This window comes from Nonomuraea sp. NPDC050663 (genome assembly GCF_044456985.1).
Classification (GTDB): domain Bacteria; phylum Actinomycetota; class Actinomycetes; order Streptosporangiales; family Streptosporangiaceae; genus Nonomuraea.
This window is the reverse complement of the sequence record NZ_JBITGL010000010.1, coordinates 1-331,625: the sequence shown is the minus strand read 5'-3', so window position 1 is coordinate 331,625 and position 331,625 is coordinate 1. Positions and strand designations below refer to the sequence as shown.

The window sequence follows — 331,625 nt, the reverse complement described above, 5'->3', positions numbered from 1 at the left end:
GTGCCTGTCCCGGGTGGGGTTGGTTGGGGGCGTTGTGTGTGGGGTCGTCCGGGTGGTGGGGGGGTTGGTTGTTGTGTGTCTGTTTTTTTGTTTGTTGGGCGCCGGGGGGGGCGGGGCCGGCCACGGCCGTCTTGGTGATCTCCACGTCCGTCTGGGTCTGCGTCTGGCTGATCAGCTGCGTGCTCTGGGAGGGCACGCCCGGCGTGGTCGAGCTGACCTGCGCGCTGTTGACGATGTTGGTGCCGTCGGAGAGCGACGGGTCGACCGTCACCGGGATCTGCCAGGTCTGTTCCTCGCCGGGACCGAGGGTGAGGCCCGCGCCGCCGCAGGTGATGGTCTGCCCGGCAGCCGAGCAGCCGCTGGGCAGGGCTCCGGCGGTCAGGCCGGCGGGCAGCGTGTCGGTCATCGTGATCCCGTCCGCGGGCTGGTCGCCGGTGTTGCTCACGGTGATCGTGTACACGGACTCCGCGCCGATGATCATCGGGTTGTTGTTCACCGCCTTGGTGATGGCCAGCTGCGCGGCGCGTGCCGAACCGGCGTCCGGCTGGACCAGACTCGCCAGAACCGACAGCAGGATGCCTATCCATGTGGCACGCATCAAACCTCCCCAGAACCGCTCCGATCCTGCTGGAAGACGCGACACGGGAGCCCTGCGACACCGGGTTCTTAACCATGGCCGGGCGAAAACGTCGGGGAAACCTGGTAACAAGGAGCACATGTTTGAAGCCCCCGACGAGACCATGTTGCGCGAGGAGGCCGAGGAGCGGCTGCGGGCCCTCGCCGGCGAACACGCCACGCTGCGCGAAGACCAGTGGTCGGCCATCCGTGCGCTGGTCGTCGAGCGCAGCCGGGTCCTGGTCGTGCAACGCACCGGCTGGGGCAAGTCCGCCGTCTACTTCATCGCCACCGGGCTGCTGCGCGACCTGGGCGAGGGGCCGACCGTCATCGTCTCGCCGCTGCTGGCGCTCATGCGCAACCAGATCGCCGCCGCCGAGCGCGCCGGCATCCGCGCCGTCACCATCAACTCCGCCAATCCCGAGGAGTGGGGGCGCGTCTACGAGCAGGTCGCCGAAGGCCTCGTCGACGTGCTGCTGGTCAGCCCCGAGCGGCTCAACAACCCCGACTTCCGCGACAACGTCCTGCCCGAGCTGGCCGAGAGCGCCGGGCTGGTCGTCGTCGACGAGGCCCACTGCATCTCCGACTGGGGCCACGACTTCCGCCCCGACTACCGGCGCCTGGCCCAGCTGTTCGAGGAGCTGCCGCCCGGCATCCCGGTGCTGGCCACCACCGCCACCGCCAACGCCCGCGTCACCCGCGACGTGGCCGAGCAGATGGGTCCCGAGACCCTCGTGCTGCGCGGCCCCCTGGAGCGCGACAGCCTCCACCTGTCCGTCACGCGGCTCGCCGGCGCCGAACAACGCCTGGCCTGGCTCGCCCAGACGCTGAACGAGCTCGAAGGCTCCGGCATCGTCTACACCCTGACGGTCAGCGCCGCCCAGGAGATCGCCGCCTACCTGCGCGAGCAGGGCCACGAGGTGCGCGCCTACTCCGGCCAGACCGAGCCGGCCGAACGGCTGGAGGCCGAGGAGGCCCTGCTCGCCAACAAGATCAAGGCCCTGGTCGCCACCAGCGCGCTCGGCATGGGCTTCGACAAGCCCGACCTGGGCTTCGTCATCCACATGGGCGCCCCGCAGTCGCCCGTCGCCTACTACCAGCAGGTCGGCCGCGCCGGCCGCGGCGTCGACCGGGCCGAGGTCATCCTGCTGCCCGGCAGCGAGGACAAGGAGATCTGGCAGTATTTCTCCTCCCTCGCCTTCCCACCCGAGTCCCAGGTGCGCGCGACCCTGTCGGCCCTGGCCGAGAGCGGCGGCGTGCTGTCCACCGCGGCCCTCGAAACACGCGTCGACCTCAGCCGCAACCGCATGGAGATGATGCTCAAGGTCCTCGACGTCGACGGCGCCGTCCGCCGCGTCAAGGGCGGCTGGGAGGCCACCGGCGAGGAGTGGAGCTACGACTCCGAGCGCTACTCCCGCGTCGCCGCCGCCCGCGCCGCCGAGCAGGAGGCCATGCTCGGGTACCTGACCACCACCGGCTGCCGCGAGGAGTATCTCCGCAAGCTCCTCGACGACGAGGCCGCGACGCCGTGCGGGCGCTGCGACAACTGCACCGGCGCCCACCGCTCCACCGAGGTCCAGGCGGCCGTCCTCGACCAGGCCCGCGAGCGGCTCACCCGGCCGGGCGTCGACATCGACGCCCGCCGCCAGTGGCCCACGGGCCTGTCCGACCTGTCGGGCCGCATCAAGCCCGAGCTCGGCGCCGAGCCGGGGCGCGCACTCGGGCGCCTCACCGACATCGGCTGGGGCAACCGGCTGCGCGAGCTGTTCGCCGCCCCCGACGCGCCCATCACCGACGAGCTCTTCAAGGGCGTCGTCCAGGTGCTGGCCTCGTGGGGATGGGAGTCACGTCCGGTCGCCGTCGTCGCGATGCCCTCCACCTCCCGCCCCCAGCTGATCGCCAGCCTCGCCGAGCGGTTGTCGCAGGTGGGCAGGCTCGAATATCTGGGAGAGCTCGGCTATCGGGCGGGGTCGCCGGGCAGCCAGTTCAACAGCGCCAAGCGGGTGCAGGCGATCAGGGGCACCCTGGCGATGCCGCGCGAGCTCGGGGCGAAGATCGCCGCCTGCGGCGGGCCGGTGCTGCTGGTCGACGACCGGGTCGACACGGGATGGACGATGACCCTCGGCGCGGCGCTCATCCGCCACGCCGGCGCCCCTGCCGTGCTGCCGCTGGCGCTGGCGACGACCACCTGACGGGCGGCGCCCGACGCCTATCCGGCGACCCCCATGGTCAGCAGGTCATAGAGCTGAAGATGGGGGTTGACGTGCACGTTCGTCGCCTTGACCCCTCGCAGGAGCACCGCCCGGCGCCATCCCGTGGGCAGGATGAGCGCCTGCTCCATCACCACCCGGTCCACCTCACCCCACAACTGCGCCCTTCTGGCCGGGTCGAGCTCCCGGTTGGCCTGGTCGATCAGGGAGTCGACCTCGTCGGAGTCCACGTTGAGGTTGAACCCGCTGGCCACCCTCCCATCCACCAGCGGCGCCAGGAACGCCTCGGCGTCGGCGTAGTCGGGCACCCAGGGCCTCGACACCAGGCCGATCCCGTCGGTGGTGAGCGCGTCGGGCTTGCCCGAATACTTGTCGTAGAAGTCGACCGTGCTCACCTCCTTCACCGTGATCTTGATGCCGAAGGGGGAGAGCGACTGCTCGACGACCTCGGCCGCGGCCAGCTCCGCGGGTCGATCGGAGCGGGCCAGGAGGGTGAGCGGGAAGCCGTCGGCCTTGTCGCAGGCCGACAGGTGGGCGCGGGTCTTGGCGGGGTCAGCCGCGCCCGCCGGATACAGGCCGAGCTCGCGGTGGCCGGGGATGATCGGGGGCAGCAACGTCGAGGCGGGGTCGGCGTCGCCGTACGCGCGCAGGAGCATGGTCCGGTCGACGGCGGTGAAGATCGCCTTGCGGCAGTCGGCGTCGTCGAGCGGCTTGATGCGAGGGTTGAGGTAGAGCGCGTTGAGCAGGGTGGTCGCGCCCTCGTCGCTGCGGGCACGCAGGTCGGGCGAGGAGGTGATCCTCGCGGGCTCGAAGGGTGACGGGCCGTACTCCAGCTCGCCCCCCTCCAGCTTCGGCTGCGCGTCCGCGCTCGAGTCCAGGAAGCTGACCTCGTAGCGGTCGGGCAGCGCCTTGCGCACGGGGTCGGTGGCCGGGTCCCAGTGCGGGTTGCGGACCAGCGTCAGGCGGTCGTCCGTGGCCTCGTCCGAGAACATGTAAGGACCGGACGAGACGACCTGCTCGCGATACTGCGCGCCCCGGTCGGCCGCCTTCGGGACCGGGACGGTCACCGGCAGGGTCATGACCTTGTCGAAGCCCGAGAAGGGCGCCTTGAGCTTGAAGACGATGGTGTGGTCGTCGGGCGTCTGGACGGCGCGGTCGCCGTCGACGCCGGACTTGGCCGGGCCCGAATAGTCGCCGGGCAGGTCGAGCAGGAACTGCAGGGTCGAAGGGCCGGTCTGCAGGACGCTGCGGTCCATGCTGCGGAGCACCGCGTACTTGACGTCGGCGGCCGTGATAGGGGTGCCGTCCTGGAACTTCAGGCCCTGGCGGATCTTGTAGGTCCACGTCTTCGCGTCGGCGCTCGTGGTGCCCAGCCCTTCGGCCAGGTCGGGGACGACCTCGGTGCCGCGGGCCCCCGGCTCCGGGCGGAACATGGTCAGCGAGCGGCCGTAGAGGCGGACCAGGTTCCAGACATGGGAGTCATAGGTGTTGCCCGGGTCCAGGGAGTCGGGCTTGGGGAAGGCGGCGCGCAGCGTGCCGCCCTTGGTGGTCGACGGGTTGACGACCGTGGCGAAGGCGGAGGCCTTGCCGGTGGTCGCCGTGGTGCTGGGGGTCGACTGGCCCGCCGGGGTCGTGGAAGGGTCCTGCCCGCCTCCGGCGAGCAGCTGGCGCTGGATGCCGGGCCAGAGCCAGACGGCGACGCCGATCACCGCCACGAGGAGCACGACCCCGACGGCGACGGCCGCGCGCACGCCGTTGCCCGCGGGCCGGGTGACGGGCGTGTGCGGGGAGGGCGCCGGGTACCGGCCCACGCCGGGGGAGGACGCCGGATGGTGCGGCCCGCCCGGGCCACCCGGCGTCGCGCCCGGAGAAGGCGCGCCCAAGGCATGCGGCGCCGAGGCCGGAGAGGGCGGTCCCGCGCCGAAGGCGTGCGTGGAAGGGGCCGAGGGAGGCGGTCCCGCGCCCGGTGTGGCCGGTGGTGGGCCGATGCGGAGCAGTTCCTGCACGAGCTGCTCCGCCGTGGGCCGCATCCCCGGATCCTTGTGGAGCGCAGCCCGCAGCAACCCGGCGAGCTCCCCGGGCACCCCGCCCAGATCCGGCTCGTAGGCGAGGATGCGGTGCATCACCACCGGCAGCGCACCCGTCCCGAAGGCGGGTCGCCCGGTGGCGGCGAAGACGATCGTCCCCGCCCACGCGAAGACGTCGCCCGGCGGCCCGCTCTCGCCGTGGAACTGCTCGGGCGACATGTACGCGGTCGTGCCGATCACGCTGGAGGTGAGCGAGTGGCTGACGTCGAGCGCGCGGGCGATGCCGAAGTCGATGACCCTCGGGCCCTCGGCCGCCAGCAGCACGTTCGACGGCTTGAAGTCGCGGTGCACCACCCCGGCCCGGTGGATGGCGACGAGCGCCTGGGCGGTGGTCACGGCCAGCCTCATGAGCGCCGTGCCGGTCAGGGGTCCGTGGGCCTGCAGCGAGGGCCCGTCGACGAACTCGCTGACGATGTACGGCCGCTGCTCCCAGTCGCCGATCTCGAGCACGCGTGCCGTACAGAACTCGCCCACTCGCCGCGTGGCCTCGGCCTCGCGGCGGAACCGGCGCAGCGCCTGGGGGTCGTCCGCGAAGCGGGCGTGCAGGATCTTGATGGCGACCCGCTGCCCGCCCGAGGCGACCCCGGCGTACACGCTGCCCTGACCACCCTCGCCGAGAAACCCGGTCAGAGGGTAGTCGTTGACCGCGACGGGGTCGCCGCTGCGTAAGGGACGCACCTACAGGCGCGGCCTGGCGCCGAGGTGGCTGATGGCCTTGGACGCCAGGTGGCAGCCGGCCGCCAGCGACTCGGCGGGCGGCTTGCCCTCCAGCCACAGCGGCAGCATGCCCGCCACGAAGGCGTCACCGGCTCCGGTGCCGTCGACCACGCGCTCGACCGGCTCGGCCGGCACCCGCACGGGCTCGGGCCGCCCGTTGGTGAACCAGAGCGCGCCTTCCTTGTTGAGCTTGATGACGACCTGCGGGAACCAGGCGGTGAGCACCTTCGCCGCCGCGGCGGGGTCGTCGCGGCCGGTGAGCACCTTGGCCTGGTCGGCGTTGGCGAACAGCAGCTTGGCGCCGTTGGTCCACTCGAGGAACGGCTCGGCGCCGGTGCGCTCCAGCGGAGCGGTGGAGGCGCAGTCGACCGAGATCGACATGCCGGTGCGGCGGGCCATCTCGAGCGCCGTCAGCCCGGCCTCGCGCGAACCTTCGTTCATCAGCGTGTAGCCGGACAGGTGAAGGTGCGAGCCCTGGGAGAACAGGTCGCGCGGCAGATCCTCCGGCGACAGGGCGGCGTTGGCGCCCGGGTCGGAGAGCTGGGTGCGCTCGCCCTTGTGGGTGACCAGCACGACGCAGGTGCCGGTCGGGCGTTCGGGATCCATGACGAGCCGGGCGTCGACGCCGTAGCCCATGAGTTCCATGTCACGATTTCGCCCAGTGATGTCGGCGCCCCGGCGGCCGATGAAGGCTACTTCAGAGCCTTCGACCGCCAGCCACGAGGCGATGTTGGCCCCGGAGCCGCCACCGTGCATCGTGACCGTAGCCGGCGTGTCACTGGCCCGGGCTAGCGCATAACGGGCGCGTGCGACCGCGTCGGTCATGAGATCGCCCACCACGACGACCCGCGTCATGATGCCACCACCTTGGTTCAAGAACGAGCCTGGCCAGGGAAAAACTAACAGCTTCCGGCCTGCTCGTGGGCTGGAGAACCAGTTCGGCGATGGAGTCGATGCACAAGCGTTGCCCACCGGCGCCCCTGGTGAGGCTCGGAAGTACGCTCGGGACTGTGGAGACGCAATATCCGGCTCATTGGGAGGCCGACGTCGTCCTGGCCGACGGCGGCACCGCTCACGTGCGCCCGATCCGGCCGCACGACGCCGACCTGCTCAGGTCCTTCTACTCCCGGCTGTCGGACGAGTCGATCTACTTCAGGTTCTTCGGCCCGCGCCCCAAGCTCACCGACCGCGAGGTGACCTGGTTCACCAACGTCGACTACACCGACCGCGTCGCGCTGATCGCCACGATCGGCGAGGAGATGGTGGCGGTCATCCGCTACGACCGCATCGAGGCGGGCGAGGCGGAGGTGGCCTTCCTGGTCGAGGACGCCCACCAGGGCCGCGGCGTGGCGAGCGTGCTGCTGGAGCACCTGGCGGCCACCGCCCGCGAGAACGACATCGAACGGTTCGTCGCCGACGTCCTGCCGGCGAACATGAAGATGATGGCTGTGCTGCGCCAGGCGGGGTACACCGCGCAGAGCCGCTTCGCCGACGGCGTGGTCCGCATGATCCTCGACCTGACGCCGACCGAGACCTCCACCGAGGTGACCACCGCGCGCGAGCACCGGGCCGAGGCCCGGTCGATCGCGCGGCTGCTGACGCCAGGAAGCGTCGCGGTGATCGGCGCCTCGCGCGAGCCGGGCGGCGTCGGCCAGGCCGTGCTGCGCAACCTGCTGGGCGCCGACTTCACCGGACCCGTCTACCCGGTCCACCGCGAGGTGCGGGCGGTGGCGGGCGTGCGGGCCTATCCGAGCATCACCGCGATCGAGGACCAGGTGGACCTGGCCGTCGTCGCCGTTCCCGCCGACAGCGTGATCGACGTCGTCAAGGAGTGCGCCGAGAAGGGCGTGCACGGCCTGGTCGTCGTCTCCTCCGGATTCGGCGAGACCGGCACTGTGGGCAAGGAGCGCCAGGACGAGCTGGCCTCCCTGGCCAGGGCGTACGGCCTGCGCGTGGTGGGGCCCAACTGCCTGGGCATCGCCAACACCGACCCCGCCGTACGGCTGAACGCCACGCTGGCGGCCACCGTGCCCGGCCGGGGGAGGGTGGGCTTCTTCAGCCAGTCGGGCGCCCTGGGCACCGCCCTGCTGCAGCGGGTGGCGCAGCGCGGCATGGGCATCTCCAGCTTCGTGAGCGCCGGCAACCGCGCCGACGTCTCCGGCAACGACCTGCTGCAGTACTGGGAGGAGGACCCGGCCACCGAGGTGATCCTGCTCTACCTCGAGTCGCTGGGCAATCCGCGCAAGTTCACCCGCCTGGCCAGGCGCATCTCCAAGCGCAAGCCGATCGTGGTGGTCAAGAGCCTGGGCATGCCGACCGCGCACTCCGCCGTGGAGCTGGGCCTGCCCGACTCGGCCGTCAGCTCGCTGTTCGAGCAGGCCGGGGTGATCAGGGTCGACGACCTCATCCAGCTCTTCGACGTCGGACAGCTGCTGGCCCACCAGCCGCTGCCGAAGGGGCCCAGGGTGGGGCTCGTGACCAACTCCGACGCGCTGGGGCTGCTCGCGGTCGACGCGTGCAGGGGCGCGGGGCTGGAGCCGCGCGACCCGGTCAACCTGGGGGCCGCGGCGGGCGCGGAGGAGTTCGCCACGGCACTGGCGGGCGTGCTGCCCGAGGTCGACTCGGCGGTGGTGATCTACATGCCGCCGCTTCCCGGCTGCTCGGACGAGGTGGCCGCGGCGCTGGCCGAGGTGGCGGCGGGCTCGGGCAAGCCGGTGGTGGCGACCTTCGAGGGTCACCTGGGGATGCGCGAGAAGCTGGCGCCGATCCCGTCCTACGCGGCGCCGGAGGAGGCGGTGCGGGCCCTGGCCAGGGCGGTGGGGTACGCCGCGTGGCGCGAGCGGCCGGCCGAGATCCCGCCGGAGCTGGAGGGCACCGACGCCGAACGTGCCCGCGCCCTGGTCGAATCGGCCCTCGCCGCCCACGACACAAGGCCCGCGCCGGACGCCGGTTCGGAAGGCGCCGGTTCGGAGGGTGCCGGTTCGGAGGGTGCCGGTTCGGAGGGTGCCGGCGAGCCCGATGGCGGGGTCGTGCACGGCACGGTGGTGGAGGTCGACGCCGCCGAGCTGCTCGCCTGCTACGGCCTGACCGTGTGGCCCGCCGAGCTGGTCGGCTCCGCCGAGGAGGCCGCCTTCGAGGGCGAGCGCCTGGGCTGGCCGGTGGTGCTCAAGCTCGCCGACCCCGGCGCCTCGCGCATGGCGGGCACCGTACGGCTGGGCCTGGCCGGAGCCGAGAGCGTCCGGCACGCCTACACCGACCTGGTCGCCCGTTTCGGCGCCGAGGTGCCGCTGGCCGTCCAGAAGATGGCGCCGCAGCCCGGCGTGCCCACGGTGGTGAGCGTGGTGGAGGACCCGGCCTTCGGCCCGGTGCTCTCCTTCGGCCTCGGCGAGGTGACCGCGCGGCTGCTGGCCGACGAGGGTTTCCGCCTGGCGCCCCTGACCAGGAGGGACGCGGCCGAGCTGGTCCGCTCCGTGCGAGCCGCCCCGCTGCTGTTCGGGCAGTACGGCTACCCGCCCGTCGCGGTGGACGCGCTGGAGGACCTGCTGGTGCGGGTGGGCAGGCTCGCCCACGACCTGCCGGAGATCGCCCGCCTGGACCTGGACCAGGTGCTCGTGGGGGAGTCTGAGGTGATCGTGCTGGGCGCCCGCGCGGTGATCCGTACACCCGAAGGGCCGAGGCTCGACGGCGGCCCGCGGCGTCTGCTGTGAGGGCGCTCACCAGCGTAAATAGCCATAACGCGGCATATCTGGTGATATGTCAGGATTTTAGCTCGGCAGTGTGAGCCAGCGCCCTCTCCCTGGCAGGATGGACCCATGAGGGAAACCCGAGTCTCAGCCGCGGGCCTGCGTGAAGCGATCGAGCGCAGCGGCTACTACCCCGACCTCGTCACCGATGCGGTCGAGTCCGCGCTGGGCAAGGAGGCCGTGACGGCCTTCGTCGTCCACCACGAAGCCACCTTCGACCCGGCCATGGAAGTGCGCAGGCACGTCACCGTGCTGGTCCTGACCGCCGGGCGGCTGCTGGTGTGCCACACCGACGAGCATCCCGCCGTCGAGGGCGTCTCCGCCTCCCACGCCTCCACGACGACCGAGGCCGTGCGGCTCAGCCGCATCCAGTCCGTCGCCGTCACCCGCGTGGTGCCCGACCCGGCCTCCTACGCCCCCGGCGTCGCGCCGACGGAGGTCACCCTGACGATCGGCTGGGGCGCCATCGCCCACGTCGACCTCGAGCCCGCCACCTGCGGCGACGAGAACTGCGAGGCCGACCACGGCTACACCGGGGCGATCACCGCCGACGACCTGTCGCTGCGGGTGAGCGAAGCCGCCGACGGTCCCGAGGCCGTCCAGCACGTCCTGGCCTTCGCCAAGTCGCTGTCCGAGGCCACCGCCCGCGCGGCCACCTGACGCCTGCCGTACCCCCTGCTCGTGACCCGCCTGGAGGCTCCATGAGCGACCCCGCGTCCCCCGCCGCGGGCAGCACGTCCGCGCCGTCTCCCGCGTCCGCCGGTGCGGAAGGTCCGCCCGCGCCGTCTCCCGCGTCCGCCGGTGCGGAAGGTCCGTCCGCGCAGGCTCCCGTGCTGCCCGGTTACGGCGGCTCGGCGTTGTCCGACCTGCCGGGTTCGCTGCTGGCCGCGCTCGGCCTGCCAGGGCCCAACTCCCTCGGCCTGGAGCCCGCAGACCGGGTCTGCCTGTTCGTCGTCGACGGCCTGGGCGCCGACCTGCTGCTGGCCCACGCCGACCGCGCCCCCTTCCTGGCGAGTACGGCACGGCGCACGCTGAGCGCGGGCTTCCCCGCGACGACGGTGACGAGCCTGTGCTCCCTCGGCACCGGCCTGTCCCCGGGCGAGCACGGCATGGTCGGCATGGTCCTGGCCGTCCCCGGCGCCGGCCACCTGTTCAACTGCCTGCGCTGGACCCTGCCCGGCGGCATGCGCATGGACCCGCTGCAGTGGCAGCCCGCCCCGACCGTCTACCAGCGCGCCACCGCCGCGGGAGTGCCCGCCTCCTACGTCGGCCCCGGCCAGTTCGAGGGCAGCGGCCTGACGGACGCGGTCTACCGAGGGGCCCGCTACCTGCCCGCCGACACCGTCGACGAGCGTGTCGCCGCGGTGGCCGGCGCCCTGGCCGAGCCGCGCGCCCACGTCACCGTCTACTACGGCGACCTCGACTCCACCGGCCACCTGTGCGGCTGGGGCAGCCCCGAATGGCTCGACCAGCTGGCGATCGTCGACAGCATGGCCGAGCGCCTGGCCGCGGCGCTGCCGCCCGGCTCGGCCCTGTACATCACCGCCGACCACGGCATGGTCAACGCCACCGAGAAGATCGACGCCGAGACCGACCCGGTGCTGACGCCTGGCGTGGCCATGGTGGGCGGCGACGCACGCGCCCGCCACGTCTACACCGCGCCCGGGGCGGCCGGCGAGGTGCTGGCCGCCTGGCGGGCCCGTCTCGACGGCCTGGCCTGGGTGGTCTCCAGGCAGGAGGCCGTCGACTCCGGGTGGTTCGGTCCCCGCGTGCGCTCCTCGTGGCTGGGCCGCATCGGCGACGTGATCGCCGTGCCGTACGCCGATGTGGCCGTGATCGCCTCGCGCAGTGGCAAGCTGGAGGCGATCTTCACCGGTTACCACGGCTCCATGACCGCCTTGGAGCAGAACGTCCCGCTCTTGGAAGTGAGTACGACATGAACGCCCTGATCACCGCGGACGAGCTGGCCGCGCTCGAGCACGTCACCCTGCTCGACGTGCGCTCGCGGCTGGGCGGACCGCCCGGCGTGCAGTTCTACCGCGAAGGGCACCTGCCGGGAGCACGATACTGCGACCTGGAGAACGACCTGTCGTCGGCCGCCGGTCCTGCCGGACGCCACCCGCTGCCCGACACCGCCGCCTTCCAGGAGAGCATGCGGCGCCTGGGCGTGTGCCAGGGCACGCCCGTGGTCGCCTACGACGACGCGGGCTCCACGATCGCCGCGCGCATCTGGTGGACGCTGCGCTACTTCGGCTTCGACGACGTCCGGGTGCTCGACGGCGGGCTGCAGGCGTGGGCCGACAGCGGGCGGCCGATCACCAAGGAGGAGCCGGGCCCCGCCGAGCCGGGCGACTTCGTGGCCTCGCCCGGCCGGCTGCCGATCCTCGACGCCGACGAGGCGGCGGCGCTGGCCCGGCGCGGCGTGCTCCTCGACGCCCGCGCGGGCGAGCGTTACCGGGGAGAGGTCGAGCCGGTCGACCCGCGCGCGGGCCACGTGCCCGGCGCGGTCAGCGCCCCCACCACCGAGAACCTCACCCCGCGGGGCACGTTCCTGCCCGCCGACGAGCTGCGCGCCCGCTTCGAGGCGCTGGGCGTGACCGACGGCGTGGAGACGGGCGCCTACTGCGGCTCCGGCGTGACCGCCGCGCACGAACTGCTCGCCCTGCACCTGGCCGGGCTGCCCGGCGCCCTCTACGTCGGCTCGTGGTCCAACTGGTCGGCCGACCCCGACCGCCCGGTCGAGACCGGCTGATCGCCCGCGCCGAAGCAGACGAACCCGCGGGCCCCGGTCGCGGCCACCGCCGCCGTCAGGGCCCGCTCGGGCGGGTCGCCGCCGGCGAGCAGGCGGTGGAAGAGGACCATCAGCGCGGCCGTCTCGGCGTCGGGCACTGGCACCAGCCCCGCCACCACGCAGGTCGCGCCCCTGGCCAGGAACATCCCGGCCAGCCCGAGCGGCGCTCCCTCCGCGGGCACGTGCGCCATGCCCGACTCGCACGCCGACAACACCACCAGGCTCGGCGGGCGCCGGACGCGCAGCAGGTCGTAGGCCATCAGCGGGCCGTCGTCCAGGAGCAGGCTCGACAGCAGCGGGCTGCGCGCCTGGAAGGTGCCGTGCGCGGCCAGGTGCAGCACGTCGGCCCGGTCCAGGGCCGCGAGCAGGCTCGCGCCGCGCGCCGGCACCCGCTCGGCCCGCGCGTGGCAGGCCAGGACGGCCCGCACCTCGTCCTCGGCGTGCTCCAGCCCGGGGCCCGCCGCCGCGACTACCAGGGGCGTGCTCCCGGCCGGACCCGCGGCGGCTGCCTCATGCGGCGTGCCCTTTCCCGAGGCCGCCTCGCGGGCCGGGGCGGCGGCCCAGGCGCGGGCGCTCGGGGTGACGCTGACCGGCCGTCCCTTCAGGTACGGCAGAGCGGCCCACGGCACGTTGTGCAGCGGACCGGAGGGCACCACCACCAGCGGACGATCGCCGAGCTCGCCGGCGAGAGGCAGCAGGACGAGGCTCTCCAGCTCCGCCGGGTCCAACCCGGCCGAGGCGTCCATGAGGTGGGCGCGCCGCAGGGAGTACCGCAGCCGGGTGACCGCCTCGGCCGCCTGCCGTACGGCACCCAGGTGGTGCAGCGCGGCGGCGTGGCCGGTGACGGTCACGGCCAGCAGGTCGTCGCCGTCGACCACGTACTCGACCAGCGCCCTGCCCTCCAGCCGGGCCCGGAGCCGCTCCAGGGACAGCAGGTGCGGACGGCCCGAGGTGACCACCGAGCGCCAGCGTTCGGCCCAGCCGTACACCTGCTCAGCGCACCCCCGCAGCACGGCCAGGCGCAGCCCGAACGCGGCCAGCCGCTCGCCCGCCCGCGCGGTGTTGACGCGGACGGATGGATCCTGGAACTGCGCGGCACGCTCGCCCACGCTGGTCAGTCCGTCGATGACCGCCTGGTGGGCCAGGGCATGGTCGCCGTCGATGAGCGCGTCGATGGCGAGAGCGTGATGGTGGACGACCGCGGGATCGCCGGTGCGCGGCCGGTGCTCGGTCAGGCGGGCGAGCTGGCGGTTCACGGTCGCGTCGTCGCCCGTCTCCAGGGCCGTCTCCACCGCCAGGAGCCGCAGCGACTGGGCGCAGGCCGTCACGGAGGCGTCGCGCTCGCAGGCGTCGGCGGCGTCGATCAGCTCGGCGACCATCGCCGCGCTCGCCTCGCCCCTGGCCAGGCGGGCGCGTAACCGGATCTCGGCGATCACCGGAGCCCAGCCCGCGCGGTCCTGCTCCGACAGGTCGGCCGCGGCGCGCTCCGCCGCCTCCAGCGCCGGCGCGTGGTCGCCCATCAGCAGCTGCACCCTGGCCAGTTTCAGCCGCGCCTCGGCCAGCGCCGCCCTGGCGCCCGCCGCCTCCAGCTCGGGCACGGCCAGGGTGAGCACCTGGGCGGCCTCGCCCGGCAGGTGGGAGGCGAGCAGGGCGTCGGCGAAGTCGGTGCGCATCGTGGCCAGGCGCTCGGTGAAGCCGAACAGGGTGTCTTCCGACTGCTTGTAGTGGGCGAACGCCGCGGCGATGTCGCCCTGCCGTACGGCCAGGAAGGGCAGGTTCGCGGCGGCCAGGCGGACCAGGTGGTCGAGCCCGGCATTGCGCGCCATGTCCAGACATGTCATGACGTCGTGCATCGCGCCCGCCCACTCGGCGCGATAGGCCCTGATCAGGCCCCTGTTCAGCAGGCCTCCGGCCAGGAAGCGCAGGTCGTCGACGCTGCCCTGGGCGGCGGCCAGCACCTCGATCGCCCGCTCGCACGCCGCGCCCGCCTCGTGGAAACGGCCCAGCCTGGCCAGGGCGACCGCGCGCTGCGTCTCCAGCTTGGCCCGGTCGACGGGGCCGAGGTAGGCGTAGGCCTGGGCGGCGATGCGCAGAGCCTGGAGGGGATGGCCACGCTCGGTGCGGACCGTGACGAGGGAGAGCCTGGCCTGGGCGATCCTGGCCCGGGGGGCGCCGGGGGTGGCGATGGCGCGGCGCAGGCAGTGCTCGGCCATCGGCAGGTCGCCCAGCTCGCGAGCGGCCAGGGCCATCGCCCGCAACGCCACCGCGGACGCCTCGGCGGCGACGTCGCGGTGGTCGGCGGCCGCGTCTCGGGGCCCGACAGCGGCGTGGTGGTCGGCGGCCGCGTCTCGGGGCTCGGCAGCGGCGTGGTGGTCGGCGGCCGTGCCTCGGGGCCCGGTTCCGGGGCGGTCATGCGCGCCGTCGTGAGGGGTGAACGGGGGTGCGGGGGAGAATCCGGCGGGCAGCTGCCCCGGGCGCGGGCGGGCGAACACGTTGCGCCGGGGCGTCCCGGCCAGGTGCTCGGCGGCGGCCAGGACCTTGCGCCCGGCGGCCAGCGCCCGGCCGGGGTTGACCGCGCATTGCAGCACCGCCTCCTCCGCGGCGCCGACCAGGGACTCCGCAGGACCGGCGTCGTCGACCGTCCACCCGTCCTCGACCAGCCAGCTGTCCTCGACCCCATCGGCGAGCTCATCGGCGGCGTCGGCGGCGCCCTCCGCGACCGCCTCGTCGTCTTCGAGCACCATCCGCCCGTCCCTCCGCGCCCGAGTGTTCGCTCCGGAGCCCTCGAAGCCCCCGGAGGGGAGCCGGGCGGGGCGAGGCCCGCCCGGCTCGTGACCGCCTAGGACCTGATCCTCAGCCATCGCGTGACAATCGGGCGGCACCCGGGCCGATGACAGACGAGGCTGAACCACCCGGGCGGCAGCCCGGTGGCGGCGAACTGGCCGGTGCGCCCCACCTCGCGGCGCACGATCAGCTGGAGGGTGCGGATGTCGATGAAGGAGCCCTCCCCAGGACACGGCGTGACCTGGCCGGCCAGGTCGATGAGTCCGTCGCCGACCGTGACCTCCACGTCGAAGGCCAGTTCGGCGGTGGCGAAGCGGACCAGGCGAGGTCCGCTGGAGCCGTCGCGCACGCCGCGGGTTGCGACGCACTCGACGGGCGAGGCGGTGATCGCGCCGGCCATCCTCAGCGAGTAAGCCTCACGTGCCGCGGCCGAGACGTGAGGGGGGATGGGGTCCTGTCCGGACCCCAGCCGGAGGGCGGCCAGCAGGTATTCGTCGTTGATCATTGCACCATTTCCTCGTGAGAGATCAGGGTGCGCAGTTTCCTGAGGCACCGGCCCCGGGTTGGGCCGATGCTGCCGAGCGGCATGCCCATGCGCACGGCGACCTGCTGGTATCCCACCTCGGACGAGATGAGGACCAGCAACGTGCGGCATGGCTCGGGCAGCCTGGTGACCAGCTGCCAGAGCAGACGAACCGAATCGGCCTCGAGGAAGGCCGACTCCGGGTCGGATTCGAATGGCGGGTGGAGTTCGGGGACCGCGATGGGTTCCCGCCTGATGATCTGGAGGGCCTCACGCCTGGCTGTCGTGGCCAGCCATGCACCCAGGGCTTGTGGCTCCCTGATGTGCTCGAGGTTCTCCAGGAGTCGGAGCCAGGCGCCTTGAACCGCGTCAGCGGCGTCACTGTCGCCCAGTCCGCATGAGCGCGCGGCAGCCCACATGCGCGGCCCGTACAGGGCCGTGAGCTCGCACCACGCGGAATCCTCGCCATCCGCCGCGGCTTTGAGCAGCAGGGCCGCATCGCTCATGTTGCCTCCTCGTGGTTGGACGAGGACTGAGCGTAAACTCTACAGCCGCGCCGGGACCAGGGCGCCCAGATCGGGAATTTGCCGGTCGCCGAGGACGGCCGCGGCCGCTTCGTGGACGGGCGCGTCGGCGGCGGCCGCGGCGATCGCGCCGCTGACCAGGGCGGCGGCGAAGGAGGTGCCGCTCCAGGTGGCATATCCGGAGAAGTCGCCGGTCGACAGGAAGCTGGAGGCCAGCCATTCGCCGCGGGCCCAGGCGTCGACCCAGGGCCCGTGTCCCGAGAAGGCGGCGCGGTGCTGCTCCGTGGCGTCGAGCGCGCCGACGCCGACCACGCCGGGGAGCGCGGCGGGCCAGAACGGCCGGTCGGAGGCGGTGTTGCCGGCGCAGGCGACGACGACGGTGTCGGGCAGCGCGCCCACGGCGTCGGAGAGCAGGGGCGAGGGCTTGTCGTCGAAGGTGTGGCCGCCCAGGGAGAGGTTGACCACCTGCGGGGCACGTTCGCCGCGCAGCCGGTGGAGGGCGCGCAGCAGGCGCGCCTCGTCGCCGCTGCCGTCGCCGTCGAGCACGCGGATGACCTGCAGCCCGGCCTCGGGCGCGCGGCGCAGCAGCAGCCCGGCGACGAAGGTGCCGTGGCCGGCCTGCTCGCCTTCGACGGCGTCGGCGGCGGCCTCGCCCAGCGTGCCGTACCAGTGGCTCTTGGCCCACCAGGGGTGGGCGGCCACGCCGGTGTCGAGCAGGGCGACGCGCACGCCGGAGCGTTCCTTGCCCAGCGACGCCCTGATCTCCCCGGTGGGGAAGGGGCGCGAGGCCGGGCCGCCGAAGAAGAGCGGCTGGCCGGTCAGGACGTGGTTGGGCGAGGCGCGGTAGCCCTGGTCGCGCAGTTCCAGCGTCAGCTCGCAGGGGTCGACCCCCGGGCTCAGGCGTACGACACAGATGCCGTCGGCCTCGGCGATGGCCTGGGTCCATCGGGAGACCGCGGATACGGCACTGCGATCGAGAAGAATCTGGCCTGACCGGATCAGGGCCGAGCCCACTGCTTGCACGTCCATGGAGCTGTATCTTTCCGCCACAGGCGTCGTGTCACGTGCCACATCCGCAACAACTCGGTATGGCCCCCCTCTGGTGCGCGATAGCGACCGACGGTAGTCTCTCCCTAGTCACTTGTGATCATCCCAGGACGAGGCCGTTGGGGAAGGCGCACCTCGTACCGAAACGGGAGGTCCGGTGTCTGCTCGTGGCGTGCTGTACGTCCACTCGGCTCAGCCCGCGCTGTGCCCTCATATCGAATGGGCGGTCGCGGGTGTTCTCGGCGTGCCTGTCGATCTGACTTGGACTCCCCAGCCTGCCGCGCCCAACGTGGTGCGGGCGCAGGCCGAATGGGAGGGACGGCCCGGCATCGCCGCCGCCATCGTCTCCTCCCTCATGGGGTGGCAGCGCATCCGCTTCGAGGTGACCGAGGACGCCTCTCCCGGCGTCGACGGGTCCCGCTACGCCTACACGCCCACCCTCGGTGCCTTCCACGCGGTGGTGGGCGCCACCGGCGACTTCCTCATCCCCGAGGACCGGCTGCGCACGGCCATGATGCTGGCCGCCCAGGGCCGCTGCGTCCTGGAGGAGGAGCTCGACAAGCTGCTGGGCCGCGCCTGGGACGAGGAGCTGGAGCCGTTCCGCTACGCGGGCGACGGCGCCCCGGTGCGCTGGCTGCACGCCGCCGTCTAGCCCGCCGTACGGCACGCGGGACCATCCCCTGACATGACGAAAGCCCCGCTCCCGGAGATCCGGGGCGGGGCTCTGTCGTACGGGCGTCAGGCGTTCTGGAAGACGAGCGACACGTTGTGCCCGCCGAAGCCGAACGAGTTGTTGATCGCCGCGAGGTCGCCCTCGGGCAGCGCCCGGTTCTCGCCGTAGACGAGGTCGACGTCGATGCCGTCGTCGGGCGTGCGGAGGTTGAGCGTCGCGGGCACGATGCGGTCGCGCAGCGTCAGGACGGTGAAGACCGACTCGATGCCGCCCGCGCCGCCGAGCAGGTGGCCGGTCATCGACTTGGTCGAGGTGACGAGCGGGTGCGAGCCCATGGCCTTGTTCACCGACTGCACCTCGATCACGTCACCGGCCGGGGTGGAGGTGCCGTGCGCGTTGACGTGCTTGATGTCGGCGCCGGTCAGACCGGCGTCGCTGATCGCGTGGGTCATCGCCATGGTGATGCCGCGGCCGTCGGGCTCGGGCTGGGTGATGTGGTGGGCGTCGGCGGAGTAGCCGACGCCGGAGACGTAGGCGTAGATGCGCGCGCCGCGGGCGCGTGCGTGCTCCTCCGACTCCAGCACGATGATGCCCGCGCCCTCGCCCAGGACGAAGCCGTCGCGGTCGGGCTGCCACGGGCGGGAGGCGCCCTGCGGGTCGTCGTTGCGGGTGGACATCGCCCGCGCGGCGGCGAAGGCCGCCATGTTCAGCGGGTGGATGGCCGCCTCGGTGCCGCCGGCCACGACCACGTCGGCGCGGCCCAGGCGGATCATGTCCATGGCGTAGCCGATGGCCTCGGCGCCGGAGGCGCAGGCCGAGACGGTGGCGTGCACGCCGGCCATGGCGTTGAGCTCGATGCCGATCCAGGCAGCGGGGCCGTTGGGCATGAGCATCGGCACGGTGAACGGGGACAGGCGGTTCCAGCCCCGCTCCTTGAACGTGTCGTAGGCGGCCAGGGTGGTGCCGATGCCGCCGATGCCGCTGGAGACCACGACGCCCATGCGCTCGGGCGCGACCTCGGGCGCACCCGCGTCGGCCCAGGCCTCGCGGGCGGCCACCAGGGCGAACTGCTCGCTGCGGTCGAGGCGGCGGGCTTCGGGGCGGGGCAGCACCTCGGCCGGGTCGACGGCGGCGATGCCCGCGAACTTCACGGGGACGCTGTCGACCCAGTCCTCGGTGATGGCCTCGACCCCGGACCGACCGGCGAGGAGCGCCGACCAGGTCGAGGTCACGTCTCCACCCACAGGCGTCGTCGCGCCCAGCCCGGTGACGACGACTCGTGCCCGGTTCGCACTCACGTGTAACGCTCCTTGCTGATCAGGTGACGGGGATCGGTCAGGCGTTGATGAAGTTGATGACGTCCTTGACCGTCTTCAGGTTCTTCAGCTGGTCGTCGGGGATCTCGACGCCGAACTCGTCCTGGGCGGCCACGGCGATCTCGACCATGGACAGGGAGTCGATGTCGAGGTCGTCCACGAAGCTCTTCTCCGGGGTGACCTCGTTGGCCGGGATCCCGGTGATCTCGTTGACGATCTTGCCGAGGCCCTCGAGGATCTCCTGCTCGCTGACTGCCATGTCGGTGTTTCTCCTTGTGATGGGTTTATTGAATACGGCGGAGCCGTACACGTCACGGAATCTCGATGACCTGACCCGCGTAGGTCAGGCCGGCTCCAAAGCCTAGGAGCAGCGCCAGACCGCCGGACTGCACCTCGCCGCGCTCGATCATGCGGGAGAGCGCGAGCGGGACGGAGGCGGCGGAGGTGTTGCCCGCCAGAACGATATCGCGGGCGATGACGGCGTTGTGGGCGCCCAGCTTGCGGGCGATCGCCTCGATGATGCGCAGGTTGGCCTGGTGCGGCACGAACGCGGCCAGTTCGCTCGGGTCGACCCCGGCGCGCTCGCACGCCTCGAGGGCCACCGGCGCGAGCGCGGTGGTGGCCCAGCGGAAGACCGTCTGGCCCTCCTGGTGCAGGAAGGAGTTGCGGTCCTTGACGATGATGGCGTCGAACTTGTCGCCCGCGCTGCCCCACACGACCGGGCCGATGCCGGGCTCGTCGGCGGGGCCCACGACCGCGGCGCCCGCGCCGTCGGCGAAGATCACCGCGGTGGCGCGGTCGGTCCAGTCGGTCCACTGCGACAACTTCTCGGCGCCGACGACCAGCACGTGCTTGGCCGAGCCGCCGCGGATGGCGGCGGAGGCGGTGGCCAGCGCGTAGCAGAAGCCCGCGCAGGCGGCGTTGACGTCGAACGCGCCCGGCGCCTCGATGCCCAGCCGGTGCGCGACGGTCGCCGCGACGTTCGGGATCATGGACTCGGGCGTGCAGGTGGCCACGATCACCAGGTCGATGTCGGAGGCGGCCAGGCCGCTGGCGGCCAGGGCCTTGCCTCCGGCCTGGGTGGCCATGTCGGCCAGCGACTCCTCGGGTCCGGCGACGCGGCGCTCCTTGATGCCGACGCGCGACTGGATCCACTCGTCGTTGGTCTCCATGGTCTTGGCCAGGTCGTCGTTGGTGACGACGGTCGAGGGCTGGTAGCCGCCGAAGGCCAGCACCTTGGCTCCGGGCGCGACGTTGGGGATCCTCACTTGACCAGCTCCTTAGCCGCATCCAGGTCGTCGGGGGTCTTCAGTGCCACTGTCTGGACCCCGCGCAGGCCACGCTTGGCCAGGCCGGTCAGGGTGCCTCCGGGCAGCAGCTCGATCATGCGGTCGACCCCGAGCGAGGCCATGGTCTCCATGCACAGGTCCCAGCGGACCGGGTTGCTGACCTGGTTGATCATGCGCTCGACGAACTCGGCGCCGCCCGCGACGGCCTGGCCGTCGCTGTTGGACAGCAGGGTGACGGCGGGGTCGCCGGGCTGGGTCTCGGCGGCGGCCGCGCGCAGGCGCTCGACCGCGGGCGCCATGTGGACGGTGTGGAAGGCTCCGGCGACCGACAGCGGGATGAGCCTGGCGCGGGTCGGCGGCTCCTCCTTCAGGGCGGCGAGCTGGTCGAGCGTGCCGCCGGCGACGACCTGGCCGGCGCCGTTGTTGTTGGCGGGGGTCAGGCCGTGTTTGTCGAGGGTCTCCAGCACGTCGGTGCCGCCGAGCACGGCGGTCATGCCGGTCTCGGTGACGGCGGCGGCCTCGGCCATGGCCCGGCCGCGCTCGCGCACCAGGGCCAGCGCCTGCTCGGGGGTCAGCACCCCGGCCAGGGCGGCGGCGGCGAACTCGCCGACGCTGTGCCCGGCCAGGATGTCAGGAGCGGCGCCGAGCGCCTGGGCGGCGGCGAGAGAGGCGGCCACGAGGAGCGGCTGCGCGACGGCGGTGTCGCGGATCTCGTCGGCGTCCGCGTCGGTGCCGAAGTGGATCAGGTCGAGCTCGACGATCTCCGACCACGCGGAAAGCCGCTCCGTCACGCCCGGAAGTTCGAGCCACGGAGCGAGGAAGCCTGGAGTTTGGGCGCCCTGTCCGGGCGCGACGATGACGAGCACGAAATCCACGATGCCCTGTAGAAGTCCAACACGCGGATAATGATCCGTACGAACTTTGTCCCGTAAATTTTGTAGGAAACCTACAGCCCACGTTTCGGGCATATTACGTGAGAGCCCGCCAGGTCACCGCGCTCTCCGCGAGCCTGCCCAGGATCAGTCCCACCTGGAGGGTGAAGGCGGAGCGGCCCTCGGTGGGCTGGTACCCCGTCAGTTCGGTGATTTTCTTGAGCCGGTACCTGACCGTGTTCGGGTGCACGAACAGCAGGCGCGCCGTGGCCTCCAGCGAGGTGCCCTGCTCCAGGTAGGTGGCCAGCGTGTCGAGCAGCGGCGTGCCCGCCAGGGGCTCGTAGACGTTCTCCACGAGCTGGTGCCGGGCGTCGGAGTCGCCGTCGAGGGCCCGCTCGGCCAGCAGGTCCTCCGCGTGCACCGGGCGAGGGGCGTCGGGCCAGCCGCTGGAGGCCTTCAGCCCGGCGATCGCCGCCCTGGCGCTGCGCGTGGCGGCGTGCAGGTCGGGCACCTCGGGACCGATGACGATGGGCCCCGGCCCGAACTGGCGCACCACGTGCTTGGCCGCCTCTCGCTCGCCGCTCGCGCCGCCGACGATCACGATCAGCCGGTCGGCCTGCACGCCCGCCAGCAGGTCGAGGCCGATGCGGCGGCCGCGCTCGCGCAGCGCGTCGATCACCGCGCGAGGGTCGTCGTCGGGCGCCTGCCCGGCGATCACCACGACGGGCGAGGAGGTCCAGCCCAGCGCCGCCGCCCACGAGTGCAGCCCGTCGTCGACCTCGCCGCGCACCAGCGCGTCGACGATCAACGCTTCGAGCCGGGCGTCCCACGCACCGCGCACCTCCGCCTCGCGCGCGTAGACGTGCGCGGCGGCGAAGGCGACGTCGCGGGTGTAGCGGAGCATCGCCTGCTCCAGCTGCACCCGGCCGTCGGGGGCGGCCAGCTCCTCGACCTGGGCCTCGACGACCTCCACGATCATGCGGATGATGTCGACGGTCTGCTGCAGCGATATGGAGCGCTTCAGCTCGCGCGGAGCCGTGCCGAAGAAGCCGATGCTGGGCTTGGGCCTGCCGCCGTCGTTGTCGGGACCCGCGTGCTGGAACCATTCCACGAAGGCGGCGATGCCCGCCTGGGCGACCAGGCCCACCCAGGAGCGGTCCTCCGCGCTGAGCGCGCGGAACCACGCCAGCTGCTCCTCCATGCGGGACATGGCGGCCGTGCCGAGCGTCCCCATGGAACGCTCGAGACGGCGGGTGGTCTCCTCGCGGATCCGGTCCATCACACCTCTAAGCCTGTCAGATGACCGCTACGGCGGTGATGAGGCCGATGGCCAGGTGCGTCGTGGCCAGCAGCCGGCTGCCCGGCTGCAGGTCGGGCTCGGTGACCAGGTCCTTGATCGAGATGCCGATCACCTTGTCGAAGACCAGCATGCCGACGGTCTGCACGGCGATGCCGACGAGGCCCCAGACCGCCGTGGCGGTCAGGCCCTCGACGAGACGGCCGCCCGAGGCCCAGATGGAGGCGGCCACGATCAGGCCCACGGCGGCCAGGCCGCTGGTGGTGAGCAGGGTGGCGTTGGGATTGCGCTCGACCTTGATGATCTGGCTGAGCTTGCCGGGAATGGCCCAGTCGATCACGTAGAAGCCGATGATGAGCAGGATGACGCCGACGGCGGCGTAGGCGGCGATGGCTCCCGCGCCGCGCAGGAGGGTCTCAACGAGGGTCATTGTTGCTCGATTCGGTGTGGCACGAAGGAAGAGGTGTCGTCGGTGATCAAACCACTGGTCTCGCGGATGCCCAAGCCCGCCGACTCGTCGGCCACCATCCAGGCTCCCAGCACCGGCCGCTGACCCCCGAAGTCGGGCAGGGCTTCGAATGCCTGGAACACGTGGCCTTCCGCGCCGTAGGACCCGCCGGTCTCCTGGCTGCCGTGGGGGGTCACGATGCGCATCGAGGCGCCCTCCCGGCCGAGCAGTGGTTTGCTGATGTAGGAGGACATGTCGCGCGGCCCGTCGAGGTAGGCGGGCAGCAGGTTCGGGTGCCCCGGATAGAGCTCCCACAGCAGCGCCAGGAGTGCCTTGTTCGACAGCAGCGTCTTCCACAGCGGCTCGATCCACGTGGTCGAGGCCGCGTGCCGTACGGCATGGCCGCCGAAGGCGTCGTTCAGCATCCACTCCCAGGGGTAGAGCTTGAACGCCGACCTGATGATCCGGCCCTCCAGGTCGATGAAACGCCGGTTGCCCGCGTCCCAGCCGATGTCCTCCATGGCGATCTCCATCGTGTAGAGACCGGCCTGGGAGGCGGTGTCCTGAAGGTAGGCGATGGTCATCGCCTCCTCGCCCGTGCGGTCCATGGAGGTCCAGGCGAAGTGGGTGGGCCCCGTGGGCAGAACCAGTTCGCCCCACCGGGCGATCAGCCGCTCGTGGATGGAGTTCCACTGGTCGTCGCCGGGGAAGACGTCCTGCAGCCAGAACCACTGCACCACCGACGCCTCCAGCAGGCTCGTCGGGGTGTCGGCGTTGTACTCCAGCAGCTTGGCCGGACCCGTGCCGTCGTAGCGCAGGTCGAAGCGGCCGTAGACGTGCGGGTCACGCCGTTGCCAGCTCATGGCGATCTCGGGCCAGGCCCACTCGGGGATGGCGAAGTCTCTGAAGCGGTTGTGCTTGACGACGTGTTCGACCGTCTCCAGGCACATCCGGTGGAGTTCCTCCGCCTGCGCCTCGAGTGCTTCCACCTCGTCGAGCGAGAAGCCGTAGTGCACCGACTCGTCCCAGTACGGCCTGGTCATGCCGGCCGGGTGCGCCGCGCGATGGTAGGCCAGGCCCTGGCTCTCGATGATCTCTTCCCAGCCGTCACGCGGCCGGGAGTCGTGCCTTCTCAACTCCCGCTGCTCCCGCGCCCGCCGAAACCGCCGCGCTGGATCGACTTGGCGCCGCTGCGGCTGGTGATGTTGACGTTGGACGGGCGGATCGTGCTCCCCTTGTGGACGCGCGCGCCGATGCGGGTGCCGGCGTAGTACCAGAGGAACGCGCTGCCGCCGCCCGAGCGGTAGGTCGTGTTGTCGCAGTAGTCGTCGTCGACCACGGCGTACGAGCCGTCGGGCAGCTGGGTGGTGTTGTCGACGCAGTCGGCGACGACGTCGTCGTCATCGACCTGCGCGGCGCAATAGCCGATCATGAGGACGCCCACCGCGCCCACGATGGTCAGCGTGATCGCCTTGGACGCCTTGCTTTTCGGCTGTTTCGCCGGAGTGGCTGGTTTCATCGAGCTCCAATTCGCACTTGTCACCTTATCAACGCTTTAGGCCCCTGCTTGGTGCCCGGTTTCTGAGGGCAGTATTGGCTCAATGGAGCCTGTTCAAGCGCTGAACGACATCGCTTTCCTGCTGGAGCGCGCGGGGGAGCCGACCTTCCGCGTGCGCGCCTTCCGCCGCGCCGCCGCCGTGGTCGCCGACCTCGACCACGACGAGCTCGTACGGCTGGCGTCGACGGGAGAGCTCGCCTCGCTGCCCGGCATCGGCAAGGTGACGGCTCTCGCGGTCACCGAGGCGCTCGCCGGGCAGGTCCCGACGTACCTGCGGCGGCTGCAGGCCACCGAGGGCACCGACCTGCCCGCCGCCGCGGCGGAGCTGCGCGCCGCGCTGAAGGGCGACCTGCACAGCCACTCCGACTGGTCCGACGGCGGCTCACCCATCGCGGAGATGGCGCAGGCGGCCAGGGCGCTCGGCCACTCCTACCTGGCGCTGACCGACCACTCGCCCCGGCTGACCGTGGCCAACGGGCTGTCGGCCGCCCGGCTGCGCCGCCAGCTCGACGAGGTGGCGGCGCTCAACGACAAGCTGGCGCCGTTCCGCATCCTCACCGGGATCGAGGTCGACATCATGCCCGACGGCACCCTCGACCAGGATCCCGAGCTGCTCGCCTCGCTGGACGTCGTCGTCGCGAGCGTGCACTCCAAGCTGCGGATGAACCGCTACGAGATGACCCGGCGCATGGTCACCGCCGTCGCCAACCCGCTGGTCGACGTGCTCGGCCACTGCACGGGTCGCATCGTCAAGGCGGGCGGGCGCAGGGGAGGGATCAGGCCGGAGTCCGAGTTCGACGCGGAGCTGGTCTTCGAGGCGTGCCGGCGGTTCGGGGTGGCCGTGGAGATCAACTCGCGGCCGGACCGGCAGGATCCCCCGAAGCGGCTGATGCGGCTGGCCTACGAGATGGAGTGCGTCTTCTCCATCGACTCCGACGCGCACGCGCCGGGGCAGCTCGACTGGCAGCGGTTCGGGTGCGAGCGGGCGGCGCTGGCCGGCGTCGAGGCGGAGCGGGTGATCAACACCTGGCCGCTGGAGCGGCTTCTGGAGTGGCGCACGACCTAACCATCGCGCTGCATCTCCCTATTTGTCGGGATACCTGGCTTTCCGGATCGGCGAGATTGTCGGTGGCGCCACGTACCGTCACGGATGTGAACCGTACCGACCGGCTCTACGCGCTCGTCGAAGACCTGCGCGCGATCGCCCCGCGCCGCCGCTCCGCCCGCGAGCTGGCCGAGCGCTACGAGGTGAGCGTCCGGACCATCGAGCGCGACATCATCGCGCTGCAGGAGTCCGGCGTGCCGATCTACGCCGAGCCAGGACGCAGGGGCGGTTACACCCTCGACAAGGCCATGTCGCTGCCGCCGCTCAACTTCACCCCCGCCGAGGCCGTGGCCATCGCGTTGGCACTCAGCCGCGCCGGCGACCAGCCGTTCGGCAAGCAGGCGCGCACCGCGCTGCGCAAGGTGGTGGCCGCGATGCCGGGCCGCGAGGGCGAGCTGGCCCGCGAGCTCGCGCGCCGGGTGCAGGTGATGGCGCCGGTCGAGCAGCCCGAGGAGATCCGCCCGCTGGGTCCCGCCGGGGTCTCCCGATCGATCGAGGACGCCCTGCTGCGGCGCAAGGTGCTGAAGCTCGAATACGCCGACCGCAAGGGCATGCTGACCGTCCGCGACGTGGAGCCCGGCGTCTTCCTCGGCGGGCGCGGAGGGTTCTGGTATTTAGTGGCCTGGTGCCGCCTGCGCGACGACGTGCGCGTCTTCCGCCTCGATCGCATCCTGAGCGCCCTGGTCACCGCCGAGCGGGCGCCCGACCGGCCCCTGGAAGGCTACGTCGCCGACGTCCCCGAGATGATCGTCCAAGGGGCAATTCTCGACTAGTCAATCGAAAACACCGACATAGTGTTGTCGCCATCCCGCCATATCGTTCTTTTGTTCGATAAGGAGGAGGATGCAGGTGGACAACACTGTCACGTGGTTCGAGGTCGCGACCGACGACCCCGAGGGCGCCGAGCGGTTCTACGGTGGCCTGTTCGGATGGCGCTTCGGGGCTCGCTTCGAGGGAGAGCAGCTCGACTACCGCCGGATCGCCTACGCCGGCTCCGACGACGAGGTCGGCGGGCTGTACAACACCAACGGCGACTTCCCCTCGCACGCGGTGTTCCACGTCCAGGTCGCCGATGTGACCCGGTCCTGCGAGCAGGCCGAGTCACTGGGCGGGAAGGTCGTCTTCTCCAGCGTCGGAGAGGGCACCACCGACTTCGCCTACATCCGTGACACGTCGGGCAGCCTTTTCGGGATCTTCCACGGCAAGGCGGTCTGACGTCATGGCGGGGGCTCCCCCTCGGCCGCAGCCTTCCCCTGCGGCCTCCACCCGGGGATGAATCCGCCGCTACGCCCGGGGCTCGCCGCCGACCGCCGAGCGGCGGCGCGCCCGGGGTTTCACAGGGCCGTCGTGGTGATCCAGCGCTCCAGCAGCTCACGGTCTCCGAAGACGGCGAGCGTGTCGGGCGAGCGCCTGCCGTACACCACCAGGAGCAGGTCCGACACGGGCCCGCGCAGGGCCGCGTCGCCCTTGCCGTGCCCGCGCGACCACGCGTAGCCCGCCGGGGGCAGGGTGACGAGCCATTCGCCCTCCACGTCGGTGGCGTGCAGGTGCACCACCTCGCCCGAGGCGGTCAGCCGCTCCAGCCGGGGCGCGATGCTGCGTGCGTGGGGCAGGTTGGCGAGAAACTCGTCGATCCCGTCGACGGCGTGCTCGGGGTCGATCCGCGGCGACAGCCCGAGCGCGATCTCCAGGTCGGCCCGGTGGACGATCGTCTCGTGCAGCATGCGGCGCGGCCAGAACCGCTGGTGCCGGTCCTCGCCCCAGGTCCACACCGGGGCGTCGGGGTCGGCCGCCCTGAGAGCGGCGAGCAGGTCCTCGGCGCCCGACCTCAGCCATGCCACCAGGTCGTCGGAGGGCGACGGGTCCGTGACGACCTGCCTGTACGGCACGCGCTCGGCGGCCCTGGTGGCGACGATGTGCGTGGCCCAGCGGTGGGTGCCCCCGAGGTGCACGACCAGGTCGCGGATCGTCCAGCCCGGACAGGTCGGCACCGGGGTTTCGACGTCGGCCCGCTCCAGGAGCCGCGCGACCGCGCCCACCTCTGTTTCGACCGCCATGGGGTAGTTCGTCACGCCGCCGAGCCTAGCGAGGCGCGGTGCTGGCGCGGACGACCAGTTCGGTGGGGAGCGACATCCGCTCCCGCGGGGGCGCGAGCAGGCAGGCCAGGGCGGCGGCGCCCAGCGCGCTCCACGGCTGGCGCACGGTGGTCAGCTGCGGCGTGACCGACGTGGCCAGCACGGAGTCGTCGAAGCCGACCACGCTCGCATCGTCGGGCACCCGCAGCCCGTGGGCCGACAGCGCCTGGAACACCCCGAGCGCCATGGCGTCGGAGCAGGCGAAGAAGGCCGTCGGGGCGGGTGATGTCGAGGCCAGCAGCCCGGCGACGGCCCGGCGGGCCGGTTCGGTCTGGAAGCAGCCGCCCACCTCGACGGTCGAGAGCCCGGCCGCGGCCATGGCCGACCGGTGGCCCGCGAGCCGCTCGTCGGCGCACGGCACGCCCTCCCGCCCGGTGACGACGGCGATTCGGCGGTGACCGAGGCCGATCAGGTGCTCGGTGGCGGCCACGGCGCCGCCCACGTTGTCGGAGGCGACCGACGGCACCCCCTCGGGCGGCGGGCGGCGCGGGTCCACGATGACGACCGGGACGCCGTGGTCGGCCAGCCAGGCCCGCTGCGGCGCGGTGATCGAGGTGCGCACCAGCAGCACCCCGGCGCTGTCGCGGGCGGAGACGCGCTCCAGCCAGGCCGTGGGCGGCTGGCCGTGGCGGGTGCGGTCGAGCACGGCGGAGACGACCAGGTCGAGGCCGGCGTCCCAGGCGGCCGACTCGACGCCGCCGAAGATCGCCAGGGCGTAGGGCGAGTCGAGGCCCTGCAGCACGATGTCGACCAGGCCGCCGCGCGGGCGCCGCGCCGGTGGCGACGGGTAGCCGCGGCGCCTCAGGACCTCGGCGACCAGGCGGCGGGTGCGGGGGGAGACGTCGGCGCGGCCGTTGATCGCCTTCGACACGGTGGCCACCGACACCCCGGCCTCGCGGGCGATCACGGCGAGTTTGGGCAGCTGGGGCGATGGCATGGCCCCTACTCTCCAGCGAAATTTTCGAAATGTCACCTGCCGATTGACGGAAGGGACGCGCGGACGGAAGGGTGCGTGCAACCGCTTGCAGAACCCCGAGGAAGACACGCGTGTATCGCAACCCGGTGCTGAACGCCGACTGGTCCGACCCCGACGTGATCAGGGTGGGCCGAGACTTCTACCTGACCGCCTCCAGCTTCACCAAGGTGCCGGGCCTGCCCATCCTGCACTCCAGAGACCTCGTCAACTGGACCGTCATCGCCCACGCGCTGCCCGAACTGGAGGGCCTGACCAGGCCGGAGCCCGGCTGCCGCGTCTGGGCGCCATCGCTGCGCCACCACGACGGCAGGTTCTGGATCTTCTGGGGCGACCCCGACCGCGGCGTCATGCAGGTCAACGCCACCGGCCCCCGCGGCCCGTGGAGCGCGCCGCACCTGGTCAAGCCCGGCCTCGGGCTCATCGACGCCTGCCCGTTCTGGGACGAGGACGGCACCGCCTGGCTGGTCCACGGCTGGGCCAGGAGCCGCGCGGGGATCAACAACCGCCTCACGCTGAACCGCATGACGCCCGACGCCACCGGCGTCCTGGACGACGGCCGGGTGATCATCGACGGCGACGCGCTGCCCGGCTACCGCACGCTGGAGGGCCCCAAGGTCTACAAGCGCGACGGTGCCTACTGGATCTTCGCACCCGCCGGGGGAGTGGCCGAGGGCTGGCAGTCCGCCTTCCGCGCCGAGCACCTCGCCGGGCCGTACGAAGACCGGATCGTGCTGGAGCAGGGCGGCACCGGCGTCAACGGGCCGCACCAGGGCGCCTGGGTCGACGCGCCCGACGGCTCCCACTGGTTCCTGCACTTCCAGGACCGCGGACCGTTCGGCCGGGTGGTGCACCTGCAGCCGATGAGCTGGGGCGACGACGGCTGGCCGGTCATGGGCGACGGCGGCGAGCCGGTCGCCGGCCACCGGATGCCGGTGGAGGGCCAGCCGGCCGCTGAGCCGCCCACCGGCGACACCTTCCAGGCCACCCGCCTGGGACCCCAGTGGCACTGGCCGGTCAACCCCAGCCCCACCTGGTACCGGGCGGGCGGCGGCAGCCTCATGCTGGCCTGCCTGCCCGGCCCCGGCGACCTGCGCGAACGCGGGCCCGTCGTCGCCCAGCGCCTGCCCGCCGCCCCCTTCACCGCCAGGACCAGGCTGACCCTGGACGCCGCCCCCGGCTCACGCGCCGGGCTGGTGATCCTCGGCGCCACCTACGCCTGGCTGGGCGTCGAGCTCACCGGCGACGGCCCCGCCCTGGTCTGCCGTACGGCCGAGCCCGGCGCCCCCGAGCGCGACCTGCTCCCGCCGGTCCCGCTGGAGCGCCCCAAGGCCGAGCTCACCGTCGCCGTCGACGAGCACGGCCGGTGCGTGTTCGGCGACGGCGAGAGCTTCCAGGCCACGCCCGGCCGGTGGGTCGGCGCGGTGCTCGGCCTGTTCGCCGCGGGAGACGCCGGCTGGGCCGGCTTCCAGCGCTTCGACGTCACGCGGGACAGCTGGTGCCCGCCGCCGGGACCTTGCCCTCCAGCAGGTAGGCGTTGACCGCTGAGCGCACGCACGCGTCGCCCGACACGTACGCCCCGTGACCCTCGCCCTCGTACGTCAGCAGCACCCCGGTCTTGAGCTGGGCGGTCAGCTTGGGACCCCACTCGTACGGCGTGGCGGGGTCGCCCTTGCCCGCCACCACGAGGATCGGCCCCGACCCGGTCGCGTCCACCTGCCTGGCCTGGTCACTGCCCGGAACCGGCCACACGGAGCAGATCGCCCCCGCACCCGCCCCGCCGAACAGCGGGGAGATCTCCAGCGCCGCCTCCTCCGTCCGCAGCAGCGTGGCCGCGTCGGGACGCTCGGCGCTGTCGACGCAGGTGATCGCCGGGAAGCTCGACATCTGGGTGGTGTAGGAGCCGTCCGGCTGCCGCCCGATGTAGCTGTCGGCCAGGTACATCAGCGCGGAACCGTCGCCGTCCATCCCCATCTTCAGCGCCTCCTCCAGCAGCGGCCAGCTGAACTCGGAGTAGAGCGCGGCGGCGACGCCGGTGGCGGCCAGGCCCTGCGTCAGGTTCCTGCCGTCCACGGCCAGCGGCTTGGTGATCAGCGTCTCCATCAGGGCCTCGACCTTGCGGTCCGCGGCCTTGGCGGTGGCGCCGAGCTCGCACCCCTGCTTGACGCAGTCGGCCAGGAAGCTCTCGTAGGCCTTCTGGAACCCGGCGGTCTGGACGAGGGTGCGCTGCTCGAAGGAGACGGAGGGGTCCAGCGGGGCGTCGAGGACCAGGCGCCCCGACAACTGCGGGAAGAGCGTGGCGTACACGGCGCCGAGCTGCGTGCCGTACGACATGCCGAAGTAGTTGAGCTTGGCGTCACCCAGCGCGTCGCGCAGCCGGTCCATGTCGCGGGCGGCGTTCACGGTGCCGACGTACGGCAGGACCTTGCCGGAGTCCTGCTGGCACAACGCCGCGAATTTCTTGTTGGCCGCCTCCGTCCTGGCCCTGGTCGCCGCGTCGGCGGGCAGGGTGTCGAGCGAGGTGTAGGCGTCCATGTCGGCGCCCGTGCCGCACCTGACGCCCGCGCTGCGCTCCACGCCGCGCGGGTCGAAGCTGACCAGGTCGTAGCGGGCGGTCAGCTCGCCGAAGCTCTTGGCCGCCTGGGCGAGCGTGTCGACGCCCGAGGCGCCGGGGCCGCCGAAGTTGAACACCAGCGAGCCGAGCCGCTGCTTGCCCGTGGCGCGCACCCGGATGATCGCCAGGTCCAGCTTCTCGCCGTCGGGCTTCTCGTAGTCGAGCGGCACCGGCAACGTCGCGCACTGCTGGCCGGGGTCGGCGCTGGCGGGCGGCTGGCCGTCGGGACGGACCAGGTCCTTGCACGCCCCCCACGAGATCGGGTCTGCGGCCTGCTGGGCTTGCGAACCACCCCCGCCGCAGGCCGGGACGGTCACGATCAGCACACAGGCCGCCAGGATTCGGCGCATGGTCTCCCCCTCTGCCAAGGGGGAAGCACTACCCACAATACGAGTGAGGCGGCGAGCACCCCTCCAGAACTCGCCGCCTCACCATTCCAAGACGAGGTGCCCACCGATCTATGACGCGATTCAGCGACCAGAATTCTGGTGCGGGTTGTAGGGCAGCTGCTGCGGGGGGTGATGGGGGTGCGAGGGCGGCTGCGGCTGCTGGGGGGCGTAGGGCAGCGGCCGCACGTACTGCGTGTTGTCCCACGGCCCCTGCTGCCAGCCCTGGTGCACCACCACCTGGGGCTTCCTGCGGCGCTTGAGCAGCACGACCAGCAGCACCGTGAGGCCCACGACCAGCAGCGCTCCGCCGCCCATCGCGGCCCAGACCCACATCGGCCACGGCGTCTCGTCCTTGCCGGAGGAGATGGCCATCTGGGCCTCCTGCACGTACTTGCCGACGTACGGGTGGGCGGGGTGCAGGGCTTGGACCTCACGGAACTTCGGCAGGGCGGCCTGGTAGTGGCGGTTGAAGTAGTCGTTGAGCGCCTCGCCGTACTTGGTGGTGGTGATCGACGCGGACGGCCTGACGTTCTTCTCGTTGAGCTTCTCCTTGATCACGCTGACCGGCAGGACGAAGCTCTCGCTCTCGGAGGCGGCGCCGGTGGCGTCGACCGTCCCGGCGATCAGCATGCCGATGACCTTGCCGCTCGCCGAGAAGACCGGCCCGCCCGAGTTGCCGTGGTAGGAGGGCGCCTGCGTCTGGATGTACGGCACGCCGGACTTGGTGCTGCGCAGCGCGTTGTAGGGGCCCTCGGTCAGCGCCGGCTCCAGGCGCGACTCCAGGCTGAGGAAGTCCAGGTTGGTGACCAGCCCGGGGAAGCCGCTGATGTACAGGGTGTCGCCGGTGCGCACGTCCGAGTCCTCGCCCAGCGGCACGGTCGGCAGGTTCTGCAGCCCGTTGACCTTCAGCAGCGCGAAGTCCTTGCCCGGGTAGTTCTCGCCCACCGAGACCAGCTCGGCGGGGACCAGCTTGGCGCTCTTGTCGACGCCGCCGCCGGGCAGCGTCTGCACCACGTTCAGGCTCTGCTGCAGCCCGGTGATCTCCAGGTGGTTGCTGTTGAAGGTGGCGAACAGCTGCTGCGCCAGCGCCAGGGTCTCGGCGTCGCCGCTCTTGCCGAGCGCGCCGATGACCTCCTTGGCGTCCTCCTCGTTGAACTTCCTGAGGGCCTGCGTGGAGAAGGCCGCCGCCAGGTCATGCTCGCTCAGCTGCACGCAGTGCGCGCCGGTGACCATGTAGCCGTCGGGCGTCACCCACCAGCCCGTGCACGCGCCGCCGGCCTCGCCGTCCACGCTGCGGTACGGCAGGACGGCCTCGAGGTAGGTCTCGGGGTCGGCGGCCATGCGCTCGAACATCCACTTCAGGATGGTGCGCTCGTCGGTGGCGATCTTGCCCGCGATCGCCTCGGCGGAGGCCTGCTCGGCCAGGCTGGTGAGGGCGGCCTGCTTGATCTGCGCCGAGGGGATGGTCACCTTGGCGGTGTAGTCGAGCATGGTCAGCAGGACCGCGGGATGCGTCTGGGCGGCGATGCGGGTGCCGACCGGGACCGCCGGCTGATCGTCGGCGAGCGCGGCAGGGCCGGTGACCAGCAGTCCGGCCACGATGAGGGGGAGAAATCGCTTCACGTCGACCACCATCCCGAATGTCACTTGGCGATGGCTTGTGACGGTCTTGTGAAGGCGAAAGGGGCGGTCCGACCTGCGGACCGCCCCTTTCGCGGAAGATCAGACGCCCATGGACTCGGCGTCGTTGCTCTCGGCGCCACCGGCCTCGGTGACACCGTTCTTCAGGTGGTACTTGGCGATGGCCTCCTGGAGCACCTTCGCGTCGAGCTCGCCCTGCTTGACCAGCTGGGTGAGCACCGCGAGCGTGATCGACGCGGCGTCGACGTGGAAGTGGCGGCGCAGCGCCGAGCGGGTGTCGGACAGGCCGAACCCGTCGGTGCCCAGCGCGCTCCAGTCACCCGGCACCCACTGCGCGATCTGGTCTTGCACGGCCCGCATGTAGTCGCTGACGCCCACGAACGGCCCGCTGGCCTCCGAGAGAGCCTGCGTGACGTACGGCACGCGCTTCTCGGACTCGGGGTTGAGCAGGTTGTGCTCCTCGCACGCGAGGGCTTCACGACGCAGCTCTGACCACGAGGTGGCCGACCACAGGTCCGCCGACACGCCCCAGTCCTCGGCGAGCAGGCGCTGGGCCTCGACGGCCCAGGGACCGGCCACGCCGGAGGACAGGATGTTGGCCTTGGGGCCCGGCTTGTCGTTCTTGCTGAACAGGTAGAGACCCTTCAGCAGGCCGTCGACGTCGATCCCGGCGGGCTCGGCCGGCTGGACGTACGGCTCGTTGTAGACGGTCAGGTAGTAGAAGACGTTCTCCGGCTGCTCGCCGTACATCCTCCGCAGGCCGTCCTTGACGATGTAGGCCGTCTCCCACGCCCAGCTCGGGTCGTAGCTGACCGCGGCGGGGTTGGTGGAGGCGATGAGCGGCGTGTGGCCGTCTTCGTGCTGCAGGCCCTCGCCGTTCAGGGTGGTACGGCCGGCGGTGGCGCCCAGCAGGAAGCCGCGCGTCATCTGGTCGGCGGCCTGCCACATCTGGTCGCCGGTGCGCTGCCAGCCGAACATCGAGTAGAAGATGTAGATCGGGATCATGTGCTCGCCGTGTGTCGCGTACGACGAGCCCACGGCGGTGTACGACGCCATCGAACCGGCCTCGTTGATGCCCTCGTGCAGGATCTGACCCTGCTCGCTCTCCTTGTAGGACAGCAGCAGCTCCCGGTCGACGGCCTCGTAGGTCTGGCCGTGCGGGTTGTAGATCTTGGCGCTCGGGAACATCGCGTCCATGCCGAACGTGCGCGCCTCGTCGGGGATGATCGGCACGATGCGGTGGCCGATCTCCTTGTCGCGCATGAGGTCCTTGAGCAGGCGGACGAAGGCCATCGTGGTGGCCACCGACTGCTTGCCCGAGCCCTTGGAGAACTGCTTGTAGACGTCGTCGCCGGGGAGCTTGAGCGCCTTGGCGCGCACCACGCGCTTGGGCAGCACGCCGCCCAGGGCCGCGCGGCGCTCCTTCATGTAGGCGATCTCCTCGTCGTTCTCACCGGGGTGGAAGTACGGGGGCAGGTCGCCTTCGAGCGCCGAGTCGGGGATCGGCAGGTAGAGCCGGTCGCGGAACTCCTTGAGCTCGGCCTTCGACATCTTCTTCATCTGGTGCGTGGCGTTACGCGCCTCGAAGTCCTTGCCGAGGGTCCAGCCCTTGATGGTCTGGGCCAGGATGACGGTCGGCTGGCCGACGTGCTCGCGGGCCGCCTTGAAGGCCGCGAACACCTTGCGGTAGTCGTGGCCGCCGCGGCTGAGCTTGCGGATGTCGTCGTCGGTCAGGTGCTCGGCCATCTTGCGCAGGCGAGGGTCGGAGCCGAAGAAGTTTTCGCGGATGTAGCCGCCGGACTCGACGCTGTAGGTCTGGAACTGGCCGTCGGGCGTGGTGTTCATCTGGTTGACGAGCACGCCGTCGACGTCGGCCGCCAGCAGCGGGTCCCACTCGCGGCCCCAGACGACCTTGATGACGTTCCAGCCGGCGCCGCGGAAGTACGACTCCAGCTCCTGGATGATCTTGCCGTTGCCTCGCACCGGGCCGTCGAGCCGCTGCAGGTTGCAGTTGATGACGAAGGTGAGGTTGTCGAGCTCCTCGCGGGCGGCGATGCCGATCGCGCCGAGCGACTCGGGCTCGTCCATCTCGCCGTCGCCCAGGAACGCCCAGACGTGGCTGCGGCTGGTGTCCTTGATCTTGCGGTTGAGCAGGTAGCGGTTGAACCGCGCCTGGTAGATCGCGCCGATCGGGCCCAGGCCCATGGAGACGGTCGGGAACTCCCAGAAGTCGGGCATGAGCCGCGGGTGGGGGTAGCTGGGCAGGCCGTGGAAGCCGTGGCTCAGCTCCTGGCGGAAGGCGTCGAGCTGGGCCTCGTTGAGGCGGCCCTCCAGGAAGGCGCGGGCGTAGATGCCGGGGGCGGCGTGGCCCTGGAAGAAGACCTGGTCGCCCGACTCGCCGTGGTCCTTGCCGCGGAAGAAGTGGTTGAAGCCCACTTCGTACAGCGAGGCGGCGGAGGCGTAGGTGGCGATGTGGCCGCCCACGTTGGTGCGGGCGTTGGCCCGGGAGACCATGACGGCGGCGTTCCACCGGATGTAGGCGCGGATGCGCCGTTCGACGTGCTCGTCGCCGGGGAACCAGGGTTCGCGCTCCGGCGGGATCGTGTTGATGTAGTCGGTGCTGCGCAGTCCGGGCACGCCGACCTGGTGCTCGCGGGCCCTCTCCAGGAGGCGGAGCATGAGATAGCGGGCGCGGGTGCGGCCTTCCGTCTTCACGACGTTGTCGAGCGACTCGAGCCACTCGTTGGTCTCGCTGGGGTCGACATCAGGCAGCTGGCTGGGTAGGCCGTCGCTGATGATCGAGAAACGCTGGCGTCCGGAAGCCACTGGGTCTCGCCTTCCGAGGTGGACTGATGTCTGTCGTGTGGGTCGTCTTCCATCCTTACCGCTGGCTGCGGAAAGTGCATCTCTACCGGCGAGTAACCGCTGGTGATGCGCCTGAGGTGGCCTAGACCACCGATGGTAGGACGAATCCCCGCAAAGGTTACACGCAGGGCGTCATTTAACAAGACCGGAAAACGAACGAAATTTCTGTCATACCGCTTACCTTCCCCTGGCGGGGAGTGGGAGAACACCCCTGCGGCGCGAATGTGACCCAGCCTAGGGGTAGGACGCCCCCAGGTTTCTGTCAGGTGGGTCTTTCCGCGCGGCGCGTGCCGTACCAATGTGGTGTCTATGAACGCGACGGTGGGAGACCGGCTCCTGGTCCACGGACACGTCGTAGGACAGAGGAACCGGTCGGGAGAGATCATCGAGATCCGCGGGCCCGACGGCGGCCCGCCGTACGTGGTCAAGTTCGACGACGGGCATACCGGCCTGGTCTATCCCGGTCCGGACGCGGTCGTCGAGCCCCGGTAAGCTAGTCCAGGTGAGATCTGAGGTCATCAGCGTGACCACGGGGTCGCGCGAGACCGTGCACGACATCACGCACCAGTGCGAACAGTTCGTGCGCGACCAGGGCGACGGCCTGCTGCACGTCTTCGTGCCGCATGCCACCGCCGGCGTGGCGCTGATCGAACTCGGGGCCGGCAGCGACGACGACCTGCTGTCCGCCCTCGACCACCTGCTGCCCGTCGACTTCGACTGGCGTCACCGCCACGGTTCACCCGGGCACGGCAGGTCACACGTCATGCCCGGGCTGATTCCGCCCTACGCCACCGTTCCCGTACTTCGCGGGCGGCTCGCACTGGGCACCTGGCAGTCCATCGCCCTCGTCGACCTGAACGTCGACAACCAGACACGTCAGGTCAGGTTGTCGTTCATCGGCGGTTGACCGTTGACGACTGAGGGTCACAGCGTGTGGACTGTCCCGAAGCGATAACCGCATACCAGGAGGGATACAAGTGAGCGCGACCGCGGGTCAGGCGCAGGGCGAGCGCGGCCTGGCCGAACGACTCGGACTCAAGCCGGGTCAGGTGGTGCAGGAGATCGGTTGGGACGATGACGTCGACGAGAACCTTCGGGCGGCCATCGAGAACCTGACCGGCAACGAGCTGCTCGACGAGGACACCGACGACGTCGTAGACGTGGTGCTGCTGTGGTGGCGCGACGGGGACGGCGATCTGTTCGACGTACTCAGCGGCGATGCCATGCGCGGCCTCGCAGAGGGCGGCCAGATCTGGCTGCTGACTCCCAAGGCCGGACGCGACGGACACGTGGAGCCGAGCGACATCGGGGAGGACGCCGCCACCGCGGGTCTCTCCCAGACCAGCAGCATCTCGGCCGCACCCGACTGGTCGGGAACCAGACTGGCACCGCCCAAGGGGCGACGCTGACTCTCTCGCCGGGAGACCTCGCTCCGGACTTCGAGCTGAAGGACCAGCACGGCACGCCCACCAGGCTGTCGCACCACCGAGGCACGCGCGTCGTGCTGGTCTTCTTCCCGCTCGCGTTCAGCGGCATCTGTTTCAGCGAGCTGTCCACGCTCGCCTCGACCGCCTTCCCTGACGACGTCAGGATCCTGGGCGTCTCAGTGGACTCGATGTTCACCTTGCGTGCCTGGTCGGACCAAGAGGATTTTGCCTTCCCTCTTCTCTCCGATTTCTGGCCACATGGACAGGTCGCACAGGCGTACGGTGTGTTCGATGAGGAGAGGGGGGTTGCCCGTCGGGGCACCTTCATCATCGACGGCGGCGGCGCCATCGTGTGGTCGATCGACAACCCGGTCTCCACGCCGCGTGACGTCGCCGACTATCTCAAAGCCCTGTCGTAACCGTCGTGGGGGCGCCGGCGACCGGTCCACGTGATCACCCGCCCGGCGCCGCCGCACTCCCGATCCAACGATCCAACGTCAGTCGATCCGTCGTTTGTTGTTCGGAGGGACCCATGCCCTGCTACCGCTGCGGGGCCCGGCAGACCGACCCCGTTCGCGGAGCCTCACCCTGGCGCCGCGGGGTCTCGCACGAGGTCCTCGTGCTCATCTGCCCGGACTGCCAACGGTCGCACGACCTCGAGCTCGACACCTGCTCCTCGTGCGCCTCGTTCGAACTGACCTGCCGGCTCGGCGAGGTCGAATGCCGTTCCTGCGGGGCCGTACGGCAGGCGCGGGAGACGCGCGACCTGGTCACCACGGTCCCCGGGCTGTCCGACGAGGTGGAAGCCGCATTGAATCGGGTGCTCGGTCGCATTTCGTGACATGCGCTATCTTCTGGTGTCGTGAGTTCGTTCGTTGTCGCCCTCGATGTCGGCGGTACGTCCATGAAGGGCGGACTGGTCGATGACGCCGGCGTCGTCCTGCTGACCGAGCGCCGCCCCACACCCCGTGAAAACGGGCCAGAGGCCGTGGTCGAGGCCATCCGCACCTTCGTCGGCGACCTCGCCGCGTCGGGCGACGGCAGCCCCGCCGGCGTCGGCATCGCCGTCCCCGGCCTCGTCGACCCCGGCATGGCGCTCTACTCGGCCAACATCGGCTGGCGCGACGTCCCGGCGTCCGCCTTCTGCGGGCTCGACATCCCCGTCGTCCTCGGCCACGACGTCCAGACCGGCGGCCTGGCGGAAAGCGTCATCGGCGCCGGGCGAGGAGTCGACGACTTCCTCTTCCTCCCCATCGGGACCGGCATCGCCGGCGCCATGATCCTGCGCGGCGCCCCGTACGGCGGAGCCTCCGGCTGGGGCGGCGAAATCGGCCACATCCCCGTCTTCCCCGACGGCGAACAGTGCGCCTGCGGCCAGTTCGGCTGCCTGGAGACCTACGCCTCGGCCGCGTCCGTCGGCCGTCGCTACTCCCTGCGCTCGGGCCAGGAAGGCATCCGCGCCGAGCAGGTCGTCGCCTCCGACGACCCGCTGGCCATCGAAGTGTGGGACGAAGCCGTCGAGGCGCTGTCGCTGGCGCTCGCGACCTACACGCTGCTGCTGGACCCGTCGCTCATCGTCCTCGGCGGCGGCCTCGCCGAAGCGGGACCCGCGCTCTTCGACCCGGTCCGCACCCGGCTCGTCAAACGCCTCACCTTCCGCGACGCACCACCCCTGGCACCGGCGGCCCTCGGCGTCGACGCCGGGATGCTCGGAGCCGCCCTGCTGGGCTGGCGGGCCGCCGGGCGGGGGTCCATCGGGGGGTCGTGGCGATTGGATGTGCGGTCGGGGCCGTTGGTGTCGTAAGGTGTAGTGCCGATCGGGGACGGTTAGCTCAGCGGTAGAGCATCCGCCTTACAAGCGGAGGGTCACTGGTTCGAACCCAGTACCGTCCACCCAGGTCACATGCCCTCTCCTGAGATCATCTGGAGGGGGCTTTCTGATCGTCTGGGAGACGTTTGGGATGTGGGCTTTTTGGTGCCCTCTCTGAACGCTTCTAGGAGCGGGTCCAAAGCTGGCACGGGAGAGGCCGGTTGAAATCGCCGCCCGCTCCGCCAGTGAACGCTCCCAGCGCGCCTCCAACGCTGCCCGAAGCTGCCGACGCATCTCATCGGTGATCTTCGTGTAATGCGTCCTCATCCCCGACGACACGTGCCCCATCCGCACATCCCGGAGCTTCTCGTCGATCCGATCCTCGGCGAGCCATGTCGCATGTCCATGACGAAGCCCGTGCGGAGTCAACCCCTCGACCAGCGGAAGCCAGCAAGCCACCTGATCGCGGTCCTCGTCGTACACCTGGATGCCGCGCCCGGACGGCGGGTCGAACGGCTTACCCCTCTCTGGGTCCGGCCACGGATACTACTGGGAAGCGGCACTGAAGCCCGGCCGGCGCAGATTTGTGAAGCAGCAACTGAGGGCGGCCATCCGCAACGACACCGAGACTGCTGTCGACTTCCTGGCTGAGCAGGACTATGACGTCAAGCCGAAGAGTGTCACAAGGACCGCGCCGGACAAGCTCCGAAAGCGGCGCAAGGGCTGCTCCTAGAGCGAACTCCGCGACCGCGTGCCAGCTGGTGGATGGCACGGACACCGGCAAGCGTACGAGTCTCGCTCGCCAATGGTCCTGCGGCACTCGATGGTCGCGCCGATACCGGCGCTGGTCGCCGCATAGGACATGCCTGGCAGCGGCGTCTCGTAGATGCCGGGGTTTGCCCCTACCGTCCGTCACAAACGCTGGGTCGGGGACGCAAACGGCGGCCGAAACGGCCTTGTCCCGCACGTTAGAACTTCGTGGTCTCGTCGACTATCGCTTGGCTGCGGATCTGCTGCTCGGTAGCGCCCACGATCCCTTGGAGGTTTGCGCCGCGCAGGTCTGCGCCTCGCAGGTCTGCGGTGGACAGGTTGGCGCCGCGCAGGTCGGCGCCGTGCAGGTTTGCGCCGCCCAGATTTGCGCCGTTCAGGTTTGCGTCACTCAGATCCGTGTTCCTCAGATTCACGCCTGTGAGGTCAGCGAGGGGGAACCGCACTCGGGTCAAGTCCGCGGAGGGTGATGACGGGCCTAGCACTATCACCCCCGGAATGGTGTCGTGCGACAGGTCAGCGGCGAGCGTCATGGCGGCTCGCACGTCAGCCATCGGCCGAACCAGCGGGAGGGTGGCGGCCTCCATGATGTCGGTGGAGGTGCACTGCTTTGGCAGGTCAGCCGATTTGGGTAGAGGGGTACACAGGTCATGGCCACGGACGAAGGAGGCGAGAACTTCGCGGATGGTGTCGCGGTCGCGCGGGGAGTCCGTGGCGAGCCGTTGAAGGGCGTAGATGCCGCCCAGCCGGACATCGGCTTGGGCGGAGCCGAGTTGTTCGACGGCTTTGGTGTAGCGGTCGGTGATCTGCTGCTGCTGGGTGGCCTTCAGGGTGTCCTGGCCGGTCTCCCAGGTGCGGGCGGTGTAGATCAGACCGCCGCCGGTGAACAGCAGGCCAGCCAGCACTCCGGCGGTGGTGAGATGCTGCCAGGGCCACTGACGCGCTGCCGTGGCCAGCTCGTAGCGGTCTTTGGCCGGTAAGGCGTCGAACTCCTGCTGGGTCGGCATCGTCACCCGTGGCCGCTTCTGCCGCGCGGGTGGGGGCGGGGTAGGAGTTGCTGGCGTGGGGATGGGGTGTTGAAGGTTGCGGTAGACCCGGCGAACCTGCGGAACCGGGCGGGTCGGAGCGGACGCAGGGCTGCCGTTGACGCTGGGCGGTGTCTTGGCCGTGGGCGGGCGTCCGCTGGGAACCTGGGGGGCCGCGGGAGGCTCGTGGGTCACATCTGAAGGACGTGTAGCGGGCCGCTGAGGTTTCGCTCTCCGACCGAAGCAAGAGGGTTGTTGCCTGGCGGGGACGTAGACGGCGGCTCCAGCCGCCTTGCTCGGCATGGCCGCAGGGCCTATGACCTGGAGATCGACGCCAGAATTCACTAGGCCTGGTCATCATCCTCTACGACGAGACCTCGACCGGCGCCGAGCGTTCTTGGGGAGGCCTGGCCGAGGATGCGCTCCTGCGCTGGGACACCCCGCAGTCAGGCCCAAGACTGCCGCTCAGCCGAGATGCGAGACATGGCAGCCTTCCCTCGCTACATGTAAGACGCACCAGGTGTCGCACTGGTTTACAGGCAAGGGACGCGAATCTGCGCAGGAAGTTGGCGCCTACTTCCGGACGATCGACCAGGCGTCGTCTGCCGTCACGACCGCGTACCGGGTGCCGGCCGGGAGCGGCACCGTCCCCTTGTAGGCGCCCGCCTTGTTCGCGAGCAAATCGACACGGCGTCCGCTCGAGTTGAGCGCCCACACCGAGAAGTAGCCGTCGCCGGTGTAGCGGATGGCCAGCTTGCGGAAGCCAGCGCTGGCCTTCGACAGGCGCAGCACGTCATTGTCCGTCCCTCGAGTGGTGATCGACCAGGACCGCGCCTTCGACAGTGGCAGCAGCCGGATCGTCCACGGCCCGTCGGCTGACACCTTCAACGCGGCCAGCTTGTCGCCGCGGTCGATGTTGAATGCCTCCGTCCCGTCGTAGGCGCCTGCCCGGTTGGCGAGCAGCTGCGTCTCCTTGCCCTTGGCGTCCAAGCCCCAGACGGAGAAGTAGCCGTCGCCGTCGTAGACGATCTGGGCGATGCCCGGCTTGGTGGTGTTGGGGACGTCGACTACGTCGTCTCCGTCGCCGCGGTAGGTGGCTGCCGCCTGGGCGGGTGACGAGACAAGGAAGGAGCTGGCGAGCAGGGCGGCAAAGACGAGCATGCGGGTACGCATTGATGTGCTCCGTAGGGATCGAGTGGGTTAGTCGCCCAGGCTGAGCGACAGAGGGCTGGCCATGTCGGAGGCCGAGTACTGGAGACGTCCGCGGTGACTCACCTCGATGCCGTAGAAGGCTTCGCCGCTCTTCACCTCCACAGAGAACGGGAACTCGCACTTGCCGGAGTCCGAGTAGTAGCCCATCGCTAGCTGGCCGACCGCGAGAGTCGTCTCCTTCGCGTCGGTGATGACGACTTGAGCACCCTCGCGGATGTCCGAGTAGCCGCCGTCCGTAGAGCAGCTTCGGCCCTTGGTGCCGGGGCGGCTGGCTTCGACGGTGATCGTGCCCTGAGCCGTGAACGCCGAAGGTACGCTCTGCGTCGGTTCCGCCGAAGCGGTGGGCTTCGGGAGTGCTTGAAGGGCAAGGACCGATCCAGCGCCGAGGCCGCCACCCAAGATGAGTGCAGGCAGGCCGATCGCCAGGAGGTAGAACCCCGCTCCACGCGGGGGAGGGCGGCGGCGGGAGTGCTGGCGCGGGTCGAGCGGCGGGCCGAAGCTGGCACCGGGGCCGGCAGGCTGCGCGAAGGTCGGCATCTGCTGTGGACCCGAGTAGGGGTAGCCATTGCCAGGGTGAGACGCCTGGCCCGGCTGGTAGGGGGTGGACATGAGGATGCTCCAGGGGCTGATGGGTCACCGGTGATTCAGGAGACGCAGGATCTTGCCGAGCGGTGTACCTAGCAGCGCGTCCGGATCCGGACACGCGCTGCAATGTCGCCTTGCCGGGTAGGGAGCAAGGCGGGCTATCAGTCGTAGCGTCGAAGTCGTCCGCTGACCTGGTGCCGAGAGGCGCACCCCTCCCGGAGAGGCGGCTACATGATCGTAGTGCGCGCGAATTCGCGAGCTCTTCCCGTTCGGTGGACGTTACCGCAGCTCAATCATGGAACCACCTGGGACCACCCAGGTTTACCTGGGACGTTCCCGGATCACTAGCGTCGCCCTATGAGCAGGTGGGAGCCTGAGTTCCGGTGGCACGCGGTCATGGAAGACCTCCGCCAACAGATCCTGGACGGCGAATCCTGATCTTCTCGGGCAGAGATCCGTCGTGGCCTTGGCTTGTGACTTGTCTAGTGGCGACCTTGGTCGGTCTGGGTCTACGCATGGAGGCAGCGGTCCGGAGCCGCTCGCGAACGTGACGTTCGATCTTCATTGCCGTGCCACGGTTGTGCCGGTAAGGGCGGTCACTTGCGGGGAGCGTCGCGGCCTATCAGGGACATGCGAATCCCGCTGTGACTAGCGCCGCAGCCCTCAGGCGATCAAGGTGGGCGTCTTCCGAACCGGTGATGAACCTCGTGTGCCATTAGCCTGCCGGCAGACAGGCAGACCCGGAGCAGGGGAGTCCCGCTGACAGCTCCCGCAGGTCGGGTCGAAGCCATTGCCGATCTTGGCTACTTACAAGCGGAGGGTCACTGGTTCGAACCCAGTACCGTCCAACTGCATCGAGAAGCCCGGTAGCCATGGTGCTACCGGGCTTTCGTGCCATCAGCGAGGCGAGTCCCGAATATCATCACGGGAATGGAGGTGCGATGAGCTTCGCCCACTGGCTCTATTTGCTCATGGTGCTCGCGATGCCCATCGGCGGTGTCGTTCTGTTCGCCGTGATCCTTTTCAATCTATGGAAACTGTTCTGCCGAACGCCCAGGCCGGAGGTGGGGGCGGGCAATGAGTCGTGAGGCGATCAGGCCCGCGGATCTCAGCGACGGATCTGGCGCATGATCGACGGATCGGTGATCGCGCTGTCATCGGCCAGGAGGAAAGCCTTGCTGAGGATCAGCGACAACCGCCCGTCCTCCTCGAACGGCAGGAAGAGCCCCCGCTGGACGGCTCCGGCGGACACGATGCACAGATACGCGTCGTTGGGCTCCATGAGGATGTTGGCCGACCCCAGGTGAATCTTGTACGTCCGGAGGTCGCCGCGCACGACCAGGAACCGGTCGGTGACCGTGCATCGGTCGGCGATGGCCGTGCGGACGATCAGGCGGGACAGCGCGTCGCGGCGGACCTCGGCGGAGGGCGGGAGCGGGGCGGAAGCGCCGGCTTGCCAGTAGTCGTGGAACTGGCCGGGCCAGTCGTCGGCCGCGGCGGGGTCGCTGGTGATCGAGGTGAGTGCCACGAAGAGGTCGATGTCCCGCATGGCCTCGCTGAAGACGAGCGGCGGCACCTCGGGCAGCGGTGACAGGGTCCAGGTGCCGGCGTCGAGGCGGTGGAAGAGGACGCCGCCGGTGTACGCGTATCCCTCGGAGTGGAGGCTGTGTTCGAGGGTCGCGCGCCAGCGGCCGCCGGCGAGCAGGCGCTGGGCGTCGCCGCCGTCGAAGCCGCCGTCCCACTGGCCCAGGTAGTTCGAGCGCCAGCCGCGTGACTTGAAGAGCGCGCGGATCTTGCGGTAGTCGACGACGTGTCCCGCGAAACGTTGGGAACGGGTGCGGCTCTCCTCCTCCGCCGGGGTGAGCAGGTAGACCTCGCGGAAGGCCTGCTTGTACGGCTGGCGCAGCTCTTTGCTCTGCACCTCGTCGCGCCAGGCGCGTACCTCGTCGACGGAGGCGCGGGCCGGGTGCCACAGCCTCACCGGCACGTCGGGAACGGTCAGGCCCAGCTGGGCGCGCCAGATGCCGGGTGAGACCTCGAACTCCCAGATCAGCCGGTCGGTGACGGGATTGCCTTCGAGCTGCCGGTAGGGCGGGGCGGTCTCGCCGGCGTAGCCCGTTTCCAGTGCCCTGACCAGGGTCGCCTGTCGCTGCTTGGTCAGGGTGGCGAGCTCGCGCAGGCGCTTGACCTCGTCGGGGTGCTCTTTCCTGACGGCCGCGGGCACGGAGCGGAGCTTCTTGTCGCCCTTCCACCAGGACAGCTCGACGTCGCCGTCGATCGAGATGATCGCGGTGTGCTCGCCGACGGCCTGCCGTACCCTTCCGTCGGGCAGGCGGAAGGCCACCTCGAGCCGGTCGGCGAGGCGGGGCTCGATGCGTTTGAACGCGCGGTCCAGTTCCTTGGGGACGCCGCCGTGCCGGGTGACGTGGCGGGCGGCGCGCAGGGCGGCGACGGCTTCGGGGGTGGGGTGCGCCTGCGCGGAGCGGGCGATCTCGAAGAGCAGGCGCTGGGAGGGCAGGGTTTTGGCCTTGGTGGGTGCGACCGCGACGCCGCGCGCCAGGCGGTCGAGGAGGTCGGGCAGCCATGGCTCGTCGCGGAGGAGCGCCAGCCGGAGGGCGCGGCCGAGGGCCGAGACCTCGCCGGGGCAGAAGGCTTTCTCCGCCTGGAAGGCGATCTCGCCGGAGTGGATCGCGGCGACCCGGGCGTCGGCCGCGTCGAGGGCGGCCCGGGCGAAGCCGTGGTAGCCGGGCAGGTCGCCGAGCCATTCGGTCACGCCTTCGAGCTGGGGTAGGTGCTCCGGGCATCGGCGCAGGGCCTCGTTGTAGAGGGCGCGCACCTCCACGTCCCAGCCGAGCACGACGTCGATCTCCGTGAGCGCGATGGGGCCGCTCCGCCCGGCGATCGCGGCGCGCGCCTCGGCGTCCATGCCGGCCAGCGCCGCGGCCGTCAGCAGGACGCCGTCTCCGGGGGCGTGGTTCTGCGCCAGCAGGTAGGTGACCAGCTCGCGGGCGGGGTCGGTCATGCGCTGCCTGGTCGGCGCGGTGATCCGGTAGCGCTCCGCCATCGGCAGGTCGGAATCGACGCGGATCTCCGAGAACAGGCCGACGGCCAGCTGGGCCGCGTGCGGCCAGTACGAGGCGTCCTTCGCGTTGCCTTCGAGCAGGGACAGAAGGCGGTGGGCCGTGGGGGACAGCTGGGTCCAGGGGTAGGCCACGTCAGCCTCCGACCAGAGCGATGAGCCGGACGAAGGAGATCACCGGGTCCGCGGTCAGGTCGATCTCGGTGTCGAGGTCCTCGATCTGCCGGTCGCCGACCAGCAGCAGGAAGCCGTTGCGGGCGAACGCGGCCTCGGCGGCGGCTGCCTGCTTCTCCCAGTCGAGCTTGCGGGCGGCGCGCAGTCGGTGGCCGTTGAGGTCGCGCTCGGCATCGGTCGGTGTGACCAGGCCGCGGAAGTGCCGGGAGGGGGCGGCGTTGTGGCGGGCCACCTCCTCGCGCACGCGCAGCCGTACGAGCTCGCGGGCGGAGATCCGCTCGGGCAGGCCGGGGAGGGAGAACTCGGCTAAGGCCCGGCCGGTCGCCGTCTCGTCGCGGAAGGTCACGGATGTCATCGATGGTCCTGTTTCTGCGTGGGCTCGAGGTACGGCACCATCTCTAGCAGGTGGCCACGACAAAGATCGGCTAGCCGGGTGCGTGGGTCTCCCACAGGGCGCTCACCGGAACGGCCAGGAGCCGGTCTCCGAAGGAGAACGTCTGGGTGCCGGTGTGCAGGACGACCCCGGCCACGAAGTCGGAGCCCACGCGCTCGGCCAGGTGCCGCAGCCCTCTGAAGTCGTCCGCGCGCACCGTGGAAGCGGCCTTCACCTCGATGCCCACGACCCGGCCCTGGCGGGTCTCCAGGACGGCGTCCACCTCCACCTTGTCCTTGGTCCGGTAGTGGAACAGCTCCACCAGGGTGTCCGACCACGTCGTCTGCCTGGCCAGTTCCATGAGGACGAAGCCCTCCAGCAGCGGCCCGAAGGCGGAGCCAGGGCGGAGCAGGCCGTGCGCGTCGGCGCCCAGGAGGCTCGCGGCCACCCCTGAGTCGACGAAGGCGATCTTCGGGGTGTGGACGGCCCGGTTGTTGATGTTCTTCGACCAGGCGGGGACCCGTTTGACCAGGAAGACCTCTTCGAGGAGCGCGAGGAATCTCGTCGTGGTGGTGCCCGGGAGGCCGAGTTCGCGGCTCAGGGCCTGGATCACGAGCAGCTGGCCCGATCGGGTCGCCAGCAGCTTGATCAGGGCGCGCAGTTCCGCGGTGCGCTCGATCTCCGACAGCTGCATCACCTCGCGGTTGATCAGGTCGCCCACGTAGGAGTCGAAGAAGCGCTGCCGGCGGCGGGCGTTGGGGCGGGCGACCGCCTCGGGGTAGCCGCCGCGGACGAGGCGCTCGGCGTAGTCCGCGCGGGTGACCGTGGAGGAGTGGCGCAGCTCGGGGCCGCGCGTGAAGATCGCGTCGATGAAGCCGTCCGGCCGGCCGTCGATCTCGCCCTGCGAGAAGGGCCACAGCTCGATGGTCTCCATGCGTCCTGGGAGGGTGTCGGGCAGTCCGCGCAGCGCCATGAGGCGGGATGAACCGGTGAGGAGGTATCTGCCGGGGCTGGGGCGGGCGTCCACCTGCGACTTGATGGCGAGGAGGAGTTCCGGGGCTCGCTGGATCTCGTCGATGACCATCCTCGTGGGGAAGTCCACGAATCCGCTGGGGTCGCTGAGGGCCGCCTGGCGGGTGAGCGGGTCGTCGAGGTCGCGCCATTCGGTGTTGTCCGTTTTGGCCACCTGCCTGACGAGGGTGCTCTTGCCGGACTGCCGGGCGCCGTTGACGAGGACGACTCGGGTGTCGGTCAGGGCGTCGGCGACCGCCTGTTCGGCGTGACGCCGGATGAGCCGGCCTAGAGGTGTGGCCATGTGTTCATGATGGCAGGTGGCGGTGAATTCGTCGCCATGATCACGGTGAAATGGTCGCAATGTTCATGGGGAGATGGACGCCGAGAACCGGTACATATGCCGGTTTCTTGTAGGATCCGCTCACCCTCGGCCTTGATGGGAGCGCTCAGTGGAGAGCACCACGAAGTACCGCCAGCCTCCGGCGACGCTCCGCGGCATGATCGAGCGAGCGTACGGCCCCGCCCGGGTGCCCGACGGCGACGACTTCGCCGAGGAGATCACCCACGGCTGGTTCAACGTCATCTACCGGATCCGCCTCCGCGACGGCGAGGACGTGGTGCTGAAGATCGCCCCGCCTCCCCACGTGCCGGTCCTGACCCGCGAGCACGACATGATGCGCAACGAGCTCACGGCCATGGCCCTGGTCCGGGAGCGCACCGGGGTGCCGGTGCCGCGCGTCGATCACGCCGACCTGTCACGCGAGCTGATCGACGCGGACTACTTCTTCATGGAGTACATCGACGCCGACAACTTCGGCATCGCGGCCGCGGAGGGGCGGCTGGCGCCCGACGTGGTTCGTGCGGCAGGGCAGCAGTTGGGTGCGCTGAACCGTGAGCTGAACTCGATCGTCGGGCCGCATTTCGGCCCGTTGGCGGGCCCGGGTGCGGCTACCTGGCGCGAGGCGTTCACGAAGATGATCGAGGACACGCTCGACGACGGCGCGAAGGCCCGCGTCGACATCGGATGGGACTACGACGAGATCCGGGCCGTGCTGGCCGAGCACGGGGACGCGCTCGATGAGGTGACCGTTCCGCGCTTCGTCGAGATGGACCTCTGGACGAAGAACTCGATGATCCGCGACGGCAAGATCGTCTCGATCCTCGACCACGAGCGCGCCGTCTACGGCGATCCCCTCATGGAGGCCGGTTTCACCGGCATCGACCTGCCGGACTTCGGGGATCCGGGCGACTTCACGGAGGGGTACGGGCTCGGCGAGCTGTCGGGTTCCGAGCGGGTACGGCGGAGCCTGTACTCCTTGTACCTGGCCGTCATCATGATCGTCGAGACCGAGTATCGCGGACACACCGACACCCTGGTCTACGACTTCGGGCGTAAGCAGCTCGACCTGCTGATGGCCCGCTTCGGCCGGACCCGATGACACGCTGATGGGGGCCAGTCCCGGACCGGCGGCACTGGCGCTGGGCACCCGCCCGATCGGGCGGCTGCTGTGGTGGACGTGCTCGCAGACGACGCTCGCGGTGGGCGTGTACGGGATCTACGCGCTGACCAACGCCTGGTTCGTGGGGCGCGGAGTCGGCGAGACGGCGCTGGCGGCGGTCAATCTCGTCGCGCCGCTCATCCTGCTGCAGGGGGCGATCTCCACCACGGTGGGCGCCGGCGGGGCGTCGATCGTGTCGCGCGAGCTCGGCGCCGGCAGGCCCGACCGGGCGGCCCGAGCCGCCGGGAACGCGATGGTGGTGTTCTGGGCCGTGGCGGTGTTCGCCACGGTGGCGGGACTTGTCGCGCTCGATCCGCTGCTCGGGCTGCTGGGGGGATCGGGGGCGATGGCAGGGTACGCCCGGCCGTACGCGATCGTGATCATCGCCGGGTCGATCTTCTCGACCGGGTTCTCCGCCATCGTCAGGGCTGAGGGGCGGTTGCGGTTCTCGACGATGTTGTGGCTCGTGCCTGTGGTGGTGCAGATCGTCCTCGATCCGCTCCTCATCTTCTGGTGCGGTCTGGGGGTCGTGGGCGCCGCGTTGGGGACGGTCGGCGGGCAGGCCGTGTCGGCCGGGATGGCGGTCTGGTTCTTCTTCGTGCAGCGTGATCGGCCCTACCGGATCCGGCTGGCGGATCTGCGGCCTCGGCCGGCGACGGTCGGGGCCGTGCTGGCGGTGGGGGCGCCCTCGTTTCTCGCGGGGTTCGGCGCCACGTTGCTCGCGGGCCTGATGAATGCGCGCCTGGCGACGGCCGGGGTCGTGGTGCTGGCGGCTTACGCGGTGTGCGCGCGCCTGCAGACTTTCGTCTTCATGCCGCAGCTCGGCATCACTCAGGGGATTCAGCCGATCGTCGGCTACAACGTCGGGCGGGGATTGACGGACCGGGTCAGTAGGACCCTTGTGCTGGCCGTGAGTGCCACCGTCGTTTACGGGGCCGTCGTCGCGGTGCTCGTCGCTCTGCTGGCGAGGCCGTTGGTGGGGTTCTTCGTCGATGATCCGGACACGGTCGCCGTTGCGGTCGACGCGCTTCGCATTATCGCGATCGGCTTCGTCTTCTCGGGGGTGCCGCCGCTGATCTCCGCCTACTTCCAGGCCATCGGAAAGGCCGCGCCGTCCTATGCGATCTCGATCGGGACCCTGGTGCTCATCAAGGTGCCGCTGGTCCTGGCACTCGGCGTGATCGGGCCCGCGGGCATCTGGATCAGCGTGCCGGCCGGCGAAGCGCTCGCGGTCGTGGCCGCCGCCGGGTTGTTGTGGCGGTACGGCAGGCAGCGCGACTAGGGCACCTCGACCTGGAGCATCGCGTTCAGCCTGACCCGGAGGCGGGCGCCGATGGCCTCGGCTTGTGGGGAAATGGCGGGCCACGGTGACCGTCGCTCATCGGAGGAGAGCTTCGACGAGCGGCCTGATGGCCTGTTCCATCTGCCGCCGGGCCGGCTCCGGCTCCTGGGCGGCCCCGACGTACAGGGCGGCCTCGTCCGCGACGGCCAGCAGGATGTGCGCAAGCGGCTTGACCGGCAGCGCCTTCAGCGTGCCGTCCTGCACGCCCAACGCCAGGACGCCCTCGATCAATCCGAGGATGTGGGGCTGGCAGATCTCGCGCCACCGCGCCCATCCCAGCACCGCGGGTCCGTCGATCAGGACGATCCGCTGCACCTCCGGATGCTGGCAGGCGTCGAGCCATGCTTGCACGCTGCGCATCATCAGCGTGACGAAGTCGGCGTCGGCGTCGATCGCGGCGGCGAGCCGCTGGGTGACCTCGCCCTCCACGTCGGCGAGCACGGCGGCGAAGAGCTCGGTCTTGTCGCCGAAGTGGTGATACAGGGCGCCGCGGCTGACGTCGGCGTCGCGGACGATCGTCTCTGTGCCGACTCCGGCGAAGCCGTGCTCGGCGAACAGTCTCCTCCCTGCCGCGATCAGGGCGGTGCGTGTCGCGGCGGTGCGGTCGGCTTGCGTGCGGCGGGATATTTGCATACAGTCTGTCCGTAAGTTACATGCAGGTTGTATCTTTCTAGGGATTCTCGCATGCTTACAGTCGACCTGCCACAAGGCGCGCTCCAGTACCGGAGCGCCGGACCCGACCGGTCGGACGCGCCTCCCGTGGTCTTCGTCCACGCGTTCTTAACCGACGGCTCGATCTGGTCCGCCGTCGCCGACCGCCTCGCCGACCAGGGGGTGCGCTCCTACGCCCCCGACTGGCCCCTCGGGGCCCACCGCACGCCCCTGCGGGCCGACGCCGACCAGTCGCCGCGCGGGGTGGCCGGGCAGATCCTGGCCTTCCTCGAAGCCCTCGACCTGCGCGACGTCACGCTCGTGGGCAACGACACCGGGGGAGCGCTCATCCAGTTCCTGCTCACCGTCGACGCCTCCAGGATCGGCCGCGTCGTGCTGACGAACTGCGACGCGTTCGACACCTTCCCGCCGTTCCCGTTCAACGTGATCTTCCAGCTCCTCAAGGGCGAGCGGCTGATGAAGGTCAACCTGCTGCCCATGCGCTGGCAGGCCTTCCGTCACTCGCCGCTCGGGTTCGGGCTGCTGGCCAACCGGCTCGACGCCGCGCAGACACGGTCCTGGATCGAGCCGTCCCTGACGAACGCGGGGGTCCGCAGGGACGCGGTGCGCTTCCTCAAGGCCGTCGACCCGAAGGAACTGCTCGACGTCTCGGCCCGGCTCAAGGACTTCGACGGGCCGGTGAAGGTCGTCTGGGGCGGGGCCGACCGGGCCTTCAAGCCCGCGCTCGGGCGGCGGCTGCAGGGGGCCTTCCGTCACGCGACCTTCGTCGAGGTGCCGGGCGCGCGCACGTTCGTGCACCTCGACGCGCCGGACGCGCTGGTGGAGCAGATCGTCGACTGGTCGCGCGTCGCCTGATCGGGGCCCCGGGTACGGCAGGGCGTGTTCGCGGCGCTGAGGCGGGCATGCTTGGCTGTGCCGTACAAGATCGTCGAAGGGGCGTGACATGGACCAGCTCGATCTGCTCAGCGATGCGGAGCAGCAGGCGGTGGTCCGCCACGTGGCCCGCTGCCGTGCCTGCAAGCGCAAGCTCCGTGATCCGGAGTCGCTCGGCTTCGTCATCGGTCCCACCTGCCGCAGGCGGCTGGGGATCGAGCCGGGGAGGCGGTTGAGGATCTCGGGCCTGCCGCGCGGGTGGGAGATCGACGGGCAGGCCGACCTGTTCGAGGAGGGGGATGGGTGATCCCGTGGCCCGCGGGGGGCGGGCCGGGCGGGGTCAGCTCGTCAGGTCCTCGATCGGTGCCTGGGGGGCGTTGGTCCTGATGGACTCGATGCCCTTCAGGGCGTTGGCCTTGGTGGTGTAGGACTCGCTGGTCGCGATGATCTTTCCGTTGGTGGCGACCAGGTTGAAGCGGAAGCCGTTGCTGGCCTTCTTGATCACGAACCGCGCGGACACGATTGGTCTCCTTTGTCCGTAATGGCATCGGGTGTGATCCTGCTGCCCCTTCCGGCCGGAGGTATGCGGGAGACCGGCTCCGCGAGCGGTAGCCGTACTTTTACGTGGAACGCCCGGCGACCCTCCCGCGATCATCTGGTGTGCTTCTCAGCAGCCGGCCGGTGTTCGCCGGCACCGACCTCGACGAGATCCGCGACCAGGTCGCCAGGGTGTTCTGCCCGCACCGGCTGGACCTGATAGGAGAGGCCGGGTTGCTGTCGGCCCGGTTCAACTCGGTCCAGCTCGGATCGGTCCGCGTCAACTACCTCGACTACGGGGCCGACGTGCGCATCGAGCCGGGCGACCTCGACACCTTCTTCCTGGTGATGATCCCGCTCGCCGGGCGGAGCCTGATCAGAGGCGGGAACACGGAGATCGTCTCGACGCCGTCCCTGGCGTCGGTGCCGTCGCCGACCCGCCACCTCGACATGCGCTGGGCCGCCGGCTGCCCCCAGCTGATCGTCAAGTTCGAGCGCACCGCGATCGAGAACGCGGCCCAGCAGCTGCTCGGCGAGCGGCTCGACCAGCCCGTCGTCTTCGACCTCGGCATCGACATGACCGCGGGCTGGGCCAGGGCCTGGCGCGGCATGCTCGACCTCATCGTGCGCGAGGCCGAGCACGAGGACGGGCTGACCGCCCAGCCGCTGGCTGTCGCGCATCTCGAGAACGCCCTGATCACCTCGCTGCTGACCAGCCAGCCGTCCAACTACCTCGAACGGCTGACCGCGCCGCGGCCACCCGCGCTGCCGAAGACCGTACGGCGCGCGGTCGAGTTCATCGAAGGGCACGCCCACCTCCCGCTCACCACCGACGACGTGGCCAGAGCGGTGGCGGTCAGCGGACGCTCCCTGCAGGAGGGCTTCCGCGCGCACCTGGGACTGACCCCGATGGCCCACCTCCGGCAGGTACGGCTGGCACGCGTGCACCAGGAGCTCGCGGCGGGCGACCCGGCCAGGGAGACGGTCACCACAGTGGCCGCACGCTGGGGTTTCCTGCACCAGGGACGCTTCGCCGCCCAGTATCGCGAGAAGTACGGCCGATCCCCGTCGGAGACGTTACGCAGGGGCGCCGCGCCAGGTGGATGACATCCGCGCTCAGCGGATGGCTCGCCGGGCCCGCCCCGACCTACCTTTCTGTCAGGCGCCGATCACCCCTTCAGCTACAGACGGAAAAGGAACACACCTCATGCGCAACATCCTCGTCGTCGGTGCCGGTCAGGCCGGACTGCACCTGGCCATCGGCCTGCTCCAGAACGGCTACGACGTCACCGTGGTCTCCAACCGCACCCCCGAATCCATCCGCGACGGCCGGGTCATGTCCGGCCAGGCCATGTTCGGCACCGCCCAGGCCCACGAGCGGGCCCTCGGGCTCGACCTGTGGGCGGCCTCCTGCCCGCCGATCGAGGGCATCGAGCTGTCGGTGCCGGCACCCGGCGGCGGCAAGGCCATCGGCTGGGCCGCCCGGCTCGACACCCCGGCCCGCTCGGTCGACCAGCGCATGAAGATGCCCGCCTGGCTCGCGGAGTTCGAACGGCTCGGCGGCAAGCTCGTCCTGCACGACGCCACCGCCGCGGACCTGGAGGACTACGCCGCCCAGTACGACCTGGTGCTCGTCGCCGCGGGCAAGGGACAGATCGCCTCGCTGTTCGAGCGCGACCCGGCACGCTCGCCGTACGCCACCCCGCAGCGGGCCCTGGCGGTCACCTACGTGCACGGCCTCGCCCCGCGGCCCGATCACTCCGCGGTCTGTTTCAACCTCCTGCCGGGAGTGGGCGAGTACTTCGTCTTCCCGGCGCTCACGCACAGCGGCCCCTGCGAGATCATGGTGTTCGAGGGCGCTCCCGGCGGGCCGATGGACTGCTGGGACGACGTGCGCGGCCCCGCCGAGCACCTGGAGCGCAGCCGCCGGATCCTGGAGACCTTCTTCCCGTGGGAGGCCGAGCGCTGCGCCGGGATCGAGCTCACCGACGCCAACGCCGTGCTGACCGGCCGCTTCGCCCCCACCGTCCGTCACCCGGTCGCGATCCTGCCCTCGGGCGCGCCCGTCCTCGGCGTCGCCGACGTCGTCGTGCTCAACGACCCGATCACCGGGCAGGGCAGCAACAACGCCGCCAAGTGCGCCGCCACCTACCTGGAGGCCATCCTGGAGCGCGGCGGGCAACCGTTCGACGCGGCCTGGATGCGCCGCACCTTCGACCGGTTCTGGGCGCAGGCCCAGCACGTCACCGCCTGGACCAACGCCCTGCTCGCGCCCGCCGAGCCCCACCACCTGGCGCTCCTGGGCACCGCGGGCCAGGTGCCGGCCATCGCCTCCCGCTTCGTCAATGGGTTCGACGACCCCGCCGACTTCTCCGAGTGGTTCATGGACGCCGACCGGGCCGCCGCCTACCTGGAGCGGGTGGCGGCATGAGGTCGTTACGTGAGGCCTTCGGGCAGTTCGCGACCGGGGTGGCCGTGGTCACCACCGTCACCGCGCAGGGGGAGCGGGCCGGGGTGACGGTCAACTCGTTCACCTCGCTCTCGCTGGACCCGCCGCTGGTGTTGTGGTGCCTGTCGGACCGGGCGCCCAGCGTGCCGCTCTTCCTGCGGGCCGAGCGGTTCGCGGTCAATGTCCTGGCCGCCGACCAGGACCATCTGTCGCAGCGCTTCGCCACGCCGGCGGTGGACAAGTTCGCCGGGGTGGAGCTGGTCGAGGGGGCGTTGCCGGTGCTGGCGGGGACGCTGGCGAGTTTCGTCTGCCGGAGGGTGCGGACGCATGACGGGGGCGACCATCACATCTTCGTGGGGGAGGTGGAGCGGTTCCAGCGGTCGGAGGGGGAGCCGTTGATCTTCCACTCGGGTCGTTATCGAGAACTGGAGTCGGCGCGGGTGCGGGCCGGAGGCTAGCATCGGCCTCGCATGGACACCGTCAGATCGCGACTCTTGGCCTCCCTCGCCGCCTCACCCGCCCCCCAGCCGCCCTCCGCCGACGGCCGGTGGCCGGACATCGACTACGAAGGCCAGGACGTCGCCGACTGGCCGCCGTTCGAGCACCTCGTCCGCCTCCGCGCCCTGGCCGCCTCGGCCCCCGGCCAGGCCGCGACCGCCCTCCAGGCCTGGCTCGACCTCGACCCCGTCTGCCCCAACTGGTGGTACAACCAGCTCGGCGCCCCCAGGTTGCTGGGTGACGTGGCGCTGATCTTGAACACTCCGGGCGACGCCGTTACCTCCATCCTCGCCAGGGCCACCTGGGAGAACATGACGGGGCAGAACCTGATCTGGGCCGCCCAGGTCGCGATCCGCCGCTGCCTGCTGACCGGCGACGAGGAGGGCCTCGCCGACGCCTTCGCGCGCGTGGAGGCCCTCCTGACCACCGGCGAGGCCGAGGGCGTCCAGCCCGACCTCAGCTTCCACCAGCACGGCCCCCAGCTGTACAACGGCGGGTACGGCCACGCCTTCGCCGTGGACACGGCGGCCTTCGCCGACCTGGCCGCGGGCACGCCGTACGCCTTCTCGCCGCACGCGCTGGGCGTCCTGGCCGGCTTCCTCCTCGACGGCCAGCGCTGGATGGTCCACGGCGGCCGCTACGACATCGCCTGCATGGGCAGGGAGAGCTCGCGGGAGGGCAACGCGGGGCAGGCGCGCGAGCTCTCGGGGGCGACCGAGGCGCTGGTGCGCGCGGGCGCGCCGAGGGCGGGCGAGCTGGATCGCTTCGAGCGGCCCAGCGGCGCCCGCGCGTTCTGGCGCTCCGACTACCTGGCCGTCTTCCGCCCGAGGTGGTCGGCGGCGGTCAAGCTGTCGTCGACGCGCACGGTCCTGTCGGAGTCGATGAACGGCGAGGGCCTGGGCGGGCGGCACCTGTGCGACGGCGCGCTCCACCTGTGGCGCGAGGGCGAGGATCATCCCGACCTCTGCCCGGTCCTGGACTGGCGGCACGTGCCGGGCACGACGGCCGTCCAGGGCCCCGGCCTGCCGGCGCCCAACCGTCTCGATCGCGACAGGGGCGGCTCGCCGTTCGCGGGGGTGCTGTCCGACGGCTGGTACGGCATGGCGGCGATGCATCTGGAGCGCGACGGTATGACGGCGCGCAAGGCGTGGTTCTTCCTCGACGACGGATATGTCGCCCTCGGCGCGGGCATCACGGGCGCGGACGTCCACACCACGATCGACCAGACGGCCCTGCCCACGGCCCGCGCCTACCGCCTGCTCGAACCGGGCGAGCTCACCGTCAGGACCGGGACGAGGACGGGCCGCTGGTCCGACATCAACCGCTCCCAGCCGGATCGCGAGATCACGGCCGAGGTCATGGAGCTCTGGCTCGACCACGCCCGCACCGGCACCTACGCCTACCAGGCGGGCGACGACGAGGTGACCGTCCTGGCCAACAACCCTCAGGTCCAGGCCGTACGGCACGGCGGCCGGATCCAGGCGGTCTTCCACGAGCCCGGCGCCGTGGAGGGGATCACGGTGGACCGCCCCGTGCTCCTGCAGATCGACGGCACCACGGGCCACGCCGCCTGCCCGCTGCACCGGGGCGGGCACGTCACGGTCAACGGCACGCCGGTGACACTCCCGGGCTCAGGCGCGACCCGCCGATTTGACCTAGAGCGCACTCTAGAACGCACGATGAGGAGATGAGAAAGCGTCATCTGGGCAGGACCGGCCCCGAGGTGTCCGCCATCGGGCTCGGCTGCATGGGCATGTCCGAGTTCTACGGCGCCGCCGACGACGCCGAGTCCATCACCGTCATCCATCGTGCCCTCGACCTGGGCATGAACTTCCTGGACACGGCCGACATGTACGGCAGGGGCCGCAACGAGGAGCTCGTCGGCAGGGCCGTCAGGGACCGCAGGGACGAGGTCGTGCTGGCCACCAAGTTCGGCATCGTCAGGACCGACGACCCGGCCTACCGGGCGGTCGACGGGCGGCCGGAGTACGTGCGCCAGTCCATCGACGGCTCCCTGCGCCGTCTCGGCGTCGACCACGTCGACCTGTACTACATGCACCGCCGCAACTCCGGCATCCCGATCGAGGAGACCGTCGGCGCCATGGCCGAGCTCGTCGAGCAGGGCAAGGTCGGGCACCTGGGCCTCTCGGAGGTGGGCGCCGAGACATTGCGCCGGGCCCACGCCGTGCATCCGATCGCCGCCCTGCAGAGTGAGTACTCCCTGTTCACCCGCGGCCTGGAACGGGAGATCCTGCCGGTGGCGAGGGAGCTGGGCATCGCCCTGGTCGCCTACTCGCCGATCAGCCGCGGCCTGCTGGGCGGCGTGGCCGCAGGCGAGCTGCCGGCGGACGACTTCCGCCGCCACCTGCCGAGGTTCGCGGGGGAGAACGCCGAGCACAACGAGAAGCTGGTCGGCGAGGTGCGGAAGATCGCGGCGGAGGCCGGAGTGACGGTGGCGCAGGTGGCGCTGGCGTGGCTGCTGGCCCGCGGCGAGGACGTCATCCCGATCCCCGGCACCAAGCGCCTGCGCTATCTGGAGGAGAACGCGGCGGCGGCCGACGTCGTCCTGACGGGGGAGCAGCTGGCCGCGCTGGAGGCGGCCGTGCCCGCGGACGCGGTCAGGGGCGACCGCTACGGCGCGGGAGCCGCGAACCTGGAGAACTGAGCGCGAATGGTATGCGCCGGGTATGTCGGCCGCGCAGCCCGTTGACGGGTGATCACGTGGCTCACTTGGATGGGTCTGCTTCCCCCGAAGGAGACCCATGCGCCCGATCCGTCCGCTCCTCGTCGCCGCGATGATCGTGGCGAGCTGCCTGGCCGTCCCGGCGCCCGCCGGGGCGGCGGCGTTCACGCACCCGGGCGTGCTGGTCAGTCGCGCCCAGCTCGACTTCGTCAGGGCCAACCTCGGCAGGGAGCCGTGGAAGTCGGCCTGGGCGGCCCTGCAGAACAGCTCGTACGCGTCGTTGACGTACACCCCGCACCCGCGCGCCGAGGTGAACTGCGGCCCCTCGTCGAAGCCCGACAACGGGTGCTCCGACGAGCGCAAGGACGCCAACGCCGCCTACACGCTGGCCCTGCGCTGGTACCTGTCCAAGGACCCGCGCTACGCCGTCAAGGCGATCCAGATCATGGACGCCTGGTCCGCCGTGATCACCAAGCACACCGGCGCCAACGCGCCGCTCCAGACCGGCTGGGCGGGCGCCAACTTCTCGCGTGCCGCCGAGCTCGTCAAGCACACCTATCCGGGCTGGTCCCAGGCGGCCAGGTTCGCCGGCAAGCTGCGCACCGTCTACCTGCCGACCGTGATCAAGGGCGCGCCGAACAACAACGGCAACTGGGAACTGATCATGACGGACGCCGCCATCGGCATCGCCGTCCACCTCGACGACCGCGCCTCCTTCGACAGGGCCGTCAGGACCTGGCACGGCAGGCTGCCCGCCTACATCTACCTCTCGACGGACGGCTCCCTGCCCAAGGCGCCTCCCGGCAGCACCTACGACACCAAAGCGGAGATCATCGACTACTGGCACGACCAGAGCACGTTCGTCGACGGCCTGACCCAGGAGACCTGCCGCGACTTCTGGTACGCAGGCTGGGGCATCGCGGCGATCTCCCACGTCGCCGAGACGGCCGCGATCCAGGGACTCGACCTGTACGGCAAGGCCAAGCACCGCCTGCGACGCGCCATGGACCTGCACGCCAAGGTGGAGCTGACGAGGAAGGTGCCGTCGTGGTTGTGCGGCGGCGACGTCGAGCTCGACCGGCTGGACGCGCACCTGGAGGTGGGCTTCAACGCCCTCAGCACCCGCCTGGGCTACGGCGACTTCCCGTACGCCGAGCAGTTCGTCCAGCGGGAGCGGCCCGCGGGCGTCTCGCACTTCCTGGGCTGGGAGACCCTCACCCACGCGGAGAACCCCGAGGTCGCGGGCGTCGGGGCGGCGGCGGAGCCCGACTTCGACGGCGACGGCACGGGCGACCTGTTCTCGACCGCCACCGGCACGCTGACCATCTGGAACGGCACCGGATCCAACGGCTTCGGCGCGCCCGTCCCGGCCGGGGGCGGCTGGGACGCCTACACGCGGCCGGTCGCGGGCGACTTCGACGGCGACGGCGTGGCCGACCTGCTCGCCGCCAGGAAGGACGGCTACCACCTGCATGTGTGGAAGGGCCTCGGGGGCAACGCCTTCGCCGAGCCCGCGCGGCTGGGGCCGGGCTGGGAGCCGTACGCCGAGACGCTGACGTCGCTGGGCGACGTCGACGACGACGGGCGGCCCGACATCGGCGCCGTCCACCGCGACACCGGCGTCCTGCAGGTGTGGCACGGCCAGGGCGGCAACCAGTTCGCCAGTGCCGTCCCCGCGACCCTCACCGCGTGGCTGGGTCAGGGGCTGACCGGCTACCACCGGCCGGTCGCGGGCGACTTCGACGGCGACGGCATCGGCGACCTGATCCTGGTGAGGAAGGACGACCCGTCACGCCTGTCGATGCGCAAGGGGACGGGGAACGACACCTACGGTCCCGGCTCCAGCTCGGGCCCCGGCTGGGGGCCGTACGCGCAGAGCCTGGTGTCGGCGGGCGACCTCAACGGCGACGGGCGCGACGACCTGGTCGCGGTGCACGCCGAGACCGGGACGCTGCACGTGTGGAACGGCACCGGCGGCCTCGGGTTCGGGGCGGCCGTCCCGGTCAGCTCCGGGTGGAGAGCGGCCTGGTGACCTGCTCGGCCCGGGCGAACGGCTCGACCAGGGTGTAGCCCTCCGGCTTGCCGCACACGCGGGCGCCCAGGGCGCGGTGGCGCTCGACGATCGAGTGCTCGGCACGCATGAGCATCCAGCCCCGCCGTACGAGGAAGAACGGCGACTTGCGTCCCTCGCGCAGGTCGCGCCAGAGCCGGCGGCGGAAGGTCTGCATCGGCTTGCCGCGCAGGCACAGCGCCTCGGCCAGGACGCCGTGCTCGCGGCACCGGGCGATCAGCTCGGCGGCGAAGATGCCCTCGGCGACGAACGCGGGCGCCTCACCCAGGTCGACGTGGTCGACGCCGACGCGGGAGCTGGTGGAGATGTCGTAGCGCGGCGGCTCGGCCCGGCCGGTCGTCGCCAGGGCGAGCACCGCCTGCATCGCGGCGTCGGCGTCCCAGGAGAGCGGGGAGTCCCAGTCGACGGCGCTGCCGTCGGGCAGCAGCGGGAGGGTCGGGTCGTGCCCCTCCTTGTAGAAGTCGTCCAGCCGGAGCACCGGCAGGCCGGTCCGCTGAGCGAACAGGGATTTCCCGACCCCGGAGGGGCCGGTCACGAGTACCACCGGACGCAGGCTCACGGACAACCAGTTTATCGGACAGGTGCGAACAAACCGACATTCACCGAGTTCGGCGCCGCTTTCCGCTTCCCTGCGCGGGTTTCCTCCCCGGCGGCGGGGGCTTGCGCGTACGGCGCGGCGGATCGTCGGCCTGGGCGCGGCCCCGCGAGCTGTTGACCGTGCGCCCGCGCACGATGCCGATGAAGTCCTCCACCAGATCCGTCGTCGCCTCGGTCGGCCAGGCCAGCGCGACCTGCGACTGCGGCGTCTCCACGACCGTGCGGTAGGTGAGGTCCTTGCGGTGGTGCAGGCGCGCCAGCGACTGCGGCACGACCAGCAGCCCCGCACCCGCCGCCACCAGTTCGACCGCCTCGGCGGTCGTCTCCGGGCGCGTGAAGGCGGGCTGCCCCGGCCGCTCGGCCCACTCCAAAGTGTCGTCGAGCGGGTGGAAGACGTCGTCGTCGGCCAGGTCGGCGACGGTCACCTCGTCGGCGGCGGCCACCGCGTGGTCCTTGGGCACGATGACCACGGTGGTCTCGAGATAGAGCGGGATGGCGCTGAGCACCTCGCGGTCGACGGGCAGCCGCACGAACGCGGCGTCGGCGCCGCCGTCGCGCAGCAGCGCCGCGACCTCGCCCGGAGGGGCCTGGATCAGGGTGAGCGGGACGTCGGGCACCCGCTCGGCCCAGACCCTGACCCACTTCGCGGGTGTCACACCGGGCACGTAGGCCAGCCGGAACTCCTTGCCGTCACTCACTCGCTCAGGGTACCGATGTCCGGACGAGCGTGGCCGACTGACTACCCTTGACCCATGACCTCAGCCAAGCAGAAGAGCACCCAGACGATGAAGCCCGCGACCGCGGCCAAGAAGCTGGGTGTACTCCTGTCGGCCACTCCCGCCGAGTTCCAGGAGGGCGTCGTCTCCCGCGAGGAGCTGAACTCTCTGCAGGCCCAGCCGCCGGCATGGCTGGCCGACCTTCGCCGCAACGGCCCCCACCCCAAGCAGGTCGTGGCGGCCAAGCTGGGCGTCTCGATCTCCGGCCTGGCCAGGGCGGGCATCGACGGGCCGCTCACCACCGAGGAGATCGACGAGCTCAAGGACGAGAACCCGGCGTGGCTGGAGCACGAGCGCTCGATCCAGGCCGAGGTGCGCAAGGAAGCCCGGCGGCTCAAGGATCAGTAGTTGTCACGGCGGCCGGCCGTGCTCACACTGAGGGCATGGCAGGGGATCTGCTGTTCCCCTCAGAGCGCGTGTTGTGGACGGGGGAGTCCAGGCGGCGCTTACGGGGTTTCAACGCATCGACCGTGATCACTGTGCTGTTCATGGTCATCTGGCTGACCGGCACCGGCTGGTTCACCCTGACCGCGATTGTCGCCGCGGATGTGATGGGCATCCTGATCGGGGCGGCGTTCGTCGTCACCGGCCTGACCATCGCCGGCCGTCCGCTGCTCGCCGGCCTCGCCCGCGCGTCCTACACCGTCACCGACCAGCGGGTCATCGTCCAGTCGGGGGGCCGGGTGGGCTCGGCCTACCTGCACCAGCTGCCGCCGCCGGTGCCGTCAGGCGTCAGGGGCGACGGTTCCGGGTCGGTCGTGTTCGGGGCCGCGCGAGACGACGGTGCGGGCATCGAGCTGCACGACGTGCCCGACGCCCACGGCCTGTGCCACCTGATCGCCCGCGCCCAGAGCCGGGGGCCGGCGGGGGAGTGACATCCCGAGCCGCAGGCGCCCGAGGCAAGATCGTCATCGAGTTCGGCGGGAAGCGCGGCGGGCCTCTCGCGGCCTGTTCTGCGGCCTATACGGGGGCATATAGAACCTCTTGCCACAGCCGCGCCCGACTGGCAGCATCGCTGCGACACAGCGCACCGCCGGGGGCACCATGAGGTTCGGAGTGTTGGGGCCGGTCTCGGCGTACACGGGCGAGGAGGCGGTGCCGCTGGGGCCGCCCAAGCGGCGGCTGCTGCTGGCTGTCCTGCTCTGCTCGCCCGGCCGGGCCGTCGACGTCGACAGGCTGGTCGAGGCCCTGTGGGCCGACGCCGCCCCCGCCTCGGCGATCGAGAACGTCTACCAGCACGTCTCGCAGCTGCGCCGGGTGCTCGGCCCCGAGACCATCACCGGCAGGGGCCGGCCCGGCTACGCCCTGGCCGCGGACCCGTCGGCGCTCGACGCGCACAGGTTCGCCGAGCAGGCGCAGGCCGGAGCGCAGGCGCTGGCGGCGGGCGACGCGGCGATGGCGAGCCGGGTCCTGCGCGAGGCCCTGGCGTTGTGGCGCGGACCGGCCTTCGGCGACCTGGCCGACGAGCTGTGCCTGCGCGAGGAGGCCGTGCGGCTGGAGGAGCTGAGGCTGGCGGCCCTGGAGGACCGCGCCGAGGCCGACCTGGCGCTCGGGCTGCACGACGACGTCATCGGCGAGCTGACCGCGCTGACCCAGGCCCATCCCTACCGCGAGCGCTACACCGGCCAGCTCATGCTCGCGCTCTACCGGGCGCAGCGGCAGAGCGAGGCCCTGGAGGCGTACACCCGGGCCAGGCAGCGCCTGACGGGAGAGCTCGGGCTGGAGCCGGGCACCGGCCTGGCGGAGTTGCACCGGCGCATCCTGGCCAGGGATCCCGCGCTGGAGCTGAACCCGGGACCGAGCAGGCGCAGGCCCGCGCAGCTTCCGCGCTCGGTGCCGGACTTCACCGGACGCCAGGCGGAGATCACCCAGATCCTCGCCAGGCTCGACGAGGAAGACCCCGCCGACGGGGTCGTGGTCATCACCGCCATCGACGGCATGGCGGGCGTGGGCAAGACGGCGCTGGCCGTACGGGTCGCCCACCGGCTCACCGAGTGGTATCCCGACGGCCAGCTCTTCGTCGACCTGCACGCGCACACGGCAGGGCACCAGGAGGCCCACCCCGCCGAGGCGCTCGCCGTCCTGCTGCGCGCGATCGGCGTCGGCGACGACCGCATCCCGTCCGGGCTCGACGCCCGCTCGGCGTTGTGGCGCAGCGAGCTGGCCGGGCGGCGCATGCTGATCGTGCTCGACAACGCGGTCAGCGCCGAGCAGGTACGGCCGCTGCTGCCCGGATCCTCCGGCTGTCTCGTGCTGGTGACCTCGCGGCGCAGGCTGGCCGACCTCGACGGGATCCGGCCGTTGGTGCTCGGCGTGCTGCCGCCCGCGCAGGCCGCGTCGTTGTTCGCCGCGATCGTGGGGGAGCGGGCGCTGGCCGAACCGGAGGCGGTGGCCGAGGCGGTGGAGTTGTGCGGACGGCTGCCGCTCGCGATCCGCCTGGCCGCCGCCAGGCTCGGCAACCGGCCGCAGTGGACGGTCGAGAGCCTGGTCGGCCGCCTGCGCGACGAGCGCAGGAGGCTGGCGGAGTTATCGAGCCACGACCGCAGCGTGGAGGCGGCCTTCACGCTGTCGTACCAGCAGCTCGACACCGACCAGCAGCGGCTGTTCCGGCTGCTCGGCCTGACGCCGGGCGTCGAGACCGACGCCTACGCGGTCGCGGCGCTGGCCGATGTGCCCCTGGAGAAGGCCGACCTGCTCCTGGAGGCGCTGCTCGACGCGCAGATGCTGCAGCAGCCCGCTCTGGGCCGCTACACCTTCCACGACCTGATCAGGCAGTTCGCCGCGGAGCGCGCGCTGGCGGAGGAGCCGGAGCCCGAGCGGCTGGCGGCCGTGAACCGTGTGCTCGACTTCTTCTCCCACACCGCCAGGATCGGCGCCGACCTCCTCCAGCCCGGCCGCATGCCCCTCCACCTCGGACTGCGGCGCACGCCTGGCGAGGTCCCGGCCCTGACGAGCGCCGAGGAGGCCGCGGCCTGGTTCGCCGAGGAGAACGTGTCTCTGGTGGCGGCCGTGCGCGGAGCCGGCGCGCTCGGGCTGGAGCTGCCCGCCTGGCACCTCACCCGCGACCTGGGCGTCTTCGCGATGAAGGTGGGCAATCCGGCCGATGTCCTGGAGCTGGAGGAGGCGGCGGTGTCGCTCGCGGGCCGGCTGCCCGACCGGCGCCTGCTCGCGCTGAGCCTGCTCAACCTGGCCTCCAGCCTTTCGCACACCGGCGACCTGTCGCGGGCCGTCGAGCTGACCGAGCGGGCGGGCACTGTCGCGCACGAGCTCGGCGACGAGCGCCTCACCTGGTCGTCGAGGCGATTCCTGGCCTCGCTCCAGCAGCGGACAGGCCGGTTCGCCGAGGCGGCGGAGGGCTTCGCGCGAAGCGTCGAGTGGGCGCGCACCGCAGGGGAGCGGCACACCGAGGCCGTCGTCATGGCCTTCCACGGCGACGTGCTCACGCTCCTCGGACGTGAGCGGGAGGCATTGGAGGTGCTGGAGCGGGCGATCGCGCTGGCCACGGAACTGGACCACACCGACGCCGTGATCCAGGCCGCCACCAGCGCGGCCCGCGCCGCCATCGCCCTCGGGGACCACTCGCGGGCGCTCGCCCACGCGGAGCTCGCCATCGCGGGCGCGCGCGAGGCGGGGATGCGGGCCAGGGAGGCGACCGCGCTGCAGGCCCGCGCCGAGCTGCTGCGGGTGTCGGGCCGCCAGGAGGAGGCGCTGGCCTGCGTACGGCAGGCGTACGACATCGCGGTCGAGCTCGAATACGCCAAGCTGGAGTGCGAGGTCAGGGTCGACTACGGCGACATCCTGCGGCACGGCGGCCGGCTGCGGGAGGCCCGTGCCCACTACGAGGTGGCGCTGGCCCTGGCCGAGCCGCGAGGCGACAGGTACGAGCAGGCCAGGGCGCTGAACGGGCTGGCGCTCATCCACCACGCCCTCGGCGAGCACGTGCAGGCGGACCTGCGCTGGGCGCGTGCGCTGCCCCTGGCCGAGGACATGGGTCTCCCGCTCGCCGGGCAGATCAGGTCGTATCGCTCCGTATAGGGCGCGTATAGCCCGTCGGGGGATCGTTGGCCACAACAGATCCCCCGATTGGAGACGTATGAGTCGACTGGCTCGTATGGCGGTCGCCGTCACGATGACGGCGTTCGCCTTCACCGCAGCGCCGAGCGCCGCTCACGCCGACACGCTTGCCCCGATCTTCATCGGAGCGAAGCAGTCGTGGACATATGTGTCGCTGGCCAAGCCGCGGCAGTCGTTCTGGAACAGCACGGAGGACGCCAGGGTCGGCAGGTTCGACCGGGCCTTCTTCCAGCTCGACACCTCAGGGGTGACGGGAGCGCGCATCCTGGACGCCGTCCTGTACGCGCGGCCGAACACCGGCGCCTGCGCCCCGCCGGTGGAGCTGTGGCTCACCGGTGAGATCTCCCCGGAGACGACCTGGCTGCGCCAGCCGCAGTGGATCAAGAAGATCGGCGCTCCGGCCTGCCACTACTCCACCAGCGCCAGGTGGCCGCTCACCGAAGCGGTCACCGAGGCGGCGGCCCGCGGGGTGAAGCACCTCACCTTCGGCCTGCGCGCGGGCGCAGGGGCCGGCGTGCGCGATATGTTCGAGTTCGAGATGCACAGCTACGTGAGCCCGCAGCTGAGCGTGAGCTTCAACAGCGCGCCAGGCAAGCCCGCGGGGATGCGCATCGAGCCCGGCGACAACTGCTACGCGTGGCCCGAGCCGTGCGTGCCCACGGACTACGTCCCCACCGCGACGCCCACGCTGGCCGCGGACGTCTCCGACGTCGACACCGCGGGCACCGGGCCGCAGGAGATCTGGGGCCGCTTCCAGTGGCGGCCGGTCGGCGGCGAGCTCCTGGGCGAGGCGACCAGCGAGCCGTCCGGCCTGCACTACTTCCCGGCGCGCCTGACCGTCCCCGAGGGCAACCTCACGAACGGCGGCCGGTACGAGTGGCGCGTCAGGACGGAGGACGGCTTCGACACGAGCGAGTGGAGCGGGTGGAAGAGCTTCGGCGTCGACACCACCGGGCCGGACAAGGAGCCCTCGGTGACCTCCGCCACCTACCCGGAGGAGGAGTGGAGCGGCGGCGTCGGGGTCCAGGGCGATTTCGTGCTCGGCCCCAACGGGGTGGACGAGGTCGCCGGATACTTCTACTCCGGCGAGACGTCCTGGGCTTACCTGCCCGCCGCGGCCGACGGCAGCGCGGTCATCCCCTTCACCCCGACCGCCTCCGGGCTGTACCGGCTCGAGGTGAAGAGCGTCGACCGGGCGGGAACGCCCGGCCCCGAGCGCACCTACCTGTTCTTCGTCCGGTGACCAGGAGGACCCGCCACCACCGCAGGGGCGTGGTGGCGGGTCTTCCTCCCCTAGGCACTTAACGTACTAGTCCGTACATTAGAGCCGTGAACAAGTCGTTCCTGATCGGACTGATCGGCTCCGGCATCGGCTCCTCGCTGAGCCCCACCCTGCACGAGGACGAGGCCGCCCACCACGGCCTGCACTACGTCTACCGGCTGCTCGACACCGACGTGCTGGGCCAGGACGTCGGCGCGCTCGTCCGTACGGCCCGGCGCATGGGATACGACGGGCTGAACATCACCCACCCGCACAAGCAGGCCGTCATCCCGTACCTGGACGAGCTGTCGCCCGACGCCGCGACGCTGGGAGCGGTCAACACCGTCGTGTTCACGGGCGAGCACGCCGTCGGCCACAACACCGACTGGACGGGCTTCGCCGAATCCTTCGCCCGCGGCCTGCCCGACGTGCCCACCCGCAGAGTCGTCCAGCTCGGCGCGGGCGGGGCCGGCGCCGCGATCGCCCACGCGCTGCTGACGCTCGGCGCCGACCGGCTGACCGTCGTCGACGCCGACCCCGGGCCGGCCGTACGGCTCGCGGGCGAGCTGGCGCACCGGTTCGGTTCCGCGCGGGTGCGATACGCGAACCAGCAGGAGCTTCCGGGGCTGCTGGGCGAGGCCGACGGCCTGGTCAACACCTCGCCGGTCGGCATGGCGCACCACCCCGGCCTCCCCGTCCCTGCCGAACTGCTGCGCTCCCGGTTGTGGGTGGCCGACATCGTCTACCGCCCGCTCGACACCGAACTGCTCGGCCAGGCCCGAGCGCACGGCTGCAGGACCCTGGACGGCGGCGGCATGGCCGTCTTCCAGGCCGTCCACGCCTTCCGGCTGTTCACCGGCCGCGAGCCCGACAGCGAGCGCATGCTCGCCCACTTCAAGGAGATCTGCCGGGCCTCCGGAGCCCTAGGATGAAGCCCGTGACCTCGCAACCCGCGGCCAGACAGCGTGACGCTGAACGCACCAGGGCGGAGATCCTCGAGGTCGCCCAGCGCGAGTTCGCCCGCAACGGCTACGCGGGCGCGCGGGTCGACGAGATCGCCGCGCTCATGCGCACCACCAAGCGCATGATCTACTACTACTTCGGCAGCAAGGAACAGCTCTACATCGCGGTCCTGGAGAAGGCCTACGCCGAGGTCCGCGAGGTGGAGCGCACCGCCGACGTCGAGCACCTGGCTCCGGTCGAGGCCATCCGCACCCTGGCCGAGCTGACCTTCGACCACCACGACGCGCACCGCGAGTTCATCAAGCTGGTCGCGATCGAGAACATCCACCAGGCCGAGCACATCCGCAAGTCCGAGGTGCTGGCCAACCTCGGCACCCCCGTGCTCGACCTGATCGAGCGCATCCTCGACTCCGGCACGGCCTCGGGCGAGTTCGTCACCGAGGCCGACGCCATCGACGTGCACATGATGATCAGCGCGTTCTGCTTCTTCCGCGTCGCCAACCAGCACACCTTCGGGGCCCTGTTCGGGCGCGACATGACCGCGCCGGAACACCGCGCCCGCCTGCGCCGCATGGTGGGCGAGATGGTCGTGTCCTACCTCAAAGGCCCAGATAGATCCGCCTGACCTGGGGGTCGTGACGCAGGTCGGCCGAGGTGCCGGTGGCGGCGATCTCGCCGTTCTCCATCACCAGGCAGGTGGTGGTGACCTCGAAGGTGAGCTTGGCGTTCTGCTCCACCAGCACGATGGCCAGGCCGTCGTCGTTGAGGCGCTTGAGCACGGCGGCGATCTCGGCCACCAGGATCGGCGACAGGCCCATCGACGGCTCGTCCAGCAGCATCACCTTGGGCCGGCACATCAGCGCCCTGCCCACGGCGAGCATCTGCTGCTGGCCGCCCGACAGGGCCCCGGCCAGGCGGTGCCGCATCTCCTTGAGCACCGGGAAGAGCTCGTAGACCTCGTCGATGGGGGTCCGCTTCCACGACGAGGTGTAGGCGCCGAGCAGCAGGTTCTTCTCCACGGGCAGCCCGGGGAAGACGTGCCTGCCCTCGGGCACGTAGCCCAGGCCGTGCCGTACGAGCGTGTGCGGGGCGGCCTTGAGCAGGTCGACCTCGCCGAAGCGCAGGCTGCGCGCCTGGCGGGGGGCCAGGCCCATGACCGCCTTCAGCGTCGAGGTCTTTCCCGCGCCGTTGGCGCCGATGATGCCCAGCGACTGGCCGGGGACGACCTCGAAGCTCACGTCGTGGGCGGCGCGGACCCCGCCGTAGTGCACGCTCAGGCCCTCAACGCTCAGCATGCTCGACCTCGCCTTCCGTGGGTGCGGCCATGGAGTCGCCCAGGTAGGCGGCGACCACGTCGGGGTCGACCGCGACCTCGTCGGGCGGGCCGTCGGCGATCACGCGCCCGCTGGAGAGCACCGTCACGTGGTCGCAGAGCGACATGACCAGGCCCATGTTGTGCTCGATCACCACGACCGTGACCCCGGAGCCGCGGATGGAGCGCACGATCCCGGCCAGCTGGCGCACCTCCTCGCCGTTGAGCCCGGCGGCGGGCTCGTCGAGCAGGAGCAGGGAGGGCGACATGGCCATGGCCCGCGCGATCTCCACGCGCCGCTGGATCCCGTACGGCAAGGCGCGCGGGACGGCGTCGGCCACCTCCTCCAGGCCGAACCTGGTGATGATCTCCTCCGCCGACCGGTTCAGCCCGCGCGAGTAGCGGGCCACGGCCCAGGGCGTCGCCAGGTAGCGCCAGATCCACGCGGTGCGGGTGCGGTCGAGGCCGAGCAGGACGTTCTCCCGCACGGTCAGGTCCTCGAACAGCCGCAGGTTCTGGAAGGTGCGGGCCACGCCGCGCAGCGACAGCCGGTAGGGCGCCAGGTTCGTCACGTCGCTCCCGTGCAGCCGCACCCGGCCCCTGGTGGGGGAGTAGAAGCCGCTGACCACGTTGAACAGGGTGGTCTTGCCCGAGCCGTTGGGCCCGACGATGCCGCGGATCTGCCCGGCGGGCACCGACAGCGTGATGTCCTCCAGGGCGACCAGGCCCTTGAACCGCTTGGTGACGCCCTCGATCTCGAGCACGGTGCCTTCTTCCGCGTCGGCGGTGCCGTACTCCTGGAAGGGGCCGAGCCGGGCCCGGCCGCCGGCCTTGCGCCGGGAGACCAGCCCGGCCAGGCCCTTGGGGAAGAAGACGACCACGAGCACGACGATGACGCCGTAGCCGAGCTGGGCGAAGGCCGACACGTCGAGCAGCGCCTCGCGGACGAAGGCCAGCGCCAGCGCGCCGACCACGCATCCGACGATGCTGGCCCGGCCGCCGATGATGACCATGGCCAGCAGCAGGAACATGTTGCCGATGCTGAAGGTCTCGGGCGCCACGAAGCGGATGAGCCCGGCGTACAGCACGCCCGCCACGCCGCCGTAGAGGCCGGACAGCACGAACGCGGTCATGCGCAGGAGCGGGATCTCCGCCCCGAGCGCGCCGGCGGCCAGGTCGTCGTCGCGCATCGCGCGCAGCCGGCGGCCGAGCGGCGAGTGGGTGACGAACAGCGCCAGGGCCAGGAAGACCACGAAGACGATCAGCTCGACGTAGTAGAAGAGGTAGGCGCTGGACAGGTCGATGCCGAACATGGGCGGCACCGGGATGTCGCTGATGCCCTCGGCGCGCCCGGCGACGTGCGCGTTGGTGACCCAGTTGATGAAGGCCAGCGCCAGGCCGAGGGTGACGATGCCGAGGTAGTGCGACTGCATGCGCAGCGCGGGGATGCCCGCCAGCAGCCCGGCGACCACCGCGGCGACCAGGGCCAGCGCAGATGCGGTCCAGAAGCCGAATCCGGCCTGGGTGGTCAGGATGGCCACGGCGTAGGCGCCGACGCCGAAGAAGGCGACCTGCGCCAGGTTGATCTGCCCGGCCACGCCCATGGTCAGGCCCAGCCCGATGGCGAGGACGGCGAAGATGATCGCGACGTCGACGACGTGCATGGAGTAGCCGCCCAGGGCGTAGGGCAGCAGCCAGGCCGCGGCGAACGCGGCGATGCCAAGGACCCATCTCATGCCCGGTTCACCGTCGCCTCCCCGAAGATGCCCATCGGCCGGATCATCACGACCACGGCGAAGACCACGAACGTCACCAGCTCGGAGTACTCCTGGAAGTTGCCCGCCGCGAAGGCGTCGAGCAGCCCGAAGGCCATGCCGCCCACGATGGCTCCCGGCATGCTGCCGAAGCCGCCCAGCATGGCCGCGGCGAAGCCCTTGATGCCGAGCGTGCCGCCCATGGTCGGGTTGACGTAGAGCATGGGCCCGATGAGGCTGCCGGCCACGGCCGCCAGGCACGCGCCGATGGCGAAGGCCGTGGCGTTGCTGCGGCCGACGTGGATGCCGCAGGCGGTGGCCGCCTCGTGGTCCATGGCGACGGCCTGCATGGCCGCGCCCGTCTTGGTGCGCTGCAGGAAGAAGGCCAGCAGCGCGGTCGCCAGGGCCGCCACCCCGATCACCAGCAGGCTGTAGGTGGGGATGCGCACCCCGCCGAGGTCGATCGGCTCGGTGGCGACCGGGTTGGGCACGGCGTGTCCCGTGGCTCCCCAGATGAGGATGGCGAGGGCCTCCAGCACGGCGCCGAAGCCGATCGTGCCGATCAGCATCAGCGTGAAGTCCTTGTTCTCCAGCGGGCGCAGGAACCTCTCGATGATCAGGCCGATGAGGCCGGTCACCACGATCGCCACCACCATGGCCACCGCGAAGGGCAGCCTGGTGGCCATGTAGAACGTCGAGGCGGCGTACGCGCCGATCATCACCACGCTGCCGTGGGCGAAGTTGACCAGGCCCATGGTGCGGTAGACGATCGAGAAGCCCATGGCGACCAGCGCGTACACCGCACCGAACGTGATGCCGCCGATCAGTGTCTGAAGGAAGACCTGCACGTCAGCTCGCGGCCTCGGGAACGACCTTGCCGTCCTTGACCAGGCCGATCTTGGTTTCGTGGATGCCCACGCCGAACTCGTCGTAGGCGTAGGCGCCCAGCAGGCCGTCGCGCTTGACGGCGCGGATGGCGTCGGCGAGCTTCTGGCCGCCCTCGCCGCCCGTGGCCTTGAGCGCCTCGACCATGATCATCGCGCCGTCGTAGGCCTTGGCCACGTGCATGCGCGCGTCCTCGTTGTACTCGGTCTTGTACTTGGCGGCGAAGGCCTTGATCGCTTCGCTGGCCTCGTTGCTCAGGTAGGGCGAGCTGACGATCGAGCCCTCGGCGTTCGGGAGCCCGGCGGTGGTGGCGTAGACGTCGGTGCCGATCGGCGCGCCGCCCGCGATGACGGCCTTGAGCCCGAGCTCGCGCGCCTGCTTGGCGATGAGGCCGGACTGGACCTCCTCGGCGCCGATGAAGAGCACCTCGGGGTCCTGCTCGCGGATCTTGGCGAGGTTGGCGTTGAAGTCCTTCTGGTCGGGGGTGACGACCTCGTCGGCGACGGGGGTGACGCTCCTGGACTGGAGGGCCTTGAGGAAGGCGTCGTGCTCGCCGCTGCCGTACGCGCCGTTGTTGCTGATCAGCGCGATCTTCTTGTGGCCCTTCTCGTCGACCAGGTACTTGGCGAGCGTCTCGTCGAAGGTGACGCTGGTCGGGGCGTTGAGGAAGAGGAAGGGGCTCTTCAGCTCGGCCAGCTTGGGCGACTGGCCCGAGGTGATGTTGGGGATCTTGGCGTCCTTGAGGATGGGCGCCATGGCCAGGGTCACGGCGCTCTCGGCGGTGCCGAGCATCGCGATGTAACCCTCGGCGGCGATCTTCCTGGCCAGGTTGGTGCCGACCGTCGGGTCGCCCTGGTCGTCGAAGAGGTCGAGCTGGATCTGGCGGCCGTTGACGCCTCCGGCGGCGTTGACCTCCTTGATGGCGAGCTTGACGCCCTTGTTCTCCCACTGGCCGAGGGAGCTGAGCTGGCCGCTCTGGGCGTTGATGTTGGCGATCTTGATAGGTCCTGAGGCCTGGGTGCCCGTGTTCTCGGACTGGCCGGGAGGGGCGCAGGCGGTCAAGGCTGCTAAGAGGGCGGTGGCGACGAGCGTGATTCTCACGGTTCACCTCTGAGTGCCGTAACTCACGAACTAGTACGTTAGTTATAACGTGCTGGATAGGCGGGTGAAATATCTGTCAGGCAACGGTTAGAAGATGCCTTGGTAGATGTCCTTGATGTTCCAGTGGCCCGGGGTGGGGACCGGCTCGTTCACCATCGGGACATCGATGACGGCGGGCCTTCTTTTGGTGACGGCCTGCCGCAGGGCCGTACCCAGCTCTCGTGGAGCGCGTACGGCATGGCCCTCGGCCCCGCACGCAACGCCGAGCGCGGCGAAGTCGGGGCCGGAGGCGAAGTCGCAGCCGAACCCGCTGCCGAAGAACGTCGACTGCAGGTCCGAGATCGTGCCGTGCGACTGGTTGTTCATCACGACGAACAGCACGGGGGCGTCCTGCTCGACCGCCATGGACAGGGCCGGCAGCTGGGCGCTCATGCCGCCGTCGCCGATCAGCGCCACGACGGTCCGCTCCGGCAGGGCGAGCTGCGCGCCCACCGCCGCCGCCGGGCCGAAGCCCATCGTGGAGGCGCCTCCCGGGGTGATGAAGCGCCCGCCCTCCGGCAGCTCGTAGCACTGGGCGACGCCGTTCTTGTTCCACCCCACGTCGGTCACCAGGATCGTGTCGGGCGGCAGCGCCTCGCGCAGGTCGGTGAGGATGCGCTGGGGCCGCAGCGGGAACTCCTCGCTCCGGTCGTGGACGAAGACCTGCGAGGCGGCGATCCGCCGCCTGAGGTCGGCCCGCTCGACCGGCGGATGGGACAGGGCGGCCTCGGCGACGGCCCTGATCGCGAGACCCGCGTCGGCGACCGCGCCGATCGAGACCGGGTAGCTGCGGCCCAGCTCGGCCGGGTCGAGGTCGATCTGGATCAGCGTGCTCCGCGAGAAGTCCCAGGTGAAGCGGGGATCCCACGAGCTGGCGTCGGTCTCGGCGAAGCGGGTGGCCACGGCGAGGACCACGTCGGCCTCGCGGGCGTAGGCGTTGGTGAGCTCCCGGCCCCAGAATCCGGTCATGCCCAGCTGCAGGGGGTGGGTGTCGGGCACCGTGCCCTTGGCCATCAGGGAGTGCGCGATCGGGATGTCGAGGTGCTCGGCCAAGGCGATCAGCGCGGCGGACGCCTCCCGCAGGCCGCCGCCCACGTAGATCAGCGGGCGCTCGGCCCCGGCCAGCTCGGCGGCGATCCGCTCCGCCGTACCCGCGGAAAGGCCGGGCGGGCCGGCCACGCTGCGGCGAGGGTAGGGCGAGGCGGGACGCGAGAAGACGTCCATCGGCACGTTGACCAGCACCGCTCCCGGACGTCCCGTGGTCGCGGTCCAGAACGCCCGCTCGACCGCGCGGCCCAGGTCCTCAGGGCGGTGCACGTCCCACACCCGCTTGGCGAACGGGCGGAAGAGCGCGGCCTGGTCGGCGTCGGCGTGCAGGTTGATCTCCTGGTGCGGGTGGCGGCCCCGGTAGTAGGAGGGGATGTCGCCGGAGATCACCACGAGCGGCACCGAGTCGAGCGCCGCGGTCATCGCGCCGGTGATCGTGTTGGTGAGCCCCGGGCCGACGTGCACCAGGACCACGCCCGGCCGGCCGGAAGCCCGCGCGTAGCCGTCGGCGGCGTGCGCGGCGGCCTGCTCGTGGCGGGCGATGACGAAGCGGACGGAACTGCGGCTCAGCGCGTCGAGCACGGCGATGTTGGTGTGCCCGCAGGTGCCGAAGACCACCTCGACCCCGAGCTCCTCCAGCTGGCTGACGAGCGCTTCGGCTGCCGTGGTCACTGTTCTCCCCAGATGGACGTCCCGCGCAGCAGGAGGGTCTTGGTCACGGTGAAGTCCTCGATCATCCAGCGCGGCGACTCGCGGCCGATGCCCGAGTCCTTCACGCCGCCGAAGGGAACGTGGTCGAGGCGGAAGTTGGACGAGCCGTTCACGACCAGCCCGCCGACCTCCAGGTCGCGCCAGGCGGCCATGATGCGGCGCACGTCGTGGGTGAACAGCCCGGCCTGCAGGCCGTACCTGCTCCTGTTGCAGGTCTCCACGACCTCCTCGAAGGAGTCGTACGGCAGGACGGCCACGCACGCGCCGAAGACCTCCTCCCTGACCAGCGTCGAGTCGGGCGAGGGCCCGGCCACCACGGTCGGGGACATGACGGCTCCGCTGCGGCCGCCGCCCACGGTGATCGTGCCGCCCGCCTCGGCGCTCCAGCGCACCACCCGCTCGGCCGCCTCGTCGTCGACCATCGAGCCGACGTCGGTCGACGGATCGAGGGGGTCGCCCACCTGGAGCGCCTTGACCTGGTCGGTGAAGGCGGCGACGAACTCCTCGAAGCGGTCGCGCTGCACGTGGACACGCTGCACCGAGATGCAGCTCTGGCCGGAGTTGCTGTAGCCGGTCCGGGCGCAGACCGCCGCCGCCTGCTCGACGTCGGCGTCCTCGCAGACGATCGTCGCGGCGTTGCCGCCCAGCTCCAGCAGCACCCGTTTGGGCCCGGCGGCGTGGGCGACCGCGGCGCCCGCCGCCGCGCTGCCGGTGAAGCTCACCACGGCCACCTCGGGCGCCGCGCACAGGGCCGCGCCGACCTCGGCGCCGCCGTGCAGCACCTGCACGGCCTCCACCGGCATGCCCGCGTCGAGCAGGAGCCTGACCAGCTCGGTCGAGACCGCGGGGGCCTGCGGCGGCGGCTTGACGATCGTGGTGTTGCCCGCCGCGAACGAGGCGGCCAGCTTGTGGGCCAGGAGGTTGGCCGGGGCGTTGAAGGGGGTGACGGCCAGCACGGGACCGGCGGGCGCCCGATGGGTGAAGGCGGTGTTGCCGACGCCGCGCGCCCAGCCCGCCACGGGTAAGGTCTCGCCGCCGATCGCCCGCGCCTCCGCCGCGGCCACGGCCAGGGTGTCGGCGACCCTGACCATCTCGCCGCCGCCGTCCTTGAGCGGTTTGCCCAGCTCCAGGGCGAGCAGGCGGGCCAGCTCGCCGGTGCGCTCGCCTGCCAGTCGCGCGGCGCGTTCCAGGATCTCCGCCCTGGTGGCGGGGGCCAGGCGGGCCACGGCTCGCTGTCCCTCGCGGGCGTAGGCCCTGGCCGCCGCGATGTCGTCGGGCTGCGCCGTGCGGGCGGTGCTGACCGTGCGCCGCACGTAGGGCCCGGCGCGTTCCTCGCGGTGACCCTGGTCCAGCCACGTGCCCGCGACGAGGCATCCGGCTTCATAGATCATGTCCATCAGATGGTCCTTAGAGTCCACAGCATGGATTAGCTCACCGTATGAGCCGCTCCGGCTCCTGACAAGAGTCCGCGTGACGGAACGTGTGGACCACTGAGTGGACTGGATGTTAGTGTCACCCCCATGTCGGCCGAAACCGGTGTCCGCAGTGTGCAGCGGGCTTTCGAGATTCTCTCCCTGCTCACAGAGGAACGCCGGACGCTGACCATCCGCGAGGTGGTCGACGAGACCGGCCTGGCCAAGACGACCGCCCTGCGACTGCTGCAGACCCTGGAGCAGATGGGCCTGCTGTGGGCCACCTCCAAGGGCTACACGGCCGGCCCGGCGTTGTGGCGCTGGGCGCACCTGGCCAGGTCCGCCTGGGAACTGCCGCCGGAGACCATGCAGCTCATGCGGGAACTGGGCGCCAGGCAGCGCGAGACCGTCAACCTCTACGTGGCCAAGGGTGTCCACCGGGTCTGCATCGCCCAGCAGGAGAGCCCGCAGTCGCTGCGCCACGTGGTCCGGGTCGGCGACGAGCTGCCGCTGTGGGGCGGGGCCTCGGCCAAGATCCTGCTGCGCGACGCGGAGGAGCCGCTGCTGGCCCGCGTGGTCCGCAGCTCGCCGCACGGCAAGGAGCACCTGGAGACGCTGCGGCGCTGGATCGCCCAGGCCGCGGCCGACGGTTACGCCGTCAGCCACGGCGAGCGCGAACCCGGCACCTCGGCGGTCGCCGTGCCCGTGGTCAGCGGCGGCGGGGCGATCGTGGCCGCGCTGACGCTGAGCGGTCCGAGCGTGCGCTTCACCGCCGACAAGGTCGAGGGGTTCGTGGCGGACCTGCGCGACGCGGCCAAGCGGATGGCGGAGCGAGGGTTCGATCATCCACTGCGATGACGTGATGGAGACTTCATGCTGAAGGGGATCAAGGTCCTCGACCTGACCAACGTCCTGGCCGGGCCGTACTGCAGTTACCAGCTCGCCCTGTTCGGAGCGGAGGTCACCAAGGTCGAGCTGCCCGGCGTGGGCGATCTCGCCCGCCGGCTCGGACCGGAACCGTCGCTCAACGCCGCCGGGATCGGCGCCTCCTTCCTGGCCCAGAACGCCGGCAAGAAGTCGGTGGAGCTCGACCTGAAGTCCGCCGCCGGCAGGGAGCGGTTCGAGGAGCTCGCGGGCTCGGCCGACGTGCTGCTGGAGAACTTCCGCGCGGGGGTGCTGGGCAGGCTGGGCTACCCGTGGGAGGTCTTGCAGGCGCTCAATCCCGGGTTGATCTACTGCGCCATCTCGGGATTCGGGCAGACGGGGCCGATGGCGCAGGCGCCCGCCTACGACCAGATCATCCAGGGCCTGTCCGGCATGATGGCGATCACCGGCACCCCCTCGACCGCGCCGCTGCGGGTGGGATTCCCCGTGTGCGACACCGTGGGCGGGCTGATGTCCGCGCTGGCCGTCTGCGCCGCGCTCGCCGGACGGGCCTCCTCCGGGCGCGGGTGTTTCCTCGACGTCTCGATGCTGGAGGCCTCGATCTCCGCGATGGGCTGGGCGGTCTCCAACTACCTGGTCAGCGGCGTCGCGCCGGAGCCGATGGGCGACCAGAACGCCACGGCCGCGCCCTCCGGGACCTTCGACACCCTCGACGGGCCGCTGAACATCGCCGCCAACCAGCAGCAGCAGTTCGAGACCCTGTGCGGGCTCGTCGAGCGGCCCTCGCTCGTCGCCGACCCGCGCTTCTCCACGGGGGAGGCGCGCAAACGCAACAGACAGGAACTGAACGCCGAGCTCACCGCGGCGCTGCGGGCGCGGCCCGCCGTCGAGTGGGAACGGGTGCTGTCGGCGGCGGGCGTCCCCGCGGCGCGCATCCTGACCGTGCCGCAGGCGCTCGAGCTCGACCAGCTCCGGCACCGGGGATTCCTGACCGACCTGACGTTCCCCGACGGCTCGGACCGGGCGCTGCGGGTGATGGGCAACGGCGTGCTCGTCGACTCCGCGCCGTTGCGGCCGGGCGACCCGCCTCCCCTGCTGGGGCAGCACAATGAGCACTGAGGCGGCCGACTGGTGGGGGAGCGCGGTCTCCAGGATCGAACCCGGCCGCATCGAACTGCGCGGCCGTCCCGTGCAGGAACTGATCGGCCAGGTCTCCTTCACCCAGATGATCTGGCTCATGCTCAGGGGCGAGCTGCCGACGGCACGGCAGGCGGCCCTGCTGGAGGCCGCCCTGGTGGCGGGCGTCGACCACGGGCCGCACGCCCCGTCGATCGCCGTGGCCAGGATGGCGATCACCTGCGGGGTGGGGCTGAACAACGCCGTGGCCACCGGGGTGAACCTCCTGGGCGACGTGCACGGCGGGGCGGGGGAGCAGTGCGTGCGGCTCCTGGAGGAGGTCGTGGAGGAGGGCGACGGGGCGGTCGCGCGGTGGCGGGCCCGTGACCGCTATCTTCCCGGCTTCGGCCACCGCTTCCACTCCTACGACCCCCGCCGCGATCCCCTCCTGAACCTGGTGGCCGAGGCACGCGCCGACGGCCTCGTGTCCGGGCATTTCCTGGAAGCGGCACTGCGGGTCGAGCGGATCATCCACCCGGTCCCCATGAACATCGACGGCGCCACCGCCGTCGTCTACGCCGAGCTCGGCTTCCCGGCGCCCCTGGCCAGGGGGCTGTTCGTGCTCAGCCGCAGCGTCGGCATCCTGGCCCACGCCTGGGAGGAGTCGGGGCAGGGGCGCCGCAACAAGGGTCCCCTGCCGCCGTCGATCCAGCCCACCTACCTCGGATAGACCTCGACCTTCCCGGCCGGGCGGCCGCCGTTGTAGAAGTACTCGCCCGGCTCGGTGAAGGTGAACGTGGCGCTCTCCCCGGGCTTGAGCGTGAAGTCGAAGAGGCCCTCGAAGAACTGGGTGGCCTTGCGCGTCTTGACGTTGCCGGCCGGGTTGACGAAGGTCACCGTCGTCCCGGCGGGCACCCGCAGGTGGGTGGGGGTGAAGGCGTTGACCGCGTCCGATTCGACGGAGCCGCCGTTGACGCGCCCCATGACGATCGTGTCGCCCTCCACGGGCGGGCCGGAGACGGGCCGCCGCACGACCGGGGGCGCCGGCGCGGCGGCGGGTGGCTGCGTGCCGTCCAGCTTGAAGGCCCACAGGTGGTCGCCGCGCGGCGCCGAGTCGCCGTACGGGATGCCGGTGCCGCCCGCGTAGACGGCGAGGTACTGCTCGCCGTCGACCTCGTAGGCGATCGGGCTGCTGCTCACCGAGGCCCCGGTCTGCCACCGCCACAGCTCCCGGCCGTTGCGGGCGTCCAGGCAGAGCAGATTGCCGTCGGGCTGGCCGACGAACAGCAGGTCGGAACCGGTGGTGAGGATGCCGTTGCCGTGGGCCATGGAGTACGGCAGGCGCTTCTTCCACCGCACCCGGTTCGTCGACGGATCGACGGCCACGATGCCGCCCGTCATGTACTCACCTGGCGGGCGCAGCCCGTTGGACGACTCGGTGAGGGAGTGCGCGGCGGCGACGTAGCCGAAGCCCGTGTACACCAGCCCGGTGCGGCGGCTGAAGGACTGGTGGTTCCAGTCGGCGCCGCCGCCGTGGCCGGGGATGGTGAGGATCGGCTCGTCCCAGTGCGGGGTGTAGAGCGGGCCGATGGTGAAGTTCGGCACCGCCCGGTTGGGGTCGCCGGGGATCGCCGTGCCGAGCGGCTGCAGCACCGGGATCTGCTCGGTCCAGCCGCCCTGGCGGGGGAAGGGCTGGGTGGGCCAGGTCTTCTGCCGGGGCTCCTGAGGCACGGGACGCTCGTCGATGCCGAGCGGAGCCGTGCCGTCGACCCGGTTCAGGATGTAGTACATGCCGGTCTTGCTGCCATAGATCACGAGCTTGCGGCGCCCGATGTCGCACAACACCGGGGCCATGACGTTGTCCATGTCCCAGATGTCGTGGTGGATCGACTGGAAGTGCCAGCGGTAGGCCCCGGTCGCCAGGTCGAGCGCCACGATCGAGTTGGCGAACAGGTTCATGCCGCCGCGCTCCGACCCGTCCTGGGACGACCTGCTGCCCCGGGCGTTGCCGAAGGTCCAGTAGACGAGCCCGAGTTTCGGGTCGATGGCGCAGTGCATCCACGGGGTGGCGCCGCCCTGCAGCGCCGACTGGCCCTCCCAGGTGTCGCCCCCGAACTCGCCGGGACCCGCGGCGCCCCAGAAGTGCCAGAGCTTGTCGCCGGTCTCGGCGTCGAAGCAGAGCGCCGCGCCGCGCGGCCCGTCGTTGGTGCCGACGTGCAGGCGGCCGTCGTGGTAGACGACGGCCACCTTCTCCAGGTTGCCGTGGCCGAGGTGCTGACGCTCCCACACGACCTGGCCCGTCGCCTGGTCCAGGGCGATCAGCCAGTTGTCGTTGCCGCAGGTGTAGACCTTGCCCGCGCCGACGGCCACCCCGCGGCGGGTGACCGGTCCACGGGTCTGGAGGTACTTCCACTTCGTCTGGCCCGTGCGGCCGTCGACGGCGGTGACGTTGCCCAGCGCCGACTCGATGTAGAGCACGCCGCCGACGGCCACGGTCGTGCTCTGGCTGTTGCCCGCCATCGCGCCGCCCTCGATGTGGTTGACCCAGGCGCCCTTGAGCCGCCTGACGTTGCCGCGGTGGATGTCGCGCAGCGTGCTGTGGTTCTGGTTGGCCAGGTCGCCGCCGACCTTGGGGAAGTCGCGGCCGGGCAGGTCGGGTGACGCGTCGAGGTGGGCGAGGACGGGAGCCGCTGCCGCGGCCATGAGTAATTCCCTGCGACGGAGCATGCGAGATCCTTTCACTGGTCCGCTAGGTGGACTCAAAGATCCGAAGGCTGGTCTTGTGTATATCGCGCCACCCGGCTACGTTCAATCCACTGTTCGGATCATTCGGTCCATCTAGTGGAGGCGGTTCATGCGTATCACCCTCGCCGCTCTGCTCTTAGGCCTGGTCGTCTCGCCGGTGGGCGCCACCGAGCTGGGCGAGCCCGACTACGGCGTCTGCCGTGGCACCGATTCGCGCTGCTACCACGACTGGGGCAACTTCGACCCGGCCGACGGCTACCGGCTGCTGGTCTACTCCCGCACGGCAGGCCCGCGCCACGCGCACCTGGGCACCCCGCTCGGCCCCGGGCTCAACCCGCCGCTCAACGACGACAACGTCGCGGTGAAGGCGGTCGTCAGGCTCGGCCGGGACAACGGCTTCGCCGTCGACTACACCGAGGACGTCGCCCAGCTCAACTCGGCGGGACGGCTGCTGCGCTACAACGCGGTGATGTTCCTCAGCACCACCCGCGACACCCTCGACGACCCCGCCCAGACCGCGCTGCGCCAGTACGTCAGGGCAGGGGGCGGCTTCGTGGGCGTGCACAACGCCTTCGGCACGGAGTACAACTGGCCCTGGTACGAGGGCCTGCTGGGCAATGCCAACTTCTACGACCACAGCGCTCACCAGCCCGGCGTCGTCGAGACCGTCGGCAGGCGCGACGTCTCGGTGCAGGGGCTGCCGCACCGCTGGAACTTCAGCGACGAGTGGTACAACCTCGTGCCCTACCCGACGCGGGTGCGGGTGCTGGCCAAGGTCGACGAGAGCACGCTCGCCCGCGGGGTGCGCGGCAGCCTCGGGCATCCCGGACACGGCCGCGAGCACCCGGTCAGCTGGTGTCAGTACTACGACGGCGGCCGGGCCTGGCTGACCACGCTGGGACACGACGTCAAGGCCTGGACCGACGAGCCGCTCGAAGGCGACCAGTACTTCACCCAGCACCTGCTCGGCGGCGTCAAGTCGGCGATGGGCATGGCGCCCTTCTGCCGCTAGGCGTATAAGTAATTATCTAGTTCGTTCATTAAGAGGGTGAACGGCATGGCCCCTCGCCTGGTCATCTCGACGGCGTGCCTGTCCGGCACGCTGGAGGACAAACTGACCGCCGCCGCGGCGGCAGGCTTCGGCGGGATCGAGATCTTCGAGGACGACCTCGTCATGAGCACGTGGTCACCGCGCCGGGTGCGCCAGGAATGCGAGGAACTGGGCCTGACGATCGACGCCTACCAGCCCTTCCGCGACTTCGAGTCGATGCCGGAGCCCGACCTGCGCCGCGCCGAGCGCAAGTTCGACGTGCTGGAACAGCTCGGCGCCGGCACGCTGCTGGTCTGCTCCGCCGAATCGGCCCTGGCCGTGGACGACGACGACCTGGCCGCGGAACACCTGCACACCCTGGCCGCCCGCGCGGAGCTCCGCGGCCTGCGCGTCGCCTACGAGGCGCAGGCCTGGGGCAGATTCGTCACCGGCTACCTGCACGCGTGGAACATCGTGCGGCGGGCCGCGCACCCCGCGCTCGGACTGTGCCTCGACAGCTTCCACATGCTCGCCGGAGGCGGGGGAGCGTTGTCCGGGCTGCGGGCCGTACCCGGCGAGAAGATCTTCCACGTGCAGCTCGCCGACGCGCCGCGCCTGGCCATGGCACCGCTCCAGCTCGGCAGCCACCACCGGCTCTTTCCCGGCCAGGGCGCCTTCGACCTGACCGGCTTCGTCGGCCAGGTGCTGGAGACCGGCTACCGGGGGCCGCTCTCGCTGGAGGTCGTCAACGACGTCTACCGGCAGTCGGACCCGCGCCAGGCCGCCGTCGACGCGATGCGCTCGATGCTGGCGCTGCAGGAGAGCGCCCACGGCCTGCCGCCCGCGCCCCGCCTGGCCGGGCACGCCTTCACCGAACTGGCCGTCGACGACGTCTCAGGACCCGCCGTGGCCGCCATCCTCGGCGCGCTCGGATTCGCCCGCACCGGACGGCACCGCTCCAAGCCGGTCGAGCTGTGGGAGCAGGGCGGCGCCAGGATCCTGCTCAACCACGCAGCGCAGCGCAGCGGTCACGCGGGCGGGGCGGCGTTGTGCGCGCTGGCCGTGGAGAGCGCCGACCCCGACGGCTCCGCACGGCGGGCCGAACGGCTCCTGGCGCCCGTGCTGCCCCGCGCCCGCCGCCCCGAGGAGGCGGAGCTGCGCTCGGTCGCCGCCCCCGACGGGACCGCCGTCTTCTTCTGCGGCGGCGACTGGCTCGGCGACTTCCTGCCCACCGGCGAGCGCCCCCGCGACGACGGCCTGGTGACCGGCACCGACCACGTCGCGCTCACCGAATCGGTCGACGACTTCGACCACGCCGTGCTCTTCTACCGGGCCGTCCTGGGCATGCGCCCCGACCAGACCACCGAACTGCCCGCACCCTTCGGCCTGATCCACACCAGGGCCGCGACCGACCCTGACCACACCGTGCGGATCACGCTCAACACCGCGCCCCTGCGGCGCGGCGACTGGGCCCCGACCGTCCACAGCCCGCAGCACATCGCCTTCTCCACCACCGACGTGTTCGCCTGCGCGAAGGCCATGGGCGCGCACCTGCTGAAGATCCCCGGCAACTACTACGACGACCTCGACGCCCGCCTGGCCCCGCCGATGCTGGCCACGATGCGGGAACACTCGGTGCTCTACGACCGCGACGCCCGCGGCGAGTACCTGCACGTCTACAGCGAGCTGCTGGGATCGCGGATCTTCTTCGAGGTGGTCCAGCGCACCGGCGGCTACGCCGGATACGGCGCCCCCAACAGCACCGCCGTCCGCATGGCCGCCCACCGCCGCCGCAGGCTCGCCGCCCTGCGGCACACCCCGGAACCCTCCCGGCACGACTACAGCCTGGCCCACCTGACCGCGCTCAGCCTCTCGCCGCCCGAACTGGTCGAGGCGGCCGCCGAAGCCGGATACCGCTACGTGGGGCTGCGCCTGACCCCGGTCACGCCCCAGGAGCCGCACCACCCGCTCGCCACCGACCCGGCCCTCATGCGCACCACCAAGGTACGGCTCGCCGCCACCGGCATCGAGGTCCTCGACATCGAGCTGGCCAGGATCGGCCCCGACGGCAACCCCCGCGACTACCTGCGCTTCCTGGAAGCCGGAGCCGAGCTCGGCGCCCGCCACGTCATCACTCAGCTGCCCGACCCCGACTTCGCGCGCAAGGCCGAGCGGTTCGCGCGCCTGTGCGAGCTGGCCAGACCCCTCGGCCTCACCGTCGACCTCGAGTTCCCCTCGTGGACCGAGACGCCCGACCTGGCCGAGGCCACCCGCGTGCTGCGCGCCGCCGACCAGCCCAACGCCGGCATGCTCATCGACCTGCTGCACTTCGCCCGCTCGGGCTCCAGCATCGAGGAGCTGCGCGCGCTGCCACGCGAGTGGTTCCACTTCGCCCACGTCTGCGACGCGCCCGCCACGGTGCCCGCCACCCAGGAGGGGCTGATCCACACCGCCCGCTTCGAGCGGCTGTTCCCCGGCGAGGGCGGCATCGACGTGCGGGGCATCCTCGACGCCCTGCCCGGCGGGATCCCCTACGCGCTGGAGATCCCGCACGCCCAGCTGGTGGCCCAGGTGGGCGCCAAGGAGCACGCCCGCCTGGCGATCAGCGCGACCCGCGGCCACCTCGACCGGGCGCGCACCGACGCGGCCTAGAGGCCGTAACGGCTCTTGAGATGCCTCCACCAGTCACGGAACATCCAGGCGTCGAACTCGGTGATCGAGCTCGCCGACCCCGCCTTCATGAGGAAGCAGCACTGGCCCGACGGCGTCCAGTCGTAGAAGTCGTCCAGGCCGAAGCTGTGACCGATCTCGTGCAGCAGGATGTGGATGTTGTCGGTGCCGAGGTTCGACAGGTAGTACTCACTGCCGACCCGCTGACCCCAGTCGCCGCCCGCGCCCCCGCCGAATCCCGAGGTCAGCCAGAGTGACATGTCGTAGTGGTGGCTCGCCCCGCCGGGACAGTTGGGATAGGAGCCGTTCTGGTTGAAGAAGCGGCCGCACGGCTCGGCGCACTGGGGCGCGTTCTCCCTGATGTTCCCGACGTAGATGTCGACCGAGGTGTCGCTCCACTGCAGCTGCGCCCGGTCGCGCACGGCCCAGCCGACGACCTTCACCGGCACGCTCTGGTACGGCCAGGCGTTGTGGCCGGTCATCAGGTCCGTCCACTTCTTGAACGACCTGGCCAGGGCGGTGTGGATCTGGTCGCGCTGCGCGGCGGTGACGGTGGCGGCCGAGTCCCAGCGCACGCAGTAGTTGATGCTGCCGCCGTTGGCCATGACCTGGTCCCAGCCGTAGTTGCGGAAGCCGTACAGGTTGGGGTAGGTCGACTCCTGGTGCTGCCACACCTCGTTGAGCGGGGTGACCAGGTGGCCGGGCGGGTTCCATCCGGGGGTCTGGGTCGCCTCGCCGTACGCCTTGACCTCCAGCAGGCCGACGGAGGCCGGGCCGCTCTGGAGCACGACGCGCAGCCGGGTGGTGCTCACCTCGGAGAAGGTGACGGTGTTGTAGGCGTTGAGCGCGCGGGCGTAGGTGCCGGGGATGTCGGTGTAGGCGCCGCCGTTCCACCACTGCAGCTTCCACGAGGCGGGCAGGCGCACGCCGCCGCCGTCGTCGAGGAAGTAGACCTGGGCGGAGGTGAGCCGCTGGGCCGAGCCCCAGGTGAGCTGCACCCACTGCTCGCCGGTGTTGGGCCAGGTGCCCCAGCGGGTGCCCTGGTTGGGTCCCGGGATGTTCGAGTTCGCCGGGTCGCCGCCGGTGTTGATCGCGGTGACCGCCTCCCAGGGGGAGGTGTAGGAGGCCGTCGGCGTCGCGGAGGGGGCGAGGTTGACGGCGGCTTCGGCCGGCAGGGGGATCAGGACCGTGGCGGCCATGAGCACGAGCAGGACGGCGATGCGTCTCACGGGGAGGTGCCTCCTTGTTAGCGTTAACAATTCGCGCCGGGAGGGAGCGGGTGGCATGTGATATTTCCGGTGCCACCGAGTTTTCAGCGGGAGTCAAACGCCGTCAAGACCCAATTCCACGAGGGCGGCAGGCCGCTCGCGCGGCCCGCCGCTCAGCTCAGCGCGCCCACCACCCCGACCCGGTGGGCGTACACCGCGATCTGCAGCCGATCACGCAGACCCAGCTTGACCAGCAGGTTCGACACGTGGAACTTCACCGTCGCCTTGCTGACGTACAGCTTGGCCGCGATCTCGGCGTTGTCCATGCCCTCGGCGACCAGCCCCAGCACCTCGCGCTCCCGCTCGGTCAGCGTGTCGGCCACCGCGGTCGCCGGCTGGCGCAGCCCGCTCTCGAACCGCTGCAGGAACCTGCTGGCCACCTGCGGCGCGAAGAACGCCTCGCCCCTGGCGGTCGCCCGCACCGCTCCCAGCAGCTCGTCCTGGCCGCTGGAGTGCAGCAGGAAGCCGCGGGCGCCGGCCTTGACCGCCTCGAACATGGTGTCCGGGTGTTCGATGAGGATGATGCACCGCACACCGTCGGCCAGCCGCTCGGTGACCTCGACCCCGGGCAGCCCCACCAGCCGCTCCTCGATGAGCGCCACGTCCGGCCGCAGACCCCGCGCCTTCGACAGCGCGTCGAAGCCGTCGGCCGCCTCGCCCACCACGCGCACGCCCGGCTCCGAGTTCAGCAGCGCCTTGATCCCGGAGCGCAGCAGCTGCTCGGGATGGCAGACCAGCACCCGGATCTCGCTCATGTCAGCGAGACCCGCCGCGTGACCGTGTCCAGCCCGCCGTACGTCACGCGATCCGCCCCGCCGTACCTCGCGCGATCCGCCCCGCCGTCGGTTTCCTCAGCCGTGCCGTCGGTTTCCGCGGCGATCAGCACGCCGGTGAAGCCCAGCCGGAGCAGCGGCGCGACATCGTCACCCGCGCGCACCCCGTCCACCACGAGCAGGCAGCGACGGCCGCCCAACGCCCGCTCCAGCTGGGCCCGGCGGGCCTGCTCGCACAACGACCCGACGTCGCGCACCTCGCGGCCGAGGTCCACGTAGAGCACGTCCAGGTCCAGCCTGACCCTCACCACGTGGGCACACTGCACGGCGAACGTGCCGCGACCGGGTCCCGCGATCGCCACCACCGCCGGATGGCCGCCGCCCGCCCCGGTGCAGACCGCGTCCTCGACCTCCCTCAGCAGCGGCACCCAGCGCAGGGCGATGCTGGCGCTCGCCGGGGGCGGCTCCCACGCGGCACGCGCGGGACCGCCGGCCGAGCGCGGCGGCGTCGACTCGAACGCCACCCGCTCCTCGCCGGTCAGCTCAAGAGCCGCCGCCAGGCGGTGCACGGACGTGCGGTGGGGATAACGGGTACGGCCCCGCTCCAGGTCGCGCAGGGCGCGCACGCTCATGCGGGCACGCTCGGCGAGCTCCTCCTGGGTCAGCCGCGCCCTGTCACGATGCGTGCGCAGCAGCTGGGCGAATCTCTGGCCGTCAGGCAGCAACGCGGTCTGCACAGAAACCCTCCTCGATCGGATGACCTCACCGTAGGAAGGGGGTGTTATCGGTCGATATCGCGGCGGCTACCCGGCCGATATCGCCGGTGATTCCGCCTGGTGAGGCCATGAGGCCGCTGTCACCGTGAAGAACATGATTCCGACAGGACGGATCAGGCAAGCTCCCGCCGAGCTGCTGGACCAGGAGGTCCTGGGCCGCCGCTTCGAATGGGAGATGCACCACCTGCTGCGCCACTACCAGTGGATCGAACTGGCCCACCTCGACGAGTACCTCAGGATGGAGCTGCTCGACCACGACACCGCCGCGACCATCCGGCGCAGGCTGCTTGATCTGACGGCCGACCGGGTCACCGCGGAACGGTCCTCCGCCATGTCGGACGCCCTGTTCGCCCTGGAACGCTGCGTCCACGACGGGCTCACCGAGAAGGCCGCGGCCTGGCACGTCGACCGCAGCCGCAACGACGTGCAGGCCTGCGCCCAGCTCATGCTGGGACGCGAGCGCCTGCTGGGCGTCGCCGCCGCCGTGCGCGGCCTGGCCAGGGCGGCCCGCAAGGTCGCCACCCGCCACGACCGCTCGGTCATGCCGGGCTACACCCAGCACCAGACCGCCCAGGCGATCACCTTCGGCTTCTACTTGGCCGCGCTCGCCGAAGCGGCCACCACCTCGGCCGAGTCGCTGCACGCCCTCTACGACTCCATCAACCTCTCCCCGCTGGGCGCGGGCGCGTTCGCCGGGCTGGAGCTGCCCTGGGACCGGGCCGTGCTCGCCGAGGCGCTCGGCTTCGCCGGGCCGCAGCCGCACGCGCTGACCGCGGTCGCCTCGCGCGCCTGGGTGTCGCGGATCGCCGCCGAGCTGTCGGTGCTCGGCACCACGCTCAGCCGCTTCCTCACCGACCTCATCTGGTGGAGCGGATCGAGCTGCCGCTTCCTCGACCTGCCAGACGAGCTGGCCGGCATCTCCTCCGTCATGCCTCACAAACGCAACTTCCCCGTGCTGGAGCGCGCCAGGGGCATGAGCGGGCACCTCGTGGGCCTCTCGGTCGACCTCATGATCGGCCAGCGCAACACCGGCTACACCAACCTCGTCGAGGTCTCCAAGGAGAGCACTCGCTTCCTGGAGGACCTGTTCTCGCTCTGCGGCACCATGCTCGCCCTGACCGAGCAGGTCGTGCGCCGGCTGCGCTTCCAGCACGCGCGCGCCGCCCGCGCGGTGCGCGGCGAACTGCTCGCCGCCTCCACCGTGGCCAACCGGCTGACCCTGGAGCACGGCATCCCGGCCCGCACCGCCCAGGTCGTGGTGGGCGCGTGGATCCTGGCCGCCACGCAGGAGCTCGGCTCCGGCGACGACCTGACCCCCGACCTGCTGACCGCCGACGGCCTGGCCAAGGCCGCCGCCGACCAGGGCCACCCGCTCCCGGTCAACGAGGTGTGGCTGCGCACGCTGCTCGACGCCGAGGCGAGCGTCGCCCGCCGGCGCACCAGCGGGTCGACCAGGCCGGAGGAGATCCACCGCCTCCTGGAGGGCGTCGACCTCCGGCTGGCCGCCGTCGCCCGGCAGGCCACCGCCCAGACGGTACGGCTGAGCACGGCCTGGCACCGCACCTCCGGACTGAAAGCGGGCGACGCGGCATGACCATCAGTTTGCTGACCAGCGAGGTCACCGGCTCGTCCGGCGCCGGAGGCGTGGGCAGGGGCAGGGCGCCCGGCACCTTCGGCGAACTGCTGCAGGGCATCCTGCGGCCGGGCACCGACTTCCTGGTGACCTTCCCCGTCGACCTCTACGTCGAGGCCGTCTTCGAGCCCGACCCGCAGCTCGACCAGGTCATCGTCTCCCCGCCGCACAAGGGCAAGTCCCAGCGCCTGGCCACCCGCATCCTGGCCGCCCACGGCAGGCACACCGGCGGCTGGCTGATGATCAACAGCTCGCTGCCCGAGGGGAAGGGCATGGCCAGCTCCACCGCCGACCTGGTCGCCACCGCGCGAGCCGTCGACTCGGCCTTCCGGCTGAAGCTGCCGAACCGGCGGCTCAAGCAGCTGATGGCCGAGATCGAACCGTCCGACGGCGTGATGCATCCCGGCATCACCGCCTTCTTCCACCGGGAGGTGCGCCTGCACCGGCGGCTGGGCGTGCTGCCGCAGCTGACCATCGCCGGGATCGACGACGGCGACAGCGTCGACACGATCACCTTCAACAAGACCAGGAAACCGATCCCGCCCCACTGGGCCGACAGGTACGGGGAACTGCTCGACCAGCTCACCGCCGCCGTCCGCACGCGCGACCTGGCCGCCGTGGGCGCCGTCTCGACGGCCAGCGCCCGGCTGTTCCAGACCTTCAACCCCAAGCCCCACCTGGCGGAGGTCGAGGAGATCTGCCGCGAGGTCGGCGGCCTCGGCACCGTCGTCGGCCACAGCGGCACCTGCCTCGGCATCCTGCTGTCGCGCCACGACCCCGACCACGGCCCCCGCCTGGCCAGGGCGCTCAAGGAACTGGAACGCCTGGGACAGCCGCTCATCGTCTGTAGGAGCACGAGCAGGACATGACACTGAGAGCAGACGCCATCGACGCCATCGGCCGTACCCCGCTGTTGCGCCTGCGGGCGGGCGGCTCCGTCTACGCCAAACTCGAGCTGGCCAACCCCTACGGCATGAAGGACCGCGTCGCCAAGCAGGCGATCCTGACCGCCAGGGCCGACGGCACGCTGCGTGAGGGCGGCCTGATCGTCGAGAGTTCCTCCGGCACCCTGGCCCTGGGTGTGGCGCTGGTCGGCGGTTATCTGGGCCATCCGGTCCACATCGTGACCGATCCGCGCATCGACCCGCTCACGATGGCCAAGCTCGACGCGCTGGGCGCGACGCTCGACGTCGTGCCCGCGATGACGGGCAACGGCTGGCAGAGCGCCAGGCTGGAACGGTTGCGGGCGGTGATGGCCGCCAGCCCGGGGGCGTTCTGGCCGCGGCAGTACGACAACCCGGCCAATCCGGCGGCCTACGCGCAGCTGGCCGATGAGCTGCTGGCGGAGCTGGATTCGGTGGACGTACTGGTCGGCCCGGTCGGCAGCGGGGGCTCGCTCTGCGGCACCGCGCGGGCGCTGCGCCGTGCCAACCCGCGCCTGCGGGTCGTCGCCGTGGACGCGGTGGGCAGCGCCATCTTCGGCCAGCCCGACCATCCCCAGCGGCTGCAGAGCGGCCTGGGCAACAGCCTGATCCCCGCCAACGTCGACTTCTCCGTGATCGACGAGGTGCACTGGCTGTCGGACCGCGAGGCCTTCGCCGGGACCCTGGAGCTGGCCTCGCACGAGAAGGTGTTCGCGGGCAACAGCTCGGGTTCGGCCTACCTGGTGGCGCGCTGGCTGGGCGCCCGGCTCGGGCCGGGCGCCACGGTGGTGGCGATCTTCCCCGATCGCGGCGACCGCTACGTCAACACGATCTACAGCGCGGAGTACCGCGCCGCCCACCGGCTCACCGATCTGAGCGTGCCGGGCGAGCCGCGCCGCATCGAGATCTCCGACACCGCGGCGTGCTGGTCGTACGCCGGGCTGGGCCGCGCGCTGGAGTACGCATGAACCTGGTCTTCGTCGAGTCGAACACCACGGGCTCCGGCATGCTCGCCTTCGCCGGGGCGCGCGCCCTCGGCAGCACGCCCGTCCTGGCCACCGCCGACCCCTCCCGGTACGCGGGCCTGGCCGGGACCGGCGTGTGCGTGCTGGCCTGCGACACCAACGAGGGCGACCTGGCCAAGGTGCTGCGCGACGAGCTCGGCGCGATCGCGGGCGTCACCACGACGAGCGAGTTCTACGTCACCACGGTCGCCAGGACCGCCGACGAGCTGGGCCTGCCCGGCAACCCGCCCGACGCGGTGGCCGCCTGCCGCGACAAGGGCCGCATGCGGCGGGTGCTGGCGGCCGAGCGGCTGCCCTCGCCCGCCTTCGAGGTCATCACGCCGGACGGCGACCTCGAACGGCAGGTCCAGGCCACGCTGGCCAGGATCGCCCTGCCGTGCGTGGTCAAGCCCGTCGACGACACCGGCTCCCTCGACGTCGTCCTCTGCACGACCTCGCAGGAGGTGCTGGCGCACTGCCGCAAGCTGCTGGGCAGCACGGTCAACGTCCGCGGTCAGCGCAGCTCGGGCACCGCGCTCGTCGAGGGCTACCTGAACGGGCCGGAGTTCAGCGTCGAGATGCTCAGCCACGGCGGCGTCCACCGGTGCGTGGGCATCGTCGCCAAGCAGGTCACGCCGCCGCCGTCCTTCGTCGAGTGCCGCCACGTCTTCCCCGCGCCGCTCGACGACGACGCGGCCAGGACGTTGTCGCAGACCGCCTGCCGCGCGTTGTCGGCCCTCGGCGTCACCGACGGCGTCACCCACGTCGAGATGAAGCTCATCGACCGGCGCGGCTACGTGGTGGAGGTCAACGCGCGGCCGGCCGGCGGCATGATCCCGCAGGTCATCAGCACCTCCTGCGGCTTCGACCTCGTCGACGCCCACCTGCGCGGCGCTCTCGGGCTGCCTCCGCCCGCGCTGCCGGAGCTCTTCCGTCCGGCCGGGATCGCCTTCCTGCTCGCCCACGACCCGCCGCCGGACGCGGTGCTGGCCGGGATCGGCGGGGTGGAGAGCGCCCTGGCCCTGGAGCACGTCGACGCGGTGACCGTCACCGCCGCTCCTGGCTCCGCCGTACGGCACGCGCGCAGCAGCTACGACCGGCTGGGCCACGTGATCGCCCACGCCCCCGACCACGCGCGGCTCCACGGGACCCTCGACGCCGCGCTCGACCTGCTCCGCCCCGTACTGCGCCAACCGATGGGAGTGCGATGACCACCCTGCTCGACACCCGCGAGCCGGTGCCCGCCGAGCTCGACGACAGCGTGGAGTTACGCAGCGACACCTTCACGCTGCCCACGCCCGAGATGCTGGAGGCGGCGGCGAACGCGCCGCTCGGCGACGACGTGTACGGCGAGGACCCGACCGTCATCAAGCTGGAGCGCCTGGCCGCCAACCTGCTGGGCAAGGCGGCCGCGTGCCTCATGCCGAGCGGCACCATGGGCAACCTGGCCGCCCTCCTGGCGCACTGTCAGCGCGGCAGCAAGGCGATCGTCGGCCACGAGTCCGACCTGTACGTCTACGAGGCCGGAGGGGCCTCGATGTGCGGCGGCATCGTCTACGACCCGCTGCCCAACCTGCCCGACGGCACGATCAGCCTGGAGGCGCTGGAGGAGTCGCTGGTCGTCGACCGCACCGACCCGCAGATCGCGCCGCCCGCGGTGGTGAGCCTGGAGACGCCGCAGAACCGGTGCGGCGGCATCCCGCTGCAGCTCGACTACCTGGCCGAGGTGGCCCAGCTGACGCGGGCCCACGGGGTCGCGCTCCACCTCGACGGCGCGCGGATCTTCAATGCCTCGGTGGCGCTGGGCGTGATGCCCGCCGAGATCGCCTTCTACGCCGACACGGTGCAGATCTGCCTGTCGAAGGGGCTGTGCGCGCCGATCGGGTCGGTGCTCGCCGGCGACCGGGCGACGATCGCGCAGGCGCGGCGCATCCGCAAGATGCTCGGCGGCGGCATGCGGCAGGCGGGGATGATCGCCGCGTGCGGCATCGTCGCGCTCAGCGAGATGACCGGGCGCCTGGCGGAGGACCACGAGCGGGCCGCGCGGCTGGCGCGCGGGTTGTCGCGGATCCCCGGCATCCGGCTGGATCCCGGGCCGCCGATCACCAACATGGTGTTCTTCCGGGTGCGGGACGAGCGCTACACGACGCGGTCGTTCATCACGGCCGCGCACCGGCGCGGGGTGCGGGTGGAGGAGCTGGGGCACGGCCGCATTCGCGCGGTCACGCACGCCAACGTCACCGACGTGGCGATCGACCGTGCCATCGGGGTCTTCGCCGACCTGCTCGCGCCGGCGGGCCGTCCGCGGTGAGGAGGACGACGGTGACCACTGACCCGACCGCTGAACCGACCGCTGAAAGGGTCGCCGGGCTGGGCCGGGCCTTCCACGTTCTGTGGGCCTCGACCAGCCTGACCAATCTCGCCGACGGGGTCCTGCTCGTCGGCGTTCCGCTGCTGGCCGTCTCGCTGTCGGCCGACCCGATGCCGGTCGCGCTGGTCAGCGTCGCCACGACGCTGCCGTGGCTGCTGCTGTCCCTGCACGCGGGGGCGATCGCCGACCGGGCCGACCGGCGGCGCATCGTCGCCGCGGCCGGGTGGACGCGGGCGGCGGTGCTGGCCGCCGCCGCGAGCGCCGCCTGGCTCGGCTGGCTGTCCCTGCCGCTGCTGATCGCCGCCGTGCTGCTGGCGGGGATCGCCGAGGTGTTCGCCGACACCGCGGCCCAGTCGGTGCTGCCCATGACGGTCGCGGCCGACCGGCTGCCGGCGGCGAACGGCAGGCTCACCGCCACGCAGACGCTCGGCAACCACTTCGCCGGCGCTCCGCTGGCGGGCCTGCTGGTGGGGCTGTCGGCCTCGGCCGTCTTCGGCGCCGCCTCGCTGCTCTACCTGCTCGGCGCGCTGGTGCTGATCGGCATGAGCGGCCGGTTCCGCGTCGAGCCCGGCGCGGCCAGGACCACGTTGACCGGCGACATCAAGGCGGGCCTGCGTTTCCTGTGGGGGCACCGGGCGCTGCGCTCGCTGACCGCCTTCACCGGCCTGGTCAACCTGGCCAACGGCGGCTATTTCGCGGTGTTCGTGCTCTGGGTGGCGGGTCCTGGCTCCGTCGTCGGCCTGACCCCCCAGGCGTACGGCCTGCTGGCGGCGACGCTCGCCGTGGGCGCCGTGGCCGGTTCGGTGCTCGCTTCCGCCCTGGGCGGGCTGCTCGGCCAGATCAGGACCCTGGTGCTGATCACCCTGGTCAACGGTGTCCTGCTGCTGGTGCCGCTGCCGGCGCCGGTCCCGTGGGCGGTCTTCGCGGCCGCCGCCGGGCTCGGGCTGGCCAACGCGGTCACCAATGTGATCGCGGTGTCGCGCCGCCAGAGCCTGATCCCCGGGGAACTGCTGGGCCGGGTGAACGCCGCCTGCCGGCTGGTCGGCTCGGGCGCGATGCCGGTGGGCGCGGCCCTGGCCGGGGTGGTGGGCACGATGGCCGGGGTTCCTGCCGTGTTCTGGGTCGCCGCCGCGTTGTGCCTGGCGGGTGCGGCGGTCGTGACGCGCGGCGGCTGAGCCGCCGGGAGGTGGCGGAGGGGCGGGCCGGGGATCTCGGCCCGCCCCTTCCGCGTGTTCACGTCAGCCACGGGATGATGCGGTCGACGTGGGTGGGGCGGAGCAGTTCGTGGTGCTCGCCCTCGACGATGCGGACGGTCAGGTCGGTGGCGGCGGATCGCCATCCGGAGATCTGGGCGGTGCGGACCCAGGCGGGGTTGCGCTCGCTCACGAGCAGGGTGACGGGCCCGTCGTAGCGGGCGGGGCGGTAGCCGGCCAGGCCTTCGAGGCCGTCGCGCCACAGCCGCAGCAGGCCGGGGCCGTACGCCTCGTAATAGGCGCCGACCTGCTCGGAGGTCAGGCCGAGACCGGCGAAGAAGCCGACCTCCCGCTCCAGCAGGGCCGCGCGGGCGGCGCGCGGGCCGAGGGGTTCCAGGCGCTCGATCAGCTCCTCCAGCTCCAGCAGGTCGTCCAGGAGCTCGGGGAGCATCTCGCGCGGGGGGACCGAGTCGACGAGCAGCACACGCTCGGTCTTGTGGCCTCGTTCGCGCAGGTGCCGGGCGGTCTCGAAGGCGAGCACGCCGCCCGCCGACCAGCCCACGAGGGTTCCGGGGGTGTTCTGGGACAGCTCGTCGGCGTAGCGGGCGGCCAGGGCGGTGAGGGAGCGGGTGTCCTGGCCGGAGTCGAGCGCCTGCAGGCCGTGGACGGGCCGGTCGGGGGCGAGCCTGGCGGCCAGGGCGGCGTAGCAGTGGGCGGAGCCGCCGAGGGGGTGCACGCAGTAGACCGGGGGAGCGGACGAGGAGGGTGCGGGCGCGAGCGGGACGAGGACCGGCCGCGTGCGCTCGGGGGCGCGGGACGGGCCGGAGAAGATCAGCTCACCGAGGCCGCCCAGGGTGGGGTCGGTGAGGAAGGCGCGCAGTTTGACCGTGGCGCCGAGGCGGTCCTTGACGGCGGCCAGGAGCCTGACCGCGCCGAGCGAGTCGAGGCCCCGGGTGAACAGGTCCTCCTCGGGGCGCAGGTCGACGGCCCCGACGACCTCGGCCACCAGCCCGGCCACCAGCGTGGCCAGGGGCGAGGGGTCGTCGTGGCGGGGCTGCTCGGCGGGCCGGGTCACCACCCCTGGCAGCGCGGATCTGTCGACCTTGCCGTTGCGGTTGAGCGGGATCGCGGGCAGCGGCACGAAGAGCGCGGGCACCATGTACTCGGGCAGGACGTCGGCGAGCCCCGCGCGCAGCCGCGCCGGCGGGGCGGCGCCGACGACGTAGGCGACGAGCCGTCGTCCTCCTGCTCCGTCGGGTGCGGCCACCACGACCGAACGCTCGACTCCCGGCAGTTCGTCCAGCGCTGCCTCGATCTCTCCGAGCTCGACACGGTACCCCCTGATCTTGACCTGGTCGTCCAGCCGCCCGAGGAACTCGAACTCGCCGTCGGCGCGCAGGCGGCCCAGGTCGCCGGTGCGATACAGCCGCGCTCCCGGCGCGCCGTACGGGTCGGGCACGAACCGCTCCGCGGTCAGCGCCGGCCTGCCGTGGTAGCCGCGCACCACGCACTCGCCGCCGATGTAGAGCTCGCCCGGCACCCCGAAGGGCAGCGGCCGCATCTCGGCGTCCAGCACGTACATGGTGGTGCCGGGGATCGGCCGGCCGATGGGGACCAGCTCGCCGCCGACGGGCCCGGTGACGGTGTGCACGCAGTTGGCCACCGACGCCTCCGTCGGCCCGTACTCGTTGAGCAGCACGGGCGCCGGGTCCAGCGCCTGCCAGAAGGCCAGCGCCCGGCCGGGGAAGGCGTCGGCCCCCACGACCAGCACCCCGGCCAGCCGCGCCGCCTCGGCAGGCGGCAGCTGCCCGGCCAGCACCTCCAGGTGCCCCGGGGTGAGCTTCACGAAGCCGTACGGCCGGCCTGACAGTCCTTCGCGCAGCTCGTCGAGGCTGGTGTCCTCGTCGAGCAGGTGCACGCACTGCCCGGTGACGAGCGGCGTGTAGATGTTGGGCACGACCATGTCGTAGGCGACGGAGGAGAACAGCGGCGCCCCGCCGACGCCGCCGACCGCGTAGGCCGACACGCACCAGTGCAGGAAGTTCACCAGCCCCCTGTGCGGCACCATGACGCCCTTGGGACGTCCGGTCGAGCCCGAGGTGTAGATCACGTAGGCCAGGTCGGCGGGCGTGGAGGGCACGAGGGGATCGGTGGCGGGGCACGAGGCGACGGCCGCCTCCAGGTCCGGCGCGGAGCGCAGCACGAAGCTCGCGCCCGAGTCGCCCACCATGAAGCCGATGCGCTCGGCGGGCAGGCCCGGATCGAGCGGGAGGTAGGCGGCGCCGGCCTTCCAGACGCCGAGGAAGGCCGCGACGAGCCAGTCGGAGCGCTCCAGGCACACGCCCACGACGCTGCCCCGGCCCACGCCCCGGCCGCGCAGCCAGTGCGCGATCCGGTTGGCGCGCTCGTCGAGGTCGCGGTAGCTGAGGCGGGTGCTCCCGTACGACAGGGCGGTGGCCTGCGGGGTGCGCCGCGCCTGCCGTACGAACAGGTCGTGGAGGCGCTGGTCGAGGGGGCCGAGGGGCGGCGCTGCGCCGCAGGCGGCCAGCACCTCGGCGCGCCGGCCGGGCGGCAGCAGCTCCAGCGCGCCGATCCGGGTGTCCGGCGCGGCGGCGAGCTGCTCCAGCAGGTGGAGGAAGGAGTCGGCGATGCGCTGCGCGGTGCCGGGCTCGAACAGCTCCCTGCGGTAGGTCAGGCGGCCGACCAGCGTGCCGCCCGACGGCATCAGCGACAGCGCCAGGTCGTACTTGGCGGCGGTGTCGGGGAACTCGAACGCCTCGGCCTGCAGGTCGCCGAGCCGCAGCCCGGCGGGGACGCCCGCGTGCATCTCGTACAGCACGCGGAACAGCGGGGCGCGCCCGTCGGCGAGCATCGGGTACGGCAGGCGCTGGTGGGTCAGCGCGCCCAGGCAGGCGTCCCTCGTACGGCCGAGCAGGTCGGTGAAGCCGGGGTCGCCGGAGACGTCGCCGCGGATGACCACGGTGTTGAAGAAGGCGCCGATCAGGTGCTCGGAGTGCGGCAGCGCCCGGTTGGCGACGGTGGTGCCGATCGCGATGTCGTCCTGCCCGCAGTAGCGGGACAGGAAGGCGGTGAAGGCCGCCAGCCCCGTCATGTACGGCGTGGCCCTGGCGCGCCTGGCCACCGCGCCGAGGGCGGCGGCCACGGGCGCGGGCACGGTGAAGGTGATCACCGCGCCCTCGGAGGAGGGCTCTGCGGCCGGGGCGCGGTCGGTGGGCAGGTCGAGCCCGGCCAGCCCGTCGAGCGCCGCCCGCCAGTGGCCGAGCGCGGCGTCCAGGTCGGCCTCGCGCTCCGCGGCCACCACCTCGGCGTGCGCCGCGGGCAGCGGCGCCAGCTCCCCGCCCTGGTAGAGGGCGTCCAGTTCTGCCAGGAGGATGCCCATGGACCACTCGTCGAAGGCGATGTGGTGCACGGTCAGGATCAGCACGTGGTCGTCGGCGCCCAGCACGGCCAGGCACGCCCGCAGCACCGGGCCCGTGGCCAGGTCGAAGGGTGTGCGCGCACGCGACTCGGCCAGGCGCCGCGCGCCCTCCTCGCCGTCGACCCGGTGCAGGTCCAGGCCGACGGGACCGGGAGGGAGCACGGTGGCCACGGGGCGGCCGTCGCGGCTGGTGTACACCGTGCGCAGCGGCTCGTGACGGGCGGCGAGCGCGGTCAGCGCCGCGCCCAGCGCCCGCGTGTCGAGCCGGCCCTGCAGGCGCAGGGCCAGGCACACGTTGTAGTCCGCGCCCGAGGGATCCAGCAGGTGGTTGACCCACAGGCGCTCCTGGGCGTGGCTCAGCGCGCTCTCAGACGCTTCCAGCCGCATTCTCGACCTCCAACACCTGGCTGATCACCGTGGCCAGCTCGGTCACGGTCGGGTAGGTGAACACGTCCGCGACGGGGAGCTCGATGCCGTGGCGCGCCCGGATCCGGGCGACGAGCTGGACGGCGATCAGCGAGTGGCCGCCCAGCTCGAAGAAGTCGTCGTCGGGCCCGACCTCGTCCAGCCCGAGCAGGACCGCCCAGTCGCCGGCCAGGGCCTCCTGCACGGCGGCGCCCATCACCACGGCCTCGCCGCGGCGTGCGCGGGCACGAGCTGGTCGGGCGCCCCCGGCACCGGGCGGGCGGGGTCGGCGTCGACGTCCACGATGCGGTTGGCGTGGTCGACGTGCACGACGCGGGGCCGGTAGCGGTCCAGCTCCTCCTCCGCGTACTGCGCATAGGAGATCATGATGACCAGGTCGCCGGGGCTGACCAGGTGGGCGGCGGCGCCGTTGATGCCGACCACGCGGCTGCCCCGCTCCCCGGTGATCACATAGGTCTCGAGCCTGGCGCCGTTGGTGATGTCGACGATCGTCACCTGCTCGCCTTCCAGCAGGCCGGCCGCCTCCATCAGCTCCTCGTCGACGGTCACCGATCCCACGTAGTGCAGGTCGGCATGGGTAACCGTGGCGCGGTGGATCTTGGATTTGAACATGGTGAGCAACATGGGCTGTCCTTTCTCTCAGGCCTGCGGGACCGGTGAGAGCGGCGTGTGCGGGTCACGCGTCGCCGCTCTCACCAGGTGCAACCAGACGTCCACCAGGCCTTCGACGGTCGTGGCGTCGAACAGGTCGGTGTTGTAGGTGACCTCGCCGATGATCGAGTCAGGGGTTTCCGCGACCGAGCAGACGAGGTCGGCGACGGTGGTACGGGTCGCCAGGTCGATGGGGGTGACGGTCAGCTGCGGCAGCCGTACGGCTTCCGCGCTGGTCAGGGCGCTGAGGGGGACGCCGTTGAAGATGACGTCGAAGTACGGCATCCGGCCCGGGTCGCGCCGCGGGCGCAGGGCCTGGACCAGCCGCTCGAACGGCACGTCCTGGTGGGCGTAGGCGGCGTGCACGACCTCCCGCACCCGGCCGACCAGCTCGGCGAAGGTGGGGGAGCCGGCCAGCGAGGTGCGCAGCACCAGCGTGTTGGCGAAGAAGCCGATCATGTGCTCGGTCTCGGGCCGGGTACGGCCCGGCACCGGGGAGCCGACGGCCACGTCGTCGCTGCCGCTCACCCTGGCCAGGGCGGCCTGGAAGCCGGCGAGCATCGTGACGAACAACGTCGTGCCCGCCTCGCGGCTGAGCTTGCGCAGCTGTTCCGTCACCTGCTCGTCGAGCATGAAGGAGGTGCGGGCGCCGTCGAAGGTCTGCACGGGCGGGCGCGGCCGGTCGGCCGGCAGCGGCACCGGGCGCAGGCCCGCGAGCTGGTCACGCCAGTACTCGATCTGCGCGCCGTCGCCGCCCTGGCGGCGCTGCCAGGCCGCGTGGTCGGCGTACTGCACGCCCAGCCCCGGCAGGACGGCCGGGCGGCCCGACAGTGCCGCCTCGTAGACAATGCCCAGCTCCTGCCAGAAGACCGGCTCGGAGCCCGCGTCGTAGGCGATGTGGTGCACGACCATCGAGAAGACGTGCTCGTAGTCGTCGAGCTTGGTCAGCCTGGCCCGCACCGGAGCCTCGCGGGCCAGGTCGAACGGGGTGTCCCAGTCGGTCTGCAGGGCGCGGGAGGCGGCCGCCTCCCGCGAGACCCGGTCGCGTCCGGCCGCGATCCCCGTCGCCAGGCGCGGCCCGCGCTCGTCGATGCGCACCTCGGGGACGCCGTCGGCGTTCTCCACGTAGCGGGTGCGCAGGATCTCGTGCCTGGACACCAGCTCGTCGAAGGCGCGGACGAACGCGCCCTGGTCCAGGCGCCCGACGAACCGGCAGGCGATCGGCACGTTGTAGGCGGTCGAGCGGGGTGCCAGCCGGTGCAGGAACCACAGCCGCTCCTGGCTGAATGACAACGCCAGGACGCCGTCCCTGGCGACCGCGGGCAGCGGCGGGATCTGCGCGGCCCGGCTCTCGTCCACCTCCTCGGCCAGCTCCTCCAGAGTCTCGGCGGAGAAGAGCAGGTAGAGCGGGAAGTCGATGCGCAGGTGGTCCTGGATCCTGAACATCACCTGGGTGGCCAGCAGCGAGTTGCCGCCCAGCTCGAAGAAGTTGTCCTCCAGGCTGACCTGGTCGACGTCGAGCACGTCGGCCCAGATCGCGGCCAGGGCCTTCTGCGTGGACGTGACGGGAGCCCGCACGTCCAGGCGTTCGGCCGGCGAGGCGACCTCGGGGAGCGCGGCCCGGTCGACCTTGCCGTTGGCGTTGAGCGGGATGCGCTCCAGGGGCACGATCTGCGCCGGGATCAGGTACGACGGCAGCCGCTCGACCAGGTGCGAGCGGAGCTCGGCCGGGTCGGGATCGGCGCCCGCGACGTAGGCGATCAGCCGCTCGCCGGAGACGAGGGCGACGACCTGGCGCACGCTCGGATGCGTCTCCAGGGCGGCCTCGATCTCGCCGAGCTCGATCCGCACCCCGCGGATCTTGACCTGGTGGTCGGTGCGGCCCAGGAAGTCCAGGGCGCCGTCGGGGCGGCGGCGGCCGAGGTCGCCCGTGCGGTACAGGCGCGATCCCGGCGGGCCGAACGGGTCGGGCACGAACCGGGAGGCGGTCAGGGCGGGCTGCAGGTGGTAGCCGCGGGCCAGGCCGACGCCGCCGATGAACAGCTCCCCGGTCTCGCCGTCGGGCACCGGGTGCATGCCCTGGTCGAGCACGTGCACGGTGTTGCCGGTGAAGGCCGAGCCGATGGAGACGACCGGTCCCGCGTACGGGTCGTGCGGGTCGTAGGTGTAGAGCGTGGAGTCGATGGAGACCTCGGTGGCGCCCCACTGGTTGTGCAGGCGGCAGCCGTACACGCCGAGCTGCTCGTGGAAGGCCAGCGCGAGCGGCGCGGTCAGCGCCTCGCCGCTGGAGATCACGTGGCGCAGGTGCGCCAGGCGCGGCAGCCCGGCCCGCCGGTGCGCCTCCAGGAACAGGCTGAGCATGCTCGGCACGAACTGCACCACCGCCGCCTGGTGGCGGCGCGCGGCCTCCAGCAGGGCCACCGGGTCCTTGTGCTCCTCGGGCGGCAGCACGGCGACGATCCCGCCCATCGACAGCGGCCAGAAGATCTCCACGGCCGAGTCGTCGAAGCTCAGCGTCGTCTTGTGCAGCACGCTCTCGCCCGGCATCAGGCGGTGCTCCTCCTGCATCCACCGCATCCGGTTGAGCCAGCCCTCGTGCGTGCTGGCCACGCCCTTGGGCGTGCCGGTCGAGCCCGAGGTGAAGTAGATCGACACCAGGTGGCCCGGCCGCGCACCGGAGCCGACCGGGCCCGCCTCGTGCCGGTCGATCAGGTGGCGGTCGCGATCGAGCAGCACCACCCGCGCGATGTCGCCCGGCAGGCGGTCGGCCAGGGCCTGCTCGCCCACGCAGACCGGCGCCCGCGCCTGCTCGACCATGAGACGGACCCGCGCTGCGGGCGAGTCCGGATCGATGGGCAGGTAGGCGCCGCCGGCCTTGAGGATCCCGAGCAGGGCGATGACCAGGTCCAGCCCGCGGTGCACGGCCAGGGCCACCGGCGTGTCGGCGACCACGCCCAGCTCCCGCAGGTGGCGGGCGATCTGGTTGGCGCGCTCGTCGAGCTCCTGGTAGGTGAGGGTGAAGTCGTCGGCGTCGACCACCGCGACCGCCTCGGGGGTGCGCCGCACCTGGGCCTCGACCAGTTCGTGCAGGCACGTCGTCGTGGTGACCTCGGCATGCTCGGTCATGGCTGCTCCCATCCGGTAGCCGACGCCACCAGCGCGACGCGGTCGATCTTCTTCGTGACGGTGAGGGGGAAGGCCGCGCGGACCTCGATGCGCGGCGGGATCATGGAGATGGGCAGGTGCGCCGCCAGGTGCTTGCGCAGGGCGCGGGCGGTGACCGGCCCCTGCGCGAACAGCAGCAGCTCGCCCGCCACGACCTGGGCCGCGGCCAGCTCCACCAGCGGATGTTCCTGGGCGACGCACTCGATCTCGCCCAGCTCGATCCGGTAGCCGCTCAGCTGGACCTGGCGGTCGCGCCGGCCCGCGAAGTGCAGCCGGCCGTCGGGCAGCAGGCGGCCGACGTCGCCCGTGCGGTAGAGCCGGCCCAGACTCGGATGCTCCACGAACCGCTCGGCCGTCAGGTCGGGCGCGCCCCGGTAGCCGACGGCCACGCCGGGCCCGCCCACGTGGATCTCGCCCTCCCGGCCGTCGGCGACCGGGTCGCCGCCCGCGTCGAGGATCTCGACGCGGTAGCCGGGCAGCGGGCGCCCCACCGGAAGCGGGTCGCCCTCGCCCGGCTCGACCAGGCCCGCCGTGCACCAGACGGTGACCTCGGTGGGCCCGTAGAAGTTCCACACCTGTCCCGCCCTGCCGGCCAGCTCGGCGGCCAGCCTCGCCGTGAGCACCTCGCCGCCGCAGACCGCCCGCAGGCGGGTGCGTCCTGGCGTCAGGTACGGCAGGAGCGAACGCCAGGCGGTCGGGGTGGCGTGGACGACGCTGACCTCATGCTTCTCCAGCCAGGCGACCAGCCTCCCCGGATCGGCCTGCAGGTGCTCGGAGGTGACCAGGCAGGCCCCGCCGTGGGTGAGCGGCAGCAGGATCTCCAGCAGGGAGATGTCGAAGGCGAAGGTCTGGTTGGCGGCGTAACGATCCTCGGGGCCAGGGCGCAGGAGCTCGGCGACCGCGCGCACGCAGTGCAGCAGCGAGGCGTGGGTGACCTGGACGGCCTTCGGCCTGCCCGTCGAGCCGGAGGTGAACATGATGTACGCGCACTGCTCGGCAGCCACCTCGCCGGTCGCCAGGACGGTGGTGGAGCCGCGCGGCGGCGGGACGGAGTCGAGCAGGTGCGTCACCTGCGCCTGCTCGCGCTGGAACCTGGTGCGCTCGGGCGGCGAGGTGGGGTCCAGAGGGACTGCGACCCCGCCCGCCTGCCACACGCCCAGGAGCGCGGCCACGTGGTCACCGGTTCTGGGCAGGGCGACGGCGATCGTGTCGCCGGGCCGTACACCCCGGGCCCGCAGCTCCCCGGCGACGGCCGCCGCCTGCGCGGCCAGCTCGCCGTAGGTGCGCGTGCCAACGGCGTCGACGACGGCGGGGGCGTGCGGGGTGCTCGCCACCTGGCGGGCGACCTCGTGCAGGACGGTGTTCACGCCGGCCTCCGTGACCAGGGCAGCAGGGGGATCGAGACGACCGGGGGAGCGGGGACGGACTGGGTCAGGTCGTGGCCCAGCTCGTAGAGGCGGATCAGCGCGCCGGGCACGTCGGCGTCCGTGGCGCACCGGACCACGGCGGCGGTTCGCGCGCGGAGCAGCGGGGCCGCCAGGCCGGGGCCGAGCTCCACGAACGTGCGCACACCCTGGGCGATCGCGTGGTCGAGGGCCTTGCCGAGCCGGCTGGGCTCGCACAGCTGCCTGGACCAGTGCGCCGCGCCCATCGCCCTGCCGTCGAGCGGGGCGCCGGTGAGCGAGGAGACCAGGGGCAGGTCGCCGACGTTGGCGGGCAGGCCATGCAGGGAGCGGCGCAGCTCGTCGCCGATCCGGGCGGGCAGGCCGCCGTGGTCGGGCGTCGCGCGGCCGAGGTCGTCGTGCAGGACGCTGCTCCCGGCCAGGGCGGCGGTGAGCTTGGCCAGCTCGGCGGGCGGACCTGTCAGGACGCAGGTCTGGGCGTCCTCGTGCAGGGAGACGGCCGCCTCGGCGCCCAGGCGCTCGCACAGGGCGGCGGCCAGGCGCGGCGCCAGCCGTACGCGCAAGGCCGAGACGGGCGGGAGGGTCGCCAGCAGGCGGGCGCGCTGCGCGGCGACGAGGGCGGCGTCGGCGGGGGACAGGACCCCGGTGAACGCGGCGGCGGCCGCCTCGCCGGGTCCGTGTCCGATCACCATGGCCACCGCGACCCCGCCCTCGACGAGCCTCCGCGCCCGATCGTGGGCCGCGTCGAGGGTGGGGGCGCCGGTGAAGACCAGGGCGACGGGGCCGCCTGCGGCCGGGGGAGGCGGGCTGACGACGAGCGCGGTGAGGGCGCGCTCCAGCCCCGCCGTGAGCTGGGAGGCGTCGGCGCCCGACACGGCCAGGCGGTAGGCGTGATGGTCACGCCGCTCGGCGGCGGTGTGGCAGGCGGCGGCCAGGTCGAGGCCGGGGCCGGCCAGGGCCTCCAGCCACCGCTCGGTGAGAGTGCGCAGGCCCGCCGGGGTGTGCGCGGACAGCGGCAGCCGCAAGACCCCGGCGCCATCGGTGACGACGGCGGGGTCCCGTCGTGTCGGCGGCGCCTGGAGGATCAGGTGCGCGTTGGTCCCTCCGAAGCCGAACGAGCTGACCCCCGCCACCCGCCCCGCCCACGGCTCCGTCCTGGTCTGGACGGCCAGCCCGCTCGCCCCCCAGTCGAAGTCGTCCGCGGCCTCGTCGGCGTGCAGGCTCGCGGGCAGCACCCCGCGATGCAGCGCGAGCGCGAGCTTGGCCAGCCCCGCCGCCCCCGCCGCCGCCTCCAGGTGGGCGATGTTGCTCTTCACCGACCCCACCCGCACCGGAGCGCCGCCCGAACCGCCGAGCACCTCCGACAGCGCGCGCAGCTCCATCAGATCGCCGAGCTTGGTGCCCGACCCGTGTGCCTCCACGTAGCCGATCTCGCCCGGCTCCACCCCGGCGGCCCCGCACGCGGCGCGCAGGAGCCTGGCCTGGGCGGGCGCGCTCGGCGACATCAGCCCGTTGGTGCGCCCGTCGCTGTTGACGGCGCCGCCCAGGACGAGCGCGTACACGCGGTCGCCCGCGGCCTCGGCGTCCGAGAGCCGCCTGAGCGCCAGCACCACGGCGCCCTCCGACCGGCCCATGCCGTCGGCCTTGGCGCCGAACGACTTGCAGCGGCCGTCGGGCGCGAGCACGCCGGCGGTGCGGAAGCACAGCCCGAAGTCGGGCGACAGGATGGCGTTGACCCCTCCGGCCAGGGCGGTGTCGCACTGGCCTGTCTGCAGGGCGATGACCGCCTGGTGGACGGCGACCAGCGACGAGGAGCAGGCCGTGTCGACCGCCATCGACGGGCCGTGCAGGTCGAAGACGTAGGAGATGCGGTTGGCCGCCACGCTGTGCGCCGCGCCGGTGGGGGTGTAGCCGTCGCGCTCGCTGCCCGGCGAGAAGCTCTCCACCAGGAAGTCGCCGCTGCTGATGCCGACGAACACGCCCGTCTGGCTGCCCGCCAGGTCGCTCGCGCGGATGCCGGCGTCCTGCAGCGACTCGTGGGCGACCTCCAGCAGCATGCGCTGCTGCGGGTCCATGGCCGCGGCCTCCCTGGCGTTGATCGAGAAGAACGCCCGGTCGAAGGCCTGCACGTCGGGCAGGAAGCCGCCCACGCCGACGCCCGGCTCGCTCCAGCCCGGGTGCCGCTCGGCCCGTTCGCGGGGCACCGGCACGACCGCGTCGACCCCTTCGGACAGCAGCCGCCAGAACGCCTCGGGACCGGCCGCGCCGGGAACCCGGCAGCCGATGCCGACGATCGCCACCGGCTCCGGGCGGCCCGGCCTGTCCTGCCGTGGATCGTGCCGTACGGCCAGGCCGGACAGGTGGCGGTCGAGCGCGCGGGCGGTCGGGTGGTCGTAGAACACGGTGGTGGGCAGCTCCACCCCGAGGCCCCCGCCGAGCTCGGCGGCCAGGGCCACCGCGTCCGCCGACCCGATCCCGTAGTCGATGAACAGCCGGTCGGGGTCGACGGGCGACAGGCCCGTTTGCCCGGCGACGAGATCGAGGATCAGCTCCAGCCGGTTCATCTGGCCGCCGCCGCGGGTTCGAGGTCGGGCAGCGCGGGCGAGACCCAGCCGGCCAGCACCGGGAAGCGCCCCGACAGGAGCATGTCGCGGCTGGCGCGGCGCTGGATCTTGCCGCTCGTGGTCTTGGGCACCGAGCGGGGCTCGACCAGGAAGACGCCGTCGAGCACCAGGTCGTGCTCCTTGGCCACGGCCAGCCGGATCTCGGTGATCAGGTCGGCGAGCTCGCTCGCGGTGCCGCCCGCCTCGGCGACCACCACGGCCGCCTCGGCCTGCGGCACGTCGCCGGTCGGCTCGGTGGAGAAGGCGGCCGTGCAGCCGCCGCGCAGGCCGGAGTGCACCTGCTCGACCGTGTACTCCACGTCCTGCGGATAGTGGTTGACGCCGTTGACGACGATCAGGTCCTTGTGCCGCCCGACGATCACCACCTCGCCGTCTGGGCTGATCACCCCGAGGTCGCCGGTGCGCAGGAACGACTCCTCGCGGCCGGGGACGCGGGCGTGGAAGATCTCCTCGGTGAGGTCGGGGCGCTGCCAGTAGCCCGCGGTCACCGAAGGGCCGTGCACCCAGATCTCGCCGACCTCGCCCTGCGCGCATTCGCGGCCGGTCTGTGGATCGGCGATGATCACCGTCATGCCCTCCAGCGCCGGGCCGCAGCGCACGTACGAGCGCTCGCCGACCCGCAGCGTCGGATCGCCGCCGCCCCACGCCCTGGTGGTGACGACCAGCGTCGTCTCGGCCATGCCCCACGCGAAGCGCATGTCGCCGGGGGTGAACCCGGTGGAGGCGAACCTCTCGGCGAAGCGCCTGATCGTGGCCTCCCTGATCGGCTCCGCGCCGTTGACGGCCACCCGCCAGCTCGACAGGTCCAGCTCGGCCAGCTCCGCCTCGGTGACCTTGCGGCTGCACAGCTCGTAGGCGAAGTTGGGCGCGTAGGACAGCACGCCCTGGTGCTCGCTGATCGCCTTCAGCCAGGAGAGCGGGCGGGAGGCGAAGCTCTGCGGGGTCATCTTGACGACGTGCGCGCCCCAGTACAGAGGCGAGATGAGCGAGCCGATGATGCCCATGTCGTGGTAGAGCGGCAGCCAGGAGACCGTCGTGGTGGTGTGGTCGGCGCCCACCGCCCTGGCCACGGCCGTGGCGTTGTGGGCCAGCCGGTCGTGGGTGACCATGACGCCCTTGGGGTGACCGGTCGAGCCCGAGGTGTACTGCAGGAAGGCCAGGTCGTCGTGGCCGGGCAGCACGATGGTCCGCTCCGCCGTACCCGCCAGCAGGTCGGCGAAGTGCAGCCAGCCGCGGAATCCGGGCAGCGCGGCCAGGATCTCGCCGTCGGGCGGCGGCGTCGGCGCGATGGCGAACGCGGCTCCCGAGTCGCGGGCGATGGCCGAGATCTTCGACCACGCCGATCGGAAGTGCGCCACCGACGGCAGATAGACCGGCACGGGTACGGCTCCCGCCAGCAGGCAGCCGTAGAAGACGGCGGCGTACTCCGGCGAGGTCGGGCAGATCATCAGCACCCGCTCGCCGCGTGCCCCGCGCTCGCCCAGCCGGGCGGCCACCCGCAGGGCGTTGTCCGCCAGCCCGGCGAAGCTCTGGACCTGCGTGCCCTCGCGGCCGATGAAGGTCAGGGCCGGCCGGTCCCCGTGCGCTCCGGCGTCGTCGAGGAGCCGGTCGAGGATGGATGGGTAGGTCATGATGCCTCCTTCGGCGCGCTCAGTCACGCGACGCCTCCGATGGGGTTGTTGAGCAGCTCGTCCAGGAGCGCGTCCACCTGGGCGTCGGACAGGGCTTCGAGCCGGGCCACCATGGGGTCGCCCTGGTTGTCACCGTCGTCGTGGCCGGGCCCTTCGCCCAGGCGGGCCAGCACCCGCCCCGTCAGGTCGGCCACGGAGGGACCGTCGAGGAAGGCGGGGGTGGGCAGGCGCACGCCGAGCCGCGACTCCACGAGGTTGCGCAGCTCGACGGCCATCAGCGAGTCGAGGCCCAGCCTGGTCAGGGAGAGTTGCGGGTCGATGGCGGCGGGCGAGGTGCGCAGGACACCGGCGACCCAGGCGGTCATGGCCTCCTGCAATTCCTGCGGCGTCGAGAACTCCAGGCGGCCGGTCATCGCGGACTCGCCGCGCAGCCCCGCGAAGATCGACCAGCGGTCCTGGCCGGGGTTGTGCGCGAACCACGTCGGCGCGTCCAGCGGCACGATCGCCACGTGCGCGGGACGCTCGGCCAGGGCCGCGGCGAACAGGTCCAGGCCGTGGGCGACGTCGATGCCGCCCATGCCGCGCAGCGCCAGCCGTCCGGCGCGCTCCTGCGTCGCGGCCAGGCCGGTCTGCGACCAGGGGCCCCAGCCGATGCTGGTGGCGGGCAGGCCCTGGGAGCGGCGCCAGTGGGCGAAGCCGTCCAGGAAGGCGTTGCCCGCCGCGTACCCGGTCTGCGCGGCCGAGCCGAGCAGGCCGGCGGCGGAGGAGAACAGGACGAAGAAGTCGAGGGGGTCGCCGGCGGTGAGCCGGTGCAGGTTCAGGGTGCCGTCGACCTTGGGCCGCAGCACCTCGCGGAGCGAGGCGGCGTCCATGGCGGTCATGACCCGGTCGCGCAGGACACCGGCGGCGTGCACGACCCCCCGGAGCGGCGGCCACGCCCCGGCGCCCACGAGAGACGCGCCAGTGACTCCGGACCCGGCACCTCGGAGGCTGTCGAGAGCCGCTGCCAGGGCGTCGGCGTCGGCCACGTCGGCGGCCAGCACCGTCACCTCGACCCCCGCCTCCCGCAGGGCGTCGATCCTGGCGGCGTTCTCCGGGCGCGGCGCCCCCCGACCCAGCAGCGCCAGATGCCGGGCGCCGTCGCGGGCCAGCCGCTCGGCGGCGGCCAGACCCAGCCCGCTGAGGCCACCGGTGACCAGATACGTCCCGTCGGCACGCGGGGCCGCGTCGTCGAAGGTCAGCACGATCTTGCCGATGTGCCTGGCCGCCGCCATGTGACGGAACGCGTCACCCGCCTCGGCCGCCGGGAGCACGGTCACCGGCAGCGGCGGCAACTCCCCGGCCGCCACCGCCGCGACGATCTCACGCAGAAGCCCGCCCACGAGCGCGGGCCGCAACCGGGTGAGCGAGAACGCCTCGACAGCGTGGAAGGTCAGGCTCCTGGCGAACGGCCCCAGCGCCAGCGGCCGGTTCTCGGCGATGTCGCGCTTGCCGAGCTCCACGAAGCGCCCGAACGGCGCCAGGACCGACAACCCGGCCTCGATGGCCTCGCCGCTCAGGCAGTTGACCACCATGTCGACGCCCTGGCCGTCCGTCGCCTCCATGACCTGCCCGGCGAAGGCGGTCGAGCGGGAGTCGAACACGTGACGCACGCCCTGCTCCCGGAGCCAGGCGCGCTTACGTTCCGAACCCGCGGTGGCCATGACCTCGGCCCCGGCCCGGCGGGCCAGGTGGAGCGCCGCCTGGCCGACGCCGCCCGCCCCGGCGTGCACGAGCACCCGCTCGCCCTCGCGCAGGCCGGCCATGCCGTGGACGGCGGTGAGGTAGGCGGCCGGCAGCGTGGCGGCCTGCGGGAACCCGAGGCTGTCGGGGATGCGCGCCACCAGGCGGGCGTCGACGGTGAGGTGCGTGGCCATCGCCCCGATCTCGGAGACGAGGCACACGACGCGGTCCCCGACGGCGAACCCCGTGGCGTCGGAGCCTGGGGCGCCGACGTCCGGGGCACCACCCGCGGCCGGGCCGACGGCGTCCGGGGCGCCACCCGCGGGCGGGCCGACGGCGACGACCTCGCCCGCGCACTCGAGCCCGAAGGCCAGCGGCCGCTCGTCCTCGGCCAGCATGCCGTTGGCGCGCAGCACGTCGTTGAAGTTGAGCCCGGCCGCCCGCACCCGCACCTTGAGCTGCCCGACCCCGGGCTCGGCGTCCGGCGTGGCCTCCAGTCGCAGCCCGCCCAGGTCTCCCTGCTCGGACAGGACCACCCGGTACGGCTCCGCCTCGCGGCGTGGGGCGGGGCGCGGGACGAGGCGCAGGGCGAAGGGCTGCCCGTCCCGGTAGGCGACCTCGTTCTCCTCGCCCAGCTCCCAGAGCTCGGGCAGCGCGCCGCCGTCCAGGTCGATGAGCGTGCAGCCCAGCTCCGGGTGCTCGTGGCGGATCGCGCGCACCAGGCCCCACACTGCGGTGGCGTCGGGCCGGACGGCGTCGCCCGTCTCGACGGCCTGGGCCAGCTCGGTGACCACCCACAACCGGGGCGGCTCGGCCTGCCCGGCGAGTTCCTGGGCCAGCTCCAGCACTTCGGCGACGGCGCGTTCCGCGGGCAGGCCCGTCGGGACCCGGTGGAGGTGGCCCCCGAACGGCACCCCCTCGCCAGGTGCCGTTCGGGTCCACCGCGCCGCGTGACTCCACCCGCGGTCGCGGGTGATGCGGCGCACCGTCACGCGACGCAGGGCCAGCACCACGCGGCCGCCGTCGTCGCAGACGTCGATGTCGAACTCGGTGTCGCGGATGCGCCTGGCGTGCGCCCACCGCGCGCCCGCCACCTCGCCGAGGACCGCGATCCGGCCGATGCGGTGGGGGAGGATGAGGCCGTCGAGTTCGTCGAGCAGGGGTGCGAGGGATTGGAGGGCCGCGTCGATCGAGGGGGCGTCGAGCGTGTACGGCCCGGCGAGCCGTACGAGGGTCTCGCCCGTCCCTGCGGCGATCGTCTCGACGCGGCGGAAGGCGGGGCCGTACTCCATGCCGCGCCCGGCCAGTGAGGCGTAGAGGTCGGCCGGGTCGAGGTCGGCGGTGCACCGGGTGCGGACGATCGGGAGGTCGACGGCGGCGACGGGCGGCGCGCCTCCCGCGGCTCGCGCGGTGGCGTGCACGACGCCTTCGCAGGTCAGCGTGAGGTCGTCGCCGGTGCGCGTGGTGCGCAGGCGTCGCGGCGAGCCGAGGATGAGGGGGACGTGGAAGGCCACGTCGTCCAGCGCCGTGGCCTCGGTCAGGGCGGCCGCGACGTAGGCGGCGCCAGGGACGATGATCTCGCCCTCGACGCGGTGGTCGCCCAGCACCCCCTCCGGCTCCAGTTCCACCGCCCGCAGTTCGGCGAGCGTGGCGTCGAGCGTCTCCGGGTCCTCCTGGTGGAGTGAGGCCAGCAGCCGGGCGGGCGTCTCCCGCAGCCCCGACAGCAGGGTCGGATGCGGGCTGAGTTCCAGGAACGTGTCGTGTCCCGCCTCGACCAGCTCCCTGATGACCGGCCAGAACAGCACCGGCTCGCGCAGGTTCCTGCACCAGTAGGCGGCGTCGAGGCGCGCGCCGGTCCGTGCGGTGACGGTCGACCACAGCGGGAGGTGGGCGCCGGCCGGTTCCAGGCCGGCCAGCTCGTGGCGCAGCTCGGGCAGCAGCGGGTCGACGTGGTGGCTGTGGCCGGCGACGTCGGCGCCGATGAGGCGGCAGAAGACGTCGTCCCAGCGCAGCCGCTGGACGAGGGCGTGGACGGCGTCGTGGTCTCCGGCGACCACGGTGGAGCCGGGGGCGTTGGTGGCGGCCAGGCAGACGCGTCCGCCCTGTTCCTCGATGACGGCGGTGGCCTGCGCCCAGCCGAGTCCGACGAGCGCCATCGCGCCCGAGCCGCTGAGCCGCCGGTAGAGGCGGCTGCGGGCGACGACCACGGTGGCCGCCTGTTCCAGGGTGAGCGCGCCGGCGACGTGGGCGGCGGCGACCTCGCCGAGGCTGTGTCCCACGAGGGCGGAGGGCCGCACGCCCTTGGACTGCCAGAGTCTGGCCAGGCCCACCTGGAGGGCGAACAGGGCGGGCTGGATGGCGTCGATGTCGAGGATGTCGCGGGCGCCCGACAGCGCGTCGGTCACCGACCAGCCCAGCAGGGGCGCCAGGGCCTTGTCGCAGTCCGCGACCGCTGCTGCGAAGACGGGTTCCCGCTCCAGCAGGGCGGCGCCCATGCCGTGCCACTGGGTGCCCTGTCCGGGGAAGACGAATACGACACGCTTCATGCCCTGAAGCATGGTCAGCGGGCCGCGCGGCGTCGCCCGCCTCAGGACGCGAGCCGTACCTAGCCGGAGGGCCAGACCTGGGCGCCAAGCCTAGTCGGCGGACGAATACCGATATTTCGGGCAATTGGGGATCGTCCTCGGGTGTGGACCAAGAATTCGGCTTCCTCGGCTCGTCGTTCTACGAGCACGTGCGGCGGCGGCCCGACGCCGTCGCCGTCACCGACGGGCCCGCCCACGTCACCTACGCGGAGCTGGCCGCCGCCGCGGCCGAGATCCGGGGCTCGCTGACCGCGCTGGGCCTGGAGCCCGGCGACCGCGTCGGCATCTTCATGCGGCGCTCCTGGAAGGTCGTGGCCGCCATCGTCGCGGTGATCGGCCAGGGCTGCACCTACGTCCCGCTGGATCCCGACTACCCCGCCGACCGGGTGCGTTTCATGGCCGGCGACAGCCGGCTCGGCGCGATCTGCGCCGACCCCGGCGGCCCGTGGCCCTTCCGGGGCGTGCCGAGGATCGAGGTCACCGGCGACGGGGCGCCGATCCTGCCCCCGGCCGGGCGCTCGCCCGACATTCCCACCCACATCATCTACACCTCCGGCTCGACCGGCAGGCCCAAGGGGGTGGCCACGCCCGAGCACGCCGTCAGCGAGCTGTTCGCCTCGGCGGCCGAGCGGTTCGCCTTCGACTCGCGTGACGTGTGGACCTGGTTCCACAGCCACTGCTTCGACTTCTCCGTCTGGGAGATCTGGGGCCCGCTGGTGCACGGCGGCCGCCTGGTGGTGATCCCGCCCGACGTCGGCCGCGACCCACGCCGGCTGCTGCGCACCCTCACCGACGAGCGCGTCACCGTGCTGTGCCAGGTGCCCAGCATGTTCAAGTACCTGGCCTGGGCGATGGAGCAGGACCCGCGCCCGCTCGGCCTGCGTTACCTGATCTTCGGCGGGGAGGCTATCGACCGCGACACCATCCGCGCCTGGATGGACCTGACCGGCGGGCGCGAGGAGATCGTCAACATCTACGGCCCGACGGAGACCACCGTCTTCGCCACCTGCACCGTCGTCGACCGCGCCGCCGTCACCGACCCGACCGGCCCGACGAACATCGGCAGGCCCCTGCGCCACGTCCGGACCGCCGTCGTGGACCCGGAAGGTACGGCGTGCGCCGAGGGCGAGCTGTGGATCGGCGGCACCGCCCTGGCCGCCGGCTACGTGGGCAGGCCCGAGCTCAACGCCGAGCGGTTCCCCGTGGTCGACCTGGGGGACGGCGAACGCCGCTGGTATCGCACGGGCGACCTGGTCAGGCGGCTCGACGACGGCTCCTTCGAGTATCTCGGCCGCATCGACTCCCAGGTCAAGATTCGCGGCTTCCGCATCGAGCTGGGCGAGATCGAGGCCGTCCTGCGCGGCCTGGACGGCGTGGACGACGCGGCGGTGCTCGTCAAGACGCCGCCGGGCGGCGAGCCGCTGATCGTCGCCTACCTGGTGGGCCGGCCCGCCCCGGCCCGCGAGCTGCGCGAGCGGTGCGGCCACCGGCTGCCCGCGCACATGATCCCCGCCAGGTTCCACACCGTGGCGGAGTTTCCACTCAACCCCAACGGCAAGCTCGACCGGCTCGCCCTGGAGGGAACCCGATGAGCACCAGTGCCATCCGCGACGCCGTACTGGCCGGAGACGGCGACCTCGGGACGATGCCCGTCCCCGAGTCCTACACGGCCCTGACCGTCCACGCCGACGAGGTCGGCATGTTCGAGGGCGTGAGCTCGGAGTACAAGGACCCGCGCAAGTCGCTGCACGTGGAGGAGGTGCCCACGCCCGAGCCGGGGCCCGGCGAGGCGCTGGTCGCCGTCATGGCCAGCTCGGTCAACTACAACACCGTCTGGTCGGCGATCTTCGAGCCGCTGCCCACCTTCGCCTTCCTGCGCAGGTACGGCAGGCGCAGCGAGCTGGCCCGCCGCCACGACCTGCCCTACCACGTGCTGGGCTCCGACCTGTCGGGCGTCGTGCTGCGCGTCGGCCCGGGTGTCAGCAAGTGGAAGCCCGGCGACCGGGTCGTCGCCCACTGCCTGTCGGTCGAGCTGGAGGACCCGGAGGGCCACGACGACAGCATGCTCGACCCCGAGCAGCGCATCTGGGGCTTCGAGACCAACTTCGGCGGCCTGGCCGAGCTGGCGCTGGTCAAGGCCAACCAGCTCATGCCGATGCCCGCCCACCTGACCTGGGAGGAGGCGGCCTGCTCCGGCCTGGTCAACTCCACCGCCTACCGGCAGCTGGTCTCGCGCAACGGCGCCCAGATGAAGCAGGGCGACACGGTCCTGATCTGGGGCGCCTCGGGAGGCCTCGGCTCCTACGCCACCCAGTTCGCGCTCAACGGCGGCGCCGTCCCGGTGTGCGTGGTCTCCTCGCCGGAGAAGGCGGAGCTGGCCAGGCGGGCGGGCGCCGAGCTGGTCATCGACCGCGCGGCGGAGGGCTTCTCGTTCTGGAGCGACGAGCACACGCCGAACGTCGCCGAGTGGCGCAGATTCGGCCAGTGCATCCGCGACCTGACCGGTGGTGAGGACCCCGACATCGTCTTCGAGCACCCGGGACGCGACACCTTCGGCGCCAGCGTCTACGTGGCACGTCGCGGCGGCACCATCGTCACCTGCGCCTCGACGACCGGCTTCCAGCACTCCTTCGACAACCGCTACCTGTGGATGAACCTCAAGCGGGTCATCGGCACCCACTTCGCCAACTACCACGAGGCCTGGCAGGCCAACCGGCTGATCGCCAAGGGCATGATCCATCCCACCCTGTCGCGCGCCTACCCGCTCACCAGCGCCGCCGACGCGGTGCACGACGTGCGCAGGAACGTGCACCAGGGCAAGGTCGGCGTGCTGTGCCTGGCGCCAGAGGAGGGGCTGGGCGTGCGCGACCAGGAGCTGCGGCAGCGGCTGCTGCCCTCCATCACCCGTTTCAAGGAGACGTCGTGACCACCTCCATCCTCGAGTCCGATCTGTCGGCGCCCAGCGAGAGGCGCCTGGAGATCTGCGTGTTCTGCGGCGCCGGCCGGTGCACCTCGCAGGCCGTGATCGACATGGCCAGGGCGACCGGCCGGCTCATCGGGGAGCGCGGGCACCGGCTGCTGTACGGCGGCGGGGGCTCCGGCCTGATGGGCGAGGTGGCCTGGGCCGCCTCCGAGCACGGAGCGCCGATCCGCGGCATCATCCCCCGCTTCCTGTACGAGCGCGAGCGCGCCATCGCCGCCCCCGCGCAGGAGACGCAGCTGACCGACACCCTCTACAAGCGCAAGGAGCACATGCTGCGCAGCGCCGACGCGTTCGTGGCGCTGCCGGGCGGCTTCGGCACCCTGGACGAGATCCTCGAGGTCATCTCCGCCACCTACCTGGGCGTCTCCGCCAAGCCGATGATCATCGTCAACACGGAGGGCGTCTGGGACGACCTGGTCAGCCTGATCGCCACGCTGGGCCGTTTCGGCTTCATCTCCCCGGGCGAGCAGCCGATGTTCCACACGGCGTCGTCGCCCCTGGAGGCGATGGAGATCATCGAGCGGCTGGTCCCCGTCGGAGGGGCACGATGAGCGTGCCCGCTTCGTTGTCGCGCGAGGACAAGCGCGCCCTGCTGGCCGAGCTGATCAGCGCGGGCGCGGCGCCCTTCCCGCTCTCGCACGGCCAGCAGTCGTTGTGGTTCATGGACCGCGTGCGGCGGGAGGCGAGCGTCGCCTACAACATGCCCTTCGCCTGGACGATCCGCGGCGCGGTGGACCCTGACGCGCTGCGCCGCGCCTTCGCCTGGCTGATGGCCCGCCATCCCATCCTGCGCACCACCTACGCGTACGTGCGCGGCACCCCGGTCCAGCGGGTGAACCGGCCGGCCGAGCCCGATCTCGTGATCGCCGACCCCGGCTCGCCGCAGGAGCTGGCCGACCTGCTCGCCGAAGCGGCCGGCCGCCCCTTCGACCTGGCCACCGGCCCGGTCTTCCGCGTCGTGCTCGCCCGGCGGCCCGGCGCGCCCCCCGTGCTGCTGTGGGTCACCCACCACATCGCCATCGACGGCTGGTCGCTCTTCCTCATGCTCGAGGAGCTCGGCCAGGCCTACACGGCCTACCTGCACGGACGCGAGCCCGACCGGCCCGCGCCCGAGGCGGGTTACGCCGACTTCGTCGCCTGGCAGGCGGCCATGCTGGCGGGCCCGTGGGGCGACCGGCTGGCCGACCACTGGAGCGAGGTGCTGCACGACCCGCCGCCCCCGCTCGCCCTGCCACTGGACCGGCCCAGGCCCGCCGACCAGGGCTTCCGCGGGGCCTGCCACGCCTTCCGCCTCGACGCGGAGCTGACCGCGAAGGTCGAGGAGCTGGCCGCCCGGCACGACACCACGGTGTACACCACCCTGCTCGCCGCCTTCCAGTTCCTGCTGGGCAGGGCGGCGGGGCAGCGGGAGTTCCTGCTCGGCACGTGGACCTCGGGCCGCAGCCGCCCGGAGTTCGCGGGCGTGGCCGGCTATTTCGTCAACCCGGTCGTCCTCAGGACCGACCTGTCGGGCGAGCCCGGCTTCTCCCAGCTGCTCTCGCGGACCAGGAGCGCGGTGCTCGACGCGCTGGAGCACCAGGACTACCCCTTCCCGCTCCTGGTGGAGCGCCTGGGCACGCAGCGGGACCCGAGCCGCTCGCCGCTGTTCGACGTGGCGTTCACGCTGCGTGCCTCGCAGCGCGGCGAGATCACCCGCTCGGAGTCGGGCGAGACCGCCTCGCCGCTGGGAGCCCCTTCCGAGGGCGAGCGCGGCATGCTGCTCCACCTGGGCGAGCTGGTCCTGGCCACCTATCCGCTGGATCAGCAGACCGTCAGGTTCGACGTGGAGATGGAGCTCATCTCCTCCGACGGCGAGTTGTCGGGCCTGCTGCGCTACCGCACCGACCTGTTCGACGCCGAGACGATCGTCTGGCTCGCGCAGGGATATCGCAGCGTCCTGGAGGAGGTGACGGCCGAGCCGGACCGGCCCCTCGACACGCTGTCGTGGCGCCCGCGCGACAACGCGCCGCGTGCCGTACCCCCGGCCCCGGCCGCCGGGATCGCGCCGGTGACGGCCCCCGCAGAGCTCGTCGACACCGTGATCGGCATCTGGAGCGGCGTCCTGGGCCTGGAGCCGGGCGAGATCGCGCCCGGCGACGACTTCTTCTCGCTCGGCGGCCACTCGCTGGCCGCCGTCCAGGTGGCGATGGAGCTGCAGACGGCCATGGGCGTGGAGGTGTCGATCTCCGACGTCTTCCACCACCTGACCCCCGCCGAACTGGCCGGCATGCTCGCCACTCCCGCCGACGCGGGCCCGGCGCCGCTGCCGAGGACGCCCGGCCAGGACCACCCGCTCTCCTACGCCCAGGAGAGCCTGTGGATCCTGCAGCAGCTCGCCCCGGACAGCCTGGCCTACAGCGCCCCGCACGCCTTCCACCTGAAGGGCGGCCTCGACGTGCCGGCGCTGGAGTGGGCGCTGGGCCAGGTCGTGGCCAGGCACGAGCCGCTGCGCACCACCTACGCCGCCACCCGGCGGGGGCCGGTGCAGCGCATCGCCGAGCCCGCGCCGCTGCGCCTGCCCGTCGTGGACACCGCCGACCCGGTGCGCGCGGTCCTGGAGGAGTACGGCAGGCCGTTCGACCTGTCGAAGCCCCCGATCCGGCCGGTCCTGTTCAGGGTCGCCCCCGACGACCACGTGCTGCTCTTCCTGGTCCACCACATCGCCTTCGACGGCTGGTCCACGGCGGTGTTCTGGCGCGAGTTGTGCGCCTTCTACCGTTCCAGGACCACGGGTGACCCGGTACCCCCGGCGCCGGCCGTGCAGTACGTCGACCACGTGGTCTGGGAGCGCGAACGGCTGTCGGGCGAGCGCCTGAGGACGCTGGCCGCGCACTGGCGCGAGCGCCTCGACGGCGCGGACAGGACGCCGTTCCCCGCCGACCTGCCGCGCCCGCGCAGGCCCCTCTTCCAGGGCGCCCAGCACGTGTTCGACCTGCCCGTGGACGTGCGGGCGTTGTGCGAGGCGACGGGCGCGACCGCCCACATGGTCCACCTCGCCGCCTTCCAGATCTGGCAGGCACGGCGCACGGGCGCCTGGGACCTGGTCACCGGCTCGGTCGTCTCGGGACGGACCATGCCGGAGACGGCCGGCCTGGTCGGCCACTTCGTCAACGCCCTGCCGGTGCGCACCGACCTGACCGCGGCGGCCACGTTCGCCGACGCCGTCGCGGTCGTCAGGCACAGCCTGCTCGACGCCTACGAGCACCAGGAACTGCCGCTCACCCTGCTCTCGGCCGAGTTGGGACTGGGCAGGGGCAAGCCGTTCGGCCTGCTGTTCACGCTGCACGACCAGCGGCTGCTCGAATCGGCCGACGACGTGCTCCGCGGGGTGTCCATGCGCCGGATCGAAGTGCCCCTCGGCACCGCCCAGTTCGACCTGGCGCTGGAGGTCACCAACCTGGGCGACGGCGCCCGCGCGGTGCTGGAGTACGACACCGCCCTGTTCCTGCCGCGGACGGTCGCCGCCATGGCCGACGAGCTGCGGCAGCTGGTCATCGAGCTGGTGACCGGCCCCGACCAGCCGCTGCGGAGGTGACGAGGATGACCGTGCTGGACCGGGTGGCGGCGTGGGTGAGCGTGCCCGCGCCGCGCCCAGGCGCCGCGATCAGGCTGCTGTGCCTGCCGTACGCGGGAGGCGGGTCCGTCGAGTACAACCAGTGGGCCGACCTGCTGCCCGGCACCGTCGAAGTGAGGCCCGTGCACCTGCCGGGGCGCGAGCGCAGGATCAGGGAGCGGGCCCGCACCCGCATGGCCGAGCTGGTCCCCGAACTGGCCGACGCGCTGGAGGGCGAGACCGCCTCGCCGTACGCGCTGTTCGGCTACAGCATGGGCGCCTGGGTGGCTTTCGAGCTGGCCAGGGAGCTGCGCAGGCGCGGCGCGCCCGCTCCGCGCGCCCTGCTGGCGGCCGCCGCCGCGCCGCCGCACGGGCCGCGCTCCGCGGCCATGTTCGACGCGCCCGAGGCCGAGCTCGTCGGCTGGATGCGCCGACTGGACGGCAGCGCGGGCATGCCGCTCGACGACCCGCGGCTGCTGGCGGTCGTGCTGCCGCGCGTCAGGGCCGACCTGGAGATCACCGACACCTACCTGCCGGAGCCCGAGCCGCCACTCGACCTGCCGCTGCGGGTCTACACCGGCACCGACGACGAGGTCGTCCCCGTGGAGCACGCCGGGTTATGGGCGGCGCAGGCGACGGGCGACTTCGGGCTGCGCGTGCTCACCGGCGGCCACTTCTTCCTGCACGAGCGGCGTACCGAGCTGCTCCACCACATCGCCCGAGACCTGGAGGTCTGACGTGAGCACCTACGCCGTGGTGATCAACGACGAGGAGCAGTACTCCCTGTGGCCGCAGAGCCAGGACCCGCCGCCGGGCTGGAGCCCGACCGGGTTCGCCGGCGAGCGCGAGGCCTGCCTGGAGCACATCGGCCAGGTCTGGACCGACATGCGCCCCAAGTCGCTGCGCACGCCATGACGGTCGTGCAGGGGACCCGGCCCCGCGTCAACGCCGGACGGCTCAACGCGCACATCGCCGCCCTGGGCGACATCGGCCGCGGCCCCGGCGGCGGCGTGACCCGCCTGGCCTTCACCGCCGAGGACGTCCAGGGACGCGCCTACGTGGCCGGGCTGATGCTGGACGCGGGGCTGGCCGTCGAGGTCGACGCGGCGGGCAACCTCATCGGCAGGCGGCGGGGCGACGACGGCACGGCGCCCGCCCTCGTGCTCGGCTCCCACATCGACACCGTCGTCAACGGCGGCGCCTACGACGGGGCCTACGGCGTGCTCGCCGCCGTCGAGGTCGCCCGCGTCCTGCACGAGGAGGGCGTACGGCTGCGCCACCCGCTGGTCGTGGTGGCCTTCTGCGACGAGGAGGGCGCCCACGGCACGATGGGCATGCTGGGCGCGCACGGCTTCACCGGCGCGCTGCCGCCCGGCTTCGGCGACGAGCGCGACAGCCGGGGCATCACGATCGCCGACCTGCTGGCGGCCGTCGGCGGCGACCACCGGCGGCTCGACGAGGCGGCCTGGACCTCCGACGAGATCGCCGCCTACCTGGAGCTGCACATCGAGCAGGGCAGCGTGCTGGAGCGGCTGGGCGTGCCGATCGGCGTGGTGGAATCGATCACGGGGAGGCTGAACCTCACCGTGACGGTCGAGGGCGTCGCCGGTCACGCCGGGACCACGCCCATGGAACACCGGGTCGACGCGCTCGACGCCGCCGCCCGCGTGCTGCTGGCCGTACGCTCCATCGCGGCCGACGAGCAGATCGTGCTGCGCGCCACCACCGGCACCTGCTCGGTGGAGCCCGGCATGTGGAACGTCATCCCCGGCCTGGTACGGCTCGGCGTGGAGTTCCGCGACGTGACGGCCTCGGCCCTCGACGACGCGGTCGCCCGCCTGGGTGAGCTGGCCCAGGAGATCGCCAAGGCCACCGGCACCCAGATCGAGATCGGCCTCGGGGCGCGCACCACGCCCGTCGACTGCCACCCCGCCCTGCGCGACCTGATCGCCCGCTGCGCCGCCGAGCTCGGGCTGGGCTCGCACCGGCTCCCGAGCGGGGCCGGGCACGACGCCCAGATCGTCGCCCGCATCGCCCCGATCGGCATGATCTTCGTGCCGAGCACGGGCGGCGTCAGCCACGCGCCCGACGAGCACACCCCGCCCGACCAGCTCGCCCAGGGCGCCGACGTGCTGCTCAGCGCCGTCCTACAACTCGACGGGGGCTGGTAGCCGGCCGGTAGCCGACGCGATATCGACGGGTATCCGGCGCTCCATACCGTCCTTCTCAGACGACAAGAGAGGGAATCAGATGTCGAAGCGGATGGCGTGGAGCGCAATGATCCTCCTGGTAGCGGGCCTGTTCGCCGCCCCCGTCCTGAGCACCACCGTCACCGCCGTCTCGGCCGCGACCACCCCCGGCGTCATCGTCACGCCGGACGACAGCACCTGGACCTGATCTCCTCGATGAGCTCCCTGACCGGCGCGGCCGATTCCGGATCGGCGCAGTGGGTCAGGGAGCTTTCCCATGCGGCCAGCGCCTCCTGATCCTTGCCCTGCCGGGCCAGCACCTCGCCCAGCGCCACGAGCGACCGGAAACGCCACAGCCGGATCTCCAGCTCGGCGAAGATCGCGCAGGCGGCGTCGATCCACCTCGCGGCCTCGGCCGGCCGGCCGGTGCCCGACTCGAGGGCCCCGAGGGCCAGGCAGACCTTGGCCTCCACGAACCGCTCCCGCACCTGGCGGGCGATGATCAGGGCCTCGTTGAGGATCTCGGCGGCCGCCTCGGGCCGATCCTGCATGAGCCTGATCTCGCCCAGGCCGCACAGGATGTAGGCCTGGCCGATCACGTCGCGGCGCTCGCGCACCAGCACCAGGGCGGCCTCGCAGGCCGACTCGGCCTCCACCAGCCGCCCCTTGCGCAGCAGGATCTCGCCCAGCCGGTTGAGGATCTGCGCCTGGCCTCGCTCGCTGCGCAACTCGCGGAAGACCTCCAGCGCCTGCCTGAGCATCGGCTCGGCCAGCTCCAGCCGCCCCTGATCCACGTGGACCTGGGCGATGCCGCCGAGCACGTGGGCCTCGGCGTAGCGGTCGCCGACCCGCGCGAAGATCTCCTTGGCCCGGCCGAAGCCGTCGAGCGCCTCCCCGAAACGCCCCGCCAGCCGGTCGAGCAGCGACAGGTTGCGCAGCGCCAGCGCCAGCCCGTACGGCTCGCCGATCTCCTCGCACAACGCCACCGCCTTGGCCAGCGGCTCACCCGCCTTGTCCAGCAGTTGCTGGAACAGGTACATGCTGGCCATCGAGCACAGGATGGCGGCCTCGCCCCGCCGGTCGCCCGCCGCCCTGGCCGCCGACAGGGCCACCTCGTGGGTCTGGCGCCAGTCGTCGAAGTAGCTGCGCGCCTCGAACAGGGTCGTGGAGGTGACCGCCAGGTCCCAGCACAACTCGTGCAGCCCGAGCGCCGCCGCCTGCGAGACCGCCGCGACCAGGGCGCTGCGCTCGGCGTCGAGCCAGTCGAGCGGCTGGTCCACCAGCGCCTCGGGCACGCAGGGCCGCCACCGCTCGACCGGGCTGTGCAGCTGGGTGAAGGCGCCGCCGTACTCCCGCTCGTGGGCCTCCTCGGCCAGCCCCAGCCACGCGCTCAACGTACGGCTCAGCGCCAGGGGATACTCCTGCGGGTCCTCCTCGGCCTGGGCCCGTTCCCTGGCGTAGAGCCTGACCAGGTCGTGGAAGCGGTAGCGGATCTGCCCGGAGAAGTCGCGGCCGACGACCTCCAGGATCTGGGCGTCGACCAACTGCTCGATGAGGTCCTCCGCCTCGCTCTCGCCGATGTCGAGCAGGGCGGCGCCCGCCCAGGCGGCGAAGTCGGGCGCGCTGAGCAGGCCGAGCCGGCGGAACATGCGCGCCGCCTCCGGACTCAGGTCGCGGTAGCTGAGGGCGAAGCTGGCGCGCACGGTCATCTGGCCGTAGCTGAGCTCGTCGAGCCTGCGGCGCTCGTCGGTCAGGCGTTTGACCAGGCGGGCGGGGGTCCAGTAGGAGCGGCCCGTGAGCTTGGCGCCCACGATGCGCAGGGCCAGGGGCAGTCCGTCGCACAACGCGCCGAGCGCTCCCGTGGCGTTCGGGTCGTCGCCGACCAGCGCCGCGTCGGCGATGCCGGTGAGCAGGGCGGCCGAGTCGTCGGCGCCGAGCACGTCGAGACGCACCTCGGTGGCGCCCTCCTGGGCGATCAGGTCGCCGAGGGGGTCGCGGCTGGTCACGATCACGCAGCACTGGCCGGAACCGGGCAGCAGCGGCTTGACCTGGTCGATCATGCGGACGTTGTCGAGGAGCACGAGCACCCGGCGCTTGCCGATCACGGTGCGGAACTGGGCGGCGCGCTCGTCGAGGTCCTCCGGGATGCGCTCGCCGCGCACGCCGAACGCACGCAGGAACCGGTCCATCGCAGCGCCGGCGCTCAGCGGGTCTGCGTTGAGGTCGTAGCCGCGCATGTCGGCGAACAGCTGGCCGTCGGGGAAACGGTGGGCCACGCGGTGCGCCCAGTGGACCGCGAGCCCCGACTTGCCCACCCCGCCGATGCCGGTGATCAGCACGATGGTCAGCAATCCCTGGCGGGAGCGTTCCTCCAGCAGGGTGTCGAGCTGCTCGACCTCGGCGGCGCGCCCGGTGAAGTGCGGCACGTCCGCCAGCAGCTGCGCGGGCGCCGGATCCTGCGCGGCCGGCGCCTGCGCCTCCTCCGCGGAAGGCGGCGGCGGCTTCCGGACGGGGTCGGCGAGCGTCAGCTCCGGGCTGTCGTTCAGGATCGCCTCGTGCAGCTCGCGCAGCTCCGTGCCGGGTTCGATGCCGAGCTCGGCGATCAGGTGCTCCCGGCCGGCCCGGTAGGTGTCGAGGGCCGCGGCCCTCCGGCCCGAGCGGTACTGCGCCAGCATGAGCTGGGCGCGCAGCAGCTCGCGCAGCGGGTTGGCCTCCACGAAGGCCGCCAGGTCGTCGGCGAGCTCGCGGTGGCGGCCCAGGGCCAGCTCCACCCGCAGCCGCTCCTCGGTCAGCGTGAGCAGCCGGTCCTCCAGCCTGCGGGCCTCGCCCTCCACGAAGGCGCTCTCCATGCCGGCCAGGATCGGTCCACGCCACAACCCGCACGCGCGGGCGAACAGCCGGGCGGCCTCCTCCAGGTCGCCGGCGGCCTGCGCGATGCGCGCCCTGGCCGCCAGCCGGTCGGCGTGCAGGGAGTCGACCTGGTCGGGGGAGGCGTTGAGCACGTAGCCGGGCGCGTTGGTGCCCAGCAGGTCGGCGGGGGCGCCCGCGTCGGCCAGGGCCTTGCGCAGGCTGGAAACGCAGATGACGACCTGGTTCCTGGCCGTCGGCGGCAGGTGGTCGCCCCAGATGGCCTCGGCCAGCCGGTCGATGGAGACCACCTGGCCCGCCCGCAGGATGAGCGTCGCCATGATGATCTGCTGGCGGGTTCCGCGGACGGCGACCCGGTTCGCGCCAATGATGATTTCGAGCGAGCCGAGCACTCGAAACGATTGGTCTTGATCCATACCCCATCCCCGGCGAAGCCATCACCCTGCAGGCTAAGTGGATCATGCGTTTTCGCGACCAGCAATATTCAATTCAAAAGAGTAAACGAGTGGCGTCGAATTAGAGACGCACTGAAATGGATTTGTTCACGTTCACGAAAGCGCTCGGTGATTTCGCGGTTACTCGATATTTCACCCTAGACCCAGCCGCGCTCCGGAGCGTAACGACCCAGCTGCAGCCGCGTGGTGGCGCCCGACAGATCCATCAAGTGGCGTACCCGGCGCTGCACCGTGCGTGGCGACAGCTGCAACTGCTTGGCCACCGCCTCGTCGGTCAGCCCGGCGAACAGCAGCGCGAGGATCTTGCGGTCCATCGCCGTGATGTCCTCGTCGCCCTCCTCCGCGCCCAGGTGCAGCTTGGCGGCCCGGTCCCAGGTCCACTCGAACAGCCGGATGAGGCCGTCGAGCAGGCCGCGCGCGTGCACCACCAGCGCCCCGGGCTCCTCGCCGGGAGAGCTCAGCGGCACCAGCGCCACGGAGCGGTCGGCGACGATCATCTTCATCGGCAGGGTGTCGATGACCGCGACCTCCTCGCCCTGACGGGTCGCCTGCTCGGCCTGGACCAGGCCGCCGGGACCGTCCAGCACGTCGCGTTCGAGGATCACCCGGTAGCGCACGCCCCGCCGTACGGCGGCGTCCTCCGCGGGGTTGTCCTCGGCCGACTGCACCACGGTCGGCGCGGTCACGAACGCCATCACCTCGCGCTCGGCGCCCAGCTGCAGCTGCTCGAAACGCTGGCGGGTGGCGTCGGAGCCGATCACGACCTCGATCAGGTCGCCGGGCGCGCGGCTGCCCGCCGTACGCCGGTAGAGCTCGGTCAGCTCGTTGATCGCCAGCTCGCTGCGGCGCAGCTCGTCGCGGCGGGCGACCAGCATCGCCCGCAACGCCAGGTCGGGAGCGGCGGCCACGTGCCGTTCCTGGTCGCCGCCCGAGCGGCTGGCCAGGCCCAGGCTCTCCAGGCGCCGCAGCAGGCTGCGGGCGTCGGTGGCGGGCAGCCGTAACCGGTCGGCCAGAACCGCGGGGGAGGCGGCGGCCAGATCGACCAGGGCCCGGTAGGCGCGCTCCTCCGCAGGTTCCAGGCCCAGGATGTTCAGATCCACGTCGTCGGGAACATCACTTTCGATCACGATGGCCGAGTATGTCGGCCAAAGATGTGCGAAACGCCCCGCGACCGTAACGAAACGGACGCGGGGCGCTGTGGGTTGTCTATCGCACGCCGTACAAACGGTTGACCACCTGAGTGATCGCGTTGCCGTGCGAGTCGACCGCGCTCACCTTGATGGACACGTGCTTTCCGGTCGCGGCGGCGTTGTCCACGCTCGCCACCCAGGCGCCGTCGCGGAAGGCGACGGGCACCTCGCTCCAGGCACTCTCGTCCTCGGCCCAGACCTTCTGGTCGTCCGTCGACACCCAGGCCTTGACCGAGGTCATCGCGCCGGCGTCGTAGTCGGACTGGCCGGCGACCGAGATCCGCACCGGGAAGCCCGCCTCGGGCGCCGCGGTGTTGCGCGAGTCCACCTCGGCGTCGTAACCGACCACCAGGAACGGCAGCGCCACGACCTCCTCGCCCTCGGGACGGGTGGTGGTGAAGCGGTAGGTCGTGGTGGTCATCGCGCCCTGGTCGCCGCCGTCGTAGGAGCCGAAGCGCAGCTGGCGGCTGGTCAGCTCGTAGGTGCCGTCGGTGATCAGGAACTGGCCGAAGGGCCAGGCGCTGGTCTCCAGGACCTGACCGTCCTTGCTGAGGGTCAGGTTGCCCGCGTCGCCGAAGTAGGCGCCCGCGCCGTAGTGGTCGGGGTCGGAGTCCTTCCACCTGGAGGTCGAGTACCCGATCAGGTCGCCCTGCCGCTCGGCGATGTGGTAGCCGGGGAAGACGCCGGTCATGGAGGGCAAGCGCAGCCACGTGGCGCTGCGCTTCTGGCCGGGCCGGTAGGTGCGGGGGATGTCGTACCAGGTCTCCCGCCACAGCGGGTGGCTGCCGCGGAAGGCGATCTGCTCGAAGGTCACGTCAGGGCTGTAGAGCGACAGCCGCTTGCCCGGCACCGTGAACTCCACGTCCCAGCCGCCGAACGAGTTGCCGGACCAGGGGCGGTGGATGGCCAGGAAGTCGCCCGCCGCCTCGTCGGCCTGCTCGCCGTACCAGGTCTCCTCGACGGCGGCCAGCCCGCTGTCGCGCACGACGTGCGACTGGTCGCGGCCGACCCTGCCCTCGTCGATGAAGGCCAGGTTGTACACGCCGCCGTCGAAGGTGGCGCGCAGGTAGGCGCCCAGCTCGAAGCCGCCCAGCCGGGCCCTGGAGGAGGGCGCGGCGTAGAACTCGGTGATCGGCCCGGTCACGCCTCCGCCGGTCTGCCAGCGGTCCCACCAGCGGCCGTACTGCAGGAAGCCGGAGGAGATCGTGGAGGGACGGTCGGTCTTGACCTGGATCGGCAGCGCCTGCCGGGCGTCGTAGACCAGCGTGGTGTCGCGGTGCAGGTCGAGCTCGGGATCGCCGAGGTAGGCGAGCGCGGGCGCGGTGTGCAGCAGGGCGCTGACCGCGTAACGGCCGACCGGCAGCTCGTAGACGGTCTCGGGGGAGCCGTCCACGTAGGTGCGGGTGGCGCGCTCCTCGTCCAGGCCGACGACGTCGACGAAGCTGATGCCCGCGGGGGCGTTGCCGTCGCGGCCGATCGTCTTGACGGTGAGCTTCACGATCTTCGGGGCGACCCAGAAGCCGACCGCCGTGGTGACGCTCACGCCCCCACGGCCCGTGGCGACGACGCGGGCGCCGATCTCGCCGTAGGCCTCGTCGGCGAAGTGGCCGTCGGGGTCGGCGGTGACCGGGACCGTGGCGCTTCCGCCCGCCGGAACGGTCACCGTGTGGCGGCCGAGCTTGAGCGAGTCGCGCGGGATCCTGGCGCCGTTCTTCCCGGCCAGGTCCTCGATCCTCAGCTGCAGCCTGACCTCGCGGTCGCCGAGGTTGGTGTAGACGAGTTCCTTGGTGGCGCGCTCGCGGCCGTCGTGCGGCCAGGCGAAGCTGCCCAGGTCGACGGTGCCGGGACCCTGCACGCTCGCCGCGATGGCGCCCGGCACGGACAGCTCGCCCGCGCCCTGCGCGTAGACGTGATCCTTGGCGTTCGCCTTCACCCCGGAGACCAGGGCGGCCTTCACCTGCTGCGCCGTCCAGCCGGGGTGGGCCTGGCGCACCAGCGCCGCGGCGCCCGCGACGTGCGGCGACGCCATCGAGGTGCCCGACATCTTGATGTAGTGGATGCCGCCGACGCTGCCGTTGGCCGCGCCGACCGTCTCCACGCCGGGAGCGGCGATCTCCGGCTTGAGCCGGTGGTCGCCCAGGACCGGCCCGCGGCTGGAGAAGGCGGCGGTCTCGCCCTTCACGTCGACGGCGCCGACGGTCAGCACCCCGGCCGCGCAGCCGGGGGAGCTGACGGTCTCGCGGGCGGCAGAGTTGCCCGCCGCGATGACGAACAGGCTCTTGCTCTGCTCACTGAGCCGCTGCGCCGCGGCGCTCATCGGGTCCGTGCAGTCGGTGGGCTCCTGGCTGCCCAGGCTCATGTTGATCACGTCGGCGCCCTGGGCGACGGCCCATTCCATGCCCGCGATGATCCACGACTCCTGGCCGCCGCCCCAGCTGTCGAGCACCCGGCCGACCAGCAGCTTCGCACCGGGCGCCATGCCCTTGCGCGAGGCGTCGGCCGCGCCGGAGCCCAGAGCGGTCGAGGCCACGTGCGTGCCGTGACCGTCCCCGTCGGCGGCGGTGCCGCTTCCGGTGAAGTCCTCGGCCGCGGCTAGCTGGCCCTTCAGGTCCGGATGGTTCGGGTCGTAGCCGCTGTCCAGCACGGCGATCTTGGTGCCGGTGCCGTCGAACCCCGCCTTCCACACCTGCTCGGCGCCGGTCTGGCCGACACCCGTACCCGGGTCCAGATCGACGCCGGAGACCCGGCCGTCGAGCCAGATCTTGGCCATCGACCTGGCTGCCGTCAGACCGTCGAACAGGGCGCCGGCCGCCGTCTTCTTGACCTGCACCGCCGTGGCGCCGGAAGCGCCCAGGGCCCGCGTCGTCACGTCGGCGGAACGCGGCAGCGCCGCCGCCCCGTCCACGATCAGCGGCAGGGTGTCCCTGCGGGCGTCGTCGTAGCCCTGGCGGATCAGGCCCGAGACGTTGAACAGGCGCTCGTCGAGCCGGCCCGCCGCGATCATCGCGGCGGCGCTCTGGGGCACCACGTAGAGGTCGTCGCCGACCTGGCGGGTGGCATAGGGCTCGTCGGTGGCGAGGGTGACCGAGGTCTTGCCGCCGGCGCCGACGCTGACCAGCGCGCGGTCGCCGGTGACCAGGGTGACGCTGGTCACCGTGGCCGCCGCGCCGGCTGGCCCGCCGTCCGCGACGGAACCCGCCGCACCGGCCGGGCCCGCCGTCGTGGACAGGACGGCGAGAGCCAGCGCTGACACGCCTAGGCGCGTCCGCAGGGACATGGGGTGCCTCCTGGGGGGAAGATCAGTGAACGCCCATACGCTCCCAGAAGGGGCCGGTGTCGCAGATAGGCAGGCGCTGTCGAGAACCTGTCATGGCGGGATCTCGACAAGGGGCACGACACGCAGTGGGGGCACGAGGTCACCAGGGCGCGGGCTCACCCGGGCCGCGGGGTCGCCGGGGCCGCGGGGTCGTCCGGTGTGCGGGGTCGCCTGGCCTGCGGGGCCGCCCGGCCTGCGGGCTCACCCCTGGGCCTCACCAGGCGCGGGCCCACTCCGGGGACTCGGCGGGGTCGGGCTCCAGCCCGTTGAGATCGTGCGACCACGTCCGTGCCCAGCCGCCGCGGCGCTCCAGGATCGCCACCTCCCCCTGCCTGGTCGCGACGAGCAGCCTTCCCCGCCCGTCCCAGTCCGCCCACCCGACGTCGTCCAGCTCCACCCCGTCGAGCTCGTAGCGCACCAGCACGCCCTCGATGCTGTGGCTGGCGAAGTCGACGCCCCCGTGCTCCAGCACGAGCCGCTCCCCGCCCGGCCCCCGCCGCTCCACGGCCCGCCCGCCCTCGGGTACGGCCCGCCATCCCCGCCGGTACTCGCTGTACAGGTCGGCGTCACTCCACCGCGTGTCGACCGGCTCGATCTCCACCCGGTGCGGATAGGCGCCGTGGAAGGGGCGGCTGTCGACCGAGCCCGTGATGGTCAGCGTCCCGTCACGCCCGAAGTGGCAACCGGTCGTCCAGGTGCCGAACGTGTGCCAGGCGGCCAGCGCGGTCAGCCACGGCGCCCGCGAGACGGCGAAGTAGGTGTGCCACGGATCCTCGCCGTGCGCCAGCGCGAAGTACCCCAGCAGCCGCCCGTCGGCGGACAGCCCGCAGCGGCGCGGATACAGCAACCCGCGAAACCAGGCCCCGGCTTCGACCGCCGGACGCTCCAGATCCCAGCGCAGCAGGTGCCACCAGCCGCTCGGGCCCCGCCTCATGATCAACGCGACCGGCGCCTCCGCTGCTGGCAGCACGTACAGCCGGGGCGCCGGAAAAGCCGAAGGCGGCGGTGGCGACATGCGGTGCGGTGAAGGCATGCGGGCGCTCCGTGGCGCGTCGGATCGATGACCTCGAGGCTACGCACCACTATCGCGACCCGGCAACGCCGTTATTTCCCGTAGGCCGCTGTAGACGTTTTCTCCTTGCCGGACCCTCGGTAAATCCGCTGGTCGGAGCCATTCTTCAGAAGGTGAATTCCGGGCCCTTCAGAACGCGCGAAGAGAAAAGGAAATCCGGTTCGCCGCCCGGCGGGAGACCGGACGACGGCGGGGGCGCGCGCGACTATCCTGGCCCGATGCCGAAGTACGCCGTCCTGGTGCGCGGGGTCAACCTCAAGCAGCGCAACCGCCTGGTCATGGCGGAGTTCCGCGAACTGCTGCAGGGCCTTGGCCACACGGCGGTGACCACCTACCTCAACAGCGGCAACGCGATCATCGAGGCCCCCGAGGCCCGCACCGACCACCTCGCCGCCGCCATCCGCGCGGCACTGCGGGAGCAGCTCGGCCTCGACGTCGGCGTCGTCGTGCGCACCGGCCCGGAACTGGCCGCCGTGGTCGAGGCCAACCCCTTCCCGGTGGCCGATCCGGCCCTGCTGCGAGTGGCGTTCCTGTCGGACCAGCCGAGCATCGAGGTGGATCGGGACGCCGTGGCTCCCGAGGAGTTCCACCTGGGTGACCGGGTGCTCTACCTGAAGTACGGCGGGAATCCCCGGGGCAGCAAGCTCGGCCTCGTCACGCGAGCGTGCCTGCGGGCCACGCCCGAGCTCGTGATCACCGAGCGGAACTGGAACACCACGCTGGCCCTGGCCGACCGCACCGGCGTGAACAGCTGACGAGTCCGCGGTCCCCTGTCACGAGCTGGCCATCGCCACCGTGATCACCTCGCCGGCCGTCAGCCGCCATCGGCCAGATCGGCGGCGAGGTCGACCGGCTATGCGCCGAGTCCGGCCCGCCGCGACCAGTGGTCCCACAGGCGGGCGGCGACCACGGGATCGGCGGCGGCGGGGGAGGGCGGGACGTCCCGCCCTCCTTCCAGGTAGCGCCCGGTCCCGCCGGAGCGCGCCAGCTCCACGGCGACCAGCGCCGAATCGCGCGGGCTCGCGGCCGTTCCGTTGCCGGGCACCCCGCGGAACTCGTCGAGCAGCCGGGTGGCCATCACCCCCGGGCAGAAGGCGCTGGCCAGGACCGGTGAGCGCCTGGCCAGCTCCAGCGTCAGGCTGACCAGCACGGCCTTGGTGTGCCGGTAGGACTCCCGCCTGCCCTCGGGGACGGGCGCCTCCAGGTCGGAGACCTGCCGGTGGTTGGCCGCGGCCACGTTGACGACCACGCTGGCGGGCACCAGGCGCGACATCAGGAACGGCGCCAGCAGGTTGACCGTCACCGTGTGCTCGGGCGAGTCGGACACGACGGCGGCGTTGTTGACCAGGATGTCGGCCTTCAGCCCGCGCAGGGAGCCGAGCCGGGTCAGGTCCACCGTCGCCTCTTCGAGGCTCGCGCCGGGAACCCGCGACCGCACGGCCGCCGCCGCGTCCGCCGGCGTACGGCAGGCGAGGATCACGTGGGCTCCGGCGCGGGCGAACTCGGTGGCCATGGCCAGCCCGAGACCGCGGTTGGCGCCGGTGATGAGGCAGGTCCGGCCGCTCAGCTCCATGGACGACATTCTCCCATTTTGCAAACCCCTAGGGGGTATGTTACGTTCCTCCGCGTCACCCTGACATACCCCCTGGAGGTATAGAAATGTCAGCGAATCCCCGCCGCTGGTGGGCACTCGTGGTGCTCGCCATGGCCCAGTTCATGGTCATCATGGACACGTCGATCATCGGCGTGGCCCTGCCCGACATGCAGCGCGAGCTCGGCTTCACCCCCGAGGGCCTGCAGTGGGTCTTCAACGCCTACGTCGTCGCGTTCGGCGGCCTGCTGCTCCTGGGCGGGCGGCTGTCCGACCTGTTCGGCGCCCGCAAGGTCTTCTCGACCGGCTGGCTGATCCTCATCGCCGGCTCGGTCGTCGCCGCCGCTGCCACCACCGCCTGGGTGGAGGTGCTGGGCAGGGGTATCCAGGGCGTCGGCGGCGCTCTCATCGCCCCGGCCGCCATGACCCTGCTCATGATGCTCTTCGGACACAACCCCCGCGAGCTCGGCAAGGCCATGTCCCTCTACGGCGCCGCGGCTCCCGCAGGCGGCACCGCGGGCGTCTTCCTGGGCGGCGTCATCACCGAATACCTGAGCTGGCCGTGGGTGTTCATCGTGTACATCCCCATTGGCGTCATCACACTGCTGGCCGTACCCGCCCTGCTTCCCGCCACCCGGCGCGGCAGCGGCTCGGTCGACCTGCTCGGCGGCCTGTCGGCGACGGCCGGCATCACCCTCGTCGTCTACGCGATCGTGGCGGAGAACTGGATCGCGGCGCTCGGCGGCGCGGCCCTGCTGGCGCTCTTCCTGCTGGTCCAGCGCACCGCCAAGTCCCCGATCATGCCGCTGGGCATCTGGCGCACTCCCGGCCTGGCCCCCGCGAACCTGGCGATGGCGCTGCTGGGCGCGGCCTGGATCCCGATGTGGTACTTCCTCAACCTCTACCTGCAGCAGACGCTGCACCTGGGCCAGTTCGCCAGCGGCGCGGCGCTGCTGCCGATGACCGTGGCCATCATGATCTTCATGGTCGGCATCACCGCCAAGCTGCTCGCCCGCCTCGGCGCCAAGCCGCTGATCGCCGGCGGCCTGCTCGTGCTCGCCGCGGGTGTGGCCTGGTTGTCGCTGGCCGGTCCGGGCGGGAGCTTCGCCGCCGACGTGCTGCCCGCCAGCCTGGTGGCGGCGGTGGGCATGTCGCTGGCCTACATCCCGGCGATGATGTCGGCGATGAGCGGGGTGCGCCCCGAGGAGGCGGGCCTGGCCTCCGGCATCGTCAACACCACCTACAACGTCGGCTCGGCGCTCGGCCTGGCCGTCATGACGGCACTGGCCACCGGCGGCACCTCACCCTTCGTGGGGGCGGCCGTGGTGGCGCTGGCCGGCGCGGTCCTGGCGGGCGTCACGCTCACCGGGAAGAAGCCGGCCGCCGAAATACTCTAGGGGGGTAGGGTGTTGAACGGGATATGAAAGCCAAGCAGGACCACCACCGCAGGCTGCGCCGGATCGAAGGACAGGTGCGCGGCCTGCAGCGGATGGTCGAAGAGGACAAATACTGTATCGACATCCTCACCCAGGTCTCGGCCGCCAACAGCGCCCTGCAGTCCTTCGCCCTGGCGCTGCTGGAGGAGCACCTGGCCCACTGCGTCGCCGAGGCGACGGCCAAGGGCGGCCCCGAGGCCGACGCGAAGGTCAAGGAAGCCACCGCGGCCATCGCCCGGCTCGTCCGCTCCTAGTCCTCCAGCTCGCCCAGCACCCGCTGGGCCACCGCGAAGGCCGCGTTGGCGGCGGGCACCCCGCAGTAGATCGCGCACTGCAGCAGCACCTCGCCGATCTCCTCGGGGGACAGCCCGTTCCGCCGCGCGGCCTTCACGTGCATCGCCAGCTCCTCCAGCCGGCCTCCGGCGACCAGCGCGGTCAGCGTGATCATGCTCCGTGAACGCCGGTCGAGCCCGGGCCGCGTCCAGATCTCGCCCCACGCGTAGCGGGTGATCAGGTCCTGGAAGTCCGCGGTGAAGGCGGTGGTGCCGGCGACCGCCCGGTCCACGTGCGCCTCGCCCAGGACGGCACGGCGCACGGCCATCCCCGCCCGCGCCCCCAGATGCGTCAGCAACGCGCCGGTCACGACCTCCGGCCTGTCGATGTTGGCCAGGTGCGCGGCGTCGCGCACCTCCACCAGCGTCGCGGCCGCGATGCCGTCGGCCAGCTCCCTGCCGTGCGGCGGGGGAGTGGCCGGGTCGTCCCGCCCCGCCACCACCAGCGTCGGCGCGGCGATCCTGCCCAGCTCCTCCCGGACGTCGTAGCCCGCCAGCGCCTCGCAGCAGGAGGCGTAGGAGCCGGGATCGGCGCCCGCCAGGTCGTCGAGCAGATCCGGCACCGGCGCACCGGCGAACCAGCGGGCACGCGAAGCCTCCAGCAGCACGGCCGTGCCGCGCTCGCGCACCAGCGCCGCGCGCTCGTGCCAGGCCGCGGGCTCCCCGAAGCGCGCCGAGGAGCAGATCATCGCGAGTGACCTGACCCGCCCGGGATGGTCCAACGCCAGCCGCGCGCCGATCGCGCCGCCGATGGAGACGCCCGCGTAGTGGAAGCTCTCCCAGCCCAGCGCGTCGGCCAGCTCCAGCACCCGCCCGGCCAGCCCGGCCATGCCCCCGGCCTGGCCGGGAGCGGAGCCGCCGTGCCCCGGCAGGTCGAAGCGCGCCACCCGGTGCCGCCTGGCCAGCTCGCGGATCTGCGGCTCCCAGACTCGCAGCGAGGTGCCGATCGACGGCCCCAGCATCAGCGGTTCCGCCTCGGGCGGGCCGTCGAGGCGATGGTTGAGCAGGTTCACGATCTCTCCAGGGCCCGGTCCACCAGGCTTCGCGCCGCGCCGAGATAGTCACCGGGATCGGCCAGCTCCGCGGGGAAGGGCTCGCCGCGCGTGATCAGTTCTTCCGTTCTCGTACGGCCCAGCACCGCGGAGACCCGCTCCGAGACGATCAGGCCGCCGGTCAGCTCCAGGTTCTCCCGCATCCGCTCCGGGTGCACCCGCAACCCTCCCGCCAGCTCGGCGGCGTCGGCGGCGGCGCCCTCGACCAGGCCGAGCGCCAGGGCCAGGGTCTGCCACTCGGCGTGCCAGGCCCCCGCCGGCCGTTCGTCCTCGGCGGCCATCGAGGCGTGGAGGGTCGCCGCCAGGTTCGGCACCTGCCTGGCTGCGGAGACGATCCAGGTCGCCAGGACCGGGTTGGTCTTGTGGGGCATCGCCGAGGAGCCGCCGGTCGTGCCCTCGCCCAGCTCGCCGATCTCGGTGCGGGAGAGCACCAGCACGTCGGCGGCCTGCTTGCCCAGCGCGCCCGCCGTGAAGGCCAGCGCCGAGGCCAGGTCGGCGACGGGGGCGCGCAACACGTGCCACGGCAGCGCGGGCGCCGCCAGCCCCAGCTCCCGCGCGAACGCCTCGACGAGCCGCCCTTCGACGCAACCACCGCCCGTGTCGCCGCCTGCCCCGCCGCCTGCCCCGCCGCCCGTGTCGCCGCCCGCCCCGCCGCCCGCCCCGCCGCCCGCCCCGCCGCCCGCCCCGCCGCCCGTGCCGCTGCCGTCGCCGCTGTCCCCACCCGTGCCGCCGCTCTCGCGCCCGGCCTGCTCCGCGTGGGCGCCGAAGGCCGCCAGCGTCCCGGCCGCCCCGCCGAGCTGGGCGGGCAACGCCTGCCGTACGGCACGCAGCCGGTCACGGGCGTCCAGCACGAGCGAACGCCACCCGGCCGCCTTCAGCCCGAAGGTCGTGGGCACGGCGTGCTGCGTCAGCGTGCGCCCCGCCATGACGGTGTCGCGATGGGCCGCCGCCAGCCGCCGCAACGCGCCCGCCGTACGCTCGAGGTCGTCCAGCACCGCGCCGGTGACCCGGTGTGCCACCAGCATCAGCGCGCTGTCCAGGATGTCCTGGCTCGTCGCCCCCCGGTGCGCCCACGGGCCCGCCGCCGCCTTCAGGGCGGCGGCCAGCGGGATGACCGGATTGCCGCTCGCCCTGGCCCGCTCGGCCAGATCGGGCACGGACAGTTCCCGCGCGGCGTTCTCCACGGCCCGCACCGCCTCGGCGGGCGCCAGCCCGAGCGCCGCCCAGGCCCGCACCAGCGCGATCTCGGCGTCGAGCATCGCCCGCAGCACCACCGCGTCGCCGACGGGCCGCGCGTGCGACAACAGCTCACCCGAACTCAAGGAACACCGTCTCCCTTTCGCCCTGCAGCCGGATGTCGAACCGGTACACCCCCGGCCGCTCCTCGGCGGCCAGCAACGTCGCCCGCCGCTCAGGCGGAACCCTGGCGTCGACCTCGTCACGCAGGTAGGCCCTGGTGTAGAGGTGATGCCCCAGCCCGCGGGCGAAGACACAGATCGAGACGTACGGCAGCTCGGTGGCCGCGGTGCGCAGCACCCAGCGGCCGGAGGCGTCGGTCGAGACGCGCCCCCAGCCGGTGAAGTCGACCCCGTGCCGCCCGATGATCGCCCCGGTGACGGGGTCGCGCCGCATCGAACCGGGCAACGGCCCGCCCGGCGAGGGCTGCCAGGTCTCCAGCAGCGCGTCGGGAACGGGCTGCGCCGCGCCGTCGTAGACGTGACCGTGCAGCACGATCCCGCCCAGCGCCACGTCGCCGCCGCCCTGGAACGGCAGCGCGTAGCCGTAGAAGGGGCCGACGGTCTGCGAGGGGGTCGGATTCACTCGTCCTCCTCCTGCTCGAACAGGCTGGCGGACGGTCCGTCGAGCACGATGTCCCAGCGGTAGCCGAGCGACCACTCCGGCACCGACAGGTCGTGGTCGTAGGAGGCGATCAGCCGCTCGCGGGCCTTCGGGTCGAGCACCGCGTTGTAGATCGGGTCGAACGGGAAGAGCGGGTCGTTCGGGAAGTACATCTGGGTGACCAGCCGCTGGGCGAAGGCCGTGCCGAACAGCGAGAAGTGGATGTGCGCCGGCCGCCAGGCGTTGCGGTGGTTGCGCCACGGATAGGCGCCCGGCTTGATCGTGGTGAAGGTGTAGCGGCCCTCGTCGCCGGTCAGGCAGCGGCCCAGGCCGGTGAAGTTGGGGTCGAGCGGGGCGGGGTGGTCGTCGCGCTGGTGCGCGTAGCGGCCGGAGGCGTTGGCCTGCCAGACCTCGACGAGCTGGCCGCGCACCGGGCGCCCGGCGCGGTCGAGCACCCGCCCCGTGACGGTGATCCGCTCGCCCAGGGGCTCGCCGACGTGCTGGCGGGTCAGGTCGTTGTCGAGGGCGGTGACGTCGCTGACGCCGAAGACGGGCCCCGTCAGCTCGGCCGCCTCGGGGTCGTCGAGCGTCACCAAGGGCTGTTTGGGGTGGCGGAGGGCGCTGCTGCGGTAGGGGGCGAAGTCGCGGGCGGAGTGGTGGCGGGTGAGGCCCTCCCGCAGGTAGGCCTCGTGCAGCTCCGCGATCTGCGCGGAGATGCGTTCCTGCGTCATGGGGGGCTTCCTTACCTTTCCAGGACGATGGCCAGGCCCTGGCCGACGCCGATGCACAGCGTCGCCAGGCCGGTGCCGGATCCGGCGGCGGCCAGCTGGTGGGCGACCGCGCCGGTCACGCGGGCGCCGGAGGCGCCCAGGGGGTGGCCGAGGGCGATGGCGCCGCCGCGCGGGTTGACGATGGAGGGATCCAGGTCGGGCAGCTCGGCCAGGCAGCCGAGCACCTGGGCGGCGAAGGCTTCGTTGAGCTCGACGACGGACAGGTCGGAGAAGGTGCGCGAGGCCCTGGCCAGGACACGCTTGACGGCCTCGACCGGGGCCAGGCCGAAGTACTGCGGTTCGATCTGGCTGACCGCGCTCGCGCGGACGCGGGCGAGGGGCTCGCGGCCGAGCCTGCGCACGCCCTCCTCGGAGGCGAGCAGCAGCGCCGCGGCGCCGTCGTTGAGAGGGGAGGAGTTGCCCGCGGTGACCGTGCCGCCCTGCTTGCGGAAGGCGGGCTTGAGCTTGGCGAGCGCCTCCAGCGAGGTGTCCGGCCTGATCGACTCGTCCCTGGTGACGCCGTCGACGGCCACGATCTCCGCGCCGAAGTCGGCCTTGGCGGCCTTGTGGTGGCTGGCCAGCGCGTAGGCGTCCTGGTCGGCGCGGGAGATGAGGTGCCTGTCGGCGATCAGCTCGGCGCCTTCGCCGAGCGGCACCGTCCACTCGGGGGCCATCCTGGGGTTGACCAGGCGCCAGCCGAGCGTGGTGGAGACGAGCTCCTGGGGTCCGGCGGGGAAGGCCCGGTCCGGTTTGGGCAGCACCCAGGGAGCCCGGGTCATCGATTCGACCCCGCCCGCGACCACCGTGTCGGCCTCGCCCAGGGCGATCGCGCGGTAGGCCTGGATGACCGCTTCCAGGCCCGAGCCGCACAGCCGGTTGACCGTCGCGCCGGGCACCGGCAGCCCGGCCAGCAGGGCGGCCATGCGGGCGACGTTGCGGTTGTCCTCGCCGGCGCCGTTGGCGTTGCCGAAGACGACGTCCTCGACCTCGGCGCCGGGGGAGCGCTGCAGGAGCCCGGTGATGACGTGCGCGGCCAGGTCGTCGGGCCGGATCGCGGCCAGCGCCCCGCCGTACTTGCCGATGGGGGTGCGGACCGCGTCGACGACGTAGACATCTGCCATGTCTCCGACGCTAGGGGCCCCGATCGGGACGAAGCACGCAAGGGCTTCCGCTGGGCGGAAGCGGCAGCCCGGGCCGGCGGAAGGGCTGAAGCCGGCGGCTCAGGCCGCCAGCGGGAGAGCGGCCAGGGAACGCCCGGCCTCGTGGGCGGCGCGGCGGGCTTCGGCGTGCGCGCCGGCGGCCACGTCACGCAGCCCGTCGAGCGCCGGGTTGACGCCGACCAGGGTGAGCTCCCGCTCCACCACGGTCAGGTCGGCCTCCCAGAGGTCGCCGAGGATGCGGCGCAGGTAGGGCGTGGAGTGGTCCCAGCCCTCCTTGGGCGTGCCGGGGCCGTACCCTCCGCCGCGCACGGTGGCCAGGACGGTCGGCTTGCCCTTGAGCACCGGGACGCCGGTGCCAGCGCCGGTGATGACCAGGTCGATCCAGGACTTGAAGTTCTGCGCGACCCCGTAGTTGTACAGAGGTACGGCCAGCAGCACCGCGTCGGCCTCGGCCAGTTCGGAGGCGAGTCCGGCGGCCAGGGCGAGGGCCTCGCGCTGGGCGGCGGTGCGGTCGGGTTCGGGGACGAATCCCGCGGTCGTGGCCGACGCCCACGCGTCGGAGGGCAGCGGGTGGGTGCCGAGGTGGCGGCGGACGACCGGGTCGCCGGGACGCGCTGCGCTCCACTCCGCCTCCACGAGGTCGGCGAGCTCGGAGCTGGCCGAGCTGCCGGGAAGGATGCTGGCGTCCACGCGGAACAGGGTCATCGAAGGGTCTCCTCTGGGCGATGGTTCTCTTGGTAAACGGACTTTACCCCGCTTGAGCGAAACGGACTTTACCCCGTTTCTGTTCCTGGCGGTAGTCTGGGCGGGTGGATCAAGCGGTCATTCCCCTCGGTGAGCCCCAGCCCGAACGGGCCGACGCGGCGCGCAATCGCCGGCATCTGCTGGCCACGGCCCGGGAGATGGTGGCCGAGCTGGGCGTCGAGAAGGTCACCATGGACCGCCTCGCGGAGCGGGCGTGCCTGGGCAAGGGCACGGTGTTCCGCCGGTTCGGCACCCGCGCGGGCATCTTCCGCGCGCTGCTCGACGACGACGAGACGGCCTTCCAGCAGAGCGTGCTGTCAGGGCTGCCGCCGCTGGGGCCGGGCGCCGAGCCGGTCGAGCGGCTGATCGCCTACGGGCGCGCCAGGATCTGCTTCCTGTACGAACACCATGCGCTGGCGCGCGCCGCGCTCGACGGCAACGAGCCGATCCCGGTCGGCGCCCGCAACACCTCGCAGCTGCACATCCGCATGCTCCTCGGCTGCGCCGCCCACGGCGCGGGGCGGGCCGGGCTGCGGGGTGCCGATCTCGACACCCTCGCGGTGCAGCTCACCGCCGCCCTCGAGGCCCCCATGCTGCTCTTCCTCAACGCCCCCCGGCAGCGCGAGACACCCGAGCTGATCAGGCGGATGGCCGACGGCTGGCAGGACCTCGTCGAGCGTGTCTGCGGGTAATCTCGTTGCTGTGTGCGGTATCACATTTGACTTCGGGATGTGTTAGCGCTAACAATACCTCGACATCCAGATCGGGGAGGTTTCGGATGGGTAAAACGCCGGTGATGGCCGACGTGGCCAGGGAAGCGGGCGTCTCCCACCAGACCGTGTCGCGTGTTCTCAACGGTCATCCGAACGTGCGGGGCGAGACCCGCACCAGGGTGATGACCGCGATCGACAAGCTCGGGTACCGCCGCAACCTCACCGCGAGGGCGCTGGCCACCCGCCGCACGCGCACGCTGGGCGTGGTCAGCTTCGACACCACCTTGTACGGCCCCGCCAGCACGGTCTACGGCATCTCGCAGGCCGCCAGGCAGGCGGGCTACTTCGTCAGCATCGTCAGCCTCAAGTCCATCGACCGCGAGCACGTCCGCGACGCCATGGCCTACCTGGGTGACCAGGGCGTGGACGGGATCGTGGTGGTCGCGCCGCAGCGCGCCGCGTCCGGGGTGCTGGCTGACCTGCCCCGCGGCGTGCCCATCGTGGCCGTCCAGGGCGGGGGAGCCGACGGCGTGCCGCTGGTGCGCGTCGACCACTTCGAGGGCGGCCGGGCCGCCACCCGCCACCTGCTGGAGCTGGGGCACGAGACCGTCTGGCACGTGCGCGGCCCGGCCGGCTGGATCGAGGCCGAGGCCCGGGAGGAGGGCTGGCGCGCGGCGTTGTCCATGGCCGGCCGCCCCATCCCGGAACCGCTGCAGGGCGACTGGAGCCCGGCCGCCGGTTATCGGGCCGGCCGGATCCTGGCCGCCGAGGGGGCGAGCGCCGTGTTCGTCTCCAACGACCAGATGGCCCTTGGCCTGCTCAGAGCCTTCACCGAACTCGGTGTCGACGTGCCCGGCCGGGTGAGCATCGTCGGCTTCGACGACATCCCGGAGTCGGAGTACTTCTCGCCCCCGCTCACCACCATCAGGCAGGACTTCGCCGAGGTGGGCCGGGGCAGCATCGAGCAGCTGCTGCGCAGGATCGAGGGCGTCGAGACGCTGCCGCCTCTCGTCGTGCCGCCGGTCTTGGTGATCCGGGGAAGCACATCAGGGCTGTAGCTCGGAAGATCTACCCGAGATTTCAACGAAGTTTCGGAAATATGTTGACTTCTGTCCGTGTTAGCGCAAACAATCCCAAAACGGAGTTTTCTTCCGTTTTGTGTGTCGCCGAGAGGATCAACCCAATGAGACTAGGACGTATCGGCGGACTCGTGTCCGTCCTTACGCTGGCCGCCACCCTGGCAGCCTGCGGGTCCAGCACCAAGACCGTCGACGCCCAGCCTTCGCAGGCTGCCGGCGGCGACACCGCGGCAGGCGCGCTGATCGGCGTGACCATGCCCACCAAGTCGTCCGAGCGGTGGATCCACGACGGCGACAACGTCAAGGCCGCCCTGGAGAAGCTCGGCTACAAGGTCGACCTCCAGTACGCCGAGAATGACATCCCGACGCAGGCCAACCAGATCGAGAACCAGATCACCAAGGGCGCCAAGCTCCTGATCATCGCCTCGATCGACGGCACCGCGATCACCTCGCAGCTGCAGCAGGCCGCCGACGCGAAGATCCCGGTCATCGCCTACGACCGCCTGATCCGCAACAGCCCGAACGTCGACTACTACGCCACCTTCGACAACTTCAAGGTCGGTGTGCAGCAGGCCACCTCGCTGCTGCAGGGCCTGGGCGTCGACAAGGGCGAGAAGGGCCCGTTCAACGTCGAGCTGTTCGGCGGCTCGCCCGACGACAACAACGCCACGTTCTTCTGGAACGGCGCCATGTCGGTGCTCCAGCCGAAGATCGACGACGGCACCCTGAAGGTCGCCTCCGGCCAGACCGACTTCAAGACCGCCGCGACCCTCCGCTGGGACCCGGCCACCGCGCAGAAGCGCATGGAGGACATCCTCACCAAGACCTACAGCGGCGGCGCCAAGGTCGACGGCGTGCTCTCGCCGTACGACGGCCTGTCCATCGGCATCCTCTCGGCGCTGAAGTCGAACGGCTACGGCACCAGCGGCCAGCCGTACCCGGTCGTGACCGGCCAGGACGCCGAGCTCGCCTCGGTCAAGTCGATCGTCGCCGGTGAGCAGTACTCCACGATCTTCAAGGACACCCGCAAGCTCGCCGAGGCCACCGTCACGATGGCCGACGCCGTGCTCAAGGGCGGCAAGCCCGAGGTGAACAACACCACCGACTACGACAACGGCAACAAGGTCGTCCCCTCCTACCTGCTGGAGTCGGTCGTCGTCGACAAGACCAACTACGAGGACGTCATCGTCGGTGGTGGCTACTACACCGCCGACCAGCTCAAGTAAGGGTCTTGGCCCCGGAGGTGCACGAACCTCCGGGGCCTTCACTGGCGAGGGCGAGAACATGAGCGATCACATCCTGCGGATGAGCGGGATCACCAAGACCTTCCCCGGGGTCAAGGCTCTGCGTGACGTGACCCTGTCGGTACGGCGGGGCGAGATCCACGCCATCTGCGGCGAGAACGGCGCCGGCAAGTCGACGCTGATGAAGGTGCTGTCGGGCGTCTACCCGCACGGCGACTTCGAGGGCTCGATCGAGTTCGACGGGCAGCCGGGGGAGTTCCGCGGCATCCGCGACAGCGAGCACGCCGGCATCGTCATCATCCACCAGGAGCTGGCGCTGAGCCCCCAGCTGTCGGTGGCCGAGAACATCTTCCTCGGCAACGAGCGGGCCAAGCGCGGCCTCATCGACTGGAACCGGACCAACTACGAGGCCGGCGAGCTGATGAAGCGCGTGGGCCTGCGCGACAACCCCACCCGCCAGGTCAGCGACCTGGGCGTGGGCAAGCAGCAGCTGGTCGAGATCGCCAAGGCGCTGTCGAAGAACGTCAAGCTGCTGATCCTCGACGAGCCGACCGCCGCGCTCAACGACGACGACTCCGCCCACCTGCTCGACCTGCTGCGCGGGCTGCGTGACGAGGGCATCACCTGCGTGATCATCTCCCACAAGCTCAACGAGGTCATCTCGATCGCCGACAACGTCACGATCATCCGCGACGGCCAGACGATCGAGACCCTGGACCGGCAGGAGCTGACCGAGGACCGCATCATCGCGGGCATGGTCGGCCGGGCGCTGGACAACCGCTTCCCGCCGCACGAGCCGACGATCGGCGAAGAGGTGCTGCGGATCGAGGACTGGACCGTCCACAGCCCTGCCCAGCCGGAACGCAAGGTCGTCGACGGCGCCTCGCTCACCCTGCGCAGGGGAGAGATCGTGGGCCTGGCCGGCCTCATGGGCGCCGGCCGTACCGAACTGGCCATGAGCGTCTTCGGCCGCGCCTACGGCGTGAACATCTCCGGCTCGATCTACAAGGACGGCGTCCGCATCGAGCCCAAGAGCGTCGGCGAGGCCATCGAGCACGGCTTGGCCTATGCCACCGAGGACCGCAAGAGGTACGGGCTCAACCTCATCGAGGACATCAAGACCAACATCAGCGCCGCCTCGCTCAAGGGCCTCTGGGTCGACGAGGCGGAGGAGTTCAGGGTCGCCGAGGGTTTCCGCAAGAGCATGAACATCAAGGCCCCCGGAGTCTCCAGCGTGGTGGGCAAGCTCAGCGGCGGCAACCAGCAGAAGGTGGTGCTGTCGAAGTGGATCCTCACCGAGCCTGACGTGCTCATCCTCGACGAACCCACGCGCGGCATCGACGTCGGCGCCAAGTACGAGATCTACACGATCATCAACCAGCTCGCCGACCAGGGCAAGGCCGTCCTGGTGATCTCTTCGGAGCTCCCCGAGCTGCTGGGCCTGTGCGACCGCATCTACACCCTCGCCGAAGGGCGCATCACAGGTGAGCTCTCCGGCCGCGAGGCCACCCAGGAGAGCCTCATGCACCTCATGACCAAGGGAAACCCTCGATGACCACCACGACCGCCACCGCCAAGCAGGAGGCCGCCGCCCCCGGCAAGCGCAAGTTCTCGCTGAACCTGCGCTCCAGCGGCATCTACATCGCGTTCGCGCTGATCGTCCTGCTGTTCTCGGTGCTGACCGACGGCGCCCTGCTGCAGCCGCAGAACATCTCCAACATCATCGTCCAGAACAGCTACGTGCTGATCCTGGCGATCGGCATGATCCTGATCATCATCGCCGGGCACATCGACCTGTCGGTCGGCTCGGTGGTCGCCGTGACGGGCGCGCTGGCCGCGGTGCTCATGGTCAACATGGGCCTGGCCTGGCCGCTCGCCCTGGGCGTCACCCTCATCGCCGGCGGTCTCATCGGCGCCTGGCAGGGCTTCTGGGTCGCCTACTTCGGCATCCCGGCCTTCATCGTGACTCTCGCCGGCATGCTGCTGTTCCGCGCGCTCACCATGACCGTCCTGGGCAACCAGGGCATCGGCCCCTTCCCCGACGAGGTCCGCACCCTGGCCAACGGCTTCACCGACGGCTACCTGGGCAACATCGGCCTCGGGCCGCTCGGCGGCGCCGACCTGTTCAGCCTCATCGTCGGCCTGCTCGCGATCGCCGGCATGGCCGCCTCCCAGTGGAAGGCGCGCAAGGGCCGCCTCGGCTACGGCCAGGCGGTCGAGCCGATCGCCCTGTTCGTCGGCAAGCTGGCCGTCGGAGCGGTGCTCATCCTCTTCCTCGTCGTGCAGCTGGCCCGCTTCAAGAACCTGCCGTGGGTGCTGGTGCTGCTGGCCGCCCTGGTGCTCGGCTACTCCGTGCTGGCCGGCCGTACCGTCTTCGGCCGCCGCATCTACGCCATCGGCGGCAACATGCAGGCCGCGGTGCTCTCCGGCGTCAAGGTCAAGAGCGTCGTGTTCTGGCTGTTCGTCAACATGGGCGTGCTGTCGGCCATCGCCGGCATCATCTTCGCCGGCCGCCTCAACCAGGCGGGCCCGACCGCGGGCAACAGCTTCGAGCTCGACGCCATCGCCGCGGCCTTCATCGGCGGCGCGGCCGTCCAGGGCGGTGTCGGCAAGGTCGTGGGCGCCATCACCGGCGGCCTGATCATGGCGGTCATCAACAACGGCATGTCGCTGATCGGTTCGCCGAGCGAGCGCGTGATGCTCGTCAAGGGCGCCGTGCTGCTCGCGGCCGTCGCCTTCGACGTCTGGACCAAGCGTCGCTCCGGCGCGGGACGGTGACCCCGATGCACGTCGTAGGAGTCGACTACGGGACGCTGTCCGGCCGCGCCGTCGTGGTGCGCGTCTCGGACGGCGCGGAACTGGGCAGCGCGGTGCACCCCTACTCCCAGGGAGTGATCGAGGAGGGTCTGCCTCCCGACTGGGCGTTGCAGTCGCCGCGGGACTGGATCGAGGTGCTCAAAGTCGCCGTGCCCGAAGCGGTGCGGGCGGCCGGGATCGATCCGGGCACCGTGATCGGGATCGGCACCGACTTCACCGCCTGCACGATCCTGCCGGCCACCGCCGAGGGTGAGCCGTTGTGTTACGCCGAGCCGGACCGGCCGCACGCGTGGCCGAAGTTGTGGAAGCATCACGCCGCTCAGGCGCAGGCCGACCGGATCAACGTGCTGGCCGCCTCCCGTGGGGAGGCGTGGCTGGCGCGCTATGGCGGGAAGATCTCGGCGGAGTGGGCGTTCGCCAAGGGCTTGCAGCTGCTGGAGGAGGATCCTGAGCTGTACGGCAGGGCCGAGCGGTGGATCGAGGCGGCCGACTGGATCGTGTGGCAGCTGACCGGGGTGGAGTCCCGCAATGTGTGCACCGCCGGGTACAAGGAGATCTTCCAGGACGGCGCCTACCCCTCGCCGGAGTTCCTGGCCGCGCTCCATCCAGGCTTCGCCGGGTTCGTCGGCAAGCTGAACACCGCGCCGATCGCGCCGCTGGGCGGCCTGGCCGGGCGGCTGTCGGCGCAGGCCGCCGCCTGGACCGGGTTGCCGGAAGGGATCGCGGTGGCGGTCGGGAACGTGGATGCGCATGTCACCTCGGCGGCCGCGGACGCGGTGCGGCCGGGGCAGATGGTGGCGATCATGGGCACCTCCACCTGTCACGTGATGCCCTCCGATCGGCTGGCGCAGGTGCCGGGCATGTGCGGGGTGGTCGCCGACGGGGTCGTGCCTGGGTTGTGGGGGTATGAGGCGGGCCAGTCCGGGGTGGGTGACATCTTCGGCTGGTGGGTCGAGCAGGTCGGCCGCAGCCATGAGGAGTTGACCGAGCTGGCCGCCGCGCAGCGGGTGGGGGAGCACGGGCTGGTGGCGTTGGATTGGCACAACGGCAACCGGTCGGTGCTGGTCGATCACCACCTGTCGGGGGTGGTCGTCGGTCAGACGCTGGCCACCCAGCCGCAGGACGTCTATCGGGCGTTGATCGAGGCGACCGCGTTCGGGGCTCGGGTGATCGTGGAGACGTTCGAGGCGGCCGGGGTGCCGGTGGAGGAGTTCATCGTGGCGGGCGGGCTGCTGAAGAACGCGTTTTTGATGCAGATCTACGCTGATGTGCTGCGTCGTCCGTTGTCGGTGATCGGTTCGGATCAGGGTCCGGCGCTCGGTTCGGCGATTCATGCGGCGGTCGCGGCGGGCGCGTATGCCGATGTTCAGGCGGCGTCGAAGGTGATGGGCAAGCGGATCGAGAGGGCGTATGAGCCGGATCCGGAACGCGCTGATGCCTACGACGAGCTGTATGCCGTCTACCGGGAGCTGCATGACGCCTTCGCCGACGGCCGGGTGCTGCACACGCTGCGGGCGTTGAGGAACCGGGCATGAGGAAGATCGTCTGTGACCTGCATGCCGAGCTGGTCAGGAACAACCTGGTGGCGTGGACGGCGGGCAATGTGTCGGGCCGGGTCCCGGGCGAGGACCTGTTCGTGATCAAACCGTCGGGGGTGTCGTATGACGAGCTGACCCCTGAGGCGATGGTGGTGTGTGACCTGGAGGGCAATCTGGTGGAGGGCGAGCATGCCCCGTCCAGTGACACCGCGGCGCACGCCTACGTCTACCGGCACATGCCGCAGGTGGGTGGGGTGGTGCACACGCATTCGACCTACGCCAGTGCGTGGGCGGCCCGGCATGAGCCGATTCCGTGTGTGCTGACGGCGATGGCCGATGAGTTCGGTGGGCCGATTCCTGTCGGGCCGTTCGCGTTGATCGGGGACGACTCGATCGGGCAGGGCATCGTGGCCACGCTCGAGGGCCATCGCTCGCCGGCGGTGCTGATGAAGAACCACGGCGTGTTCACCATCGGCAGGGATGCGCGGGCGGCGGTCAAGGCGGCTGTCATGTGTGAGGACGTGGCCCGCACCGTGCACATCTCCCGGCAGTTGGGTGAGCCGCTGCCGATCGCGCAGGCCGACATCGACCGGCTGTATGACCGCTACCAGAACGTGTATGGACAAAGGAGTGCGCGATGAGCATCTGGTTTTTGACCGGCAGCCAGCACTTGTATGGCGAGGAGACGCTCGCGCAGGTGGCCGAGCAGTCGCAGGCGATCGCGGCGGCGTTGCCGGTGGCGGTGGAGTGGAAGCCGGTGCTGACTGATGCGGCGGCGATCCGGCGGGTGATGTTGGAGGCCAACGCCGACGACGCCTGTACCGGGGTGATCGCATGGATGCACACCTTCTCGCCGGCCAAGATGTGGATCGCCGGGTTGGATGCGTTGCGCAAGCCGTTGCTGCATCTGCATACTCAGGCCAATGTCGAGCTGCCGTGGGCGAGTATCGACATGGATTTCATGAATCTCAATCAGGCCGCGCACGGTGATCGTGAGTTCGGGTTCATTCAGACGCGGTTGGGGGTGCCGCGCAAGACCGTCGCCGGACACGTCAGCGATCCGGCGGTCGACACCCGCATCGCCGCCTGGGCCCGCGCCGCGACCGGCCTGGCCGAGCTGCGCTCGCTCAAGGTCGCCCGCTTCGGCGACAACATGCGCGACGTGGCCGTCACCGAGGGCGACAAGGTCGAGGCGCAGCTGCGCTTCGGCGTCTCGGTCAACACCTACGGCGTCAACGACCTCGTCGAAGCCGTCGACGGTGTCCTCGACAGCGAGATCGACGCCCTCGTGAAGGTCTACGCCGACCAGTACCGCGTCGCTCCTGAGCTGCTCGGCGACCGGCGCGAGTCGCTGCGCTACGCCGCCCGCATCGAGATCGGCCTGCGCGGCTTCCTGGAATCAGGCGGCTTCAAGGCCTTCACCACCAACTTCGAGGACCTCGGCGGGCTGCGCCAGCTGCCCGGCCTGGCCGTGCAGCGGCTGATGGCCGACGGCTACGGCTTCGGCGGCGAGGGCGACTGGAAGACCTCCGTGCTGGTCCGCACGCTCAAGGCGATGGCGCCGGGCGGGGCGACCAGCTTCATGGAGGACTACACCTACCACCTGGTCCCCGGCGAGCAGCTGATCCTCGGCGCGCACATGCTGGAGGTCTGCCCGACGATCGCCGCCGGCACCCCCTCATGCGAGATCCACCCGCTGGGCATCGGCGGCCGCGAGGACCCGGTCCGTCTGGTCTTCGACGCCGCCCAGGGTCCTGGCGTGGTGGTCGGCCTGGCCGATCTGGGCGACCGGTTCCGCCTGGTCGCCAACGAGATCGACCTGGTCGCTCCGCTGAAGCCGCTGCCGAACCTGCCCGTCGCCCGCGCCGTGTGGAAGCCGCGCCCGTCGCTGCCCGTCTCCACCGAGTCGTGGCTGACCGCCGGCGGCCCGCACCACACGGTCCTGTCCAGGTCCGTGGGCGTCGAGGAGCTGAACGACCTGGCCGACATGCTGGGTGTCGAGCTGGTCGTCATCGACCGCGACACCACGCCGCGCCAGTTCGCCAAGGAGCTGCGCTGGAACCAGGCCTACTACCGCCTGGCCGGAGGCTTCTAAGAATTTGCATCATACACATGGCGTGTATGATGCAAATATGGAGGACAGGCCCACGCATCTGATCGAGTTCGAGACGATGCTCTACGAGCGCTTCCGTCACCTGGCCAATCCCTCGGCCAGGCGGCGGGGCGGTCTCGACCGCAGCGCCTACCTCCTGCTCAGCCGCCTCCAGGCGGAGGGGCCGATGTCGATCGGCGAGCTCAGCGACGCCTTCCGTCTCGACGTCTCCACGCTCAACCGCCAGACGGCGGCCATGCTCAAGTCCGACCTGGTCGAGCGCATCCCCGACCCCGACGGCGGCATCGCGCGCAAGTTCCGCATCACCGCCGAAGGGCACGACCGCCTGGAGGAGGAGCGTGCCGCCGGGGTGGCGAGCCTCGACAGGGTCCTGGCCGGGTGGTCCGCCGACGACGTGGCCGCCTTCGCCGGCTACCTGCGGCGCTTCAACACCGACATCGAACGCCTGGCCGGAAGGCCCTGGCCGCGCGGCTGACCGCCCCCAGCTCCGACGAGCTGGGGCTTTTCTTCTCCTGTCCATTTGTATGTAACACACACTGTGCATGATGCATGCACGAGGAGTCCCCCATGGTTCATGCCGCACCACGCTCCGGAAGCACCGGAGGCATCATCGGCGTGCTGGCCGTCGCCGGCATCGTCGCGGCGCTCTCCCAGACCCTGGTCACGCCGCTCATCAGCACCCTGCCGCAGATCCTGCACACCAACGCCGCCGACGCCTCCTGGGTGATCACCATCACCCTCCTGGTGGGCGCGATCGCCACGCCAGTCAACGGCAAGCTCGGAGACCTGTACGGCAAGCGCCGCATGATGCTGATCTCCACGATCCCCCTGGTGGCCGGCTCGATCATCTGCGCCATGGCCACCACCCTCACCCCGATGATCATCGGCCGCGGGCTGCAGGGGCTGGGCATGGGCGTCGTCCCGCTCGGCATCAGCGCCATGCGCGACGTGGTGCCGCCCCAGCGGCTCGGCGCCGCCATCGCCCTGATGAGCTCCTCCCTGGGGATCGGCGGCGCGCTCGGCCTCCCGATCGCCTCCGCCGTCGCCCAGTACGCCAGCTGGCGGGTGCTGTTCTGGGTCGTCGCCGCGCTCACCGCCGCGGTCGCCGCGCTGATCTGGCTGGTCGTCCCCGCCGTCCCCGGCAGGGCGCACGGCCGCCTGGACCTCCCCGGAACGATCGGCCTGGCCGTCGCGCTCGTCTGCCTGCTCCTGGGCATCTCCAAGGGCGCCGACTGGGGCTGGGGCAGCGCCACCACGCTCGGCCTGCTGGGCGCCTCCGCCGTCATCCTGCTCGTCTGGGGCTGGTGGGAGCTGCGCGCCGCCGACCCGCTCGTCGACCTGCGCACCACCGCGCGCAGGCAGGTGCTGCTGACCAACGTTTCGTCGATCTTCGTCGGCGTGGCCATGTACGCCCAGACGCTCGTCTTCATGCAGATCCTGCAACTGCCCGAGGCCACCGGCTACGGCCTGGGCCAGACGATGCTCGCCGCCGGGCTCTGGCTGGCGCCCTCCGGCCTGATGATGATGGCCGTCTCGCCCCTCGGCGCCAAGCTGTCGGACCGCCGCGGCCCCAAGACCACGCTGGCCGCCGGATCGCTGGTGCTGGCCCTCGGGTACGGCACGGCGTTCCTGCTCATGGACCACGCCTGGGGCGTCATGATCGCGGCCTGCGTCGGCACCATCGGCGTCGGCCTCGCCTACGGAGCCATGCCCGCCCTCATCATGGGCGCCGTCCCGCTGTCGGAGACCGCCTCCGCCAACGGGTTCAACACCCTGATGCGCTCCATCGGCACCACCACCTCCGCAGCCGTCATCGGCGTGGTGCTCTCCCACCTGACCATCGACCTGGGCGGCCACACGCTGCCCTCGGAGAGCGGCTTCCAGGTCAGCCTGATGATCGGCGGAGGCGTCGCCCTCGTGGCGGCCATGATCGCGATCGCCCTGCCCAGGGCCCGCACCCGCCGCGAGGCGCCCGCCCTCCTGGCTGGCGACCTGGTGCCCGAGACCGCCTAGCGCACGGCGTAACCGGGGACGGACGGCCAGCGCACGGTCATCACCACCGACTCCTCCTCCGCCTCCCACGAATGATCCTCGCCCACCCCCCACACCACGTAGTCGCCCTGCTCGGCCAGCACCACGTCGCGATCGCGGAACTCCAGCCGGAACCGCCCGCTCACCAGCAGGAGCAGCGCGGTCCTGCGCTCGCCGACCACCCATTCGGCGCGGCGCTCACCCTTGGTGTGCACCCCCCACTTGATCTCCACGTCAGCGCTGTGCCGTACGTCGCCGTCGGGCTGGAAGTGGCCCAGCAGCCAGCCACGCTCGGCAGGGGCGTCGTCGGTGGCGTTCCCGGTATAGATCACGCAGCGTGACGTTAGCGCATCCGCACGAGCAGCCTGCGCACGCGCCGCAGATCCCGCACGCGATGCTCGTACGCCGCCCCCGCGATCAGCACCGCCCCGCCGATGACGTGACCGCCAGGCCGACGTGCCCCTCCGCCCAGGACACAGGCCCACCACCACGGCCGTCACCCCGGTCAGGGCCGGTAGCAGGTCCGTGAGCAGGCGTCGCCTGAAAAGCTTTGCCATTCCCGGTGCTGGAGTGCCGCGTGTTGCTGGGTAGAACGCCGCCATGGTCTTTCTACGACGTGCGGTGCTCGCCGCCGCTGTCCTCGTCGTCGGCATGGCGGGGCCTGCTGTGGCCGAGGTGGACATCTCCCCGTACAAGGCGGAGCCGGGTGACTCGGTGCGGATCACGACCGACGACGGGGGCGACTGCGGTGACGCCGACCTCGTCGCCGAGTCCGACGCCTTCGACGAGGAGGTGGTCCTGGAGCAGCGCGGCGATCTGGCGGTCGGAGTGGCCGACGTCGCTTGGGATGCCGATCCCGGGCGTCACGACGTCGTGGTGGAGTGCGACCGGGCGACGTTCGTCGACGACGGGTCGTTCATCGTGGTCGGCGGGTGGGGGCCCGACACCGGCGGTGGTGGTCTGGCCCTGAACACCGAGCCGGCCGCCGGCAAGGCTCAGGCCGGGGGCAACAGCGAGGTCGCGGGCAAGAGCGAGGTCGGCGGCAAGAGCGACGTCGCCGCCGCTCAGCCCGGGACCGATGGTGTCAAGCTGGTGATGGCCTGCGCGGTGATGGTGATGATCGCAGCCTCGGTCGTCGGCGTCTCGGTGCTCGCGGGCCGTCGCCGCGCCCGGATGCGTGGCTGACGCCGAGGCCCGGGCACCGCGGACCCGGGCGCCGCAGTCCCGGGCGCCGCAGTCCCGGGCCGCGTTGACCCGGGCCGCGTTGGCCCTGGCCGGGCTGGCGTTGCTCCTCGTCGCGACCACCGCGTGCAAGGCGCAGGACCGTGCCACCGTGGGCCCCTTGACGCTGCCCGCCACCGTCAAGGCCGGGCACTGGCCCCGGCAGGTCGGCGAGACCTCCCGCTGGGCCAGGCCGGTGCGCGTCATGGTGCCGCGCCTGAAGATCGACGCCCCCGTCACCGGCATCGGCAGCGGCGAGAAGGGCCGCCTGGAGGCTCCGCCACTGGGCGAGACGAACCTGGTCGGCTGGGACCGCCAATCGCCCGTCCCCGGCAACCCGGGCGCGGCGGTGCTGGTCGGCCATCTCGACACCAAGACGGGCCCCGCCGTGTTCGCCCGCCTCCGTGAGGTGAAGCCGGGCGACACCCTGGCCGTGGTGCGATCCGACGACCAGGTGGTCGTCTATCGCGCCACCGCCACGCAGGAGGTCGGCAAGGCCGACTTCCCTGTCCGCAAGGTGTTCACCTCGTCGGGCGCGCCCGCCATCCGCCTGGTCACGTGCGGCGGCCGCTACGACCACGACCGGGGTTCCTACGACGACAACCTCATCGTGTACGGCGAGCACGCCGGCACCTATCGTGCCGTCGACCTCAGGAAGGGCGTCACCCGCGCCTGACCTCGGCCAGCCGGTCTGCGAGCTCGGTGATCGTCTGCCTGCCTTCGAGCGGCGACAGCCAGGGGGCGGGCAGCGCTTCCTGGCCGAGGGCGGCGCCGAGGAGGTTGCCGGTGAGCGAGCCGGTGGAGTCGCTGTCGCCGGAGTGGTTGACCGACAGCAGCAGCGCCGCCGTCACGGCCCCGCCGGTGACCAGGGCGCAGTAGACCGAGATGGCCAGGGCCTCCTCCGCCACCCACGCCCCGCCGAGCGACTCGACCGCCTCCGGTGAGCGGATCCCGGCGGCGGCGAGCTCGACGGCGTGCTCCAGCGCGGCGGTCGTCTCCTCGTGGGCCGGGTACGAGCGGGTCAGTTCCAGCGCCCCCTCCACGGCCGAAAACAGGGGTTCGCCGCCCGTCACGAGGGTGATGATCGCGGCGAAGGCTCCGGCGGCCAGGTAGCCGGTGGGATGCCCGTGGGTGATCTGGGCGCACGCGGCCGACAACTCGAAGGCGGCCCGTGGGTCGGCGGTGACCAGCCCGAACGGTGCCGATCTCATCACCGTGCCGCAGCCCTTGGACGCGGGGTTCACGTCGCCCGCCGCTCCGGCGCGAAGGGTGTCGTACGGGTCGTGGGTGAGCGTGCGCCGCAGGCCTGACAGGCACGCGTTGCCGGGTGCGCGCCGGGAGTAGAGCCATCCCTGCTCGCGCAGCGCCCCCGTCCGCCACGGCTCGACGGGAGGCGGGGGAGTGCGGTGCTGCTGGGTGTCGAGCCATCGCAGGTACGCCTGCCGTACCTCGTGCACCGGGTCGCCGCCGGCCAGCAGCCCCTCCACGGTGAAGAGCGTCATCTGGGTGTCGTCGGTGATGAGCCCGAGCTGACCGCGCCAATCGGGGACATAGCTCTCTATCCCTGATATGCCATGATTTTTCCGGATCTCGCGCAGTGACTCGAACTCGATCGGCGCCCCCAGAGCGTCGCCGATGGCTCCGCCCAGCAGGCAACCGCGTACGCGGTCGGGAAAATCCATGCTGGCCACGATAAATCATGGCAAATGGGGAAGCGGCCACTCATGCTGCGCCGCTTAGCCGTCCCCCTGACCCTCTGCCTGGTGATGGCGGGGTGCGCCGGGGACAGCAGGGTGACGCTGGATTTCTTCCAGTTCAAACCGGAGGCGACCGAGACCTTCGACAAGCTCATCGCCGCCTTCGAGCAGCAGCACCCGAACATCCGCGTGGTGCAGAACCACGTCCCCAACGCCGAGACCGCCATCAGGGCCCGCCTGGTGCGCGGCGACGTGCCCGACGTGCTCGCCCTGAGCGGCAACAGCGTGTTCGGCGAGCTCGCCGAGGCCGGCGTCTTCCGCGACTTCTCCGGCTACGCCGGGCGCCAGGCGATCAACCCGGCCGTGCAGAAGGTCCTCGACGACCTCGGCACCTACCGGCAGGGCGAGGTCAACGGCCTGCCGATGTGCACCGCAGCCAACCCGATCCTCTACAACAAGGCCATCTTCGACCAGCACGGCGTGCAGCCGCCCAAGACGTGGGACGAGCTGATCGCCGCAGCCAAACGGTTCCAGGCCGCCGGAGTCACCCCGTTCTACCTGACGCTCAAGGACGCCTGGACGGCGCTGCCCACCTTCAACTCCCTGGCCGCCAACCTGGCGCCACCCGACTTCTTCGCCGGCCGTACGGCGGACCGCACGACCTTCGCCCAGGCCTACCCCGACGTGGCGCGCAAGCTCGCCGAGCTCTTCCAGTACGGCCAGCCCGACCGTTTCTCGCGCGGCTACGACGAGGGCAACAGGGAGTTCGCCCAGGGCAAGTCGGCCATGTACCTCCAGGGGACCTTCGCCATCCCGGCGATCCGCGAGGCCGAGCCGGACTTCGAGATCGGCGCCTTCACCCCGATGGAGCGCCTCGTCACCGGCGTCGACGTGGTGATCACGATGCCGCGCGAGCCGCGACGCCCGCGCGAGTCGCAGCTGTTCGTCGACTACCTGATGAGCCCCGAGGTGATCCGCGCCTACACGCGCGAGCAGGTCTCCATCCCGTCGCTGAAGGACGCGGAGTCGGACGACCCGACCCTCCAGCCGCTCGTGCCGTACTACACCGCCGGGAAGGTCACCGGCTACCCCGACCACCACATCCCGCTGGCGGTCGGCCTGGAGCGGCTCGTGCAGCAGTTCCTCATCGACGGCGACCAGCGGGAACTGCTGGCCGAGCTCGACAGCGAATGGGACAAGGTCATGGAGCGCCGCTCATGAGCCGGGCCTACTACTGGATGGTCGTGCCCGCCTTCGTGCTGTTCTTCCTGCTGCACACCGTGCCGGTGCTGCAGGGCTTCTACTACAGCCTGACCGACTATCCCGGGTACGGCGAGCACGCCTTCGTCGGCATCCGCAACTACGTCAACCTGTTCAAGGACGACCGTGTCCTGGAGGCCTACCTCTTCACCTTCCAGTTCGCGATCGTCGCCACCATCCTGACGAACGTGATCGCGCTGGCGGTGGCGGTGGGCCTCAACGCACGCATCCGCTTCCAGACGGCGCTGCGCGGCATCTACTTCATCCCGAACGTGCTGGCCATCCTCATCGTCGGCTACATCTTCAACTACCTGTTCGCCAACTCGGTCCCGGCCATCTTCGGCGGGACCAACATCCTGGCCGATCCCGACCTGGCCTGGATCGGCATCGTGATCGTGGCCGTGTGGCAGGCGGTCGCCTTCAACATCGTCATCTACCTGGCGGGCCTGCAGACGATCCCCGAGGACCTGCACGAGGCGGCCATGATCGACGGCGCGGGCAGGTGGCGGCGGTTCTGGTCGGTGGTCTTCCCGCTGATCGCGCCGTTCTTCACGGTGAACATGGTGCTCTCGGCCAAGAACTTCCTGCAGGTCTTCGACCACATCGTGGCGCTGACCAACGGCGGTCCCGGCAGCGCGACGACCTCGGTGTCGCTGCTCATCTACACCGGCGGCTTCCAGGGCGGGGAGTACGCCTACCAGACGGCCAACGCGATCGTCTACTTCGTGATCATCGTGCTGGTCTCGATCTTCCAGCTGCGCATCCTGCAGCGGCGGGAGGTGACGATGTGAGGCGCAACTGGTGGCTGACCGCGCTCTTGGCGGCCGGATCGCTGACGGTGCTCGTGCCGCTCTACTTCACCGTGGTGACCGCGCTGAAGACCCCGGAGGAGCTGGCCGGAGCCGGGTTCGACCTGCCGAGGAATCCGGCGTGGGGCAACTTCGCCGAGGCCTGGGAGCTGACGGACTACCCGCAGGCGGCGCTGAACAGCGCGCTCATCACGGTCGGGGCGGTGGCGCTGACGTTGCTGACCAACTCGCTGGTCGCCTACGCCATCGCCCGCAACTTCCACCGCAAGCTCTTCAAGGGCCTGTACTTCTACTTCGTCTCCGCGCTCTTCGTGCCCTTCCCGATCATCATGCTTCCCGTGGTGAAGCAGACCTCGCTGCTCGGGCTCGACAACCAGGCCGGGCTGATCCTGCTCTACGTCGTGTACGGCCTGGCCTTCAACATCTTCCTCTACGTCGGTTACATCCGGTCGATCCCGAGTTCGCTGGAGGAGGCGGCCAGGGTCGACGGCGCGGGCACCTGGACGGTGTTCTGGCGCGTGATCTTCCCGCTGCTCGCCCCGATGAACGCCACCGTCGGCATCCTGACCTTCCTGTGGGCGTGGAACGACTTCCTGCTGCCGCTGGTGGTGTTGTCGAGCCCGGACGCCCAGACCCTGCCGCTGGTGCAGTACGTCTTCCAGTCGCAGTTCAACACCAACCACACCGTCGCCTTCGCCTCCTATCTGATGGCGCTGGCTCCCGTGCTGCTGGTTTACGTCTTCGCGCAACGCTGGGTCATCTCAGGTGTGTTGCGGGGCTCCGTCAAGGGTTGATGGCCCCGAGCCCCTCTGAGAGATTGCGGGTGATATTTCACCACTTGTCCCGGAGGTCACGCGGTGCCACCCTTACGCCCTGCCCTCGCATTCGCCCTCGTCCTGACCCTGGCCACCCCCGCCCAGGCCGCGCTCGCCCAGGGCACCCCGCCCTTCATCTCGGGCGGCCGCACCCAGCCGGTGCACTCCTACACCGACGCCATCCGCGAGCACGTCTACGTCGAGTCCACCATCGACAGCGACGCCGACGGCCGCCTCGACCGCGTCCGCGTCGACATCATCCGGCCGCGCACCGACGCCAGGGTGCCCGTCATCATCGACGAGAGCCCGTACTACGACAACTCCGGCCGCGGCCCCGAGCGGGAACGCAAGGCCTACGACGCCAACGGCGACCCGATCAAGTTCCCCCTCTTCTACGACAACTACTTCGTCCCGCGCGGCTACGCCGTCCTCAACGTCGACATGCTCGGGACCACCAAGTCCGACGGCTGCCCCGACGTGGGCGGACCCGCCGACGTCCTGGGCGGCAAGGCCGTCATCGACTGGCTCAACGGCCGCGCCACCGCCTACCGCGCCGACGGCGGCACCGCCGTCGCCTCCTGGAGCAGCGGCAAGGCCGCCATGATCGGCAAGTCCTACGACGGCACCCTCGCCAACGCCGTCGCCGCCACCGGCGTCCAGGGCCTGACCACGATCGTCCCCATCTCCGCGATCAGCTCCTGGTACGAATACCAGCGCTCGTACGGCGTGCTCTACAACAGCCTCAACTACCCGGGCTTCCTGGCCGGAGCCGTCGACACCGACGGCGCCGTCAAGTGCGCCCCCGTCCGCGACCGCCTCAACGCCGAGGACGGCGACGAAAGCGGCAATTACACCCCGTTCTGGCAGGCTCGCGACCACCGCGCCGACCTGTCGAAGATGCGCGCCAGCGTCTTCGCCGTGCACACCGTCAACGACCTCAACGTCAAGCCCGACACCTGGTCACGCTGGTGGGACGCGCTGGCCAAGCGCGGCATCCCCCGCAAGGTCTGGGTCGGGCAGTACGAGCACGTCGACCCCTTCGACTTCGAGGGCAGGCGCGAGCTCTGGGTCGACACCCTGCACCGGTGGTTCGACTACTGGCTGCACGGCGTGCGCAACGACATCATGCGCGAGCCCCGCGCCGACGTGCAGCTGTCGCCCACCAAGTGGATCACCCAGCGCGACTGGCCCGCACCGCACACCATCCCGGTGGCGCTGCGCCCCTCGGCGGACGGCTCGCTCGGCCTGCTGCCCGCCCGCCCCGGCTCCACGGCGTCGTTCACCGACGTCAAGCTGACAGAACCCCAGATGGTCGCCGACGTCGGAGTGCCCAACCCGGGCAGGGCGGCCTTCACCACCGCCCCGCTCCCGCTGGACCTGCGCCTGTCGGGCACCCCCGAGGTCGACCTGCGCCTCACCCTCGACAAGCCCGCCGCCAACCTCACCGCCCTGCTCGTCGACTTCGGCGAGACCCCGCGCGTCGACTGGCGCGTCGGCCAGGGCATCGTCCAGCAGCCGACCGAATCGTGCCACGGCGAGAGCTCGCCCGACGACGACGCCTGCTACCGCACCTTCGGCACCGCCGTCGCCACCCGGCCCTACGAGATCGTCGCACGCGGCTGGATCGACACCCAGAACCGCTCGTCGCTGTCGACCTCCACGCCGATCGAGCCCGGCGTCTCCACCCGGATCCGGTGGAGCACCCTGCCGCAGGACTACGTCTTCCGCAAGGGCAACCGCATGGCCCTCATCGTGGCGGGCACCGACAACTCCTACAACCGCGCCGACATCGCCACCGGGTCGCTGGTGACGCTCGACCTCACCCGCAGCTCGATCCGGGTGCCGCTCGTCATCACGGCGCCCCTCACCACCGACGAGGTCCCGCAGAGCCGTACGCTCTGGCAGGGCCCGACGCTGGTCGACCTGCCGGAACCCACGTCCGAGTTCTTCTAGGAGGCCACCCGCCCAAGGCATGGCGGCCGCTTCGCGCCAGGGGAGCCGGGCCCGCAAGGCATGGTCCCTCCAACCGGACGCTTCGCGTCAAGGGGGTCGGGGCTGCGCTGTGCGGGGCTCCGCCCCGCGCCCCGCACGGGGGGCCTGCCGGCCCCCCGGCACCCCCGGTCCTCGCCCGTGGCGACGGCGACGATGGTCACCCAGCTCCGCAGTCGCCTTCTGGCGGGGAAGGCAGCTGCGGGGAGCTGCTGCCCCAGGCCGTGGCTACCTCGTGGTGGTCGGCTTCAACGGGTAGGCAGGCTGGAAATGGCAGGACTCGATCGACGTCATCGGCCGACCTGGATGTGCCGCTCAGGACCGATCCCACCAGGCACGGGCTTCGCGGCCCACGCATCCCTTGTTCGCCGCCCGACCAGTGCCGGATGATCCGACGGTGGTGAACCGTCGCCCGCAAACGCAGGAGCGTGATCATGAATGAGCACCGAAGCGGCCCGTTCTGGGATGTCATGGCAGGCAAGATCCCCCCACCCCCGCGGCGGAACTGCTCGGCTGGGAGCTGATCGCGGTCGATCCCGACGAGGGCACGATCGAGGTGGCGTTCAAGGCGACCGAGCAGTTCGTCAACCCCGTCGGCGTGATCCAGGGCGGCTTCCTGGCCGCGATGCTCGACGACACGCTGGGCCCGGCGCTGGTGGCCGGGCTGGGGGTGGGGCAGTTCGCCCCGACGCTCGACCTGCACGTGCAGTTCCTGCGCCCCGCCCGCCCCGGCCGGCTCGTGGGACGCGGGCGGGTCGTGCAGCGGGGGAGCGAGGTGTGCTTCCTGGCGGGCGAGCTGGCGGGCCCCGACGGGCGGCTGGTCGCGGTGGCGACGGCGACGGCGAGGATCCAGGCCGTCAGGGGGAGCGACTAGCGCCGGGGCCGCAGGTGCTGGACGGTGATGCCGCACTCGAACAGCCGCGACTCCACCATCGTGAGCGGGGTGTAGGCGCCCGCGGGGAAGACCGGGATGCCCGCCCCGATCGCGGTCGGGTTGACGAACAGGTGCAGGTCGTCGACCAGGCCGGCGGCGATCAGGCTGGTGACGAGCGTGCTCCCGCCGTAGGCGATCAGGTCGCCGCCCGGCTGGGCCTTGAGGCCGTTGATGGTCTCGGCGAGGTCGCCGCCGGCCACGACGGCGTTCTTCCACGGCGACTCGGTCAGCGAGTCGGTGATCACGACCTTGGGCGTGTTGTTCATCCAGTCGATCGATTCCTGGGTCTCGCCCTCGGGGCCCGACTCCCACACGGGGATGAACCCCTCGGCGAGCTTGCGGCCCAGCACGATGGTGTCGACGGACTTGCCGAGCTCGTCGGTGTAGGCGCTCAGCGCGTCGTCCCACGGGAAGGTCAGGAAGTCCATCTGGCCCTCGGGGCCGCCCATGTATCCGTCGACGCTGACCTGGGTCTGGAGCTTGAGCTTGCGCATGGCCGGGTTCCCTTCATCGGTTCGTTCGTTGTGGCTTCAGCATCGCGGCCGGCTCTTACCGGATCCTTACGGCGGCCTTCAGTCCCACCAGAAGGACCACGAGTGGCCGCCGACCAGCTGCTCGGCGTAGCCGCGCAGGTCTCCGGCCCCCTGGATCACGTTGTCGGGGCAGAAGGTCCAGTGCTCGGCGGCGACGTGCAGGGCGTGCTCCAGGTCGGCGGGCGGGGCGGCCACGCTCAGGTCGATCGTGTTGAAGCCCAGGCAGACCACGCGGGCCCCGAACCGGTCCTCCCACGAGCGCACCACGGCCGCCATCGGCACCTGCCACTCGTTGTGGTGGATGGCGCCCTGCCACCCGGTGGCGACCAGCGCGTCGGCGCCTCGTCCCGCCGCCGCCAGCCCCAGCGGCATGCCGCGGTCCTCGAGGGACTTGGCGAACCAGTCGGCGACCACGTCGGGATCGGCGACGGGCACGCCGGGTTCGGCCAGGCCGGGGCAGAGCGCGCCGAACGGCTCCAGCTCCGCCAGGGCTTGGGGCGCCGCCTGGGCGACCCACTCCTGCCACACCTCGGCCATGAAGCCCTCGGCGGTGAAATGATCGATCATGGCGGGATCGTCGGGCACCACGCGGGCGGCCGACCACGGCTGGTGGGTTTCCTCCAGCAGCAGGGGCCAGAGCCCGCTGCGCCGGTGCGCGGCGCGCATCGCCGACCACAGCCCCGGCGGCGACGGGTCGAAGCTGATCCAGAACGCCGGCCGTTCGTCTTCGGTGCGGAGCAGCTCGCCCTCGGGCAGCACGGCAGGGAGCGTGCGCCCCTTACCGCCGTCGGCGAACAGCTGGCGCAGCTCGGGAGTGAGCTGATGATCCTCCATGCCGGGCACTATCGTAGTGGCCCGATCTTTACGGAGGCTGGAAGTGACGTTTGCCCATGGCGCGGTGCTCTGCGACTTCGACGGGGTGCTGCGGCATTTCGACGACCAGGCGCGGGCCGACATCGAGACCAGGCACGGCCTGGCACCGGGGGAGCTGCTGAAGGCGGCCTTCGACCCCGCCATCATGACCCCCGCGTGCCTGGGGCGGATCACCGCCGAGGAGTGGGTGGAGCGCCTGGCGAGCGTGGTCGGGGAGCCGGCGGCCGAGGAGTTCTCGCGCGTGCCGTCGTGGATCGACGAGGAGGTCAAGGCGATCCTCACGGGGCTCCAGCAGCACGTGCCGGTGATCCTCGTGACCAATGCGATGACCTCGCTGGAGCGCCAGCTCGACGAGCTGGGCCTGACCTACTTCGCCGACGACGTGGTCAGCAGCGCCCGCGTCGGCGTGGCCAAGCCGGATCCACGCATCTACCTGATCGCGGCCGAGCGGGCGGGCGTGCCCGTTGAACGCTGCCTGTTCGTCGACGACCGGCTGGAGAACGTGGAGGCGGCCATGGCGCTGGGCATGACCGCCGTCCACTTCACCTCGCCCGCCGACCTACAGCGCCATGTCGAAGAAGCGACGTTCCAGGGTGACCGCGCGGCGGAAGACGTCTAGCACGTCCTCGCGGTGGGCGGGGCCGACCCGGTCCAGCTCACCGCGCAGGAAGGCGACCCAGGCGCGGAACTCCCGTCCTTCGTGCAGCTCGATCCATTCGCGGTGGATCCAGCTGTCCGGGTACGGCTGCGCGGCGCGCGAGGCCCAGCCGAGGTAGCTCCACTCGGCCACGCACAGCACCGCCACGATGAGCTCGTAGCGCTGGCCGTGCCGTACCTCGTCCATCAGGGCCTGGAAGTCGGCGGTCACCGGCTCCGGTGGCGCGCTCGCGGCGCCCAGGGCCTCGATCGCCCGGTGGAAGTAGGTCTTCTCCGAGGTGGTGGCCACGTGCCCGAGGAACTGCCCGTACGGCACGCGCGCCTCGAACGAGTCTGCACTGGCCACCGCCGCGCCGAGCAGTGCGGTGAAGGAGTCGACGAACTGGAAGTCCTGGACGAGGTAGCGGCGCATGTCCGCCTCGCCGGAGTTGATCGCCATCGCGAACGGGTGGCCGACCACCGCGTCCCACTCCTCGCGACACTGCTCGCGCAACCATTCACTGAAGCTCACCCGGGCACTCTAGTAGCCGCCGGAGGAACTGCTCGTGGGCGAGGGGACGGGGTTCTGCTGCTGCTGCGACTGCTGGGCGGGGTCGCCGGATCCGGCGGGGCGCAGCAGGCCGATGAGCCCGTGCTGGGCGCCGTCGATGCCCGCGCTGAACCAGATCGCGTTGGTGCCGCCGTTCTCGGCCGTGCCCGGCTCCAGGTCCCACAGGCCGGGCAGGACGACGGTCCGTCCGCCGGCGTCGCGCAGGGCGCCCAGGTGGCGGCCGCGCTTGAAGACGTGGACGGTGCCGTCGCCGAAGTTGCCGACGAGCAGCGCGCCCGCGTAGGCGCCGAAGCCGCGGGGCGCCACGGTGACCGCCCAGGGCGCGTTGAGCGCGCCTCGGCTGATGCGGCCGGTCAGGCGGCCGTCTGAGCTGAAGCGGCTGACGAAGCCCTTGCCGCGTCCGGCGACGGACTTGCCGGTGGCCGGGTCGCGCAGGGCCCACGAGACCCAGACGCCGTCACCGGCGACCGAGACGTTGAACGGGTGGTAGGTGCGCGGGACGGCCGGGTCGCGGAACTGCCAGCGCGCGAGCCGTACCCTGCTGAAGTCGTCGTCGAAGGCGTGGATCCTGCCCCCGGCGAAGTCGGCGGCCAGCAGGAACGGGCCGTCGTCGGTCTCCATCAGGGCCAGGCCCTTGTAGTCGGCGCCGCGAGTGAACGCGCCGATGATCGCGTTGGCCGGGTCGGCCTCGGCGTTCCATCCGGTGATCGCCCCGCTGGGGCTGGAGAAGATGAACGTGGCGGGCTTGCCCTTGACGGTGAATCCGTCGGTGGGGTTGACGACCTGGCCGGTCGGGGCGCCCCCGGGGATGGCGACCTCGGTCGGCTCCTTCTTGCCCTGGCCCGAGTAGACGGTGGCCGAGCCGGTGCCGGTGTTCGACACCCACAACGTCTTGCCCATCGCCAGGCCCCACGGGTTGACGACCTTCGGATCATGGACCGCGGCCCTGCCCTTGACGTCGGAGACGAGGTTGACGACGTCGAAGCGCTGACGCGGGGTCGTGGTCGCGGCTTCGGCGGGTGCTCCGGTGAGCACGACGAGCGTCGCAGCGCAGAGTGTCATGATGCGGTGCTGCATCTGGGCCTCCTAGGTTTGCGCTTGTGACGCGAGGTACGCGGGGGACGGAAGGGGGGTTCATTTTTGGGTATGGGGACCTCATGAACGTTCTGGGCATCGACATCGGCGGATCCGGGATCAAGGGAGCGCCGGTGGACCTGGAGAAGGGCGAGCTGGCCGACGAGCGGCTGCGCATCCCGACTCCGCAGCCGGCCAAGCCGGAGGCCGTGGCCGAGGTGGTCGGCGAGATCGTCAAGCACTTCGACGCCACCGGGCCGATCGGCGTGACCTTCCCCGGGGTGGTGGTCGACGGCGTCGTGCGCACGGCGGCGAACGTGCACCACTCGTGGGTCGGCGTCGACGCGGGCGAGCTGTTCGGCGGGGCGGTCGTGCTCAACGACGCCGACGCGGCCGGCGTGGCCGAGATGACCTTCGGCGAGGGCAGGGACCGCAAGGGCGTCGTGCTGATGCTGACCTTCGGCACCGGCATCGGCAGCGCCCTGTTCGTCGACGGCACGCTGGTCCCCAACACCGAGCTGGGCCACCTGGAGCTGCACGGCAAGGACGCCGAGCACCGCGCGTCCGACCGGGTGCGCGAGGAGCACGACATGAGCTGGGACAAGTGGGCCGAGCGGGTCGAGGAGTATCTCCTTCACGTGGAGATGCTCTTCTCGCCCTCGGTCATCATCATCGGCGGCGGCGTCTCCAAGAAGGCCGACAAGTTCCTGCCGCACGTGAAGCTCTCGACCCCGGTGGTGCCCGCCTCGCTGCAGAACCAGGCGGGCATCGTGGGGGCGGCGATGGCCGCCGCCGCCCGCCGATGAGTTTTCGCCGCGCCGCCGGTCTGTAGTGGTGAAGGCATTCACCACGAAGAGGGAGACAGCCATGCAGAAGATCACGCCGTTCCTGTGGTTCGACAACCAGGCCGAGGAGGCCGCGGCCTTCTACTGCTCGGTCTTCAAGAACTCGCGCATCGTGCGGGTCGAGAAGTACGCGAACGCCTCGCCGGACGGCAGCGACGTCACCCAGGTCGTCTTCGAGCTCGACGGCCAGCCGTACTACGCGCTCGACGGCGGTCCCGAGTTCAAGTTCAACGAGGCCGTCTCGCTGTACGTCGACTGCGCCGACCAGGAGGAGGTCGACGAGCTGTGGGCCGCGCTCACCGCCGGCGGCGGCGAGCCGGGACCGTGCGGCTGGCTCAAGGACAAGTACGGCCTGTCGTGGCAGATCGTGCCGCGGTTCCTGACCGATCTCGGCACCGACCCGAACAAGGAGGCGGCGGGCCGGGCCCTGCAGGCGATGCTGAAGATGTCGAAGATCGACGTCCAGGCCCTGCGGGACGCCTACAACGGCTGATCGGGTGCGATGGGCCGGCCGAAGGTCACGGCCTGCAGCACCGCGGGCGGGGCGCTGTCGCGCAGGGCCGCGTCGGGCAGGGCGCCGAGCGCGTCGTTGACCGTGGAGAAGCTGATGCGCAGCGCGAGGTAGAGGGTGAGGGCGAAGATCTCGCTGTCGCCGAACCCGGCCTCGCGCAGCGCCCGCACGTCGGCCTCGGTCGTGGAGTTCGGGTCGCGGGCGAGCTTGCGCGCCCAGGCGGCCATCACCCGCTCGCGCTCGTCGAGCCCCTCGTCGTCGCCGCGGATCGCCGCGGCGTCCTCGATCTTGGCGCCCCAGGCCAGCGAGCAGTAGGAGTCGCCCAGCGCGGCGGCGCAGGCGGTGACCAGCACGCCCCGGTCGCGCACGCTCAGCCCGAGCTTGTCGGCGGTCAGGCCGAGCAGCCCCATGAGCCCCGCGTGCGCGTCGGGCAGGTGCGCCCAGAGCCGGGTGAGGTTCATGACGTAGCCGCGGTCGGCCAGGTCTTCTTCGAACATCCCTGCGTCCTCGGCGGGAACGAGGAAACTCATCGCTTGACCTCCACGGGGTCGGATCGGCTGCGGCGGCACCAGCAGTGATCCTCACCCGCTGGATCGATCCCGTCCAGCGTGCCGCCCGATATTCGGATGCGGGCGGCCGCACCGTCAGGCACCATTGGCGGTTGGCTTCGCAGTCCCGAATATCCTTGAAAGCAACATGGGAACATCCGACCTTCACGCACGCCTGTCCGATCTGATGCCGCGCGACCAGCGGCGGATTCGGCGCAGGCTCGACGGCACACGCAGGGTCAAGAGCCGCGAGGCCCGCGAGAAGATCACGGCGGAGATCCTCGCCGACGTCGAGCGGGCCGAGCAGCGGGTGGTGCGGCGCCGCGAGGCCGTGCCGGTCGTCAGCTACCCGGAGAACCTGCCGGTCTCCCAGCGCCGTGACGACATCCTCGCGGCGATCCGCGACAACCAGGTCGTGATCATCGCCGGTGAGACGGGCTCCGGCAAGACCACCCAGATCCCGAAGATCTGCCTGGAGCTCGGCCGCGGCGTGCGCGGCCTCATCGGCCACACCCAGCCGCGCCGCATCGCCGCCCGCACGGTCGCCGAGCGCGTCGCCGAGGAGCTCGGCACCACCCTGGGCGAGGTCGTCGGCTACAAGGTGCGCTTCACCGACCAGGGCAGCGACCGCACCCTGGTCAAGCTGATGACCGACGGCATCCTGCTGGCCGAGCTGCAGCACGACCGGCTGCTGGAGCAGTACGACACGATCATCGTCGACGAGGCCCACGAGCGCAGCCTCAACATCGACTTCATCCTGGGCTACCTCAAGCAGCTGCTGCCAAGGCGGCCCGACCTCAAGGTCATCATCACCAGCGCCACGATCGACCCCGAGCGCTTCTCCCGCCACTTCGGCGACGCGCCGATCATCGAGGTCTCCGGCCGCACCTACCCCGTCGAGGTGCGCTACCGGCCGCTCGACGAGGACGACGACCAGACGCAGGGCATCATCGACGCCTGCAAGGAGTTGTCGCTGGAGGGCCAGGGCGACATCCTGGTGTTCCTTTCGGGCGAGCGCGAGATCCGCGACACCGCCGACGCGCTGGGCAAGGCGCAGCTGCGCAACACCGAGATCCTGCCGCTGTACGCCCGGCTGAGCGCCGCCGAGCAGCACAAGGTGTTCCAGTCGCACACCGGCCGCCGCATCGTGCTGGCCACCAACGTCGCCGAGACGTCGCTGACCGTGCCCGGCATCAAGTACGTGGTCGACCCCGGCTTCGCCCGCATCTCGCGCTACAGCCACCGCACCAAGGTCCAGCGCCTGCCCATCGAGGCGATCTCGCAGGCCAGCGCCAACCAGCGCAAGGGCCGCTGCGGCCGCACCAGCGACGGCATCTGCATCCGGCTCTACGAAGAGGAAGACTTCGTCGGCAGGCCGGAGTTCACCGACCCCGAGATCCTGCGCACCAACCTGGCCAGCGTCATCCTCCAGATGACCTCCATCGGCCTGGGCGACATCGAGGCCTTCCCGTTCGTCGAGCCGCCCGACAAGCGCCAGGTCAAGGACGGCGTGAACCTCCTGCACGAGCTGGGCGCCTTCGACGCTGAAGGGTCGATCACCGGGGTCGGGCGCAAGCTCGCCCAGCTCCCGGTCGACCCCAGGCTCGCCCGCATGGTGCTCGAGGCCGACAAGAACGGCTGCCTGCGCGAGGTCATGGTCATCGTGGCCGCCCTCTCGATCCAGGACCCTCGCGAGCGCCCGGCCGACAAGCAGCAGCAGGCCGACGAGAAGCACCGCCGCTTCGCCGACCCCGAATCCGACTTCCTGACCTACCTGAACCTGTGGAACTACGTCAGGGAGAAGCAGAAGGAGCTGTCGTCGAGCGCGTTCAGGCGGCTGTGCAAGGCCGAGTTCCTGAACTACCTGCGGGTGCGCGAGTGGCAAGACATCTACAGCCAGATCCGCCAGTCGCTCGGCGCCCAGCCCAACAGCACCGACGCCGAGCCGTACACCGTGCACGTCTCGCTCCTGGCCGGCCTGCTGTCGCACCTGGGCGTCAAGGACGTCGTCGACAAGAACGTCCAGGAGAAGGGCCGCCGCCCGCTCACCGAGTACGTCGGCGCGCGTAACGCCCGCTTCGCGATCTGGCCGGGGTCCGCGCTGGCCAAGAAGCAGCCCGCGTGGGTGATGTCGGCCGAACTGGTCGAGACCTCCAGGCTCTGGGCGCGGGTCAACGCCAAGATCGAGCCCGACTGGGTCGAGCCGCTGGCCGCGCACCTCCTCAAGCGCACCTACTCCGAGCCCCACTGGGAGAAGGACCAGGGCGCGGTCATCGCCCTGGAGAAGGTCACGCTGTACGGCATGCCGCTGGTCGTGGGGCGCAAGGTCAACTACGGCCGCATCGATCCCGAGATCTCGCGCGACCTGTTCATCCGCCATGCCCTGGTGCAGGGCGAGTGGGACAGCCACCACAAGTTCCTCAAGGAGAACCGCAAGCTGCTCGAAGAGGTCGAGGAGCTGGAGAACCGCGCCCGGCGCCGCGACATCATGGTCGACGACGAGGCGCTGTTCGACTTCTACGACCAGCGTGTCCCGGCCGACGTGGTCTCGGTGCGCCACTTCGACAACTGGTGGAAGCGCGAACCGGACAAGGACCTGCTCACCTTCACGCCGGAGATGCTGGTCAACCAGAACGCCGACGTCAGCGTGCAGGACTACCCCGACACCTGGCGCCATCTCAACCAGCGCATGCGGCTGACCTACCAGTTCGAGCCGGGCGCCGACGCCGACGGCGTCACCGTGCACGTGCCGCTGCAGATGCTCAACCAGTTCAGCTCCGACGGCTTCGACTGGCAGATCCCCGGCCTTCGCGAGGAGCTGGTCACCGAGCTGATCCGCTCGCTGCCCAAGCACATCCGCCGCAACTTCGTGCCCGCGCCCAACTACGCCAAGCAGGTCCTGGCCGCCGTCGAGCCCGGCAAGGAGCCGCTGCTGGAGGTGATGGAGCGCGAGCTGCTGCGGCTGACGGGCGTGCGGGTGCCGCGCGAGGCCTGGCAGCTCGACCACCTCCCCGACCACCTGCGCGTCACCTACCGCGTCGTCGACGAGCGCAAGAAGAAGATCGCCGAGGACAAGGACCTCGACGCTCTCAAGAAGCGCCTGGCGCCCAAGCTGCGCCAGCGGTTGTCGGCCGCCGCCGACGACCTGGAGCGCACCGGGCTGCACACCTGGAGCTTCGGCACCCTGCCCAAGCTCTTCGAGCAGGGCCGCATGAAGGGTTACCCGGCCCTGGTCGACAACCAGGAGTCCGTGGCCATCAAGATCTTCGACACCGAGGCGCAGCAGCGCCGCTCCATGTGGACCGGCACCCGCCGCCTGCTGCTGCTCAACGTGGTCAACCCGGCCAGGCAGCTGCTCGGCGGCCTGTCGAACCAGGCCAAGCTCGCCCTGTCGCGCTCGCCGCACGGCGGCGCGGTGGCGTTGTTCGACGACGTGGTCACCGCCGCGGTCGACAAGCTCATGCACGACCTGGGCGGACCGGCCTGGGAGCCGGTCGCCTTCGACCGGCTCTACCAGCACGTGCGGGCCGAGCTGTACGACACCGCCAGGGACGTCCTGGCCAAGACCGAGCAGATCCTGGCCACCTGGCACTCGATCGGCACCATGCTCGACGCGGCCAGGCCGAGCGACTCCGTCGACGACATCAGGCACCAGCTGTCGACCCTCGTCTACGCCGGATTCATCACCTCCACCGGGGCCCGCCGCCTGCCCGACGTCTCCCGCTACCTGCGGGCCATCGAGCGGCGCCTGACCAAGCTGCCCGAGGAGCCGTGGCGCGACGTGGAGTGGATGGACCGGGTGCACAAGGTCGAGGACGACTACGCCGCGCTGCTCGACAAGCTGCCTCCCGTACGGCGGGGCGACCCCGACGTGCGCGAGATCCGCTGGATGATCGAGGAGCTGCGGGTCAGCTTCTTCGCCCAGACTCTCGGCACGCCCACGCCGATCTCGGAGAAGCGCATCGCCAAGGCGATGGACAGGCTCAGGGAGCCCGCGGCGGGTGCCCTAAACTGACCCGCGTGATCAAGGCACTGGTTTTCGACGTCGGCGAGACCCTGATCGACGAGACCCGGATCTGGTCGCGCTGGGCCGATCGCCTGGGTGTCACCCGCCTGACCTTCCTGGGCGTGATCGGCGGGGTGGCGGCGCTGAAGCGTTCCCACCGCGAGGCCTTCCAGATCGTGCGGCCGGGCCTCGACGTCGAGGCCGAGATCGAGGCGTGGGCCGAGGACGAGCCCGACAGCCTGCGCAACCACTTCGACGCCGACGATCTCTACCCCGACGTGCGCGAGGCGCTGCGGGGTCTGCGCGAGGCGGGTTACCAGGTGATCATCGCCGGCAACCAGCCGGAGCGGGCCTACGACGCCCTGGTGGCGATGGACCTGCCCGCCGACTCCATCCACACCTCCGACGGCTGGGGCGTGGCCAAGCCGCAGCCGGAGTTCTTCGCCAAGGTCGCGCAGGTCGCCGGGCGCGCGCCCGGCGAGATCCTCTACGTGGGCGACCGGCTCGACAACGACGTCCTGGCGGCCAAGCGGGCCGGCATGCACGTCGCGCTGCTGCGCCGCGGCCCGTGGGGATTCCTGCACGCCGCGCAGCCCGAGGCCGCGGAGGCCGACGTGGTCATCGACAGCCTCCACGACCTGCTGCCCTACCTGCGCGGGTGATCGCCGGGCCTCACGGCTCGTCGTCCACGCGCATCGCGCGCTCCTCGGCCGGCAGATCCTCGTCGGTCTCGACGAGGGCGTCGTCGGTGAGCTGGAACTTCTCCCTCGGCTCGCGCTCGGGCCCGTCGGGCAGTTCCTCGCGCAGCCGCTCGTCCATGCTCTCGCGCTCGGCCGGGTCGTCGGGCAGTATCTCGTGCCGCTCCCCGAGATCGGTGGTCCACTCCTCGACCTCGATCTCCTGCTCGTCGCTGAGTCCGTAGCGGTCCGGTGGCAATTCGGTCATGCCGGTACTCGTACCCACGAGCTGGCTAAATACCGAGAGCCGCTCCGATGAGCGAGCGCGGATCGGCCGCGCCTGCCAGCACCCCGTTGTCCTGCACGTCGATGAGGTGCGCGTGCCCGAACGACGAGCCGTACGGCACGGCCGCCACCGGATGCCCGAGCGACTCCAGCCCGCCCGTCCAGGGCGCGCCCTCCTCCAGCTGGAGCACGATCGCGTCGGGGTCGGTCCACGTGTCGAAGCCGGTGGTCGAGCCCAGCCGCCACCGGGGCGCCGCGAGCGCCTGTCCGGGCTGCCTGCCGTACTTCAGCAGAGACGTGATGACCTGCAGCAGGATCTGCGGCTGGGCGTCGCCGCCCATGGTGCCCACGACGGAGCGCAGCGAGCCGTCGGGCCGGGTGATGAGCGCGGGAGCCAGCGTGTGCGGCGGGCGCCTGCCTGGCGCGTACTCGGCCGGGTGGCCGGGCTCCAAGGAGAAGCCGATGCCGCGGTTGTGCAGGTTGATCCCGGTGTTCGGCTCGATGAGCAGGCTGCCGAAGCCCGAGGCGTTGGACTGGATCAGCGAGACGCCCATGCCCTCGCCGTCCACGGCGCACAGGTAGGTCGTGTCGCCGTCGGCGGTGGGCGCCGCGAGCCTGGAGCGGGCGGCCGGGTCGACGAGCGCGCGGCGCCTGGCGATCTCCTCCGGGCCGACCAGGCCGGTGGCGTTCTCGTACAGGAGGGCGAGCCGGTCGTGTCCGGCCGCCCGCGACGCCTCGGCCAGCAGGTGTGCGAAGGCTGGGTGCTCGGGGGAGTCGGGCAGGTCGAGGCCGTCGACGATGCCCAGCGACAGCAGCAGCAGGTACCCCTGGGAGACGGGCGGCATCGACCAGATCCGGTGGCCGAACGCCTCCACCGACAGCGGGCGCACCCACTCGCCGGTGGCCTTGGCCAGATCCTCTGAGGTGTATTCGCCCGCGCCGAGCTCCAGCAGGCCGCCGCCGAACTCGCCGAGGTAGAAGCCGTCGCGGCCGTCCTCGACGATGGACAGCAGGGCACGCGCCACGCCGGGACGGGTCATCAGGTCGCCCGCCGCGCGCACCGGAGCGTAGTCGGTGCCGCCCGGCTGCTCGGCCATGAGCGGAGCGCCCGGGGCCATCAGCGGCGAGGCGGGGAAGCCCGATTCCGCCAGCCGGATCGCGGGGGCCAGCAACTGCTCCAGCGGCAGCCTGCCGTACCTGTCGTGCAGGGCGAGCCAGCCGTCGACGCAGCCGGGCACGGTGACCGAGCGGATGTCCTTCAGGTGCGGCATGCGCTCGTGACCCTCGGAGCGCAGCTGGGCGGCGTCGGCTCCCGAGCCGGCCCTGCCGGAGGCGTCCAGCGCGGTCACCTCGCCGTCGGCGTGCACCAGCGCGAACAGGTCGCCGCCCATGCCGCACAGGTGGGGGGCGGTGACGGCCAGGACGGCGTTGGTGGCGATGGCCGCGTCGGCCGCGGAACCGCCGCGTTCGAGAGCGTTCACCCCGGCGGCGGAAGCGAGGTGATCGACACTGCAAACCATCCCGTAGCGGGCATATCTGGTGTTGTGCACGTAAAAGAGCGTAAAGGGAGAAGTGACACCGCTGTTACCCGGCGCGTGTGGTCTGTGTGACGTGGGTAGGGGGTGCATTATGTCGCGGATGTGGAGGAGGGCCACCAAGCCCGTGGGGGACCTGCCGTCACCGGCCGAGGTACGTGCGGCGATGCGTGCCTTTCCCAGTGAAGGGCTGATCACCAGAAAACAGTTCGATCTCGCTCTCGGCGTGCCGCTGTCCACCGCGGTCGTGCAGACGCTGGCCCTGCTGGCCTGCCGCCCGCACGAATGCGTGACGGCCGCGCGCGAGGTGGCGGCCGGAGGGCCGACGCCGTACCTGCGCGCCTGCGTGCTGGAAGGACTCAGGCTGACCAGCGGGAGCAGACGCTTCGCGCCGGAGGAATGGCTCGACGGCGCCCCGAGCCCGATCGCCGAGCGGCTGCTGGAGCTGGCCCAGGCCGCGCTCGCCGAACTCATCAGAGAACGCGGTTACGAACTGCTCGGGCAACACCTGGGCGAGCCGCTACCGCCCAGGATCGATCCCGCCCGCTTCCGCTTCGCCGTACATCCGGTCGGCGCCGCGGCGGTCAGGCGTCCGGTGCCCGTGGTCCCGCGCCAGCGCGTCGACCGCTCGCTCCGCCCGGCGCTCGACCCGGCCGGCGACCACCCGGGCCAGGCACGGCGCGTGGTCGAGCAGAGCGGAGTAGGGATGGCGGCCGCGCGTGTCGCGGACCTGGAAGACGGCGAGGTCCGCGCGGCTACCAGGGCCGAGTGAGCCGATACGGCCCGGCCCCCGGTCGCGGCCCAGAGCCGCGGCGCCGCCCAGCGTCGCCGCCCGCACCAGGCGCTCGGCCCGGGTGGGACGGCGGCGTGCCAGCGCCGCCGCCTGGCCGAGCGGGTCACCGGCGAGCGCGAACGGCTCCCCCTCGTCGAGCAGGGCCAGCGCGTCACCGCCAGGACTGAAGGCGATCACCGACTGCCGCAGGAGCAGCAGCTTGCGCTCGCCCGGATCCAGCCGGCCCGAGCACGCCACGTGGCACAGCGGGCCCAGCACGCCCGCCTCGTCGAGCGGGCCGGGAGCCGTCACGGCCAGATCGGCGACGAGCCGAAGATCGAAGGTCCTGGCCAGGACCGCCAGATCCTCCAGCACCTCGGGATCGGGGGAGTGGGCCGCCACGCCCACCGGCCGGTCCGCCTCGCGGATGGCGGTGATCAGGGAGTCGCGCTCGTGCTCCTCCCACGCCTGCGCGTCCGCGCAGCGCACCTCCACGTAGATGACGTCGCACGACTCGCCCAGGCCCGCGCGCGTGGTCACGCCAGGAGCCTCGCCCGTCGCGAACGGGTCGACCAGGCCGGCGACGATCGTGCCCGGCCAGCGCATCTCCTGGCAGCCGGGATAGGCGGCCCGCACCGCCGACCTCCTGCCCACCTGCAGGACCCTGTCGCCCCTGACGGCGACCGCGCCGTCGCCGATCGGCTCGGCGACGACCGGCAGGACCATGGGAGCGCTGTGGAGGACGACCGGCGTGGGCTCGCGGCGCCGGAGCAGCTCTCCGGTGCGCGCGGCAGACGGCATCGGCACTCCTCGCCTCGGTGGTGTCAGCAGGCAGCGGCCGCGGAGTTCTCCCGGCGGTCACCGGCGGTTCTCCGGGCGTTGGGTTAAGGGCTTTCCGGCATTTAACCCGCGCACCCCCACGTGACGCAACGAGCCGCGCTCGGCCGGGCGGCGACCAGCCCTCCGGAGACGTCGAGCGGCCCGGGCCGGGATCGTTTCGGTGAGCCCGGCCCGGGCCGCTCGATGGCCTCATCGGTGGGGCTAGAACTCGTCCTTGGCCCTCCTGGCCTGGTCGCCGGTGGCCTGGGCGGCCTGGGTGGCGCTCTCCTTGACGTGGCCGGCGGCCTCCTGGGCGGTCTGCTTGGCCTCCTGGCCGAGATTCTGGGCGGCCTCCTTCAGAGACTCGGCCATCGGCTCGACGTACTCACCCGCCTGCGCGACGGCACGCTTCTCCGCCTCCGTCGAGGGGATCAGCGCCGCCGCCAGCAGCCCCGCGCCGAAGGCGATGAGCCCGGCGGCGAGAGGATTGCCCTGCGTCTGCCGCATGGCCTGGTCGGGGGCGGAACGCACCGCATCGGCCGCCTGGCCGACCCCGTGCTTGACGGTGTCGGCCGCCTCGCCGACGCCGTGCCGTACGGACCGTCCCGTGTCGTAGGCCGTGCTCGACACCGTGTCGGACGTGCCCATGACCCGGTCGGTGAAGCGCCGGGCGGCCGAGCGGATCCGGTAGGTGCGGCGTCGGACGATCCGCTTGGGGCTGGTGCGGTCGGCGATCCTGTCGACGTCCTGGCCGAGTTCGGCCCTGGTCTGGGCGATCTCCTGCCTCAGCTCTTCAGATCTCGTGCCCATCGAGCGTCCTCCTTGAGGGTCTCTACGGTCTTCTCCGGCACGGGGGAGACCTCGCGCATGCGCTTGCGTCCGTTGGTGTAGGCGATCGCGCCGACGGCCGCCCAGATGACGGCGACGATGAGCGCCGCCCAGCCCGCGTCGATGACGCTGTCGAGGCCGAAGACGACGGCCAGGCTGACCAGGAAGGCCGCCATCAGGCCCGCCACCCCGGCCACGCTGAGCAGGCTCGCGGCCTTCCCAGCCTTGACCGCCTCCTCGCGCAGCTCGGTCCTGGCCAGCTCCACCTCCTGGCGGAACAGCTTGGACAGGTCGGCCCCCAGATCCGAGACGAGCTGCCCGATGGTGGGCTGCTCAGGAGTGGGGGCAGTCATCGCGGCTCACCGCCGGGACGCTGTCCGGGCTCGTCGTCGCCCGGCCGGCCGGTCGAAGGACCGCCCGCCGGATACGTCGTGCTCGGCGCGGGGCCCGTGGACGGAGTGCCGCCGGCGGGGCGCGGGGTGGACGGGCTCGTGGGCGCGGAAGGGCTCGACGGTCCCGCCGGGCGCGTGGTCGTCGTCGGGCTCGGACTCCCGGCCGGGCCGGTGCCGCCGTACGGCTCGCCTGTGCTGCCGTACGGCTCGCCGGTCGTCGAGGTGCTCTGGCGGCCGTAGTCGATCGTGTCGGCCTGACCGTAGCCCTGGCCGTAACCCTGGTAGCCGCGCTCCTCTTCCCGCTCGTCGCGCCGCTCCTCGGCGGCGGCCTTGGCGGCACGTCCCGCCAGGAACCCCGCGGCCAGCGCGCCCGCGAGGAACAGCCCAGGACGGCGGCGGGCGAACCGCTGCACGTCCGTGAGCATCCCGCTGACGCCCCGCTCCTCCAGGTAGTCGGCCGCCCGCCGCCCTCCGGTGGCCACCTGGTGGACCGCGTCGTAGGTGGGGGAGTCCGGCTTGGCGTTGTCTCTCATCGTCGTCAGGTCGTCGGCCCACTGACGGATGTTGCGCGCGGCCCGGCGGCTCTGGGCGTCGCCCTGCTCGCGAGCGCGGTCGCGCAACTGCCGCACGACCCTCGTGGTCTGCGTGCGGACCTCGCCGCCGACCTGACGTGCCTGTTCTCTGGCGGTGCCGGCGGTCTGCGCGGCGGCGCCCTTGGCACGCTCCACCGTGCCACTCTCCTGCTGATCCCGGGTTGGGTATTCGCTCACCGGAGCCTCCTTTGAAGCCGGATGTCGAAGTTCGGTGCGGCTACCCCCGGGAGACGGGGAGTAGTCGCATCAGGAAACATCAGCTTTCGGAAGCACGTTCGACCAGGGGTGGAGCGGAAAGTGGTTGATCTCCCCTATTTCGATCTATAGCGTCGAAAGGCGTGAAGAAGCCTGTTAAGGCGTTAGCGGCGCTCCTCATCCTGGTTCCGCTGAGCCTGACCACCACCCCCGCTTCCGCGAATCCGGGCGACCCCGACCCGGAACACCCCTGGCGCCGCGACCACTGGCCCCAGACCCAGCCCTGGCAGCAGGACGAGTCCCAGGCGCTGCGCGGCCGCCCGACCCCGCAGCTGACCCCCATCGACCCGCAGAACTGGAAGAACCCCGACCACATGACGTGGGCGGACTACAAGGCCATCCCGGGCACCAACTGGGCCGACCCCGCCGTCAAGGGCTCGACCAGGCAGTTCAAGGGCGCCCTCGTCCTGCTGGACTACCCCAACCAGGCGTTCGTGGTGACCCAGCCCAAGGGCTCGACGATCTACGGCAACCCCAGCGCCGAGGCCCACGACATCCCGCGCGACCAGGTCGCCGCCTTCTACCGCGACTTCCTCAACACCCCGAACGCCCTCAACCGGGGCCACACCATCCATGAGTACTGGATGGAGGACTCCGGCGGCCGCATCGGCGTCGACCTCACCGGCTTCGGCCCGTACACGATGCCGGGCAAGGACCACGAGTACGCGATGGAGTACCAGCGCACCGCGTGCCCCGCGGGCGACACGTGCACCCGCAACCTGCGCACCGACGGCAACGCCGCGTGGATCGACGCGGTCGGTCCCGAGGAGGCGGCCAAGTACGACTTCATCTTCTACGTCAGCGCCGGCCAGGACGAATCGAGCACCTGGCAGGAGTTCGGCATGATGAAGTTCCCCACCAAGGAGGCCGTGACCGACGAGTGGGGCCCGCCCGATCCCGCCCTGCCCAACTGGTCGCCCACCCGCTACGTGGAGTGGACCTCCTGGCAGGCGGGCTCCAACTTCTGGCCCAACGCCCGCTTCGGCGTCGACTCCGTGCAGGCGGAAAGCTCCGGCATGTCCGTCTACGCCCACGAGCTGAGCCACATCCTGGGCATCGCCGACAACTACAACAATCCCTACGGCGTGCCCGTGCGCAGGGCCTACAGCGGCATCTGGGAGATGCTCAGCCGAGGCACCTTCAACGGGCCCGGCGGGCCGCACAGCCGCTGGCTGATCCCGCCCACGGCGGGCGCCTCCATGGGCGCGCAGCACATGCTGCGCAACAAGATCAAGCTGGGCATGGTGGACGAGCAGAACGTCCTGCGGCTCAGCAGGGAGGCGCTCGACGAATCCGGAGTCGTCACCGCCCGGGTCACCGCGCGTGCCGTACAGCCGGGAACGAGCGGGCTGTCGGGTGTCAACGTCGCCTTCGACGGCCTCGACAACGCGCCCGCCTGCGACTGGCGCACCGACCCGCTGTGCGACGGCGGCGGCTACAACAACTACACGGTCGAGGTCGTCGACCGCATGGGCACCGACTCCTTCACCCCCGACTCCGGCGTGCTGCTGGCCAAGACCAAGAACGCCGACGCCGCGCCGTTCGAGTGGGTGATCGACGCCAACCCGCAGGACATCGGGATGACCGACTACGTCCTGCCCGACGGCACCGCCGTGCCGATCACGATCGGCGACTACCGGCAGCTGTCGGACGCCCTCTTCCACGCCGGCACCGACTCGGGCAGCGAGTACGAGTACGTCGACGCGGCCAACCGGCTGCACTTCTACGTCACCGACGTGCACCGCGACCGCCAGGGCGTGCTGTCCTACACCGTCGCGGTGCGCTCGCTCGACGGCTCGGGGCCGCACACCCGCGGGCTGCGGCTGCTGCCCGCGGCGGGCGTCCCGACCGGCAAGGGCGTCAGCTCCTGCCGCTTCCCGCTGTTCAACACCGGTCGCGCGGCGGCCACCCAGGCGCAGCACCCCGAGGACGTCACCGCCTACCTGGGCGGCGACGTCTACCGGCTGTCGGCCACGGTCGACGGCCGCGGCTGGACGGTCCGGCTGCCCAACGCCCTCGCGGCGGTGGACAACGGGCGGCACGAACTGGTGACCGTCGACGCGCTGCGCGCCGACGGAGGCAGCAGGCTCGCCAAGGTGACCCTGACGGCCACCTCGGAGAGCGACCCCACCAAGAAGATGACCGCTGTCTGCCACACCATCGGCCTGTAAATCGGATGAAAGGGGTACGGCAAGGGCAGCCGTACCCCTTTTGCCCGCCGTACTATGAACCGTGCGTTCGCGTAGCGGAAACCTCCCGGCCGAGGTGACCAGTTTCGTCGGCCGGTTACGCGAGAGCGCCGAACTGGTACGGGTCGTGCGCAAGGTCCCGCTGGTGACCCTGACCGGCGTGGGCGGCGTGGGCAAGACCCGGCTGGCGCTGCGCGTGGCGAAGCTCACCCGGGGCCTGTTCCCCGACGGCGTCTGGCTCGTGGAGCTGTCGCACCTGCATGACCCCCACCTGCTCCCGCACACCGTGACCGCCGCTCTCGGCGTGGGGACGGTCTCCACCAGCCCGCCTCTCGAGGTCCTGGCCGACTTCCTGCGCCACCGACAGCTGCTGCTCGTCCTCGACACCTGCGAGCACCTGATCGACGCGTGTGCCGAACTGGTCAAGCACCTGCACCACGCGGCGCCCGGCCTGGTCGTGCTGGCCACCAGCCGCCGCCCCCTGGGCCTGCCTGAGGAACTGCAGTACCCCATCCAGCCGCTCCCCGCCGACGACGCCCTGGCCCTGCTCACCGCGCGCGCCCCCGAGAACGCTCACACCCCCGACGCCCCGCTGCTGTGCCGGCGGCTGGAAGGCATCCCGCTGGCGATCGAGCTCGCCGCGGTACGGCTGCGCACCCTGTCGCCCGCCCAGATCGTGGAACGCCTGGACGACCGCTTCCACCTGCTGCTGGGCGGCCAGGGCAGCCCGGAGCGCCACCAGACGCTGCTGACCGCCATCGGCTGGAGTCACGAGCTGTGCGAGCCGCTGGAACGCCTGCTGTGGGCGCGCCTGTCGGTCTTCGCCGGCGAGTTCGACCTGGATGCCGCCCAGACCGTGTGCGCCGACCACAGCCTCGACCGGGCCCGCGTGGAGGGGCTGCTGCGCGAGCTGGTCGCCAAGTCCATCCTCACCGCGCTGCCGGGAGGGCGGTTCGTCCAGCTCGACACGCTGCGGGAGTACGGCGCGGGCTGGCTGCGCCGCCTGGGCGAGAACGGCCTGATGCGCCTGGCGCACCGCGACTACTTCCTGGGCCTGGCCAGGCAGTTCAACGCCGAGTGGTTCGGTCCCGACCAGCCCGCCTGGTGCGCGCGCATGCGCCGGGAGCTGCCCAACCTGCGGGCGGCGATCGAGCTGTGCCTGTCGGACACCGCCGAGCAGGACCTGGGCCTGGACCTGGTCGCCAACCTCGGCTACCTGTGGATGGCAGGCGGCCACAACGCCGAGGGCCGCCACCACCTGGCCAGGGCGCTGGCCCTGGCCGACAACCCGCCGGCCTCGGTGCGGCACGCGTTGTGGGTGGGCGCGTGGCTGGCCAACTTCCAGGGCGACCTGGACGACGCCGACGAACTGGCCACCGAGTGCGTCACCCGCGCCATTCCCGCCGGCGACCACCTCGCGGCCGGATGGGGAGTCGCCTGCAGCGCGATCACCGCCATCTACCTCGGGCGCATCAACGAGTCGCTGGAGCTGTACCGAAGGGCCGAGGAGCTGCACGCGCAGGCGACGCCACGTGAGGCGGGACTGAGCTACGCGCTCCTCGGCCAGGCCTTCACGCTGCTGCAACTGGGCAGGTCCAAGGAGGCCCAGGAGATCCTGGCCCGCCAGCGCAGGCTCAGCGTCGCCCGCGGCGAGGTCTGGCTCGACTCCTACGGCGACTGGATCCGCAGCCTCATCGAGCTCGACCACGGCCACCCGGCCGAGGCCGACAAGTACGCCCGCGACGCCCTGTGGGTCAAGCAGCGGCTGTTCGACGCGCTCGGCATGGGCACCAGCCTGACCAACCTGGCCGCCAGCGCCGCCCAGCTCGGCGACAACCAGCGGGCCGCCCGCCTGCTGGGCATCCTGGCCCTGGTCGAGCACACCTACGGGCTGCGGCTGAACGTGTCGCAGCTGCAGGTGCTGCGCAAGCGCACCGAGCGCGACATCACCGCGCTGATCGGGCACGGCGCCTTCGCCACCGCCTACATGGACGGATTCTCGATGACCATGGACGAGGCCATCCGCTACGCGCTCGGGGCAAAATAATCAGTATGACGGGGCCCTTACCTTCGCTGCCCGACGAGCGGCCGCCCGCGCGCAGGCGCAGACGCGTCGCACTCGCCGCGCCGGTCGCCGCGGGGGCGGCGGCGGCAGCCGCCAGCATCCTGGCCGCCTCACTGGAATGGGACATACCGGTCGGCGCCAAGATCGGCGTCACGCTGGCCGCCGCCCTCCTGGTGGGCCTGGCCACGTGGGCGACGACCGCCACGCCGAAGGACCGCCGGAAGCAGGCCGAGCCCTCCTCGATGGCGCCCGAGCAGTGGCCGCCCGCCCCCGAGCACTTCACGGGCCGCCGCGAGGCCCTGGGAGAGCTGCGCAAGGTCTTCTCCGACCGGCGCCGCTCCGAGGAGGTCTCGCCGCTGGTGGTCTCGGTGTACGGCAGGGGCGGCGTCGGCAAGTCGGCGCTCATGGCCCGCTTCGGCCAGGAGGTGGCCGACTGGTTCCCCGACGGCCGCCTCTACGCCGACCTGCGCGGCGTCGTCGACTCCCCGATCCCTCCCGAGGAGGTGCTCGTCGGCTTCCTGCGCGCCCTGGGCGTGCGCCAGACCACCGACCCCGGCGGCCTCGACGACCTGCGCAAGCTCTGGCTCACCTGGACCAAGGGGCGGCGCATCCTCATCGGCCTCGACAACGCCCACGACGGCGACCAGGTGCGCAAGCTCATCCCGGCCGACCCCGGCTGCGCCGTCATCGTCACCTCTCGCCAGCCGCTGTTCCTCATGAACGCCTTCGACACCCAGCTGTCGGTCTTCAGTGAGGCCCAGGGCGTGGAACTCCTGGCCCGCCTGGCCGGCGGCGCGCGCGTCGCCGACGACCTGAGCGCGGCCAAGGAGATCGTCCGGCTGTGCGACCACCTGCCGCTGGCCATCGGCATCTGCGGCGCGCGCCTGGCCACCCGCTCCACCTGGACGCTGCGGCTGCTGGCCGACCGCCTGCGCGACGAGCGCCAGCTGCTCGACCAGCTGCAGGTGCCCGGCTCCGTCGACCGCAGCGTGCGCGCCTCGGTGCAGCTCAGCTACGACGACTGCACCGGCATCCAGCGCCGCCTGCTGCGCCTGCTGTCGGGGCTGACCGCGCCCGACGTGCCGGGCTGGGTGGCGGGCGAGCTGCTCGACGTCTCCGAGCTCGACGGCGGCGACCAGCTGGAGGCGCTCATCGACGCCCAGCTGGCCGAGTGCTCCGGCACCGACCAGACCGGCGCCATGCGCTACCGCCTGCACGACCTGGTGCGCGTCTACGCCGCGGAGATGCCGGCGGAGGAGGACGAGCGCCGCCGCGCCGCCGTCGAGCGGGTCCTGTCCGGATACCGCCGCAGGGCCGAGGACGCGGCCCAGCGCCGCTGGCCCCAGGACTGGGGGCGCACCGGCCGGCGCGGCGACTTCGAGGGTCAGGGCCTGGCGGTCGGCTGGCTCAACGCCGAGCGGCTCGCCGTGGTGGCCATGGTGCAGCTCGCCCGCGACCTGAAGTTGTGGGACCTGTGCTGGGGGCTCGGGCGCGCCTTCAGCTCGCTGTGCCACTCCCTGCGCGCCTACTGGTCCGACTGGCTGCTGGTGGCCGAGATCGCCTGCGAGGCGGCCGAGCGTATGGGCGACCGGCGGGCGCTGGCCATCTCGCTGCTGGACCGTGCGCCCGCTCTGGGCGGCTTCGGCGGCCACGAGGCGGCGGGCGCCAACGCCGAGGAGGCACTGGCGATCTTCACCGAGCTGGGCGAGTCGTGGTGGGCGGCCCGCGCCAGCCGTACGGTCGGCATGGCGCTGTTCAACGACGGCCACCTCGACCGGGCCCAGGACTTCCTGGTCGCGGCCATCGCCGGATTCGAGGCCGAGGACGACGGATGGTGGGCGGCGCGCTCGCGGCGCAACCTGGCCGAGCTGCGGCTGGCGCAGCGGCGCGCAGACGAGGCCAGAGACCTGCTGGAAGAGGCGCTGGAGGTCTTCAAGCAGGAGGGCAACCGCTACTCCGAGGCGCAGACCCTGCGGGCGTACGGCGAGGCGCTGGCGGCCCAGGCGCGGACGCTGCGGCGCGAGGGCGAGCACCGGGCGGCCGAGGACGGCTTCCTCAAGGCGGAGCTCAACCTCGACAGGGCCGCCGAGATCTTCCGCCAGCGAGGCGAGTTGTGGGAGGAGGCCCGCTGCCTGCGCGCCGCGGGCGAGGTCGGCAACCCGGTCAACGGCCTGCGCGAGCTGGGCTACGTGCGCAGGGCCGAGGAGATGCTGATGGCGCTGGGCGACTCGTGGGGCGTGGCGCGCACGCTGCTGTCGGTCGGCAGGGCCCTGGCCCGGCTGGGCCGTACGGCGGAGGCCGACGCCGAACTGCGCCGCGCCGTCGACGCCTTCGAGGAGCTCGACGACCAGTGGTGGCGGGCGCGCAGCCTCAGATACCTGGGCGAGGCGCACGTCGAGGCGGGCGACCCGGCGACCGGCGTGCCGCACCTGCGGCAGGCCCGCGAGCTCTACCGCAGCCTCGGCAACGAGGCCGGCATGCGGCGCACCCTGGAACTGCTCAGGAGAGCTGAGGCTTCATGAGGTGACCGGCGGCCTCCTTGGCCTGGTCGATGCTCTCCTCGAACATGCGGCGGGCGTTGGCGGCCTGCTCCGACAGCTCCCTGATGTGGTTGCGGGCGATCTCGTCCTGCACGGTGTCGGCCACCAGCGCCTGGTAGTCGTGGGTGCGCGCGGCCAGGGCCTCCAGCCGGCGGTGCACGCGGAAGACCTCGTCGGCCTTCTTGACCTGGACCGCGTAGGCCTCCAGGTTCTTGACCCGCTTCGAAAGGGAGGTCCAGGCGGCGTCGAGGGCGCTGGCGTAGGGCTTGAACGCCTCGTCCAAGCCGGGCGGCAGCTCCTTGGGCACGATCTTGCCGTGCTCCGAGTGCATCGCCGACAACCGCTGCAGGCGGGTGGCGATCTGCCAGACCTCCTCGGGGAGGGTGACCCGGTTGTCGATCGTGTCGATGTAGCCGGCCCTGTTCACCTCGGAGGCCAGCACCCGGTCGGCGGCGTCCTGGGCGCGCTTGAGCAGCTGCTGGCAGGGATAGTCGAGGTCGGAGGCGAGCACGTAGTGCTCGGCGTGCTCGTGCGCCAGGCGCAGCCTGCTGCGCGCGCTGCGCCCGTTGAGGTCGGTGGCCATCCATTTGAGCAGCATCGCGACGGTCATCCCCGCGCCCGCCACGACCATGCCCGCGGGGCCGACCATGACGAGGATCAGCAGGAGGAGCCCCGGCAGCACGAACAGCAGCCCCAGGTTCCCGCCCGTGTCGGAGCGGCGCCCCTGGCGGGCGAGCTGCAAGTAGTGGGGGCTCTCTCTGAGCACGACGGAGACCTGAGGATGCACAGTCGGATCGATGACCAATCGCGGCGGCAACCTACGCGGATCCACCTGACCTCCCTTCGCCGCTGTTTCTTCATACTGCGTTATAAATCGCGTGGTTAGGGTGGGAGTGATGAAGAACTTGAAGAGATGGATCGATCTCCAAGGTGCCGTCAATGTGCGCGACCTGGGCGGACTGCCCACGACCGACGGTGGCGAGATCCGTTCCGGACGTTTGTTCCGTTCCGACAACCTTCAGGGACTGACCCCCTCCGACGTCTCCGTGCTGGTCGACACGCTCAAGGTCAGGCATGTCGTCGACCTCCGATCCGGAGCCGAGGTGGCACTCGAAGGCCCGGGACCGCTGGCAGCGGTGCCCGAGGTCACGATCCACCACCACACCCTGTTCGCCGAGGGCGGGCAGCACACCGACGTCGCCATGGACAAGGTGCTGCCCTGGCAGAAACGACTGCCCGAGGAGGACGCCGCCGAACTCCGGGTGACGGGTTTCTACTACGGCTATCTGCGCGACCGCCCCGACTCGGTCCTGCGGGCGCTGCGCACGATGGCCCGCGGCGACGGCGCCTCGATCGTGCACTGCGCCGCCGGCAAGGACCGCACCGGCGTGCTGTGCGCCCTGGCGCTGACGGTGGCGGGCGCCACCCGCGAGTCGATCGTCGAGGACTACGTGGCCACGGGGGAGCGCATCGAGGGCATCCTGGCCCGCCTGCGCTCCAGCGAGACCTACCGCACCGACCTCGACACCCGCACGGCCGACGACCACATGCCGCGCGCGGAGTACCTCACCCAATTCCTCGGCGTCCTCGACACCCGCTTCGGCGGGCCGCTGGGCTGGCTGGAGGCGCACGGGTGGACGGCCCAGGACGCGCAGACCCTGCGGGGCAGGCTGCGCGACTGAGCGCTGGACCAGGGCCGCGTCAGAACCCGTCGCGGCCCTGCCACGTCGCCACGTCGACCTCGTTGCCCTCGGGGTCGGCCAGGGTCCAATGGGTGGGGGCCGTCGTGTCGTTGAGCACCCGCCCGCCCGCGGCGACGGCCGCCGCCACGCGCGCCTCGGCCTGGTCGTGCGGGACGAACACGTCGATGTGGATGCGGTTGCGCTGGGTACGCGGCTTGTCCATCTCCTGGAACCAGATCGACGGCATGCGCAGGCGCGGGTCGATCACGTCCTCCTCGCCCCACTCCTCGTAGCCCAGGACCGCCGCCCAGAAGGGGCGCACCTTGGCCACGTCCATCACGTCGATGGCGAACTGCACGTCGCTGACGGCCGACGGGTCGGCGCTCACGCCCAGCTCGCGAGCGGCCAGCGAGATCCGCACGGCCAGCTCGCGGTCGGCCTCGGTCAGGCCCGACTGCTCCAGGGTCAGCAGCCGCACGGTCACGTGACCGGGACGCAGGTCGACGTCGGGATCCTTGCCCACCTGCCCGGCCAGGGCGCCGATCGCCCCGATCAGGGCGACGCCCGTCGAGAGGGATCCGGTGAGGAAGTGCGCGCAGGCGCCGAACGCCAGCACCCGCCAGTCGTCGACACCCTCGGATTCATGGAACTGCAGTGCCGTGATCCGCATTTTCCGGAACCTACCAGAACGGCCAGACCGCCCGGAAGGACAACGCCAGACCCGGCGCTGTGAACGCGGGCCCGCGCACAGAACGGCGAAGGCCCTGCCGGAGAACCCGGCAGGGCCCAGATCGCCGCGCCCGCCAGTAGCTGTCGACCGGGGCATCTCATCACGTGGCGGTCATGCCTGCTTGCCGTACCGCTGGTTGAAGCGCTCGACGCGGCCCGCGGTGTCGAGCAGGCGGCTGCGGCCGGTGTAGAACGGGTGGCTCGCCGACGAGACGTCCACGTCCACGACGGGGTAGACGTTGCCGTCGCTCCACTCGATCGTCTTGGCGCTGGTCATGGTCGAGCGCGTGAGGATGGCGAAGTCGGCGCCCGGGTCGCGGAAGACGACCGGCTGGTAAGTGGGGTGCGTGCTCTTCTTCATCGGTCCTCCCGGAACTCGACGTGCTGGCGGATGGTCGGGTCGTACTTGCGAAGCACCAGCCGGTCGGGGTCGTTGCGGCGGTTCTTCGTCGTCACGTAGGTGAAGCCGGTGCCGGCGGTCGAGCGCAGCTTGAGCACCGGGCGCAGTTCGTTCCTGGCCATGACATCTCCTCTCGAAGCTGTGCAATGATAACGACAACGGTTTTCATTTTAATCCCAGGGAGGCCCTGTGTCCGCTCCTGTCATCCCCGTCGTCCTTGTCACGGGCCTGCACGGAACCGCTAGAACCGCCGCCGTCGCCCGATTGTTCCTTCGCCACCCCGGCGCCGTCGCCGTCCACCACGACCTGGGCGACAGCGCCGGCGGCAGGGTGACGCGCACCGTGCGTTTCGACGACCCGTTCGCCTCCGTGATCGAGCCGGGGATGCCCTGAGGGGATTGACCGGCATTTCAGGACCTCGCAGAATCTTAGAACGATGTTCGGTTCTCGTGGAGGGACAGGCGCATGGGCACTCCGATCGCTGCTGAACTGGCCAGGATCGCGGCGGAAGGACCCGACCTGCCCGCTCTGACCTGCGGCGGGGTCACCCTGAGCAGACAACGGCTGGAACGCAGAGCCAACGCCTTCGCCTGGCGGCTCCTGGAGCACGGCGTCGGGCAGGGCGAGCGGGTCGCGCTGGTGCTGCCCAACAGCGTCGAGTTCGTCGTCGCCCTCCTGGCCGTCTGGAAGGCGGGCGGGACGCCGGTGCCGGTCGCGGCGCGGCTGCCGGAGTCGGAGCGCGCCGCGATCCTCGAACTGGCCGAGCCCCGCGTCATCGTCAGTGAGGGCGGCCTGCTGCCCGGCGACGAGGAGAGCGGCGACGCGCCGCCTGCCGTACTGCCGACGCCGTGGAAGATCCTCGCCTCAGGAGGCAGCACCGGACGGCCCAAGCTCATCGCCACCGCGCACGAGGGCGTGCCCGAGAAGGTCGGCGTGCTGGGCCTGGCCGGGGCGATGCAGGTCGGCGGCGCCGCCCTGGTGCCCGCGCCGCTGTCGCACAACGGGCCGTTCATGGCGCTGGCGGCCGCCCTGACCTTCGGCAAGCACGTGGTGCTCATGCAGCGCTTCGACGCCGCCGAGGCGCTGCGGCTCATCGAGGGGCACCGGGTCGACTGGATCTACTTCGTGCCCACGATGATGCACCGCATCTGGCGGCTGCCCGAGGAGGTGCGCTCCGCGGCCGACATCTCCTCGGTCAAGTCGATCCTCCACCTGGCCGCGCCGATCGCGCCCTGGCTCAAGCAGGCGTGGATCGACTGGTTCGGCCCCGAGCGCATCTGGGAGCTGTACGCGGGCACCGAGGCGCAGACCGCCACCGTCATCAGCGGCCACGAGTGGCTGGCCCACCGCGGCTCGGTCGGGCGCGTCCCCGAGGGCGCCATCGAGATCCGCGACCCCTCGGGCGCGGTCCTCGGGCCGGGGGAGAGCGGCGAGGTGTGGATGCGGGTGCGCTCCGACGCGCCCACCTACCACTACATCGGCGCCAGCGCCCGGCGCGAGGGCGAGTGGGAGTCGCTCGGCGACCTCGGCCACCTCGACGCCGACGGCTACCTGTACCTGGGCGACAGGCAGACCGACATGATCCTCGTGGGCGGCTCCAACGTCTACCCGGCCGAGATCGAGGGCGCGCTGGAGGAGCACCCCATGGTCCGCTCGGTCGCCGTGATCGGCTTGCCCGACGACGACCTCGGCTCGGTGCCGCACGCCATCGTCCAGGCCGCGGGGCCGGTCACCGACGACGAGCTGCGGGCCCACCTGTCCGTACGGCTGGCGGGCTACAAATTGCCGCGCACCTTCGAGTACGTCACCGAGCCGCTGCGCGACGAGGCGGGCAAGGTGCGGCGATCGGCTCTTCGCAAGGAACGTGTCAGCTGAGCCGTACGGTCTGGCCGGTCTCGGCCGAGCGGCGGGCTGCTTCCAGGACGGCCAGCGCCTCGGCCACGCCCGACGGGTCGACCGGTGTGCGGCCGTCCGCGACGGCGCGGTAGAAGGCCGCGTAGTCGCCGCGCTCGGTCGGCACCGGCTTGAGCTCGTCGCCCGCGCCCGTGAGGCCCCAGCGCTCCTCCGGGTCGTCGCCGAAGCCCGGCGAATCGGGCGTGAGGCCCGCCCTGAGCTGCTCCTCCTGCACGTCCATGCCGGTTTTCACGTAGGCGCCGCGGGAGCCGAGCACGCGGAAGCGGGGGCCGAGGTCGGCGGCCACGGAGCTGACCCACAGGTGCGAGCGGGTGCCGCTCGCGTGGGTGAGGGCGACGAAGGTGTCGTCGTCGGCGTTGACCCCCGCGCGGCGCGTCAGCACCTCGGCGTAGACCGACTCGACCGGGCCGAACAGCTGCAGCGCCTGATCGACGAGGTGACTGCCAAGGTCGTAGAGCAGGCCGGCGAGGTCGTCGGCGCCGCCGGTCTCGCGCCAGCCGCCCTTCGGGTGCGGGCGCCAGCGCTCGAAGCGCGACTCGAAGCGGTGGACGTCGCCCAGGTCCGGCGCGAGCCGCCGGAGGGTGAGGAAGTCGCCGTCCCAGCGCCTGTTCTGGAAGACGGTGAGCATCACGCCGCGCTCGTGTGCCAGCCGTACGAGCTCCTCTGCCTGGGCGGCGCCGGCGGCCAGCGGCTTGTCGACCACGACCGGCAGCCCGGCCTCGAGGGCCGCCGTGGCGAACGGCACGTGGGTGCGGTTGGGCGAGGCGATCACGACGAGGTCGGATCGGCCGAGGACGTCGTCGAGCGCCGGCACGGCCGCGGCGCCGTACCGCTCGGCGACCTCGGCGGCGCGCTCGGGGGAGCGGGTGACGACGGACGTCAGCCGCAGCCCCGGCGTGGCGGCGATGAGCGGGGCGTGGAAGACCTGCCCGGCGGTGCCGTAGCCGACCAGCCCGACGCGCAGGTCACTCACGGTCGTCCCGCTCGGCCAGGAACCGCTCGAACTGCGCGGCCAGCTCGTCGCCCGTCGGCATCGGCGTGGACTCGGCCAGCAGGCTCTCGCGCTCCGCGCCCTCGGCGAAGGCGTCGTACTGCTGCTCGAGGCCGCTGATGGCGCTCGACAGCTCGCTCGAGGCGCGGATCTGCTCCTCGATCTCCTCGGTGGTGCGGTCGGCCGCCTCGCGCAGGGAGTCCATCGGGAAGACGAGCCCGGTGGACTTGGTCACCGCCTCCAGCGCCGTCACCGCCGCCTGGGGGTACTCGGCCTGCGACAGGTAGTGGGGCACGTGGACGGCGTAACCGACCGCGTCCTTGCCGGCGGCGCCGAGGCGCAGCTCGATCAGCGCGGCGGCGCTGCCCGGCACCTGGACCCGGCCGAAGTTGCTGGTCTGCGCGTTGATCAGGTCGGGCCGGCTGGCATGCGCGGTGATGCCGAGCGGGCGGGTGTGCGGCACCGCCATCGGGATGCCGTGCACGGTGATCAGCTTGCTCACGCCCAGCTTGTCGACGAGGTCGCCCACCGCGGTGACGAAGCGTTCCCATTCGCGGTCGGGCTCGGGCCCGCTGAGCACCAGGAAAGGCGTGCCCGTGGCGTCGTGGGCGACGTGCACGGCGAGCTCGGGCGTGTCGACCTCGACCCAGCGGTCGGTGTCGAACGTCATGATCGGCCGCCGGGAGCGGTAGTCGAGCAACCGGTCCACGTCGAAGGTCGCCACGGTGCGGTGCTCGAGCTCGGCGAGCAGGTGGCCGATGGCCAGCCTGCCCGCTCCACCCGCGTCGACGAAACCCTCGAAGTGGTAGAGCAGCACGGGGCCGTCAAGTTCGGGTGCGTCCTCGGCGAGCGTGTAGAGATCCATTTCAGCCTTTCCTCGTCCTCCCTAGTCGAACCTATGACGAGGAGCAGGCATTCCGCACATCGGGTCCTTCCCGGTGGGCGCCTTGGGGCGGAGACTGGTTCATGTAGCCCTCGAGGGGACAAAATTCGCTATCGCCGCTATCTGGTCTCACTGAGACATGGTTGCGATCATCTGGTATGGCTATCATTCCTGCGCAAGCCACGCCCCTCCGAATTCCGGCGCTCCGGTGCCCCTTCGAGAGCGAGGTGAATCCCCATGTCGTCGAGGCGAGCGAGGACAGCTTCGCCTGGCTGCTGGAGTCGGGCATGCTCGCCGACCCCGGCATCTTGGAACGATACAAGAGCGCCAGGTTCGGCTGGCTGACCGCGCGCGCCTACCCGCTCGTCGACCGCGACATGCTCAAACTGCTCATGGACTGGTGCATCTGGCTGTTCGCCTTCGACGACGGCTTCTGCGAGTCGGAGAACCTCAGCCGGCACACCGCGCTCATCGCCCGCGCCTTGCCCGAGATGTTCAGGGTGCTGCACGACATCGACTCGGGGGAGCCGGTCGACAACGTCTTCGCCCGATCGCTGCAGGGGCTCAAGCACCGCATCGCCGAGCACGCCGAGCGCGACCAGCTCGACCGGTGGGCGACGGCCACCAAGGAATACATCTTCGCCCAAGTGTGGGAAGCGGCCAACCGCGAGTCCGACGTCGTGCCCACACCCGAGGACTACATCTTCATGCGCCGTCGCACCGGCGCCATGTACCCGGTCTACGCCCTCATCGACATCGCCGCGCGCCAGCGCCTCACGCCCGACGAATGGCACCACCCCAACATCAGGGCCCTCACCGAGCACGCCAACGACCTGGTCGTCTGGGACAACGACCTTTTCTCCTACGCCAAGGAGCGCAAGCACGACCAAGCCCGCCACAACCTCGTCAACGTCCTGGCCACCCACCGCGGCTACTCCTTACAGGAGGCACTCGACGAGGTGGCCCAGATGCACGACATAGCGGTACTGGAAATGGTGCGGCTGCGCCAGTCGGTGCAGGACTGGGGCTCGCGCGCCGTCCACACCTACGTCCAGGGCCTCGAACACTGGGTACGAGGCCATATCGAATACTCGCTCGGCAGCGCCAGATACGTCCGCGCCTGGCCCGCCGGAACCGAATGGGCCAGGGTGAACTGACCTCAGGACGAGGCGTCCAGTTCGCCCAGCGCGAGCGCGGACGCCTCGTCGAGGTCGAAGCGCTTGCCCGTGTCGAAGGCCCGGCGGTAACCGTCGTCGCCCAGCGCGCGCTGGCACTCCTTGACGCACTTCTCGTGATCCACCGTCAGGAACGGCGCTCCCAGCTGCGGCAGACCGGCGGAAATCCAGTTCTGCTGGAGCGCGCCCAGCAGCGTGGCCGCCATTCCGGGCTCGTCGAGCGCGGTGTAGATGCGCGCCATGGTCTCCAGGGCGATCAGCGTGCCGAGGGTGTCGTGGAAGTGGCGCTTGATCCGCAGGCTCTCCTGAGCGCTCGACAGCGCCTCCAGAGCCCGGCCGCTGACCAGGCGCGGCACGGACAGCGCCCAGTGCGCGTAACTGCTGACGAAGAGCTCACCGCGTTCCTGGCAGACCTGCAGGCAGTCGCTGAGCAGGGACTCGGCCTCGTAGAACTCGCCCTGAGCGGTCAGCACGATCGACAGCTCCACGATGGCGGGCAGCAGGCCCGGGTTGAGCTCCTTGTTGTCGGTGTTGAACTCGATCGCCACACCGAGCAGCGCGCTGGCCTTCTGCAGGTCGCCCTGCAGCAGGGCGGCGGTGCCCTGCATCTTCGACGCCAGGATGACCGCCTTGGAGTCGCCCACCCGCACCGCCTCGGTGCTGCACTGCTCGGCCGCCTGCTGCGCGGCGACACTGTCGCCCTGGGCGCTGCGCACGTACGACAGCACCCACAACGCCTTGCAGCGTTCCTTGCTGGGCAGCGGGTTGGCGGTGAGCGCCCGCTCCAGGTAGGTGCGGCCCTCGCGGACGAATCCGCAGCAGACCCACATGAACCACAGCGAGCTCAGCAGCTTCAGCGCCAGCAGGGTCTCGCCGGGCGTGCGCAGGGCGTGTTCGAGCGCGATGCGCACGTTGTCGTGCTCCTGGCGCATGCGGACGAACCAGTAGATCTGCCGCGGCCCCGACCAGGCGTCCTCGCTGCGCTCGGCCAGGCTCAGGTAGTACTCCAGGTGCCGGTGGCGCATGTGCTCGGTCTCGCCCAGCTTGTCGAGCCACTCCTCGCCGTACTCCGCCAGCGTGTCGATCAGCTTGTAGCGCACGCCCGCGTGGTTGCTGCGGATCAGCAGGATCGACTTCTCGACCAGCCCGGTGACCAGATCGGTGATGTCCTCCGAGGCCAGGCGCTGGTCGGAGCAGACGAAACGTGCCGCGTCGAGCTCGAAGTCGCCGGCGAACACGCTCAGCCGCGCCCACAGCAGCCGCTCCTCGGGAGCGCACAGCTCGTGGCTCCAGCCGATGGCGGCGCGCAGGGTCTGATGCCGTGGCAGTGCCGTACGGCTGGCGCCCGCGAGCAGGCTGAAGCGGTCGGCGAGCAGGGCCAGGATCTGGTCGACCGACAGGGCGCGCAGGCGCACCGCGGCCAGCTCGATCGCGAGCGGGATGCCGTCGAGGCGGCGGCACAGCTCGGCCACCGAGCCGATGTTGGTCTCGTCGAGCACGAAGTCGGGCACCACGCCGCCCGCGCGGGCCGCGAACAGCTGCACCGACTCGTTGGTGAACAGGCTCTCGGTCGGGTCGTCGCCGGGCACCTGCAGCGGCGGGACCGGGACCACGCGCTCGTAGGTCAGGTGCAGCGACTGGCGGCTGGTGGCCACGATGCGCAGGTTGGGGTTGGCCTCCAGCAGCTCCTCGACGAGCTCGGCGCAGCCCTGGATGAGGTGCTCGCACGTGTCGAGGATGAGCAGCATCTCGCGGTCGGCGACCCACTCCGACAGGGTCTCGCCGGCAGCACGGGACGACTGGTCGGCGATGCCGAGCGCCGAGGCGATGGTCTGCTTGACCATCCCGGCGTCCTGAAGCCGGGCCAGGTCGGCGAACCAGACGCCGTCGGCGTAGTGAGCGCGCATCTGGTGGGCCAGCCGCAGCACCGTGCGCGACTTGCCCACTCCGCCGATGCCGGTGACGGTCACCAGGCGGGAATCGTTGAGATGCCGCTTCAACGTGGCGAGGAGGCGGGTGCGTCCCACGAAGCTCGTCAGCTCCGCGGGCAGATTGCCTTCTCGCCGCCAGCCGGACGGGGTGGCCATGGGCAGCCTCACGGGGGTAGGCGACACCTGCCAGGGCATCGTACCTCGCAGCGGATGTCCTCTTCTTGATCTCAGGTACGGATTTGTTCCACCGGATAGCATGAATGCGTGAGTGAACTTCTACCCGAGCAGACCTCGGACGACCGCGATCTCGGCTGGGGCGACTGGCGTTCGTCGCTCGACGACGCCGACGCCTTCTATCTGGAGAACAAGCCGCCGCACTGGGGCTGAACCCTGTGGACGTCACCCATCACCTGACGATCGCGCTCGACGCCGCCATCGCCCTGGCCAACACCTTCGGCACCGCCCAGCGGCAGGGACGCGCGTCCGCCGCCGTCTCCCCGATGGAGGTCGACGCCGCGCTGCGGCTGGCCACCAGGCGCGTGCCCGAGATCACCGCGCAGGTCCTCGAGGCCTACCGCGACGGCGGCACCCGCCTCTACCTCGCCCTCCAGCACGTGGTGGACGGCGACGAGGACGCCGCGGCCGCCCAGATCAACGAGCTGTTCGAGCGCACCCACGCCGCGCCCCGGCTGGTGCGACACGACGACGACCCCTGGCACCTGCACTTCGCCGTGCCGGGACCGGCGGCGATGCTGGCCGACATGGCCACCGCGGCGGGCATGCTGATCGGCAGCGCCGAGGCCGGACGGCTGCACGTCTGCGGCGCCGAACGCTGCGACAACCTCTTCCTCGACTCCACCCGGAGCCGGACCAGGCGCTTCTGCTCCACGTCGTGCCAGAACCGGATGAAGGTGGCGGCCTTCCGCAGTCGCGCGTAACTGTCTTAAGCGCTAGAGTCGGTTACATGACTCGGCGCTTCCTCCTGCTCTGGCTCGGCAACACCGCGGGCACCTTCAGCATGGTCCTCTTCCCGGTGCTGCTGGCCATCGCCGTGCTCGACGCGGGAGCCGACGCCGCCGTGCTGGGGGCCGCCCTGGCCGCCAAGACCGTCGGGTTCCTGCTCGGCACACCCGTCGGCGGGGTGCTGGCCGACGGGCGGGCGCCGGGGCGCACCCTCGGCGTCGCCGGGCTGATCGCCGCCGTGGGCACCGCCGGGGTGGCGGCGCTGCTGGAGGGCGAGTTGTGGGCGGTCGTCGCGGCCGCGCTGGTCGCCGGGGCCGGGCAGGGGCTCTACCGGCCCGCCTTCCAGTCCGCCGTGGCCGCCGCCGTCGCCGACGAGGCGCGGCAGCGGGCCAACGCGCTGTCGTCGATGAGCGGGCGCATCGTCTCGATGGCCGCGCCGGGGCTGGCCGCCACGATCAGCGTCGTGGCGGGGGCGCGCACGGTGCTGGCCATCTCGGGGGCGTTGTGGCTGCTGACGGCGCTCGGCAGCGGCCTCCTGCGCCGGGCCGCCGGCCCGTCGCTCGTCACGCCCGAGGGCGGCACCGCAAGCAGCCCCTCGCTTCTCACGCCCGAGGGCGGCCCCGCAAGCGGCTCCTCGCTTCTCACGCCCGCGAGCCCCGCCACAGCTCCCGGCGCCCGGCGGGGTGCGTCCTTCTGGGAAGGCGTGCGCGAGGCCAGAAGGCACCGCTGGTTCTTCCCCGGCCTCATCGCCCTCGCCGTCCAGGCCGCCGCCGGGTTCTCCGCGACCCAGGTGCTCCTGCCCACGATCTCCCGCTCCGGCTTCGGCGGCGACGCCCTGCTCGCCTCCGCCCTGACCGCTGCCACCGTCGGCGCCCTGGCCGGAGCGCTGCTGATGATGCGATGGAAACCGCCGGCCCCGGGCTGGACCGCCCTGCTCGGCCTGTCCGCCTACGGCCTGGCCCCGCTCTCGCTCGTCCTGCCGCCCAGCGTGCCCACGGTGATCGCCGCCTACGCGGTGGCCGGATTCGGCTCCTCGCTGTTCAACATCACCTGGTTCACCGCCACTCAGCGCGAGGTGCCGCCGCACCTGCTGGCGCGGGTGTCGGCGGTCGACTTCCTCGTGTCGTACGGCCTGGCGCCGCTGGGCCTGCTGGCCGTCTCCCCGCTGACGGAGCTCGCCGGAGCGCCCGCCGTACTTTTCGGGTGCGGCCTGCTGTGCCTGCTGTCACCCCTGGCCGTCATGCTGGTGCCCACGACCAGGGGCTTCACGGGCCCGGCCCGCTACGACACCACGTCCTTGCGGCGGAAGCGCCGGAAGGACAGCGCGATGAGCAGCGCCGCGTAGGTGACCGAGATCGCCACCCCCTTGGCCATGCCGCTGTAGTCCGGCTCGGGCGCGATCGCGTCCAGCCAGGCGTTGTTCCAGAACGTCGGGAGGAACTCCCTGATCACCCCCAGCGCCTCGACGGCCTGCAGGATCTGGCAGACGATCCACAACCCGACCGCGCCGCCCACCGCGCCCAGCGGCGAGTCGGTCATGGTCGACAGCAGGAACGCCAGCGCGCCCGTCACCAGCTGGCACACCAGCGCGTAGCCGATGACGATGGCGAAACGCGGCAGCGCATCCATGGCCGGGATCGTCTCGCCCGTGCCGGGCACCTGGATGTCGTCCCAGCCGAACGCCAGCGTCCCGGCCAGCAGCGCCATCAACGGCATGCTGATCACCGCCGCCGCCGCGTAGCCCATCGCCACGATCAGCTTCTGCCGCAGCAGCCGGTCACGCGGCACCGGCGCAGCCAGCAGATATCGGAGCGACGACCAGTTCGCCTCGCTGGCCACGGTGTCGCCGCAGAACAGCGCCACCGCGACCACCAGCAGGAACACCGAGACCGACAGCGAGAACGCGGCGAAGTTCAGCGCGCCCGCCGAGGCCAGGTCGGAGATGCGCAGGGCGTTGCCCGGGTTGTTCGACTGCGGGCCCACCTTGAACGCGATCACCAGGATCCACGGCAGGGCCAGCATCAGCCCGAACATGACCATCGTGCGGCGGCGCTTGAACTGCCGCACGATCTCCACCCTCAGCGGCAGCGTCTTGTTCGCCGCATACGTGGTGTTCATTTCTCCCCGATCAGGTCCAGGAACACGTCCTCCAGGCGAGGCCCGTGCCCGTTGGAGGTGGCCAGCAGGCGGGCCACCGGGCCCTCGCTGACCAGCTTGCCGCGGTGCATCACCACGACGTGGGAGCAGGTCTGCTCCACCTCGGCCAGCAGGTGACTGGAGACGATCACCGTGCGGCCGTCCTGCGCGTAGCGCTTGAGCACCTCGCGCATCTCCCTGATCTGGGGCGGGTCGAGCCCGTTCGTCGGCTCGTCGAGCACCAGCAGGTCCGGCAGGCCGAGCATCGCCTGGGCGATGGCCAGCCGCTGGCGCATGCCCTGCGAATACGTGCGCACCGCCCGGTTGATCGCGTTGCCGAGCCCGGCGATCTCCAGCGCCTCGTCGAAGTACGCCTCGCTCGCCGGACGGCCCGTCGCCGCCCAGTACAGGTCCAGGTTCTCCCGCCCCGACAGATGCGGCAGGAAACCGGGGCCCTCCACGAAGCTGCCCAGCCTCGACAACACCGGCGCGCCCGGAGTGACCTCCTCGCCGAAGATCCTGATCGATCCGCCGTCGGGATGGATCAGGCCCATCATCATGCGCATCGTCGTCGTCTTGCCCGCGCCGTTCGGCCCCAGCAGGCCCAGCACCTGGCCCTGCTCCACGCGGAACGACAGGTCGTCGACGGCCTTCTCGCCGTTGCGGTAGGCCTTGGTCAGGCCGGTGATCTCCAGCGGCACGTCGCTGGCCGCACCCTCCCTGGCCCTGCGCGGCCGGCCGGTGGCCAGCACGGCCGCCGCCACCACGATCGCGGCCAGCGGCATCGCCCACACCCACCACGCCAGGCCGGGCGGAGGCTCCGACAGACCCTTCACACTCGGTACGGCAAGCGCCGGGTCCGCCAGCGCCACCCGGTAGGAGGCGGGCTCGGCGGGAGTCGAGAAGCCCATGTCCGTGGTCGTCAGCGCCAGCCTCATCCGGTGCCCGGCGGGGAAGAGGTAGTCGACGACGGGCAGGGTGACCGTCGCCTCGACGCTTTCCGCGCCCTCGGGGATCGTCACCTTGATCGGGGAGATCTGCCCGGACGGCAAATTCGGGGGCTGCAACGAGTCGGAGACGTCGTACAGCTTGGCGAACAATGTCACCTCGCCCTTGCCGTACACCCTGATCTTCGCGCTCGCCCCGCCGGTCAGCTGCAGCGGCCGGGACAGCGGCGCCGACTCGAACACCGCGCTCTGGCCCGGCATGTCGAGCGACACGCTCAGATTGCTCTGGCCACCGCCGCCGCCCGCGCCTCCGCCCCCGCCGAGCAGGCCGCCCACGCCGGGAACGGTCGAGATCGACGGCGGCGTGCCGCCCGGCGGATTGACGATGTTCTGCTCAGGACCCCGCAACTCGACCGGCGTCGTCATCGTGCCGCCCAGGCCCGGGTACTGGGTCGTCTCCGGGTGCAGCCTGATCCGCTGGCGCGTGCCCGGGTCGCGGCCGCCGTCACGCGTCACGCTGAACGCCGGGCCGTCCGCCAGCGGCTGCTGCTTCAGCCAGCGGTCCAGCCAACCCAGCGTCTTCTCGTAGAGGTAGTCGACCTCGCCGTTGCCGCCGTCGTGACCGCCGTCGAACCACATCACCTGCACGGGACCCGCGACCGCGCGGGCGTTGCCGTCGGCCTGCGCCAGCGTGAACAGCGAGTCACGCTGGCCCTGGATGAGCAGCGTCGGCGCCTTGATCCGGCCCTGCACGCTCACCGGGCTCGACTTGCGCAGCAGCGCCACCGCCTCCGGCGTCGCCTTGCCCGTGCTCGCGATCTGCTGGTACACGTCGCAGATCTCCGGCAGGAACCGGCCGCACCTGGCCTCCTCCGGGCTCAGCGGCTGCACCTGACGGTTCAGCGCCTCCAGCCCGCCCTGCAGACCGCTGCCCTGCGCGATGCCGCCCCTGCCGAAGAAGAAGCCCGCCCAGGCCTTCTTGAACACCCCCGACTCCGGGCCCTGGCCGGTGCCGTTCGGGAACAGCGCGTCGGCCAGGTCGTACCAGGTGATCTGGGGGACGATCGCGTCCACCCGGTCGTCGTAGGCCGCCGTCATCAGCGAGATCGCCCCGCCGTACGAACCGCCCGCCATGCCGACCCTCGGGTCGCCCTCCTTGTCGAGCAGCACCTCCGGCCGCTTGGCCAGCCAGTCGATGAGCTGCTTGACGTCCTTGACCTCGTAGTCGGGGGAGTTCAGGGCGATCTGCCCCGTCGACTTGCCGAAGCCCCTCGCGGACCAGGTCAGCACGGCGTAGCCCGCCTCGGCCAGCTGCCTGGCCTGGTTCCTCATGCTCTCCTTCGCCGAGCCGAACCCATGGGCCAGCAGGACGGCGGGCGCCTTACCTCCCTGAGCGGGCGGGAAGAAGGTGGTGTCCAGATCGACCTTCTGGTCGTCGTTCGGGCCGTCGACGACGGTGATCCGTTGCTCCTGGCCCTGGACGCCCGGTCCAGACGGCCACACCAGCCACACCGTGACACCGAGCACGGCAAGTGCCACGACCAGCGCGGCCATGCGTTTCATGCGGAGACTCTATGAGGAGTTGCTGAGAAAACCCTGAGACGGGAGATCTTGGTGCCCTTCCCCTCCCTCCGCCCCCCGCCAGCCCGGGGTCCTGGCTCCGGCCGGGGGCCTCTGGCAGTGCCCGTCCGTTCGCGGCATGTGACAGGGTGTCTCATGGCGAGTTCACCCTCCTGGGCCCCGGAGGTCACCATGGCTGTCGAAGACGTCCGATGGTTCGGCGAGGACGCGTACTCGGACTACTGGATCAACGGCTTCTGCCTCACTTTCGTCCAGGGAAGGTCGGCCGCAGAGGTCCAGGCCGTCTTTGCGAAATCGGCAAGGGCCGCGTGGAGACGGAGGACACGGGACAGCGGTTCAGTTCCACGATCATCGACTGCGACCAGGGCGCGATCATGCTCGAACTGGCCGGTCTCGCCGGATGGAGGAAGGATCTGGCAGAGGCCTTCTCCCAAGGCACCCGGATCGCGGTCGTGACCGACCCCTTCGTGGGCAGCCCGGCATTCGCCTATGTCGAAGACGGAAAGCTCCTCTGCGAGTTCCAAATCCGTGATCCCTACAACCGGCTGGGCGCGTCACCGGATGCCTTGATGGCAGAAATGGAGGAGGCCGGAATGCTCGACGGGGAGGAGTACTACGACGAAGACGAAGACGCGGACCTCTCGGTGAGCGCTGAGACCCCGAACCTTCCCGTGCTCCAGGCGATTGCTGTCGCCTCGAAGAAGATCGGAGTGCCGTTCAGCAGGGAGGGTCTTCTCCAGGCCCGCCATTTCGTATCCCTCGACGAGACGCATGACATCGAGGCAGCCGCCACCGAGCGTCCCGGCACGGTCATTCAGCTTCTCTGAGCGGCCTCCAGCACGACCCGCAGCACCGTGCCCGTGCTGTCGAAGTCCGGCCGCAGCCGGTTCTTGGTGATCGCGAACGCCACCCCGCTCCCCACATCCCCGCACGCGTAGCTCCCCCCGACGCCGCCCACCCCGAACAGGGTCGGCGACGGGAAGCCCGGCATGCCCACCGAGAAGCCCAGCCCCCACGTGGTCGGGAAGCCGAACACCTCGTCCACGCCCGTGGCCGAGGTCTCGGCGGCCAGGCGCAGGCTCTCGGGCGACAGCAGCCGCACCCCGTCGACCTCCCCGAGCAGCGACGCGTAGAGCCTGGCCGCCGCGCGGGCGGTGGCCTTCCCACCCGCCGGGATGTCGGCCGACAGGATGTCGGCCCTGCGGTCCCATTCCGCGGTGGGGAACAGCGCCGCCGGCGCCGCCTTGAACATGGGCAGGTCGGGCGGCAGCATCGTCATCTGCTCGGTGGTTCCCGGCAGGTCCTCCAGGCGGGCGAGGCGGTGGTGCTCGGAGGCGGGCATGCCGAAGTACAGCTCGTCGGCGACGCCCAGGGGCTCGGCCACCTCCTCCCGCAGGACCTGGGAGATGCGCTTGCCGGTGGCGAGGCGGACGACCTCGCCGAGGATGTAGCCGAAGGTGATCGCGTGGTAGCCGATCTTGGTGCCGGGCTCCCACCACGGCTGCGCATCGGCGACGGCCGCGCACATCTTGTCCCAGTCGCACAGGTCGGCCAGAGTCGTGTCCTGGGGCACGCCCGGCACCCCGGCCGTGTGGTTGAGCACCTGCCGTACGGTGACCCGCTCCTTGCCGTGCGCGCCGAACGCGGGCCACAACTCCGCGACGGGCGTGTCGTAGCCGAACAGTCCGCGCTCGACGAGCATGTGGACGATCGTGCTGGTGGCGGCCTTGACGACGGAGAAGCAGTAGAAAGGCGTCCCCGGGGTGACCGTACGGCCGGCGTCGGGGTCGGCCAGGCCCGCGACGGCGTCGACGATCTGCTCGCCGTGGCGGTATACCGACACCTGCAGCCCGCGCTCGTCGCCCGATTCGACGAGCCGGTCGATGGTCTCTTGCACGAGTTTCTGTACATCGTTCATAGGGCTCACCGTGGCACGCGGCGCGCGGGCGGGGGAAAGGCCGAGTGCGCATCGCGGTCATGCGGCCGCCGCATCACGGCCCGTCGGTGCGACAATCGCGGTATGGAAGGCAGGCTCCTGGCCTTGCCGCAGGCCCCCGACACGATCGAACTGCGGCACCTGCGCTCGTTCGTCGCCGTCGCCGACGAGCTCAACTTCGGCCGGGCCGCCACCCGGCTCTACCTCTCGCAGCCCGCCCTGAGCAGGCAGATCCAGGCGCTGGAGCGGCTCGTCGGGTGCGACCTGCTGCGGCGTTCCACGCATCGGGTCGAGCTCACCGCGGCGGGCGAGGCGCTGCTCGACCGGGCGCGCAAGCTGCTGGCCGACCTCGACGAGGCCATCTCGGCGACCCGTTCCGCGTCGGGCGAGCTCGCCGGACGCGCCTACCGCTACTGGCACTCGCTGGCCTCCCGCGACGCGGGGCCGGAGCTGGAGGAGCTGCGGCGGGTGTGCGAGACGATGCACGCCGAGTTCGCGCCGCCGCCGGAGACGACCGTACGGCCCGTCAACGCGGGCGGAGTCTCCTGCTTCCAAGTCGGCGCGGGCCAGGCCGGAGCGGTGGGCCCCGAGCCCGCGACGGTCCTGTATCTGCACGGCGGCGCCTACGTCATGGGTTCCGCGTACGGCTACCGCCACGTCGCCGGCGCGCTCGCCCTGGCCTCGGGAGCCACCACCCTGGTGCCCGAATACCGCCTGGCACCCGAGCACCCCTTCCCCGCGGCCCTCGAGGACGTGACCCGGGCCTACCAGTGGATGCTGGAGCAGGCGGGCGATGCCCGGCGGCTGGTCGTCGCGGGCGACTCCTCGGGGGCGGGCCTGGCCGTCTCGCTCCTGCTCAGCCTCAAGCAGCGGGGCGCCCCCATGCCGGGCGGCGTCGTGCTGTTCTGCCCCGGCGTCGACATGTGCCGCGACAGCCTGGCCCAGTCCGACAGCGCGATCTCGCTCGACCTGCTGAGGCGCTTCGTCTCGGCCTACCTGGCCGAGCACCCGCCGGAGGATCCCGTCGTGAGCCCGCTGTCGGCCGACCTGTCGGGTCTGCCGCCGATGCTCATCCAGGGCGGCACCGACGATCCCTTCGTCGACGACGCCGAGCGCCTGGCCGACCACGCCCGCGGCCACGGGGTGGAGGTGCGCCTGGAGCTCTATCCGGTCGCCACCCACTCGTTCCAGATCTTCTGGTCGTTCCTGCCGGAGGCCGCGGAGGCTCTCGCCGCGGCGGGCAGGTTCGTCCGGTCGCTCACCACTGGTAGGAAATCTCCTACGTTTGACGCGTAGGGAATTCCCTACCTATTGTGGACCGCATGAACATCACCCACGCCTCCTTCATCACCGTCCCCGTCTCCGACCAGGACGAGGCTCTGCGCTTCTACACCACCGTGCTCGGCTTCGAGGTCACCGCGGACCTCCAGATGCCGCCCGGCCGCTGGCTCCAGGTCGCCCCGAAGGGCGCCCAGACCGTGCTCACCCTCTCCGGCCCCGGCATGGGCGATTTCACGCCCGGCACCGCACGAGGGATCATGTTCGTGACGACAGACGTGGACACCGACTGCGCCAGGCTCGCCGAAGCCGGAGTCGCCGTGGACGGCCCGAACGATCTCCCCTGGGGACGGATGGCCGGATTCCAGGACCCCGACGGCAACAGCCTGATGCTGCTCACGGAGAAGGAAGGCTTCTGACCTCATGGTCACCCAGAGCGCCCAGGACCAGGACCGGCTCTTCGCCGCCCTCGCGAACGCGACACGGCGCGAGGTGCTGCGCCTGCTGCGTGACCAGGGCCCGCAGCCGGTCCAGGCGCTCGCGGACCACTTCGACATGCGCCGCCCCAGCCTCTCGGAGCACCTCAAGGTGCTCAGGGAGGCCGGGCTCGTCTCCGAGGAGCGCCAGGGCAGGCAGCGCGTCTACCGCCTGGAGGCGGCCCCGCTCGCCGAGGTGCAGGACTGGCTCCACCCGTACGAGCGGTTCTGGCGCGAGAAGCTGAGGGGCCTCGGCGACCTGCTCGACCGCATGCCGGACAATGAGACATGACGATGCCCCAGGCGCCCGACGGGCCGGATGGCGACGACCTGACCACGATCAGGGTCGACCACTTCCTGGCCCACCCGCCCGCCAAGGTCTGGCGGGCCCTGACCGAGCCCGAGCTCATCGCCCAGTGGATGATGCCCGGCGATTTCCGCCTGGAGGTCGGTCACCGCTACACGATGACGGCCGTGCCCCGCCCCAACACCGGCTTCTCCGGCACCATTCAGGCCGAGGTGCTCGCCTACGAGCACGAGCGCATGCTGAGCGTGCGCTGGCAGGACGCCGCCGAGGGCCGGAGGAACGCCGCCGACTGGACCATCACCTGGACGCTGGAGCCGGAAGGCCGCGGCACCCGGCTCTTCCTGGTGCACGCGGGATTCGACCCGGACGACCCGGCCCAGCGCATGGCGCACCGGATCATGGGCGGAGGCTGGCGTTCCTCCGTCATGGGGGCACTGGAGAACGTGCTGGAGAAGTCCTAGGAGACCGGGGCGCCGCCGAAGCCGATCTCGTTGCCGTCGGGGTCGCGGTAGGTCGCCTTGCGCACGCCGTTGTCGTAGGTCTCGCTCGTGGCGGGCTCCAGGCCGCGCTCGGAGACCTGCGCCGTGCGCGCGTCGAAGTCTTCGAGGAAGAGCGTGTGCATGGCGTGTCCCGCCCGCTCGGGCAGGTGCTCGATGTACAGGTAGCGGTGCTCGGCCAGCTCCCACACCGCCTCTGAGTCGTGCGGGAAGAAGGTGGGCGGACCGCCGAGCAGCCGCTCGTACCACTTCAGGGCCGCGGCGAAGTCGCGGACAGGGATTCCTGCGAACAGATCGAGGTCCATGAACCGATCCTAGGGATCTCAGCCGAGCATGGCGTAGACCGTGCTCGCGCGGGCGGCGGGCTCGGCGGAGCCGTCCGGGGTGAGCGTGACGTCGCAGAAGGCCAGCGTGCGCCCCAGCTTGGTGATCTCGACGGTGACCAGCAGGTCCTTGCCGGTGACCGGGCGCTGGAAGGTCGTCGACTGCTGCACGGTCGTCATCGGCACGAAGCCGCCGCGCGCCGACGACAGGGCGATCACGGTAGCGGTGTCGGCCGCGGCCATCATGGCCTGGCCGCTCAGGCCGCCGCCCTCGCGGGCCAGGCGGTCGGACCAGGGCAGGCGGAGGACCGCGTGGCGGGGGCCGGTCTCGACGGTGGTCAGGCCGAGATCCAGGATCCATGGTGCGAAGTTGTCACGGAGGATGGCGTCGCCCTCTTCAGGAGTCACACGCCCATGATGCACGCTGGCAGGCATGGAGGAAGTCTTCCTGCCGCAGACCTATGCGCGGGGCGTGCCGTACGAGTTGTTCGCCCGGTTGAGGCGAGAATCTCCCGTGTGCTGGGTGGAGGAGCCGGCGGTGGGGCCCTGGAAGGCGGGGCCCGGCTACTGGGCGGTCTTCCGCCACCGGGACGTCAAGCACGTGCTGCGCACGCCCGAGGACTACTCCTCGCACCTGGGCGCGACGCAGATCCGCGACCCTGACACGGCGCAGGACCTCGAGTTCGTCCGGCAGATGATGCTCAACCGGGACCCGCCCGAGCACTCCCGGCTGCGCAGGATCGTGGCCGGCGCGTTCACGCCGCGTGCCGTACGCCGGCTGGAGGAGCAGATCAGGGCCAGGGCGGCGGAGCTGTTCTCGGCGGGGGAGTGCGACTTCGTCGAGGTCGTGGCCGAGCTGCCGGTGTGGACGCTGGCGCACGTCATGGGCGTGCCGCCGCAGGACCGCGGGCTCCTGCACGACTGGGCGAGCCGCGTGATCGGCTACCAGGACGAGGAGTACGCAGGTCTGGAGACCGCGCGCGGGCTCAGCGACATCGGCAGGCGGGCGCATGCGATGCGGCCCAGGCTCGAACCCGGCACGAACCCGCGCTCGCGTGCGGCGCTCAGGGACATGTACGGCTACGCGCACGACCTGGCCAGGCACCCGCTCGACGACGAGTCCGTCATGGCCGCCATGATCAGGGGCGGGCTGACGGAGGAGGAGTTCGAGAACATGTTCTTCCTCTTCGCCGTGGCGGGCAACGAGACCCTGCGCAACGCCATCCCCGGCGGCCTGCTCACCCTGCTCGACCACGGCATCACCCTGACGCCCGAGCGGATCCCGCAGGCCGTGGAGGAGATGCTGAGGTTCTGGCCGCCGGTCATGGACTTCAGGCGCACCGCGACCCGCGACCTCACCCTGGGCGGCCAGGCCATCGCCTCCGGCGACAAGGTCGTCGTCTACCACGCCTCCGCCAACCGCGACCCCGACGTCTTCCCCGACCCCGACCGCTTCGACCCCGCGCGGCAGCCCAACGACCACGTCAGCTTCGGCTTCGGACCGCACTTCTGCCTCGGCGCCCACCTGGCCAGGACGCAGATGCGAGCGGTCTTCACCGAACTGCTGGCCTGGACCGTCGAACCGGCCGGCGATCCGGTCAGGCTGACGTCGAACTTCCAGAACGGCCTGAAGCATCTTCCCGTACGGCTGGCAGCGAACGGGAGTAGTGCAGCTCCTCCAGCTGATCCCAGTGCTGCACCCCGCCCGACCAGGTGAACCCGGCCGCCTCGTAGAAACTCCGGGCGCGGGCGTTGTCGGTCAGCACCCACAGCCCCACGCTGCGCGAGCCGCGCGCCCGCAGGTCGTCGAGGGTGGCGTCCATCAGGGCGCGGCCCATCCCGGTGGAGAACTCGCCGGGCAGCAGGTAGATCGCGTAGACCTCGTCGCCCTCGAACTCGCGCGCCGGGCCGTAGGCGGAGAACCCGCGGATCTCGCCGTCGACGACGGCCACCACGGCCGCCGAGTCGCCGCTCGCCAGAGCCCCCGCGCGGAACTCCACCCGTTGCGCGGTGACCTCGAGGGAGTCGAGGTATTCGTCCGAGACGATCCCCTGGTAGGCGCTCTTCCAGGAGGTGATCCGCACTGTCTCGATCGCCCCGGCATCGGCCGGAACGGCAGGCCTGATCTGGAAGGTCATGGCACGGTAATGTACTCCCCCGTGAAGTCACTGCTCAGGCTTGCCATGCCGTATTGGACCCGTGGACCCGCAGGTCGGGAGACGCCGCGCGAGTTGTTCACGTTTCTGTACATGGGATGGCTCGTCGCCTTCAGCCTGAAGGTGCTGGGTTCGGCGTGGGACGTCTCCTGGCACTTCAAGTGGCTGCGTGACGACCTGGCGCCGCCGCACCTGCTCAACAGCGTGGGCACGGCCATCGTCGTGGCGTTGACGATCATTCACGGGTACACCGGCTACGGCGTCGACAAGACGGCGTTGCGGCTCATCCAGTGGGGGACCGGGATCTTCCTGGTCGCGGTGCCGCTCGACCTGATCAACCACCGGATCAACGGGCTCGACATCACCTCTTGGAGCCCCTCGCACATCCTGCTCTACGTCGGGACGTTCTTCATGATCGCGGGGGTGATCCGCGGCTGGTTCGTCGGCGGGGGCGGCAAACTGGTGCTCGGGGTGTTCTTCGTGTTCTTCCTGGAGAACGTGCACTTCCCCGAACAGCACCAGGAGTACGGCATCCTGTCGCTGAAGGCGTGGGACAACGGCGTCAGCTACGCCGAGCCGATCCTGCAGCAGTTCGCCGCCGACCAGATGGGCAGCGCGATCAACCGGCAGATGATGGTCAACTTCACGCTGCCCGTGCCCGACTGGCTCTACCCGGCCTACGCGGTCGTCGCGGGCATGGCGGTGCTGGCCGTGGCGCGCATGATGATCGGGCGTTTCGGCGCCGCGACCCTCATCGCCGGCGCCTACGTGGGCTTCCGCACGCTGATCTGGCCGCTGCTCACCTACACCGACTTCCCGCCGTCGGCGGTGCCGTTCTTCCTGGTCGTCGGGGCGCTCTGCGTCGACGTCGCGTTCCTGCTCGGCCACCCGGTGGTGCGCGGCGTGGTGGGCTCGGTGCTGGTGACGGCGGGCGTCTACGCGGCGCTGGGCGCCCAGAGCGCGGTGCTCGGCCAGGTGTACGGCACGCTGAACGGTCTCGACGACCTGCTCGGGGCGCCACCGCTGATGACCGCCTCCGCCGTGTACGCCGGAGGCGGGTTGATGGCGCTCTGGCTGCTGAGCGAGTGGTTCGTCACCCGCTTCGACCTGCGCTCCAAGGATCAGCCGATCGAGGCGCGGGTGATGGCCACCGCCACCCCGTAGGCCAGCCCCATGATGGAGACCTCCGCAGCCGCCCACACGGCTACGGAGGTCTTCTGCTGTCTCATCAGCCTGAACCTGATGTAGGCGGCCACCGGGACCAGCGCCGCGGTCAGCGCCACCTTGGTGACGACCAGCAGGCCGTACTCCGTCGTCAGCAGCGCGCCGGGCAGCTCACCGCCGGGCGTCAGCGCCATCGTCCCTAGGCCGCTGACCAGGCCGGAGGCCGACACCAGCAGCAGGCAGACGGTGGCCAGGCGGGAGAAGCGCGGCAGCACCTCGGGCAGGAGCGGCCGGGCGAACGTCATGACGGCGATCAGGCCGCCGGTCCAGACGGCCGCGCCCATGACGTGCAGCTCCATCGAGATCATCAGCGGGTCGTGCCAGACCGAGTCGACCGCGTGGCCGGTCACCGGGATCGGCAGCAGGCCGAACAGGGCCACGACGATGCGGAGCTCGGCGGGCACCTTCTCGCCGAAGCGCACCGCCATCAGGCCGATGCCCGCCGCGACCAAGGCACAGGCGGCGCTGAACAGCATGCCCTGACCGGCGCCGACACTGTCGACGTAGTCGGTGATCATACCGAGGGTGGGGATCGCGCCGGGGTTGAGCTCGGCGGTCTGGAAGACGATCGTCAGCAGAGCGGTGATCGCCCACGCCCAGGCGGCCGTCACGGCGAGCGGGCGGACCCTGCGCATGATCGGCTCGGTGCTGTCGGGGGTGTCGAAGCCGAGCAGCTTGGGGAGCACGCTGAGCCCGACTACGGCCACGGCGGCCAGGTCGAGGAGCACCCGGACGATCGGCAGGCCGTACTCGACCACGGGGCCGGGCAGGGGGATGCCGGGGACCGCCTCCTCGGCGGTGGCTGTGCTGGCGACCACGACCGCCAGGAGGGCGGCGAGGGTGAAGAGGCCGGGGAGCAGGAGCCGGGCGGTGGAGGCTGCGCGCGGGGGAGCGGGGGCGGCGAGGGTGGTCATGCCCGGTCCTCGCCACCGCTTCCGACGGAGGCCCGGTCGTCGGCGCCCGATGGTTCGACGGGTGCGTCGCTTTCGCCGGGTGCGCCGGGCTCGGCGTCGCGGGGCGAGCGGCGCAGGGCGACGACGGTGCCCGCCGCCAGCACCAGCAGCGCGCCGCCGATCCACAGCACCGCCATCCCCGCCCCGCCGTTGGCCGCGGCCTCGGCCGCCTGCGTGCTGAGATCGGGGGCGGCGGAGGAGGCGCCGGTGGGGGAGACGGCCGCCGGGCCCGACTGGTTGCCGCCCGCGGTGCCGGGGCCGTCGCCGGTGGCCGCTGCGGAGCCGGGCGAAGCCGTGGCGTTGGTCGAGGCGTCGGAGGCGTCGGCGGAGGCGGAGGCGTCGGTGGAGGCGTCGGCGGAGGCGGAGGCCGAGGCGGTGGCGGCGGGCGTGGCTGCCGGGGCCGCGGCGCCCGGGCCCGGCTTGGTGAGCGTGAAGGTCACCTTGCCCGCCACCGGATGCCCGTCCGACGACAGGATCCGATACCCCACCACATACTCGCCCGCGGCCCCCAGCGGCCGCACCTTGACGCTGACCCGCTCCTTCCGCACCACCGCGCCCCCGTCGGCCCACGAGGTCCCGCCGGGACCGGTGACGTTGACGTGCGCGTACCCGGTGCGGACCGCCGTGTTGAAGACGAGCGTGACCTCCGACGGCGCGGCGTCGAGCCGCGCCCCCTCGGCAGGGTCGCTGCCGATGAGCACGTCGTGCGCCCAGGCCGCCCCGGGCATGAGCGCCCAGGCTGCCGCGCAGGCGACCAGCAGGACTGTGAGCAACCGCCGCACAGCTCTTGACCTTCCTTAGACCTTCTGTGAACCCGTATATGGTCGCATCCATGGAGCACCTGTTCGGCGGAGCGGCCCCCTACTACGCCCGATACCGCCTCGGCCACGGCGATGCGGCCATCGCCCACCTGGCCAGGACGTTCGGTCGTGAGGCCACCGTGCTGGACCTCGGCAGCGGCCCAGGAACGATCGCGGTGCCGCTGGCGGCTCAGGTGGCGCGGGTGCTGGCGGTGGATCCCGACGAGGAGATGCTCCAGGAGGGCGCCAGGGCCGGGGTGGCGAACATCCGCTGGATCAAGGCCGATTCGACGATGTTGCGGCAGCTGCCCCCTTTCGACCATGTGGTGATGGGGCGTTCTTTCCACTGGATGGATCGCCTGGCCGTGCTGGCCGACCTCGACGACCTTCTGCCGCCCGGTGGCGTAATAGCGCTGGTCGGCCCGACGCGTGAGGCTCGCCATCAGGAGTGGCACCCGGTGGCGCAGCGGGTGTGCGAGGAGTTCGGGCTGACCCGCCACCAGGCGCGCGGCTCCTTCCAGGACACCGGGCTCCATCACGACGACGTGCTGGAGACCTCGCCGTTCGCCCGGCTGGAGCGGGTGGCGTCCGAGCGCACGGTGGTGTGGGACGTCGACAGCGTGATCGGCTACCAGCTCTCGTTGTCGATCTCGACCCCGTCGAGGCTGGGCGAGCGGCGGGAGGAGTTCCTGACGGCGCTGCGGCGCGCGGTGGAGGAGGCGCACCCGGAGGGCTCGTGGAGCGTCGGCTACACCACCGAGGTGCTGGTCGCGAGGCGGACTCGGGAGTAACATCCGGGCACCTGCGATCATGAGCGAGGTCCCATGGATGCCGCGCTGGCGGAACCGGTCAAACGTGTCGGCCCGTGGTGGATCGCCACGATCTCCCTGGTCAACTTAGGCCTGTACATGGGCTATGTCGCCCCGCTGCAGGTGCTGCTGCCCCAGCAGGTCGCGCAGGTCGCGCCGGGTGCCAAGGAGCAGGCGCTGGCCTGGGTGACGGGGGTGGGCGCGCTGGTGGCGATGCTCGCCAATCCCATCGCGGGCGCGCTGTCCGACAGGACCACCTCCAGGTACGGCAGGCGGCACCCGTGGACGCTGGCAGGCAGCCTGCTGGGGGGCCTGGCGCTGGCCTTCCTGGCGTTCCAGAGTTCGGTGGTGTGGATCGCGGCCGGCTGGTGCCTGGCCCAGGCGGCGCTCAACTCGATGCAGGCGTCGATGACGGCGGGCGTGCCCGATCACGTGCCGGTACGGCAACGCGGTGAGGTCTCCGGCTGGATCGGCATCCCGCAGACCCTGGGGGTGGTGCTGGCGGTGGTCCTGGTCACGATCGTGGCCACCACCACCAGATCCGGATATTTCCTGATCGCTGCCCTCATCCCCCTCCTGGTCCTGCCCTTCGTGCTGACCACCCCCGATCCCCGCCTGACCGTGCGTCAGCCGTTCAGCCTGAAGTCCTTCTGGATCAGCCCCCGCGCCCACCCCGACTTCTTCTGGGCCTGGATCACCCGGTTCCTGATGAACCTGGGCAACGCGGTGGTCATGCTCTACCTGCTGTACTTCCTGACCGACGCGGTCGGCTACGAGCGCCTGTTCCCGGGCGAGCAGGCCACCGACGGCCTGCTCGTGCTGATCCTCATCTACACGGCGTTCGTCGTCTCCACCACCGTCGTCGCGGGCAAGGTCTCCGACCGGCTCGGCAAGCGCAAGACCCTGGTCACCGTCTCCGGCGTGATCAGCTCGCTGCCCGCCGTCATGCTGGCCCTGTGGCCGACGTGGACGGCGGTGATGATCGGCGCGGCCGTGCTCGGGATCGGCTTCGGCGTCTACATGTCGGTCGACAACGCGCTGGTCACCCAGGTGCTCCCGGCGGCCGACGGCCGGGCCAAGGACCTGGGCGTCATCAACATCGCCAACTCCGGACCGCAGGTGGTCGCGCCCGTGATCGCCGGTCCGATCGTCGCCGGGCTGGGAGGCTATCCGGTGCTCTTCCTCACCTCCGCCGCGCTGGCCCTGCTGGGTGCGGGGCTGGTGTGGAAGATTCGGGGCGTCCCTTGACGATAGTTCACGATCTCGTTAACTATTGACTCTGTGATTGAGGTCTCCGCCTTACACAAGTCCTTCGGCCCGACCGTGGCGGTCGAGGACGTCTCCTTCACCGTGGCCCCGGGCACCGTGCTCGGGCTGCTCGGGCCCAACGGCGCGGGCAAGACCACGGTGATCAACTGCCTGACGACCCTGCTGCGTCCCGACCACGGCCGCGCCCTGGTGGCCGGGCACGACGTGCTCGCCGCGCCCGCGCGGGTGCGCGAGAACATCGCGGTCACCGGGCAGTTCGCCGCCGTCGACGAGCTGCTGTCGGGGCGGGAGAACCTCGTGCTCTTCGCGCGGCTCCAGGGGCTGTCCAAGAGCGCCGCCAGGGCCAGGGCCGAGGAGCTGACGGAGCGGTTCGGCCTGGCCGAGGCGGCCGGGCGCAAGGCGGGCGGCTACTCGGGCGGCATGCGGCGGCGGCTCGACCTGGCCGCCGCGCTCGTGGTGGAACGGCCCGTGCTCTTCCTCGACGAGCCGACCACCGGGCTGGATCCCCGCGGCCGCGAGGCCCTGTGGTCGGTGGTGCGGGAGCTGCGCGGGGCGGGCACCACGATCCTGCTGACCACGCAGTATCTGGAGGAGGCCGACCAGCTCGCCGACGGCGTGGTGGTGATCGACCACGGCCGGGTGATCGCGTCGGGCGCCCCGGAGGAGCTCAAGGAGCGGGTCGGGGGCACGGTCTGCGTCGTGCACGTGGCCGACCGGGAACGCCTCGCCAAGGCCGCCGCCGCCCTGGGCGCGACACCGACGCGGGCGAGCGAGGACCGCGTCGCCTTGGGCGAGGGGTCCGTGTGGGCGGCAGAGGTCCGCGTCGGGGAGGGGGCGATCGTGCTGCCGGGCGCCCGGCTGACCGACGTCGTGCGCGCCCTCGACCAGGCCGGCATCGAGCCCGACGACGTGCTGATGCGCCGCCCCACCCTCGACGACGTCTTCTTCGCCCTGACGGAGTCGCGGTGACCGCGCCCCTTCCCAGGACCGTCGGCGTGCTGCTCGGACGCGACCTGCGAACGTCGATGAGCCGCCGCGCGATCGAACGTCTCGTCGTCAGCCCGATGATCTTCTTCGTCGGCTTCCACGTCATCATGGACAAGCTGATGGCCCAGCGCGGCGTCGACTTCGCGCAGTACCTCCCGCCCGGCATCGTCGTGCAGTCGATGGCCTTCGGCGGCATCTCCACCGCCTTCCTCGTCGCCGCCGACCGCCGCTCCGGCATGCTCGACCGCTGCCGCACGCTGGCGGTGCACGCGAGCTCGCTGGTGGTCTCGCGCCTGGCCGCCGACGCCGTCCGCGGCCTCATCCCGGTCGCCGTGATCATCGTCGCGGGCTACGTGACCGGCTTCCGTTTCCCCGGGTTCCCGCACGCCCTGGCCTTCGTGGTGCTCGCGATCGCCTTCGGCCTGGTGGTGTGCGCGGGCGCGGCGGCCATCGGCTACGGCTCCACCCAGCCGGAGGCCATCGGCGGCATGGTCTTCCTGCCGATGCTGCCGCTGATCAACATCTCCACCGTCTTCGTCCCCGCCCCGGTCTTCCCCGACTGGCTGGAGCCGTGGGTGCTGGCCAACCCCCTGTCCGCGGTCGCCGACGCCCTGCGCGCGCTCTCCGGCGGGGCTCCCGCGCCGCTGTGGCCGGCGCTGGCCTGGATCGCGGGGCTGGGCACCGTGTTCGGGTACGGCGCGGCGCGCGCGTTCCGCAAGGAGAGGCGATGAACGCCGTCAGGCCCGCCGCCTCCACGGCTACCCTGCTGCTGGCCGGCCGTACGCTCGTGAGGTTCTGGCGCAGCGTCCCCATGGTGATCTCCGCGCTGGTCTTCCCGCTGCTGCTGATGGTCACCATCCTGGCCATGTTCGGCGAGCTCATGGGCGGCGGCTACGTGGGCAGGCTGGCGCCGCTGATCGTGTTGTCGACGGCCACGTACGGCATGCCCGACAGCGCGGTCGGGTTCTTCCGCGAGCGTGCCGGCGGCATGCTCGACCGCCTCCGCGTGCTGCCGATCCCCGGGCCGGCCCCGCTGCTGGGGCGGGTGCTCGGCGACGTGGCCAGGATCGTCGCGGTCGGCGCGATCGCGGTCGCGGCGGCGCACCTGGCCGGGTTCCGCTTCGGCGGGGGCGTGGGGGCGACGCTGGGCTTCTTAGCCGTGGTGGCGCTGTTCGGCGCCATGTGCACGTGGATCGCGGTGCTGGTGGGCCTCTACGCCGAGTCGGAGGAGGCGGCGGCGGGCACGTTGAACGGGCCCACCACGCTGATCTTCTTCCTGTCGTCGGCGTTCGTGCCGCTGGAGGCCTTCCCCGACGTGGTGAAGCCGCTCGTCGTGGCCAATCCGCTGTCGTTCGCGTCGGAGGCGCTGATCGCGCTGGCGGGCGGGCGCCCGGCGGGGACGCCGCTGCTCGTGACGGTGATCGTCACCGTCACGAGCAGCGTCGTCTGCGGGTGGCTCGCGGTGCGCCGCTTCCGCCGCTAGTCAGCTCTGGTGGGCGCGCAGGCGGCCGCACATGCCCAGGCGGTCATGCGGGACCGTGCCGCCGACGGCGGCCTCGCGCAGGTGCGACAGGTCGCCGCGGCGCAGGGCGGCCAGCTGCTCGCCGGTCGCCTCGGCCATCGCGCGCGCCCCGGCGCTCCACCGCTTCTCGAACTCGCCGAGCTTGCCCGACACGATCCGCCCGGCCGCCTCGTGGAAGGCCGCGAGACCGCTCGGGTCGTCACGAAGGGCGAAGAAGCCGGACAGGGCCAGGTCGCGCCGCCGCAGCACCGCCTCCTCGTCGCCGCCCGCCGCCGCCTCGCCGTACAGCTCGTGGGAGGCCAGCACGTCCGGCGGGAAGGTGAAGACCGCGTCTCCGGCCTCCGGCAGCCCGCTGTTCTGCATGACCACCATGATCCGCAGCCGCCCGTCGCCGTTGACCAGCCGGTGGATGGTCCCGGGCGAGAACGACACGACCGCGCCGGGCTCCAGCGGCGTCTCGGCGTACCCGGACCAGGTCAGCGTCTGCACGCTGCCCGCGCCCTCGACCACCACGTACGCCTCCGAGCAGACCAGGTGCATGTGCGGGGAGCCGCCGCAGACGCCGTCGGGCGCGGGCCAGTCGTAGACCCGCAGCTCCGACAGTCCCACCCCGCCGGGCAGGAGCGTCACGCGAACTCCCGCAGCCGCTCGGCGTCCCAGGCGCCGTCGCCGACCACCACGCGGTGCGACAGCCCCAGCTCCTCGCCGGGCGCGAGCCGTACCTCCTCGAAGAAGGCGAACGACGGGTTGACCGCGGCGAACGGCTCGCGGCGCACGAACCAGACCTGCTCGGGGTGGGAGACGAACAGCAGCGTCGAGTGGGCGTCGACCTCGTCGTGCTCGGCGACGTAGGCCAGCCAGGGAGCCTTCTCGCCCATCATCTCGGCCTGTCCGGTGGGGGAGATCACGGTGCCGTGGGTGAAGTCGCGCGGGCCGCGCCAGAACAGGCCGGTGTATCCGGCCAGCTCGCGGCCGTTGGTGGTGGGGCTGCCGAACACCAGGTCCTGGTCGCGGACGTTGACCAGCCGGGTGGAGAAGTCGAGCGACCACCAGTCGTCGCCGTGGTCGACGGCCAGCGTGCGGGTCTCGTCGACCCAGTGCTCGCCCGCCTGGGTCCACCAGGTCAGCCGCTCGACCCCCTCGGACACCCACTCCTCGTGGCGCATGCTGCCGTTGTTGGGCAGGCCGACGTAGGCCTGGTCGGCGCGGGTGTAGCTGGGGCCGCCCCAGAAGTTCTCGCCCGACACCTCGGAGGCGGTGAACTGCAGCCCCTTGTGCCAGCGGTGGTCGTTGGGCCGGTAGGAGCTCACCAGGTTGCCCGCCCGCGTGCGCAGCGGGTGGAAGTAGGGCTTGGGCGACTCGGAGGTCGGCATGTCGGGAAGGTAGACGTAGCGGAAGAGCTCGACGCCGTCGACCTCGTAGATCAGTTCGCTGCCGGTGTCCTTCACAGGGACAGGCCTCCGTTCATGCCGTGGTAGAAGGGGTTGTCAGGGGTCAGGTCGGAGCGCTTGACGGGCTGCCCGGTGAGCGCCGAGGCGTACAGCCCGGCGGCCAGCTCCATGGTGGTGCGGGCCTCGACCCCGCTGACGGCCGGCCGCTCGCCGCGCTCGAAGGAGTTCAGCAGCTCGTCGAGCTGGGCGTGGTGGCCGCTGGCGATGTTCTCGGGCGGCGACCACAGCTCCGACTCCGAGCTCCAGTTGCCGTTGTCGTAGCCGTACAGGTGCCGCAGCTCGACGGTGGCCTGCTCGTAGTCGAAGCGCAGGTAGCTCTCCTCGCGCGGGGAGAGCACGCTGTTGGTGATGGAGGCCATCGCGCCGTTGGCGAAGCGCACGATCGCCATCGAGACGTCCTCGGTCTCGGTGTGGCGGGCCAGCCGCCCGGCCATCGCGCGGATCTCGCTCCACTCGCCGAACACCGACAGCAGCAGGTCGAACTGGTGGATGCCGTGCCCCATGGTCGGGCCGCCGCCCTCGGTGGCCCACTTGGCGCGCCAGGGCACCTCGAAGTAGGCGTCGTTGCGGAACCAGGCGGTGACGCACTGGGCCACGAGCGGGCGGCCGAGCGTGCCGTCGGCGGTGAGCGCGCGCAGGTGGCGGGCGCCGGAGCCGAAGCGGTGCTGGAAGACGACCGAGCAGTAGGGCCCGGTCTCGGATTCGGCCGCGGCGATGGTGTCGACCTGGGCGAGCGACAACGCCAGGGGCTTCTCGCACCACACCCACGCGCCGGCCTCCAGGCACTCGCGGGCCTGCTCGGCGTGGAGGAACGGCGGCGTGCACAGGTGCACCAGATCGGGGCGCTCGGCTTCGAGCATCTCGGTCAGCGAGGTGTAGGCGGCGGGGATCGAGTGCTCGGCGGCGAACGCCTTCACCCGGTCGGCGTCGACGTCGACGGCGGCGACCACCTCGGCGCGGTGTGCCTGGGCGGCCAGGGCGGGCATGTGGCAGCCACTGGCGATGCCGCCGGTGCCGACCACTGCGACGCGGATCATGAGACTCCTTCAAGAGGGGTAAGCGCTTTCCCACGCTAGCGGCCCAGCACGGCCACCGTAAGTCCCGGAACGGAATTCGGTCGCCCTGAAAATTTCGGAACTGCTGCGAGAAATTTCGGCCCGCCAACCGTATGTCGAGTTCAGGACGCGCGTCAACGCGGGAGCCGCGATGAAGAACCGATGAATTCCGGGATCCGCACGCATACCGCAGGCCTGTCCGGGTCAGGTGCAGGGGGCGGTCGAAGGGCCGGGCCCGAGCACATGGAGCATGGAAGGGACCAGATGAACCGGATGGAGCCTGCGATGGATCTGACGAACGTGAACACGGACCTTCTCGACTCCACGCCCGGCCTGATGGTCGACGACTCGGCCGACGACGACCCCGTCCTGACGCTGGCCGACGGCCGCCCCGTCGACACCTGGCGCCAGCACTACCCCTACGACGAGCGCCTGGGGCGCGCGGAGTACGACGGCGACAAGCGCCTGCTCCAGATCGAGCTGCTCAAGCTGCAGTACTGGCTCAAGTCGACGGGCGGCAGGCTCGTGATCCTCTTCGAGGGCAGGGACGCGGCGGGCAAGGGCGGCACGATCAAGCGCTTCACCGAGCACCTGAACCCGCGCGGCGCCACCGTCGTGGCGCTGGAGAAGCCCTCGGAGCGCGAGCGCGGCCAGTGGTACTTCCAGCGTTACGTCGCCCACCTGCCGTCCGCGGGGGAGATGGTGCTGTTCGACCGCTCCTGGTACAACCGCTCCGGGGTCGAGCGTGTCATGGGCTTCTGCACCCCGCAGGAGTGCCAGGAGTTCTTCGAGCAGGCGCCCCGCTTCGAGCAGCTGCTGGTGGAGTCCGGGCTGCACCTGGTCAAGCTCTGGTTCTCGGTCTCGCGTGCCGAGCAGCGCACCCGCTTCATCATCAGGCAGGTGGACCCGGTCCGTCAGTGGAAGCTGTCGCCGATGGACCTGGCCTCGCTGGACAAGTGGGAGCAGTACACCGAGGCCAAGGAGGAGATGTTCCTCCACACCGACACCGAGGCGGCGCCCTGGACCGTCATCAAGAGCAACGACAAGAAGCGGGCCCGCCTGGAGGCGATGCGCCACGTGCTGAGCCTGTTCGACTACGACGACAAGGACCACGACGTGGTCGGGACGCCCGATCCGCGCATCGTCATCTCGGCCGCCGACATCCTCGACGAGGACCACGCCACCGCGCCGGGCCCGGTGGGCGGCTGAGCCCTCAGGAGCGCGGCGCGGCCGTGCTCTCCCTGACGATCAGCTCGGTGGCCAGTTCCACCCGACGCATCTCCGGCGCCTCGCCGCGTCCCATTCCCAGCACGGTGCGGGTGGCCAGCGCCGCCATCTCCTGCAGCGGCTGCCGCACGGTGGTCAGCGGCGGCCAGGCGGAACGGGCCAGCGGCAGGTCGTCGAAGCCGACCACACTGAGGTCGACAGGCACCCGCAGCCCCCGCTGCCGCGCCGCCTCGAAGACCCCGAAGGCCTGCAGGTCGCTGCCGGCGAAGATGGCGGTCGGCGGGTCGGGCAGCTCCAGCAGGGCGTGCCCCTCGTCGTGCCCGGAGTCGACCAGGAACGTGCCACGGCGGATGAGCTCGGGATCGACCGCCACCCCCGCGGTCTCCAGGGCGGCGCGGTAGCCGTCTATGCGCGCCTGGCTGCACAACATGTCGGCGGGCCCCGAGATCATCGCGATCCTGCGGTGGCCCAGCTCCAGCAGGTGACGCGTGGCGGCCAGGCCGCCGTGCCAGTTGGTCGCGCCCACCGAGACCACGCCCGGAGCGGGCTCGCCCTCGGGGTCGACCACGACGAAGGGCAGCGAGCGCGCGGTGAGCTGGGCCTGGACGTCGCCGGAGAGCTTGGAGGCGACGATCACGACGCCGTCGGTGCGGCGAGCGGCCAGGCGCTCCAGCCAGTCGCGCCCGGGTCCGGCGTGGGTGTGGAGCACCGAGATCACGACGCTGGCGCCCGCGTCGTGCGCCGCGGTCTCGGCGCCGCGCACGATCTCCATGGCCCAGGGGCTCTCGATCTCGGCGAAGACCAGGTCGACCAGGCCCGCCGGGGTGTCGTCGGAGCTGACCCGGCGCTGGTAGCCGTGCTTGTGGAGGAGGCGCTCCACCTTGCGCCGGGTTTCCGGCGCGACCTCGGGACGACCATTGATGACCTTGGAGACCGTCGGGATGGAGACCCCGGCCTCCTCGGCGATCGTCGCGATGGTCACGCGCCTGCGAGTCGACATGATCCGGAGTGTAGCCGAAAACTTTCTGCCCAGTTTGGGAGCGCTTCCATGGCCACCTATTGACGTGAAACGTGGCGTTTACCTACGCTTCGAGCACGAAACATTCGGGGGGTACTCGAAATTTTCTGAGGAGGGAACCCCGGTGCGACGGCATCTGGTCCTATGTGCGGCCACAGCCCTTTTCCTGGCGGGTTGCGGAAGCTCCACCGCTCCGCCCCAGCAGTCTCCCCAGGCCGGTCAGAGTCAGAAGGCCGAGCCGGTCACGGTCGACTGGTGGCACATCGCCACCAACGACCCGGGCAAGTCCACCCTGGACAAGGCGGCGAAGGCCTACATGGCCGAGCACCCCGAGGTGACGATCAAGATCACGATCCTCGAGAACGACGCCTTCAAGTCCAAGATGTCCACGGTCTCCTCCGCGGGCCAGGCTCCCGACATCTTCACCACCTGGGGCGGCGGCGTCCTGGCCCAGCAGGTCGAGGCCGGGCTGGTCAAGGAGGTGGACCTCGGTGAGATGAAGGACAGCCTCACCACCGCCGCGGTCGCTCCCTACGTCATCGACGAGAAGGTCTACGCGGTCCCGACCGACATCGGCATGATCGGCTTCTGGTACAACAAGGACCTCTTCTCCAAGGCGGGCATCACCGAGCCGCCGGGCACCTGGAGCGCCTACCTGGAGACGGTCAAGAAGCTCAAGGCCGCCGGGATCACCCCGATCGCGCTGGCCGGCAAGGAGAAGTGGCCCGGCCACTTCTACTGGTCCTACCTGGCGATGCGCATCGCCGGGCTGCCCGCGCTCCAGCAGGCGGCCGAGACCAAGGACTTCACCAACCCCGACTTCGTGGCCGCCGGCCAGCAGCTCAAGGCCCTGGCCGATCTGCAGCCGTTCCAGAAGGGCTTCGAGAACGCGGCCTACCCCGGCCCGACGGGCCAGTCCGCCACCGTGGGCAACGGCAAGGCCGCCATGGAGCTGATGGGCCAGTGGGCGCCCGGCTCGCAGAAGACCGAGGGCAAGGGCCTGGGCGAGGCGCTCGGCTTCTTCCCCTTCCCCGCGGTCGAGGGCGGCAAGGGCGCGGTCACCGAGGCGTTCGGCGGTGGCGGCGGCTACGCCGTGGGCGCCGAGGCTCCCGACGCGGCCGTGGACTTCCTGAAGTTCCTGATCGCCGAGGAGCGCCACGCCCCGGCCATCAACGACGACCTGTGGCTGCCGATCCACAAGGGTGAGGAGAGCACGGTCTCCGACCCGAACAAGAAGGCGGTCGCCGAGGCCCTGGCCACGGCCACCGGCTTCCAGCTCTACCTCGACCAGGCCTACCCGCCCGCGGTCGGCCAGGAGGTGAACGACAGCGTCGCGCAGCTGATCGAAGGCAAGAAGACCCCGGAAGAGGTCGTGCAGTCCATCACCGAAGTGGCGAAGTCGGAGTGACCACAACGTTGTCCAGGCCGCCCGTCAGAAACAGACGACGGGCGGCCGCCGCCCCGCGCCGGATGCGCCGCTGGGTGACGATCACCCTGTTCCTGCTGCCCGCCCTGGTGCTCTTCGTCCTGCTGGTGCTCCTGCCGACGCTGATGGCCGGCTACCTGAGCTTCTTCAAGTGGAACGGCCTGGGTGGCCTGCCCACCAACTACATCGGCTTCGACAACTACACGCGGCTGTTCGAGAGCGACATCTTCTACGGCGACCTGCGCACGATGGGCGTGATCATCGTCCTGTCGCTGCTCGTCCAGCTGCCCTTCTCCCTGGCCATCGCGATGTTGCTGCACCAGCGCATCCGGGGCAGGGCCTTCTACCGGCTGGTGTTCTTCGCGCCCTACGTGCTCTCGGAGGCGGTGACGGCCGTCCTCTTCACGATGATCTTCGCTCCTGACGAGAGCGGCCTGGCCAACGCCATCCTGGGCGTCGTGGGCCTGGAGTCGGAGTGGTTCGCCGACGAGTCGACCGTGCTGCTGACGCTCTTCGTGGTGATGTCGTGGAAGTACTTCGGCTTCCACACCCTGCTCTACCTGGCCGGACGCCAGGGCATCCCCAAGGAGCTGACCGAGGCGGCGCAGATCGACGGGAGCACCCCGTGGCAGGTCTTCCGCTACGTGACCCTGCCCCTGATGGGACCCACCATCAGGATCAGCGCCTTCCTGTCGGTGATCGGCACGATCCAGCTCTTCGACCTGGTCTGGATCCTGACCGGCGGCGGGCCGAGCCACTCCTCCGAGACGCTCGCCGTCACGATGATGCAGTTCGGCTTCAAGCGCGCGCAGATCGGTTACGCCAGCGCCATCAGCGTCGTGATGTTCCTGCTCAGTCTCGTCTTCGCGCTGTGGTACCAGCGCTACGTCATGCGCCGTGACCTCGAGGGGGCGACCGTCCAGTGAAGAGCAGGCATCTGTCACTGCAGCTGATCGCCGTCATCGTCGGAGCCTTCGTCGCCGTGCCGATCATCTACGCGGTCATCGGAGGCTTCAAGGACACCAGCCAACTGTCCACCAACCCCTTCGGGCTGCCCGAGCCGTGGAACGCCGGCAACTACGCCGACGTGCTGGCCTCGGCCGGATTCTGGCGCCAGCTGGGCAACAGCATCTTCATCGCCCTGCTGACCACCGCCCTGCTCGTCGCGGTCTCCGCGCTGGCCGCGTTCGTCCTGGCCCGCTTCACCTTCCGGGGCCGCGAGGCGATCTTCACGCTCTTCGCCGTGGGGCTGATGTTCCCCTTCACCGTGGCGATCCTGCCGCTGTTCGTCATGCTGCGCACGCTGGGGCTGCTCGACAGCCCCTGGGGCGTGATCTTCGTGCAGGCGGCCTTCGGCATCCCGGTGACGATCATCATCCTGCGCGGCTTCTTCAAGAGCATCCCCAACGAGATCGAAGAGGCGGCCACGCTCGACGGCTGCTCGCCCTTCGCCTTCTTCTGGCGCATCCTGCTGCCCATGGCCAGGCCCGCCCTGGCCACGGTGAGCGTGCTCGCCGTGGTCGCGAGCTGGAACAACTTCCTGCTTCCCCTGGTCGTCTTCACCGATCCGGAGTGGTGGACCATCCCCCTGGGAGTCCAGCAGTTCCAGGGTGAGCACGGCGCCGACACCTCGAGGATCATGGCCTACCTCGTCCTGGCCATGGTGCCGGCGCTGGCCTTCTACTCCCTCGCAGAACGCCACCTGATCAGCGGCCTCACGGCCGGTGCCATGAAGGGATGAACATGCTGCGTGTCTCCGGCGCCCAGCTCGTAGACGATCAAGGACATCCGGTCCGGCTGCGCGGTGTGGGCCTGGGCGGATGGATGAACATGGAGAACTTCATCACCGGCTATCCGGCCAACGAGAGCGCGATGCGCGAGGCCGTCCAGGAGGTGCTCGGCGAGGACCGCGCGGAGCTGTTCTTCGACCGGCTCCTGTCCTGCTTCTTCGCCGAGCAGGACGCCGCGCTCCTCGCCGAGCTCGGGATGAACTGCGTGCGCATCCCGGTCAACTACCGCCACTTCGAGTCGGACGCCCGCCCCATGGAGATCGTGGAGTACGGCTTCCGCCATCTCGACCGGGTGATCGACCTCCTCGGCTCGCACGGCATCTACAGCGTGATCGACCTGCACGCCCTGCCCGGCGCGCAGAACCAGCACTGGCACTCCGACAACCCCACCCACGTCGCCTCCTTCTGGACCCACCGCCACTTCCAGGACCGGGTCGTCAACCTGTGGGAGGCCATCGCCGACCGCTACAAGGACAACCCCTGGGTGGCGGGATACAACCCGGTCAACGAGCCGGGCGACCCGAGCGGCAAGGTCGTCGGGCCCTTCTACGACCGGCTGGTCAAGGCGGTGCGCGCCGCCGACCCCGGGCACGTGCTCTTCCTCGACGGCAACACCTACTCCACCGACTTCACCGTCTTCCGCGAGGTCTACGAGAACACGGTGTTCGTCTGCCACGACTACGCGCTGGCCGGATTCGCGCACGGCGGCCCCTACCCCGGGCCGACCCGCGGCGAGTGGTGCGACCGGGCGCAGCTGGAGGCGACCTTCGAGCGCCGCACCCGCTTCCAGCGCGAGACCGGCACGCCGTTGTGGGTGGGGGAGTTCGGGCCCGTCTACACCGGCGACCCGGCGACCGACGAGATGCGCTACCAGATCCTGAGCGACCAGCTGGAGATCTTCGACGCCCACCAGGCGGGCTGGTCGCTGTGGACCTACAAGGACGTGGGGCTGCAGGGGCTGGTGACGGCCGGCGGGCCGTACATGGAGCGTTTCTCCTCCTTCATCGCCAAGAAGGCCAGGCTCGGGGTCGACCGCTGGGGCTCGACCATGGAGGAGTCGGCCGCCGACCTGGCGCCGCTGCACGGCCTGGTCGAGAGCGAGTTCCCCGGCTGGAGCCCCTATCCGTGGGGCGCCCGCTACCAGACCGACGACCTCGTCAGGCACATCCTGATGGCCCAGGCCATGCTGCCGGAGTACGCCGAGCTCTTCCGCGGGCTCGACGACTCCGAGCTGACCTCCCTGGCCGAGTCCTTCGCCCTCGGCTCCTGCGGGCGCCGGGCGCCCCTCATCGACCTGCTGAGGAGCAACCTGGCATGATCCGCCTGCTCTTATCCGTCCTCCTGGCCGCCACCACGCTGGTGAGCAGCGACTTCGAGGACGGAACCCCCCAGGGCTGGGCGCCGCGGGGCACCGCCACGCTCACCGTCACCGCCGAGGCCGCCCACGGCGGCTCGTCCGGCCTGGCGGTGACCGGGCGGACGGCCAACTGGACGGGGGCGGCGCTCGACGTGCTGCCCCACATGACCAAGGGGGAGAAGTACGACCTGTCGGTGTGGGTGAAGGGCGCAGGACCGCTCAGCCTGTCGCTGGAGCGGCGCCTGGCGGGGACCCCGGCGTACCAGCGCCTGGCGACGGCCGAGAACCCCGCGGCCTGGACCCAGCTCAAGGCCACCTACACGCTCGTCGACGACGTGGACTTCCTGTCGGTGTACGTGGAGTCCTCCAGCGGGACGGCCGACTACGTCATGGACGACTTCACCCTCACCCACAAGCCCGTCCCGCCCATCCAGACCGAGCTGACGGCCGTCAAGGACACCGTGCCGTTCCGCATGGGAGCGGCCATCCAGCGCCAGCAGATCCTCGGCCTGGAGGGTCAGCTGCTGACCAAGCATTTCGACAGCGTCACCACGGGCAACCAGCTCAAGTGGGACTTCACCGAGCCGCGCGAGGGCGAGTTCACCTTCGCCGCCGCCGACGAACTGGTCGACTTCGGCGTCGCCAACGGCATGCACGTGCGCGGGCACACCCTGGCCTGGCACAGCCAGACCCCCGCCTGGGTGTTCGAGAACGCCACCAAGGAGGTGCTGCTGGCCCGGTTGGAGCGGCACATCCGCGCCGTCATGGGCCGCTACGTCGGCAAGATCGACACCTGGGACGTGGTCAACGAGGTGATCGACGAGAACCAGCCGGACGGCCTGCGCCGCTCGCCGTGGTTCGAGATCACCGGCCTCGACTACATCCGCACCGCCTTCCGCGTCGCCCACGAGGTGGACCCGACGGCCAAGCTGGTGTTCAACGACTACAACACCGAGTACCCGAACAAGCGCGAGGCGATGTACAAGGTCGTCAAGCAGCTGCTCGACGAGGGCGTGCCGATCACCACCGTCGGCCACCAGCTCCACGTCAACATCGAGGCGCAGCCCGCCTCCGCGATCGAGGACACGATCGAGCGCTTCGCCGACCTGCCGGTGGACCAGCAGGTCACCGAGCTCGACGTGAGCGTCTACACCGACTCGACCTCCTCGTGGGAGTCGATCCCCGAAGAGATCATCATCGAGCAGGGCCACCGCTACAAGGACATCTTCGACGTCCTGCGCCGCCACGCCGGCAAGCTCAGCTCGGTCACCGTCTGGGGCCTGGCCGACAACGACACGTGGCTGTCGACCTTCCCGATCACCCGGCTCAACGCCCCGCTGCTCTTCGACGACCAGCTGCAGGCCAAGCCCGCCTACTGGGGCGTGGTCGACCCGGCCAGGCTGCCCCCGCTGGTGCGCAAGGCCCAGGCGCCGGAGGGCTCGCCCAGGATCGACGGCAAGCGCGACCTGGAGTGGGACAAGCTGCCGGACATCTCCCTGCCGAACGGCGGTTTCCAGCTGCGATGGTCGCAGCGGGGCATCTCGCTGCTGGCCACCGTCCAGGACGCCACCCGTGACAGGAACGACGCGGTGACCGCGAGCGTGGACGGCGTGCCGTACGTGATCAAGCGGACCGCGAAGACCGTCAAGCCGGTCGAGGGCGGCTACCGGGCCGAGGCGCTGCTGCCGGTGCGGTTCGGCGAGCTGTTCGAGCTGAAGATCGTCGACGCGGCCACCGGCGCCGAGACCGTCTGGCTCGGCAAGGTGACGCCCGTCCCGGCGGTCGGGCTGGCCACGGCCAAGCGGGGCACGCCGGTGGTCGACGGCGTGCGCGAGGGGTTGTGGGGCAGGAAGAGCCAGCCGACCCCGGTGCGGGTGGAGGGCACTTCCGGCGCCACCGCCCAGTGGAGCGCGTTGTGGGACGCGGGCAAGCTGTACGTCGTGGCGGCGGTGACCGATCCGGCCCTGTCGGAGGAGGCGGCCAATCCCTGGGAGGAGGATTCGGTGGAGATCTTCGTCGACCAGGGCAACGACAAGGCCAAGTCCTACGACGGCGACGACGCGCAGTATCGGATCAGCTTCACCGGAGCGCTCAGCGGAGCGAGCCCGGTGGCGTCGGCGGCCAAGCGGACGGCGACGGGCTACGTGGTCGAGGCGGCGTTCGCCCTGGCCGCTCCGGCGGAGGGCGCGCTGATCGGCTTCGACCTCCAGGTCAACGACGCCACCGGCGCCAGCCGTACGGCGGTCGCGACCTGGAACGACCCGACGGGCCAGTCCTACCGCGACACCTCGCGCTGGGGAGTGCTGCGCCTGGTGTCATGACGAACAGACCGGTGTCATGACACAGGGGAGTGCACCGATCCTCGGGGGCGGAGATCGGTGCACGGCCTCGTGGATGACCGGGCACCGGTCCCGGGGCTCGGGCGCCCCCGTCCTACGCGGGGAACGGGGCGCTCGGCGAGCCCGGGACCGGCATCTGTGATTTCACCCTCTAGCTTCGGCCGGGGCGGGTGCCGTGCCGCTGGCCGCGGCGTACGGGCAGTGACTGCTTGGCGATCCGTTTCGAGGTTCCGCCACCCGAGGTGGTGCGCTCGGTGAACGCCGCGCGGGCGTTGTCCTGCTTGCGCTTCGGGTCCTGGAAGTGTGCCGTCATATGTCCGTTATGTCCGAATTGAGCCTCGCTAAACGTTCCCGGTCAGTCCGCGTACGGCACGCGCGGCGACGCGGATCGCCGACGACGGCGACAGCCGTACGCCACGCCAGGCCGCGCGGGCGCTCGCGGGCGCGACGATCAGCGCCTGGTTGCGCGCGATGCCGCGCACGATGTCGCGGGCCAGCCGCTCCACCGGGTAGAGACGGCCCTGCACCCGGATCGCCGCGCTCCTCGCGTGCTTGGAGGCCTCGGTCTCCGGCAGGTCGGGGTTGGCGTGGTCGAGCAGCGGGGTGTCGGTGAAGCCCGGGCAGACCACGCTGACCCGCACGCCGTGGCGTGCCGCCTCGGCGCGCAGCGCGGTCGACAGGCCCACCACCGCGTGCTTGGTGGTGGTGTAGGGCAGCATCAGCGGCGCGGGAACCAGCCCCGCCAGAGACGCGGTGTTGACGATGTGGCCGAAACCCTGCTCGACCATCACCGGGTAGGCGGCGTGCACGCCGTGCACCACCCCGCGCAGGTTGACGTCGATGGCGCGGTTCCAGTGGTCGAGGGTGAGCTCGTCGGTGGCGCCGCCGATCGCGATGCCCGCGTTGTTCATGATCAGATCGAGCCGGCCGTACTCCCGTCTGACCTGGCCGACCAGCGCGGCCACCGCCTCGGGGTCGGTCACGTCGAGCTTGACGGAGACGACCCGGGGGTCGTCGCCGCGCTCCAGGTCGGCGACGGTGACGTGGGCGCCCCGTCGTACCAGTTCGCCGGCCACCGCCCGGCCGATGCCGGAGGCGCCTCCGGTGATGATCGCCGTTCTCATGCCGCGATGCCCATGACGCTCCAGATCCTGCGGCTGACAGGGTTCATCAGGCCCAGCTCCGCGCACAGCTCCCTGGTCTTGCCGACCGAGTCGCTGATCTCCTGCTTGGCCGCGGGGTTGTCGCGGTAGCACTCGTCGACGACGTGGCCGGGGATGGCGAAGTGCCTGATCATGGGACCGGGCGGGGCGAGCATGATGCGCGCCATGATGCCGAGGATGAACGGCGAGATCAAGCTCAGCGTCGCCCTGCGGTAGCGCGGCATCCGCGGCACGCGCTTGCGCAGGTAGTGGCGGGCGAAGGAGATGTGCCTGGCCTCCTCGGCGATGTGGATGCGCATGATCGTCTCTTCGAGCGGGTGGTGCTTGTGCCCGTCCTTGAGCACCCTGCGCTGCACGTGGTCGATCGGGTCCTCGCCGCCCAGGACGAAGATGAAGAACAGCTCGGTCGAGATCAGCGGGATCCAGGGGGTCACCTGAGCGATCACGCTCAGGGGCCCCGGCATGCCGCGGATCGGGAGCTTCGTGCGGTTGACGAACTCCTGGAACATCATCCCGTGATGTCCCTCTTCGATGGTCTCGTGGTAGACGTAGCGGAACTCGGGCGAGCCGTTCGGCAGCCGGTAGGCGTAGTTCAGCAGGCCCCGCTTGAGCAGGTTCTCGAACTGCAGGCCGATCTTCATCGCGGTCGCGACCCTGAACAGGCCGATCCGCGCCTGCGACTCCTCGGGCAGCCCCTGGTACCAGGCCGTCGATCCGAGCCTGTCCACCTCCGGCAACTTCCACCGGGGGTCGTCCTGGCGCACCAGGAAGTCGGGGTCGTCCCAGGGGATGTCCTTGTACGGCTCCCAGTGCTTGTCGACCGACGCCTTCGAGAGGCGTTCGATGACCGTTTCGTAGGCGCGCTGCTCGTCGACCGGCTCGTCGCGTTCCCTGGCGGCGATTGAGCTCATCGGTGGCTCCTCTCCCAGGCTCGTATTGTACAAAGCATCCAATAAGACTGGGAAGGGCCCTCAGCCGAGCGCGGCGTCGATCATGCGGCGCAGCGCCTGTGCGCCGTCGACCCCCAGCGCCCCCTGCAGCGCCGCGGCCAGCACCTCGGCCGGGTCGGTGACCTCGACCCGCGCCATCGCCGCGGCCAGACCCTCGACGGTGCCGCCGGTCTCGACCCGTTCGCCCGCCGCCCAGCCGCGCAGGATCGTCACCGCGCTGCCGCGCACCGACAACACCTGGCCGTTGAGCGGGCACCGCGCGCTCGCCAGATAGGCCGCGACCGGGGCGATCGCGGCGGGCGAGGTCAGCTCGCCCGGCACGGTCTCCGTCAGCCTGGTGCGCACCATGGAGGGCGACAGGCAGTTCACCCGCACGCCGTACCTCCCCAGCTCCAGCGCGTGGACCTGGGTCATCGCCGCCACGGCGGCGTTGGCGGAGGCGTAGTTGGTCTGGCCGGGCAGCGGGTTGGTCAGCCCGGAGCCCGAGGCGGTGTTGACGATCGCACGCTCGCGCACGACGCCGCTGTCCGCCCAGTGCCGCGCCGCCCAGTGGCTGACCGCGAAGCCGCCCCTGAGCTTGACCGCCACGACGCTGTCGAAGTCGTCCTCCGTCATCGTGACCAGCGCGCGGTTGCGCTCGACCGCGGCGTTGTTGACCACGATGTCCAGCTCGCCGAAGGCCTCCAGCGCGGTCTCCACGACGCCGCGCGCCCCCGCCCAGTCCGACACGTCCGCCGTGCTGGCGACCGCCTGGCCGCCCGCCGCCCTGATCTCCTCCACCACCCGCCGCGCGACGGACGGGTCGCCGCCCGACCCGTCGGCCGCCACGCCCGGGTCGTTGACCACGACCCTGGCTCCTCGTGCCGCGAAGAACAACGCCTCCTCGCGCCCGATCCCTCGTCCCGCTCCGGTGATGATCGCCACTCGTCCGTTCATGCTTTGTGTTTAATCGGCCGGGACGGTGACTCGTAAGGAGGTCACCGCCCAGGGTGTCGCTTAGGCGACACGGAGGAGGGATGTGTCGGATCTGCGAGTACGGCGCACGCGCAAGCTCCTGCGCGAGGCGCTGATCGAGCTGGTGGGGGAGCGGGGCTACGACACCGTGACGGTGCGCGACATCGCCGGGCGGGCCATGGTCAACCGCGCGACCTTCTACGCCCATTTCGACGACAAGTACGACCTGCTGCTCGACGTGATCGGCGACACCTTCGCGCCGGTGCGCGACAACCCGCCGCTGCCTGACCCCGGAGTTCCGGGCTGGCTGGTGGAGTTCCTGGAGAACCTGGCCGCGCGGCGCAGGTTCTACCTGGGGGTGCTGGGCGAGCACGGCTCGGCCAGGGTGCGCGAGGACCTGCGCGTCTACCTGGAGGGCCTGCTGCGGGGCCGGATCCGCGCCGCCGGGATCGAGCCGGTGCGGGCGCGGGTGCCGCACGAGGTGGTGGTCGCCTTCGCGGTGTCGGCGGCGATGGGCTCGCTGGTGTGGTGGCTGGAGCAGGACGAGCCCCACCCCGCGGAGCAGGCGGCGGAGTGGTATCTGGAGATGCTGACGCCCGGCGTCTACCGGGCGCTGGGGGTCGGGTAGCGCCGGGGGTGCCTGGAGGCGGACAGGCACCCCGTGTCTTCTACTGGCGCACGATCTCCTCGCAGTTCACCGGCGCGGGGTCGAGCGTCCGGTCGATGAAGATCTGGTCGCCGGCTCCGTCGCCGCAGTCGGCGGCCTGGTCGGCCAGCAGGTCCTTGGTGAACATCAGGTCATCGCCGTCCCCGCCGCTCAGCCTGTCGCCTGAGTTGTCGCCCACGCCCTGGACGAACCCGTCGTCGATGCGGTTGTCCCGGCGGTCGCCCCGCAGGTCGTCGCCGAACGGCGAGCCGGTGAGCTCCTCGACCCCGACGACCGAGTTGCGGTCGCCGGTGCGGCCGTCCTCGAGCCCGTCCGAGCCGTTCTCGAGCGAGACGCGGACCGCCGCGTCGCTGCCGCGGTAGGAGATCTTGTCGAAGTTGCCGTCACCGCCGTTCCAGATGATCGCGGAGCGCTGGGCGTTCTTGACGCCGGCGAGGAAGCTGTCGTCGCCGTCGCCGCCGTTCACGATGCCCGTGAAGATCACGCCGACGCTGAAGGTGTCGTTGCGGTCGCCCAGGTTGGCGACGAACCGCTTGATCGCGGTGCCGGCCGCCGGGCCGCAGGTGACCGCGCGGGGGCTCAGCTGCTGGCAACCCGCGCCCGCGGTGAGCGCCACGGTGTCGAACACCGCGATGTGCGGGACTCCGTCGCGGTTGAACGTGGTCAGCGAGGCGGAGTTGGTGGCCTGGCTGCCCGCCCGGTAGATGACGGTCGGCACGCCGGCGTCCACGGCGACCTCGACGATGCCGGAGGCGGCCGCCTGGCCGGGCGCCGACGCGGCGCCGATCAGCGCGGCGGAGGCCATGCCGAGAAGGGAAAGGCGGGCCAGGTTGTGCTTCAGGGAAAACATGGGCTTCTCCTGTCTGATGATTCCCCCGTGGGGACTGTCAGAGAGGCAGACGCTCCATGCGGAATGATCTGTTCCGTTATATGTAAAACGGCACGTTCAGGCGAGCGGGAGCCGCAGGACGAAGCGGGCGCCGCGCACCGAGTCCTCGATGGTCAGGGAGCCGCCGTGGGCCGTGGCGACCTCGCGGGCGATGGGCAGGCCGAGGCCGGTGCCTCCGGCGTCGACGTTGCGTGAGGCGTCGAGGCGGGTGAAGCGGCGGAAGACGATCTCGCGCTGGTCGGGGTCGATGCCCGCGCCGTCGTCGACGACCTCCAGGACGGCGCAGCCGTCCTCGGCGCGCACCGACACGTCGATCCGCGACACGGCGTGCCGCTGGGCGTTGTCGACGAGGTTGGTGAGCAGCCGCGCCAGCCGCAGCCGGTCGCCCACGACGATGACGCCGGGCTCCAGTGAGCGCACCAGGGCCTTGCCCGGCGCCCGGCGGTCGAGCTCGATCGCGACGAGCTGGCCCAGATCGAGCCGGTCCTCCTTGCCCGGGGTGCCCGACTCCAGCCGCGCCAGGGCGAGCAGGTCGGTGACCAGGGCCTGCAGCCGCTCGATGCTGGCCATCAGGGCACGGCTGGTCTCCTCCCAGTCGGTGTCGTCCGGGTGCAGCATCGCCTCCTCCACCTGGGCCCGCATGGCCGTGATGGGGCTGCGCAGGTCGTGGGAGGCGTCGGAGGCGAAGCGGCGCTGCTGCTCGACGGTGGCCTCCAGCCGGTCGAGCGTGGCGTTGACGGTCCGCGCGAGGGAGTCGAACTCGTCGCGGTGACGGGAGCGCGGCACCCGGCGGCCCAGGTCGGTGGAGGTGATCTCAGCCAGCTCGTTCTGGATCGCCGACACCGGTGCCAGGGCCCTGCGCAGGCCGCGGGAGGAGACCCAGGCGGTCACCGCGGCCAGTATCAGCGCCCCGCCGACCATGCCGGCGATGTACATCGGATCGATGTACCACGGAACGGAGGGAGCGAAGGCGTAGGACATCCAGTAGCTGTTGGTGACCGTGACACGGAAACCCACCGTGATCAGGCACTCGGGCATCTCGGACACGCACGTCGTGGTGTCCACGCGCCCGTCCTCGTCCGACGGCCGCACGGTGGTGAGCGCCGGCTTGCCGAGCAGTTTCGGGCTCGCCTGCCGTACCTCGTTCTGGTCGTCGAGCACCTGGATGAGGTCGATGTCCTCGACCGGAGCGACGGGCTTGAGCAGGTTGTCCGCCGCGTAGCGCTCGACGGTGAAGGCCACCCTGCGGGAGGTGGCCGCCACCTGCTCGGAGACGTAGTCGGTCAGCAGGAGGTAGACCAGCGGCGTGACCAGGACGGCGATGACCAGGTTGAGCAGGAGGGCGGCGATGCCCGCGGCGGCGGTCAGCCGCGCTCGCACCGTCCATGACCTGAACACCGCTCATGCCTCCCTCAGTGGCAGTCGCAGGACGAAGCGGGCGCCGCGCGCGGAGTCCTCGATGCGCAGGGAGCCGCCGTGGGCCTTGGCGATCTCGCGGGCGATGGGCAGGCCGAGGCCGGTGCCTCCGGCGTCGACGTTGCGCGAGGCGTCGAGGCGGGCGAAGCGGCGGAAGACGATCTCGCGCTGGCCGGGGTCGATGCCCGCGCCGTCGTCGACGACCTCCACGACGGCCTGGCGGCCCTCGGCGCGCACGGAGATCTCGATGAGCGAGGCGGCGTGCCGCTGGGCGTTGTCGACGAGGTTGGTGAGCAGCCTGATCAGCCGCAGCCGGTCGCCGTCGACCACCACCTCGGGCATGAGGTCGAGCTTGACCTCCTTGCCGTGGGGCCGCCTGGACATCTCCTCGGCGGCCAGCGACGCCAGGTCGATGCTCTCGACCTGGCTGGGCGCGCCCGCGTCGAGCTTGGCCAGGGTCAGCAGGTCGGTGACGATGGCCTGCAGCCGGTCGATGCTCGACATCAGGGCGTGGCCGGTCTCCTCCCAGTCGGTGTCGTCGGGGTGCAGCATCGCCTCCTCGACCTGGGTGCGCATGGCGGTGATGGGGCTGCGCAGGTCGTGGGAGGCGTCGGAGGCGAAGCGGCGCTGCTGCTCGACGGCGGCCTCCAGCCGGTCGAGGGTGGAGTTGGCCGTCTGGGCGAGCGCGTGGATCTCGTCGTCGGCCGCGGGGACGGGCACGCGCTGGCCCAGGTCGGTGGCGGTGATGTCGGCGAGCTTGGAGCGGATCGCGTCGACCGGCGCGAGCGTCTTGGCCACGGTGCGGGAGGTGCCGTAGGCGGTCAGGGCGACCATGCCCAGCGAGAGGGCGGTCAGTCCGGCGATCACCCATCCGTGCACGTACCAGGGGATCGCGCCGGAGGCGGTGTAGACGATCCAGTCGCCGTCGTCCTCGTAGACGCGGAACGACGCGATGACCATGCAGTCGCGGTCGAAGACGGTCACGCCGCAGATGATCTCGGTACGGCTCGCGTTGTCGGCGTCGGGCACCACGTCCGTGATCGGCGGCTTGCCGACCAGCGACGCGGAGGCGGACACGATCTGCCCGGTGGCGTTGAGCACCTGAGCGCCGTCGACGTCGGTGTTGAGCTCGGCGGGCAGGGTGCCGCGCTTGATCTGGTGCACGATGCGCAGCGCGGCGCTGATCACCTGGTTGGTGCGGTAGTCGTCGGCGGCGGTGTGCACGCCGTAGAGGACGAGGATGTTCAGGACAAGGCAGATCAACGCCATGACGACGCTGGCGATCAATGTCAGCCTCGCACGCACGGACCCCGCGAACCGTGTGATCACGCTCTCCCCCTGGTAATCAGGTGATCACACTAGGTGGAGTTCACCATAATTAAGGGAGATTCGGTCATAAAAGCGGACAAAACCTTGCCCTATGCGGGGCCCTTTCCGCTGATTAGAGTAAGTGAGCACTGATCTCGAGGAGGCGGAGTGAATCTGGACGAATACCGCCGCACGGCCCGGCAGTGGCTGGAGGACAACACCCCCGCGGCGGAGGGTGTCGAAGGCGCCAAACACTTCATGGCCGGGCTCTACGACGCCGGATATTCCGGCATCACCTGGCCCAGGGAATGGGGCGGCCAGGGACTCGGCCAGGCGGAGGAAAGAGCCTTCGCCGAAGTCGCCAGGGATTTCGCCATGCCGACGCCGATCTTCTCCATCGGCCTGGGCATGTGCGGACCCACCGTGGTCGACAGGGGCGACGACGAACAGCGTGCGCGCTGGATCCGCCCGCTGCTGCGCGGCGAGGAGATCTGGTGCCAGCTGTTCTCCGAGCCGGGAGCGGGCAGCGACGTGGCCAGCCTCCAGACGCGTGCCGTACGCGACGGAGAGGGCTGGATCGTCAACGGCCAGAAGGTGTGGACCACCAACGCGCAGTACGCCGACTGGGGCCTCATCCTCACCCGCACCGACGTCGACGTGCCCAAGCACAAGGGCCTGACCATGTTCGTGGTCGACATGCGGCACCCGGGGGTGACCGTACGGCCGCTGCGTGACATGACGGGACGCGCGCACTTCAACGAGATCTTCTTCGACGACGTGCACATCCCCGACTCCGACCGCATCGGCGAGGTCAACGACGGCTGGTCCGTGGCCGTCACGACGCTCCTGCACGAGCGGCTCTCGATCTCGGCGGGCGTCGGCATGAGCGGCGACAACCCCACCTCCCTGGAGGCCCTGCGCGAGGTCGTCGACACCGAGGACCCCCTGGTCCGCGACCAGCTCGTCGAGCTCTACATCAGGTCCAAGGCGCTGCAGCTGTTCAACCAGCGGCTGGGCCAGGAGACCAGGGCCGGGATCTTCCCCGGCGCCCGCGGCAGCGCCGCCAAGCTCCTGCTCGCCGAGCTGACCGTCTTCCAGGCCGATCTGGCGGTGAACCTGGTCGGCCCGCAGGCGCTGCTGGAGGACGACCGGCTGGCCTTCGCCGTCTCCTGGGCGCCGGGCATGGCGCTCGGCGGCGGCACCAACGAGATCATGCGCGGCATCGTCGGCGACCGGGTGCTCAACCTGCCGCCCGAGCCCCGCGTCGACAAGACCGTGCCGTTCAAGGACCTGAAGGTGGGGACCCAGGCGTGAACCTGTTGCTGACCGCGGAGCAGCAGGAGCTCCGCACCGCCGTCCGCTCCTTCCTGTCCGCCAACGCCAGACCGCGCGACGGCCACGACCCGGCCGTCTACCGCCGGCTCAACGGCGAGCTCGGCCTCGCGGGCCTGCTGGTCCCCGAGGAGTACGGCGGAGCCGGAGCGGGCTACGCCGAGCTGGCCGTGGCCCTGGAGGAGACCGGCGCCGCCCTGCTGCCTGGGCCGTACCTGGCCACCGTCTTCGCCACGATCGCGCTCACCCTCACCCCCGACAAGGAACTGCTCACCCAGATCGCCGAGGGCCGCCCGGTCACCCTCGCCGAGGGGCCGGGGCTGAACGGCACCTACGAGCAGGTCCTCAGCGGCATGGAGGCCGAGGTCCTGGTCACCCGCGTCGGCGACTCGTTCTACGCGGTCGAGCTCGACGGCCCGGGCGTCAGCCGTACGGCCCAGCCCTCGCTCGACGTCACCCGCGGCTACGCCAGGATCGAGCTGAACCAGGCGCCCGGCCGCGAACTGGGTGCGGCCCCGGAGTCGGGCGTCTTCGACCGCATGGCCATCGCCCTGGCCGCCGAGCAGCTGGGCGTCATGCGCGCCTCGCTCGACGCGATCGTGGCCTACGCCAAGATCCGCGCCGCCTTCGGCCGCCTGATCGGCTCCTACCAGGCGGTCAAGCACAAGCTCGCCGACATGCACGGCAAGCTCGAGCAGGCCGAGTCGATCGTGCGATACGCCGCCTGGACGGCCGACAACGAGCCCGCGGAGGTGGCCCGCGCGGGCATGTTCGCCCAGGCCTTCGTCGGGCGGGCCTGTTTCGAGGTGGCCCGCGACCACCTGCTGCTGCACGGCGGCATCGGCTTCACCTGGGAGCACGACGCCCATCTGTACTACAAGCGTGCCAAGGCCGACGAGGTCCTGCTCGGCCCGCCGCGCGCCTACCGCGCCAGACTCGCCCAGCTCCTGGAGCTCTAGATGGATCTTCCGGGTTTCTACGCCATCGCCCAAGCCCATCCCGACCGGCTCGCCATCGCCGAACCTCAGGTGACCTACGGCGAGCTCCTCGCGCTGACCAACCGGGTCAGCCACGGCCTGCGCGCCCGCGGGCTGCAGAACGGCGACGTGGTCGCCGGGGTCCTGCGCAACGGGATCGACCAGGTGGTCATGCTGATGGCCACCGGACAGATCGGCCTGTACTACGTGCCGATCAACTGGCACCTGACCCAGCCCGAGATCGACTACATCGTCGCCGACTGCGACGCCAAGGTGGTCGTCACGACCGGGGTGGCCGACCTGGCGGCCGACCAGCCCACCGGGTCGCCCGCGGACCGGAGCATGGGCGCGGTCATGTGGTACACCTCGGGCACGACCGGCTTCCCCAAGGGCGTGCAGCGCCCGCTGCCCGGGGCGGAGCCCGAGGCCGTCGTCCCGCTCTACCAGTGGTTCCTGGGCGAGGTCTGCGACCTGAAGCAGGGCGACGCGGTGCACCTGGTCACCTCGCCGATGTACCACTCCTCGCCCTGCGCGCACACGATGTTCGCCCTGCACCTCGGGCACACGCTGGTGATCGCGCCGCGCTTCGAGCCGGAGCCGATCCTGGAGCTGATCGAGCGGTTCGAGGTCAACAACGCGATGATGGTGCCGACCATGTTCCACCGCATGCTCCAGCTGCCGGAGGAGGTGCGGCGGCGCCACGACGTCTCCTCGCTGCAGCAGGTCATCCACACCGCGGCGGCCTGCCCCGTGGCGGTCAAGAAGGGGATCATGAACTGGTGGGGTCCGGTGCTCTACGAGTACTACGGCTCCACCGAGTCGACCATCGCCTTCTCGGTCAAGCCGCACGACTGGCTGGCCCACCCCGGCACGGTCGGCAAGCCCGCCCCGACCTTCGAGGTGCGCATCCTCGACGAGAACGGCGACGACCTGCCGCCGGGCGAACCCGGGATGATCTACGTCAAGTCCGGCCTGGGCACCTTCGAGTACCGCAAGGACAAGGCCAAGACCGAGGCCAGCATGCGCGGCGAGTGGTACGCCCCCGGCGACATCGGCTACCTCGACAAGGAGGGCTACCTGTTCCTCTGCGACCGCCGCACCGACCTGATCATCTCGGGCGGGGTCAACATCTACCCCGCCGAGATCGAGGCGGCGCTGCTGGAGCACCCGGCGGTCGCCGACGTGGCCGTGATCGGCGTCCCCGACGAGGAGTGGGGGCACAACGTCGTCGCCCTGGTCCAGCCCCTGTCCGAGGTGAGCGCCGGGGAGCTGCTCGAGCATCTGGAGCCTCGCCTGGCGCGCTTCAAGCATCCGAAGCTGATCGAGTTCCGCGAGGCGCTGCCGCGCACGCCCACCGGCAAGCTGTCGCGCTCCAAGGTCAGAGAGGAGTACCTGCGAGGATGAGCCGCTCGTGGCGGCGCATCGCCGCCACGGCGCCCGAGGCGATCACCCTCACCAGTTCCTCCGGGCCGAGCCCGCACGAGCCGAGGTCGTCGTCGGTGATCCGGTAGGGGGCCAGGGCGACCTTGGCCCGCAACCGGGCGACCGGCTCGTCGGGCCAGCGGTGGGTGAGCGGCGGATGCCCACCGTCCCAGGTGTCCAGGCCCGGCACGCCGGCGTCGCCCGCCAGGCGGCACAGGGCGGCGTAGGCCGTGCCGACCGGGCTGTCCTCCGCCCACGCGGGCGGGTCGGGACGCACGGTGAGCAGCTTGAGGCTGTCGCCGGGCGGCGCGACCCGGCGCACCGTGCTGGCGAAGGTCCGCCCGGCCAGCGACCGTACGGCACGCCAGCGTTGCACGCCGCCGGGCAGCACGTCGGGGGAGTGCAGCGTGGAGACCATGCGGTTGACGAAGTGGAAGGCCAGCGCGGTCCCCATCAGCTCGGGCTCGTCCAGGCCGCGCCCGTCGAGCAGCGCCGCCTGGCGCGGATCGGCCGGGCGCTCGCCGCGCGCGATGGCCTCGGCCAGCCGGTGCTGGCCGGTGGCGTGCAGCAACATCGTGTGGGCGTCGAAGCAGAACGGGCACCGGTTGCGCTCCGAGACGCCGATGGCGACCAGTTCGCGCTCGGTCCTGCTGACCGTTCCGGCCACGAGCGACTCGCGCAGCAGCGCCCAGGCGGCGGCCATCAGGTCGGGGGCGTGCGACAGCGGCATCAGCGGGCGCAGCCGCGTCATGCCCATGTCGCGCGCCTGCTGGCTGTAGATCTCGGCGACGAGCCCGGTCGCGTCACGCGGCTCGACGGGGGTGATGTGCCGGAAGGTCATCATGATCCGATCAGGTGCGAAGGACGGAAGAGGTTGTCGGGATCGTGGCGCTTCTTCAGCTCCACGAGGCGCTCGTAGTCGGCGCGGGTGTAGGCGTCGGCCGTGCGCGAGGTGTCGACCAGGAAGTTCAGGAACGCCCCGCCGGTCCTGCCCGGCAGATCGACCGGCTCGGAGCTGATGACGGAGAAGGGCACGTCGCGGTGTCCGGCGGGCCCCTCGCCGTGCGCCATCGCCCCGCCCCAGCGCCTGACCTCGCCGAAGACGCCCTCCAGCGGCGGCAGCCGGTGGAACAACTCGAAGCCGTGGGCGATGGGCGTCGGGTCGTGCCTGGGCCCGAGCACGTCGCCCGCGTCCTGGAAGCTCATCTCGGCGAAGCCGCCCTGGACGGGCTCGCCCGCCGCCTTCAGCAGCGGGTCCAGCGCCCGCTCGCCGCCCTCGACGGCCAGGACGCGCAGGCCCACCATGCCCGGCATGAGCAGGACGGCCGCGTTGAGCTCGTCGGGCTGCTCCAGCTCCTCGAAGGCGGCCAGCACGTCCTGGGCGCGGTCGGCGGGGTGGAAGCTCATCCCGGCCACCACCCGCTCCGCGGGGAACAGCCGCAGCGTGAGCTCGGTGACCACGCCGAAGTTGCCGCCGCCTCCCTTCAGCGCCCACAGCAGCTCGTCACGGGCCTCGACCAGCTCGCCGTCGGCGGTGACGATCGTGGCTCCCAGCAGGCTGTCGGCCGCCAGGCCGTACTTCCTGGACAGGTAACCCGCGCCGCCGCCCAGGGTGTAACCGCTCACGCCGATCCACGGGGTGCCCGACAGGGGCGCCAGGCCGTACGGCGCGGCGGCCGCGATCACCTCCGACCACGTCGCCCCGGCGCCCACGGTCACCTCGTGCCTGAACGGGTCGACGAACACGTGGTCCAGGTCGCCGGTCCTGAGGAGCAGCGCTCCCGGCACATCGGTCAGCGTGCCGTGGCCGGTGGCCTGCACGGTCAGCGGCATCTCCTTGGTCCTGGCCTCCAGGACGGCGCAGCGCACGTCCTGCGGCGTGAGCGCCTCCGCGACGAGGGCGGGACGCGGGTCCACGGCGCGGTTCCAGGCCCGGCGGGCCTCGTCGTATCCGGCGTCGCCGGGACGGTGGACTCTTCCGGTGAAATCTCTCATGGCCCCAACGATCGTCCGCGGCGGTCCCGCGGTCGTCGTGCCTGGAGAGACACCTGGTGGTGCGCTCGGAGTACTCCCGCCGTACGACGCGCCCGGCGGATCTTTGCCGTAGCTTGACGGCATGAACAGGGTCGATGTCATGGTGGCTCCGGTGGTCGGCGCCCTGATGGTGGGCACGGCTGCGCTCAACGGGGTGGCGGGCCCGGCCGGTTACGGCCTGCTCGTGCTCTCCGCGGCGGCGCTGGCCGCGCACCGGCGTCATCCGCTCCACGTCCTGGCCGTCACCTCGGTGCTGGCCGCGTGCTACGTGCTCGCCGTCGAGCCGGAGATGGCCGCCACCATCCCCGCCCTGATCACGCTGGCCAGCGTCGTGCGCCACGGGCACAGGCGCGCCTCCCAGGTCGCCGCGCTGGGCCTGGTGGCCGCGATGACCGGCGGCTACCTGCTCTCCGACCAGCCGGTGCTCGCCGCCGTCAAGGGCGGCTTCCTGGTCCTGGGCTGGTTCGTCGCCGCCGTCGCCATGGGCATCGCCCTGCAGCAGGCCGACCGGCGGGCGCTCGACGCCGAGCACTCCCGCGAGGAGGCCGCGTTGCGGCGGGCGGGGGAGGAGCGGCTGCGCATCGCGCGCGAGCTGCACGACTCGCTGACCCACACGATCTCGGTGATCAAGGTGCAGGCCGGCGTCGCCGTCCACCTCACCTCCAAGCGCGGAGAGCAGGCCTCACCCGCCCTGCTGGCGATCCAGGAGGCCAGCGGCGAGGCCATGCGCGAGCTGCGCGAGACGCTCGAGGTGCTGCGCGACGACACCGTGGCGCTGGCCCGGCTGCCCGAGCTCATCTCCCGCATGCGGGCCATGGGCCAGGAGGTGGCGCTGACGGTCGAGGGCAACACCCGGGCCCTGCCCGCCTCCGTCGACCAGGCGGCCTTCCGCATCGTGCAGGAGGCGCTGACCAACTGCGTCAGGCACGCCCCGGGCGCCCAGGCCTCGGTGCTGGTCGAGTACGGCAAGGAGGAGGTCGTGGTCGAGGTGAGCGACACCGGAGGGGCGGCCGCGCCGGGCGAGGGCTTCCCGGGCGGCGGCAAGGGACTGACCGGCATGCGCGAGCGCGTCGACGCCCTCGGCGGCCGGCTGGAGGCGGGACCGGCCGGGCGAGGCTTCACCGTCAAGGCGTGGCTGCCCGTCGAGGTCACGGCCGGCCTCACCGGCAAGGCGCTGCCGGCATGATCCGCGTCGTGCTGGCCGACGACCAGGCGCTGATCAGGGCGGGCTTCCGCGCCCTGCTGGAGGCCGAGGAGAGCATCGAGGTCGTGGGGGAGGCCTGCAACGGGGCCGAGGCGGTCGCCCTGGTCACCGAGCACGTGCCCGACGTGGTGCTGCTCGACGTGCAGATGCCGGTGATGGACGGCATCGAGGCGACCAGGCGCATCGCCGCCGACCCGGCCCTGGCCGAGGTGCACGTGGTGATCCTCACCAACTACGGCGTCGACGAGTACGTCTTCAACGCCCTGCGGGCCGGGGCGGCGGGCTTCATGCTGAAGGACACCGACCCGGCCGACCTGCTCCACGCGATCCGGGTGGCCGCCAGGGGCGACGCGCTGCTGTCGCCCGGCATCACCCGCAGGCTGATCGACGAGTTCGTCTCGCGCGGCAGGCCGGTGCAGGGCGACCTGAGCGCGCTCACCTCCCGCGAGCGGGAGGTGGTCGCGCTGGTCGGCCAGGGCCTGTCCAACGAGGAGATCGCCACGGAGCTGGTGGTGAGCCCGTTCACCGCCAAGACCCACGTCAGCAGGGCGATGACCAAGCTGGGCGTGCGCGACCGCGCCCAGCTCGTCGTGATGGCCTACGAGTCGGGACTGGTCACACCCCGGCGGTGAACAGCAGCTCCTCGGTGTAACGCGGCTCCCGCTCGCCGTCGCCGAGGTAGAAGCGCACGGCCATGGTGCGGTCGTGGGTGTCGAACACCGTGTTCCACGTCGTGCGCCACGGGCTGTCCTGCCCGGCCTGCACTTCCCGCAGCGCGGCGCGCAGCGACTCGGGAGACATGGTGACGCCGCGGCTGGCGTCGAAGATGGAGCGCAGGCGCGCGAAGGTGGTCATGGTCAGCTCGCCGTCCTCGGGCAGCGAGCGCGGGTCCGGGTGGTGGCGCAGCGGGTGGTTGGTGACGCACAGGGCCGCGTCGCCCACCTCGAAGGCGCCGCCGTTCTCCCACACGAAGGCCCGCCCGGCGGCGTCGGCCACGATGTAGTGCAGCGGCATGCCGAAGTCGTAGGTCGGCAGCCCCTTCAGCGCCGTCTTGGCCTGCTCGGTGTCCTCGCAGGTGTCGAGCACGTAGCGCAGCAGCTGCACCGAGCTGACGCCGATGCCGGGCGTGCTGTCCGTGGGCGGCTCGGTCTGGGCGTAGTCCTCCATGAGCAGCGCCACGGCCAGGCCCGCCTCGTTGATGCCGTCCATGGCGCCGTCGAGGTCGGACATCGACACCACGGTCGAGGCCAGGCCGTCGTCGGGGACGGTGGTGACGACGTGCGGGCGGCCGGCCATGGGCAGCTCGCCAGGCTGGGGCTCGCCCAGGCCCATCAGCTCGCTGGTGGTCAGGGTGAAGAAGTCGTAGTTGCGGCCGATCCTGCCGTGGCCGTCGGTGCTGGCCGAGGGCGGGACCCACAACGCCGAGCAGCCCATGGCCATGCCGGTCAGCCCGTCGAAGGTCAGCCCGTCGGCGGAGGCTCCGCCGTGCTCCTCCGCCCACAGGGCGCGGGCGCCCTCGATCCTGGCGTGGTGCTGCGGCCAGTGCTCGGCGAACCAGGCCATGCGGGCCCGGTTCAGCTCCGGGTCGACCGGCTGGGGCCGCCATCCGAAGACCTGGGCGGCCTGCGCCGCGAGGAGGCGGCCGATGGCCTGCTGGTCGCCGGTGGCGGTGACGTGGTGGACGATCTGGAAGTCGTTCGCGCTGCCCGCGATCTGCTTGACTGTCATGCCTCACACGGTCGGCTCCGGCGCTGACCGCGCGCTGACCGCTCGCTGGTAGCGCTCGGCCACCAGCCGCAAGTGCTCGATCAGTTCCGGCGAGTCGAGCACCTCGAAGTCGATGCCGAGGAAGCCGATCCACACCGCCATCGCGCCGGGGTCGTCGGCGCCGACGCGCAGCAGGCAGGTCTGCTCGGTCTCCGGCTCCACGTCCAGGCCCATGGGCATGGCGGCCAGCCGTTCCGCGGGGGCGAACACGCGCACGGTCGCGCGGTGACGCCACATCGCGGTGTTGACGCCGCGCTCCACGTGCTCGGCGACGTCGAAGGGCACCTCGCGAGGGGTGAAGCGGCGGCCGTTGGGGGTGCGCGGCGTCATGCGGTCGACCCGGTAGGTGCGCCAGTCCTCGCGTTGCACGTCCCAGCCGACCAGGTACCAGCGGCCGCGCCGGTGCACCAGCTTGTACGGCTCGGCCTCGCGCACGCTGGCCTCGCCGTCGTGGACGGTGTAGTCGAAGCGCAGCCGTTCGTGGTCGCGTGCGGCGTTGGCGATCGTCGTCAGGGTCTCCGGGGGCACGCTCGACGTGGTTCCCGGGATGTGCACGGTATGGGTGTTGAGCGCGTTGACCCGGTGCCTGAGCCGCGACGGCAGCACCTGCTCCAGCTTGGCCAGCGCCCTGACCGAGCTCTCCTCGATGCCGGCCACGCCGCCGCCCGCCGCCCTGCCCAGGCCCACGGCGACCGCCACCGCCTCCTCGTCGTCGAGCAACAGCGGCGGCAGCGCGGCTCCGGCGCCCAGCCGGTAGCCGCCCGCCACGCCCGGCGTGGCGTGCACCGGGTAGCCGAGCGTGCGCAGGCGCTCCACGTCGTTGCGAATCGTCCTGGTCGACACGCCCAGGCGGCCGGCCAGCTCCGGGCCCGACCATTCGCGGTGGGCCTGGAGCAGCGACAGCAGGCGGAGCAGTCGGGCCGAGGTTTCCAGCATGACGACAGTGTGCCCGTTATTGCGGAAGATTTCCTTCCGCGATGGAGATGACGATCTTCCCGCGCAGGTGGCCCTCCTCGCTCAGCCGGTGCGCGTCCGCGGCCCCGTCGAGGGGGAAGACGGCCGCGATGGGCAGCCGCACGACCGGCAGGAGCTCGGCGAAGACCTCCGCCAGCGGCACTCCTTCCGTGCTGCCCGAGGAGAACAGCTCGGGGAAGTCGTGGCTGGCGATCGACACCACGCGGCTCGTGAGCTTCAGCGACTCGGCCAGTTCGCCGCGCCCTGAGGCGTCCAGGATCGCGTCGACTTTGCCCGCCCGGTCCGGCCAGCCGTCGCCGTACTCGATCGACTCGACGCCGAGCGAGCGCAGGTAGTCGTGGTGGCGCGGGCTGGCCGTGCCGACCACCCTCGCTCCCCTCGCCAGCGCCGTCTGCGCGGCGGCGAGCCCGACGCCGCCCGCCACCGCGTGGATGAGCAGGGTCTCGCCGGGCAGGAGTGCCAGGCGGCGCAGCGTGCGGAAGGCCGTCTCGGCCGCCACCGGCAGGGCGGCGGCCTGCTCGAAGCTCAGGTCGTCGGGCTTGGGCAGCAGGTCGGCGGCCTTGGCCAGAGTGTGGGTGGCGACGGCGGTGCCGGGCGCGAGGCCGAAGACGGCCTGCCCGGGGGTGAAGCGCGGGTCGCCGCCCTCCACGATGCCCGACATCTCCAGGCCCGTGCCGCTGGGCAACGGCGAGGGCATGAAGCCACGCCGCAGCTTCCAGTCGATGGCGTTGACCGCGGCGGCCCGCACCCTGACCAGCACCTCGCCTGGTTCTGGCTCGGGGAGCTCGAAGGGACGCAGCTCCAGCACCTCGGCCGGGCCGTACTGGGAGAACTCGATCCTGGCGGCCATTCAGATCACCAGCAGCGTCTTGCCGAGGACCGAGCGGGACTCGATCGCCTCGTGGGCGGCGGCCGCGCGGTGCAGCGGTTCCGTCAGCCCGATCACCGGCCGCAGCCCGCCACGCGCGGCCAGGGCGAGCACGCGCGAGGTCAGCTCGGCGTGCCGCTCGGGGGAGAACTGGACCTGCTCCATGCCCGTGACCCTGTCGCCCTGGACGGGCGCGGGGGAGCCGCTGGCCACGCCGTAGGCGAAGAACCTGCGCCGGGTCCTGGCGAACGCGGCCTCACCGACCGCGCCTCCCACGCCGTCGAAGACCACGTCGACCTCGGGGAGCTCGTCGGCGTAGCCGAGTGCCCGCGCGGCGCCCAGATCCAGCGCCAGCGCGCGCTTGCCGTCGCCGCCCGCGACCGCCACCACGTGGGCGCCGCTCGCGGCGGCGAGCTGCACCAGCAGCGTTCCCAGGCCGCCCGCGGCGGCGGTGATCAGCACCCGGTCACCCTCCGTCAGCGCGGCCGCCTCCACGAGCGCCAGCGCGGCGGGTCCCGCCTGCAGCAACGCGGCGGCCTGCACCGGCTCCAGCGCCTCGGGCACGGGGATCACCACGGCGGCCACGGCCCGATCGGCGTACCCGCCGTCGACCATCGCCACCACCGGCAGGCCCTCGTGCAGCCCCGCGACCCCGGTGCCGGGGATGTACGGCGGGGCCTGGCCGAACCACTCGCGCCCCCACCCGGAACGCAACTGGGCGTCGAGCGACAACACGTCGGCCACGGTCACGTCGATCAGCTTCTGTCCGGGGCCGGGCACCGGCTCCGGCACGTCGGACACGTCAAGGACTTCCGGACCCCCGAAACGGGTCACCTGCACGGCTCTCATGACGACGAGCCTGCAACCTCAACCTCGCTTCAGGTCAAGTCCTTGGCCGTCGGGTGCAGCGGCTGGTAGACGCTGAGCCTGCCGCCGCCCGGCAGGTCGACGGCGGCGACGCGGCCCCAGTCGCGTTCGGCGATCGGCTGGTCCTGGCCGATCGCCTGGAGCGTGGCCTCGATGTCGTCGCACATCAGGGTCAGCTCGTGCGTCTCGCCGCCGTCCATCACCGGGTGGAAGGCGAGCTCGGAGGGCGGCAGCTTGAAGATCAGCCAGCCGCCCCCGGCATCCACATGCTGAAATTTCAGGACATCGCGGACGAAGGCTCGATCGGCGTCCGGGTCCCGGCTGTAGAGGATGACGTGCGCGCCGTTGATCACCCTCCCGACGTTATCTTCTGGACCTGCTGGATGAGGACCAGCACGGTCAAGGTCCCGAAAAAGACCACGGACCACACCAGGGCGCCCAGCCGGTACGACCTGACCCGCAGCTCCTGGGGCAGCGCCTTGCGGTTGAGGATGATCAGCAGGATCGAGTAGACGAACATCATCACCGCGGCGAAGCACGCCGACAGCACCAGCAGGAAGAGCGGCTGGTCGAAGCCGAGCAGCAGGATGACGCTGCCGACGACGGCCATCGACCAGACCAGGATCGTGTAGATCCTGCTCTCCGAGGCGTTGCGCGCGTAGACCGTCTTGATCACGTCGGCCGCCAGGCGCGAGGTGTAGTCGACGATGCCCATCGCCGAGGCGAACAGCGCCAGCGCGCCGATCACCCAGAACAGCACGCCGAACCACGGCGCCACCGTCTGCTGCAGCACCTCGCCCTCGACCTGGAGGAAACCGATGCTGTTCTCCAGCCCCTCCCGCCCGAAGACGGTCGAGTAGGCGAGCATCGACATCAGCGCGATCGTGACGAAGGTGACCAGGGCGAAGGTCGTGCCCTGCTCGATGTTGGCGAAGCGCCACCACTGTCGCCAGCGGCGCAGGTTCTCCGGCGTCGGGGCGAACTGGAAGCCCGTCGAGGGCGCCGCCTCCTCCTGCCCGGTGACCGGGCTGACCAGGCGCGGCACGTACACGCCCATGCCGAAGCCCTTGTCGCGGATCCAGTTGCTCTGGCACAGGTTCTGGCCGCCGCCCGCTCCCGCGTAGGCGATGGCGCCCATCAGCACCGCCAGCTCCAGCGGCGGCACCGGGAAGGTGGCGTCGACCGTCAGGCCCCTGCCCAGGTTGACCCAGGCGTCCGAGGTGATCGCGAAGATCAGCGCCACGACGATCAGCGTCGTCACGAGCGCGATCTTGACGAAGATCACCTTTTCGAGCGCGTTGTAGATGACCGGCGCCAGGGAGAGCGCCAGCGCGATCACCACCAGCATGCCGATGGCGATGTAGCGGGGCGTGCCGCCGGTCAGGTACGTCACCATCGTCGCCGAGGTGGTCACCCACCCCGGCCACAGGTTCGACAGCAGCGTCATCGCCACGAAGACGATGCCCCAGTGTTTCCAGAACCTGCTGAAGCCGGTCAGCGCCGTCTCGCCGGTGGCCAGCGTGTAGCGCTCGATCTCCATGTTCAGGAACCACTGGGTGATGATGCCGATCGCCGCGCCCCAGATGAAGACGAGCCCCACCTGGGAGGCGATGTAGGGCCACAGGATGAACTCGCCCGAGGCCAGGCCGACGCCCGCGCCGACCAGTCCGGGACCGATGATCCGCCACGTGTTCGCGGGGGGCTCTGGAAGGTCGCGTACCGTCACCGGGGGGAGCCGTTTGGCCGGGACGGTGGGGGTGAACTCCATCCGGCCCCGCTACCCGTTCATCACCGCTTCACCACGTATTGCCCGCTTCCGGTGAAACCACACACCTCGGCCCCCGCCGCCATGAGCCCGCCGAGCACCTCGCGCATGGCCAGCCGCCAGTCCCGCGCCTGATCGGGCTCCGCCGTCCGCAGCTTCTCGATGTCGTCGGGCGTGGCCACGAGCACGAGCGGCGCGTCCGTGTCATGCACCCGTCCCTCGCCGTCCAGCGCCTCGACCGCCTCGCCGTGCGGCACGCCCTCCGGCTCCCGGTCGAGCCGCCACACCGCCAGCAGCCGGTCGCTCGGGTCCCCGGCGTTCACCGCGTCGGCCATCTCCCCGTAGAAGTCCTCCAGGTACTCCTCCGGCCTGGCGCCGAGCTTCACCAGGTTGAAGTAGGCGTTACGCCGTACCAGCGGGTCGAACGTCCAGCGGATCGCGGTGATCCCCCGTTCCAGGCACCACTGCCGCTGGTGCCGCTTGATCAGCGTCCCGATGCCCATGCCCGGCCTGGCGCCGGTGACGTGGGAGTGCAGCGCGTTGCCGTCGGCCAGGAATCCCACCGACGCGCCGACCATCTCGCCGTCAGGGGAGTAGGCCCCTGCCAGGTAGCCGCCCGCGTGGGCGAAGGCCACCATCAGCTCCACCGGCATGGGAGGGTTGCCGGGCTCGGGGTGCCAGATGTCGTCGAACAGCCGGTAGGCCCGCTGGAAGTCGTCCACAGTGCGCAGTTCCGCGATTCTCACCAGCAATGTCTACCCTGGGCGCATGATTCGCCGCGCGACACCCGACGACGTCCCCGAGATCATGTCCATGATCAGGGAGCTGGCCGACTACGAGAAGGCGCTGCACGAGGTGCGCGTCACCGAGGAGCAGCTGCGTGAGGCGCTCTTCGGCGACCACCCCGCGGCCTTCTCGCACGTCGCCGAGCACGACGGCCGGGTCGCGGGCTACTCGATCTGGTTCCTCAGCTTCTCCACCTGGCGGGGCGTGCACGGCATCTACCTCGAGGACCTCTACGTGCGGCCGGGCCACCGCGGTTCCGGGTACGGCAAGGCGCTGCTGGTGGAGCTGGCCCGCACCTGCGTGGAGCGCGGCTACCAGCGCCTGGAGTGGTCGGTGCTGAAGTGGAACGAGCCGACCATCCGCTTCTACGAGTCGCTGGGCGCCGAGCCGCAGGACGAATGGGAGCGTTACCGCCTGACCGACGAACCGCTGGCGAAGCTGGCGAGCTGACTAGAGTGAGGCCGTGGCCGTCCTGATCCGCACCGGCGATGTGCCGGCCTCCCGCCGCCTGGAGCAGTGGCGCAGCGTCGTGTGCGACACGCTCGGCCCGCTCGACATGCGCATCGAGGGCGACGTCCCGCTGGAGGGCCAGATCGACGCCGGACAGCTCGGGCCCGTCGGGGTGGGCAAGGTGTGGACCTCGACCCCGCACAGCGTGCACCGCACCCACGGCCTGATCAGGGGCGGGGGCTCGGAGCTCTACCGGGTCGTGCTCGTCATGTCGGGGGAGATGGTCGTCACCCAGGACGAGCGCGAGGCCCGGCTGCGCCAGGGGCAGTTCGCGATCTACGACTTCGCCCGGCCCTACGACCTGGCCTACACCTCGGCGGTGCACCTGGCGGTCTTCAGCCTGCCGCGCGAGATGATGCACATCGACTCGATCGCCAGGCTGACGGCCGTGCCGATCTCGACCGACGACGGCGCGGGAGCGCTGGCCGCGCCCCTGCTGCGCCGGGTCGCGACGGACGTGGAGTCCTACCAGCCGGCCAGCGCGGCCCGGCTGTCGACGGTGGTGACCGACCTCATCGGCACCGCCGTCGCCGAGCGGGCCGACCTGCTGCCCGCGCTGCCGGAGGAGACGCAGGCGCGCATGTTACGCCTGCGCATCCACGCCTTCATCGACGAGCACCTGGGCGACCCGGCGCTCGACCCCGGCCTGGTGGCCGCCGCCCACCACCTGTCGCTGCGCCACCTGCACCGGCTGTTCGCCGCCGAGAACACCTCCGTCGCGGCGTGGATCCGCCACCGGCGCCTCGAACGTTCCCGCAGGGACCTGGCCGACCCGGACCTGCACGCCACCTCCGTCAGCACGATCGGCGCGCGCTGGGGCCTGCCCGACTCCGCCCACTTCAGCCGCCTGTTCCGCCAGGCGTACGGCATGCCGCCCTCGGAGTACCGGCGCTCCCGGTTCATGGCACGGATCGTCAAGTGAGCGGCACGGGGATGCAAGCCCCTTAGGGTCCTGGCCCGGCATTCTTGAGGACATCAGCCAGAACCTGAAGGGAAATCCGAAATGTCGTACACGCTCTTCGTGAACCTGCCGGTCAAGGACCTCAACCGCTCCAAGGCCTTCTTCACCGACCTGGGCCTGCAGATCTTCGGCATGATGGACGACATGGCCTCGGTCGTCATCAGCGAGCGCACCCAGGTGATGCTCTTCACCGAGCCCGCCTTCGCCGGCTACGCCCGCAACGAGATCGTCGACCCCGCCAAGGCCACCCAGGCCATCCTGGTGCTCGGGCTCGACAACCAGGAGCAGGTCGACGAGCTGGTCGGCAAGGCGCTGGCCGCCGGCGCCACCGCGATCGGCGAGCCGGTCAACGCCGGCGGCCGCTACACCCGCAGCTTCGCCGACCCCGACGGCCACCACTGGGCCGCCCTCTGCCTGGTCCAGCCGTGAGCGCTCCCGGAATCGCCCGGCCGGTGCGCTGCCGGGCCGTCTCCGCCGACGGCACCCCCATCGCCTACGACCGGTACGGCAGCGGCCCGGCCGTGGTGCTGGTGCACGGCGCCTTCACCGACAGCTCTCACCCCGTCCTGTGCGGCGTCGCCGCCGCCCTGTCCCCGTGGTTCACGGTCGTCAACTACGACCGGCGCGGCAGGGGCGGCAGCGGCGACGCCCCCGCCTACACGGTCGAGCGCGAGCTGGACGACCTGGCGGCCGTGATCGCGGAGGCGGGCGGGCCCGCGATGGTGTTCGGCGGCTCCTCGGGCGCCGCCCTCGCGCTGCGGGCCGCCGCCCGGTTCCCCGTGGCCAAGCTCGCCCTGTGGGAGCCGCCCTACCACGTCGACGCCACCGCGCCACGCCTGCCGGACGACTTCGCCGGGCGGCTCGAAGCGCTGGTGCGCGGGGGCCGGCGCGCGGAGGCGGTCGAGCGGTTCATGGTCGAGGCCGCCGAGGTCCCGGCCGAGGCGGTCTCGGGCATGCGCGGCCACGAGTCGTGGCGGGAGATGGAGGCGCTGGCCCACACCCTGGCCTACGAGGCCCACGTGATGGGGCCGGGCAACGAGCTGCCCACGGCGATGCTCGCCGGGATCAGCGGGCCCGCCCTGGTGCTCAACGGCGCCGAGAGCCCCGGCTGGATGCGCAACGCCGGCCTGGCCGTCGCCGGGGCCCTGCACGCGTCCCACCGCCTGCTCGACGGCCAGACCCACGCGGTCAGCGCGCAGGCGCTCGCCCCCGAACTCCTGGAGTTCTTCACGGCCTGACCGCCGGGGAAAACCGGTCGACACAGGCGAGAGCCGCGGCCCACGATGGTCGCGATGGACCGAGCGTAGAACCACGTCGATCAGCGGCAGGCGACGGCCGGCAGTGGCCGTCGCCCTCTTCAGCGCGCTTCGCGCACCCACTGACGATCGACGAGAGACGGGTCCATGAACATCGACGACTACACCGCCCACGATGCCACCGGCCTGCGCGAGCTGATCAGCGCGGGTCACGTCACCGCCGCCGAGGTCGAACAGGCCGCCAGGCAGGCGCTGACCGAGGCGAACAACCGGGTCAACGGCCTGGCTTCGCCGCCGTTCTCCCCGGCGCTCGGCCACGACCCCGGCGGCCCGCTCGCCGGGGTGCCATTCCTGATCAAGGACATCGGGCCGATGGCCGCCGGGGTGCCGTTCTTCCTGGGCAGCCGCGCCCTGGGGCCCGGCGTGCCCGCCCGCGGCGACACCGACCTGATGCGCCGCTTCCGCGCGGCCGGGCTGGTCACGCTCGGCCTGACCACCATGCCGGAACTGGGGCTCTGCTTCACCACCGAGCCGGTGCGCTTCGGCCCGGCACGCAACCCGTGGGACCTCGGGCGCAGCGCCGGAGGGTCGAGCGGCGGCGCGGCCGCCCTGGTCGCGGCGGGCGCCGTGCCCGTGGCCCACGCCAGCGACGGGGCCGGCTCGATCCGCGTCCCGGCCGCGTGCTGCGGGCTCGTCGGGCTCAAACCCAGCAGGGGGCGCGTGCCGTACGGCCCCGACCTCGGGGAGGCGGGCTTCGGCATGGTGGAGCCGTTCGTGCTGACGCGCACCGTGCGGGACACCGCGCTCATGCTCGACGTCGTCAGCGGCCCGGCCACGGGCGACAAGTACACCGCTCCGCCGTACCCCGCGCTGCCGGGACCGCGACGGCTGCGCGTCGCGGTCACCACCGAGGCGTGGTCGGGCGCGCCGGTCGACCACGAGGTGGCCGCCTCGGCCGAGCGGACGGCGCTTCTGCTCCAGCGGCAGGGCCACCTGGTCGAACGGGCCTCGCCCGCCGTCGACTGGGACGCCGTCATCCAGGCGCTCGTCGTGACGCAGATCGCCTTCCTGGGCTCGGTCTTCCGGCACTCGCCTCTCGACCCCGCGCTGCTGGAGGGGGTGAGCAGGAGCACGCTGGAGGCGGCGGGCGAGCTCGGCGCGCTGGACCTGATGGCCGCGCTCGACGCCCAGAACCGCGTCACCAGGTCGGTCGCGGCCTTCTTCACCGACCACGACGTGCTCGTCACGCCGACGATGGCGAGGCTTCCCGCGCCGCTGGGCACGATCCGCTACGACGAGCCCGGACTCGAACTCGAACCGTTCGTGCGGTCGATGTTCGACCACGCGCCCTTCACGCCGCCGTTCAACGTCACGGGACAGCCGGCGATCAGCCTGCCACTCGGGCGCAGCGTGTCGGGGCTGCCGATCGGCGTGCAGCTCGTGGCGGGCTACGGGCGCGAGGACCTCCTGCTGACCCTGGCGAGCGGGCTGGAACAGGAGGCCCCCTGGCCGCGCGTCAGCTGAGGACGGCCCGCACCAGGCCGCGCAGCAGCGCCGTGCGCGGCTCCATCTCGGCCGCGATGACGTGCTCGTGATCGGCGTGGGCGCCGCCGCCGACGCCGCCGAGCCCGTCGAGCGTCGGCACGCCGATCCCGGCGGTGAAGTTGCCGTCGGACGCGCCGCCCACCGACGCCTCGGTCAGCTCCGGCTGGCCGAGGGTCGCGGCCACCTGCTGCGCCAGGGCGAACAACGACGCCGACATGGCGGTCTCCAGCGGAGGCCGGTTGGGGCCGCCCGACACCTCCAGCCGCGAGCCGTCGAGCACCGGGGCCAGCTCGCGCACGGCCCGGTCGACCCGCGCCTGCTCGGCCAGCGTCGGCACGCGCACGTCGACGCCGACACGGGCCTGGGCGGGCACGGTGTTCAGCGTGGTGCCGCCCGACAACACGGTCGGCACCACGCTGGTCGCGCCCGAGCCGAGCCCGGCGACCGCGAGGATCTGGTGAGCCAGCTCCACGCCCGCGTTGATCCCGCGCTCCGGCTCCAGCCCAGCGTGGGCGGCCCTGCCGTACACCTGGACCTCGTAGTTGGAGGTGCCCTTGCGCCCGGTCTTCAGCGCGCCGCCGTCGGCGCTCGCCTCGGTGACGAAGGCCGCCGCGAGACCGCGCGCCGTCTCCTCGATGAGGCCGCGCGAGGTGATCGAGCCCACCTCCTCGTCGCCGGTCACCAGGATCGTCACGCCGTCGAGGTCGGGCAGCCCGGCCAGCGCGTGGAAGATCTGGACGAGTCCTGACTTCATGTCGAACACGCCGGGTCCCCTGGCCACCCCGTCCACGACCGACCACGGGTGCGTGCGCAGTGTCCCGATGGGCCAGACGGTGTCGTGGTGGCCGAGCATCAGCACCCGCGGCGCGCCGAAGCTCCACCGCAGGTGCGTCACGCCGTCGATGACGATGTACTCGGGCTCGGCCCCGAGCAGGCGCCGTCCGAGCGCGCCGACGACCTTGGCGCTGCGCGCCACGGCCTCCAGGTCGGCGGAGTACGACTCGCAGGTGACGAGCTCTTCGAGGTCGCCGATCATGCCAGCCGCTCCAGGAAGAACCGGTGCATGTTGCCCCCCATGATCTTGAGGATGTCGTCGTCGGGCAGGCCGCGCTTGGCCAGCCCCTCGGTCACCATCGGCAGCCCCGCGGGGCCCTCCAGGCCCGGGATCGCCGACAGCACGTTCACGCCGAGGGTGTTCGTCAGCTCCTCGCAGCACCAGCCGGGCGTCAGGTCGAGGTAGACCTCGCGCACGAAGTCGGCGCCGATGCCGACGTGGTCGACGCCGATCACCGACACCATGTGCTCGAAGTGGTCGAGCAGGTCGTCGAGGGTGGCCTCGCCCTCGCTGAGGAAGGGCGCGAAGAAGTTCACGCAGACGATGCCGCCCGTCGCGGCCACGCCGCGCAGCTGCTCGTCGGTGAGGTTGCGGTGGTGGTCGCGCCTGGCCCGCGCCGAGGAGTGCGTGGCCATCACCGGCTTGGTCGCCAGCTCCAGCACGTGGGCGACGCCCGTGGCGCCCAGGTGGGAGACGTCGAAGATCATCCCCAGGCGCTCCATCTCGGCCAGCGCCGCCACCCCGTGCGAGGTCAGCCCGCTGCCCGTGGCGTCCTCGCCGCTGCCGTCGGCCAGCGGGGTGCGGCCCCAGTGGGCGATCGACGCGATGCGCACGCCCAGCCGGTGCAGGGTCGAGATCAGCTCGGTGCTGGCGTCGAGCCCCGGCATGCTCTCCAGCGCCAGGACCAGGGCGATCACGCCGTCGGCCAGCGCCGCGTCGATCTCGGCCCCGGTACGGCACAGCCGTACGGCGTCGGCGTTGCCCTCGGCGAGCACGTGAGCGCACTCGATCATGCGCAGCGTCTGGCGCAGCGCGCCCTCGGGGCGGAACTCGTCGTCGATGAACACCGGCAGGACCAGGAGCCTCACGCCGCCCTCGCGCAGCTGCGGCAGCCACTGCTCGCGGAAGAAGGCGGCCCACCGCTCCGGCGGGCGGGCGGAGACCGCCATCAGCAGGTCGTTGTGCGCGTCGGCGACTATCGCCTGGTCGTGGAGGGTCATGACCAGCACGTTATCGGGTCAGAGCGGACCATCACTCGTCGCCGGGACCAAGTCGGCTCACCCGTATTTGTACATCGGTCCAGGACTGCGGGAGGTGAGCCGCTTGTACAGGGGAGTCGGGCCGGGCCAGTTGTTGGTGACGCGCCCGCCCGCGGTCTTGTACCAGCTGCGGCAGCCGTTCCCCCACACCATGCGCTCCATGGCCCGCTCGAGCTGCCCGGTCCAGGCCGCCATGACCTGCGGCCTGACCTCCATCGGGCCGCGGCTGACCAGGTACGGCAGGCAGCGCATGATGTGGTCCACCTGGCATTCCAGCATGAAGACGATGGAGTTGTGCCCCAGGTTGGTGTTGGGCCCGTACAGCAGGAACAGGTTGGGGAAGCCGGGCACCGAGATGCCGAGATAGGCCTCGGCCCCGTCCTTCCACTGCTCGTGCAGCTTGCGGCCGTCGCGGCCCGTCAGATCGATCGGGGCGAGGAACTCCGTGCTCAGGAAGCCGGTGCCGTAGACGATCGTGTCGACCTCGTGCAGCCCGCGGTCGGTCTCCACGCCCTTGGGGGTGATCCGCGTGACCCTGTCGGTGACCACGTCGACGTTGGGCCTGGTCAGCGCCGGATAGAAGCGGCTGTCGATGACGACGCGCTTGCAGCCGGGCGGGTAGTCGGGGGTCAGCCTGGCGCGCAGCCCGGGGTCGGCGACCTGGGCGTGGAGGTGGGCCAGGGCGCGCTTCCTCAGTAACTGCGTGCTCCAGCCCCCGGCCAGCGCCGGGTAGAGGGTGCCCTCGGCGTAGCGGTAGATCCATTCGCGGTAGGCACGCTGCAGCCCCGGCACGAAGTGCAGGGCGCTCTGGACGAGCGGGGTGAACTCGGCGTCGGGCTTGGGGATCACCCAGTTGGGCGTGCGCTGGAAGACCGTCAGGCGCCCGGCCCGCTCCGCCACCTTCGGGATGAACTGGGCGGCGGAGGAGCCGGTGCCGATCACCGCCACCCTGCGGCCCGACAGGTCGTGGTCGTGGTCCCACCTCGCGGAGTGGAACGCGACGCCCTCGAAGTCGCCCATGCCCTCGATCTCCGGCATGTGGGGGCGGTTCAGCTGGCCCACCGCGGCGACGACCACGTCGTACTGCTCGGTACGGCTCGCGCCTGCCGTACCGGTCTCACGCGAGGTCACCCGCCACCCGGCGCCGTCGAAGGCCGCGTCGGTCACCTCGGTGGCGAACCTGATCTTCCGCCTGACGTCGTACTTGTCGGCGCAGTGCTCCAGGTAACCGAGGATCTCCGGCTGGCCGGGATAGCGGCGGGTCCAGCTGGCGTACTTCTCGAACGAATAGGAGTAGAGATGGGAGGGGATGTCGCAGCCGGCGCCCGGATAGCTGTTGTCGCGCCAGGTGCCTCCCACCGCATCGGCCTTCTCGAAGACCGTGTAGGAGGTGATTCCCGCCTTCTCCAGTCGAATCGCCATGCACAACCCGCCGAACCCGGCGCCGATGATCGCGATCCTTGGCGTCATGCCCGTCCTCCCGCACGTCAGGATCCACTTACAGTACGCCGAACCCCGTTCTGGCGACAGCCCTCGATAGTCTTCACTGGTGACGAAGCTCGAGGATGTCATCAAGGAACTCGAGACCGCCTACCCGCCGGAGCGCGCGGAGTCCTGGGACGCGGTCGGCCTGGTCAGCGGCGATCCCGCCCAACCCGTGCGCAAGGTGCTCTTCGCCGTCGACCCGGTGCCGGTCGTCGCCAGGGAGGCGATCGCGTGGGGCGCCGACCTGATCGTCACCCACCACCCGCTCTGGCTGCGCGGCACCACCAGCGTGGCGACCACCGGCTACAAGGGCCGGCTCATCCACGACCTCATCAAGCACGACATCGCGCTCTACACCGCCCACACCAATGCCGACGTGGCCAACCCTGGCGTCTCCGACGCGCTGGCCAGGGCGGTCGGCCTCGTCGGCGACCTGGTGCCGCTGCAGCCCTTCCCCGACGACCCGTGGCGAGGGCTCGGCCGCATCGGCGACCTGCCCACCACCGTCACGCTGGAGTCCTTCGCGCGCGCCGTACTCCTCGGCCTGCCCGAGACCAACGGCGGCATCAGGGTGGCCGGCGACCCGCAGAGCCGCGTGCGGCGCATCGCCGTCAGCGGCGGCGCCGGCGACTCGCTGCTCGCCGCCGCCCGCAAGGCCGGCGTCGACGTGTTCCTCACCGCCGACCTGCGCCACCACCCGGCCAGCGAGTTCGCGGAGACCGGCGGCCCCGCGCTGATCGACGCCGCCCACTGGGCCACCGAATGGCCCTGGCTGGGCAGCGCCGCGTCGATCCTGGCCGCCAGTGGCGTTAACGTTGAGACGCGTGTCTCCGCCACGGTCACCGATGCTTGGACAAGAGGATATTGATCATGAAAGCCGCCCCTGCCGCTCAGCTGCGCCTCCTCGACCTGGCTGAGCTCGACGCCGCCGCCGACCGCCTCGCACACCGGCGGCGCACCCTGCCCGAGCTCGCGGAGATCGATGAGCTCACCAAGCAGTACGCCCGCATCGTCACCCAGGTGATCGAGGCCGAGACCGAGGCCGGCGACCTGGCCCGCGAGCAGACCAAGGCCGAGGGCGACGTCGACGCCGTGCGCCAGCGCTCCGAGCGCGACCAGAAGCGCCTCGACTCCGGCCAGGTCACCTCTCCCAAGGACCTGTCCAACCTGCAGTCCGAGATCACCTCGCTGCAGCGCCGCCAGGGCGACCTCGAAGAGATCGTGCTGGAGATCATGGAACGCCGCGAGGCCGCCGACACCACGGTCACCGACCTCGTCGCCCGCCGCGACGAGATCGGCTCCACGCGCGCCGTCCTCGAAGAGCGCCGCGACGCCGCCTTCGCCGAGATCGACAAGGAGGCAGGCGAGGTCGCCGGCCGCCGCACCGACATCGCCGCCGAGATCCCCGCCGACCTGCTCGGCCTCTACTCCAAGCTGCGCGAGCAGTACACCGTCGGCGCCGCCAAGCTCTCCGGCACACGCTGCATGGGCTGCAAGGTGTCCCTGTCGATCGCCGACATGAACGCCATCAAGCGCGCGCCCGCCGACGAGGTCGTGCGCTGCGAGGAATGCCGCCGCATCCTCGTCCGCACCCCCGAGCCGGGCCTGTGACCTCCTACCTCATCGAGGCCGACGGCGGCTCCCGCGGCAACCCGGGCCCCGCCGGCTACGGTGCGGTCGTCAAGGACGCCACCGACGGCCAAGCCCTCGTCGAGCGCGCCGAGGCCATCGGGATGGCGACCAACAACGTCGCCGAATACCGGGGGCTCATCGCCGGCCTGCACGCCGTGCTGGAGCTCGCGGGGGAGGGCGCCTCCGTCGAGGTGCGCATGGACTCCAAGCTGGTCATCGAGCAGATGGCCGGACGGTGGAAGATCAAGAACGAAGGCCTGCGACCCCTCGCCTCCGAGGCCGGCGAACTCGCCCGGCGGCTGCGCGTCACGGGGTGGACGTGGATCCCGCGCGAGCGCAACTCGCACGCCGACCGGCTGGCGAACGAGGCCATGGACGCGGCGGCCAAGGGGATGAGATGGCAGGCGGGCGACTCGCCGTCGCCATCTTCGCCGCCAGTGCCGTCGTCCCCGTCTTCGCCGCCGTCGTCGTCCCCGCTGGTTTCCTCGCCTGGGTTGTCGTCACCCTCCTCCACTCCCGCGGAGCCCGTCGACCTCCTCGACCTCGCCGAGCCCACCAGCGGCACCCCCAACCAGGCCGGAACCGGCGGGCGTGCCCCCTCCGAAACCGGGAGCGGGTGGCGTGCCCCCACCACGACGGCCACCACCCTCCTCCTCCTACGCCACGGCCAGACCGCCCTCTCCGTCGAGCGGCGCTTCTCCGGCACCGGCGACCCCGAACTCACCCCCACCGGCCTCACCCAGGCCACCCGCGCCGCCGAACACCTGGCGCAGATCGCACCCGACGCCATCGTCTCCTCCCCGCTCAAACGAGCCCGCCAGACCGCGGAGGCCCTGGCCCGCCTCACCGGCCTCGACGTCGACATCGACGAGGGACTCAGAGAAACCGACTTCGGCGCCTGGGAAGGCCACACCTTCACCGAGATCCAGCGCCGATGGCCCGCCGAACTGTCGGCCTGGCTCGCGGACCCGGCCGTCGCGCCGCCGGATGGGGAGAGTTTCGGGGCAACGGCGCGACGGGTCCAGCAGACCCGGGAACGGCTCGTGGAGCGCTACGCCGGCCGTACCGTCGTGGTCGTCTCGCACGTCACCCCGATCAAGATGCTGCTGCGCTTCGCGCTCCTGGCTCCCCCGGCCGCGCTGTACCGCATGCACCTCGACCTGGCGTGCCTGTCGCGGATCGAGTACTTCGCCGACGGGCAGTGCGTCGTCAAGTACTTCAACGACACCGCCCACCTGCGCTGAGCACCTCTTCTTCGAACCCCGGCCGCACCAGGTTCCGCCAGAACACCTGGCACGGCCGGAGTGAAACCGCCACCGTCCCCCTCGGACAGCGACAAGCTCATTCGATCCCATCGATCTTGTCTCTCGGTTGGAGATCGCTTGTGGTTTGGTAGTCTCCTTTCCGACGAGCCGGCCGGGCGGCCGCGTCGGGCCACCACGGTGACCCGCCGAGGAAGGTCCGGGCTCCACAGGGCAGGGTGGTCGGTAACACCGACCCGGGGTGACCCGCGGGACAGTGCCACAGAAAACAGACCGCCCCCGCCTTTCGGCGGGGGTAAGGGTGAAACGGTGGTGTAAGAGACCACCAGCGCCCACGGCGACGTGGGCGGCTCGGTAAACCCCACCCGGAGCAAGGTCAAGAAGGAGCACTTCAGCAGAAGCGCTCCGCGCGCGGCGTCCGAGGGCTGCCCGCCCGAGCCGCGCGGGTAGACCGCTTGAGGCTGCCGGCAACGGCAGTCCTAGATGGATGGTCGCCCCTTCGCTCGCGAAGGACAAAACCCGGCCTACAGGCCGGCTCGTCTCCACTCCTCGTGACCTGGGAGGGAGTGCGTGGGCCCCAAGGCCGGGCCACATCTAGCGCCGAAGCGAACGCCTGGTCCATCCCTGCGGCCGAGCTCACCCATTTCTGGCAGGCGAGTGCCACCAAGCCGCAGCTCGGTGGCAAGAGAATCCTTGGGTTGTCCCTGTTCAATCGGTAGTTGGCCGGACGACCACAGAATCCAATTACGTCCAGAGAGTGCACGTTAGGGACCGCTACGGCTACGGCTCTCGGTCGGTGTTCACCGCAGCCGAGCGAACCCCTTGGCAAGCGCCCGAGGCGATGGGATATGACGAGTTTCCGCTCGCAGGGGCGGTTGAGGGTGTGGGATACAACGACTGAGACATATCGCTCAAGTTCGTCGGCGCCAAGGCCAAGCAAGCGGGCGGCGCAACTCAGAAGACCTTCTGGGCCCGCTACCGCATCCTGCAGGCGACTGGTTCTTCGTTTCCTGCAGTAGCGCGTCTAACGCCTGACCCATCAAGCTGACTCACGACAGGCGCCGATCAAGCCGTCGGGCTGGTCGGCGCTCGCTCCACGTAAGGACATCGGAATGCCTGTAGGCGAGGCGGAAGCGTACCACCGGGACATCGCCGGCTACTTCGCCGAAACGATCTGCATCACCTGGTGTGAGGGGCTCGATTTGGACAAGGTGGCCGTCGTCTTCGGCAGTGGTTTGGACACTGGCCTGCGTTATACCTGGCCCGAGGCGGAGAGCGCCGGCTTCGAGGCGCGGGAAGAGGCGGGCGCGTCAGCTGCAGCGCAATCGCCGGGCAACTCGGCTCCTGGGTGGTCGTCGTGGAACCGGATTTCGGTGACAAGGGTTCCGACCACGAAATCCTCGGAGCGTTGTCTGCGAAGGGAAGAGCCCTCAACGTCTATTCAGGAGTGAACAGTCACAGCATCGAGTACTTTGTGCGTTCCCGGCGGCTTACGCTCCTCCAGTTCCGGGAGATGGGGGAGGAGCCGTTCGATCGACAGGGCGATCGACCCAACCTTTTGGACGATCTCGTCGAGGACTTCTCCGGCAAAGGAGCGACCGATTTCCAGGCCTTCGCCCTGGCCTTGGCCGAGCAGATGACCGGCGTCCGCCTGTCTCACGAATGGCTCTTCGACAAGCACCGCTGGCTGCACTGGGACAGCTACGACTAAGCCGTGACTCGTTTGGCGGTCAGTCGTTAGATCAGGCGTGGATGCCTCCTTCAACGGCTGGTGTGAAGAGCTGGTCCGGCGCGTGCCCACTCGCCCACAGGTCGTGGAAGGCGGCGCGTCGAGGATGGGGTGATCTTGGCTGCGATCGTGTATGTGGCCACGATTAGGTGCGCCTGGCGACAGCTGCCGCCGGTGTTCGACGCTTCCTGGCAGATGATGCATCGCCGCTTCATTGGATGGAGCACCGCCCGCGCGTGGGCCAAGCCGTACCGCGTCCAGCCAGGTCTCCCGATCGCTGCCGCGATCAGCTCTGCCAACACCTGCGGCAGCCTAACGCTGGAACCGGCGGTGCAGCGCCACCCCGATCCGTTCGCGCCATGGCCCACGGCGCCGCCAGCCGCCAATCCCCACGGCGACGAACTAGGACTGTCCCCACGCTCGTGCCTTTCCTACGCATCGCCCGCCGGGAAACGTTCAGCCAGCGGCTGGGACGGCACGGCAGGATGGGGAGCGGACAGTCTCCTGCTGGCAGGATGCTGACGATTACACCGCCGCTATGAACGACTGTCCCATCGTGCGGCATCCTTCGTCGCCACTGTCGCACCCCTCATCTGCCACCGCCGACTCTTCAAATGAGTCACCGTCTAGGTCTGGACCAACGGGATTAAGCTTCTGCCGAGCCTGCCTCTAGCGGCGCGGTCGGCCCCGTTGACCACCCAAGGTGCTGAGCACTGGCGGACGGTCTGGGCGGCGGGGCGAAGCTGCTCATCACACGCCGGGGTATCGAGCACGGCGCCGGCCTGGTGTTCATCGGCGGGTGATCGATCGGCTACTGGCCGGCCCGCACTGCTCGATACCGTGCTCGGAAGTTCGTCCAGGCCAGGATCGCGCCTGCGAAGATGAGGAACGCCGCGATGCCCCCTGACAGCAACCGGCGAGATGGGCACCCGGGATCAGTGGGTTGGTAGCCCTCGCCGAGGAAGGCACTTCCACACGTCAACGAACTGTGGCCATCCCATCCCCAAGGGTTGGGGAAGAAGAAGCCGAGCGCAACGCCGCTCACCACCATGACCACGCCGAGCACCCACCAGGCCCTGCTCATAGCCGGCCACGATAGATCAGCTGAAGAGACGACGCCAGTAGGGGATGCCGCGTCGAGTGGGCGTCGCGACTGGACACGGATCCAGGTCGCCTTGTCAGCAGTTCTTGGTCGCGTACGGCAGGCGTCGGCGAATCGTTCAAGAACGCCTAGTCGATCTGTACATCGGCGAGCGTGCACGTGATCTTGGTGTGAGGTCTTACCTGCTTAGCAAGGACAACGGTGGTGAAGCGACCCCGCTGCCCCGGAGCGAGGTCTTCGGCCTGGCCCTGAGCCGCGTCGATCCGCGTTCCCACCCCGTCCGTGATGTCGAAGCCGATCCGGACCGTGGCCTTGTGTTCGCTGGTATTGACCACTGTTCCCTCCACCACGGGCAGGTCCAGGGCGTTGATGCCGCACTTGGCGATCTTCACGGACTTGAATGCCTGCTCGTTGTCGCTGCTGGCTGAGGGGCCGCCTCCATGGGTGGCGGTCCGATCGTTGCTGCCGGCCCAGACGAAGGCCTGGATGGCGAAGAGCGCTATGGCCAGCAGCGAGAGCAGCAGGCCGATGACCGACATCGCGGTGCTGTGGTTGGTCGTGAACGACATGATGGCCAGGACGAGGCCGATGATGCCCAGGGGCAGCGACAGGAGCCCGAGCACCGGCAGCAGTCCGAAAATCGCGCCCACAGCGCCGACGATGAGGCAGCTCAGGGCAAGGCCGGTCTTCCTCGCTGGCGGTGGCACAGGTGGTGGCGTGTACGGCTGAGCCACGCCACGGTCTCCCCCCTTGCTCATCGGGGGAGGTTCTTGGTATCGGTGTACCACACGCGCCTCAGCGGGTGGTGTCCAGGACCGGCTGGACGTCGACCCGCCTTCAGGTCGGTCAGCTGTACACGCCGATCGCATCGATCAGGGACGACGCCATGGTCAGTCCTGGTCCGCCGCTTCTCGCCACGCGTGCAGCGTGTGTTCCGGGCGGTGGGCGAGGGTGCCGGAGTCGAGGACCAGGGTCTGGCCCGTGATGCACCGCGACTTGGCCGAGGCGAGGAACGCCACCAGGTTGGCGACGTCCTCCACCTCGCACGCCCACGGCAGGAGGCGCTCGGCGGCCTTGTCGGCCAGGCGGGCGGGGCCGAGGGCGCGGTGGGCGGTGGGGGTCATGACGAGGGCGGGGGCGATGGCGTTGCACCGGATGCCGTGCTTGCCGTACATGGTGGCGGCGTAGCGCACGAAGCCGGTGAGTGCGGCTTTGGAGGTGCCGTAGGCGGCGTGGTCGGTGTCGCCGGTGAGGCCGGACACCGAGGCGGTGACGACGATGGAGCCGCCTTCCGTCATGGCGGGGGCGGTGTGTTTGACCATGAGCATGGCGCCGCGCAGGTTGACGGCCATGGTGCGGTCCCAGACGTCGACGTCCATGTCGGTGAGGGAGTGGTCGCGTCCGAAGACGTCGCGGCCGAGGGCGGCGGCGTTGGAGTGGAGGACGTCGATGCGGTCGCCGTAGGCGCTGGTGAGGGCGGCGAGGGCGGCTTTGACCTGGGGTTCTTCGGAGACGTCGCAGGGGAGGGGGAGGGCTTGGCCGCCCTGGGCGGTGATGGTGGAGGCGGTCGCCTGGGCGGCTTCCGGTGAGATGTCGAGGATGCCGACGCGGGCGCCCTCCGCGGCCAGGCGGGTGGCGCAGGCGGCGCCGATGCCCGATCCGGCGCCGGTGACGACGGCTACCAGGCCGTCCAGACGAAGCCGGCCGTCCGAGCCGGCCTGACCCTCCGAGCCGGCCTGACCCTCCGAGCCGGCCTGACCCTCCGAGCCGGCCTGACCCTCCGAGCCGGCCTGACCCTCCGAGCGGTGTCGCATGAATCCGATCATGGCCGTTGAAACCCGATTGCGCCATGTGTCCCCGGGCCCGAGCCTGGGGGTATGCGTGAACACTGGAGAGCCGTCGCCGCCGACACCATGGAGATCCTCTCCCGCGGCTGGTACGACAGCCCGTCGGGAACCAGGGTGGCCGTGGCGGGCGCGTTGCGCGAGGTGGCCGTGCACGGTCCGGACGAGCGGTTGCGGCGGCCGGGGGAGCGCGGCAAGACGACGATCGAGGTCGTGGAGAGGTCGACGCTGGCGGCGGCCAGGGGGATGCGGGCGCCGGTGGTGCTGAACTTCGCGTCCGCCAGGAGCCCGGGCGGCGGGTTCCTGAAGGGGGCGCAGGCGCAGGAGGAGAGCCTGGCCAGGGCGTCGTCGCTCTACCTGTCGCTGCGGGAGGCCAGGGCGTTCTACGCCGCCCATCCGCGCGGGTCGAGCCTGCTGTACACCGATGCCGTCGCCTACTCGCCCGACGTGCGCGTGTTCAAGGACGACGAGGGCCGTCTGCTCGCCGAGCCGTACCGGATGGCCGTGATCACTTCGGCGGCGCCCAACACGCGCAAGCTCACCGGGCGGGAGCTGGCGCGGGTGCAGGAGACGCTGGCCAGGCGCGGGCGCAGGGTGCTGGAGGTGGCGGCCGCGTACGGGCACGACGAGCTGGTGCTGGGCGCGTGGGGGTGCGGCGTGTTCGGCAACGATCCGGGGGTGGTCGCGGCCTGCTTCAGGGAGCTGCTGGAGGGGGAGTTCGGCGGCGTGTTCCGCCACGTCGTCTTCGCGGTCCTGGGGCGGCGCACGTTCGAGGTCTTCGAGGAGACACTGGCGGCCTGAAGGCGGTGGAGGGCGGGGGTGGGCTCGCCCCGCCCTCCTGGGCCCTGGGAGTCGGGGCCGTTGTGTCCGCGCCACGGGGAGGGCTGCGGACACAGGGCCGACGTTATGCCGGGACCGGCGGGATGTCTGTGCAGAAATGCGCTTACGAGCGGTTCTGCCGCTCCTCCAAGACGTACGAGCGCTTCTGCCGCTCCTCCAAGACGTACGAGCGCTTCTGCCGCTCCTCCAAGGCTTACGAGCGCTTCTGCCACTCCTCCAGGATGGCCTGCTCCTTCTCCGGCGCGATGCCGTGCTGGCGGCTGCTGCCGTACACGCGCGACTCCTCCGGGATCTCCCGCAGCCACTCCCACGTGTCGCGCACCGTCTCCAGCACCGGCCGCGAGCGCAGCCCGGCGGCGAAGGCCCGCTCGGTGGAGGCCGACCAGAAGTTGTCCATGTCAGGACCGGGCGGAGCCCACAGCGGAAGCTCCACGAAGGTCCCGACCTCGCGGTCGAGCAGGAACTGGTCGTCGACCCAGACGAACGACGCGTCGGAGCCGGTGACCTCCTTGCACATCTCCAGCCACGAGCCGTAGGTCGCGTTGCCCGGAGGGCCGGTGACGATGAAGCGGTCGGTGACCCCGGCCTCCGACTGGTCGAGCGTGAAGGCGGCGATGTCGCGGGCGTCGATGAGCTGCAACGGCACCGAGGGCGATCCCGGGGCGAGCACCTGGCCGCCGTGCGAGATGCGGGTCAGCCACCAGGGCAGGCGGGCCACGTTCTCGTACGGCCCGAGGATCAGGCCCGGCTGGATGAACAGGGCGTTGCCCTCGAACCCGATGGAGACCGCACGCTCGCAACCCGCCTTCAGGACGCCGTAGTCGCCGTCTTCGGGCCCGGCGTCGGGCTCGCACGCCCACAGGCCGGACTCGTCGGTGCCCGGCTTGGTCGGGAAGCCGTCGAGCGCTGAGATCGTGGAGATGAAGGCGTAGGTGGTGGCATGTCCGGACAGGGCCTGGGCGGAGGCCAGGACGACGCGAGGCACGTAGCCGCAGGTGTCGACGACGATGTCCCAGTGGCGCCCGTCGACGAGCCGCTCCAGGTCGGCGGCCTCCTCGCGGTTGCCGTGGATCTCCTCGACGCCGGGCAGGCTCCCGGACACGCCGCGGTTGAAGGTGGTGACCGTGTGACCGCGGAGCAGCGCCTCTTCGACGATGTGACGGCCGAGGAAGCGGGAACCGCCAAGGACCAGAATTCTCATAGCACCATATTTCCGGTACGGCGGGCAGACCCGGAAACATCTTCACCAACAGCGGAAAGTACCTCGACCCTGGCCGCCCCGATGTCGAAGTAGAGCCCCACCAGCTCCAGCTGCCCTGACCGCACCAGCTCGTCCACCCGGCGGTAGGTCCGCAGGTTCTCCAGCTGCTGCAGCACGTTGACCCGGCACAGCCGGTCGAGCGGCCCGGCGCCGGGACCGTCGTGGTCGGCGATGTACCGCGCGAGGCTGTGGTTGCCGTGGCGCAGCCAGCGCCGCAGCCCCGGCATGCTGCCCGCCTTGACCCCGCCGCTGAGCAGCCCGGCCATCGCCCCGCACCCGGAGTGCCCGCACACGGTGATGGTCCGCACGTGCAGCACCTGGGTGGCGTACTCGATGGCCGCCACGACCGAGTCGTCGGTCGGCCCGATGCCGCAGCGTGGCACCAGGTTGCCGATGTTGCGCACGGTGAACAGGTCGCCGGGGCCGGAGGCGGTGATCAGCGAGGGCACGATCCGGGAGTCGGCGCAGGTGATGAACAGGTGCGAGGGCATCTGCTTGTGTGCGAGCTCGGTGAAGATGGACCGCACCAGCGGCGCCGTACGCTCGTGGAACTCCTTGGCGCCCGACTCCAGCGCCGCCGGGCCGCCCTGGCGCGGCACCAGCCGCCGGTGCGTCCACGGCAGCCACCAGCGGTCGGGGGCCTTCGGCGGCGTCTTGGCGGGGAACATGCGCGAGCCGCTGGCCGCGATGGTGTACCACTCGTCGTGCAGCTCGTCGATCTCCACGCTCCCGCCGCCGCGTTCGTGCTCCAGCCTCCAGGTGTGGATGGTCTCGAACGCGGCGTTGTCCATGAAGTCGATGTTCAGGTCGAGGTCGACGTCGGCCCCGGCGGGCACGGAGCGCAGCGCGGCCGTGAGCCGGGGCACGCCGAGGAACATGAGCGAGCCGTTGACCGCCACGTGCCAGCGCCCGTCGTTGCGCCGGCGGGCCTGCACGCTCACCCAGGTCAGCCTGCGCAGCGTCAGGAAGGCCGCCAGCGCCAGCCCCACCAGCACCCCCTCGCCCAGGCCCAGCAGCACCACGCCGAGCAGGGTGACGACGTATATGGGCACCTCGCCGTGCCCGTGCACCTTGCGCACGTGCCCCAGATTGATCATCTGGATGCCGATGAAGACCAGGAGCGCCGCCAGCGACTCCATGGGGATCAGCCGGACGGTCCATCCCAGGCCCAGGCAGAACACCACGACCCAGCAGCCGTGCATGATGGCCGACCAGCGGCTGCGCGCGCCCGCGGTCTTGTTCGCGGTGCTGCGCACGATCACCCCGGCGACCGGCAGCGCGCCCAGCGCCCCGGCCACCACGTTGGCGATGCCTTGCCCGGTCAGCTCCTTGTCGAGGTCGACGCGGTGACCGTCGACCGCGACCGAGCACAGCAGCGACTCCACCCCGGCCAGCAGCGCGACCAGGAGCACGGCGCCGACGATGCCGTGCCAGTCGCCTGAGGGCAGCACCGGCAGCTGGATCTGGGTGAACAGGCCGGACAGGTCGACGCGGGTGACGTCCCAGCCGAGCAGCCCCGCCGCGAGGGCCGCGATGACCAGCGCGGCCAACGGCGCCGGGATCAGCCGCATCTTCTGCGGCAACCGCGTCCAGACCAGCAGGACGGCGATGGTCAGCAGCCCGACCGCGGCGGCGTGCCCGTGCAGGTCGGCGATCTGCGCGGGCAGCTCCAGCAGGTTCTCCACAGCCGAACGTTGCGGGCTGCCGCCGAGCACGATGTGCAGCTGAGACAGCGCGATCACCACGCCGACGCCCGCCAGCATGCCGTGCACCACGGCGGGCGAGACGGCCAGCGCCGCCCTGGCGACGCGGAAGAGGCCGAGCAGCAGCTGCACCACCCCGGCCAGCAGCGTGATCATGCAGGTGGCGCGCCAGCCGTAGGTGTGCACGAGATCGGCGACCACGAGCGACAGGCCCGCCGCAGGCCCGCTGACCTGTACGGCGGAGCCGCCGAAGAATCCTGCCACGATGCCGCCCACGGCGGCGGCGACGAGCCCGGCTGCCAGGGGCGCGCCCGAGGCGACCGCGATGCCGAGCGACAGCGGAACGGCTATCAGGAAGACCACCAGTGAAGCGGGCAGGTCGTATCGCAGAATGCCGTTACGCTCAGTCATGGCGCAGACACTAATGGGCGCCCAGTGGCGCCCATAAGTGCTGATCAGCGGTTTTTACGTGATCATGAAGGGTCCGTCGCACCTCCCTCGCGCGAGGACCCCGTCCGGATCAGCGGTAGTAGTCGTTCAAGTCCTGGTCGCCGGCACGTCGTCCGGCGCCGGCCTCCTGCTGCTGCGAGCCGTACATCTCGCCGTAGGTCGGCCAGGTGTTGGCGGGCGGCTCGGGCCACGCGGCCGGGCTCGACGGAGCACCGGGGGTGGTGTAGCCGGCCCGCTCGTAGGCCGGGGGCGACAGCACGTCGTCGTAGGCCGAGACCGCCCGACTGGGCGCGGTCGGCGTGCCGACGGCGGGGGAGGGTCCGGTCAGCGCGTCGCCGTCGGGCGCCGCGTAGCCGGGTCCCACCTCGTAGGAGTAGGTGCCGTTGGTGTAGCCGCCCTCGAACGCCGGCCACGAGCCACCGGCGGGCGCCGGGTCGTCGAGCACGTCGTGCGAGGCCGCCGGCCACGAACCCGAGGCCGTGCCGGGCAGCGGCTGCTGCCAGGTGGTCTCCAGGGCGTCGTTGCCGTAGGCGGGGAACGGGTCGCTGGTCGGCGCGCTGTGGACGGCGCCGCCGTTGACGGCGGGGAACGAGCCCGAGGCGCTCACCGCGGGGAAGGAGCCCGACTGGCTCACCGCGGGGAACGAACCCGACGCGCTCGCGGCCGGGAACGAACCCGAGGCCGTGGCGGCCGGGAAGGAGCCGGTGGAGGCGGCGCTGACCGGCTGGAACGAACCCGTCGAGGGGCCGTTGTTGGCGGCCGCGGTGTGTGAGCCGTTGTGCGTGGAAGGCAGGGATTTGCTGCCGGGGCCCAGGATGCTCATCACGTCGGGCGTGGGCGCGGCGAAGGTGACGGTGCGCTGGTCGGCCACGTCGTTCTTCTGCGGCTCCACCAGGCTGCCGAGCGAGGCGGCGGCCGCGGCGGGCCGGGCGACGGGCCGTTCCACCGGGCGCTGCGGCAGAGGGGCCTGCACCGTGGTGGCATTGGCGTCGTCGGAAACCGTCTCACGCGGCCTCGTGCTGGCCTGGCGCGGCCTCACCGTGCCGCTGGCCCCGAAACCGCCCTCGGCCGCATCGCTGCGGATGCTGGCCCAGAACTCCTCGTCCTCGTCGTCCGAGGACGGATTGCCCCACTCGTCGACGCCGCGCTTGCCACGCTGGCCACTGCGGACCGGCTTGGGCTTGTCTTCGTCGATCGGGCTGAAGTCGGGGCTGAAATTGCTCATCCGCGGCTCGTGAGCTGCGAACTCGTCCGTCGAGCGGATCTGAGTGCGCTCCTCGCGGTCAATGAGCTCCTTCATACGCTCGGGCGGGAGGGAACTCTCCCGCTTGTTCATCGACCTCATGCCCAGCGCCACGACTACGAGCACGAGGAGCACGACTGCGACCAAGATCACGACGACCGCTACCATTGCACCACCTCAGCCATGGCCTCCCTGTGACGCCAGTGGGATCGCGCGGCCATCGACGCGATCCTCCCCCATTTGATCACTAACGTCTAACAATTGGATCTGATTGTGCCGACTACTAGGAGGGTTGTCACACCCTAAGTGAAGAATTGGTAACCACTACTACCTGCAGTGTTCGCCCTCTCACTCGATGTCGACGGCGGTCAGGCGTCCACGAGCGATTGTCAGATCCGCGATGCCCTGGAGGATCTCGGCGAGGGGGGTGCTCTCCGAGAGCTCGAGCTGGTCACTGAGCGCGTAGACGCTGAATCGGAAGTTTCCCTTGCCGTCGGACTCGGGACAGGGCGGGTTGTAGCCACGCTTGCCGTTGGCCAGCCGTGCCTGCTTCGAACCGGGGGGCACGTCGTTCGGCTTGGCGCCCTCGGCGGGGATGCCCGGGGCCAGCACGGTGGTCCGGGCGTCGATGTTGTAGATGATCCAGTGCACTGCCTGGCTCGTCGACGAGTAGTCGTCGACGACCACCGCGAAGGTCTTGGCCTTCGGCAGCGGCTTGCTCGACCAGTTCAGCGGGGGACTGCCCAGGCTGCCCTGGCAGGTGTATTCGAGGGGAAGTGCGCCACCTTGGCGGAACTCCGAGCTTTTGACGTTGATCAGGGCGATCTCCTCGGCGGCGGAGGCGCCGCCCCGAAGGAAGCCGCACCCGGCTGCGGCGAACACCAGGGTCGCCGCCGCCATCTTGACGACGACGCTGCGAGTGGAGGAGTGACGCAGCCCCATGCCGGATGATGCTACGCGCCTCCGGACGATGCGCAGACCGTTTCGGGTTGCTCCGTGACTCGGATACGGGCCGAAAACATCAGGAAGCCTGGAGGGCTTGGCGCCCCCAATACCTGTTCAAGCTGCTGAGATACCTGATCCGGGTACAACGGGCCTACGGCAAAGGGAGCGACCCAATCGCGGTCGATTTAGGGTGATTGCGTGAGAATCCGTGAGCCTGCGCAGCGCGTCTCCCCGAAGGCCCGGCTGTTGTGGCTGCTTCACTCACTGGCCGCCTTCGTGGTCCTGGCCGCCGGCTCGTACTTCATCGCACGCTGGATCGGGACCAGCCGGTGGGGCTGGGTGCCGGACTGGATGGACGAATCCTGGTGGATCGTCCCCGTCGTGGTGATCGCCCTGTGCCTGCCGGCGCTCGCGGCCGAGCCCTTCGTGCGCTACGCCGTCCACCGCTGGGAGCTGTCAGGAGACGTCGTCTACGCGCGCTCGGGCTTCCTCACCCGCGAATGGGTCTTCGTGCCCGTCAGCCGCATCCAGACCGTCGACAAGTCGCAGGGCTGGTTCGAGCGCCTGCTCGACCTGGCCACCCTCGAGATCCGCACCGCCTCCCACGCGGGCTCCTCACGGATCAACGGCCTGGCGTACGGCACGGCGGCCGAACTGGCCGAACTCCTGGCCCGCCGCGCCGAGGAACTCAGGGACGACGCCACATGACAGCGGGTACGGCGGCGCGGCTCAGCCCCAAGGTGCTGCTGATCGACCCGGTCAGGATGGTGCCCTCGCTCCTGCTGCCCCTGCTCGGCGTGCTGTTCGCGGGCGGATTCTCACCCGTCTCCTACGGGTGGGCCGCCGCCGGGCTCGGCGGCGGCGTGGTCTTCGCCGTCGTGCGCTGGCTCACCTTCACCTACGCGATCGTGGGCGACCGGCTGGAACTGCGCCGCTCGCTCATCAGCCGCTCGGTCAAGACCATCCCCCTCGAACGCATCCGCGGCGTCGACATCGCCTCACCGCCCCTGCTGCGCATCTTCGGCCTGGCCGTCCTGAAGATCGACACCGGCGCCACCGGCCAGGAAGGCGAGCTCAACGGCGTCACCCTCGCCGAGGCCGAGCGGCTCAAGGCCGTCCTGCTGCGCCAGCAGCACGCCGCACCCGCCCAGGCCCAGGACGTGCTGTTCAAGCTGCCCAGGCGCTGGCTCCTGTACGGCCCGCTGTCCGGCGCCTACCTCCTCACCCCCTTCGCCCTCGCGGGAGGCGCCATCGGCCTGGCCTTCCAGATCGGCGAGGAACTCGGCCTGGGCCGCCAGGCGCTGCGCGCCGGACGCGAACTGGTCAACCACCCCGACCTGCTCATCCTGGCCATCCTCGTCCTGGTCGTGCTCATGCCGATCGCGGGCGGCATCATGTACGCCCTGTTCGCCTGGGACTTCACCCTCCGCAGCCGCGAAGGTCACCTCGTCGCCGAACGCGGGCTGCTCACCCGGCGCAGCGTCTCCCTGGAGAGCGCCCGCGTACGCGGCTACGAGAGCGTCGACGCGCTCGCGGAACGCTGGGCGGGCGTGGTGCGCGTCTGGGCCATCGTCACCGGGCTGGGGGACTCTCAGACGCGCGGGCAACTGCTGCCCGACGTGCCGCGCGCCGTCGCCGCCGACCTCACCGCGCGAGCCGTCGGACCGTACACCGGACCGCTCATCGCCCACCCGCCCGTCGCCCGGCAGCGGCGGCTCTTCCGCGCCGTCGCCCCCTGGCTGGCCCTCGCCCTCGCCTGGGCCGTGCTCGCCCCGCCCGCGTGGCCCGGTCTCGTCCTGGCCTCGCTCGCCCTGGCCGGGCTCGGGGTGCCGCTCGGGCTCGACCGCTACCGGTCACTCGGGCACGGGTACGACGGGGCGCGGCTGTCGGTCCGCTCGGGGTCGCTGCGGCGCTCCCAGGCGGTCGTCGAACGACGGGCCGTCGTGGGCTGGCGGCTGCGGCAGACGGTCTTCCAGCGGCGCTCCGGAGTGCTCACCGTCATCGCCGGGGTGGGGGCGGGGCGCGGGGGCTACCACGCCGTGGACGTGTCGCGCGAACAAGCGGTGGCGTTCACGCGGACGGTGACGCCCGAGTGGGTGGCGCCCTTCCTCGTGAACGACTGAGGGCGGGCCCCATGCCCGGGGCCCGCCCTCACTGTCGTGTCTGTCGTGTCAGTCCTGGCGGCGGGCGCCGAACATGATCTCGTCCCAGCTCGGCACCGACGCCCGGCGGCCCCTGGCGTTCTTCTTCGGCTGCCTGGCCGCGGGCGCCGGAGGCGGCGAAGCGACCGGCGCCTGCTTGTCGCCGTCGCCCTCCCTGGCCGCTGGTACGGCAGGCGGCTCCTGAGCGGGCTTGGCGGGCTTCGCGGCGGCCGGTGGTTCCGCGGGCTGCTCGGGCGCCTCCGGTTCTGCGGGCTGGGATGCGGCGGCTGCCACGGCGGTCTCCTTGGCCTCTGCGGGTTCGGTGTTCTCCGTTGCCGCGGGGGACTCGGCGACCGGCACTGCGACCGGCTCGGGCTTGGACTCGGTGACGGGCAGGGGAGCGGCGCTCTGGGTGGGCGCCTCGGGCTCGGGCTCGGGCGCCTGGACCGCGGGCGCCTCGACCACGGGGGCCGCCTCAACGACGACCTCGGCGGCAGGAGCGGCCACAGCGGCCCCAGCGGCCACAGCGGGCTCGGCGGCGACCGGGGCCGGCTTGGCGGCCTCGATCGCACGCTCCACCGCGACCTCGGCGACGGCTTCGGCCGCGGGGGCTTCGGCCTTGGGTGCCTCGGCCGGGGTTACCGCGGCTGTGGGTGCCTCGGCCGTGGGCTGCGCGGCCGTGGGCTGCTCGGCCACGAGGGCTTGGGCAGCGGGCTCGGCGGCCTCCACGCGCGGCGCCTCGGTCGTCGCCGGGGCGGGCGCGGCCGTGGCAGCGGGCTCGGTGGAGACGCTCTCGGCGACGACGCGCTCAGTGACGACGGTCTCGGCGGCGGCCGGTGCGGGCTCGGGCACGACGGCCTGGACGACCGGCGTCGTGGCGGGTGCGACCGACTGCGAGACGGGCACTGCGGGAGCCTCGACGGGAGCACGCTCCGCCTCCACGGGCGCGGAGACCGCGACAGGCGCGGCGACCGGCTCCACGGGAGCGGGCGTCGGCTCGGCAGGCTTGGTCACAGCGGCGGGCTCCACCTGAGCGCCAGGCTCGACCTGAGCGGCAGGCTCGACCTGCGCGGTGGGCTGCGCCTGAGCGGTGGGCTGCACCTGCGCGGTGGGCTGCGCCTGAGCGGCGGGCTCCATCCGCTCGACGGGCTCGGCGGGCCTGGCAGCGGCCTCGACTTCGGCGACCCTCACCTCGGCCGGCTCGGCCGCCCTGGGCTCGACCGGCGCGGCAGGGTGCGCCGCGACGGGCTCGGCCGCTCTGGCCTCGGTCGGCTCGGCGGGCCGAGTAGCGGCCTCCTCCGTCGCCCTGGCCTCCACCGGCTCGGCGACCGGCGTCGGCTGCGGGGCGGCAGGGGCGGCAGGGGCGGGGGTGCGGACCGGGACCTGGTCGACCAGTGCCTCCAGCGGCGTCGTCAGCTCGTACACCTCCGGCTCGCTGTCCTTGGCGGCCGGTCGGTCGGTGCGGGCGGGTCCGAAGTCGGGCAGCCACGGCGCAGGCTCGCGCCTGGGCTCGGCGGGCCGGGTGGGCTCGGCGGGCTGGCCGCCGGAGTCGGCGAGCCTCCCGTAGCCGGAGTCCGCGGGACGCGTGTCGGCCGGGTGGCTGTAGCCGGTGTCGCCGGCAAGGCGGGAGAAGCCGCTGTCGGCGGGCCGGCCGTAGCCGATCTCGCCGGGCCGCTCGCCCGTGGGCCTGGCGTACCCGGTTTCGGCGGGCCGCTCGGTCGGGGGCCAGGTGTGGCCGGGCTCAGGTGCTCCCGCGATCGGCCGGGGGTAGCCCACGGCGGGCTCCTCCGGCGGCTCCCGCCGTACGACGGACGGGAACGGCACCGGGTCGCTGTTGAGCGACGGCACCGGCTGCAGTTTGCCGATCCGGGGAGAGAACGGGGTGACGGTGGTGTCTTCGACGGGCGGGTTGGGGTCGAAGTCGGCCTGCGACAGCCGCATCGACTCCTCGTCGTGTGGCGTGACGTGGCGCTTGCGGGGGTCGAACAGCCATTCGGCGTGGCGCGTGTGACCGTTCCAGACGTAGCCGAGCTTGACCCGCCACAGGCCGTCGTCGCGCTTGGCGGAGTCCCAGTCGATCTCCTCGGCGGGCACCCCGCGACGGGTGAGCCGTTCGGCGACGAGTTCGCCGAGGGTGGGGCCTGGGGCGGACTCGCCTGGCAGTCGGACGGCGACGCGCTGCGCCTGCTGGGCGACGTACTCCCTTTCCTGGAGCACTGGACCCTCGAACCAGCGGACCCGCTCGACCGGGATGCCGGCGGTCGCGGCGATCTCCTCGGCGGTCTCTCCGGCTCGTATGCGGGCCTGGATCTCCTTGGGGCGCAACGGACTCTCCACTTCGATCTCGTACTGGCCGAGACGGGAGAAGTTTCCGCGGACGGCAGCACGGAGCCGGTCGTCGACGGGCAGCGTGAAACGGGTACCCCGCCCGGCCGTCGCCAGGACCAGGTAGGTGCCGTCCTCGCTCACCGCGACGAGTCGGAGCTCCTGCATGCGAGTCCTTTCGTCAGCGTCTTGCTCAATCTTCCCCCGGACCCTTGAGTCTCTCGCGGTTGCCGGTTGCCTGCCAGCACCGTACCCGGCATGTCCGAACATCGCCTTCCTGGGATAGCTCCCAGGGGATGTGACGCCGGTCACATTTATCCATTCCATCCGGATTCAGGCCTCGGCGCCGTGCGGCAGGACGTTAGGGGTCCTCGTCGGATTCTGACGAATCGAATCCCCGGTCGCGGGGGACTTCGGGCAAGAGGTGACGGGGTTGTGTGTCAGTGGGCGGGGCACGAGCCGAGAATCTGCCTGTCACGCAGGTCACAGGAACAACAGGACACGCGGTCGCGTCTATTCACGAGGAAGGTCTTTACCTGAGGAAGGGACTGATTCGGGGATGGGCGGCGAGCAGCCCAAGTTCGAGCTGAGCGTGCCGCAGATCGCAGGGGGTGCACTGGCGGCGGTGACCGCGGCGGTGGCCGCTTCGTACCTGGGCGTGGCAGGGACGTTCATCGGGGCGGCGGTGGCCAGTGTCGCCAGCACGATCGGCGGAGCCGTCTACACCCACTACCTGAAACGCACGGGCCAGAAGGTCAAGGAGCACACGGTGGTCGCCTGGCGGCGGCGCGAGGACGAGCCGCCCGTGCGCGAGGAGGGCCAGGGCGAGCTGGCCACCGCGGTGCACGCGACGGTGCGCGAGCCGGAGGCGGCCGACGCGAGCGGCAACCCGGGCGGCGACACGCTCGTGATGGCGCCGGTGACCGCGCGCAGGCCGCTGCCGTGGCTGAAGCTCGGCTTCGCCGCCGCGCTGATCTTCGCGATCAGCGTCGTGGGCATCCTGGCCATCCAGGCTGCCGCGGGCCGTACCGTCCCCGAGATCGTGAAGAACCAGAACCCCGGGCCCGCCCAGGAGCACAAGGCGCCCGTGCACGAGGAGCGCAGCGAGAAGCCGTCGGAGCGTCCCTCGACGGACGTGGAGCCGTCGCGCTCGCCCACGCCCGCACAGACGCCCGACGAGAGCGCCACGGACGACCCCGAACCCGAGCCGAGCCGTACGGCGCAGCCCACGCCGTCGGCCACTTCCACGGGTCAGATCCCGGGCACGGAGCCGACGCCGGACCCGGTGGAGGAGTCGGGCGAGACGGACGAGACCCCCGCGCCCGACCCGCAGGACCAGGCTCAGCCGAGCACGGAGTCGAGGTAGGGGTTGGTGAACAGGCGCCGCGGGTCGAGGCGGTCGCGCAGGGCGACGAAGTCGCCGAACCGGGGGTAGGCCTTGGCCAGGTAGGAGGCGTCGCGGGTGTGCAGTTTGCCCCAGTGCGGCCGCCCGCCGAGCCTGGTCATGATCTCCTCGACGCCCTCGAAGTAGGCGGGGTTCGGGGTCGGCCGGTAGATGTGGCAGGCGATGTAGGCCGACGGCCTGCCGTACGCCGTCGAGAGCCACGCGTCGCTGGGGGGCGTCACCCGCACCTCCACCGGGAAGGTGATCTTCCACCCCGTGCGGTCGATCAGGTCGCGGGTCTCGCGCAGCGCCTGGGCCAGGTGCTCGCGGGGGACGGCGTACTCCATCTCCAGGAAGCGCACGTCGCGCACCGAGTTGAAGATCTTGTACGAGGTGTTGACCGACGAGGAGTCGCCCAGGGCCTTGGCGCTGACGGCGTTGATACCGGGGATGAGCCCGGGGAACCTGGCGCCCAGCGCGCAGGCGGCGCCGAACAGCTTGTTCTCCAGGAAGACGTTGTCGAGCCAGTACTTGAACGCGCTGGGCGGGCTGGCCGGTCCCGGGTGCCGGTTGTTGGTCTTGACCAGGCACGCGTCGGTGTGCGGCAGCCAGAAGAAGTCGAGGTGCTCGTTGGCGGCGGTGAGGGAGTCGAGCGAGCCGAGGATGTCGGTCAGCGACATCACCCGCCGCACGTTCTCCAGCAGGAAGGCGGGCTCGACGCGGAAGGTGATCGAGGTCAGCACGCCGAGGGCGCCCAGGCCGACGCGGGCGGCGTCGAACAGGTCGTCGCCGGGCTTGACGGTGGTCACGGTGCCGTCGGCGAGCACCAGTTCCAGTTCCAGCACCTGGTCGGCCAGGCCGCCGGTGTCGCGTCCGGTGCCGTGGGTGCCGGTCTGGATGGCGCCGGCGAGGGTCTGCGCGGTGATGTCGCCCATGTTGGCCAGGGCCAGGCCGCGCCGGTCGAGTTCCTCGTTGAGGCGCCACAGCGGGGTGCCGGCCGCGACGGTGACGCGGTCGTCGTCCGCCGACAGGATGCCGCTGAGCGCGCCCGGGCGCAGCAGGATTCCGTCGGTGAGGGCCACTCCCGTGAAGGAGTGGCCCGTTCCGACCATGCGGACGCGACGGCCCTCACGGGCCGCGTCCTGGACGGCGCGCACGACGTCGTCGACGGAGGACGGCGTGCGGACTTCGGCGGGGGCGCCCGACTGGTTACCGGCCCAGTTGACGAAAACCATGGTGAGCACCCCTCCGGAGCATTGGTCCACTAAATGTGAACGATACTCATCTCTCCCAGCCGTCGGGAAGCGGGAAGGTGTCTCCCGGCTGGATGTCGTACTGCTTGATGACCTCGGAGACCGTCACCAGCGTGTAGCCGCGCTTCTTGAGCAACGTGATGATCTTGGGCATCACGTCGACCGTCTGCTTCACCCAGTCGTGCATCAGGATGATGCCGTTGGCCTCGGCCACCTCGAGGACCTGGGCCTTGATGGCCTCCTCGTTCTTGCTCGACCAGTCCTTGGAGCCGGCGGTCCACAGGATCTGCGGCATGCCGAACTCGCCGGCGATCTCGGAGCTGGTGATGCTGGTCAGACCGTACGGCGGGCGCAGCAGCTTGGGCTCGACACCGGTCGCCGCCTTGATGACGTCCTGGGTCTTCTGGATCTCGGATCGAATGGCCCACGATTCGAGTTCCGTGAAGTTGGGATGCTTGTAGCTGTGGTTGCCGAGCTCGTGGCCCTCATCGGCCATGCGCTTGGCGAAGGCGGGACGCGACTTCACGTACTGGCCCTCGAGGAAGAAGGTCGCCTTGACCTTCTCCTTCTTCAGGGTGTCCAGCAGCTGACCGGCGTACTTGCTCGGCCCGTCGTCGAAGGTCAGCGCGATGCACTTGACCTGGGTGCAGTCGACCTCTTCCTTCGCCGTAGCGGAGGCAGGAGTGGCCAGTGAGACGGCAACAGCTGCGATCGCTAGAAGTGAAGTGATTTGTCGGGACATAAGAAAACTTTCCGGTGTGACGGATGTTGCGAGGGTTCACAAGAACCTAGCGGATCGTTCCGGAGGTCTTAAGGTTCGCCCGGAAAGTCCCAGGAAATCGAAACCTTGTATTAGGCTCGCCCGGTGTCCGCTCCGTCACCGCTGCGCCCGATCGTCCTGGTCCTGGCCGCGGCGATCGTGCTGACCGGCTTCGGAGCCGCCCTCGGCCTGCGGGAACTGGGCCTGCCCTGGCAGGAGCCCGAGCCCGCCCCCGCGGCGGCGCGTGCCGTACCCGACCGGCTGGACCGGCTGGTGCCCGACGCCCAGTCGGTCAGGGAACCCGTCAAGGAGTTCGGCCGCGGCGGCCCCGGCATCACCCCGACCCCTCCGCGCGTGCTGGCCATCGCCTCCGCCGCCGTTCCCTCCGGCGTGCGCCACCGGCTCGCGGCGGTCAAGGGCGTGCAGAAGGTCATGGCGGCCGACGCCGGGATGATCACGATCTCGGGGGCCGGGCTCAACCTGCTCGCCGTGGACCCCGCGGCCTTCCGCTCCTGGACCCCGCAGGCCGTCGCCGACGAGCCCGCGGTGTGGAGCGCCCTCATGCGCGGCGAACTGGTCGCCGACAGCTCGGCCACCCGCCGCTACGGGCTCATCCCCGGCGCGGCCTACCAGGTCGACGGCGGCCCGAGGCTGCGCGTGGCCGCCGGAGCGCCGCTCGGGCTCAAGGGCATCGACGGCGTCGTCAGCACCGAGGCCGGCCGGGCGATGGGCCTGGCCGACGACGTGGTCGTGCTGCTGCACGGCAAGGAGGGCCGCATCGACGCCGCGGACGTGAGCAAGGTCCTGGGCGGCACCGCCCAGGTCGTCCCGCTGGGCGCCGCGCAGCCGCGGGCCAAGCAGGTCGACGTGGGCAGGCCCGGCAGCTACCTGGATCTCTACCAGGCCGCCGCCACCCACTGCCCCGGCCTGTCGTGGACGGTCCTGGCCGCCATCGGCCAGGTGGAGAGCTCGCACGGCCGCAACAACGGCCCGTCGAGCGCGGGCGCGCTCGGCCCGATGCAGTTCATGCCGCGCACCTGGGCCCACTACGGCGTCGACGGCGACGGCGACGGCGAGAAGGACATCTGGAGCCCCTACGACGCCGTTCCCGGCGCGGCCAACTACCTGTGCAAGTCGGGCGCGCCGGGCAACCTGCGCAAGGCGATCTACGCCTACAACCACTCCTGGTCGTACGTGGACAAGGTCATGAGCCTTGCGGCCGCGTACGCCCGGGACTACGCGTGAGCGGCAGGCAGCAGCCGGGCGCGCAGGCGACCGGCTGGGGCTCCTCCATCAGCTCGCGAACCATCGCCACGAACCTCGGGTGCGTGCCGACCGTCGCCGCCCGCTCCATGGGCAGGTTCAGCTCGTCGGCGAGCTGCCTGGCCTCGGTGTCGAGGTCGTAGACGACCTCCATGTGGTCGGAGACGAACCCGATCGGCGCCAGCACGACCGGCTCGTCGAGGGTGCGCAGGTGGTCGAGCACGTCGGGCTCCAGCCACGGCACCTCGGGCGGCCCGCTGCGCGACTGCCAGACCAGGTCCCACTCCTCGGTGCGGCCCAGCGCCCGGCTGACCAGCGCGGCGGAGCGGCGCAGCTGCTCCTCGTAGCGGCTGACGGCGGCCATCGAGGTGGGGATGCTGTGGGCGGTGAACACCAGCCGCGCCGGCCGGCCGATCTTCTCCAGCGCCACCCGCACCCGGTCGGCCATCGCCTCCACGAAGCCGGGGTGGTCGCCGAAGTGGCGCATCTTGATCAGCTCGGGCCCACCCTCGATCGAGATGCGGGCGATGTCCTCGTAGTACTGGCGGCAGGAGGAGTAACCGGCGAAGGCCGAGGTGGCGAAGACCGCCGCCCTGGCGACCCCGTCGTCCTTCATGCGCAGGACGGTCTCCTCGCCGAAGGGATGCCAGTTGCGGTTGCCCCAGTAGACCGGCACGTCGAGCTCGTCGCGCAACGCCGACACCAGGGCCCGGTTCTGCTCGTTGATCGGGCTGACCCCGCCGAACGACTGGTAGTGCTCGGCCACCTCCAGCAGCCGCTCGCGCGGCACGTTGCGCCCGCGCACGACGTTCTCCAGGAACGGCACGACGTCGTCCGGCCCCTCCGGCCCCCCGAACGACAGAACCAGCAGCGCGTCATAATTACCCACGGCGACAACCCTATGTGCTGGCCGGTAAGTTCGATCGGGTGAGCGCATTCAAGGACATTCGTGAATATGTGGCCATCCCACGCCTGGCATCGCTGCGGCTCTCGCCCGACGGCTCGCGGCTGATCGCCGTCGTCCAGTCCCTCAACCCCGACACCAAGTCGTACGGCACCGCCCTGTGGGAGATCCCCGCCGACGGCGACCGTCCGCACCGCCTCACCCGCTCCGCCAAGGGCGAGGCGAGCGCCGCCTTCACCGACGCCGGCGACGTGCTGTTCACCTCCCGCCGCCCCGACCCCACGGTCAAGGACTCCAGCGACGAGGCGCCCGCGCTCTGGCAGCTGCCCGGCCACGGCGGCGAGGCCCGCCAGGTCGCCGACCGCCCCGGCGGCATCGGAGCCTTCCGTACGGCGGGCGAGACGGTCGTCTTCTCCTCCGACGTCCTCGGCGACGAGGAGTCCACCGAGGAGGAGCGCCGCAAGGCGCGCAAGGACGCCGGCATCAGCGCGATCCTCCACGAGGGCTACCCGGTCCGCTACTGGGACCACGACCTGGGCCCGGCGCGCACCCGCCTGTTCGCCGGCAAGCTCGGCGAGGACCGCCTCGACGACGTGCGCGAGCTGACCCCCGACGCCGGCGACGCGCTCCACGAGTCGTCCTTCGACCTGTCGCCCGACGGCTCCACCGTGGTCACCACCTGGCGCGAGTTCCTGCCGCGCGGCGAGAACCGCGTGCACCTGGTCGCCATCGACGTGGCCTCAGGCGAGCGCCGGGTCCTGGTGCGCGAGGAGGGCTTCGACTACTTCGCCCCCGCGATCTCGCCCGACGGCACCAAGGTCGCCGCCATCCGCGACCGCGAGACCTCCACCGAGATCTCGGCCCGCATGGAGCTGTGGATCGGCGACCTGGCCACCGGCGAGGGCCGCACCTACGCCTCCGACCTGTTCCCGCACGACGTCGAGTGGGCGCCCGACTCCTCGGCCGTCTACATCGCCGCCGACCTCCAGGGCCGCCGCCCGATCTTCCGCGTGCCGGTCGGCTCGGACGACGTCTCGCGCGTGACGGATGAGGGCGCGTTCCTGCACCTCAGCGCCTCCGCCGACGGCTCGGCCCTGTACGCGCTGCGCAGCGGCTACGACATGCCCGCCACCCCGGTCCGCGTCGACCCGGCGACCGGCGAGGTCACCGAGCTCGGCTCGCCCGCGCCCAGGCTGGAGCTGCCCGGCACGCTCACCGAGATCAGCGCCACCGCCGACGACGGCCAGGAGATCAGGGGCTGGCTGGTGCTGCCCGAGGGCGCCTCCGCCGACAACCCCGCGCCGTTCCTGCTGTGGATCCACGGCGGGCCGATCGGCTCCTGGAACGACTGGTCCTGGCGCTGGAACCCGTGGATCATGGCCTCCCAGGGCTACGCCGTCCTGCTGCCCGACCCGTGCATGTCCACCGGGTACGGCCAGCACCACATCGACCGCGGATGGGCCGACTGGGGACCCCGCACCCTGGCCGACCTCGACTCCATCGTCGACGTCGCCCTGGCGCGCGACGACATCGACGACGAGCGCATCGCCGCGATGGGCGGCTCCTTCGGCGGCTACATGGCCAACTGGGTGGCCGGGCACACCGACCGCTACAAGGCCATCGTCACCCACGCCTCGTTGTGGAACCTCGACCAGTTCGCCGGCACCACCGACGCCTCCATGTACTGGCAGCGGGAGTTCGGCACGCCCGGCTCGGAGCTGTACGAGAAGCTGTCGCCGCACCACGCGCTCGACAAGATCGTCACCCCGATGCTCGTCATCCACGGCGACAAGGACTACCGGGTGCCGATCGGGGAAGGCCTGCGCCTGTGGTGGGACCTCCAGCGGACCGGCGTGGAGTCCAAGTTCCTGTACTTCCCCGACGAGAACCACTGGATCCTCAAGCCCGGCAACGTCGTGGCCTGGTACGAAACCGTCGGGGCCTTCCTCGCCCACCACGTGCTCGGCCAGGAATGGAAGCGACCCGAGAGCGTGGCATGAACTACCTCGAACTGGCGGAGGAGATAGCGCGCGAGGCGGGCGAGATGCTGCTCGCCAAGCGCGCCGGCCGCCCCGTCGTGGCCGACACCAAGTCCAGCCCCACCGACGTGGTGACCGAGCTGGATCGGGCCTCCGAGGAGCTGATCCGCTCCCGCGTCCCCGCCGGGCACGCCGTGCTCGGCGAGGAGGAGGGCGCCACCGGCTCCGGCTCGGTGCGCTGGATCGTCGACCCCATCGACGGGACGGTCAACTTCCTGTACGGCCTGCCGGACTGGGCGGTCTCCATCGCCGTGGAGGTCGACGGGCAGATCGTGGCGGGAGTGGTCAACAACGTGCCGCGCGGCGAGGTGTTCACCGCCTCGCTGGGCGGGGGAGCGTGGCTCGGCGGTGAGCGGCTGCGCTGCACCACCGGCGTGCCGCTGGAGCAGGCCCTGGTGGCGACCGGCTTCGGCTACTCCGCCGCCCGCCGTGCCGTACAGGCCGAGGTCGTCGCCCACGTGCTGCCGCGCGTGCGCGACATCCGGCGGGGCGGCTCGTGCGCCGTGGACCTGTGCTCGGTCGCCGCGGGCCGCGTCGACGCCTACTACGAGCGCGGCACCAACGCGTGGGACCACGCCGCGGGCGGGCTCATCGCCCGCGAGGCCGGCGCCCTCGTGGGCGGCATGCACGGCAGGCCCGTCGGGCCCGAGATGGCGATCTGCGCCGCTCCCGGGCTGTTCGAGGCCCTGCACGACCTGATCGCGCCGCTGGACCCGGAACGGGACTCCTGACGCCCTCAGTACGACGAGAACGCCCGCAGGACGTCGTCCCGCGGGCGTTCTGGTCGTCTATGGGTGGTCAGCAGCTGCGCGGCAAGGGGATGCCGTGATCGTCGGCCAGGCGGCGAAGGTCTTCGATCTCGGCGGTGAGCGTCTCGGCGAGGTAGTCGTCACCGGCTGACCTCGCTTCGGTGAGACCTTTGTAGGCCTGGTCGAGACGGTGTTCGATCGTGCTCGTGAACTCGCCCATCTCACCTTCTCTCGGGGGGTTCTGGCATGTTCGGTTGGGTGTACCCCCACCGGGCGACAGCTGAAACCTCGAAGTGAGTGTGCCGTGCGTCACCGCGCGGCCGTACATGCCTTACCGTGCGCTTATCGGCGTTGCGTCCACAATGATGTGTCAACTTGAGGAGTGAACCGTGCGGGTGCTGGTGGTCGAGGACGAGCGAGTGCTCGCCGACGCGATCGCGACCGGGCTGCGGCGTGAGGCGATGGCGGTCGACGTCGCCTACGACGGCGGCTCGGCACTGGAGAAGACCTCCTACATCGACTACGACGTCATCGTGCTCGACCGCGACCTGCCGGTCGTGCACGGCGACGAGGTCGCGCGCAGGCTGGTCGAGCAGCGCTCGGCCACGCGCATCCTGATGCTGACCGCCGCGGGGGACGTCGACGACAAGGTCGAGGGACTCGGCCTCGGGGCCGACGACTACCTGGCCAAGCCCTTCGTCTTCATCGAGCTCGTCGCCCGCGTGCGGGCGCTCGGACGCCGCTCGGCCCCGGCGCTGCCGCCGGTCCTGGAGCGCGGCGGCATCCGCCTCGACCCGGGCAAGCGGCTCGTCGAGCGCGACGGCAAGGAGATCGTCCTCACCAAGAAGGAGTTCGCGGTGCTGGAGGAGCTCATGCGCGCGGAGGGCGCTGTGGTCAGCCAGGAGGACCTGCTGGACAAGGCATGGGACGAGAACATCGACCCGTTCACCAACGTCGTGCGCGTCACCATGATGACGCTGCGCAAGAAGCTGGGTGAGCCGCAGGTGATCGAGACGGTTCCGGGGGTTGGGTACAAATTGTGACCGAACGGCCAGAACGTCGGGCGGAGCCGACGCATCCGATGATCAGCCCGCACACGGGGCGGGCGGAGGAACTGACGATCGGCGGGCGCACCCAGCCCCCGCCCCCAAGCGGCCCCCCGGCCTGGGACGGGCCACCACCGCTGTTCGCCGACCAGAAGGCGCCCGGCGGCCGCATGCGCGAGTTGCGCGAGGTCGGCCTGAGCATCCGGTGGAAGCTCACGCTCACCTACGGCGCGGTCTTCTTCGCGGCCGGGGCGCTGTTGCTCGTGGTGATGTACTTCATCGTCCGGGCCGTGCTCTACACCGGCTTCGACTATCGGCTCAAGCTGCCCGACTGGGCCGCTGCCCTCAAGGCGGACCTCGACGGCCAGGTCCTGCTTCTGCGCACCGCGGAGATCAACGAGGTGCTCGACACTCTCGTCAGGCAGTCGATCCTGGTGCTGCTCGGCGTCGGCATCCTCGCGCTCGTCATGGGCTACCTGGTGGCCGACAGGGCGCTCAAGCCGGTCGCCCAGATGACCTCCACCGCCCGCAAGCTCTCGGAAAGCAACCTCGCCCACCAGCGCATCGACCTCAAAGGCCCCCCCGACGAGCTCAAAGAACTCGCCGACACCTTCGACGCCATGCTCACCCGCCTCAACCTGGCCTTCGACTCCCAGCGCCGTTTCGTCGCCAACGCCTCTCACGAGCTCCGTACGCCCCTCACGATCAACAGGACGGTCCTGGAGATCGCCCTGGGCGATCCCGAGGCCTCAGAGGATCTCAAGGCGCTGGGCCGTACGCTCCTGGAGGTCAACGCCCGCAACGAGAAGCTCATCGAGGGCCTGCTCCTGCTCGCCCGTAGCGAACGCGAGCTGGCCGTACGCAAGCCCGTCGACATCCAGGACGTCGCCCACACAGCCGTCGAGCAGCTGGCGCCGTTCGCCGGCGAGCACGGTGTGACAGTCATCACGGACCTCCACAACGCCGGCACGCAGGGCGATCCGGTGCTTCTGGAGCGTTCGGTGAGCAACCTGCTGGAGAACGCGGTCAAGTACAACCTGCCCTCCGACGGAAAAGTCTGGATCAGAACGGGAATGTCGGACGGTGCCTTGGTTGTTCAGGTGGCCAACACGGGGCAACATGTCCCGGCGTACGAGGTCAACAGCCTTTTCGAGCCGTTCAGGAGGCTCCACGCCGACCGCGTGGACTCAGCCAAGGGAGCGGGTCTGGGGCTGTCGATCGTGCGAGCGGTCGTGCAGGCACACGGTGGCAACGTGACCGCCGCGCCACGTGATGGCGGCGGGCTCGTCGTCACCATTCGACTCCCGGGTCGTTAGATCCGGCGTGTTGATCTGGCGCGGAAGTCTCAAGGACGCCGCACATGTGGTTGGATGTGCCGTCGAACACGGTGGTGCATGACGCCAAAGCTGTGGTTTTGGCCATATTTGGCTTACCCACGCTTCCGGCAGAAGGCACTGGCGTGTAGGGAGGTTCGGCGACCGCTCCCAAAGGGTACCGATTGCCAAAATCTCCCCGACGGAACGGGCACAAGATGGGCCTCTCGGACGTTACACGACGCGCAAAAGGCGCACGCACAGATATGAGGGGGATGGAGTAAGCACAATGGCGACCGATTACGACAGCCCGCGCAAGACCGACGACGACCTGGGGGAGGACAGCCTTCAGGAGCTCCAGGCGCGGCGCACCGACAAGTCCTCCGGCAGCATCGACATCGATGAGACGGACCTCGCCGAGTCGCTCGAGCTGCCCGGCGCGGACCTGTCCAACGAGGAGCTCTCGCTCCGTGTCATCCCGCGCCAGGCCGACGAGTTCACCTGTTCTCGTTGCTTCCTGGTGCACCACCGCAGCCAGCTGGCCAGTGAGAAGAACGGCCAGCAGGTTTGCCGGGAGTGCGCCGCCTGACGATGGAAGGGCGACGCTCGGGGTAGCAAGCGACCGTCGCATGAACGGAGGCTTCGCGTCGTGTCCACGGAGAAAGACAAGCAACCAGGTAAGGAGATCGCCGACCCCGGTGACGAGGTCGGCGAACTCGTAGGCAGGCTCACCGGCGAGGAGGAGCTGGAGCCGGCCGAGCGTCGCAGACTGCTCGGCCGTCTGGCCCGGGCCGTCTCCGACGGCGCCAGGAAGGCCAAGTCGACGGGAGTGGGCCGCGGCCGCTGGCTTGCCGACCTCTTTCTCAACATCGCACCACGCATCCCCATCAGGGATCTCCAGACGCTCTCCGAGCACCACCACGGCCTCACCGGCGAAGCACTAGCCGACGATCTCGTCCGCACCGCGCAGAAGGCGACGATGACGGTCGGCGCGGTCGGTGGCGCCCTGGCGGCAGCGGAGTTCGCCGCCCCACCCCTCCTCCTGTCCGCCCCCGCCCAGCTGGTCGCCGAGACCATCGTCGTGGCGGCCATCGAGGTCAAGCTGCTGGCCGAACTGCACGAGGTGTACGGCGTGCGCATCGACGGCAGCGGCGCCCAGCGTGCCTTCGCCTTCTCGTCGGCCTGGGCCAGACAGCGCGGCATCGACCCCCTCGCCCCGGCGTCCGTCACCCTCGCCCTGGGTGCGGCCACCAAGGCGGCGCTGCGCAAACGCCTCATGCGCACCCTGGGACGACACCTGACCACGCTCGGCCCGTTCCTCACCGGAGCCGTGGCGGGAGGGGCCCTGAACCGCGCGGCCACCAAGAAACTAGGCGAGACCATCCGCAACGACCTGCGGGGCAAGCTCCCGCCCGCGCCCCGGCGCGACCAGATCACCTCCTGACCGCGCCCGCTAGGCGGGTGCCGGGAACCCGTCCTCCACCGCCGCCGGGCGGCTCGCCGCCCACATGCGGTCGAACTCACCGCTGAAGTGGCGGAACCACCGCGGATCCTTCTGCGCGCTCAGCGTGAAGACCGGGTCGGGGCCGCCCGAGCTGTGCGTGCCCAGCTCGACGTGCAGCACCCCGTCGGCGCCTTCCGGATCGATCAGCACGACGCCGAAGGCGGGCACGAACCTCATCAGCCGCACCTCCAGCGACCCGGTGGCGCCGGGAACGGTCGCAAGGTGCCGCAGCATGTCCATCGTCCCGCGCACGCGGTGCCCGAACACCTCGGGATGATCGGGGATCGTGCTGCGCTTGGCCGCCTGGTCCAGCACCTCCGGCGCCGAGTCGATGAGCAGGACCCTGACCGACGCTCCGCGCATCAGCCTGCTCTCCAGCTGGCCGACGAGGTTGCGGACCGTACGGCTCAGCGTCACGCCCGACAGGCGGATGTCGTGCGCGTGCGCGACCTGCGCCTCCAGATCGGCCCGCGTGGTCGTCAGGAACGCCTCGGCCGACACGTTCCCGGAGATCTTCTCCTGGACGAGCCGGTTGAGCTGGGAGACCTGCTCCTTGAGCTCGTCGGCCTGCTGGCGGGGCCCGAGCGCGGAGACGGCCAGCAACGCCAGCGTGGCGAGCGTGGCGGCGCTCACCACCGCGCCGTCGACGGCACCGGCGACGCCCAGCACGCCCACACCCAGCGCGATGGCGACGGTGACGTAGATCTCAAGGTTGCGCCCGGTGGCGAGGTCGGAGCGTAAACGATCAAAGGTTCTCACGCCCTCATCATGGGCCACGCCGGGCCGGCCCGCCCGCTCTCCTAAGCTGTCACGGATGGAGATCCGCCCCCGCACCCCAGAAGACCTCCCGGCCTGCGTCGAAGCCCTCGCCGGTGTCCAGGCCGCCGACCGCTACCCCGTCGACTGGCCGGCCGACCCGGGGGCCTGGCTGACCCCGGACGACATCGCCGGCGCCTGGATCGCGGTCGACTCCGGCGCCGTCGCCGGCCACGTGATCCTCACCCGCGCCATGGAAGTCAGCCGCCTGTTCGTCACCCCGTCCGCCCGCGGGCGCGGCCTGGCGGCCACGCTCCTCGACACCGTGCGCGCCGCCGCCGCCGGCCCCCTCACCCTGCGGGTCTCCTCGGAGGGCGCCGCCGCGATGCGGTTCTACGAACGCTCAGGCTGGCGCCGGGTCGCCACCACCCGCGAGACGTGGCTCAACGCCGCCGGCGAACCCGCCACCCTCCACCACTACGTCAGCCCGTCGCCTGGCCACTACGTCAGCTCGCCCCCGGCCTGACGGCGAACTCGGTGAACCCGCCGCACGCCTCGAACCCCAGCCGCCGGTAGACGGGCTCACCCTGCGCGGACGCCTGGAGCACGACGGTCCGACACCCCAGGTCGTACGCGGTGCGCAGCGCGGCCGAGGTCAGCGCGCCCCCGTGCCCGCGCCGCCGCTCGGCGGCGAGAGTCGCGACGTTGTAGAGCCCGGCCACACCCGCGTGGTGGAAGACCTCCGCTTCGCGGCCACCACGGCCGCGTAGTCGTCGAGCTCGGCCACGGTCGCCACGACGCGGACCTCCAGCCCTGACGCCTGGGCCGGGGCGGTGTCCAAGCGCCGCCACATCCCCACCTCCGCCTCGGCCGCGCCCAGGCCCGCGCGGGAGAGGAGACCGGGCAGTCCCGGCGGTGTGGACGCGGGTCCGACCCACCAGGAGAACGGCCGGCCGGTGCAGACCAGGCGCCGGAGCGTCTCGGCGATGCGGGCGGGGGCGGTGGCAGGGGTGAACCGGGCGCCGGCGACGAGGTTGAAGGTGTCATCGTGAAGACCACTGTCGGCGATCAGCAGATCGGGCGTTTCCGTGACGGCGGCGGCTGGCAGGTGGCGATGCAAGTGGCAGGCGTGCTCGGCGAGGTTGCGCTCCATGCTCGCCAGAAGGGCGGGGCGGGGCACGGGATTCGGCTCGAGAGGTGGAGTTTCGATAGTGGGAGAGTGTCACAGCGCCGTGGATACAGCAGAGCGACGCGGAGATCATTCTGTCGGCTAGCTACTCACTGCCACGTGTCATCAAACCTTGGCCCAAGAACGCCTGGACCAGCAGCGTGCCAGGCACACCCCACCGTGTGCCGCATCCAACCGCTCCCACAGGCACCCCCTCGCCGACGCCGGCCATGCGGGGTCCGGGGCGCAGGCCCGGCTGGGGGTCTTGGGGGGCTCGGCCCCCCCGAAGCAGGGGAGCCCGACTCGCCGGGCGCGAAGCGCCATGACAAGGAAGGCCCATGCCTGGCGCGTGTCAGGGGACGCGGAGGCCGTCGAAGGTCAGCTTGAGGACCGCGTCCGCCAGTTGCTCCGCCGATCCGCCCCGCTCCGGCTGGTACCACTCGGCGATCGAGTTGACCGTGCCGAACAGCAGCCGCGTGGCCAGCGCCGGGTCGACGTCCCCCCGCAGGTCCCCGTCGCCGGCGGCCTCCTTGACCAGGGCGCTGATGAAGCGGTCGAATTCCCTGCGCCGTTCCAGCGCCCGCGTCTCGGTCGGGCTGTTGCCGTGGACGCGCAGCAGCACCTTCACGTACGGCAGGCGGTCGACGAGGATGGTGACGCTCTGCCGTACCACCCATTCGAGGCGTGTGATGGCGCGTCCGGTGGAGGCCCTGGGGTCGGCGATCATCGTGAAGAGCCCGTCGAGCGCCACGTCGAGCACTCGTCCGAGCAGTTGTTCCTTGCCTGGCACGTGGTAGTAGATGGCCGATTTGGTGACGCCGAGGGCGCGGGCGAGATCCTCCATGCTGGTGCCGTCGTAGCCGCGTTCGTTGAAGACGCCCACGGCGATACGCAGCACCGATTCCGGATCGTGCCCTCTGCGCTTCATGTCATTAATTGTCCCGCTTGTCGATGACTCGTTTGAGCTTGCCCATCGATCGCTCCAAGGTCTCCGGCTCGACCACCTCCACCGCGACCGTCACGCCGACCACGTCCTTGATCGCGTGGCGCAGCGGCTCGGGCGAGGGGCGGGCGGCCTCCGGGCGGCGTTCGACGCGGACGGTCATCACGTCGAGGCGCTCGGGCCGGGTCAGCTCGAGCTGGAAGTGCGGTGAGAGGCCCGCGGTGCGCAGGACGAGCTCCTCGATCTGGGTCGGGAAGACGTTGACGCCGCGCAGGATGATCATGTCGTCGGTGCGGCCGGTGACCTTGCTCATGCGGCGGAACTCGGGCCGGGCGGTGCCGGGCATCAGGGTGGTGAGGTCGCGGGTGCGGTAGCGGATGACGGGCATGCCCTGCTTGGTGAGCGAGGTGAAGACCAGTTCGCCGCTGCCGGCGAGGTCGCCGGTGAAGGGGTCGACGGTCTCGGGGTAGAAGTGGTCCTCCCAGATGTGCAGCCCGTCCTTGGTCTCGACGCACTCCTGGGCCACTCCGGGCCCCATCACCTCGGACAGGCCGTAGATGTCGACGGCGTCGATGGCGAAACGCTCCTCGATCTCGCGCCGCATCTCCTCGGTCCACGGCTCGGCGCCGAACAGGCCGACGCGCAGCGAGGTGGAGCGCGGGTCGATGCCCTGCGCCTCGAACTCGTCGAGGATCGCCAGCATGTAGGAGGGCGTGACCATGATGATCGACGGCTGGAAGTCGATGATGAGCTGCACCTGGCGCGGGGTCATGCCGCCGGAGACCGGCACGACGGTGCAGCCCAGCCGCTCGGCGCCGTAGTGGGCGCCCAGGCCGCCGGTGAACAGGCCGTAGCCGTAGGCGATGTGCGCGACGTCGCCTGGCCGCCCGCCCGCGGCCTCGATGGAGCGGGCCATCACCTCGGCCCAGGTGTCGAGGTCCTTGCGGGTGTAGCCGACGACGGTGGGCCTGCCGGTGGTGCCGCTGGAGGCGTGGACGCGGGCGATGCGCTCGCGCGGCACGGCGAACATGCAGTAGGGGTAGTGCGCCCGCAGGTCGTCCTTGGTGGTGAAGGGGAAGTGCCGCAGGTCGTCGAGCGACTTGAGGTCGTTCGGGTGGAGACCGGAGGAGTCGAACCTCTCGCGGTAGAAGGGGACGTTGCGGTAGGCGTGGTGCAGCGTCCACTGCAGCCGCTTCAGCTGCAGTTCCCTGAGCTCGTCAACGTGCATGGGGCAGCTCCCTGCTCCGGCCGCGGAACTCGGCGACCACCTCGCCGCCGGCGTCGCGCACGGTGATGTCGTAGATGCCGCTCCTGCCGTACGACACCCGTTCGGCGGCTTCGGCGGTCAGCACGTCGCCCTCGTGCGCGGAGCGGACGAACGTGATGTCGGCGCCCGCCGCGACGGTGACGGGACCGTGGCTGTTGCAGGCGCAGGCGAAGGCGGTGTCGGCCAGCAGGAAGACGTAGCCGCCGTGGCAGAGCGCGTGGCCGTTGATCATCTGCTTGGTGACGGGCATGCGGCAGACGGCCCGGCCGGCCTCCAGCGAGAGCAGCTCGATGCCGAGCGAAAGGGAGGCCGTGTCGGCCTCGAACATCCGGCGCGCGTTATCCAACGGAAGTCTCCCTTGTCAACTGACCGAATGTTCGGTAAACATCTCAACGTCCGGCGGATCCTGTCAAGACAGGGGTGAGCGTATGTACGAGCAGCACCGCGAGACTCTGGACCAGGCACTGAAGGCCATCGCGGAGCGTGGTTACTGGAGCGCCTACCCCGAGTCGCCCAGCCCGAGGGTGTACGGCGAGGGCGCGGCCGACGAGGGCAAACGTGCCTTCGAGGCCTACCTCGGCAAGCCCTTCCCGCTCGAACAGGCGGGTGAGCCCGTGGGGGCCGAGCGGTCGCCGTACGGGCTCGACCTGGGGGTGACCTACCCGTCGGCGAGCGCCGAGACGCTGGTCGCCGCGGCGGGCAAGGCGGTGCCGGCCTGGCGCGACGCCGGGGCCGAGGCCAGGGCGCTGGCCTGCGTCGAGATGGTCGACCGCGTCAACAAGCGCAGCTTCGAGCTGGCCAACGCCGTCCAGCACACCACGGGCCAGGCCTTCGTCATGGCCTTCCAGGCCGGCGGCCCGCACGCGCAGGACCGAGCGCTGGAGGCGATCGCCTACGGCTACGCGGCCATGACCGCCGCGGCCGACGCGGCCCGCTGGAGCAAGCCCGCCAAGGGCGACCCGCTGGTCATGGAGAAGCGTTTCACCGTCGTGCCGCGCGGCGTCGGCGTCGTCATCGGCTGCAACACCTTCCCGACCTGGAACGCCTACCCGGGGCTGTTCGCGAGCCTGGTCACCGGCAACCCCGTCATCGTCAAGCCGCACCCGGGGGCGATCCTGCCGCTGGCGATCACGGTCGGGATCTGCCGCGACGTGCTCGCCGAGGCCGGGTTCGACCCCGACCTGGTGCAACTGGCGCCGGAGGAGGGCCGGGGCCTGGCCTCCGACCTGGCCACCCACCCCGACGTGCGCATCGTCGACTTCACCGGCTCCACGGAGTACGGCGACTGGCTGGAGCGCAACGCCCGCCAGGCGCTCGTGCACACCGAGAAGGCCGGGGTCAACACGATCGTCGTCGACTCCACCGACTCCCTGCGGGGCATGCTCGGCAACATCGCCTTCTCGCTGTCGCTCTACAGCGGCCAGATGTGCACCGCGCCGCAGAACATCCTCATCCCCGAGCAGGGCATCGAGACCGACGAGGGTCACCGCAGCTTCGACGAGGTCTGCCAGGGCCTGTCGGCGGCGCTGGGCAAGCTGCTCGGCGACGACGCGCGGGCCGTCGAGCTGACCGGCGCGATCGTCAACGACGGCGTGTTGTCGCGCGTCGACAGCGCGCCTTCGCTGGGCGAGGTGATCCTGGAGTCCAGGGCGCTGAAGCACCCGGCCTTCCCCGACGCGGTCGTCCGCACCCCGACCCTGATCAAGACGAGCGACCCCGAGGTCTACGGCAGGGAGCACTTCGGGCCGATCGCCTTCGTGATCCCGACCTCCGGCACCGCCGACAGCCTGGAGCTGCTGCGGCGCACGGTCAAGGCCAGGGGCGCGCTGACGGCGTCGGTCTACTCCACCAGCGAGCAGGTGCTCGGCGACGCCGAGCGGGCGGCGGTCGACGCCGGGGTCAACCTGTCGTGCAACCTCACCGGCGGCGTCTTCGTCAACCAGTCCGCGGCCTTCAGCGACTACCACGGCACCGGGGCCAACCCGGCGGCCACGGCCTCGCTGACCGATCCCGGCTTCGTGGCCGGGCGTTTCCACGTCGTGCAGTCACGGCGGCACGCATGAGGGTCGCCGTCATCGGCGCGGGCCGTATGGGCTCCGGCATCGCCCAGGTCTTCCTGAGCGCCGGTGCCCACGTGGCGGTGCGCGACCCGCTGACCGACCCGGCCCCGGCCATCGGCAGGGGGCTGCGCACGGCGGAGTCCAAGGGCGGCGGCAGCGCCGACGAGGCCCTGGGCAGGCTGACGGTCGGCGCCGTGCCGTACGACAGCGACCTGGTGATCGAGGCGGTGCCCGAGGACCCGGGGCTGAAGGCGTCGGTGCTGGCCGAGGTCGAGGAGCAGGTCCACGAGGGCGCGGTGCTGGCGACCAACACCAGCTCCTTGTCGATCACGGAGCTGTCGGCGGCGCTGAAGCGGCCGGAGCGGTTCCTCGGGATGCACTTCTTCAACCCGGTGCCGGTCCAGCGGCTGGTCGAGCTGGTGGTGACCCCGGCGACGCAGGTGCTGGAGCAGGTGCGCGGCTACGTCGGCCTGCTGGGCAAGACCGCCGTGGTGGTCAACGACTCGCCCGGCTTCGCCACCAGCCGCCTGGGCGTGCTGCTCGGGCTGGAGGCCATCCGCATGGTCGAGGAGGGCGTGGCCTCGCCCGACGACATCGACACCGCCATGACGCTGGGCTACGGCTATCCGATGGGGCCGCTGCGGCTGGGCGATCTGGTGGGTCTCGACGTGCGCCTGGCGATCGCCGACCACCTCCACGGCCGGCTCGGGCCCCGGTTCGAGCCGCCGGAACTGCTGCGCCGGATGGTTGCGCGCGGTGAACTGGGAAGAAAGACGGGGAGGGGGTTCTACCAATGGTGACATTTCAGGACCTCATAGACGCCGACGAGCGGGTCGAACCTCGCGACGACATGCCTGATTCGTATCGCAAGACGCTGATCAGGCAGATCGCCCAGCACGCCCACTCGGAGATCATCGGCATGCAGCCGGAGGGCAGCTGGATCACCCGCGCGCCCTCCCTGAAGCGCAAGGCGATCCTGCTGGCCAAGGTCCAGGACGAGGCCGGGCACGGCCTCTACCTGTACGGCGCGGCCGAGACGCTGGGCGTGTCGAGGGAGGAACTGCTCGACGCCCTGCACGACGGGCGGCAGCGCTACTCCTCGATCTTCAACTATCCCACCCCCACCTGGGCCGACATGGGCGCGATCGGCTGGCTGGTCGACGGTGCCGCGATCGTCAACCAGGTGCCGCTGTGCCGCTGCTCCTACGGGCCCTACGCCCGCGCGATGGTGCGCATCTGCAAGGAGGAGAGCTTCCACCAGCGCCAGGGCTACGAGCTCCTGCACACCCTGGCCCACGGCACGCCCGAGCAGAAGAGCATGGCCCAGGACGCGGTCGACCGCTGGTGGTGGCCGTCGCTGATGATGTTCGGCCCGCCCGACACCGAGTCCACCCACTCGGCGCAGTCGATGGCCTGGAAGATCAAGCGCCACTCCAACGACGACCTGCGCCAGCGCTTCGTCGACATGTGCGTGCCCCAGGCCGAGATCCTCGGGCTCACCCTGCCCGACCCCGACCTGCGGTGGAACGCCGAGCGCGGCCACTACGACTTCGGCGAGATCGACTGGGGCGAGTTCAAGCGGGTCCTGGCGGGAGACGGCCCGATGAACCGCGAGCGCATGGCCCACCGGAGGAACGCCCACGACGACGGCGCCTGGGTGCGCGAGGCGGCGCAGGCCTACGCGGCGCGGAGCGCGCGATGAGGTTGTGGGAGGTGTTCGTACGCCCCAAGCGGGGCCTGTCGCACGTGCACGCGGGCAGCCTGCACGCCCCCGACGCCGAGCTGGCCCTGCGCCACGCGCGTGACCTGTTCACCCGGCGGCAGGAGGGCGTCAGCATCTGGGTCGTTCCCGCCGACCAGATCACGGCCTCCTCGCCCGACGACAAGGAGTCGTTCTTCGACCCCGCCGCCGACAAGCCCTACCGCCACCCGACCTTCTACGAGCTGCCGGAGGGGGTGGAGCACCTGTGATGGATCCGCTGGAGATCGGCGACGACTGCCTGGTGCTCTCCCAGCGGCTGTGCCAGTGGGTCACCAGGGCGCCCACGCTGGAGGAGGACGTCGCCCTGGCCAACCTCGCCCTCGACCTGCTGGGCCAGGCCCGGCTGCTGCTGTCGCGGGCAGGCGACGAGGACGAGTTGGCCTACCTGCGCGAGCCCGGGCAGTTCCGCAACTGCCTGCTCGTCGAGCAGCCCAACGGCGACTTCGCCCACACGATCGTGCGTCACCTGCTGTTCTCCGACTTCCTGTTCGACCTGTACGAGCGGCATCCGGACGACGATGTGGCCGCCAAGGGCGTCAAGGAGATCGCCTACCACCGCGACTACGCCCGCCTGTGGACACTGCGGCTGGGCCTGGGCACGCAGGAGTCGCACCGGCGCACGACGGCCGCGCTGGAGGCGCTGTGGCCCTTCACCGGGGAGCTGTCGCTGCCCTCGCCGTTCGTGCTGGGCGTCCTGCAGGAGGCCGCGCTGGCCGTCCCCGACGTCGCCCAGCGAGAGGGCGGGCGGCGCGGCGAGCACACCGAGCACCTCGCGCCCCTGCTGGCCGAGCTGCAGGTGCTGCACAGGGCGCACCCGGGGGCCCGATGGTGAGCCTGGCCGAGGCGAGGCGCATCGCCGGCGACGTGCCCGATCCCGAGCTGCCCGTGCTGACACTGGGCGAGCTGGGGGTCGTGCGCGAGGTCAACGAGCTGGCCGACGGCCGGTTCGAGGTGGTCATCACCCCGACCTACTCCGGCTGCCCGGCGCTCTCGGCGATCCGCGACGACCTGGCCAGGGCCCTTCCCGGCGCCACGGTCACGACCGTGCTCTCGCCGCCCTGGAGCACCGACTGGATCACCGAGGAGGGCCGCGAGAAGCTGCGCGAGCACGGCATCGCGCCGCCGAGGCGGACGGGCGCCGTCGACCTGGTGCTGTCGGTGCGCTGCCCGCGCTGCGGCTCGCCCGACACCGAGCTGGTCAGCCGCTTCTCCTCGACGGCCTGCAAGGCGCTGCACCGCTGCCGGGCCTGCCTGGAGCCGTTCGACCACGTCAAGGAGATCTGAGCGGTGGCGCGCTTCCATCCCCTGACCGTCGCCGCCGTCGACCGGCTCACCGACGACGCGGTCGCGATCACCTTCGCCGAGCGTGTGCCGTTCGTGCAGGGCCAGCATCTCAACATCAGAGTGTTCCTCGACGGCCTGGAGATCCGGCGCAGCTACTCCATCTGCTCGCCCGCCGGTGGGCCGCTGCGCATCGCGGTCAAGCGCCTCGACGGCGGGGCGTTCAGCACCTACGCCAACGCCGCGCTCCGGCCCGGCGACGTGCTGGAGGCGATGGAGCCCGCCGGGCGCTTCCACGTGCCGCTCGACCCGGCCGCGCGGCGCCATCACGTGGCCGTCGCCGCCGGCAGCGGCATCACCCCGGTGGTGTCGCTGGCGGCCACGACGCTGGCGGCCGAACCGTCGAGCAGGTTCTCGCTGGTCTACGCCAACCGCACGGCGCGCGAGGTGATGTTCGCCGAGGAACTGGGCGACCTCAAGGACAGGTACGGCCCGCGTCTCGCCCTGGTGCACGTGCTGAGCAGGGAGCAGACCGAGGCCCCGGTCTGCAGCGGCAGGCTCGACGAGGCCAGGCTGCGCACGATCCTCGGCATGCTGGGCGAGGGCGACGAGCACTACGTGTGCGGGCCGATCGGCCTGGTCGAGACGGTCAGGCGGGTGATGGGGGAGCGGCCCGTCCACCACGAGCTGTTCTACGCCGGACAGCCGGTCGAGCGCCCGCACGTCACGCAGGAGGGCGCCCGGCTGGAGTTCCGCCTCGACGGCCGCACGAGCGAGGTGGTGCTGCACGAGGGCGAGACGCTGCTGTCGGCGGCCCTGCGGGTGCGCTCCGACGCGCCCTACGCCTGCCGGGGCGGTGTGTGCGGCACGTGCAGGGTGCGCCTGCTGAGCGGGCAGGTGGAGATGGAGCGCAACTACGCGCTGGAGAAGCGCGAGGTGGAGGCCGGGTACGTGCTGTCGTGCCAGTCGCAGCCCACCTCGCCAGAGGTGCGCGTGGAGTTCGACTGAGTGATGAGGATCACTACCCAGAAGTGACGATTGTGTTTGTTTGCCCTAGTTCTGGGCACAGTGGGTAGGGCCCCCTGAGCCGCCTTCGCGGCTCCTCAGAGTCGTGACGGTGGAGGTTTGAATCTGCATGGGAAGCCGTAGCTCGTTCCTGATAGTGGCCAACCGGTTGCCGGTCGACCGCTCGGTCGGGCCTGACGGCACGGCGACGTGGCGCCGCAGTCCGGGTGGGCTGGTGACCGCGATCGCGCCGGTCATGCAGAGCCGCGACGGAGCCTGGCTGGGCTGGCACGGCGCGCCCGGCGAGGAGCTCGAGCCCTTCCACGACGACGGCATGAACCTCATCCCGATCCCGCTGTCGGAGGAGGAGGTCCAGCTCTACTACGAGGGCTTCTCCAACGCCACGCTCTGGCCGCTCTACCACGACGTGGTCGCGCCGCCGGTCTTCTCGCGGGAGATGTGGGAGACCTACAAGGCCGTCAACCTGCGCTTCGCCGAGGCAACCGCCGCGGCGGCAGCGCCCGGCGCCGTGGTGTGGGTGCAGGACTACCAGCTGCAGCTCGTGCCGCAGATGCTGCGCGAGCGCCGCCCCGACCTGCGCATCGGCTTCTTCCTGCACATCCCCTTCCCGCCCGTGGAGCTGTTCTGGCGCCTGCCGTGGCGCACCGAGCTGGTCAAGGGCCTGCTCGGCGCCGACCTGGTGGGCTTCCAGCGGCCGGGAGGCGCCTCCAACTTTATCCGCCTGTGCCGCAGGCTGCTCGGCCTGCCGTACAAGGGCAACGAGATCTTCCACGAGGACCGCGTGGTGACCGCGCAGTCCTTCCCGATCTCGGTCGACTTCGGCGAGCTCGACAAGCTCTCCCGCGACCCGCAGATCGTGCACCGGGCCAAGGAGATCCGCTTCGAGCTCGGAGACCCCGAGCACCTGCTGCTCGGCGTGGACCGGCTCGACTACACCAAGGGCATCGGCACGCGGCTGGAGGCCTTCGGGGAACTGCTCGACGAGCGGCAGATGGAGCCGGGCGAGGCGGTGTTCGTGCAGATCGCGACGCCGAGCCGCGAGCGCGTCGATGAGTACCGGCGGCTGCGCGACGACATCGAGCTGCAGGTGGGCCGCATCAACGGCATGCACTCGATGCTCGGCCACCAGCCGATCCAGTATCTGCACCAGGCCTACGACCGGCACGAGCTGGCGGCGCTATACCTGGCCGCGGACATCATGGTGGTCACCCCGCTGCGCGACGGCATGAACCTGGTGGCCAAGGAGTACGTCTCGTGCCACCATGACCTGCGCGGCGCGCTGGTGCTCAGTGAGTTCGCCGGGGCCGCCGACGAGCTGCGCCAGGCCTACCTGGTCAACCCCTACGACGTCGAGGGCGTCAAGCGCCAGATCCTGGCGGCCATGCGGGCCACCCCTCACGAGGTGGCCCGCAGGATGCGCGCCATGCGGCGCCGCGTGTCGACCTACGACGTCGACAGGTGGGCCGGCGAGTTCCTCACGGCTTTGGAGTCTTGAGCGCCTTCCAGGCGGTGTAACGCTTCTTGGCGGTCTTGTTGACCACGATCTGCGCCACCGACATGCCCACGCCCATGACGACCGCATAGCCGATCGCCTCGGCCATGCTGACCTCGTCGGACTCGGAGTCGACGGGCGGCTCCTTGCCCGTCGTCTTCACCCATACGTACCCGAGGATCTTCTTGGCCCCCCAAGCGGTGACCAGACCCAGCAGGCCGCCAACCACCCGCCACGCGATGTCCGGCTTATCATCTGCCATGTTCAAACCCTATTCCCTCTGCAGGCCCTAGCATGTGGAGGCATGACTCATCCCACTCATGCCGCCATGCCCGAGAAGCCGACTCTCGATGGGCTGGAGCAGGTATGGGTAGCCCGATGGGAAGCCGACGGTACCTACCGCTTCGACCGTACGGCCCAGCGCGAGCAGGTCTACTCGATCGACACGCCACCGCCGACCGTTTCCGGATCCCTGCACGTCGGACACGTTTTCTCCTACACCCACACCGACACCGTCGCCCGCTTCCAGCGCATGCGCGGCCGTGCGGTCTTCTACCCCATGGGCTGGGACGATAACGGCCTGCCGACAGAGCGCCGGGTGCAGAACCACTTCGGCGTGCGCTGCGACCCGTCGGTGCCCTACGACCCGGCGTTCGAGCCTCCGGACAAGCCCGGCAAGAACCCGGTCTCGATCTCCCGCCGCAACTTCATCGACCTGTGCGAGCGGCTGACGATCGAGGACGAGCGCGCCTTCGAGGAGTTGTGGCGGCGCCTCGGCCTGTCGGTCGACTGGAGCATGACCTACGCCACCATCGACGGCACCTCGCGCCGCGCCTCCCAGCTGGCGTTCCTGCGGGGCCTGGAGCGCGGCGAGGCCTACCGGGCCTCCGCGCCGACGCTCTGGGACGTGACCTTCCGCACCGCCGTCGCCCAGGCCGAGCTCGAAGACCGGGAGTGGCCGGGAGCGTTCCACCGCGTCTCCTTCTACGGCGACCAGGGCCCGGTCTTCATCGAGACCACCAGGCCCGAGCTGATCCCTGCCTGTGTGGCGCTGGTGGCCCATCCCGACGACTCCCGCTACTCCGCTCTCGTCGGCACGACCGTGCTCTCGCCCCTGTTCGGCGTCGAGGTGCCGGTGCTCGCCCATCACCTGGCCGAGCCCGACAAGGGCACCGGCATCGCCATGATCTGCACCTTCGGCGACCTGACCGACGTCACCTGGTGGCGCGAGCTGGGGCTGCCGACCCGCCCGGTGATCGGCTGGGACGGCCGCCTGCTGCCCGAGCCGCCCGACGGCGTGGAGCCGGCGCCGTACAAGGAGCTGGCGGGCAAGACCGTGCACAGCGCCCGCGAGCGCATCGTCGAGATGCTGCGCGAGTCCGGCGACCTCGACGGCGAGCCGCGGCCGGTCAGCCGGTCGGTGAAGTTCTACGAGAAGGGCGACAAGCCGCTCGAGATCGTCACGACGCGCCAGTGGTACATCCGCAACGGCGGGCGCGACCCTGAGCTGCGCGAGGCGCTGCTGGCGCGCGGCGCCGAGCTGGCCTGGCACCCGCCGCACATGAAGGTGCGCTACGACAACTGGGTGCGCGGCCTGGCGGGCGACTGGCTCATCTCGCGCCAGCGCTTCTTCGGCGTGCCGATCCCGGTGTGGTACTCCGTGCACGACGGCTCCCTGATCCTGCCCTCGCTCGACCAGCTGCCCGTCGACCCCTCCTCGGACGTGCCGCCCGGCTACACCGAGGAGCAGCGCGGCGTCGACTTCGTCGGCGACCCCGACGTCATGGACACCTGGGCCACCTCCTCGCTGACGCCGCAGATCGCCGGGGGCTGGGAGAGCGACCCCGACCTGTTCTCCCGCGTCTACCCGATGGACCTGCGCCCGCAGGCGCACGAGATCATCCGCACCTGGCTGTTCTCCACGGTCGTCCGCTCCCACCAGGAGAATTCCGGCCTGCCGTGGTCGAATGTGGCCATCTCCGGCTGGATCCTCGATCCCGACCGCAAGAAGATGTCCAAGTCCAAGGGCAACGTCACCACGCCGCTCGGGCTGCTGGAGGAGTACGGCTCCGACGGCGTGCGCTACTGGGCCGCCGGTGGCCGCCCGGGCACCGACACCGCCTTCGACGTGGGCCAGATGAAGATCGGCCGCCGGCTGGCCATCAAGATCCTCAACGCCTCCAAGTTCGTCCTGACCTTCCCCGACGCCGCGGGCGAGGTCACCGAGCCGGTCGACCTGTCGATGCTCGCCCAGCTCGACCAGGCCGTCCGCGAGGCGACCGCGGCGTTCGAGTCCTACGACTACGCCCGCGCACTGGAGGTCACCGAGCGGTTCTTCTGGTCCTTCTGCGACGACTACCTGGAGCTGGTCAAGGCCAGGGCCTACGAGGGCTCGGCGTCGGCGCTCGGCGCCCTGCGCCAGGCCCTCGACGTGCAGCTGCGGCTGTTCGCGCCGTTCCTGCCGTTCGTCACGGAGGAGGTGTGGTCGTGGTGGCGCGAGGGCTCGGTGCACCGTGCCTCGTGGCCGGAGCCCGGCGGCGCGAGCGGCGACCCTGCCGTGCTGACCGTCGCCTCCGAGGTGCTGCGCCAGGTGCGCAAGGCCAAGTCGGCCGCCAAGCTCTCCATGCGGGCGGAGATCTCCAGGCTGACGGTGACCGGCCCCGAGTTCGCGCTCGTACGGCTGGCCGCCGACGACCTGTGCGCCGTGGGCTCGGTGGAGGAGTTCGTGCTGGAGCCCGGCGACGTGCTCAGCGTGGCGGTGGAGCTGGAGTGACGAACGTGTGCGGCACGATCGCGTCGGCTCGGGCCGCCAGCCCGCTCCTGCACAGGCGGCGCAGCTCCTCCTGAGCCAGGTCGGTGCCGGTGAGGTGGCAGGTCAGGGTGGTGTCGTCGTTGACGACGACCCTGGCCCGGCAGCCCGGCACGGCCGACTCCACCAGCTCGCGCACGGCGGCGGGGCGCACCCACGAGCCTTCGGAGCGCACCCATCCCGGACCGTAGGCCGCGGGCGTCACGTCGGTGAGCTTGCGCAGGTCGGCCAGGTCCACGATGTGCTCACCCGCCTCGACCAGCAGCCTTATCAGCCCGCGGGAGAACCGCTCGGCCTCGGCGCGTGCCAGGGCCCGCGGGCTGACCCACAGGAGCAGCTCCAGCTCGCTCTCGTCGAGGCGGTTGACCCAGAGCGACAGGTTCGCCGGCAGCGAGGCGGGCTCCAGCCAGTCGAGCTCGGCCTCCTGCTCGGGCGGCGGCTCCCCGGTGGAGGCGGCCTGCAGGCTCATGTCGTTGTAGACGCAGTCGCGGGCGTAGCGGGTGCCGCGTTCCTCGTCGAGCGTGTCGATCGTGTTCCACAGGCGGTCGGAGTCGAAGCGGCTGTGCTGGTAGCCGCTGAGCGCGGCGACGCGGAAGCGGCGTACGAGCTCGTCGAACGTGGCGGCCCGCAGGTCGGCGACGATCAGCGCGTCCTGGGCCAGCGGCCCGATGTGGCCGCGCAGGGCGGGCCTGGTGCGGTTGCTCGACAGGGAGGCCAGCAGGCAGGCGGGCTGGCCGGTGCGCAGGCCAAGCAGCGCGCCGAAGGCGGCCATGACGATGATCGAGCGGCTGGCCCCGGTGCGCCTGGTAGCACGTTCCAAGGCGGCGGCCGCCGTGGCGGAGCGTACGCGCAGGCGGGGGAGCAGGGCGTGCTCGGTGTCGAAGGCGATCGGGAACATCGTCTGCGGGGCTCGGCCCAGGCCCTCGCGCCAGTGGCGGATCGTCGCGTCGGCGCGTTTGCGCGACTCGGGCGTGTGTTCCTGCTCGGCCAGGTCGATGGGCTGCACGGGAGGCTTCGCCGGGATCTCGGCGCCCAGCAGCAGGCGTTCCCACTCCTGCAGCACCTGGGCCAGGCTGATCGCGTCGACGGCGGTGTGCGGGAGCACGAAGACGGCCAGCCGGGGCGCGCCCTGACGGCACACCAGCGCCATCCGCAGCGGGAACTCGCCCTCGAGGTCGAAGCGCTCGGCCCGTAATCGCTCCCCGGCCTGCTGGGCCAGGTCGGCGGGTGAGCCGTCGGTCTCGTGCACGGCGATCGCCAGCTCGCCCGAGCCGTGGGCGTGCTGGCCCCGCTCCTCCCAGGTGGTGCGCAACCCTTCGTGCCTGGCCAGCAGCAGTTCCGTGGCGCGCACGACGTCGTCACGCGTCGCCCGGCGCGGCAGCCACTTGATCGCCAGGAAGTTCATGTGCTCCGGCGGGTCGCGCCGAACGCAGCGGGCCATGTTCGCCTGGCCCATGGTGAGCGGTCCGTGCCGGTCCTGAAGCCCGGCGAAGCGAGCGGTGAGGGTCATCACGAAGGCCTCGAAACGGGAAAGAACCCTTACAGATACGTGGAAGGGAACCACATGCGCCGCCCGTGCGCAAGACGCGGAAACCCCTGCGCCATAAGGGATGCAGAGTCCTTGTCGACCTGCGTCGCGGTATGTAGCATCAAGCCAATTAATAGGAAACTTTCTTAAGAGTTATTCCTCAGGGAGACTCATGTCGCCTCTCTCCCCCGCCCAGAGACGTATGTGGTTCCTCGACCGATTAGCGGGCGGCGACGCCAGCTACAACATGGTCGTCGCGGTACGGCTGCGCGGCCCGCTGGACGTGGCGGCCTTCGCCCGCGCGCTCACCGGGTTCGCCGCGCGGCACGAAGCGCTCCGCACGGTCTTCCCCGAGGCCGACGGCGGGCCCGTCGCCGTGGTCAGGGCCGCGCGGCCGATCCCGGTCGAGCTGGCCGCCGTGAAGCGCGCCGACCTCGACGCCGCCGTGGCCGAGCGCGCCAACGCCCCCTTCGACCTGGCCGCGGGGCCCCTGGTGCGGGCGAGTGTCCTGCGCCTGGAACCCGGCGAGCACGTGCTGGTCCTGGTGATGCACCACATCATCGGCGACGCCTGGTCGGTCGAGCACGTGATGTTCCCGCAGCTCGACGAGCTCTACCGGGCCCACGCCTCCGGGGCGCCGCCGCCCGAGGCCGCCGCCGTGCCGTACCTGGCGCCGGAGCGCGACCACCACGCGGACCTGGACTTCTGGCGCGAGGAGCTGGCCGCGGCCCCGGTGCTGGAACTGCCGCTCGACCGGCCGCGGCCCGCCGCCCGCAGCAGCCGCGGCGCGATGGTCGTGCACCGCGTGCCCGCCCGAGTGTGGGCCGGACTCGGGCGGCTGGCCAGGGCGGAACGCTGCACACCGTTCATGGCGCTGATGGCCGCCTACCAGGTGCTGCTGCACCGGCACACCGGGCAGGACGACTTCTGCGTCGGCACCCCGGTCGCCGGCCGCGACGACGAGGCGTCCGAGCAGGTCTTCGGGCTGTTCATCAACACGCTGGCGGTGCGCGCGGACCTGACGGGCGATCCCGGCGTCGGCGAGCTGCTCAAGAGGGTGCGCAGGCGCCTGCTGCGCGGCTTCGGCCATGCCGCCGTGCCGTTCGAGCAGGTCGTGGGGGAACTGGGCGTGGGGCGGGATCCGGCGGTGCCGCCGGTGTTCCAGACGATGATGATGCTCAGCCTGCCGGGCGGGCCGCCGTTCCGGCTGGGCGAGCTGGTGGGGGAGCCGGTGCTGTCGGGGCTCGCCCCGGCCAAGTTCGACCTGGCGCTCGACGTCGTGGCCGCGCCAGAGGAGCTGCGGCTGCTGTTCACCTACAGCACCGACGTCCTGGAACGCGGCACCGTCGAACGGATGGCGGGCCACCTGGAGCGGCTGCTGGTGGAGATGACCGCCCGGCCCGCGGCGCGGATCGGCGAGCTGGAGATGCTGCCCGCCGACGAGCTGGCCCTGCTGGTGCGCCGCCCTGAGGAGAGGCCGGACCAGGTCAGGGCGGTGCACGAGCTGTTCGCCGAGCGGGCCACGGCCGACCCCGGCGCGCCCGCGCTGATCACGGCCGGCGAGACGCTGAGCTACGGCGAGCTCGACGCGCGGTCGGAGGCGCTGGCCGCGGGCCTGGCCGCCCGTGGCGTACGGCCGGGCGAGCGGGTGGCGGTGTGCCTGCGGGCCGGTCCCGAGGCCGTCGTCGCCCTCCTCGGCGTGCTGAAGGCGGGCGCCACCTACGTGCCGCTGGACCCGGGCCAGCCGCCCGCGCGCCTGGCCGCGCTGCTGGCCGACTGCGAAGCGACCCTGGCGATCACGGCGACCGATCCGGGCACGTCGCAGGTCACCGTGGCCGAGTTGGGCGAGGGCCCCGGGACCGCCCCGGCGGCTCCCGCCGACCCGGCCCCCGCCTACGTGATCTACACCTCTGGCTCGACCGGCGAGCCCAAGGGCGTCGTCGTCGGCCACGACACCCTCGCCCGGCTGACCACCGCCTTCGTCGGCCTGCACGGCTTCGGCCCGGGCCAGCGGGTCCTGATGACCCCGCCGCTGAGCTTCGACGCCTCGGCGGGCGACCTCTACCCCGCCCTGACCTCCGGCGCCGCCGTCGTGCTGCACGCCGACCCCTTCGCCCTCACCGGCCACGACCTCCTGCGCCTGTGCCGCGAGCAGGGCATCACCATGGTGGACGTCCCCGTGGCCCTGTGGAGGCAGTGGGTCGACGACCTGGCCGACGAACCGCACGTCGACCCCGGACCGCTGACCACCGTGATGGTCGGCGGCGAGAGCGTCCCGATGGACCGCCTGCGCACGTGGGCGCGCCTGACCGGCGGCCGCACGGCGTTCTACAACCACTACGGCCCCACCGAGGCCACCGTGTGCGCCACCGCCTACCGCACCGTCGACGGCTCCGAGCTGGGCGAACGCGCCGCCCACCTGCCCATCGGCGTCCCGCTGCCGCACGTGGCCGCCTACGTGCTCGACCGCCACGGCCGTCCCGCCCCCATCGGGGTGCCGGGCGAGCTGCACCTGGGCGGGCCGTGCCTGGCCAGGGGCTACCTGGGCCGTCCCGAGCTGACCGAGGAACGGTTCCGTTCCGACCCGTTCGCCTCCGACGGCCTGATGTACGCCACCGGCGACCTGGTCAGGTGGCGCGACGACGGCCTGCTGGAGTTCCTCGGCCGCGTCGACAGGCAACTCAAGATCAACGGCGTCCGCATCGAGCCCGGCGAGGTGGAGGCCGCCTGCCTGGCCTGTCCCGGCGTCAGGGAGGCGGTGGTGGCCGCCCGCCGCGAGCGGCTCGTCGCCTACCTGACCGGCTCCACGGTCACCCGGGCCGAGCTGCGCTCCTTCCTGGCCGAGAGGCTGCCGTCCGCGATGATCCCCCAGGACGTGGTGCACCTGGCCGCGCTCCCGATGACGCCGCACGGCAAGATCGACTACGCCGCCCTGCCCGAGCCCGCCGCGGACGCCGTGCCGTACGAGGGCCCCGCGAGCCCGACCGAGCGGGCGGTGGCCGCCGCGTGGGAGGAGACCCTCGGCGTCAGGGCGGGCCGCCGCGACAACTTCTTCGACCTCGGCGGCCACTCCCTGCTCTCGCCCAAGACGGTCAACCGCATCGCGGCGCGCACCGGGGCGAAGCTGGAGCTCGCCGACTTCTTCGCCGCCGCCGACCTGGCGGAACTGGCCGCCAGGATCGACGGCGCGCACACCCCGCGAGAGCAGGACCTGCACGCCGACGCCGTGCTGCCACCGGGCCTGACGGTCCCGGCGGGCAGGGTCACCGGCAACCGGCGGGTCCTGCTGACCGGCGCGACCGGATTCCTGGGCGCCTACCTGCTGGCCGAGCTGCTGTCGGACCCCGAGGTGACCGTGCACTGCCTGGTCAGGGGCCACGAGCCGCACAAACGGCTGCTCGCCAACCTCGCGCGCTACGGCCTCGAAGGCGACGGCAGCAGGGTCGTCGCCGTGCCGGGCGACCTCGCGCTGCCGGGGCTCGGGCTGAGCGGCGACCTGTCAGGGCGGCTCGACCTCATCGTGCACAGCGGCGGCCTGGTCGACTTCGCCCGGCCGTACGCCAGGCTGCGCGACGCCAACGTCGGCGGCACCCTGGAGGTCCTGCGCCTGGCCTGCCGCGGGCCGCGCGCCATCCCCGTGCACCACGTCTCCACGCTCGGCGTGCACCTGACGCCGGGCGAGCGCGTGGTGCGCGAGGGCGACCCGCTGCCCGACCCGAGCCTGCTGCATCCCGGCTACGACCAGAGCAAGTGGGTGGCCGACCGGCTGGCCGCCTCGGCCCGCGACGCCGGGCTGCCGGTGGCCATCCACCGGCCGGCCAGGATCGCCGGCGACACCCGCACCGGCGCGCTGCCCGCGGGCGACTTCCTCGGCCGCTTCTTCGCCACCTGCGCCGAGCTGGGCGCCGTGCCCGACGGCGAGCAGCTCGACCTGGCGCCCGTCGACCACGTGGCCGCCGCCATCGCCTGGCTCGCCCGCACCGGCGCCACCGGCGACTTCCACTACTACAACCCGCGCACGCTCGGCTCGGGCAGGATCGCCGCGAGCCTGTCCGCCCGAGGCTTCCCCGTGCGCCTGATGCCGGGCGACGGCTGGCGCGCCGAGGTGCGCCGGCGCCTGGCGGAGGGCCAGGCGCTGCCCATCGCCGCCTACCCGCGCTTCTTCGCGGAGTACGGCGGGTCGAAGGGCCCGGCCTTCGACTGCACCCGGACGGAACAGCTCGCCGGAGCCTGCCCCGACGCCCGCGACCTGCTCGACGCCCACCTCGATCACCTGGTCGCCACCGGCGTCCTGGCAAGGAGCTGACCGATGCGTTTCCTGATCGCCGGCGCCGGACCCGCGGGCAGCCTGCTCGCCTGCTACCTGGCCGCGCGCGGGCACCGGGTCGACGTCTTCGAGCGCCGCCCCGACCCGCGCGGCGGCGACGACGCGGAGGGCCGCTCGATCAACCTGGGCCTGTCGGCCCGCGGCGTGCTCGCCCTGGAGCACGCCGGGCTGATGGACCGGGTCCGCCCGCTGACCGTGCCGATGCGCGGCCGCGTCGTGCACGCCGCCGGCCGTACCTCCTTCCACCCGTACGGCACGCACGACGAGGAGATCCTCCACTCGGTGCTCCGCCGCGACCTGGTCACCCTCCTCATCGACCACGCGCACGGCCTGGGCGCGCGTTTCCACTTCGGGCGGCGCGTCACCGACCTTGACAGGCAGGCGCCCGCCCTCCAGGTGGAGGGCGAGTGGATCCACGGCGACGCGGTCGTCGGCGCGGACGGCGCCTTCTCCACCGTCCGCGCCCACCTGCACCGCGGCCTGCGCGCCGACCACCACCAGGAGTTCCTGCCCTGGGGCTACAAGGAACTGACCATGATCGCGAACGCGGGGTTCCGGCTGGAGGCGCTGCACGTGTGGCCGGGCGGAGACGGGCTGATCGTCGCCCACCCCAACCGCGACACCTCCCTCACCGCCACGCTCTTCCTGCCCTACGACGAGCTGGAGGCCATCACCGACCCCGAGGCGTTCTTCGCCGAGCGTTTCCCCGACGCGCTGCCGCTCCTGCCCGACCTGGCCAAGGAGTTCGCCGCCAACCCCGTCGGCCACCTGGTCTCGGTCAGGACCACGCCCTGGCACCACGAGAACAAGGTCGTCCTGATCGGCGACGCCTGCCACGCCGTCTACCCCTTCTACGGGCAGGGCATGAACGCGGCCCTGGAGGACTGCCTCCTGCTGGACGCCCGCCTCGACTCCTTCGCCGCCTTCGAGAGCGCCCGCAGGCCGCACACCGACGTGCTCGACGAGCTGTCGCGGGAGAACTTCGTCGAACTGCGCCAGCGGGTCGCCTCGCCGCTGCACGCCGCGCGCAAGCGGGCCGACCTGCTGCTGGCCCGGCTGCTCCCGGGCCGCTGGCGGCCGCTCTACACGATGATCTCCCACACCACCACGCCCTACGCCGACGCGCTGGCCAGAGCCCGAAAGCAGGAGGCGATCCTGCGCTGGGGCGCCGCTGCGGTGACGGCCGGGCTGGGCCTGGCCGCCCTGACCAAGCTCGCCGGAAGGAACACCGGACATGCTCACCGATCCCGCTGACCCCTCACGCGTGCTCCTGGAGCTCGGCGACCTCGATCACGGCCCCTACCGCGACCACGAGCACGGGCGGGCGCTGCGCCACATCGTGGCCTGGGCCCGCGAGTACCTCTGCCGCCCCCATCCCGAACTGGGACGCAACGGGCCGGTCTGCCCGTACGTGCAGACCTCGCTCGACCGCGGCGCCTTCCTGATGGCCCTGTGCCCAGGCGCGCCCACCGCCGCGCAGGCGGCCGCGTTCCTGGCGGGCTACCGCGACTGGTTCGTCAGGCTCGCGCCCCCCGACGGCGTCGCGCCGCAGTTCCGCACGGTCCTGGCGCTCTTCCCCGACCTGCTCGACACGAAGGTCATCGACGAGGCCCAGCGCCTCCTCAAGGACGACTACGTCCGCGACGGCCTGATGATCGGGGAATTCCACCCGGGCCCGCCCGGCAAGTCCGGCCTGTGGAACCAGGACTTCCTGCCCCTGGCCAGCCCGGTGCCGCTGCTGGCCATCCGGCAGATGGTCGCCAGCGACTTCCCCTTCCTGCGCGACGACCCCGTCCACGAGCGCGCCTACCGCGAGCGGTTCGGCGACCGCATCCCCGCGAGGTACGGCGCATGAACAGCGACGTGACCCGCTTCGCCGTGGTCTGGGCAGCCTCGCTGCTGTCGGGCGTCGGCTCGGCGCTGACGGGGTTCGTGCTGGGCGTGTGGGTCTACCAGAGCACCTCCTCGCCCACCCAGTTCGCGCTGGTCCTGCTGTGCGGGCTGGTGCCCGGCATCCTCGTCGGACCGGTCGCCGGGGTCCTGGTCGACCGCTTCGACCGGCGCGTGGTGCTCGTCGTCACCGACTGCCTGGCCGCCGCCCCGACGCTGGCCGTGGCCCTGCTCGCGGGCGCGGACCTGCTCGCGGTCTGGCACGTCTGCGTGGCCACGGCGATCACGGCCGCCTGCGCCGCCGTGCACCTGACGACCTACCAGGCCATGACGCCGCTGCTCATCCCCGAACGCCACCTGGCCAGGGCCAACGGGCTCATGCAGGTCGCCTGGGCGGCCCAGATCGCCGCGCCCGTCCTGGCGGGAGCGCTCATGGTCGGCGTCGGGCTGGCCGGCGTGCTCCTCATCGACCTGGCCACCTTCGCCGTCGCCGTGCTGACGCTGCTGGTGGTGCGGCTGCCCGCCACGGTGGTCAAGGCGCCCAGCCCCGAACGCGGGCACTTCTCCGAGGGCTGGCGCCACCTGCGCTCGCGGCCGGAGCTGCTGGGCCTGGTGCTGGTCCAGTCGGGCTTCAACTTCGCCTTCGCCACGGCGGGCGTCCTGGTGCAGCCGCTGATCCTGTCGTTCGCCGACGCCGGCGTGCTGGGCGTGCTGATGCTGGCGGGCGGCGCGGGCATGTTCTGCGGCAGCCTGGTCATGGGCGCCTGGGGCGGCCCGCGCGACCGGATCGGCGGCATGGCCGTGTTCATGGGCGTCGGCTGCGTCGCGCTCTTCCTGCACACGCTGCAGCCCTCGCCGCTGCTGGTCGGCGCGGCGGCCGCCACCTTCCTGTTCACGCTTCCCGTCGTCAACGGCTGCGCCCAGGCCGTGCTGCAGAGCGCGGTCGACCGCGACCTGCTGGGCCGCGTGCTCGGCACCGCCAACTCCCTGGGCAGCGCCGCCACCCCGGTGGCCTACCTGCTGGCCGCGCCGTTCGCCGAGTTCGTCACCGGGCCGCTGCTCATGCCGGACGGCGCGCTCGCCGGGAGCTTCGGCGCGCTCGTCGGCACCGGCCCCGGCCGGGGCATCGCGTTCGTGCTCCTGCTCGACGCCGTGCTGCTCGCCGCGCTGGCCCTCGTCACCGCGCTCAGACTGCGACAAGGAGTGCGCGATGCCGCTCGAATCTGACCTCGTGGGCGCGATGGCCCTCCAGGCGGTCGCCGCCGGGGTGCGGCTGGGCCTGTTCGAGGCGCTGTCCGCCGAGCCGTCCGCCGGGCCGTCCGCCGAGCCCAGGAGTGCCGAGCGGCTCGCCCTCGACCTCGGAGTGCCGGGCGAGGGGTTGTCACGGCTGCTGGCGTTCCTGGAGGCCACGGGCAACCTGGAACGCGCGGACGGCGGCTACCGGTGCACCGCGCAGCTCGACGTGATGCTCGTCTGGCAGGCCATCCTGGGCGAGCTCTGGGCGGATCTGGCGCATGCCGTACGGAAGGATGAACCGCGCGGTGACTTCTACTCCTGGCTCGGTGGCCGTCCCGAGGTGTCGGCGAGGTTCCAGGCGCTGCAGAAGGGCATGGCGAGCGGGCTGGCCGACCAGGTGGTGGCCCTGGTCGAACTGCCTGGAGGGCCGCTGCGCCTGCTCGACCTCGGAGGGGGGCACGGGGAGTACAGCGCCGCCTTCTGCCGGGCCCACCCAGGACTGACCGCGACCGTCGTGGACCTGCCGCAGCCGGTGCGCCACACGCACCGGCGCATCGAGTGGCGCGTCGGCGACCTGCGCCACGACCCCCTCGGCGCCGGTCACGACGTGGTGCTGCTCTGCAACGTGCTGCACGGCTTCCCCGCGGGGCAGGCCGCCGGCATCGTGGCCAGGGCGGCGGTCGCGGGGGAGCGGGTGGTCGTCGTGGAGAGCCGCGCGGGCGCGGGCGCCTTCGCCGCGGGCTTCGACCTCAACCTCTGGCACACCCAGGGCGGCGGCCTGCCGACGGCTTCACAGCTGGCGGACTGGCTGCGGGCTGCGGGCTGCGACCGCGTCAAGTGTCACGAGGTCGGGCAGCACGTCGTGGTTCAGGGCTCGCGCGAGACGTCGCGGTGGAGGGCGAAGAACGCGGAATAGGGCACGCCGTCGGGCGCGACCGGGCGCTGTTTGTACTCCTCGAACAGCGCCTGCATGCGCTCGATCAGCTCCTTCAGCTCCTCCTCCGTCAGGCGCAGGCCCAGCCGGGTCAGGATGGCTTCCTCGACCGGGACGAGCCTGATCTCCTGGAGGAAGGCGTCGATCATGGCGTCGCTGCCCCCGGGGACCCCGGCCTCCCTGACGTCCATCTCCCAGGACTTGCCGGTGGCGCGATAGGGGATCTCCACCGAGCCGCGTGGGCCCGGACGGGACGGCTCGGCCACCAGGAAGCCGGTGTTGACCAGGGTGCGCACGTGGTGGAGCACGGTGGCGGGATTGGCCTCCAGGCGGGCGGCGATCTCCTTGTTGGTCAGCGCGTCATCGAGGCACATCCGCAGGATGCGCAGGCGGACGGCGGAGGCCAGCGCGCGCGCTTCCTCCGGGGTGGCCGGTCGGCGATTGGTGCCCATCGCCACTGAGCGTACCCCGATTCCGCGACTGATTGACATTTCCCAACCGGTCCGGGATCGTTCGTGTCGTGAGCATCCTTAAGGATCGTGATTTTCGCGGACTTTTTCTGGCGGACACCGCCAGCCAGCTGGGCACCCAGGTGCTGGTGCTCGCCATTCCCCTGGCCGCCGTCCAGTCGCTGAACGCCTCCGAGTTCGAGGTCGGCCTGCTGGCCGCGCTGCAGACGGCCGCCTTCCTGCTGATCGGCCTGCCCGCCGGGGCGATCGTCGACCGGCAGCGCAAGCGCAACGTGATGATCGTGGCCGACTGGGGACGCGCGCTGACCCTGGCCAGCGTGCCGCTCGCGTGGTGGTTCGACGTGCTGACGATGGGCCACCTCTACGCCGTGGCCGTGATCATGGGTTTGTTCACGGTCTTCTTCGACGTGGCCTACCAGAGCTACCTGCCCTACCTCCTCGACAGGGACAGCCTGGTCAGGGGCAACTCGGCGCTGGAGGTCGTGCGCACGGTCTCCCAGCTGGGCGGCCCGCCCGTGAGCGGATGGCTGATCCAGTGGCTCACCGCGCCCTTCGCCCTGCTCACCACGGTCGTCGGCTTCGCGTGGTCGGCGTTGTGCCTGGGCACGATCCGCAAGCGCGAGCAGCGCCAGCCCCGGGCGGCCGACCGCCACCTGGGCCGGGAGATCATGGAGGGCCTGCGGTTCGTGCTCGGGCACCGGCTGCTGCGCAGGATCGCGGGCTCCACCGGCACCTTCAACCTGTTCTGGTCCATGGCCAACCCGATGATCATCCTGCTGCTTGCCAGGGACCTGGAGCTGACCGCGGGCGTGATCGGCCTGCTGACCGCCGTCGGCGGCCTGGGCGGGCTCGTCGGCGCCGCGGTGGCCTCCAAGTTCGCCGCCAAGGTCGGCCAGGGCCCGGCGATCTGGATGTCGACCGCCCTGAGCGCCCCCTTCGGCTTCCTGCTGCCGATCGTCGAGGCCGACTGGCGGCTGGGTCTGGTGGTCGTCCAGGAGTTCATGTTCGGCCTGGGCGTGGTCCTCTACAACGTCACCCAGCTCAGCTTCCGCCAGGCGATCACCCCCGAGCCCCTGCTGGGCAGGATGAACGCCACCATGCGCTTCCTCGTCTGGGGCACGATGCCGATCGGCGGCATTATCGGCGGTGTGCTGGGCGAGGTGATCGGGGTGCGGAACACCCTGTGGATCTGCGCCGCCGGAGCGACGCTCTCCTTCCTGTGGATCTACACCTCACCCATGCGCACCATGCGTGAACTGCCCGTCAGTAATCACACACCCCAGTAGGGAAGATCTGCTTCAGCCGCGCCCGCTCCGCGGCCGACGGCCGCCAGGAGCCGTACAGCCCCCTGGCGACGGCCCGCTCGACCGGCTGGCGCTTGCACGCGTAGACGCCGCCCTCGATCGGGCCGCCCGCCACGATGCGGGACGTCGAGTAGAGCGGGAAGGCCTGCGTGCAGGCGCCTGGCGAGCGCCTGTCCAGGATGCCGTTCCACACGTCGGGACCGGCGGCGATCTGCGCGCCCTCGGTGGTGAAGCAGCGGTCCACGGCCAGCGCCGGCTTGTTGCCCGCCACGCCGCGGCGCGGGTTGGCCCTGATGCTGGCCATCCACTCGTCGATCACCTGCAGCGCCTCCGGCGTCTGGTCGAAGCGAGCGGGGCCGTTGGTGAACCAGATCACCTGGTTGCGGGCGTCGCGGTCGTGGTTGAGCATGCGCTGACGCGAGGCGAAGGACTGGTGGCTGTTGTGCATGTCCAGCTCCTCCTCCAGGTAGTGGCGCCAGTCGATGATCGGGATGTCGATGTCGCCCCTGAACACCAGCCCGCTGCGCTGCACGTTGCGGATGGCCGCGGGATCCCCGGTACGGCGGGGCGCCGGATCGCCCTGGTGGGCGTTGCGTGCGCTCCACGGGTCGAAGTCGGCAGGGCAGGCGCTCGGCACGAAGGGACAGCCCTCCTGGACCATGTCACGCGCCTCCTTCCAGGAGCCGACCGTGGCGTTGAGGTCCAGGAACTCCGCCGGAGTGATCACGCCGTCGGTGAGCGCCCCGAGCCCGTACTGCACGCCCACGTTGTCCCAGGTGGAACGGGCGTAACCGTCGGGGCCGACGCCGTAGACGTTCTTGACGTCCTCCCAGTGGGTCCAGTGCACGGTGTCCTTGACGCCCGGCGGGTCCATGCGCGCCCACTCGGGATCGTTGTCGTCGGTCCACTTCGGGTTCATGGACAGCGGCGTCAGGCCGCGCCAGCCCTTCACGCACTCGGTCGAGCCGGGCCTGCCCGTGTAGGGGTTGGCGACGGTGTCGGAGGCGTTCAACCCGATGAGCGCGGTGCGCTCGTCCCACCGCGCCCACCTGTCGGGGTGCTGGTCCATGTAGCGTTCGAGCAGCTCGCAGTCGCCGACGTGGATGGTCTGGGTGACCATGTCGGGATAGGAGTACTGCGGGATGGCCGCGTCGATGATCCGGCTGCCGTGGTTCTGGCCGTAGATGTACTGCTGGATGCCGCCGCCGCTGCCGCCCACGCCGACGGTGTACAGCGGCCTGCCGTACAGCTCGACGAAACGCTCCTTGACCATCAGCGCCGTCTCGCCGCCGAGGATCAGGTTGTAGTGCGTGGAGGTGCGGGTGCCCGAGGAGTGCAGGATCGCGTAGCCCTTGCCCAGGCCGTACGGGTCGAGCGCGCTGCCGCCGAGCGTGCCCTGGTCGTGGCCGATCGCCACGCCGCCGTCGAAGCGGTAGATCGCCCGCTTGTTCCAGTGGCCCTCCAGGACGGCGAGCGAGTAGATGAAGCGGTTGATCACGCCGCGCTCGCGGGTGACGACGAAGTCGACCGTGGTGCCGTCGAGCAGGGTGGTCTGCGACATGTCGTCGGGCCTGGCGTCGGGCATCGGCTTGAACTGGCCGCCGGTCGAGCGGTAGAGCCGGTCGGTGACGCGGGGCGCGAAGCAGTCGCGGCTCCAGCCTCCCTCGACGCGGTAGCCCTGGCCGTCCTGGTTGTCCACGACGGGCGGGCCGAGGCCGCTGCGCTCGGTCTTGCAGACGAAGGGGTACTGCTGCGGCCCCGAGAAGACCGGCCCGCCGATCGGGTGGTTGACCAGCCGCAACGATGTCCGGGCCCGCCCGTTCGTGGCGGTGATCGTGTTCTCCCCGACCCGGAGCCCGTCGACCAGGGCGGTGCCGGAGTCCGCGAACAGGGCGGTGACGTCCTCGCCGTTGCGGGTGACCTTCAGTCGCGGCCCGCGCTCGACCGAGATGAGCGCGTCGCCGCCGGTGACCTGGTCGGGGGCGCTGGAGAGCACCTCCAGGCCGACGGAACCGCCGTGGGAGGCGGTGGGTAAGCCGAACAGCAGCGTAGAGACCAGAATAATCGTCCGCACATCCACGACGGTGCCACGCGGACGTGAGGTTGCCCAGGCCCGATCTGTGAGGTCGCCCGCGCCGGCCCCCGGGACGTGGTCCGATCTTCAGCCGACGGGATAACCGTGCGCGCCAGGGTCGATCACGTGACAGTCTTGAACACGTGCGTCCCGACCGACCGATGAAGCTCGTCCCACCCACGCTCGCCAGAGCGGCGGCGTGGTGCGCCTGCGTGATCGTGGTCGGCGTCGTCGTCTACTTCTTCTCGCAGGTCGTGGCCAGGCTCAGCTTCGTGGCCCTGCCGGTGGCCATCGCCCTGCTGCTGACCGCGCTGCTCTACCCCCTGACCAGCTGGCTGCGCGGCATGGGGCTGCGGCCCATCTACGCCACGTGGCTGACCATGCTGGTCGCGCTCGCGGTGATCGGCGGCACCGGCTGGCTGGTCGGAGCCCGCGCCAGCGACGAGTTCCCGCGCCTGGCCGAGCAGGTCAGCAAAACGGTCGAGAACGTCCGCGGCTGGCTCAAGACGGGGCCCCTGCACCTGCAGGAGACGCAGATCACCGAGTGGTTCCAGACACTCGTCACCGAGCTCAACAACCAGGGCCAGGCGATCGCCGGCACCGCGCTGGCGGCCGGCCAGGTCGCCATCGAGGTGCTGGCCTCGATCGTGCTGCTGCTGTTCGTCACCTTCTTCCTGCTCAAGGACGGCGACCGCATCTGGTCGTGGTTCCTCAAGGCCTTCGGCGGCATGGCGCCGCGCGTCGACCGGGCCGGCAAGGTCGCCTGGGTGACGATCTCCCACTACGTGCAGGGCACCGTCGTCGTCTCGGCCGTGCACGGCTTCGTGATGGGCGTCGTCCTGGCCGGCCTCGGCGTGCCGCTGTGGGCGCCGCTGGCGGTGCTGATCTTCCTGTCCAGCTTCATCCCCATCGTCGGCATCTTCTTCGCCGGCACCGTGGCCACGCTGGTCACGCTCGGCTCGACGGAGCCGTGGAAGGCGCTGGTCTTCCTGATCATCCTGATCGTCGAGCAGCAGCTGGAGAACCACGTGCTCCAGCCCCTGATCGTCGGCAGGGCGCTCAACTTCCACCCGCTGGCCATCATCCTCGTGCTGGCCGTCGGCGGCATCCTGGCGGGCATCGCCGGCGCCGCCGTGGCCGTCCCCATCGCCGCGGTGATCTATCGGGCACTTCCCGAGCTGAGGCACGAACCACCAGCTCTGCCACCACCTCCGGAGGTAGCGGCAACCCCGGAGAAGAAGGTCGTGCCGGAGGAGTAACCTCGTCCGTCGTGACCCGCTCTTCCCTCACCACCCCGCCACCGGACGCCGAGGCTCCCCGGCCGCTCCTGACGGAGCCGACCGCGCTCGGATCCCACTACAGCAAGTGCTTCGGCTGCGGCACCGACCACCCGACCGGGCTGCACCTGAACGCCCGCACCACCGACGGCTCCAGCGTGGAGGCCGAGTTCGTGGTCGGCGAGGCCCACCAGGGCGCGCCAGGACTGGCCCACGGCGGCGTGCTGGCGGCGGCGATGGACGAGGTCATCGGCATGTCGATCTGGCTCTTCCAGCGCCCCTACGTCACCGGGCGCCTCGAGACCGACTTCAGGATGCCGGTCCCCGTGGGGACGACACTCCACTTGCGCGCCTGGTGCACCGGAATCTCCGGCAGAAAGGCGTACCTTGAGGCAGAGGGGCGCATCGGCGGTCCCGACGGCCCGGTCGCCGTCAGCGCGGCGGCGTTGTTCATCGAAGTGCGGATGGACCATTTCGCCAAACACGGTGACGTGGCCGCCATCGCCGCCGAGCACCACGACTTCGAGGTGAATCCGTGAGCATTGAGGTGTTGATCCAGCGGCTCGACCCCGAGCTGCCCCTGCCGTCGTATTCCCACCCGGGCGACGCCGGCGCCGACCTGCACACGGCGGAAGACGTCGAACTGCAGCCGGGCGAGCGCGCCATCGTGCGCACGGGCCTGTCGATCGCCCTGCCCGACGGCTACGCCGCCTTCGTGCACCCGCGCTCCGGCCTGGCGGCCAAGCACGGGATCACCGTCGTGAACGCCCCGGGCACGATCGACGCGGGCTACCGGGGCGAGATCATGGTCATCCTGCTGAACACCGACGCCAAGGAGCCCGTACGGCTCGGCCGCGGCGACCGCATCGCCCAGCTCGTCGTCCAGAAGGTCGAGCGGGTGGTCTTCGCCGAGGTGGAGGCGCTTCCCGGTTCGGCACGCGGTACCGGTGGGCACGGGTCCACCGGACGCTAGTGAGGGAGTGAACGACAGTGTTCCGACGCCGCAGGCGGGAGCAGACGCAAGAGGCCTCGGCCGAGGTCGCCGAGATGCGCGCATCGGGTCCGTGGGACTCCGACGAGCCGCATCCGGCCACCGAGCGCATCGACCTGGGAGGGTTGCGCGTACCGCCGTCCGGCGACTTCGAGCTGCGCCTGGCCGTCATGGGCGACCAGCTGGTCGGCGTCATCGCCGTCCAGGGCGACAGCTCGCTGCAGCTGCAGGCGCTGGCCGCGCCCAAGTCGGGCGGGCTGTGGGAGGAGGTCAAGACCAAGATCGCCGGTCAGCTGACCTCCGCCGAGCACCGTGACGGCCCGTTCGGCACCGAGATCGCCGGCCAGGTCCAGGCCGAGGGGCAGACCAGGGCCACCAGGCACATCGGCGTCGAGGGGCCGCGCTGGCTGCTGATGGCCGTCGTCAGCGGTCCCGCCGCGACCGACGAGAGCCTGGCCGAGCCGTTCGAGGCGTATCTGCGCGACGTCGTCGTGGTCCGCGGCCAGGAGCCGATGGCCAAGGAGGAGACGATCCCGCTGCGCAGGCCCAACGAACGCGCCGCGCAGGCCGAGGAAGACGAGCCTGGCCTTGATCCGTTCAGGCGAGGTCCGGAAATCAGCGAAATCCGTTGACAAAACTTCGCTTAAGCTGAGTCATCATGACGAGTACGGCAGAGCCTCCGAAACGCGGTCTCCGCGCCTTCTTCAACCGCCTGGCCTCGAGCCAGTCCGAGCTGGAGGCGCAGGAGCTGCGTGAGGACGCAGAGAACACCGGGGCGACCCCCATCGTTTCGTGCAGCAACCGCCGGCGCTTCTGCGTCGCCGGAACTCTGCGGACGGTGACGCTGCGTCCTCGTGGCGGGGCCCCCGCTCTGGAAGCTGAGCTCTACGATGGTTCCGACGTCATCGACCTGGTCTGGCTCGGGCGCCGCAAGATCGCGGGCATCGAGCCAGGACGGATCGTGAAAGCGGAGGGCCTGGTGAGCGTGCAGGACGGCCGCAAGGTGATGTTCAACCCGCGCTACGAACTGCGCCCCGGAGGAGCTACATGAGCGAAACTCGCGCCGAGGCGAACGCGCCCGGAGAAGAAGAGCGCGTGAGTCCCGCGGCCGAGCCGGAGGCGGTCGAGACCGTCGAGGCCGCCGTCCGCCGCCAGCTGGGCAAGGCCCTGGGCGGCAAACGAGGCGTCATCGAGGCCGCCATCCCGACCATCACCTTCACCGTCGCCTGGCTGATCACCGAAGAGCTCAAGCTCTCCCTCTACATCAGCGGCGCGGTCGTGGTGGCGCTCCTCATCGTCCGGGTGCTGCAGCGCTCGACCGTGCAGTTCGTCCTCAACAGCGCCTTCGGCATCGCCATCGCGGCCGTCTTCGTGGCCAAGAGCGGCAACGCCGCCGACATCGCGCTGCCAGGCCTCATCATCAACGCCGCCTACGCGGTGGTGATGTTCATCTCGATCATCACGCGCTGGCCCGTCATGGGCTTCCTCGTCGGCACCATGGCCGAGGATCCCCTCAGCTGGCGCAAGGACCCCGGCATCGTCAAGCTGTGCACCAAGCTCACCTGGCTGCTCATGGCGCCCAACCTGGTCCGCCTCGCCGTACAGGTGCCGCTCTACGCCGCGATCAAGATGGGCCTGCTGTCCCAGGAATGGGTCGTCGCCCAGCTCGGACTCAAGTACGCCATGGGCTGGCCGCTCCAGATCGCCTCCTTCGCCGCGATGGGCTGGGTGCTCGCGCGCGGCCGCACTCCCGTGAGCAGCCCCGCCGCCTAGCGGGTACGCTCGCCACGTGCCCGAATCCACCCCTCCCTCCGTCGGCGGCCGCTACCGGCTGGCCGAGGAGCTCGGGCGGGGTGGCATGGGCGTGGTCTGGAGCGCCCACGACGAGGTGCTCGACCGGGCCGTCGCCCTCAAGCAGGTCCTGCTGCCCGACTGGGTGGCCGCCAAGGAACGCGAGCAGGCCTTCACCCGCGTCCTGCGCGAGGCCCGCTCCGCGGCCAGGCTGCGCCACCCCGGCGTCATCACCATCCACGACGTGGTGATGCACGAGGGTTCGCCCTGGATCGTCATGGAGCTGCTGCCCGCCGAATCCCTGCACGAGGTCGTCGACCGGTGGGGGCCGCTCACCGAGGACGTCGCCGTCGAGATCGGCGTCAAACTCCTCGACGCCCTCCACGCCGCCCACGCCGTCGGCATCACCCACCGCGACGTCAAACCCGGCAACGTGCTGCTCCTCGACGACGGCGGCGTCGTGCTCACCGACTTCGGCGTCGCCCACGTCGCCGACTCGCCCACCATCACCGGCACCGGGATGCTGCTGGGCTCGCCCGCCTTCATGGCGCCGGAGCGGCTCGAAGGACGGCCCGCCACGGCCGCCTCCGACCTGTGGGCGCTGGGGGCGACCCTGTACACCGCCGTCGAGGGCGACCCTCCCTACCGCGGGCCCACGCCGGTGGCGGTGCTGGCGTCGATCCTGATGTCCGAGCCGCGGCCCATGGAACGTGCCGACCGGCTGCGGGGGGTCATCGCGGGGCTGATGGCCAAGGACCCGGGGGAGCGCATGGACTTCAGCACCGCCCGCGCTGCGCTGGTGCGCGCCGGGGGGCATCCGGAGGTGACGGGGTCAAGGGCGCTGGCCGACCTCGTACGGCTCGCGGACGAGGCGGAGGCCCGGGGCGGGCTGGGAGCTTCGTCGTCAGGGTGGTTCCGGACACCGGGGACATCGTCGGGGGCTACGGGCGCAACGAGGGCTACGGGGGCTTCGGCCGCTCCGGGGCTTACGGGGACATCGTCGGGGGCTACGGGCGCTTCGGGAGCTACGGGCGCTTCAGTGGCGCCGCAGGGGGCTACAGGCGCTTCTGAGGTGCGCGCCCGCCAGGCCGACGCCGGTCCCGGGCACGTGGCTCGTGAGGTGCGCGCCCATCAGATGGACGCCGAGCCCTTCACCCACCACCTGGGCGCCGACGTGGAGCACGACGAGCTCACCCCGCGCGACACCGCCGCGTGGCGTGCCCCGCTGACGGGCGTCGGTGCGGCGCTCACGCTCGCGGGCCTGGCCGGCTACAGCCTGCCCCGCCTCCTGCGGCAGCTGTCCATCGACACCACCGCCTTCAGCCCCCTCCTGGCCACCGCCGTCATGGCCGCCGGCCTCACCCTGGTGGCGCTGTGCGTGCGCGGCGACCTGCTGTCGGGCAACCGCGTGGCCGAGTGGGCCCTGCGCCTGCTCCCGCTGGTGGCCCTGCAGGCGGCCGTCACCGACTGGCTGGGCGCGCAGCCCACCACCCCCACCACCTTCATCCTCCTGGCCGCCTGGTCGGGCGCGGTGGCGGCGAGGGCGTGGACGATCGCGCGGCCCCCGGCGGCGGCCCTCGGCACGGGTGCCGTGGGCTTCGCCCTGGCGGCCATGGCCCAGGCCAACCACCTCAAGCCCGAGGTGGTGGCGATCTCGTGGTTCCTGACCGCGCTGTGGATGATCTGGGCCGCCCGCCGTACTTCCGCCGGAGCCCAGGTGCCCTAGTGCGGGGCGAGCAGCTGCCCGAGCTCCTCCTCGACCTCCTGGGAGGCGACGAACAGCAGCTCGTCCCCGGCCTCCAGCGGATCGTCGGCCGACGGCACGAGCACGCGTCCCTCGCGCAGGATGGCCACGAGGGCCGAGTCGGTCGGCCACGGCACCGAGCCGGCGCGCTGGCCGACGACGGGGGCGTCCTCGGGCAGGGTGAGCTCGACGAGGTTGGCCTGGCCCTGGCGGAAGGTCATCAGCCGCACCAGGTCGCCGACGGAGACGGCCTCCTCGACGAGGGCGCTGAGCAGGCGCGGGGTCGACACGGCGACGTCGACGCCCCACGACTCGTTGAACAGCCACTCGTTCGACGGGTGGTTGATGCGCGCCACCACGCGCGGCACGCCGTACTCGGTCTTGGCCAGCAGAGACACGACGAGGTTGACCTTGTCGTCGCCCGAGGAGGCGACGACGACGTGGCACGACGACAGCCCGGCCTCGTCGAGCGAGGAGATCTCGCACGCGTCGGCGAGCAGCCATTCGGCGCGCGGCACCGTGTCGATCTTGATGGCCTTGGGGTCGATGTCGATGAGCAGGACCTCGTGGCCGTTCTCCAGGAGTTCGGCGGCGATGGAGCGCCCGACGGCCCCCGCACCGGCGATCGCGACGCGCATCAGTGACTCTCCTCGGGTACGGCGACCAGCACCTTGTTGATCCGGTCCATGTCGTTCTCGTCGGCGATCACGTGCAGGACGTCGCCCTCCTGGACCACGGTGTCGTTCTTGGTGACCAGCGCCTCGCCCATGCGGTTGAGGAAGGCCACGCGGGCGCCCGCCGCGTCCTCCACGTCGGTCACCTTCGTCCCGATCCAGGCCGGGTTGACCGCGACCTCGGCGAGGATGACCTGGCCGGTCGGGTCGCGCCAGAGCGGCTCGGCGCCCTCGGGCAGGATGCGGCGCAGGATCTGGTCGGCGGTCCAGCGCACGGTGGCCACCGTGGGGATGCCCAGGCGCTGGTAGACCTCGGCGCGGCGGGGGTCGTAGATGCGCGCCACGACGTTGTCGACGCCGAAGGTCTCGCGCGCGACACGCGCGGAGATGATGTTGGAGTTGTCGCCGCTGCTGACCGCCACGTAGGCGGCAGCCGACTCGATGCCGGCCTCCTGCAGCACCTGGCGGTCGAAGCCGATGCCGGTGACCCTGCGGCCGCGGAAACCCGCGCGCAGGCGGCGAAAGGCCTGAGGATCCCGATCGATGATCGCGACCGAGTGGCCGTTGTCCTCGAGGATGTGGGCGATGGTCGACCCGACGCGCCCGCATCCCATAATCACGACGTGCATATGATCCCCAACCGGGTTGCCTCTCACTCAGCGTAATAGCATCTGGTTACGTGGCGAAGGTAACCGACCTTGTGAAGCGCGTGCTCGTCGGGCGCGCCCTCCGGAGTGGGCAGCTTCACGAGCAGCTGCTCCCCAAACGTATCGCGTTGCCCGTCTTCGCCAGTGACGCACTCTCCTCCGTGGCGTACGCGCCGCAGGAGATCCTGGTCATCCTGTCGCTTGCCGGCGTCGCGTTCTACCACTACAGCCCGTTCGTCGCGATCGCGGTGGTCGTGGTCATGCTGACGGTGGTGGCCTCCTACCGGCAGAACGTGCACGCCTACCCCAGCGGCGGCGGCGACTACGAGGTGGCCACCGTCAACCTCGGGCAGAACGCCGGCCTCACGGTGGCCAGCGCGCTGATGGTCGACTACGTGCTCACCGTCGCGGTGTCGGTCGCCAACGGCGTCGACTACGTGGGCGCGACCATCCCGTACGTCGCCGAGCACAAGCCGACCGTCGCCATCGTCATCGTCGTCCTGCTCACCGTGGTCAACCTGCGCGGCATCCGCGAATCCGGCGTGGCCTTCGCCATCCCGACCTACGCCTTCATGATCGCGGTTCTCGGCATGGTCGGCTGGGGCGCCTTCAAGTACCTCGCGCTCGGCGAAGAGCTGCGCGCGCCGACCGCCGACTACGACATCATCGCCGAGCAGACGAACCTGACCTCGTTCGCCGCCGCCTTCCTGATCCTGCGCGCCTTCTCCTCCGGCTGCGCGGCCCTGACCGGTGTCGAGGCGATCAGCAACGGCGTGCCCGCCTTCCGCAAGCCCAAGTCGAAGAACGCCGCCACCACGCTGCTCATGATGGGCCTGGTCGCGGTCACCATGTTCGGCGGCATCATCTCGCTCGGCCTGGTGTCGGGGGTGAAGGTCTCCGAGCATCCGGCGCAGGACGTGCTGATCGACGGGCAGCTCGCCGGACCCGGCTACTACCAGCAGCCGATCATCTCCCAGGTGGCCGACGCCGTCTTCGGCGGCGGCTCCCTGCTGTTCGTGATCATCTCCGTCGTGACGGCGCTCATCCTGTTCCTGGCCGCCAACACCGCCTTCAACGGCTTCCCCGTGCTCGGCTCGATCCTGGCGCAGGACCGCTTCCTCCCGCGCCAGCTCCACACGCGCGGCGACCGGCTGGCCTTCTCCAACGGCATCATCATCCTGGCCGCCGCGGCCTGCCTGCTGCTGTGGGGCTTCCAAGCGGACGTGTCGAAGCTGCTGAACCTGTACATCGTGGGCGTGTTCGTGTCCTTCACGCTCAGCCAGACCGGCATGGTGCTGCACTGGACGCGCCACCTGAAGACCGAGACCGACCCGCGCGTGCGCTTCCAGATGCAGCGCTCGCGGGTGATCAACGCCTTCGGCGCCGTCATGACCGGCGTGGTGCTGGCCGTCGTGCTGCTCACCAAGTTCATGGTCGGCGCCTGGATCGTCTGCCTGGCGATGCCGGTGCTCTTCCTGATGATGAAGGGCATCAGGCACCACTACGACAACGTCGCCAAGGAGCTGCAGCTCGACGACGACTACGACCCGGCCATGCTGCCCTCGCGCACCCACGCCATCGTGCTCGTGTCGAAGGTCCACAAGCCGACCATGCGCGCCCTGGCCTACGCCCGCGCCGCCCGGCCCTCGGTGCTGGAGGCCGTCACCGTCAACTCCGAGGGCTCCAGCGAGCTGAGCGCCGAATGGGACAGGCTGGGGATCCCGGTGCCGCTCAAGACACTCGACTCGCCTTACCGCGAGATCACCCAGCCGATCCTCGACTACGTCAAGAACCTGCGCAAACGTTCGCCCCGCGACGTGGTGGCCGTCTACATCCCCGAATACGTGGTCGGCCACTGGTGGGAACACCTGCTCCACAACCAGAGCGCCCTGCGGCTGAAGGCCCGCCTGCTGTTCAAGCCGGGCGTCATGGTCATCAGCGTGCCATGGCAGCTGCACTCCTCCGACCGCCTGCGCGGACGCCGCGAGCCCTTCGCCCCCGGGGCCGTACGGCGTGCTCCCAAGCCCTAAGCTGGAACGATGGATCTCGAACTGACCGTCGGCCCGGTCGCCCACGGCGGCTGGTGCGTGGCGCGCCACGACGGACGGGTCGTCTTCGTACGGCACGCGCTTCCCGGTGAGCGGGTCATCGCCAAGATCACCGAGGAGACCACCCGCTTCCTGCGCGCGGACGCCGTCGAGATCCTCGACGCCTCACCCGACCGCGTCGTGCCGCCCTGCCCCTTCGCCGGGCCCGGCCGCTGCGGCGGCTGCGACTGGCAGCACGCCTCCCTGCCCGCCCAGCGCGACCTCAAGGCCGCCGTGGTGGAGGAGCAGCTGCAACGCCTCGCGGGCATCACCAGGAAGGTCCTGGTCGAGGAGGTGCCCGGCGCGCCCGACGGCCTCGGCTGGCGCACCCGCGTGCAGTTCGCCGCCCGGCCAGACGGCACGCTCGGCCTGCGCAGGCACCGCTCCCACGACGTCGAGCCGATCGACGCCTGCCTGATCGCCCACCCCGAGGTCGAGGCGGTCGGCGTCCTGGCCCACACCTTCAGGGGCGCCGCCGGCGTCGAGGTCATCGCCGCCTCGGGCGGCGAACACGCCGTCGTCGTCCGCCCCAAGCCGCGCCGCACGGTCGCGGTGCCCGCGCTCGACGCCTCCATCCTCGTCGACCAGGGCAAGGGCCGCACCGAACCCCGCCACGGCTCGGGCCTGCTGCACGAACGGGTCGACGACCGCGAGTTCCAGGTGACCGGCAGCGGCTTCTGGCAGGTCCACCCGGGCGCCGCCGAGACCCTGCTCGACGCCGTCATGACGTACGGCGCGCCGGAGCCGGGGGAGTGGGCGCTCGACCTGTACTGCGGCGTCGGCCTGTTCACCGCCTCGCTCGCCGAAGCCGTGGGCCCCGACGGCGCCGTGCTCGGCATCGAGACCGACGCCACCGCCGTCCGAGACGCCAGGCGCAACCTCCGCGACCTGCCCCAGGCCCAGGTCGAGCGGGGCAGGGTCGAGGAGGCGCTCGACCGGTTCGACATCGAGCGGGCCGACCTGGTCGTGGTCGACCCGCCACGCTCGGGGCTCGGACGCGAGGTCGTCGACCGGATCGCGGGGCTGCGGGCCTCACGGGTGGTGTACGTGTCATGCGACCCGGCGACGCTGGCGCGCGACCTGGCGTGGTTCGACGAGCGAGGGTACGCGCTGGCGGACCTGCGGGCGTTCGACGCGTTCCCGATGACGCATCACGTGGAGTGCGTGGCGCTGCTCGTCGCCGCCTAGTACGGCACGTACTTGTCGATCGAGCCGACGGTGTTGCTGCTGCCGTCGGTGAGGTAGATGCGGAAGCAGGCCTTCGGGGAGACGACCGTGGAGATCGTCTTGGTCGAGTTCGCGGCGATGTCGCCGTACCAGTTGATGACCCGGCTGCCGTTGGCGGCATTCGGGTCGCACTTGGTGGCCGCCCGCCGGTAGAGCTTGATGCCGGCGTTCTTCAGGCCGTACTTGTTGGAGTTGATGACGGAGGCCTTCGCGGTGCAGGTGGCGTAGGTGTAGGTGATCCTGAGGCTCAGCCCGCCGCCGATGCCCGAGGTCTTGGAGACGGCCGCGTAGTCGCCTGAACCGCAGGCCGCGTGCGCGGGGGCGGCCAGGCTGATGGTGGCGGTGGCGGCGATCACGGTGACCGACGCCATGGAGAACAGGGACTTGATGCGCATGAACTGCTCCTCCGCTGGGAGATTCTCCTCAATTCGGGTCGGAATTGTCCCGAATGAGGCGAAGGTAGCAATCCATGGGTATGTCGTCGGTATGTCGCCTCAGAGCCAGCCCATCCGCTGGGCCGTACGGATGGCCTCGAGCCGGTTCTGGGCGTTGAGCTTGGTCATCGCGCTCGACAGGTAGTTGCGCACCGTGCCCTCGGTCAGGTGCAGCTCCGCGGCGATCTTGGCGATGGCCGCGCCGTCGCCGGCCATGCGCAGCGCGTCGGTCTCGCGGTCGGTCAGCGGGCTGTCGCCCGCCGTCATGGCGGCGGCGGCCAGGTCGGCGTCGAGGTAGCGCCCGCCGCCGTGCACCTTGCGGATGGCCATGGCCAGCTCTTCGGCCGAGGCGTCCTTGCCGAGGAAGCCGCTGACCCCGGCGGCCATGGCGCGGCGCAGGTAGCCGGGGCGGCCCAGGCTGGTCAGGATCACGATCTTGGCCTGGCCGCTGATGCGCTCGGCGGCGGTCAGACCGTCCATGCCGGGCATCTCGATGTCGAGCACCGCGACGTCGGGCGTGTGCTCGGCGACCGCGGCGACCACCTCGTCGCCCCGGCCCACCTGGGCGACGACCTTGATGCCGTCCTCGAGGTCGAGCAGGGCGGCGATGGCGCCGCGGATGAGGTGCTCGTCGTCGGCGAGCAGGACCCGGATCACGCCGGCACCGTCGCTCTGAACAGGCCGGGCTCGGCGCTGACGGTGCCGCCGGCCGCGCTCACCCGGGCGGCCAGCGCTTCGAGGCCCTGCCAGGTGCTGCCGTCGTTCGACATCTCCAGGACTCCACCTTCGATCGTGATGACGCACCTCTTCACGGTGCCCTGCTGCAGGATGGTCGTGGCGCCCTCGCGCACGGCCGTGGCCAGCAGCGTACGGCTCTGCGGCGACAGATCCGCCGTCGAGGCGCGCACGATGCACACCACGTCCGCCGCCTCCAGTACGGCACGCACGCTGGACAGGGTCTCGTCCAGGTCCAGGGCGCGGTAGTTCTGCACCGTCTCGCGCACCTGCTTGAGCGAGCTCCTGGCCCGGTCGCGCACCTCGAACATCTCCTGCCTGGCCGCCTCCCTGTCGGGGTTCTCGGCGGCGACGAGGCTGGTGGCCGAGATCTCGGCCAGGCTCTGGCCGAGCAGCGCGTTCAGGTCCTTGGCCAGCCGCAGCCGCTCCTCCGACACCGCCAGCCTGGCCTTGGCCTCCTCGCCGTCGTGGGCCTCGAGGGCGACCTTCCACAGCGCCTGGTTGGCGATCGTGGCGCCGACGAAGAACACCACGAGCATGAGCATGACCAGCATGGCCTGCAGAGCGAACTCGGGCGCGAGCAGCGCCATGGCCACGCCCGACGCGGCCACGACGCCGGCGGAGGCGAGGACGGTGGTCCGTCTGCGGACGAAGGGCGCCAGCATCGCCAGCCACATCGGGGCCGCCACGAACACGGCCGTCGCCGACAACGCCAGGGCGATCACACCGGAGACCGTCAGGAGGAGCGTGGGTCGCCGCCCTCCCGCCATCATGATGCGGAAGGGGCGCGTGCCCAGCGCGAACAGGACCACGCAGAGCACCGAGCCCGCCACGGCGAGCGCCAGGGGGTAACCCTCGCCCGTCATCACGACCAGCTGCGCGATGCCCAGGAAAGCGGCGAGCATGAGGAAGTCGTAGGAGTAGGCCATCAGCCAGCGGATCTTGTCGAGGCGGCCGGCCTTGCGGCGGATCATGCGGGCACCGTCGCCGTCAGCAGGAACTCGTCGCGTCCCACGGGATGGGCGTCCAGGGAGCCGCCGGCCACGGAGATGCGCTCGGCCAGGCCGTGCAGCCCGCTGCCGCCCGCCTGCGCCGCGTGCCGTACGCCGTCGTTGCGGATCTCCAGGCGCCCGGCGTCGAGCCGGATGTGGCAGCGGGTGGCGCTGCTGTGCTTGAGGATGTTGGTGGTGCCCTCGCGCACCACCCAGGCGAGCAGGGCGCGCGAGGCCGCGGGCAGCTCCGCCGTACGGGCTTGGACCAGGCAGTCGGCGCCCACGCCCGCCAGCGCGGCGCGGGCCTGGTCGAGCTCCTCCTCCAGGTCCAGCGCGCTCAGGCCGGTCGCGGTGACGTGCAGCTGGCTGAGCGCCTCGCCGGCCAGGCGGTGCACCTGGAGCATCTCCTCGGCCGAGCCGAGCTTGGCGGCCAGCTCGCTGCGCAGCGACAGCAGGACGAGGCTACGCCCGAGCAGGTCGTGCAGGTCCCGCGAGAAGCGCAGGCGTTCCTCGGCCACGGCCAGGCTGGCCTTGGCCTCCTTGCTCTCGTAGGCCTCGCGGATGGTGCGCCAGAGCCACAACCACAGCCACATCCCGTACACCATGACGACGGCCATGATCGTGCTGAGCGTCAGCAACCACCACCAGGCCTCGCCGGTGCGCAGGTGCATGACGACGGTGAACAGGCCGACCATGACGGCCCCGATCGCCAGCGTCACGCGCAGCCTGAGGAACAGCCCGACGGCGCTGAGCATGAACCACGGCAGGATGTCCCAGGACGCCGCGCCGTACCCGTCGGCGGGGAACAGCAGTGTCACCGCCAGGGACGCCGCGGTCATCAGGGCGAGCAGGGCGACGGGCGCGGGCTTGTTGTCGAAGGCGGCCCTGAGTGTCCAGGGGAAGCCCGCGTAGACGAGCAGCTGGAGCACACCCGCGACCAGTGCCTGGGCGGGGGTGACCTGCTTCAGCGCCAGGAGCGTGAGGAGGTTGATGAGGGAGGCGATCGCGACGAAGGCGATCACCGCGTCCATCCAGTACACGAGGATCCTGCGCGCCACGTGCGGGCGTGCTGCCACCTCATGCCCTCCTAAGTCCGCCTGTTGTCGGACTTATCCTACCCGTCAGCTGCGGGTCCGCCGCAGAATCCCCGTCACGGCCGTCGCCGGTACGGCACCGCGCAACGACAACCACGCGAGCCCGTGACGCGCGGCGAAAATCGTGAGCTTGCGCGCGTCGAGACTGCTCATGTCGCCGGGCGCGACCAGCACCGCCGTCACCGCCATGCGTCGCCAGGCCGTCGCGGGATCCGTGAGGCGCTGCGACACGGCGATCTGGCGCTGTGCCGTACGCAGGGCCTCGGCCAGCCGCTGCATGCGGCCCGCCGGGGCCGTCTGCGGCTCGATCGGCGCCAGCAGGTTGACCGTGTCGACCACCGCGCCCGCGTCGTGGGTGGCCTTCAGTACGGCTGCCGCCTTGTCGAGGGGCAGGCTGAAGGTCACGTGCAGGGGTCTTTGCCGCTGCATGAGCCGGATCGCCCGGGCGCGGCGCGCCGTCGTGACAGGATCGCCGTCATCGGCCTCGAAGTCGGCGTGCGTCGCCCCGACGGCGTCGAGGGCATCGCGGTAGGCCTGGGCGAGCTGGAGCGGCTTGCGGCAGGTCGCGGCCAGGTCGCGCCCGCCCGGCCCGCCGAAGGCCAGCAGGGCGTCGCCGCCCTCGGAACGCAGCCGCGTCAGGCGGTTGGCGACCGGATTGCCCGCCGGGTCGAGCTGCCCGCTCCACTTCGGCGAGCAGCCGTCAGGGGCGGCGACGATGTGGCCCAGCAGGTACCAGCGCACCCCCGTGCGCTGCGCGTGGTCGGGCAGGTTCAGATCGGGCGAGCGCGCGGTGTTGACGTAGGAGACGAACGTGGTCGGATCCCTGCGCTGCGACGGCGTGGGCGTCGAGGTGACCGCCACCGGCTGCCGGTCGGCCGCCCGCGCCGAGTCCTCAGGCTCGCGCTCGGGAGCCGCCGTGGTCGGGAGCAGCCAGACGGCCGTTCCCGTAGCCGCCGCCAGCGTCAGCGCGGCCAGGATGGAGACGGAGCGGGGCAGGGTGCCCGGCGCTCTACGATGCTCCGACATGCGCCACCCCCCGTGGTGGATTGATTACGGAGAGCATGGATGGTGAACCCTAGCAAGTGATCGCCGCAATGCGCCCGGATAATGTGAAAACATGAAGTTGAGGATCTTCACCGAGCCCCAGCAGGGCGCTTCGTACGACGACCTGCTCACAGTCGCCCAGGCCTCGGAGCGGCTGGGATTCGACGCCTTCTTCCGTTCCGACCACTACCAGCGGATCGGCGCCGGAGACCCCGGTCCCGGCTCCACCGACGCGTGGATCACCCTGGCGGGCCTGGCCCGCGAGACCTCCACCATCAGGCTCGGCACCCTCGTCACCCCCGCCACCTTCCGGCTGCCCGGCCCGCTGGCCATCAGCGTCGCCGGCGTCGACCAGATGAGCGGCGGGCGCGTGGAACTGGGCCTCGGCACCGGCTGGTTCGACGACGAGCACGCCGCCTACGGCATCCCCTTCCCGCCGCTGGGCGAACGTTTCTCGAAGTTCGAGGAGCAGCTGGAGATCATCAGGGGGCTGTGGGCCGCCGACAAGCCGTTCTCCTACGACGGCGTGCACTACCGGCTCGTCGACTCGCCCGCGCTGCCCAAGCCCGCGCAGCGGCCCGGGCCGCCGATCATCATCGGCGGCGTCGGCTCCACGCGCACCCCGCGCCTGGCCGCGACCCACGCCGACGAGTACAACGTGCCGTTCAGGCCGCTCGACGTGACCGGCGAGGCTTTCGAGCGGGTACGGCAGGCGGCTGCCGGGCGGTCGCTCGTCTACTCGGCAGCGCAGACCGTGGCCGTCGGGCGCGACGAGGCCGAGGTCGAACGGCGGGCCGCGGCCACCGGGTACACCGCCGAGGCGCTGCGGCGCGACGGGCTGGCGGGCACGCCAGAGGAGGTGCTCGACAAGATCGGGCGGCTCGGCGAGCTCGGGGCTTCGCGGGTGTATCTGCAGGTGCTCGATCTGGGGGATCTGGAGCACTTGGAGCTCATCGCGGCGGAAGTGCTTCCGCGGGTGTGATGCCGCGCTTTCTCCGGCTGTGGCGGGGTTCCTGGGAGCCGGTTATCCACAGCCGGAGAAACGCGGTGGCTCGCCTCCGGGCCGGTCGTGCAGACTGTTCCCCGTGTTGCTGACGATCACGACCACCCTGACCCCTGCCACCGACCTGGGCTTTCTCCTGCACAAGCATCCCGACCGGGTGCAGGAGTTCAGCCACGCGTTCGGCACGGCCACGGTCTTCTACCCGGAGGCCTCCGAGCAACGCTGCACCGCGGCGCTGATGCTCGAGGTCGACCCGGTCAGGCTGGTCCGCACGCGCAGCCACGGCTCACCCGACTTCAGCCTGTCGCAGTACGTCAACGACCGGCCCTACGCCGCCTCCTCGCTGCTGGCGGTGGCGCTCGGCGACGTCTTCCGCACCGCGCGGGCCGGGCGCTGCAACGCCCGCCCGGAGCTGGCGGCTCAGGCTCTTCCGCTGGAGATCTCCCTGCCCGCGCTGCCGTGCCGCGGCGGGCCCGAGCTGGCCCACCGGCTCTTCGAGCCGCTGGGGTGGGAGGTGGAGGCCACTGCCGTGCCCCTCGACGACGCCTTCGCCTCGTGGGGCGACTCCCGCTACGTGACGCTCACGCTGCGCGGCTCCGTGCGGCTGGCCGACGCGCTCAACCATCTGTATGTGCTGCTGCCGGTGCTTGACGACTCCAAGCACTACTGGATCGCGCCCGACGAGGTCGACAAGCTCGTGCGTGCCGGGGAGGGGTGGCTGGCCGGGCACCCCGAGCGTGGGCTGATCACCCGGCGATACCTGGGGCGGCGCTCGTCGCTCGCCAGGACCGCGCTGGCGCGGCTCGCCGAGCTGGGCGACGAGGTGGAGGAGGCGCTGGAGCCGGCGGTCGCCGAGGAGGCGGCCGCGGGGGAGACGGCCCTGGACGAGGTGCTGGCGAGCGAGACGCTTGCGTCAGGTGACGCCGACGCCGATGCCCGATCCTCGGCGGAGGCCGATGCTCGGTCCTCGGGTGACGCCGGTGCCGGTGCTCGGCCCTCGGCTGGCCCCGGCGCCGTGCCCTCGGAGCCCGTGCACGAAGACCGTGCCGAGGAGCCCTCGGGCAAGCCCACCCCCCTCAACACCCTCCGCCGCGAGGCGGTCCTGGCCACCCTCGCCGACCTCGGCGCCACCAGCGTCATCGACCTCGGCTGCGGCGGCGGCGAACTGGTCGGCGCCCTGCTCTCCCGCCCCCGCTTCACCCGGGTCACCGGCACCGACGTCTCCCCCCTCGCCCTGACCATCGCCGCCCGCAAGCTGAAGCTCGACCGCATGCCCGACGCCAAGCGCGCCAGGCTCACCCTCTTCCAGTCGGCCCTCACCTACACCGACAAGAGGTTCACCGGCTACGACGCGGCCGTCCTCATGGAGGTCGTCGAACACGTCGACCCGCCTCGGCTGACGGCACTGGAGCGCGTGGTGTTCGGCCACGCCAAACCGCAGCACGTCATCGTCACCACCCCCAACATCGAGTACAACGTGCGCTACGAGTTCCTCACCGGCCTGCGCCACAACGACCACCGCTTCGAGTGGACCAGACAGGAGTTCGCCGCGTGGGCCGAGCAGACCGCCACGCAGTACGGCTACAGCGTGCGCTACGCCCCCGTGGGCGAACCGGACCCCGACCTGGGTCCACCCACCCAGATGGCGATCTTCACCCTTGGCCCGGCGAAGGAGGGCTCCGATGACTGAGGTACGTGTTCCCGAGCTCTCGCTCGTCGTCCTGGTCGGCGTGTCCGGCAGCGGCAAGTCCACCTTCGCCGCCAGGCACTTCAAGCCGACCCAGGTCATCTCCTCCGACTACTGCCGCGGCCTGGTCGCCGACGACGAGAACGACCAGGCGGCCACCCCGGCGGCCTTCGACCTGCTGCACCACATCGTCGGCATCCGCCTCGGCCGCGGCCTGCTCACCGTCGTCGACGCCACCAACGTCCAGTACTCCGCGCGCAAGAGCCTCATCGACCTGGCCAAACGGCATGACGTGCTGGTCGACGCCATCGTCCTCGACGTGCCGGAGGAGGTGGCGATCGCCCGCAACGAGTCCCGGCCCGACCGCGACTTCGGCGCAGGCGTGGTCATCCGCCAGCGCAAGGACCTGCGACGCTCGCTCAGCAAGATCAACCGGGACGGCTTCCGCAAGGTCCACGTGCTGCACGGCCTGGACGAGATCGAGTCGGCCACGATCGGCTACGACCTGGCGTGGTCGAACAAGAAGCACCTGACGGGACCGTTCGACATCGTCGGCGACATCCACGGCTGCCGCTCGGAGCTGCAGACGCTGCTGTCGACGCTCGGCTGGCAGCCGGGCAGGGAGATCGACGGCCGCTGGGAGCCGGGCACCGAGATCAACGGCACCTGGCACCCAGCCACGGCCGACCCCACCGCGGCCGACTCCACCACGTCGGTCTCCAGCCCCGCCCCCGCCTCCGCCCCGGTGCCCGCAGACCACCCTCGCCCCGAGGTGCGCTGGGTCGATGCGCGTCACCCCGACGGTCGCACCGCCGTCTTCGTCGGCGACCTCGTCGACCGCGGCCCCGACACCCCCGGCGTCCTGCGCCTCGTCATGTCCATGGTCGAAGCCGGCCGCGCCATCTGCGTCGCCGGAAACCACGAGCAGAAACTCGTCCGAGCACTCAACGGCCGCAAGGTCAGGGTCGCCCACGGCCTCCAGGAGTCCCTCGACCAGCTGGCAGCCGCCGACGAGACTTTCGTCGCGCGCGCCCGCACCTTCATGGACGGCCTGCTCAGCCACTACCAGCTCGACGGCGGCAACCTGGTCGTCGCGCACGCGGGCCTCAAGGAGGCCTACCACGGCCGCGCCTCGGGCCGCGTGCGCAGCTTCGCCCTCTACGGCGACACGACCGGCGAGACCGACGAGTACGGCCTGCCGATCCGCTACCCCTGGGCGGAGGAGTACCGAGGCAGGGCGATGGTCGTCTACGGCCACACCCCCACGATCGAGCCGACCTGGATCAACAACACCATCTGCCTCGACACGGGCGCCGTGTTCGGCGGCAGCCTCACGGCCCTGCGCTACCCGGAGAAGGAACTGGTCTCCGTCCCCGCCGAGCAGGTCTGGTACGAATCGGTCAAACCCCTGAGCGCCCCCGGCTACCGAGACCCGGGCACGCTCGACATCGGCGACGTCCAGGGCACCCGCCACATCGAGACCCGCTTCCTCAGCAGGGTCAAGATCCCCGAGGAGAACGCCGCCTCGGCCCTGGAGGTCATGAGCCGCTTCGCGGTCGACCCGCGCTGGCTGCTCTACCTGCCGCCCACCATGGCCCCGCCGGAGACGTCCAAGCTCGACGGCTACCTGGAGCACCCGCACGAGGCGTTCGAGGAGTTCGCCGCAGCGGGCGTGAGGGAGGTCGTGTGCGAGGAGAAGCACATGGGCTCGCGCGCGATCGCCGTCCTGGCCAGGACCCCGGAGGTGGCCGCCGCCCGCTTCGGGATCACCGACGGCTCGACCGGCTCGGTTTTCACCCGCACGGGCAGGCCGTTCTTCGCCGACCTCGCACCCCTCGTCGACCGGCTCCGTGAGGCATGCGAGCCGCTGTGGAAGGCGCTCGACTCCGACTGGGTGATGCTCGACTGCGAGCTGCTGCCGTGGTCGGCCAAGGCGATGGAGCTGATCCGCTCCCAGTACGCCTCGGTGGGCGCCGCCTCGCGCACCGCCCTCCCGGCGGCGCTGTCGGCCCTCACCACGGCGGCCGGGCGCGGCCTGGATGTGGGCGAGCTGATAGACCGCACCCGACGCCGAGACTCCAACGCTGCCCTGTTCCGCGCCGCATATGCACGCTACTGCTGGCCGGTCGACGGGCTCGAGGGCGTACGGCTCGCGCCGTTCCAGATCCTGGCCTGCGAGGGGCGCGCCACGGCGCTGGAGCCACACGCCTGGCACCTGTCCACGCTGGGCACGCTCGACCACCCGCTCATCGCCCAGACGCGGCACCTGTTCGTCTCGCTCGACTCCCAGGAGTCGCGCGAGGAGGCCACCGCGTGGTGGGAGGCGATGACGGCCGCAGGCGGGGAGGGCATGGTGGTCAAACCCGCCGAACACACCCCGGGGCGCATCCAGCCGGGCGTCAAGGTGCGCGGGCGGGAGTACCTCCGCATCATCTACGGGCCCGACTACACCGAGTCGCTCGACCTGCTGCGGCGGCGGTTCCTCGGCAAGAAGCGCTCGCTCGCCCTGCGCGAGCACGCTCTCGGCCTGGAGGCGCTGTCGCGGCTGGCCGACGGGGAGGCGCTCTGGCGCGTCCACGAGCCGGTGTTCGGCGTCCTGGCCCTGGAATCGGAGCCGGTCGACCCCCGCCTCTGACGACCACCGTCGCGGGGGGGGGGGGGGGGGGCCCCCCCCCCCCCCCCCCCCCCCCGGCCCCCCCCCCCACCCCCCCCCCCCCCCCCCCCCCCCCCCCCGGGGGGGGGGGCCCGGCCCCCGGGGGGGGCCCCCACCCCCCCCCCCCCCCC

At 71.3% G+C, this 331,625-nt stretch carries 298 protein-coding genes, 1 tRNA gene, 1 other RNA gene and 1 pseudogene; 161 read left to right on the top strand and 140 right to left on the bottom strand.

From position 1 onward, the window contains the following. Positions 1 to 598, bottom strand: a 598-nt coding sequence (locus tag ACIBH1_RS30495; RefSeq protein WP_397317400.1) for a DUF11 domain-containing protein, incomplete at its 3' end; no start/stop codon positions are given. A gap of 118 nt (positions 599 to 716) precedes the next feature. Here ACIBH1_RS30495 and ACIBH1_RS30490 point away from each other — a divergent pair. After that, positions 717 to 2,807: a RecQ family ATP-dependent DNA helicase gene (locus tag ACIBH1_RS30490; RefSeq protein ID WP_397317399.1), complete on the top strand. Its 2,091-nt coding sequence runs from the start codon at positions 717 to 719 to the stop codon at positions 2,805 to 2,807. Positions 2,808 to 2,824: 17 nt separating this feature from the next. On the opposite strand, the gene ACIBH1_RS30485 is transcribed toward ACIBH1_RS30490, so the two are convergent. After that, positions 2,825 to 5,590 carry an ABC transporter substrate-binding protein gene (locus ACIBH1_RS30485; protein WP_397317398.1) on the bottom strand — a complete coding sequence of 922 codons (2,766 nt, stop codon included), beginning with the start codon at positions 5,588 to 5,590 and terminating at the stop codon, positions 2,825 to 2,827. Continuing rightward, on the bottom strand, positions 5,591 to 6,484 hold the full coding sequence (locus ACIBH1_RS30480) for a carbohydrate kinase family protein (RefSeq protein WP_181615404.1): 894 nt from the start codon (positions 6,482 to 6,484) through the stop codon (positions 5,591 to 5,593). A 98-nt stretch (positions 6,485 to 6,582) separates the two neighbouring features. Between ACIBH1_RS30480 and ACIBH1_RS30475 the strand changes: the two genes are divergently transcribed. The 4 genes from ACIBH1_RS30475 to ACIBH1_RS30460 all read left to right on the top strand — a co-directional run bounded on the left by ACIBH1_RS30475 (position 6,583) and on the right by ACIBH1_RS30460 (position 12,124). Further along, positions 6,583 to 9,336: a GNAT family N-acetyltransferase gene (locus tag ACIBH1_RS30475; protein WP_397317397.1), complete on the top strand. Its 2,754-nt coding sequence runs from the start codon at positions 6,583 to 6,585 to the stop codon at positions 9,334 to 9,336. A gap of 105 nt (positions 9,337 to 9,441) precedes the next feature. Next, on the top strand, positions 9,442 to 10,032 hold the full coding sequence (locus ACIBH1_RS30470; RefSeq protein WP_181615402.1) for a DUF5998 family protein: 591 nt from the start codon (positions 9,442 to 9,444) through the stop codon (positions 10,030 to 10,032). A 41-nt stretch (positions 10,033 to 10,073) separates the two neighbouring features. Beyond that, positions 10,074 to 11,312, top strand: coding sequence for an alkaline phosphatase family protein (locus tag ACIBH1_RS30465; protein ID WP_397317396.1), 1,239 nt, complete (start codon positions 10,074 to 10,076; stop codon positions 11,310 to 11,312). Next, a complete protein-coding gene (locus ACIBH1_RS30460) occupies positions 11,309 to 12,124 on the top strand; it encodes a sulfurtransferase (protein ID WP_397317395.1) in 816 nt (271 codons plus the stop codon). Before ACIBH1_RS30465 ends, ACIBH1_RS30460 begins: the two co-directional genes overlap by 4 nt. On the opposite strand, the gene ACIBH1_RS30455 is transcribed toward ACIBH1_RS30460, so the two are convergent. From ACIBH1_RS30455 to ACIBH1_RS30440, 4 genes are all read right to left on the bottom strand, one after another. Continuing rightward, positions 12,064 to 14,907 (bottom strand): CHAT domain-containing protein, encoded by a 2,844-nt coding sequence (locus tag ACIBH1_RS30455; protein ID WP_397317394.1) that lies wholly within the window; start codon positions 14,905 to 14,907, stop codon positions 12,064 to 12,066. The two genes, ACIBH1_RS30460 and ACIBH1_RS30455, sit on opposite strands and share 61 nt — an antisense overlap. A gap of 95 nt (positions 14,908 to 15,002) precedes the next feature. Further along, entirely contained in the window at positions 15,003 to 15,452 is a 450-nt protein-coding gene (locus ACIBH1_RS30450) for a hypothetical protein (protein ID WP_397317393.1), read from the bottom strand. Further along, entirely contained in the window at positions 15,449 to 15,976 is a 528-nt protein-coding gene (locus ACIBH1_RS30445; protein ID WP_397317392.1) for an RNA polymerase sigma factor, read from the bottom strand. Before ACIBH1_RS30445 ends, ACIBH1_RS30450 begins: the two co-directional genes overlap by 4 nt. 39 nt (positions 15,977 to 16,015) lie before the next feature. After that, complete coding sequence (locus tag ACIBH1_RS30440) at positions 16,016 to 17,023, bottom strand: S8 family peptidase (protein ID WP_397317391.1); 1,008 nt, start codon at positions 17,021 to 17,023, stop codon at positions 16,016 to 16,018. Positions 17,024 to 17,198: 175 nt separating this feature from the next. On the opposite strand from ACIBH1_RS30440, the gene ACIBH1_RS30435 reads away from it, so the two are divergent. Then, positions 17,199 to 17,693 (top strand): DUF3145 domain-containing protein, encoded by a 495-nt coding sequence (locus ACIBH1_RS30435; RefSeq protein WP_397317390.1) that lies wholly within the window; start codon positions 17,199 to 17,201, stop codon positions 17,691 to 17,693. 86 nt (positions 17,694 to 17,779) lie between these two features. Here the strand turns inward: ACIBH1_RS30435 and fabF are convergent, their stop codons facing one another. The 8 genes from fabF to ACIBH1_RS30395 form a co-directional block, all read right to left on the bottom strand. Continuing rightward, positions 17,780 to 19,012, bottom strand: a complete 1,233-nt coding sequence (gene fabF / locus ACIBH1_RS30430; RefSeq protein ID WP_397317389.1) for a beta-ketoacyl-ACP synthase II — start codon at positions 19,010 to 19,012, stop codon at positions 17,780 to 17,782. 37 nt (positions 19,013 to 19,049) lie between these two features. Beyond that, the gene (locus ACIBH1_RS30425; RefSeq protein WP_181615393.1) at positions 19,050 to 19,289 is read right to left on the bottom strand and encodes an acyl carrier protein; all 240 of its coding nucleotides are present in this window, start codon (positions 19,287 to 19,289) and stop codon (positions 19,050 to 19,052) included. A gap of 52 nt (positions 19,290 to 19,341) precedes the next feature. Beyond that, positions 19,342 to 20,298 (bottom strand): beta-ketoacyl-ACP synthase III, encoded by a 957-nt coding sequence (locus ACIBH1_RS30420; RefSeq protein WP_181615392.1) that lies wholly within the window; start codon positions 20,296 to 20,298, stop codon positions 19,342 to 19,344. Beyond that, entirely contained in the window at positions 20,295 to 21,185 is an 891-nt protein-coding gene (locus ACIBH1_RS30415) for an ACP S-malonyltransferase (protein WP_397317388.1), read from the bottom strand. The genes ACIBH1_RS30420 and ACIBH1_RS30415 overlap by 4 nt, the downstream gene beginning before the upstream one ends. Positions 21,186 to 21,288: 103 nt before the next feature. Continuing rightward, positions 21,289 to 22,470 carry a PucR family transcriptional regulator gene (locus ACIBH1_RS30410; RefSeq protein WP_397317387.1) on the bottom strand — a complete coding sequence of 394 codons (1,182 nt, stop codon included), beginning with the start codon at positions 22,468 to 22,470 and terminating at the stop codon, positions 21,289 to 21,291. Positions 22,471 to 22,486: 16 nt separating this feature from the next. After that, complete coding sequence (locus ACIBH1_RS30405; protein ID WP_397317386.1) at positions 22,487 to 22,918, bottom strand: DUF350 domain-containing protein; 432 nt, start codon at positions 22,916 to 22,918, stop codon at positions 22,487 to 22,489. Beyond that, positions 22,915 to 24,072, bottom strand: a complete 1,158-nt coding sequence (locus ACIBH1_RS30400; RefSeq protein ID WP_397317385.1) for a glutathionylspermidine synthase family protein — start codon at positions 24,070 to 24,072, stop codon at positions 22,915 to 22,917. Before ACIBH1_RS30400 ends, ACIBH1_RS30405 begins: the two co-directional genes overlap by 4 nt. After that, a complete protein-coding gene (locus ACIBH1_RS30395) occupies positions 24,069 to 24,455 on the bottom strand; it encodes a hypothetical protein (RefSeq protein WP_397317384.1) in 387 nt (128 codons plus the stop codon). Before ACIBH1_RS30395 ends, ACIBH1_RS30400 begins: the two co-directional genes overlap by 4 nt. Before the next feature lie 82 nt (positions 24,456 to 24,537). On the opposite strand from ACIBH1_RS30395, the gene ACIBH1_RS30390 reads away from it, so the two are divergent. From ACIBH1_RS30390 to ACIBH1_RS30380, 3 genes are all read left to right on the top strand, one after another. After that, entirely contained in the window at positions 24,538 to 25,560 is a 1,023-nt protein-coding gene (locus tag ACIBH1_RS30390) for a PHP domain-containing protein (RefSeq protein ID WP_397317382.1), read from the top strand. Between the two features lie 86 nt (positions 25,561 to 25,646). Next, on the top strand, positions 25,647 to 26,372 hold the full coding sequence (locus ACIBH1_RS30385; protein WP_397317381.1) for a helix-turn-helix transcriptional regulator: 726 nt from the start codon (positions 25,647 to 25,649) through the stop codon (positions 26,370 to 26,372). 76 nt (positions 26,373 to 26,448) lie between these two features. After that, the gene (locus ACIBH1_RS30380; protein WP_397317380.1) at positions 26,449 to 26,814 is read left to right on the top strand and encodes a VOC family protein; all 366 of its coding nucleotides are present in this window, start codon (positions 26,449 to 26,451) and stop codon (positions 26,812 to 26,814) included. Positions 26,815 to 26,933: 119 nt separating this feature from the next. Here ACIBH1_RS30380 and ACIBH1_RS30375 read toward each other — a convergent pair whose 3' ends face one another. Both ACIBH1_RS30375 and ACIBH1_RS30370 read right to left on the bottom strand, forming a co-directional pair. Beyond that, positions 26,934 to 27,671: a maleylpyruvate isomerase family mycothiol-dependent enzyme gene (locus ACIBH1_RS30375; protein WP_397317379.1), complete on the bottom strand. Its 738-nt coding sequence runs from the start codon at positions 27,669 to 27,671 to the stop codon at positions 26,934 to 26,936. Between the two features lie 10 nt (positions 27,672 to 27,681). Then, a complete protein-coding gene (locus tag ACIBH1_RS30370) occupies positions 27,682 to 28,671 on the bottom strand; it encodes a LacI family DNA-binding transcriptional regulator (protein ID WP_397317378.1) in 990 nt (329 codons plus the stop codon). Positions 28,672 to 28,781: 110 nt separating this feature from the next. Here ACIBH1_RS30370 and ACIBH1_RS30365 point away from each other — a divergent pair, with 110 nt between their 5' ends. Then, positions 28,782 to 30,248, top strand: a complete 1,467-nt coding sequence (locus tag ACIBH1_RS30365; RefSeq protein WP_397317377.1) for a family 43 glycosylhydrolase — start codon at positions 28,782 to 28,784, stop codon at positions 30,246 to 30,248. On the opposite strand, the gene ACIBH1_RS30360 is transcribed toward ACIBH1_RS30365, so the two are convergent. The 3 genes from ACIBH1_RS30360 to aceE form a co-directional block, all read right to left on the bottom strand. Continuing rightward, complete coding sequence (locus ACIBH1_RS30360; RefSeq protein ID WP_397317376.1) at positions 30,190 to 31,671, bottom strand: alpha/beta hydrolase; 1,482 nt, start codon at positions 31,669 to 31,671, stop codon at positions 30,190 to 30,192. The genes ACIBH1_RS30365 and ACIBH1_RS30360 overlap by 59 nt on opposite strands. A 120-nt stretch (positions 31,672 to 31,791) precedes the next feature. Then, a complete protein-coding gene (locus ACIBH1_RS30355; protein ID WP_397317375.1) occupies positions 31,792 to 33,333 on the bottom strand; it encodes a serine protease in 1,542 nt (513 codons plus the stop codon). A 99-nt stretch (positions 33,334 to 33,432) separates the two neighbouring features. Further along, positions 33,433 to 36,177, bottom strand: coding sequence for a pyruvate dehydrogenase (acetyl-transferring), homodimeric type (aceE, locus tag ACIBH1_RS30350; RefSeq protein ID WP_397317374.1), 2,745 nt, complete (start codon positions 36,175 to 36,177; stop codon positions 33,433 to 33,435). 348 nt (positions 36,178 to 36,525) lie between these two features. Here aceE and ACIBH1_RS30345 point away from each other — a divergent pair, with 348 nt between their 5' ends. From ACIBH1_RS30345 to ACIBH1_RS30315, 7 genes are all read left to right on the top strand, one after another. Next, positions 36,526 to 36,708, top strand: coding sequence for a DUF1918 domain-containing protein (locus ACIBH1_RS30345; protein WP_397317373.1), 183 nt, complete (start codon positions 36,526 to 36,528; stop codon positions 36,706 to 36,708). Positions 36,709 to 36,718: 10 nt separating this feature from the next. After that, on the top strand, positions 36,719 to 37,123 hold the full coding sequence (locus ACIBH1_RS30340) for a secondary thiamine-phosphate synthase enzyme YjbQ (RefSeq protein WP_397317371.1): 405 nt from the start codon (positions 36,719 to 36,721) through the stop codon (positions 37,121 to 37,123). A 70-nt stretch (positions 37,124 to 37,193) separates the two neighbouring features. Beyond that, positions 37,194 to 37,625, top strand: coding sequence for a DUF3052 domain-containing protein (locus ACIBH1_RS30335; protein ID WP_397317370.1), 432 nt, complete (start codon positions 37,194 to 37,196; stop codon positions 37,623 to 37,625). Then, positions 37,583 to 38,062, top strand: coding sequence for a peroxiredoxin (locus tag ACIBH1_RS30330; protein ID WP_397317407.1), 480 nt, complete (start codon positions 37,583 to 37,585; stop codon positions 38,060 to 38,062). Before ACIBH1_RS30335 ends, ACIBH1_RS30330 begins: the two co-directional genes overlap by 43 nt. 113 nt (positions 38,063 to 38,175) lie before the next feature. Further along, complete coding sequence (locus ACIBH1_RS30325; protein ID WP_397317369.1) at positions 38,176 to 38,484, top strand: hypothetical protein; 309 nt, start codon at positions 38,176 to 38,178, stop codon at positions 38,482 to 38,484. Positions 38,485 to 38,505: 21 nt separating this feature from the next. Next, a complete protein-coding gene (locus tag ACIBH1_RS30320) occupies positions 38,506 to 39,447 on the top strand; it encodes an ROK family protein (protein ID WP_397317368.1) in 942 nt (313 codons plus the stop codon). A gap of 17 nt (positions 39,448 to 39,464) precedes the next feature. Next, positions 39,465 to 39,536, top strand: a tRNA-Val gene (locus ACIBH1_RS30315). Here the strand turns inward: ACIBH1_RS30315 and ACIBH1_RS30310 are convergent. From ACIBH1_RS30310 to ACIBH1_RS30295, 4 genes are all read right to left on the bottom strand, one after another. Next, the gene (locus tag ACIBH1_RS30310; protein ID WP_397317406.1) at positions 39,496 to 39,912 is read right to left on the bottom strand and encodes a tyrosine-type recombinase/integrase; all 417 of its coding nucleotides are present in this window, start codon (positions 39,910 to 39,912) and stop codon (positions 39,496 to 39,498) included. The genes ACIBH1_RS30315 and ACIBH1_RS30310 overlap by 41 nt on opposite strands. Before the next feature lie 509 nt (positions 39,913 to 40,421). Continuing rightward, positions 40,422 to 41,228, bottom strand: coding sequence for a pentapeptide repeat-containing protein (locus tag ACIBH1_RS30305; RefSeq protein ID WP_397317405.1), 807 nt, complete (start codon positions 41,226 to 41,228; stop codon positions 40,422 to 40,424). 591 nt (positions 41,229 to 41,819) lie between these two features. Further along, the gene (locus ACIBH1_RS30300) at positions 41,820 to 42,419 is read right to left on the bottom strand and encodes a hypothetical protein (protein WP_397317367.1); all 600 of its coding nucleotides are present in this window, start codon (positions 42,417 to 42,419) and stop codon (positions 41,820 to 41,822) included. Between the two features lie 27 nt (positions 42,420 to 42,446). Then, complete coding sequence (locus ACIBH1_RS30295) at positions 42,447 to 43,067, bottom strand: hypothetical protein (protein WP_397317366.1); 621 nt, start codon at positions 43,065 to 43,067, stop codon at positions 42,447 to 42,449. A gap of 917 nt (positions 43,068 to 43,984) precedes the next feature. Between ACIBH1_RS30295 and ACIBH1_RS30290 the strand changes: the two genes are divergently transcribed. After that, positions 43,985 to 44,131, top strand: a complete 147-nt coding sequence (locus tag ACIBH1_RS30290; protein WP_397317365.1) for a hypothetical protein — start codon at positions 43,985 to 43,987, stop codon at positions 44,129 to 44,131. A 20-nt stretch (positions 44,132 to 44,151) separates the two neighbouring features. On the opposite strand, the gene ACIBH1_RS30285 is transcribed toward ACIBH1_RS30290, so the two are convergent. The 3 genes from ACIBH1_RS30285 to ACIBH1_RS30275 form a co-directional block, all read right to left on the bottom strand. Then, positions 44,152 to 46,257, bottom strand: a complete 2,106-nt coding sequence (locus tag ACIBH1_RS30285; protein ID WP_397317364.1) for a DUF4132 domain-containing protein — start codon at positions 46,255 to 46,257, stop codon at positions 44,152 to 44,154. 1 nt (position 46,258) lies between these two features. Continuing rightward, a complete protein-coding gene (locus ACIBH1_RS30280; protein WP_397317363.1) occupies positions 46,259 to 46,651 on the bottom strand; it encodes a hypothetical protein in 393 nt (130 codons plus the stop codon). A 70-nt stretch (positions 46,652 to 46,721) separates the two neighbouring features. Then, positions 46,722 to 47,984, bottom strand: coding sequence for an ATP-binding protein (locus ACIBH1_RS30275; RefSeq protein ID WP_397317362.1), 1,263 nt, complete (start codon positions 47,982 to 47,984; stop codon positions 46,722 to 46,724). Positions 47,985 to 48,180: 196 nt separating this feature from the next. On the opposite strand from ACIBH1_RS30275, the gene ACIBH1_RS30270 reads away from it, so the two are divergent. Both ACIBH1_RS30270 and ACIBH1_RS30265 read left to right on the top strand, forming a co-directional pair. After that, complete coding sequence (locus ACIBH1_RS30270) at positions 48,181 to 49,122, top strand: phosphotransferase family protein (protein WP_397317361.1); 942 nt, start codon at positions 48,181 to 48,183, stop codon at positions 49,120 to 49,122. A 7-nt stretch (positions 49,123 to 49,129) separates the two neighbouring features. Beyond that, positions 49,130 to 50,464 carry an MATE family efflux transporter gene (locus tag ACIBH1_RS30265; RefSeq protein ID WP_397317360.1) on the top strand — a complete coding sequence of 445 codons (1,335 nt, stop codon included), beginning with the start codon at positions 49,130 to 49,132 and terminating at the stop codon, positions 50,462 to 50,464. Between the two features lie 96 nt (positions 50,465 to 50,560). On the opposite strand, the gene ACIBH1_RS30260 is transcribed toward ACIBH1_RS30265, so the two are convergent. Then, positions 50,561 to 51,157 carry a TetR/AcrR family transcriptional regulator gene (locus tag ACIBH1_RS30260; RefSeq protein ID WP_397317359.1) on the bottom strand — a complete coding sequence of 199 codons (597 nt, stop codon included), beginning with the start codon at positions 51,155 to 51,157 and terminating at the stop codon, positions 50,561 to 50,563. Between the two features lie 51 nt (positions 51,158 to 51,208). Between ACIBH1_RS30260 and ACIBH1_RS30255 the strand changes: the two genes are divergently transcribed. Both ACIBH1_RS30255 and ACIBH1_RS30250 read left to right on the top strand, forming a co-directional pair. After that, positions 51,209 to 52,051: an alpha/beta fold hydrolase gene (locus ACIBH1_RS30255; protein ID WP_397317358.1), complete on the top strand. Its 843-nt coding sequence runs from the start codon at positions 51,209 to 51,211 to the stop codon at positions 52,049 to 52,051. Positions 52,052 to 52,139: 88 nt separating this feature from the next. After that, positions 52,140 to 52,376 carry a DUF6011 domain-containing protein gene (locus ACIBH1_RS30250; RefSeq protein ID WP_397317357.1) on the top strand — a complete coding sequence of 79 codons (237 nt, stop codon included), beginning with the start codon at positions 52,140 to 52,142 and terminating at the stop codon, positions 52,374 to 52,376. 33 nt (positions 52,377 to 52,409) lie between these two features. On the opposite strand, the gene ACIBH1_RS30245 is transcribed toward ACIBH1_RS30250, so the two are convergent. Continuing rightward, the gene (locus ACIBH1_RS30245; RefSeq protein WP_181615343.1) at positions 52,410 to 52,589 is read right to left on the bottom strand and encodes a YegP family protein; all 180 of its coding nucleotides are present in this window, start codon (positions 52,587 to 52,589) and stop codon (positions 52,410 to 52,412) included. Between the two features lie 140 nt (positions 52,590 to 52,729). Between ACIBH1_RS30245 and ACIBH1_RS30240 the strand changes: the two genes are divergently transcribed. The 6 genes from ACIBH1_RS30240 to ACIBH1_RS30215 all read left to right on the top strand — a co-directional run bounded on the left by ACIBH1_RS30240 (position 52,730) and on the right by ACIBH1_RS30215 (position 60,268). After that, positions 52,730 to 53,713 (top strand): AraC family transcriptional regulator, encoded by a 984-nt coding sequence (locus ACIBH1_RS30240; protein WP_397317356.1) that lies wholly within the window; start codon positions 52,730 to 52,732, stop codon positions 53,711 to 53,713. A gap of 100 nt (positions 53,714 to 53,813) precedes the next feature. After that, positions 53,814 to 55,037 carry a styrene monooxygenase/indole monooxygenase family protein gene (locus ACIBH1_RS30235; RefSeq protein ID WP_397317355.1) on the top strand — a complete coding sequence of 408 codons (1,224 nt, stop codon included), beginning with the start codon at positions 53,814 to 53,816 and terminating at the stop codon, positions 55,035 to 55,037. Next, positions 55,034 to 55,513, top strand: coding sequence for a flavin reductase family protein (locus tag ACIBH1_RS30230; RefSeq protein ID WP_397317354.1), 480 nt, complete (start codon positions 55,034 to 55,036; stop codon positions 55,511 to 55,513). Before ACIBH1_RS30235 ends, ACIBH1_RS30230 begins: the two co-directional genes overlap by 4 nt. A 12-nt stretch (positions 55,514 to 55,525) precedes the next feature. Then, positions 55,526 to 57,244 (top strand): polysaccharide lyase family 8 super-sandwich domain-containing protein, encoded by a 1,719-nt coding sequence (locus ACIBH1_RS30225; RefSeq protein WP_397317353.1) that lies wholly within the window; start codon positions 55,526 to 55,528, stop codon positions 57,242 to 57,244. Next, positions 57,241 to 58,218, top strand: a complete 978-nt coding sequence (locus ACIBH1_RS30220; protein ID WP_397317352.1) for an aldo/keto reductase — start codon at positions 57,241 to 57,243, stop codon at positions 58,216 to 58,218. Before ACIBH1_RS30225 ends, ACIBH1_RS30220 begins: the two co-directional genes overlap by 4 nt. A gap of 97 nt (positions 58,219 to 58,315) precedes the next feature. Then, positions 58,316 to 60,268: an FG-GAP-like repeat-containing protein gene (locus tag ACIBH1_RS30215; RefSeq protein ID WP_397317351.1), complete on the top strand. Its 1,953-nt coding sequence runs from the start codon at positions 58,316 to 58,318 to the stop codon at positions 60,266 to 60,268. On the opposite strand, the gene ACIBH1_RS30210 is transcribed toward ACIBH1_RS30215, so the two are convergent. Together ACIBH1_RS30210 and ACIBH1_RS30205 are read right to left on the bottom strand one after the other, a co-directional pair. Then, the gene (locus tag ACIBH1_RS30210) at positions 60,240 to 60,866 is read right to left on the bottom strand and encodes a uridine kinase (protein WP_397317350.1); all 627 of its coding nucleotides are present in this window, start codon (positions 60,864 to 60,866) and stop codon (positions 60,240 to 60,242) included. The genes ACIBH1_RS30215 and ACIBH1_RS30210 overlap by 29 nt on opposite strands. Positions 60,867 to 60,906: 40 nt before the next feature. Then, positions 60,907 to 61,602 carry a LysR family substrate-binding domain-containing protein gene (locus ACIBH1_RS30205; RefSeq protein WP_397317349.1) on the bottom strand — a complete coding sequence of 232 codons (696 nt, stop codon included), beginning with the start codon at positions 61,600 to 61,602 and terminating at the stop codon, positions 60,907 to 60,909. 54 nt (positions 61,603 to 61,656) lie between these two features. On the opposite strand from ACIBH1_RS30205, the gene ACIBH1_RS30200 reads away from it, so the two are divergent. From ACIBH1_RS30200 to ACIBH1_RS30175, 6 genes are all read left to right on the top strand, one after another. Further along, positions 61,657 to 62,028 carry a DUF5997 family protein gene (locus ACIBH1_RS30200; RefSeq protein WP_397317348.1) on the top strand — a complete coding sequence of 124 codons (372 nt, stop codon included), beginning with the start codon at positions 61,657 to 61,659 and terminating at the stop codon, positions 62,026 to 62,028. Between the two features lie 122 nt (positions 62,029 to 62,150). After that, complete coding sequence (locus ACIBH1_RS30195; RefSeq protein ID WP_397317347.1) at positions 62,151 to 62,555, top strand: PH domain-containing protein; 405 nt, start codon at positions 62,151 to 62,153, stop codon at positions 62,553 to 62,555. A 169-nt stretch (positions 62,556 to 62,724) separates the two neighbouring features. Next, complete coding sequence (locus ACIBH1_RS30190) at positions 62,725 to 65,715, top strand: BTAD domain-containing putative transcriptional regulator (RefSeq protein WP_397317346.1); 2,991 nt, start codon at positions 62,725 to 62,727, stop codon at positions 65,713 to 65,715. Positions 65,716 to 65,773: 58 nt separating this feature from the next. Continuing rightward, a complete protein-coding gene (locus tag ACIBH1_RS30185; RefSeq protein ID WP_397317345.1) occupies positions 65,774 to 66,997 on the top strand; it encodes a hypothetical protein in 1,224 nt (407 codons plus the stop codon). An 86-nt stretch (positions 66,998 to 67,083) separates the two neighbouring features. Then, positions 67,084 to 67,947: a shikimate dehydrogenase gene (locus ACIBH1_RS30180; RefSeq protein WP_397317344.1), complete on the top strand. Its 864-nt coding sequence runs from the start codon at positions 67,084 to 67,086 to the stop codon at positions 67,945 to 67,947. Continuing rightward, positions 67,944 to 68,603 carry a TetR family transcriptional regulator gene (locus tag ACIBH1_RS30175; protein ID WP_397317343.1) on the top strand — a complete coding sequence of 220 codons (660 nt, stop codon included), beginning with the start codon at positions 67,944 to 67,946 and terminating at the stop codon, positions 68,601 to 68,603. The genes ACIBH1_RS30180 and ACIBH1_RS30175 overlap by 4 nt, the downstream gene beginning before the upstream one ends. Here ACIBH1_RS30175 and ACIBH1_RS30170 read toward each other — a convergent pair. From ACIBH1_RS30170 to ACIBH1_RS30145, 6 genes are all read right to left on the bottom strand, one after another. Further along, entirely contained in the window at positions 68,578 to 69,273 is a 696-nt protein-coding gene (locus tag ACIBH1_RS30170) for an ABC transporter ATP-binding protein (protein ID WP_397317342.1), read from the bottom strand. The two genes, ACIBH1_RS30175 and ACIBH1_RS30170, sit on opposite strands and share 26 nt — an antisense overlap. Then, complete coding sequence (locus ACIBH1_RS30165) at positions 69,260 to 71,026, bottom strand: ATP-binding cassette domain-containing protein (RefSeq protein WP_397317341.1); 1,767 nt, start codon at positions 71,024 to 71,026, stop codon at positions 69,260 to 69,262. The genes ACIBH1_RS30170 and ACIBH1_RS30165 overlap by 14 nt, the downstream gene beginning before the upstream one ends. Further along, entirely contained in the window at positions 71,023 to 71,892 is an 870-nt protein-coding gene (locus ACIBH1_RS30160) for a branched-chain amino acid ABC transporter permease (protein WP_397317340.1), read from the bottom strand. The genes ACIBH1_RS30165 and ACIBH1_RS30160 overlap by 4 nt, the downstream gene beginning before the upstream one ends. A gap of 1 nt (position 71,893) precedes the next feature. Beyond that, positions 71,894 to 73,030 (bottom strand): ABC transporter substrate-binding protein, encoded by a 1,137-nt coding sequence (locus ACIBH1_RS30155; RefSeq protein ID WP_397317339.1) that lies wholly within the window; start codon positions 73,028 to 73,030, stop codon positions 71,894 to 71,896. A gap of 87 nt (positions 73,031 to 73,117) precedes the next feature. Next, positions 73,118 to 74,788 carry a thiamine pyrophosphate-binding protein gene (locus tag ACIBH1_RS30150; RefSeq protein WP_397317338.1) on the bottom strand — a complete coding sequence of 557 codons (1,671 nt, stop codon included), beginning with the start codon at positions 74,786 to 74,788 and terminating at the stop codon, positions 73,118 to 73,120. Next, positions 74,785 to 76,224, bottom strand: a complete 1,440-nt coding sequence (locus ACIBH1_RS30145) for an aldehyde dehydrogenase family protein (RefSeq protein ID WP_397317337.1) — start codon at positions 76,222 to 76,224, stop codon at positions 74,785 to 74,787. Before ACIBH1_RS30145 ends, ACIBH1_RS30150 begins: the two co-directional genes overlap by 4 nt. 123 nt (positions 76,225 to 76,347) lie before the next feature. Here ACIBH1_RS30145 and ACIBH1_RS30140 point away from each other — a divergent pair, with 123 nt between their 5' ends. The 3 genes from ACIBH1_RS30140 to ACIBH1_RS30130 are packed head-to-tail and all read left to right on the top strand — an operon-like array spanning position 76,348 to position 78,970. After that, positions 76,348 to 77,097 carry an IclR family transcriptional regulator gene (locus ACIBH1_RS30140; protein WP_397317336.1) on the top strand — a complete coding sequence of 250 codons (750 nt, stop codon included), beginning with the start codon at positions 76,348 to 76,350 and terminating at the stop codon, positions 77,095 to 77,097. A gap of 15 nt (positions 77,098 to 77,112) precedes the next feature. Continuing rightward, complete coding sequence (locus tag ACIBH1_RS30135; protein ID WP_397317335.1) at positions 77,113 to 78,243, top strand: CaiB/BaiF CoA transferase family protein; 1,131 nt, start codon at positions 77,113 to 77,115, stop codon at positions 78,241 to 78,243. Next, complete coding sequence (locus ACIBH1_RS30130; protein ID WP_397317334.1) at positions 78,233 to 78,970, top strand: citryl-CoA lyase; 738 nt, start codon at positions 78,233 to 78,235, stop codon at positions 78,968 to 78,970. The genes ACIBH1_RS30135 and ACIBH1_RS30130 overlap by 11 nt, the downstream gene beginning before the upstream one ends. Here the strand turns inward: ACIBH1_RS30130 and ACIBH1_RS30125 are convergent. Continuing rightward, positions 78,958 to 80,967, bottom strand: coding sequence for a PQQ-binding-like beta-propeller repeat protein (locus ACIBH1_RS30125; protein ID WP_397317333.1), 2,010 nt, complete (start codon positions 80,965 to 80,967; stop codon positions 78,958 to 78,960). The two genes, ACIBH1_RS30130 and ACIBH1_RS30125, sit on opposite strands and share 13 nt — an antisense overlap. 127 nt (positions 80,968 to 81,094) lie before the next feature. Between ACIBH1_RS30125 and ACIBH1_RS30120 the strand changes: the two genes are divergently transcribed. Next, on the top strand, positions 81,095 to 81,997 hold the full coding sequence (locus ACIBH1_RS30120) for a ThuA domain-containing protein (RefSeq protein WP_397317332.1): 903 nt from the start codon (positions 81,095 to 81,097) through the stop codon (positions 81,995 to 81,997). 45 nt (positions 81,998 to 82,042) lie between these two features. Further along, complete coding sequence (locus tag ACIBH1_RS30115; protein ID WP_397317330.1) at positions 82,043 to 84,667, top strand: TIM barrel protein; 2,625 nt, start codon at positions 82,043 to 82,045, stop codon at positions 84,665 to 84,667. Here ACIBH1_RS30115 and ACIBH1_RS30110 read toward each other — a convergent pair. The 3 genes from ACIBH1_RS30110 to ACIBH1_RS30100 form a co-directional block, all read right to left on the bottom strand. Then, the gene (locus ACIBH1_RS30110) at positions 84,664 to 85,914 is read right to left on the bottom strand and encodes a hypothetical protein (RefSeq protein WP_397317329.1); all 1,251 of its coding nucleotides are present in this window, start codon (positions 85,912 to 85,914) and stop codon (positions 84,664 to 84,666) included. The two genes, ACIBH1_RS30115 and ACIBH1_RS30110, sit on opposite strands and share 4 nt — an antisense overlap. 152 nt (positions 85,915 to 86,066) lie before the next feature. Next, the gene (locus ACIBH1_RS30105; protein WP_397317328.1) at positions 86,067 to 86,708 is read right to left on the bottom strand and encodes a LuxR C-terminal-related transcriptional regulator; all 642 of its coding nucleotides are present in this window, start codon (positions 86,706 to 86,708) and stop codon (positions 86,067 to 86,069) included. Beyond that, positions 86,705 to 87,463, bottom strand: coding sequence for a helix-turn-helix domain-containing protein (locus ACIBH1_RS30100; RefSeq protein ID WP_397317327.1), 759 nt, complete (start codon positions 87,461 to 87,463; stop codon positions 86,705 to 86,707). The genes ACIBH1_RS30105 and ACIBH1_RS30100 overlap by 4 nt, the downstream gene beginning before the upstream one ends. A gap of 133 nt (positions 87,464 to 87,596) precedes the next feature. Between ACIBH1_RS30100 and ACIBH1_RS30095 the strand changes: the two genes are divergently transcribed. The 6 genes from ACIBH1_RS30095 to ACIBH1_RS30070 are packed head-to-tail and all read left to right on the top strand — an operon-like array spanning position 87,597 to position 94,608. Continuing rightward, positions 87,597 to 89,096 carry a lyase family protein gene (locus ACIBH1_RS30095; RefSeq protein WP_397317326.1) on the top strand — a complete coding sequence of 500 codons (1,500 nt, stop codon included), beginning with the start codon at positions 87,597 to 87,599 and terminating at the stop codon, positions 89,094 to 89,096. Beyond that, positions 89,093 to 90,004 (top strand): hypothetical protein, encoded by a 912-nt coding sequence (locus ACIBH1_RS30090; RefSeq protein WP_397317325.1) that lies wholly within the window; start codon positions 89,093 to 89,095, stop codon positions 90,002 to 90,004. Before ACIBH1_RS30095 ends, ACIBH1_RS30090 begins: the two co-directional genes overlap by 4 nt. Next, the gene (locus tag ACIBH1_RS30085) at positions 90,001 to 91,026 is read left to right on the top strand and encodes a PLP-dependent cysteine synthase family protein (protein ID WP_397317324.1); all 1,026 of its coding nucleotides are present in this window, start codon (positions 90,001 to 90,003) and stop codon (positions 91,024 to 91,026) included. Before ACIBH1_RS30090 ends, ACIBH1_RS30085 begins: the two co-directional genes overlap by 4 nt. Continuing rightward, entirely contained in the window at positions 91,023 to 92,273 is a 1,251-nt protein-coding gene (locus tag ACIBH1_RS30080) for an ATP-grasp domain-containing protein (protein ID WP_397317323.1), read from the top strand. The genes ACIBH1_RS30085 and ACIBH1_RS30080 overlap by 4 nt, the downstream gene beginning before the upstream one ends. Then, positions 92,270 to 93,373: a GntG family PLP-dependent aldolase gene (locus tag ACIBH1_RS30075; protein WP_397317322.1), complete on the top strand. Its 1,104-nt coding sequence runs from the start codon at positions 92,270 to 92,272 to the stop codon at positions 93,371 to 93,373. Before ACIBH1_RS30080 ends, ACIBH1_RS30075 begins: the two co-directional genes overlap by 4 nt. A gap of 11 nt (positions 93,374 to 93,384) precedes the next feature. Continuing rightward, the gene (locus ACIBH1_RS30070; RefSeq protein ID WP_397317321.1) at positions 93,385 to 94,608 is read left to right on the top strand and encodes an MFS transporter; all 1,224 of its coding nucleotides are present in this window, start codon (positions 93,385 to 93,387) and stop codon (positions 94,606 to 94,608) included. A gap of 58 nt (positions 94,609 to 94,666) precedes the next feature. Here ACIBH1_RS30070 and ACIBH1_RS30065 read toward each other — a convergent pair whose 3' ends face one another. From ACIBH1_RS30065 to ACIBH1_RS30030, 8 genes are read right to left on the bottom strand one after another with little or no spacing between them, the layout of a single operon-like run. Next, positions 94,667 to 98,452: an amino acid adenylation domain-containing protein gene (locus tag ACIBH1_RS30065; RefSeq protein ID WP_397317320.1), complete on the bottom strand. Its 3,786-nt coding sequence runs from the start codon at positions 98,450 to 98,452 to the stop codon at positions 94,667 to 94,669. Further along, positions 98,433 to 98,687, bottom strand: a complete 255-nt coding sequence (locus ACIBH1_RS30060) for a phosphopantetheine-binding protein (protein WP_397317319.1) — start codon at positions 98,685 to 98,687, stop codon at positions 98,433 to 98,435. The genes ACIBH1_RS30065 and ACIBH1_RS30060 overlap by 20 nt, the downstream gene beginning before the upstream one ends. Then, positions 98,687 to 99,115, bottom strand: a complete 429-nt coding sequence (gene panD, locus ACIBH1_RS30055; protein WP_397317318.1) for an aspartate 1-decarboxylase — start codon at positions 99,113 to 99,115, stop codon at positions 98,687 to 98,689. The genes ACIBH1_RS30060 and panD overlap by 1 nt, the downstream gene beginning before the upstream one ends. Positions 99,116 to 99,130: 15 nt before the next feature. Further along, entirely contained in the window at positions 99,131 to 102,268 is a 3,138-nt protein-coding gene (locus ACIBH1_RS30050) for an amino acid adenylation domain-containing protein (protein WP_397317317.1), read from the bottom strand. Next, entirely contained in the window at positions 102,265 to 103,674 is a 1,410-nt protein-coding gene (locus tag ACIBH1_RS30045) for an amino acid adenylation domain-containing protein (RefSeq protein WP_397317316.1), read from the bottom strand. The genes ACIBH1_RS30050 and ACIBH1_RS30045 overlap by 4 nt, the downstream gene beginning before the upstream one ends. After that, positions 103,671 to 106,274: a type I polyketide synthase gene (locus tag ACIBH1_RS30040; RefSeq protein ID WP_397317315.1), complete on the bottom strand. Its 2,604-nt coding sequence runs from the start codon at positions 106,272 to 106,274 to the stop codon at positions 103,671 to 103,673. Before ACIBH1_RS30040 ends, ACIBH1_RS30045 begins: the two co-directional genes overlap by 4 nt. Further along, on the bottom strand, positions 106,271 to 107,965 hold the full coding sequence (locus tag ACIBH1_RS30035; RefSeq protein WP_397317314.1) for a fatty acyl-AMP ligase: 1,695 nt from the start codon (positions 107,963 to 107,965) through the stop codon (positions 106,271 to 106,273). The genes ACIBH1_RS30040 and ACIBH1_RS30035 overlap by 4 nt, the downstream gene beginning before the upstream one ends. Before the next feature lie 23 nt (positions 107,966 to 107,988). Further along, on the bottom strand, positions 107,989 to 112,233 hold the full coding sequence (locus tag ACIBH1_RS30030; RefSeq protein ID WP_397317313.1) for an SDR family NAD(P)-dependent oxidoreductase: 4,245 nt from the start codon (positions 112,231 to 112,233) through the stop codon (positions 107,989 to 107,991). 143 nt (positions 112,234 to 112,376) lie between these two features. On the opposite strand from ACIBH1_RS30030, the gene ACIBH1_RS30025 reads away from it, so the two are divergent. From ACIBH1_RS30025 to ACIBH1_RS29995, 7 genes are read left to right on the top strand one after another with little or no spacing between them, the layout of a single operon-like run. Next, positions 112,377 to 113,864, top strand: a complete 1,488-nt coding sequence (locus ACIBH1_RS30025; RefSeq protein WP_397317312.1) for an amino acid adenylation domain-containing protein — start codon at positions 112,377 to 112,379, stop codon at positions 113,862 to 113,864. Beyond that, positions 113,861 to 115,198, top strand: a complete 1,338-nt coding sequence (gene ccrA, locus ACIBH1_RS30020; RefSeq protein ID WP_397317311.1) for a crotonyl-CoA carboxylase/reductase — start codon at positions 113,861 to 113,863, stop codon at positions 115,196 to 115,198. Before ACIBH1_RS30025 ends, ccrA begins: the two co-directional genes overlap by 4 nt. Continuing rightward, the gene (locus tag ACIBH1_RS30015; protein ID WP_397317310.1) at positions 115,195 to 115,806 is read left to right on the top strand and encodes a TIGR00730 family Rossman fold protein; all 612 of its coding nucleotides are present in this window, start codon (positions 115,195 to 115,197) and stop codon (positions 115,804 to 115,806) included. Before ccrA ends, ACIBH1_RS30015 begins: the two co-directional genes overlap by 4 nt. Continuing rightward, positions 115,803 to 118,829, top strand: a complete 3,027-nt coding sequence (locus tag ACIBH1_RS30010) for a condensation domain-containing protein (protein WP_397317309.1) — start codon at positions 115,803 to 115,805, stop codon at positions 118,827 to 118,829. Before ACIBH1_RS30015 ends, ACIBH1_RS30010 begins: the two co-directional genes overlap by 4 nt. Before the next feature lie 5 nt (positions 118,830 to 118,834). Further along, the gene (locus ACIBH1_RS30005; RefSeq protein WP_397317308.1) at positions 118,835 to 119,584 is read left to right on the top strand and encodes a thioesterase II family protein; all 750 of its coding nucleotides are present in this window, start codon (positions 118,835 to 118,837) and stop codon (positions 119,582 to 119,584) included. Position 119,585: 1 nt separating this feature from the next. After that, the gene (locus ACIBH1_RS30000) at positions 119,586 to 119,762 is read left to right on the top strand and encodes an MbtH family NRPS accessory protein (protein WP_181615298.1); all 177 of its coding nucleotides are present in this window, start codon (positions 119,586 to 119,588) and stop codon (positions 119,760 to 119,762) included. After that, positions 119,759 to 121,018, top strand: a complete 1,260-nt coding sequence (locus ACIBH1_RS29995) for a Zn-dependent hydrolase (protein WP_397317307.1) — start codon at positions 119,759 to 119,761, stop codon at positions 121,016 to 121,018. The genes ACIBH1_RS30000 and ACIBH1_RS29995 overlap by 4 nt, the downstream gene beginning before the upstream one ends. Before the next feature lie 197 nt (positions 121,019 to 121,215). Here the strand turns inward: ACIBH1_RS29995 and ACIBH1_RS29990 are convergent, their stop codons facing one another. The 4 genes from ACIBH1_RS29990 to ACIBH1_RS29975 all read right to left on the bottom strand — a co-directional run bounded on the left by ACIBH1_RS29990 (position 121,216) and on the right by ACIBH1_RS29975 (position 129,898). Beyond that, positions 121,216 to 124,224 (bottom strand): BTAD domain-containing putative transcriptional regulator, encoded by a 3,009-nt coding sequence (locus tag ACIBH1_RS29990; RefSeq protein WP_397317306.1) that lies wholly within the window; start codon positions 124,222 to 124,224, stop codon positions 121,216 to 121,218. Between the two features lie 272 nt (positions 124,225 to 124,496). After that, positions 124,497 to 125,486, bottom strand: coding sequence for a helix-turn-helix domain-containing protein (locus tag ACIBH1_RS29985; protein ID WP_397317305.1), 990 nt, complete (start codon positions 125,484 to 125,486; stop codon positions 124,497 to 124,499). Positions 125,487 to 125,565: 79 nt separating this feature from the next. Beyond that, positions 125,566 to 128,826 carry a S8 family peptidase gene (locus ACIBH1_RS29980; protein WP_397317304.1) on the bottom strand — a complete coding sequence of 1,087 codons (3,261 nt, stop codon included), beginning with the start codon at positions 128,824 to 128,826 and terminating at the stop codon, positions 125,566 to 125,568. A 253-nt stretch (positions 128,827 to 129,079) separates the two neighbouring features. After that, positions 129,080 to 129,898 carry a hypothetical protein gene (locus tag ACIBH1_RS29975; protein ID WP_397317303.1) on the bottom strand — a complete coding sequence of 273 codons (819 nt, stop codon included), beginning with the start codon at positions 129,896 to 129,898 and terminating at the stop codon, positions 129,080 to 129,082. 257 nt (positions 129,899 to 130,155) lie between these two features. Between ACIBH1_RS29975 and ACIBH1_RS29970 the strand changes: the two genes are divergently transcribed. Continuing rightward, on the top strand, positions 130,156 to 130,692 hold the full coding sequence (locus ACIBH1_RS29970; RefSeq protein WP_397317302.1) for a DUF1697 domain-containing protein: 537 nt from the start codon (positions 130,156 to 130,158) through the stop codon (positions 130,690 to 130,692). A 98-nt stretch (positions 130,693 to 130,790) separates the two neighbouring features. Here ACIBH1_RS29970 and ACIBH1_RS29965 read toward each other — a convergent pair whose 3' ends face one another. Next, on the bottom strand, positions 130,791 to 131,519 hold the full coding sequence (locus tag ACIBH1_RS29965) for an SDR family NAD(P)-dependent oxidoreductase (RefSeq protein WP_397317301.1): 729 nt from the start codon (positions 131,517 to 131,519) through the stop codon (positions 130,791 to 130,793). 77 nt (positions 131,520 to 131,596) lie between these two features. Here ACIBH1_RS29965 and ACIBH1_RS29960 point away from each other — a divergent pair, with 77 nt between their 5' ends. Further along, positions 131,597 to 132,925 carry an MFS transporter gene (locus ACIBH1_RS29960; RefSeq protein WP_397317300.1) on the top strand — a complete coding sequence of 443 codons (1,329 nt, stop codon included), beginning with the start codon at positions 131,597 to 131,599 and terminating at the stop codon, positions 132,923 to 132,925. A 23-nt stretch (positions 132,926 to 132,948) separates the two neighbouring features. Further along, complete coding sequence (locus ACIBH1_RS29955; protein ID WP_181615290.1) at positions 132,949 to 133,218, top strand: metal-sensitive transcriptional regulator; 270 nt, start codon at positions 132,949 to 132,951, stop codon at positions 133,216 to 133,218. Here the strand turns inward: ACIBH1_RS29955 and pcaC are convergent. From pcaC to ACIBH1_RS29925, 6 genes are all read right to left on the bottom strand, one after another. Continuing rightward, positions 133,215 to 134,303: a 4-carboxymuconolactone decarboxylase gene (gene pcaC, locus ACIBH1_RS29950; protein WP_397317404.1), complete on the bottom strand. Its 1,089-nt coding sequence runs from the start codon at positions 134,301 to 134,303 to the stop codon at positions 133,215 to 133,217. The genes ACIBH1_RS29955 and pcaC overlap by 4 nt on opposite strands. 2 nt (positions 134,304 to 134,305) lie before the next feature. Continuing rightward, on the bottom strand, positions 134,306 to 135,670 hold the full coding sequence (locus ACIBH1_RS29945; RefSeq protein ID WP_397317299.1) for a lyase family protein: 1,365 nt from the start codon (positions 135,668 to 135,670) through the stop codon (positions 134,306 to 134,308). Further along, the gene (pcaG, locus tag ACIBH1_RS29940) at positions 135,657 to 136,169 is read right to left on the bottom strand and encodes a protocatechuate 3,4-dioxygenase subunit alpha (protein WP_397317298.1); all 513 of its coding nucleotides are present in this window, start codon (positions 136,167 to 136,169) and stop codon (positions 135,657 to 135,659) included. Before pcaG ends, ACIBH1_RS29945 begins: the two co-directional genes overlap by 14 nt. Continuing rightward, positions 136,166 to 136,918, bottom strand: coding sequence for a protocatechuate 3,4-dioxygenase subunit beta (pcaH, locus tag ACIBH1_RS29935; protein WP_397317297.1), 753 nt, complete (start codon positions 136,916 to 136,918; stop codon positions 136,166 to 136,168). The genes pcaG and pcaH overlap by 4 nt, the downstream gene beginning before the upstream one ends. An 11-nt stretch (positions 136,919 to 136,929) precedes the next feature. After that, entirely contained in the window at positions 136,930 to 138,078 is a 1,149-nt protein-coding gene (locus ACIBH1_RS29930) for a thiolase family protein (protein WP_397317296.1), read from the bottom strand. 99 nt (positions 138,079 to 138,177) lie between these two features. Next, the gene (locus tag ACIBH1_RS29925; RefSeq protein WP_397317295.1) at positions 138,178 to 138,822 is read right to left on the bottom strand and encodes an FMN-dependent NADH-azoreductase; all 645 of its coding nucleotides are present in this window, start codon (positions 138,820 to 138,822) and stop codon (positions 138,178 to 138,180) included. A 104-nt stretch (positions 138,823 to 138,926) separates the two neighbouring features. On the opposite strand from ACIBH1_RS29925, the gene ACIBH1_RS29920 reads away from it, so the two are divergent. From ACIBH1_RS29920 to ACIBH1_RS29875, 10 genes are all read left to right on the top strand, one after another. Next, on the top strand, positions 138,927 to 139,553 hold the full coding sequence (locus ACIBH1_RS29920) for a TetR/AcrR family transcriptional regulator (RefSeq protein ID WP_397317294.1): 627 nt from the start codon (positions 138,927 to 138,929) through the stop codon (positions 139,551 to 139,553). A gap of 86 nt (positions 139,554 to 139,639) precedes the next feature. Continuing rightward, positions 139,640 to 140,632: a LacI family DNA-binding transcriptional regulator gene (locus ACIBH1_RS29915; protein WP_397317293.1), complete on the top strand. Its 993-nt coding sequence runs from the start codon at positions 139,640 to 139,642 to the stop codon at positions 140,630 to 140,632. A gap of 125 nt (positions 140,633 to 140,757) precedes the next feature. Continuing rightward, entirely contained in the window at positions 140,758 to 141,879 is a 1,122-nt protein-coding gene (gene chvE / locus ACIBH1_RS29910) for a multiple monosaccharide ABC transporter substrate-binding protein (protein ID WP_181615285.1), read from the top strand. Positions 141,880 to 141,937: 58 nt separating this feature from the next. After that, complete coding sequence (gene mmsA / locus ACIBH1_RS29905; protein ID WP_397317292.1) at positions 141,938 to 143,452, top strand: multiple monosaccharide ABC transporter ATP-binding protein; 1,515 nt, start codon at positions 141,938 to 141,940, stop codon at positions 143,450 to 143,452. Then, the gene (gene mmsB, locus ACIBH1_RS29900; protein WP_397317291.1) at positions 143,449 to 144,675 is read left to right on the top strand and encodes a multiple monosaccharide ABC transporter permease; all 1,227 of its coding nucleotides are present in this window, start codon (positions 143,449 to 143,451) and stop codon (positions 144,673 to 144,675) included. The genes mmsA and mmsB overlap by 4 nt, the downstream gene beginning before the upstream one ends. Before the next feature lie 5 nt (positions 144,676 to 144,680). After that, entirely contained in the window at positions 144,681 to 146,249 is a 1,569-nt protein-coding gene (gene araB, locus ACIBH1_RS29895) for a ribulokinase (RefSeq protein WP_397317290.1), read from the top strand. Continuing rightward, positions 146,246 to 146,893, top strand: a complete 648-nt coding sequence (locus ACIBH1_RS29890; RefSeq protein WP_397317289.1) for an L-ribulose-5-phosphate 4-epimerase — start codon at positions 146,246 to 146,248, stop codon at positions 146,891 to 146,893. Before araB ends, ACIBH1_RS29890 begins: the two co-directional genes overlap by 4 nt. Then, a complete protein-coding gene (araA, locus tag ACIBH1_RS29885; RefSeq protein WP_397317288.1) occupies positions 146,890 to 148,347 on the top strand; it encodes an L-arabinose isomerase in 1,458 nt (485 codons plus the stop codon). The genes ACIBH1_RS29890 and araA overlap by 4 nt, the downstream gene beginning before the upstream one ends. A gap of 37 nt (positions 148,348 to 148,384) precedes the next feature. Beyond that, the gene (locus tag ACIBH1_RS29880; protein WP_397317287.1) at positions 148,385 to 148,840 is read left to right on the top strand and encodes a MarR family winged helix-turn-helix transcriptional regulator; all 456 of its coding nucleotides are present in this window, start codon (positions 148,385 to 148,387) and stop codon (positions 148,838 to 148,840) included. Between the two features lie 92 nt (positions 148,841 to 148,932). Then, entirely contained in the window at positions 148,933 to 150,378 is a 1,446-nt protein-coding gene (locus tag ACIBH1_RS29875; RefSeq protein ID WP_397317286.1) for an MFS transporter, read from the top strand. Here ACIBH1_RS29875 and ACIBH1_RS29870 read toward each other — a convergent pair. Beyond that, the gene (locus ACIBH1_RS29870; RefSeq protein WP_397317403.1) at positions 150,375 to 150,725 is read right to left on the bottom strand and encodes a signal peptidase I; all 351 of its coding nucleotides are present in this window, start codon (positions 150,723 to 150,725) and stop codon (positions 150,375 to 150,377) included. The genes ACIBH1_RS29875 and ACIBH1_RS29870 overlap by 4 nt on opposite strands. 271 nt (positions 150,726 to 150,996) lie before the next feature. Here ACIBH1_RS29870 and ACIBH1_RS29865 point away from each other — a divergent pair, with 271 nt between their 5' ends. Next, a complete protein-coding gene (locus ACIBH1_RS29865; protein WP_397317285.1) occupies positions 150,997 to 151,581 on the top strand; it encodes a hypothetical protein in 585 nt (194 codons plus the stop codon). Continuing rightward, positions 151,574 to 152,293: a class F sortase gene (locus ACIBH1_RS29860; protein ID WP_397317284.1), complete on the top strand. Its 720-nt coding sequence runs from the start codon at positions 151,574 to 151,576 to the stop codon at positions 152,291 to 152,293. Before ACIBH1_RS29865 ends, ACIBH1_RS29860 begins: the two co-directional genes overlap by 8 nt. Here the strand turns inward: ACIBH1_RS29860 and ACIBH1_RS29855 are convergent. Beyond that, complete coding sequence (locus tag ACIBH1_RS29855; protein ID WP_397317283.1) at positions 152,280 to 153,299, bottom strand: ADP-ribosylglycohydrolase family protein; 1,020 nt, start codon at positions 153,297 to 153,299, stop codon at positions 152,280 to 152,282. The two genes, ACIBH1_RS29860 and ACIBH1_RS29855, sit on opposite strands and share 14 nt — an antisense overlap. 42 nt (positions 153,300 to 153,341) lie before the next feature. Between ACIBH1_RS29855 and ACIBH1_RS29850 the strand changes: the two genes are divergently transcribed. The 5 genes from ACIBH1_RS29850 (at position 153,342) to ACIBH1_RS29830 (ending at position 159,061) form a co-directional block, all read left to right on the top strand. Next, positions 153,342 to 154,535: an ABC transporter substrate-binding protein gene (locus tag ACIBH1_RS29850; RefSeq protein ID WP_397317282.1), complete on the top strand. Its 1,194-nt coding sequence runs from the start codon at positions 153,342 to 153,344 to the stop codon at positions 154,533 to 154,535. Beyond that, positions 154,532 to 155,365, top strand: coding sequence for a carbohydrate ABC transporter permease (locus tag ACIBH1_RS29845; RefSeq protein WP_397317281.1), 834 nt, complete (start codon positions 154,532 to 154,534; stop codon positions 155,363 to 155,365). Before ACIBH1_RS29850 ends, ACIBH1_RS29845 begins: the two co-directional genes overlap by 4 nt. Next, entirely contained in the window at positions 155,362 to 156,177 is an 816-nt protein-coding gene (locus ACIBH1_RS29840) for a carbohydrate ABC transporter permease (RefSeq protein ID WP_397317280.1), read from the top strand. Before ACIBH1_RS29845 ends, ACIBH1_RS29840 begins: the two co-directional genes overlap by 4 nt. Before the next feature lie 63 nt (positions 156,178 to 156,240). Then, complete coding sequence (locus ACIBH1_RS29835; protein ID WP_397317279.1) at positions 156,241 to 158,151, top strand: Xaa-Pro dipeptidyl-peptidase; 1,911 nt, start codon at positions 156,241 to 156,243, stop codon at positions 158,149 to 158,151. Positions 158,152 to 158,743: 592 nt separating this feature from the next. Next, positions 158,744 to 159,061 carry a PaaI family thioesterase gene (locus ACIBH1_RS29830; RefSeq protein WP_397317278.1) on the top strand — a complete coding sequence of 106 codons (318 nt, stop codon included), beginning with the start codon at positions 158,744 to 158,746 and terminating at the stop codon, positions 159,059 to 159,061. Here the strand turns inward: ACIBH1_RS29830 and ACIBH1_RS29825 are convergent. Then, positions 159,058 to 159,615, bottom strand: coding sequence for a dihydrofolate reductase family protein (locus ACIBH1_RS29825; protein ID WP_397317277.1), 558 nt, complete (start codon positions 159,613 to 159,615; stop codon positions 159,058 to 159,060). The genes ACIBH1_RS29830 and ACIBH1_RS29825 overlap by 4 nt on opposite strands. Positions 159,616 to 159,693: 78 nt before the next feature. Next, positions 159,694 to 160,488: a DUF4253 domain-containing protein gene (locus tag ACIBH1_RS29820; protein ID WP_397317276.1), complete on the bottom strand. Its 795-nt coding sequence runs from the start codon at positions 160,486 to 160,488 to the stop codon at positions 159,694 to 159,696. 43 nt (positions 160,489 to 160,531) lie between these two features. Between ACIBH1_RS29820 and ACIBH1_RS29815 the strand changes: the two genes are divergently transcribed. Further along, positions 160,532 to 161,146 carry an HAD family hydrolase gene (locus ACIBH1_RS29815; RefSeq protein WP_397317275.1) on the top strand — a complete coding sequence of 205 codons (615 nt, stop codon included), beginning with the start codon at positions 160,532 to 160,534 and terminating at the stop codon, positions 161,144 to 161,146. Here the strand turns inward: ACIBH1_RS29815 and ACIBH1_RS29810 are convergent. Continuing rightward, positions 161,087 to 161,695, bottom strand: coding sequence for a TenA family protein (locus ACIBH1_RS29810; RefSeq protein WP_397317274.1), 609 nt, complete (start codon positions 161,693 to 161,695; stop codon positions 161,087 to 161,089). The genes ACIBH1_RS29815 and ACIBH1_RS29810 overlap by 60 nt on opposite strands. Positions 161,696 to 161,704: 9 nt before the next feature. Further along, positions 161,705 to 162,811, bottom strand: coding sequence for a TIGR03118 family protein (locus tag ACIBH1_RS29805; RefSeq protein ID WP_397317273.1), 1,107 nt, complete (start codon positions 162,809 to 162,811; stop codon positions 161,705 to 161,707). Positions 162,812 to 162,891: 80 nt separating this feature from the next. Here ACIBH1_RS29805 and ppgK point away from each other — a divergent pair, with 80 nt between their 5' ends. Both ppgK and ACIBH1_RS29795 read left to right on the top strand, forming a co-directional pair. Continuing rightward, on the top strand, positions 162,892 to 163,614 hold the full coding sequence (gene ppgK, locus ACIBH1_RS29800) for a polyphosphate--glucose phosphotransferase (RefSeq protein WP_397317272.1): 723 nt from the start codon (positions 162,892 to 162,894) through the stop codon (positions 163,612 to 163,614). Between the two features lie 61 nt (positions 163,615 to 163,675). Then, a complete protein-coding gene (locus tag ACIBH1_RS29795; RefSeq protein WP_397317271.1) occupies positions 163,676 to 164,146 on the top strand; it encodes a VOC family protein in 471 nt (156 codons plus the stop codon). On the opposite strand, the gene ACIBH1_RS29790 is transcribed toward ACIBH1_RS29795, so the two are convergent. Further along, positions 164,134 to 164,694, bottom strand: coding sequence for a carboxymuconolactone decarboxylase family protein (locus ACIBH1_RS29790; RefSeq protein ID WP_397317270.1), 561 nt, complete (start codon positions 164,692 to 164,694; stop codon positions 164,134 to 164,136). The two genes, ACIBH1_RS29795 and ACIBH1_RS29790, sit on opposite strands and share 13 nt — an antisense overlap. Before the next feature lie 166 nt (positions 164,695 to 164,860). On the opposite strand from ACIBH1_RS29790, the gene hrpA reads away from it, so the two are divergent. Together hrpA and ACIBH1_RS29780 are read left to right on the top strand one after the other, a co-directional pair. After that, positions 164,861 to 168,727, top strand: coding sequence for an ATP-dependent RNA helicase HrpA (gene hrpA / locus ACIBH1_RS29785; protein WP_397317269.1), 3,867 nt, complete (start codon positions 164,861 to 164,863; stop codon positions 168,725 to 168,727). Between the two features lie 5 nt (positions 168,728 to 168,732). Beyond that, entirely contained in the window at positions 168,733 to 169,380 is a 648-nt protein-coding gene (locus ACIBH1_RS29780; RefSeq protein ID WP_397317268.1) for an HAD family hydrolase, read from the top strand. Positions 169,381 to 169,390: 10 nt separating this feature from the next. Here ACIBH1_RS29780 and ACIBH1_RS29775 read toward each other — a convergent pair whose 3' ends face one another. From ACIBH1_RS29775 to ACIBH1_RS29745, 7 genes are all read right to left on the bottom strand, one after another. After that, positions 169,391 to 169,663, bottom strand: a complete 273-nt coding sequence (locus tag ACIBH1_RS29775; protein ID WP_397317267.1) for a hypothetical protein — start codon at positions 169,661 to 169,663, stop codon at positions 169,391 to 169,393. Positions 169,664 to 169,688: 25 nt separating this feature from the next. Then, positions 169,689 to 171,230 carry a gamma-glutamyltransferase family protein gene (locus ACIBH1_RS29770; protein WP_397317266.1) on the bottom strand — a complete coding sequence of 514 codons (1,542 nt, stop codon included), beginning with the start codon at positions 171,228 to 171,230 and terminating at the stop codon, positions 169,689 to 169,691. Between the two features lie 127 nt (positions 171,231 to 171,357). After that, positions 171,358 to 171,720, bottom strand: a complete 363-nt coding sequence (locus tag ACIBH1_RS29765; protein WP_397317265.1) for a hypothetical protein — start codon at positions 171,718 to 171,720, stop codon at positions 171,358 to 171,360. Positions 171,721 to 171,735: 15 nt separating this feature from the next. Then, positions 171,736 to 172,788 carry an imidazolonepropionase-like domain-containing protein gene (locus tag ACIBH1_RS29760; protein WP_397317264.1) on the bottom strand — a complete coding sequence of 351 codons (1,053 nt, stop codon included), beginning with the start codon at positions 172,786 to 172,788 and terminating at the stop codon, positions 171,736 to 171,738. 240 nt (positions 172,789 to 173,028) lie between these two features. Continuing rightward, on the bottom strand, positions 173,029 to 173,616 hold the full coding sequence (locus ACIBH1_RS29755) for a DUF3618 domain-containing protein (RefSeq protein ID WP_397317263.1): 588 nt from the start codon (positions 173,614 to 173,616) through the stop codon (positions 173,029 to 173,031). Next, positions 173,592 to 173,987, bottom strand: a complete 396-nt coding sequence (locus tag ACIBH1_RS29750) for a phage holin family protein (RefSeq protein ID WP_397317262.1) — start codon at positions 173,985 to 173,987, stop codon at positions 173,592 to 173,594. Before ACIBH1_RS29750 ends, ACIBH1_RS29755 begins: the two co-directional genes overlap by 25 nt. After that, positions 173,984 to 174,796, bottom strand: a complete 813-nt coding sequence (locus tag ACIBH1_RS29745) for a hypothetical protein (protein WP_397317261.1) — start codon at positions 174,794 to 174,796, stop codon at positions 173,984 to 173,986. Before ACIBH1_RS29745 ends, ACIBH1_RS29750 begins: the two co-directional genes overlap by 4 nt. A 161-nt stretch (positions 174,797 to 174,957) precedes the next feature. On the opposite strand from ACIBH1_RS29745, the gene ACIBH1_RS29740 reads away from it, so the two are divergent. The 3 genes from ACIBH1_RS29740 (at position 174,958) to ACIBH1_RS29730 (ending at position 181,650) form a co-directional block, all read left to right on the top strand. Further along, on the top strand, positions 174,958 to 177,045 hold the full coding sequence (locus ACIBH1_RS29740) for a M6 family metalloprotease domain-containing protein (RefSeq protein ID WP_397317260.1): 2,088 nt from the start codon (positions 174,958 to 174,960) through the stop codon (positions 177,043 to 177,045). A gap of 61 nt (positions 177,046 to 177,106) precedes the next feature. After that, positions 177,107 to 179,110, top strand: a complete 2,004-nt coding sequence (locus ACIBH1_RS29735) for an ATP-binding protein (protein ID WP_397317259.1) — start codon at positions 177,107 to 177,109, stop codon at positions 179,108 to 179,110. Positions 179,111 to 179,115: 5 nt separating this feature from the next. Next, a complete protein-coding gene (locus ACIBH1_RS29730; protein WP_397317258.1) occupies positions 179,116 to 181,650 on the top strand; it encodes an ATP-binding protein in 2,535 nt (844 codons plus the stop codon). Here the strand turns inward: ACIBH1_RS29730 and ACIBH1_RS29725 are convergent. Continuing rightward, on the bottom strand, positions 181,628 to 182,434 hold the full coding sequence (locus ACIBH1_RS29725) for a hypothetical protein (protein ID WP_397317257.1): 807 nt from the start codon (positions 182,432 to 182,434) through the stop codon (positions 181,628 to 181,630). The two genes, ACIBH1_RS29730 and ACIBH1_RS29725, sit on opposite strands and share 23 nt — an antisense overlap. A 130-nt stretch (positions 182,435 to 182,564) precedes the next feature. Between ACIBH1_RS29725 and ACIBH1_RS29720 the strand changes: the two genes are divergently transcribed. After that, positions 182,565 to 183,350 carry a tyrosine-protein phosphatase gene (locus tag ACIBH1_RS29720; protein ID WP_397317256.1) on the top strand — a complete coding sequence of 262 codons (786 nt, stop codon included), beginning with the start codon at positions 182,565 to 182,567 and terminating at the stop codon, positions 183,348 to 183,350. 19 nt (positions 183,351 to 183,369) lie between these two features. On the opposite strand, the gene ACIBH1_RS29715 is transcribed toward ACIBH1_RS29720, so the two are convergent. From ACIBH1_RS29715 to rpmG, 3 genes are all read right to left on the bottom strand, one after another. Next, a complete protein-coding gene (locus ACIBH1_RS29715) occupies positions 183,370 to 184,020 on the bottom strand; it encodes a VOC family protein (RefSeq protein ID WP_397317255.1) in 651 nt (216 codons plus the stop codon). A gap of 171 nt (positions 184,021 to 184,191) precedes the next feature. After that, positions 184,192 to 184,440, bottom strand: a complete 249-nt coding sequence (locus ACIBH1_RS29710; protein ID WP_397317254.1) for a type B 50S ribosomal protein L31 — start codon at positions 184,438 to 184,440, stop codon at positions 184,192 to 184,194. Then, positions 184,437 to 184,601, bottom strand: a complete 165-nt coding sequence (rpmG, locus tag ACIBH1_RS29705; protein ID WP_397317253.1) for a 50S ribosomal protein L33 — start codon at positions 184,599 to 184,601, stop codon at positions 184,437 to 184,439. The genes ACIBH1_RS29710 and rpmG overlap by 4 nt, the downstream gene beginning before the upstream one ends. Positions 184,602 to 184,668: 67 nt before the next feature. Between rpmG and ACIBH1_RS29700 the strand changes: the two genes are divergently transcribed. After that, on the top strand, positions 184,669 to 184,872 hold the full coding sequence (locus ACIBH1_RS29700) for a hypothetical protein (protein WP_397317252.1): 204 nt from the start codon (positions 184,669 to 184,671) through the stop codon (positions 184,870 to 184,872). 72 nt (positions 184,873 to 184,944) lie between these two features. After that, positions 184,945 to 186,354 (top strand): AMP-binding protein, encoded by a 1,410-nt coding sequence (locus ACIBH1_RS29695; RefSeq protein ID WP_397317251.1) that lies wholly within the window; start codon positions 184,945 to 184,947, stop codon positions 186,352 to 186,354. Here the strand turns inward: ACIBH1_RS29695 and ACIBH1_RS29690 are convergent. Then, a complete protein-coding gene (locus ACIBH1_RS29690) occupies positions 186,347 to 187,366 on the bottom strand; it encodes a Gfo/Idh/MocA family oxidoreductase (protein ID WP_397317250.1) in 1,020 nt (339 codons plus the stop codon). The two genes, ACIBH1_RS29695 and ACIBH1_RS29690, sit on opposite strands and share 8 nt — an antisense overlap. After that, positions 187,359 to 188,249, bottom strand: coding sequence for a proteasome assembly chaperone family protein (locus tag ACIBH1_RS29685; RefSeq protein WP_397317249.1), 891 nt, complete (start codon positions 188,247 to 188,249; stop codon positions 187,359 to 187,361). The genes ACIBH1_RS29690 and ACIBH1_RS29685 overlap by 8 nt, the downstream gene beginning before the upstream one ends. A 245-nt stretch (positions 188,250 to 188,494) precedes the next feature. Between ACIBH1_RS29685 and ACIBH1_RS29680 the strand changes: the two genes are divergently transcribed. Then, complete coding sequence (locus ACIBH1_RS29680; RefSeq protein WP_397317248.1) at positions 188,495 to 189,424, top strand: hypothetical protein; 930 nt, start codon at positions 188,495 to 188,497, stop codon at positions 189,422 to 189,424. Between the two features lie 2 nt (positions 189,425 to 189,426). Here ACIBH1_RS29680 and ACIBH1_RS29675 read toward each other — a convergent pair whose 3' ends face one another. Further along, positions 189,427 to 191,541 carry an ATP-binding protein gene (locus tag ACIBH1_RS29675; protein ID WP_397317247.1) on the bottom strand — a complete coding sequence of 705 codons (2,115 nt, stop codon included), beginning with the start codon at positions 191,539 to 191,541 and terminating at the stop codon, positions 189,427 to 189,429. A gap of 96 nt (positions 191,542 to 191,637) precedes the next feature. Here ACIBH1_RS29675 and ACIBH1_RS29670 point away from each other — a divergent pair, with 96 nt between their 5' ends. Genes ACIBH1_RS29670 through ACIBH1_RS29660 form a run of 3 tightly spaced genes read left to right on the top strand, consistent with a single transcriptional unit; the run spans position 191,638 to position 193,681 of the window. Next, on the top strand, positions 191,638 to 191,760 hold the full coding sequence (locus ACIBH1_RS29670) for a hypothetical protein (protein ID WP_281389888.1): 123 nt from the start codon (positions 191,638 to 191,640) through the stop codon (positions 191,758 to 191,760). 5 nt (positions 191,761 to 191,765) lie between these two features. After that, entirely contained in the window at positions 191,766 to 192,311 is a 546-nt protein-coding gene (locus ACIBH1_RS29665) for a CGNR zinc finger domain-containing protein (protein ID WP_397317246.1), read from the top strand. A 26-nt stretch (positions 192,312 to 192,337) separates the two neighbouring features. Next, positions 192,338 to 193,681 carry an MFS transporter gene (locus ACIBH1_RS29660; RefSeq protein WP_397317245.1) on the top strand — a complete coding sequence of 448 codons (1,344 nt, stop codon included), beginning with the start codon at positions 192,338 to 192,340 and terminating at the stop codon, positions 193,679 to 193,681. Here the strand turns inward: ACIBH1_RS29660 and ACIBH1_RS29655 are convergent. Together ACIBH1_RS29655 and ACIBH1_RS29650 are read right to left on the bottom strand one after the other, a co-directional pair. After that, positions 193,618 to 194,454, bottom strand: a complete 837-nt coding sequence (locus tag ACIBH1_RS29655) for an ABC transporter permease (RefSeq protein WP_397317244.1) — start codon at positions 194,452 to 194,454, stop codon at positions 193,618 to 193,620. The genes ACIBH1_RS29660 and ACIBH1_RS29655 overlap by 64 nt on opposite strands. After that, positions 194,451 to 196,982 carry an alpha/beta fold hydrolase gene (locus ACIBH1_RS29650; RefSeq protein ID WP_397317243.1) on the bottom strand — a complete coding sequence of 844 codons (2,532 nt, stop codon included), beginning with the start codon at positions 196,980 to 196,982 and terminating at the stop codon, positions 194,451 to 194,453. The genes ACIBH1_RS29655 and ACIBH1_RS29650 overlap by 4 nt, the downstream gene beginning before the upstream one ends. 326 nt (positions 196,983 to 197,308) lie before the next feature. Between ACIBH1_RS29650 and ACIBH1_RS29645 the strand changes: the two genes are divergently transcribed. Continuing rightward, on the top strand, positions 197,309 to 197,827 hold the full coding sequence (locus ACIBH1_RS29645; protein ID WP_397317242.1) for a DUF6461 domain-containing protein: 519 nt from the start codon (positions 197,309 to 197,311) through the stop codon (positions 197,825 to 197,827). Here the strand turns inward: ACIBH1_RS29645 and ACIBH1_RS29640 are convergent. Continuing rightward, a complete protein-coding gene (locus ACIBH1_RS29640; RefSeq protein WP_397317241.1) occupies positions 197,815 to 198,918 on the bottom strand; it encodes a serine hydrolase domain-containing protein in 1,104 nt (367 codons plus the stop codon). The two genes, ACIBH1_RS29645 and ACIBH1_RS29640, sit on opposite strands and share 13 nt — an antisense overlap. A gap of 102 nt (positions 198,919 to 199,020) precedes the next feature. On the opposite strand from ACIBH1_RS29640, the gene ACIBH1_RS29635 reads away from it, so the two are divergent. The 4 genes from ACIBH1_RS29635 to ACIBH1_RS29620 are packed head-to-tail and all read left to right on the top strand — an operon-like array spanning position 199,021 to position 201,458. Then, positions 199,021 to 200,232, top strand: a complete 1,212-nt coding sequence (locus ACIBH1_RS29635) for an alpha/beta hydrolase fold domain-containing protein (protein WP_397317240.1) — start codon at positions 199,021 to 199,023, stop codon at positions 200,230 to 200,232. A 26-nt stretch (positions 200,233 to 200,258) separates the two neighbouring features. After that, complete coding sequence (locus tag ACIBH1_RS29630; RefSeq protein ID WP_397317239.1) at positions 200,259 to 200,633, top strand: VOC family protein; 375 nt, start codon at positions 200,259 to 200,261, stop codon at positions 200,631 to 200,633. Positions 200,634 to 200,637: 4 nt separating this feature from the next. After that, positions 200,638 to 200,982 carry an ArsR/SmtB family transcription factor gene (locus ACIBH1_RS29625; protein ID WP_397317238.1) on the top strand — a complete coding sequence of 115 codons (345 nt, stop codon included), beginning with the start codon at positions 200,638 to 200,640 and terminating at the stop codon, positions 200,980 to 200,982. Next, positions 200,979 to 201,458 (top strand): SRPBCC domain-containing protein, encoded by a 480-nt coding sequence (locus ACIBH1_RS29620; protein WP_397317237.1) that lies wholly within the window; start codon positions 200,979 to 200,981, stop codon positions 201,456 to 201,458. The genes ACIBH1_RS29625 and ACIBH1_RS29620 overlap by 4 nt, the downstream gene beginning before the upstream one ends. Here the strand turns inward: ACIBH1_RS29620 and ACIBH1_RS29615 are convergent. Together ACIBH1_RS29615 and ACIBH1_RS29610 are read right to left on the bottom strand one after the other, a co-directional pair. After that, the gene (locus ACIBH1_RS29615) at positions 201,455 to 201,799 is read right to left on the bottom strand and encodes a VOC family protein (protein ID WP_397317236.1); all 345 of its coding nucleotides are present in this window, start codon (positions 201,797 to 201,799) and stop codon (positions 201,455 to 201,457) included. The genes ACIBH1_RS29620 and ACIBH1_RS29615 overlap by 4 nt on opposite strands. An 18-nt stretch (positions 201,800 to 201,817) precedes the next feature. Then, positions 201,818 to 202,225, bottom strand: coding sequence for a PaaI family thioesterase (locus ACIBH1_RS29610; protein ID WP_397317235.1), 408 nt, complete (start codon positions 202,223 to 202,225; stop codon positions 201,818 to 201,820). Between the two features lie 25 nt (positions 202,226 to 202,250). Between ACIBH1_RS29610 and ACIBH1_RS29605 the strand changes: the two genes are divergently transcribed. After that, complete coding sequence (locus ACIBH1_RS29605) at positions 202,251 to 203,534, top strand: cytochrome P450 (protein ID WP_397317234.1); 1,284 nt, start codon at positions 202,251 to 202,253, stop codon at positions 203,532 to 203,534. Here ACIBH1_RS29605 and ACIBH1_RS29600 read toward each other — a convergent pair. Beyond that, positions 203,416 to 203,955: a GNAT family N-acetyltransferase gene (locus ACIBH1_RS29600; RefSeq protein WP_397317233.1), complete on the bottom strand. Its 540-nt coding sequence runs from the start codon at positions 203,953 to 203,955 to the stop codon at positions 203,416 to 203,418. The genes ACIBH1_RS29605 and ACIBH1_RS29600 overlap by 119 nt on opposite strands. A 111-nt stretch (positions 203,956 to 204,066) precedes the next feature. Here ACIBH1_RS29600 and ACIBH1_RS29595 point away from each other — a divergent pair, with 111 nt between their 5' ends. After that, a complete protein-coding gene (locus tag ACIBH1_RS29595; protein ID WP_397317232.1) occupies positions 204,067 to 205,137 on the top strand; it encodes a hypothetical protein in 1,071 nt (356 codons plus the stop codon). Here the strand turns inward: ACIBH1_RS29595 and ACIBH1_RS29590 are convergent. Further along, complete coding sequence (locus tag ACIBH1_RS29590) at positions 205,095 to 206,111, bottom strand: copper resistance D family protein (protein WP_397317231.1); 1,017 nt, start codon at positions 206,109 to 206,111, stop codon at positions 205,095 to 205,097. The genes ACIBH1_RS29595 and ACIBH1_RS29590 overlap by 43 nt on opposite strands. After that, a complete protein-coding gene (locus ACIBH1_RS29585; RefSeq protein WP_397317230.1) occupies positions 206,108 to 206,932 on the bottom strand; it encodes a copper resistance protein CopC in 825 nt (274 codons plus the stop codon). The genes ACIBH1_RS29590 and ACIBH1_RS29585 overlap by 4 nt, the downstream gene beginning before the upstream one ends. Before the next feature lie 50 nt (positions 206,933 to 206,982). Between ACIBH1_RS29585 and ACIBH1_RS29580 the strand changes: the two genes are divergently transcribed. Genes ACIBH1_RS29580 through ACIBH1_RS29560 form a run of 5 tightly spaced genes read left to right on the top strand, consistent with a single transcriptional unit; the run spans position 206,983 to position 211,498 of the window. Next, positions 206,983 to 207,741 (top strand): class I SAM-dependent methyltransferase, encoded by a 759-nt coding sequence (locus ACIBH1_RS29580; RefSeq protein WP_397317229.1) that lies wholly within the window; start codon positions 206,983 to 206,985, stop codon positions 207,739 to 207,741. A gap of 33 nt (positions 207,742 to 207,774) precedes the next feature. After that, positions 207,775 to 209,007, top strand: coding sequence for an MFS transporter (locus tag ACIBH1_RS29575; protein ID WP_397317228.1), 1,233 nt, complete (start codon positions 207,775 to 207,777; stop codon positions 209,005 to 209,007). Positions 209,008 to 209,040: 33 nt separating this feature from the next. Next, positions 209,041 to 209,997 (top strand): ATP-binding cassette domain-containing protein, encoded by a 957-nt coding sequence (locus ACIBH1_RS29570; RefSeq protein ID WP_397317227.1) that lies wholly within the window; start codon positions 209,041 to 209,043, stop codon positions 209,995 to 209,997. Beyond that, on the top strand, positions 209,994 to 210,746 hold the full coding sequence (locus tag ACIBH1_RS29565) for an ABC transporter permease (protein WP_397317226.1): 753 nt from the start codon (positions 209,994 to 209,996) through the stop codon (positions 210,744 to 210,746). The genes ACIBH1_RS29570 and ACIBH1_RS29565 overlap by 4 nt, the downstream gene beginning before the upstream one ends. After that, a complete protein-coding gene (locus ACIBH1_RS29560) occupies positions 210,743 to 211,498 on the top strand; it encodes an ABC transporter permease (RefSeq protein WP_397317225.1) in 756 nt (251 codons plus the stop codon). Before ACIBH1_RS29565 ends, ACIBH1_RS29560 begins: the two co-directional genes overlap by 4 nt. Here the strand turns inward: ACIBH1_RS29560 and ACIBH1_RS29555 are convergent, their stop codons facing one another. From ACIBH1_RS29555 to ACIBH1_RS29545, 3 genes are read right to left on the bottom strand one after another with little or no spacing between them, the layout of a single operon-like run. Further along, positions 211,499 to 212,167 (bottom strand): cupin domain-containing protein, encoded by a 669-nt coding sequence (locus ACIBH1_RS29555; protein ID WP_397317224.1) that lies wholly within the window; start codon positions 212,165 to 212,167, stop codon positions 211,499 to 211,501. It abuts the gene before it with no gap. Beyond that, complete coding sequence (locus ACIBH1_RS29550; protein ID WP_397317223.1) at positions 212,164 to 212,985, bottom strand: PmoA family protein; 822 nt, start codon at positions 212,983 to 212,985, stop codon at positions 212,164 to 212,166. The genes ACIBH1_RS29555 and ACIBH1_RS29550 overlap by 4 nt, the downstream gene beginning before the upstream one ends. After that, on the bottom strand, positions 212,982 to 214,025 hold the full coding sequence (locus ACIBH1_RS29545; RefSeq protein ID WP_397317222.1) for a Gfo/Idh/MocA family protein: 1,044 nt from the start codon (positions 214,023 to 214,025) through the stop codon (positions 212,982 to 212,984). Before ACIBH1_RS29545 ends, ACIBH1_RS29550 begins: the two co-directional genes overlap by 4 nt. Positions 214,026 to 214,328: 303 nt before the next feature. On the opposite strand from ACIBH1_RS29545, the gene ppk2 reads away from it, so the two are divergent. Beyond that, entirely contained in the window at positions 214,329 to 215,252 is a 924-nt protein-coding gene (gene ppk2, locus ACIBH1_RS29540) for a polyphosphate kinase 2 (RefSeq protein WP_397317221.1), read from the top strand. 4 nt (positions 215,253 to 215,256) lie between these two features. Here the strand turns inward: ppk2 and ACIBH1_RS29535 are convergent, their stop codons facing one another. Further along, positions 215,257 to 216,270: a LacI family DNA-binding transcriptional regulator gene (locus ACIBH1_RS29535; protein WP_397317220.1), complete on the bottom strand. Its 1,014-nt coding sequence runs from the start codon at positions 216,268 to 216,270 to the stop codon at positions 215,257 to 215,259. Between the two features lie 142 nt (positions 216,271 to 216,412). Here ACIBH1_RS29535 and ACIBH1_RS29530 point away from each other — a divergent pair, with 142 nt between their 5' ends. From ACIBH1_RS29530 to ACIBH1_RS29510, 5 genes are all read left to right on the top strand, one after another. Then, positions 216,413 to 217,696, top strand: coding sequence for an extracellular solute-binding protein (locus tag ACIBH1_RS29530; protein ID WP_397317219.1), 1,284 nt, complete (start codon positions 216,413 to 216,415; stop codon positions 217,694 to 217,696). 74 nt (positions 217,697 to 217,770) lie between these two features. Continuing rightward, positions 217,771 to 218,640: a carbohydrate ABC transporter permease gene (locus tag ACIBH1_RS29525; protein ID WP_397317218.1), complete on the top strand. Its 870-nt coding sequence runs from the start codon at positions 217,771 to 217,773 to the stop codon at positions 218,638 to 218,640. After that, entirely contained in the window at positions 218,637 to 219,455 is an 819-nt protein-coding gene (locus ACIBH1_RS29520; protein ID WP_397317217.1) for a carbohydrate ABC transporter permease, read from the top strand. Before ACIBH1_RS29525 ends, ACIBH1_RS29520 begins: the two co-directional genes overlap by 4 nt. Next, positions 219,452 to 220,822, top strand: coding sequence for a glycoside hydrolase family 5 protein (locus ACIBH1_RS29515; protein WP_397317216.1), 1,371 nt, complete (start codon positions 219,452 to 219,454; stop codon positions 220,820 to 220,822). Before ACIBH1_RS29520 ends, ACIBH1_RS29515 begins: the two co-directional genes overlap by 4 nt. Further along, entirely contained in the window at positions 220,819 to 223,182 is a 2,364-nt protein-coding gene (locus ACIBH1_RS29510) for an endo-1,4-beta-xylanase (RefSeq protein WP_397317215.1), read from the top strand. Before ACIBH1_RS29515 ends, ACIBH1_RS29510 begins: the two co-directional genes overlap by 4 nt. Positions 223,183 to 223,351: 169 nt before the next feature. Here the strand turns inward: ACIBH1_RS29510 and ACIBH1_RS29505 are convergent, their stop codons facing one another. The 4 genes from ACIBH1_RS29505 to ACIBH1_RS29490 are packed head-to-tail and all read right to left on the bottom strand — an operon-like array spanning position 223,352 to position 226,249. After that, complete coding sequence (locus ACIBH1_RS29505; protein WP_181613134.1) at positions 223,352 to 223,513, bottom strand: hypothetical protein; 162 nt, start codon at positions 223,511 to 223,513, stop codon at positions 223,352 to 223,354. 28 nt (positions 223,514 to 223,541) lie between these two features. Further along, the gene (locus ACIBH1_RS29500) at positions 223,542 to 224,324 is read right to left on the bottom strand and encodes an SDR family NAD(P)-dependent oxidoreductase (protein ID WP_397317213.1); all 783 of its coding nucleotides are present in this window, start codon (positions 224,322 to 224,324) and stop codon (positions 223,542 to 223,544) included. Beyond that, positions 224,321 to 225,274: a diiron oxygenase gene (locus ACIBH1_RS29495; protein ID WP_397317212.1), complete on the bottom strand. Its 954-nt coding sequence runs from the start codon at positions 225,272 to 225,274 to the stop codon at positions 224,321 to 224,323. Before ACIBH1_RS29495 ends, ACIBH1_RS29500 begins: the two co-directional genes overlap by 4 nt. Positions 225,275 to 225,334: 60 nt before the next feature. Further along, the gene (locus ACIBH1_RS29490) at positions 225,335 to 226,249 is read right to left on the bottom strand and encodes an SDR family NAD(P)-dependent oxidoreductase (protein ID WP_397317211.1); all 915 of its coding nucleotides are present in this window, start codon (positions 226,247 to 226,249) and stop codon (positions 225,335 to 225,337) included. Between the two features lie 82 nt (positions 226,250 to 226,331). Between ACIBH1_RS29490 and ACIBH1_RS29485 the strand changes: the two genes are divergently transcribed. After that, positions 226,332 to 226,895: a TetR/AcrR family transcriptional regulator gene (locus tag ACIBH1_RS29485; RefSeq protein WP_397317210.1), complete on the top strand. Its 564-nt coding sequence runs from the start codon at positions 226,332 to 226,334 to the stop codon at positions 226,893 to 226,895. 40 nt (positions 226,896 to 226,935) lie between these two features. Here the strand turns inward: ACIBH1_RS29485 and ACIBH1_RS29480 are convergent, their stop codons facing one another. The 3 genes from ACIBH1_RS29480 to ACIBH1_RS29470 all read right to left on the bottom strand — a co-directional run bounded on the left by ACIBH1_RS29480 (position 226,936) and on the right by ACIBH1_RS29470 (position 230,568). Next, positions 226,936 to 227,784: a hypothetical protein gene (locus ACIBH1_RS29480; protein WP_397317209.1), complete on the bottom strand. Its 849-nt coding sequence runs from the start codon at positions 227,782 to 227,784 to the stop codon at positions 226,936 to 226,938. Positions 227,785 to 227,880: 96 nt separating this feature from the next. Next, a complete protein-coding gene (locus ACIBH1_RS29475; RefSeq protein WP_397317208.1) occupies positions 227,881 to 229,221 on the bottom strand; it encodes an ATP-binding protein in 1,341 nt (446 codons plus the stop codon). Positions 229,222 to 229,224: 3 nt separating this feature from the next. Continuing rightward, entirely contained in the window at positions 229,225 to 230,568 is a 1,344-nt protein-coding gene (locus tag ACIBH1_RS29470) for a sensor histidine kinase (RefSeq protein ID WP_397317207.1), read from the bottom strand. A gap of 147 nt (positions 230,569 to 230,715) precedes the next feature. Here ACIBH1_RS29470 and ACIBH1_RS29465 point away from each other — a divergent pair, with 147 nt between their 5' ends. From ACIBH1_RS29465 to ACIBH1_RS29455, 3 genes are read left to right on the top strand one after another with little or no spacing between them, the layout of a single operon-like run. Then, entirely contained in the window at positions 230,716 to 231,861 is a 1,146-nt protein-coding gene (locus ACIBH1_RS29465; RefSeq protein WP_397317206.1) for an acyl-CoA dehydrogenase family protein, read from the top strand. After that, the gene (locus ACIBH1_RS29460; RefSeq protein ID WP_397317205.1) at positions 231,858 to 232,838 is read left to right on the top strand and encodes an acyl-CoA dehydrogenase family protein; all 981 of its coding nucleotides are present in this window, start codon (positions 231,858 to 231,860) and stop codon (positions 232,836 to 232,838) included. The genes ACIBH1_RS29465 and ACIBH1_RS29460 overlap by 4 nt, the downstream gene beginning before the upstream one ends. Next, positions 232,839 to 234,260: an AMP-binding protein gene (locus ACIBH1_RS29455; protein WP_397317204.1), complete on the top strand. Its 1,422-nt coding sequence runs from the start codon at positions 232,839 to 232,841 to the stop codon at positions 234,258 to 234,260. Here ACIBH1_RS29455 and ACIBH1_RS29450 read toward each other — a convergent pair. Further along, positions 234,235 to 235,122, bottom strand: a complete 888-nt coding sequence (locus ACIBH1_RS29450) for a carboxymuconolactone decarboxylase family protein (RefSeq protein WP_397317202.1) — start codon at positions 235,120 to 235,122, stop codon at positions 234,235 to 234,237. The genes ACIBH1_RS29455 and ACIBH1_RS29450 overlap by 26 nt on opposite strands. Then, complete coding sequence (locus ACIBH1_RS29445; protein ID WP_397317201.1) at positions 235,119 to 236,273, bottom strand: FAD-binding oxidoreductase; 1,155 nt, start codon at positions 236,271 to 236,273, stop codon at positions 235,119 to 235,121. The genes ACIBH1_RS29450 and ACIBH1_RS29445 overlap by 4 nt, the downstream gene beginning before the upstream one ends. Positions 236,274 to 236,394: 121 nt before the next feature. On the opposite strand from ACIBH1_RS29445, the gene ACIBH1_RS29440 reads away from it, so the two are divergent. Then, positions 236,395 to 237,498 (top strand): sensor histidine kinase, encoded by a 1,104-nt coding sequence (locus ACIBH1_RS29440; protein ID WP_397317200.1) that lies wholly within the window; start codon positions 236,395 to 236,397, stop codon positions 237,496 to 237,498. Then, positions 237,495 to 238,148, top strand: a complete 654-nt coding sequence (locus tag ACIBH1_RS29435; RefSeq protein ID WP_397317199.1) for a response regulator — start codon at positions 237,495 to 237,497, stop codon at positions 238,146 to 238,148. Before ACIBH1_RS29440 ends, ACIBH1_RS29435 begins: the two co-directional genes overlap by 4 nt. Here the strand turns inward: ACIBH1_RS29435 and ACIBH1_RS29430 are convergent. From ACIBH1_RS29430 to ACIBH1_RS29400, 7 genes are read right to left on the bottom strand one after another with little or no spacing between them, the layout of a single operon-like run. Next, positions 238,132 to 239,244 carry a C45 family autoproteolytic acyltransferase/hydolase gene (locus ACIBH1_RS29430; RefSeq protein ID WP_397317198.1) on the bottom strand — a complete coding sequence of 371 codons (1,113 nt, stop codon included), beginning with the start codon at positions 239,242 to 239,244 and terminating at the stop codon, positions 238,132 to 238,134. The genes ACIBH1_RS29435 and ACIBH1_RS29430 overlap by 17 nt on opposite strands. Positions 239,245 to 239,247: 3 nt before the next feature. Beyond that, entirely contained in the window at positions 239,248 to 240,219 is a 972-nt protein-coding gene (locus ACIBH1_RS29425) for a helix-turn-helix transcriptional regulator (RefSeq protein ID WP_397317197.1), read from the bottom strand. Between the two features lie 16 nt (positions 240,220 to 240,235). Next, on the bottom strand, positions 240,236 to 241,108 hold the full coding sequence (locus tag ACIBH1_RS29420; RefSeq protein WP_397317196.1) for an NADP-dependent oxidoreductase: 873 nt from the start codon (positions 241,106 to 241,108) through the stop codon (positions 240,236 to 240,238). After that, on the bottom strand, positions 241,109 to 241,975 hold the full coding sequence (locus ACIBH1_RS29415; RefSeq protein WP_397317195.1) for a zinc-binding dehydrogenase: 867 nt from the start codon (positions 241,973 to 241,975) through the stop codon (positions 241,109 to 241,111). It abuts the gene before it with no gap. 29 nt (positions 241,976 to 242,004) lie between these two features. Then, positions 242,005 to 242,346, bottom strand: a complete 342-nt coding sequence (locus tag ACIBH1_RS29410) for a VOC family protein (protein ID WP_397317194.1) — start codon at positions 242,344 to 242,346, stop codon at positions 242,005 to 242,007. After that, the gene (locus tag ACIBH1_RS29405; RefSeq protein WP_397317193.1) at positions 242,343 to 243,761 is read right to left on the bottom strand and encodes an Nramp family divalent metal transporter; all 1,419 of its coding nucleotides are present in this window, start codon (positions 243,759 to 243,761) and stop codon (positions 242,343 to 242,345) included. The genes ACIBH1_RS29410 and ACIBH1_RS29405 overlap by 4 nt, the downstream gene beginning before the upstream one ends. Before the next feature lie 20 nt (positions 243,762 to 243,781). Next, positions 243,782 to 244,504 carry a GNAT family N-acetyltransferase gene (locus ACIBH1_RS29400; RefSeq protein ID WP_397317192.1) on the bottom strand — a complete coding sequence of 241 codons (723 nt, stop codon included), beginning with the start codon at positions 244,502 to 244,504 and terminating at the stop codon, positions 243,782 to 243,784. Positions 244,505 to 244,526: 22 nt separating this feature from the next. On the opposite strand from ACIBH1_RS29400, the gene ACIBH1_RS29395 reads away from it, so the two are divergent. The 5 genes from ACIBH1_RS29395 (at position 244,527) to ACIBH1_RS29375 (ending at position 248,795) form a co-directional block, all read left to right on the top strand. After that, positions 244,527 to 244,994, top strand: coding sequence for a GNAT family N-acetyltransferase (locus tag ACIBH1_RS29395; RefSeq protein WP_397317191.1), 468 nt, complete (start codon positions 244,527 to 244,529; stop codon positions 244,992 to 244,994). A 13-nt stretch (positions 244,995 to 245,007) separates the two neighbouring features. Then, positions 245,008 to 245,976: a helix-turn-helix domain-containing protein gene (locus tag ACIBH1_RS29390; protein WP_397317190.1), complete on the top strand. Its 969-nt coding sequence runs from the start codon at positions 245,008 to 245,010 to the stop codon at positions 245,974 to 245,976. Positions 245,977 to 246,057: 81 nt separating this feature from the next. Beyond that, positions 246,058 to 246,444, top strand: coding sequence for a VOC family protein (locus ACIBH1_RS29385; protein WP_397317189.1), 387 nt, complete (start codon positions 246,058 to 246,060; stop codon positions 246,442 to 246,444). Then, positions 246,441 to 247,253 carry an alpha/beta fold hydrolase gene (locus ACIBH1_RS29380; protein ID WP_397317187.1) on the top strand — a complete coding sequence of 271 codons (813 nt, stop codon included), beginning with the start codon at positions 246,441 to 246,443 and terminating at the stop codon, positions 247,251 to 247,253. Before ACIBH1_RS29385 ends, ACIBH1_RS29380 begins: the two co-directional genes overlap by 4 nt. Before the next feature lie 165 nt (positions 247,254 to 247,418). Further along, positions 247,419 to 248,795: an amidase gene (locus ACIBH1_RS29375; protein ID WP_397317186.1), complete on the top strand. Its 1,377-nt coding sequence runs from the start codon at positions 247,419 to 247,421 to the stop codon at positions 248,793 to 248,795. On the opposite strand, the gene ACIBH1_RS29370 is transcribed toward ACIBH1_RS29375, so the two are convergent. From ACIBH1_RS29370 to ACIBH1_RS29360, 3 genes are read right to left on the bottom strand one after another with little or no spacing between them, the layout of a single operon-like run. Then, complete coding sequence (locus ACIBH1_RS29370; RefSeq protein ID WP_397317185.1) at positions 248,788 to 249,852, bottom strand: M20 family metallopeptidase; 1,065 nt, start codon at positions 249,850 to 249,852, stop codon at positions 248,788 to 248,790. The two genes, ACIBH1_RS29375 and ACIBH1_RS29370, sit on opposite strands and share 8 nt — an antisense overlap. Then, complete coding sequence (locus ACIBH1_RS29365; protein ID WP_397317184.1) at positions 249,849 to 250,871, bottom strand: dipeptidase; 1,023 nt, start codon at positions 250,869 to 250,871, stop codon at positions 249,849 to 249,851. The genes ACIBH1_RS29370 and ACIBH1_RS29365 overlap by 4 nt, the downstream gene beginning before the upstream one ends. Before the next feature lie 57 nt (positions 250,872 to 250,928). Continuing rightward, a complete protein-coding gene (locus tag ACIBH1_RS29360) occupies positions 250,929 to 252,380 on the bottom strand; it encodes a flavin-containing monooxygenase (RefSeq protein WP_397317183.1) in 1,452 nt (483 codons plus the stop codon). Between the two features lie 79 nt (positions 252,381 to 252,459). On the opposite strand from ACIBH1_RS29360, the gene ACIBH1_RS29355 reads away from it, so the two are divergent. The 6 genes and pseudogenes from ACIBH1_RS29355 to ACIBH1_RS29330 all read left to right on the top strand — a co-directional run. Next, complete coding sequence (locus ACIBH1_RS29355) at positions 252,460 to 253,263, top strand: Nif3-like dinuclear metal center hexameric protein (RefSeq protein ID WP_397317182.1); 804 nt, start codon at positions 252,460 to 252,462, stop codon at positions 253,261 to 253,263. A gap of 2 nt (positions 253,264 to 253,265) precedes the next feature. Beyond that, positions 253,266 to 254,006 (top strand): zinc ribbon domain-containing protein, encoded by a 741-nt coding sequence (locus tag ACIBH1_RS29350; RefSeq protein ID WP_397317181.1) that lies wholly within the window; start codon positions 253,266 to 253,268, stop codon positions 254,004 to 254,006. Further along, positions 254,003 to 255,271, top strand: coding sequence for a bifunctional RNase H/acid phosphatase (locus ACIBH1_RS29345; RefSeq protein ID WP_397317180.1), 1,269 nt, complete (start codon positions 254,003 to 254,005; stop codon positions 255,269 to 255,271). Before ACIBH1_RS29350 ends, ACIBH1_RS29345 begins: the two co-directional genes overlap by 4 nt. A 164-nt stretch (positions 255,272 to 255,435) precedes the next feature. Continuing rightward, an RNA gene (rnpB, locus tag ACIBH1_RS29340) (RNase P RNA component class A) lies at positions 255,436 to 255,832 on the top strand. A gap of 715 nt (positions 255,833 to 256,547) precedes the next feature. After that, a complete protein-coding gene (locus ACIBH1_RS29335; RefSeq protein WP_397317402.1) occupies positions 256,548 to 257,000 on the top strand; it encodes a DUF6461 domain-containing protein in 453 nt (150 codons plus the stop codon). A 102-nt stretch (positions 257,001 to 257,102) separates the two neighbouring features. Then, a pseudogene (locus ACIBH1_RS29330) lies at positions 257,103 to 257,540 on the top strand (transposase); the annotation flags it as partial. A 708-nt stretch (positions 257,541 to 258,248) separates the two neighbouring features. On the opposite strand, the gene ACIBH1_RS29325 reads toward ACIBH1_RS29330, so the two are convergent. Then, positions 258,249 to 258,770 (bottom strand): FxLYD domain-containing protein, encoded by a 522-nt coding sequence (locus ACIBH1_RS29325; RefSeq protein ID WP_397317179.1) that lies wholly within the window; start codon positions 258,768 to 258,770, stop codon positions 258,249 to 258,251. A 240-nt stretch (positions 258,771 to 259,010) separates the two neighbouring features. Then, complete coding sequence (locus tag ACIBH1_RS29320; protein ID WP_397317178.1) at positions 259,011 to 259,934, bottom strand: SDR family NAD(P)-dependent oxidoreductase; 924 nt, start codon at positions 259,932 to 259,934, stop codon at positions 259,011 to 259,013. Between the two features lie 63 nt (positions 259,935 to 259,997). Here ACIBH1_RS29320 and ACIBH1_RS29315 point away from each other — a divergent pair, with 63 nt between their 5' ends. Further along, entirely contained in the window at positions 259,998 to 260,765 is a 768-nt protein-coding gene (locus tag ACIBH1_RS29315) for a TIGR02452 family protein (protein ID WP_397317177.1), read from the top strand. Between the two features lie 232 nt (positions 260,766 to 260,997). On the opposite strand, the gene ACIBH1_RS29310 is transcribed toward ACIBH1_RS29315, so the two are convergent. The 4 genes from ACIBH1_RS29310 to ACIBH1_RS29295 all read right to left on the bottom strand — a co-directional run bounded on the left by ACIBH1_RS29310 (position 260,998) and on the right by ACIBH1_RS29295 (position 266,403). After that, positions 260,998 to 262,005 (bottom strand): NAD-dependent epimerase/dehydratase family protein, encoded by a 1,008-nt coding sequence (locus tag ACIBH1_RS29310; RefSeq protein ID WP_397317176.1) that lies wholly within the window; start codon positions 262,003 to 262,005, stop codon positions 260,998 to 261,000. Then, the gene (locus ACIBH1_RS29305) at positions 262,002 to 264,179 is read right to left on the bottom strand and encodes a SulP family inorganic anion transporter (protein ID WP_397317175.1); all 2,178 of its coding nucleotides are present in this window, start codon (positions 264,177 to 264,179) and stop codon (positions 262,002 to 262,004) included. Before ACIBH1_RS29305 ends, ACIBH1_RS29310 begins: the two co-directional genes overlap by 4 nt. Before the next feature lie 109 nt (positions 264,180 to 264,288). After that, complete coding sequence (locus ACIBH1_RS29300; RefSeq protein ID WP_397317174.1) at positions 264,289 to 265,614, bottom strand: hypothetical protein; 1,326 nt, start codon at positions 265,612 to 265,614, stop codon at positions 264,289 to 264,291. 195 nt (positions 265,615 to 265,809) lie between these two features. Continuing rightward, positions 265,810 to 266,403, bottom strand: a complete 594-nt coding sequence (locus tag ACIBH1_RS29295) for a YbhB/YbcL family Raf kinase inhibitor-like protein (protein ID WP_397317173.1) — start codon at positions 266,401 to 266,403, stop codon at positions 265,810 to 265,812. 201 nt (positions 266,404 to 266,604) lie between these two features. On the opposite strand from ACIBH1_RS29295, the gene ACIBH1_RS29290 reads away from it, so the two are divergent. Beyond that, a complete protein-coding gene (locus ACIBH1_RS29290; RefSeq protein ID WP_397317172.1) occupies positions 266,605 to 267,114 on the top strand; it encodes a PH domain-containing protein in 510 nt (169 codons plus the stop codon). After that, a complete protein-coding gene (locus tag ACIBH1_RS29285) occupies positions 267,111 to 268,529 on the top strand; it encodes a PH domain-containing protein (RefSeq protein ID WP_397317171.1) in 1,419 nt (472 codons plus the stop codon). The genes ACIBH1_RS29290 and ACIBH1_RS29285 overlap by 4 nt, the downstream gene beginning before the upstream one ends. Before the next feature lie 48 nt (positions 268,530 to 268,577). On the opposite strand, the gene sepH is transcribed toward ACIBH1_RS29285, so the two are convergent. After that, on the bottom strand, positions 268,578 to 271,040 hold the full coding sequence (sepH, locus tag ACIBH1_RS29280; protein WP_397317170.1) for a septation protein SepH: 2,463 nt from the start codon (positions 271,038 to 271,040) through the stop codon (positions 268,578 to 268,580). 391 nt (positions 271,041 to 271,431) lie between these two features. On the opposite strand from sepH, the gene ACIBH1_RS29275 reads away from it, so the two are divergent. After that, positions 271,432 to 272,238: a hypothetical protein gene (locus ACIBH1_RS29275; RefSeq protein ID WP_397317169.1), complete on the top strand. Its 807-nt coding sequence runs from the start codon at positions 271,432 to 271,434 to the stop codon at positions 272,236 to 272,238. Here the strand turns inward: ACIBH1_RS29275 and ACIBH1_RS29270 are convergent. Both ACIBH1_RS29270 and ACIBH1_RS29265 read right to left on the bottom strand, forming a co-directional pair. Then, a complete protein-coding gene (locus ACIBH1_RS29270) occupies positions 272,214 to 273,491 on the bottom strand; it encodes a D-arabinono-1,4-lactone oxidase (protein ID WP_397317167.1) in 1,278 nt (425 codons plus the stop codon). The two genes, ACIBH1_RS29275 and ACIBH1_RS29270, sit on opposite strands and share 25 nt — an antisense overlap. A 46-nt stretch (positions 273,492 to 273,537) precedes the next feature. Beyond that, entirely contained in the window at positions 273,538 to 274,251 is a 714-nt protein-coding gene (locus ACIBH1_RS29265; protein WP_397317166.1) for a polysaccharide deacetylase family protein, read from the bottom strand. A gap of 123 nt (positions 274,252 to 274,374) precedes the next feature. Here ACIBH1_RS29265 and ACIBH1_RS29260 point away from each other — a divergent pair, with 123 nt between their 5' ends. After that, on the top strand, positions 274,375 to 275,514 hold the full coding sequence (locus tag ACIBH1_RS29260; RefSeq protein ID WP_397317165.1) for a lytic transglycosylase domain-containing protein: 1,140 nt from the start codon (positions 274,375 to 274,377) through the stop codon (positions 275,512 to 275,514). Here ACIBH1_RS29260 and ACIBH1_RS29255 read toward each other — a convergent pair. Continuing rightward, the gene (locus ACIBH1_RS29255; RefSeq protein WP_397317164.1) at positions 275,474 to 276,421 is read right to left on the bottom strand and encodes a ferrochelatase; all 948 of its coding nucleotides are present in this window, start codon (positions 276,419 to 276,421) and stop codon (positions 275,474 to 275,476) included. The genes ACIBH1_RS29260 and ACIBH1_RS29255 overlap by 41 nt on opposite strands. A gap of 38 nt (positions 276,422 to 276,459) precedes the next feature. Here ACIBH1_RS29255 and ACIBH1_RS29250 point away from each other — a divergent pair, with 38 nt between their 5' ends. Both ACIBH1_RS29250 and ACIBH1_RS29245 read left to right on the top strand, forming a co-directional pair. Next, positions 276,460 to 278,436, top strand: a complete 1,977-nt coding sequence (locus tag ACIBH1_RS29250) for a S9 family peptidase (RefSeq protein WP_397317163.1) — start codon at positions 276,460 to 276,462, stop codon at positions 278,434 to 278,436. Next, on the top strand, positions 278,433 to 279,206 hold the full coding sequence (locus ACIBH1_RS29245; protein WP_397317162.1) for an inositol monophosphatase family protein: 774 nt from the start codon (positions 278,433 to 278,435) through the stop codon (positions 279,204 to 279,206). Before ACIBH1_RS29250 ends, ACIBH1_RS29245 begins: the two co-directional genes overlap by 4 nt. Before the next feature lie 67 nt (positions 279,207 to 279,273). Here the strand turns inward: ACIBH1_RS29245 and ACIBH1_RS29240 are convergent, their stop codons facing one another. Further along, positions 279,274 to 279,444: a hypothetical protein gene (locus ACIBH1_RS29240; protein WP_397317161.1), complete on the bottom strand. Its 171-nt coding sequence runs from the start codon at positions 279,442 to 279,444 to the stop codon at positions 279,274 to 279,276. A 169-nt stretch (positions 279,445 to 279,613) separates the two neighbouring features. Between ACIBH1_RS29240 and ACIBH1_RS29235 the strand changes: the two genes are divergently transcribed. The 4 genes from ACIBH1_RS29235 to ACIBH1_RS29220 all read left to right on the top strand — a co-directional run bounded on the left by ACIBH1_RS29235 (position 279,614) and on the right by ACIBH1_RS29220 (position 283,027). After that, entirely contained in the window at positions 279,614 to 280,267 is a 654-nt protein-coding gene (locus tag ACIBH1_RS29235; protein WP_181613176.1) for a response regulator transcription factor, read from the top strand. Between the two features lie 38 nt (positions 280,268 to 280,305). After that, complete coding sequence (locus ACIBH1_RS29230; protein WP_397317160.1) at positions 280,306 to 281,586, top strand: sensor histidine kinase; 1,281 nt, start codon at positions 280,306 to 280,308, stop codon at positions 281,584 to 281,586. Positions 281,587 to 281,872: 286 nt separating this feature from the next. Then, on the top strand, positions 281,873 to 282,172 hold the full coding sequence (locus tag ACIBH1_RS29225; RefSeq protein ID WP_020542847.1) for a DUF4193 domain-containing protein: 300 nt from the start codon (positions 281,873 to 281,875) through the stop codon (positions 282,170 to 282,172). Between the two features lie 60 nt (positions 282,173 to 282,232). Next, positions 282,233 to 283,027 carry a hypothetical protein gene (locus ACIBH1_RS29220; RefSeq protein WP_397317159.1) on the top strand — a complete coding sequence of 265 codons (795 nt, stop codon included), beginning with the start codon at positions 282,233 to 282,235 and terminating at the stop codon, positions 283,025 to 283,027. A gap of 9 nt (positions 283,028 to 283,036) precedes the next feature. Here the strand turns inward: ACIBH1_RS29220 and ACIBH1_RS29215 are convergent, their stop codons facing one another. Continuing rightward, positions 283,037 to 283,846, bottom strand: coding sequence for a hypothetical protein (locus ACIBH1_RS29215; protein WP_397317158.1), 810 nt, complete (start codon positions 283,844 to 283,846; stop codon positions 283,037 to 283,039). Between the two features lie 55 nt (positions 283,847 to 283,901). Here ACIBH1_RS29215 and ACIBH1_RS29210 point away from each other — a divergent pair, with 55 nt between their 5' ends. After that, positions 283,902 to 284,369 (top strand): GNAT family N-acetyltransferase, encoded by a 468-nt coding sequence (locus ACIBH1_RS29210; protein WP_397317157.1) that lies wholly within the window; start codon positions 283,902 to 283,904, stop codon positions 284,367 to 284,369. On the opposite strand, the gene ACIBH1_RS29205 is transcribed toward ACIBH1_RS29210, so the two are convergent. From ACIBH1_RS29205 to paaI, 5 genes are all read right to left on the bottom strand, one after another. Further along, positions 284,350 to 284,565, bottom strand: a complete 216-nt coding sequence (locus ACIBH1_RS29205; RefSeq protein ID WP_397317156.1) for a GNAT family N-acetyltransferase — start codon at positions 284,563 to 284,565, stop codon at positions 284,350 to 284,352. The two genes, ACIBH1_RS29210 and ACIBH1_RS29205, sit on opposite strands and share 20 nt — an antisense overlap. Continuing rightward, positions 284,499 to 284,996 carry a hypothetical protein gene (locus tag ACIBH1_RS29200; RefSeq protein ID WP_397317155.1) on the bottom strand — a complete coding sequence of 166 codons (498 nt, stop codon included), beginning with the start codon at positions 284,994 to 284,996 and terminating at the stop codon, positions 284,499 to 284,501. The genes ACIBH1_RS29205 and ACIBH1_RS29200 overlap by 67 nt, the downstream gene beginning before the upstream one ends. Before the next feature lie 367 nt (positions 284,997 to 285,363). Beyond that, positions 285,364 to 285,939, bottom strand: coding sequence for a TetR/AcrR family transcriptional regulator (locus tag ACIBH1_RS29195; RefSeq protein ID WP_397317154.1), 576 nt, complete (start codon positions 285,937 to 285,939; stop codon positions 285,364 to 285,366). Positions 285,940 to 285,943: 4 nt separating this feature from the next. Continuing rightward, a complete protein-coding gene (paaK, locus tag ACIBH1_RS29190) occupies positions 285,944 to 287,182 on the bottom strand; it encodes a phenylacetate--CoA ligase PaaK (protein WP_397317153.1) in 1,239 nt (412 codons plus the stop codon). Beyond that, complete coding sequence (paaI, locus tag ACIBH1_RS29185) at positions 287,172 to 287,549, bottom strand: hydroxyphenylacetyl-CoA thioesterase PaaI (RefSeq protein ID WP_397317401.1); 378 nt, start codon at positions 287,547 to 287,549, stop codon at positions 287,172 to 287,174. The genes paaK and paaI overlap by 11 nt, the downstream gene beginning before the upstream one ends. 100 nt (positions 287,550 to 287,649) lie before the next feature. On the opposite strand from paaI, the gene paaN reads away from it, so the two are divergent. The 8 genes from paaN (at position 287,650) to ACIBH1_RS29145 (ending at position 294,845) form a co-directional block, all read left to right on the top strand. Beyond that, the gene (gene paaN / locus ACIBH1_RS29180; protein ID WP_397317152.1) at positions 287,650 to 289,284 is read left to right on the top strand and encodes a phenylacetic acid degradation protein PaaN; all 1,635 of its coding nucleotides are present in this window, start codon (positions 287,650 to 287,652) and stop codon (positions 289,282 to 289,284) included. Further along, a complete protein-coding gene (locus ACIBH1_RS29175) occupies positions 289,281 to 290,081 on the top strand; it encodes a 3-hydroxyacyl-CoA dehydrogenase family protein (protein ID WP_397317151.1) in 801 nt (266 codons plus the stop codon). The genes paaN and ACIBH1_RS29175 overlap by 4 nt, the downstream gene beginning before the upstream one ends. Beyond that, a complete protein-coding gene (gene paaA / locus ACIBH1_RS29170; protein ID WP_397317150.1) occupies positions 290,075 to 290,983 on the top strand; it encodes a 1,2-phenylacetyl-CoA epoxidase subunit PaaA in 909 nt (302 codons plus the stop codon). The genes ACIBH1_RS29175 and paaA overlap by 7 nt, the downstream gene beginning before the upstream one ends. Next, positions 290,980 to 291,252: a 1,2-phenylacetyl-CoA epoxidase subunit PaaB gene (gene paaB, locus ACIBH1_RS29165; RefSeq protein WP_397317149.1), complete on the top strand. Its 273-nt coding sequence runs from the start codon at positions 290,980 to 290,982 to the stop codon at positions 291,250 to 291,252. The genes paaA and paaB overlap by 4 nt, the downstream gene beginning before the upstream one ends. After that, positions 291,252 to 291,875 (top strand): 1,2-phenylacetyl-CoA epoxidase subunit PaaC, encoded by a 624-nt coding sequence (paaC, locus tag ACIBH1_RS29160; RefSeq protein ID WP_397317147.1) that lies wholly within the window; start codon positions 291,252 to 291,254, stop codon positions 291,873 to 291,875. Before paaB ends, paaC begins: the two co-directional genes overlap by 1 nt. Further along, positions 291,869 to 292,327 (top strand): 1,2-phenylacetyl-CoA epoxidase subunit PaaD, encoded by a 459-nt coding sequence (gene paaD / locus ACIBH1_RS29155; protein ID WP_397317146.1) that lies wholly within the window; start codon positions 291,869 to 291,871, stop codon positions 292,325 to 292,327. Before paaC ends, paaD begins: the two co-directional genes overlap by 7 nt. A 3-nt stretch (positions 292,328 to 292,330) precedes the next feature. Beyond that, positions 292,331 to 293,332 (top strand): 2Fe-2S iron-sulfur cluster-binding protein, encoded by a 1,002-nt coding sequence (locus ACIBH1_RS29150; protein WP_397317145.1) that lies wholly within the window; start codon positions 292,331 to 292,333, stop codon positions 293,330 to 293,332. A gap of 127 nt (positions 293,333 to 293,459) precedes the next feature. Further along, on the top strand, positions 293,460 to 294,845 hold the full coding sequence (locus ACIBH1_RS29145; RefSeq protein ID WP_397317144.1) for a trehalose-6-phosphate synthase: 1,386 nt from the start codon (positions 293,460 to 293,462) through the stop codon (positions 294,843 to 294,845). Here the strand turns inward: ACIBH1_RS29145 and ACIBH1_RS29140 are convergent. Then, positions 294,826 to 295,104, bottom strand: a complete 279-nt coding sequence (locus tag ACIBH1_RS29140; RefSeq protein WP_397317143.1) for a DUF4235 domain-containing protein — start codon at positions 295,102 to 295,104, stop codon at positions 294,826 to 294,828. The two genes, ACIBH1_RS29145 and ACIBH1_RS29140, sit on opposite strands and share 20 nt — an antisense overlap. Positions 295,105 to 295,146: 42 nt before the next feature. Here ACIBH1_RS29140 and valS point away from each other — a divergent pair, with 42 nt between their 5' ends. After that, a complete protein-coding gene (valS, locus tag ACIBH1_RS29135; RefSeq protein ID WP_397317142.1) occupies positions 295,147 to 297,615 on the top strand; it encodes a valine--tRNA ligase in 2,469 nt (822 codons plus the stop codon). Here the strand turns inward: valS and ACIBH1_RS29130 are convergent. Next, positions 297,590 to 299,161 carry a condensation domain-containing protein gene (locus tag ACIBH1_RS29130; protein WP_397317141.1) on the bottom strand — a complete coding sequence of 524 codons (1,572 nt, stop codon included), beginning with the start codon at positions 299,159 to 299,161 and terminating at the stop codon, positions 297,590 to 297,592. The two genes, valS and ACIBH1_RS29130, sit on opposite strands and share 26 nt — an antisense overlap. Before the next feature lie 190 nt (positions 299,162 to 299,351). Between ACIBH1_RS29130 and ACIBH1_RS29125 the strand changes: the two genes are divergently transcribed. The 5 genes from ACIBH1_RS29125 to ACIBH1_RS29105 are packed head-to-tail and all read left to right on the top strand — an operon-like array spanning position 299,352 to position 307,548. Further along, positions 299,352 to 303,485, top strand: coding sequence for an amino acid adenylation domain-containing protein (locus tag ACIBH1_RS29125; RefSeq protein WP_397317140.1), 4,134 nt, complete (start codon positions 299,352 to 299,354; stop codon positions 303,483 to 303,485). A 3-nt stretch (positions 303,486 to 303,488) separates the two neighbouring features. Next, entirely contained in the window at positions 303,489 to 304,760 is a 1,272-nt protein-coding gene (locus ACIBH1_RS29120; protein ID WP_397317139.1) for an FAD-dependent oxidoreductase, read from the top strand. After that, positions 304,741 to 305,361 carry a DUF6875 domain-containing protein gene (locus ACIBH1_RS29115; protein WP_397317138.1) on the top strand — a complete coding sequence of 207 codons (621 nt, stop codon included), beginning with the start codon at positions 304,741 to 304,743 and terminating at the stop codon, positions 305,359 to 305,361. Before ACIBH1_RS29120 ends, ACIBH1_RS29115 begins: the two co-directional genes overlap by 20 nt. Beyond that, positions 305,358 to 306,623 carry an MFS transporter gene (locus ACIBH1_RS29110; protein WP_397317137.1) on the top strand — a complete coding sequence of 422 codons (1,266 nt, stop codon included), beginning with the start codon at positions 305,358 to 305,360 and terminating at the stop codon, positions 306,621 to 306,623. Before ACIBH1_RS29115 ends, ACIBH1_RS29110 begins: the two co-directional genes overlap by 4 nt. Further along, a complete protein-coding gene (locus ACIBH1_RS29105; protein WP_397317136.1) occupies positions 306,607 to 307,548 on the top strand; it encodes a methyltransferase in 942 nt (313 codons plus the stop codon). The genes ACIBH1_RS29110 and ACIBH1_RS29105 overlap by 17 nt, the downstream gene beginning before the upstream one ends. On the opposite strand, the gene ACIBH1_RS29100 is transcribed toward ACIBH1_RS29105, so the two are convergent. Then, a complete protein-coding gene (locus ACIBH1_RS29100; protein WP_397317135.1) occupies positions 307,500 to 308,018 on the bottom strand; it encodes an ArsR/SmtB family transcription factor in 519 nt (172 codons plus the stop codon). The two genes, ACIBH1_RS29105 and ACIBH1_RS29100, sit on opposite strands and share 49 nt — an antisense overlap. A gap of 68 nt (positions 308,019 to 308,086) precedes the next feature. On the opposite strand from ACIBH1_RS29100, the gene ACIBH1_RS29095 reads away from it, so the two are divergent. Continuing rightward, positions 308,087 to 309,322 (top strand): MFS transporter, encoded by a 1,236-nt coding sequence (locus tag ACIBH1_RS29095; protein ID WP_397317134.1) that lies wholly within the window; start codon positions 308,087 to 308,089, stop codon positions 309,320 to 309,322. Here the strand turns inward: ACIBH1_RS29095 and ACIBH1_RS29090 are convergent. Beyond that, a complete protein-coding gene (locus ACIBH1_RS29090) occupies positions 309,300 to 311,414 on the bottom strand; it encodes a DUF6351 family protein (RefSeq protein ID WP_397317133.1) in 2,115 nt (704 codons plus the stop codon). The genes ACIBH1_RS29095 and ACIBH1_RS29090 overlap by 23 nt on opposite strands. Before the next feature lie 143 nt (positions 311,415 to 311,557). Here ACIBH1_RS29090 and ACIBH1_RS29085 point away from each other — a divergent pair, with 143 nt between their 5' ends. From ACIBH1_RS29085 to ACIBH1_RS29055, 7 genes are read left to right on the top strand one after another with little or no spacing between them, the layout of a single operon-like run. Then, the gene (locus ACIBH1_RS29085) at positions 311,558 to 312,673 is read left to right on the top strand and encodes an AI-2E family transporter (protein WP_397317132.1); all 1,116 of its coding nucleotides are present in this window, start codon (positions 311,558 to 311,560) and stop codon (positions 312,671 to 312,673) included. Positions 312,674 to 312,684: 11 nt separating this feature from the next. Next, positions 312,685 to 313,230 carry a PaaI family thioesterase gene (locus ACIBH1_RS29080; protein WP_397317131.1) on the top strand — a complete coding sequence of 182 codons (546 nt, stop codon included), beginning with the start codon at positions 312,685 to 312,687 and terminating at the stop codon, positions 313,228 to 313,230. Then, on the top strand, positions 313,227 to 313,664 hold the full coding sequence (dut, locus tag ACIBH1_RS29075) for a dUTP diphosphatase (RefSeq protein ID WP_181613200.1): 438 nt from the start codon (positions 313,227 to 313,229) through the stop codon (positions 313,662 to 313,664). The genes ACIBH1_RS29080 and dut overlap by 4 nt, the downstream gene beginning before the upstream one ends. Positions 313,665 to 313,681: 17 nt before the next feature. Beyond that, the gene (locus ACIBH1_RS29070; RefSeq protein WP_397317130.1) at positions 313,682 to 314,314 is read left to right on the top strand and encodes a DUF3710 domain-containing protein; all 633 of its coding nucleotides are present in this window, start codon (positions 313,682 to 313,684) and stop codon (positions 314,312 to 314,314) included. A 26-nt stretch (positions 314,315 to 314,340) separates the two neighbouring features. Further along, positions 314,341 to 314,733, top strand: a complete 393-nt coding sequence (locus ACIBH1_RS29065; protein WP_181613201.1) for an OB-fold nucleic acid binding domain-containing protein — start codon at positions 314,341 to 314,343, stop codon at positions 314,731 to 314,733. Further along, positions 314,730 to 315,455, top strand: a complete 726-nt coding sequence (locus ACIBH1_RS29060) for a DUF3159 domain-containing protein (RefSeq protein ID WP_397317129.1) — start codon at positions 314,730 to 314,732, stop codon at positions 315,453 to 315,455. Before ACIBH1_RS29065 ends, ACIBH1_RS29060 begins: the two co-directional genes overlap by 4 nt. Positions 315,456 to 315,471: 16 nt before the next feature. Beyond that, on the top strand, positions 315,472 to 317,199 hold the full coding sequence (locus ACIBH1_RS29055) for a serine/threonine-protein kinase (RefSeq protein WP_397317128.1): 1,728 nt from the start codon (positions 315,472 to 315,474) through the stop codon (positions 317,197 to 317,199). Here the strand turns inward: ACIBH1_RS29055 and ACIBH1_RS29050 are convergent. Further along, the gene (locus tag ACIBH1_RS29050; protein ID WP_181613204.1) at positions 317,196 to 317,855 is read right to left on the bottom strand and encodes a TrkA family potassium uptake protein; all 660 of its coding nucleotides are present in this window, start codon (positions 317,853 to 317,855) and stop codon (positions 317,196 to 317,198) included. The two genes, ACIBH1_RS29055 and ACIBH1_RS29050, sit on opposite strands and share 4 nt — an antisense overlap. Beyond that, the gene (locus ACIBH1_RS29045) at positions 317,855 to 318,520 is read right to left on the bottom strand and encodes a potassium channel family protein (protein ID WP_397317127.1); all 666 of its coding nucleotides are present in this window, start codon (positions 318,518 to 318,520) and stop codon (positions 317,855 to 317,857) included. Before ACIBH1_RS29045 ends, ACIBH1_RS29050 begins: the two co-directional genes overlap by 1 nt. Before the next feature lie 50 nt (positions 318,521 to 318,570). Here ACIBH1_RS29045 and ACIBH1_RS29040 point away from each other — a divergent pair, with 50 nt between their 5' ends. Then, positions 318,571 to 320,568 (top strand): APC family permease, encoded by a 1,998-nt coding sequence (locus tag ACIBH1_RS29040; protein WP_397317126.1) that lies wholly within the window; start codon positions 318,571 to 318,573, stop codon positions 320,566 to 320,568. A gap of 9 nt (positions 320,569 to 320,577) precedes the next feature. Further along, the gene (locus tag ACIBH1_RS29035) at positions 320,578 to 321,813 is read left to right on the top strand and encodes a class I SAM-dependent RNA methyltransferase (RefSeq protein ID WP_397317125.1); all 1,236 of its coding nucleotides are present in this window, start codon (positions 320,578 to 320,580) and stop codon (positions 321,811 to 321,813) included. Here the strand turns inward: ACIBH1_RS29035 and ACIBH1_RS29030 are convergent. From ACIBH1_RS29030 to ACIBH1_RS29010, 5 genes are all read right to left on the bottom strand, one after another. Then, a complete protein-coding gene (locus tag ACIBH1_RS29030; protein ID WP_397317124.1) occupies positions 321,810 to 322,247 on the bottom strand; it encodes a hypothetical protein in 438 nt (145 codons plus the stop codon). The two genes, ACIBH1_RS29035 and ACIBH1_RS29030, sit on opposite strands and share 4 nt — an antisense overlap. Positions 322,248 to 322,346: 99 nt before the next feature. After that, complete coding sequence (locus tag ACIBH1_RS29025) at positions 322,347 to 322,943, bottom strand: DNA-binding response regulator (RefSeq protein WP_397317123.1); 597 nt, start codon at positions 322,941 to 322,943, stop codon at positions 322,347 to 322,349. Then, on the bottom strand, positions 322,940 to 323,995 hold the full coding sequence (locus tag ACIBH1_RS29020) for a sensor histidine kinase (RefSeq protein WP_397317122.1): 1,056 nt from the start codon (positions 323,993 to 323,995) through the stop codon (positions 322,940 to 322,942). Before ACIBH1_RS29020 ends, ACIBH1_RS29025 begins: the two co-directional genes overlap by 4 nt. Further along, the gene (locus tag ACIBH1_RS29015) at positions 323,992 to 325,089 is read right to left on the bottom strand and encodes a sensor histidine kinase (RefSeq protein WP_397317121.1); all 1,098 of its coding nucleotides are present in this window, start codon (positions 325,087 to 325,089) and stop codon (positions 323,992 to 323,994) included. The genes ACIBH1_RS29020 and ACIBH1_RS29015 overlap by 4 nt, the downstream gene beginning before the upstream one ends. A 45-nt stretch (positions 325,090 to 325,134) precedes the next feature. Continuing rightward, positions 325,135 to 326,133: a hypothetical protein gene (locus tag ACIBH1_RS29010; protein ID WP_397317120.1), complete on the bottom strand. Its 999-nt coding sequence runs from the start codon at positions 326,131 to 326,133 to the stop codon at positions 325,135 to 325,137. Positions 326,134 to 326,224: 91 nt separating this feature from the next. Between ACIBH1_RS29010 and ACIBH1_RS29005 the strand changes: the two genes are divergently transcribed. From ACIBH1_RS29005 to ACIBH1_RS28995, 3 genes are all read left to right on the top strand, one after another. Continuing rightward, positions 326,225 to 327,133, top strand: a complete 909-nt coding sequence (locus ACIBH1_RS29005; RefSeq protein ID WP_397317119.1) for an LLM class F420-dependent oxidoreductase — start codon at positions 326,225 to 326,227, stop codon at positions 327,131 to 327,133. 103 nt (positions 327,134 to 327,236) lie between these two features. Next, positions 327,237 to 328,844, top strand: a complete 1,608-nt coding sequence (locus ACIBH1_RS29000) for a 3' terminal RNA ribose 2'-O-methyltransferase Hen1 (RefSeq protein ID WP_397317118.1) — start codon at positions 327,237 to 327,239, stop codon at positions 328,842 to 328,844. Next, complete coding sequence (locus tag ACIBH1_RS28995; protein ID WP_397317117.1) at positions 328,837 to 331,476, top strand: polynucleotide kinase-phosphatase; 2,640 nt, start codon at positions 328,837 to 328,839, stop codon at positions 331,474 to 331,476. Before ACIBH1_RS29000 ends, ACIBH1_RS28995 begins: the two co-directional genes overlap by 8 nt. The last annotated feature ends 149 nt before the right edge of the window (positions 331,477 to 331,625 follow it).

Excerpts from the sequence above, each read along its gene's own strand:
- ppgK (WP_397317272.1), top strand. The coding sequence starts at position 162,892 with ATGAACGTTCTGGGCATCGACATCGGCGGATCCGGGATCAAGGGAGCG.
- ACIBH1_RS29695 (WP_397317251.1), top strand. The coding sequence starts at position 184,945 with ATGGGCACTCCGATCGCTGCTGAACTGGCCAGGATCGCGGCGGAAGGA.
- ACIBH1_RS29395 (WP_397317191.1), top strand. The coding sequence starts at position 244,527 with ATGATTCGCCGCGCGACACCCGACGACGTCCCCGAGATCATGTCCATG.
- ACIBH1_RS30260 (WP_397317359.1), bottom strand. The coding sequence starts at position 51,157 with ATGCAAATATCCCGCCGCACGCAAGCCGACCGCACCGCCGCGACACGC.
- sepH (WP_397317170.1), bottom strand. The coding sequence starts at position 271,040 with ATGCAGGAGCTCCGACTCGTCGCGGTGAGCGAGGACGGCACCTACCTG.
- ACIBH1_RS29405 (WP_397317193.1), bottom strand. The coding sequence starts at position 243,761 with ATGGAGTTCACCCCCACCGTCCCGGCCAAACGGCTCCCCCCGGTGACG.
- ACIBH1_RS29455 (WP_397317204.1), top strand. The coding sequence starts at position 232,839 with ATGGATCTTCCGGGTTTCTACGCCATCGCCCAAGCCCATCCCGACCGG.
- ACIBH1_RS29045 (WP_397317127.1), bottom strand. The coding sequence starts at position 318,520 with ATGCACGTCGTGATTATGGGATGCGGGCGCGTCGGGTCGACCATCGCC.
- ACIBH1_RS30165 (WP_397317341.1), bottom strand. The coding sequence starts at position 71,026 with ATGAGATGGGTCCTTGGCATCGCCGCGTTCGCCGCGGCCTGGCTGCTG.
- ACIBH1_RS30220 (WP_397317352.1), top strand. The coding sequence starts at position 57,241 with ATGAGAAAGCGTCATCTGGGCAGGACCGGCCCCGAGGTGTCCGCCATC.
- ACIBH1_RS30215 (WP_397317351.1), top strand. The coding sequence starts at position 58,316 with ATGCGCCCGATCCGTCCGCTCCTCGTCGCCGCGATGATCGTGGCGAGC.
- chvE (WP_181615285.1), top strand. The coding sequence starts at position 140,758 with ATGAGACTAGGACGTATCGGCGGACTCGTGTCCGTCCTTACGCTGGCC.
- ACIBH1_RS29275 (WP_397317169.1), top strand. The coding sequence starts at position 271,432 with ATGGGCGGCGAGCAGCCCAAGTTCGAGCTGAGCGTGCCGCAGATCGCA.
- ACIBH1_RS29820 (WP_397317276.1), bottom strand. The coding sequence starts at position 160,488 with ATGGAGGATCATCAGCTCACTCCCGAGCTGCGCCAGCTGTTCGCCGAC.
- ACIBH1_RS29750 (WP_397317262.1), bottom strand. The coding sequence starts at position 173,987 with ATGACTGCCCCCACTCCTGAGCAGCCCACCATCGGGCAGCTCGTCTCG.
- ACIBH1_RS29115 (WP_397317138.1), top strand. The coding sequence starts at position 304,741 with ATGCTCACCGATCCCGCTGACCCCTCACGCGTGCTCCTGGAGCTCGGC.
- ACIBH1_RS30410 (WP_397317387.1), bottom strand. The coding sequence starts at position 22,470 with ATGGACCGGATCCGCGAGGAGACCACCCGCCGTCTCGAGCGTTCCATG.
- ACIBH1_RS30395 (WP_397317384.1), bottom strand. The coding sequence starts at position 24,455 with ATGAAACCAGCCACTCCGGCGAAACAGCCGAAAAGCAAGGCGTCCAAG.
- ACIBH1_RS29970 (WP_397317302.1), top strand. The coding sequence starts at position 130,156 with ATGCCGAAGTACGCCGTCCTGGTGCGCGGGGTCAACCTCAAGCAGCGC.
- ACIBH1_RS30225 (WP_397317353.1), top strand. The coding sequence starts at position 55,526 with ATGGACACCGTCAGATCGCGACTCTTGGCCTCCCTCGCCGCCTCACCC.
- valS (WP_397317142.1), top strand. The coding sequence starts at position 295,147 with ATGACTCATCCCACTCATGCCGCCATGCCCGAGAAGCCGACTCTCGAT.
- ACIBH1_RS29285 (WP_397317171.1), top strand. The coding sequence starts at position 267,111 with ATGACAGCGGGTACGGCGGCGCGGCTCAGCCCCAAGGTGCTGCTGATC.
- ACIBH1_RS29360 (WP_397317183.1), bottom strand. The coding sequence starts at position 252,380 with ATGACGCCAAGGATCGCGATCATCGGCGCCGGGTTCGGCGGGTTGTGC.
- ACIBH1_RS29105 (WP_397317136.1), top strand. The coding sequence starts at position 306,607 with ATGCCGCTCGAATCTGACCTCGTGGGCGCGATGGCCCTCCAGGCGGTC.
- paaC (WP_397317147.1), top strand. The coding sequence starts at position 291,252 with ATGGATCCGCTGGAGATCGGCGACGACTGCCTGGTGCTCTCCCAGCGG.
- ACIBH1_RS29640 (WP_397317241.1), bottom strand. The coding sequence starts at position 198,918 with ATGAACGATGTACAGAAACTCGTGCAAGAGACCATCGACCGGCTCGTC.
- ACIBH1_RS29715 (WP_397317255.1), bottom strand. The coding sequence starts at position 184,020 with ATGCGGATCACGGCACTGCAGTTCCATGAATCCGAGGGTGTCGACGAC.
- ACIBH1_RS30275 (WP_397317362.1), bottom strand. The coding sequence starts at position 47,984 with ATGGCCACACCTCTAGGCCGGCTCATCCGGCGTCACGCCGAACAGGCG.
- ACIBH1_RS30290 (WP_397317365.1), top strand. The coding sequence starts at position 43,985 with ATGAGCTTCGCCCACTGGCTCTATTTGCTCATGGTGCTCGCGATGCCC.
- ACIBH1_RS29975 (WP_397317303.1), bottom strand. The coding sequence starts at position 129,898 with ATGCCTTCACCGCACCGCATGTCGCCACCGCCGCCTTCGGCTTTTCCG.
- ACIBH1_RS29240 (WP_397317161.1), bottom strand. The coding sequence starts at position 279,444 with ATGGGCGAGTTCACGAGCACGATCGAACACCGTCTCGACCAGGCCTAC.
- ACIBH1_RS29960 (WP_397317300.1), top strand. The coding sequence starts at position 131,597 with ATGTCAGCGAATCCCCGCCGCTGGTGGGCACTCGTGGTGCTCGCCATG.
- ACIBH1_RS29875 (WP_397317286.1), top strand. The coding sequence starts at position 148,933 with ATGGTTCATGCCGCACCACGCTCCGGAAGCACCGGAGGCATCATCGGC.
- ACIBH1_RS30440 (WP_397317391.1), bottom strand. The coding sequence starts at position 17,023 with ATGGACGTGCAAGCAGTGGGCTCGGCCCTGATCCGGTCAGGCCAGATT.
- ACIBH1_RS30445 (WP_397317392.1), bottom strand. The coding sequence starts at position 15,976 with ATGAGCGATGCGGCCCTGCTGCTCAAAGCCGCGGCGGATGGCGAGGAT.
- ACIBH1_RS29650 (WP_397317243.1), bottom strand. The coding sequence starts at position 196,982 with ATGAAACGCATGGCCGCGCTGGTCGTGGCACTTGCCGTGCTCGGTGTC.
- ACIBH1_RS29660 (WP_397317245.1), top strand. The coding sequence starts at position 192,338 with ATGACTCGGCGCTTCCTCCTGCTCTGGCTCGGCAACACCGCGGGCACC.
- ACIBH1_RS29320 (WP_397317178.1), bottom strand. The coding sequence starts at position 259,934 with ATGCGACACCGCTCGGAGGGTCAGGCCGGCTCGGAGGGTCAGGCCGGC.
- ACIBH1_RS29955 (WP_181615290.1), top strand. The coding sequence starts at position 132,949 with ATGAAAGCCAAGCAGGACCACCACCGCAGGCTGCGCCGGATCGAAGGA.
- ACIBH1_RS29110 (WP_397317137.1), top strand. The coding sequence starts at position 305,358 with ATGAACAGCGACGTGACCCGCTTCGCCGTGGTCTGGGCAGCCTCGCTG.
- ACIBH1_RS30050 (WP_397317317.1), bottom strand. The coding sequence starts at position 102,268 with ATGACCGAGCATGCCGAGGTCACCACGACGACGTGCCTGCACGAACTG.
- ACIBH1_RS29515 (WP_397317216.1), top strand. The coding sequence starts at position 219,452 with ATGAACATGCTGCGTGTCTCCGGCGCCCAGCTCGTAGACGATCAAGGA.
- ACIBH1_RS29060 (WP_397317129.1), top strand. The coding sequence starts at position 314,730 with ATGAGCGAAACTCGCGCCGAGGCGAACGCGCCCGGAGAAGAAGAGCGC.
- ACIBH1_RS30425 (WP_181615393.1), bottom strand. The coding sequence starts at position 19,289 with ATGGCAGTCAGCGAGCAGGAGATCCTCGAGGGCCTCGGCAAGATCGTC.
- ACIBH1_RS29375 (WP_397317186.1), top strand. The coding sequence starts at position 247,419 with ATGAACATCGACGACTACACCGCCCACGATGCCACCGGCCTGCGCGAG.
- ACIBH1_RS29030 (WP_397317124.1), bottom strand. The coding sequence starts at position 322,247 with ATGCGCATCAAGTCCCTGTTCTCCATGGCGTCGGTCACCGTGATCGCC.
- ACIBH1_RS29635 (WP_397317240.1), top strand. The coding sequence starts at position 199,021 with ATGGAAGGCAGGCTCCTGGCCTTGCCGCAGGCCCCCGACACGATCGAA.
- ACIBH1_RS29500 (WP_397317213.1), bottom strand. The coding sequence starts at position 224,324 with ATGAGAACGGCGATCATCACCGGAGGCGCCTCCGGCATCGGCCGGGCG.
- ACIBH1_RS29990 (WP_397317306.1), bottom strand. The coding sequence starts at position 124,224 with ATGGCGACGCTCATCCTGCGGGCGGGCCAGGTGGTCTCCATCGACCGG.
- ACIBH1_RS29855 (WP_397317283.1), bottom strand. The coding sequence starts at position 153,299 with ATGGATTTTCCCGACCGCGTACGCGGTTGCCTGCTGGGCGGAGCCATC.
- ACIBH1_RS30250 (WP_397317357.1), top strand. The coding sequence starts at position 52,140 with ATGGACCAGCTCGATCTGCTCAGCGATGCGGAGCAGCAGGCGGTGGTC.
- ACIBH1_RS29850 (WP_397317282.1), top strand. The coding sequence starts at position 153,342 with ATGCTGCGCCGCTTAGCCGTCCCCCTGACCCTCTGCCTGGTGATGGCG.
- ACIBH1_RS29775 (WP_397317267.1), bottom strand. The coding sequence starts at position 169,663 with ATGACCGAATTGCCACCGGACCGCTACGGACTCAGCGACGAGCAGGAG.
- ACIBH1_RS29880 (WP_397317287.1), top strand. The coding sequence starts at position 148,385 with ATGGAGGACAGGCCCACGCATCTGATCGAGTTCGAGACGATGCTCTAC.
- ACIBH1_RS29050 (WP_181613204.1), bottom strand. The coding sequence starts at position 317,855 with ATGCGCGTCGCGATCGCCGGTGCGGGGGCCGTCGGGCGCTCCATCGCC.
- ACIBH1_RS30120 (WP_397317332.1), top strand. The coding sequence starts at position 81,095 with ATGCGTATCACCCTCGCCGCTCTGCTCTTAGGCCTGGTCGTCTCGCCG.
- ACIBH1_RS30140 (WP_397317336.1), top strand. The coding sequence starts at position 76,348 with ATGTCGGCCGAAACCGGTGTCCGCAGTGTGCAGCGGGCTTTCGAGATT.
- ACIBH1_RS30030 (WP_397317313.1), bottom strand. The coding sequence starts at position 112,233 with ATGAAGCGTGTCGTATTCGTCTTCCCCGGACAGGGCACCCAGTGGCAC.
- ACIBH1_RS29925 (WP_397317295.1), bottom strand. The coding sequence starts at position 138,822 with ATGACCCTGTTCCGCGTGGACGCCAGCATCCTTCCCGGCAGCTCGGCC.
- ACIBH1_RS30085 (WP_397317324.1), top strand. The coding sequence starts at position 90,001 with ATGACACTGAGAGCAGACGCCATCGACGCCATCGGCCGTACCCCGCTG.
- ACIBH1_RS30265 (WP_397317360.1), top strand. The coding sequence starts at position 49,130 with ATGGGGGCCAGTCCCGGACCGGCGGCACTGGCGCTGGGCACCCGCCCG.
- ACIBH1_RS29305 (WP_397317175.1), bottom strand. The coding sequence starts at position 264,179 with ATGACTGAGCGTAACGGCATTCTGCGATACGACCTGCCCGCTTCACTG.
- ACIBH1_RS29020 (WP_397317122.1), bottom strand. The coding sequence starts at position 323,995 with ATGATCCGCCGCAAGGCCGGCCGCCTCGACAAGATCCGCTGGCTGATG.
- ACIBH1_RS29175 (WP_397317151.1), top strand. The coding sequence starts at position 289,281 with ATGAGGGTCGCCGTCATCGGCGCGGGCCGTATGGGCTCCGGCATCGCC.
- paaB (WP_397317149.1), top strand. The coding sequence starts at position 290,980 with ATGAGGTTGTGGGAGGTGTTCGTACGCCCCAAGCGGGGCCTGTCGCAC.
- ACIBH1_RS29125 (WP_397317140.1), top strand. The coding sequence starts at position 299,352 with ATGTCGCCTCTCTCCCCCGCCCAGAGACGTATGTGGTTCCTCGACCGA.
- ACIBH1_RS30010 (WP_397317309.1), top strand. The coding sequence starts at position 115,803 with ATGAGCGTGCCCGCTTCGTTGTCGCGCGAGGACAAGCGCGCCCTGCTG.
- ACIBH1_RS29265 (WP_397317166.1), bottom strand. The coding sequence starts at position 274,251 with ATGTCCCGACAAATCACTTCACTTCTAGCGATCGCAGCTGTTGCCGTC.
- ACIBH1_RS29430 (WP_397317198.1), bottom strand. The coding sequence starts at position 239,244 with ATGACAGTCAAGCAGATCGCGGGCAGCGCGAACGACTTCCAGATCGTC.
- ACIBH1_RS29200 (WP_397317155.1), bottom strand. The coding sequence starts at position 284,996 with ATGGAGCGCAACCTCGCCGAGCACGCCTGCCACTTGCATCGCCACCTG.
- ACIBH1_RS30040 (WP_397317315.1), bottom strand. The coding sequence starts at position 106,274 with ATGAACCGGCTGGAGCTGATCCTCGATCTCGTCGCCGGGCAAACGGGC.
- ACIBH1_RS29575 (WP_397317228.1), top strand. The coding sequence starts at position 207,775 with ATGGATGCCGCGCTGGCGGAACCGGTCAAACGTGTCGGCCCGTGGTGG.
- ACIBH1_RS29365 (WP_397317184.1), bottom strand. The coding sequence starts at position 250,871 with ATGACCCTCCACGACCAGGCGATAGTCGCCGACGCGCACAACGACCTG.
- ACIBH1_RS29615 (WP_397317236.1), bottom strand. The coding sequence starts at position 201,799 with ATGGACCTCGATCTGTTCGCAGGAATCCCTGTCCGCGACTTCGCCGCG.
- ccrA (WP_397317311.1), top strand. The coding sequence starts at position 113,861 with ATGAGCACCAGTGCCATCCGCGACGCCGTACTGGCCGGAGACGGCGAC.
- ACIBH1_RS30255 (WP_397317358.1), top strand. The coding sequence starts at position 51,209 with ATGCTTACAGTCGACCTGCCACAAGGCGCGCTCCAGTACCGGAGCGCC.
- ACIBH1_RS29580 (WP_397317229.1), top strand. The coding sequence starts at position 206,983 with ATGGAGCACCTGTTCGGCGGAGCGGCCCCCTACTACGCCCGATACCGC.
- ACIBH1_RS29980 (WP_397317304.1), bottom strand. The coding sequence starts at position 128,826 with ATGTCCCTGCGGACGCGCCTAGGCGTGTCAGCGCTGGCTCTCGCCGTC.
- ACIBH1_RS29995 (WP_397317307.1), top strand. The coding sequence starts at position 119,759 with ATGACGGTCGTGCAGGGGACCCGGCCCCGCGTCAACGCCGGACGGCTC.
- ACIBH1_RS29100 (WP_397317135.1), bottom strand. The coding sequence starts at position 308,018 with ATGGGCACCAATCGCCGACCGGCCACCCCGGAGGAAGCGCGCGCGCTG.
- ACIBH1_RS29890 (WP_397317289.1), top strand. The coding sequence starts at position 146,246 with ATGAGGAAGATCGTCTGTGACCTGCATGCCGAGCTGGTCAGGAACAAC.
- ACIBH1_RS29010 (WP_397317120.1), bottom strand. The coding sequence starts at position 326,133 with ATGTCGGAGCATCGTAGAGCGCCGGGCACCCTGCCCCGCTCCGTCTCC.
- paaA (WP_397317150.1), top strand. The coding sequence starts at position 290,075 with ATGGTGACATTTCAGGACCTCATAGACGCCGACGAGCGGGTCGAACCT.
- ACIBH1_RS30460 (WP_397317395.1), top strand. The coding sequence starts at position 11,309 with ATGAACGCCCTGATCACCGCGGACGAGCTGGCCGCGCTCGAGCACGTC.
- paaD (WP_397317146.1), top strand. The coding sequence starts at position 291,869 with ATGGTGAGCCTGGCCGAGGCGAGGCGCATCGCCGGCGACGTGCCCGAT.
- ACIBH1_RS29450 (WP_397317202.1), bottom strand. The coding sequence starts at position 235,122 with ATGATGACCTTCCGGCACATCACCCCCGTCGAGCCGCGTGACGCGACC.
- ACIBH1_RS30455 (WP_397317394.1), bottom strand. The coding sequence starts at position 14,907 with ATGGTGCTCGAAGACGACGAGGCGGTCGCGGAGGGCGCCGCCGACGCC.
- paaK (WP_397317153.1), bottom strand. The coding sequence starts at position 287,182 with ATGCACGTTGACGAGCTCAGGGAACTGCAGCTGAAGCGGCTGCAGTGG.
- ACIBH1_RS29685 (WP_397317249.1), bottom strand. The coding sequence starts at position 188,249 with ATGGATCTCTACACGCTCGCCGAGGACGCACCCGAACTTGACGGCCCC.
- ACIBH1_RS30135 (WP_397317335.1), top strand. The coding sequence starts at position 77,113 with ATGCTGAAGGGGATCAAGGTCCTCGACCTGACCAACGTCCTGGCCGGG.
- ACIBH1_RS30080 (WP_397317323.1), top strand. The coding sequence starts at position 91,023 with ATGAACCTGGTCTTCGTCGAGTCGAACACCACGGGCTCCGGCATGCTC.
- mmsB (WP_397317291.1), top strand. The coding sequence starts at position 143,449 with ATGACCACCACGACCGCCACCGCCAAGCAGGAGGCCGCCGCCCCCGGC.
- ACIBH1_RS30465 (WP_397317396.1), top strand. The coding sequence starts at position 10,074 with ATGAGCGACCCCGCGTCCCCCGCCGCGGGCAGCACGTCCGCGCCGTCT.
- ACIBH1_RS30450 (WP_397317393.1), bottom strand. The coding sequence starts at position 15,452 with ATGATCAACGACGAATACCTGCTGGCCGCCCTCCGGCTGGGGTCCGGA.
- ACIBH1_RS29865 (WP_397317285.1), top strand. The coding sequence starts at position 150,997 with ATGGTCTTTCTACGACGTGCGGTGCTCGCCGCCGCTGTCCTCGTCGTC.
- ACIBH1_RS29035 (WP_397317125.1), top strand. The coding sequence starts at position 320,578 with ATGGATCTCGAACTGACCGTCGGCCCGGTCGCCCACGGCGGCTGGTGC.
- mmsA (WP_397317292.1), top strand. The coding sequence starts at position 141,938 with ATGAGCGATCACATCCTGCGGATGAGCGGGATCACCAAGACCTTCCCC.
- ACIBH1_RS29710 (WP_397317254.1), bottom strand. The coding sequence starts at position 184,440 with ATGAAGAAGAGCACGCACCCCACTTACCAGCCGGTCGTCTTCCGCGAC.
- ACIBH1_RS29420 (WP_397317196.1), bottom strand. The coding sequence starts at position 241,108 with ATGGCCGCCAGGATCGAGTTCTCCCAGTACGGCCCGGCCGAGGTGCTG.
- ACIBH1_RS29535 (WP_397317220.1), bottom strand. The coding sequence starts at position 216,270 with ATGTCGACTCGCAGGCGCGTGACCATCGCGACGATCGCCGAGGAGGCC.
- ACIBH1_RS30105 (WP_397317328.1), bottom strand. The coding sequence starts at position 86,708 with ATGAGCGAGATCCGGGTGCTGGTCTGCCATCCCGAGCAGCTGCTGCGC.
- ACIBH1_RS30295 (WP_397317366.1), bottom strand. The coding sequence starts at position 43,067 with ATGTCCACCCCCTACCAGCCGGGCCAGGCGTCTCACCCTGGCAATGGC.
- ACIBH1_RS29385 (WP_397317189.1), top strand. The coding sequence starts at position 246,058 with ATGTCGTACACGCTCTTCGTGAACCTGCCGGTCAAGGACCTCAACCGC.
- ACIBH1_RS29310 (WP_397317176.1), bottom strand. The coding sequence starts at position 262,005 with ATGAGAATTCTGGTCCTTGGCGGTTCCCGCTTCCTCGGCCGTCACATC.
- paaN (WP_397317152.1), top strand. The coding sequence starts at position 287,650 with ATGTACGAGCAGCACCGCGAGACTCTGGACCAGGCACTGAAGGCCATC.
- ACIBH1_RS29845 (WP_397317281.1), top strand. The coding sequence starts at position 154,532 with ATGAGCCGGGCCTACTACTGGATGGTCGTGCCCGCCTTCGTGCTGTTC.
- panD (WP_397317318.1), bottom strand. The coding sequence starts at position 99,115 with ATGTTGCTCACCATGTTCAAATCCAAGATCCACCGCGCCACGGTTACC.
- ACIBH1_RS29965 (WP_397317301.1), bottom strand. The coding sequence starts at position 131,519 with ATGTCGTCCATGGAGCTGAGCGGCCGGACCTGCCTCATCACCGGCGCC.
- ACIBH1_RS30185 (WP_397317345.1), top strand. The coding sequence starts at position 65,774 with ATGAGTCGACTGGCTCGTATGGCGGTCGCCGTCACGATGACGGCGTTC.
- ACIBH1_RS28995 (WP_397317117.1), top strand. The coding sequence starts at position 328,837 with ATGACTGAGGTACGTGTTCCCGAGCTCTCGCTCGTCGTCCTGGTCGGC.
- ACIBH1_RS30145 (WP_397317337.1), bottom strand. The coding sequence starts at position 76,224 with ATGGACATGATCTATGAAGCCGGATGCCTCGTCGCGGGCACGTGGCTG.
- ACIBH1_RS30270 (WP_397317361.1), top strand. The coding sequence starts at position 48,181 with ATGATCGAGCGAGCGTACGGCCCCGCCCGGGTGCCCGACGGCGACGAC.
- ACIBH1_RS30230 (WP_397317354.1), top strand. The coding sequence starts at position 55,034 with ATGAGGTCGTTACGTGAGGCCTTCGGGCAGTTCGCGACCGGGGTGGCC.
- ACIBH1_RS29425 (WP_397317197.1), bottom strand. The coding sequence starts at position 240,219 with ATGCTGGAAACCTCGGCCCGACTGCTCCGCCTGCTGTCGCTGCTCCAG.
- ACIBH1_RS29790 (WP_397317270.1), bottom strand. The coding sequence starts at position 164,694 with ATGAGTTTCCTCGTTCCCGCCGAGGACGCAGGGATGTTCGAAGAAGAC.
- ACIBH1_RS29625 (WP_397317238.1), top strand. The coding sequence starts at position 200,638 with ATGGTCACCCAGAGCGCCCAGGACCAGGACCGGCTCTTCGCCGCCCTC.
- ACIBH1_RS29245 (WP_397317162.1), top strand. The coding sequence starts at position 278,433 with ATGAACTACCTCGAACTGGCGGAGGAGATAGCGCGCGAGGCGGGCGAG.
- ACIBH1_RS29495 (WP_397317212.1), bottom strand. The coding sequence starts at position 225,274 with ATGAGCTCAATCGCCGCCAGGGAACGCGACGAGCCGGTCGACGAGCAG.
- ACIBH1_RS29605 (WP_397317234.1), top strand. The coding sequence starts at position 202,251 with ATGGAGGAAGTCTTCCTGCCGCAGACCTATGCGCGGGGCGTGCCGTAC.
- ACIBH1_RS30035 (WP_397317314.1), bottom strand. The coding sequence starts at position 107,965 with ATGACCTACCCATCCATCCTCGACCGGCTCCTCGACGACGCCGGAGCG.
- pcaH (WP_397317297.1), bottom strand. The coding sequence starts at position 136,918 with ATGACGCAGGAACGCATCTCCGCGCAGATCGCGGAGCTGCACGAGGCC.
- ACIBH1_RS29720 (WP_397317256.1), top strand. The coding sequence starts at position 182,565 with ATGAAGAACTTGAAGAGATGGATCGATCTCCAAGGTGCCGTCAATGTG.
- ACIBH1_RS30125 (WP_397317333.1), bottom strand. The coding sequence starts at position 80,967 with ATGCTCCGTCGCAGGGAATTACTCATGGCCGCGGCAGCGGCTCCCGTC.
- ACIBH1_RS30065 (WP_397317320.1), bottom strand. The coding sequence starts at position 98,452 with ATGCGGCTGGAAGCGTCTGAGAGCGCGCTGAGCCACGCCCAGGAGCGC.
- ACIBH1_RS29505 (WP_181613134.1), bottom strand. The coding sequence starts at position 223,513 with ATGACGGCACACTTCCAGGACCCGAAGCGCAAGCAGGACAACGCCCGC.
- ACIBH1_RS30370 (WP_397317378.1), bottom strand. The coding sequence starts at position 28,671 with ATGCCATCGCCCCAGCTGCCCAAACTCGCCGTGATCGCCCGCGAGGCC.
- ACIBH1_RS29730 (WP_397317258.1), top strand. The coding sequence starts at position 179,116 with ATGACGGGGCCCTTACCTTCGCTGCCCGACGAGCGGCCGCCCGCGCGC.
- ACIBH1_RS29315 (WP_397317177.1), top strand. The coding sequence starts at position 259,998 with ATGCGTGAACACTGGAGAGCCGTCGCCGCCGACACCATGGAGATCCTC.
- ACIBH1_RS29545 (WP_397317222.1), bottom strand. The coding sequence starts at position 214,025 with ATGATCCGCGTCGCAGTGGTCGGCACCGGCGGCATCGCCAGTGGCTGC.
- ACIBH1_RS29480 (WP_397317209.1), bottom strand. The coding sequence starts at position 227,784 with ATGTTTTCCCTGAAGCACAACCTGGCCCGCCTTTCCCTTCTCGGCATG.
- ACIBH1_RS30005 (WP_397317308.1), top strand. The coding sequence starts at position 118,835 with ATGACCGTGCTGGACCGGGTGGCGGCGTGGGTGAGCGTGCCCGCGCCG.
- ACIBH1_RS29145 (WP_397317144.1), top strand. The coding sequence starts at position 293,460 with ATGGGAAGCCGTAGCTCGTTCCTGATAGTGGCCAACCGGTTGCCGGTC.
- ACIBH1_RS30345 (WP_397317373.1), top strand. The coding sequence starts at position 36,526 with ATGAACGCGACGGTGGGAGACCGGCTCCTGGTCCACGGACACGTCGTA.
- ACIBH1_RS30480 (WP_181615404.1), bottom strand. The coding sequence starts at position 6,484 with ATGACGCGGGTCGTCGTGGTGGGCGATCTCATGACCGACGCGGTCGCA.
- ACIBH1_RS30175 (WP_397317343.1), top strand. The coding sequence starts at position 67,944 with ATGAAGCCCGTGACCTCGCAACCCGCGGCCAGACAGCGTGACGCTGAA.
- ACIBH1_RS30090 (WP_397317325.1), top strand. The coding sequence starts at position 89,093 with ATGACCATCAGTTTGCTGACCAGCGAGGTCACCGGCTCGTCCGGCGCC.
- ACIBH1_RS29130 (WP_397317141.1), bottom strand. The coding sequence starts at position 299,161 with ATGACCCTCACCGCTCGCTTCGCCGGGCTTCAGGACCGGCACGGACCG.
- ACIBH1_RS30200 (WP_397317348.1), top strand. The coding sequence starts at position 61,657 with ATGACCTCAGCCAAGCAGAAGAGCACCCAGACGATGAAGCCCGCGACC.
- ACIBH1_RS30170 (WP_397317342.1), bottom strand. The coding sequence starts at position 69,273 with ATGCTGAGCGTTGAGGGCCTGAGCGTGCACTACGGCGGGGTCCGCGCC.
- ACIBH1_RS30325 (WP_397317369.1), top strand. The coding sequence starts at position 38,176 with ATGCCCTGCTACCGCTGCGGGGCCCGGCAGACCGACCCCGTTCGCGGA.
- ACIBH1_RS30235 (WP_397317355.1), top strand. The coding sequence starts at position 53,814 with ATGCGCAACATCCTCGTCGTCGGTGCCGGTCAGGCCGGACTGCACCTG.
- ACIBH1_RS29655 (WP_397317244.1), bottom strand. The coding sequence starts at position 194,454 with ATGAACACCACGTATGCGGCGAACAAGACGCTGCCGCTGAGGGTGGAG.
- ACIBH1_RS30475 (WP_397317397.1), top strand. The coding sequence starts at position 6,583 with ATGCACAAGCGTTGCCCACCGGCGCCCCTGGTGAGGCTCGGAAGTACG.
- ACIBH1_RS30060 (WP_397317319.1), bottom strand. The coding sequence starts at position 98,687 with ATGGGCGCCGCCGTGCAGGAGGCCCTGGCCGGCGACTGGGCGGTCCTG.
- paaI (WP_397317401.1), bottom strand. The coding sequence starts at position 287,549 with ATGTTCGAGGCCGACACGGCCTCCCTTTCGCTCGGCATCGAGCTGCTC.
- ACIBH1_RS29760 (WP_397317264.1), bottom strand. The coding sequence starts at position 172,788 with ATGCCGTCTGCCGCGCGCACCGGAGAGCTGCTCCGGCGCCGCGAGCCC.
- ACIBH1_RS29435 (WP_397317199.1), top strand. The coding sequence starts at position 237,495 with ATGATCCGCGTCGTGCTGGCCGACGACCAGGCGCTGATCAGGGCGGGC.
- ACIBH1_RS29595 (WP_397317232.1), top strand. The coding sequence starts at position 204,067 with ATGGGATGGCTCGTCGCCTTCAGCCTGAAGGTGCTGGGTTCGGCGTGG.
- ACIBH1_RS29005 (WP_397317119.1), top strand. The coding sequence starts at position 326,225 with ATGAAGTTGAGGATCTTCACCGAGCCCCAGCAGGGCGCTTCGTACGAC.
- araA (WP_397317288.1), top strand. The coding sequence starts at position 146,890 with ATGAGCATCTGGTTTTTGACCGGCAGCCAGCACTTGTATGGCGAGGAG.
- ACIBH1_RS29350 (WP_397317181.1), top strand. The coding sequence starts at position 253,266 with ATGAAAGCCGCCCCTGCCGCTCAGCTGCGCCTCCTCGACCTGGCTGAG.
- ACIBH1_RS29210 (WP_397317157.1), top strand. The coding sequence starts at position 283,902 with ATGGAGATCCGCCCCCGCACCCCAGAAGACCTCCCGGCCTGCGTCGAA.
- ACIBH1_RS30305 (WP_397317405.1), bottom strand. The coding sequence starts at position 41,228 with ATGCCGACCCAGCAGGAGTTCGACGCCTTACCGGCCAAAGACCGCTAC.
- ACIBH1_RS30095 (WP_397317326.1), top strand. The coding sequence starts at position 87,597 with ATGATTCCGACAGGACGGATCAGGCAAGCTCCCGCCGAGCTGCTGGAC.
- ACIBH1_RS30360 (WP_397317376.1), bottom strand. The coding sequence starts at position 31,671 with ATGCGCCGAATCCTGGCGGCCTGTGTGCTGATCGTGACCGTCCCGGCC.
- ACIBH1_RS29600 (WP_397317233.1), bottom strand. The coding sequence starts at position 203,955 with ATGACCTTCCAGATCAGGCCTGCCGTTCCGGCCGATGCCGGGGCGATC.
- ACIBH1_RS29915 (WP_397317293.1), top strand. The coding sequence starts at position 139,640 with ATGGGTAAAACGCCGGTGATGGCCGACGTGGCCAGGGAAGCGGGCGTC.
- ACIBH1_RS29805 (WP_397317273.1), bottom strand. The coding sequence starts at position 162,811 with ATGCAGCACCGCATCATGACACTCTGCGCTGCGACGCTCGTCGTGCTC.
- araB (WP_397317290.1), top strand. The coding sequence starts at position 144,681 with ATGCACGTCGTAGGAGTCGACTACGGGACGCTGTCCGGCCGCGCCGTC.
- ACIBH1_RS29415 (WP_397317195.1), bottom strand. The coding sequence starts at position 241,975 with ATGAGAGCCGTGCAGGTGACCCGTTTCGGGGGTCCGGAAGTCCTTGAC.
- ACIBH1_RS29755 (WP_397317263.1), bottom strand. The coding sequence starts at position 173,616 with ATGGGCACGAGATCTGAAGAGCTGAGGCAGGAGATCGCCCAGACCAGG.
- ACIBH1_RS29560 (WP_397317225.1), top strand. The coding sequence starts at position 210,743 with ATGAACGCCGTCAGGCCCGCCGCCTCCACGGCTACCCTGCTGCTGGCC.
- ACIBH1_RS29230 (WP_397317160.1), top strand. The coding sequence starts at position 280,306 with ATGATCAGCCCGCACACGGGGCGGGCGGAGGAACTGACGATCGGCGGG.
- ACIBH1_RS29270 (WP_397317167.1), bottom strand. The coding sequence starts at position 273,491 with ATGGTTTTCGTCAACTGGGCCGGTAACCAGTCGGGCGCCCCCGCCGAA.
- ACIBH1_RS29825 (WP_397317277.1), bottom strand. The coding sequence starts at position 159,615 with ATGCGCAAGCTCAAGCTCCAGACCCAGGTCAGCGTCGACGGATACATG.
- ACIBH1_RS29445 (WP_397317201.1), bottom strand. The coding sequence starts at position 236,273 with ATGAGAGATTTCACCGGAAGAGTCCACCGTCCCGGCGACGCCGGATAC.
- ACIBH1_RS30190 (WP_397317346.1), top strand. The coding sequence starts at position 62,725 with ATGAGGTTCGGAGTGTTGGGGCCGGTCTCGGCGTACACGGGCGAGGAG.
- ACIBH1_RS29195 (WP_397317154.1), bottom strand. The coding sequence starts at position 285,939 with ATGAAGCGCAGAGGGCACGATCCGGAATCGGTGCTGCGTATCGCCGTG.
- ACIBH1_RS30115 (WP_397317330.1), top strand. The coding sequence starts at position 82,043 with ATGGCCCCTCGCCTGGTCATCTCGACGGCGTGCCTGTCCGGCACGCTG.
- ACIBH1_RS29120 (WP_397317139.1), top strand. The coding sequence starts at position 303,489 with ATGCGTTTCCTGATCGCCGGCGCCGGACCCGCGGGCAGCCTGCTCGCC.
- ACIBH1_RS30130 (WP_397317334.1), top strand. The coding sequence starts at position 78,233 with ATGAGCACTGAGGCGGCCGACTGGTGGGGGAGCGCGGTCTCCAGGATC.
- ppk2 (WP_397317221.1), top strand. The coding sequence starts at position 214,329 with ATGGATCTGACGAACGTGAACACGGACCTTCTCGACTCCACGCCCGGC.
- ACIBH1_RS29370 (WP_397317185.1), bottom strand. The coding sequence starts at position 249,852 with ATGATCGGCGACCTCGAAGAGCTCGTCACCTGCGAGTCGTACTCCGCC.
- ACIBH1_RS30390 (WP_397317382.1), top strand. The coding sequence starts at position 24,538 with ATGGAGCCTGTTCAAGCGCTGAACGACATCGCTTTCCTGCTGGAGCGC.
- ACIBH1_RS29630 (WP_397317239.1), top strand. The coding sequence starts at position 200,259 with ATGAACATCACCCACGCCTCCTTCATCACCGTCCCCGTCTCCGACCAG.
- ACIBH1_RS29065 (WP_181613201.1), top strand. The coding sequence starts at position 314,341 with ATGACGAGTACGGCAGAGCCTCCGAAACGCGGTCTCCGCGCCTTCTTC.
- ACIBH1_RS29510 (WP_397317215.1), top strand. The coding sequence starts at position 220,819 with ATGATCCGCCTGCTCTTATCCGTCCTCCTGGCCGCCACCACGCTGGTG.
- ACIBH1_RS29590 (WP_397317231.1), bottom strand. The coding sequence starts at position 206,111 with ATGACCACCCTCGCCGCCCCCGCTCCCCCGCGCGCAGCCTCCACCGCC.
- ACIBH1_RS29620 (WP_397317237.1), top strand. The coding sequence starts at position 200,979 with ATGACGATGCCCCAGGCGCCCGACGGGCCGGATGGCGACGACCTGACC.
- ACIBH1_RS30300 (WP_397317367.1), bottom strand. The coding sequence starts at position 42,419 with ATGCGTACCCGCATGCTCGTCTTTGCCGCCCTGCTCGCCAGCTCCTTC.
- ACIBH1_RS30075 (WP_397317322.1), top strand. The coding sequence starts at position 92,270 with ATGACCACCCTGCTCGACACCCGCGAGCCGGTGCCCGCCGAGCTCGAC.
- ACIBH1_RS29225 (WP_020542847.1), top strand. The coding sequence starts at position 281,873 with ATGGCGACCGATTACGACAGCCCGCGCAAGACCGACGACGACCTGGGG.
- ACIBH1_RS30490 (WP_397317399.1), top strand. The coding sequence starts at position 717 with ATGTTTGAAGCCCCCGACGAGACCATGTTGCGCGAGGAGGCCGAGGAG.
- ACIBH1_RS30405 (WP_397317386.1), bottom strand. The coding sequence starts at position 22,918 with ATGACCCTCGTTGAGACCCTCCTGCGCGGCGCGGGAGCCATCGCCGCC.
- rpmG (WP_397317253.1), bottom strand. The coding sequence starts at position 184,601 with ATGGCCAGGAACGAACTGCGCCCGGTGCTCAAGCTGCGCTCGACCGCC.
- ACIBH1_RS29795 (WP_397317271.1), top strand. The coding sequence starts at position 163,676 with ATGCAGAAGATCACGCCGTTCCTGTGGTTCGACAACCAGGCCGAGGAG.
- ACIBH1_RS29140 (WP_397317143.1), bottom strand. The coding sequence starts at position 295,104 with ATGGCAGATGATAAGCCGGACATCGCGTGGCGGGTGGTTGGCGGCCTG.
- ACIBH1_RS29930 (WP_397317296.1), bottom strand. The coding sequence starts at position 138,078 with ATGGCAGATGTCTACGTCGTCGACGCGGTCCGCACCCCCATCGGCAAG.
- ACIBH1_RS30470 (WP_181615402.1), top strand. The coding sequence starts at position 9,442 with ATGAGGGAAACCCGAGTCTCAGCCGCGGGCCTGCGTGAAGCGATCGAG.
- ACIBH1_RS29295 (WP_397317173.1), bottom strand. The coding sequence starts at position 266,403 with ATGGGGCTGCGTCACTCCTCCACTCGCAGCGTCGTCGTCAAGATGGCG.
- ACIBH1_RS29440 (WP_397317200.1), top strand. The coding sequence starts at position 236,395 with ATGAACAGGGTCGATGTCATGGTGGCTCCGGTGGTCGGCGCCCTGATG.
- ACIBH1_RS29490 (WP_397317211.1), bottom strand. The coding sequence starts at position 226,249 with ATGAACGGACGAGTGGCGATCATCACCGGAGCGGGACGAGGGATCGGG.
- ACIBH1_RS30280 (WP_397317363.1), bottom strand. The coding sequence starts at position 46,651 with ATGACATCCGTGACCTTCCGCGACGAGACGGCGACCGGCCGGGCCTTA.
- hrpA (WP_397317269.1), top strand. The coding sequence starts at position 164,861 with ATGGGAACATCCGACCTTCACGCACGCCTGTCCGATCTGATGCCGCGC.